Below are 454,146 nucleotides of genomic sequence, written 5' to 3'. Positions count from 1 at the left end.
TTGCCGGGCTGGGTTCTGAGCGTAATAAGCGGCCTCCATTTCGGCGGGCGGGATGTCCCCGCAGTACTGGTAGAGGCGCCGGTGATTAAACCAATCGACCCATTCGGCGGTGGCGAACTCGACGTGGTCGACGCTGCGCCAGGGGCCTCGCGGCTTGATCAGCTCAGTCTTGTACAAGCAATGCCGCGTAGTTGAGCGGTGGGGTCGGTTGTCGAGTCGCCGTCTGGCTGTGGCGGTTCCGGTGCCAGCCATTGGCGGTTGAGGCGGTAGCGTCCACGACCGATCCGGTCGAGGAACCCTTGGTCGGTCCATCGGCCTATTTGGCTGCAAAGGCTGCGGTAGCGAACGTGTTTCAGCTCTTGGGTGATTTCGCTGGGGGTCCAGTCGCGGTCGGGGTCGGTCCGCAGTAGCTGCAACACTTGCTGGCGGTGGCCCGGGTCGGCAGCGCTTGCGGGGTGTTCGTCCGCTTCGGTCTGTTGTGGGTCGGTGAGCGCGCGGAGTTCCAGCCGGATGATGGCTTGGCTCTTGGTAGGGCGGTTGCCGGTGAGCGCGGTCCCGTAGCGGGACATGGGGCATTTGACCTTGCGAGCGCTGATGCGCGGACGGCGGGCGGGCAGGAGGTTCTCCAAAACCGCTCGGGCGATGGCGTTTTCGGGTGAGTCGTTGCTGGTGATGTTGGTTGCGGTGACGATCTGGTTGATGGCGGCGGTCATGGCCACGGTGAAGCTTGCCCGGTCGGGTCGGTTCCCGGAGCGGTCTCCACGGCGTCACACATGGCGCGGCGCAACGTCTGATAGATCGTCAGGGCGGCCCACATCTCCTGCTCGAGGCCGACCGGGTCGGTGGAACGCAGAACGCGTCCGCGGAACATGGTGTGGCGCAACGCGAAGAATGCTGATTCGATCTCCCAGCGCTCGTGGTAGAGGCGGGCGATCTGGATCGATGGATCGGTGCGGTGGTCGAGCAAGGTGGTGATGATCCGGTAGCGGTCACCCACGCGGGATCCGTCGGCGCAGGTGGCGGTGATCTGGATATCGACGATGCGGAAGCGGTAACCATTGATCCTGGTCAGAACCGATCCATCGGGCAGCGTGGCCCACACGGCCGGACGACGGCGAGAGCTGAGACGGACCACGAGCTGAGCGCCGGAGGCCGCGACGCGGGTGAGAATGTCATCACCACCGAAGTTGCGGTCGGCCAGCAACAGCATCGTGTCGTTCAACAGCGGCACCAAACTGGCGGCGTAGTCGGTCTCACTACGCTTGATCGAGCCGAAGACTGCGCCGAGTAGGCCGCGGGTCCCGGTCTCACACAAGGTCACGACCCGCAGATGCGGGTAGCCCTCGGTGCCGCCGCGGTATCGAGTGAACTTGCCCAGCCGCATCCGGATCCGGTCCTGGTCTGGAGCCTGCAGCGAACCGCAGCCGTCGAAAGCCACAGTGCGCCAATGCCGATAGCACACACCCGGGGTGGCGGGCTGCGCCAGAGGGCCCGCCACGACCTCGAACAGCGCCCTCAACGGTGCCGCTCCCAGACGCCGGCGAAGATCCCGCAGTCCCTTCCCCGAGGGCCTGCGAGCGAGCAGCGATCCTAGCCCGGCGATCAGCTTGTCCCAGACCCGCTCATAGCCCAGCGTCGGGAAAACAGCCAGAGCGAGAACGAAATACACCCCGACGCGCGAGGGCAGCAAGCGGGTGCGACGCTGCACCGTCCGGGTCCGGGTGAGAACGTCATCGATCAACTCGAACGGCAGGTACTGCGTGAGCTCCCCGAGGTGACCGGGCGCGAAGATTCCTGCGGCCACGGTAATGGTGCGGGTGAGCGGCGTACTGACAGACTGGGAGGGCAACGGGACCTCTCGGATGCAGGAAGACCTTGGACGGCTTCTCTGCAATAGCAGAGGTCCCGTTGCCTTACCTCCCCGACACCCACCTTAGGAAACACCCCGAGTTGACCTGCCTACCAACGGCTTAACTACGCGGCATTGCTTGTACAAGACTGAGCTGATCAAGCCGCGAGGCCCCTGGCGCAGCGTCGACCACGTCGAGTTCGCCACCGCCGAATGGGTCGATTGGTTTAATCACCGGCGCCTCTACCAGTACTGCGGGGACATCCCGCCCGCCGAAATGGAGGCCGCTTATTACGCTCAGAACCCAGCCCGGCAACCGGCCGGGCTGTCACACAAGTAGGTCTCCGGACTCACCGGAGCGATTCAGAGGCGTTTCGTGTCCGGGACCCGACAGACATCGGTCGCCTTACCCTCTCCCGCGCATGAGGGAATCACATCCCCAGCGGGCGAGAAAGCCGTCACCTAGCTCAATTCGCAGGTCAGGCGGGAAGAGAGTTGGCATTCGCAACATTACGTAGACTTCGAATCGACACCGTCCGCTGGTCTTCCGTCGTGTCGTTCTGGCTGGCCCAGCGTAATCCGACCGGTCTGTCAGTTCGCATTCAGGCGAATACCGTTGCGGCATTAGATCATTTGGCTAACATTTGACTTGATCGGACGACCTCGGTAACTCCAGCCCATCCGGCTCCGACTCTAGGGACAAGGCATCATAAGGAGCATACGAGTTGGCCGATCGCGAACGCCGTTTGAAGGCAATCAGCATCGGCGTCAGCAACCACGCTGGAATGGTCGAGCTGGCGTTCGCCCCAGAGCTGGTAAACCAGGTGTCGACGGCGCTTCGGAAGATCGACTATGAGGTTGTTGAGGTTCTAGCCGACACGATGGGTTCCGCGGAGGTCGGGGCCCGGATCCTCGATGTGATGAAGGCGTGCGCGGTAGATGATCTACTGATCGTGCATGTGCTCAGCCACGGCGAACTGGCCGAAGGTGACGGCACCGTCTACGTGCTGGGCTCGGATGGGGTGAAGGATCCGGCGCTCGATGTGGACCAGTGGCTGAAGTACGTTCAGCTCCGCGGACTACGCACTTTGTTCTTGCTGGATCTGTGCTACTCCGGCACTGCGGCACGACTGCCGTGGCAGTACCGCATCGACGCCGACCAGACCCGGGGATGGGTGATTGCTGCCTGCCAGCCAGACCGGGCTGCCTATGACGGCCGGTTCAGTCAAGCGCTGGTCGCCGTGTTGAACGGGTTGCGGGCCAACGAGTTCGATGTTGATGCGACCATGCGCTATGTCCCTCTGACCACTGTTGCCCGCGCGTTACGACAGGAGGTCCAGCGGCTGTCTGCCGAGGCCGACTCCTACAGCCAAACGGTCACCGCGAGCCTCCAGGACATCAGTACGGACCCGCAACTGCACTTCTTCGCGAACGTCGGATACACGAACAACAAGCACACCTGGATGAGAGCCGGCCTGAACCCGGGGCTTCGTCCGTTCCTGGACGAACTGGACGAGGGCCTCGACGCTCGACACTTTCTGGACCGGGCTGCCGGTGTCGGCCGCCTGACCGACCGGATGGTGGGTTGCTTCAGTGGCCGCAAGAAACAACTGGTCGACCTGTCGGCGTGGATGGACCAGCCCCGAGCCGGGGGTATTTGCGTAGTCACGGGCAGTCCCGGCGCTGGCAAATCCGCCCTACTGGGAATCATGGTTTGTGCAGCTCACCCGGTTCTGCGGCGACCAACCAAAACGATCTGGGACGACGTCGAACGCACGCCATACCAAGTGGACCATCTCGCAGCCGTCCATGCCCGACAGCGTGGGGTTCCAGCGATCGTCCGGTCGGTCGCCAACCAGCTCGGTCTTGACGAAGGCCGCGGAATGAAGGATTTGTTGCGGCAACTGCGTTCCAGCAAAAAGCCGCCGCCAGTGATCGTTGTGGACGCTGTGGACGAGGCTGAGAACCCGATGGCGGTGCTCCATGAGTTCCTGTTGCCGCTCGCCAAGTCTCAGCGGGGCGACGGCGGTCCCGTGGCCCGCCTATTGGCTGGGTTTCGTCCCTATCGTCAGTTGCGTCCGCTGTTGGACCTCGCCCAGAAACAAGATCAGCTCTACGACCTGGACGAGGTGACAGAAGACATCCTCGAGGAGGACCTCTACAAGTACGTCACCACCCTGCTGCGGACAGTCCCTAGCTATCGGCAGTCTGGTGGCGGCGCCGTCGGAGCGTTTGCCGCGGAGGTTGCGCGCATACTGTCCTGCCTGCATGGCGGGGGCCCGTTCCTGGTCGCTGGCCTCTACACCCGACACCTCGTTAGCTCATTTCCTGATGCTCGTGCACTCCCTGCCAATGAAGCCCTACGCCTGGGTAGCGCGGTGCCGCATACCCTCCCCAATGTGCTGGAGATCGACCTAGCCGCGCGCGCCGATCAGCCCTTTGTACGGCCAGTACTCACCGCGCTTGCGCGCGCGCGGGAGCAGGGCATGCCGGTCACCGTGCTCGCCCGCATCGCTGCTTGCTTTTGTGCGGGAAACGAAATTTCGCTGGTGGAGGTGCGTCAGGCGCTGACCGAAGCCAAGTTCTACATTCGGCAGTCATCCGATGTCGACGGGACCACCGTTTACCGGCTGTTTCACCAGGCTCTCGTCGATCACCTGTGGCAGTCGGCGGACCTTCTCGACGCGATGCTTGATCCGCTAGGTCCCGCCGACGACCGCGATTGGGCAGCTGCTGAGCCGTACGTGTTGCGGCATGTGCTGGCCGAGGCCGGTAGCCGGAGCCACGAGATCTTTTCTGACCCGGGCTTTCTGCTTCTGCCCGGTACCGTGGAGCGGCTGTCAGGATCCGACGCCGCGCCGGAGTCACTGATCGATTTCATTCGCATGCTCGATCCATTCGCGACACGCTATTCGTTGGCGCTAGCCGCCGCTCGTGTCGGCGCACAGGATTTGGCACAGCGGGCTGCCCGGTTCCTTCCATGGCAGCCTCTGTGGTCACGTGGAGACGACTTCGATTGGGACCCAATGAGAACTCTTCAGCCACAGAGAGTTTCGGCTATCCGATCACTCGCGGTGACCGACGACGGTCTCACTCTGGCCTGGTCTTGTGAGGACCACACCGTCGCAACGTGGCGCGTCACCGAGGAGACTCAGACGGAGATCCCGGTCGACCTCGATGGCGCAGGCATTGTAGCAATGTCTGGCAACGGCAGATGTTTCGCGGTTGCCAGTGACTTCGATGGGTCGGTCCAAATCGTCCCGCACACCATCGAATCGAACTGGACAGGGCATGTCGCTGTTCTGGCGGTGGAACCGTCCGGAGCAAAGATCGTGGTAGTGCACCGTGATGGTAGCGGCTGGCTGAAGACCGGTGACGGACCGTGGCAGAGCTTCGATACAGGGCTGACCGCAGATTGCTGGGCGGTGGCGTGGGGCGACGATCCTTCGGTATTCGCCAGCGTAGGCCAGGCAATTTACCAGTGGGATCTGTCAACGATGACAAGCCGCGTCATACAAATCATGGATTTGGCTGCGGTTGAACTTCGCGTATCGGCCGAAGGTCACCTACTCGCGTGCCGCGACATCACCGGCCGTGTGGTGGTCACGCAGAACAACGTACTGACATGGAAGTCCACCGTCGACAAATGGATCTCGCCGACGGCACTAGCAGTGAGTGCCGATGGAAAATGGCTCGCCGTCGGTGATGACGAGGGCATGGTGTCGCTATATTGCGTGGAGTCGGCCACCCCGGTCGACACGAGACGCTCGCACGAGGCACCAGTCTCATGCATTGCGATCAGCAGTGATGGCACGACCGTAGCCTCCGGCGACGAAGACGGCGAATTGAGCACCTGGTGGACCCGGAGCTATCGACCGCCCGGATTCGAGGCTCCACTCGTGACCGCATGTCACGACGTAGCCGAAACATCCCGCGGGGTGCTGCCAGTGCCCAAGCACCACTTACTGATCGGAGACAGTGACGGGTCCGTAAACCTAATCGATCCCGAGTCGGGCCGAGATGGGCCACCACAGGTCTACAGGCACTCCACCGTGACCGTCATCGGCACCCAGAACGTCGGCGGCAAAGCCTTCGGCAGAGTGTTCTGGGACGACGGCGACGCCATCGCATGGGATCCGCTGACGGGGCGGGTTTTACAGACGTCCAGCTGGGATGGCTTCGCCAACAAGGCGCAGATCTTGGCAGGTCAGCGCACGCTGTACATCGGAGACCGAGTATTCGAGATCCGCGCCGAAAGCGAAGGTGTTGTCCTGCTGCAAAACCTTGTCATGCCCTCGGAACGTATCCGACTGCCCGGGGCGCACAAGGGAATTGCTGCCGTCGTTCGCGCCGGAACACTGCACGGGCGACCGGCTGTGTACACCGGGGCCACGGACGGCTCAGTTCGTATCTGGCTGGTCGACGACATCGGGTCTCCGTATGTGATCACCGTACCCGGAGCCGTGCACTGCATGGACCTCACCGATGACGGCTACCTGCTGGTAGGCGCCGAACGCGAGCTGATCGCATTTCACTACAACGAGGACGGATCGGCATGAGCAATATCGTGGGAGTGCATGGCATCAACAACTATCGACCGGGGAGGACGGCCGACGACCTGAGCGTGGAATGGTGCCATGCGCTCGGCCGACAGGTACATGTGGCCTACTACTCCGAGCACCTCCAGCGAGGCATCGGCCAAGGTAGCGACGACCCGATGACGCTGGAGCCGGCGGAGCAGGAGATGTTGATTGCGTGGGTGGACCAACTCCAGCCGGTAGGTGCGGTAGCGCAAGGTCCGCGCACGGCTCGCCTCAGGCAAGCGTCGGACTGGCTGACCCGTAAACACGGCGACACCGCGCGCCGGCTCGCGGTGCTGTTTTGCCGCGAGGTGCACACGTACCTGGCCAAGCCGGATTCGCCACGGAGAACGGCGGCGCGAGCCACCGTCGCCGCGACTATCGCCGAGATCAAGCCGACAGCGGTCGTGGCGCACTCGCTAGGCAGCGTCGTAGCATACGAGACGCTCTGGCAAGATCCGCACCTGTCCGTTGATCTCCTGATCACAGTCGGCAGTCCTCTGGCAATGCCCGGGGTGGTGCTCGATCGGCTGGACCCATCGGACCGTGGCCGCCCGCCGGGTGTGCAGCGCTGGGTCAATCTGGCCGACGTCGGAGACATCGTGGCCGTTCCACGAGGCGGCCTCGGCCGTACATTCGCTGGGGTGGAAGACATTCCAGATCTCACCATCGGCAATCTCGCCTTCCATGGCGTACAGGCGTATCTACGCACGCCCGAGGTCCGCGCCATGTGCAATTAAGGAGTCGCCGTAGACAACGATACGATTCGACTGTTGTCCAAGCCACGGGCCGACGCCAGCCTCGACGTCCAACAGGCGATCCGCGGCGGGGAGTTTCACAGCTGAGGCAATCCCAGCAAACGAACTAGTCTACTCGCGTTACCGCCGGAGCGTGCTTCTCGACGTGGACAATCTCTGCTAGCTATCTCCGCGAATCCAATCTTCGAGACCTGTCCGTCCATCGTCGTGGAAGTCGTATGCGCGCGTTGTGCTCCGTGGTCACGGAGGCTGTCGTGTGTGCTGGTGTGGGAAGAAGTCAGGTTGACGGCGCTCGCCGAAGTTGGCTCTGTCCCACTTTCGATGATGGGTCCGGTTGCTACGAGGTGGCCAAGACCCGGAGCCGGAGTAGGTCGAAGCGTGCTCTGCCGTACATGGCTCGTTTGATCAGCTTGAGCCGGTTGACGTTTCCTTCGGTGGGGCCGTTGCTGTAAGGAAGGGTCAGTCCGGCGACCACGGCATCCCAGTCACGGTGCAGTGTGGCCGCGAAGGAACTGATCTCCCGGATTCCGCTGGCCTGTGCCCGCTGGGTCCAAGCCCCGAGTTCCGCTCCTCGCAGCTGCCGTAGCAGCATCGCGAATTCGGTGGCCAGGCCTGCGGTGGTGGCGATCTCGTCGCAGCGATCGATGATCGTGCGAAGACGCTCGCGTTCGTCGTCGGTCAGGTCGTCGCAGCGGCGCATGATCCAGCCAGCGGCCTTGCGGGGTGTGATCGTGGGCGGGGCCTGGACTGGGACGCCGGCCACGCGCCAGTGTTGCAGGTGTCGACGGACCGTCTTGACGCTGCCACCGAATCCCTGGGCTGCGATCTCGGAGTAGAGGACCGCGGCGTTCACGCAGCCCTCGCGCCAGCGGCGCTGCAGATAGGGCACGAACGGGTCGATGAGACTCGCGCGGCGCACCCCGGAACTGAGCAGACCCTCGACCTCGGTGCGCGCGTAGCGGCGGACGGTCTTGCGGTCCAGGTGCAATTCCCGCGCGATCGCGCTGATCGTCCAACCCTGACCCAGCATCTGTTGGATTTGTGGGTGTTGGCGGGTGATCCGCTGCGCCAGCGGGCCATCCGGTGGGGCGGGCTGCGGGATCGGTGGTGCCGGAATCTGGTCCGGGTCACGCTCATTCAGGCAGGAACGCTTGCGCGCGAGGACACGCTCCACAGCACTGGTCAGGTTCGCCAGCAGGTGCCACCTGTCCGCGACTTGCACCGCATCAGGGGCTCCGCGGCGAGCGCCGTCGGCGAAGTAGCCGGCGCGATCACGGCAGATCACCTCGATCCCTGGATGTTCGCGCAGCCAGGCGGCCAACGCATCGGAGCTGGCTTCGGGCAACAGGTCCACCGGACGGCGGGTGGCCATATCGACCAGGATCGTGCCGTAGTTGCGACCCTTACGAAACGCGAACTCGTCGACACCGACCACAGTAAGCCCGCCGATGTCCGGTTGCGGCAGTGCGCGGATGAGCCGCAGCAGCGTCATCCTGCTGACCACACTGGCGACCCCGGCGCACAGTCGCGCCGCGGGCCTGCCTCCCAACGCCAACGCGAACCGTCTCAAAACGTCCCGCAGCGCCAGGCTGCGACGCCCATAACGCACGGTCAACCCGCTCACCTGCTCGGCAAAGATCCGCCGCCCGCACCCGCCGTTACCGCAGAACAGCCGCCGCACCGCCAGCCTGAGCACCACTTCCCGGCCCGCGACCGCGACATCGGCGATCTCACGGGAATAGCGGCTGTGAACCCGCGACGAGACCACCCCGCACACCGGACACGACTGCGGGACCTCCCTGGTCACCGCATCGAACCGGATAATCGGCCCAACCCGGCTCACACCCACCACATGCACACCCGACCGATCCGGGAACATCAACTGCCACAACAGCTCTGCTGCACCATCAGCGACCACACCGGGCAGTTCTACCGGAATCCCCAGCACCCCAACACAATCGACACCCGCCCATCATCGAAAGTGGGACAGAGCCAAGTTCAGTGAGCGCCGTCAAGGTCGCTCCAGAATCGGCGTATCGGGGTGCACGCAGCACGCCGAAGCGGCCCGCGGCCCCGCGCGGCTTCTGATCACGGCAGCTTCGACGGCCAAGACCACCCACTCGGACGCACTGAATTCGGCTAGTAAGCGCGTGTTCAACAGGATGCGCGCTTCTCGGCATTTTCGTCCTCGCTCGGTCATCGACGCACATGCACTCGCGCATCTGATTTGGATCGCACTCCAGAACCACCTCATGAAAGTTGGCCACGTCCCCGCATACCAAGACGCACCACGCCTCCGGCGTCCGAGCGCGAAACATCAACTCGTGCAATGCATCAACTGTGACCTCGCCATCTCATCACTCTCGCCGACATTCCAGCATGCACGCCGCGATTCACGGCAATTCTGTCGCTGTGCGACTGATGAAGATCGACTACACCCGGTTCCCGGCTTGTGTCTTCTGCTGAAGTCTTTCATACGGGGTTTGGCCGTCGAGTCCGCCATCGGGTCGGTGGTAGTTGTAATAGCCTTGCCACTCTTTGAGTTTCGCGTTGAAGATGGCGACGTCGTCGATGACGACGCCGTCGAGCAGCCGATAGAACTCCTCGGCGTCGATGCGGTGGGAGCGCTCAACCTTCCCGTTCAACTGCGGGGTGCGGGGCTTGATGTAGACGTGGTTTATGCCCTTGTCGAGCACGTGCCAGTGGAAACCGGACTGGAACTCCGCGCCGTTGTCGGTCTGGATAGTCTCGACCGCGACCGGCAGCTGGGAGAGCACGTAGTCGAGGAACTGGATCGCGGTCTTCTGATTGTTACGCGGATAGATCTTGAGGATCCGCAGCCGGGTGCAGTCGTCGATTCGCGGTGAACTGGTAGAACTTCCCCCGCCGCCCAACCGGTTTCACTGCGGGGACACCTGGTCCGGGCTTGCCCGGCAGGGGTTCGACGAATTTGACGTCGACCTGCACATGGTGGCCGGGTCGTTGTTTTTCGTAGCGTTTCCATCGGCGGTCGTGCCGCTTGTAGCGCTGCGAAGCGGGCAGCCGCCCCATGTCTAGGCGTTTGAGGATGCGCCACACCCCGGACTTGCTGATCTCGATGTCGTGGTAGCGCTGCAGATACATGCGGATCTTCTCCGGCCCGAAGTGGTAGTTCTGCCGCAGATGGATGATCTTCTCGATCACTTCGGCACGCGTGGCGTTCGGGCTAGTCCGCGGCCGCCGGGACCGGTCTCGCAGCCCTCGACGCCTTCGGTTTCGTAGCGCCGCAGCCACGTGTAGTAGATCTGCCGGCTGATACCGAAGTACCGGCAGGTCATCGCGACGTTGCCGGTGACTTCCTCGACATGACGAAGGACCGCCAGGCGTCGCCGCACCTCGCGGTCCATTACAGGCTCAGTCACCCGAATCTCCTTAGGGGTCAAGGGATCCTGACCTGACTCCATAATTTCGGTCCGGGTGATCTGGCCCCCACTTGTCGGTCCGGACTTACGAGAGTTGAGGGCTTGGTTGGATGTCGAGCCACAGCGTCTCGTACTCGCTGGGGCTGAGGTGGCCGAGGTAGGAGTGCCGGCGCTCGGCGTTGTAGAAGTTGTCGATCCAGTCGGCCTTCGCGATCGTCAATTCCAACGTTGTCGGCCATTTCCTGGTATTGAGGAGTTCGGTCTGCATCCGCCCCCAAAACGATTCCATCGCTGCAATTGTCGAAGCAATCCCCGACAGTCCCGAACGACGGCAGAAGTCGATGCCGTCGCAGGTTCTCACCGAACGACCAGGACGTGAATTGCGTTCCGTGATCGGCATGCAGTATCAAGCCGGTGCTGGTCGTGCGCTCTAACACCGCCATGTTGACCGCGTTGTTCACCAGGGCGGTGTCGGCAACGGTGGAGAACGCTCGTCCAACGATCTTCTTGCTGAAGCAGTCCAAAATGGCGCAGCAATAGACCTTTCCATCTCTCGCGGGGTGTTCGGTGATGTCGGTGCACCACAGCTGGTTGGGTCGAGCAGCGGTGAAGGCGCGGTTCACCAGGTCCGTAGGAGTGCTCACCTTGAGCATCGGGTGACCGCGGCGTTTGCGTCTGGGCAGGCCGAACAGCCCGGGCTCAGCCATGATTGAGGCGACCAGCTTGTGGTTGACGATAATCTTGCACTCGGCCAGCAACGCGGCCTTGATCCGGCGTTTGCCGAGGTGCCGCGAGACTGGGTATGAATGCGGGATATCTCGTCCGCGACCACGATTCTGCGAATTGTTCTGGTGGACAGCGGCTGCCGCCGCTGTCGCAGAAATGTGGATCTGTGTACACCAACAGCACGGCAGGTGGACCGCCCTGAATGTCCGAGCGCGATCAGCCCTCGTCGACCGCGATTCGCCTTTTGGGGACACCACCGCCTGCGCATCGAACAATTCGCAGGCGTCGCGGGTGAGTTTCAATTCGGCTTCCAACGCAGCGATCCGTTTGTTCGCCGCGGCCAGTTCATCGGCTTCCACGCTCGGGATGCCTTCTCGGACACCCGCATCGATGAGGACCTGCGCCTTCCATCGGAACAAGGTGGCAGGGCGAGATCCCTGTCTCCGCCGCTATCTCGGCGACGGGCTCGCCGGCTCGCAGGCGAGCGCACACCTGTCGACGCATCGCCGGCGGAAAGGATTTCGGCATCGTGACCTCCTGCGAGTCAGTCTGCCTCAACTCTCGAAACCACGGCCTCCTGAGTGGGGGCCAGATCAGTTGGACCGAATCCCGGGTCCCGTCAATCCGAGTGTCAAGCATTCCGTCAGTTTCATATTGACAAATTCGAGACCACCATCAGCCGCCACAGGCACCCAAACCGACCACTCCACCCCCATCGCGAGCTGAATGCACCAACATCTCGACTGCCTATATCGCCCAAGGCGACCACCCATACCCGATCAACCACACGCGGCCGAACCACCAACCCAGACCAACTCCCCCACTTCTTACTCGAACCCCGCTGTCACACCAGGCTCGGAACTCGGCTCACTCTCTTGTGGCAAGCGGAAGGGCCGAAACCGGCGACGTCAGACACGCTCTACGTACCTGACCTACAGTCCGCCGGCGACCTCGAATTCGCATAATTCTGATACCGCGCCGAGGTCGTCGTGCATAGACTGCACACGTGGCTTTCAACTGCGTCGCACTCAACGTCATGCTCTCCGGCCCAGGAGATGTGACTCCTTACATAAACGTGGTCCAGGATACAGTTCACAGTTGGAATCGCGAGCGATCGACTGGCAGCAACGTTGTACTCATACCGCGACACTGGTCGACCGACAGCGTTTCTTCATTCTCGCTCGGCGTTGACGGGCAAGCAGAAATAAATTATCAACTGGTAGAGCACTCTGACATTGTGATTGCCGTATTCCATGCTCGAATTGGCACAGTCACCGCACGTGCAGCGTCAGGAACTGCCGAGGAAATAGATAAGGCAATTAGCAAAGGGCTACGAGTCCATGTGCTATTCTCAACCGCCCCCCTCTCTCAGGACCATGATCCGAAGCAGTTCAAGGCTCTCAGGCAATTTAAGTCAGCTCTCGGCACCCGGGGACTCTACCGAGAATTCGCTACCGATCACGACCTTCGGAAGCTGGTGCGACATTCTATCGAGGCCGACATTTCCCATCTGTCCGGGAACTTGCCAGGTCTAGCTCAAGATGCGCCGCACGCAACAGCGACCCTGACGGCGCGATATGAGTTTAGAGCCACACCCGAGCTCGACCCCAGAAGACGTAACAGCACCGGAAGATCCGATGAAAGGATAACCGTCAGGAATAATGGCTCTATACCGGCATCTGATGTATATATCGAAATCAAGCCTGACGGTGACGGTGAGCTTCCTATGATACTGACAGATACGCCAAATGGCGAAATTCGATGTAAATCGATCAGCCCTGCGGCTGAGGTGATATTCCCAGTAATAACTAGCCCAGGAACGGCTAGAGTGCTACATCTGAGTTTTACATGGAAGGACAGAAGTCTGATCCGAACAAGCACTCAGTCTATAACCATTTAGACGCCTGCCGCTAGAGTGTGCACGATCTCCGGGCAGGCAAATCAACGATCCTTTGACTTCCGTCGAGCCAGGACCGGGTTTACAGTTGGGCGGAATTCATTACGCATAAGATCGCTGTGTGGACAGTACACATGCGAGGCGCCTCGGGAGTGATACTTACAAAGATACAGTTCGGTACAACGCTGGACCGAACCAGCGTTATGCTGCTGTGATTTCGCATATAGCATTGGATCTGCCAACAATGACCGAACCATTAGCGTGATGTCTGCATCTCCAACTGCCACTATCTCGTCCGCCATAGCGGCAGTCTCGATGTTTCCAGCAATCAATGTTGGGATATTGAGCTGGCTCCGCACGTATCGAGATTGACGTCGCCAGATACCCGGCCCTTTCAGTCGCCGAGGAATAATCATATCGTCATCAACAGAGTACATACCTCCGGTTATCGAAACAAAGTCCAGCTCGGGCCCTATGCTGCCGAGTCCATCGACCAACTCCTCAACCTGTAACCCACCGCTGCCCTGTTCGAATACATTTACGCGTGCGCCTAGTGTCACATCGACATTCGATCTGATAGCTTGAACTATTTCACCTAAGACTCTAAATCTATTCCTAAGGGTGCCGCCATACTGATCCGAACGATAGTTGGTATTTCTAGAGAGAAAGCCCGAAACAAAGTAGCCATGGGCCGCGTGGATCTCGATCATTTCGCAGCCAGCTGACGCGGCATGTCGAGCAGAACGGGCGAAATCCTGTACCACTTCTCTGATGTCGCATTTAGTTGCCGCCGTCGGGACTTCCTTATAGTACGGACATGGCAAAGGCGATGCAGCTAGCGGTACTGCGCCAATCTCTCTGCTGCCTGCTTGTCGACCGGAGTGCATCAGCTGAACGGGAATGATCATTCTTCGCGACTCACCGACGGAAATGAGCCGCGCGAGTAGTGCTTGCGCTTGAGCGGTTGTCATCACCAGGCTCGTGCGATTTGATCGACCGCGGTTATTAACGGCCACTCCGCCGAGGTATGAAAGCGCTAATTCTCCGTCGGCAAGTGAACCGTAAAGTCTGGACATCGCCTCGTCTAGTCTCCCCGAATAATCGGAGACGCCGGGATTCACCGGACCAAACCCTAGCCGATTCTTCAGTGTTATTCTACCAATGGTTGTACTGGATCTCAAAACTGGAAATGGCAATGGATCTTGGAGATATTGCATGGCCTAGTTCCCACTCATATCTAACTTCTATTCTAGTGATTCACTACTACTCTTCGAAGAGTTGATATCGTTTGCGATCCAAGACGATATTCTGTTCCCTACGGAAGAACGGGCCGCCCCGACTCCAAGAGCTATCAGAGCAGTGACAATAATCGATGATATCTGAAAGACTAAGTCTTTTGTTAGATTCCCCGTGACCGCTCTTGCAGTGACCACCGCGAGGAAGAGAATCAGCGTGGATACGCAAATAGCTGAGATGCATGCCAGGGAGATCCTAACAGTACGGCGACGAGCATTGTAACTGCTCACGAACGACTCGAGTTCCTGTACGCGGTTAGATAATTTCTCCACCTCTTTCTCGACAGGTTGCACGAAGTCGACGTCAGCTACTAATTCGTCAGCCTGCGGGTTCACACTATCCAACTCCGCGTTAACGCCAGCATATGGGGTAATTACTTTTTCAGATAGGCCAACGAGCTGCAATCGAGCGATCTCATATCCGTACGGCAGGTCTACTACATTCCTACCAAGATTCATCATGATTACGCGACAGCGTCCTTCAAATCCTGGATCCATATGCACGGCCGTGCTTAGGACTCCAAGTGGCAGAAGCCGTCCACGTGGATAGACACATCCCGTTAAGTCCAGCGGGATTGATATTTCTTCCTGTGTGATCACTGTTGCAATGTCGCCGGGAGAAAGACGAATCGGATTGCCGGGACCGATCGCGGTTCTTTTGGATCGGCCAGTCTCCGATATCCATGCAACTTCCCCGACGTGCAGTTTTAGAGTATCCTGGCCTACAAGTGGACGACCAGTGCGACTCCTCAATGCACCAATAGAAACCATCTGCTCAAGGTTTCGACGCGAGAGCACGCCTTGCCGCCTACGGTCGGAGCGATTAGCTTCTGACTCCTCCTGAGGGAAAGATGCACTATTTCCTGTTTCCACCTAGGTACCTCGAACATCATCTCGTATATGGCTCTAATTAATAAATTTCTCTGCGCGCGCATCTCCCGTGTTCACGTGTCCTGTCGGCCTATCCGAGAGTTTCTCTATCAAGGTCCGCACGGTGCGAGATGACAACCCAGTTGCACTTTCGAAGTCGCCGTGAAATTTTTCGACCAAATTCTGCCCATGGCCTTGGATTGCGTACGAGCCAGCTTTATTCATGGATTCACCAGTAGCAAGATATTCAACAATCTCTTGGTCGCTGTAGCATCGCATAGTAACTTGGGTGGCGTCCAACTTTGTTACAGTCTCGCCAGTCCAAGTTGCAATGGCCGCAGTGCAGGTAAGGATAGTGTGTGACATCCCCTTTAAGCGATATAGAACGGCCTCGGCTTCTTCGATACTTCTTGGTTTTCCGAGTATTTCATGTTCAAAAACAATGACGGTGTCAGCGCCAATGATGATTGGCCTGGCTGTGCCATGCTGATGCCAGACTGCACGTGCCTTTCGAAGTGCTAATTGAGTGACAGCAGTTTCTGGCGTCCACTCGGTGAGTATGTATTCATCCACGCAGCTTGCTATAGCCTTAGTAGGCAGTCCAAGGCGCCGGATGATTTGACGCCTACTTTCTGATGCTGAAGCGAGTACAATACTCCCATCCCACGATCCCATGGATGTCTCGTGCGACTTGTCCAATGGTGCCACTCTCCGCCCGGCCCGAATATTCGGCAAATTGATTAACAGCCTACTTTAACTACTTCTTTTAGTTTTATGAAAGACTCGGACGGTTAAGATGCAATCCACGTCAAGATTGCGATCTGATCGTGTACGGGTACCGCTCCTGATACGCGGAATCAATTCTGCGCTTGGATGTTCGTCCGGTTATGAATTCTACCTGTTCTCGCGAAGCGCGATTCATAAAAATAGACCACTCTGGCTCGAACCCAACTCGCAAGCCGTGTACATAGTTGACCCAGGTTGCGCCCGTTTTCCTTACAGCTCCCTTAATGACGAGTCTTGACCCTCCTGCGTTGAGCTCCGTCGCCCGATGGAAGGTATCCCCTGCATAAAGGAGCAAACTGCCTCGTGGGCCACACGCTAATTCTTCTTGATCGTATATTTCCGGAGCGTCTTCCACTCTGAGTCGGCCAGGCTCCAAGGGGCGGCTTGCGGTTATGGACCGAGAGACCATCGCCGTCGGTCCGCTGGAGGCAGTGACATCTGAGAGGTATATGATAAACGCCAGGAAGTCGCATGAGCCGTCGCCATTTCGTGGCGTTAGCATAGTATTCTTGGCATAATCGCGATGATGTGATTGTTCGAATTTCGCATACCCGGCCCTTTTCATCCATAACTGCGCCTGATATAGCTGCACTTCGCTGTTTAGAATCTGCTGAGCTATCGTCTGCAAAGTGTGTGAAGCGCAGATATCATTGGCGGCATCGGATCTGAACGGAAAGGTGGTCATCGTGTCGAATGGAGAGATAGTATCTCTAGGCTCGAATTCTCGATGCTCCGGAAACTCGCTGGAAAGAGTCTGCTGCGCAGCGGCATCAATTTTTTCCTGAGGAAATGCGGAATCGAGCAGGATCCATCCATGTTCCTCCCACCTTCGAAGCTGCGCGGACGAAAGTGTATTAATCCGCTCGCCCGAATCGTCCGACGTCTGCATCAATCTCTCCCCACTTGGCTGAGCCGCTACGGCGATCGGTACCGCCGCATCGACCAAGGACAGTTGATGAACGGCGCCGACAGCTGATACATGATTCTTGCACCAAGTTCTCCGGTTCGCGATGGACACGCGGATTTAGCCTCAATCTTTCGCGCGGCTGACGTGTTGGCATGATCGGGTTCGGATTGGCGTTGTGCGGTCAGTTTCCGGCCGCTGAGCGTAGTTGGGTGGTCCGGTCAGCGAGTGCGCTGTCGTTTCGTAGGATCCGGTTGATGCTTTCAGCCGGGTTGTAGTCGGGCGAAGGCGGTGAGGATCAGTGCAGTCCGCGGCAAGTTCGCGTGCATCCAGACATGGGTTCAGTGGGGTGACTGGTCAGGCGGGCTGCCATCGGGAGCCGTTGCGGGCCCTGACAACAGTCTTAAAAGTCCGCATGCGGCGCTCTGACCAGTCCGACCGCAAGTTGCGGCGGCGTGAGCACCTGTGGCACAGAAGAAGTTTGTAAGGCGAAGTCAAAGACCAGTCAGTCGCCTTCCGGGCGGGTGCAGTCGTTCCTTGCGGTAGATGAAGGCGACCGGTAGACATCTCCCTACAGGGCCTGGTTGAGCTGAGTGGTGGGAGTGTCATGGATCAGTACGACTTGGTGAACGCCTTCGGGGAGGCGGTCTCGGCGGGCAACGCCGCACTGTTCGTCGGTGCCGGGCTATCTGTCGGTGCGGGGTTGCCGACCTGGCCCCAACTGTTGAAACCGTTGCAGGAGAAAGCGAATGTGCCCGATTACCACGACTACCCGCTGATCGCGGAGTATATCGCCAACGACAAGAAGAACGTAGGTCGTGAGGCGCTGTGCGAACACATCCTGGAGATGATCGCGATGCCGACGCCGCCGACGCCTGGACATCATCTCCTAACGCAGGTGCCGCTGAAGGAAATCTGGACTACGAATTACGACGAGCTGATCGAGCAGGCTTGTGATGCAACCACTTTCGTGGCCGTCACTGATGAAGATATCCGAACGATCGGTACCAATCATCGGACGGTTATCAAAATGCACGGCAGTGTGAACACGAAGAACAGCACTCCAGCGTGGGCCGAACAGCCAGTGATCACACGCAGCGACTACGAACAGTACGAGTTTCAACGTCCGCGGACGTGGGCTCTGCTGAGAGCCGCCTATGTTAGCAAGACCTTTCTATTTCTCGGATTCAGTTTCACCGATCCGAACATCGACATCCTGCTTCGCCTGGCCCGCCAGCACGCGATGTCTGTCACCGACCGTCACTTGACCGTGCTGAAGAGACCTAGCGCCAACCCGGAGCGCACCTTGCACGACCTTCGCGTGAAGGATCTTGAGGCGAGCGGTGTCAAGGTGTGCGAGATCGACGACTTCCACGAGCTGCAGAGCATCATCCAGGCATTGGTCCGCAGGACACGACCCCTGCGGCTGTTCATATCTGGAAGCGGTGGTACCAATGCAGACGGGAATCCCCGCGACGAAGTCGAAATTCTGCCATGGTGCGTGACGGTCGCTGCTCTGTTGGCTGAACGAAGCGAATGGGAACTCACCTCGCTCGGTGGGCCCGCAGGCTGGAACGTCACCAAGGATGTCGCGAACATCCGCCGATCGGAGCAGAACTACAGGCCCGAGAAGCTGACCTTCTACTTCCGGCAGAAGCAGGACCCGCCGCCCGAACTGCAAGAGCGTGTCGGCACTTCGGTCTATACCGATCTGGCCAGGGAGCAATTGGTGGGGATGCTGCTTGACGATTGTAGAGCGATGCTTGTAATCGGCGGCGGCTCACGAACGGAGGAGGAGATTCGGTGGGCACGCGAGCGCGGGGTGGGTATCGTGCCCCTCGCGGCCTCAGGCGGTGCTGCCCTGCGAGACTGGCAGGCTCACCACGGATCGCCGCCTGAACTCGGGGGACGAACTGCGTCCGGCAATGACTGGGATCTTCTTAACAACAGCAGCGCCATCGTCGCGTCGCGCGCTGCGGCACGGTTGTTGGAGCAAGCGATGTACCGGCGGGATTGACCCCCATGACGATATGCCCTGCCGCCGGAATGTCGGAGTTCTCCCATACAGTCCCTGTCGTGGACACCTTCTCTCTACGCTCAGTCGGCACGGTGATGGCGGCGCTGGAGCTGCTTCCCGCCGAACCCAGTGATCTGTCCGGCATCTTGCGTGATTCTGATCAGCGAAGCATGCTGCTCGATCGAGTTCCCGGCCTTCATCGTTCGCCGCTGACCACGTATCTGTGCGAGAACATCGCGCCCGAACGAGTCGATGCGTGGTCGAAGGAGCTCGAAATGCTGTGTGAGAGAAAGGCTGTCCACACAGCTCTGGCAGGAACGCCGGCCTATCCGGGAAGGCTGGCCGAATGTTGGGACGCGCCGCCGGTACTGTTCACGTTGGGGTCGGCGGCCGAAGGGCCTCATGTGGCGATCGTCGGCAGTCGCGCGGCGAGTCCCGACATCGTCGAGGATGCGCGAAGGCTGGCCGCCGACTTGGCCTCAGCCGGGGTCACGATCGTGTCCGGGCTGGCGGCCGGTATCGATACCGCCGCTCACGAGGGTGCGCTGGCGGTGCGCGGAACTACGGTCGCCGTCATGGGAACCGGGATCGAGACGATCTATCCCGAGCAGAACACCGAGCTTGCGGAACGCATCGCGGACAGCGGAATGCTGGTGTCGCAGTTCGCTCCACGCGCGCCCCGGACCAGCACGACGTTTCTCAAGCGCAACTGTGTCATCGCCGGAATGTCCGATGCCAGCGTGATCATGGATGGGCGGACCCGCAGCGGTAGCCGACATGAACTCGAACAGGCCATCAATTACGGACGAACTGCGTTGATGTGGGAACCTGCACTAGCGCAAGAAGATTGGGCCAAGGATTTCAGGGACCGGGGGCTCGCTACCTTCGTGTCGTCGGCCGCTCAGGTACGTCGAGCCCTAGAAGGCATCGGATGAGAGTTGCGGCCGACGTCGAGTCGATCGTCAGCTTGTCCGATGAGTTGACTTCTCAGCTGGTGGCTCCGCCCCCGGTTGCGGCCGGTGTGTGTCCGCGGTGCCGAACGTGGAACGACTCGGACGGTGCCGCGGACTGCGAAAACTGCTGCGAGATCTCTGCCGAGTTGGGCTGTCCGGCTGTGCCGTTGAGTGTCGTGTCGCTGTATTGTAAACCGTCTCCGCTGCGAGACTGGCTGACCTGCTACAAGGGGCGTATCGACGACAGCGAACCCTTCGTTGAGTCCTATGTGCCGATTGTCAGGGCTCTGCTGGGACGGTTCATCGTCGAGCACGGGCGGGCAATGGCGGCCTTGTCGGACGGTTTGGACGGCGTGGTGGTTGTGCCTTCCACCGACCGTCCCGGCCCTCATCCGCTCGAGGAGATCATCCGTTCATTGGAACTCGATATTCCTGTGCTGCCAATTTTGCGGCGAGGTCACGGTGACTTGGGTTTCAGGAAGCCTTCGCGGTATGGCTACGAGGCCACCGGCACCGGCCACACCGGTCGGCGGCTCGTCGTCGTCGACGACGTGTACACGACTGGTGCGAGAATCAACAGCGCGGCCTATGCGTTGACCCAAGCAGGGTGCACGGTGGGCGCAGCGGTCGTCGTCGCGCGAAGGGTCAATCCCGGCTACTCCGAGGCGGCCCAGGAGTTCTGGAACGGTCAGCGGGAGAAGACGTTCGACTGGACCACGAGTCCCGTTGTGAGCGAGGGGAATCAGGAATGATCGGCACAGGATCTTCGACTTGGCGTGCGTGTCGCGGGGCAGGTCTGGCCGAATCGATGTCGGAACTGCTCTCCTACGAGGGCGTTACGTCGGTCTTCCTGGAATCTACTCTGCGGCAGCCGTCGCTGCGTGGAGGAGACATCTCGGATGAAGCACAGTGGTTGACTCGGGCTGCCCGCGGCGAGTACACCGATCGCGGATTCGGCTTCTGGGATTTTCTTCTCTCCAGTGCTGTCGACGCGTCTGCTCCGACGCGAATCGCGTTGTGGAAGCGCGCGATCAAACATGAGGACCAGACCGATGATCTGGAGGAGGTCGATACCGTCGGCTTCATCCGACAGTTGAGCAACGCTGCGTTCTACGACCTCGATTCGCGCCGGATCGTGTCGCTCACCTCGCAGGTCCGCGTGGACGGCAAGGACACGGAACTGCATTTGCCTATGCTGGATTTCGCACTCGCGGCCTCATCGCACAATGACGCGGTCGCGGTCGAGATGCTCGACGAGCTGGGTCTGAGCGGCAACCTGTACCGGTCGGGACGAAGCTATCACTATTTCGGGGCGACCCCGGTGCCCACGACAGTCATGACGTCCACTCTGGCCAGGGCACAGCTGCTCGGCCCACTCGTGGACCACCGGTGGATCTCCCATCAGTTGATCAACAACCGCTGCGCCTTGCGAATATCGACCGATACCACCCGTCACACGCAAGCGCACGTGCTCGTAGCGACGACCCTGGATGCGGTGAATTAGCCGCTGATGTGGTCGCTCGCAGCCAGAGGGTCTCGGCTACTCTACGGTGGCCAGAAGGTTGTTGGTGAGCCACCCGAGCACAGGCTCGGCGGAATATCCGGAGGTGGTCACGAAGATATCGTTGCAGCCGCTGACGCGTTGCATCTGATCCCGCGCTTCACCGAGAGTCGCTGTGATCGACACGAAGCCGATGGCTTCGGCAAGCCTCTTGTTCGTGGAGCTGGCCAGGAGATCATCGAGCGAGGCCTGCGCATATTCTTCCGGTGTCACGGTGCGCGCGAAAGAATCGAGCAGTGATTGGTGAATGACGAACTTTACGCTTCCTTTGTCATCAAGGATGGGGACGCGCTTCTTGCCGGTTACTGTGATGATCGTAGCGATTGACTCCACCGTAATCGCGCCGACTTGTTCGCCGCTCGTGGTTGCGCGGACGATCATTTGAGCTCGGCGGATCATGACATCCGAGACAGAATCATCCTTCTTATATCCACCCGACAGCCGTAGCGTCGATTGGGTTGCGGCTTCAAGGTTTTCGCGTGCGAAGTAGAACGCGATGACGGTGCCCACCCATGTCCCGAACAGGGGTAGCACGGACGAGAACACGAGTTGTGAGACGCTGCCTTTGTCGCCGGGCTCTGCCATGGTCACGACAAGGACCGATAACGCGGTGATAGCCGCAAGGCTCAAACCGACCACCCATGCAGCCAGCCTGGTTCTGAACGTGGCTTCTTTGGTGCTGCGGAGTTTCAAATGCTTGCTTCTCTCTCGAAGGTTCCGGTCCTGCTCACATCGCGTGCCCGTACGCGGAGTAGTAGGAGGTGCGGAGAGTCGGTGATGGCAACGGACGGCAGGCCCTGTCCGGCTGCGCGAGCACCTCGGCTCTGGCAAGGCAGCAAGTCCGCCTTCGCCCCATCATTACGTCGAACATGTGGCGCATACCCCCGGCTGAAGCCTATTGCGGTCCAGTATGTTCCGCGCGTTTCAAGTATGGGACGCCCGAGTGCTCTCATCCCGACGACCGCGATGTTAGCCGGTGCCGCACCTGACGTCAGGGTTTCAAGTGCTGTGCTTTCACGCGGTGCGGTCGAGGTGACGGTAGATAGATGTACGACGGTGTCACCGACAGACGTGCCGTGCGGACGCGAGGATCGTAGGAATTGGGCGTCAACGCCCCTGAGTTCCACTGCGGTTTGCGCGATGAACCGTGATCAGCGGGATCGGATGGGTAAGCTCGACGCGATGCGGAATGCTCTCTCGTCGGGTGGAATTCAACCGTGGGCGACGCGGCCAGTAATCGGCAACTTGGCCTCTCGAACCTGCAGAACCGTGTTCTGTGCGTCGACCGCTTCTCAGCCCCAGGGGGAAGTCGGTGAACCGGTGATCGAGAGCGTGGTCGCGACCCTGGCGACAGGGGACTCGATGCCTGCGACTGGGCGTGTATCTCGGCTGGCGAGGTCGACTGTGGAGGAGACATTGCTGTGACGTTCGGATTGGAGCCCGAGCGGCTGAGCGCTCTCAAGCGTGCCGCGATCAACGGTCGGTACAACCTGTTTCTCGGTGCCGGGGCGAGCCTGGATTCGAAGTCGGCGTCGGGAGAATCGTTGCCGCGCGCCGGGGTACTCGCCGAGGAGATCGCGGCAACGTTCAGTGTTCCCATCGAGGACGGGGACGCGTTATGGCGTGTCTACGCGCGGGTGGTCGAAGCTAACAGACAGCCTGAGATGTACAAGTGGCTGCGATCGAAGTTCTACCAGGTGAGTCCGCCGGAGTGGATGAGATTCCTGGCGCTGAGCCCGTGGGAAACCGTGTGGACGCTGAATCTGGACGACTCGTTCGAGAATTCGTACGCGCAAGTCTCGACCGAATACTCGAGAACGCTGCGCAGCATCTCCTGGGATGACCAGTACAGTGGGATCCGCGGTCTGGCCGTCGTCCATCTGCACGGTCATGTCTTCGACGAGAAGCCACGTCCTCTGGTGTTCTCCCTCGGAGAGTACGCCGACGCCGCGGTCGCGCGGGCCGCGTGGCCGATCACCTTTCGCGACGTCTACGGGACGGCGCCCATGGTGATCATCGGGGCGAGGATGCGCGATGAGCCGGATATCGAGGCCATTGTGTCGCGGCGTCAGCCCGCCCACGATGCGCCGAACATCTACGTCAACCGGGAAATTTCGTCGGCGATGGCTAGCGACCTGCAAGCGTGGGGAATCCTTCCGGTGGAAATGACCGCGGAAGATTTCGCGATCGCCTGGGCAGATCTCATCGACATCGACATCGACTCCGGACCGGTGCGATCAGAGGAGCTCGCGCTGCGTCTGGGACGGCAGTTCGCGGAACTGCGTACGGATTCGGGGCTGTCGATCCCGAAGGGACATGACCTCGTCGGCGGTGACGAGCCGGTGTGGGGCGAGATCGTAACGGATCGTTTCGCCGAGATCGATTGGATACGCGAGGGGTATGCGCTGGCGCGTCGCGTGGGGGCGGCCGGCTCGACCAATGTGGCCATCGTCTTCACCGGCGCGCGGCTGGCAGGCAGCAGCACGGGCCTGCTTGCGATCTCGCGCATCCTGAGAAATGAAGCTTGGCGGGTATTCCAGTACGTGAGCGACGAGAGGCCCGATCTCGAAGCGATACTCGGATTCGCGGCGGACGGGAAGCCGTTGGCACTGATATTCGACGGCGTGAGCGACCAAGCCGACGACGTCGCGGAATTGCTCCGCCGTGCCCGCAGTGCGGCGTTGCAGATCGCCGTCGTCGCGGTCGATCGCAAGGAGAACGATGCGCGAATCTCGGGAAAAATACCGGATGAGCTCCTGATGGACCGCAAGATCCGATCGATCAACCGACGACTCACCAAGACCGATGCGACCCGGTTGGTCGACAAACTGTCGGAGCTGGGACGGCTGGGCACGCTCGAGAGCAAGCCGGACCGTCAGCGGCTGGTGCATTTCCGAGGGCGCGACCTGTTCGCTGCGATGGCCGAGGTCGAGGACGCTCCCGGGTTTGGCAGACGCATCGGGCACCTCATAGCGGAGCTGAAGGACCAGCAGGATATCGCTCTGGTATTCCTAGCCGCGTATGCCAGCCGGGTCGACCGGAATCTCACAGTGTCGGATGCGGCCCTGATGCTGAATAGCCGAACCGAGGAGGTGGTCCGACGCGTCCAGGGTGTGGATCTGCTGTCGGCGGTGCTCTCGACCGACGGGAGCCATGTCAAGACCCGACATCGCTGGATGGCATTGGCGCCCGTCGTGGCAAGGATGTCGGAGCCGGTGGCGCTGCGCACCCTGGGGGATTCCATCGTCCGGCTGCGGCCGCGGCTGGGCCTAGTTTCCAACCGATCTCGGACCTCGACGTCGCTGTTGGCCGGATCGTTCATGATCTGGCGCAACCTCACCGAAGCGTTCCCCAGCGCGGACCTGGATCGATGGTATGAAACACTCCGCCCCACGTTCGACTGGAGCGCCCGATATTGGGAGCAACGCGCGATCATGAGCCGGCACGAGGGGTCGGCCGAATATCTCGCTCGCGCCGAATCGTATGCCCGCCGGGCGGTGTCGCTTCGCCCCGACTCCTACAGCTACACGACTCTGGGAACCGTCCTGGCGGCGCGGGCCGCAGCAGGGCCAGAAGATACGATCGCTTCCTACTATGAGAAGATGGGCGAGGCGTTCGGCACGGCAACCGTTTTGGAGCCGAATAATCCGGTGACCTGGCTCGCAAGACTGAGGCACACGCTGCCGATTGTGCAGCGGATGCGGGAGATCGGCACCATCGAAGGGATAAGGCGCAGCGAAATCGAGGACGAATGGCTCTCGATGTACTCCAGCGCCATGGCATTCGGCCGTTCCAACCAAGGTATCGAGGACGACCTGACTCGGATCCGCGCGCAGTTTGATTCGATTATCCGCAGAGGCAGAAACGGCCCCAACAGCGCACACTGAGCATAAGTCAGACAACACCTTCCAAAGCGAACCGATGGGTCGGCGAGCTGAGTGCGGGATTCGATCAGCCGGGTCGCTCCGACGGTTATGGACACAGGGCGTCCTTCCGATCAGGTTGTGGGACTGCGGCTCTGGGGCGTATGAGCAATCGCCGCTGGGTTGTCGTGCGCGGGCTGATAGCAGATCTTTGAAGTGACGTAAGTGGCGACATGCCATCACGATTCGCGAGAATTCAGAGTCGATGTCGCGAAGGATCCACGCGACCTCACGCCAGCCACTGCTCGCGTCCTGCTGCGCCCCATCCGCAATGTCGTGTCGAGGCCACGATAACCCGGACGGCCTGTCAATGGCCATTTGTGGGTGGCTCGGGCGCACTTTCGGTGCATCGGTTCAGCAATCGCGTTGCGGCGCTGATGGTTCCGCTGTAGATGCTGCTGGTGGCTGTGAGTGTGGTGGAGTCGGTGTGCGGGGTGTTGTTCCCGCATCTGTCCGGGGTTCGAGTCGATGGTGTGGAGGCGCGCGGGTCCACGGTTTGGTTCGATGCCCGCACTGACACGGAGACCGCGGCCTGCCCGACGTGCGGGACGACGTCCGGCCGGGTTCATAGCCGATACGTCCGGTATCTGTCCGATCGCAGTGTGGGCGGGCGTGAGGTGCGTATTCGATTGCGGGTGAGGCGATTCCGATGCTCGGACCGGCAGTGCTCCCGGGTGATTTTCGCGGAGCGGCTCGGTGAGCTGGCCGGGTGGTATCAGCGCCGCAGCAGAGTACTCACCTCACTGCTGACCGTGGTCGGGCTAGCACTGGGCGGGCGGGCCGGTCACCGGATGACCCGCCACCTCGCCACGGAGGTGTCGCGGTCCACGCTGCTTCGGCTGGTCCGAGCAATCCCGTTGCCTCAGGTGGGCGCGCTGCCGACCGTCGGCATCGACGACTTCGCCATCCGCCGGGGCCGCGTTTACGGCACGATTATCGTCGATATGGCTACCCGCCAGCCGGTCGATCTGCTCGAGGACCGCACCTCCGACACTGTCGCCGACTGGCTGCGTCAACATCCGGAGGTCCGAGTCGTCTGCCGCGATCGCGGCGGTCCCTACGCTGACGGTGCCAGCCGCGGCGCACCCGCCGCGATCCAGGTCGCAGATCGTTGGCATCTGTTGCACAACCTCACCACAGCGGTTGACCGAGTCGTTCGCGCACATCGTAAATGCCTTGTCCAGCAAGAGGATACACCTGATAGTGAACAGGAACCGGTAACGCCGGAGACTGCGCCTGCGGGCTCGGGTTCCAGGGCCGAGGCGATCCGGCAGCGGTATGCGGACATCCACGAGTTGTTCAACCGTGGTGTGAACATCAGTGTGATCAGCGAGCGATTGCGGCTGGATCGCAAGACCGTCCGACGCTACGTCCAAGCCGACAGCGTCGAGCATTTGCTGGCCCCCGTCGCCAAACGTGGCAGTGCCCTCGATGACCACACGCCTTATCTGCGGCAACGCTGGGACGAGGGATGCACCAACGCGCTGCGCCTGCTCGAAGAGGTGCGGGAGCGAGGCTACACAGGCAGCCATCGGTCGGTGCGGCGGCTGGTGCAAACCTGGCGCGTCGCCACGCCACCAGCTGCGACGAACGCCCCAGCGGCGCCCACACCGCGTGACGTCGCCGGCTGGATGATGCGACCGACGACGGCGCTGTCCGACGACGAAAAACGGCAGCTGCAACAGATTCTGGCCGGTTGCGACACGCTCCGGCAGGTAAACCAGCTCGTCGCCGACTTCGCGGGCATGGTCCGCGAACGCGGCGGCAAACACCTGGACACATGGATCGCCGCCGCCCAGGCCAGCGGTATCAAACAGCTCGCGAGTTTCGCCGATGGGCTGCTCAAAGACTATGATGCTGTCCGCAACGGTCTCACGCTGGAGTGGAGTAGCGGTGCTGTCGAAGGCAACGTTAATCGCGTGAAAATGCTGATGCGGCAAATGTTCGGCAGAGCCAACTTCGACCTTCTTCGCCGCCGTGTTCTTCTGGTCGACTAGCACGCCAGCACCGAAAGTGCGCCAGAGCCACTTTCTCATGGCCACGGACACGGCCCAGCAGCGAACGGCGACAAGCATCGAACGCGCTGATCTTGCTTTCGCCGGTGCAGCGCAGGGGTTCCCATAACGCCGTCCCGGTCGAGAGATCCCAGCCGTGAATGCGGTCGTCCTGATCGACAGCCAGCAGTGCCGAGGCATCGCTGGGCCCTGGGGTCAATACTGCGTCGATGAAAACCGTGGTGTCGAAGAGGTTTTCCAGGATCGGCCGATCCTCGACGAAATCCCACAGCGCAAATGTCGTTGTCAGAGAATCTGTTGGAAACTTCGAGCGCAGAGCGGTGAGCGCGAGCACCGAACCGTCCGGGCCGGTCCCCAATGCCCTGATCGTCGTGTCCTTCGAGATAGCGGGCTCGGCCGGGTCCCGGTCGACCTCGCTAACGAAAGTGCCTGTGCCAGTGGACTTCCAGAGTTCGATCCGAGTGCCGCCGGGGCGAACGCCCACCAGATAGTGTTCACCCGAGGGAAGCACGCCACATGCGATCCTGCGGAATCGACTGTCCAGCATTACCGTTCCGATCCGGCGCCGGGCGGCCATATCGAACAGCCGTACCTCACCTGATATGTCACAGGTCGCGAGGATCGCCCCACCCGGTCCACGTTCGAATCCCAGCGCGGAGATCGGCTGCGCGTGCCGGAAAAAGACCGGCCACGGCTCGCCAGCCGAAGTCGGCGTAATGATCTGCACGGCACCCGACGCGCTGCCGACCGCGATGAGCTGGCCCCCCGACTGCAGACTGCGAGCTCCGGGATGGCTTCGACTCGGTCCGCTTCGGGTGCGCTGTCGGTGTCCAGGTTCCAGATCCGGACGAAACCTTGATCGTCACCGGATGCACCGATCCTCTGGCCGCCGACGACCGTTGGGCGCGCGACTGCGGTTACCTCGTGGTTGTGCCCGTGCAGCACGAGTGTGCGCGCCGATCCGTCGCCGGTGCGCGTCTCGACTCGAACCTGACCGTTGTCGTTTCCATCCGCGAGGATCGAGACCGTGGTCGAGTGCGTCTATCGAAAACATGTCCGACATCCACCGGAGATGAGCGTCGCCTGAATTGAAGGGGTCGCACCAACCCCCACACTGCCCGAGTGTGTACGGCTTCGGGACGGGCAGTTTGTTTACAGGAAACCGTCGCTGCCGCCGAGCAGAAAATCAATGCCACCCAGCGGTGGATCGAAGACCTCGCTAACGAACTCGCCGTCGTGCGCCAACGACACCAGCAAGCCCTTCGATCGCTGGGAGCCGTTCGCGGGCGCGACATCCTGCAAGCCGTCACCGCAGACGACGAGGTGCGCACCCGGTTCGATAGCGCGTTGGACGAGATGGGAATCCAAGCCGCCACCGACAGCACAGACGGAGACGGTGGTCGTGCGGCAGGTGAGCTGATCAGCAAACTCGCGCAACAGGAATGGTCACACACCAGGATCGATCGAACCGGCAGGTAGTCGCAGCACTAGCAGTATCATTTCCTCTACTGAGTTGGAAGTCCGTGAGGACATTCCCTTGTCGGGAATTCCGCGTCTGCCGAAACAGCCTGTGCGGCAAGGCAATACAGCCACTATGTTAAGGGACGGCCTCCCCTATGAAGCATTCGACCATCGGCCCGGACCTATCGTTGTTGCCAGGGTGGCCTGAACTGCTTATCACGACACCGAGTGCACAGCCAGAGCAGAGCTTCGATGCGAGCACGTCACTATCACGCCGCCAAATCCCGTTCATCATGTCCGCCCTGTTGCTTGGCGTGTTCCTGGCCGCGCTCGACCAGAATGTCGTAAGCGTGGCGACTGTGCGCATCGCCAACGGCCTTCACGGTTTTGACCAGCAGGCATGGGCCGCAACCGCATATCTGGTCACCGCCACGATCAGCACGCCCCTGTACGGCAAGCTGGCCGACATCTACGGCCGAAAGCCGTTCTACCTCACCGCGATCAGCATCTTCATTGTCGGCTCGCTTGCGTGTACGTTCGCCACCTCTATGTATGAACTCGCCGGATTCCGCGCCGTTCAGGGTCTGGGCGCTGGTGGTCTGATTTCACTGGCTTTCACCATCATCGTCGAAATTATCCCGGCCCGGGAGCGGGCGCGCTACCAGGGCTACGTCATGATGGTGTTCGGCGTCGCGACTGTGCTGGGCCCAGCGCTGGGCGGCTGGTTTGCCGGCTTCACCAAACTGGGGGGCATCGACGGCTGGCGCTGGGTGTTCCTGGTGAACGTGCCGATCGGCGTCCTCGTACTGGCTGTGGCCGCCCGCGTGCTCAACATCCCTCATAAGCGCCAGAACCATCGACTGGACTGGTTCGGCGCAATCACACTGGCCATCTGCCCGGTGCCGCTGCTGATCGTCGCCGGACAGGGCCGCGACTGGGGGTGGGACTCGCGGATGGCGCTGGTCTGCTACGCCATCGGCATCATCGGACTGCTGCTCTTCATCTTCGCCGAGTACATAATGCGGGATGCCGCACTCATTCCGCTGCGGCTGTTCAAGAGTTCGACCTTCAGCGTGACCATCCTGAGCGGGTTTGCCATCGGTGCGGTCATGTTCGGCTGCATCTCGACAGTTCTCATTTACCTGCAAGTGATGCGCGCACTATCCCCGACTGACGCAGGTCTGCTGATGCTCCCCATCTTCTTCTGCATCATGATCGGCGCCCAGATCGCCGGGCGGATCACCCAGCGCACCGGTCGCTACAAGTCTGTGCTCGTGCTGGGCACCGTCATCGTCGCCAGCAGCACGGTGCTCTACGCCCAGGTACAGTTCGACAGCCCGCTGTGGCAGCCGCTGCTCTTCGGTGCCATCCTCGGCCTCGGACTCGGCTGCTGCACACAGGCAACGATCATCTCGGCCCAGGTCGCCGTCGGCCCTGCGGATATCGGTGTGTCGACCGCTTCAGCCACCTTCTTCCGGCAAATCGGCGCCGTGCTGGGCGTGGCGGGGTTCCTGGCCATCCTATTTAATCCGCTGCCGCGCCTCGCAGAACTGCCGGAAGAGATGAGTGTTCCGACTCTGACCGGATTCACGAACTCCCTGCACGAAGTATTTTACGCGGCCACCGGGGTCGCATTGTTGGCTACGCTCGCAGCGCTGTTTATCCAGGAAACCCCTCTCACGATCTCTGCGACCCGGGATTCAGCGCCGGCGATACCGGTTGAAGAGGACATCGGCCCAATTTCCGGGCATCGCCGCAAGATTGTCGACCGAGTACTCAGCGAACCGGCGATCGACGCAGCCGTGATCCCTGAGATCATGGCGCGGCACGGTTCGGCGCTTATCCAACTCAGAACACCGGACCGGCACACGCGGATTCCAGCATTCCAATTCGATGACACCCGCCAACCTCACCGGATCGTCATTCAGATCAACGAGAGAGTCAACGCCACCCGCAATCCACTGGCCGCGGCCGACTGGTGGTTAGGCACACACGCACTGCTGAATACATCACCCGCATCCCTCCTCGGCAACGGACAAGACGACCACATCTGGAGAGCGCTTCTCGACCAGATCGATCCGAGGTACTGACTTGCCGTTCTCTCCACCACCCGACAGCTATTCCAGCACACCTCACGATGAACACCTCCCCGCAGGGACTGAGCTGTGGAGGGTTCACCCCTCCAAATACGCCAGCACGGCGTTCAACTCCACCCGCACTCACCGCTTCTTCGGCGGCGGCCGCTTCGACGGGACCGATGATGACCCCTACTCGTACATCTATGCCGGGTTTACCAAGGAAACCGCGGTCTGCGAAACTCTTCTTCGCGATGTACCGTTCGAGGCAGATACCCCGAGAATGCTTTTGCCTGACGTCTATGAGCCGCGGAGCTTATCTCGCGTAGTTACCACAACTGATCTGAAACTACTGTCTCTCCGAACTACACCGCATCTCAGCCGTGCATATCAAGACACATGGCTCGTAAATGCTGGTAATCGCGAATACGCTCAAACTAGACACTGGGGACACTGGTACAGATACCATATCACCTGGGCTCAGGGCCTAATTTGGCCATCCAAACGCGACGTCGGAAACAATGCGATCATCCTGTTCGGCGACAGATGCACACCGCACGCACTCTTGGACGGTTCAGAGGCATATGATTTCAACACTGCGGCCGGTAGAGCCGAACTAAGTAGAGTCCTCCAACCACTCACTGCCATCATATAGCCGGCCCTTTGCTGGGGACCAGTAATACGCGATTTGTGGTCAGGTGGACCATTGAGAAACTCAAGATCGACTCCGCACCATCGCAGCCTCGCTGACGCGCTCGACGCATTCGTCGTCCAGCTCCAACGCGAGGTTCTTTTCCGCGTCTGTCCAGCTGTTCGGCATGCACCGCGACCGCACCCCTCACCACCGGCCCAACCACCCTGCACCGAGCCTGTGCACATCGCGCGCGATCACCGCGCGCAGCGCTGTCACCGGATCGCAAGCCTCCACGCTGTGGGAGCACAGCGGCGACCGCGCACGACTGCGCACGGAAATCCGACTCAACACACCGATACCGAGCACGGTGGGCAATCGTCCTCAACAGCACAGCATCCGGCAACCGCCGCTTGCGCGCACCATGGGGCGCCTGGGCTGGTTCGCCGCGCGCCAGACCGAGCTCCTGCCGCCGTTCGGCGCGGCGACTGCCCGACCGATATCCGAGCGCGGTTACCCGCCGCCCGCAGTCCGCCGACACTTAATCACCGATACGGCACCGGAGTTGACGCCGCGACTGCGAATCGACCTGCCGGTGAGTGAACCAGATCGCCCCCGAATTCCGTTCACTGCCGGGTCTGCCTACTCGTAGGTAGACGCCCGTGCAGTAACCCACCTGCACGAACAGGCTGACAACCAGGTAGTGCACCCGACATTCCCACAGCCGCAGCAACTACACATCGATGTCGATCCGGCCTGTCGCTCGCGGCCTCCGGTAAGCGTCGCAAGCGCAGCTGTTTCCGAAGGCTTGTTCGCATACGAAACTGACATGTGCAGCGGCACGCGGAACGCGGACGCCGAACGGCCGGGTGACGAGGAGGAACTCTCATCTCGTCACCCGGCCGCATCGTCAAGGGTGTTGTACTGCATGCCGCTTTGATGTTTCGGCGGCTGTAGCAAGGGCGCTAGTGGTGGAGGGCGCTGAGGGCGGCGTATGCCTGTAGGGCAGCGAAGAAGACGGTGAGCGCGGTGGCCGCTGCCCCTGCTCCGATCAGTATCGACGCTGGGTTGGACTTGGCGTTTGCTTTGGCTATGCAGCCAGCCGCCATGGCGATGTTGAGGGCGCAGGACAGCACCAGGAACAGGGAAACGATCATAAGAGTGGACATGGCCGTGGACGCTGTCTGCCCACGTTGGGCGTCCGGCAAGCGTCGGCTGATCGGAGCTGCATCGAAAGGGTGTCCACCGCATCTGTTCACCTCTATGGTGAGCGGGTGGACGTGCCTGCCGCGTACTTTGGAAGAATGCGCAAACTGGTCGAGTTCCGTGACCAGGGCCTTGACCGAGAACCGTCGAACCGAGCAATCGCCAAGGCTGTCAAGCGGTCTCCCTCTCAAGTCAAGAAATGGCTATACGAGGAAGTGTTGCCAACCGAGCCAGCGGAGATGCTCAAACTGGTCTCGATGGTGCGCAGCGAGGCGACGCGACGCGGCGCGCTCGAAAAGGCACTCGACGATCTGCTCGATGCAGACCGCTGGGCGGAGGCATATCGGGCTGAGATCGAATTGCGGGCAAAGGCTACAGGCCACGATATGCGTGCCGGGCAGGCACGAAAAGCGTTGCAAAACAGCAGACCTGGCATATCGTTGGCGGAGCACTCGGTCGACCCGATTCTTCACCTACGAGTACAGCGGGCGATCGATCTGGCGGCAGCGGCCGATCTGCCAGCCGAGCTGACCCTTTATGTCCGTCGCCAGCACGACGACGACCTGGCTCGAGTTGTGCGTACATGTGTCGACCGCGGGGCTAGCGCAATCGTTGTGCTCGTTGGCGGGTCATCGACTGGAAAGACGCGGGCCTGTTGGGAGGCCGTCCGAGGCTTGGAAACACCTTGGCGGCTTTGGTATCCGACACCTTCTGCGCTCGCCCGAGACATCGGCAACGTCGGCCCGAACACCGTCATCTGGCTTGACGACAACCAAGATCATTTCACGGAGCATATGTGCGAGCGCCTGACCGAGCTCCTCGCCGACCCCACACGCAGCCCGGTTCTGGTTATCGGGACACTGTGGCGGAAAAAATGGCGGACCTTGACTGCGGATCCGCCCGGGGAAGGCCCTGCTGAATTCCCGAATGCCCGTGCGCTGCTCAGCGGCCATGGCATCGAGGTCCCCGGCACGTTCACCCCGCTGCACGAAGCGGACCTGACGGCTGCAGCTCACAGAGACCCTCGTTTGGCTTATGCACTGGATGCGCTTGCCGATGTTCCACGCAAGCAACTCATCCAGTTCCTCGCGGGCGTACCGGTCTTGATCGACCGCTTCCGCCACGGCACCGCACCCGAGACCGCATTGATCGAGGCTGCGATGGATGCCCGTCGGCTAGGTGTCGGACCGGAAATACCGGTCGATTTCTTGGTTGAGGCGGCATGTGGCTACTTCTCCGAAGTCGATTGGCACAGCGTCGCACCAGACTGGTTCCACACTGCTCTGGTTGACGTGTCCTTGCCTGCCAGGGGATTCTTGGGCCCACTCAGCCGCAACAAGCCGCAGACCCTGTCTTCTATCGTGCCCGAAACATATAGTCTGGCACCATATTTAGAACAGTTGGGCAGCATCGAGCGGGCCGCAGCCCTACCTCCGCCCGAATTCTGGAACGCCGCACTTGTTCATCTCGGGCAGGGCGAAGCGTTAGCCCTTTTGGGATCTAGCGCGGATCAACTAGGGCACTCCCGATGGGCCGCTGAGTCATACAAGCAAGCTGTTCGAATAGGAAGTGATCGTGGTGCTTATCTACTCCTCGCGACCATCGCCGACATAGACCCCGACCACATCAGGGCCACAGCAGAATGGCTTACCGCCCATTGCAACTCGACCGATCCCTACGAAATCTACAATCTCGCAGCCGCGCTGCAATCACATGGTCTCGACGACCTCGCACACCCGATCTACGCGCGCGCAGCTGAACACATGTCCTTTGATCGGCCCGACGTCGCGGCGGTGCTGGCAGAGCGCATCCACGAGCTCGGAGTTCGCGAGGTCACTTCAGTTCTACTCGCGCGCCACCCCGGTCACCACATGTCACTGGCGAATCCTCGTGAAGTACACGCACTGCTCCGCCTGTTCCGCGAGATGCAAGCCGACGATGAGCTCGCACCCACTGCCCGCGAACAGTTCACCATCCTTGCCGCAAGGATGGCACGGACCGTCACTCCGGGCACCTCGTTTGATCTGCGGTGGCTCATGGAGTTGGGAGCCGACGCTGAAGTGCGCGACGCCGTGGATAGGATTGTGCGGCAAAACAAGATTCGCGATCTCGTCGATCTATGCCGCGTGATCGAAATGCTGCACGACACTGCCTCCGGCGACAAGCTTGCCGATGTGCTCGGGCCCGGTTTTCCACAAGCAGCAATACTTCACGATGCGAATCCAGACGATTTGTGCCGACTTCTCCGCCTGCTCCGCGATCTCGATGCCGAACAGCAGTTGACGTCACTGATCGATGCCCTCCGGACTCAGACCTCCGATAGGGACAACACGTGGATGGCCAGATTGCACATGATATGCGTCGAACTGCGGGTACCTGCTGACATCATCGCCCGGCTCCCCGCGGACCTGCGAAGCGGCGTTCCCGACCTTTCCGACTCAATCGACCGCAATTGGTACATCGCGGCAATCCTTGCACCGGAGAACCGGAACCGCCGCGCGCGCAGCGTGCAAGAGACCGCCACGGCACTGGTCGACATCCACGATCGTGCAATAGCCGAAGCCATTCTCAACGCCGTCTGGGACGCGGACGGAGACCTTGCAGTGAGCATCCTCGTCGCGGCAGCAGACAGGGTGGAACCCAACGCGACCGGCACGATCGCAATATTGCTAGAAGCCCTGCGCGAGCTCGAACGCGACAGCGATATCACGTCCCTCCTCGCACGCGGCGTCATTCGTGCCGTCGATCTAACGGACCCAGCACAAGTAGCCATCCTGCTGACCGAATTGACAGCCGGAAACCACACTGCCCACCTCACGCAACTGCTGGCTCGGTCCCCGGCCGGGAGCGTTGAACTAACAGACCCCGAAGGTCTCACGCAACTGCTCAACACATTCCATGCCATCGACGCGGAACAACAATTGACGATATTGGCCGGGCGGATAGCCGAAGATACAGAAATCGTCAGTCCGAGCACGCTGCTCCAAATCTTGTGCCTGTTCAGCGAACTCGGCCAGATCGGCCCCTGCCAGAGACTGCTCTCCCGCAAACCTGTCACAAAGCTCGCCATTGGCGATCAGTTATCGCCCTATTTCGGAACAAGGCAACTTCGATGGGTCGCCCCAGAGTTGCTGCAAATGCTAGAGTCGCTCGACGCGACGGACCAGGCAGAAGCGTTTGCAACTCGCCTGGCCACTGAGATCGACCTCAACCGCGCTGGGACCGCTGCCGATATCGCGAACGCACTCAAAGCGAACGGCAAGCACGCACAGTTTTCAGCATTGTCGAGGCGCGCAGCGAATTCCGGGTTTTGGAAGCTGCATCTGAAACTGGAACCCGACTCTGTCAACACATTCCGATACGGTCGTGAACTCGACGGCGCGACCCCGTCGCCATCGTGGGGATGGAACGACCTAACATAAACAACGAATGACGTTCATGGAACCCCGAGTCCGCAGGCCGACGTCAATGTCGACATCCGATGAAGTACCCAAGCCCAACGATGCCGACACGAGCCGAATACGACCGGGTCGCGGCATAGAAAGACGTTCTGCGTGTCGGTCCGTGGGATGGGAACGTCCTCTTGATGCGCTTGTCGGGCTTGGTGTCCTATCGCAGTAGGAGGACGTTCGTGGGTAACGGCAGTGGCTTCTCGCGGGATAATCGCAACCGAAACGACCGCCTGGCGCGGCTTCGGGCGCTGGTTCCGATCATCGTTTACGCCATCGTCGGGATCGATCTGGCGATCGCAATCAGACGGTGGTAGGGACCGATCACGACTCGAAAGTCGTGGCACGCAGAATATTCCGATGCCGCGTCTGGGATCTGGGTGCCGCGTTGGATTGGGCAGCCCAGCGGGCAGCCGCCGCCCGGTTCGCGGGGGTAACGGTGGCGGGTGCTGGGCCAGCTCGCCGCGGACCGCGGGATGGCGTTGGTGTGTATCGAGTGACCTGTCACCAGCCGTCGATGACCTCGTGGTCGCGCCACGCCGAGGACCTCACCTGCCATAAAACCAACGAGACGGATGCGGTGCTGATCGTGCGGCTAACCGCCTCGGTTGCGTTGCTATGTTCCCGAACCGGTCGATGAGACTTGAGGTCGGTTGCTGCATCTCCGCGACGCCAGCTTCGAACCCAGATCGTGCGCAAACGTCAACGCCGATTGAACGGGGTGGAGAATATGGTGTTGTCGCTGTCGGCCAAGGGCCTCACCCACGGCGAGATCTCGGCGCATCTGCGCGAGGTCTATGGCGCCGAGGTCTATAAACAGACCATCTCGGTGATCACCGACATCAAGGGGTACGGTCACCCCGCTGGGGTCCGGCGGCGAACCCCGCCTTGGTTCACCCGTGAAGCCAGGCGAACCAAGGCGATGACCCAAGGTCCACATTCGTGGACCACGATTCTCAACTGAATGATCTCGTCCGGGTTGTGATGCGAATCAGTTCCACTGTCTCGGACCCCACGACCCACGATATTCAAGGAAGCTGCAGGTCAGCCGCATACACAAGGTTGGGGATATGGGCCAGTTCCCCCTCCGGACACGACCAATACGCCCACGGGCTGTTGTGGATCGGCTTGGGCTGTCACCCTTCGTGTGGCGTGGTTGTAGGTGAGTTTCAGGCCGAGTTGTTTATAGAGCTCCAGGTTCTCCGCCGGATCGGCGGTACGAATCACTTTCACCAGGCCGCCGAGCGAATCGATGAAGTCTGCGGCGAGTCACGACCGGCCGGTCGACTTCGGGCCGCGGGAGGCCAGTCGTAGCCGAACCCACCGCCGAGGAGATCACCGCAGCTGAACGCCGTGTCCCGGCACTGTTCGAGCGAGCCGACCGGAAGCTGCGGGAATAGCAGGGCGGTGGGCAGTGAAATCGGCCGCGCTTCCCGAGTTTGCGGGCCAGGTCGCAGCTAGGGACACGCGGGACCGGCGCGCTATCCCCGTTCGGTCAGGGACGCGATCAGCGGGAACTTGGTGCGGAGGGTGATCGCCGTAGCCGGGGTGGGGTCTGGGTTCTCGATGGTCAACTCGAACCGCCGCATGATGGTCGACAGCGCGAGTTGCAGTTCCATCATCGCGAACGCGTTGCCGATGCAGAGGTGTCCACCCGCACCGAAGGGCAGGTAGACGTTCCGGTCACGAGCGGCGACGGCGTCGGCTGCGAAGCGGTCCGGGTCGAAGGTGTCCGGCTGATCCCAAACCTCGGGATTGCGGTGCGCGTGATAGTAACTGAACATCACCGGAGTGCCTGCCGGGATGAGGTGGCCTCCGATCTCATCGGCCTCGCGGGCGCGGCGTTGTCCCATCCACACCGGTGGCATCAGCCGCAACACCTCCTCTATCACCTGCTTGTTGTAGACCAACGAGGGCAGGTCGGTCATGGTGGCGTGGCCGCCGGGCAAGGCGGTATCGACGTCATCACGCAGCCGCTCACCCACCTCCGGATGTAGTTGCAGGAGCAGAATGGCCGATGTCAGTGCCGAGGAGCTGGTTTCGTGACCGGCGAAGAGCATGGTGACGACCTCGTCGCGCAACTCTTTGTCGGTGAAGTTCTTGCCGGTCTCGGCGTCGGTGGCGTTCATCAGCATGGCCAGCAATCCGCCATTGTCGTTGTCGCGGAGCTGATCGATCACCGAGTAGATGATGGCATCCATCTCGCCGATCGCCCGCCAGAAGCGGCGGTGGCTCGGAGTCGGAAACTGCAAGGGGATCAACGGCATCCGGATGAACTTTCCCAGTTCGTCGTTCACCCGCTGTGTGGCGCTGCAGAAGCCGGTCACCTCCGGTCCGTGTGGATCCATCCCGAACAGAGCCCGCACCACGATTCGCAATGTGAGCTGGCTCATCTGCTCGCCGACATCGATCGTTCGGCCGGCTCGGGCGTGTTCGGCCCATTCGTCGCACATGGCGTCGATCTCGGCCACCATGATCTCGCTGAGCGTGTTGATCTTCTTGTGGTGAAAGGCGGGTTGCACGAGGCGTCGGTTACGTCGCCACTTGTCGTGGTCAGCGTTGGTCGCGAGCCCGCGGCCCGCGAACGGCTCCAGGATGTTGTACATCTCGGTCTCGCGAGTGAAGTTCACCATGCGTTCCTGCAAGATGTACTTGATGTGGTAAATCCGAGGGCGCAGAACTTGCCACGGTTGGCAAATGCGCCCGAAAACGACTGGCTGCGGTTCGGCCGGTGCTCGCCGTGGAAAACCGGACACCCAGACGGACAAAGCAATTCGCGACGTCTCCCTCGCGGTCGCCGCAGCAGCATTGACGTTGACACACTCCCATGCTTTCGACGTCGGCTTGCTGACCCAACAGGTCACAGACCGTGCCAAGAACCCTGCACGGTTCCGCTGGTCGCTGTACTCGTCGCAGCCGCCGTAGTCGGGCTGATAGCCCAAGCGTTCGGCGCATCCACCGAACGAATCGTGCTGGCGGTCGAGTAGCAGTCCTGGCCGCGTCCCATGCGAACCCTGGCCCGTCAGCGGGTCAACAATCGCCGCAGCCCTTGGCTCACCGCGCATAACACCCACCGCAGCGAATACCGTAAAGCGCACGCACCCAACCCCTTCGACCCCGCTACCCGGCACCGCGCGCAGCACACGAAACAAGATCGCGACGGAATGCGGCCCACCTGGAGCCGAGCGCACGATCGGCGTGTGCTCGGGGCGTCGGCGGACCGCCTTCCACGCGGGCGCGAACGACGGCGAGTTCGAACGCAGTAACTGAAACCGAAACCCCCAGTGCGCCAACGGCACTGGGGGTATGGTGATACCTCGCTGCCGTAGTCTCATGCCAGCGGAGAGCCCATGCGCGTCGAGGGAGCGACCGCCACCGCCCGATGCGCCGTCGCTCCATGATCCGTTAGCGATTCATCACCGGTTGCCGATTAACCCCGGCATTCGAGTCGTGACCTCCACCGGCAGAGCGCAGGGTGCCGACCAGACACAGCACTGCACCGAGAGCGACCCAAGCGGCCAGCACGATCACGGCGTGGGTGGCGCCGCGGCCGTCGAAGAAGGCGGTCGACCGCAGCAACCGGCCACCGGCCCCGGGCGGCAGCAATTGGCCGAACGCACCCGACCATCCGGGCAGCATCTCGGGTGCGGTCGCCGTCCCTGAGAGGGGGTTGCCGACGAGCATCATGACCACCGCGCCGATCCCGATTCCGGCGTATCCGAGCAGTGATTCCAGCCCGAGAACGGTCAGCGAGGTGGCCGCGATGGCCAGGCCGATGGCACCGGCATTGGCCAGGTAGGACCCGCTCAGTGAGCCGAGCCAGTACTGCAGAATCGCCGCCACCGCCATGCCGCCGGTAACCGCGAAGGAGAGTGCGCCGGTGACCCGCCGGATGGTGCCGTGCGCGAGTCTGGTCAGCAGCACGGCGGCCAGTAGACCGCCCATGACAAGTGGCAGCGCACCCGCTGCTAGCCCGGCGCCGCGTGGATCGTCGGCGGGCAGGGCGGCGAGATCGCGGACAGCGATCGGGGTGCTGGTCCCGCCCGCCTGGCTGAGGCCGGTCGCCATGGCCTGCAGCGTCTGGGCGACCGAGGTGCTCGCGGCGGAAGCAACGATGACCTGTGGCGTGCCGGAACTGAGGTCGATCGCCCCGTATACCTGCCGGTCGCTGATGAGTTGTTCAGCAGCCGCTGTGTCGTGGACCGTGGTGATCTCGAAACCGCCCGGCAGCCGTTGTTCCAGTGCGGTGCGGATCTGCGCGACGGCGGTGGGCGGCCCGGCGACGGCGATCGGCACATCGTGAACCGACGAGCGCGCCGATGGCCAGGCGAAGGCGACGAGCAGGACGCCGACGATCGCGGTGAGCACGACGACGGTTCCCGCCACCAGTGCCCATCGGGACGCAGGTACGGCGGTGGCGGAGGGCGCCGGGGGGTTCATGTCTACTCCTCGAAAGATGGGGCCGCGACCGGTGCTCATCGCAGGGTGAGCGGGGTCTCGGTGTCGATGTGGGTCAGCTTCTGCGGGTTGCGGACGTAGTAGAGGCCGGTGATGAAGGCGTCCTCGACGCGCAGCGCGATGACGCCGTCGAGTTCCCCGTCGACGTGCAGAGCCAGGGCAGGGCCACCGTTGACCGCGGTCGGCTCGACAGTGAGCGTGACGCCCCGTTTGGTGAGGCCGCCGACGATGAAGCGGGCCACCTTGTCGGCGCCGACAACGGGCCGGGGCGTGGCCTGTTTGATGCCGCCGCCGTCGCTGATCGCCACCACGTCGGAGGCGAGCACGTTGATTAAACCCTGCAGATCCCGGGTTTCGAGAGCCTGCTGGAAGGCCGTGAGAGCCACTTCGGTCTGTCGCGCGGACACAGTGCGACGTGGGCGGCGCGCCTCGACGTGCCGGCGGGCGCGGTGGGCGATCTGGTGCACGGCGGCGGTGGTCTTGTCGACCGCCGCCGCGATCTCGTCGTAGCCGATCCCGAACGCCTCACGTAGCACGAAGACCGCTCGTTCGGTCGGGGTCAGCGTCTCGAGGACGAGCATCAGCGCCATCGACACGCTTTCGGAGAGTTCGACATCGGCGGCCACATCCGGCGTGGTGAGCAGCGGTTCCGGCAGCCACGAGCCCACGTAGGACTCCCGGCGGCGCTTCATCGAGCGCAGCCGGTTGAGAGCCTGCCTGGTGGTGATCCGAACCAGGTAGGCGCGTGGATCGTCCACGTGCGCCGCATCGATGCCGACCCAGCGCAGCCACGTTTCCTGCAGGACGTCGTCGGTGTCGGCCACCGAACCGAGCATCTCGTAGGCGACGGTGAACAGCAGTTTGCGGTGCGCGAGAAACGCTTCGGTCGCCTCGACAGTGGCGTGGTCGCCACTGCGGCCCGTCCGCCGCCCCTCTGGTTCGTATTTGATGTTCATGGAGTTCTCCCAGGTCGGTCGTCGGGCCCCGGCAACCGGACGGCGATCGGTGATTTCGGTGTCACTGAGCGATCGGTGCCGGCGCGTTGTCGCGCTGGGCCTGCAGCAGCATCGGCCGGTGCTTACCGTCCTTGAACCAGCGGTGTGAGCCGGGCTTGTGCGCTTCGGTCGCCAGGTGCTTGATGCCTGCCGAGCAGGCGAATTCCTTGAGCTTCCTGCCTGCGAAGCCGCTGAAGTACAGCCGCATCGCGGTGTCGTCCTTGTGGCCGAGCTGGTAGATCCCAGCATCGCGCCCGAAGCTCAGGCACATGGCGGGGAACGACAGATCGATCGGCGAGGCCTGTTCACCCGCGATCCGGTGCAGCACTGTGTCGGCGGCGTGCGCTCCCAGACAGTACGCGGTATAGGCGCTCATCCGGAACGGCAAGGCAGACGGCGCCGACGAGTCGCCCGCCGCGACAATGCGCTCATCGTCGACGCTGGTCAGCGTCTCGTCAGTGAGCAGTCGCCCGGCGACATCGGTGCGCAATCCGCTGCGGCTGGCCAAGTCGGGCACCCCGAAACCAGCCGTCCAGATCGTGACTTCACTCGCCAGCGTCCGGCCGTCGCCGAGTTCCACGGCCTCCCGTGTCACCGCGGTGACCGCCGCATCGGGGCCTTCGACGACGTTCACCCCCAGCTTGGCGAAGTACTTGCGGGCCGTGCGGCGAGCCTTCGGGTGCAGGTACGGACCGAGCACCCCGCCACAGACCAGGGTGACGCTGCGGCCCTGCTCGGCCAGCTCCGCAGCGGTCTCGATCCCGGTCGGTCCGCCCCCGATCACCGTCACCGCCGCCGTCATGGGCGTATCGAAGAGCACCGACCGCAGCCGCTGCGCCGCCTCCAGAGTCGCGATCGGGTACGCGAACTCGGCCGCACCCGGCACTCGCGGCCCGGCATTGCCGCTGCCGACCGCGTAGATCAGGTAGTCGTAGCCGATCGTGCCGCCCTCGGCCAGTGTCACGCTGCGCTCGGTCGCGTCGATCCGCGTCACGCTATCGACGACCAGCCGGACACCGCCGGCCAGGATTTCGGTGTAGTCGACGACCGCGTCGTGAGTGCCGCCCACCAGTTGGTGCAGACGCAACCGCGGGACGAAGACAGACCGCGGATTGATCACTGTCACCGTCACACCGTCGCGCTGTGTCAAGCGATTGGCCGCCATCACCCCGGCGTATCCGCCGCCGATCACGACCACATCGATGTTCTTGTCCATGGTGTCTCCTTCGTTCCGAGCGGGTCGAATACAAGACACCGGACCGACTGGATTCCTGACAGTCTGTGAGGTAGATCACTCCGGCCGTGGTCCCGTTCCCATAATTCGGCACACGGTCCCGACCGTCGAGCGGCACTCGATCCGCTCGCGAGTGGCAGCACTAAACACACCGTCGGCAAGCGCCGCGAACCACCCAGAGTGATCCATACGCGGAGTCGTCGATGCGGCCGACGATCATGTCCAGACACGACTGGGTGTCGAGCTGGACCGGCTGCTCGACTATCGGCAAGCGACGACGGTGTCCGCCGTGATCGCGATTCGTCCGACTGGTCCACCTCGGTCGGTTCGCGAGCCAGTACCGGGCCCGATTCGGGGAACTGCCGTCCGAAACGGGGCGGCACCACGGACCGGCCGTAGATCAGGGTCTCGGCAGTCCCAGCTGAGCGCAGACCAGCAGCGCTACCTCGATGTCGAGGCGGTGCTCGGTGAGTGAATGGCCCAGCAGCTCTTCGACTTTGCGCACCCGGTAGTGGACGGTGTTCTTGTGTACGTGCAGCCGGGCGGCGGCGTCGGTGTAGCTGCCGCGGGTATCGAGGAAGACGCGGACGGTCTCGCGTAGACGCGCCGAAGTCTCGTCCTCGTCCATCAGTGCCCCCAGCACCCGGCGGGCCCACGCCTGCACCTCGGGGACGCGCTCGGCCAGCAGGCCGGACAGCGCCACCTCGGAGTACACGGTGAGTCCGTGGGCGCGCTTGGTCACCGCGACGGTGCGGGCACTCTGGGCGTCGTGGAACGTCCGGCGGAAACCGTCCAGGCCCGTGGCCGGATCACCCACGGCCAAAGACAGATTCGGGTGCGAGCGCAGCGCGTGGCCCAGGTGCTCGGTGTCGAGCCCCGGGCGGCGGGTCGAGGTGATCCAGACCCAGCGGGTGTGGTCGTCGACGTCCACCACCATCGGTGTCATGCCGGTCGCGGCGGCCAGCAGGCTCACACCGGCACGCAGGACCGCGGTCGGTTCGGGGGTGGCGGGCGGGGTCCACAGCAGCATGAACTGGTGCCAGCCGCGCAGTGAGGCGGACAGCATCTGCTCGGCCGAGGCCAGGTCCAGGTCTTCGGCGTCGAGTACCGCGCGCACCTGCGCGGCGCGGGCGGCGTCGGTGCGTGCGTCCCAGCGGCGGCGTTCGTTGTCGTAGATGTCGATCAGGCCCTCGATCACCTGGTCGATGTAGCTGTTCACCAAGCCCGCGATGCGGGCGGCGGTGGCCATGGCGACGTCGGTGGGCGGATGCAGTTCGGTCAGCAGGGTCATCGTCCACTGCACGAACATGTTCTCCCCCAGCCGGTATGCGCGCAGCAGCGCGGGCAGGGACAGATCGTGCTGGGCGAAGCGGCGGGCGTATTCGGCGGCGGCCGGGGGCACGGTGATGTCGTCGAGGCCGATGGCCAGGGTGAGCATGTCCAGGATCGCGGCGAGGTTGGATTCGGTGCTGGCCACCATGAGCCGGCGGATCTCGTCGTCGTGCCGGAATTCGGGGATGTACTCGACGAACATCGAGGTCATGGTGGGCGACAGCCGGTCCAGATCCGCCTTGATCCGGCCCGCCACCTCACGCACGAGGGGATCGTTCTCGAGAGCCATGGGCGCAGACAGTACCCGGCGCACCGGCCGATCAGCGCCGTTTGTGCTCGTGACACAACAGGTCCGCCCAACGCTGGGCCGCGGGCCCGTAGCCGGGGTGGAAGGCGCGCCATAACGTGAGTGATGTAAGCCAGGTCACATCAGACATCGGTAGGAATCATGCGCCATATCGCCGACTTGCCCGACGCCCGAGCGGCTTCCGACCCACACGCGCCCTGCGTGGCCGACGACACCACCACGCTGAGCAATGCCGAGTTCCGGGACCGGGTCCACGCCGCCGGCGCGGTGCTGCACGGTGCGGGGGTGCGCGCGGGCGATGTGGTCGCCGTCGTACTGGCCAATCGGGTGGAACTGGTGGTGGCGTTGTTCGCGGCCTGGCGGTTGGGGGCGGCGCTGACTCCGGTGAATCCGGGTCTCACCGACGACGACATCCTTTACCAGACAACCGATTCGGGTGCGACGGTGGTAATCGGCGACACCGCCCGCGCCGGTGTCACCCTCGATGTCGCCGCCTTGTCGCGGAGCGAGAGCCATGCTCCCGTCCCGGTGGCCGAGACCGACGGCAGCGACCTGGCGCTGATCATCTACACCAGCGGAACCACCGGCAGGCCGAAAGGCGTTCTCCTGGACCACGACAACCTCGCGGCCATGTGCACGATGATCATCGACGCGCTCGGTCTGGACGAGACCGACCACAGCCTGCTGGTGCTGCCGCTGTTCCATGTCAACGGAATCGTGGTCAGCGTGCTGTCGCCGCTGCTCGTCGGTGCGCGCACGACCATCGCGGGAAGGTTCTCCGCGACAGCGTTTTCCGGCCTCGTGGAACGCGTGCGGCCGACCTACTTCTCCGCGGTCCCAGCCATCTACGCCATGCTGGTCGCGCTGCCCGAGGGGCCACGCCCCGGCTTCGAGTCGCTGCGGGTCGCGATCTGCGGTGCGGCCCCCATGCCCGCGGAGCTGATCGCCCGCTTCGAGCACCGGTACGGGGTGCCGATCGTGGAGGGCTACGGCCTGTCGGAGGGCACCTGCGCCTCCACCCTCAATCCCGTTGCGGGCCCGCGTAAGCCAGGTACGGTCGGGCGGCCGTTGCCCGGTCAGACCGTCACGATCGTCGATCCCGGCGGCACACCGGTCGCCGCGGGCGAACTCGGCGAGGTGGTAATCGCGGGTCCGAACGTGATGCGCGGCTACCTCGGCAAGTCGGAAGAGACCGCGAAGACCGTGGTGGACGGCCGGTTACACACCGGCGATGTCGGCCATTTCGACGCCGACGGCTATCTGGTCCTGATCGACCGGATCAAGGACATGATCATCCGGGGCGGAGAGAACCTGTACCCCAAGGAGATCGAGAACGCGCTGTACCTGCACCCGGCGGTCCACGAGGCCGCGGTGGTCGGAATCCCGGATCCGGTGCTGGGTGAGGTACCCGTCGCGCACGTGGTGCCCGCCCCCGGCGCGGCGGTCACCGCCGAACAGCTCACCGCCCACTGCCGGGGCGTCCTGGCTGCGTTCAAAGTGCCGGTCGCGATCGTGCTCACCGGCGAGATGCCGCGCAACCCGGTCGGCAAGATCGACAAGAAACGGCTGCGAGCGCTGGCCGCGCGCGTCTGAGGCCCTTGCGCCACACACCGATTCGAACGGAAGACGACTTCCGGTCGCGGTCGCGCGCGCCCGGAGACGCTGGAGAAAGGAATCTAGCCATGGGATTCAAAACGGGAGACTTCCCGCCGGTGGACACCGGCACATTTCTGGAACTACCGCTACGCGAGCGCATGCGGGTGCTGGCGCTGCACTGGGTGGAGTACGGCTTCGGCACCCCGAAGATGGTCCACACCATCTATCTCGCGAAAGTGCTGATGCTCTACATGTTCGGCGGGGTGCTCGTCGCCACCCTCACCTCGGGGGCCGGGCCGTTCTGGGATGTGGCGCACTGGTGGAACGCGCCGATCGTCTATCAGAAGCTCGTGCTGTGGACTGTCTTGCTCGAGGCGGTCGGCGCCGCCGGGTCGTGGGGACCACTGGCGGGCAAGTTCAAGCCGATGACCGGTGGCGTGCTGTATTTCGCGAGGCAGGGCGCGATCCGCCTACGGCCGTGGCGGCGGGTGCCGCTCACCGGCGGTGACGCGCGCACACCGGTCGACGTGATGCTCTACCTGGGCTTCCTCCTCTCGCTGCTGATCGCCCTGCTCGCGCCGGGCCGGACCACCGCCGCACTGCTGGATGCCTTGCCGGACAACACCTCCGGGCTGATCCGCCCCGCCCTGCTGATCGCCCCGATCGCGCTGTACATCCTGTGCGGCCTGCGGGACAAGACGATTTTCCTGGCCGCGCGCGGCGAGCAGTACCTGCCCGCCCTGGTGTTCTTCGCGGTGCTGCCGTTCACCGACATGATCGTCGCCGCCAAGCTGCTGATCGTGATCGTGTGGGTCGGCGCGGGCGCCTCCAAATTCGGCAGGCATTTCACCAATGTGGTGCCGCCGATGATGTCCAACAGCCCGGCCATGCCGTTCCGGTCGATCAAACGCGCCCACTACCGTGACTTCCCGCGTGATATCCGGCCTTCGGGGGTGGCCTCGTTCATGGCGCATGTGGGCGGCACCACCATCGAGGTGATCACGCCGATCGTGCTGTTGTTCTCGACGAACCGGTGGCTGAGTCTGGCCGCCGTCGCGGTGATGGTGATCTTCCACCTGTTCATCACCTCCACGTTCCCGCTGGCGGTACCGCTGGAATGGAACATCCTGTTCGCCTATCTGACGGTGTTCCTGTTCCTCGGATTCCCGAACTCGAAGGGCTACGGGGTGTTCGACATGTCCTCGCCCTGGCTGACCGTGGCCATCGTGGCGGCGCTCGCCTTCTTCCCGGTGCTCGGCAATCTGCGCCCGGATCTCGTGTCGTTCCTGCCCTCCATGCGGCAGTACGCGGGCAACTGGGCTTCCGCGCTGTGGGCGTTCGCGCCGGGCGCGGAAGCCAAGCTGAACACCCTCGCGCACCGGCCCGCGCTCAATCAGGTCGATCAACTCGAGGCCAGCGGATACGAACCGGTGATCGCCGAGATCACCATGCAGCAGACCATCGCGTGGCGCTCGATGCACAGCCAAGGCCGCGGCCTGTTCTCGTTGCTGTACAAGCACATTCCCGACCTCGACCGCTGGACCGTGCGCGAGGCCGAGTTCGCCTGCAACTCGCTGATCGGATTCAATTTCGGCGACGGCCACCTGCACGACTTCGACCTGATCGACGCGGTGCAGCGCCGGGTCGGATTCGCGCCGGGAGAATGGATCGTGGTCTGGGTGGAGTCCCAGCCGATCCACCGCAGCACCCAGGAGTACATGGTCGTGGACGCGGCGCTCGGCGTAATCGAACGCGGCACGTGGGAGGTGGCCGACGCCGTCGAGGCCATGCCGTGGCTGCCCGACGGGCCCATCCCGCACCGGGTGAGCTGGCGGCGTGAGGATGTCGCCGGTGCGAGCCCGGTACGGCCCGACGCGGCGGCACAACCCGCCGAATAGGCAAGCCGTCCAAGGCAAGCAGAGAAAGGACCGGTTCGGTGACAATAGCGACAGTGGTCGGCAGCGGCCCCAACGGACTGGCGGCGGCACTCACCCTGGCCCGCGCGGGCGTCGAGGTGACGGTGCTCGAGGCCGCCACCACCCTCGGCGGCGGCACCCGCTCGGGCGAGGCGATCGTGCCCGGACTGCTGCACGACCACTGCTCGGCCATTCATCCGATGGCGGTGGGCTCACCGTTCCTGCGCCGCGTCGATCTGGAACGCTACGGATTGCGCTGGGCGTGGCCGGAACTCGACTGCGTCCATCCGCTCGACGACGGCGGCGCCGGGGTGCTGCACCGATCCGTTGCGGAGACGGCCGCCGGGCTCGGCGACGACGAGCGACTGTGGCGGCGGCTGTTCGAAGCGCCGGTGGCCGGATACGACCAGTTCGGTGACGACATCATGCGGCCGCTGTTGCGGATCCCCCGCCATCCGATCCGGTTGGCGCGCTTCGGGATTCCCGCGACCGCACCCGCCACGCTGCTGGCCCGGGCCTTCCACACCGAGGCGGGCCGGGCGCTGTTCGGCGGGGTCACCGCGCACGCGTTCCATCCGCTCGACCGGCCGTTGAGCGCCAGTATCGGGCTCGGCATCCTGACCGCTGGGCATCGGTACGGCTGGGCGGTCGCCGTCGGCGGCTCCCAGCGGATCGCCGACACCATGGCGATGGCGCTCGAGGATCACGGCGGCAAGATCGAGACCGGAATCCGGATCCGTTCCGCCGCCGACCTGCCAGCCGCCGACATCACCGTCTGGGATGTCGCGCCGACCGCCCTCACCGAGATCCTCGGCGACCGGCTGCCGCCGCGAATTGCCCGCGCCTACAGGCGATTCCGCTACGGGCCGGGCGCGTTCAAGGTCGATTTCGCCGTCGAGGGCGGGATTCCCTGGACCGCGGCGGCGGCTCGGCGGGCGGGCGCGGTGCACCTGGGCGGCTCGTTCGCCGAGATCGCCGCCGGGGAACGCGACGTTCACGCGGGACGGATGCCGCAGCGTCCCTTCGTGCTGGTGGGCCAGCAGTACCTTGCCGACCCGCAACGCTCGGTCGGCTCGGTGCACCCGGTGTGGACCTACGCGCATGTGCCCAACGGCTACACCGGCGACGCGACCGCGGCGATCATCGCGCAGATCGAACGGTTCGCACCGGGCTTCCTGGAGCGCGTGATCGGGCTGAGCACCCGAACCACCACGGAATTCGCCGAGTACAATCCGAACTACGTCGGCGGCAACATCATGACCGGCGCGAAAGACATTCCCCAGCTGCTGTTCGGTCCACGAAAGACCTTGCAGCCCTATGACGTCGGCATTCCAGGCCACTACCTGTGCTCGGCGGCGACACCGCCCGGCCCCGGCGCGCACGGCATGTGCGGCGTAAACGCCGCGCAACGGGCCCTGCGGCGGCTGCGTTGACCTTGGGAGCCGGTGGCCGTGCGGCGGCGGGTGTGCAACCGCTACCGGCGCCGATTCGCGTTGACCGGCCGGGAGTCCTAAACATACTACGGTCCGTTGGCTGTTCTGCGACCGAGTCGCGGCCTGAAGCCATTATTACTGCGAGCTAACGGATCTCGGGCAGTCTCTACACAGAACGAGGTCATGCCCGTTTCAGGGGGTGTCTATTGTCGCGTGAGCACGGAGGCTGGTGAGCAGTTCGCCTATGAGTGACTGACATTCGTCGGTGCTTCGGGCTGTGGTGTAAACGATGTGGTCGGGGCGTGCGATGACTATCGTCCGGTTCAAATCGGCCAGCCAGGAGGTTAGTAGGTTATCCGCTTCGACGGCTGTGTACAGCTCTCCCTGTGGGGCTGCCTTCGTGTTTGCTCCAGCGGCCGAATACCGCGTAGCCGGTGTAGCGGGGGTTCTGCAGGATCGCCGCGACCGTGCCCGCTTGCCAGCCGTCTTGGGATCGGTGCCGGTTCTGCTCAGGCCGGTGCTCCGACGGGCAGGCAACCCCTTCTCGGTTGAGCGCGATGGCGACGGCTTTGTCACCGCACTCGGCGAGGTAGTCACGGAAGATACGCTGCCCCACGTCGCGGTGCGACCAGACTGAACTGGTTACCGAACCAGCATCGTGTTCCCTCACCCACGACAATCCCCGACCACCACCGGGCGGGATTCTTCAGATCAGCCAGCAGACGCGCCGCCTCTCTGCGGCGGTGCCAGGGCACCGACCGCGACTGTCCGATGTCGAAATAGTCCGCGACGATGGCCGCCTCGGCCACGAACTTCTCCGCGTTGCCTCGCTGCCACCGGTAGGAGGTCTCCGGGTCTTGATGGTCCTCGGTCGAGCAGCGCCCGTAGAACGCAAAGCGTTGATCAGCACTGCTTTCCACGGCCTCGGGGACGAGACCGAGCAACTCGTCGAGTACGGCCCACTCGTTGGACTCGCTCGGCATCGTCCTCCCTCTCTGCGCAGTGCTCACGGGCATGTCGAAGCAGCACTCGGGATGCTCACAGCCACATCGGAATACGCGCAGAACATCTTTCGGCACAGCCGGCGAACCCGCCACAGTTGTGCCGATTTCCGGACGGGCGACGACCAGGACTACACGGTCACCAGTGAACTGTCGGGCTGCGTTGCGGATCACTGCTGGAAGCCGAACCCGCCCACGGAATGTGTCCCGGTTATGGCAATTCGTCGCGCCGCTGACAGCTCTGACACCGTGAGCGGTCGAATCCGAACTCGGTCTGTCACAGCGCAATCCGCTGACGATGACTTTGGTGGCGTTGGTGACGCCCGGCAGATCATCTGGTGTCCGCTGGTCCCCAGGAACTGGCGACGCCCGGAATCCGACGCGATGTCTATGGTCGAGCACCTCGAGTCGTTCTACGACCACCGCAGCAGCACAACCGCGGTCCGCGGGGTCGTCCAGGACCTCACCGATATCGCATCGGTGCTTTACGCTCCACCGGCGCCAGCAACCCGGTCAGATACGACCGCGCCCACCGCCGCGGCTCGGACCGGAAGAACACCCCGCCACCCGCGCGAACAGCTCATCGAATGCCGTCCGCCACGCCGAAACATCCTCGGCTACAACATCAGCCAGCACAGACCAGCAAACTACCGCAGAATCAAACATCCTGCATCACAACGAAATACAACTGTCGTGCCTTGCAGTCTTATTGACTTTCATGGAAAACTTCCGCCGACGAGGCGATTCCGCCGAAGCCGCACAATTGAAGGAAACTGCACGATGAGCGAACTCCGGAGCGTCCTCGACATGCCCACCACAGCAATGGATCGGGCGATGCGCGTTTTAGGCTCTCCCGACACTCAGCTGAATATTGGTGCAGTTCTGCACTTGGATGGACAATCGCCGCATCTCGGTGACATCCGGGACTACATCGCTACCCGGCTGGCCGCTCTGCCGGCGTTGGCTGCGTGGATGACTCCGGGCGCCCGGCATTGGACGGTGGCCGACGAAGTGGACCTGACCAGCCATGTCGTCGAGCGTGTTGTTCCCACCCAGGAAGATCTGGAGCAGGTCGTTGCCGAGTTGGCGAGGACTCCGCTGCCGGAGGACGCGCCGCACTGGCGGATGTGGTTGCTGCGAGGTTACTCGCCGGATCGGTACGCCCTGCTGTACCTGGTGCACCATAGCGTACAAGACGCCGCGGGAACGCTTCGAACACTGGAGTCGCTGTTCGCACCTGGTATCCCCGAGAGCGAATCCTCGGCGGTATATCACGGTTTCGCTCAATACCCGCGCACGCCGGCCCGCACGCGAGTGCAGTGCGCCGCAATGGGTCTGCAGAGCCTTCGGAGTCTGGGCGCCTGGGACCTGCCGGGGTGCCGCCCCACAGATGACATAGGATTCGCGTGGGGCCGCGTGCCCACCAGCACGCTCGCCTCCGTCGCCCGCGCTTTCGGCGGCACTCGCAATGACGTATATCTCGCATCGCTCGCCCACGTGCTCACACACTGGCAGAGCGAAATCCGCGGGAACGCCGACTTGCCCGACATCCCGTTGCTGGTGCCGGCCAACGTCCGCCGCCCGGATGAGATCGCCCTGGCGGGCAACAGGACAGCCACCGCCTACCTGAGACTGCCGGGAGCGCTGCTCCCCTTCGACCAACGGCTGACCAGCACCATCCGCGCCACCCCGCCGTTGAAGTCACCTACTGTCCGGGCAGCGTTTCGCAGCAACTTCGACGCCACGCCCACATGGCTCATGCGCACAACACTTTCCGCTCTTTCGAATCCGCGACGTGCTCCGGCCTCACTGTCAAATGTCGTGTTGCGTCATCCCCTCGCGCTGCACAGCGATCCCGTCACCGCGATCGATCCGATCACGACCAGCCTCGGAGGCATTCCGCTGAGCGTGCTCCTCCTTGTCTATGGAGACAGCGCCACCGCATGTTTCAGAACCAATACCGGATTCCCCGGCCTCGACCAAATACACCGCGAGTGGGAAAAGACCCTGCTCTCATGGCAGAGCGATGCGACCACGCCAAGCCGATCCTAGGCCAGGGTCCTGCGCGATAGGCCCATCCGTATAGTGTCCGCCGGGGCACGAACCTGCGTAAACCGGACCAGAACCCACGGCTATTTGCCGATGACCAGCAGTTTTCGGTGCTGCAGGAGGTTGGCGTAGTGGTCGATTCCCCCTCCGGACACCAGTGCTAACCCCACAGGGGGTCGCACCAACGATTGCGAGTTGTTGTTGGTGTTGCTAGCGCACTTGGAGGTCCAGCGCTGTATACAGCTGGATCTTGTGGGAGGGGTTTCCTGCGGCGAGGACAGCGCGGATGCCGAGGGATTCGATCAGTTTCCTGATCTCGGTTTCGGTGAGCCGTTCGATTGTGGGGAGATTCTTCAGCTCGGCGTGAGCGGCGGCTTTGTCGGCTTGTGCGGTGTTCATGGCTGTGACGAGGGCTTGGGGGTCAACGCCTGCTTCTATCGCGGCGAGGTGGCGGGTGAGTCTGGCTTCGGCGTCGGTGATGCGTTTGCGCAGTCTTTGACGGTGGGTGTCGGTGTCGTCGGTGTGCTGGGTGGCGAGTAGGGCGGCGATGGTGGTCTCGCGGTGGTGTCGGTCGAACAGGCTAGCGATCCAGCGGTCTATCGGGCCGATGACAATGTCTTCGCGCAGGTTCACTGTCCGGGGGTGGTCGTGGAGCAGGGGGCTCCCGGGGGCGATGGTTTTGGCGCGGCATCTGTAGTAGACGGCGTCGCGGACCAACTCCGCCTGCATTTTTCGGCCACAGGTAGCCGGCGAGGTAGTCGCGGAAGATACTTTGCACCACCGGCGCGGTGGCTGCGTCGATCGACAGGATACGTAGTTTGAGTCCGTCCGCGGCCCGATTGGGGTTGGGATGGGGTGGGCCGTCGACCACCAGGTAGCCATACGGCGCGCGTCCGCCTTGGTGTCGGCCTTCGTTGAGGACTTGAGCGTCCATGCCGGCGCGGGTGCGTTGCTCCAGGTGTTGGCGTTCGGACTCGCTCAGTCCCCCGAGCATGCTCATCATCATCGAATGTGTGACGTTGCTTGGGTCGTAGCGTCCCCCGAGTTCGGGCACCCACACCTGGACCCCGTGGGCTTGGAGCCGTGGCGCGACCAGACTGAACTGATTGCCGAACCAGCATCGTGTTCCCTCACCCACGACAATCCCCGACCACCCCCGGGCGGGATTCTTCAGATCAGGCAGCAGGCGGGAAGCTTCCGCGCGGCGGTGCCAGGGCACCGACCGCGACTGTCCGATGTCGAAATAGTCCGCGACGATGGCCGCCTCGGCCACGAACTTCTCCGCGTTGCCTCGCTGCCACCGGTAGGAGGTCTCCGGGTCTTGATGGTCCTCGGTCGAGCAGCGCCCGTAGAACGCGAAGCGTTGATCAGCACTGCTTTCCACGGCCTCGGGGACGAGACCGAGCAACTCGTCGAGTACGGCCCACTCGTTGGACTCGCTCGGCATCGTCTTCCCTCTCTGCGCGGTGTTCACGGGCATGTCGAAGCAGCAACTCGAGCAGCACCCTGGCCGCGGCGGCATTCAACTCCGGCGGGTGTTCGGGGCACACAACTCTGATGATGCCAGGCCCATCACCGCCATCGTTAACGCGGCGGTTGCTGTGGTCAGCGCACACGATCCGCACCCCCGCGCTCCAAACAAGTTGTGGGACTGATGATTGTTGTGCACTCGGGATGCTCACAGCCGCATCGGAATACGCGCAGAACATTTTTCGGCACAGCCGGCGAACCCGCCAGAGTTGTGGCGGTTTCCGGACGGGCGACGACCAGGACTAAACGGTCACCAGTGAACTGTCGGGCTGCGTTGCGGATCACTGCTGGAAGCCGAACCCGCCCACGGAATGTGTCCCGGTTATGGCAATTCGTCCCGCCGCTGACAGGTCTGACACCGGGGGCGGCCGAATCCGAACTCGGTCTGTCACAGCGCAATCCGCTGACGATGACTTTGATAGCGTTGGTGACGCTCGGCAGATCTGGTGGCTGGTCCCCCCGAACTGGCGAGACCCGCATTCCGAGGATGAGCTGCTTCCGGATCGTGGTCTACCGGCGGGGCAACCGGGCCGTGATCGTGAGAAATATGACCTGGTTACGCCGAAATCTTCCCGGGATCCTGCTCGCCGCTTCGGTCGCCGGTGCCGCACACACCGGGTCGGGCCGGGTGTTACCGATGGTGGGCGCGCCGATCATCGCCTTGTTCGGCGGAGCCGTGATCGGTGCCCTCCGACGTCGATCGGTGATGGAGACCGGGATGTTCGCGCCCGGTCTCGCCCTGATACGTCAACGATTGCTCGGCATCGCGATCGTGCTGCTCGGTCTCGGGTTGCCCGTCGGGTCGGTGCTCACCGTGGGACGGCAGACCGCCACGGTGCTGAGGGGCCACTGATCGTCGGAGCGGTCGCCGCACTCGTCGTCGGCAGAATGCTTGCGCTGGACCGTGATTCGGCGACACTGGTCGCGGTCGGGACGACGATCTGCGGCGCGTCAGCGATCGCCGCATCGATCATCTCCGGCCTTGGCATCGTGCCCCGCTCCTGGACCGCCCCACTCGGGCAGCTCAGCGCCTGGCTCATCGCCGCCGTCCTCGCCGCAATCGGCACATCCCTCACCTGGCGACAGCTCCGCACCGCCGGTGCGCGACCACTACTGTTCGGCGGCACCCTCGCCGTGATACTGGCGGTCAGCAGTCTCGCACTCCTGACCGCCACCGGCTGGCGTTGATCCGGCCCGCCAACCTTTCGCACGGCTTCCGCACCGAGGAAACGGCCGCTTCGTGCGTGCCCGGCTGGGTCAAGGGGTGATGATGGCGGCCAGTCTCGGCAGCTGGCGCAGCGGGTGGTCGACCAGCACCACCGGCACCGAGATGAATACGCGCCCGGCATCCGGCCGAAGCCGTGCCCCAGCTGACGGCTTTCCTGCCATCGCCATGACGGATTCGGTCCGGTCTCGATAAATTCCGACGTCACGCCACGCCGATGCCGTGGCTCGCGGGCACGAGCTATCGGCTGAGCAGTCGAACCATGGGGAGGGTATCCACCGGTGTACCCGTGGCGGCTTCGATGGTGCCGCGCAACCTGGTCCACGCCTTGGGATAATGATCGATGTAGCGTTCGAGCGCCAGCGCGGATTCGTCGGTTGTCATCGGTGTCGCGATCGCGGCCACCTTGCGGCGGAATCCGGTGGAGATCCGCACGTGCGGGTTCGCGGTGATATTGCGATACCACTGGGCGCCGACGCCGAATCCGGAAACCACGACGTACATAGCGGATTCGGGATGATCGACGACCTCCAGGATGACGTATCGACGGGCGCCGGTCCGTCGCCCGGTGTGCTCCAACAACAACAGCCGCGGTCCGAACAGGAATCCGAGGCCGACACGGTAAAGGATTATCGGTGCTCGGACCACCCATCGGGTTCGCAGCGCGCGAGCGCCGAATCTTTCGGTTCGGCTGGGAGAGGCCATTGCTCATGCTCCTTCGTCGATAGTATCGGGTGTCATTGGGCTCGTTCGCGCACGACGGGGGCGATGTCGATGCGTTGCACCAGGCGGGCCGCCGGGAGCTGTGACAGTCCGGCGGCGGCCAGCACCGCCACGACGGCGAGCATGGGCGCGGCGACGCCGAAGGCGAGTCCGAAAGTGAACATGTCGCTGGTGAACGAGCGCAGCAATGCGCAGGCCGCGAAATATCCGGCGGCCAGTCCGAGCGGGACGGCCAGCAGTGTCGCAGTGAGGTTTTCCGCGGCCAGCGACGCGGTGAGCCTGCGCACGGGCACGCCCGCCGCGCGCAGGGTTGCCAGCTCGGTGGTGCGTTCGGCGAGGTTGACCGTCATGGTCACATAGATGACCGTGAAGGCGAGCACTGTACCGAAGATCAGCATCGCTGTGATGAACGCCCAGAACAGCCCGAGGAACCGGTCGAGCTGGTTTTGCATGGCGTGGGAGTCGCTGTAGGCGATAACGCTGGGCAGCTCGGTTACCGTGGCGCGCAAGGCGTCTCGATCGGCGTTCGCGGTGAAGCGCAGCAGGTAGCCGTGCAGTCCGGTGCCGCCGATGTCGGTGACGGTGGCGTCGGTGGCGTAGGCGTATGCTCCCAGCGGCTCATCGAGCAGTCCCTTCAACTGCTCGGTTTTCGAGCTACCGGCCGCAGGCGTGACGGCGAGAGTGTCGCCGACCGAGACGCCGAGCTGATTCGCCATCGCTGCCCCGGCGAGGATGCCCGTGTCGGGCAACCGCACGCCGCCGCCACCGGGTGCGCGGAAACCGTGCATCGAGGTGTCGGGCACCAATCCGGTCAGCGTCGTCGAATACGAGCGCCCACCGGCGGACAATGTCACCGGCGTGAGACCGACGGGATCGACGGCGGTGACGCCCGATATCGAACGCAGTTGGGCGGCAAGCTCGTTCGATGGACTCGAGGTGAGCACCGTGGCGTCCGCGCGTTCGATCTCGTCGAATTGGATGTGCAGTGCCGAGCGCATGCTGGTGAGCATGCCGACCGAGGCCAGGATCAGGACCAGGGCGAGTACGGTCCCGGTCATCGTCGCCACCGTGCGGCGACGGCCGCGTGCCAAGGAGCGCACCGTCATTCGCGCGACCACGGGTACCCGGCGCCAGCGTGCGCTGGGCAGGGACCATCGACCTGGGCGCGCCGGGCGCAGGCCGTCGCCGCGCATTGCCGCGGCGGGCGCGATGCGCGCCGCGGCCACCGCCGGGGCCAGGCCCGCCGCCACTCCGGTGAGCAGGCCGAGCAGCACGGCGACGATCGCGGTCGACGGCCGGTGATCGACGACGGTGTCGGGAATCCCGACCGCGTTGGTGTAGGCGGCGGTCACCGCCGAGGTGGCGATGAACCCGCCGAGCACACCGAGCACCGTGCCCGCGAGCACCATTCCCAATCCGTAGCCGATGTAGTGGCCGACGACCGTGCGACGGCGTGCGCCCATTGCCAGCAGCGTCCCGATGATCGGCCGCTCGGCGAGCACGAGCCTGGTGATCAACACGTATTCCGCGACAGCGGCCGCGACGAGGAACAGTGCGGGAAAGGCGACCGCGAGTTCGGAGAAGCCGCTGAGATCCTCGTGCAGGGCCGCGTTGGACGGCTGATCGGCCTTGGTCTGCACATCGAGAGCCCCGGCGTCGCGCAACCGCCGGGTGACCCCATCTTGCTCGGATGCCGTTGCCCCGGAATTCATTTCGACGAGGGTCTGGTCGGGGCCGGGACGGCCGGACAAGCGCGTCGCCTCGTTCTGGGGCGCGAACACGACCGCGAAGCCGTGCGGGTCGCCGAGCACTTCTTGGCGGCTGCGGGCCGGCCACAGGTACTCCGATGACCAGGCGATGCCCGAGACCGTGACGGTATGCCAGGTCGTGCCGTCGAAGGTGCGCACCTGGCTGCCCGCGTGCAGGCCGAAGGTTTCCGCCGCGTGATGCTCGACCACCACCTCGTTCGGATGGGCCGGGTCGGGCAATCTCCCTGCGGCCAGGCTGATCTCGTTTACGCCTGCGGGCCCGGTCAGGCCTACGATCCTGCTGAGCAGTTTCGTGCCGCCGATCGACATCGCAGTATCGGCTTGGGTGCGCACGGAGACGCGCGCCACGCCGGATGCCCCGCGCACAGCGTCCGCGATCCGCGCGGGATCTGCGCCGGTGGCGGTGAAGTCGGCGAAGTGCAGGCGAGCATAGGTCTGCTGGTAGGAGGTTTCGAGGTTACGGAAGGAGTCGTAGCTGGCCACGTACAGCAGCACGCCGAGCAGCACGGTGACCGCGATCGCCGCGACCTGCGCGCCTCGATGGAGCAGATCGCGCAGGATCTTCTTCGCGAGCACCCGGTTCGACACCATGAACATCGCACTCACCACCGAATGGTCGCGGCGGCAACCGGATTCGTGTTCACCTCATCGGCGACGACACGACCGTCGCGCATGCGGATCACCCGATCGGCGATGCTCGCGGCCGCCTCGTTGTGGGTGACCATGACAACACCGCGCCCGGCCCGGCTGGTCTGCTGCAGAAGTTCGAGCACACCCTGCCCGGTGGCCACGTCCAGCGCGCCGGTCGGCTCATCGGCCAGCAGCAGGTCCGGATCGGTGGCCAGCGCCCGCGCGATCGAGACGCGCTGCTGCTGACCACCCGACAGTTGCGACGGGAAGTGATCGGCGCGGTCGGCGAGTCCGACCGCGGCCAGCTGCGTCCGCACGCGGCGGCGATCGCCACGGCCGGTCAACTTGACGATGACCTCGACGTTCTCGCGCGCGGTCAGGGTCGGGATCAGGTTGAAGAACTGGAATACGAACCCCACGTGATCGCGTCGGAATTCCCCCAGCGCGGTCGGGCTCCGGCCCGAGATGTCGCGCCCCGAGACAACGATCGAACCGCAGTCCGGCGCTTCGATGCCGCCGATGACATTGAGCAGTGTGGTCTTCCCCGAACCGCTCGCCCCGAGGACCGCGACCAGCTCGCCCGGTCCGAGGTCGAGGTCCACGTCGGTCAACGCGTACACCGCGGCCTCGCCCGCGCCGTAGGTCTTATTCACGCCCCGCAGCGTTATGCCGCCGCGGCGGCGCGCATCACCGCTCGTGTCCGTCCGATCCATCCGACTTCCCCTCGCTCGCTCGGTTTTCGGTCAACCCCGCCGCACGAAGCAGCGGGCCGGTCACATCCACCGCGCCCAGACTCGGATCGATCAGGCGATGCAGGATGAGTCCGTCCAGCAGCGCCGCGACCACCGCGGCCGTCGCTTCGGGATCGGTCACCACGCCGTTGGCGCGGAACCAATTCGCCATCGCCGCCCGCGCATCGGCCAGCAATCGGCCGAGCTCGATACGCAGCCGTTCGTGTCGCGTGGCCGCCAGCATCATCTCTGTCATCGCCACCGTGACCGGATCGGCGGCTGTGTACGACGCGATGGCGGCGAGCATCGCGCGCATCGCCTCCGGCCCGGGCAGCGCCAGCACGCCGGCCATCACCGACTCGTACTCCCGTCGCGCGGCGGACACCGACGCATCGATCAACAGATCGGTTACCGAGTGGAAGTGATAGTGCACCACCCCGGGACGGACCCCGGCGCGCTCGGCGACCATGCGCGTACTCACCGCGCCCCAGCCGTATTCGGCGACGAGCTCGATCGCCGCCGCCATCAGGCGGGCGCGAGTCTGTCGACCTTGTTCGGCTGCGGTTGCCACCAGACCTCCGATTGGACGATCACCTTGGGCGTATGCCCAAACTACGCTCATCAATGGCACTATGCAATAGTTGCCTGCTGCTTATATCTGATGACAGGGCCCTTCCCGAACAACCATTCCAATGTGCATGTTTTCGATGGCCGGACCGCGCCTCCGTCTGCGCGGTTCTCGGACGAGCCGCGCCCCGGGGCTGCGGCCCGTGTTCGGTCGCGGACCTGACCGCACGAATCAGATGTTCGGATACGCCGCGCTTGCGTTACGGCGTCGAAGTCGAGGCCGCACTGCTGCCGCTTGTGCGCCAGTGCTGCCGCAATGGTGATTCGAAACCGCGCTCCGCCGAATCCATCGATGGTGACGCCGCACGGCCGTGCCGATCCTGCCGCGATCGGGAGCGCATCTCCCATCGGAGCCCAAAGGCGGCATATCGCAACTGTTGCACTAGGCGTCTATTCGGTAGCCTCCGAACCCGTGACGCACGACGCTCCGGCACGACGCTCCATGTGCTCGATGCCTGTTTCCGATCGCAGAATCGCCGTGGCGCAACGGGATACGATGGCGGATGAAGGCCGCCGCATGTCGATTCGATGAGCCTGACCGGCGATTGGCTTTTCTACACCGTGGTCGCCGCAGCTCTCACCGCGGTTGTGATCACCCTGTCGGCCTGGAATTCGGTGCGCGGCCCGCGCCCGGTGCGTTGGCTGACGCGACTGCTGATGATCGGAATGTGCCAGGCGACCGCGGTCGCGGTACTGGGGCTGTGGGTCAACGACAGCTTTGCTCTCTACAGCTCATGGAACGACCTGCTCGGCGAACCCGCCGCCGACGACACGGCACCGGGCGAGACATCCGGCACCCCCATCTTCCACGACCTCGGCGATAGGGTCACCGCCGCCGAATACCGCGGCCCGCGGTCGCGTCTTCGGGGGCGGGTGTTGGTCTGGACGCCACCGCAATACGACCAGCCCGAGTACCGCGGCGACCGGTTTCCGGTGATCATGTTGTTACACGGAGTTCCTGGAACCCCGCAGGCATGGATCAAGGGCGGCCGCGTCACCACCGAACTGGCGGAGATGATGCGCAAAGGTCAACTGGCGCCGGCGATTCTGGTCATGCCGCGGGTCGATCCCGGTGGGAATACCGACTGTGCCGACATCCCCCGCGGCGCGCAGACTGCGACATGGCTGTCCCAGGACGTGCGCAATCTGGTCATCGGCCATTTCCGGGCGATCGGCGAAGCCTCCGGGTGGGCGATGGCCGGGGACTCGACCGGCGGCTTCTGCGCGATCACGTTGCCACTGCGATATTCGGCGGAGTTCGCCACGGGACTCGCGTTCAGCCCCGACGACTTTCGCGGCGATCCGGATGTCGTGCCCAGCCGGACGCTGCGTCGGCTCAACGACCCGATTCGCCTTGTCGGCACCGGAGCGCCGGTTGCGCTGCTGGTCGCGACGAGCCGACGCGACCCGTCCAGCACGCCCGCCAATGCCCGAGCACTGGTCGCAGCAGCGAAGGCGCCGACGCAGGTCGCGCCGCCGCTGATCGTCGATGACGGCGGCCACAATTGGGGGACCTGGCGGGCGATGTATCCCAAAGCGTTCGGCTGGCTCAATACTCATCTGAGTCCACCACAAAAGCCATCCGTACCAGCCGCCCTGTCCATCCCCCGGCCCGGCACCACCGAGCTGCCGCAACGGCGCCAGCCCTGTCCGTCGGTATGTTCTCCGCATTGACAGCCGTTCTGCCGCACTCGATCCAGATGAGCGGGTTAACGCCCGGCGAACTCTCCCGCAGCCAGCCCAGAAACGTCCGGCGCGAGCCGAGCGAGATCCGGGGCCTGCTTTGCTCGGCCCCGTCGAGCGCCAGCATGCATGCAGTATGCAATAGTTGCCGTGTACATGAAACACGGTCGCGACATCCGTGACCGAAGACACCGCACCCACGGATGTTCAGACGAGTACCGGGTTCGTCAAGGGCTCGGTCTCCGGACGGAACTGGTCCACGTCCGTGTCGGCGTCGATGCCGCCGCCCCGACGGCGTTCGCGACGGTGTGACCACTGCAGCAGGCCCAGACCCAACAGTCCGGCCAGGGCGGTGGCGATGCCGATCTTCCAGCCCGGTGGCCGCCAGGCCACGATCAGGTCGCCGTCGTGGGTGCCCGGCGGGATGTCCACCGCGACAAAGGTATTCGCGACGGCGCGGAAGCCGATGTCGTGCCCGTCGAGGGTGACGCGATAGCCAGGCCAGGCCAGACGGGCGAACACCAGTTGCCCACCTTCGGTGGAGTCGACCCGCAGGTGGCTGCTGACACTGTCGCGGCCGACCGGGGTGAGGGTGACACCCTGCGTGTAGGCGGGACCCGCACTGGTGGAGATCGGGCCTTCCTGGCGTTCGAGCACCCATATGTAGCGTTCGTGCCCTGGGTAGTCGACCCATTTCCACCCGGCTGGGACAGGTTGGTTGCCTATGTCCGGGTACTGGGCACGTTGCAGCACCACACGATCCACTTTCATCAGGTCGACATAGGTTCGCCCGGTGGACGGTTCGACCGAGAAGGCCGCACCGAACGCGGCCGGGCAGGTGCTGCCGTCCCAGCCCATGCACAACAGCTTGCTGAACTTGCGGTAGCCGATCGGGGTGTAGGCGTTGACGTATTGCAGCCCCAAGTTCTTTGCGTAGTTGCCGAATGCCATCGAGCCCCAGGCCCGGTCGAGGCTCTGTTCGGCGGGCGGCACCAGGGCGCGGTCGCCGAGTTGCAGTGTGACGCCGTCGAAATGCGGGAACACGGCGCGAATGTCCGAACGCCGCTCCGGGAAGTGATACGACAAAGGCGTGGGCGCTTGCGCCGTGACCTGGTAATACGCGATGGGGAACATGGCCGCGATGGCCAGCACACAGGCCGCCGCCACACCGCGAGTACGAGCCAGCCACACCAGGACCGCGGTGAGCACGGCCACCACCGCCACCGCGCCCAGATGCCGCAGCACCAGATGCGGTGCCGCGGAAAAGGATCGGACGAACAGCAACCCGATCAGCACCGCGGCCGCGATGCCCCGGCGTCGCCAGTCGGCGAAACTGCCGTACCGCGACAGCAATACGCACACCAGCACCAGCAGACCGACCGCCAACATGGGCAGCACTCGGGCGGGCCAGCGCAACGGCCCGATGCGCCCCGGCCCGGCGGTCCACATCAAGAACATGAGCGCGAACAGGCCCGCCCCGGCGAACTCGCGCCCCGACCGCCACACAGCGGCCCAATCAATGAAAGCCAGCAACGGAATCAGGAACCAGGCGATATAGACCATGGGGATCGGCTGCACATATCCCCACCAACCGGTGAAGGCCGGAACGGTGCTGGGCAGGCTGGCATTCAGCGATTCCGACCAGCCCACATTCAAGAAATCATCGTTGAGGACACGCTCGTTGCCGCGCCACGTCACCGACGAGGAAAGCATCCCAGGTAGATACGTTTCCAATCCTGCCAGGCCCGCGCAAGCCGCGGCGGCCAGCAGCCGCAGCGAAGGCCCCCATGCACGCCGATACACCACCTCCCCGGCAACCACCGCCACGATCATGAGCGCGGCTTCGACCGCGGGAAAAACATATTGGACCGAGATCGCCAGGTACAGGAACACGAACACCGGAATCGGCCCGTTCCACCAGCGCCTGGCATCCGGCTCGACACGCACATAACGCACGGCCGAGGCCCACGCGTGCAACATCCACGCGGTGCCGGTAAGCGAACTGGCCCAACTGGATTCATCGAAGAACAGGAACCATCCCGACAGCGGGAAAGCCACGCCCGCCACCGCGGCCCACGGCGTGCGCGCCCCGAGGGCCAGACACACCCGAAATACGCCCAACGCGGCGATGATCGAGAAGATCAGCTTCACGACCGTCACATACAGCGCCAGGTTGTCCACCTCCGGCGCGAACCAGTCCACCAGCAACTGCGGCGGGTTGTAGAGCCCCGCCTCCTCCATGGAGTAGTTGCCCGACATCCACTCCCACGGCACCAATGCCGGGAACCGCCCCTGATGCAGGTGCCGCCCCAGCATCACCCACATGGGCCCGTACTGCGACTCGGTGTCGTCGGTATAGAAATGGCGCGGATTGGCCAACAGCACCGACGCATACCCCACGACCACGCCGACGACGGTGACGAATCCCCACCGGCACACGTCCATTCGAGCCCCGGGCGATGTGCGAACTACCACGAGTCGTGGACCCTACCGGATAAAAGCAGTATGCAACAGTTGCGATTTGCCTGAGTTCTGCACCGGCACGACGGCGATGCGGATACCCGCAAGCAGGGCGCGCGCGGCACGATAGAAAGATAGGTACACACGGAGTCGGTGGAGGTGGTCGCGATGGCGAAAGACACGGTGGTCGGAGAGTCGGCCGACGAGATCACAGATGCACTGTTGGCCGCGTCCCGATTGCTCGTCGCCATGTCCGCGCGCTCGATCGCACTCGTCGACGAATCCATCACCATCCCGCAGTTCCGGACACTGGTGATCCTGTCGACCCGGGGACCATCGAAGGTCGTCACGCTCGCTCAATCGCTCAACGTTCAGCCATCGACCGCGGCCCGCATGGTCGACCGACTGGTTGCCGCGGGGCTGGTGAACCGCAAACCAAATCCCGATTCGCGCCGCGAGCTGATCATCGAGTTGACCACGCTCGGGCATCGAGTCGTCGACCGGGTCACCACCCATCGACGGGGCGAGATCGCCACCGTCGTGGAACGGATGCCCGAGCGGGACCGGACCGGGCTGGTGCGGGCGCTCACCGCGTTCACCAATGCGGGCGGCGAACCTCAGCTCGGGTTCGACATCGACAGTTATCAACTCTGATCGAGAGCATCCGATCCTACGACGAGCGGCGTCATGCCGTTCTTCCCCGGATGGCGAGCGGGATTCTCGTTGCGCGGCCCGCCCCCTTCGGTGCAACCGAATAACGCTGGTACCGAAGCGGAACGACCGTTGGCATGGCAATCATCCCTCGTCCACACTGCTCGCCACGGTAACTTCCACCACCCGATACCTTCCTCGGCATGCCCGAATGCGGCCGGGCCCGAGGTCCCCCTGATCGGACCCCGCAATGGCAGCCCAGATTCGATCCCGCACCTCCCCAACCCGTCTCGGACCGAACCGAGCGCTACTCTCCGCGCCCACGGTTTGCCCAGCTGGCGTTTTTACGGCATCTTTACGGGTGGTGCGCCGGGAAGTCTGGTCGGCAACCCGGCCCGGTCGGCGGGTCGGGCGGTCCGGCGAAGGGGTGATTCGTGCGACTCGCGCGGGTGTGCTGTGCGGCGACGGTTGATCGTACCGATGTCAACAGCGGATATGTGTCGGTGACGGCTCGAACGGTCGTATCGTGCTGGTGTGCACGCAAGTCAAATGGCCGAGGATTACCCGTCGGTGACCAAGGATTCCGACGCGTTGGCCGCGGCGAAGCTGCTGGCCGAGCATCGGCTGCCGGGCATCGTGGTAACCGACGCCGACCAGGTGCCCCAAGCGGTGCTACCGGCCTCGCAGGTGGTGCGCTTCCTGGTACCAGGATATGTCCAGGACGATCCGTCGCTGGCCGGGGTGCTGTCGGAATCGGCGGCCGATCGGGTCGCGGAAGCATTGCGCGGCAAGACCGTCGGCGAACTGCTCCCGGAATCGAAAACCAAACCCATCCTGCCGGTGGCCCACGCCGACGACACCGTGATCGAAGTCGCCGCGCTGATGGCCCGCTGCCGATGCCCGTTGGTCGCGGTGGTCGACGGAAAACGGATGATCGGTGTGATCACCGCATCACGGTTACTACAGGTGGCGCTCGCCGCAACCTGACCGGTGAACCGCGCGCGGGTGACCCACGATGACCGCCATCGCGATCACCGCATTCGTTGTGGCGTATCTGCTCATCGCCACCGAACGCATCCACAAAACCAAAGCCGCCCTCGGTGGCGCGGCGGTGATCCTCGCACTGGGAGTGCTCGACTCCGCGGAGGCGTTCTTCTCCCACGACACCGGCGTCGACTGGGATGTCATCCTGCTGCTGTTCGGGATGATGATCATCGTCGGGGTACTACGCCAAACGGGCGTCTTCGAATACACCGCGATCTGGGCGGCCAAGCGCGCCAAGGGATCCCCGGTGCGCGTGCTGATCCTGCTGACTCTGATCACGGCTGTCGCTTCAGCGTTTCTGGACAATGTCACGACCGTGCTGTTGATCGCCCCGGTGACCCTGCTCGTGTGCGACCGACTCGGCATCCGCGCCGCGCCGTTCCTGATCGCCGAAGTATTCGCCTCGAACATCGGTGGCGCCGCCACCTTGATCGGCGACCCACCCAACATCATCATCGCCAGCCGAAGCGGATTGTCGTTCAATGCTTTCCTGGCGCATATGACGCCGATCGTGGTGCTGGAGCTGGTGGTGTTCACCCTGGTACTTCCGAGACTGTTCCGCGGGTCCTTCGACGCCGACCCCGAACGGATCGCCGATGTGATGGCACTGGACGAACGCGAAACCATCCGCGACCGCCGACTCCTGATCGAATGCGGCATCGTGCTGCTCGCGGTGTTCACCGGATTCGTGGGTCACTCGGTGCTCCACGTCGATCCCTCGGTCGTCGCGCTGCTCGGCGCCGGGGTGCTGGTGCTGATCTCCGGCACTGAACCCACCGACTACCTGTCCGGGGTCGAATGGGAGACGTTGCTGTTCTTCGCCGGACTGTTCGTGATGGTCGGCGCATTGGTCAAGACCGGTGTCGTCGAGACGATGGCAGGCTGGGCTACCGACGTCACCGGTGGTAACGCGCTGGTGGCGGTGATGGTGATCCTCGTGGTGTCGGCGCTGCTGTCCGGGATCATCGACAACATCCCGTACGTGGCCACGATGAGCCCCTTGGTCGCCGACCTCGCGGCCGGAATCGACAACCCCGGGCACACCGACGCCCTGTGGTGGTCGCTGACCCTGGGCTCGGACTTCGGTGGCAATCTGACCGCAGTTGGCGCCAGCGCGAACGTCGTGATGCTCGGCATCGCCGCCCGCGCCGGGGCACCGATCTCGTTCTGGGAATTCACCCGCAAGGGCGCGGTCGTCACCGCCATCACCATCGCGGTCGCCGCACCATATCTGTGGTTGCGCTACTTCGTAATTGCCTGACGACAAGGGAGAAACCATTGTTCGTAACGCTGCGCGACCAAACCGGAGCGGCGCTCAACCACGTCACTATGGCGCTGGGCTGGGACCCCGTCCGCACCAGCCGCTGGTTGCGCTCACGAGCCGTCGACATCGACCTCAACGCCGCGGCGCTGTTGTTCGCCGCTGACCAGATCGTCGATGTCGTCTACCACGAACAACTCAGCTCACGCGACGGATCGGTACGGCACCTCGGCGACAGCACAACCGGGGAAGGCAAGGGCGACAACGAAATAATCACCGTCGACCTGACCCGACTACCACCGGAGGCCACCTCCATCGTCTTCATCGTCACCTCCTACTCCGGCCAGACTTTCGACCAGATCGAGAACGCATTCTGCCGCCTGGTCGACGGCATGTCCGACACCGAAATCGCCCGCTACGACCTGACTGGCGGTGGAACGCACACCGGTCTGGTCATGGGCAAACTGTTCCGCACGAACGAGGTGTGGCAGTTCGACCCGATCGGCGAAGCCATCCACGCACAACATCCCGTCGAAGCCATCCCCCAACTGCGGGCGTTCTCGACCTAGTCGCGACGGTCCAGAAGATCTTCACCAACGACCGGATAGTTGGCGAAGCAGTCGAATTGGCCGCCCCGTACGCCGGATGTCGAGGTACTCCCGGTCCAACCTCGAGGCTGAAAAGGTAGTCGCGCGCGCCCCGCAAAATTCCCCGCGAGGCAAGTGTCGCGAGTGGGTACTCTCCCCTCGGGCACGGCCGGATCCCCAATAATTCGAACATTGTCACGAATACCGCGCCGCTGCCATGTAGGAGCACTCGTCATGGCCGAGATCGCCGCATTGGCGCTGATTGGGGTCTTCGTTGGTCTCGCACTGCTGATGCGAACTCAAAACCGCTCCCGGGATTAACCGGTACAACCTTGCCGGCCGATTGGTTCGGCGTCGGAGGCGAGGCTCAGCACCCGACGACAGCACGGTCGGCAATCCCGGCTTCACTGAAGCCCTGAGATTTCGACCCGAAATCGACTATGGAAGCGCAGGATCGAATACATGGCACCGCAAGTGTCGCTGCCGAGTTCGACCATCGAGGTGTATCGATGCGCGTTCTGATCTCCGGGGCCAGTATCGCTGGGCCGGTATTGGCCTACTGGCTCAACCGATACGGTTTCGAGGTCACCATTGTCGAACGCGCTGCGACGCTGCGCAAGACCGGCGGCTACGCGGTGGATCTGTTCCGGCCCGCCATGCAGATCGTGCAGCGGATGGGAGTGGTCGAGGAGATCCGGGCGAAGGCCACCGGAACCGACACCCTGGTGATCCACCGGCCCGGCGCCGCACCGCTGAGGGCCGATCTGGGCAAGATCTTCACCGCCGTCTCCGACGATCACGTCGAGATCATGCGCGACGACCTGACCGAAATCCTTTACACCGCAGCATGTTCCGATGTCGAATACATCTTCGCGGACTCGATCACCGCGATCCGCGACGACGGCCAGGTCAGCTTCGAACACCACCCGGCACAGCGTTTCGATGTGATCGTCGGAGCCGACGGGCTGCACTCGAACGTACGCGCACTCGTTTTCGGACCCGAGGATCGGTTCACCACCTGGCTCGGCGCGTACCTCGCCATCTTCTCCGTCCCAGACTACTGGAATCTGGACCGCGTGATGGAGATGATCGTCGAGGTCGGCCGCAGCGCCGGTTTCTACAGCGCCGCCCACATGGATGACGCCCGAGCCGGGTTCTTCCTGCGTCCACCGCAACCACTCGACTACCACTACCGCGACACCGAGCGACAGAAACAGTTGCTGCGCGACCACTTTCGCGACATGGACTGGGAGGTGCCTCGGCTGCTGTCCGAACTCGACCACACCCCCGCCTTCTACTTCGACTCCATCACCCAACTGCGCCTGGACACCTGGTCACGCGGCCGGGTCACCCTCGTCGGCGACGCCGCGTACTGTCCGGGACCGGCGGTCGGCGGCAGTACCAGCCTCGCGGTGGTCGGCGCGTACATCCTCGCGGGCGAACTCGCCGCCCACGCCGGTGACTACAGCGCCGCTTTCGCCGCATACGAACACGCGATCGGCGACTACGTCCAACGCAGCCGCCGTTTCGCCGTCACTGCGGCCAAGACACTCGTACCCGCCGGCCGCATCCAGCTGTGGACGATGGTCAACGCCATACGCCTGATCAACATGCTGCCGGAATCGGCTACCCGCACCGCTGCCAAGCTCAACACCAAAGGCGTCCGCCTACACGACACGATCACCATCAAGGACTACACAGCCCCCGGTTCCTCGCGCCACTGATTCTCGCCTGGGCTGGAGATCCTGCACGCCCGTGGCGGCGTCCTCCGCGCTCGAAGTGCATAGCGCCTCAAAGCGATCGGCGCAGTCATCCACGCTACGCCGCTGATCCGCACCGGAGGCAGTATTCGCTGCGCTGGCGTACCCGCCGGTTCAGATCAGGAGCAAGTGGGGAGCGAACTTCGCCCGCCATGCCGCGGCTGGTCGATGGTTCCCCGGCTGGCCAGCTCGTGGCCGTCCTCGACACGGTGGCCGATGCAGCCGCGCCAACTCATGAAGGATTGAGCGTCAGGCATCGCGGGGGTAGCGGAAACCAGCGCAGCGCTTCGAAGTGCGGTGGGAGGCCGGTGGCGCCATCGGGGACCTTCTCAGGGCGGGCCTCGAACAGGGTGCGGGCCTCGTGTAAGTGTTCGGCCAACGCGGCCTCGTCGAGGGTCTCGTGGTCGGTCGAGTAGTGCAGAGTGCCCGCACGATCGTAGAAGAGATCGGTCAGGCGCAACGGGGCCTGGTGCGTTCCCCCACGGTGGCGCCACAGGCCGGTGTCCGGACTGAAAATGTAGTCGGTGAGGAGACGGTGGCCGAACGAGGCCAGTAACTCCACGGCCTCGATCAGATAGTCGCGCACGGTGTCGGAAATGAAGTAGTTGAAGTTGATCCGTGTCCAACCGGGTTTGATGCCCTCGCAACCCAAAGCGATTTCGTCTCGGTAGGCGCGCGAATTCTGCGCATCAATGGCCAGGAGCCGATGCCCGTACGGCCCCGCGCAGGAGCAGCCGCCGCGAGCTTGGATGCCGAACAAGTCGTTGAGCAGGGCTACGACATAGTTGTGGTGCAGGTAGCGATCCACGCCTGACCGGACTCGGAAGGACACGATGGACAGTCGTCGGGCATGCGGGTGGCCTAGGATTTCGATGTTCGGGTGATCGCGCCACCGGGCAAAGGCATGACGCCACAGCCGCTGTTCCCGTTGCTCGATGACGTCGGTACCGACGGCGTCTTTGAGCGCGAAGACCAGCCCGGCCCGGATCGACTCGATGATCGCCGGTGTTCCGCCCTCTTCCCGGGCAACAGGATCATCGAGGTATCGGTGACCGATCGGGTCCACGAACGCCACCGTGCCCCCTCCCGGCACGGTGGGCACTGCGTTGCGCACCAACTCACGACGAACCACGAGGACCCCCGGCGTCTGGGGCCCGCCGACGAACTTGTGCGGAGAAAGAAAGATCGCATCCTTGTGGTCGCCACGACCAGGAGCGCTTTCCCGCACCCGGATCGGCACATAGGGACCGGCAGCAGCGAAGTCCCAGAAGGACAACGCGCCGTGCTCATGAAGCACCGTGGCGATCCGATCGGTGTCCGACAAGACGCCGGTGACATTGGAGGCGGCAGAGAAACTACCGATCCGCAGCGGGCGGTCCGCGTAGTGGATCAGACGGTCCGTCAGTTGCGCTGTGTCGATGTGACCTCCGGCATCCTCGTCGATCACCACCAGCTCGGCGATGGACTCCCGCCACGGCAACTCGTTGGAGTGATGTTCGTAGGGGCCGATGAACACCACCGGCCGCTGCGAATCGGGGACCCGCCCACCCCACTGGTAGCGCGCAGCCAGCCCGGACGGTACGCGGAGCTCGAGAATGCCAACCAATTTGTTCACCGCCGCCGTTGCCCCGGACCCGCAAAAGATCACCAGGTCGTCCTCGGTGCCGCCAACCGCGTCGTGGATGATCTGGCGTGCGTCCTGCCGCAGCAATGAAGTCTGCAATCCGGTACCGGAGCTTTCGGTGTGGGTGTTGGCGTATCGCGGCAACACTTGCCTGCGGATGAAGTCCTCGAGAAAATCCAGCGACCGCCCCGAGGCGGTGTAGTCGGCGTAGGTGATCCGGCGCCGACCATAGGGCCCATCCAATACCTCGCCTTCACCGATAACCCCTCGCCGAACCCGCTCGAGCAAGGGTGAAGTAGGGACCGGCGCCGCCCCGACCGCCGCGCTCCCGGTCACCGTATCCATGCGGTCCCTCCTTCCGCCGCCGGTAGCCAACACCCCGGATACAGCCAGCGTGCCCCTGGGCCATGCGCCGCGCCAGGGCCATTGGTCTTCTAGGACGTGCGAGCGGGGAAGCGCCGGCGCTGGATTCGCCGCTGTCACGACCTCATCGAGTGCCCTCGGCGCCCTCGAATGCGATCAGCTGCCACCCCCGCATCGACGTCAGTGATAGAGGGCGTCGATGCTGTCGGCGAGGTGCTCGACGACTATCTTGCGGCGCAGTTTCATACTCGGTGTGAGATCACCGGCCTCGACGGATAGTTCGTGATCGATGATGTCGAATTTCTTGATCTGTTCCCAGCGATTGAGTTGGGTGTTCAGGTGGTCGACATAGGCGGCGATCACGTCGTGGGTCTTCTCGTCCCGCGCGATTTCGTCGAGCGGTTTGTCTGCCAGACCGTGCTTGCCGGCCCATTCGGTGACGCTCTGGACGTCGAGGCCGACCAATGCGACGCAATAGGGGCGTGTCTCGCCGTAGACGATGAATTCCGCTGCGTACGGGCACATTCCCTTGAACGTGGCGGCGATCGCGGAGGGCGCGACGTACTTGCCCTGCGAGGTCTTGAACAAGTCCTTCTTGCGGTCGGTGATGTGCAGGAATCCGTCTGCGTCGATCTCGCCGATATCGCCGGTGCGGAACCAGCCATCGGAGTCCAAAGCCTCGGCAGTGGCCTCGGGGCGGTCGTGATAGCCACTCATCACACCGGGACTTCTGAGCAGGATCTCACCGTCCTCGGCGATCTGGACCTCGGTGCCGGGGAACGGCTTGCCGACCGTCCCGAACCGGTACGCACCTGGGCGGTTGATGAAAGAGGCGGCGGCGGTCTCGGTCAGGCCGTAGCCTTCGAGCACGATGATGCCGATCGCGTCGAACCACTGTGCGACATTGCGATCCAAGGGGGCCGCTGCCGAAACGAAGTACCGTAGCCGACCACCGAAGCGTTCACGGATTTTGGAAAGCACCAGCCTGTCGGCGATTTCGTGCTGCAAGGAAACCAGCAACGACGGATCCTCGCCGGCCTGTCTGGTGCGCGAGACCTTCAGGCCGACGCCGACCGCCCAGTCGAAGAGCTTCTTCTTGATCCCGCCCTCTTCGGCCATCATGCCCTCGATCCGGGCGTGCGCCTTTTCGAAGATGCGCGGGGCGGCCGCCACGATGGTGGGGTGAAGGATCGTGAGGTTGTCCACGATCTTGTCGACCCGGCCGTCGATTGCCGTGGGGAAGCCGATCAGTGGTGACAGCGCCAACATCACCTTGCCGAACGCGTGGGACAACGGCAACCACAGGAAATTCAGGTCGTCGGGGCTGAGAACGTTCACAGCGTCGATCGCCGCGGCGCTGTAGGTCCATGCCGAATGCGGCAGCCGAACACCTTTCGGGGTGCCGGTCGTCCCGGAGGTGTACATGATGCTGCCCAGATGCTCAGGGCGGATGCCGCGGATGCGGTCGGCGACCGCATCCGGGGATTCGGCGAGCAGGCCACGTCCGCGCTCTTCGAGGTCGTCGAGACTGATCACCCAGTTCCCGTCGCCTTCGCCGTCGAAGATCACTACCTGTTGCACGTCGGGCAACTCGGCGCGATGCTCGATCAACTTGTCGACGTGATCCTGATTCTCGGCGACCACGATACGGCTGCCCGAGTTGGCGACGATGAACGCGACGCCAGGGGCATTGGTGGTGGGGTACACGGTGGTGGTGGCGGCACCAGCGCACATCACGGCGAAGTCGGCGAGCACCCATTCGTACCGCGTGGACGACACGAGCGCGACCCGGTCTTCGGCCTGGATTCCCAATGCGATCAGCCCGGCGGCGAGGATGTCGACGCGGTCACCGAACTGCTTCCAGGACACGCTGGTCCAACCCTCGCCGTCAGGAAAACGGAACGCCTCCGCGTCGGGAGTCGCGGCTACACGGTTGACCAGCATCTGGGCGACCGACGGTGCCCGCTTCTCGATCTTGCTGAGGTCGGGAGGTTCCTCGGATTTTCGGAGGAACGTCATCACTTCATTCTACGGAATCCCCACGCCGATCGATGAGGTACTTGGACGCGGAAGCCTGTACGAGCGGAGACCCGCATCATCCCTCGAACCACTCCGGACGGAGAGCGTTGACAGAATGTCCCTGTCGGCCTCGAGGACGAAAGCCCTCGATACAAGAGTCTTCGTGATCGGGTGCGATCGGCTGGGAACGAGCACACTGCTGGTATGGATACCGCCCAGCATGTCGGCTCCCGGACTGGTGGGATCGAGCGGAGGCTTCTCAGCGCCGGATGGGATGTGTGCTGGTCGTCGGTCCTGATGTCGGAGCCGAAGCGGCTGCAGGTTGTCCGACCAAACCGGAATGCCAAGCGGCTCACGGTATTCCCGCGGAGCATTCGAAGGTAGCAGTCGATGGGCGCACGCGAATCCCATATGTCACAGTCCGACCTGTTCTCGTGGAGCATGGAACAGGATCCGGTCCTGCGCTCGACAATCGTGTCGGTCCTGTTGCTGGACACAGATCCGGATTGGGATCGCCTGGTACGCACGATCGATCGCAGCACCCGCGTTGTACCGAAGTTGCGGGATCGATTGGTCACAGTGCCGCTCGGTCTGGCCCCGCCCCGGTGGACATCCGATCCGGATTTCGACCTGTCGTGGCATCTGCGACGTGGCGTGCTGCCGGAACCGGCGGATCTGTCCGCGATGCTCGAGTTCGCCCGTACGGAGGCGATGACCGCGTTCGATCCGGCTCGGCCGCTGTGGCGGTTGACGCTGCTCAGCGGCTTCGGCGATGGATGCGCGCTGGTGCTGAGAGTGCACCACAGTCTCACCGACGGGGTCGGCGGGATCCGGATCGCCACCGAGATCTGCGATCTCGATCGCGCCGGGACCGATCGCGGTCGTCCGCCCGAGCTTGCGTCCGACGGTGGCAGCGGGCTGCGCGACATTCTGGCGTGGAATTGGTCCGTCGGCTTTGACCTACTCCGCGGCGCCATCACGGCAACGTTGCCGACCGCGCGGCGAACCGTCACCCACCCGGTCCGGGCGGTACGCGACAGCGCAGCCGTGGCGACATCGCTGGTTCGGCTTGTTCGACCGGTCACTACCACGCTGTCACCGGTGATGACCGGGCGAAGCCTCGGTCGCCGTCTGGCGGTGTTCGAGGTCCCCGTCGAGGGCCTGCACCGCGCCGCCGATGCCGCAGGATGCACGATGAACGATGCGTTTCTGACCGCGGTGCTCATCGGACTGCGCGACTATCATCACCGGCACGGGGTGGAGGTCGATCGCCTGCGGTTGACCATGCCGATCAGCCTTCGCGCGGCCGATGATCCGCTCGGCGGCAATCGAATCACCCTGGCCCGCTTCGCATTACCTGTCGACATCACCGAAACTGCGGACCTGATGCGCGCCGTAGACGCCGTCGTCGCCCGGTGGCGGCGCGAGCCCGCGACACCGCTGTCCGGCGCCGTCGCGGCCGCGCTCAACAGGTTGCCGGTCGGACTGGTTGCCACCATGCTCGAGCATGTCGACTTCGTCGCCTCCGACATCCCGGGGTCCCCGGTGCCGCTCTATCTCGCCGGCGCGCGGATCGACCGGATGTACGCATTCGCTCCGACCATCGGCACGGCCTTCAACGTCGCCTTGACCTCACACGCCGGAATCTGCTGCATCGGGATCAACGCCGACACCGCCGCCATACCCAACCTCGCGATCTTCACCGATTGTCTCGCAGCGGGTTTCGACACCGTGCTCCGCCTCAGCGGTGAACCTGCCCCGGACGGCGGTGTGAAACCCACCGCCGGAGCATCCCAATCCGCGCCGACCGGATCAGTACCGGCGGGGTAGGTTTGGGGCACATCGGGTCCTGCAGCCAGGCCACGGCATGCCACGCTCTCGCTGACATCGGAGCTCAAACACCCGCGATATCACGGCGATCGAACACCGGCAGTGCGGTCAGCACGACCACTGCGCCTGCCAAGACCAGCCACGCGTACGCCGCTGGGAGTCCCGCCCCGAGCGGCCCGCCTTCGATCGCCTGATGGAACGGTGACAACGGACCCCACGGGCGCACACTGTCGACGATCTTGCTCGCGACGTAGAGGACGTAGGCGGCGACGGCGAAGACCGACGCACCGCCGAGCGCAACGATCCTTCGACCGGTCGCCGCGCCGAGAGCCAGTGCCAGCCACCCGAATTCGATGCCGATCAGTGCCATCGCGAGCGCACCGGTCGCGGCGGCCGCGATCGAGATATCGAGACCGAATATCGCCGAACTCACCACGATTGCCCCGAACAGCACCGCGGCAAGGGTGACCACGGCGGTGGCCAGCATGGCGGCCTGCTCCAGGGCGAGGCGTATCGGTGAGAGCCGGGTGATCAGCAGAACCTCCAGTACACCGCTTTCTTCCTCGCCCGCGACCGCGCGAGCACCGCGGCCGATCGCGAACACCAGGAACAGGATCGGCAGCAGCATGCTGAAAAGTTCTGCGTTGAGAAACCCGGTGCCCGTGATGAATTGGTCCATATTGAACAGTTTGCGTAGCGGCTCCGGATAGCTGTTCAGGAAGTCCTGAAGACCCGCCATATTCGAGATCGATGGCCACAGTGCCGATTCCAGCAGCACGACGGCGACGATTCCGATACCCCAGCCCAACAGTCCGTGGCGCTGATCGTGCAGGCTCTTCAGGAATACGTTGCGCAGCATCGCCTCATGCCTGTCCGTAGTAGGTGAGGAAGATTTCTTCCAGATCGGGTTCGCGACTGATGATGTCGACGACGTCGTACGGCGCGACGGCTTTCAGCAGCTCCGCGGTCGAACCCGACAGCTCGATATGCACGGTGGTGGTGTTGTGTTGGACCTCCCGCACGCCCGCGATCCGTCGCAGCACACTGGAGTCGGGCGAATCGCCCGCGAATCGCAGATCGATCTGGTGCGGTGCCCGGCCGGTGAGGTCGGCGACCGATCGGATCTCGATCAACCGACCCTGCCGCAGGAGCCCGACCGTATCGGCGACGGCCTGCACCTCCGAAAGCACGTGTGAAGAAAGGAAAACTGTCCGCCCCGCGTCGCGCGCCTCACGGATCATGGCGAGAAATTCGCGCTGCATCAGCGGATCCAGCCCGGTCGTCGGCTCGTCCAGCACGAGCAGATCCGGTTCGGACATGAAAGCCTGCACGATGCCGACCTTCTGGCGATTACCGTGCGACATCGCACCGATACGGACCGTGGGATCCAGATCCAGCCGCTTGATCAGTGTGTCACGGACGGTGGGATCCACGCCGCCACGCAAGTTGGCCAGATACGTCAGATAGTGCTGCGCCGACATATCGGGATAAGCAACGAATTGTCCTGGGAGATAACCGATATGGCGCTGCGCCGCCTCCCGCGCCCGGACCGTGTCAGCACCACAGACACTCACCGAACCACTGGTAGGCCGCATCAGCCCCACCAGGATACGGATGGTCGTCGTCTTACCCGCGCCGTTGGGGCCCAGGTAGCCGAAGACAACTCCGGCGGGGACGCGCAATGTCACCTCCGCGAGCGCCTGCTTGCGGCCGTAGCTCTTGGTCAGCGCATCCAGCTCGATCATCGACGAAACCGCCTTGCACAACTTTCCGATCGCGGTGTGGTCCGAAACCGGCTGAGTCAACTGTGCCCGAGCCGACTCCGGCATCGACAGGGTCGTGCGGCCCTCCCGCCGTGGACATTGGTCCCCGCCAACCCTCATCGTCGGCTGCACCGAGTTGCCTATCGCCCTCGAGTCGATGATCAAAGCCAGCAGGCCCGAGCTTCGCCTTCCTGCCCTCCGCCGCGGGCGTGGCGGCTTCCGGGGACTGCTGCTCGGCTCGGCGAGCAATTGGCTTGTGCAGCAGGCGCATTGCGCCCGGTCGTCGCAATCCAGAGTCTGCTTGGGCAAGATGTCACGGTGGCCGTCGCTTGCCACCGTGCCACCTTCGACATCAGCCTGCGCGGCGCTCCGGTTCGGATGCGGCCGATGTCAGCGGCTTCGACGTCAAGTTCTCGGTGAACCACACTGCCGCCAAATATGCGACGCGGCGAGACAATTGGGATTCGAGCAACGGGGCGGCGGACGTGAGCTCGGTGATGCGATGCTCACACAGCATCGACTCCGCAGCTCGGCGGTTCTCGACACGCACGCGACAATCCTGGCCGCCGACCAGATACAGCGTCGGCGCCAGCACATTCACCAGCCGCCCGCCCGCCAGATCCGGTCGGCCGCCGCGCACCACCACAGCACGAACCCTGCTACGGGGTTCCGCGGCCGCCCAGAGTGCCACCGGCGCTTCCGAACCGGTGCCGAAGTAGCCGACCGGAAACTCGCGCAGGCTCGGGACCGCACGGAGCCAGCGGTGCGCCGCGATCAAACGACGACCGAGCAGTTCGACATCGAAGGCCTTGCCGCCCTCGATCACCTCGCTGGGTGTGAGCAGATCGATCGTCAGTGTCGCAAGCCGGTGACCGGCCAGCGCATCGGCCACAAACCTGTTGCGCGGACTGTGCCGGTCGCTGCCGCAACCATGCGCGAAGATGACGATGCCGATCGGATGCTCGGGCATCCGCAGCCGCCCGAGCAACGCGACCTCCCCTGGAATTATTACCACCTCTTCATCGCACAGCGTTCGTGCTATGGGCGTATCAACCGTGGTCACAGCGATCCCTTCTCCTCAGCGTGATTTCTGTGCGGCCAGTCGGGTCCGGCGTTCTCGGTCAGCAGCGAGATCGCCCCGTGTAGTGGCGTTTTCGGACGTACTGTCACAACCGCACGGCTGAGAATGTCGTGTGCGTACATGGCTATCAGCGTGGTCGCGTCTCGCGGCGACAACGAGAGGCCTCGTGCCCGCCGCGATGTGACCAATGTCGCGAAGGTCGACGCTATCGAGCGACGCCCGCATCGTGCTCTCTCGGATTGTGTGCCAAGGTGAACAACGCTTCGTCCTCCTGGGCGAAGTGCAGTGTGAGGATCGCGTCCAAGCCGTACAGGGTGGCGCGCAGGTCATCGATCTGATCCGCGCCGATGCCGTCGGGCGACTCGGCGAGATGGCGGCGGATCCGCTCGACCAGGCGCTCGATTTCGGTGTGCTCGCGGCTCATCGTGACCATTGCCTCCGGGTCGCGCAGGTAGCTCGCCAGTGCCGGGTACAGTTGCGTCTCCTCGGCGTGCTCGTGTGGCAGGACGTCGGCGGTGAGCGCATCCAGAGCCCGGCGCAGCGCGGCGTCGGCACTGGGGGCCGGACCGTGCGTCAAGGCATCTGCCGCATCCCGAACCGATGCTCGGGCGGCATGCAGCCGTTCGTGTTCGCGCGCGAATCGCGCCACCAGCGGATCTATCGCGGTGCTGCGACGACCACGGCCGATGCGCAAGACCCGCAGTGCGTTCAGTATCACCGCGACGTCGATCCCCTCCTGCACGAGTGCTCCGGCCGCGGGCACCAAGAATCCGAAGGCCGCCGCGATCATGGCCACCAGTGAGAGCGCCATGCCCGTGAGCGCACTCTGCACGGCCAGCCGACGCGTTCGCTGGGCGATATCTACGGCATCGGCCAGCCGGTCGATACGGTCGTCCACGATTACCGCGTCGGCGGCCTGTACCGCAGCGGTCGACCCGCGCGAGCCGAGCGCGACGCCGACATCCGCCGCGGCCAGGGCCGGGGCGTCGTTGACGCCGTCACCCACCATCACGGTCACGCCGTCGTGTTGTTCGGCGCGGATCGCGGCGATCTTGTCGGCGGGATCGGCATCGGCGACGACCTCGGTGAGGCCGAGCATGCGCGCCACCTCGGTCGCGTTGTCGACCCGGTCACCGGTGAGCAGCAGTAGCCTGCGCAGGCCCGCTGCGCGTAGTCGGCGCATGGTCCGCGCCGCGTCGACACGGAGACGGTCGCGCACCAGCAGCGCCGCGACGGGGGCATCGTTCACCGAAACCCAGATGATGCCGGCCAGATCCAAGTGCGCGCGCCGTGCCGCGGCACCGACCCATGGGACAGGGTCCGTATCGGCGGGCAGCCTGCCGACCCGCACCCGATCGCCCTCTACCGTACCCGTCGCCCCCTGCCCGGGTTCTTCTGAAATATCCACGGCTGCAGCGGGGTTCAGCCTGCGTGCGGTCGCAGCGCCCAGCACGGCCTTGGCCAGCACATGCGGTGAATACTGTTCGACCGCGGCCGCCTGCCGCAGTATCGTCTCCGGGGTCGTGCCGGGCGCGGTGACGATATCGATCACCTCGGGGTGGCCGACGGTCACGGTGCCCGTCTTGTCCATCGCGAGACATCTTGCGCGCCCGAGTGTTTCGAGGGCCGCACCATCTTTGACGACTACTCCTGCCCGCGCTGTGCGCGACATCCCCGCGGTGATTGCCACCGGCACCGCGAGCAGCAGCGGACATGGCGTCGCGGTGACGATCACGGCGACCGCACGGACCGGGTCACCGGTGAGCGCCCATGCGATGGCTGCGATGACCAGCGCGATCGGTAGGAACCACACCGCTACCCGATCGGCCAGGCGCGCGACCGGCGCTGCGGCCGCGGCCGCCTGTCCAGCCAGCGTCACAATTCCGGCATAGGTGCTCTGCTCGGCCGTCGCTGCGGCCCGAATATCCACGGCCGCACCAGCATTCGTCACCCCGCTGCGTACGTCCGTGCCCGCTTTGCGGACGACGGGCACCGGCTCACCGGTCAGCGTCGACTCGTCGAACACACCCTCGGTGCTCAGCACACCGTCGACCGGGACGGTCTCCCCCGGCAGTACCACGACCAGATCGCCGGGGCCCACAGTGGCGGCCGGAACCGTCTCGATTCCGTTCGGCCGCCGCAGATGCGCCTGAACTGGGGCCCGTCGCAACAGCTCCGACAGATCGCGACCCGCCCGACGCCCAGCATAGGCCTCCAACACCCGGCCGGTGGCCACCATCAACGCGATCAGCGCGCCCGCGAAGTACGCGCCGACCGCGACCGCACCGATCAAAGCGACCACCGCGAGCAGATCCGCACCGTAGCGCCGCCTGCGAAGGTCGGCCGCCACCCACCGCAGCGCGGGCACCAGTGCAATCAGGGTCGCCGCGAGCCACAGCAGATCGGCGGCGGCGGTGTCGAACGGGTGCGCGACCAGTCCCGCCGCGAGTAGTGCGCCGATCACGGATCCGAGCAACGCCTGCCGGAACATCAGCACCGAACCTCGGTTACCGCGAAGCGCTCCACCTCAGCGAGATGCCCGCCGGTATTTCCGGCGAGAGTGCCGGGCCATGTCACCGCGAACGGGACTGGTGTCGTGGTGCACGGCGTATCGACTCCGCCGACGAGAATGTCGGAGGCCGCGCCCAGTGGTCGCGCCAGGTCGAGCAGTCGGATCTGCAGTGATTGCGAATCCGACAGCTCCCGCGGCCCCTGGTCCCACCGGAACGGCGGGTACTCGTCTATCGCCAGCAGCCACCATTTGAACAGGACCCAGCCCCGTGACAGCCGCTGCAGATATTCGACCTGGAAATCGGAAGAAATCATGCCAGTGCTCCTAATCGCTTGCACTTCTCCGACTGTCGCATCCGATGCGTCCGTGCAAGAGAGGCCGAAAGCCCCCTGCGCAGGTCCGAATTCCCCTACATGCCCGCTCGGCCCTACGACGACAGTGGAATCGGATCCTCATCCGTTCGAAGGAGTTGTCATGGACTGGCCGACCGCGGCCGTACTCATCGCCGTGATCTTCGCGGTGATGGTCATTGCCGCCACGTATTTGTCCGCCAAGAAGCAGTAGTGCAAGAAGATGACCATGGGCATCGCGCGCCGCATGGCATTGCACAACGGCCATCGATGTACCGAAGGAGGCGTCCGGATCATGATCATTCGCATACTCGGCGAGGGACAGTACGACGTCGCCGACACCCACATGGCCGAACTGAACTTCCTCAACGAGCAACTGGTCGAGGCTGCCGATGCGGGCGATGAGACCGGTTTCGCCCTGACCCTGCGTCAACTGCTCGCCGCGATCCGATACCGCGGCACCGCGATCGTCGACGATCGCATCGCGGACTCCGACCTCGTGCTGCCGTCGGCGGATATGCCACTCGCCGAGGTCCATGCGAGGGTACGGGACGATGGTTTGCTGCCGGGCTGATCGCAAGGGCGCGTCCGATTCCGGGCCGGACCATCGGCGGACGGTTCGAATGGCACTGATCACCCGACCTTCCGCACTGGGATGCGCCGTGCCAGGAGATCAGCTTGCCCCTTCTCCCCCGCGTCACCGGAGTGATCAGGCCGAGGTCGGCGGCGGGTGACCGGACTGCCGTACTCGATACCGGCGCCGATCACCACCGTGTCGGCCACATCCAGGTGACAGCTCTACTCGTGCTGCCCCGCCGCCGCACCTGAACCCCGGAGTTCCACCACTACCGGGCGACGGCGGGACTGCTCGAGCAGTTCGGCGATGCCGTGTTCGATACCCTCGGCGATCAGGTCGATGTCGGGGGTGGTGTCGTAGTCGCCCGTGATGCCGAAGACGAGCCGCTCGTGGTAGCTGAGGATCGCGATCGTGGTGCGTAGGCGCATGGCGATGGGGATGCAGGGCAGGATTTCCAGTACTTCGCGACCATGTACGGTCAATGGTCGGCACGGTCCAGGGACATTGGTGGCGAGGGCGCCTACGCTGTGCTGCGGGAAGTGTCCGGCCAGCCGGAATGCCCAGGCGACCACCGCGAACGGCAGCCATTCGGCCATCGATAGCATCGACTTCTGGGCCTCGGCCTCGCCTTTGGCGCGATGCTGGGAAATCCGGTCGTGCACCGCCACGAGTCGCTGAACTGGATCCTCGATTTCGATGGGCAGATACGGCAGCATGGCCGAAACCCTGTTGTCCATAACATATTTCGCGTCCGAGGGGCGCACGGATATCGGCACCAGAATGCGGAGCCTGCCCGATGTGGGTTCCTCGCCGCGCTTGTGCAGTACGGCTCGGTAAGCCGAGGCGATGGCCGCGAGTGCGACATCGTTGACCGTTGCATCGAAGGCCGCGCCGATCTCCCGGATCTCCGGCAGTGAAGCGCGGGCGACCACATAGCGTCGTTGCCGTCCGATCGGCCCGTTCAACGAGGACGCGGCCGCCGGCGCGACCGCGGCGTACACCACCGGCACCAGACCACGTACCACCGAGACCGCGAACCGCGGCGCCACCAGCGGCAGTCGGATTCCCTTCGTCACCAGCCTCGACAGGCCTCCGACCGAACGATCCTCCGCGCGGGCGGCCTGCACGCTGCCGTGGTCCCCCGGCCCATCGCAGAGGGCCTCGAACAAGGTGATCCCCGAGATGCCGTCGACCATGCTGTGATGGGCTTTGACGATCATCGCCCAGCGATCGCCGGCCAAGTGCTCGACGACCACGCACTGCCACAGTGGATGATCTCGGTCGAGCCGTTCCTCCAGGTCCACAGCGATCAGTTCGCGCAGTACCGACTCGTCGGCGGGCTCAGGCAGCGCGGTCCACCGAATGTGGTGCGCCAGATCGAAATTCGGGTCGTCTTCCCATACCGGCGCGGTCAGGTCGAGCGGCGCCCTGCGCACCCGCTGCCGGAGTCGGGTGTTGTGTTCGAGCCCCTTGGCCACTCTCGCGGTGAACTCCTCACGCGTCGGCGGCGGACCCGCCACGATCGCCACCGCGCCGATGCCCAGGCTGATATGGCGGTCGGTGTCCTCCAACTCCATGAATCCCGAATCCAACGGGCCCAGCTCGGTCATGGTCAACCTCGAATGGATCGATGGTGGCAGCCGGTACCCGGGATGGGACAGTGTGGCACTGCCACTCGATAATCCTCACGCCCTCGTACCGCTAGGGGTGAGAGACAAAGGTCGACAGTCGCAGCGCCTAATTGCCCTATGTCCGGCATCGACATCGGTGGACCTTGATAGTTATGGCTTGCGGCGATCCAGACCGCTCCCCGTCGTCGATTCTGAGCGTCACGCTGAATCCGACCGTGGACATCTGTCTGGAGGTGGAACAGTTGTACGGCGAGGGCAAGAACAGGGCCCGGGTGTGCTCGGTCCGAGGCGGAGGCGGTGGTATCAATGTCGCCCGCTGCGTCGGCAGGCTAGGTGGTTGCGCGACTGCGCTGCACACCTCCGGCCGGGAGATCGGCGAACGGCTCGATCGGCTCCTCGACGAGGAAGGGCTGGACCACCGACGCATCGAGATCGACGGGGAAACGCGGGAAGCCTTGGTCATCGCCGAGACACGCTCCGGACACAGCTACCACATCGTGCCGCCCGGCCCGGTGCTCAGCGAAGCGGATGGCCAGCGGTGCCTGGCGACCGTAATACGGATGGCGCAGCACTTTTCCTACCTCGTCATCACAGGAAGCATGCCGCCCGGAGTCCGCGAGGATTTCTGCGCCGAGGCGGTGCGGCAGGCCACTGCTCGTGGCGTCCGTGTCGTACTGGACGTGGCGGGAGCACAGCTGCGGAAGGTGATACAGGAACCGGTTTTCGTGAACCGCCTCGACCGCAAGGAGGCCGCGGCCCTGATCGGCCGTCCCATAGCGACCTTCGCCGATGCCAGGGCCGCCAACGAGTACGTCCTCGAGGCTGGCGCGGTCAGCAACGCCATTACCACGGTCGGCGCCCTGGGCGCCGTGCTTTCCACCCGCACCGCGCACCATGAGGTCGCAGCGCCGGTGCTCCTTCAACCGCCGCGCAGCGACGCCTGTGCGGGCGACAGCCTGATCGCCGCGGTGACCTACCGTCTCGCGGTCGGCGACAACTGTGTGCGTGCCTGCGAGTACGGGGTCGCGGCAGCCGCGGCGACGGTACTGCTGCCTGGTACCGAGGTATTCGAGGCGACTACCGTCGAGGAACTGCTAGCGGAGGTGCATACGCACTGGTCGATCCGGCAATAGCGGCCGCGCCGCCCCTCGAACAGGTGTGCCGTCGGAACCAGGCAGCCGGGTGCCTCCTTACTGCGCCGCAGTCGAGAATTCCACGCAGGATCCGATCGTGGCCAGGTTGTGCGTAGTCGTCCTCGTCGATCTCGTCGATCCGCACTCCCGTTGCCTTCGTGAGTTTTTCGACGAAAGTCAGGAAGTGGGTACAGTCCCTTCGACGTCACGACCGCATTGGCCTGCGCGATCGTCAGCCGCTGCCGCACCGGTTCGGGACCGAAGGCCGAGAACAGCGGCGAGACCACGCAACCAGCCTCGAGCGCGCCGAGGATCGCGATGTAGAGCTCCGGGGTCCGGCCGCGTAGCACCACACCCGCTAGCCACGTCGAATCCCATTGGCCCGCAGTAACATTCGCGAACCTGTTGGTCGCCACGGCGAGATCGGCTAGCTGTATTCGACGGGGTGTCTACTACGAGGGCTGGGTGCCGAGCCATGTGCCGGTGCGCCATGGCCTTTCGGAATTCGTCACCCAGTTCGCCAGAGAGGCCGGCATCGATGAGGACGAGGTCGGTGCAGTCGCGGGCGCCGTCACTGCCGCGATGTCGGATCAGTTCGCTCCCGGTCAGCTGAATCGAGTGTTCGCGGTGCTGCCGATGCACCTCTATGGGGTGCTGGGTGGCACGCGAACCCGCATCGAGGACGAGCCAGCGGGCCAGCTGTCTCACGGCGAGAATCCGCTCTCTCCAGGCGAGGATCCGCACATCGATCAGCTCACCGCCTTGGAGTATCGGGTCCGTGCGCTCGGCGATGCGGTCGCGGCACTCGCCCACGGTCTCGAGCGGTTGCCCACCGACACCGCGGATGCGAACCTAGCGGCTGCCGCTGCTCAGGAGGCACACCGGATCCTGCTCACCGAGACCCCGGCACACACCACCCCGCAGGCGCGCTGACATGTTGCGCGGCACCATCGCGCTCGGGCATATCGCCTGGCTGCGCACGATCCAGGACCGACCCGAAGCTTCCGACACCATGGGCAGCGTGCTCGAGCGCATCAGCATCGTCCCCCGCAGGGCGTGGCGCGTACCGAATGGGGACGTTGGTCCCCCCTGAACAGGCATCACGGCTCTCACCAGCGGACGGGCTCCTACGCGACGCTGTGGGTATGGAATCGAACGCATCTCGCATCGCGGTCGTATACGCGACCGAAAAGGGATCGACCCGCGATATCGCGGAGTTCATCGCCGCCGAGCTGGGCGAACAAGGCGCCGAAGTGGAGCTCGCCGACGCCGAGCACGCACCGGAGCTGTCCCGTTTCGACACCGTCGTGCTGGGTAGCGCGATCCACGATATGGACCTCCTGCCCGCCGCCGTGACCTTCGTGCGAACGCACCGGGAGGCATTGCGGAACAAGAACGTCTGGCTCTTCAGCGTCGGCCTCGGACCCGCGCTCGGTGGGCCCATCGGCAGCCGGATCGGCCGCATCGTGCCGAAGAAGATCGCCGCGCTGCGTGACTCGATATCGCCGCGGGACTACCAGGCGTTCTCCGGACACTACGAACACGTCGGCGTCTCGCTGAAGGCAAGGATTCTCTATCGCTTGATGGGCGGCGGCCGCTACGGCGATCTGCGCGACTGGGCCGCCATCCGCACCTGGTCCACGTCCATCGCGCAATCGCTGGGTCTGTCCGCCGCACAGTCGAACACCGTTGTCTCGTAGTCGAAGCCGAGCTGATGTCGCACAGCGACGCTCCCGCCGAGATCGCGCTCGGGACCACTGGGCCCAAGCCCGCGACCTTCGGTCGCAGCCGCCGCTGCCAGACCGGGCGATGTTGAGAGCAAAGACATTTCGAGACGCGGAAAGTGACGGGAGCCGAGATGGGCGACTACGTAGCAGGATTCGACGAGCTGCGGCTCGACGATGCGGATCGAGCCGGCGGCAAGGGTGCGAACCTGGGCGAGCTGGTGGCGGCGAAGCTGCCGGTGCCACCTGGTTTCGTGATCCTGCGGGCCTGCTATGAGCAGGTCATCTCGAATGGTCCCGACGGCACGGAACTCGATCGCCTGCACTCGGAGGCGCTCGCGGCCAGCGCTGACACCCCGCGGGTGACCGAATTGTGCCGCCGCATGCGCGCACTCGTACACAAAGCCGCCCTCAACAGCGGTGCTCGCGATACTATCCTGACCGCGTATCACGCACTCGGCGAGCAGGTTCCGGTCGCCGTCCGCTCCTCCGCCGTCGGCGAAGACAGTGCCACCTCCTCGTTCGCGGGCATGAACATCTCCCGTACCAACGTGCACGGCGACGAGCAACTGCTCGCGGCCGTCATCGACTGCTGGGCTTCCCTGTTCACACCGCGGGTGGTGACCTACCGCGCGCGGCGCGGAATGCGTCAACGCCCAGTCATGGCCGTGGTAGTGCAGCGCATGGTGACCGCGCGACGATCCGGCGTGGCGTTCACCGCCGACCCCGCGACCGGCCGCCGGGACCGAATGGTCATCGACGCCGCACGCGGCCAGGGCGAGGTCGTCGTCTCCGGCGCGACCGAACCCGACACCTACCTGATCGATGTGGCGGGCCCCACCCTGCTCGAAACCCGCATCGGCCACCAGAGTTTCGCGATCGTGGCAGGCCCCGACGGGGATCGCCAGATGGAACTGACCGGCCCCGAGGCCGATGCCCCGGTGCTGGACGAACAACAGGCACTGGCCGTTGCCCGCCTCGCGCTGGCCGTGCAGGAGCATCACGGTGGCAAGCCACAGGATGTCGAGTGGGCCTTCGACGATGACGATCTGTGGCTGGTACAGGCCCGCCCGATCACCACGCTGCCCGACGGATCGGCCGAACGGCTCGTCGCGACGCCGGTGCCGACGAAGGTGCTGGTGCGCGGCCTCGCCGCGGCACCAGGCAGCGCGAGCGGCGCTGTGCGCATTCTTTCCTCGCCCGCGCAGGGGCAATCACTGCGCGACGGCGAGGTACTGGTCGCGCCGATGACCAACCCGGACTGGCTGCCCACTCTCACCCGCGCAGCCGCGGTGGTCACCGACAGCGGCGGAATGACCTGTCACGCGGCGATCGTGGCACGCGAACTCGGTGTTCCATGTGTAGTCGGGGCGCGCACCGCGACCACCACGCTCGTCGACGGCACCACGGTCACCGTGGATGGTTCGGCGGGCGAAGTCCGTGCCGGACAACCGAAGTCGAGTCCGACGACCACCGCGCCCGTCGTGGTGGCCGGCCGGACCGAAACCACCGCGACTCGGGTCTACGTCAACCTCGCACTCCCCGAAGCGGCCGAGCGTGCCGCCGCCGGCGATGTCGACGGTGTGGGACTGCTGCGCGCGGAAACCCTGCTGACCCAGGCGCTCGGCGGCCGTCACCCCCGTGATCTCATCGCCCGCGGCGAGGAACACCTCTTCGTCGACCGCATGGCCGAATCGCTGCACCGCATTACCACGGCATTCCAGCCGCGCCCGGTCACCTACCGTGCAACCGACTTCCGCACCAACGAATTCCGCGCCCTCACCGGCGGCGCCAACTACGAACCGGTGGAACATAATCCGATGATCGGCTACCGCGGCGCCTACCGCTACATCCGCGAACCGGAAATGTTCGCACTGGAACTGGCCGCACTGGCCCGCGTGCGGGAACGAACTCCCAACTTGCACTTGATGATCCCGTTCGTCCGGACGCGCTGGGAACTGGAGGCCTGCCTCGAACTCGTCGACGCGAGCCCGCTCGGCCGCCAGCGTGGCCTGCACCGGTGGGTCATGGCCGAGGTTCCCTCCGTCGTGCACTGGCTCCCCGAGTACGTCGGCCTCGGCATCGATGGTGTCTCCATCGGCAGCAACGATCTCACCCAGCTCATGCTCGGTGTGGACCGCGACTCCGAACAATGCGCCGAACTCTTCGACGAATCCGACGCCGCCGTACTGGACGCCATCGCCCGCATCATCACCACCGCTCGCCATCTCGGGATCACGTCGTCGCTCTGCGGCCAGGCGCCCTCCAATCACCCGGACTTCGCCGAGCACCTTGTCCGCATGGGAATTACCTCGGTCTCCGTCACCCCTGACGCGGCCCCCGCAACCCGCCGGGCTGTCGCCGCCGCGGAACGTCGCCTGTTACTCGACCACGCCCTGGCGGCCCGTCCGGATTGACCCCTCCGGATTCCCGGCGCCGCGGTGTTTCACGGCGTGCATTCGCCGGATGGTGCGGAGACGGCCTACCAGAAGAGCGGCTGCCCGGAGGTGGCGGCATCAGCGAGGGCCGACAAGTCGCCTATCAACCTCTCACAGTTCTCACCGCGGCAGCGCGGAGCCGTTGCGAGCCGACGGTCTTGAACCGCCGTTGGCGGTCGAGCTCGGCGTCCATGAACGGGATGCTCCTGTGGCGGTGCTGATCCGCCACCACGCCAATCGTTCGGCGAGTTCGGGCAGCCATCCGGCCGGTACGTCGTTCAGCTCCCGCTGCGCACCGCTGACGGCGGCCGAGAGTACCTCGGCGGAAACGGCGGGAAAGTCTTGTCGGAGGTGCTCCACCGCATCAGTCGGTTCGACGTCGGCCGTGGTGTTCTCGGATCTCACCAATGTCATTTGCTGCTGCCTTGCTGAGTGGTCACATTGCTGCCCACCGTATTGCTGGGTAGCCACACCTGGGCAGGGCCACCGGTCCCTCGATTCGAGGGCCGATCGGCACTAAAGGTGACCGCCGACACCCCCGGTCGTGATTCCCAGTCGAGCCAGTTCCGTCAGCACGGCTTCGACCACCCGCGATACCGCGGCCGCGACCGGTTCGGACATGCCGACGCCTAGCTCGAGGCTGGCGGCTTCAACGGCGATGACGACGAGTTCGCCGGGCACTCGGCCGAGGGCTCGGCCCAATGGCAGGGCGTCGGGAACGCCGAGGGCATGTGAGCTGGCGGCACTGGTGACGCCGCGCAAGGCGTCGATGGTGGTGCGCCAGATGCGGCCCGGAGTGCTCGGTTCACACAGCACCGCATCGACCACGATCGCGAGTTCTACATCCGCCCACACATCCAGCAGTCCGGCTGGCTCGCCGTCGCACAGGGTCACCGATACGCCGGGCAACTCCAGTTCCTCGACGGCGGTGGCCACAGCGGGACCGACGCCGTCGTCACTGCGAAATTCATTGCCGACACCGATGACGACCGCACGCACCCCGCTCATGCACGCACCTCGCCGGCACTGAGCTCCGGCGTGCGCACGGCGATGATTCGCTCGTTCATCGGTGCACCACGTCGATATCGAGGAAGTGGGCGGCGCAGGAGATGCAGGGGTCGTAATTGCGGATGGTGCGCTCGCACAGTGTGGTGAGCGCGGCGTCGTCGAGGGCGAGGTTGGCGGCCACGACGCGGCGCAGATCGTCCTCGATGGCGGACTGATTCTGGGAAGTCGGCGGAATGATGGTGGCGGCCCGGACGGTGCCATCGGCGTCGACCTCGTATCGGTGGTAGAGCAATCCGCGTGGCGCTTCGCTGACACCGTGACCGACGCCCGCACCGGGTGCGGTGGGTACGGCCGGGCGGGACGGACGTTCGTAGCCATCGATCAGCCGCAACGCCTCGTCGACGGCGTAGACGACCTCCACGGCGCGAACCAGGATGCTACGGAACGGGTTACGGCATTGCTCACCCAGCCCGATCTCGGCCGCGACCTGCCGGGCGGTCGGCGAAAGCTGCCGGGAATTGAGGGTGTATCTCGCCAGCGGCCCGGTCAAATACTGGTTGCCGTCGAGCCGCGCGTGCAGTGCGGTGGAATGCGCTACTTGCTGCTCGATGACGTGCGCCGGGAATTCGGCTGCGGGGAAGCGGAGGCCATCGGTGGTGTGCACGTCGCCGCGTTCGATGGCGTATCGGTCCGGTTCGGTGGCAGCGAGGAGTACGTGGTCGAGTTCGACATCGGGGAAATCGAAACCAGCGGCGCATCGGGCGGTGTGCACGGCGTAATCCTGTGCACGGCGCAGTTGTTCGGCTACCCGGGCGAAATCGGAGCGGTCGGGAACCGAATAGAAGCCGCCGACCCGGACATTGATCGGATGGATCGACCGTCCGCCGAGGAGCTCGAGCAGCATATTCCCGGCCTTCTTCAACGCCAGGCCCTGTTCGACGAGTTCGCGGTGGTCGGCGGCGAGGGTGATCGCGTCCGGATAACCGAGGAAATCGGGAATGTGCAGCAGGTGAATGTGCAGGGCGTGGCTGGAGATCCACTCACCGCAGTACAGCAGCCGCCGCAGGGCGGCCAGCGGCTCGTCCAGTCTGATCCCGCAGACCTGCTCGATCGCGTTGCACGCGCTGGTCTGGTAGGCCACCGGGCAGATCCCGCAGATGCGGGCGGTGATATCGGGCGGCTCGGTATAGCCGCGCCCGCGCAGGAATGCCTCGAAGAATCGGGGCGGTTCGTAGATATTCAGCTCCGCGCGCTCGACCACCCCGTCCGCGACGATGACTCGCAGTGCGCCTTCGCCTTCCACCCGGGCAAGCGAACTGACCTTCAATTGCCTACTGCGGTGACTCATCGCGGCTCCGGTCCGCGAAGGCCGGTGCCGCCGCCGCGTATGTGGTGAAAACACGGTCGATATCGGGCTGGTCCATACCGTTGATACGCAGAATGGGAAGTAACGCACCGATATTGGGCTTCGCCATCGGTCCGAAGCAGCCGAAGCAGCCGCGGTGGTAGGCCGGGCACAGCGCGCCGCATCCGGCCTGCGTGACCGGTCCCAGACACGGAATACCGTCGGCGACCGATATACAGGTGGTGCCGCGGCGTTTGCATTCGGTGCAAACGCTGGTATTCGGAATATCGGGTGCACGCCCCGCCAGGAACGCACCGAGGGTATCGAGTAGCTGGCGACGGTCGATCGGGCAGCCGCGCAGCTCGAAATCGACCGGAACGTGCTCCGAGATCGCGGTCGAGGTGGCGAGTGTCGAAATGTATTCCGGGCTGGCGTAAACCACCGAGGTGAATTCGGTGATGTCGGCGAAATTGCGCAGCGCCTGGATCCCACCATGCGTCGCACATGCGCCGATTGCCACCAGAATCCTGGATTGCGCACGAATTTCGGTGATCCGGCGCATGTCGTCGGGCGTGGTGATCGAACCCTCCACCAGCGACACGTCGTAGGGGCCCGGCTCGACCGCGCTGGATGCCTCGATGAAGTGGGTGATGCGGATCCGGCCCGCGAGGGTCAGTAGTTCGTCCTCGCAGTCCAGCAGCGTCAGCTGACAGCCGTCGCACGAGGTGAATTTCCATACCGCGAGAGTCGGGGTATCCATCACAACTCCCGGACGGCCAGTAGTGGTTCGGCCACCGCGTAGTCGACGACCGGGCCGTCTCGACAGAGCAGCAGAGTCCCGAGTTGACAGTGACCGCATCGCGCGACCCCGCACTGCATATTGCGCTCCAGCGCCACCCTGATGTCGGTCGCGGCAATTCCCTTGCGTAACAAGGTCTGTGCACAGAATCGCATCATCGGCTCCGGTCCGCAGAGGAACGCGGTGGTGCGGGCCGGTTCCAGCCGCAGTTGTGTCAGCGGCTCGGTGATGAAACCGATCCGCCCGCTCCAGCCGGGTTCCGGATGGTCGACGGTCTGGTGGACTTCGATCGAACCCGCCGTCTTCCAGTCGTTCTGCTCGCGCCCGAACAAGATGTTCGACGGGGTTCGCGCGCCGGTGACGAGAATGATGCGCCGGTAGTCCGTGCGGGCCGCGAGCGCGCCGAGTACTACCGGGCGCAATGGTGCGAGTCCGACCCCGCCACCGATGATGACCAGGTTGTGCCCGGCCGCCGACGCCAAATCCCAACCGACGCCGAAGGGGCCGCGCACGCCGATCACACCGCCGATTCCGGTGTCGTGCAACGCCCCGCTGACCGCCCCGACCGCACGGATCGTGTGTTCGAGCACATCGCTGTCCGCGGCCGGATCGCCGCTGACCGAGATCGCGACCTCACCGACACCGAAGCTGTACAGCATCATGAACTGACCGGCCTGAAAACGTTGCGTCGCAACACCGACCGGCTCCAGCCGCAGCGTCACGGTGTCCCGCGTCTGCTGGATGCGGTGGATGACCCGGTACGGCAGCATCGCCTCGCCGACCGGCATCCGGCGGGCCACCGTTTCGACCCGCCTGCCCGTCGCCCGGCTGCTGTCGCGCACCGAATCGCTGCGCAATGCTCGAGTCATCGCGCACCTCGCCCGGCGCCTATTCGGCACGCATAGTCGTCGCAGGATTCGGCGGGGTTCTGGTAGAGATCGAGTAGCCGGGCCCGGGTGGCTTGCAGCCGATCGAGTAACGCTTCGAACAGCATCAAGGTCAGCGCATACCCGAATTTCGGGTCCCCTTGGGCCAATTCGGTCAGTGCCGTCGCATCGAACTCGATCGCATGCACCGGTTCACCCGCCACCGCGCCGAAGTGCCAGCGGTAGGGCGGGACCAACCAGGACCAACCCAGTAGATCACCGCTGTCGAGGGTCTGCACGACGATATCGCCGCGCCCCGGCACCGGCGAGTCCAGCAGGATCCGTCCCCGGCGGATCAGCCAGCATTGTTGCGCCGGTTGGCCTTCCACGATCAACCGGTGTCCGGCCGGATAAGACACGTCGCGTCCGGTAGCGGCCAGGGCGGTCAGTTCCGCTCGGCTCAGCGAACCCAAATGGGCAAACTCGGACAACTCGTCAACCGTCGTCATCGCCGACTCCTTCGGCGAGTTCGGCGAGCCGGGCGACCTCGGCGGTCAGATCGATACCGGCCGGGCACCAGGCGATGCACCGCCCGCAGCCGACGCATCCCGAACTGCCGAACTGGTCGTACCAGGTGCCCAGTTTATGGCTGAGCCATTGCCGGTACCGGCCCGCACCGGACTGCCGAACACTGCCGCCGTGCAGATAGGAGAAGTCCAGTTCGAAGCAGGACGCCCACCGCTCCCAGCGTTCGGCGTGCTCGCCGGTGAGGTCGGTGACGTCCTCGGTGCTGGTGCAGAAACAGGTTGGGCACACCATGGTGCAGTTGCCGCAGGTCAGGCAGCGGCTCGCGACATCCTGCCAGTGCGGCGACTCCCGGGAATCGCGGATCAGGGTGCGGATATCGGTCTCCGGCATGGCGCGGCCCATGCGGCCTGCGGCCGCGGCCACCGCCTCGCGCGCATCGCGAACCTCCATGGCGTCGGCAGGACGAGTAGTGACCTGCGCGAGAATTCGGGCGCCGACCTCACTGCCGACATCGACCAGGAACCGATGGCCGTCGTCGTCGAGGCGCTCGGTGAGGGCGAGATCGTATCCGGGCGCCACGCCCGGACCGGTGCCCATCGACGCGCAGAAGCACACGCCGCCCGGCTCCGTGCAGTTCACCGCGACGACGAACGGCGCCCGGTCATCGACGGCCGATTGCGCCCCGTCATCCCCCAGGTCCCCGGCATCCTGGCGAATGCCGGTGTCCACAGCCGGCGCCGCGGTGTCGGCGGGCCGCGCCGCCCGAGTGCCGGGCGGCCCGGCGAACGCGGGGTCGGGATGGGCGCCGCCGCCGAGCACGCGTCCGAGCACCGAGATGGCGGCGAGGTCGCAGCCGCGGACGCCGAGAAAAGCCATGCGGACCGGGACCTGCTCGGCCGGTCGCGGATTCAGGTCCGGCCCGGTCTCCCAAATCTTGCGCCGCGGCGGGTGCAGGAACTGCTTCCACGACCCGGGCCCGGCCGAATGCGCGAATACGGCAGCATCGGTGCGGCGATACACCCGATATCGGCCGGGTGCGGTTTCGACTCCCCAGCCGCCGGGCAACTGTGTCCCCGAATCCAGTTCGTCGAGCACGATCGCGCGGTCGCGCAGTTGGGGGCCGATGACTCGATACCCGTTATCGCGCAGCACATCCACAAGACGGTCGAGACCCGCGCGGTCGATCACCTCGGTGTCGACGGGCATCACCGGGCCTCCCTTCGATCGACGGACAGGTGCTCTTGTTTCGAGTCTCGTCGCGCGGGAGGCCGAGGCGCGAGAGGCGAAGGTCCCACCAGCGGAAGGCCAATGCCCTAACAGATGCGGGGCAACTGTTCACCGACCAGCATGTCCACGATGCGGCCCGCACCGATCAGCGTGCGCGCGGTGACCCGACCGACCGGTCCGTCGGTGACCCGACCGATCACCCTGGCCTGCGCTCCAGCGGGCACCGACCGCATCGCCGCCAGCGCCTTGTCGACGGCATCCGCGGCGACGAGCGCGACCAGACACCCCTCATTGGCCACGTGCAGCGGATCCAGGCCGAGCAGTTCGCAGGTCGCGGCGACGTCGCTGGGCACCGGCACATCGGCCTCGACGATGTCGATGCCCACAGCGGAGGCGGACGCGAGTTCGTTGAGCGCACTGGCCACACCACCCCGGGTCGGATCGCGCAGCGCGTGGATATCGGGGCCGCATGCCGCGATCATCGCCGCCACCAATTCGTGAAGCGGCCTACTGTCGGAACGGATATCGGCCTCGAATCCGAGACCGCCGCGGGCGCACAGGATCGCGATGCCGTGTGCGCCGATCGGCCCGGACACGATCACCACATCCCCGGGCGCGCCGCGCGTCGCTGACGGATCTGCACCCGCCAGCCGCGCACCGATACCGGTGGTGGTGAGGTAGATCCCGTCCGCCGCACCGCGGTCGACCACCTTCGTGTCGCCGGTGACCACCCGCACCCCACAGGCGGCCGCGGCCGCGGCGACCGAGGCGGTGATGGCCCGCAATTCGGCGATCGGCAGCCCTTCCTCGAGCACGTAGGCCAGGGCGAGCGCGACCGGACGCGCCCCACGCATGGCGAGATCGTTGACGGTGCCGTGCACGGCGAGGGCCCCGATATCACCGCCGGGGAAGAACCGTGGCGTGACCACGAAGCTGTCGGTGCTGAAAACCGCACTGGTGCTGCCCAATTCGACGATGGCCGCATCCTGCTGTGCCGAACCGTCGCCGAGTTCGGCGACGATCACCTCGTCGAGTAGTTCGGCCATCAGCTGCCCACCGGAACCGTGCCCGAGCAGCACTCGTTCGGTTTCCGTACGCGGCATCGGGCAACTGGCCCGCACCGGATCGACGGCGGTCATCGCACGACCTCCACGGTCAGCGGACGCGGTTGCCGACCGGCGTTGTAGAAGGCCGCGCAGGTGCCTTCGGCCGAAACCATCGGCGCCCCCAGCGGATTCCGTGGCGTGCATCGGATGCCGTAGGCGGGGCAATCGGTGGGCAGCGCGGTGCCACGCAGAATCGCGCCCGCGATGCAGTCCGAATTCTCCGTGGATTGCGTGTCATCGACCGAGAATCGCTGTTGCGCATCATGATCGGCGAACTCGGGGGCGAGGGTCAGCCCGCTCTCGGGGATGGCGCCGATCCCCCGCCAGTTGCGTTCGGTGATCCGGAATACCCGCCGGATCGCCTCTCGCGCAGCGGGATTGCCGGAACGGCGCACCGCGCGGACATACTGATTGTCCAGTTCCGCGCGACCGTCCTCCAGTTGTCGCACCACCATCAGGATGCCCTCGAGCAGATCCAGCGGTTCGAATCCGGTCACCACGATCGGCACGCGGTACCGCGCGACGATCGGCTCGTATTCGGTCCAGCCCATCACCGCGCAGACATGCCCGGCGGCCAGAAAACCCTGCACCTGGTTTTCAGGAGCATCCAGGATCGCGGTGATCGCAGGTGGCACCAGCACATGGCTGACCAGCACGCTGAAGTTGCCGATCCCGGCGGTCGCGGCATGTAGCACCGCCATCGCGTTGGCGGGCGCGGTGGTTTCGAAACCGACCGCGAAGAACACCACCTCGCGGTCGGGATTCTCCCGCGCGATGGTCACGGCATCCAATGGGGAATAGACCACGCGGACGTCGCCGCCGCGGGCCTTCACACCGAGCAGATCGCCGGTGCTGCCCGGAACCCGCAGCATGTCACCGTAACTGGTGAAGATCACCTCCGGCCGGGCTGCGATCGATACCGCCTGGTCGATCATCTCCAGCGGTGTGACACAGACCGGACAACCGGGGCCGTGGATCATCCGAATCCCGGCGGGCAGTAGTTCATCGATCCCTTGGCGGACCAGGGTGTGCGTCTGTCCGCCACAGACTTCCATGATCGCCCACGGACGGGTGGCACTCGCCCGGAGCTCGTTCAGCAGCCGCTGGGCCAGTACCGGGTCACGATATTCGTCGAGGTATTTCATAATGCCTCCGCTTCCGGGCCGAGTTCTGTGGCCAGGGCGTCCGGAATGGCCCGGATCACCGCGAGCGTCTTGGCGGCTTCGTTTTCGTCCACCCGGCTGATGGCGAAACCGACATGCACGATCACGTAGTCGCCGATATCCGCATCCGGCGCGTAGGCCAGGCACACCGGCCGCCGGATGCCTTCGAAATCGACCGTTCCCATCCGCAAGGCTGATTCGTCGCTCACCGCGACGATCTGGCCGGGCACACCCAGGCACATGATCAGCTCCTACTCATGCGCGCGGCCGCGATGGCCGCTTGGCCATAACTGATACCGCCGTCGTTCATCGGGATCTGTTCGCCGACCAGGCCGTTCAGTCCCGTAGCCGCGAGACCCTCCAGCACCGCGGTGGTCAGCCGGGCGTTCTGGAAGACGCCGCCACCCAGACAGACGACATCGGTGCCGGATACCTCGGCGGCCGCAGCGGCCATGGTCACCACCACGGTCGCCACGGTTCGATGGAATCGAGCGGCCACCTCCCCGACCGGCTCGTCGGCGGCTAGTGCCACGACGTCGCGCAGAGTCGGGGTGGGGTCGTACACCAGCAAACCATCTCGCTGGTGCAGCGCCCATCGCAGTGGCGCCGCCCCGGTACGGCCGACGGCCGCAGCCTCCAGCCGGACCGCTGCCTCGCCTTCGTAGCTGTTGTCGTCGCATATGCCCATCAGGGCCGCGACCGCGTCGAACAACCGTCCCGCACTCGACGCGCGTGGACAATTCAACTCCTGCTCGATCATGCCGCGGATGACCGCGACCTCCCGGGCATCCATACGGTCCAGCAGGCCACCGGCCGCCACCGGTTCGGCGTAATCACCGAATCGCTCTGCCCCGAAAAGGTATCCCAGCGCCATCCGGGCGGGCCTGCGTACCGCGGCCGCTCCCCCAGGCATCGGTGCGGTGCCGAAACGGCCGAACCTGCGGTAGCCGCAAAGATCCGCCACCAGAATTTCGCCACCCCAGAACGTGCCGTCGTCACCGAGCCCCAATCCGTCCAGCGCGATACCGACGAACGGACCGGTGACGCCGTGCTCCGCAGCCGTGGCGGCAACGTGCGCGTGATGATGTTGCACCGCGATGCGAGTCTCCGTCGGCCAGCGGCGTGCGTACCGGGTGGACAGATAGCCCGGATGCAGATCGTGCGCAACGACTTTCGGCCGCGCGTTGTGCAGTAGGCACAGCGTGTCCGCGGCCTGCTCGAACGCCGTGTAAGCATCCGGGTTCTCCAGATCGCCGGTATGCGGTCCGAGGATCGCCATCTCGTCGACGGCGAGGGTACTGGTGTGCTTCAACTGCGCGCCCACCGCGAGAATGGGGGCCGCGGCATGTATGGGCAAAGGAATCCGGGTCGGCGCATAGCCGCGGCCGCGCCGCACGCTACTGGCCCGGCATGCGACGACGCGAACCACCGAGTCGTCGTAACGGGCCCGAATGGGCCGGTCGTGGGTGAGAATCCCGTCGACGATCGGCCCCAGCGTGGCCACTGCGGCGGCGTCATCGATGATGATCGGCGCCCCACCGCGGTTACCACTGGTGACGACCAGCGGCCGCTTCAGTTCCGACAGCAGCAGCTGGTGCAGTGGGCTGTACGGCAGAAAGACACCGATCTCGGCCGATCCGGGGGCGACCGCCGCCGACACCTGCGCATCGGCACGGCGGGGCAGCAGCACGATCGGCGCGGCCGCGGAGCCGAGCAGCTCGGCCGTTATGGCGTCCACACTGCCCAGTTCCCGCGCGGCGGCGATATCGGCCACCATGACCGCGAGCGGTTTGGTCGGGCGCGGCTTGGTTTCGCGGAGCCGGGCCACGACCGCGTCGTCTCCGGCGTCGCACACCAGCTGATAGCCGCCGATGCCCTTCATCGCGACGATGCCACCCCCGGCGACCACCGCACAGGCCGCTTGCAGCGCGTCCTCTCCTGCCGCGCTGAATATTTCGTTGTCGGCATGCCATGCCAGCCGCGGTCCGCAGTCCGGGCAACTGGTCGGCTCGGCGTGGAACCGTCGATCGGCGGGGTCGTGGTACTCGCGCGAACAAGCGGGGCACAGCTCGAAGGCGCGCATCGCGGTGCGCTCCCGGTCGTAGGGCAGCCCATCGATGACGGTCGCGCGCGGCCCACAGTCGGTGCAGTTGAGAAATGGGTACCGGTAGCGGCGATCGGTGGGGTCGAACAGCTCACGCAGGCACGCCGCACAGACCGCCAGATCTGGCGGCACCTGCGGGGTAACCCGGGCGTCGGCGATACTGCCGACCACCGAAAAGCCAGGCCCCAGCACGGTTTCGACCGCCATCGACTCGGCCTCTATGCGATCGACACGGGCCGATGTCGGGGCAGTTTCCGCGAGGTGGGCAAGGAAATCGGCCACCGATCCGGTCGGTCCGGCGACCCGGATGACAACGTGGCCGCCCGCATTGCGCACATCACCGGTCAAACCGAGACCGTGGGCAAGCCGATAGACGAACGGACGGAATCCGACGCCCTGCACGACGCCATGAACCCGGATCCGGATGCACCGACGCACGTCGACCGTGGCCGACCGCGTCATCGCCATGGCCGATCGGTAGCCGGTTGATCATCCATGCGCATCACCCCACGATGGTGGGTGCCCACAGCGCACCTCAAGGGCCGAAAGTCCTGCACCGTGCGACCACTGGCACGCGTGATCCGGTGATGCGCACACCGGATCAGTGTGTCGATCCAATGCAGCATGCCCGAACGGTAGGGACTTCGGTCAGCATCGCGACGAGGATCAGGAGAGCGTGCGACGCCCGCCGCACCAGCCTAGGAAGCGCGAACTCTCGGCAGAGGCGGTCACTGCGAGTCGATCGTGAAGATCTCCTCGACCGGGCGCCTCGGCGTCGACGGCAGCGGCGTCTCCTCGGCAGGCGCGGCACCGATGCGGATCAGGACCTGGGGTGTGGTCCGGGTGTCGACCAGCTCCGCGATAGTTCGACGAGCCGCGGGTAGCTCGGTGACATGAGTCAGTGCGCACGTCGTCAAACCGGCGGCGGTGCATTCGAGCAGCACTACCGACAATGCCTCACCGGTGTGCAGCCACTGTGACACCGAATCACCTTCGGTGCTCAACGCCACCAGCGTGGAGTGATCGGTGAGTTCGCCGCGGCGCATCGAATGCGGCGCGGATGGGTACACTCGCCCGACATCCACCCGTGCGAACTCCGCGTCCGACACCAACCCGGTCGGCGGAATTCCCTCCGTGGTGTCGGGATGTCCAGCCCACCAATACAATTCGGTCTGATACATCGGGTCGTCCTTGCGGGCGGCCGCGGTATGTTCCGACACCGCGGCCAACCGTGCTCGTGCGCTGTCGTCGAGCACGTCGAGGGCGACGTCGTGGGGTGATACGAGTCTGCGCACGGAGGCGAGGACCTCGGCCCAGCCGTGCGGTGGCAGCATCGGCAGCCGATCGGTGCGGCGTTGTTCCATCGCGCGTGCCCGCGCAGGGATCCCGGCTGGCGGGTCGGGCCACGGTCGGAAGGCGATCATCGCCAGATAGTCGGGGCGGTCGGGGTCGGGGAGCCGGGTGATGTCGGTATGCCAGCCGTGAGCGGCAAAACCGGTGCGAAGATGGTGCAGGTTGGCGCCGCAGCTGATGATCCGCTGACGGCCGTGTGGATCCGCGGCCGACAGCAATCGGTCAGGATCGGTGTGCAGGTGCAACCGGCTGCCATCGAAGACCCACCGCCAGGGCTGGGTGTTGTGTACCGACGGCGCACGCTGCGCCAACCGCAAAACCGCCACCATAGTGTCGTGGTCGGGCACCACGGCAGTGTGAGCTACGTCTCCTTCGGTCATGGCTCCAGTCTGGGCGTGACCCTGGCAATCCGCCAGACCCCTGGCGGCTGCCCCAGCGCAGATCACCGAGCGAGGCGTCCGAAAGCCGTACTCAGTGACTCGGCGAGGGCGTCTTGGTCGGGAACGATCACCGGATCCGCGATCACGGCGACTCCGAGGGTGCCCGCGTAGGACAGGACCGCGAAGGTCACACCGGTATTTCCGGGCGTCGCCACCAAAGGCACCATCGTCTCCACTCGGCTGCCAGCGAGGTGTAGGGCGACGGTCGGGCCACGCAGATTCGTTTCGAAGGTGTGCACCATGCGCTGATGTTCGATGAACAGTCGGAACAGCCCCGTCCGATGCAGCATCCGGAATAGCGCTCCCAGCGGGGCCGCGGAGGATGCTCGCCTGCTCGTGCGGCTCGAAGCCTTTGTCGCGGTGATGATTTCGGTGAGCCGAGTCGAGTCGTCGCCGGTCGCCGGAACCGAGATCGGCCGGACCCCGGTGTCATTGCCCAGTTCGTTCGCGGCGGTGCCACGGCGGCCCGAGACCGGTACCGACACCACCAGCCGATCCGGCCACTCACCGCGGGTGTGCAGGACGTGCAGCAGCGCGCCGGTGACGGCCGCTAGCACGACATCGTTGACCGTGCCGCCGTGCCGGTGCGCGGTGGTGACGACATCGTCCAACGGCACCGTGACCCACGCCAGGCGACGTCGCCGGGAAGTCGGCCGGTTCAGCGAGGTCCGCTCGATCGGACGCATACTCTCCCAACCGAATCCGAGTTCGCGCAAACCGACGAACCCGCGTCGGATATCGGCGGGCAGCGAGCGGAATGCCCGTATCTTTTCCCGAGTCGCGTCCGCGGCCAACGCCAACCGCCGCGGCGGCGGCCGCGGAAAATCCCGACTGGGTAGCGCGGGGCTTTCGTCGGCCAACGCGCTCAATACCGCCAAACCGCTGACGCCGTCCGCAAGCACGTGATGCATGATCACCACCAAGCCAACGCATCCGGGCACCGTCACCAGATGCGCTCGCCACCGGGGACCGTCATCGGGTAGCGGCGTACACAGCAATTCGGCGGCGATATCGAACAATGCACGATCGCCGCCCGAATCTGGTCGTCGCACCTCCTCCAGTTGTCGGTCCACCTGGAAATCGGGCGCATCGACCCAGATCGGTCGTCCACAGCCGAAAGGTGCGCGACGCAATGTTTGTCTCAGCCGGGGTATGCGCGTAACGCGGTCGGCGAGCAGAGCGCGGATGGCCGCCGGATTCGGCGCGGTCGCGTCACCGAATACCAGGATCGCGCCGATATTCATCGGCACCGATGTCCGATCGGCAACCAACACGGTCAGATCCGTGGCCGTGGCACGCTCGATCGGAGCGGGTTCCGGCATCCCTATGCCCTCCTCCGAAGACAGCCGGGGCGGCGATCGAGATCGACTGTCGCGCCGAGTGTTCGAGATCAGTTCGAACGCACCACGATCATCGGCACCTCCACCGAATGCAATAACCCGTTGCTGGTGGAACCGACGACCATGCTGGTGAATCCGCCGCGGCCGCGGCAGCCGACGACGACCAACTGGGCGTTCGCCGACTCGTCGAGCAACGCGCGAACGGGCCGGTCGACCACCACGATTCGATGCACCTTCACATCTGGATAGCGTTCGGCCCAGCCCGCAAGGCTTTCGGCGAGCACCGCCTCCGCCGAGCCGCGGGCGGTCTCCCAGTTGACCATCGGCAGGTCGACCGCGCTGGTGTCGCTCCACGCGTGCAAGGCGATCAGGTCCACCTTGCGGTGCGAGGCCTGCTCGAAAGCGAGTTCGATGGCGGGGGCACTGTTCTCAGTGCCGTCGACGCCGACCAGAACCGGTTGGGTCGCCGAGACCGGATCGAGCGCGGCGATCCCGTGGATCACCGCGACCGGGCAGTGCGCGTGATGGGTAGCGGCGATGCTCACCGAGCCGAGCAATCCGCGCTGCAGCGCGCCGCGGCCCCGGCTGCCGACGACCAGCAGGTGCGCGTGCGCGGAGCGCTCGATCAGCGTTGGAATGATCAGGTCGAAGGTCACCTCGGTGGTGATGGCGAGATCGTCACCGGGTGCGGCCGTCCGTGCGAGGCGAGTTGCCTCGGTCAGGATCCGCTCGCCTTCGCTGCGCAGCCATTCGGTATCGGTTTCCGTCAGCAGTACACCGGGGCCGTAGCCCATCTGAATCCCCACCGAGGTGAGAATGTGCAGCCTGCGATGATGCAACGCGCCCTCCGCCGCCGCCCACGCGACCGCCTGATACGAATTCGCCGAGCCGTCGACGGCCGCGAGAATCGGTGCATCGGGTTGTTCCGCGAGCGAAGCATTTTCGTCTGCGATGTGCTGTCGCTTCGAGGTCATTTCCGGTCCTCTTTGATCGTCCGCGAGACCCATTCCCGGTCCCATCTGGTGCCCCGGTGACGGTCCAACAGCCATCGTGTACCCCGCACGAGGCACCAGCCGGAGAACCCGGTGCCAACGAGCACGACGACAGCGACACCGATCCCGGTAATCGGGGCCGCGTCGCCCTGCCGGGGCCTGGTGGTCGGCGCGCCATCGGGTCCGAGCCAGACCGCGACCCGGTCACCGGGCTGCGCCTGGCGCGGCACCGGTACGGTCGCGGTGTCGATGCGCTCGTTCTGCTGCCACTGCACCCGTGCTTCCACGCCGTGTTCCGAGGTATGTTGCGGCTCGTCGGTAATCACCGCGTTCACCACCGATTTCGTCGCTTGTTCGGTATGTATCCTGGCGACGTCGGCGGTGTAGGCCTCGGTGCCGAGGGCACCCGCGACCGGCACCGCGACCAGTATCGCGACCACTGCGATGATCCGCACTGCGGCCTCGACCCGATCGGAGCTGCGCATCAGCGGATTCGAATTCCACGGCCGCAGCCACCACACGCCGAAAATGCGGTTCCACCACCCATGCAGCGGGATTGTCACACTGTCCGACATCGCCACCTCAACTCGTCCGACGCCTCGATATCAACGAGCATCGCGCTTCGACGGCGGCGCGGGCAGAGAAGAAGGTCATCGCCCGGGTGGGCCGAGTGGCCCCGGCTGCTGGTCCTGCTGGAATGCGGCAACGGCTGTCGGCAACGTCGGATACAGATATCGCTCACCGATTTTCGCGGTCAGACCGCAAGCCTGAGCACGCGCGATCCGGCGCGGGCAGCATCAGCCGCAGCACATCCCCGGTCGAGACGCCTAACAAGCCGGGCACAGGCATCCCCGTCACCGAACACGACTTCCAGCCCACATCATGGGGTCGTCGGACCCTGTCCAGGGCGGTCCGCTCCCGCGCACAGTCGACTCATGATCACCATGCATGTGCGCAGACTCGGTGCCAGCGAGGCTCTGCTTTGCCTGTTGTCCGGCCTCGTCGCCACCTGGGCAGTCGCCGGCGTGCTCGGCTTGATGACCGGATCGCTCGACCTCGGCGCTACCATCGAGGACCGAATTCCGTTCCACAGCCCGGCTTTCGCCGGTCTCATGCTCGCGCTCGTCGTCGGATTCCCGATGACGGTGACCGCGCTGTTCGCGGCACGCGATGACGAACGGACACCGCTGGCCGCAATGATCTCGGGTCTGGGCCTGGTCGGCTGGATCCTGGTGCAGCTCGTGGTCATCCGCGAATTCAGCTGGTTACAGCCGATCTGGGTCGGGTTCGGCCTCGCGGTGTTGCTCCTAGGCGGCGCATTGCTACGACGCTACGGCGCCCGCACCTGATCACCGACGGTCGAAAGTCACTCGGGAAGCGTCGGTTCGGCTCTGTGCGCCACCGTGACCCGGACGTAGCGTCGAAATCACTTCCGCCGGTCATAGCAAATTAGGAGACTGAGATGCGGGCTCGGGTCGTGTATGAATCGATGTTCGGCAATACCGCCGCGATCGCCCGGGCGATCGCGGACGGATTGCGCTCACACGCCGAGGTGGAGGTGCTCAGCGTCGCCGCCGCCGCGGAGATGCCGGAGCCGACAATCGATCTGCTGGTGGTCGGCGGACCTACTCATACCTTCGGCCTGAGTCGCACGCGAACCCGCCGCGATGCCGCCGGGAACACCGATGCGCCGGTCGCGGTCGATATCGGCATCCGCGAATGGCTCGACGCGGCGCTGCCGGTGTCCGAGGGGTCTCGGGCCGCGGCCTTCTGCACGAAAGCCGCCAAACCGCGGTGGCTGCCGGGCTCGGCCGCACGTGGCGCCGGGAAACGATTGCGGCGCTTGGGTTATGAGCTCGCCGACGATCCAGTGGACTTCCTTGTCGAGGGCATGCAGGGCCCCCTTGCCCATGGTGAGCTCGAACGCGCTCGACTTTGGGCCGAGCGCTTGGCACATACCGAACTCGATCGCATCACGCATCGGGTCTGAGGTCCGGAGGATTGCGACAATGCGCTACCGCGTCCTGATCGATGAAGCGCGCCCGCAGACCGTTCTCGAACTGCGGCGCGCCATCCGCGCCGACCACGCGGGCGACGATATCGGCGCCGGGATGCAGGCGCTGTACGAGCTGGCGGCCAGCACCGGTCTGGCACCGGCCGGGCCGCCGTCGACCACCTACCTCGGTGACTTCCGCGCGACCACATCGACCGAGGTCGACTTCGCGCTACCAGTCACGATCGGGCCCATCGGGGACAACGGCGACCAAGTGACGGTGCGCCGAGCTGAGCCGTGCCTCTACGCCCGTACGGCCCATCGCGGCGACTATCAACACATCGGCGACGCGTACCGAGCGTTGGAGAATTGGTTGCGCACATCGTCGTTCCATCCGGTGGGACCGCCGACCGAGGTGTATCTGGTCGCGCCCGACGAGGTCGTCGACGCACGCGACCTGCTCACCGAGATCCGCATTCCCGTCGCATCCGCCGAACTCCGCGTGCGGGTGCCGACCCCGTTCGCCGACACCGTCGCCGCCGTACGCGAGGCCTTGGCCGAACAAGGTTTCGGCGTGCTGACCGAAATCGATGTGCGCGCGACCTTGCGGGCGAAGCTCGACATCGAGATGGAGGACTACCTGATCCTCGGCGCCTGCAATCCGATGCTCGCGCACCGGGCGATCGGCATTCACCGGCAGATCGGCCTACTGCTGCCCTGCAACGTGGTGGTGCGCACCGACAACGGCGCCACCATTGTCGAAGCCATCGACCCGGACATCCTCGTCGCCAACACGCAACAGCCCGCGCTGCAGCCGATTGCGCAGGAAGCCCGCGCCGGTTTGGCGGCAGCCTTGGATGCGGTGGTAAAGCGTTGCGCCGCACCGGCTTAGCGGCGTCTCCCACACCCAGCGTGGCCGACCATATACGGTCGGTCACGCTATTGGCGCGCTTACTCGGTGCCTAGGTCCGGCTCGCTGATCTCGACCGGGTCGCCGACTGTATCGGGGACGGTGGGCGACCGAGAACACGGGACCACCGAGGACAGGTGGTTTCAGCGGTCCCCGCTGTCGCTCATGAGCAGCTGGGAGCAGCCGACTCGAGCGGACTGAGCACATCTTCCACCGACCGTCGCGGTGTCACTGGCAACGACGGCGCACTGGTCGGGAGCCAACCGATCCGAAGAACCGCCTGCGGTTGGGCGACGCCGTCGAGCACCTCGAGGCGCACTCTGTTGCGTAGGTCCGCAAGCTCGAGCGGTTCGGTGAGCAGGCAGGTGGCCAGTCCGATATTGGTGGCGGTCAGCAGCACCGCACTCATCGCCTCGCCCGCGCGCAACCGCGACAGCCGATCGTCGGCCGAAGTGCTGATCACCAGTAGTTCGGCGTAATCGGGTTCGAGCGCACCGTCGGCCAACGCGGGTGCTGCGAACTCGCGAGCAGGCAGTCCGTCATGCGACTCCACGCGAGGGGTGCTCCTGGCGGGTACCCCGTCGTCCGAGCTGTGCCTGCCAGACCAATTCGCCAATTCGAAGCGGTATTCCACATCTCCGGCGTGCAAGGCGGCGGCGGTCCGCATTGCCTCGATCAACACCTCGCGGGGACGGTTACCGGCCTGGGTCACGATTGCACCCAGTGCGGCGGCGCGTTCGGTCACCAAGCCCAGATATCCGTGCGGGATCGGCCACGAAGAGTAATGCCTGCGGTCGGTCTGGCGTCTCGAAATCGCCGCGCTCAGGGCGATATCCAGCGGTGTCGACCGATGCCGCAGCAACTCGACCGCGGCCAAGTGGTTCGGATCCGCCGGATTCGGCAGCCGATGCACCACCGCCGACCAGCCGAGCGCTGCCAACGCGACGCACAGGTGATGCAGGGCCGCACCGCAACTCAGCACCAGCTCGCGCTGATCCGGATCGGTCGAGGGCAGTGCGCGCTCCGGGTCCAGGTAGAGGTGGATGGAACGGCTACCGATCCGCCACCGCCACGGCTGGACATTGTGCACCGACGGCGCCCGCACCGCGAGCGCCAGTGCTGTCTTGACGGTGTTGTCGTCGGGCAATCCGTGCTCCATTTCGCCTTCCTTCGTCGATTTCGCCCCACGGTCCCATCGGCGCGCGGTCCTGGGTAAGGGCACGACGACCCCTACTCGCAGGACTTCGGCTGGCTCTGGCCGACCCCTGTCCTGACACCGAGATGGGACCCGAAGACCCTACGGATCAAGGACCTTCGGCCATCACGCGCACCGGGTCGGTGCGCAAGTCTGGGACCACCACTACCGGGAGGATCCGAGCGCCATGTCCGCGGTCCATAGACCAGACCTGCACGGCCACAGCGCCGTCGTCGCCGGCGGCGCCTGCGGGATCGGTGCGGCAGTCGCCCGCATACTCGTCGAGGTCGGCATCGGAGTAGTCGTCGCCGAGGCGACCTTCTCCACCGGGCCGGAATTCGTCGTCGACGGCGGCGCCGCGGCGGGCACGGCCGCGACCGCGCTTGCTGAAAGGCTCGTCTCGTGATCGTGTCGAACGGGTCGCCCGCCGATCTACGCGAAACCCATACCGGCGTCGTTGTGCTGTGCGGCGACCGGGCGTACAAGGTGAAGAAACCGATTGCTACCGACTTCCTCGACTTCAGCACGCCGGACCTGCGCGAGCGTGCGTGCATGCGTGAACTCGAGCTCAATCGCCGGATGGCCCCGGACGTGTATCTCGGTGTCGCTCACCTGAGCGACCCCACCGGTGGCCCGAGCGAACCGGTACTCGTTATGCGCCGAATGCCGGAGGACCGCAGGCTCACCCATGTCCTGACCGACGCGGCGGCCGGCAGCTCGGAAATCTCAGCGCTGGTCCGAGTGCTGGCGCAGTTCCACCACGCGGCTCGCCGCGGTCCGGACATCGACCTGGCCGGAACCCCGGAGGCGCTGGGCGCGCGATGGCAGGCGCTACTGCGCACCCTGCGGGCGCAACCCGCCGATCTCGTGGCTCCGGAGTTGCTCGCGCGGATCGAAGCGCGTGCGATGCGCTACCTCGAGGGCCGAAAACCCTTGCTGACCCGCAGGATCGCCCAGGGTCGCATCGTCGATGGACATGGCGACCTGCAAGCCCAGGACATCTTCGAGCTGCCCGATGGCTTCCGGGTGCTCGACTGCCTCGACTTCGACGATCAGCTGCGCTACGTCGATTGCCTGGACGATATCGCCTTCCTGGCGATGGATCTCGAATACCTCGGCCACGATGATCTGAGCACTCGCCTGCTCGACGATTATCAACGCGTGACCGAGGATTCGGCGCCGTCGTCCCTGCGGGACCACTACGTCGCCTACCGCGCGCTCGTCCGTGCCAAGGTGAATGTGATGCGCTTCGAACAAGGCGATGTGACAGCTCGCGACCGTACTTGGCGCCACCTGCGGATCGCGGCACGCCGTCTGGATCGGGCCGCGGTCCGCCTCACCCTTGTCGGCGGACTGCCCGGCACCGGGAAAACCACAGTCGCCGAACACCTTTCACTGCCGACCGGTGCGGTAGTACTCGGCACCGACAGGGTGCGCAGGGAATTGGCCGCTGCCGACGTTGTGGTCGGCCCGATCGGCGGATACGGCGCCGGAATGTACTCCCCGGTCGACAAGGCTCGTGTTTATGCCGAATTGCGCATCCGCGCTCGGGCGCTGCTGGAATCCGGCGTCTCGGTGATCCTCGACGCGAGCTGGATCGATCCGGACGAACGACGACGCGCCGCCGTGCTCGCCGACGAAGCGAACGCAGAACTGGTGCAACTGCGATGCCACTGCCCGGAATCGCTGGCGAACGAACGCATTCGGCAACGCGCGGCCGGGGATTCCGATGCGACCCCCGCCATCGCCGCCGCCATGTCCGCCGCCGATGCGCCGTGGCCGGATGCCATCGCCCTGGACACCGGCCGGACACTCGCCGACACCCTGGAGGCGGCACGCCGAGCCTGGCGAATCGGCGGAGAATGGGCAGCGGCGGCCGAATCGGACAGATCAAGGGACTTTGGTCACGAAGGAGAGGTCCAACGCCGATCCAACGAACCGGACCGCTCCGTACGCTGAGTGAATTCGGTGTGAGGGAGAGGTGCAAACATGATCAGGGTGTTCTTGGTCGATGATCACGAGATCGTGCGCCGCGGTATCGGCGATCTCATCGCCCTCGAATCCGACCTCGAGGTGGTCGGTGAAGCGGGTTCGTTCTCGCAGGCGCTCGCCCGGATTCCGGCGCTACGTCCCGATGTCGCCGTTCTCGACGTCCGCCTGCCCGATGGCAACGGCATCGAACTGTGCCGTGAACTGCTGTCGGCCAATCCGGCGCTGCGCTGTCTGATCCTGACCTCGTTCACCGACGAACAGGCCATGCTCAACGCCATTCTGGCCGGAGCCAGCGGCTACGTGGTCAAGGACATCAAGAGCCTGGAGCTGATAGATGCGATCCGTGAGGTCGGCGCGGGTAAATCGCTGCTCGACAACCGGGCCGCCGCGGCGCTGATGGCGAAGCTGCGCGCGGAGGCGGAGGCGAAAACCGGGCCGCTCGCGAGCCTCACCGACCAGGAGCGCAACCTGTTGTCCCTGCTCGGCGAGGGATTGACGAATCGGCAGATCGCGAGCCGGATGTTCCTGGCCGAGAAGACGGTCAAGAACTACGTCTCGCGGCTGCTGACCAAACTCGGCGTCGAACGCCGCACACAGGCAGCCGTACTGGCCTCGAAACTGAACCAGCAGGAACCTTAGGTGACCGACCAGTCCATTCGCGGCCGCTGATCGGGCTCGGTGGGATTGATCGTGGAAGAATGCCCGGTATGGAAGGCCAGGCTTCCGCAGGGGCGCACAGCAGTCGGCCACCCGTGACCGACACACTGTCTCAGCTGCGGCTGCGCGAACTGCTCATGGAGGTCCAGGACCACATCGCGCAGATCGTCGATGTGCGCGACCGGATGGATCGGTTGATGGAGGCCATGCTGGTCGTCACGGCCGGTCTGGATCTCGACAACACACTGCGCACGATCGTGCACAGCGCCATCGAGCTGGTCGACGCGCAATACGGAGCGCTGGGTGTGCGGGAGACCGATCCGACGAACAATCAGCTCGCCGAATTCGTGTATGAGGGCATCGATGACCGCACCCGCGTCCTGATCGGCGATCTGCCACGCGGGCACGGTGTGCTTGGCCTGCTCATCCAGCAACCGAAACCCATTCGGCTGACCAACCTTTCGGATCATCCCTCCTCGGTCGGCTTCCCCGAACACCACCCGCCGATGCACACGTTCCTCGGCGTTCCGGTCCAAGTCCGTGACGAAGTGTTCGGCAACCTCTACCTCACCGAGAAAGCGGGCGGACTGGAGTTCACCGAGGACGACGAGGTAGTGGTGCGGGCGCTGGCAGCGGCCGCGGGCATCGCCATCGAGAACGCCCGGCTCTATGAGCTGTCCCGCGCTCGCCAGCAGTGGCTCGAAGCGACCAGGGATGTGGCTACCGAACTGCTGGTCGCCACTGAATCGAGCGAGATTCTCGACCTCGTCGTCCAGCGAGCCCTGACTCTGACCGATTCGGCGTGCACCTTCATCGCCTTGCCCGAAGATCCCGATATCCCGGCCGACGAGGTCACCGAGTTGATGGTGGTCGCCGCCGCAGGCCTCGATGCCGACGAACTCACCGGCCAACGGCTACCGGTCGCGGCATCGAACTCCGGTGAAGTGTTTCTCCGCGGACAGGTTATGTCGGTCCAGAAACTGTCATACGACCCGTTCAGTGACTCCCCTGAATTCGGCCCGGCGCTGATACTCCCGCTGCGAGCCGGACGTTCCGTCGTCGGAGTGCTCACCACCCTGCGTCCGGTCGACGCGCCCCCGCTCGATACTGCGGCGCAAACGATGATGGCCGCCATCGCCGACCAAACCGCACTCGCCTTGCAGTTGGCCGAAACCCAGGAGCGTATGCGCGAACTCGACGTACTCTCCGACCGCGATCGGATCGCCCGAGGCCTGCACGATCACGTCATCCAGCGGCTGTTCGCCGTCGGGCTATCGCTGCAGAGCACCGCGCAGCGGGCTCGCGCGCCCGAGGTGCGATCTCGGCTGCTGGCAACGATTGACGATGTGCAGGCGATTGTGCAGGACATCCGCCATTCGATCTTCGATCTGCAGAGCAATACCACCGCGGATTCCTCCAAATATCGCAAGTACCTGCACGGGATCATCGTCGATATGACCGCGGATTCCGGGCTGCACACCACCGTGCGGTTGGCAGGCCCGGTGACGGTGCTCGCGCCACCGCTGTCCGACGACGTCGAGGCGGTACTACGCGAGGCTGTGAGCAATGTGGTGCGGCATGCATCGGCGAGCACCGTATCGGTCGAGTTGAAAGTGCGTGACGACGTCAGCATCGAGGTGACCGACGACGGCATCGGCGTCCCCGATGACATCGCGCGACGGAGCGGATTGGCCAATATGGCGGCGCGGGCGAAGGAAGCGGGCGGTACGTTCAGCATCGAGAACCGCCCCGGTGGTGGCACAGTGCTGCGCTGGTCGGCACCGCTGCCCTGACGTGTTTCGCAGCGTTCGCGGTAGGGCGAGCAGCCACCGTCGTTGGCCCTCGGGTTCATGACCCTTTGTGCCCTCGGGTTCGTGACATTGGACAGGCGTGCGGGACGCCGTGGAGTTCCTAACCTACGGGTACCCGATCGTTCGGACCGAAGGGCAGCCCATGACCACGCCGAACCGCGATTCGCACCGGATCGCCTCGGCCGCAGTGGTTGTCGGTGTCGATATAACCGTTCGCCCGCGCCGATCCCGCTCCAGAAAGCCGAGAAGCACATGTCCACCAACACCGTAAATCCGCCCGTCCTCGTCGGCGCCGACGGATCCGCCGACTCCGTCGAAGCCGTGCGGTGGGCTGCCGTCGATGCAGCCCGACACGGCGCGCCTCTGCACATCATCTACGCGATCGGCGCACCGGTCGACTACGGACCAAATATCGCCTTCAATCAGATCGACTACGACGTCTATCGCCAAGCCGGCGCCGCCGCGATCGCGCTCGCACGCAAAACCGCTGTCGCCGTATCGGATTCGATCCACCCGCTCGATATCGAGACATTCGTTGTCGAGGCACCACCGGTCCCTGTGCTGTGCGACCGATCTAAGGAGGCCAGGCTGATTGTGGTCGGCACCCGCGGCCTCGGCGCGTTCCGGCGTGGACTACTCGGGTCCGTAAGCACCTCACTGGCCCGGCACGCACATTGCCCGGTCGCGGTGATCCCGGAGACGGTGGCCCCCGAGCGGGCGCTCGGCCCGGTCGTGATCGGTGTCGACGGCTCCCCGGGCGGCATCCGTGCCCTCGACGTCGCCTTCGATGAGGCGTCGCGGCGACGCGCGGCCCTCGTAGCAGTGCACACCTGGTCCGAGTTCAATCGCTATATCCCCCGCACTGATATGGCGAACGAGGCCGAAGAACTGCTCGCCGAAAGCCTAGCGGGCTACACCGAGAAGTACCCCGATGTCCGCGTCCAGCGAGTGGTCACCGAGGACCGCCCCGCCAAACGCATCCTCGCCACCGCCGAACGCGCGCAACTGATCGTGGTCGGCAGCCACGGCGACGGCGGCTTCGCCGGTATGACCCTCGGTTCCACCAGCCAGGCCGTCCTGCATGCGGCCGACTGCCCCGTGATCATCGCCCGCCCCCAGGACTGACAGCCCGATCCTGCCCCGGCTGCCTACGATCCGAGCCGGTCATGCCAGGCGGCCTTCGCACCCCTGTCACCGATCCGGCGGATCGGGTCGGTTGCATCCGTTGCTGCCGGACGAACTTCCCGAGACGAATTCACCCTCAGCTATCGTGGCCAGCCACTCACCGTCACCATTACCCACAGCCGGGCCACGGTGCGGCTGCATCCCAGTGCCGCCGCACCCATCCACCTGTGCGTCGAGGATGTCGAACGCACCCTCTCGTCGGGGCAGACGTGGGAGGTGCCACTCGCCGCCGTGCCGAATCGAACAGGTGCCCAGAAGGGGCCGTCGTAAGACCGCGAGTGCAGGGCCATTGGCCCCTGGCTCGTGGATGTCCGACGCGACGACGATCGAGGTATGGAATCCGGCATCAGCACACTGCCGCCGGCGGCGGTGCGACCACTGTCGACCGCCACGGCCGCCGCGCTGCCGACGTCCGATGTGCTTACCGCACTGGCGGTCACCGATGCCGGGCTGACGGAGGACGAGAGTTCAGGCCGTCTGCGCCGATGGGGACCCAATGCGGTAAGCACCCATTAGGCCAGGCTGGCGCCGGTGTTGTTGCGCCAGTTGCGTTCCCCGCTGCTGCTGTTGCTTGCGTTCACCGCGGTCGTGTCCTTCTTCGTCGGTGAGCGCACCAACGCGGTTATCATCGGGCTAATTCTCGCCGCCTCCGTCGGCTTGGGGGTGGGCAACGAATATCGTGCGGAGAAGGCCGCGGAAGGTCTGCACGATCGGATCCGGCATCGTGCAGTCGTCGTGCGTGCGGGGCGGCCGCGATCTGTCGATATCATCGAGTTGGCACCGGGCGATATCGTCGAATTGCGGGCCGGTGAACTGGTTCCGGCCGACCTGCGGCTGATCTCGGTCACCGCACTGCATTGTGATGAATCGGTGCTGACGGGCGAGTCGACGGCCGCAGCGAAATCGACCACTCCGGTAACCGCGAACAGCGCACTGGCCGAATGGGATTCGTGTGCGCTGATGGGCACGGTGGTGAGTTCGGGATCCGGCCGCGGGGTTGTCGTCGCGACCGGCGCAGTCACGGAATTCGGCCGAATCGCCGTGGGACTGGGCGAAACTCATCCGGATACCGAATTCCAGATCGGCCTACGCAAGTTCTCCATGCAGCGGGTGTACACCGCCGCCGTGCTCACGATCGGGATCTTCGCGGTGAACCTGTTCTTGCAGCGACCACTGCTGGACGCGTTGCTGTTCTCACTGGCGATCGCGGTGGGCATCTCACCGCAGTTGCTGCCCGCTGTCGTGTCCACCAGTCTCGCCGCCGGATCCCGGCAGCTTGCCCGGGGCAAGGAGTCGGTGCTGTCACGCTGCACCGGCGTACCGAATACCGTCCACGCTGTCCTCGACACCGAACTCGCCGCCGGGCACCGCATCGTGGCGGTCGCCGACCGTCCGGCGCCAGGGTGGAATTCATTGCGACCGGACGATGAGAATGCGCTCGCCTGCGCGGGTTCCTGGTATTCCTCGATCCACCCAAGACTTCTGCGTGCGTGGCACTGGCCCGGCTGGCCGAACTCGGGGTGACCGTCAAGGTCATCACCGGTGACCACCCGACCGTCGCCGCCCGGGTCTGCGACGAGCTCGGCCTACCGCCGGGAGATGCCAGGACGGGCACCGATATCGACCGCTTCGACGATCACCAACTCGCCGAAAAGATCACGACGACAGCCATTTTCGCGCGCGTCGACCCTGAACAGAAAGCGCGGATCGTGCGCGTGCAGCGCCGCGCGGGACTCGATGTCGCCTTTCTCGGCGACGGCGTCAACGACGCCCTCGCCCTGCACGCCGTCGACGTCGGCATCTCGGGATCGGCGCTGTCCTACCCGCTACACCACTGGCACACAGTCTGGGTTTCCGTCCACTACCGGACAGCTTCTTCTTGGCCTTGACCATCATGGTGGTGGCCTATCTCGGTCTCGCGGAACTGGGTAAGCGCCGGTTCTTCCGCACCCCGCCGCCGGTGAGCGAACAGCGGCCACGCGCGAGCGGGCACCGGATCGAGCGCCGCGCCGCACGCTTCAGCACAACCAACTCTCTTGTCCGACAAGGACATACCGCGCGCAGACACCGACGTCGAGCCGGACGCGCATTCGACCAAAGGCCCGCCGGATAGGTCTTTCGGCACTGTGGTGACCCACCCCACAACAGCGACCCTGGAGACGACGACCGTCGATGCCCCTGCCCGCCGGACTCGACGCACCCGCCGGACCGGTCAGCAATTTCGCCCGAGAGGACCAGCCATGACCGCCACCCTGACAATAACCGTCCGTCGCCTCGCCGCCGAAGACGCCGCGGCAATTCGGGAGCTTTACGCCGAGATGGACCAGCGGGACAGTATCTTTCGCTTCTTCACACCCGCACCGAAGCACCTGGACAAGGTCGCGGACGCGATCGCTCGCGATGATTCCACCCATGGCGCGGTCGGCGCATTCCTCGACGATCGGCTCGTCGGCGTGGCGAACTTCGTGACATTGTCGGGCACCAGGGCGGCGGAGGTCGCGCTGGTGGTCGCCCACGATGTGCAGGAGCACGGCATCGGCACGGCACTGTTGCACCAATTGGCGACACTGGCTCGGGAGCGGCGGATCGAGCGGTTCGTCGCCGATGTCATGCCGAGCAATTCGAAGATGATGCGCCTCATCATCGACGCCGATTTCCCTGTGACCGCGCACCGCGAGGACGGTATCGCCCGGGTCAGCGTGCACCTGTGATCATCGACCGATTGACCATCGTCCCTGCAAGCAGAGCGTTTCTCCCCTGCCCCGTAGCGGGGCCGCAGCACATGCTGGATTCGACAATACGCATCGGGCCGGGCATAGCGTCCGACCCGCTTCGAGGAGATGGCGCACGATGATGTTCTGGTACGACCACGATATGAGCGGGTGGGGATACGCCTGGATGGGCCTCGGGATGGTGGTGTTCTGGGGACTGCTGATCGCGGGTTTCGTACTGCTGGTCCGATCCGCCGTACAGCCCTACGACGGCCGACCATCCCTCCACCATGCCCCGACCGCCGAACAGTTGCTGGCCGAACGATTCGCCCGCGGGGAGATCGACCGCGACGAGTACGTGAGCCGACTGGAAACCCTGCGTGGACACACCAGCCGCAAGGCGAACGGTTGATCCCTCGAATTCGAGGAGGAAAGGAAACGGCAATGGTCCAAGCGCATCCCGATCCCGATACCGTGCGTTCCGCGCTGGCGCTGGCCGTGCGCGCACCGTCGGTGCACAACACCCAGCCCTGGCAATGGCGCGTCGGCGACCGCACGGTGCACCTCTACAGCGATGAGACCCGGCAGTTGCCGCTGGCCGACCCGGATGGGCGAGATCTGCTGCTCAGCTGTGGGGCGGCGCTGCATCATTTCCGAGCAGCAGCACGGTCGTTCGGCTGGCACACGGTGGTGCATCGGTTCCCGAACCCGGCCGAGCCGCAACACCTCGCGTCCATCGGATTCACCGAGGTCACACCCACCGCCGATGTCATCACGGTGGCCAGAGCCATTACCCGGCGACGCACCGATCGGCGGCGCGTCACCTCCTGGGAGGTCCCGCCAACGCATACCCGGCATGTCGCCGAAGCCGGTGCCGCCGAGGGGGCACTGGTGCACGAGATCGTAGGCGGTGCCACCCGGACCAGGCTGGTGCAGGCATTTCAGGAAGCCGCGCGACTGCACCACGACGATGCCGCCTACCAGACCGAATTGGCGCTGTGGAGCGGGCGGCATATCGCGTCGGAGGGCGTGCCTGCTCGCAGTGCTGTCACTGCCGTGGATCCGCTGACCCGCGAATTCCACAGTCCCACCCTGACCGAGGCGGTGATCCACGACCTCGAGGAGCGCGGCGTGCTACTGATGGTGCACACCGCCGCCGACGATCCGCTGTCCCGGTTGCGGGCGGGCGAGGCCACCAGCGCGGTGCTCTTGGCCGCCACCACCTTCGGCTTGGCCACCTGCCCGCTGACCGAACCGCTGGAGCTGCCGGGCACACGCAACCTGGTGCGCGCGGATGTGCTGTCCGATAGCGGTTTCCCACAGCTGATCGTTCGGATCGGCTGGGCCGCGACGAGTGCCGCGCAGGTGCCACTCACGCCGCGGCGCCCGCTGGATGAGGTAGTGCGCCCGCTGTAGCCGGGCTTTTCGACCAGCTGCTGCGACACCACGCTGGATAGCCTGTCTTCCAGGCGAATTCGCCATCTGGGCTGATCCTGCCGCCGAGCGATATCAGAGTAGCTCGCGCGTGTGCGTAGTAACGGTGATCGGCAGTATCCGACCCGCTCGCCGAAAGCTTCGGGTCGGATACTGCCGATCGCTTGTTTGCTTATTGATTGCCATCGGCCGAGCAGCGTCGGAGGCGGGAAGCACACTACGGCGTGTGGCGGCGTATCCCGCGGGACCAAAGGCCCTGGGTTCTCACGAGCAAGCCAGAACTAGCGTGGGCGGAGTCCCGGGACAGACGGCGCAATTCTCAGGGGCCAACGGCTGTGGAGTCGAGGCCATTCGGTCCTGTCGCGCCACCACGCGGCGGCGTGACGATCGGTACATGACAACGGCCAGCGCGACTCGATATCGGGCACCGGGATTCGGCGCGTCCGTGATGTTGTCGGCACTGCATTGCGAGCTGCGATATCAGGCGCGGCGTTCGGGTCGTCATATCGCCTTACCCGTGTCCTATGCCCGAATGGGCGACAACGTCGTCGTCCGAGTCGGTCGCGCCGAGACAAAGACGTGGTGGCGCAACTTCCATACACCCCGGCCACTTTCGATGTGGCTCGATGGCCGGTGGTACCGCGGTATGGGTCATGTGGCACAACCTGATTCGCTGGAACGCGAGGATGCGGCAGCGGTCTATCAGGCGGTATTTCCTCGCGCATCGTCGGCGGCTTGTTGATGGCCGCGACGATGGCCGCGATCACCGGCTACTTCCTCGTCCGCATCCTGCGCACGGCGGCCTGAACTACTCGGAGGTCCCCTTATGCACGCACAACCAGGAGACTGGCTGATCGTCGAGGGTGGCGCCAACCGTGGCCCGACTCGGCGCGGCCTCATCGAGGAGGTGCATTCACCCGATGGTTCGCCGCCTTACCTGGTGCATTGGTCTGATACCGGGCATCGCGCGCTGACCTTCCCCGGCCCGGATTCCTATGTGCTGAGCAGTGTGCAGCTGCACGAGCGTGAGCAGCGCGCTGCGGCCCGTTTCGCGGCACTGCGAGATGAGTTGTCGGATCCAACCCCGGCAGCGGCAGCGATATCCGAACCGGACGCCACCGCCTAGGGTACGAGGTGACCTGAATGTCGGAATACCCGTCCATACCGATCCGCATGTGGCACCGACGACCGTGGCGCACCAGTTCGCTGATGCGAGTATCGGATCGCGTCGAGGCACTGGTGTGGCTGTTCGCGATCATCGTCATGCTCGTCGCGGTTCCGGTCGCGGGCGCGGCGGGTACCGCGGGTTACACCGCCGCCGCGAACCGGATCCGAGTCGAGAACTCGACGAAAGTCACTGTGCCCGCGACGATCACGACGAAGCCGGAACGGATCGTGACAGTCGACGCCTACGGGTCGACCACCGAACGATTCGACGCCACCGTGCGTTGGGATCAGAGCGGCCGCTCCGGTACGACGACCACCGAGGTACCCGACAAATCCGTGCCGGGCGATGAGGTTCAAGTGTGGCTCGATGCCAACGGCACAGTGACCGCCCCGCCGGTACGCCCTATCAATGCCGCCAACAGTGGCATCGGCATCGGCGCGACGGTACTCGCGGCAATCTGGAGCGGTGCGATTCTTTTGGGCTGCGGCACCGGCCGGTTACTGCGCGCCCACTGCTCTGTGGCGCTGGACCGGGAATGGCGCGGAATGAGCCCGCCGGTCGGACAGGACTCATGACGACGACCGAGACGCACACCCGTCCGTTGCCGATCGATACCTACCGATGACCTTCGCCTTCTGTAGGAAATCGAGCAGGTGACACCGTCGTCGCGCCCCGTCGGTCGCCGCACACCGATGCGGCGACCCACCGAGACCGGAGGACCATGGATATGAGTGCCGGTGCCATCATCGCCTATCTCGCGACCGGAGTCTGGCTGGCGACGCTGTTGTGCCTATTCGCGCTGTTGATCGCGGCGCGGTGGACCCGCCGCCATCCCGATCGTCATCCACGCAAACCACATCCGCGAGACGGGATGTAGGCGAGCACGACTGCGGTGGAGGTGCCCATGACCGAGCGAATCCGAGCCCAACCGAACGAGCGAGCCCAGCTCGCCGCGCGCGATACCGCGGCACGCAGCCTCGGGAGCGCGGCTGAGCTTGTGTCCGGGCAGCGTGGGCTGACCGCCGACGAAGTGGCTCGACGGCTGGCGCACAACGGTCCCAACGCATTGCCGGTGCGGCGTCGGGTCCCAGCCTGGCGTCGCCTCATGGCGGAGCTGGTGCACTTTTTCGCGCTGCTGTTCTGGATCGCCGGAGCGCTGGCATTCGTAGCGGGTATGCCGCAACTGGGAATCGCGGTGTTCGTAGTCGTCCTGCTGAACGGCGCGTTCGCGTTCGCGCAGGAGCAGCGGGCCGAGCACGCCGCCGAACGGTTGCGTGAGCTGCTCCCGCGGCAGGTCACCGTTCTGCGCGACGCGACCGTATCGGAAGTACCGGCCGAACAGCTCGTGTCCGATGACGTCGTGCTGCTGGCCGAGGGCGATCGTGTGTCGGCGGATCTGCGCCTGGACCGGGTGCACGCGGTCGCGGTCGACACCTCCGCACTCACCGGTGAAAGCGTGCCCGACCACCCAGCGGTGGGCGGCGCGGTATACGCCGGATGCTTCATCGTCGAGGGCGAGGCCCAGGCGACCGTGATAGCGACTGGGCAGCAGACCCGGCTGGCCTCGATCGCGAAACTCACCCAGGCACAGCGCCCGGCGGCCACTCCGCTGCGGCGCGAACTGGATCGGATCTCCCGAATCATCGCCGCCGTCGCAGTCGTGGTCGGTGTCGCGTTCTTCGCGGTGGCGCTGTTGCTCGGCACCCCGCCGTCCGACGGTTTCCTGTTCGCGGTCGGTGTCACCGTGGCGGTGGTGCCCTGCGGACTGCTGCCGACCGTCACGCTGTCGCTGGCCATCGGCGCACAGCGGATGGCCCAGCGACGCGCGCTGGTCCGGCACCTCGAGGCCGTGGAAACACTGGGATCGACAACATTCATCTGCACCGATAAAACCGGAACCCTCACCAAGAACGAGATGTCGGTAGTCGAGGTGTGGCTGCCCGGCGGCACAGTGACGGTCAGCGGTGACGGGTACGAGCCGACGGGCGAGGTGCAATACCCGCCCGGCTGTTCGGATGCCGCGCGGGAACTGGCGTGGGCGGCGCGGCGTTGCTCCACGGGCCGCGCGGTCCACCGCGACGACGAGTGGGTCGCACAGGGCGACCCGATGGAGGCGGCGTTGGATACCTTCGCGCATCGGCTGGCGGTTCCGGACGATACCGACACACTCCCCGAAAGCACCCGATTCCCGTTCGACGCGCGGCGACGGCGCATGTCGGTGGTCGTCGCGGATCGAGTGCTCGTGAAAGGCGCACCGGACGCGATTTTTGCGCGCTGCACCGGGCCACTGGAGGCGACAGCGGCGCTGCACCGATTGGCCGGGCGCGGACTTCGGGTCATCGCGGTTGCGCGGCGGATCGTCACCGACCCGCCCACCTCCGCCGCCGAGGCCGAGCGTGACCTGACGCTGTTGGGCCTTGTCGCACTGGAGGATCCACCCCGCCATGGCGCGGCGGACGCGCTGGCCGCATGCCGTCGCGCGGGGATCCAGGTCGCCATGATCACCGGGGATCATCCGGAGACCGCCAGAGCCATCGCCCGCGAGGTCGGTTTGGGCGATTCGGACACACCGGTCCTGACTGGACACGAATTGCCCAGCGGGGAAAAGGAATTGGGCGAGCTGCTGGATCAGGACGCGGTCGTCGTGGCCCGCGTGACCCCGGAGGACAAACTCCGCATCGCGCAGGCCTTACAGGCCCGCGGCCACGTCGTAGCGATGACCGGCGACGGAGTCAATGACGCACCCGCCCTGCGGGAGGCCGCGATCGGGGTGGCCATGGGCAAGTCGGGCACCGACGTGGCCCGCGAGGCGGCCGATCTAGTGCTGCTCGACGACGATTTCGGCACCATTGTCGCCGCGGTCGAACAGGGACGGGCGACCTTCGCCAATATCCGCCGCTTCCTGACCTATCACCTCACCGACAATGTCGCCGAGCTTGCGCCATTCGTCGTTTGGGCGCTCTCCGGCGGCGTGTTTCCACTCGCCATCGGCGTCCTGCAGGTGCTGGCCCTCGATATCGGAACCGATGTCCTGCCCGCACTCGCCCTCGGCGCGGAACCACCGGCACCGCACGTACTCGACCGACCGCCGATCCGCGGTCACCTGCTCGACCGCAAGCTGTTCGCCAGATCCTTCGGGGTCCTCGGCCCGGTCGAGGCGACGACGAGCCTCACGGTATTCGTGCTGTCGTTCCTCGCGATGAGCTGGCGGCCCGGCGAGGCATTCCCCACCGGACCCGCCCTGGCGACCGCTTCCGGCGCGACATTCACCGCGATCGTATTCGGCCAGGCGGCAAACGCTTTCGCCTGCCGCAGCACGATCCGGCCGTTCTGGCGGATGCCCCTGCGCACCAACCGGTTGCTGCTGGGAGCCGTCCTTGCGGAATTCGGCATGCTCGCCGCCTTCCTCTACCTACCGCCGATCGCCCACCTGCTCGGCCAAGCTGGTCCGACCGGTATCGGCGCGCTCGCTGCTCTAATCGCGATCCCTACCCTCTTGTCGGCCGACACGGTCTACAAACACTTTTCGCGCGGACGCGACCTCGGGATCGAAAGCGACGCCGGTTCCGGTCGTTCAACACTGACTACGGCATTCCGGGCGTAGTGCCGGAAGACCCTCGCGGGCGAGGTCTGCACAGCATGGGCGAAGGGGTCAGCGGACTCGGACATTGTCACCACCGATTCAGCTCCGGCGCGATGTCGTGCGCGACCTGTCATGCCATGGCGACGAGATGCGCACCGCGGTCCCGAAATTCGTCCATCACCGACGGCAACGCGACCCCGTGGCCGTGCAGCGCCCATGAGGCCGCGCGCAGTCACACAGCGGCGGTCGGCCGCCGAAACATCAACGGCGCGGCCACCCGCTCGGCGGCGCGGCGTCGCAGGTCGCCGACCTCCTGGTCGGAGGCCTGATCAAATCGCTACCTCCGCGCACACCAGAATCACCACCCGAATCGCCCCGACGAAAGGTCCTGATGTCGGGCCGATGCTCGCTCACCGACTGCTCTACCCGGCCTTGTCGACGAGCCGGATGCCGGAAACGATCGAGGCCTCGATCTCGATGACGGTATCCATCATGCGGTCTGCCCAGGGATGCAGCAGCTGCTCGTAGCGGGCGATGCGCTCGGGATCGGTGACCGGGCGGGCCAGTCCGGTCACCACGACCGACCAGCCGGTGCGCTGGTGTGGGTCGATCTCGTCGGCCTGGTAGGCGACCACCACATCGGAATTGGCGCGCACGCTCGAGGTGAGCATGGATGTAAGGCGGGTGCGCACGACGATGCGGCCGTCTGCCTCGACCAGATGGTTGACCAGATGAATCGCCGGTAATGCGTTGCGGCTGAGTACCACTCGACCGATCGGGACGCTCGCGAGCAGGTCCAATGCCGTCGCACGATCGAGTTCGACGACCGCGTGCGCGGGGTGGCTGGTCGCAGCGAACTCGCTCGAGCGCTCTTCGGCAGGCCATAGCTCGGACGTACTCACCAGACAACCCCTTCTCCTCGGCAGACAACCTGAGCAATCTCACCGTGCCGCAACGGCGCTGAACAGGGTCAAAGGTCCCATGAATCAAGGACTCAGGCTTCATCACAGCCACGCTGCGGAAGCCGCCGCTCGATCGCCCCCGCCATGGATGACTTTCGGCCCTCGCCAATCCACTTGGACATGTCGATGATGAGCGCCAATGGTCTATTGAGAAAGGAGCCGGTTATGACCACCGCACAGGCCATCATGCAGCCCGACGTCGTCAGCATCACAGTTCGCGACACCATGGAAACCGCGGCGCGGCGGATGCGTCAGCTCGATATCGGCGCATTGCCGATCTGCGACGGCGAGGGGCATCCGGTCGGGATCGTCACCGATCGCGACATCGTCGTCAAATGCATTGCCACTGGGGCGAATCCGCACGCGACCACCGCCGGCGAAATGGCCCAGGGTGAGGACCTGCATACCGTCGAGATCGGCACCGACATCAATGCCGCGCTGGCCCTGATGGAGCGGCATCGGATCCGACGACTCCCGGTGACCGAGGCGGGCAAGCTGGTCGGCATCATCACCGAGGCCGACCTGTCCCGTCACCTACCCGACGCTACTGTCGGTGAATTCGTGGAAGCCATATGCGTACAACATCTTCCAGCATCAACCGACAAAGGTGCGCAATAACACGAGCCCGGTGCCCAGGCGCCCGGAACGCTTGACCGAGAACCTCATCCATTCGCCGCGCTCGTCGGATGCCGCCCGCGCAACCCTCGACCGCATCCGGCGACTCGTGCACACTTGCGATCCGGAGCTGGCCGTCACGCCCGCATCGTTGTGGTCGGTGCACTGAACGCCTTCGGCCGCATCGCCCGAACTGGCGGGTGACCATGGACCTTCGAGAACAGGCGCAAGGCCCATATCGACAGGCACCGTAGGCATCGACACTCGAGGGTATGACCGAAACCAGCCCATCCTCCGTACGTTCCGTGCCGGACCATCCAACGGTGCTGGCGGCCATGCGCATGGCCAGTCGAGCGCCGTCACTGCACAACTCCCAGCCGTGGCGTTGGGTGTTCGACGGCCTCAGACTGCACCTGTACCGTGACGACGACCGGCTGCTGGCCTCGGCGGACCCGCTGGGCAGGCAACTGGTGATCAGCTGCGGCGCGATGCTGCACCACGTACGCACCGCATTCGCCGCCCAAGGCTGGCACACCGATACCACCCGCCTGCCCGACACCACCCGCTCCGAGTATCTGGCGGTGATCGAATTCCGGCGGTGGCCCGAACCACCGACCGGCGTGCTGGCCCGCGCCCGCGCGATCGATCAGCGGCGCACCGACCGACTGCCCCTGTCGGCGCCTACCGGCTTACCGCAACTCCTGCACACCGCTCGCATGCTGGTCACGCCCCATGACCTCGAACTCGATCTCCTCGACGACACCGCTAACGCGAAACTCGGCGCGGCCTCTGATCAGACCACCGCGATGCGCCGTTACGACATGGAGTACCAGGCCGAATTACATTGGTGGGCCGGACATTCCGGTGACCCGGAAGGCGTCCCGCGCGAATCCTTGGTTTCCGATGCCGAATTCGCCCGCGTCCGCGTCGGCCGTGCCTTTCCTGCCGCACCACATTCGACGCGCCGCGAGCCCCTCCAAGACCACGCCCGCCTGCTGGTCCTGAGCTCACCACGCGAATCCGTCACTACCTGGCTGCACACCGGCGAAGCACTTTCCGCCGTGCTGCTCGAGTGCACCATCACCGGCCTGGCGAGTTGCCCGATGACCCACATCACCGAAATCCCCTCGGCCCGAAAGATCATCGCGAACATGCTCCCCCACCCCGGGATCCCTCAGGTGATCGTCCGGGTCGGCACCGCTCCCGATGACGAACCCGACCCACCACCAACTCCCCGCCGCCCCCTTTCCGACATCCTGACGATGAGGCACGAATAGACCGTCTTCCAGTCGATCAGACACGATCATGTTCGCGGGCCGATGTTCGGTCGCACTGTGCATCGAAACGCGGCATCTCGATATCGTGGAGAAATGCCGCGAACGGTTCGGCGATGCCTTGATGACATGGGGACCATCGGCCCTCGAACGGGTGCGCAGTGGCCGTAGTGGTAGACGGGTCAGCGGCAAAGACTCGAGGCATGAACGCAAGCGATCGTACCGGTACTCCCGAGCTGCGGACTGTACGAATGGCGCTGATGCTCGCCTGCCGTGCCCCATCGGTGCATAACACTCAGCCGTGGCGCTGGGTGTTCGATGGCGAACGATTACAGCTGTTCAGCGATAACGACCGACTGTTGCGGTCAGCCGATCCGCTCGGCAGGCAATTGGTGATCAGCTGCGGCGCCGTGCTCGACCATGCCCGCCTGGCCTTTCTGTCGATGGGCTGGTTCGCTCATACAATCCGAACCCCTGATCCGAATATGCCGCACCATTTGGCCACGCTCGAATTCCGGCTGTGGCCGGGCTCATTGAATACGACCGCCGCCCGGATCCGCGCCATCCGCCAACGCCGCACCGACCGGTTACCGATGCTGACACCGCCCGGCTGGGTCGAGACATTAGACGCCATTCGCGAACTGGCGAGACCACATCATGTGGCCGTCGACGAGATCGCCGACAGCGATCGGCCTCGGGTCGCCGCTGCCACTGAGCATGCCACCGCACTGCGCCGCTACGATATGCCGTATCAAACCGAATTACATTGGTGGAGTGGACATTCAGATGTCAAGGAAGGTGTCCCCGCGGCGGCGCTGGCATCGGATGCCGAGGCGGCGAGGGTAGATGTCGGCCGCGGTTTTCCACCAGCACCGTATTCGCTGCGCCGCGGCCAGCTCGAGGATCAGTCCCGGCTGATCGTGCTCAGTACCCTCGGTGAGACGCCCGCACAATGGCTGTGTACCGGCGAGGCACTGTCGGAGGTGCTGCTCGAATGTACGGCCCGTGGCCTGGCCACCTGCTCGCTCACCCATATCACCGAACTTGTCACCAGCCGTTCGGTAATCGCCGATCTGATTCCCGATCCGGATGTGCCCCAAGTCGTGATCCGCATCGGCATCGCGCCCGAGGACAGCGAACCGGCTCCGACACCACGGCGACCACTCGACGAGGTACTCGAGGTGCGCTCGCCTCGTCCCTGAGTCAGATCGCGGACTGGCCGTCGGCACCGAAAGAACGATGCTGAGTTGCTCTGTCACTCGAGGTCATCGCCGATCCGACAGCGGGACCATCGGCTTGTCCGAGGGCATCCTTCGGCCCTAGGTCGGTGGCCGCCCGCGGCGCAGGCTTGGGACTCATAACACCGCTACGCTTCCAGGAGGCCAACGATGCCCCACCACGATGATCCCCTCGCGCCCGCCGTGCAGACCGCACACGACTGGCTGCGCGTCGTCGCCGACAATCTCGATACCGACGACCCGGCCTTCGCTTACCGAGCGCTCCGCGCTTGGCTGCACACCGTGCGCGACCGCATCAATGTCAGCAGCTCGGCACATCTGAGCGCGCAACTGCCCGAGATCCTGCGCGGGGCCTATTACGAAGGCTGGGTGCCCGGCCATGTTCCGGTCCGGCACGGCATCGCCGAATTCACCAGGCAGTTCGCTCGCGAGGCCGGTATCGACGAGGACGAAGTCGGTCCGATCGCGGGCGCGGTTACGGCCGCGCTCGAGGAATTGTTTTCTCCTGGGCAGTTGAACCGGATCTTCGCCGTCCTGCCGATGCATCTGTACGGCGTGTTGTGCGGTGCGCGGCCCGCGGTCGACGAGTCGTTGATCGAGTGGGAACCGGGTGCCATGGCGCCTGCGCTCGATCCCACCGCCCAGCTCGAAAATCGCATCCAAGCGCTCGGGGACGCCGTCGCAATGCTGGCACGCGGACTGGAGCGACTGCCCTCCGACAGACCCGATAGCGACCGGTCGACCCGAGCGGCCCAGCAGGCACACCGCATCCTGCTCGCCGAAGGTCTCGCCAGCGCCGAGGCACGGGAGCGCTGAGATGGTGCGTGCGACGATCCCGCTGGGGCGAGTCGCGGGTATTCGCATCGGCGCGCACTGGTCGGCGCTGGTCACCCTCGGCCTGTTCACCTATCTGCTCGGCCGCTCGCTCACCGATGCGCACGGGAACTCGGTGGCGGTCTGGCTGGTCGCCGCGGCGGGCGCGGTCGGACTTTTCGCTTCCCTGCTGAGCCATGAGCTGGCTCATTCGATCATCGCCCGCCGCAGCGGCATTCGCGTCGAAGTGGTCGTGTTATGGCTACTCGGCGGCGTATCCGAACTCGGCGACGAACCGAAGGACCCGCGCTCGGATCTGCGCATCGCAGTGGCCGGACCGCTCGCCAGCTTCACGCTCGGCGTCGCGTTGTTCGGCATGACCGGTGTGGTCGCGGCGACGGTCAGCGGGCCGGTACCGGAGATGTTCGGCTGGTTGGCCGCGATGAATCTCGTGCTGGCCATTTTCAATCTGATCCCGGGCGCACCGCTGGACGGTGGCCGCGCACTGCGTGCACTGATCTGGCAGCGCACCGGGGATCGATTGCGCGCCAGCACCATTGCCGCGCGTAGCGGCCGAATCGTCGGACTGGCTCTGCTGATCCTCGGTGGCGTCGAACTGCTGCTGGTCGGCGCGGGCGGTGGGCTGTGGCTGATGCTGCTCGGCTGGTTCCTGTACTCGTCGGCCAGTGCCGAATTGACCGCCGCCGGGTTGCGACACCGACTGGGCGACACCCGAATTCGCGATGTCATGACCGAACATCCACTATCGGTTCCCGCGACCTGGTCGGTCGCCGATCTGCTGCGCTCGCAGATCGTGCACACCGATCACCGCGTGTTCCCCGTGATCGACACGGTGGGGCGGCCGATCGGTGAGCTCGGCTGGTCCGATCTCACCGAACTATCCGTGGCGGCCCGCGAGACCACCGCGGTGGGCGAGGTTGCCCGTCCGCTGCCGCCGACGGCCCGAGTATCCGGCGACGAACTGCTCTCCACGGTGGCATCCCAGGTGGTGCTGCGCCGCGACTTCGACGTCATCACGGCGATCGATCCGCACGGCCGACTTATCGGCGTGGTCACCGCGACAGATCTCACCCTGGCCGTCCAGCGCAGCGCGCTGGGGCTGCCCGCCCGCCGACCCGAACGGTATCGGCCACCGGACAGCGAACTCTGAGAAGACAATTCGGCCCACGGGGGGCCAGTTGATGGGAGGCTTGCGATGAGCCGCACACGAGTACAGCGGGAACCACCGCGACCGATCTTCCGGGACCGGCACGAGGCGGGGCGAGTGCTGGCAAGTCTGCTCGAACACCATCGCGGCGATCCGGATGTCCTGGTGCTCGGACTGGCGCGCGGTGGTGTTCCGGTCGCATGGGAGGTCGGCTCGGCGCTCGGCGCGCCGATGGACGCCTTGATTGTGCGTAGGCTCGGCGCACCGAGTCATCCGGAGTTCGCGATCGGCGCGCTGGCGATCGGTGGCCGCGTCGTCCTCAACGACGATATGGTGCGCGCCCTGCGGCTCACCGCCGATCAAGTGCGCAGCATCGCGCGCGACGAAGCCCAAGAGATGGTTAGGCGGGAGTCGGCCTATCGCGCTGACCGCGGTCCGATCGAGGTGGCAGGGCGGACGGTGATCCTGGTAGACGACGGATTGGCCACCGGCGCGAGTATGTTCGCGGCCATCGAGGCGATCCGCGAAGGTGAGCCGAAGCAGATCGTGGTCGCGGTCCCCGTCGCGCCGGAGTCGACCTGCCGGGAACTGGGCGCATCGGTCGAGGAGATGGTTTGCGCGACCATGCCGACTCCGTTTCGGGCGGTCGGCGAGTGGTTCTGGGACTTCACACAGGTCACCGACGAGCAGGTTCGCACCCTGCTGAGCATGTCGACCACCGGCACGGCTGTGCCGCGGATCGACGCTGCGGCGACCATCCGAGCCGCCACTGTCGACGCGCCCGGCGGCGTCGCGCCCACGCACGTACTCGATGAACTGATCGGCGACGCCAGATTCGTGCTGATCGGTGAAAGTTCGCACGGCACAAGGGAGTTCTACCGGGCCAGGGCGGAGATGACGCGATGGCTGATCGAGGAAAGAGGCTTCACCGCCGTCGCGACCGAGGCGGACTGGCCCGACGCCTACCGGGTGAACCGGTACGTGCACGGGCGCGGCACCGACACCACCGCCGAACAGGCGCTGCGCGGATTCGAGCGCTTCCCGGCCTGGATGTGGCGCAATACCGAGGTCCGTGAATTCATCATCTGGCTGCGCGCATACAACGCCCAGCAGCACGACGGGCAGCTGCAGACCGGCTTCTACGGTCTCGACCTCTACAGCCTGCATCGCTCGATGCAGCATGTGGTGCGCTACCTCGAGCGCGTCGACCCGAAGGCGGCACAGCGCGCCAGGATTCGCTATGGCTGCTTCGACCACATCGTCGGCGACGATGCTCAGGCGTATGGTTTCGCCGCTGCCTTCGGCGCGGGCAGATCCTGTGAGGCCCAAGCGATCCGGCAGCTGCTGGAGCTGCAGCGCGTCGCGATCGCAGACGGTGAGCTGGAACCCTTTGCAGCCGACGACCTGTTCGACGCACTGCGCAATGCCTGGTCGGTGCGCGATGCGGAAGCCTACTACCGTGCCATGTTCGGCGACCGGGTGTCCTCGTGGAATCTGCGTGACGAGCACATGGCCGACACCCTCGATGCCCTCGCCCACCATCTCGACCGCTCCGGCGCACATGCTCCGACTCGAATCGTGGTATGGGCGCACAACTCTCATATCGGCGACGCACGCGCCACCGAAATGAGCGGGGAAGGCCAGCACAACCTTGGGCAGCTGATGCGCGAACGCCACGGCCGGGACTGCCGTCTCATCGGCTTCAGCACCTGCTCCGGCACGGTCACCGCGGCCGAGGACTGGGGTGGTCCCGCCCGCCGCGAAACCGTTCGCACCGCATTGCCTTCGAGTCTGGAGGTACTGCTGCACGACACCGGCAACCCGGAATTCCTACTCCGCATGGACCTTTCGGGCGAGGCCGGGGAATTGCTGCGCCATCCGCGGTTACAGCGCGCGATCGGCGTGGTCTACCGACCGAACACCGAGCGCCAGAGCCACTATTTCCACACCCGCGCCGCCGATCAGTTCGACGCACTCATTCACCTCGACCACACTACCGCGCTCGAGCCACTGGAGCCGACCAGCGCTTGGATCGCGGGCACCACACCCGAGACCTACCCCTCCGGCCTGTGACCGACCACCGTTGGCGCACACCATGATCGCGCCGGGTCGACGCCGAGCGGCGAACCTGCACGCTGTCGGGTGTGCTCGGCGCCCGCTGGCATTGGCGGCGCTGGTCTTGTAGGCCACGCGATTTCGGCTCACCGCCGCCTTGGTACTGCTCACGGTCCGCCGCCCTGGTAGCCGCGGTCTTCCTCGGCGGATCGGCACTGGGCACGACCACCCCGCCCCCGCCTGGCCTCGGTGTAGGCAGGCCGTCGACGGCCGCAACTCAGCGCTTGCGCACCACGATCATCGGGCACTCCACCGTGTGCAGCAGCGCATTGCTGGTCGACCCGAGCAGCATGCTCGCGAATCCGCCGCGGCCGTGGCTTCCGACCACGAGGAGTTGCGCATTCGCCGATTCCTCGAGCAGAGCCCGAACGGGTCGGTCCAGCTTCAGTATTCGTATCACGGGCACGTCGGGATACCGATCGCGGTAACCGGCCATATTCTCGGCCAGCAGCGTCTGCTCGGACTCACGCGCGGCCTCCCAGCCCGAATGCGGCAGATCGATCCCGCTGGCATCACTCCAGGTATGCAGCGCAGTCAGCCCGACCTTGCGCCGCGACGCCTCCTCGAACGCCAACTCGATCGCCGGCACACTATTCTCCGATCCGTCGACACCGACCAGGACGGGCTTACTCACCGATACCGGATCGAGCGCCGAATTCCCATGAACCACCGCGACCGGGCAGTGCGCGTGATGGGTGAGCGCGGTACTCACCGAGCCGAGCAGTCCGCGCTGAAACGCGCCTACCCCGCGGCTGCCGACAACCAGCATCCTGGCCTGCGCAGAGCGCAGGAGCAAGGTCGGCGTGATCGATGCGAAGATCACCTCGGTCGCCAGATCCAGCTCCTCGCCCGGTGTGGCCTGATGCGCCACCCGGGCCGCTTCGGCGACGATCCGCTCGCCGTCGCGGCGCAACCACTCCACATCCGCTTCGCTCAAGGCCTTGTCGGGGCCGAAGTCCGGCATCGCCACCGAGGTGAGGATGCGCAGCGGACAGCGGTGCAGCACGGCATCGACCGCCGCCCAGGCAACCGCGTGATACGAACTCGCCGAGCCGTCGACAGCCGCGATGATCTGTGGCCCTGTGGATTTGCCCATCGTCGCTTCCTTTCGATATGACCGAACGCCGGTCGATGTCCGGGGTCACCGTGCTCAGGCAACCTCATTACCGGTCCTTTTGATCGGACCGTCGAATTGACGCCACTGCCGATCCCAGCCCGCCCTATGACGATGCTCGAACAGCCACACAGCGCCCCGCACCAGCAGCCACACGACGAACCAGGTGCCGTTCAGCACCACGACGCCGACGCCGATACCGCTCAGCGCGGCGGCACCGGGGCGCCGTGGCGCAGCCGTCGGAATCCGGTCCGGTCCCAGCCACACGGTCACGTGATCGCCTACCGCCGCATGACTCGGCACTCGCACCGTCGCGGCGCCGGGGCGGCCATCGTGTGTCCACGGCACCCGCGCCTCGAACAGATGCGACGGCGTCCGCTCGAGTTCCGCCGTGATCACCGCGCTGACCGCGGAATTCGCCGCGTCCGCGGCACGGATCCGGGCCGCGGCCTCGGTATATGCCGCAACCGTCGCAGCGGTGCCCACGCGTCCCGAATCGAACGCCGAGTACTCCGACATCGCCGGTCACCTTCTTCCCGAGGCGATTGCACTGAACCGAGCATCGCGCATCGGCGTGTGCACGGGCAGAGACGAAGGTCATCGCTGTCCGGAGTCCACCGGCCTCGCCATTTCACCGATGGCCGAAGGTCCCTCGGCAAGCGTCGGTTCGGCACTGGGCGAGGACACTGCGAGGTCGTAGCGTCGAGATCGACAGCCTTTCCACCAGGAGACCGAGACCTTCGGCCACCAACGAACGGAGGTTGACACCATGCCCGAATTTCACAGCCGCAGTGCCGTCGTCACCGGCGGCGCCCGCGGCATCGGCGCGGCAATCGCGCAAACCCTCGTCAAATCCGGCCTCCGCGTCGTCGTAGCCGATCTCCTCGATGCCGAGGGCACTGCGACAGCCGAATCCCTCGGCCCGACAGCGCTATTCCGACATCTCGACGTCACCGACGAATCCGGCTGGCGTCAGGTGCTCGACGATGCCGAAGCGAACTTCGGACCGCTCGCCGTCCTGGTGAACAACGCGGGCATCGTCGACTTCGGCCGCATCGAGTCCGAATCCCCAGCGATGTTCCGCCATGTCGTGGACGTCAACCTGTTCGGTGCCTGGCTCGGCATGCATCTGGCGGCACGGCGATTACGCGCCAACGGCGACGGCGTCATCGTCAATATCTCCTCGACCGCCGGCCTGGTCGGCTACTCGGGGATCGCCGGATACGTGGCGAGCAAATGGGGCCTGCGCGGATTGACCAAGGCCGCCGCTCTCGAACTCGGCGACGCCGGGATCCGGGTCTGCTCGGTACACCCCGGTCCGATACACACCCCGATGACCGCTGGCTTCGACGCGAGTATTGCCTCGGGACAACCACTTCCGCGATTCGGTGAACCGGAAGAGGTCGCGGCGATGGTCGGCTTCATCGTCACTGACGCCACCTTCTCGACCGGATCCGAATTCGTCATCGATGGCGGTGCCACGGCCGGCATGACACTCGTCGCGCCTGCTCAGGCGCACGGATCATGGTAATGATCGCCGCCGCCCAGCCGCGAATCCCAACGACACCACTTCCCTGAGCCGAGTGGCCCGAGCGCGATGCTGCCCGGCTCGAGTGCTCTGTGAGCCAAGGGCTGGATCTTCTGGCATATCCCTTGGTACAAGCGGCCTTTGGGCTCTGCGGTTCGTGATCGCCGAGTCCGAAAACGCCCAGCTCATCGCCGTCGGCAGCCGCGGGCCGCGGTGGCTTCGCCGGCATGACTCTCGGCTCGGTCAGCCAAACCGTCCTGTACGCCACCCACTGCCCACTCATCATCGCCCGCCCTTGATACCCCGCATCCCGCCCTGTTTCCGCCGGCCTCCCGAGGATGGTTCGGCCGCCCGCTGCAACGCGAGCTCGCGAACGTGCGCAGTCACGATGCCAGAACGCACGGGGGCCGACGTCCGAGTATTGCACTGGCGGTGAATTTGGCCGTTCCGCCTGATCCATATCCGTCCTGCGGTCCGGAGGGCCGGTTGTCATCGGATCCGAGGACGAGCGACTGTCGCGGACGAGCCAGGTTCTCAGCCACTGGGCTTGTTGTAGCCGGGTTGTTCGGGCAGGTACGGGAACATCGCGCCGAGCCAGCTGTAGCAGAAGCGCAGCCAATGGTGCTGGGACGGAAAGCCCAGCAGACTTGGGCAACCGCCAGGCAGACCAGCTCGGCATCGGTCAGCCTCTTGGGTCGGCCGGGCCGCGGGTGCGTCTGCACCATGTCGAGATACTCCCGGTCCGACCTCGACAGCTTCCCCGCGTGGCAAGTGTCGCGAGTGGGCTGCTCTGGGCGCGGCCGGAGGTTGCCGGCAGTTCAGGCCAGGGAGAGGAAGACTTTCTCCATCTTCTTGGTGTCGACGCTGTCGGGGCCGCCGGTGGTGAGGCACTGCTGGAGTCCAGTGGCGACAAGTGCGTAGCCGCTGCGGCTGAGAGCCTTGTTGACGGCCGCGAGCTGGGTGATGACGTCCTCGCATTCCGCCCCTTCTTCCAGCATGCGGATGACGCTTGCCAGATGCCCGTGGGCTCGCTTCATGCGGAGGGTCACGGCCTTCACGGACTCGGGTTCCAGCTGCATTGCGGTCTCCTTCACTAGCGCCGATCGGCTGCGCCCGGCGTGCGCACCGATCCAGCCTGCCGTGGTCGGCGGCTTCGTCACTCGCCAGTGTATATCCCCCGGGGGGGATGCTATCGTCGGTGGAAACATCCCCCCGGGGGGATATGAAGGAAGGCGGCGAGACGTGGTACAGACGGTGCAGGAAACCGGCGGTACAACGCCCGTGTCAGCAGGGCGGTTCGGTCCGTTAGGACGGCTCGGAACATGGGTGATCGACCATCGGAGGCTAGTTACAGCGGCATGGGTGCTGCTGGTGATCAGCTTGGGCGCCTTCGCTCCCATGGTGGAGAAGAACCTGTCGGGGGCAGGTTGGCAGGCCGAGGGCTCGCAGTCGGTCGCCGTACGGAAGTTGGCGCAGGACCACTTCGGCGGTAACGCCAGTCACGCGATCCAAGTGGTGGTGCACAGTACCGCCGGTGCGCTCGACAGCGGTGACGGCCCGGCGGTAATCGCCGCGGTCACGCGGGTGGTCCAAAGCGACTCGCGGATCGCACAGGTGATTCCGCCCACGCCCGGCACGAGCCTGTCGCCGGACCATCGCACGGCAGTAGTGCTCGCCGGTGCGGGCGCCGATACCAACGAGATGGTGCGGGCCGCAACCGATCTGAAGGGCCGGTTGCAGGCGTTGTCGACCGACACGGTGCAGGTGAATCCGACCGGATCGTCACTGTTGTGGTCGGACTTCAACGCGGCCAACCTCGACGCGATGATGAAGTCCGAAATGTTCTCGTGGCCGGTCACTTTGGCGATCCTGGTGCTGGCGTTCGGGGCGCTGGTCGCCGCCGGTCTTCCCCTGCTGCTGACCCTCGCCGGACTGATGGCCTCGGCCGGCTCACTCGTGCTGATCAACCACTTCGTGCCGGTATCCATCTGGGCGATGAACTTCGCGATGATGTTCTCACTCGCGCTCGGTATCGACTACGCACTCTTCCTGGTGGTCCGGTTCCGTGCGGCGCTGATGGCCCGGCACGAGTCACCACGCGAAGCCGTCGCGGAAACCATGGACACCGCCGGCAAGGCGGTACTACTGTCCGGCGCCACCGTCCTGGTGTCGCTGTCGGCGGTGATGCTCGTGCCCTCGCCGTCGTTCCGGTCCATGGCTGGCGGCATCATGCTCTCGGTCGTCTTCGTCCTCGCCGCGACCCTGACCCTGCTGCCGGTCGTGCTGTTCAAGCTGGGAAGTCGGATCAACAAGCTATCGCTGCCCTGGGTGCACACCGGTGAGCACCGGTCGCCCGCCTTCGCCCGCTGGGGCGAACGGCTATGGCGCCGACCGGTCGTGTGGGGTCTGGGATCGCTGATCGTGCTGGTGGCGCTGGCCGCGCCGATCGTCGGGTTGAAGACAGCGATGCCGTCGATCAAGGTACTGCCCGAGAACGCGAGCGCCCGGGTCGGGTACTCGCTGGTACAGCAGGCCTTCGGACCCGGCGCGCCGGGCATGCTGCAGGTGGTGACCAACTCACAGGATGCCCAGGCCACGAGCCGAATACTGGCCGCCGACAAGGATATCGGTGCAGTGATGCCGATCATGCCCGCCGCCGACGGCAGCGACTACCGCATGATCGAGGCGGTCCCAACGGTCGACCCGTCCGACCCGGCGCTCACCGCCACCGTGACTCGCCTGCGGGCCGAGCTACCGACATCCGCACAGGTCGGCGGGGCGGCCGTGGAGAACATCGACCTGAAGCACCAACTGGATCGCTCCACCCCGATCGTGATCGGCGTGGTGCTCGTCCTGGGATTCGCGCTGCTGCTGTTCGCATTGCAGGCACCACTGATCGCGCTGCTCGGTACCTTGACCAGCCTGCTCTCCACCGCCGCCGCCTTCGGCGTCGCCCGGCTGGTGTTCCAGGACGGAATCGGATCCGGCATACTCGGCTTCGAGCACCAGGGCTTCCTGGACGCCTGGGCGCCGGTGTTCTTCTTCGCGATGATCTTCGCGATCGCCATGGACTACACCGTCTTCCTGCTCGCCTCGGCCAAGGAGCACTGGGAACGCTCCGGCGATCCCCGCGAGGCCATGGTCGGCGCTGTCGCACACTCCGGGCGGGTCATCTTCGCCGCCGGTGGCGTCATGGTCGCGGTGTTCTTCACCTTCGCCCTCTCTGGCCCGCTGCCCCCCAAGGAAATGGGCGTGATCCTCGGCGTCGCTGTCCTGCTCGACGCCTTCCTCGTCCGGCTGGTCCTGCTGCCGGTGACGCTCCGGCTGGCCGGGCGCACCGCTTGGGCCACGCCCGCCTGGCTGCGCCGAATCCTGCCCACCATCCACTTCTCGCACGGCTGAATCGAAAGGAATCCGATGACAACGACCGAACACACCATCAGTCACGGCAAACAAGTGCTCCGCGAACTGACTCCACTGCACCGCGACCTGCGCAAGGCCATCCCCGAGGTGTACCAAGGCTTCGGCGAACTGAGCAAGGCCGCCTTCGCCCCCGGCGCACTCGACCGCAAAACCAAGGAACTCATCGCCTTCGCGATCGGCGTCGTCGAAGGCTGCGACGGCTGCATCGCTTCGCACGGCCAAGCCGCAGCACGCGCCGGGGCGACCCGACAGGAGGCCGCCGAGGCCATCGGCGTCACCTTCCTGATGCACGGGGGGCCAGCGACCATCCACGGTGCCCGCGCCTACGAGGCCTTTTCCGAATTCGCCGCGGCCGTCGACGCCGGCGAGAACCCCGCCTGATTCGAGGCAAGAGGAACCATCGGTGTGCCGACCCATCCGCTGCAAAACCTGCGCCAAAACCACCTGGTCCGGCTGTGGACAACACATCGCCCAGGTCAAGGCCACAGTCCCCGCCGATCAATGGTGTCCAGGCCATCCGGATGTCGAACGAACCAGCTGGCTGCTCCGAATCCTCGGAAAGTAGGTGTGTCCCACATGAATATCGATCGAGCTGTGCTCGCCCTCGCAGGCACCATCACCCTGCTCGGCCTGACACTCGCGGTGCTGATCTCGCCCTGGTTCCTCCTGCTGACCGCGTTCGCGGGAGCCAACCAACTCCAGGCCAGCGTCACCGGATTCTGCCCTGCCGCAACACTTCTACGGAAACTCGGGCTCCCGGCAGGCCGAGCGTTCAGCTAGTCGTGCTGCAGCAGTCGGGACAGCAGCGAAGACCTCCGGATGCAAGACAGTCACCCAAAGGTGCGTTCATCCGGAGCTCGTCGTGTATGACGGGCGAGCCGACGACAAGTTCCGCATCGACAACCACCGCGGCCAATGCATCACCTCCACGAACACTGTGCCCGAACCGATACCGCGAACCACGACGTCGCACGGCATCCGAGTCGGCGGACCGAGCTCGAGTGCCCGATGCGCCAACGGAGAGCCTGTGCTGTCCTGGGCATGCGGAAAGATCGAATGCTTTCCGATCGTGCACGTCGGCGCCCTACCGGACCGTTCGTCGGGCGGCACATAGGCGTCAGGGGTATAGATGGTGGCGTCCGTGGGCTGGCCTTTGTTCCCGAGCACCGCGTCCGCCTACGGCCGCTGTGTCACGCTTTCGGCGCTGGAATGACGGTGGCTTCTGTCCGGTCGGCGCGTATGGCGTCCTCGACCTCGGTGGCGTCCAGAGCACGGGTGCAGAAGAACCAGTCCTGGCACTCGACTCCGGCCTCATTTCCGTCCATTCGGTCCGCGGCAACCCCATACGATCCCGCGGGCGGAACGATCACCTGATCGCCAGGACGCCAATCCGGGCGCGGTCCTCATCAACACCGCACATGGACTTCGGTCCCGGAATCGCCTTCGACCGAATCGAGTACGACCTGTATCGGGACGCCGGTAACGCGGCCGTTGCCTCGCACACGAATTCGCGACCGCGGCAGCTGCACCCCTCGGCGAGCTCAATATCACCACGTTGGTGGTCGAGGCACCGCCGATCCCGGTCCTACTCGACCGTTCCAAGGACGCCCGCATGCTGGTCGTCCGCGCCCGGGCCTCGGTGCCTTCCGCCGCGGCTTGCTCGGCTCGGTGAGTACCGCGGTGGCGCGGCACGCACACTGCCCTGTCGCCGTCATCCCCGAACCCGAGAACTACACGCCGGATCGGGTGCTCGGTCCCGTCCTAGTCGGTGTCGACGGTTCAGCCGCCAGCGTCCGCGCCATCGAGATCGCCTTCGACGAGGCCGCCCACCGCAATCGCCCTGTGCGCGCCGTACTTACCTGGTCCGAATTCAACCGCGACATTGCCCGCGCCTATATGCAGACAGAGGCCGAGCAGCTACTGTCCGAGAGCCTCGCCGGTTACGTGGAGAAATACCCCGACCTCGAGATTCACCGAGTGGTCGCCGAGGACCGCCCCGCCCGACGCCTACTCGCCGAATCCCAAGACGTCCAACTGATCGTCGTCGGCAGCCACGGCCGCGGTGGCTTCGCCGGCATGACTCTAGGTTCGGTCAGCCAAGCCGTCCTCCACGCCACCGACTGCCCCATCATCATCGCCCGCCCCTGATACCCGACTCGGCTCTTGATTACCCGTAGCCGCGATGCCGCCGGACGCCGACCGGCATCGCCGGGGATGGCCATGATTGGTCTGCCCGGCGCGCCCCCGTCAGTCTCGGCCGTGGGGGCGTTCGTAGTCGAGGCGATCGGCTTCGGCGCGGCGCCGCGACTCGGCGTCGGCCAGCGCGGGGTCGAGGCCGTGCTTGATCAGGCGGCTGCGCCGGTAGACGTACATGAGGGCGGCGGTGAAGTAGATGCGCGGCAGGGACAGCAGCACCATCATCGCCAGACCCATCCATTTCGGGCCGGGCACCAGCAGAAACAACATGAGCACCGGGGTGATCGGGATCAGGAACCGCATCAGATAGCGGCGCGCAGCGCCCGCTTTGGTCAGGTCGTTGAGCACCCATTCCGACATCGATGGAGGGAAAGTGCGGCCGAGGATGTAGCCGACCCGCTGCGGGTGCGGCAGTACGGGGGTGTTCGGCACAGTTCTACTGTTTGCTAAAGTGCGCAATCAAGAGATTAGTCTGGACGAGGTGGATCGCGCCTGGTCAACTGATTGCATGATTTCTAAACTAGACACCTAGCGTTTTTCGAAGGAAGGCACACTCGTGACCGTTAGCTCTGCGCCCACCCTGAATCCCCAGGCCCCCACGCCGCATCAGGAGATCACCGCCTGGGTTCGTGAGATCGCCGAGCTGACCGCGCCCGATCACATCGTCTGGTGCGATGGTTCCCGACAGGAGTGGGACCGGCTGACCGCACAGCTGGTGGCCAAGGGCACCTTCGTGCCGCTGCCCACCAAGCCGAATTCGTTCTGGTGCGCGTCTGATCCCGACGATGTGGCCCGGGTGGAGGATCGCACGTTCATCTGTTCGGAAGACGAGTCGGACGCGGGACCCACGAACAACTGGGTCGACCCAGTGGATATGCGCACGGTGATGACCGAGCACTACCGCGGTTCGATGGCGGGCCGGACGATGTATGTGATCGCCTTCTGCATGGGACCGTTGGACGCGGCGGAGCCGAAATACGGTGTGCAGATCACTGATTCGGAATACGTCGCGGTATCGATGCAGATCATGACCCGCTCGGGTGCGCCGGTATGGGAAAAGCTCACCGGCGGTGTCGATTTCGTGCGGTGCCTGCATTCGGTCGGCGCGCCACTGGCGACCGGGGAGGCGGATGTGCCATGGCCGTGCGACAAGACCAAGTACATTGCGCACTTCCCGGAGACACGCACGATCTGGAGCTACGGGTCCGGGTATGGCGGCAACGCGCTCCTCGGCAAGAAGTGCTTCGCATTGCGGATCGCCTCGGTACTCGGTCGCGACGAGGGGTGGCTGGCCGAGCACATGCTGATCCTGAAACTGACCTCCCCGGAGGGCAGGGTGCACTACGTCGCCGCGGCGTTCCCGTCCTCGTGCGGTAAGACCAACCTCGCCATGTTGGAACCGGCGCTGGCCGGGTGGAGGGCCGAGACCATCGGTGACGATATCGCCTGGATGCGCTTCGGCGCCGATGGGCGGCTGTACGCGGTCAATCCAGAGGCCGGATTCTTCGGTGTTGCACCCGGGACCGGTGCCTCGACCAACCCGAACGCGATGGCGACCATCGAACTCGGCAATTCGATCTTCACCAATACCGCGCTCACCGCCGACGGTGATGTCTGGTGGGAGGGCATGACCGGCCAGCCGCCGGCACACCTGACCGACTGGCGCGGCAACGATTGGACACCCGCCTCCGAAACACCTGCCGCACATCCGAATTCGCGCTACTGCACCCCGATCGAGCAGTGCCCGTCGGTGGCCCCGGAATGGAACGACCCGACGGGCGTCCCGATTTCCGCGATCTTCTTCGGCGGCCGCCGCGCCACCACCATCCCGTTGATCGCCGAATCATTCGATTGGGTGCACGGGGTATTCATGGCGTCCACGCTGTCCTCGGAGACCACTGCCGCAGCCGCGGGCCGGGTCGGAGTGGTGCGCCGCGATCCGATGGCGATGCTGCCATTCCTCGGCTACCACGTCGGGGACTACTTCTCGCATTGGCTCTCGCTCGGTGGGGGCTCGGATGCCGCGAAGCTGCCGAAGATCTTCCAGGTCAACTGGTTCCGCCGCGATGCGGACGGCAAATTCCTGTGGCCCGGCTTCGGCGATAACGTGCGCGTGCTGAAGTGGGCGCTCGAGCGGATCGACGGCGCCACGGGCGCGCGATGGACACCAATCGGGAATGTCCCGGCCACCGACGGGCTGGATCTGTCCGGACTGGACGAGAGCGACCGCGACTTGGTCGAGTCGGCGCTGGCTGTCGATATCGAGGAATGGGTGGCCGAGACCCGCTCGATCGATGAATGGTTCGCCACCATCGGCGGCAACCGCCTGCCCGAGGAACTGCGCGAGCAGCTGGCCGCGCTGAAACTGCGCCTGCTCGGCAATCGCTGACCGTGCGCGCTCTACTACCGACCTGGCAGGAATGGCGGCCCGCGGTTCGTGCGCCCGGTGCGGACCTGATGGCGGGTTTGATCGTTGCTTTGGTGGCGCTGCCGCTCGCACTCGGATTCGGGATCAGTTCCGGTCTGGGTGCGGCCGCGGGTCTTGCCACCGCGGTGATCGCGGGCGCGCTGGCCGCGGTGTTCGGCGGTTCACGGTTCCAGGTGTCGGGCCCGACCGGCGCGATGACCGTGGTGCTGGTGCCGATCGTGCACGCGCACGGCGCCAGCGGAGTGCTCACGGTCGGGCTGATGGCGGGTGTGGTGCTGGTGGTGCTCGCGGTCGCCGGGGTCGGCCGCGCGGTGCGCTATATGCCCGCCCCGGTGATCGAGGGGTTCACCGCTGGCATCGCCGTTGTCATTGCGCTGCAACAGTTTCCGGCCGCCCTCGGCATCGCGCACGCCGAGGGGGACAAGGTCTGGCAGTCGGCGCTCGACGCGGTGCGCCGCTACCTCGAACACCCGAGCATGGCGACCCCGGGGACGGCGCTGGTGGTGGCAGTGGTCATCCTGATCGGCGGCCGCTATCTGCCGAAACTGCCGTTCGCGTTAGTAGCGGTCGCCGTCGCCACGGCCGTCGCCGAGTTGTGCGACCTGAACCTAGCCCGCATCGGCATCATTCCGGCGGGCCTACCCGCACCATCGCTGGGCTTCGTACATCCCGATCAGCTCGGCTCGCTGGTCGCACCGGCACTCGCGGTCGCCGCCCTGGCGGCCTTGGAGTCGTTGTTGTCGGCGACGGCAGCCGACTCCATGGCAGTCGGTACCCGGCACAACCCGGATCGCGAACTGTTCGGACAAGGCCTGGCCAATATCGCCGCGCCGCTGTTCGGCGGTGTACCCGCCACCGGGGCGATCGCCCGGAGCGCGGTGAACGTCCGCTCCGGTGCCCGCACCCGGTTGGCCGCGCTGACGCACGCGATGATCCTCGCGGCGATCATCTACCTGGCCGCGCCGCTGGTCGCCGATATCCCGGTGGCCGCGCTCGCGGGTGTGCTGCTCGCGACGACCGTGCGGATGGTGGAGACCGCCTCACTGACCGCGATCGCACGGGCCTCACGCGGCGACGCGATGATCATGGTCACAACATTCCTGGTCACCGTGGCACTGGATCTGGTCACCGCGGTGGCGGTCGGTGTCGGATTCGCGATTGTGCTCGCGCTGCGGTCGGTGGCGCGAGAGGCGCGGCTGGAGCAGGTGCCTCTGGACGAAACCGAGTTCCTCGCCGAGGAACACGAACTGCTACGCGATCACATCGTCGCCTACCGCATCGAGGGCCCGCTGTTCTTCGCCGCGGCACACCGGTTCCTACTGGAACTGGCTGAGGTAACCGATGTCAAGGTCGTCATCCTGCGCATGTCAAAGATCACCGCCCTCGACACCACCGGCGCACTCGTGCTCGAGGACGCCATCACCAAACTTCAGCGCCGGCACATTACTGTGCTGATGTCGGGACTGCGTGCCGATCACCATCGCCGCCTGTCTGCGATCGGCGCCCTTCCCGCCGGAGGTGATGAGGCCATCTTCACCGACACCGGCGCGGCGATCGACCACGCTCGACGCTACCTCCCCGTAAGCCACGTTCCGGTCGGACCGTAAGAACCCGGATCCGCACAGGCTGGGCTCGTCGATCGCCGGTGGTCAGTTAGCCGTCCACCTGACGACGGGCCACTGCGGCCGTGACACTGTCATGCTGAGTTCCGGGACACTCGAGTGAGCCGCGCGCGAGACGGCGCGACCACCACCGTCCGGCACTTGTCCTCCCGCGCTCGCTCGGCAATCTGCTAGCAGTTGGCATGTCGAGAGACAACCGGATCACGAGGATCCGCCTCAGCCGGTGGCCTCGCCGACCAACCCTGGCTCGGACAGCTCCTCGAGCAACTCCGCCTGACCAGCGACAACGCCGGTCAGGATGGCGCGGGCCACCGACAACAACTCCGCAACCCGAGGCGAAGTCAACGCATATGACACCGACAACCCCTCCCGACGCGCGGTAACCAGCCCGGTCCGTCGCAAAATCGCCAGTTGCTGCGACAAATTGGCAGGTTCGATACCCACCTCCGGCAACATCTCCGAGACCGCGTAGTCGCGCTCACTGAGCAACTCCAACACCCGGATCCGCGCTGGATGGCCCAACGTCTTGAAGAACTCCGCCTTCATTCGATAGAGCGGCTGGCGCGCATCCGCCATGAACTCCTCCACTCCTCGAATACCCGGCACTGAGAATACTTTCTAATCTTAGCAACTCACTATCGCTCTGGACGGCCAGCCGATGCGAGCGCTGCGCGATCTCCACGGCGTCGGCCAGCCGATCGATTCGATCGTCGACGACTACCGCGTCGGCGGCCACCACCGCTGCGGTCGATCCGCGTGAACCCAGGGCGATTCCGACATCAGCGGCGGCCAAGGCGGGAACGTCGTTCACACCATCACCAACCATGATCGTCACGCCATCGCGGCGCTCGGCCCGGATGGCCGCGATCTTGTCGTTGTCCTCGGTGCATCAGTACTGCGGCTGGGAATTCGACCCGGACCGCCGGTTCGAAACCCTGATCGATCGAACCCCTCCCCCATTTCTTGCGGCCGTCTCATGCTTGTCGATTATCACGGCCGACGAGTTCGTCCCCACACAGCCGAGTCGGTCGGACGAGATGCTTTGTCCGACAACCAGATACCCGCGAGCAGGAACAACACAGGGGGCAGCGAAATGAACAAAGCATCGCAGAGCGAGTCGATGAGGGGTGATGGCCCGGCGACACGTGGGCGCGCCGAACATGATGTGGATCAACGTCAGCTGGCCTCGACCGCGGTGGTGATAGGGACCGATAGGAACACCAGCAGTCGCATCGCCAATTAGAAAACCGCATGGGCCGGGTGGAGTTTACTGGCAGGCTCACCATTCCCGCGGACCCGATCAGGAAGCAATGTGCCCAAGCCGACTCGGTTGAGCACGGCCGCGAGGAAGCAGGTGCGCCGACTGCGGCTGCTGCTCCCAGTTCCGCGCGCGAAAACGACTGTTTCGTGCGCTTCCAGGATTATTGGCTGTCGTTGCCGTAGATGCGGGGCCGCGCCGATCTCCGCTCCACCCGAAAGGTCCAGCCTGGCGGGAGCTGCTCGACATGGCCTCGGCATTCGATTTCGATCGGCGCCAGCTCACCCGGCTCCGACCGCACTTGCACGCCGTCGCCACTGATCCGGATGGTCAGCCGGTGACCGCGGTAGCTGATCGGGAACTCCAGCCAACCCAAGGATTCCGGCCAGTGTGGCGTGAATATCAAACGCCCGCTACGAGTTTCCAGCCCGGTCAAACACCGTTGCACCAGGTCGATGCTGCCCGCCATCGCACCCAGGTGGATACCTTCGGCGGTCGTTCCGCCCTGGATGTCCCCGATATCGGATTCCAGGACACTGTTGAAGAACTCGATGGCGCGGTCACGGTTGGCACGGGCCAGCACCCAGGTGTGTACGACGCTGCTCAAGGTCGATCCGTGTGAGGTGCGAGCGAGGTAGTAGTCGATGGTGCGTGGGATCATCTCCCCTGGCAGGTCGTATCCCAGCCGTTGCAGCAGTTCTCGGAGTTCGTCCGAGGACAGCAGATAGAACAGCATCAGCACGTCGGCCTGCTTGCCCGCCTGGTACCGGTTGACGTCGTCGCCCTCGGCCTCGAGGATTCGGTCCAGCCTTCGGATGTCACCGTAGCGCTGCCGGTAGCGGTCCCAATCCAGTTCGGCCAGTTGGTCATAGCCTTCGAATTGGCTGATAACACCGTCGTGGAACGGCACATACATCCTGCGGCTGACCTCGGCCCAGTGCGCCGGCTCCGAGACTGCGACGCCGAGGGTTTCCATCAGTTCAGCGCGATCGCGCGGGGTCAGCAGGTCCAGCGCGTCGAGCGCCCGCAGAATCACCCAGACCGCCATGACGTTGGTGTAGGCGTTGTCATCGATGCCGGCGTGCGGTGCTGCCGGATAGCCGGAGTGGAATTCGTCCGGGCCGATTACGCCATGAATGCGGTAGCGGTCTCGCTCGGCGTCGTAGGTGGCGATGCTCGCCCAGAACCGGGCGATCTCCACCAGCATTTCGGTGCCGTATTCGGTGAGGAATTCGCGGTCGTCGGTCGCCTGATAGTAGTGCCAGACGTTGTAGGCGATGGCGATGCCGATGTGCCTGGCCCGATGACTGGGGTCGGGATTCCAACGCCCGGACCGGGGGTTGAGATGCATCTGCTGGCTTTCCTCGCGGCCGTCGCTGCCGGACTGCCAGGGGAACATCGCACCGACCCACCCGTTTTCAGCTGCGGCGCGGCGTGCTTCGGCCAATCGCCGGTAGCGGTAGCGCAACAGCGAGCGGGTCAGGGCGGGAAAGCGCAGGTTCAACACCGGGAATACGAACAGCTCGTCCCAGAAAACATGTCCGCGATAGGCCTCCCCGTGCAGGCCCCGCGCTGGAACACCCACGTCGAGGTCGGCGGTGTTGGGTGAGAGTGTCTGCACCAGATGCAGCAGGTGCAGACGCAGTATGCGCACCGCGTTCTCGCGGTCTTGGAGATCGATACGCAACCTGTCCCACAGGTGTTCCCACGCCGCGGTATGTCCGTCCAGCAGATCCGCGAACCCGGGCTGGCAGCTCATCCAGCGGGCGGCCTCCTCCTCCGGAGTGGAGCTCGCGTGGTCGCGCCCGGTGAAGACGGTGACGACCTTCTCCAAGGTCGCCGCCGCCCCGGCGGTCATCTGAATATCGATGTCGTGTCCGATCATGCCGTTCTGCTCGACGAGTTGCCCAGTGTCGGTGATCGTTTCCCCGTCCCGCTGAATTCTGTTGCGGGCCGCCATCGCCACGGGGATCCGAGAACGGCTGGTCTGCACGACCAGCAGTACCGAATCGGTGGACAGTTTCGTAGCCCGAACAGGGGTGAGATGGTCACCGGACAGGGCTCGATAGCGTTGCACCAACGAGTTCTGGACGGCGCCGTCGAGTGTCGAGCGGATCACCAGCCGTCCCGACCAGTTTTCGGCGACGATCGTGGTCTGCATGGCACATACGTGCGACCGGTGCATGGCGGCGAACCGTCGCTGCGTGACCTGCGTGATCCGGTCCGCCGTGTCGCGGAATCGGAGACTGCGGGTGAGCACTGCCCGGCGCAGATCAAGTTCCTGTCGGTAGGACAGTAATTCGGTGGTGTCGATGTCGAACCATTCACCGTCATCGATCCGCAATGACACCGGCAGCCAGTTCGGCAGGTTCACCAGGCTTTCGTTGTCCACCGTTCGCCCTGCGAGCTCGTCGCTGCGACGGTCGTAGATTCCGGCCGCGTAGGTGCCGGGATAGTGGTGCTCGCCGGCCCGCGACTCGGGTGCGGCACCGCGCGTGGCGAAGTAGCCGTTGCCCACCGTGCACAGTGCTTCGCGCAGTTTCTCGGTGTGCGGGTCGTACCCGTCGAAGACGAGTGTCCAGGCATCGGCCGTCGCCGAGTCGGATGCGCGAGCCAGGGTCCCTGCCATTCGGTCGAGCAGGTCGCGCGTGCGGCCGGGGCCGTCCACCGCGAATCGTGCCGCCGTGCTACGGTCGCCGTCCTCGCTGTGACGCACCACGATTCCGATGCCGTGCGAGGCGACAGCATCGAAGCCGTCCTCGTCGGTGAGATCGTCGCCGAGATAGATCGGCAGTTCCGGCCCCGGCAGATGATTCAGGATCCAGTCGAGGGCTCGGCCTTTGTCCCAGTCCACATCCGGGCGCAACTCGGTGACTTTGCGCCCGTTCGTCACTCGTAACCCGCCCTGCTGTGCGACCGCGTGCACCGCACCGATTGCCCGGGCGACGACATCGGGCGCTGCGTTGCGATAGTGCATCGCGACGGCGAATCGCTTGTGCTCCACCCGAACTCCGGGAATATCGCCGACCCGGCGGCCCAGTTCTGCGGCTGCGGCGGCGATCGCCTGTTCGGCGGCGGGCGCCGCATCGTGTACGTGATAGCCGCCGTCGGGAGCAACTAGTTCGAAGCCGTGACTTCCCGCATACCAGATTCCCGCCAACCCCACCCGCTTTCGCAGATCGGTCAGATCGCGGCCGCTGACGATCGCGACCGGGCATACCTCGGCGAGCGCGGTGATCGCCGCCGCGGCTCCCTCGACCAGGCCGGCGGTATCCGGGTCCGGGACGATCTCAGCGACCGTGCCGTCGAAATCCATTAGTACGGCTACGTTTTCGGTATCGAGCAGGGCAGAGATTCGGGGCCAGGATTCCAGCGCACCCGCGACCTCGGACATGCGCCGGAAGCCGGCACGCACGCGGACCTCCGCCAGATCGGTGACCACTACATCGGCACCATGGGAACGCAACTGGTCGGCGTGCCCGGTCCGGTCGATACCAATCACCGAGGCGAACCCGCCCCGTCGACCGGCGGTGACGCCCGCTTCGGCGTCCTCGACGACGACGGTCCGGCTCGGATCCGCACCCAGCCGACGCGTGGCCTCCACCAGCATCGCCGGGTCGGGCTTGCCGGCCAGCCCCAACTCTTCGGCAACCGTCCCGTCGACGCGCACCGCGAACAGATCACCGACACCCGCGGCCTCGAGCACTTGGGCACAATGGCGGCTGGCCGAGAAGATCGCTGTGCCGATGCCCGCGTCACGCAACTCACGGACCAGCGCGACCGTGGACTCGAAAACCTGGACTCCGTCGCGAGCCAGCCGATCCCAGAACAGATGATCCTTACGATTGCCCAGACCACAGACGGTAGCAGCGTGCTCCGGATCGGACGGATCACCCCAGGGCAGCGAAATCCCGCGCGCCGCAAGGAAATCCGCCACACCGCTGTAGCGCGGTTTACCGTCCACGAAACGCTGGTAATCGGCGTCGGTGAACGGTGCGCGGTCCTGGCCCGGCTCGGCGGGGCATTCGGCGAGAAATGCGTCGAACAGTTCGGTCCACGCGGCAGCATGTATCGACGCGCTATCGGTGACCACCCCGTCCATGTCGAAGATCACCGCGTCATGTCGGCGTACATCGATCACCGGTGCAGGCTGCCCGCATGCTCTCACCTGTTCAGAGTCGGGCGATCCGTCCCTCAGATCAAGGGCCGGAACTCCCGGCGTGGCCGCGGCGGCACTGACGTCCACATCGAACTCCGCAGGTCTACCCGCACGCAGCGGGTGTGAGCATCATGTCGAGCAGGCGTTGGCGGGCCAACCGCTCACAGAGTTCGGGCAATGCGCCGGGGGGCGTGCCCGCCAGATCCTCGGCGCACTGCCGGACCGTCGAAACTACCCGGATTCGGGAGAACTGGCTGTCGAACTCCAGGCACAGTCGTTCGACCGTCTGATCGAACGGCCTCCGGTCGAGCGTCCGGATCGGTTGTCGCCGTGTCGGTGGGGTGATCACGAGCACAGCATGCCGCTCGCGCGAACCGTGCGGCAGAGCCGAAAGACCCTCCTCGCCGGTGCCTTCCGTCGCCGCAAAGATCACCGGTGTTCTGGCCACACCCGATGACGGTCGAGGTGGCCAAGTCCACGACGGCCGCGCGGCCCGAGCCGGGTGATGAGCAGATGTTGCTCGAGCTGATCGCGACCGAACTCGCAGAAGTTCCTCAGCGCTCGCGTCGCGGTCAGCGACGCGAATTTCGGTATCGCCGAAACCGGTTCGGTGCTGGAAGTGGAATCCGAGGGCAACGGCCGGATGTGTTTGACTCTGCCCGAAACCCTGATCACCGTGATGGCCATCGAGAAGATCCCGCTGTGCCGGCGCGCATGCGGCCCGATCAGGCGTGGCCGGTGTGACGCTTCCCTGTGCCGGGTGCTGTTGCGTCGGCGACGTACAACGGCATAGCGAGCATCAGGCGGTCGTTGTGGCCGCGGTGGGTTTGTTCGGCGATCCATTCGTTGGCGTGGGCGCGGGTGATCGCACCGGCGGTGTGGGCGGCTTCGGCGAGTCCGGTCAGCATCGGCAGTATCAGGGTGTCGGTGAATATCGCGGTGCGGACCTCCAGACTGACGTCGGTGAACCGGCGTCCAGCAAGAGGTTGCGGTAGCGGCGGGCGGCGCGCGGGTTGGTGATGGTGTCGGCGCGGGCGGCCACGATCGTGCGAGTGAGGTCGGGGGTGTCGGAATCGATGACGAACGCGTCCCAGTCCTGCCCGGCCAGCACGATCCTTCCGCCGGGCACCAGCACCCGCCTCGCCTCGCCTCGGCGAGCGCGGCCGCGGGGTCGGCGAGTTCGTGGAACAGTTTGTCTGCTCGGTACCCGTGCATCGAGGCGTCCGCCAGCGGCAGTTCGGTTGCACTGCCGCACCGGAATTCTGTGTCCGGCCACCGGTCGCGAGCCCCCGCGATCATGTGCTCGCTGGCATCGACACCGACAGCCCGCATGCCTTGCCGGGCGAGTTCGGCGGCGGCCCGACCGGTGCCGCAGCCAACGTCGACCACGGCCGCTGCAGGCGGCAGTCGCAGCAGGTCATACGATGCCGCGCGCAGGGCAGTGGCGCCGGGCAACGTTTCGGCGGCGTCGAGCAGCCGGATCAGGGATTCGCCGGGACCGGCGGCAGTAGTGAATGTGGTGGGCTCGGGTGTGGACATAGCGGCAATGCTGCGACTTAATGTCGGCATGAAGTCAAGCAGCGGCGGTGAGGAACTCGCTATCGGGACGGTCGCGGCGAGGTTCGGTTTGGCCACGCACGTGCTGCGCCACTGGGAGGCGCTCGGGTTGGTGACCCCTGACCGCGATCCGGCTGGACGCCGCCGCTACAGCAGCGACGATGTCTTCCGAGTCGCGGTGATCCTGCGGGCTAAGGAAGCCGGGCTCGGGCTCGATGTCGTACGAGCGTTGATTACCGCGGCCGGGCCGGACACCCGCCGTGACGTCCTGCAACGGCACCGCGCGGACCTGGCGGCGACGATCGCCGCCGCACAGACCGCGCTCGCGATCGTCGATGGCGCACTGGGCTGCGAGCACGACGACTTCACTCGCTGCCCGCATTTCCGCGCCACGATCGCCGACCGCATCAGCCCCGATCCAGCACCGCACATCCCCGCATGACTGGGTCGTGCCGAGGCCTTACGAACTCACTGTGCTCACTGGATATCGACGGTTGTTGCGCTGCGCCGAGGTTTCCAGCGTCGGCACTTTGCGGGTGTGGCCGAGGACGGGCAGGCGCGGGGCCCGCAGGTCCTCACCCATACTGGTGCTGCGCGGCTGGCCGACGACAACATAATTCGATATGGACTGGTCCACGCTGGGTATCACGGTGGCGGGTGTTGAACGCAGTCAACCGGTCCGTCGCCGCCGCGAATTCCTCGGCCAGCTCACCGATCTCGGCAGCCGTCCATCCTGGGCGGTGGGCCACACACCCAGCCCCCAGTCCTATCGCCAACTGCGGAGTGAATGCTGTTGCGCCGCAGGCGTAGTCGGTTCCAGACGTCGCCAAAGCGGGAGGCTGTCGCGTTCTTCGCAGCGAGGCAGGCAGGTCTAGAACCGAGGCGAGGATCGGGGTGGGGGTCGCAAGCCTTACCTGTCGCAATCCGGGTAGTGCGACACGTTCAGGCGTCGGTGTTCGGTACCTGGCATTGGCCGCGTAGGGAATCGTTCACCGGGTGGGCAGGTGTAGACGTTTGAGAGCGAGGGCGTTGAGGGCGACGATGACGCTCGAGCCGGACATGGATAGCGCGGCGATTTCCGGTCGCAGGGTGAATCCGAAGGCCGGTTCGAACACGCCCGCTGCGATGGGAAGGGCGAGGGCGTTGTAGCCGACCGCCCAGGCGAGGTTCTGGTGCATCTTGCGCAACGTGCCGCGGCCGATCCGCAGTGCGGTGGGCACATCCAGTGGATCCGAGCGCATGAGGACCAGGTCGGCGGTTTCGATCGCGACGTCAGTTCCCGCGCCGATCGCGATGCCCAAATCGGCCTGCGCGAGTGCGGGAGCGTCGTTGACGCCGTCACCGACCATGGCGACTTTCCTGCCGCCGGACTGTAATTCGGCGATCTTGGCGGCCTTGTCACCGGGCAGCACCTCGGCGATCACGGTGTCGATGCTGAGGGCGGTGGCGATGCGTTCGGCGGTGGCCTGGTTGTCACCGGTGAGCATGACGAATTCGGCACCCAGGTCATGCAATTCGCGCACCGCGTCTGCGGAGGCTTCCCGCGCCGCGTCCGCGATGCCGATCACGGCCGCGGCTTTGCCGTCGATAGCGGCCAGTACGGCCCGGCACACGTCCTCTGGCAAGACGAGGCCTACCGAATGCTCCCCTCCCTCCGCCAACATCGGCTGGCCTAGTGGCTGGGGTAGGCCTCTTCCGCATTGCCGTCGGCGTTTCCGTGCTCTTGACTGTGTTCTGCCAGCACGGCGTGGAACCGTGCGACCAGCGGGCTCGGGTCGTCGGTACGCCACGCGACATGCAGCGCCGTCGAGGTGTCGGCCAGCGGTCTCGGGGCTACCCCGACACGGCGTAACGCGCGGTGCGAGTCGGCGAGCACGGCGGCGCCGAATCCGGCGGCTACCAGTGCCAAAAGTGTTTGGGCGCTGCGGCCTTCGCCGCCGATCCGCGGGACCACCCCGGCTCGATGGCAGAGCGCGATGATCTCGTCGTAGGAGCGGGAGGAGACCTCGCGTGGCCAGATGACCAAGGGGATCTGGCCCAGTGCCGACAGCGGTGCCGGTCCGGCCGCGTGGGCGAGGGGGTGGGCGGCGGGCAGGAACATGGTCAGCGGTTCCTTCCACCAGGCGCGGGTCGCCAGCCGGGCGTCGCGCGCAGGCAGCCGCTGTACGGCGATGTCGTAGCGGCCGTTCAGGACACCGGCGGACATCTCCGCATCGCTGAAGCTCTCTTCGAGCCGCAGGTCCACCCCGGACAGTTCCCTTCGCAGCCTGCCGAGCACCGCCCCGAGCGGTCCATTGATGCCGGATCCGGCGAATGTCACGGTCAGCCTGCCGGTCATCCCTTGTGCGGCCAGCCGAACATCCTCGAGTGCGGCGTCGGCTTCGGCCAGGACGGCGGCGGCTCGTCGCGCCAGGGCCGCTCCCGCCGCGGTCGGCGTCAGCCCACGTCCCTCCCGCTCGAAAAGCGTTACACCGAGCCGTCTTTCGAGTTCGCGCAGCTGCCTGCTCAGGGTCGGCTGGGTCACGTGCAAGCGCCGCGCCGCGCCGCTGACCGTGCCTTCCTCGGCGATCGCGACCACATAGCCGAGCAGTCGAAGCTCCATCAATCCATACCTCCCAAGCATAGGAAGCATAGCTACTGATGCCTGCGGGGCTGATTCGGTCGTTCGGTGCGCGACAGTTGAGCAGTCAGACCGACCGAAGCGTCCAAGGAGAAATCATGAACCGCGAACAGCGTTACACCCACGGCCTCGAGGTCCTCGGGCGCGTCGATGGCGAAGCGGGACAACGGATTGTGGCGTCGCTGGCCGACACCTCACCCGAGCTCGGACATCAGGTGGTGGCCTGGGCCTTCGGCGATATGTACGACCGACCCGAACTCGCGCCCCGCGACCGGCAGCTGGTCACCCTCGGCGTGCTCGCGGCGCTCGGCGGCTGTGAGATCGAGCTGGACGTGCACATCAATGCGGGACTCAACGTCGGACTGACCCCCACCGAAATTTCGGAAGCGTTGCTGCACACCGCCGTCTACGCGGGCATGCCGAGGTCCATCAACGCCACCCTGGTCGCGAAGAAGGTCTTCGGTGAGCGGGGCTTGCTGCCGCTGACCAACGTGTCCGGTGGGTGAGCGGAACCGAGGGATGGTGACGTAGCGACTCCAGCTCGCCGCTGCCTCGGCGGCGAGTTTGGTTGTGGTGACGTGGTGATAGCCGAGTGCGTCGGCGACGACAGGCTACTACAGTTTCCAGCTGCCCGACCTCAGCGGCTGGCACCGGCCACCACGTGAGCACGCCTCTTGTCTGCGGAAATTACTGTTGCGCTAGTGGGGGTGGTTGTCGCTGTAGCCAGTGCCGATAGGTTTCGTGTCGGAACTGATAGGCGGTGCCGTTCACTCGTAGCAGGCCCTTGCGTCGAGCCCAATCCAGGAATATCGCAGGTCGGGCCGGAAATGCCTTGGTGAACCGGAAGACCAGCGTTGCGATGAGAAACCGGCCAGCCGCAGGACTGATCCCAAGCCCAAGCCCAAGCCCGATCGCAAGCCCGACTGGGAGCCCGAACCGGAGCCCGATCACGAGCCCGAACGCCAGCCCGATCGAAAGCCCGAACGGAAGCGCGACCAAGGCTGCGGTGATGGCGCTATCGCGGACCAATCGCCTTTCATCGACCGCAATACGTAACCGTTCCTCGTCGTCGACCGTGAGCCCGGCCGTGAGCCCGCCCGCTAGCCCGGACAGGAGTCCGGCCGTGAGTCCGGCCGCGAGCCCGGTCCGAAGCCCGGCTGTGGCCCCGACCGGGAGGCCGACCACAAGTCCGATCGCGAGCCCGATCGAAAGCCCGAACGGAAGCCCGCGCCATCTGGATCGTCCGGGTACGCGCCACACGATTGGATTTGCCCGCGAGGACTCGGGAGCGCCCCCGAACGCGAGCCCGAACCCGACTCCGAACGCTAGCCCTGCACAGACGCCGGACGCGAGTCCGGACAAGAGCCCGACCGGAAGCCCGAACGCGAGTGTGGTGATGATGCCGACGGTGAGTCCGTGCAGGGCGCGGCATCGGGTGGTTCCTGCGATTTCCCAGATCTCGTCGAGCCGGATGGCGGTGCCATCTGCTCCGGTGCTGCGGCGGTGGTCCAGGTGTGTGGCCAGTGACTGCAGCCAGGTTCGGACGTCGTCACTGGTGTAGTCGCGGTGTTCGTCTTTGGGTTCGCGGCCGGTGACCGCTGCGGGGATCTGGGCGGCGAACAGCAGGTCATCGACGGCGTCGGTGGTGCTGCAGGCGGTGAGTTGGTCGGCGGTTTTCGGGTCATGGCGCAGGACCGTGATGGCGAGGCCGAGCATCCAGGGGGTTTCCAGCCTGGTCGCCAACGGCCCGTGCGGGTTGGTGGCGACGTGGGTGGTGATCGTCGACCAGGACGGGCTGGTCGTGCCGGTGGCATCGCGATGTCCGGTGAGGTGATCGCTGACCTGTTCGGCTGCTAGCGGTTGCAGGGTGACGGTCGCGGCAGCGTGCAGTCCGTTGTCCTCGCCTTGGCGGCACAGTTGCTCGAACAGGGTGCCGCGGCACACGACGATGACCGGCTCGCTACGCCAGGTGTTGTTGAGGTGATCCAGCAGCGCGCGAGCCGACCTGCCCTGACTGTCGGCGGTGTCCATCTCGTCGAGGCCGTCGATCACGGGCAGGATCAACCCCACTTCCACCAGTTTCCGTGTCAGTGCGGGCCGCAACTGCGGATAGTCGAGGCCGAGCCGGGTGATCAACCAGCCAGAGAAATCAGTTGTGCCGTCCCATCCCGCGGCATTCACGCGTACCGGGACCGGGTGTTCGGCGCGAATCGCATCGGCCATGCCCGATCGTGTTTTTAGCAGTCCCTGCACCAGATAGGTCGCGGCGACGGTCTTGCCGCTACCCGGCTCTCCGAGGATGACCAACCGCCGCGGTGGCGGATCGAGTGACTCGCAATAGGTTGCGATCTCGGACGCATCGGCCGACTCGATCACCTCACCCGGTCGCGACTGCGACACGGCGGCGAAGGCGAAATCGACACGAATGAACCCGACCGGACCACTACAGAGGTCCTTGCGCAGGTCCCTTTCCGCGCTCTGCACCGCCGCAGCCAATTCATCGGCCCACATCGCCACCGATACCCTATCGGTAGGCGGTTTCCACCACCGCCACAACAACTTCGACGGTTGGACCAATGCCGCACCAGCCCGCACAGCCGCGGCCCCTGCCTCCATACCGGTCACCCGAAACAGCTTGCCATTCCACTGGGTCTCACCGCCCCTGGATTTCGACCGAACGACCGATACCCACGAGAGATAGCCCGAATGTCGAGCAAACACCGAACACGAACGTTCCCGGGCGTCGTGTGGATTTTCGAACCCGTGTGCGTGGAGATGACCGCGGTTGTCCTCGAACGCGCCCGATACCGCCGATTCCGCCCAGCACTAATGCCACCGCAGCACGCGCTGCGCATGTTCGTCCGTTCCACAGCCGTCCACTCCAGCCGTGAATGGCTGCACCGCCGGATCATTCACTCCCTCAGCGGCCAGTCTGTCAAGTGCGCCCAGGTCCTGCAAACCGGGAATGCGCAGGTGCAGGCGCTGTCCGCACCTGCAATCCGGCCAGGGGCCAGTACTTCATCAGGCACATGCCGGCCATCATGGCCACCGGGTGTCCTTCGGGGCCAAGGGCTTTCGCCGCCGGGCGGATCCCGCAGCAAATTGCCTCGGCCGCAATCGCTTACGTCTGGTTCCGGCATCAATCCCGCGCGGAACCGCCGCATTAGCGCCGGATTCCGTTCGGTCCGGGACCCCGACAACACACGACAGTTGAATACGCGATCTCACCAGTCACATGCCTGGTCGGCGTTGACGAACCGCTCGCGCATAGCGCTGTTCGTGATCAGTATCAAGATGTCGCGCACGCCGAGATCGGCGACGAGCTGCCATGAGCGCTGGCCGGCACCGACGCGTTGTTCCACCAAGCGCCGCAGCACTTCACGGGCAGCACGACGACGTGGCCAGCGCCATCCACAATTACCTCCAAAGGCATGACGGGACACATCGGCGGCCATTGACCGTGTTCGTCCAATCATGGCGTGTCGACGGTCGTAGGTCTCTACGGTGTCGCGGTGCCTGTTTCCGGATGGAGGTTGTGCTATTTTGCTGAGCTGCCGACACCCTCGGCGCCGACGCCATCCTTCTCAGCTATGGTGCTCGATGATTGGCAGGAGTCGCGGGAGGCTGCGGTGATCCCGGTCAAGACGCCGTTTCTGTTGTCGCCGCGCTTCGACTACGACGTTGCACTGAACGGTTTCTTCCTGTCCGCGGACATGATCGGCCTGGCTTGGAATACCCAGGACGATTATGCCCGTGACGTGAAGGCGTTTCTGAACTTCTTGTGGCACCGGAAGCGCCGTCATGCACTACAAGACTGGTCGATCGACATCGACACCTGGGAACAGCTGAGCAGCAAGCTGCCCCCGACGCCCGGCCCCGTCCAGCCTGTCCTTGATGACCGCAAACGCCGGGTCGCCTCGATCTACGTCTGGACCCGAGGCACCAACGGCGAACACCACGACGCGCCCCGACCCATCCAGGCCCAGCAGCCGCTCATAACCCAACAGCGCTGGGCCAGCCAGATCACGACAATCTACGCCCGAATCATTCGCGCCGACCCACACCAGCACTACGTCGACCTGCGGAAGCTTCTCGACCCCATCGCCGACAGGATCGCCCATCGCATCGATGCCCGCGACTGCTCGGCGCTGCTGAAATGACCCATCGAAAGCCCGGCTTGGAACTCCGAGTGGCCAACTATCGCTCTTCATCGTGGCCAACTAGCGATCCTCGAAATGCCACGACCGGCGACCTATCCGACACCTCGGGGCCAACTATCGCTCTTCGTCACATACGGTGATCAGAACGGCGAAAACCACCAGGTCGGACACCACGGTAAGTGACAAATACGGCGATCGGTCACAAGACGTTCCTGTTCAGCCCGGGAATAGCGTGGCGACGTCAGCTGGCTTGAGCCGGGACTATCGGCGGTTGCGGGGCGGGCGTCGCGGGTAGGGGAAGGTGGTGGTGCTTTTGAGCTCCATACGACGGTCATGCAGCAAGTTCACGACATCGGCACTGGACCGCAGCTCGGTCAGGTCGTCGCGCGTCAGCAGCAGGATCTCGATCTTCTGATTCAAGGCGCACGTCGCCGCATGGTAGGCACTTCTCCGCTCACTGGATTTGCCGCCGCTGACGCCATTGGCCGCAACCAGTACACCGAGCTTGCAATTGCGATCCTGAATTTTTGCGCGAAAATCCCGCACGATCATCGAGGAGATGGGTTCGGTGTAATGCTTGCATTCGACCAGAAAATACTTGGGTAGCAAACGGAGTCCATCCTGGCGCCGCTCGTTGCTGACTATGAGATCGATCTCCGAGGAGTGGTAGTAATCCAGCGCGTTGCGCTTCGTCTTGCATCCGGGTACCGATCGGAATATTTGCTCAACCGCATCTTCGCACGCACGTCCGCGCACATGGGAGGGGTTACTGAGGTCATCCGCCCGATTCAGGTGTCGTCTGATCGCGGCGCTCAGGTCGGCCACGGCGACCTCCCTCCGCGGACCAAGCAGTCACGGAGAAAAGGGCCGTAAGGCCAATTCAGTGGATTGACGATCGAAGATTCAGAAATTCGCGCGGGTGTACGGAATTGATGCCGTATCCGATGGAAAGTTCCGTTTTTTGGGCAGCCTCGGTCAAGAGGTTCCTCTAAGAGGAGCGTTTATCCCATCGTTCTAGGCGGCCCATTCACCCTCCGTGTCGCCACTTTTCATACCCGCCGGTTTGCTTTGCGTAGCAAGCGAATACAAGTTCAAAAGTATGCACCACGCTACGGCCCGTCAGCAACAGGTCAGGTCCACCCGTACACCATGCGCACGGCCTGAAGGAACCTCGGCATATCGACACTTCCGGGTGTTTACCCAATCACGCCCCACGTGACTGCGAACGCCCTCGTGTCAGTGCCTGTACATCGACGGCAGCTTCGAAGTTTGGGTCCCGAGTTGGAACCATCTGCGATGGAGAACTATCGCCCGAACCCGCGCTGAAAAACGTTGGGGCATCTACCGTGTGGAGGATGTGGCAGTACGCCTTGTGGGGGATCGCTGGCGCGGCGGCGAATTGCGGCATCGCCTACCTGGAGGACAGCACTCGGGTCAAAGGCTGGCCCTGGCTCAAAAGCAACGGTGGCCCTGGTGGGAGCGTGTACCTGAGCTGGTTGGCGGTCAACCTGGGGGTCGCTGGTCTGACGACATGGGCTATCGCGTACGGCGACATCATCAGTACCAACGCTGCCGCATTCGGGGCAGGGGTCGCAGCACCTGTACTGGTCAAGAAACTGGCCTCCTACAGCGAATCCTCGCTCTCGTCGAAGAATTCCGGGGGTGGGCAATGACTGAGCTGTCGTACGCGCGTCGACTGCTGTCGATGCTCGCCGGAACCTGGCCCGCCTTCCAGCCAGCACCGACGCCGACGGTTGTGACGGATTCACTGGGGCGGCGACTGTTGTCGGTGCTCGCCGGAACCTGGCCCGCCTTCCAGCCGCGGGCCGATCAATACCATCAGCCAGGGCAGACCGAAACACGCTCAGCTGCCGTTAGGAAGAGCCCGGAGCAGCTGCTCGGCGTCATGGTCCGCGCGTACCTCCGCAGCGCGAACCTGCGCGGCGCCAACCTGACCGATGCGTATCTGACCCGCGCGAACCTGGCTGGCAAGGACCTCACCGACGCGAACCTGACCGGCGCGAACCTGATCCGCACCGACCTGCGCGCCGCGAACCTGGGCGGAGCGACGCTGATCCGTGCGAACCTGACTGGCGCGAACCTGACTGGCGCGAACCTGACTGGCGCGGACCTGACCGACGCGGAGTTGTCCGTCGCGGACTTGTCCCTCGCGATCCTGCACGAAGCGAACCTGACCGATGCGAACCTGACCGATGCAAACCTGAGCCGCGCGGACCTGACCTACGCAAACCTGACCCGCACGAACCTGACCGACGCGGACCTGACCGACGCCGACCTGACCGGCGCGAACCTGGCCGAGGCGACGCTGCCGCGGATTGACTCGATCACTTCCCTGATGTGGTCGAGCGAGACTCGTTGGGGTCGGCGGGTTATCGAGGAGATTCGGGCCCGCTCGGTCGAGCGGAGCGAACGGGTCTACATCTTGAATCCCCCCGGCCTGCAGGCCGATGTTTTCTTTGATCACTGACGATCACGCCCGCGGAGGGCCAGAACCATAGCACCCTGACGTGCCGAGCTGCGTGTGCTCAGACCTCGAGCGCGAAACCACCGGGTCAGGATCGCACCTGAATCGACAGGATCGGGTTGCGCACAGCCTCAAACGCTACCGGCGGTGTCCGACAGTGCACCCGGGCTTGGCTCGCACGACCGACGAATCATCGGTTTCAGGCCTTGCGCACGGCATCCGACGTGGTCGATCAAAATTGGGCGGCCCGAGTAGTTTTAGTCATAAAGGGACACAACGGCATTCGACAAGCGGCCGGTGGGGCCGAGCAGATCTTCTACTCAGCCCCACCGGCCGATTTCGTGGTGCGAGCGGCTAGTAGTTCAGCGGGTTGCGGCGGGGTGTGGCTGTGCGTGCGGGGCCGGGTCGTAATCGACGCTCAGCCGCCACGTCGGTAATAGAGTCATCAGCTCGACCATGTCGTCATCGACTATCTCACCGCCACTGGCGATCTCACCGTCACTGTCGATGTCGGCGTCGAGGTCGACGTCGAGGTCGACGTCTGGGGCGGGGGTGGAATAGGCCGTGACGATCGCGCGGCACGCGCTGTCGGGGTCGGGGTAGGTGATGCCGGTCAGCGGCCCGCTGGTGATCCGCACAGCGGCGGTGATTGGGTTGTATTCGGCTCCGATGCGCTTCTGGTCGTAGTAGGTGAACACCGGAAGCCACTGCGACGCAGCGTGTTCAGTGGGGGTCGTGAGTTGGTGGGTGGCCTCGGCGGTGACCGCCAGCCACATCTCGAGGCTGTCGGGGGCGTGCGGGGAGGAGGCGAACACGCGATGCAGGGCCGTCGCGACGACGGCGGGCAGGGAGATGTCGTTCATGACCGGGTAGGGCCTTTCAGGAAATTTGACGAACGAGTCGGACGAGAAACCGGATGCGGTGCCCGGGTCCCCTGGCTGTCGGGGACCCCGGCCGCGCAGGCAGGGTCACGCGTCGGTGAGGGCGAATTTCTTGGGGGCCGTGCACGTTTGGCGGGCGATGCCGCCGGTGGTGAGTTTCATCAGCGCGTTGTGTACCGCGCCGCTGGAGCGGTCGATGGCTTTGCCGATCTGATGCGGGGTGTAGTCCTCGCCCGGGTGATCGCGCAGGAAGTCCTCGACCGGTCCCCGCAACGCCCCAGGGGCCAGCCGTTCGGTCGACTCGGGCTGCGCCGCTGCCGCATCAGGGGCCGGGGCCGGGGCATTGGCGGCAGGGGCGGCGGGTTCGTCGCCCACGGTCGCGGCTACGGCCGTGTCCGCCCGGTATCGGCGGGCGCGCCGGGGACCGGTTCCGTCCCGTCAACGCTCACGGATTGGGGCGGCTCAGCGGCAACCGGTTCGGGCACAACCGATTCGGGCGCGGCCGGTTCGGCCGGTTCGGGTGTGGTGACCTGTTCGGCGGTGGTCGACGTCTTGGCCGCGCGGGGCGATTCAGGGTCGCGGTGGGAGCGGGCGATTCCGGCGGTTTCCCAGGCCGTCAGGATGCGCCGCGCAGTGGAACCGGAGATCCCGGCCGCACCCGCCAACTCATCGATGGTGAATCCGGGATAGTTGCCCAACGCCGCCCACACCGCTTTTTCGGTGTCGGTGCGCAGCACGGGCACACCCACGCCCTGTTCGCCCACAGGGGCTGCCGGGGCGGGGTCGGTGGTCGGGTCAGGGGTCGGGGCGGGGTCAGGGGGCGGCTGCTTGCTGGCGGTGGTCTTCTTCTTGCGTGTGGACATGACAGGTCCCTCCGTGAATTCGGGATTTCGTGTGGGTGTTCGGTCATGTCCCGGCCGGGACGGAAACCACACCGGATCGGGGGAAATCCCCCGGAGGGTTCGGCATTGTTCCCGTCCCTATGGACGCTCGATACCCGTGCCGATGTCAAGCGGGTCGTCAAAAGAAAATCCGCGCCCTGAATTCCTCTCGTCGGTTTCCGGAATTCCCTCAGCCCGAGAGGAATTCGACAATTCCGCACTCCCGACCGTGAGTCGGATGTACCGCCAGGGCCGACCGGAACGAGGCCACCACCGCGCGGGCGCGGTGGTGGCGGTGGAGGTGAGGCGGGGCGGGGTGTGCCTGCCCGCACCCGGCGAGGGTGTTATGCGGTGCGTACGGCGGTGGTGGCGGCGCGGGCGGTGGTGGCGGGGTCGGTGATGGTGTGGACGGTGGCCCCTGCGAGAGGTTCGGTGTAGAGGGTGTTGGGTTCGAGCCACAGCACCGCGCACCCGCTGGCGCGGAGTCGGTCGAGGCGTTGTTGGGCGATGCGGCGGGGTTCGGCGTTGAAGTTGCCGTCGGAGATGATCACCAGCAGGCGGGTGTTCTCGCGGCGCGAGAGCCCGAGCGCGCCGTCGAGTGCGTCGATGGCCTCGTCGATGGCCTTGTAGTTGTCGTTGGACACAAGACGTTGACTCGTCGGCGGGCGAGGGCTGTCGAGCTGCTCGATTGCAGCTCTCGCCCGCTCTTGCGACCTTGGCCGCATCACGCTGTACCGGCTGAGTCCGCGAGGGTAGGCCGAGGCACGGTTCCCGCGCGGCCTGCCCCGCGTGCGCTGGCAGCGGCGATAGGCCCGGTCGCGCCACTTCAGCACTTCGTCGCGAGACGATATCGTGGTGCGACATCGGCTTTCGATATCTGGAGGGGTGGATGCGAGTGAACCGTCGTGAGTTCCTCGGGATGACCGGCGTGGTGGTGGCGGGCGGTGGCGCGGCAGCAGTGGCGGCCGGGTGTGACCGGTCGCCTGGGACGGCGAAGGCCGATCACACGCTGCATATCGGGCAGGGGCAGGTGGAGGTTGCGCCGGGGCGAGTGGTGTCGACCACGCTGTACAACGGTCAATTTCCGGGCCCGCTGCTGCAGTTCACCGAAGGCAAACCGGTGGTGGTCGATGTCCACAACGACACCGGCACGCCTGAGCAGTTGCATTGGCACGGGCAGGCGGTGCCTGTGGAGGTGGACGGGTCGGCTGAGGAGGGCACCCCGTTCATTCCGGCGCATGGGATGCGGCGGTTGTCGTTCACGCCGGGCCCGTCGGGGCTGCGGTTCTATCACACGCATCTGGTCGCCGGCGCGGACTTGAACCTGGGCCAGTACAACGGGCAGGTCGGGCCGGTATACATCGAGCCGAAGCAGAATCCCGGCGCCTATGACCGGGAGGTGTTCCTCACGCTCAAGGAGTTCGGGCCTTCGCTGAGCCAGGGCGGGGACATGGCCGCTGACTTCCTGGCCGGGGAACCGGTTGCGGAGTTGCGCGACAAGGGTGAGGCGGCGATGGCGGCGTCGCTGGCGTCGGGCAAGCCGCACGGCTACGAGGTCGGCTACGACACCTTCACGATCAATGGCCGCATGCTCGGCCACGGCGACCCGATCCGGGTCAAAGAGGGCGAGCGGGTGCTGCTGCATGTGGTCAACGGCGGCGCGACCGAGAACCGCAGCCTCGCCCTGCACGGACACACGTTCACGGTGCTGGCGTTGGACGGCAACCCGGTGCCGAACCCGGCGCGGGTGCCGGTGCTGTGGCTGGGTACCGCCGAGCGGGTCTCGGCGGTGGTGGAGATGACCAACCCGGGCGTGTGGGTGCTCGGTGACCTCTCCGACGACGACCGCGACAACGGCATGGGCATCGTCGTCGAATACGCCGGCCGCACCGGAGACCCGCAATGGGTACCGCCGCCGCCGTTCACGTGGGACTACCGGCTGTTCACCCGATCCGGTGCGACCTCGGCGGAGCCGGAGGAGCAGATCGAGCTGCTGATCGAGAAACGCAACGCCGACCGCGACGGGTACAACCTGTGGACTCTCAACGGTGTCGCCTTCGACATGGACACCGCTACACCGGTGTTCGACTTGGCGCATGGGCGCCGCTACCGGCTGCGGTTGCGCAACGCCACCGACGACATCCACCCGATCCACCTGCACCGCAACACCTTCGAGGTCACCCACATCGCGGGGACCCCGACCGCGGGGTTGCGCAAGGATGTGGTGATGCTCGGCGGCTACCACGAGATGGCGATCGATGTCGTCGCCGACCAGACCGGCGCGTCGCTGCTGCACTGCCACCAGCAGTTGCACATGGACTACGGGTTCATGGCACTGCTGCGCGTCGGCTGAGCACCCCGCGCGATCGCGGCGTCCAGCGACCAGCGGCCGGGGCCGACCCACAGCAGGAAGATCAGCCCGAGCAGCATCGCGAAGTCGGTGCGGGCGTCGTGTGCCATCCCCCAGAAACCTTGTATGCCTTGGAATCCGCCGGGCCGCAGCTCGCGCAGCTTGGTCAGCACAATCGCCCCGCTGATGTCGACCAGCAGCGGCACCGCCGCCAGCCGGGTCGCCAATCCGATGACGATCAATGCGCCGCAGGCGATTTCGACGACCCCGTCGAGGTTCGCGAAGAACGTCGCCGCTGGTATTCCGATCTTGTCGAAGCGGCCCGGCCCCAGCTTGTCCGGGTAGAGGAACTTCTGGATCCCCTCACTCAGGAACACCAGCCCCACCGCCACCCGGATGCAGATCACCGCCGCCGGGCTGTCCGCGCCCAGGATGCGCGGCCACGACCACCGCTGCGTTCCCGTCATCGGCACTCGCCTCCCGATATCGTCACCCGATATACGTCGGATCGAGCGTACTCATCCAGCACAGCGCGGGCGTGGAACAGCGCAGATTCCCGGACTGCGCGCGGGCGCCGTTTTCCGATGAAGTCCCGCCTGTCCGCTGACGACGACGTCGGGTCCTCCCGTTTCTCGCAGGCCGATCGCCGCCGCTGTTATGCGGTCGCGCTGGTGGCCGACGAGTGCGGTACCGGCAGTGGGCGCTGGAGCAGCGGGACGACCAGCGCCCATGCGCTGCACAGGAATCCGGCAGCGAAGCAGATGCCCCGCATGTAGACACCCCACACGGTGAACGTGTCGAACGCGTGCTGCAACGCGGCGGTGTCGGTGTCGGTGATCGTGCCCACATGCTGCATCGTCGGGGCGGCGATCACGGTCGAGACAGTCGCCCCGAGCACCGCCACCACTGCCAGGTACAGCGGCACCCGGACCGCGCGCCATGCGAACCGATCCCGCCGACAGGCGATAACAGCCGCGAAAACCAGGCCCCACCAGAGGATCCCGCCGATCGGGTATACCACCTCACCCGGCCCCAGATCCGCATGCCGACTGTAATCGGCCCACGCCACCACCCCCAGATCCCGCCACGCGACCGTGGCGACCAGTGCACGGTCCAGCAGTGATCCGAACAACGCGCCGACCACCACGGTCGCGACAACCAGAGCCTCGGCGACCGTCAGGCGGCGGCGAGCCGATCGCCTGGTCACGGCCGCACTCCCCGGGCCGGTGTCACGGCGTGCTGATCGGCTGCGCGGGAACCCTGCCCACGACCTCGCGCGAGCAGTGCCTGGATACCGATCCAGCAACCGATCACCTCCAAGACAATCAGCGCCACGGCCGTGACCCGGAACCACAACGCCCAATCCGACGCGGGAACACCGAATACGCTCTCGGGCCCGGAACCCGCGAAATGCGCGACAACGCCGATGGCGAGCATCACCACCATCGACACCAGAATCACCGCACCCGCCGCACCGAACCTGGACCGCCACAACAGGATCAACCCCAGCAGCGCAGCGATGTTGACAGCGGTGGCGAGCACCAGAACCGTCGGCGGGGGCAAGCCGGGCGGAATCCGTGCCACCACGACCAGATGCCCGGCGAACACGGCCACATGAGCGACGACTACGACCGCGGCCAGCCGTACCAACGCGGGATGGGGTGAGTTCATCGTTCCCCCATATGTCGGATCACTACATGAAGGACTACCACCTACCAGGGTATCGCTTCCCGATATCGGCTATCGTCACGAATGTCCGTTCGTATGACTTCGGGAGTGCGTGTGTCCACCATGCCGACCTCCGGCCGGACCGGCCCTCACCTCCAGCGTCGGCTCGGCGTGGGTCACGCGGTGGTGATCGGGCTGGGATCGATGATCGGCGCCGGGATCTTCGCCGCACTTGCCCCGGCCGCGGCGGCGGCCGGGTCCGGGCTGTGATCGGCCTGGCGGTCGCGGCGGTGGTCGCCTACTGCAACAAAACCAAACAGCCCTACCGCGTCGCGGCCACCGCCTGATCAGACGTCGCGGTCCTCGGCACTGCGAGCCTTCGCCGACGCGCCGCGCTGCCACCAATCGATGGCCTGGCCGTCATCGGCCATGCGCTCAATCAGGTGCGCGGTCGATTCCACCTGGACCGGACTGGGCACAAAACGACCACAGCTGCCGGGCCGCCCGATGGAACTAGTGGATCACCGCATCAACCTCGAACGCGTCCTGCTCGCCGCCATGAAACCAGTCCACCGCCGGCCTACATGCTCAATGAGCACACCGAGCTGCGCCTCGTGATACGCAGCCACCAAATCACGGGCAGCCCGCCGTTCAGCCTTCGTCGCCACCCAAAACACGCTACCGACAACCAGCTTCACCCAGCATCGTCACCAGCCAGAACATCGACCCCACGACCTGACAACGGACATAGGGACACCCCCGCGAAGGCCGGCCGCACCGCCTGATTCCCGCCCTCGGTGCCGCCGGATGCGTGATCCTGGCCTTCGCCTTGCCCGTCTCCTCGGTCCTGTCCGGCACCGCGGTCCTGGCCATCGATGCGCTGGTCTACCTCATCCGCCGACGACTCGCCCCAGCCCGGCGGTGAGCACAGCGTCCGCGTGAGCCGCCGGTAGTGGCTGGCTCACGCGGTGTGCTCGCCGAGCACCTCACGCGCCAACTCCGCCAACGCTTTCCGGTCGGCGGCCAAGGCCGCCAGCCCATCCGAGGTCGCCCGATACACCCGCCGCACCCGGCCGTCCACCACCTGCTGCTCCGAAACCAGCAGCCCATCGGCCTCGAGCCGATGCAACGTCGGATACAACGTGCCCGGACTGATGCCGTACCCGTGGCGCGCCAGCTCCGTGGTCAGCCACGCACCGTGCACACCCTCCTCGGCCGCGTGATGCAGGATGTGCAACCGCACCGCCCCCCGCTGGAACTCCCGCACCCCGCACCACCACCCTCGAACATATGACGAAACCGATATCGGCAACCGATTCTACCCACGCATACCACCCCGGAAGCCACCACGCGGCAGGACCTCCGAACTGCGGCAAGCCCGTCAGAGAGTCGATCACGATCGGATCGACTCCGATCACCGTCCGCGACGCCCGGGATGCCTACCTCGATGCGGTCCGGTCGCCGAACACCCGTCGCGCCTGCGTCATCGCCGTCTACACGACCGCCCACCGGCTCGGTCAAGCCATCGAAACCCTGTGGGGCGAGGCGGCGGTCAACACCTGGAACGCCCGACGTGCCGCCCTCGCCTGTCTTGTTCGGCGGGTTCAGCGGCGGTCGTTGTAGCTGCTGACTCTAGTGGACCGGAGTGCGCGGTAACTAGCCGATTACGGTGCGATGGTCTGGTCCTTGGCCGCTGCAAGATGGTTCACCGGACTTCCGAGCGGGATTGTCAGGAGTTGTGCGGGATGACCAGACCGGATTCATAAGCCAGGACTACGAGTTGCGCGCGGTCGCGGGCATGGAGCTTGATCATGGCCCGGTTGATGTGGGTTTTCGCCGTTAGTGGGCTGATGACCATGTGGTTTGCGATCTCGTCGTTGGACAGGCCCTGCGCGACGAGTGTGACGGCCTCGCGTTCGCGGGTGGTCAGTTCCTTCAGTCCGGCGCTGGTGTTGGGTGGTTGGGAGAGATACCGGTGGATCAGGCGGCGGGTGATCGACGGGGCGAGCAGAGCGTCACCACGAGCGGCGACGCGAACCGAATGCAGAAAGTCTTCCGGGCGAATGTCTTTGACGAGGAAGCCGGCCGCGCCCGCGCGTAGTGCGTGGTAGACGTATTCGTCCAGGCCGTAGTTGGTCAGGATGACTACGTGCACACCGGTCAGGGCCGGGTCTGCCGCGATGTGCCGGGTTGCTTCGATGCCGTTCATCCCGGGCATCTGAATGTCGATGAGCGCGATGTCGGGCAGGTGTCGCCTGGCCAGCGTCAGACCCTCGCGCCCGTCGGCGGCCTCGGCCACCACCTCGATATCGTCTTCGAGGTCCAGGAGCGCGCGGAATCCGCTGCGGATGAGTGGTTGGTCGTCAACCAGTAGGACGCGAATCATGTTGGTTCCACGGGGAGTTCGGCCTGTACGGAGAACCCGCCGTCGCTTCGTGGTGCCGCCCGGAGTTGGCCACCGAGCGCGTTGACGCGTTCGCGCATCCCGAGCAGTCCAACACCGTGGACGGGCGAGTTATGCGGTCCGGCCTTGCCGTCGTCGTCGACCCGAATGATCAACGCGTCGGGGCGGTAATAGATCCGGACCGATGCCCTCGTGGCGGCGGCGTGCCTGGAGATGTTTGTCAACGACTCCTGAATGATTCGGTAAACAGTCCGGTCCACTGCGGCGGGCATATCCACGCGTGGTCCTTCGATCGTCAGCGTCGCGTCCAAACCCGTTGTGCGGGCGCGTTCCACGAGGTCCGGGACGTGGTCGAGCCCTTGTCGTGGGGCGGTGCTGTCGTCGCGCAGCGCCTCCAGTGTCGCTCGCAGTTCCCGCGCGGCCTCGCGACCGGCCTCCCGAATCGCGAGCAGCGCCTCCGGCGCCGCTTCGCCCCGCTTGAGCGCCACATGGACGGCAGCCTCGGATTGCACCTTGATGACCGAGATCTGGTGCGTGAGTGAATCGTGCAATTCTCGCGCGATATGCAAGCGCTCTTCGTCGGCGCGGCGCCGCGCGGTCTCCTCGCGGGTGCGCTCGGCCTCGTCGGCTCGCCGCTCTGCCTGCCGCAGTGCCTCTCCCGCCGCACCGGCCGCGATGAGCCAGGCGAGTTGGAGGGCATCGCGGGCCTGCGTGAACGCCTCACCCACGGACCAGTCGTGATGCGCGAGGAGCATCGCGAACGGCAAAGTGACCACCATGAGCAGCGAACCCGCCACCGCGATGAGGTGATGTCCGGCCCGGACCGTCGCGTACACCGCGATCAGGAAAGCGATGGCGGCCACATCGAAACCGATTGCCTGGTAACCCAATACGCACAACCCGCTCACAGTCAGCACGGTGACCGGAACCCAGCGGTGCGCGGCCAACCCCAGGCCGCCGACTATCAGCAACGCATAGCCCAGCATGTCGAGACTTGTGGGAGAGCGTTGCCCGGACAGACCGGCGCCCAACAGGATGGCCGCCGCTCCGACGGCGACCGCCCAGTCTCCGATCCGGATCGGTGCCCTGCTCATGTGTGCACCCTAACTGGAATCTCGCCTGGGCAACTCCCGCGTACGGACGATGAGTCCGCTACTGCGAACGCGGTAGTTTCGCGGCTTCTACCGCGTCCGGAGCAGTTGTCTACCGCAGCGGTGGCAGCGCGAATTGTCCACGTCTGCAGGATGTTCGGCGGTCGGTCGGCGCACATGATGAAGCGACATCGAGCCATCGACACAGGGAGTCTCATGTCTATCCGTCATCTGCCCGCTGTCCTAGCACCCGGCCTGCTCGCAGGTATCGTCCTCGCCGCACCAGCGACCGCCTCGGTCCAGCAGACTGCCGCCGTCACCGGGATGACGTCCGGGCGGCTCGGTCCGAGCCTGACCGCGCTGGTGGGGCTGGTCGGTGTAGTGGTCGGCGTTCTCGTCCTGGCCCGCGTCGGTCGTTTCGGCACGGGCAATGAGCGGCGAGGCGCGGTGCTGGCCTTGGCCTCGGGGCTGCTCAGTCTGGTCCTCGGTAGCGTGTTCGCGGCCACCGCCGATGGTGGTCCCGGCACCGGCAACGGGATAGTCGGGGCTTGGGTGGCCATGGCATTCGGTCTGATCGGCTTGGTCCTCGGCGGGTTGGGTGTGAACCGCTCCCGTCGCATCGGTGGCCTCGGCGATCGCTGATGGGACGGGCGTAGCGGGTCAGCTGAAGACCGGTGCTAGTGGGTCGAGCCCAGCAGGTATTCGGAGAGATGGGTGCGGAGGGCGCGTGCCGTGCTCTCGACGAGGGCGGGGGTGCCGCGTTGGGGGGCGTCGAGAAATTCGGTGCCGCGCAGCGGATGGGCGGCCGGTCTCGGGTAGAGCCAGGCGTGGAAGTGCGCGATGCGGTCGCGGGTCGAGACGAGGTGCACGCGTTCGGCGTCGGTGGTTGCCCGTAGCGCCCGACCGAGAACGGAACACAGCGGATCGAAGGTCGCGGCTTCGGCGGCGGCCATATCGGCGAAGTCGACGTAATGCCGCCGCGAGGTGATTCGCAGCGCGCCGGGCATGGTCGTGGCCGGTTCGCCGGGGGCCACCAACCAGTGTTCATCGCGATGGAGGATCCAGCCGCCGAACGGTTCGGCAGCGTCGTCTCGTGCCAGGACACAGTAGGCAGGCGAGCCGGTGCAGTGGCTGCTTCTCCCAAGCTGGATTCGCTGACGCGGCCTGGACTGCCATCGGGGTCATCCGGAACTCCCGTCAGCTTCGCAGCTACGCCGACCCGCACCGCAGGGCCGGGAAAGTTGAAGACCTTGATGCATACAAGACGCGGGTGTGGTGGCAGCCGACGTACGCCCGGCGTGATCTGGGTTTCGGGCCGCGCAGGGGCTATACCGCCCGGTTGCTGACCGCTATGCGTCCGACGTATAGCGCGGCCGTGGCAAGGGGTTGTGTCCGGCAGAGTGGTGTACCAGCTCGCTGATCGAGCAGTGAGTGTCGAACCCCGGACAGGCGTAATTCACTACGCAAATGATGTAGAGAGTCCCCTCGAAGCCGTGACACGACACGTGACGGCCACCTACAAGTGCAGTCGAGATGAAAGATGCTCAGCTGCAGCCTATTACGGTAGAAACACTCCACCGATGGCGTTGAACCAAACATCGGAATGCCTATATTAGATGTCGTCGAACACATGGTTTAGGCAAATCTGCCGCACGTAGGGGTTCAAGTCCCCTCTCGTGCATTACTCGAGCACGTATTTGCATCAAATTTGATCCAAATACCTGCTCGGCTGGAGGATCGACGGTCCGGCTACGAGAAGCGCTTATGCAACTGTTCGAACCGGTTCCCCAGGTCCGTGTAGATCTCCAACCACCCACTGCTGGCCGAGATCTCACACAACGGTCCGGTCGGCGCGAAAAGGTCTCGGAGGTCGGATAACCGACTCACATCCCACTGCAACTGCGCAGCGTGATCGGTCAAATCGGCGACGACTGTCCGTCGTGGTCTCCCAGCACCGATCCCGGCTGTGGCTCGGCTGAACACCTGCTCCCATGCGGCCAGTACGTCAGAAATAACCCTCCTGTGTTCGAGTGAACTTCGCCGGGTGCTCCACCACGCACGATCCGCGCAACTGAGCTGTCCGCGTGCACGAGGGCTTCCTCGCGACACGGTGCGACGTATACCCAGACACCGGCGTCATACCCATCACCGGACACGACCGGTCGCGTGTGTCCAGAGGTAGCGCTCAGGTGGCGGATCGGACCGGCCCCGCCAGCGGCACGCACCGCGCTTTGACGTGTGCTCAGGCGGGTGGACGGTAACGAAACCCTCGGGGCCGCCGACGGCCAACCGGGAGTTGCGAGCAGCGGCGAACTGTCGATCAGTGTGACGCAGGCGGGATGCTCTGCTCGTACTGGAAGACGTTGTGGGGGTCGTACGTCGCCTTGATCCTGCGCAGCCGCTCGAAGTGCTGGCTGCCCCAGTAGGCGGTTCGCCACTCTTGCATTCCGACGTTCGGCACGTTGACGTAAGCGCCGTCCGTAAAGGGCCGCAGCGCCTGGCTGAACTCGGCGGTCCATGCCTGGGCCTGCGCGGTCAGCGGGTCGCTGACGCCTGGTTGTGGTGAACGAGTCCCCCAGGCCGCACCGATCTCGCCGTAGAAAAGGGCGTCGCGATGGGCGAACGCCGTGCCGCCGGGGGGCTCGGTCTTGATCGCCCCACCGAAGGCATCGACAAAGTAGTTGCTCTCCTCTGTGGGGGCGTTGCGCATGAAGTCGCCGATGATGTCGATCGCGTTCTTCGGGAACCGTTCTTTGACGAACTGCGAGAAGAACTTCCAGTTCGCGGGCTCTTGCGCGAGCGGGACCTGGGATCCGGCAAAGATGTCGCCCCAGTTACCGACCTGCACCGTGACATCGGGCGTGCCGACCGACAGGATCGGCGCCAGCATCTGCCTGGCCTGTGCCGCTGCCCCGTCCACAAGCCACGCGGACAGCAGGATCTGGGACTTGTGGATCTCGAGCTCGGATCCCAAACGGCTGTCGGCGGACGGAACCGTACGCTGCCATGCTTCGAAGACCCCGGACAGGTTTCCGAGGCCATCCCATGTCGCCTGCACATAGGCGAGATGCTCGAGCGGATACACCTGATAGGTGAGTTGGGTGACGATCCCGAAGTTGCCGTTTCCCGCCCCGCGAAGCGCCCAGAGCAGGTCCGAGTGGTGCTGTGAGTCCGCGTTGATCACCTCGGCGCAGTCCTGACCCGACGCGATGACGACCTCGGCCGCCATCAGGCTGTCGCAGGCCATACCGAAACTGCGGTTGAGGGGCCCGAGGCCACCGCCGAGTGTCGCACCGCACAGGCTCACGCTGCCCTCGCTTCCGGTTGTGACCGCAAAGTTCTGCTTCGCGAGTGTCGTCACGGCTTCCAGTTGGGTCAGCCCGGCACCGACCGTCGCGATGCGAGCGCCGGGGTCGATCTGGACCGATTTCAGCCCGCTGACGTCGATGACGATGCCGTTGTCGATGTTCGACCAGCCCTCGAGGGCGTGGCGGCCGCTGCGCACCCGCAGCGCGATGTCGTGCTGTCGCGCCCACATCACGGCGTTCACCACATCCTGGGTTTCCTGGGCAAACGCGATGACCAGCGGATAGTGAGAAAAGAGCTGGTCCCAGCCGAGTCGCGCATCCGTGTACGACGCGTCACTGGGGCGGACGATGTGGCCGGTCAGCGTCGTGGGCGGGCATCCTGGGCTCCTGGTGGGGCTCGCGTCCGCAATATCCGGCGTGTCCGCGGCCGTAAGGCCCGAGACAACGCCTACTCCGACGCCAGCGGCCACCGACGTCCTGAGCAGGTCACGGCGAGAAAGATCGCTCAAGGTTCAGATCCTCTCAATCGGTCTACGCCAGTACCGGGCTGCCAAGGGAACTCTTACCCGCTGGCCGCCGAACAGTCCTTTGTGGTCTACCCCCGCACGGTAACGGGATGACGTGGTGGTGTGTCCCGACACGCCAATCGAGAACGATGACGACCGCCTGAAGGAGTAATGGACCGAGCACACGCTCTACTCCGCGAGATTTGACGGCTTTCACGATCGCCGAGTGCATACCGTCGGCCACCGAATGGGTCGGGATGATCGCGACATCACCAAATCCCGGCGCCTCCAGGTGGTTTCGATACTCGGTGAACGACAGGGCACCTGCGATGCAGCCGACGTAGTCCCCGCGCTCGGCGCGATCGGCCGGGCTCAGGGCGTCCTCGGCGACGACGTCGGAGATCCCCGTCCGTCCGCGCGCGCCTCTGGGCGAACACTGCGGGCTCGTCGGTCGACAGGTTGATTACTCAATTGGAGATCAGATCCACCAACAAGTCCCCTCCAGACGTTCGGTAGCCGTACATCTGCCGCCACGAATCATCCATCTATCGCGCTCCCCGCCAGCGTGGTCGACGAGTACGGCCGCTCAGGTAGGGATTACTCAATCGCGACCTTTCGGCGCGGCGCTGCGGGAGCCAGCCCTGTACCGGAGCCGATCGACACCACGTGCCCAGCGCCATGGTGCGGACTCGAGGTCCACTTCCACGAGAATATGGGCTGTTTGCGGTCAGTCGATGCCGAGTTCGTGGAGCAGGTCACGGACGCGCCGCTGGATCTGGTCGCGGATGGCGCGAACCGCGTCGATGCCTTGTCCGGCGGGATCGTCGAGTTCCCAGTCCAGGTATCGCTTTCCGGGGAAGAAGGGGCAGGCGTCTCCGCAGCCCATGGTGATCACGATATCGGCGGCTTCGACAGCGGCTTGGGTGAGGACTTTCGGGGCTTGGCAGGAGAGGTGTATGCCGACCTCGGCCATCGCCTCGACGGCGACGGGATTGATGTGCTCGGCGGGGGCCGAGCCTGCGGAGCGGACTTCGACGGCATCGCCGGCGAGGTGGGTGAGGAAGGCTTGGGCCATTTGGGAGCGTCCGGCGTTGTGGACGCAGACGAACAGCACGCTGCGCTTGGGCGGCATTGCGGGAGGCGACCTTTCAGTCGGTGATGGCGGCGGTGTCGTGGGGCACGACGGTGTTGTCGGCGGCCGTGGTGCTGGCCGGGTAGAGGGTGGGGATGAGTGCGAGGCCCAGGAGTGCGCCCAGGATTTGAGCGGCGATGAATCCGGGGGCTGAGCTGGGGGCGATTCCGGCGAAGGTGTCGGTGAAGACACGTCCGACAGTGACCGCAGGGTTGGCGAACGAGGTGGAGGAGGTGAACCAGTAGGCCGACCCGATGTAGGCGCCGACCGCTGCTGCCGAGAGTGTCGCGCGGCCGGATCGCGCGAGAGCGAAGATAACCGCGATGAGTCCGGCGGTAGCGACGACTTCTGCGAGCAGGTGCCCGCTGGTGATGCGGTGATGGGTGGAGATCTGCAGCGCGGGTTGGTCGAACATGCCGTGGGCGAGGATCGCACCCAGGACGGCGCCGACGATCTGGGCGGCGATGTAGCCGCCCAGGTCTGGGCCGGTCAGTCCGGTGCCGTGGCGGCGGCCGAGTAGCCAGTGCGTGGCGGAGACGACCGGATTGAAGTGGGCTCCGGAAACGGGCCCGAAGACCAGGATCAGTATCGCGAGCCCCAGCACGGTGGCGGTGGAGTTTTCCAGCAGCTGTAGTCCGGCATCGTTGGGTGAGAGTTGCTGGGCGGCGATGCCGGAGCCGACGACGATGGTGACCAGCACGGCGGTGCCGAGGAACTCGGCCAGCAGCCGCCGCAGATGCGCGGTCATCTGGCGACCGCTGCAGGGGCGGTGATGTCGAGTAGGTGCGACAGCTGTCGCAGCGCGGCGGGTTCGATGCGGTAGTACACCCACGACCCGCGCCGCTCGCTGCTGAGCAGCCCGGCTTCGCGTAGCACCTTCAGATGGTGGGAAATGGTGGGCTGGCTGACGTCGAAACCTTCCGACAGGTCGCAGACGCAGGCTTGCTGCCCGGCATGACTGGCGACGACCGATAGCAGCCGCAACCGGACCGGGTCCGACAACGCCTTGAAGATGCTGGCCAGCTCCGTGGCGGCGTCGGTACTCAGTGGTTGGCGGACCAGGGGCGTGACCTCACACGGTGGTGAGTTCACGCCGATGAGCGGTAACTGCGGTTTCGACACCTATCGATATTGATGACTATCGAATCAGTGCGCAAGCGAACACCTGGTGAACCCGCCCGGGGGTTAGTTGCAGCAGGTGGCGCCGGAGGCGATGGCTTCCTCCTTGGCCGTGGGACTGCAGCACGTCCCTTCCGTTGCGGGGTCCTCGGCGGTGCCGCAGCAGGCCTGGACGGCCTCGGCGTCCCCGAGTTCGGGTGCGGCTCCGAAGCTGTCACTGTCGGCCAGGACGGTGTAGACCTCCCAGCGCTCGGTGTCGGGCGCGGTGACCCAGACTTTGTCCTGGGTGGCGAAGCAACAGGTCGTGGCGATCTGCTCTTCGGTGAACAGCCCGGCCTCGGAGAGGCGGGCGATCTCGGCGTGCACCTGGTCGGAGGTTTCGACCTCGACGCCGAGGTGGTTGACGCTGCCGCCGTGGCCGGGGTTTTCGATGAGCACGAGTTTCAACGGCGGCACGGTGACGGCGAAGTTGGCGTAGCCGGGCTTGCGTTTGGCGGGCTCGGTGTTGAACAGGGTCGAGTAGAACCGCACGGCCGCGTCGATGTCGTCGACGTTGAGGGCGAGCTGGATGCGGGACATGACTACCTCCACTTGTGTGACATATATCGAAGAACCAGTTCGATGCCGAGTCTGCCACCTTTTCGACATATGTCAATGAAGTCGGTAGAGTCGATCATATGCCCAAGGCACTGCCCGTGATCGACATGTCCGCTCCCGTCTGCTGCCCGCCGGTCGCGGCCCTGCCGATCGACGACGATGCCGCACTCGCAGTGGCGCTGCGGCTCAAAGCGATCGCCGACCCGGTGCGGGTCAAACTGCTGTCACTGCTGCTGACCAGCGCGCCCGGCGAGGAGAACGGCGGCGACCTCGCCACAGCGGTGGGGCTGTCGGAGTCGACGGTCAGCCATCACCTCGGCCAGCTCCGCAAGGCCGGGCTCGTCGAATCTGAACGTCGCGGGATGAACACCTTCCACCGCGCCCGCCGAGACGCCCTAGCGGCGCTGTGCGTCGTGCTCGACCCCAACTGCTGTCGCTGAACATCGCCTGCGTGCCGTACCCGTCGCCGACCAGGACACCGAGCGCAGCCGACCAGTACGAGCGCCGCAGGCTGCTCCGTGATTGTCGGCGTCAGATCCGCGCTGGGCGGGCGCCGCGCCGCCGTGGCCGCAGCTGGTACAGGCGATACCAGGCCAGCGTGAGGAAGACGGCTGCTAGAGCAGCGACGACGCCCATGTCGAGCAGCCACGTACCGAGGGTGTGTTTCCAGAGCGGGTCGGGTCCACCATCGTGCGGTGAGAGAGTGTCCAGGTCGAGACTGGCCGCTCCAGCGCCGTAGCCCCAGCGCGACGGCGACAGGTAGGACAGCTGTTGCAGAACGGGCGTGCCGGGCAGCCGCACCAGACCGCCGGTGAGCACGAGTTGCGCCATCGACAGCACGATCAGCAGCGGCAGTGTCTTTTCCGAGGTGTTCACCGACACCGACACCAGCAAGCCCATCGCCAGCGACGCGATGCCCAGCAAAGCCATCGCCAAGATCAACTCCACCTCGACCGAGGTGAATATCCCTTTCGGCGGGAAACTCTCACCAATGGTGCCGATCAAGAACAACACCACCGCCTGAAGGATGGTGATCACACCCAAGACCAGCAGTTTCGACACCAAATAGACTCCGGCCGACAGGCCTGCCGCGCGTTCTCTGCGGTAGATCGTCTGTTCCTTGACGATCTCGCGAATCGAGTTGCCGGTGCCGACGAAGCATGCACCGAATATCAAGATCATGAGCTTGGTCGGGGCGTCGGTGTTGGTTCCCGGTGCCCCACTGAACCCCGCGCCCGACGGGATCGCAGCGATCAAACCGCCCAGCAGCAGCGGCATCACGCCGAGCAACGCCAGATAGCTGCGGTCCGAGGCAATCACCGCCAGATAGCGCCTGCACAGGGTACTGAGCTGGCTGAGCTTGGACTGCGGCGCGGGCGGCGGTGCCGGTGTATGTACTTCCGTCGGGCCGACGTCGTCGGTCGGCGCGACCGCCACGTAGTTATCGAAGCGTGGCGAATTCCGGAATTCACCGGCCCAGTCGCGGCCCTCCTCCCGGTCGAATGCTTGGAACACCTCGGCCCAGCTGCGCTGCCCGAATTCCTGCAACCCCTCTGCGGGCGGTCCGTAATAGGCCAGCCTGCCACCGGGCACCAGGACCAAGAGGCGGTCGCAGGAATCGAGATTCGCCACGCTGTGCGTGACGACGATGACGGTACGCCCGTCGTGGGCGAGTTCGGACAGCATTTCCATGACCGTCTTGTCCAGGCCGGGGTCGAGGCCGGAGGTCGGTTCGTCAAGGAACAGCAGGGACGGTTTGGTCAGCAATTCCAGTGCGACGCTTACCCTTTTGCGTTGCCCACCCGAGAGCCGATCGATGCGGGTATCGGCGTGCCGCGCCAAACCCAGCTCGTCGAGTACCTCGTCGACCCGCTGCTCGCGCTCCTCGGCTCGCGTATCACCCGGGAAACGCAGTTCGGCCGCGTAACGCAGCGCGCGTCGCGTCGGAAGCTGGTTGTGCAGGATGTCCTCCTGCGGGACCAGCCCGATCCGGTGCCGGAGTTCGTCGTAATCGGTGTACAGGTCGCGTCCGTCGTAGTGGACCGTCCCCTCGGTCGCTGGCCGCAACCCGGTGACCGCGCCGAGCAATGTCGACTTGCCCGCTCCGCTGGGTCCGATGACCCCGACAAGTGAGCGCTGCGGGATGGGGAAGGTCACCTCGTCGAGGAGAACTTTGCCTTCCGGTGTCCGCACGATGAGGTTTTGCACGCAGACCGAGATGTCACCGGTGTCGACGGACTCGCGCAGCTCGTTGCCGACGAGCCGATAGGTGGTGTGTCCCATGCCGATCAAGTCGGATTCGGACAGGTCGGCGGCGTCGACCCGGTGGCCGTTGACGTAGGTGCCGTTGTGGCTGTCGAGGTCGACGACTCGATACCTGCCTTCGGCGATCACCTGCAGTTCGGCGTGATGGCGAGAGACCATGAGATCGGGCACGACGATGTCGTTATCGCCAGCGCGCCCGATCCGCAGCTTGCCCGAGACGATCCGGACCACCGCGCTGGGGCGGGCGGCCGGAAGCGAGGACCGCGACACTCGCCGCGGCAAGCCCGGCTCGAACTGGGTGACCGTGGCGTCATCGTCGATGTCATAGCCGGGATCCGGGACAACCATCGTGTCCCCACCGAAACCACCATCGGTCTCGGGCTCGGCTCCGAGTGAGATTTCCAGCGAGCAGAACAACTGCTCACCGTCCTTGGCGTGACCGAGCTGGAAGGTCTCGTCGTGGTCGATCACCATCCGCTCGACGCGATGACCGTCGAAAAAGGTGCCGTTAAGGCTGTGCGCGTCCTCGATTTCCCAACCGCGCGATCCCCGCTCCAGCACGGCATGCAACGTCGAAACACGCGGATCGGTGACCACAATATCGGCGGCCGGATCGCGGCCGATATTGTATGCACCTCCGGCGCGTAGCCGATAGACGCGTTCTCGCGTCTGCACCACAAGAACCGGCGACTCGGAAAATTCCGTGGAGGACTGCTCATCCGCCATAACGGGAGTATACGACCGCACCGAACTATCGCGACGACAATCGGCGACAATCACCCTCTCGCAGTGCCCGCTTGATCCAGTTTCGCAGCCCAGGTTACACCCGCCTGACCAGCGCAAACCCGTTCCAGCGACGGAGAGGTAACCACATTCGACCGTGCGGAATCCGCAACGAAGCCATACGACGGCCAGGCCGGAGAAGAACACCGATGGAATTTTCGATACGAATCCGATAGAACCCGATGCAAGATCGAAGCCGAATATTTCCAAATTTGTTTCCGCAACGAATTTTGTTACGTCCCATATTTCACGTAGGCCAACCGATCAGATGAACGCGACCGGTGATGTCCCGCAATGTTTGCTTGTCCACGTCGCCGGACAGCGACACGATCGGGTATTCCTCGACCTCGACGTGAACCCCTTCTGGCACATTCTGGTCTCTCGACACTCTTAGATGGTTCCGAGCACTGAAGGTTGACATCCGGGCCGGGAGGTTCGACGTCGAATCGCTTTGTCTTCGCGGTCACGGCACCGCTGGGATCGTGTAGGCCGGTCCGGGTGGTTCAGCCGACGGGGAGTTTCACCACCCGATCGTTACCCATGTCAGTGACGTATACTGTGCCCGCCGTGTCGACCGCCACACCGGTAGGCAGGGTTACGCCGGTAAACGGCAGAGCAGTCTGTGACGAGTGGGCCCCGCCGATAGGTGCGGGCGAATTGCCACCGCCACCTGAATGCCGTAGGACACCAATGATCACCGCTACGGCAGCCAGTATCGCAACCGCGGCCCCGGCGGCGAGCAGCCCGGCGGTCTTGGGCGACAACCTGATTCGCCGCCCACGGCGCGCAGCCACGACCCCGGTGGTGCCGACCGCGGAATCGCCCACCGCGGCGTGTGCCGCCGCGGCCAGCTCGCGCACGGACTGGTAACGATCGTCGGGATCTTTGGCCATTCCCTTGGCGATGACCGCATAGAAGGCAGTCGGGATATCGGGTGTAGTGGTGCTGGGTCGCGGCGGCGGGGTGTACAGGTGATGGGCGATCACGCCCTCTATTCGGTCGTCGGCGGCGTGGGCGATCCCTGATGTTGGAGGGTTTGACATCGCGGTGCGCCAGCCCGGCGTCGTGGGCCGCCTGCAATGCACCGGCCACCTGGGAGATGATCGCCACAGCCACTCACACCGCGTGCAATCAGCCGAAGAACCACATGTTGACGCATCGAACACGATCCGCCCGCTCGTCGCCGAAACACCCATCGAGACGAACCACCGACAGATGTGGAAAGAGCAGGCTCACAACAGGTTTCGCGAAATCATCCAACACCACGAACTTCGTCTATATCCGATCCTCCTGCGCGACAGCGGATCGACACCCACCCGATCATCAAATTCCGGCCAGACCCATTATCACGTGTCCGCTAGCAGACCGCGCTCAGGAGTTCGTGACGTCTTGCGATTCGCGCTAGGTCCGCCCCTGGGTGCCGAAGGCACGAACCTGCGGCAACCGGACTAGAACCGTCACGCCACCGCTATGCAGACCGCCAGCGCGGTCCCGACGAACTCCGCCAGCAGCCGCCGCCCCAGCGCCGGGACACGCGATGTCATGCGGTCGCGGTCACGGGCTCGACCCCAGCGGTGACCAGAACCGCCAAAAGACGGTGCAGCACTTGCGGGATCACCCAGTAATAAACCCAGGTACCGCGACGCTCGTAGTCGATGAGCCCGCCCTCACGCAACACCTTCAAATGGTGCGAGATCGTCGGCTGGGACTGCTCGAACTGCGGGGTCAGCTCACAGACGCAAACCTCCTCACCAGGGCGCGACGCGATCAGCGACAGCAGCCACAACCCGTACGGGACATCACCCGGCCGGGTCTCCAGGGCACGCGGGGTCCAGATCTGAGAAATCTGGCGTATGGCGAATCACGTTCTGACTGGCGGTGATTCGTGCTGCGCCCGCATCCTGCTTGCCCGCCACGGCAACGGGCTGCAGCAACTCCCGCCACAGCTCGGCCCCCATCTCGGCGAGGCCAATCTCTCCGTCAACGTGATCATGGCGGAGATGCTGGAGAGCACGTTGTGGACCTACTCAGCCTGGACCGACAAGTCCACCATCTATACATATGCGAGCGCGGAGCCGCAGAGGTCGACCGTCGCACGCAAGCGAAAGGTGATGCGGGAGGCCACTTTCGTATTCTTCAGCGCACCAACCGACGAGTTGCCCATGTCGCGGGACGAGATCGCCGCCGGATTGCCACGCAGCGCGAGGCGACACGATCGGGACCTCAGACACACTGATCCCGAACGCACCTGCATGCAGAGCAGCCAGTCCCCCTCAGTGCATCAGCTTCAAGACCGAACTCCACCCCCTTGTAACCGCACTCACAAATGCGATCGACCGCCAACGCCACTGAGCGCGCCCATCCCCAGCCTCCCCGCAACAATCTGGAAACCGCCAGTGCTGTGCAACCGCGACCGTACGATCCCATCTGCCCTGCAGCGACTATTCATCACGCATGCCGACGAAGCCTTTCCGGACAATCCGACCCGGGTGATCGAGCTCGAGTCGTCGCATTCACCGTTCCCGTCGATGCCCGTGCGGGCCGCGGAGATCATTGCCACCATCCCCTGAGCTGCGGGCGGTATATCGACTACCAGGCAGCCAAGTGGCGCTCGGGCCCCAAGGCTCGAGCATCACTCAGGTGCGCACGGACCGGTCGCGGGCGCCGAGTGTGGACAGCACGATCTCGATGTAGCGGTCGATGAGCTCGTCGAGACCGAGCGGCCCCGACGGGGAGAACCATTCCCGGATCCCGTTGAGCATGTCGAGTATCGCCAGGGTGGTGACCGCGACGTTGTCGGTCGCGAACTCGCCGCACCGGCAACCCTCCTCGATGACCTCTTGCACCGCGTCGTGGTAGGCGCGCTGCAGCTTGATGCCTTGTTCTTTGTTGGCTGGATCGAGTGCGTAGCGAATCGGGTTGCCGATCAGGAGTTCGGGCCGACGGGCCTGGCTGAACTCGATGTGCAGGCGCACCACACGCCGTATCCGTTCCGTCGGGCTCAGTGAACGGTCCCGCAAGGTGGGGACGGTCGCGTCGACGAAGTCGGTCATGAACCGGGACACGATCGCGTGCAGGATGTCCTGCTTGTTCATGAAGTGGTGATACATGGTCGAGGAGGAGATCCCGACTGCCTCGGCGATGTCGCGGATAGAGGTCGAGCCGTACCCACGCTCGTAGAACAGATGGCTGGCACTGTCGAGAATCCGCCCGCTGAGCACCGGCCCTTCATCAAGGGACTTCTTCCTGGCCACCTGCAACCTCCCGCGCGAGTGCCGACTTCTGCCGCACCATGCCTCCATCCTATGTGTCGATCAATTGATCGGTGCAATCCGCCCGAAGTGGTTGACGGCTCCGTGTGACCTGCATTATGTTTATGTCGATCAATTGATCGACATAAACGGGCTGGTAACAGCATGTAGGACAAGGTGGTCTGACATGGAGGACTTCAATTCTGGCTGGTCGACAGTGCCGTCGGCTGGGAGCCGGATTGTGGTGACCGGTGCAGCCGGTGGCCTCGGGCGAGTCCTCACCGCAGCGCTGGAACAACTCCACTGCGAGGTGGTCGGCATCGATCAACCGGGCACCTCCGGCGCGTCCAACGTCCGGATGGTCGAAGCCGATCTCACCGACAACGACGCTGCGCGTCGGGCCGTCGAGCAGGCGATGTCAGCGCTCGGCGGCATCGACGCGGTAGTCGGCGCGGCGGCCGTCGTCGATACCGTGCACGCAGCCGCGACGTTCGCGATGGACGAGTTCCGAGCGGACATCGAAGCCAATCTCGTCGCGCAGTTCGCGGTTGCGCAAGCGGCGTATCCGGGGTTGACGGCATCGAATTCGCCGTCGATCGTCTTCGTTTCCTCGCTCGCGGCACTGGATGGACTGCCCGGGCAAGTTTCGTACGCGGCCGCGAAGGCCGGTCTTCTCGGCATGACCAGGACGCTGGCGGCAGAGTGGTTGGGTGTCGGCATCCGCGTAAACGCCGTCGCGCCAGGGCTCTTCGCCACTCCGAAGGTGTTGGCGATGCCTGCTGGTGCGCGTGAGCGCCTGCTCGCGGGAGTCCCGATGAAGCGCCTGGCCACCGTCGGGGAAGTGGTTGGTTCGGTGTTGTATCTGCTCTCCCCTGCCGCGGGGTACACGACCGGCGAGGTGCTTCGCCTCGACGGCGGTTCCAACCTCAACTGCAGCGGTTTGTATCGCTGATGTCCTAGTGCCTCGTCCAGAAAGGGTGAGCGGGTAGGTCAGGGTCGCTGCATGATCGTGGGCTTGCCGCTCACGGAGGCAGCGTCGTGATCGGTGAGCCAGCGATGTTCGTCCGACCGGTGACTCCGAGGGAAGGCCGGGAGCTGAAGGATTGCCAACTTGTGTTGCCCGAGGAGGCGATATGCCATGACCGTCGAAGGACCGTTCCCATCCGAGGGTGATGTGCACCTACGGATCTGGCTGGCCGACCTGAACTTCGACTACACGACCACTGCGGTGGTGGCCCGTAATCTGATCCGCGATTGGGAGCGAAAGCATTGGTGCACAATCGAATTGATCCGCGATTTCATCGAGGGCTGTCGGCTGTTGCCACGTCTGCCATGCGAACGATTGTTCCGAGGGCCGTGACCAGCAGCGCCACATGCCCGGCAGGTCGGGTGATCAGCGAGCCCGCTGGGCGTCGAGATCGGCGTCGTCGCGACCACGGTCGTTACAGAAGTCCAGCCCCGTTCTTCCTATCACGGATCAACGTTTCCAGATGAGGCACTAACAGCCGTTCGGCGCTATGCGGGCGGCGATTCGATAGATCCAGGAGTGAACATGTACTACATCGGCGTAGACATCGGCGGCACATTCACCGACTGTGTGCTGGTCGACCACTACGGCAACCATCGCACCGCGAAAGCCTTGTCCACGAAGGACGATCCGGTGGCAGGAGTCATGGCGGGCATCGAGCGGCTGGCTGAGGAACTAGGGCTCGACCTGCAGACATTGCTGGCGCGCACCTCGCGGTTCGGCCACGGCACGACGATTGGCACTAACGCCGTGCTCGAACGTGCCGGCGCACGTGTCGGGCTGGTGGCGACGGCCGGTCACGGCGATGCGCTGACGATGATGCGCGGGTCCGGGCGGGTGGCCGGCCAGCCGATCGAGAACGTCTTCGCCGTCCACGGCACGCGCCTTCCGGAACCGCTGATCGTCTCGGGCGCCGTCACCGAGGTACACGAACGCATCGATGCCCGAGGCGCCGTCGTCGTCGAACTGGACACCGAGACCGCTGTCCACGACATCACACGGTTGATCGCCGAGCACCAGCTCGACTCGATTGCGATCTGTTTGTTGTGGTCGTTCGCCAACGCCAAACACGAACTCGCCCTCGTCGAGGCGTTGACTGCGGCCGCGCCTGGTGTGTTCGTTTCCAGCTCGGCCGCGGTCACGCCGCGGTTGGGCGAATACGAGCGAACCGTCGCCACAGTCATGAACGGCTACGTCGGTCCCGCGTGTTCACGGTATCTGGGACGGTTGGCGCATCGGCTCGAGCAGTCCGGCCTGACCGAGCCGCTGCTGGTCATGCAATCCAACGGAGGAGTGCTCCCGGCGACGGCCGCCACCACCACGTCGCTGGGCACGATCGACTCGGGCCCGGCCGGCGGTCTGACTGGAGTCGCGACGCTGGCGCAGGCCTATGGCCACGATCGTGTCGTCGCTACCGATATGGGAGGGACGTCGTTCGACATCGGGCTGGTAATCGACGGTAAACCGGTGATGGCCGAGGACAACGTCATCGACCAGTACACCTACCGGCTGCCCCATCTTGCGGTGAAAACGATCGCCTGTGGTGGGGGCACTGTAGCCAGCCTCGATGAGGCAACCGGCGGTCTCCGGGTCGGGCCGCAAAGCGCAGGCTCGGAGCCCGGGCCCGCCTGCTACGGGCGCGGAGGTACCGAGCCCACCGTCACCGATGCCGATGTCGTACTCGGCTTCCTGCGGCCGGAGGCATTCCTCGACGGCCGGATGCCGCTGGACCGAGAGGCGGCCGTCGCGGCCATAAGCCGACTGGCCACGCGACTGGGCTTGTCGGTGGAAGCTACCGCCTCCGGCATTCTCGCCGTGAACAACATGCGCGCCGCCACCGCTATCCGCCAGCAGACCCTCGAGCGCGGCCACGACCCCCGTGACTACGTGCTCTACTCCTACGGCGGTGCGGGCCCGGTGCACGCGTTCGGATACGCGGCCGAGTCCGGGGTACGCGAGGTGATCATTCCGCTCGGCAACGGCGCATCCACCCTGTCCGCTTACGGCATCGCCTCCGGTGACGTGGTTCTTTTCAAGGAACTCGAGCGCAGCCTGTCAGCGCCGTTCGAGGGCGCGCACGCCGCCGCGCTGGCCGCTGGCATTGCCGAAATCGAAGCAGCGGCACGGACCGAATTGGCTGCGGCCGGATTCTCGGGCGCCACCGTGACAATCGAGATCGATGCGCTCATGCGATTCCGTGAGCAACTGATGCACAGTCTGGAGATCCCGATCGCGCTCCCCGCCGACAACCAGACCGGCACGGCTCTGGTCGATGGGTTCAACGCCGAGTACATCCGCAGGTACGGCTCGGGCGGGACCGCGATGTTTCAAGCCATCGAAGTATTCGCGTTCCGAGCTCGAGCCGCGGTCGCTTCCGCGATACCGACTCCGCAGCAAAACTCAGGGGCACCGGTGACCGTCGCGCAATCCGACGTCTATTGGCCAGAACTCGGCTGGACCACCACCGATGTTTATGGCGGTGTGCCGGTGCAACCGGTGACCGGCCCGGCACTGGTCGAACTTCCCCACACCACGATCGCCGTTCCGGCAGGGGCGACCCTGTCCGTCGGCTTGCGACACGAACTCCGCTTGAAGCTCGAGACCTCGAAGGAATCGGAATGACCGCCTCTACCACCCCCACCACCGTTGTTTGGGACGGAATCGCCCGCGGCTACATCCCCCCGTTGGAGCTTCGGATATCCGACTCGGTGCGGCTGCACACCACTGCTGTAGACGATGTCGACCCGGTGACGTTCGAGGTCATCCGCTACTCGCTGATGAATATCAACCTCGAGCACGGGCAGAACCTGCAGCGCCTGTGTGTCTCGCCGGTCACGATGATCACCCGCGACTTCCAGCCCTCGATCCTGACCCAGCACGGCGACGTCGTCTTCCTCGGGCCGTATCTGCAGTACTTCTCCATCGCGCAATCGCTGACCACCAAGTGGATACTGGAGAATCGCGCGGCCGATCCCGGCATCGCCCCCGGGGACATGTACCTGTCCAACGACCCATTCGTGGGTTCGCCGCACCAGCCCGACGCCGTGGTCGCGGCCCCGGTCTTTGTCGGCGACGAACTGTTCTGCTGGGTCTCCAATGTCCTGCATCACAGCGATGTCGGTGGCTCGGTGATGGGCAGCTTCTGTGTCGACGCCACCGACCTGTTTCTCGACCCACCGGCCTTTCCACCGTTCAAGCTGGTCGAGCGCGGGCAAGTACGCCCCGACCTCGAGCAGATGTTCCTGCGTCAGTCCCGCGTGCCGACCAACGTGCACATGGACCTGCGGGCGGCGATCTCGGCCAGCACCGTCGCCGTCGACAAGATCACCCGCCTGCTCGAGCGCTACGGCGCCGACGCCGTCAAGGCGGTGATGAACCGCGTCTTGGACGCCGGGGAGAAGACCATCGCCGAACGGCTGGCGAAGATCCCCGACGGGACCTGGTCACACCGGATGTACGCTGAGGCCGCCGCGACCGGTGACAACGCGACCTACGTCTACCAGACCACTATTCGCAAGGTCGGCGAGCACCTCTATGTCGACAACCGCGGCACCGACTCGCAAACCGGCTCGATCAATGTGACATATTCCGGATTCGCCGGATCATTCCTCGCCGCACTGACGGCCTCCCTGACCGCCGATCTGGCCGGCGCCTACGGCGGTGTGTATCGGCGAGTGCACTTCGAACCGGTACCGGGCACGTTGTCGTGCGCCGATTTCCCTGCAGCGGTCAGCCCGGCCGGCATGTACACCATGGAGACGCTGATCAGTCTCGCGGGTACCGTCATCGCCAAAATGCTGGCCTGCGCGCCCGCGGAGATCGCCGAGCTGGCGATCGGTCCTGCCCATCCCGCGTTCTACGCCCTCATCACCGGCGGCGCCACCGCCGACGGCAACCCGTTCATCGGCACCAACGCCAACAACATGATTGGTTCGCTCGCCGCTACCCCGTCCGGGGATGGTGTCGACTTCGGCGGCCACTTCTGGATCCCGGAGGGCACTGCCAGCAATGTCGAGGAGCTCGAACTGCTGTGGCCGATGCTCTACCTGTATCGACGCGGCTTGCCGGGTGGCGCCGACGGAGCCGGTCGTTATCGAGGCGGACGCGGTTTCCTGGAATGCTCCATCCCGTGGGGTGTCCCCGGCCTCGGCGCGGCCGTCTATGTCGACGAGTCGTTCCCGAAGGTGGTGGGCCCATTCGGCGCCAACCCGGCATCGGTGGGACACTTCCGCCTCAAGCACGGGTCCGATGTCCGTGCCAGTCTCGATGCCGGGCGGATTCCGCAGGACTTCGCCGCGGTGGCCGGGACCTCGGAGCGCATCGAGGCCAAGGGGCCCGCGCTGATGGTCGGCGCCGACGGCGTCTGGGAATGGACCGGTGCCAACGCCGCAGGCTTCGGCGATCCGCTCGCGCGCGAACCCGAGCAGGTAGCCGCCGATATCGCCGTGGGCGTGCTGCCGCTGGCGGCCGCCGATCGGGTGTACGGCGTCGTGGTGACCGAATCCGGCGCCGCCGACCTGCCCGCCACTCTGGCCCGCCGCGCCGAACTGTTCGGCCAACGGCTGGCGGCCGCGACAGCGCCGCAGGCCGTGCGCACCGTGTCCGAGGACAGCGCGCTGCACGTGCTCGGCGGCGAGCTCGCCGTGGTCGAACACGACGGCCGAAGCCATTTCGCGACGGCGACCGGGCGGGCGCTCCTCGGCCCGGTCGACGGGAATTACAAGCAGCATTGCGCGGTCCTGGACCGCCCGGTGCACGAACTCGGACCCGAGTACGCCACGGCCGAACAACGCGCGGGTTTCGCCATCCGTTTCCGTGAATACCTGTGCCCGATCACCGGACTGCGGGTCGAGACGGAGATTCTGCGAGACGGGGACGAACCAGTTCACGACATCGCGCTTGCGGTTTCGGGGCGGTGGGAATGAGCACCGCCACACTCCCTGCGACACTGCTGGACGTCGCACGGATCCACGCCGATCGCGAAGCCCTGGTAGACGGTGACATCCGCCTGACCCATGCCCAAGCGCTGCAGGCCGCCGCGATAGCGGCGATGCGGCTGATCGCCGCCGGCATCGGGCGCGGTGACCGCGTCGCGATCCTGCTGCCCAACGGATGGCGTTATGCGCTCACCTACTTCGGCGCACAGCTCGCCGGAGCCGTTGTCGTACTGGTCAATACTCGGCTGTCGCAGCCAGAGCTCGAACACATACTCACCGACAGCGGCGCCGCCCTGATCGTGACCGACGACAAACTCGAGGAACGGCTGCCCCCGTCGTTCGCCGATCGAATCGTGCGGTCCGACGAGCTGACCGCGCTGCCACAGCCAGGGGCCGACATCCCCGACCCGGAAGACCTGCCAGGCCGCGACGTTCAACCCGACGACGTCGCGCATTTGCTCTACACCTCCGGAACCACCGGGCGGCCCAAGGGCGCGATGCACACCCACGCCAATCTGCTGTTCAATGCGGTTACGGTGCGCGAGCAATTGGGGGCGGGCCCGCGGGAACGGACGCTGATCGTGGCACCCATGTTCCATGCCACCGGGACCGTGTCCCAGTTGATCGGCTTCTACACCGCAGGTGGTTGCTGCGTATTCACACCGGCATTCAAAGCCGCGGCAACGGTGGAACTCATTGTCCGCGAAAAGATCACGGTCTTCGCGGGCGTCGCGGCGATGCTGCGGCTGATACTGCTGCAAGCCGAGGAGACGGCCTCGGATCTGTCCGCGTTGCGGCTGTTCGTCATGGGCGGCTCCCCGGTGCCGACATCTTTCCCCGCCGAGGTCGGTCGACGGCTACCCGGGCTCATGCTGGCCAATGTGTGGGGCCTGACCGAGGCCACCTCGATCGTCACCTACACCCAAGGCGAGGACTATCTCGCTCACCCCGATACCGTCGGAACCCCGGTCAGGGGAATCGAGGTCGCCGTTTCGGTCGATGGCGCTCCACCCCGGCACATCCCCGATGCTGTCGGCGAGTTGTGCGTACGCGGCCCGCTGGTCACCAAAGGATATTGGAACAACCCCACCGCTACCGCCGCCACTGTCGTGGATGGTTGGCTGCACACCGGCGATGTCGGGACCGTTGACGCCGACGGATACGTCAGGGTTTTCGACCGGCTCAAGGACATGATCATCCGCGGTGGCGAGAACATCTACAGCCTGGAAGTGGAGACCGCTCTCCTATCTCATCCCGACGTCGACGAGGTCGCGGTGGTCGGGGTGCCGGATCCCGTCTTCGACGAGCGGGTGCGCGCGGTCATTGTGGCGCGACCGGGTTCAGTACCGAACCCTGCTGAGCTACGCGCACATGCGGCAAAGCTGTTGGCCGACTACAAGATTCCGGTGGAGTTCCAGTTTATCGGCGAACTTCCTCGCAATCCGTCGGGAAAAGTACTCAAACGTCAGCTCACCGGCGACATGACGACGGACCCCGTGAAGGAAACCCATGACATCGCTGGCTGATCCGGCACCTACGCGTTCACAGCAGTCCGTGGAGGATACCGACACCATTATCATCGGCTCGGGTTTCAGCGGTCTCGGGATCGCCGCCTTACTCGATGACGCGGGTCTTCGGTCCTTCCGAATTCTCGAATCCGGCAACGATATCGGCGGTACCTGGCGCGACAACACCTATCCCGGATGCGCGTGCGACATCCCCTCACCGCTGTACTCGTTCTCTTTCGATCAGAAACCGGACTGGTCCAGGCTCTTCGCGAGCCAGCCGGAAATACTCGACTACCTGCGTGACGTCGCTCGCCGGCGTGGGCTCATCGAGCGCACTCGATTCGGGCAGACAGTGAAAAGAGCCCGATGGGTCGAGGACGAGGCACGCTGGGAGGTCACCACCGCCGAGGGCCAGCACTACCGTTGCAGGTTCCTCGTCTCGGCCGTGGGCCCTCTGCACCATCCGTCCTATCCCCAAGTGCGGGGAGCGCAAACGTTCGAAGGACCATTGTTCCATTCCGCGACCTGGCGCCACGATGTCGATCTGACCGGCAAACGGGTAGCGGTGATCGGCACCGGAGCCAGCGCGATCCAGTTCGTTCCCGCGATCGTCGATGACGTCGCAGCGCTGACGGTGTTTCAGCGGACACCGCCCTGGATCGTCCCCAAGGCCGATCGACCGCTGAGCGGCAACCATCAGCGAGCCGCGCGCTGGTTTCGGCCCTACCGCTGGTACGTGCGCAATCGGCTCTTCTGGATCCACGAGAATCGTGCCGCAGGCTTCGTCAGCGATCCAGCCGCCATGGCGCAAACGGCCGCACTCGCGGGTAGACACCTCGCGAGGCAGGTACCCGACGAGGAGCTGCGGGCGGCGCTCACACCGGACTACACCATCGGTTGTAAACGCCTGCTGATCTCCAGCGACTGGTACCCCGCGCTGTCGAAAAAACATGTCACCGTGCGCCGGGGTGGCATTCAGGAGATTCGTCCCCACACGGTTATCGGCGACGATGGACGCGAAGTCGAGGCCGACGTAGTGATCTACGGAACCGGTTTCGACGCCCAGAATACGATCCGCATCGAGATCTTGGGTGCGGGCGGCCGCACTCTCGCCGAGGCATGGGACGGCGGGAACCAGGCTTACCTGGGCACCGCAGTGGCCGGATTTCCGAATCTTTTTCTGATGGTCGGCCCCAACACCGGGCTGGGACACAACTCGCAGGTCTTCATGATCGAGTCGCAGGCCCGCTACATCATCGACCTGCTGCGCAAGATCCATCGCCGCGGGGTGCGGTCGGTGGCGGTGCGCCCAGAGGTGCAGGAGTCGTTCAACGAATGGCTCGACGGGCGCATGGTCGGGACCGTCTGGCAGACCGGCGGCTGCCGCAGCTGGTATCAGGATCCACGCTCGGGCCGCAACACGGTGCTGTGGCCGGATACCACGGTGTCGTTCTGGCGCCGTACACGACGCGCCCGGCTGTCGGACTACGACCTGGGAGCTCGGTTGTGATTCCCTTCGACGCCCGCGGGTCGGTCGTGGTCGTCACCGGCACCGCGAGCGGCATCGGTGACGCGCTGGCTCGCTGCCGTCGGCGCCGGCACGGCCATCGTCGCAACGGTAGGACCACCCGCCGAGGTCCGGCGAGCGAACCCCTTCGGTTCCCCCCGTGGAGCCAGGCGAACCAAGGCGATGACCAAGCTCCACATTCGTGGACCACACTTCTCAACTGAACGATCTCGTCCGGGTTGGGATGCGAGTCAGTTGCGCTGTCCTGGACCACACGACCCAGGACATTCAAATAAGCTGCAGGTCAGCCGCATAAACAAGGTTGGGGATATGGGTCAGTTCCCCCTCCGGACACAGACAGTACGCGAGGTCACCCACTCTACCTGCGGTTATGCAGGAGGGCGGGTGACTTTTTTTCGAGCCGAATGAACGCACAACCGCAGGTGGTGGACTGTGGGAATTCAATATGGGTTCAGCTGAGAGAACCCAGAGCGACCAGTATGTCGACCCGGCGGACCGTCGACCGTAATACGACGAATTTCCTTTCAGCTCTGCGGATATCGTCGAGGCCCTCCCCTTGCGATGCAACGCCGCTCGCCACACCGATCAGAAGGTGGCCTCGTGCAGCCCGTTCGCCCGCGGGAACCCGAACGGAACTCGAAGTGATCGTCCCGAAAGGACACCGACGCCCGAGATCGCGGTATTTGGTAACGAGCCGTTGAAATTGACCGCGGCCGTGCAACCCGTCTAGTCGTCGTTCTCCGCGTGGTTTGACGTCTTTGATGGCTTGGTACTTCTGGCCTTTCCACGACCCTCAGCCCTCGGTCGCATCCACGGCATTGGTGACGCGGTCCGCGAGAGTACTTGCAGCAGCCGCGCTCGGTGTGGGCCCGGCTCCGCCTCGAGCCGACCGGTGCGACATCAGGGCAGACCGTAGGCCAGCAGGACGTTGCCCGGCGCGCCCTGGGTGATCGGGTGCAAGTAGCCGGAGTTGGTGTATAGCATGCCGTTCGAAATGACTGCGCCGTTGCCGTTGAGCGAGCCGCCGGTGCCCGGCACCAGGTTCACGGTCGTGTAGGCACCCAACGTGTTCAGGTCCTCGAGGATCGCGCCGGTGTCGGCCGAGAAGACCCGCAGATGGCCGTCCACACTGCCCTCATAGACCAGACCGGGCGTCACGGATACCGCATTCGGCATGGCCCGACACTGCTGATCGACCAACTTGATGCCGGGCGGGCACAAGGTGGGCGGGTTCGGGGTGCTCCAGATGTGTGTGCCGTCGGCCGGGTTCAGGGCGAACAGAGTGCCCGGACCGGCCTGGTAAGTGGCGACGTACAGGCGTTTGCCGTCGTAGGCTGCACCCCACTGGATACCTTGCAGCGACTCGGCGCCCTGCACCGGCAGGGGCGTGGCTGGAGACGACAGCTGGGATTGCCAGATGATCGCGCCGTCCGTGGCATCGAGCAGGTGGTAGATGCCGCTCTTCTGACCCGCGCCGACGACTCTCCGACCGTTGATGGTGAAGATGTTCGGCTGAGTGCCGAAGTCGTAGTCGTGACCGGGATTCGGGCAGTTCCCTCCTGCCGGTGGCGTCAGGCAGCGGACGTTCCACGTGTCGTTCGGGGTCATCTGATGGTTCCAACGGACCGCCCCGCTCCCCAGGTCTAGCGCGGTGATCGCTTCCGCCCCGTCGGGCGTGCCGGTGTAGGGGTTTCCGGAGGTGTAGTACAGCGTGTTGCTCGCCGGGTCGATGGTGGGTGAGGACCAGACCGCCCCACCGCTGGGCGCTAATGCCGGCGTGCCCCCGGTCGGCTGCGGCTGCGGAATCGTGTAGTGCTGCCACTTGATACCGCCGGTCGTGGCATCGAGCGCTACCATGCTGCCTCGAAACGAGCAGCACTGGTAGGCGACGTTGACCGCCTGGCCCTCCTCCTGACTGGCGGTGCCCACGTAGACCGTGCCGTTGTACACCATCGGCGAGCTGGTAGTGATCGCCCATCGGTGCTGGTCGAGTTTGGTGCTCCAGCGTTTGGCGCCCGTCGCGGCGTCGAGCGCCCACAGGTTAGCGGAGTTGTCACCGAAGTAGACGGTGCCGTCCACGACCGCGATCCCGTCGCGCAACCCGTACGTGGGAAGATTCCCGAGGGTGGTGTGGGCGTCGAACGACCACTTGGTGGTGCCGGTCTTGGCGTCGAGGGCGTACAGCTTCCCGTCTCGCCCGCCGACGTAGAGGACTCCGCCGACCACTGCGGGCTGACTGGATGCGGCTTCAGCGCCGGGAAAGGCGAACGCCCACTTGAGTTTCAACGAACCGACGTTGAGGGGCGTAAGAGCGGTTTCGTTCGGGTTGTATCGCGAACCGGTCGGGTCGAACTGCCACATGGGCCAGTCTCCAGCGGGTGCCGCCGGAGACTGCGCGGAGGCGACAGAGGTGAACAATAGGACAACCGCGGCGAGTGGAAAGGAAGCGCGAAGTCGTAGCTTTCGGAGCCCGGCTGGGAATACGGCGAGAATGGCGGCGATTGCCTTGCTGTTCACGGTCGTACATCCGTTCACTAGCTGAATCCTTATTGACCCGCAGTCGATTTCGTCGCCGCAGGTGCACCGATATCGCCTACCCGGGTCCTGACCGGTGTCGGGAGCAGTGTATGAATGTTGTTGCTGTGGGGCAACGTTCTGGTTGCCACCGCGGCAGGTCGGCACCTAGTTGTTGCGGGTCAGGACGTTGTTGATGGCGGCCGGGGCAAGGTGTCGCGGTAGCGGTTGGGATTAACGCCGGTTGCTGAACGGAATTGCTTTCGGAAGTTGGCCGGGTCGCTGAGACCAACGGGATGCGGCGACGGCTGCGACCGGGAGGTCGGTGGTTTGCAGGAGCGTGGCGGCGCGCATTATGCGTTGCTCTTAAGGGGACGTGGTCACGCCGTCAGGACGATTTTGCCTTGCACGTTGCCTTGCTCGACCAGTTCGTGTGCCTTGGCGGCGTTTTCGAGAGGCAGCGTCTGCTGCACGTAGGGATGCAGCTTGCCGGACTCGACCAGCTGAGTGAGCGCCTCGAGCCCGACGACGTCGGGTTCGACGGAGATCCCGGCGAATCGAACACCAGCTGCCGCAGCCAGTTTCGGTAGGGCAGTGCTGGCCTTCTCTACCGCGGTCACAAGGATGCCGCCCTTGCGTAGAGTCGACAGCGAGCGTTCGGCTGTGCCACCACCGATGGTCTCGAGTACGACGTCGACATCGCGCACCACATCGACGAAATCGGTGGTGCGATAATCGATCAGCTTGTCGGCGCCCAATCCGCGCAAGAACTCGTGTTTGCCTGCGCTGGCGGTTCCGATCACGTACGCGCCGCGGGCCTTGGCGATCTGAACGGCCAGGTGTCCCACACCCCCACCGGCCCCATGGATCAGAACCCGCTGTCCCGCCTGTAGTTCCGCGATATCGACCAGCATCTGCCATGCGGTGAGCCCGGCCAGCGGGAGCGCGGCAGCCTCAGCATGGGTCAGACCACTCGGTTTGCGCACCAGCTGCCGTGACGGGGCCACCACGTACTCTGCGTATCCACCTGCCGCCTTGGGGAAATACGGCATTCCGTACACCTCGTCCCCCACCCGGAACCGGTTGACGCCGGGATCGACTTCTTCCACGACGCCGGAGAGGTCCCAGCCCAGGGTGAACGGTGGCTGCCCGATCAACGGGAAGGCGCCGGAACGGATTACCGGCTCTACCGGGTTGATGCTCACCGCGTGCACCCGCACCAACACCTCGGTCGCACCCGGCACCGGCCGGGGAACCTCGGCGACCTGAAGTACCTCTGGACCTCCGAACGAGTGTTGCACGATCGCGCGCATTGCCAAACCTCTTCTGTATCAACGGGTCTTGCTTCCGGAGCCGGATTTCCCGGCCCGGGGACAATCTTGGGCGCTAAGTAACCTGTTGAACAGTACGCACTCCGATGGTATATAGACACCTTATGGGTACTACCTCTGATCTGCGGTTTTATGGTGGAGCTGACGCGTATCTGGCGAAGTGTCCCTCGCGCACCATTCTCGACGTCTTGGCCAACAAGTGGACGATGCTGGTGATGGGTGCGCTGGCCGACGGGCCTGTGCGTTTCGGTCAGCTGCGGCGGCGCCTGGATGGAATCACCCAGAAGATGCTCACCCAGACATTGCGCAACCTGGAGCGCGACGGCTTGGTCACCCGCGCGCTCTATCCGACAGTGCCGCCGCGGGTCGAATACTCCGTCACCGAGCTGGGTCGCAGCGTTCTCGGGCTGCTGACCTCGATCCGGGTGTGGTCGGAGGTGAACATCAACGAGGTACTCAGCGCCCGATACGCCTACGACGAACGAGCAGAACACGACCCCGAACCAATCATCACAGCCTCCTGAATCACCAAGCCGGCCGCGGACCATGCGACGGATCCCCGTAGCGGAGCCGGGCTGGTCGCCGCCGATAAGTACGGTCCGGGATGCCGGTCAGTCGAGGTTCGGTTTTTCGCTACGCGCTTGCCGAGGATCCACATTTCGGCGGCGCAGCGCGAGCGATCCTCGATCGCCTGCCAGCAGTTCAGCCGATTCACGAATCTCCGAAGTCAGCGTCAGGCGAGTGTTGGTGACGGCGACCACAGCTGCGGGCAAAACTTAGGAATTATGTTTCACTCGCGCCAGCGAGATCGCTGCCATTGTTGGCGCGCCTACCGCAACTCGCCGATAGCCCGCAGCTAAAATAGGATACGACAAAGATAAACGACTGCTTTTGCTGGACACTAATCCGACCAGCGCTCTCCAGGGGGCCAGGCATCAGGAAGCCCTAGTAATTCTGCAGCAGTAATGACTGCCGGCTTTGCAGTCAGTTCAATTCCCTCAAGCGTTGCTTCCGCCCAGGGCAGTCCTAAACTATCGGGCAAAGGGAAAGTTGGTGCGAAATGCCGCCACAGTGTAACCTCCGCACTGAGGACAGAATACGGCATTCCTGATACCTGCTGATTTCGCCAGTTGGGAGCGACGCCAAAGTATCCATCCGCTTGGCGATCGGTTATCTGGACCAGATCGCGACCGTTTGGCCCAGAGAGTATTCTAAGGCATTCATAGCCGTACAGCGTATTTGCGCTAGCCCGCTGATCAGAATCGAAATTGAACGTGCCCACCGCAATCACGAACGGCGAGCCCATAGTGGCGCGTCATGATAGGTGACAACCGAGCCGGTGCGGTAATGAATTCGGGGTCATACGGTGGTCTGCTTGCAGCGCAGTCAAGGTCATCGCCGCTGCGGAGTCGTAGGCACCGAGGTCGAAGGTTTCGCGGCACTACCAGCACCGTCGCTCCGGAACGAATAGGGCGCCCGGTGAGATGCTCGGATGGCCTGCATCTAATTCGAACACGGTGGTTAATTAGCAGGGCGTAGGAGTTCGACTGCTCTGGAGCTGTTGACATTTGATGCGGACACCGCAGCCCGTGAGGATTGTGTGGGATACATCAGTGCTGTAGTGTCTGCTGTATGCAGACCGAGGGGGTACACAGTGCGCGCGGCACGATCTGGCGATGGAATCCTAAGCGTGCGACTGGGATCGTTCGGTCTGTCGACGGAGAGCAAATCTGGTTTGCCGTGAATTCTCTGCGGGGAAGGGATTTCGACGCAATCAATATTGGTGATGTCGTCGACGTCGACTATAAGTTCGCTCAGCAGGATTCACACGATCGACGTGCGGTACTCCTAACCTGGGTCGAAGTCTAGACGAAAATTTCAATTTGGGGGGAATAAATGAATAAGCTACTTTGGGCGTTGATCTCGACTGCCGCAATGCTACTAGCCTTTCCGGGGTCGACGCAAGCGGCGCCTAATCCGGCGGATCTTGAATATACAGCGAGTTCGCCCTATCGGGAATACGAAAACAACGTCGCTCGATTTACCGGGCAGGTGAATTACTCCAGGAGCACGTTGGCTTGGTCTCTGGAGCTCGAGCCAGCCACTCAGCGGGTAGTCTATGGTTCGATGAGTTGCCGCACTACCATAGATGGCATTTCAGGGTATTCGGACAATCATTCGAACATCCCTCCCGACTACCTCCTTCACTCGAGTGTTCAGATCGACAAAGGACACTGGTACAACCTGCGAAGCAGGTGCGACTTCAAGGTCTTGACTGACACCGGAATGCAGCCTGGCGATGTCGAGACTGCCGTGGATTTCATAGCGCGATAGCGCATCTCGTGTGGCACACGACTACTTCAGTCTCGCTGTCACCCCGACTCAAACCCGGTGGTTAGCGCGCGTGTCTCCCACCGGACACAGACAGTACGCCAACCCGTGGCCGTGGGTTCGTCTCGGCCGTGACCGTGTGGTCGTGGTGGTTGTAGGTGAGTTTCACTCCGAGTCTCGGTCAGCCCGGCCGCGGCCTGGCCACTGCGCTGGCCTCGCTCGTGGCAGGCCGAGTCGGCATCGCCGCCGCCGGAGTGTCGCACAGGCGGCCCTGGACCTGGCCCGGCAGTGGCTGCGCTCACGGGTGCTGTTCGGCCGCAAGCGGCGAAATGCAGTACTGGCAGTACAAACTCGCCAAACACGCCACCGAACTCGAGGCCGCCCGCGCCATGTATCAGAATGTGGCCGTACGGTTGGATCGCAGCGACCGCTCCGGGGAACCCGAAGCCTCCATGGCCAAGTCCTTCGCCACCCACGCCTGGCCAAGGACCTCGCCCGCGACGCCCTGCAAATCCTCGGCGGCTTCGCCCGCCAGGTCAGCGCCACCGGCGAAACCTACCGCCTCCAAGAAATCTACCGCGACGCCGAATCCTCGAAATCTTCGAAGGCGCCAACGAAGTCCTCCAATGGGTCATCGCGGGCCACCTCATCGGCCGCGACATCACCGGCTGATCGCATACCGAACAATTCGGCTTTCCAACCGAATTCGTGCCGCTACCATCTCAAAGACCCGCTGGAGGCCCGATTCCTCTCGGGCATACCAACTTTCACCGATGCGGCGTAATGTGATCGGCGGCACGACGGACGTCAGTGCTCGTGGTCGTCCGGACCGTGCGGGTGACCGTGCGCGAGCTCTTCGTCGGTCGCATTACGGACGTCGACGATCTTGACGGTGAAGTGCAACCGCTGCCCGGCCAGCGGATGGTTGGCGTCGATGGTCACCTCGTCGCCGTCCACCCGGCGGACGGTGACGATCTGCGATTCGCCGTCCGGCGACTCGGTGTGGAACTCCATCCCGGCCTCGAGTTCGTCGGCTCCTTCGAACATGTCCCGATCCACCGTGTTCACCAGCTCGGCCAGGTACTCGCCATACCCGTCCTCAGGCTCGACCACGACAACCACCTCGTCGCCGGTGTCCTTGCCCACAAGCGCCTGTTCCAGCCCCGGCACAATATTGTCCGCCCCGTGCAGGTAGACCAGCGGCGCGTCACCGACGGACGTATCCAGCACCTCGCCGTCGTCGGCGGTCAAGGTGTATTCGATGGAGACGACCTTGTCAGCGGCGATCGACATGGCGGTAAACCTTTCGCAGAGGAATGCGGACCGCGCAAATGTATCCCGACAGAGAGCGCATACCGGTTTCACCATGCTCTGAGACGGCCGAGTCCACGCGGTAGTCCTCGGGCGTGACCGTGCCCGACGGCTGTGGCTTCGGGTCCGCGCGAATGCTGCTGTAGAACAACGACCGGGGCCAAGCCAACCCGGGCCCGCCCGACCCCCCATCACTCGGGCCGCGCCTACCTCGCGCAATTCGGCGAGCACGGCCGGGCTGTCAACGAACCATGGTGCGAACTGAGCGCACCCCATCTGTCCTTCCCCTCTCGGGTGTCGATCAGCCCCTGACATCTTGTGTAGATCGCTGCCGAGCATCGGCGGTGCATCCACCCCTGCCGGTCTTCGAAGCGAAAGGCGCGGCCTGCCATGACGGGGGTGGGGCCTGGATCTGTCGAACTGGACTCGGCCGCGGTTCGGCGGCGCGAGGTTGGACCTTCGCCAGCGAAACCGGACCTGCCCTTGCACCCCTGCTGCGACTGGCAGACCCGATCCCGCGATTCGTCACCGGCCGCATCGCACACGGCTTGGCCGCACACCTCGCCGAATGATGCGCCTGACCGAGATCGTCGCGACCGGCTGGCGGAGGAGCCAGCCACGTTCGGTCGCGGCTTCCCGCGGAGGTTCCCTGAGCTTCGCGCCCTGCCGTTACCAGCAACGCACATCAGAGCGGGGCGGGGCATCGAGCACGAGCCCGAAACTCACACAGCCGAGACCAAATCCGGCCCTCCTGTCCGCGAATTCACTCGCATCGTGTGACCGTGTGTCGCAACGGCATTAGCGGATATTCGTCCCGGAGTTCAGTGCTGACGGTGGGGCGGGCAGCGGCTCCGCTCGAAACACGCAGGCCCTAGCGCAGAGCAATCAGCTCGCCGACAACGCCTCGCGCAGAACCGTATCGAAGTTGATCGGCTCGCGGCCGATCAACTTCGCCAATGTCGGGTCGACCGTGGCGAATTCACCGGCTCGGCTGGCGGCGAAGATATCCACCATCAGGTCCGCCTGCTCGGCCGGGACGCCGTAGCCCGCCATCTGTTGCCGGAATGCCTCGTCGGATACGGTGACGCGCTTGATGGTTCGGCCCGTGAGCTCGGCCGCGAGGGCGGCAACCTCGTCGAAGTCGATGGCCTGCGCAGCGGTCAATGGCGGTGTGGGACCGTCGAATCGGCCTTCCTCGACAAGGATCGCCGCGGCCGCGTCGGCGAGGTCGGCGTGCGCGGTCCAGCTCACCGCCCCATCGGCGGGCAACACGAGCTGCCCGGTCTCGGCGGCCTGTCCGAACAACCGCAGTGCACTGGTGGCATAGAACCCGTTGCGGAGCGAGGTGAACGGCACGCCGCAGGCCCGCAGCATCTCCTCGTCGGCGGCGTGGTCGCGGCAAGGCTCGAACTGCGAGGTCGGGCCGGCGCCCATATGGCTGGTGTAAAGGATGCGGCGTGCACCCGCCGCGACGGCACCGTCGATGGCCGCCCGGTGCTGTCGGATGGCCTCCGCACCGAGCTTGTCAACCGACACGATGAGCACCTGGCTTGCACCTTCGAAAGCGTGGGACAGGCTGTCCGGGTCGGTGAAGCTGCCCTGTCGCACCCGCACTCCGCGGTCGGCCAGCTCCCGCGCCTTTCGCGGGTCGCGAACGCTCACCCCCACTCGGTCGGCGGGCACACGCATCAGCAGGCTCTCGACAATCCGACGGCCCAGCAGCCCGGTGGCTCCGGTCACGATGATCATGCTGTTCTCCTTCTCGGTTCCATTGGAAACGTCAATGCGATAACAGTGATACTTTCATTGGAAACAGTCAAGCGCTATCGTTGATTCATGACATTGCCCGCGCCACGCAGGAACGGCACGACCACCGTCGAACCCGACGGCACGGCGTCGGCTCGCGAACAGCACCGGCAGCGCGTCATCGAAGCCGCCGCCGACCTGCTCGAGCGTGCGGGTCGGGACGCGGTGACCACTCGCGCGGTCGCCGACGCAGCGGGGTTGCAACCACCGGCGATCTACCGGCTGTTCGGCGACAAGGACGGCCTGCTGGAAGCGGTGGCGGAGTACGGTTTCGCGAAATTCGTCGCCGGCAAACACGTCGACCCAGACCCGGCCGACCTCATCGAAGACCTCCGGTCCGGGTGGGACCTCGCGGTCGAGTTCGGCCTGTCCAACCCCGCGCTCTACACCCTCATGTACAGCGAACCCGCCGGCACCAAGTCGGCCGCATTCCAGGCCGGACTGAAGATCCTGCGCGGACGGGTCCGTCGCCTCGCCGCAGGCGGCTGGTTACGTGTCGACGAGAAACTCGCGGCTGGGATCATTCACGCCACAGGCCGGGGCGCGGTCCTGACCTGGCTGTCCCTGCCGGAAACCGACCGCGACCCGGCCCTGCTCACCGCCCTCCGAGAGGCCATGGTCACCGCCGTCACCAACGAACACCCGGCCGTCCAGGACACCGGCCCGGCCGGCGCGGCCCGCGCCCTGCGCGCCACCCTCCCCGACGAAACGACACTCACCACCGCCGAGCAAAACCTGCTTCGAGAGTGGCTGGACCGTCTCGCAGCTGACCACTGACCGCGCCACATAGCCACCCGCGGCACCCGAACCTGGTCCGGTGATCACCGGGCCACCATCCGGCCTCGGCGTAGAAGTGGTCGCGGGTGTCGGGGCTATCGCTGTTCGGCGCCAGTGGGGAGAGGCCAGTAGTGCGGCATCGGCCAGGCTTTATGAGCCAATGGCGAGATTTGACCCCGATAGCGCGCCAACGGCCCGAGATAACCTCGGGCCGTTGATCTTCGGACTGTCGCATCTGGCTGCCGCGCGGGGGTGCTGACAGCATCATCGAATACGAAATCCCGCTGGGGACTTCGAATATGCCGTTACTTGACCGAGTTGGCCAACTGATCGGCATAGGGGGCAACGAATCTTCCGGCAAGGGGAAGCTCCGCCCGGACACCGCCGGTGTTGTTCGCCTGGACCATGGCCATGATCCAGACGACGACGGTGAAGACTGCGACTGCGAGTCCGGCGAGGCTGAAGATGATCCCCAGGACCCCGAGGAGCGAGCCGACGATGCTCAGAACAATATTGACCACCGAGACCGCCCCGAAGAAGACGATCGATTGCGAGGCATGGAATTTCACATCGGGATCGTTCTTTCCCACGAATAGGAAGATGATTCCGGTGAGCCAGCCCAGCGCGTAGGACAGGATCGCGCTGGTCTTTTTGTCCAAGCCAGCGGGCTTCGGTTGGTTCGCGGGAGATTGAGAAGATGTCATGGAGTAAGTAGACGCCGCGCGCGCCTCCTACCGATCCCAACTTTCAGCACGAACCCACAGGTCGCGGGCCAGCCGGCGACCGGGATCCCGGACCTGGTTCTCGCGACGAGACGACTGCCACCGACCTCGAATCACCGCTGACCGCAGTCGAATCAGAGCTGCCTGCTGATCAGGATACGGCCATCGTTGCGAAAGCCGCGCGCGAGATAGTAGGGGAACAGATGCCCGACATCACGGCCATTCGGTGCGATGACCAACTCCAGCCGCGCGGTCGGCACCCGAGGTGACGGCCCGGCCCGCCGCAAGGGGTTCGCTGCTTCCGACGGGGGTCGATTCCGCCGCCGGACGAACACTGTGCTCAGTGCAGGCTCGCGCCGGTGGCGAAGTGCTGGCGGTAGCGCTCGGGGGTGGTGGAGAGTCGGCGGATGAAGACTCTGTGGAGGGTTTCGCCGTGGCGGTAGCCGACCGCGCGGGCGATGGCGGTGATGGTGAGTTCGGTGGATTCCAGGAGGCGGCGGGCCTTTTCGATGCGGAGGTCTTCTACGAATGCGGCCGGGGTGGTTCCGGTTTCGGCGCGGAAAGCGCGGGCGAAATGTCGTTCGCTCATGTCGGCGCGCTGAGCCAGAGCGGAGACTGCCAGGTCATCGTCGAGGTGGTCGGGGAGCCACCGTTGGACGGCGCGGATGGCCGGGGTACGAGCGGGCTGGGTGCGTAGTTGGGCGCTGAATTGGGCTTGGCCGCCGGAGCGGCGGGTGAAGACGACGAAGGCACGGGCGATCTGCTGGGCCATTTCGCGGCCGTGATCGTCCTCGACCAGGGCCAGGGCGAGGTCGATCCCGGCCGCGACACCCGCGGAGGTCCAGCGGTTGCGATCCTGGACGTAGATGCGGTCGGGCTCGACGGTGACGCGAGGGTAGGTGCGGGCCAGTCGATCGGTCGTACCCCAGTGGGTGGTGGCTCGGTAGCCGTCGAGCAGGCCGGCGGCGGCGAGCAGCAGCGCGCCCGAGCACACCGAGGTCACTCGGCGGGATTTGCGGGCCAGGGCGGGTAATTCGCGGACCACTTCCGCGGACACCGGCCCGGAGATCCAGCCGCCGACGACCATCAGGGTGTCGATCTCGTCGGCGGAGGCGGCCAGGTCATGCAGCGAGTGTTCGACCGCGATGGTCAGACCGCCGTCGGCCTTGATCGACCGGCCCTGCGGCGAGGCCGTCACGAGCTGGTACATCGTCTTCTCGGCGACCGCGTTGACGAACCCGAAAACATCCATCGGCCCGGCCAATTCGACCAACTGCATGCCCTGGTAGGCGACGAAAACGATGGTGCGCGGTGCGGGCATTGCGCAATCATCGCAGTCGGGACAGATGGCCGCCACGATCAGTGTGTGACCGTGACGGCAATCGGGCTCCCACATCGCCGCGATATCGCCGCGCACAATGGCGATCGGGAGGCTCGCCCAGGCAGCCACATCACCCGACGCGCTTGCCCTCCGCGCCCGTGCCGCGCACCACGTGCTGATCGAGGAAAGGGATGATCACTGCGGCAACACGATCCGGGAACTGGGCGTGTGGATAGTGTCCACCGTTGTCGACCATCGCGACCCGGCCGAAACCGTCCGGAATGGCGGCCACGATCGCATTCGCCTCGGCCTCGGGATCTACGAAGTCCGGCTCCGCCGAACCCATGATCACCAGCGTGGGGCAGCGGACGTCCGCCAGCCGGGCGTGCGCGTCCGCAGGCGTGGTCTGTCCGGTTTTCATGAATTCCGCCCAGCGCTCGGGCTGCCGCAGGATGTTCTCGAGGCCGGCGAGGTATCGGTCGTAGTCGGCGGGCTTGGTCGGATAGGCCACATCCAGATACCGCCGCCACCAGGCAAACGATTTCATCATCGTGGTGAGCGCCAGCCGCACCCCTCCACGGCGGTAGCGGCGGTTCGTGAACAATGCAGCGACATTCAGGGTTTGGGTGAGGGTGAACGGGCCGATCTCGACGATCGCGGTCACCAGCTCCGGGGCCTGCGCCGCGGCGATCGTCGCCGAGCCGCCCGACAGCGAGTGCCCGACGATCACCGCCGGGCCACCGAAGTGCCGGATGACGCCGAGCAGGTCCTCCGCTACATCGGTGCGGCTGATGGCGGCTTTTCCGGTCACCGACGGCCAGTCGAGGCTGGATTCGCCGTGCCCGCGCATGTCCACGTTGACCACCCGGTAGCCCGCGGTTGTCAGGGGGCCGACAAGATGGCGGAAGTCCTGCCGGACGGTGCCCATGCCATGCGACAGCACCACGAGCGGTCCGTCGCCGACCACATCACAAGCGAGCTGTCCGTGTTCGAGCGTCACATATTCGGTCATTGTCGTTTCCTTCCAGCGGAATCAACCGGTGGCCGCGACTGCGACCTGCTGGAATTGAACGCCGGGAAATCGGCGCGGCCGATACCGAAGGCCGGAAGGGTCAGTCGGATGGCCGTTTTCGTCAGACCCTGACCAAGCGCGGAACTCGGCGCCTACGAGCAGTTGGTGGCGAGTGGCGCACCGCGCAGGGCGGAGTCGATCAGCTGTCGCAGTGCGCCGTCGACAGGCTCATCGGCGTGGGAGACCATGCGGCCGGGGCAGAACGACTGGATGCTGGCATTGATTGCACCGGGCAGCGGATTTTTCTCTGCCCCTGCGCTTTCGGAGAAGAGGTGATAGGCGATCAGGCCCGGCGGCACCGCCGGATCCGCGTTGAGCCGGGTCAGAAACGGAGAGCCCGGCATCATATCCCGACACCCTGGTGACACCCCAGCGCACACCGACGAGAGATCATCGCCTTGTTCTGGGGTGCCGTAATCGATATAGCTTCCGACCGAATCGAGTCCGCCGAGGAACTTCACGTAATCACGTTGCGCAAGACCACCCATCGAGTGTCCGACGAGATCCACCCGCCGAGCGCCGGTCTGCTGCCGGATGTCGGCAACCTTGTCGGCCACCGCCTGCGCCGACTCCGAGATCGCCTCTGTCCCACTGGGATTCCCGAGCAGCACCATCGAAAAGGCGTAGTAGCCCTGCGAACCGAGCCATGCCCGAAAACTTTCCAGCGCCCCCTGATCCGCGGCGATCCCCCCGATCACCAGCACCGGATCCCGGTCGCCGCCGGACCCGACAGCCGCCGTGGCATGCGCCGCGACCAGTCCTATTGCCACATACAGCATTACGACGCCCGAGCGTGCAATTCGCGTGAGGGAATACACCGACCTGCCTTCAAAGGAGCACCCGACCGCCATTCCCATCCGACGGTATCAGTCGTCCCCGTGAGGCCGCCGCCAGCGTGCGGATCAGCCGTCCCACGACCAGGAGGCGCCGAATTCTCCTGCGTGACACCGACCACCACCTCCGCGCAGCCTGGCCGGAATATCAGGAAAGGTCGCGACGGATGGAAGCCGATCAGCCCTGACCCGACCGACTTCACTCGAAACCCCGGTGCGCGACAGTCGGTTCAGGATCGGAACGTGACGCGACGCATGGTGCGGATCGATCGGTTCCGACGTAGGCCGCGCCGCTCTGTGAAAGGCACGACTGCCATGAACCCAGGACTGTCCACCACACTGCACACCAGCTTCGACGACGCCGTCGCTCGAACCCGAAACGCATTGTCGCAACAAGGATTCGGAGTTCTCACCGAAATTGACATGCGCGCCACACTCAAAGCCAAACTCGGCGAGGACATGGAGGACTACCTCATCCTCGGCGCCTGCAATCCACCCCTGGCCCACCAAGCCGTCAGCATCGACCGCCAGATCGGGCTGCTGCTGCCCTGCAACGTCATCGTGCGCCGCGACCCCACCTCCGACAAGGCCATTGTCGTCGAGGCGATGAACCCACAACTGATGGTCCAGGTCACCGGCGAACCAGCGCTGCAACCCATCGCCACGCAAGCCAGCACCAAACTCCAGGCCGCCATCGACTCCCTCGACCACACCCCCGCCGCGCACTGATCAGGCGCCGCACGGCACGGCCGCGGTATGGATCGGCAGTGATCGCCGGCCCCCCGGATCTGCAACGTGCCCGCCTTCGCCGCGGTGTTCCACGGCATCCTCCGCGCCGGCGGCGTCGCGACCATTGTGTGCCCTGTTGCCCGGGGTCTCGCACGGTCCGGTCAGAGGAACACTTGAGCATTCTGCGGCAACACGATCGACGTCGCGCCCCGGCAACGACGAGGACCGCCGAAGCCCTGGACGCGCCCCCCACCGCCGCCACGACCGAGTCCGCACGGCTGGCCGAAGCACCCGATCCGTCACCGACCTGTGACCAGCTCGTCGGCCGTCGGCGGGTCCGCTCCGCGGCGGGCGCAGGTCAGCGCTGCGACCAGGGTGGCCTCGTCGAGAATGGCGGTGAGGTCGTGTTTCGGGATGGCACGCAAGGCTTCTCGGTATGCGGCGCCGAGCAGGTGGCGAGTGCGCAGACCGGCGAGGATGCCTGCTGTGAAAGCGTCTCCGGCGCCGACCGTGTCGATCACCTCGACGGGGTGGCCGGGGCGATGGATGGGGGTGGCGTCTGCGGCGGTGGCGGCGAGTGCGCCGTCGGGGCCAAGTGTCACGATCACGAGAGCAGGGCCGCGGGCGGACCAGTCGGCGACTACCTCCTCGGGGCTACGGCCAGGGTACAGCCAGGACAGATCCTCGCCGCTGGCCTTCACAATGTCGGCGCGGGCGAGCATGGCGTGTACTCGGTCCAGGGTGTTGTCTCGAATCATCAACTGCGGGCGGAAATTCGGGTCGTAGCTGATGGTGGCGGTCGACCGGGCACGGTCCACCAGGCGGGTCAAGGCGTCGGCGCCAGGGGGCACGGTCAGCGCCAGGGAGCCGGTGTGCAAGGCCAGCACGCTGCCGTCGAGAGCGGTGGACAGTTCGGAGTCGGTCCACTGCCAGTCGGCCGTACCGTCGACGCGAAAGTCATAGTGCGCCATGCCATCCGGGTCGACATCGACAATCGCCAGTGACGTCGGCTCGGTGGCATTCACAATATGGTCGAGGGCGACCGCGTTGTCCCGCAGGTGGTTTCGGATGCGATGACCCAGCGGGTCGCTACCCAAGCGGGCCAGCATCCGCACCGGCACGCCCAGCCGGGCCAAGCCGACGGCCACGTTCGCGGGGCTGCCGCCGGGCACCGCCTGGAAGCGATCGGGGGCGTCGGCGGGCACCAGGTCCACCAGTGCCTCCCCCGCGACCGCGATCAGGCCGCGCCCGGCCATGGCCTCAGTGGTGGACACGGTTGTTGTCGACCTCCGCACCGGCCATCGCACCGGTCATGATCGCCACCGCATCGGACATGGAGAACTCGTGCGGGCGGATCACCGCGACCCGACGGCCGAGCCGCTGGATGTGCACCCGGTCGGCGATCTCGAACACGTTCGGCATATTGTGGCTGATCACGATGACCGCCAAGCCGCGGTCGCGGACCTCGCGGATCAGATCGAGCACCATACCGGTCTCCTTGACACCCAGCGCTGCGGTGGGCTCGTCCATAATCACCACATGCCGCGCGAAGGCCGCGCTGCGCGCGACCGCGACCCCCTGGCGCTGGCCGCCGGACAGTGTCTCCACGGCTTGCTTCATGGATCGGATCCCGATCTTCAGATTCGACATGTGCTGCTGCGATTCTCGCACCATGCGATCCTTGTCGATCATCCGGAGCACCGAGCCGAGGAGGCCACGGCGGCGCAGTTCCCGGCCCAGGAACAGGTTGTCGGCGATATCCAGGGCTGGTGCCACCGCCAGATCCTGATAGACGGTCTCGATACCGGCCCGGCGGGCGTCGGTCGGGCGCCGGAAGCGCACCCGTTTGCCGTCGAGCAGGATCTCGCCCTCGTCCGGGATCAGCGCCCCGGACAGTGCCTTGATCAGCGAGGATTTGCCGGCGCCGTTGTCGCCGATGACCGCGAGGATCTCGTTCGGCAGCAGATCGAAATCCGCACCGTCGAGCGCGGTAACCTGACCGTAGCGTTTCACCAGGCCCTTTGCCTGCAGAACCGGCTGTATCGCGGCCTGAGCTCCGTCGTCTGCGGTGGCTGTCTCGCTCATTTCTGCCTCCTGCGGTTGAACTGATCCACGGCCACCGCAGCGATCACCAGGATGCCGGTGATCAGCGTCTGATAGATCGACGGCACCCCCGTCAATTGCAGGCCGTTACGGATGATGCCGACAATGAGCGCGCCGAGCAGCGTGCCGATCACGCTGCCACGGCCGCCGAACAGGCTGGTGCCGCCGAGCACCACGGCGGTGATCGAGTCCAGATTGTCGGTCTGGCCGGCATTCGGGTCGCCGACGCCGGTACGGGCTACCAGCAGCAGCGCCGCCAAACCGTAGAACAGGCCCGCGACTGTGTAGACCGCGAGAAGCACACGGCGAGTGTCGATGCCGCTGAGCCGCGCCGCCTCCGGGTTGTTACCGACGGCGTAGACGTGCCGCCCTGCCGCGGTCAGCCGCAGCACGTACCAGGTGATCGCGAACAACACCAGCATCGCCACCGACCCGTAGGTGATGTCGGTATCGCCCAGCGGAAATGTCTTGTCGAAGAACGTGAATGCGTCCGGCAGACCCGAAATCGTCTGCTCCTTCGAGTAGATGTGAGTGAGCGCGAACGCGATGCCGTACGTGCCGAGAGTGACGATGAACGGTGGCAACTTGATCAGGCTCACCAATGTGCCGTTGAGCAATCCGAACGCGGCCGTCAGCGCCAGCCCGAGCAGAATCGCCAGCGGCGCAGGCAGACCCGTGTCGACGGCCAGCTTGGTGATCGCGATGTTGCCCAGCGCCATCACCGCGCCGTTGGACAGATCGATACCGGCGGTGAGGATGATCAGCGTCTGGCCGATCGCCAGCGTACCGACCACCATCACCTGCTGAACGATCAGCGAGAAGTTGCCACCGGCCAGGAACCGGTCGGACTGGGCGGTGAAATACACCACCGCGATCAGGATCGCGATCACCGGTCCGACGTTCGGCACCGACAGAATCCGGTTCAGCGCCGACTGTTTCGGTTCCGGCGGCGCGGGAGATGTTGCGGTTGCGGTCATGCGAATCCTCGCTCATCGACGAAATCAGGTGAACCGGGCCGAGCGCACACCGGGACAACGAGGCCGTCACGGTCCCGGCATACGTCGCAGCGTCATTCGCCGTCCCAGCGTGCCCTTCCCCGCTGGGCCCCAGCGGTTCTCAGCCCCAGCAGTTGTCCAGGCCGTACTGCACGTCCTTGGAGTCGACCCCGGCCTGTGGCTTGGCGGTGATCAGCGTGACGCCGGTGTCGGTGTACCCGCTGGTCTTCTTGCCGTTCTTGGCGTAATCGACGATCGCCTGCACGCCCTCGCTGGCCATCTTCAGCGGGTACTGCTGCGAGGTCGCCGCGATCTTGCCGTCGCGGACCGCCTGCACGCCGGTGCACCCACCGTCGACGGAGACGATCAGCGCCTGGTTCTCCTTGCCGGCGGTCTTCAGCGCGGTGTAGGCACCCAGCGCGGACGGCTCGTTGATGGTGTAGACCAGGTTGATGTCCGGATCCTTCTGCAGGCAGGTTTCCATCGCCGTCTGCGATTTCGCCTGGTCGCCCTGAGCGGGCTGCGCACATACCACGTTCGGTGCGGTGACGTACTGCGTCATGTCCGCAGTGGCCTGCGCGGCGCCGTAACCGGACAGGAATCCGTTGTGCCGCAATACGCCGACGGTGACGCCGGGGTTGAGGTCGATCATCGCGATCTTCACCGGCTTGTCACCCTGGACAGCCTTGGCGTAGTTGCCGATCAACTGGCCGGCGGTGAAATTATTGGTGGCGAACAGCGCGTCGACCGCACTCTGCGGATCGGTCGGGGTGTCGAGCGCGATCACTTCGACCCCCTTGGCACGGGCCTTCTCAACCGCGGGGACGATCGCCTTGGTATCGCTGGCGGTGAGCAGGATGCCCTTGGCTCCCGCATTGACCATGTTCTCGATCGCCGTCACCTGGCTGGCGTTGTCACCATCGAACTTGCCTGCGGCGGTGAGCAATTTGACGCCAGCGGCATCGGCCTGTTTCTGGGCACCCTCCTTCATCTTCACGAAGAAGGGGTTGGTGTCGGTCTTGGTGATGAGCCCGACGATGACCTGCCCGTTGTTGCTCGACCCCTTGCCGCAGGCGACGACGGAGAAGGCCAGGGAGGTGACCGCGAGACAGGCGGCGGCGATGCGGACGACACGAGAGGACATCGGTGTTCTCCTGCAGGTACTACATAGACAACGTTGTCAAAGACCATATAACGTGATCCACGCCACGTCCAGAAGCTTCTTCTAGGAGATTTGACGGTCCTCGGATCAACATGAGCGAATGGAGAGGGTTGCGATGTCAGCGTTGTCAGAATCCAAGGCACCGCGCAGGGGCGCCACCATGCGCGATGTGGCGGCGCTGGCGAGGGTGAGCATCAAAACGGTGTCGCGTGTGGTCCGCGGCGAGGGCGGCGTTTCGCCGGAGCTGGCCGCGCGGGTCACCGATGCGGCAACCATGCTCGACTATCGGCACAACCTGGCGGCCAGCACATTGCGCGGGCACGGCCAGAAGACCGCCGCGATCGGTCTGGTGCTGATGGATGTCGCGAACCCGTACGCCTCGGCGCTGCACCGGGCGGTCGAGGATTTCGCGCACAGCCGGGGCACCCTCGTCTTCGCGGTGAGCAGCGACGAGAACCCAGCCCGTCAGCGCGAGGTGCTGGACGCCTTGCTGTCCAGACGGGTGGACGGGCTGATCGTCATGCCGGTAGGCACCGATCACGGCCCTCTGCTGCACGAGCAACGCCGCGGTACCCCGGTCGTATTCGTGGACCGCATGCCGGCCACCACCGAAATCGACAGCGTCACCGTCGACAATCGCACCGGCTCCCGCCTTGCCGTCGAACACCTGGCCGCCGCGGGCCACCGCCGTATCGCCTATCTCGGTGACCTGCACACGATCTGGACCGCTGCCGAGCGTTACGCCGGCTACATCGAGGGCCTCGCACACACCGGCATCCCCCTCGATCCGGACCTGATCTGCGCCGACTTGCACTCCTCGGCGGCCGCCGAGGCTGCCGCCGGGGCGCTGCTCGACCGCCCGGACCGCCCTACCGCCCTGTTCGGCGCCCAGAACCTGGTGACCGTCGGTGTGCTGCAAGCGATCCGGAAGCGTGGCTTGCAAAACCGGATTGCCGTAGTCGGTTTCGATGATCTGCCGCTGGCCGAACTGCTGCAGCCAGCGCTCACCGCCATCACCCAGGACCCGGCGACGATCGGCCGCGTCGCCGCCGAAATCCTTTTCGCCCGCCTGGATGGTGACGAGGGCCTCCCCCGCCACGAGGTGATACCCACTCGCCTGCTGGTCCGCGGTTCCGGCGAGATCGCTGCAGACCTTCGTCACAGTCAATAGCCCGGACACGCTCATCTTCATTGCACAGCTGGTGTATATAGCCGACGTCGGATCGGCGTTGCGAATCACTTTCACCAGGCCACCAAGCGAACGATGAGGCCTGCGATCTCCTTAAGTTGGTTGGTGTTCAGTACGTTGTGCTGGACCCCGGGCGGGTCGGGTGAGGCTTGTGTTTTCTTGCCGGCCTTGGTGGTGCGGCTCGAAAGGAGTGGCCGCCCGGCCTGTCTGGACGTTCCTGGCCGCTGATTGAGAACTGCGGACTATCGCTTGGTTTAAGGAGATGACGGCGGGCTCGTCCATGGGTTGACCTGTAAGAACCGCACTGATGGAGGTCGGGTTGGGCAAGCTGTGGGTCGGTATCGACGTGGGCAAGGAAACCCACTGGGCCTTCGCGATGGACAGCGACGGCAACCGAATCCTTTCGCGCAGGGTGGCCAACGACGAAGCGGCAGTGTCGCAGTTGCTCGCCGATGTCACCGCACTGGAAGCCGATGAAGTGACGTGGGCGGTGGACCTGACAACCGTGGAATCGGCTCTGCTGCTTGCGATTTTGTGGGACCACCAGCAGCGCGTGATGTATCTGCCGGGCAAGGCCGTCAACCATGCGGCAGCCGGATATCGCAGCGAAGGCAAGACCGACGCCAAGGATGCCCGTATCATCGCCGATCAGGCCCGCATGCGCCGCGACCTGGCCGAACTGCGGCCGACCGACGAATTGATCCTCGAACTGCGCCTGCTCACCGGCCGCCGCACCGATCTTGTCTGCGACCGTACTCGGACCATCAATCGACTGCGCCAGCAGCTCACCGCGATCTGCCCGGCCCTCGAACGCGCCGCCGACATCGCCCACCAGCGTGGCTGGGTGCTGTTGTTGTCGCGATACCAGCGCCCCAAAGCAATTCGCCGCGCTGGCACCGCCCGTCTGATCAGCCTGCTCACCAGCCTGGGCGTGCGCGAGCAGACCGCGACCACCGTCGCTTCGGCGGCGGTCGCCGCGGCCAAGACCCAGACCACTCGTCTGCCCGGCGAGGATGTCGCCGCCGAGCTGGCCGCCGAGCTGGCGAAAGAGGTGATGCGCCTCGATGAGCAGATCGCCGAACTCGACTCCGCCATCGAGGCCCGATTTCGCCGCCATCGATTCGCCGAAGTGATCACCAGCATGCCCGGCATCGGGTTCCGTCTCGGGGCCGAATTCCTCGCTGCCGCAGGCGATCCCGGCTGGTTCGCCTCCGCCGATCATCTGGCGGCCTACGCCGGGCTCGCGCCGGTGCCCAACGATTCCGGTAAACGCACCGGACGCCTGCACCGACCTCAACGCTACAACCGCGCCCTGCGCAGGGTGTTCTACATGTCCGCACTCACCAGCATCCGATGCTGTCCCACCTCCCGCGCCTACTACGACCGCAAACGCACCGAAGGCAAAGGCGCCAAAGGCGCCACCATCGCCCTGGCACGCCGTCGCGTCAACGTCCTGTGGGCCTTGCTGCGCGACAACCGAACCTGGGAGCCCACAGCAGCGACTACCGCCGCCCGAGCGGCTTGACATTGTCATTGAGACTCCTTTCGGCTCATGTTGGTGGGGGTGGTGAGCTTCAAGCTCTGCTGACTGGGCGGTGAGGAGTTGTCGCTCTTGCTGGACTTTCCCGATCCATCCCGCGACCAGCGTGGGGTCTGAGCCCACTGTCGCCGTCGGTACGCGCCGGTGGATTGGACGAATGCTTCCGTCCGTCGGCTCGCTAGCATGGGACGGTGCGAAGGTTCATGCACGGTGCGGCGGTCTGGGATGTCGCCTGCCCGCAGCGGCCCAGCCGTGTGGCCGGTGTAACGATGGCCGGGTTCCGTGTCCGCCACCTGGACGCACTTCGGATGGTCCCGCACCCGGCCGTGACGCTGCTGCTGGACTTCGGCGCCGGTTCGCCCGTCGTGGACGATGCCACCGGGCGGCAGCAGCGCGGAAGTGTCGTCGCTGGGCTCGGGGTCGGGTCCGCAGGCGCGGTCTGGGCCTGGGGTGCGAATGTCGAATGCGTGCAGGTGCGCCTTTCCCCGGTGGTAGCACGCGCGGTTCTGGGCGTCTCCCCTGCCGACCTCGACGGCGCCGTGGTGGCCCTCGACGACCTGTGGGGCCGGGAGGCGTCACGGATCCGTGAGCGACTGGGCGACGTCTCGTCGTGGGAGGATCGCTTCGCGTTGGTGGACGCGTGGCTCGCCAGTCGGCATGAGGTGGCACCGCCGGTGGACCCGGAGGTGGCCTGGGCCTGGCACCGGATCGTCGGCAGCGGTGGCGTGGCCCGGGTCGACGGACTCGCGGCCGAGGTCGGATGGAGCCGTAAGCGCCTGTGGTCCCGGTTCCGGTCGCAGCTGGGTCTGCCGCCCAAGCACGCTGTGAAGCTGGTCCGCTTCGATCATGCCGCCCACCGCCTGGTCGCTGGTGAAGGCGCGGCTCGAGTCGCGGCCGACGTCGGCTATACCGATCAGTCACACCTGCATCGGGACGTCGTGGCGTTCACGGGGGCAACTCCCGCGACCGTGGCCGGCGAGCCGTTTCTCGCCGTTGACGACATCGCATGGCCCAGCCGCGGAGCAGTCCGGAAATGATTCGGATCAGGCGAACCGACTGACCGGAACATTTGTACAAGATATCGGCGGGCACCGGCAGTGACAGTAGGCCCATGATTATTTCCCGGGAGCTCGATGACCCCGCTGTCTCGACGACGCCGACCTGCCGTTTCCACACCGGCAGGCTGAAATGAGCAGCGGGGTACGGCGTCGGCGGCGCCTCATGATCGCCTCGGCTGTCCTCTTCTTCGTCGTCGGGTTGCTTCTCGTGAACGCGGAGGTGGTGACGCGGCAGAGCGCCGAGGCCAGTGCGAATCCGACCCTGTCCCTCGACGGCGGGAACATCTACGTGCGTCAGGACGGTCCCTCCGATGCCCCGGCACTCGTACTGATCCACGGGCTCGCCGCGTCGACCCGCTCGTGGGACGCGCTCGTTCCGCTGCTGAGCAAGTCCCATCGCCTCATCCGGATCGACCTGCTCGGGCACGGCCAGTCGGCCAAACCGGCCGGTGGTGGTGGCTACGGGATGCCGGAGCAGGGACGCCGGGTCGGTCAGGCAATGGACCGGCTCGGCGTCGAGCACGCCGTAGTGATCGGCCATTCCACCGGTGGCGCGGTCGCCACCGCTCTCGCCGAGCAACGCCCCGAACTGGTGACCTCGCTCGTGCTCATCGACACCGCGCCCCGTTTGGACGCCTTCATCTCGAGCGGCTTCGTCGGCGGGCTCTTGTACGACCCCGTCATCGGGCAGCTGCTATGGCGGCTTCGGACCGACAGCCTGATCCGCAAGGCCGCGAGCACCGCGTTCAGCCGTCCCGGCTACCAGGTCCCGCAGGAGGTCGTGGACGACGCGCGCGGGATGACCTACCACGCCTTCATCGCGACATCGCAGGCCGGTGACGACTATGTGAACCAGCGCGCGCTCCCCGACCGGCTGATTCCCCTCGGCAAGCCGCTGCTAGTGATTTTCGGTGAGGACGACCGGAGATGGCGATCCTCCTCCGCCGCCGAATACCGCGCCGTTCCGGACGCGAAAGTCGAGTTGCTGCCCGGTATTGGGCACTCGCCCATTATGGAGGATCCGCCGAGGACCGCCGCACTTCTTCTGGCCTTCACCGCGAGCCACACCACCGATGCGCACTGAACGAGATGAGGCGCCCATGGCGGGACCCAGTGCAGCTGACGCAGGTGGACCGCCTGCGCCCCAGGTGGATCTGACCGATGTGCTCGAACCTACGTGTATGCCCAACAAACTTCGCCGAGCCCAGGGAGATCGCGATGCCACACACCAGTTCGAATATTTACTGGCAGGAACACGGCCATGGCCCACTGACACTTGTCATGTTGCCAGGATTCGGCGCCTCGGCTGACCTCATGACCGGAATCGCGCGCCACCTGATCGGGTTCCGTGTCCTGGTCTTCGACCTACCCGGACATGGTCAGTCCGTACACGCGTCGGCGGACGGGAGACTGTCCACGCTGGCCGCGACCCTGCACGACGCGATCAACGAAGCGGGCGTCGACACCTACTGCCTGGTCGGCTATTCCCTCGGCGGTGCGATCGCGATGCGGATCGCGCTCGACTACCCCGACGAGGTGCGTGCGCTGATCGGAGTCGTTCCGTGGAACGCCGCGGGGACGACTACCGGCGACGCGGTGACCGCCGGCTTCGACGCCGCGTATGGCGATGTCGAAGCGCTCGAACAAGGCGTAGCGGCAATCTCGGTGGATCCGTCGAAGACCTCGAGTCTGGCGCGCAGCATGCTGACCGTCACCGAGCAGATGTGGCACGGCTGGCTGGCCGGCGGTGCGCTGACAAGCCAGGCCGACGAACTGCCCGGGATACGCGTACCGACCTGCTACATACTCGGCGGTAAGGACGTCGTCGTAGATCAAGCCAAGCAGCTCGACGATATCCGGCGCATCCCAGGAGGCCGTGCGGTCCTGCTGAGCGAGCTCGGACATCTATGTGGTCTCGAGATGCCCGACGTCGTCGCGAACGAGATCTCGAACTTCCTGGAGACGCAGATACGCGCCGATCCAGCTGAAAGTCGTTGAGAGGCCAGGACGCCGAGGAGTGCGCGGTGAGCCCGACGATTGACGGCCGATCGCACCATCGCGGATATGGCCACACCAGCAGTTCGGAACAGCCGCCGGCGATCACGCCGCCCGAATCGGCCGAGAACACGACCCGACTGACCTGCGATCAGGTGCGCATCGCCATCGCGGACAGCAGCTCGTATCCGACGTGTGCGGCTGCGATACCGGTGATTTCGGCGTGGTCGTAGGCGGGTGAGACCTCGACGATGTCGGCGCCGACGATGTCGGCGTCGCTGAATGCGCGCAGCAGACACAGCAATTCGCGGCTGGTCAAACCGCCCGCCTCCGGAGTACCGGTGCCGGGGGCGTGCGCCGGGTCGAGAACATCGATGTCGACCGAGATATAGACGGGCCGGTCACCGATCCGGGCCCGCATCCGCTCGACCGCCGCCGTGACACCGTCGATCTCGATCTCGGGGGCGGTGATCGCCGAGAAGCCGAGCATGCGGTCGTCGGCGAGATCGCTGGTGCTGTACAGCGGTCCGTGGGTGCCGATATGCATGCTCGCCTCGCGGTCGATCAGCCCTTCTTCCGATGCGCGGCGGAACGGGGTGCCGTGGGTATAGGACGCACCGAAATACGTATCCCATGTATCGAGGTGCGCGTCGAAGTGCACCACGGCGACCGGTCCGTGCCGCCGCGCGACCGAGCGCAGCAGTGGCAACGCGATGGTGTGGTCGCCGCCGATCGTCACCAGCCGTGCGCCGGTACCGGTGAGTGCGTCCGCGCCGTATTCGATCTCGGCGATCGCTGCCTCGATGTCGAACGGATTGCAGGCCAGGTCGCCCGCGTCGGTGATCTGTAGTGCGTCGAATGGGGAGACGTCGAGCGCGGGGTTGTACGGCCGCAACAGCTTCGACGACGTGCGCACGTGGCCGGGGCCCAGTCTGGCACCCGGTCGGTAGCTGACGCCGGTGTCGAACGGAACACCGATAATGGCGATATCGGTGGCGGTGACCTGATCGATGCGCGGCAGTCGGGCGAAGGTCGCCGGGCCGCCGTAGCGGGGAATGCGGGTGGCGTCGACGGGGCCGACAGTGGTCATCGTGGTGTCCTCTCGGATTGATAAGTCGCGCAGGCGGATTCAGTCCGCGTAATGCGGGTCGATGCGGTCGAGCAGCCGCAGCAGGGCCGCCCAGGCCAGATCGTATGCTTCGGAATCGGCGAAATCGTCGCCGGTTTCGTCGCCGGCCAGCTGGCGGGCGCTGCGTTCACACACCTGCGGGGACGGCAACGCGAGCGTCCCGGTGGCGGCGGCGGACACCTGGATCTCACACGCCCGATTCAAATAGAACATGCGCAGAAATGCCTGTGCCGCAGTGGCTCCGACGGTGAGCAGACCGTGATTGCGCAGGATCAGTGCGGGATGCTCGCCCAGATCGGCGACCAGCCGGGCCCGCTCGTCGAGATCGAGGGCGACGCCCTCATAGTCGTGGTAACCGATCCGGCCGTAGAACTCCATCGACATCTGGTTGACCGGTAACAGTCCCTCGGCGGTGGCGGCCACCGCACAGCCCGCCCGGGTGTGGGTGTGCAGCACACAATGTGCGTCGGGCCGGGCGGCGTGCACCGCGCCGTGGATGACGAAACCCGCCGGATTCACCTGCGGCCCGGTATCGCCGATGGCGCGGCCGTCCGCATCGACGATCACCAGATTCGACGCCGTGATCTCCTCGAACAGCAGCCCGTATGGATTGATCAGGAATCGCGGGATCGGCCCGGGCAACCGCAACGAGATGTGGGTGAAGATCAGGTCGGTCATCCCGAAGTGGGCGACCAGGCGGTAGACGGCGGCGAGTTCACGCCGCAGTCGCGATTCCGTCGTACGGGCAGCCGGCACCGCGGTCATCGGTAGCCGGCCTTCGCCGCGACCCGATGCTGGAACAGCGCGGTGATCTGATCCCAATGTGCGACAAGGTTCGTCGCATCCGCCGCGGGTGAATTGCGGCCGATCTGCAGGCGGTGCAGCATCGGCATATCCTGGTCGTTGACCTCCCAGAGCACCTCGGTCAGCTGGTGATGGGCTTGCGCGTATTCCGTTCCGGCCGCGGCTGAATCGACGAATACCGCCATATGTTCGATCGTCCTGTCCGGGGCGGCCGGATTGAAGCCGATCACCTGGAACCAGTCCGCCTCGAGGAAGAGCAGGGCATTGGGAAACACACAGAAAATGTCCTGGTGTTCGAGCCGGTCGGCGGGCACATCGCCGAGCCAGGGTAGGGCACGATCGGTTTTGTCCGCCTTGCCGACCGCCCCGTGCGGATAGGTGCCGCCCAGGATGTCGGGATGCAGTGCCACATCATCGACGTCCAGCGAGGCGGTCACCGGCCCGACCTGGGGATGGACGAACGGCAAATGGTAGAAATCGAGGAAGTTCTCCACGACGAGCTTCCAGTTGGCGTCGACGTCGTAGCGGCGTTCCCCGGCGAGGTGGATCCGCTCGAAATCGATATGCGCCCAACGAGTCAGGATCGGCTCGAGGTGGTGTGCGAACTCGTCGGCGCAGCGCTGCGGGTCGGTATCGGTGGCGGATAGGTCGACGAAGACCATGCCCGCCCACACGTGGCTGGCGACGGCGAGCAGGCCGAGCCGTTCGGCCGCCGCCGGATCCACCTTCGCGCGCCGCTCACGGCTGTAATACGGTGCGGCGGACAACTTTCCATCCAGATCGAAGGACCAGCAGTGGTAGGCGCACTGGATCCGGCGGGTGACCACCAGCGGTTCTTCGGTCAGTGCCATACCGCGATGTCGACACGAGTTGTGGAAGACCCGGATCCGGTCGTCGTCGCCGCGGACGAGGAGCAGCGGCTTACCGCCGATCGTGACCGGGTGCACGGCGCCCGGCTCATCCACCCAATGTGCGTAACCGGCCCACACCCAGCCGCTGGAAAAGATGCGGTCCTGTTCGAGGGTGAACTCCGCTGCGCCGGTGTAGGCGCGGGCGGGCACAAGTGCGCGGCCGATCGGCAGCTCGGGCAGTGGCCCGTCGACGACCACGTTCCCGGTGGAGGTCATCCGTTCGGATAGGGGAAATTGGATGTCGCTCAATGCATTCCTCCTCGGGATGTGGTGATCGAAGTGCCGTGCACGGCCGCGGCATACGCTGTCTCGGCCCGGTCGCGCAGGGTGAGTGTCTCGGCCCATCGATCCGAAAGTTCGCGCCCGTTTCGGTCGGTGATGGCATATGGGGTGGTGCCCAATTCGGTGCAGAACAGCACCGGCTCCAGGCTGCCGTCGCGGCGGCGGCGCTCCAGGATGGCGGTGAATGCGCGAATCCAGCAGTCCTGGAACAGTGCCTCCCATTCGCGGTGCTGTGGGAAGCCGAGCGGGATCTGTACCTGGCAGCGGGTCGCGATGCGGCCCTGCACGGATTCGGCGCGCGCGAACAGCGCATCGAGCTGTCCTTCCAGCTCCGCGGTCGGCGGCAGCGGGAATTCGCTGCCGCATACGTAGTGGGACAGGTCGATTGCCAGATTCACGTCGGCGTCCAGTACCTGCAGCAGTCGGGTGGTTGTGCGGATGTCGTCGGTCAGTGTGTTGCGGTGCGTTTCCAATTGCATCGCGACACCCGCGGCCGCGCACCGGCGATGCCAACGGAGCACGGTGTGCGCGACAGAAGTCAGGTCATGGTCGAAGACGCGGCCGCAGACCACCATTCGGTCGGCGTCGATGATCTCGGCATAGCGCAGGGCGGCATCGAGATCGGCATCGTCACCGACAAAAGCGAAGACGGCCGAACGCAATCGGTGCCTGCGCAGGGCGGCGAGTTCGTGGGCCTCGGGCCTGCCGCGTGCGCCGAGGTCGACCGCGACACCGTCGAATCCGGCGGCCACGAGCTGGTCGAGCTGCTCGGCGAGGGTCCACGGGCGTGGCGCACCCCACGGCAAATCCTCCATCGCCCACAGTGAATTGAATATCTCGAGGCGCGGGGGTCCATTTGTCGCCGGATTCATAGTGGCACCGAGGCCGGGGTGGTGACCGGGTGCAGCGGGCGGCCGGTGCGATGCCACTGCACCACATTGCGGGCCTGGGTCAGCACGTAGTCTCGCGCGGTCGCATCCGAAAGATAGGCCACGTGCGGGGTCAGCAGGACATGGGGATGTTCGGCGAGCCGGTCACCGGCCGAGGGCGGCTCGGTGTCGAGCACATCGAGTGCGGCACCAGCGAGGTGGCCGCTGTCCAACGCGTCGGCCAGCGCCGTGGAATCGACGATGCCACCGCGGGAGACGTTGATCAGCCAGGAGCCGGGGCGCATCCGCGCGATGAGATCCGCGTCGAACAACCGCTCGGTGTGATCGTCGAGCGGCAGATGGATGGAGACGAGATCGGAATGGGTGACCACCTGCGCGAGCGACGCCGCAGTGACACCGGTGGGCATGGCACGTCCCGAATGGTCATGGCCGAGAATCGATTCCACGGAACCGGCAGCGAACTCGGCGACCTTGGCGCCTATGCGGCCGAGCCCCACCAGCCCGAGGGTGATCTCGGACAGTCGCCGCGGCCCAGATGTGGGCCGGTCCAGCCAGCCACGTCGGCCGTGCAGGGTGAAGAAGTCGAGGCGGCGCACCGCGGCCAGGGCCAGCGCCCAGGTGTGCGTGGCGACCTCGGCGGTGGCGAGATCGCCGATGGTCGCGACCCAGATGCCCCGGGCCGTTGCCGCATCGACGTCGACGGCATCGTGGCCGCGCGAGAGCATCGACAGGATTCGCACCCTGGGCAGGCGGGCCAGCAGATCCCCGTCGACCGGCGCGTAGCCGATCAGCAGTGCGGTGGCATCGGCGGCCGCCTCGGCGATGCGGTCGGGGTCTCGGGTCTCCAGCACCCGTACCTCGAAACCCGCCGTCTCCAACAGGGTTACGCCCGGTGCGGGGTCGAGGTCGTCGAGATCGGTGTAGACCGCGATCGGAGCTGACATAGCGGAATCCGTTCCGAGTCAGTGGACATGGGACAGGAACGCGCGGGTTCGCTCTTGTTCGGGCTGGGTGAAGAATTGCTCGGGCGGCGCCTGCTCGACGATGACACCGGAGTCGAACAGTGCGACCTCGTGGGCGAACCGGCGGGCGAATCTGGTCTCGTGGGTCACCACGATCATCGTCATCCCCTGTGCGGCAAGGTCTTCCATCACCGACAGCACCTCGTTGACCAGTTCGGGGTCCAGTGCCGAGGTCGGTTCGTCGAACAGCATCACCGACGGTTCGAGGACGAGTGCCCGCGCGATGGCGACGCGTTGTTGCTGTCCACCCGACAGCTCCGAGGGATAGTGCCGCAGATGACCGGCCATGCCGACCCGTTCGAGCATGGTCTCAGCGCGATGCGCGGCCTCGGCCTTGTTCAGTCCGGTCACCGCGGTCAGGCCGAGCATCACATTGCGCAGCACATCGAGATGGGCGAACAGGTTGAAGCGCTGGAAGACCATGCCGATATCGGTGCGCTGTCGCGCCAGCCGCCGCTCGGGCATCGGCACCGGATGACCGTTCCGTCCGCTCTCGACCCCGATCTCTTTGCCGTGCAGCAGGATCGAGCCACCGTCCGCGGATTCGAGCAAAGCCATCAGCCGCAGGATGGTTGATTTACCGGAGCCGGATGGCCCGAGCACGGCCTTGACCTGGCCCGGTGCGACCGCGAAGTCGACCCCTTTGAGGATGAGGTTGTGGCCGTAGCTTTTTCGCAGGGCGATCGTCTGTAGAAGGGGCGCATCAGTCATACCGACACCGGGTCCTTCCGTGGGATGAGCGCACCCGATGAGACCCATCGGTAGCGACGCTCGATAAGGCTCTGCGCACCCATCAGGGCGCTGACGATCACCAGGTAGTAGACGAGGGCCGCGCTGTAGTACTCGGCGTACCGGAATGTCACCGATACCCCCACCTGCGCGGTGGTGAGCAATTCGCGCAGCGAGATCACCGACGCCAGTGAGGTGTATTTGAGCATCGCGATGAACTCGTTGCCGGTCGGCGGCAGCGCGACCTTCACCGCCTGTGGCAGTACGACTTTCAGCAAGACCAGGTGCGGTGGCAGCCCGATCGCCCGGGCCGCCAGATGCTGCCCTTCGTCCACGCTCAACAGCGCCGAACGCAGGATCTCCGCCATATAGGCGGCCTCCACCACCGCGAAACCGAGGAAGGCAGCGATGAAGGGCGTGAACCAGTTCTCGCGCAGCCCGGGAAAGAGCTGCGGCCCGGCATTCCAGATGATCAACAGCACCAGCAGAGTGGGGATGGCCCGGAAGAACCACACGTAACCGCCGCCGACGGCGCGCAGGGTCCGTCCCTTGCTGATGCGCATGAGGGCCACCCCGAATCCGAGCACGGTGGCGAAGATCATCGACACGGCCGCGAGTGCTACCGAAAGCCAAGCGCCGTGCAGGAATTCGGACGAGGTGAGGGCGTCGAGGAAGATCTCCCGATCGAAGGTCATTGTGCTGTTCCGGGGCGGATCCGGGCCGGATCGAGCCCGTATTTGGTGGCGATCTTCGCGAGGGTGCCGTTCTCGGTCAGGGTCCGGATGCCCGCGGCGACGGGGCCGCTCAGCGGCGAGCCCTTCCTGGTGAAGACCCCGAAAACCGTTTCCGCGGTGAAGATGCCAGGAATCGCGGTCAGCGCACCGCCGGACTTGGCGACCATATCGACCACCGCGACGTCGGTCTCGATCAAAGCGTCCGCTTTGCCATTGGTCACCGCCGCAACCGTTTCGGCGGTCTTGGGGTAGGCCTGGATCGTGATCGTGGATTTGCCGGCAGCCTTGAATCGGTCCGAAAGCTGTTGCAGGGTCTTCTCGTTCGCACCACCGCCTTGGACCGCGACGGTTTTGCCGGATAGGTCGTCGACGGTCGCGATCCGAGTTTCGCCATTGCGGGCGATGAGTCCCGGTCCGGTCGCGAGGAACGGCGCGGCATCGGCCACCGCGGTGCGTTCCGCGCTGACGTACAGCGCGGACCAGAGCACATCGCAACGCTGGGCCTGCAGTGCGGGCATGAGTCCGTCGAACGAGGTGACCTGCCAACTCGGCCGCACCTGCCACAGGTCGGCGAGTGCGCGTGCGGCATCGGAGTCGAAGCCGACCGGGTCGGTGGTGTTCCCGTTTTCGAAGTACTCCATCGGCGCGTATTCGGGATCGGTGCAGATCCGAACCTCGCCGCCGCGGATCAGGCCCGCCGGTGCGGCGCCGCTGGCCGCGCTACCGCCCGATCCGCTCCCGCAGCCGGCGATCAGCAATGCCGCACCGGTTCCCACGGCTACCAGTCCCAGCTTTTTCATCTGCTCAATCTCCTGCCAGTGCAGTGGCGTTATGGTCAACGTTCCTGCTCTGATTGATGCTCGTTCGATTGAGATGCACGATAGAAACTGCGATAGGTTCAGTCCACACGGGAAGCTCAGCGACGAGCGCCACTGTTTGACGTTATGCAAACCACTGCTCGACGAATCGCGCGAGAGTCTTGTTGGAGAAGGAAAATGCTGATGATCGGTAAAGAAGACTCGGTTCGGAAGTCGATTGTTAAGTTCCGATGACCGCGGCATCGGGCACCCACATGCTGGACGCCCGCATCCTCGAGGAACTGCGCTTCGACGGGCGGATCGGCCGCAACGAACTCGCTGCGAAACTCGGCGCGTCACGTCCGACGATCTCCAAACGCCTCAACACGCTGTTCAGCACTGGGCGTGCCCAGGTGGTCGGGATCGTGCATCCGTCGACGATCGGGCTGGAAGCGCTTGCCCACGTATCGATCAGCGTTGATCAACCCGTTCGGCAGGTCGCGGGGCGGGTGGCCGCACTGCACGACATTCCGTATGTGTCGCTGACCAGTGGCCGGTACCCGCTGGTCGTCGAGATCCGCACTCAGGGCCCGCCGCAGCTCACGGCCACGCTCGATCGGATCCGGAGCATCGACGGTGTGCGTGACACCAACACGCTGTTCTATTCGGACCTGATCATCGACGTCGGCCGCCCCGAGAAGGCATCGGCGGCCTCGATCGATGCGCTGGATACCCGTTTGCTGGCGGTGCTGCAGGAGGATGGTCGTGCCTCCTACGCCACGCTCGCCGCGGCGGCCGGTACCTCCGCGGGCACCGCTCGGCTGCGGGTGAAGCGCCTCATCGATGAGCGCATTGTGCACGTCGCCGCGCTGTCCGGACCGGGGCACGGCGATACCGAATACGCGGTCGGATTCGGCGTGCGTGCCAGCGGACGCACCGCGGGACTCGCGCCGCTCCTCGCCGAGCTCCCCGGCCTGCGCTTCCTGGCCGCGACGATCGGGCGGTTCGATCTGGTCGGCACGGTGCACGCGGCCGTGCTGGAGGACGTCGTCGGCGCGCTCGACACGGTGCGTGCGTTGCGCCCGGTGCTCGAGGTCGATAGCTGGGTGCATCTGGTCACGGTGAAGGAGCGCTACAGCAACGTGCCGCCGCTTTCCGGGGAACTGAGGGAGCAGTCGTGACGGCGTCGGTGTCCCTGCCGTTCGCGTCGATACCGGTGCGCGGGCGGATTTCCGTTCCGCTCCCGGTTCGCGGAGCATCCTGTCGGCTGGCCGAAGCCGCGCTGACCACCGTGCTGCTGGCCGGTGCTGTCACCGGTGGCACTGTTTTGGCCCGTGCGCCGCTGCCGCAGCCCATTGTGGGGAGAGTGCGTTGTTCGATCGCCGAAACGGGCGCGTACGTGGTGTCGTCGGCCGCTGGGCTCACGGCCACCTCGCGAGCGACCGGCGGTGAACTGGCGACATTTCGATGTACCCTGCCCGCCCATCTGCTCGCGCTCTATGCGGTGGCAGCGGCACGGGCGTCCGATGAGTGCACGATCACGCCATCCGAGGGCGGTACGGCCGATGCGGTGGCCGCGTTCGTCCGGCTCGGTCTGCGGGCACGCGGCGACGGCCGCTCGGTCGTGATCGAACCCGGTTTCGCTGGGGGGCAAGGGATTCTCGAACACGACGGTGACATCTACACTGTCCTGGCGGCCCTGCTCATCGCGTTGCTGCGAAGCGATACGCGCATCGTCGATACGGTGCCCTTGGACGAGCAGATCCCCAACTTCGTCACGCGCTGGTCCGCACTGCTCGTCGCCGACGAATTCCTACTCCCCGGAAGCGGTCTCGCGCCGTCGGACTACCTCCGAACTGCAAAGAATGTGGAAGCTGGCACCACACCAGCAAGCCGAAGCGCGGCGGCGCCCGATGATGCCTCACCCCGACGAGAGCACCACGGACGCCAAGGTGGACCGCCGACCTGAGTCCAGCGCGGCGCCAGCGTCCGCGGCCGAGCCGGCGGCTCTCGATCCAACAGTTGCCGGCACTCGAAGCGCTCGACAACTACGTCCGCGAGCTGGCCGAAAACAACGAGACCCGCGGCCGCGGAAAAGCCAAACCTGCCCAGATCCGCCACCTACAGCGCATCAGCACCCAACTCGCCGACGACACCCCGCGGGCAGAATCACTGTGGTGGGGGCTGTATTGCGCCGGGTTTGGTGCAGGTGAACTGCATGACGTTGAGGTGGCCGTGGCGGAAGTGGTCGGCGCACTCGGTCAGATAGCTGAGGTAGGCGTTGTAGGTGGGTTGCCCGGCCAGTTCGATCGCCCGGTCACGGTGCTCGTGCAGAGAGTTGGCCCAACTGTCCAGGGTCGTGGTGTAGTGGGATCCCAGTTCCTGAATGTGGGCGAGGCTGAATCCGGCGTCCTGCGCGTACTCGTTGATTCCCCTGGGGTTGTGGCCGGTTGATCGTGGGAGCTGGCTACTCGGGAAGACGGTGCCGCGTAGGAACGCGAATTCGGTTTCGGTCGTCAGGGCCGGTGCCTGGTACGCCTCCGCGTGGCGCGGGTCTTGGGCGACGACCGTTTGTACCAGCAGCACTCCGTCGTCGGGCATCATCCGGTAGGCGAAGTCGAAGAAGTCGGGGTATCGCTGGTGGGGGATGTGTTCGAGTGCGCCGATGCAGACGATGCGGTCTACGGGGCGGTCGAATTGTTGCCAGCTTTGCCGTCGCACACCGCCGTAGGGGTAGCCGTGGATGAGCCGGTCGACGAGGCGGTCACGTACATACCGGTGCTGGTTGCGGTGGGGCGTCAGCCCGATCGCATTCACGCCGTAGGTGTCCATGGCGCGCAGCACGGTCGAACCCCAGCCGCAGCCGACGTCGAGCAGGGTCATCCCTGGTCGCAAATCGCATTTGGCCAGTGCAAGGTCGATCTTGGCGGACTGGGCTTGTTCCAGGGTGTCGTCCGGGTGAGTCCAATACGCGCAGCTGTAGGTACGAGTCGGGTCGAGGAACTGCGCGAAGAACTCGTCGGGTAGCTGGTCGCGGGACGCGATCTGACGATCGGCGGGGGCGTAACCGGTCATGGTGCGGGTCTTTCTTGCGTTCAGGCCAAATCCTGTTGGTGTCCTCCCCCATTCAGTTGACGTTGGACCGCCCTTCGGGGCGCGATTGTCTGGGAATCGTCGTTTGGGCGGCTGGGGGTCCCTTAGGTCGAGTGGCATCCCGATCCGAGACTACAGATCTCACAGCTGCGCTGAACGGTACGTGCGCAACATTTAACCAGGAAGTAACTGTGGTTGCTCGTCAGACTGCGTATGGTCGCCGCGCAACGCGACATCCGGCGGCCGACACAACTGCAAAGCCTTCGCGGAGGTCGATTCATCCCTCGCTGTCGAAGGTGGCCGCGCTGTGGTCCAGTGCACCGGTCACGGCACGCCTGGACGATCTGGACAAGATCTGCGCTCGTTGGCCGGCTCCAGCAACGCCACATTTTCGTAAGCGACTACACCGTCAAGAGCGACGCACCGCCGTCTGGGTGAGACGACTCGGGAGACTACTGTGCCGGGGACATCGGCGGCTGGCAGCCGCACGTCTCCCCCAGAGAGAGTTGGACGTCGATGGCCACGAGGCTCCCGTCGGCGTCGGCGGCGCTCTGTGCACTCAGCACTGCCTCGAGGGCCGCGCGGGCGATTGTGTCGATGGGTTGCCGCACCGTGGTGAGGACCAGTTGCGCGTAGGTGTTGCTGCGGTCGCCGTCGAAGCCGACGACCGAAATGTCCTGGGGGATACGCGCTCCCGTGTCGGTGATGGCGCGTAGCGCCGCGGCGGCCTGTCCGTAGGTGCCGACGACCATGCCGCTGGGCGTCGGGTTGTCGGCCAGGTACCTGCTCACCGCGCGGTACGCCCCCGCCGGGGTGAGATCGGTGCGGATCTGGCGTTCGGCCTCGGTGCCCACGACGGAGGCATAGCCCGCATAGCGCTGCGCCACGGTTTCACGGTCACCGTGCTGGACGTCCTCGCTTGTGAATCCGCCGACGAACACGATGTCGTCGCGGTGGTGCGCGATTGCGAGGTGACGGGTGGCCAGCGTGCCGGCCTCGAGATGGTCAGCGCCGATGACGGGCGCCTCGATGTGGTCCCTGTTGTTGTGCACCCAGACGATCGGAATCCGGTTCCGGGCACAGAGTTTCGCGGTCGCGGCACCATTGGCGCCGCCGACGACGATCAGGCCGTCTATGCCCGAGTCGGCGAAGGCGCCGACGAATTCGAGCTCCCGCTCCGGGTCGTATCCGGTGTTGCCGATCAGCGTGAGATGGTCGCGCTGCCGCGCCTCGACCTCGATATGCCCGACGAGTGCTCCGAACAGCGGCAGCGTCACGTCGGGGATGAGCAGTCCGATCTGCCGCCATCGGTTGGGCCGCCGCAGGGCGCGGGCGATGCGGTCCGGACGATAGTCGAGGTCGTCCAGTGCCTCGATCACGCGTGCACGCAACGCATTCGACACTGGTCGTGGACCGTCGTTGAGGACGTAACTGACGACAGCGGTGGAGGTCCCCGCCCGCCGCGCCACGTCGGCGAGGGTCACACGCTTGACAGTCACAACTGCCCCATTCTTGTCGACATTGCGCAGGTCGGACATGGTTTTAATCGTCCTGATTCTCACACCGTACGGCCGCGGGAAAAACCACGCAAATCGATTAGATTGGTAACTCTCGCGATTCACGCACTTAACAACCGACTGGTGGAGTAATTGGCATGGCATTCGTTCGGCTCACTGGCGTCACCTACTGCGACCCCGATCTGGCGCACAACAGCTATGTCCTCTACACCGGATCGGATTCGATCACCCGCCTCATCGACCTCAACGGTGCGGTCGTGCACGAGTGGCCGTTCGCGGGCGTGCCGCCACGTGTCATCGATCCCGCGCTCACCGGTGGCCGGCTGGGCGATGTCGGCGTGCAGCTCGCGCCCAGCGGTGACGCCAGGGGCGGCATCTACGCGAATGGCACCGTGGGGCAACTGACTTGGTCGGGAGAACCGGTATGGGAATGGGGTGAGCAGGCCCCGGGCGGGGCCGCGCGGCAGAACCACGACTGGGAACTGCTGCCGAACGGAAACCGGCTGCTGCTGGTGACCATCCCGCGCATCGTGCCCGGCCTGGGCGATGAGATCGTCGGCGACCAAGGACTGTACGAGGTCACGCCCGACGGCGAGATCGTCTGGGAGTGGCGGGCCGGCGATCACCTCGACGAGCTCGGGTTCTCCGAGGCCGGCTGGAAAGCATTGCGGGACACCGTGTCCCGTGATCCGGATGATCCCTGGGGCTATCTGGAGATGAACAGCGCCAAGACGCTGGGACCGAACCGGTGGCAGCGCGCGGACCCGCGCACTGTGTTCCATCCCGACAACATCCTGATCAGCCTGCGCAAGGCCAATGTGATCGCGCTGATCGACAAGGCCACCAAAGCCATTGTGTGGAAACTGGGTCCGTATTTCGCGGCCGAGCCCGGAGCGCAGCATCAGCGGATCAACGCGCACAAGGTGCCGCGCCCGCTCGACCAGATCTCCGGACAGCACAATCCGCATTTCATCGCCGATGGCCTGCCCGGCGCAGGCAATATTCTTGTCTTCGACAATCAGGGCGGGGCCGGCTATCCGCCGGCGGCGCTGGGGATCTACGCGGGATCACGCGTCCTGGAGATCGACCCGGCGACCGAGCAGATCGTGTGGCAGTACACGGCCGAGGACTCCGGGCAGCCGTCGTGGACGTTCTTCAGCTCCTTCGTGAGCAACGCTCAACGCCTGCCCAATGGCAACACCCTCATCACCGAGGGCATGAACGGCCGTCTGTTCCAGGTGACTCCGAACGGCCAGGTGGTCTGGGAGTACCAGACCCCGTACGAGGGCTACGGGGTCGCCGGGGAACCGGAAGTACACGAACCCCGGGTACCGGGCGTCGATCGCCTGAGCCGGACCTCGCTGATCTATCGCGCACAGGCGGTTGCGTTCGATTGGGTGCCCGTCGGGGCTCCGCAGTCGGCTCCCGAACCCGTCGACCGGCGGACCGCGCCATGAAGACCTCGGACAAACGCTGGGCAGCGATCGGGGGAATCGTCGGCGCCCTCGCTCTGGCCGGAATTCTGTGGAGCCTCATCGTGGCTACCGGGCGCTTCCCCAGGGAATTGTTTCCGACTGTGCCGCAGGTCATTCGGGCCGGACAAAGCCTGTGGTCCGCCGGGCTGCTGGTTCCGGATATCACCGCGAGCCTGCAGCGGGCGCTGTTCGGATTCGTCTTGGGTGCAATCGCCGGAATCTCCGCGGCGATCATCACCGCGAGCACCTGGCTGGGGCGCAGAATTCTGCAACCGGTGCTCAGGTTGCTTTCTCCCATTCCGACGATCGGCATCGTGCCGCTGGCCATTCTCTGGTTCGGGATCGGCGAGAGCAGCAAGACCCTGGTCATCGCGCTCGGTGTGTTCGTCCCGGTGTGGATCAACAGTCATGCCGGCTTCGCGAGTACCCCGGCCGACTATCTGCTGGCTTCGCGCTGCCTCGGCGCCGGGCGCTGGCAGTCCATGACCCGGATTGTGCTGCCCGAGGCGGCGCCCGATGTGGTTTCCGGCCTCCGGGTGGGCGCGGCCATGGCTTTCGTACTCATCGTCGTCGCCGAAATGACCGGCACCACAGCGGGAATCGGCTACCGCATTTATCAAGCTCAACTGTTCTCGCAGGCCGATCGCCTGATCTTCTGCTTGATAGTGCTCGGCGTGATCGGGGCGGCCTGCGATCTGGCGATTGCCTCGGTTTCCGCACCGATCACGCGATGGGCGCACGAGGAGCATTGACATGACCATCGCGACACAGGATCTCGTCGTTCGATTCCCGAACAAGTCCGCCCCCGCGCTGCGGAACATCTCGCTGAGTGTGCCCGACGGCTCGTTCACCGTGTTGGTCGGCGCTTCGGGCAGCGGCAAATCGACTCTGCTGCACTGTCTGGCCGGGCTCATCACCCCCACCTCTGGCACGGTGATCGACAACGACGAACCGGTGCGGGCTCCGGACCCGCGCCGCGGCGTGGCCTTCCAGCGCGACGTGCTGTTTCCGTGGATGAGCGTTTCCGACAACATCGGCTACGCCCTGCGCGCACATCGCGTTCCGCGCAAACGGCGGCGTGCGCGCGTCGACGAACTTCTCGACCTCGTCGGACTGTCCGGCGAAGTGGGCAAGCAACGCCCGAGCCAACTCTCGGGCGGCATGCGCCAACGCGTCGGTATCGCGCGCATGCTCGCCGGCGAACCCGCCGTCATGCTGATGGACGAACCGTTCGCGGCGCTCGACGCGCTGACCCGCCTGCGCATGCAGGACCTGCTCATCGATCTGTGGACGCGGTTGAACCGGACCGTCATCTTCGTCACCCACGATGTCGACGAAGCAATTCGACTATCGGACACCATCAGTGTGCTGAGGGGCGGCCAGATCACCCGGCACATCACCAATCCACTGAGCCGCCCGCGCCCCGCCGATGCGCTCGCCGACCAACCCGGCTACAGCGAGCTCCGCCGCACTCTGCATCACGAACTCGGCGTCGAGCACGACGAGCGACAGCTGTTGAACGGCTGAATCCCTACCACAACATGAAGAGAGACCCCATGAAAACGCTGATGAACCGGCTGCTCACGGCAGTCCTGACAGTCGCCGCGATATCCACGACGCTCGCCGCATGCGCCACCTCGCACGGTTCCGATTCCAAGACCCTCACGGTCGCGTTCGTCGTCGATCCCTCCTGGGCGCAGATACCCGTCGCTCAGAAGGACGGATTGTTCGAAAAGAACGGCGTGAAGGTCAAAGTCGTGAACTTTCCCTCGGGTGTGGAAGCGCTGCAAGCGCTCGCCGCCCACCAGGTCGACGTCGCGACCGCCGCCGATGTGCCGGCCGCCGCCACCCTGACGCGGTCCCCGTCGCTGCGCGTCGTCGCTGACGGGTCCCGTTGGCAGGGATCACGAATCGTGGCCAGGCGCAGCGCGGGAATCACCTCGCTCGAGAGCCTGGCCGGACGATCCATCGGCACCCCGCTCGGCACCAGTGCGGCCTACTTCGCCGCGAAAGCGCTCTCCGACAATGGAATCAAAGCCGATCTGGTGCAGGTGGCGCCCCAGGCGACGCTCACAGCCGCCACTCAGCACAATGTCGACGCCGTCTCCATCTTCCAGCCGTATCAGGCGCAGGTGAGTGCCGCCCTCGGCGATGACGCCGTCCAACTCCCGGGCGGCAGCTACAACCAGCACAGCCTCTACCTGGCGTCCGAGACCGCGGTGGCTCAGAAATCGGCTTCTCTGAGCGCCTTCTTCACAGCTCTGAACGAGGCGAGCACGGCACTGTCGACGCGCACCGACAGCGCGATCTCCACTGTCGCCGCCGCCACTCAGCTCGCACCCGACCTGCTCCAGAAGATCCTGCCCGAATTCGACTACACCATTCAGCTGCAGCCCGATCTCGCCGACAACCTCACCAGCCTCGGCACCTGGGCCAAGGCCCAAGGCAAGATCGACCAGTCGACCCAGCTGCCGAACTACGACGCCCTGCTCGTGACGACCTTCCTCCCCCACGTCGGCTAGCGGGTCAGGTCCACTTGCTGACGATGGCGTATTCCTGTCGCAGGTATTCGAACTTTCCTCCCCTGCCGTCCACGATCACAGAATATCTGCCGAATCCCGGCAGGTTTGGCGCATGCGCCCGACGCCGTCGATCTCGAGATCGATCACATCGCCCGGGCGGAGGTAGGGGAAACGACCGGAGAGGGCTACGCCTTCCGGGGTTCCGGTATTGATGATGTCGCCGGGTTCGAGGACCGCGTACTGGGACAGATGCCAGACCAGGTACGCGACGTCGAAGATGAGGTCGGCCGTCGAAGAGTCTTGGCGCGGTTGACTATTGACCCAGGAGCGCAGGCGCAGGTCCTTCGGGTCGAGGCGATCGGCGGGGATCAGGGCGGGCCCGAGGGGGTTGAAGGTCGCGCAGCACTTGCCCTTCGACCATTGGCCGCCGGATTCCTCGAGCTGGAAGCGGCGTTCGGAGACGTCGTTCGAAATGGTGTAGCCGGCAATGTGTTTCATGGCGTCGTCGGGCGAGTCCAGGTAGCTCGCTCGGCGGCTGATCACCACCGCCAGTTCCACCTCCCAGTCGGTTCGGTCGGACCCGCGCGGGATCAGCACGTCGTCGTAGGGGCCGACCACGGTATTGGGTGTCTTGAAGAAGACCACCGGCGTACGTGGCGGTTCCGCTCCCGATTCGGCGGCGTGCGCGGCATAGTTCATGCCGATGCACCAGACCGCCTGCGGGCGCGCGATCGGTGCGCCGATGCGTTGTCCGGTGAGGTCGATGGGCGACAGCAGGCCCTGTGACAGCGCTGCCGCGGTCTTCGATATGCCGTCCGCGGCGAGGAACGCACCATCGATATCCGGTGTCAGCGTGGACAGATCATAGGCCCGATCGCCGTCGACCACGACCGGCCGCTCCGCGCCGACCGCGCCGATCCGCTGCAATTTCACGCGCTAGCTCCTTCGTTGATGGGTTCCGTCTGATCGGCGGCCAGCCGGTATACGCGCCGCGCCGTCGTGGACAACACCTTGACGCGATCGTCCGGGGCAAGTCCGCCGAGGACCTGGACAGTGGCCCGCCAGACCTCCGCATAGGAGGCGGCGGTCAGGGTGAACGGCCAATCCCCGCCCACCATCAGCCGATCCGGCCCGAACACCGCCAGCGCGTGATCGACGTACGGCTGCCAATCGGCGGCGGTGAATCCGGGCTCGGACACCGTGGCCAGGCCGGAGATCTTCGCCACCACATTGGGTTGCTCGGCCGCGGCGGCCAGCAGATCCGCCCATGGCTGCCAGTCACCGGTCGCGATCGGCGGTTTGCCCAGATGGTCGAGAACCACTGTGAGCGTGGGGTGTTCGGCCGCCACTACCGGCACCTGCCCCAGCAGATCGGATCGCTCGGCCACCGCGTCGAAACTCAGACCGGCCTCGGCGAGCATGGCCAGGCTGTCGGAAACCTCGGGTCGCCGTAGCCAGGTCGGATCCGGGTCACGGTGGATCATGTGCCGCACTCCGACGTATTCGGGTCGCCGCAGCCGGGCCAGCTCGAAGGCGGCCCGCTCGGGTTCGTGCAGCGGCAGCCAGCCGACCACGACCGCCGGGCGCGGGGCGTGGGCCGCCGCGTCCAGGAGCGCGTGATTCTCGGCCAGTGAGTCGGCCGCCTGGACCAGCACCAGCCCCGCGATATCGTGCTCGGGCAGCTGCGGCTCGAGGTCGGCCAGCGTATAGGTGCGATACAAGACATCGGATGTATTTGTCAGCCAGTCGTATTCGACAGAGAATTTTCCACCGCGAATGTCCCAGACATGCGCATGGGCGTCTACAGTCATCGGAGGCATATGTTCACATTCTCGAAAGTGAAGGAACCAGTTTGTCGGTCACCGACGATGCGATTGCGAAGATCAAGGCGATGATCGTCTCGGGCGATCTGACGCCCGGATCGAGGTTGCCGCGCGAGGCCGACCTGGCCGCCGAGATCGGGGTGTCGCGCAATTCGCTGCGGGAGGCGGTGCGCGCGCTGTCGCTGGTGCGAATCCTGGACGTGCGCCAGGGTGACGGCACCTTCGTGGCGAGCCTGGAGCCGAATTCGCTGCTGGACGCCATGAGCTTCCTGCTGGAGTTCCATCAGGACGACTCGGTGCTCGACATCCTGGGCGTGCGGCGGATTCTGGAGCCCGCCGCGACCGCGCTGGCGGCGCAGCACATGACCGACGAGGAGATCACCCACCTGCGCACGCTGGTCGAGCCCGCCAGTGCGTCGGTGACCGATCTGGTCGCGCTCGACCTGAGCTTCCACGCCGCCATCGCCACCGCTTCCGGCAATAAAGTCCTTGCCTCGCTGCTGGATTCGCTGTCCATGCCGACCACCCGCGCACGGATCTGGCGCGGCGTCACCGAGGAGGGCGCGTTCGAGCGCACGGTCGCCGAGCATCGCGGCATCTGCGACGCGATCGCCGCGCGTGACCCGCAACTGGCGCAGGCGCGGGCGCTGGCACATGTGGCCGGGGTGATGGAATGGCTGGGCCGGGCAGTGGAGTGAGCGGCTCATCGCAGTGCTCGATTCACCACAGCGCCTGATCCTCGAGCTCGGACCAGAGTTCGTCCGGCACAGGCAGATCGAGCATGGCAATGCTGTCGTCGATCTCCGCGCGAGTACCGGATCCGAGCACGATCGCCGTCACTGCCGGATGCCGTCGCGGGAACTGCACGGCCGCCGCCCGCAGTGGCACACCGTATTTCGCGCACCGCCGCTCCAGCTCCCGCGCGCGGGTGACGACGGCGGGATCCGCCGTGCGGTAGTCGAAGGTGGCCTGCCGCAAGGGATCCGCCAGCACTCCGCTATTGAGCACCCCCGCGACGAGCACCTGGATCCCGCGTTCCGCACATTCGGGCAGCAGTTCGCGCCCTGCTCGGCGGTCCAGCAATGAGTACCGCCCGGCGATCATGACGGTGTCGATGGCCGACTCCCGCACGAACCGCAATGCGGTCTCGACGTGGTTCACGCCGATTCCGATTCCAGCGGTCAGCCCTTCGGCCCGCATCCGTTCCAGCTCCGGCAGTGCCTCGCCCAGGGCTTGGTCCATATGCGCCTCGGGGTCGTGTACGAGTATCCGATCCACCCGATCCAGCCCGAGCCGAATCAGCGATTGCTCCAGCGACAGCCGTACGCCTTTCGCCGAATAGTCCAGCCGCCGTGACCGTTTGGGCGCACCGTAGAACTCATCGGCCCCGTCGGGTGCGTCCGGGTCGTCGTACAGCAACCGTCCCACCTTGGTGGATACCGTGAATTCCGAACGGTTTCGCCCACGCAGGAACCGGCCGAGGCGCTCCTCGCCGAGCCCGCCGCCGTAATGCGGCGCCGTATCGAAACTCCGAATCCCGGCCGCCCACGCCGCGCGCAGCGCCTGCTGTGCCGTGTCCTCATCGACAGCGCGGTACAGCCCGGCATACCCCGCACCGCCGAGCACCACCTCGGCGCGCGGTCGCGGATTCAGCTCCCAGACCACTGGCAAACCAGCCTCCGGCGCCGAATAGTCGTGGGGCACATCGGTGAACCCGCTCATGCGAGCCTGCCAGGCGATATTCACCGGCAAACCAGCCAGTTCGGTCAGCAGCCTGTCATAGCTGTCGCAGTCGATGACATGGAACAGGTCCAACCCGCTGCGCCAGATGGTCCAGTCGGTCGCACCGGCGGCGCGAATGGCCGCGACGAGTTCGGCCGGTACCGCGCGATGGGCCGCCTCGTACTCGGCCTCCGCACCCGGCTTCAGCCTGGTGTGCAACGCGATTCGCATGCTCACTCCTGCCGCCGTCCGCTGGCGATGCGGGTGATGACCAAGGCGACGAGGATGAGCGCACCGTTGATGAACTTCAGCGAATCCGCGCTCACCCCGCCGTAGGACAGCAGCTTCTGGATCAGCGTGAGAATCAGGATTCCGAAGAACGCGCCCACCACCGACCCGCGCCCGCCATTGAGTGACACGCCGCCGATAACGCAGGCGGCGAACACATTGAAGATCATCCCGTCGCCCTGGCTGACCTGGACGCTGGCGAACTGCCCGGAATAGATGAGCCCGCCGATCGCGGCCAACACCCCGGCGATCACCAGCACGGCGATGACCACCCGATCGGTGCGAATACCGGCGGCTCGCGCGGCCGCCTCATTGCCGCCGACCGCGTACAGTGCCCGCCCGGCCGTGGTGTAGTTCAGCACCAGATATCCGATCACGAACAATGCCAGGGCGATGATCACATTCACCGGCAGGCCCAGAACTCGTGCATTGCCGAGCCATTCGACCGAGTCCGGAATCTTGGTCAGGGTGAACCCGGAGGTGAGGAAGGTCAGCAGCCCGCGCAGGGCAATGAGCATCGCCAGCGTCACGATGAACCCGTTGAGGCCGAAGCGCACGATCAGCAGGCCGTTGACCACACCGACCGCCGCACCCACCAGTAGCGCGATCGGAATGGTCATCCACGGCGACGCCCAGGTGATGGCACCGACCTCGGTGGTGCCCATGGTCACCCAGATCGCCACCCCCGGCGCGAGGCCGAAGGTGGATTCCAGCGAGAGGTCCATCCGGCCGACCACCAGCACCAGCACTTCGGCCAGCACCAGCAGCGAAATACCGCTCATGGTGCTCAGCACATTGGTGAGATTGGCTGTCGAGACGAAGTTGGTATTGATGAAGTATCCGACCACCAGTGCCAGCAAGATCGGCGGCACCAGCAGCAGATCGCGGAATGTGCTCCAGCGCACGTGGATTCGCGCCCGGCGCGGCGGGGCCGCGGTGGGCGCACCGGTTTCGGTCGCGGTCCGGGTCATAGCAGTCCTTCCATGGCGGTGACGAGCTCGCGGTCGTTCCAGCCCTTGTCGAAGCGGGCGGTGAGCCGTCCCTGCACCAGGACAAGTACGCGGTCGGCGTCGCGCAGATCGTCGAGTTCGTCGGAGACGACGAGGACGGCGGTGCCGCGATCGGCGGCAGCGCGCACCACCGCGCGCAGAGTTTCCTTGGAGCGCACGTCGACTCCCGCGGTGGGGGTGATCAGCACCAGCACTTGCGGTTCGGTGGCCAGGGCACGGGCGAACACCACCTTCTGCTGATTGCCGCCGGACAGTTCGGCGACGCTCTGCTGCGGGCTCTCGGTCTTGATATCGAGTTCCGCGATGGCGGTGCCCGCCAGCACATCTCGGCTGCGCCGCGACAGCAGGCCGAACGGGCCGAGCTTGTGCGGCACGGTGAGGGTGGCATTGTCGGCCACGCTCATGGACAGGATCAGCCCTTCCTCGTGACGATCGCGCGGCACGAATCCGATCCCGGCGTCACGCGCCGCCCGCACCCCGCCGCCGCGCAGCGGCCTGCCCGCCACCATTACCGATCCGCCTGCCGCCCTGCGTAATCCGACAATGGTCTCGGCCACCTCGATGCGCCCGCTGCTGCCGCCACCGGCCAGTCCGACGATCTCACCTGGGCGCACGTCGATGTCGATCTCGTCGAATTCGCCGACGCGCGTGAGCTTCTCCACCTTCAATACCGGTGTGCGGGCGGCGTCGGGAGCCTGTCGTGGCACCGCGATTTCCAAGTCGGTCGAATCGCCGGTCATGGCGGCGATGAGCGCAGGCTTGGCCAGCTCGGCGACCGGAGCGGTGACGATATGCCGGGCATCCCGGAACACCGTGACATCGGCACAGATTTCGTAGGTCTCGTCGAGATGATGGGAGATGAACAGAAAGGTCACGCCCTGTTCCTGGAGGTCCCGGATCCGGGCGAAGAGGCGCTTGATGGCGGGACCGTCCAGCTGCGCGGTCGGCTCGTCGAGAATGATGAACCGCGCGCCGTGCGAGAGCGAGCGCGCGATTTCCACTAGTTGCCGATGCTCCACCGACAGCTCGCGGGCGAGCGTATCCACCGAAACCGGCACCGACCAGGTATCGAGCAGCTCCCGCGCGCGCGTCCGCAGCGTGCGCCAATTGACCAGGCGCCTACCGAAACCCTGCCGATTGACGAACAGATTCTCCGCCACCGACAGATCGGGAATGATCGTGGAGTGCTGGTAGACACACGCCACGCGGGACCGCCAGGCATCCCGATCGGCGGGCGCCGGCGCCGGGTGACCCTGGAAGCGCACCTCCCCCTCATCAGGAGTTGCGAGTCCGGTCAGAATCGACACCAGGGTCGACTTCCCGGCGCCGTTTCGCCCCACCAGCGCATGCGTGCGGCCCGCGGTGACCCGCAATCCGACGCGATCGAGCGCGATATTGCGGCCGAACCGCTTGGTCACCCCGATCGCCTCGGCCACCGGTGGACCATCCGGTTGTCGCTGTGAAACTGTCTCGGGCACTGCGGTTTCCATCGCTAGGGTGTCGATCCGTTCAGTGCCCGCGGCCCCACAGCGCGGGATCGGTGCTCGCCACCGTGTCCATATCGCCGACCTTGCCGCCGGTGCGGGTCACGACCGGCGCTGGGAGCTGATCCTCGAGCTGGCCGCCGCCGGTGTCGACAATGGTCGAGCCGTGATCGGTCGGACCGGGAGCGAATTTCTTACCGTCCACGGCCGCTTTCGCGTACATCGCGGCGTACTGCGCGTACAGATCGGCGGGTTGCGAGACGGTGGCGTCGATATCGCCCGCGTCGATGGCGTCGAGCTCGGCCTTGATGCCATCATTGGACACGATCGAAATATGACCCGGCTGACCGGCTTTCACGAGTTTGCCGGTGCGCTTGAGCAATGCCAGCGTCGACTGCAGGAACGCGCCGCCGGCCTGCATGTAGATGCCGTTGATATCCGGATCGGTGAGCAGCTTGTCCTGCAGGCCCGAGGTGGCCTTGTCGGCCTTCCACTCGGTGGGGATTTCGATCACCTTGATATTCGGGTATTTCGTGCGCATGCATTCGGCGAACGCCTGGGAGCGGTCGCGGCCGTTGATCGAGGCCAGATCACCCTGGAATTCCACGACTTTCCCGGTGCCGTGCAGGGTTTCGCCGAGATAGGTGCAGGCGTTCGTGCCGTAGGCCCGGTTGTCGGCCCGCACCACCATGTACGCGCCGCCGCTGTCGGGGCGAGTGTCGACGCTGATCACCGGCACGTTCTTACCGGCGGCGGCGGTGATCGCCGGTTTCGCGGCGGCGGTGTCCTGCGGTGCCATGATGATCGCCTTGACGTCCTTCGAAAGCAGCGTGTCCACATTGGATTTCAGCCGGTTGGAGTCATTGTCGGAGGAGGTGTTCTCCAGCCTCACCCCCGCCGCGGCGGCCTTCGGGCCGAGATACCCGGCGTAGGCGCTCCAGAAGTCGGTGTCCGAACGCGGCTGGTCGGCGCCGACCAGTACACCGTTGTCGGCGCCCTTCCCGACGGCCACGGCGGGACCGCCGCCGGAAGTCTGTTCGCGGGAACAGGCCGCCACCGCGACGACCAGTACGGCGGCTACAGCCGCGCCGATGATCCTGGTGTTCATGAGAGTTCGTGCTCCTTTGCCGAAACCTGGTGTACTGCTGAGAAAGTGGTCGGCTCCAGCCATGCCGCCCCGGTGGGAAAGGTGTAATCGCGGAGCGAGTCCGGCAGCATCTCGGCGCTGAAACCTGGTGCGCGCGGCGTGAGATAACGTCCGCCGGCCACCCGGACCGGATCGCGGAAATGCTCGTGCAAATGGTCGACGTATTCGATGGCGCGACCCTGCATGGTGCCGGAGATGGCGATGTAGTCGATCATCGCCAGGTGCTGCACCAGCTCGCACAGCCCGACCCCACCGGCGTGCGGAATGACCGGCACCCCGAACTTGGCCGCCAGCAACAGGATTGCGAGATTCTCGTTGACCCCGGCGACGCGGGCGGCATCGATTTGCAAGACATCGACCGCGCCCGCCTGCAGTAGCTGTTTGAACAGGATGCGATTCTGGCCGTGCTCGCCAGTGGAGATCGGCACGCCCGCGACGCGGCGGCGAATCTCGGCGTGGCCCAGGATGTCATCGGGACTGGTGGGTTCCTCGACCCAGGACAGCCCGGCCGGTGCCAGCCGCGAAATCCATTCTGCCGCTTCATCGACGCCCCAGCGTTGGTTGGCGTCCACGGCCAGGCCGATATCGGGGCCGATGGCGTGACGCGCGAGCATGACCCGGCGCACGTCCTCGTCCGGATCGCGGCCGACCTTGATCTTGATGGTGCCGAACCCGTCGGCGACCGCCTGCTGGGCGAGGCGGGTCAGCTTGGCATCGGAGTATCCGAGCCAGCCGGCGGAGGTGGTGTAGGCGGGATATCCGGTGGCCAGCAGGCGTTCGGTGCGTTCGGCCCGGCCCGGTTCGGCCTCGCGCAGGATGGTCAGGGCCTCGTCGGGGGTGAGGGCATCGGTGAGGTAGCGGAAGTCCACCTGCGCCACCAGGTCTTCTGGACTCATCTCCGACACCAGCTGCCACACAGGTTTTCCCGCGCGTTTGGCGGCGAGGTCCCAGGCGGCATTGACGACCGCGCCGATCGCCATGTGCATGACGCCCTTCTCCGGGCCCAGCCAGCGCAGCTGCGAATCATCGGTCAGGCTACGCGCGAAACCGCCCAGATCGCCGGTGATCTCGTCGACCGAGCGGCCCACCACCAGATGATCGAGGGCCTGGATCGCGGCCTGCTGCACCTCATTGCCGCGCCCGATCGTGAACGCGAAGCCGTGGCCGTCCGGAACCGTCGCATCGTCGGTGCGCAGGATCACGTAGGCCGCCGAATAGTCGGGGTCGGGGTTCATGGCATCCGAGCCGTCCAGGTGGGTCGACGTCGGGAACCGAATATCCAGCGTATCCAGCGCCGTAATGAAAGCCATGCGTGATCCTCGCTGCCAGAAGTGATCTGGGTCACGACTATACATCCGATGTCTAGGAACGCAAGGGCTGTCGATTCGGGCTGATTTCCGGCAAATTGACCGAATGTGGCGTTCCGTTCGCTAAGCGGTGTTATCTTCCGAAGCTGTAGACATCGGATCAGTGCGCGGATGAGGTCAGTATGACTTACGGGGAGTTGGACGGGCTGACGGCCGTGGTGACGGGCGGCGGATCCGGTATCGGCCGGGCGATCGCGTCCGCATTCGGCCGCGCTGGCGCGCGGGTGGCTGTGCTGGATCTGGTGCCGGGCCCACCGGTCGGCCGCGATGGCCTGGCGCTGACATGCAATGTGTGCGAGGACGATTCGGTGCGGGCGGCCATCGAGACCGCCGCCGACACATTCGGCCGCCTGGACATCGTGGTCAACAATGCGGGCATCGGTGCGCAGGGAACTGTCGAGGACAATACCGACGACGAGTGGCAACGCCTCTTCGACGTGAATGTGCTCGGTGCCGTGCGGGTTTCCCGCGCCGCTCTACCTCACCTGCGCCGCTCGCCGGCCGCCTCGATCGTGAACACCTGCTCGATCGCCGCCACCACCGGACTGCCGAACCGCGCTGCCTACAGTGCCAGCAAGGGCGCGATCCTCGCGCTGACGCGCGCCATGGCGGCCGATCACCTCTCGGAAGGAATTCGAGTCAACTGCGTGAATCCGGGCACGGTCGACACCCCCTGGGTGCAACGCCTGCTCGCCGCTGCCCCTGATCCCGCCGCGGAACTCGTTGCGCTCCAAGCGCGTCAGCCGCACGGCAGGCTGGTCAGCCCCGAAGAAGTCGCGGCCGCCGTGCTGTACCTCGCCGGACCACACGCGGCTTCGACCGCCGGCGTCATGCTGGAAGTCGACGGCGGCATGCACTCGCTCCGGCTGCGTGCGCCCAATGGCCGCCCGAATATCGCCGAGCAATAGGAGAATCCGATCCGGTGACCGAACGCCGCATCCCGAAATACCGCGACCTCGCGCCGTTGGTGAAGTTCGAGCGCCCCTTCGGCGGCCTCGACCACAAACTCGCTCGCGCCCAAACCATCTGGGACCTGCGCGAGTTGGCCCGCAAACGCACGCCCAAGGTCGCCTTCGACTACACGGACGGTGCCGCCGACGCCGAAATCAGCCTCCAGCGGGCCCGACAAGCGTTCCAAGACATCGAATTCCGCCCAGCCATCCTCCGTGATGTCGCCGACATCGACACCAGCACAGCCATCCTCGGCAAACCCTCCCAGCTGCCCTTCGGCATCGCCCCCACCGGCTTCACTCGCATGATGCACACCGCAGGCGAAGTCGCCGGCGCCCGAGCCGCCGCCCGAGCCGGAATCCCCTTCACCCTTTCCACCATGGGCACCACAGCCATCGAAGACCTGGCCGCCGCCACCGATCCCCAGGCCCGCAACTGGTTTCAGCTCTACATGTGGAAAGACCGGGACCGCTCTCTGGCCTTGGTCGACCGCGCCGCCACGGCAGGCTTCGACACCCTGGTAGTCACCGTCGACGTCCCAGTAGCCGGCGCCCGCCTCCGCGACGCGCGCAACGGCATGACCGTCCCACCCTCGATAACCCTCACGGGCGCCCTCGACGCGATCCGAAAACCCCGCTGGTGGTTCGATTTCCTCACCACCGAACCCCTGGCCTTCGCCTCCCTGGACCGCTGGTCCGGCACCGTCGCCGACCTCCTCGACGCGATGTTCGACCCCACGGTCGACTTCGACGACCTGACCTGGATCCGCGACCGCTGGCCGGGGCGAATCCTCGTCAAGGGCGTCCAAACGGTAGACGATGCCAAACGTCTGGCCGCCCTGGGCATCGACGGCATAATCCTGTCCAACCACGGTGGCCGTCAACTCGATCGAGCCCCGGTCCCCTTACACCTGCTCCCCTCAGTGGTCCACGAGGTCGGCGACGACCTCGAAATCCACCTGGACACAGGCATCATGCACGGCGCCGATATGGTCGCCGCCCTAGCCCTTGGCGCCCACTTCACCCTGATCGGCCGCGCCTACCTCTATGGCCTGATGGCCGGGGGCGAACCAGGCGTCGACCGCGCCATCGACATCCTCCGCACTCAGCTCACCCGCACGATGAAACTCCTGGGCGTCGGCTCCATACAAGAACTCGAACCCGCCCACGTCCGCCTGCTCTACCAGCACCCGAGGTAATCGGCACCGCTACCCGCCTCGGCGGCGAACGGCTTCAACCTCCCGTCCCCTGACGGTCGCGCCGCACTGCCGATCCTCTGCGCATCATCGAAACAGCCTGGGGCACAAGGTGTCTCGATGGCCCCGCTCGACCGAGATCAGCGAGTTCGTCCAGCAGCACCGCAGGCGCGCGGCCGTCCGATCCAATTCCCGAGATCGGGGGTGTGGGGTCGATAGCGCCGAAGGGTGGGTGGTCCGATGGTTCATCCGCTGGGAACGCGCCCCAGCATTCGCACGGCGAGGTCGGCCAGCAGATGATACGGGGTCCGGCAACCGCTGAGACGGAAAGTCACGACCCGCTCACCAGGGCGTCGGGGTGGGTGGGGAGGTGCTTTCTCCGCGGACATGGGTAACCGGACGATGTCTGCGCGGGCGTCGCGTCGTGGTACCTGGATGGAGGAGCAGCATGACCCACACCGGTATATCCCATACCGCAGGGCGGATCGCCCAGAGCGGGGTGTTCGCGCGTCTCGCCCGCGCCGGTTTTGTCATGTCCGGCCTGGTTCACCTGCTCATCGGCTACATCGCCATCCGGCTCGCGTTCGGCGGTGGGGGCAACGCTGATCAATCCGGGGCCATGGCGGAACTGGCGGATAAAGCGGGTGGCGAGTTCACCCTTTGGGTGGGCGTGGTTGCGTTCGTGCTGATGGCGCTGTGGCGGCTGGCGGAGGCCGTCTTCGGCAGTGCGTCCGAGCCGGGCGCCGAGAGCCGGAAGTCCGAAGTATTCGATCGGGCAAAAGCACTCGCGCTGTCCGTCGTGTATTTCGCGTTGGCGATCACCGCGTTCCGTTTCGCGCAGGGCAGTGGGCAGTCGAGCAGTAGCCAGAGTGTTGGGCTCACCGCACGTCTGATGCAGCACACGGCGGGCACGATCGTGCTCGTCGCTGCTGGGCTGGTCATCATCGCGGTCGGCGGTTACCACGTGTACAAAGGAGCCACCCAGAATTTCCTCGACGATCTTCGCGGGGTCCCGAGCGCCTTCGTGCGGCGGCTGGGCACTGTGGGCTACATCGCCAAGGGGCTGGCCGTCGCCGCGGTCGGGTTGCTGGTGATCCTGGCCGCGACCGAATCCGATCCGAACAAGTCCGCAGGCCTGGACGGGGCCATGAAAACGCTCGGCGCGCAACCCTTCGGCATGTTCCTGCTCCTGATCGCCGGGGCCGGCATCATCACCTACGGGCTCTACAGCTTCGTCATGGCCCGCAGCGCCAAGATGTAGCGCCGAGCGGCTACCGCTGGGAATTTACAACCAGCCGAGTTCACCGGCCCGGAGGGCGGCTTGGGTCGGGCACCCGCGAACGGGATGGCCGCCGAGCAGGAAACCACCGCATCCGGTGCGGCATGGACCATTCTGCGTCCGTGCGCCTTCGCCTCCAATGCCCTGCGCTGGCTCCCCCAGCTACGCGACGGGAATGTGATGCGCGCGCCGTTCCCCGCCGTCCGCACCGCCAGCCTGGACCCGAAGGACCTCGGCGAGGTGGCGGCCACCATCCTGCGCGACAATGGTCACGGCGAAATCCTCTGGCCCACAGGGCCGGAACCGCTCACGCCCGCTGAGCAGATCGCGTTCCTGGCCGAAGCCACCGGTCGCGACCTCACCTGCATCGGCCTCACCGACGAGCAGGCCCGCGCCCAAATGCTCGCCACCACCCCCGCCGAGTATGTGGACGCCTTCTTCGACTTCTACGTGCACGGGGCGATCGACGAATCGGTGGTCCGACCGACGGTGGCGGAGGTTCTCGGCCGCCCACCTCGCACATTCGCGCAGTGGGCCGCCGCCCACGCGGATGCCTTCCGCTGATGCGGATCAGCAGCGGTGGTCATGGCCGGATCGGCGTAGCCGGACGCTCCAGCGGATCCACGCCGGTGAGGGCAGCACTGGCGGCCCAGAGCCCGTCGGCGGCATCGAGGTCGGTCATGTGTGTGTGGGGTGTTTCGCGGCGTGGTCGTCCGCGCAGGCCGAAAACTCTTGGCCCCCACAGTTGCCCACCGGTGATTTCGGTGTCGAGGACGGCTCGGACGATGCTTCCGGCCCCCGCGTGTTTGCCGTGCAGCACAACGCCCGCAGGCAGCCCGCGCATGCGCTGGGCGGTGGTGCGGACGAACAACGGTGGCCGCGACGGGGTCAGCGCGTCCAGGGCGCCGCCTGGATGGACGACGATGCTGGAGGTGTCGGCACCGCGTGCCCGCAGTCGGCGATCCAATTCGAAACCGAACAGCATCTGGGCCAGCTTCGATCGCCCGTAGGTGCGCTTGGGCCGATAGTCGCGTTCTGACTGCAGATCGGCAAGATCCAGCAGTTCCGACCGCGCGGCGAAGCTGCCCACCGTGATCACCCGGCTGTGCGAGGCAGCCATCAGAATCGGCGCCAAATGAGCGACCAGCGCGAAGTGCCCGAGATGGTTTGTCGCGAACATCAATTCGTGCCCCCGAGCATTCACGCGGCGTTCGGGGCACGACAGTAGTACTCCCGCATTGAGCACGACCGCGTCCAGGCACTCGACGCCGAGGGCGTCCACGGTCGCAGGCAGCGAAGACAGATCCGCCAGGTCCAAGCGCACGAGCAGCAGTCGAGCCTCCGGAACCCGTGCTCGGATCGCGCGTATCGCGAGGTCGGCCTTGGCGGTGTCACGACAGCCAAGCACCACGGTGGCGCCAGTGGCCGCGAGTTGCTCCGCGACGAAATATCCGATACCCGCACTGGCACCGGTAACCAGAATCGCTTTTCCCTCGGCTCGACAGCCGCTGCGCCACGTCATGCCGGCAACCCTGACACCATGCTCTTGCACCGCCCTGACATCCCACTGGCATGCAGGCCCACACCAATCGCGCAATGCCACCCAACACCGAATCCGCAGGTCGATGACCTGCGGATTCGCCATTCAGTGGGCCTAACGCTCCACAACCCGAACACCCTGACGGTCGATGGACCAGAGATTCGGATCAGACCGGTAGGCGTTCGACAGGTAAAAACCGTGGCGTGACCCGAGTTTTCACCGAGTTGTCGATGATTAGCGCTCCGCTAGTACGTCGGAGGCCCCGTACGCACCTCCCAACTGTCGGCTAGGTCATTCGCTCGGCATGCGGCAGAAGAGCTCACTCGACCGAGCTATTGCCAGAATAAGGTCAACTCCACTTGACAGTCTCGATTATTGCTCGTGAACCGATGAAGGGGGCGAGGGACCGTCAGGAACCGGGTTCTCCGCCAGCCAGAGACGAAGCATCTCGTCCCCGATCTCCTTCTGTTGGCGCTTGGACAGGCCCCGGTCAGCGAGACGCCGCTTTACGGAATCGATCAGCTGGACGTCCGCTGTCCACGGCATATTTTGGGTTTTCGGGGCGGCGCTGTGGCCGGGCAGGGTCAGGAGCTCGTCGTGGGGAAACATCGTTCGCAGCCCGCTCATCCGCTCGGTTGTCATCCCTACGAGACCGTCACTGGTTGCCCAGTCGAGGATCTTGTTTGCTGCGCTCTGCTTGACGCGAGATCTGTTGTGGATGACGTCGTTTCGAATCTTATTCAGTTCCCCCATGAACGCGCTTTTGATGTCGTTCTTCAGGAAATCCTCACCGAGCCGCCGTGAGTACGCTGCCGCAAGACGCGGGCGATACCACTCGTCCCAAATTGCGTGGATGTAGGCGAACCACTGCCCGTAAGTCATGATCTGGATCGGCGGGAACCGTTCGTACGACACCATGCCGCGCTTGATACTGAGCGACATGGCTCCACTGTCCATCGCTTTGTTCAGATCGGCGGAATGTACCCTGCCCGGCGCGGGATCCCGGGCGAAGACGCACCGTCCCACATCGAAGTACTCACCATCGGTTGGCTTTCGCCCGGCGAGCTTCTGAGCGAGTGTGGAGTGGGCCGACAGCGCGATGGCCAACGTCGCAAGGTATCGGGTCTCGAACGCTTCGATAACCTGCTCGACCTCCTCTTCGTCGGTCATGCTGTCGATCGATTTGATCGCCTCACCCGCGAGGGCATCGATCTCACCAAGATCTTGCACCAGCAGTTGTGGGGTCGCGAGCGGCTTGTCGAGGAACACGAGGACTGCGTCCAGTACAGGTCTGACGATGTCACGCAACTGGGGACTGTAGATCGCCTTCCGCTGGTGCTCTTCCAGCAGGTGATGGAACACTGCCTGCCGCAAGCCCTCTTTGGTCGACTTCTCGGCGACCCCCTTGGAGGCGGGGGCGGCTTCGACATTGTCCCGTGCGACCTCAACGAAGAACGTGAGCTGCCTGAGGTTGTGCCGCCACAACTCGCTCTCGTCACTCATCGCAATGCCTCCTCGCCGACGCGGTCGCCCACTGGGCGATGAGTTTGCATCAAACTGTCCGACTGATAACCGTGCGGCCGACATGGGCTGTTACAGCCATAACGCCACTGATTGGCGCGCCCAACGTTCTTCGGCACTTCACGAATACCCCTGCGCGGCTAGGCCATCAGCGATCACCACCCGACGCCATCCGGCGGGTACCCACGGGCTTGATCCGGATCCAGGCTCCGCCGTCAGGGTGTTCCGCGACCCGCTTGCATTCGGCCTCGGCCTCTCGGCTTAGCCACGTTGGAGGCTTCATCGGAATCCTGCGGAAGGCGGCGGTGGGTTGACCACCCGCCCGCCGCTGTCTCTGCCCTCCGAGCGGCCGGTGAGCAACCGGAGGTTGGTGGGCCTAGATGTTTGGTGCTGCCATAATTTCACCCCTCGTGTTCGGGATTGAGCCAGCAACCGCAATGCGCAAGGCATACCGTGGCGGCGTGGAACTCGCTGGAGATGTACTCGAATTCGTCGGCACGCTTGTTACTGCCTACGGCCTGTTCTACGCATGGCAGAGGTTGACAGGGCGTATCGCGCGTTGGCGGGAGCAGTTCGCCCGGATCGGCACCGAAGTGAAGGCCAGACTTACAGGACGGCGCGACGCCACGGTGAATGCCACCGCAGCACTAGCCGTCGCTGCTGGACTTTCCGCAACCGCGCGCGCCGAATATCCTGTGGACTCAACGGAAACTCTTGAGAACCAGGTCGCGAGACTGATCGAGATCACGAACTTTCTACGAGCAGACATCGATGCCACTCAGGGGCAGATCGCACACGTTCGCGACCATCCTGCGGTGACGATGGAAGCGGTCGAAACCGCAATCGCCGATGCACTTTCGAGTTTCGAGACAACCCAGACCGCGTCAACGATCAGGGATTTAGGGTGGGCAATTGGGGGCATCGGTATGACTGCGGTCGGAATCTTCATCGGCTTCTTCGCCTGACCGCCCGGAGCACCCCCGTATGCGCCCAGTTGAGCGGAGAAAAGGGAAGCTGCCGGTCCACGAGGACGAAGCCGCGGCATCGGATCAGCTGATGCCCGAACTTTCAGGCCCGATGATCGACGGACTCATCATCCAGGGCATCGTCAACGAACCCAACCTGCACATGGATTTTCGTCAGGCGGTGTTCAAGGTCGGCGGCGAAGGCGGAAGGAGCTGCCCTGTGCGACGGCCGAGGACGCGGTTCTCGCATTGTGATCATCGTCTGGCCGCGGTGTGCCTGGTCTGATTGACTGGCTCCGTGGTTCCGACGAGCACCATCACCCGCATCCGCACCCTCGACGGCCTGCACCTGGCAGCCACCCTCGTCACTCCCGATCGACCCACGACGCACGCCGTCGTGCTGGTGCATGGTGGTGGCGTCACCCGCGAGGAGGGTGGCTTTTTCACCCGTCTCGCGGCCGGCCTTGCCGAGGCTGGTATCGCGTCGCTGCGGTTCGACCTTCGCGGCCACGGCGACAGCGAGGGCCGCCAAGAAGAACTGACCCTCTCCGCCATCCTCAACGACATCCGCGTCAGCTTCGTCGCTGTGCAGGACGCCACGGGTGCCAGTGAACTGTCGCTGCTCGGTGCCAGCTTCGGGGGTGGCATTTGTGGCTATTACGCTGCCAAACGCCCCGAGGATCTGTCTCGGTTGGTGCTGCTGAATCCTCAGTTCGACTACAAGAAGCGCACCATCGACACTCGCGACTACTGGACGAACGATGTCATCAGCGACGAGAAGGCCGAAGAACTCAATGAAACCGGAGCGATCCAGTTCACGCCGACACTGCGGCATGGTCGGCCGCTGCTCAACGAGGTGTTCTGGCTGAAGCCGAACGAAGTCCTCGGCGAGATCAAGGCATCGACTCTGATCGTCCATGGCAACGCAGACACCTTGGTCCCAATCGACGGTTCCCGTGCTGCCGTCGCCCAATTCACCGCACCCGTTGAACTGGTCGAAATCGAGGGATCACAGCACGGATTCGCCGTCCATGACGATCCGCAGTACCTCAACCCGAAAAGCCAGGAGTTCCAGGCCGAAGTGATCCGCATCGTGGCGGACTGGCTCACGGCTTAGCGCGACGGCATCAAGGCTTCACGGAGCTGCCGCACATTCGGCCGGTGGTTCCAAGGGGCGAGCGTGCGCACTACATCCACAACGACATTCATCGTTCGCTCCGAACGGGTTTCGCGCGCCACCGCGGCCGATTCGGTTGCCACCGTGGCGGCCTCGTCTGGTTCACCGCTGAGTGCGAGTGCTTTTGCCTGTCGAGCACTGAAGAAACCAGCATCGCGCCGGGACAATCCCCCATCGGCGAGCACCTGACCGAACAGTTCAGTGGCCCGCTGCGGCTTGCCCGCCTCGGTGTAGCAGCAGGCTGAGCGAACCAGAAGCGTGCTCTCGTTGAAGTAGCTCACCAACCCTTGGTCGTCGGCGCCGTTAGCCTCGGTGAGGAGGCGCTGAGCCTGACCAAGGCTTTGCTCCACGGCAGTGGCTGGTTCGCCAATCATGGCGAGTCCCAATGCTTCCTGCTGCACAACTTCCGCCTGTACCCGGATCGGAAGCTGCCACGGCCCCTCTTTGGCGGCTTGCGCCAATCCGAGCAGCGTCCCCGCGTCGCGCGAGTCATAGGCCATCTGGGATTTCTTGAGTAGGACGTATCCCTGCATGGGCAGGCTGCCCGCGGCCTGCGCCCACTCCATCGCGCGGTCATACAGGAAGGTCGCCGTTACCGGGTCATGGAGGTCGCGGTACAGCCACCCTGCGAATTCCGCGCCATCCGATCCAACCGCCAACAGTTGCCGACGCACATCTGACTGAACATCCTTGCTGTGCCGTCGGATTGCCCCGAGCACGGCGAGCGTCAGCGGCAACGCCTCGGCTGGACCAAGGGAACCGTCATCGGCTTTGCAACGCGCAAGCTGAGCACGGAAGAACTCCAGGACCGAGCCGTCGAAGTACCGGCGAGCGTCCTCCAGCGCCAAGCTCACCCGCTCCAGATCGTCACTGTGACTGATCGGTGGGGTACCAGTTCCATCGCCAGCCAACCAGCGTGCAAGTGCCAGCGCGTTATTACCCGTCGTGCTCGTAGGTTCGATGGATACGGCTGCCGCGCCCACCTCGTCGGGCAGCTTGAACCACAGCAACTCGGGCGGAATACGGAGAATCTGCGCCCACCGCGTCAGTTTGGACAGTTGCTCTGGCGCTGAACCCTTTTCAATTCGACTGATCTGCACCTGTGTCATACCAAGCCAACTGCCCATCAGTTCCTGCGGCAGCTGTTGTCCGTGATACGGGTGGTTGCGGTAAGCGAAGAAGACCCGGCCCATGTGCCAGGTGGCGAGCGCATCGCGCATTTGGTCGGTCTGCCAAAAGTCCGGCGGAAGCGTAGGCGGGCGGTGGCGCTGTCCCCGTGCCATGACTTCGCAAGCGCCACAAACAGATTCGGCGTTGTAGCGGCTCAAACGGTTGCCGCAACGCGCGCAATAGCGTTGGTAGTGCGGCGTTTCGGTCATGTGAACCGCTCCGGATTGTCCACGACGGTTGCCTTATCCCCCCGTTTGCCCTGGTCAGAGGACGCTACCACTGGTTTCCGTGATCGGTATGCGTTCCATGTATATCGCGTATTCGCCGTGGTCGTGGTTGGTTTTTGGCCGAAATCCGAAGCTTGGGGACCGGACACATTCAGGCCCTCAAACGAAAGGAGTAGGCCGTGGCCCTGTCCCTTGTTGTACCCATCTTCGGTCCGCCGGCCGCAGGCAAAACCACTCTCACACTGCACCTCGGATCGGCACCAGGGCGGCGCATTTTCCGACTGCGCGAGCATGTGCCGACAGACGTACTGGCCGCCACCGCGACCAGTAGCGAACGGCTGGGCTGGATTGACGAGTTCACCGTTGGGGAAGCGCTGCGCTCGTACTTCGATGCCGCGCACGCCGATCCGGACGTGCATACCGTGCTGCTGGACAACTTTCCCGGTTCAGCGAGCCAGGTCAACCAACTGCTCACCACCCTTTGGGCGTTGATGCCACCCGGTCATATCGAGGCGATCGAAGTCGTAACCGACGCCAAGACGCTCAAGCAGCGCGCGAAGAACCGAAAGGTGTGCCACCAGTGCGAGCATGATCCCATCCGCGACCCCCGACTTCCAGCGATACCCAGCCGGGATGACCCCTGGCAGTGTGCTCACTGCGGTGGCTTGTTGCATCCACGGCGAGGTGATTCGCCGCGGTTGTTCAAGGCCAGGTTGCAGCGCTACCACCAGACGGCTGCCGGTATCCGAGCGGGCTTCACCGACTCCGGTATTGCCGTCACTCAGCTCGACACCACCACCATCGACGGGGCGGCGAATCTGCTTGCCCCGCGTCTTATTTCACGGAGTTCCACACGATGAATACTGTTCCATTGCCCATGCCCAGCCTCAAACCGAGTAGTGATGGATACGGCCATGCCCGTATGCCGCGCGGTGCCACCGTTCCTCAACCGGACCGAATCGACCGCGTGGCCTACGGCCGCTTCCGCAACGTGTACCTCTACATCACCGAGGCGTGTCAACTTCGCTGCGAACACTGCTACATGGGCGAACGGCTAGACCGGGCGTTGAAGATGCCGCTGTCCAAGATCGTGGACACGCTCACCACGTGGCGTCGGCTGGGTGGGAGCAAATTGACCATCCTCGGTGGGGAGCCGACGCTCCACCCCCACTACTGCGAGGTGATCCGACTGAGCAAACAGCTCGGCTACGAGCATGTGATCACCACGACGAACGCTCAGAAACCGGCACTTCGGCGCTTCCGGCAGCTCGGGCCGGAGGACTTCGCCTACGTACAAGTGAGTCTCGACGGTGGCAGCCGCGAGTCCCACGATGCCGTGCGTGGTGTCGGCACGTTCGATGAAGCTATGGAAACCACGCGGGAGCTGGCCGAACGCGACTTCGACACTCGCATCATCTGCACGGTCAACAAAGCCAACGAACGAGATGTGTTCCAACTCCTCGACATTGCGGATGTCCTGGGTGTGAGCCTGGTGAAGTTCCACGTCTTCTCGACCATCGGCACCGGGCACGGCAATCCAGAGATGGCCATGACACCGCCGGAATGGGTGAGTTTCTGCGACACGCTCAATGATCTTGCGCCCCAGTACAAGACAAGGGTGTGGTACCAGCCGACGTACGCCCGGCGCGATCAGATGGAGCGCTACGCCGCCGAGGGCTATCAGGGGTGCATCGGCCGAACACTGGACCGGATTTCGATCTTCCCGGACGGCCGCTGCTACGTCTGCTCCTACCTGTTCGACACCGAGCTGCACTTCGCCCAGATGGTCGACGGGCAAGTGCAGCTCAACAACAGTGCCAACGAGTTCGAGTTGTTCACCAGTGTGCTCGCCGAAAGCTCATGCGGTGGGTGCAAAGCCGGTGCCTGCATGGGCGGGTGTCCGGCCGAAGAGGTGGTGATGGGCCAGTCCTCGTGCGCGGCCTACGAGGACATCGTGCCCATCTGCCGCCTGTGGAAATCCAGCGCCAAGCCCGAGGAGTGAACCCAATGGACGATATGGATCGGATCGCCGAAAATCTGCGCTGGATCGACTGGGGCGACATCGACGATGTCGAGCAGAACTGTCGTGAGGCATTGAACGAACTTGCGGCCGAACCGCGAATTGTGCGTGCACGGCTGGAGGAGCTACCCAACCGGCCCGAGCTGCTCGACCTGTGCGAGCACTACGACATCCTGGACAAAATCGTGCTGGCCAGCGAGGACGATCCGGGAGTACGGGTCCGGCTGCATGTATTCCTGCCGGGCTACTTCGACCGACCGCACAATCACCGCTGGTCCTACGCCAGCAAGATTCTGCGCGGGCACTACCGGCACTACTTGTTCGGCAACGCCGAGCTGGACGTGAAGTGCACATCCTCCGGCGCGATGGTCACGCCGATTTCTTCCCTGGCTTCGCGGATCAGGGCGTCGACCACCGATTCGTCGGCTTCGAGATGACCGCTCGGCAGGTGCCAGGCTCCATCCTCGAAGCCGGTGTTCTGGCGCTGGCCGAACAGCACTTCAGCCCTTCGGCGCAGCAGGAGGTGAACGTCACCAGTCACCTTGTGCCGCTGCGGCTTTGCTTCTTGGACGAGTGCGGTCGTTGTGTCAGTCATCGTTTCGTTGTCTCCTCTCGTCGTGGATGAACTGGTTGTTTGATGCATTGAGCCCCCTGAACGCACCGAGCCTAGATCCCCCGTCATCGGTGCGATATACACCGAACGTATACCGACCACGATATGGATCGGTCCCGGATGCGGATTCACCCTCGCTACCCCAACGCCGTGATGACCTGACCTCCCCCATCGGGACCACGGACCAGGCGGAGAGATTTCTCGGTGTCGATGTCGAAACCGCGGCTTGCCGTTCGACGTAGGGGTGAGTCAGGGTTGAAACGGTCCGCGCACGCTGGGTCGGGCCCGGGCGACGACGAAGGAGCAACGTCATGCGAGTCATGGTTCTGGGGAAGGCGACCGAGGATACCGAGCGCGGGGTCCTGCCCACCGCCGAGGAGATCGCCGAGATGGGGGCCTTCAGTGAGGAGCTTGCCAAGGCTGGCGTGATATTGGCCGGTGACGGTCTGAAACCCAGCTCGGCCGGCAAGCGAGTGGCCTTCGACGAGAAGGGCGGCTCGTCGGTGCTCGACGGGCCCTTCACCGAGACCAAGGAGCTGGTCGCCGGATACCAGATCTGGGAGGTGTCCTCCCTCGAGGAGGCGCTCGAGTGGGTCCGCCGCGCCCCGATCCGCAACAGTGTCGTCGAGGTACGGCCGTTCTACACCGCCGAGGACTTCGGCGAGACGCTGACGCCCGAGCTGCGCGAGGCGTGAGACGACCGGCTGTAGGGCCGAGGTCATCAGGTTGCCGAGCGCAGCGAGGTGCAGCCGTGACCAGTGCGACCCAGCGGACCGTGGAGGCGGTCTGGCGGATCGAATCGGCGCGGTTGACCGCCGCCCTGGCGCGAACCGTGAACGACCTGGACCTGGCCGAGGACCTGGCCCAGGCTGCGCTGGTCGCGGCGCTGGAGCAGTGGCCGGAGTCGGGCGTCCCGGACAAGCCGGGCGCCTGGCTCCTGGCCATCGCCCGCCGGCGCGCGGTCGACACCGTCCGCCGCGAGGTGAACCTGCAGCGCAAGCTCGCACTGCTCGCCCGCGACGCGCCCGAGCGCGCCGATCCGATGGACGCGATCGAATTCGACACCCACGTCGGCGACGACGTCCTGCGGCTGATGTTCACCGCCTGCCACCCGGTGCTCGGCCGCGATGCACGGGTAGCGCTCACGCTCAAGACGGTGGCAGGACTGTCCACGGACGAGATAGCCCGCGCCTTCCTGATCCCGCCCACCACGCTCGGCCAGCGGATCTCGCGGGCGAAGAAGACCTTGTCGAAGGCGGGGGTCCGGTTCGAGGTTCCCGTCGGCGACGAGCTGACCGCACGACTGGCCTCGGTGCTAGAGGTCGTCTACCTCGTCTTCAACGAGGGATACGCCGCCACCAGCGGCGATTCCTGGATGCGTGAGGAGCTGTGCACGGAGGCCATGCGGCTCGGTCGGATGCTCACCGCGCTCGCCCCCGACGAACCGGAGCCCCACGCACTGGTAGCGCTGATGGAGTTCCAGGCGTCCCGGCTGCGGGCCCGAACCGACGCCGACGGTCGGCCGGTGCCGCTCGACCGTCAGGACCGGACCCGTTGGGACCGGTTGCTCATCATGCACGCCGAGGGTGCGCTGCGGCGGGCCGTCCACCTCGGCGGACGCGGGTCCTACATGCTGCAGGCCTCGATCGCCGCCTGTCATGTCCGCGCGACGAGCGCAGACGTTATCGACTGGCAGCGCATCGCCGAGCTCTACCACGAACTCAGCGCACTCACCGGCTCGCCGGTGGTCGAGCTGAACCGGGCCGTCGCGGTGTCGATGGCCGACGGACCCACAGCCGCGCTGTCCATCGTCGACGAACTGTCCGACGTCAACGCCCTGCGCGGCTACTACCTGCTCGCGGCCGTCCGGGGCGACCTACTGCTCAAGCTCGAACGGCGCGACGAGGCTCGCTCGGAGTTCGAACGGGCCGCGGCGATGACCGGCAACGAGGCCGAGCGGACGCTGTTACTCGACCGGGCCGCGTCCTGCTGAATCGGCCGAGACGACGGATGGCAGAGGTGGGAAGCGATGCCGCAACGCCGTGGCGAGATTTCCTGGACTCCAGGAATCTTGACCACCCGCCGCGATCAAAGACGCGAACCCCACGGATGGCTGCGGGGCGTTCCACCCGGCGTGCGCGCGGCGGCCGGTGAACAAATCAACAAAATCGGTTGTCGCCCGTGCAGCCGCCGCTTACCGTGGATGGGCAACGTATCCCGTTGTTTCCCTCTATCTTTCGCAACCTCAGCCGTGCCAGGTGATGGACGGCGGTGGGGCGCTTCCCGGAGTGCGCAGCCATGACGATCCCTTCCGCTCCGATCCCATCCGGTCGCCCCTCTCTCATCCGGCAGGTTGCGACAGCAGCCGCCGTGCTCGCCGCAGTCCTCGCCACCGTCACGATTCCCGCGGCTGCGGCCCCGTCTTCGATCGCGCCGCCCCCATCGACCGGCACAACCGTGCCGCCGACCACCGGCGTCGACACCAGAGACGGCACCGGCAACAGAGACAGCACCGGCACCGGTGACGGCTACACACTGATCCTCGACGTGCCGTCGACGGCGGTGCAGGGCACGACGATCGCTGTGCACGGCGGGAGCTGGCTGTGCAGCAAGGTGACCGTCACCCCGGGCTGGACTACCTCCGCTACCACGGTGACCGTCACGAGCTCCTACATGTTCGACACGACCGTCACCGTGCCCACCAGCGCCCCACCGGGCAAGTCCACCCTGACCGCCACCTGCACCGCGGACAGCTCGATCACCGCGACGAAGCCCATCACCGTGCTCGCGGCCCGGAAGGTGACCACGGCCCCGATCGTGACCTCCGAGGCAGCGAATCCCACGCCACCCACCGCGGACGCACAGGCCCCCGAGAACAAGTCCGGGACATCGTCTGTCGGTCCGCTAGCCGTCGGTGCCGCCCTGATCCTCGCCGCGATCGTGGGTGCTGTCACCCTGCTCGGCCGCCGCACATCCACACCGGAGTCTCCCGCCTCGGGCAGCAGCCGTGTACCCGGGCCCGCACCGGGCCGTAGTCGCGAGACCGACACCGCCGAGCCCGGCGTCTGGGCACCCGGTGCTGCACCGTTCGGTCGCCGCCGCACCGCCGAATCCCCTCGCTTCGGCAGCCCGGCACCCAGCCCTCGACACGCGGGTCGCGTACCCGACGTGCAGGTCCGTGTCCATCAGGACCGAAACCCCCGCCTGGACATCCGGACCTTCCCTTCTCGGCCACCGAATGTGCAGATCCGCGTGCACCGCGCCGAACCCATCACGACCGTGCGAGAGGTGCCACGCTGATGTTCCCCGAAACCCTCACCGCACGAGCCGTGCTGTACGACAACGGATCTCGCGAAATGGGCTGCGCCGAGCTCACTGCCCGCCTGCGCGAGGTCGGCTTCGACCACACACTGCACACGGTCGCACCGGCGCTCGGCGACATGGTGCGCGGTAACGCTCTGCCGAGACTCGCCCAGGCCGTCGACAGCCTGCTCGACATCGATCTCGGTGACGCGGCGGTCGCCGGCTGGCGCGGCTACGATCGCCTCCGCTCCGCGGCCGTCCGCTCCCAGCGCGGTCCCGAGGAGACCGTCGAGCTGCTCGCCCACCAGCTCACCCACACCTACCGCCCGAACCTGGAGATCCTGGTCGACGGGCAGTCCGCAGGCTCGGTCACCGTCGAGCTCGCCCTCACTCTGGAGATCCAGCCGCTGGCCGCCACCGTCCACCACGGGGCCCTCGTCGCCCTCGGCCCCGGCGACTGCACTGCGACCGTCTCGCTCAGCACGGAATCCACCGGCCCGATCCTCGAACGAGAACGGCAGATACCCACCGCCCGCATGGTCGATCTGCGCAGGCCCATTCCCCTGGTCCGGTCCCGGCCAGCAGGCCGTGGCGCCCCCGTCCCACCGAATTCTCAGAGTTGACGGGGTGTTGTATCCGCACCACCTGGCCCGCTCAGCGCGCGCACCCCGACTCACCTCCACCGCCATCACCGCGCGCCGCGCGGTGATGTATTGAAGGACACCCGGAAATGCCACTGATCCCGGCGTCCGGAACGGCCGCAAACACGTCACTAGCACCGGACGGGAACTCCGGATGGGGGCTCAAATAGTCCCCCCACGGGCTGCGAGTCAGCGCCGCGCTACTTCTGTGCAGAGGGCCGAAACGCTATACGTCGAAACGGAATTCGAACCCTGAACATGTGCCCGAAGGTGGATCGCCACTCACTTCCGCGAGCCCGGAACGCAGCAGGCCGATGATGAAATCCACTGCCGCACACCCACTTCAGCGGAACCAGCTAGGCGCGTGATGCGGCCCGTTCGGGCCGAGTCGAGTTCGACAAACAGCGTCAGACCGCCGCCGAACCCGATGGCGGCGGGAAGGTTCTGTTAGCCTCGAGGAAAGGGAGAACTTTCACGGGGGTGGAATCAATGATTCGTCTTACCGCACACATCCTGGCGGCGGCCGGAATGTGCTGTGCTGCAATGGGAGTGCTCGCGCCGCAGGCCATCGCACAAGACTTGGCGCCCGGCGTCCACTGTGACGGGCTTGCCTGCAACAACGACAACGACGAGGCCTACGTCGTGTTCGGCACGTACACCTGTGTGAGCACAATTTGGCCGCCCGATAGCACCGCGCCGCAGTACTTCTACGAGAACAGCCCTATCACCCAAGACATCGAACCGCGCAGCGCCGTAACGATTCTGCTCGGGTGCGGTTCCAGCGGCGCGGTCGTCGGTTGGGGTCTCACCAGCGCGGTCCCGCGCGCGAGCATCCCGCAAACCGGCTCGGCGGGATTCTGACCCGCAGGCCATAGGCTGCCGCGGTTACGGCCGGACAGGGTCACCGTGGTGACGGGGCCGCAGTCGCGTTGCTACTGAATGAAGGCGACAGGTGTCACCGATCACAGATTGCTCCTGTTTACCGAGAGGGGACGAAGCACCCTGCCACCGTCACCTCGAACGTCCGGTAATAGGTGCGGGTCCGTGTCGGAGGCCGACGCGGTATCGGAGGCCGGATGCGATCCGGCCTCCGATACCGGCTTCGTCGGGACGTAGCCGACTCGGCGGTGTCCCGGGTCGGCTACGTCCTGTACCGGAACACGATCCGGCCGCGGGTGAGGTCGTAGGGGCTCAGCTCCACCAGCACCCGATCATGCAGCATGATCTTGATGTAGTTCTTCCGTATCTTCCCGCTGACGTGCGCCAGCACCTTGTGCCCGTTCGCAAGCTCAACCGTGAAGGTGGCGTTGCGGAGGCATTCGATGACGGTGCCCGCTATTTCGATGCCCTTTCGGCTCGTCGTCGCATCCGTCATCGCAGCACCAACTCCAGGTTGCTGCTTGCGCGTCGGGCTCCGATGCCCTCGAACAGTGCCGTGGCCGCTGTGTTGGATTCGTCGACTTCGGTTGATACCGTGTCGATCCCGCTGTGGTGCAATGCGCCCAGCGTGTGGCTCAGCAGCGCCCGCGCGATACCGCGGCGATGCTGATCGGCGCGGACTGCGATCAGCCCGATCCTTGCCCAGTGACGGCGCCGCATCACCCGGACCAGTCCCACGTATCGATCGTGCTGTGCTGCCACCACATACTTCGACAGATCCAGCGGGGTGTTCCCGCTCGGGCAGGGCAACACCTCCGCCGGCATCTGCTGCCATCCCATGGCAGCCTCGACCTCGAGGCGTATCGCGCGGTCCAAGGCGTGCAGCGGACCCTGCTCCGCGTCGCCGGCAGCCACGATCGTGGTATCTGGTGGCGGGGGCGTCGCGTCGAGTCCGGTGACCCGAGGGTCGGTGGGCACGACGTATTCCCATTCACGGCGCCGGATCGTGAAACCGACTCGCTCCCAGCAGGAGGTCAGGCCCACGTCGGTCTCATCGACGACCGTGTACAGCGGGTTCGGAAGGTCCGTCGACATCACGTGGGCGAGCTGGTCGAAGACCGCATCGTGCCAGTAGTCGATGCCGAGGAAGATCCGCCCGTCGGGGCGCCGCGAAGCGTCGCCGCGGCCGACCACCCGGTCGTTGTCCAGCGCGTGCCACTGCGTATGCGTGATCCGCGTGATTACTACGGTCGGCTCGCCGATACCCGCAGTTGAATGCTCAGAATTCATTGGTTGTCGCCTTTCGGGATTGCCTTGTCTCCCAGGCGCTCCCGGCGACGTCTACATCGTTCGCCCAACCGTGATGACGAGAGGGAGCTCCCACATCGATACAGCGTGCATGGGTCTCACCTCCTCGCGTGATGTCACGGTTTCGCCGAGGTTATCAGTCCGAACATCTTCCCGACCAACCATTTTCCCGCGGACCAACTGCGCAGGTCACAACTGCACTTTTCAGCCGCGCAGCGCAGACCGACAGGCTGCACATCGTCGAAGTCGTTCGCGACGACTCGGCGACGGCGACACTACGTTCTACGCGCGAGCGGCCATCTCACAGCCGCAACAGTGTGGTCCGCGAATGTCGGTGCCCAATGGCACTTTCGGTCATGTGGGTGGAGTGCGGCAGGGCACCATCTGGTGTGCCTCACCATCGCCCGGACGCTGAGTGCCGATGACCGCTGCGAGGGTCAGCGTAGGCGGGTCAGGATGGTGGCGGCGACGCCAATGGTCTTGGCGCAGACATCCCAATCGACGCCGGTCGATATCCCTGGGACCGCGATCCCGAGATAGAACGATCCGCCGGAGAGCACCGATACATGGACATCACAGCTGCCGTTGCGGCCGTCGGGACGGATGCTGGGCGCCAACACGGCGCGGTGGCCATCGATGGTGATCTGCTGTTCGAGCGGATCACGAACTTTGCGCTGATCCAGGTCGCTCAGATCGCTGGTGTTCGGTGCGAATCGGATAGTGAAGCCGCCAGACACAGAGGTCTGCACGGAGGACCAGGAACAGGCAGACAGCGCTCGTGGGGGCGTGTCGGCACTGGGTGTGGGTTCGAGTACGAGCCGAGCAATGTCGTCGGCATCGAGCACACTGCACGGGCGATAGGTCAGATCGGCCATGGTCCATGGTTGTGTCGGCACCGGGGCGACCGGCGAAGTCGCGATACTCGACGACGACGCGGCCGCCGACTGGCTATCGATCTCGCATCCCGCCACCACCATCGCGGCGCTAACCACCCCGACCATCCACCAGCCGCGGGCACACGAAAAGATCGGCATCGCTCATCCCTCCCGGCACCGATCTCACCAGACCACTCAGCGGCTGTCCAGATGAGCAATTCTGCACAGCCACGGCTGCGGCGACCGACCAGCCGTGAGTCATGGCAACAGCTCTGGCGGCCACTACACCACCTCGAGGTGGACACCTGAGGCTTCAGAGGTGTTGCGCGATCAGCCGATACCCCGACCAGCACGAGGTGCTGGGTAGGAACGTCCAGACCAGCATCGCCACGCTGACAACGGCCAAGGCAGTTGGGGCGGCGACAGGTCGCGCGTGAGGCGCATCACTCGCAGTCATCTTGCATATACCCCCTGGGGGTATTAACTTTCTTCATGTCGAACAAAGCAAGATCGGAAAGGCCGAAGCGATGACTACGCACACTCACACCAATCTCCATGGCGCACACGGCGATAACATCGCCCATGCCCCGCACGCTGCGCACGCCGGTCAAACCGGACATGACCACCACACCGGACACGGGCACGACGCCCACACCGGACACGGAGACCACGCCGCGCACGGCGGACTGCCGGGAGGCCTGCAGATCACTCAGGACGGCTACACCCTGGTGCTGACCGAGCCGATTGTCGCTCCGGGCGAGATCGACTTCCGGTTCCGGATCCTCGGACCGGACGGCGACCCGGTCACCGACTACACCGCCATCCACGACCGCGAACTGCACCTGATCGTGGTGCGACGGGAACTAACCGGATTCTGGCACGTGCACCCCGAACTCACCGCCGACGGCGTGTGGACGGTGAAGCTGGATCTGCCGGAGGCGGGTGCGTACCGCGTGTTCACCGATATCGCCCCGCGCGCCCTGGGCAAGACCATCACCCTCGGCGCGGATCTGGCCGTCACCGGCGCATACGAACCGCGCCCCACTCCGGCGGCGGCGCGCACCGCGCTGGTGGACGGCTACGAGGTGACCCTCGACGGCGATCTCGTGCCAGACGACGGCCGTCTGCTCACGCTGACGGTACGCAAGGACGGTGCCCCGGTCACAGACCTGCAGCCCTACCTGGCCGCCTATGGACATCTGGTGATTCTGCGGGCGGGCGACTTGGCCTACGTCCACGTCCACCCGAACGGCGAACCCGACGACGGGATTACCGCCCCCGGCCCGGAAGTCACCTTCCACACCGCCGTGCCCGGCCCGGGAACCTACCGCCTGTTCCTCGATTTCAAGCACGATGATGTCGTCCGCACCGCCGCGTTCACCCTGCGCACCGTCTGAAAACCAATGAGCGAGTGTATGTTCCGCTCGCCCGCCCCAAGAGAGGAACACGAGATGTGTGAATGCCACTGTCCCAGCACCCGCGACCCTCCCCGCCCATTTCCAGGAAGTGATTCCGATGCGTTCCGCACCAATGCTCAGCTCCCTCTTCCGCAACCACGACTACCTGCGACTCTTCACCGCCCAGGTTTCCGGCCTGTTCGGCACCGGATTGACCACTGTCGCACTGGGATTGCTCGCCTACGAACTCGCCGGCGGTGCGGCAGCCGCCGTCCTCGGCACTGCGCTCACCATCAAAATGCTGGTCTACGTCACGGTGGCGCCGGTCGTCGCCGCGTACGCCGACCGCTTCCCTCGCCGCACCTTCCTGACCTTCCTGCATCTCGTACGCGCCGCGATCGTGCTGACGCTGCCGTTCATCGACCAGGTCTGGCACATCTACGTGCTGATCGCGATTCTCCAAACCGCTTCCGCCGCATACACTCCCACCTACCAGGCGGTTATTCCGGACATCCTGCCCGATGAACGCGAATACACCCGCGCACTATCGGCCGCGCAACTGGCCGCCACCATGGAAACCCTGCTCAGCCCAATGCTCGCCGCCGCCGCACTGACGGTCATGAGTTTCCACTGGCTGTTCGTCGGCACCGCCGTCGGATTCGCCGTCTCGGCCGCGCTGGTCGTCACCACCAAGGTCCCGAACCCGACCGCCACCAGCGACGACTCGTTCCGCGAACGGATCACCGCTGGCATGCGCATCTTCGCCGCGACCCCACGGCTGCGCGGCCTGCTCGGCCTGAATCTAGTGGTCGCCGCCGCCGGATCGGTGATCATGATCAATACCGTCAACTACGTCCGCGACACCCTCGGCGGCACCCAGTCGGGCGTGGCAATGCTCTTGGCCGCCAACGGCTTCGGCACGATGCTCGTCGCGCTGTCCCTCCCCCGAGTGCTCGACCGCACCGGCGCTCGCCCGGTGATGCTCATCGGCGCGGCCGCCCTGCTCACCGGACTGGGCGCGGCCATCGCCCTGTCGCTCATCGACGCGGGTGACTGGCGGTGGGGTGCGGCCATCGCGGTGTGGGCCATCATCGGCGCGGGCACCGCGGCCATCCTGACTCCCACCGGACAGGTCCTGCGGCGCTCGTCACAGGCCGCGGACCGGCCCGCCGTCTTCGCAGCCCAATTCTCGCTCTCACACCTGGCCTGGCTACTCACCTACCCGATCACCGGATGGCTCACCACCGCGGCCGGATTCACCACCACTTGGCTGACGCTGGCCGTGTTCGCCGCAGTGGGAATCACGGTGGCGCTGCGGATGTGGCCACGCAAGGATCCGGAGATAATCACGCACCTGCACGCGGTCGGCACCATCGCCCCGCAACGGCTGGGTGACGCCGAGCTGGTGAACGAGCGGTACTACCGCCACACCCACGCCTACGTCATCGACGCCGACCACCGGCGGTGGCCGAACCGAACGCGGTCGGATCTCGAAATCGCCATCGCAGCCTGAAGATCCATTCTTGTCGAGCCGAAACTACGAGGCGGGCACCCGATTTCCGGGTGCCCGCCTTCTGGCATCCGGCGGGTTTCACCGCGGTCATGGTGATCGCGACGCGCCTGTCCGTGGCCGCCTCTCGGGTCACCTTCGCCGCCACTGCATACACAAACCGCACCAACCAAGAGGGCACCTCCACAGCAGCACTTACCGCCTGACCGAAACGAGGATCACGCGGCGACCAACCCACTACAGTGAGCGGCGCGGCGATATCATGGCAGCCCCCTTGACAGGCCCTCTTGCCATTCCACTGTTTGGTGATATTTTTTTCTGTATGGTCGGCTAGATCTCGCACTCGCTGAACATCGAGGGAGATGTTATGTCAAAGGCCGGAAACGTCGCCGCTGCAAAGGTCTGCGGGGGAATTCTCGGTACTCTCGCGTGTCTGGTCGGGGTGAGCAACGCGCACGCCGATGATGGACCTGGACCGTTACTGGTCGGCGACACAGCGTATTTCGCCATGGGCGGTTGGAACTGCTCGATCGGTGCGGATGGCACCGTGGGCTGCGACCTCGCAGTTCCGGCCCAGTCCATGAATGTGCTGTATGCCGGAATGCAGGCGTCGGTGCCGAATGTGCCAGCGATCATCATCGACTCGACCATGTTGCCAGCACATCCTCAATGGAACTCCAATGGCAGTCATACTGTGCCGGGCGGAAATCCGCCGCTGCCGCGCATCGCATCCGCGAACTACCATGACCCACAGTATTCGGTCACATACGCCGGAGCGAATTGCCAAATCACCTATCAAGGTGCGGCAGTGTGCACATCGATGGGGCACGGGTTCAGCCAATGGGGACCAGTGCCGCAAGGCTACTGATCCCCACGAATCACCGGCTACCGGTACCAGACACCGGAATCCCAATCACCGTAGTCCCAGACGTTGAAATCGTAGCGACCATGCGCACCCCCGAACAGATAGCCCCACCATCCAGCCGAGGTGTCGCAGATCTGGTCGTCGTGGTTGCATACCGTCAGCACCGGGAAGTCGCCGAACCAGTCGTCGACACCGGCCAGTGGATAACCGACGATCCCACTTCCGGGAGACGACGACAGGCCACCCCAACCGGGCCCGGGGGCTCGCTTGGGATCCGACAGGAGAATAGCGTTGGCATTGCCGACATCCTGATGGGCGGTGACCCAGGCGTGGACTATGCCCGCACCCTCGCTATGTCCGATCAGCCTGATGTGGTCGTCCGGACATTCGCTGCGATGCAGCCAGAACAAGCGGTCGAGTTCGTTCAATCCGGACATCGGATCGAGCGAATTGTAGCCGACAGGTTGATCCACAAAGGGGATGAACACCGACGAGGTGTTGTCGCCGAGACCGCCGATACCTATGGCCCAGTCGCCAATACAATTGTCGGCGTTAGCCTTCGGCCCCATCTGGTTGGTGAGGGAAAGGATGATTGCCAACAGTAATGCGGCGAAGAGCGCCGTTGCTCTACGCATGGTCGTACTTCTTCATTTATCGTGCCTCCGGGTCCAGCCCGGCTTGAATCAGGGGGTACCCAGAAGTTGCTCGCGTTCTTGCTTTCTGGCGAAATAGTTACGCAGGCCATCGATATATTGTCCGTAACGCAATGTCGGAGGCCATTATCCGCAAAGGGGATCCGCTGGCCGAGTTCGACTCGAGCGATACACTCCCCCTTTACCCGAGCTTCGATGGTCGAACATCGTGGGGCGCGGCTGCGGGGGAATGGTTGTCGCGGCGGACTTTTGGGACCAGGTGTCCGTAAGGCGGCCACCCTTTCCGGCAAATCGTGACGTAGGCGAAGACTGTTGGTCGCGACAGGTTTCCGGCAAACCGAGCGCGTGAGACGCGGTCGGGTTCGTGGGCCCCGGCTATGCCGCCGCGGCGCGGGAGGCCGCGATGCTGGTGCGCCCACCATCCACGTCGAGGACGATTCGGTGGTCGAAGGCCGCGGCGCTGGAGGCGATATAGACTGCCGCGGCGGCGATCTCGTCGAGACGACCCACGGGGTCGGCGGGTATGAAGTCCGCTCGCCCGCCAGCCGCGCGAATCTCCTCGCCGCGCCGCGCGTTTCGTCGCGGCCCGAGACGGCCACGTATGCACCGGCCGCCGCGTTGGCGAGGGTGATTCGCCACGTCTGTCATATGACGCCGACCATGACGTAGCCATCCCGGCATGCGACACCCACTCTCGCCCGGACCAATTCCGAGTCCGGGCACCCAAGCGCGTTCACCGATGAGCGGCCAGCACTGCCGCGAGGCCTTCTTGCAGATCCTTGACGAAATACTCGGGAACCTCCAGCGACGGGAAATGTCCCCCGGTTTCGGGCGACCTCCATCGGACGATCTGTCGGTACCGCTCCTGCGCCCAGGGGCGCGGACACTTCTCGACGTCGCGGGGATACATAGTGAGTGCTGACGGGACGTCGACCCGAAGTTCGGGGTCGAGCGAGTTGTGGCTTTCGTAGTAGATGCGGGCCGCCGATGCTCCGGTCCGCGTCAGCCAATACAGGGTGACGTCGTCGAGAATGCGGTCTCTGGAAATCGTCTCGAACGGGCTGTCTTCGGTATCGGTCCACTCTGCGAACTTGTCGAGGATCCAGGCAAGGAGCCCGACCGGTGAGTCGACGAGCGAGTAGCCGATGGTCTGCGGTCGGGTCGCCTGCTGCTTCGCATACGCCGCGCGATGGCGCCAGAAATCGCGGGTTTCCTCGGTCCATTTGCGCTCGACCGCCGTCAGCCCGTCCGTTGTCGACCCGGGCGGTGCCTCCGCGAACGTTGTGTGGATGCCGAGAACGTGCGCCGGGAACCTGCCGCCGAGAACCGTGGTGATATTGCCTCCCCAGTCGCCGCCGTGGGCTGCGAACTTGCTGTAGCCGAGCCTTCCCATCAGTTCCACCCATGCGGCCGCGATCTTTTCGGTTCCCCACCCGGTGGTGGCCGGCTTGTCGCTGTAACCAAAGCCTGGTAGCGACGGCACCACGACGTGGAACGCCGGCGCGTCTGCATCTTTCGGATCTGCCAGCTCGTCTACTACATCGATGAACCGAACAATGCTGTCTGGCCAGCCGTGCGTCAAGATCAGCGGAGTGGCATCTGTGCGCGCGGATCGGCGGTGCAGGAAGTGGATTCCCAGATCGTCGATGGTCGTGCGGAACTGGCCGATCCGGTTGAGGCGCTCTTCGAACGACCGCCAGTTGTACCCGGTGCGCCAGTAGTTCACGACATCGACGAGGTCGGCGAGCGGAACGCCCTGTTCCCATCGGCGCGGGTCGGGTGCGGCGCGATAGACGGTCTCGGCCTCCGGTAGCCGCGCCGCGGCCAGTCGCGCGCGCAGATCGTCGAGGTCGGCGTCGGTTGCGTGGGCTGCAAATGCTTGTACGTCGCTGGTTGAACGGGGCATGAGACCTCCTGGCCATCGCGGAACCGGCTACGGCCTGTCGAGAACCGGCTTAGACGGTTCTAACATGTCTCTCTGTCAGCGTGCAACCAGCTATGGTGGTTCCATGCCCACTGGGTTCCCTGAATTTCGCCTCGGTAGCGTGCTGGCGACCAGCTTCACGGCGACTCTGACGGAGCGTCGTGGCGACGCTGTGGAGCGCATTCCCACGCCGCAGCGACTCGTCGATTGGCTGGCAGTGAACGGCCTCGCCGTGGACTCCTGCACCACCGCCCAGCTCGAACTCGCTCGGGAACTGAGGGAATCGATTCACGCCGCCGCGACAGCGGCCGCGCTCCAAGACGCTCTCCCCGCGTCTGCTGTCCAGGTCATCAATGACCGCAGCATCAAGGGGCGGGCGGCGGCTGTCCTGACGCCCGAGGGCAATCGGCAATGGCGACTCAGCTCGGCTTCCTGTGTAGAAGATGCCCTAGGCGTAATTGCCGCCGACGCGATCAGCATCATCGCCGGCGAACGAGACGGAAAGTTGGCCTTGTGCGCATCGCCAACCTGCCAAGCCGCCTTCTTCGACACCAGCCAAAGTCGCACCCGCAAATGGTGTGACATGAATACGTGCGGGAATCGTCAGAAGAAGGCGCGCTTCAACGCCAACCATCGCAAGAACGAGACTGCCGCACGGACGGGTGTCAGCTGATCTGGCTTGCCCGGAAGGGCGGGCATGGAAGGACGGACCGATGCACGATCAGGTGTCAGTCTGACCTGATCGTGCATCGGTCCCATCAGATCTGACTGGCGCGGGAGTGGTGATTGCTCTGCGGCATAGGTGTTCGCCGTCTGATCAGCGTTCCTTCCAATGAGTCGACCGACTCCGAACGGCCCTCAGAACAAGGTGTCGCGCACGCGCAACGGCCGGCAACCGGTCGGCCCCGAGGGGGGCGAGTTCAGCGGTGATGCGCCGCGGCCGCGGCGCCGTTCGGGATCCGGGCGTCTAGGTGACAGAGTCGAGTGAGGAGTACACGACCACATTGGATAGGTAGCTCTTGGCGGTCTGGTCGAACTCGCCGCCGCAGGTGACGACCTGCAGGGTCGCTCCGCCGCGGGCACCGAACACCGTCTGATCGGGGAACTGGGTTTTCAGGTACATCCGCACGTCGGTGACCTTGAAATGCGCGGTCTTCCCGTCCGCGCGGGTCACCTCGATCATGTCGCCCGGCTTCACCTTCTTCAGGTCGAAGAACACTCCGGCACCCTGGTAGGAGTCGACGTGGCCGAGGATGACTGCCGAGCCCTGCTCACCCGGCGCTGGCCCCTGCTGATACCAGCCAGCCTGCTGATAATCCGCGGGAACCTGCACCGAGCCATCGGAATTGAGGCCCAACGCGATCAACGACCCCGAGGCTTTGATCGATGCGATCTTGAATGACATCGGAGTCGACCGGCCCATCTGCGCCGCGGTCTGCACACCTGTGGTCGGCGCGGCCGCAACGCTGGTACTCGCGGTCGAGCCGGTGCCGGCAGACGACCCGCAGCCCGCGACCAGCGCCGCAGTGGCCACCGCTACGGCGACGAGAACGCCGAGCATCCTGCGGCGGGAGGTCGGCGTGGACACGGCCTGTGTGTATGAGGTGGTCACTGTCTGGTCACTCCGGCCATGCCACCAGCGCCCGTTTGGGGCGCACCCTTGGGGATCACGTACCCGCCGGGTGGGACCAGGTCGGTGACTGCCGGGCCACCGGGAATTCCAGTGGTCGCGCCCACGGGAATGGCCATGCCGTACACGGTGTCCTGGCCTGCCGCACCCGCTCCAACAGCGGCCAAGTCGATACCGCCCAGCCCGCCGCCTTGCACACCGACCCCGGCGCCCGCACCGATCTGTCCACTGCCACCGACCTGGACAGCGCCACCGACGTTCCCGCCAGCCTGCACACCGCCGCCGGCGTTGCCGGTCCCCTCCAATTGCCCGCCCGCGCCGAGGTTCCCATTGCCACCGGTTTGTACATCACCGCCGCCGTTGCCGCCGACCTGGACGCCGCCGCCGAGATTCCCGTTCCCGCCCGCCTGAGCGTCACCACCGGCGTTCCCGCCGACTTGCACGCCGCCGCCGGCGCTGCCATTGCCACCGGCTTGCACACCGCCGCCGAGGTTTCCGTTGCCACCGGCCTGGCCGCCGCCACCGGTATTCCCGTTGCCGCCGACCTGGAGGCCGCCTCCGGCGTTGCCTCCCAGTGTTGTGCTGGCACTCGGCGCAACAGATCCACCGACGCCGGCACCGAGCCCGCCCCCACCCTGGCCGTCGACACCCGTCCCGACTCCCCCACCGATACCGACTCCCCCACCGAGGTTTCCGGTGCCCCCGCCCGGCGCGCCCGCGCCGACGGTCGCCGAGGCGCCACCGCCGCCGCCGATCTGTCCGCCGACGTCGACTCCGAGATCGATGCCCGGGGCGGGAGCCGTTGTCGTCGCAGGGTCCGCAGCAGCCGACGATGCGCACACAACGACGGCAGCCGCGACGACCACCGCAGCCGAGAAAGTCCTTGCCGACATTGTTCAGTTCTCTTCCAGCAGTTGTTATTCGACAACCTCTCCGTCGGATGTATCGCGTCTTGTGTTACGGAAAATTGCCCAAAGATCTCGAATCGGTCGCCAATTCGGTCACAACCGCCGTTCCAGCCACATGCAGAGCCGTCAATTGAAGCGAAGCCGGGAGTATTTGAGACCGAACGTCTGAACAAGCCCCTAAGCCGATTAGGGGCGGCCGAGAAATCCCTTGATCAGTCGTCGATATCGGAAAGTCGACGGAATGTAAGTGGAATTCCACTCGCCCTCAATGGATTTCGATGCACGCCATGTTCCCGGACGCTGAAATCTCGGCCAGGACAACCGGAGTCCGTGCCGGCTTCTCGACCGCTGCGGCCTCGTGCACGAACGCACTACCCGCCGCATGTGATCATCCGGTCGCAATACCGATGAGAACGTCGCAGAGAGCACAGAGCCTTGACCGAATATCCGGCGACGCGGCGCCGTGCCGCAAGGGCGGATCCGGCCGCGCAGCCGGTACTCGCGCGATCGCCGAGCGGGTCCAGCCAGCAACCGCATCCCGGTGACTGCCCCGATGCGACTTCACCGGCCGGTAGCGCTCGCCCGGGCCCTCCCTCTCAGCTGATCACACCTCACAAGTGCCCGCCCAGGTGATGGTGGGCGTGCCCGGTCTAGAAGGATGTGCTGGGAGTAGCCCAAGTACAAGGAGAAACGAAAAGTGGAACGCATCGGCGTGATCGGCGGCGGCACCATGGGTGCCGGTATCGCCGAGGTAGCCGCCCGCGCGGGCGGGTCGGTCCTGGTACTCGAACGCGACACCGAGGCGGCCGATGCCGCTGTCGGGCGGATCGAGAAGTCCCTGGCCCGCGCGGTGAAGTCCGGCCGCCTCGAACAGGCCGCCGCCGACGCGGCCCGCGCAAACATCACTCTGACCACGTCGATCGATGATTTCGCTGACCGCGAGCTGGTCATCGAGGCCGCGCCGGAGATCGAAACGCTCAAGGCCGACTTCTTCACCAAGCTGGATGCCATCGTCTCTCCCGAGACCATCCTTGCCACCAATACCTCATCGATCCCGGTCATCCGGCTGGCCAACGCCACCGTCGATCCGGGCCGGGTGGTCGGTGTGCACTTCTTCAACCCGGTTCCGGTGCTGCCGCTCGTCGAGATCGTCGTGACTCTCAAGACCGAGCGTGCGGTCGTCGACAAGGTGACCGCCTATGCCCGCGACGTGCTGGACAAGCGCACCATCGAATCCAAGGACCAGGCCGGCTTCATCGTCAACGCCCTGCTGATCCCCTACCTGTGCAACGCGATCCGCATGTTCGAGACCGGTTTCGCCAGCGCCGAGGATATCGACGAGGGTATGGTCAGCGGCTGCGCCCACCCGATGGGTCCGCTGCGCCTGACCGACACTGTCGGCCTGGATGTCACGCTCGCCGTCGCCGAGTCCCTCTACGCCGAGTTCGGCGAACCCCAGTACGCGCCACCGGTACTGCTACGCCGCATGGTCGACGCCGGATACTTGGGCCGCAAGTCCGGCCGGGGTTTCTACACCTACTGATCCGTCGTGAATATCGCCCGCCCGCGCGACGAGCGCGGGCGGGCCACGACCGGTACACAGGTGGCGCGGCGGACCGGAAGGCGGCACCTCGTACTGAAGGTCCCTGGTCAGGCGAGGAGGACCACCGGATCAATCGCGGAACGGTGTCGGTTGTGCGACGGATCGGTGGAGATGCGCCTCGTTGTCACCTCGGTCGGGGCGTCGCTGCCACATGCTGGCGCAGAGAGGTCGGCCCTGCACCCAGCGAAGGGAGATACCCGGTGGCATTGGGACGTCGTCGGCTGCTGATCGTCTTCGCCGGTACCGGTGGTCTGGCCCTGGCGGGATGCGGGCAGCAAGAGCCAGCCCCCAGACCCGCCACACTCCGATTCGATCCCCCACCCGGCACTCGCGACGTCGATGCGCGGACCCCCGGCAGGGTCACGGTCACCGACGGGACGCTGCGGTCGGTCGAATGGATCGATGAAACGGGTAGACAACTGCCGGGCGCATCGGCACCGGATCATCGAACCTGGACCAGCGCCGAACCGCTCGGCTACGGGCACATCTACACCGCGAAAGCCGTGGCACACGGCGAAACCGGCGATGTCACCGCGACGACAACCTGCAGCACGGTGCAGCCGCAACAGCTGATCGACGTCTCCCTGCGCTCCGCCAATCTCGTCGAGCTCACCGAAAACGACACCTACGGAGTGGGTTTCGTGCTCGTCGCCCATTTCGACGAACCCGTCGACCGCGCGGCCGCGGAACCCCACCTGAAAGTCACCACCGAGCCCGCCGTCACCGGCGCCTGGTACTGGCTCGACGATCAGAACGCGCACTGGCGCCCTGAGCAATATCACGCACCCGGAACCAGGATCACGATCGCGGCCGAATTCTTCGGCGTCGCGCTCGGCGAGGGCCGCTACGGCCTGCGCGACCAACGAGTGTCGGTGATCATCGGCCCCTCCCACGTCGCGATCGCCGACGACAACACCAAACAGATCGAGGTCTTCGACAACGGAACCCTGGTGCGCACCATGCCCACATCGATGGGCCGGGGCGGCACCGCGGTTGTCGGCGGCAGATTCATGTCGTTCTGGACCCGCCCCGGCATCTACACCGTGCTGGACCGCAAAGACCCGGTGATCATGGACTCGGCCACCTACGGCCTGCCCACCAACTCTGGGCTCGGCTACCGCACGAGCATCAACCATGCGGTCCGCATCAGCCACGACGGAATATTCGTACACGAACTGGCCGCAAGCATGTGGGCCCAAGGCAGCACCAACGTCTCTCACGGCTGCCTGAACCTCTCCCCCAACGACGCCGCCTGGTTCTACGACTTCGTCATCCCCGGCGACGTCGTCGAGGTCCGCAACACCGGCGGTGATCCACTCGATATCTGGCAGAACGGCGATTGGGGCATGCCCTGGTCCGATTGGCTTCGCGGCGGCACCCACACGTGACCGAAAGCCGGGTCACCGAATCCGCTCGGTGACCGGCCCATGTGGGTCACGGCCACCTGCGTGCTGCGCCGCAACATCGGCAGCCCTATAGCACGGCTTACGAGGGCCGGCTACGACGGCATCGGGTCCTGAGTGCGTCGGCCAGTCGCGTGGCGCGGCAATTTTGCCCGGTAACACCGGGCCCCGAGCGCGTCGTCGGCTCGAGGTCGCGCCGTGCCTGGATCGAATGTCGGCGACGAGATCGGGTCTGCCGCATACCAATACGCGGCACCGTCGAAGAAATCAACCGAATTTGATCTTATAATTCGCATTCCGAGTGAAGATCAAATGGTGTTACCTTCGAAAAATATGTCGTTAGCCAACTGTTAACCGTGATTATTCGCACAATCGAATAAGTAGATTTGCGGATCTCTTCTTCATAACATTTGCGTTATGCGCCGTGATGGCGTCGTTATCCATCTGTGAAAGGAAGCTCCATATATGATCTCTCGCAAGGCCCTTGCCGCCGCCGCAACCGTCTCCGCCGCCGCCCTGTTCTTCGGTCCGGCCGCGATGGCCTCCGCCGCCAGCCCAGTCGCTAGCCCCGTCGCTAACTCCGCCGCCACCGGCTCCGCGTCGGGTTCGGCCGACGGCGGCTCATCTACGGGTTCGGCAGGCTCGTCCTCCGGTTCCGCCATGCTCGACTCCGGCAGCTCGGCCCTCGACGGCGGCACCTCCGCCATCCTCAACATCATCAATTCGATCGCCGGTATCAGGGACTTGAACCAGCCCAAGCCCGCCTCCTGATTCGGTCGCGGTAGATCACCACTTCGTCCGTGTCGCCCCGCAGGGCCGGACTTCTTGTGCCGCTACGCTACGCATCGGCTAGTGCGCGCTATTGCAGTAAAATTGCCACAACCAGAGCGGTCATTCGCCGTATCGATTTGCTGCGGCGAATGACCCCCTGACGATTCCGTCACGGAACCCGGCCTGATGAGCACCGTCGCGACGATGGGTCTGCTGGCCGCGGTCCTGCGCCGCGAACGCCGCCGCTGAAGGACCGCGCCAGCTCGAATCTGTCGATTTCCGTCGGATCGCCCATACCGCTAGGGCGGTAAGATCAAGGTGAGGATGATCAGCCGGGGTCGGGCGCACAGGCCGGGACCTCGAAACACCCCGGGTGCGGCCATCGACAACTGGACGGCAGGAATCTTCGGCCCATATTTGTCGCGCGCGGGTGCGAGAAGAATGCGGGATTGCTATGCCTTCCAAATACCTGGCTCCAAAGGCAAGAAGCAACCCCACCGATGCGGACGTCGTCGACCTCTCGATTCCAGAATTCGCACGCCGTGGCATAACCTCGCCGACTGATGTACGCCGACGACCACGGTCTGCCCACGTCCGGGTCGTCCGAACGCGGCCATGCGTCGGTGTCACGCTGTACAGCGTGTTCGGTGAGGTCGACTCGTGCACCGCAGCGGAGTTCGAGCGGCAACTGCTCGCAACGCTGCACACTGCTGCACCGACAATCGTCATCGACCTGTCCGAACTCGGATTTCTCGGTGTGGCAGGTCTGGAAGTCCTCGACGACGCTCGAGTGTGGTCGCAGCACACTCACGAGATGTACCTCGTCACCGGAACCGAGTGCGTAGACCATGCGATCGCGGCCAGCGGTATGTCCGCATGCTTCGATATCTTCGCCAATCTCGACGATGCGCTTCGTGAAGTGGCGAAGCGGCACGGTCACGGATGAGCACGCGGTCGGCCACGGTTCCGGCATAAATGCCGCCAACGCCTGAATTCCGTTACCCGGCCTGTGGCACCGGTGCGAGGTCGTCCAGCGCGCTGAGCAGCGGGGTCAGTCGCCGCAGTTCTTCCAGATGTGTGCCGCCGAGCAGGGCAAGGGTTTGCTTGCCCGCTTCGGTCAGCGTGAGTCGGACGACGCGGCGGTCCTTACCCTCTCGTCGTCTGCGGGCGACCAGGCCGAGTTGCTCGGTGCGATCGATCAGTTGCACCACGCTGTGGTGGCGAGCGGACAGATATCCGGCGATTTCTCCGATGCTCGGCCCGTCCGGATCGGAATGCCCCCGGATCGCGAGCAGTAGCTGATGCTGCGTGTCGGTGAGCCCCACTTCGGCCGCCCGGCGCTCACTCCACCGCATCAGCTGGCGCAGCCCGGTCCGGAACGCCAGCAACCTCGAGTACTCCTGATCGCTCAGGTGGGCGGTTGACTCCGTCGACCCATCCATCATGCAGTGATATTATCACAGCATGATATAAGTGAGCGGCGATCAGGACGGCCGCGTTCTGGACCGGTCTCGGCCGCCCCGGCTCGACAGAGCTTTTATTCGCCACTACGTCCGAGGAGTGGTGGAAATGACTAGTGAAACCATGATGAGTCGGCATCCCGACATCGTGGAGCTGCGGGAAAAGTACGAGCGCGCTTCCGAGGCGCCGAACGCGCAGGCAGTCACCGGACTGCTTTTTCTGACCGGGCTGTATATCGCGATCTCACCCTGGGTGGTCGGGTTCAACGGGTTTTCGACCTTGACCGTCAACAACCTCATCGTCGGCATCGCCCTCGCGATGCTGGCAGTCGGATTCGCCTCGGTATTCGGCCGAACGCACGGCATCGTCTGGGCTGCTCCACTGATCGGCCTGTGGACGATCCTTGCCCCCTGGATCGTCAGCGGGAACGTCGATACCACATCGACGATCTGGAATAACGTCGTCTCGGGCGCACTGGCCGTCCTACTCGGCCTGGGTTCGATGTTGCTCGGGATGAGCCGGACCGCGCGACTCCCCGGCCAGACACCCGCTGCGGGCGCGACTCGAACCCATCGACCGTCCGGGCTGCCGCCGGAAACGACCACAGGGTGAAACGACCTCGATACGACGGTGAAACCGAATCCGCTTCGCCGGAGCCCGATCGGCGGTTCCCGCGCTGCGGAACATAATTCGACGATGTGAAGTCGATGGTGAATTGCGCCTCGCACAGACCGGCCCGGCTACGCAGCACGTAGTCGGGCCGGCGCACACTCGGCACGGTTGGGTGCTCAGGCCTCGAGAGCTTCGCCGGGATCTGATCGGGTCGCGAAGCGGGAGATGGCCACGAGTCCGGGCTGGTATCCGTGCGTGGTGTCCACGGTCAGCGTGGGCAGTTCACCGATGGCAGGGTCGAAGTCTTCTTCGGATGTGCTGTCGGTGTCGACCGACTCCAGGAGCTCGTCGCTGCGGGCGCGCCGGTTCGGGTTGGTTTCTATACGCTGTTTGATCCGCTCCCGGATGATCGAAGTCGGTGCCGTGCAGCGCAATACGCGAACCTCGGCGACCTCGGTGATCGCGTCCAGACGGGGGTGCCACAGCTCGCCCGGCAGCGCCGCTTCTGCCACAGCGGTGACTCCTGCTCGCGCCAAGATAGCGATGATGTCGAAGAAAGTGGTCAATGCGGGCCGTTCGAAGGCTGGGCCGAGGCCTGCGGTCCGGGTCGGCGAGTTGGCCAAGACCATGCCCTGGGCGACTTCGTCGTGGACGATCGCCGGGCAGCCGAGCTCGCGTGCGAGGGTGTGAGCCAGGGTTGTTTTCCCGGTGCCTGGTCGACCGGTCACTACGGTCAGGACTGGCGGGGCCATACCTCATTGTCCCCGCCTAGCCCACACAAGCACACCCCCAGCAACTAAGCGCCGAGCGGCACGCCACGCGTGTTCGACGGCGGGCGCTTGCTCGCCGCGACTCCGTGGTCACGGCTCGGATGTGGTTCTCGCAGTACGGCGGCGAGGATGGCGCAACCGAGTGTCGCGGTCAGCAGGAGCAGGGTGATCGGCGGGGCGGCGAGCAGGGTGAGGCCGGTGAGCAAGGCCAAGGCGTACCGGGGGATGTGGTGTTGTGCCATCGATGCTGTGTGGTTCCGGTGTTCGAAAATGGGCGAGATGGTTCTTGGCTGGATCGGGCAGTGTGCGCGTGTAGGGGCGCACGCGCTCGGCTTGCGGTCCGCGCGAGGTGTGCTCGGTGGTGAACACTACGGGCTGGCCCGCGGAAAGTGTTCTGTATCCGGGGGTTTCGATGCTCGAGTATTCGACGAACACCGCCGCGGTGCGGTCATCGGGAGTGAGGAATCCGAAACCTTTCTCGGAGTTGAACCAGGCGACGGTGCCGTGGCGCCAGCCGATCGGATCGGCGCCGATCTGGGGGTGGGTGTCAGTAGGCGAGGGGGTATTCGTCGTCATCGGGTAGTGGGGTGATGAAGGATTGCTCGAATCGGTCGGTGATGTCGGCGGCGTCGAAGGCGGCGCGGACGCGTTCGGCCACCGGATGCAGTGCATGGGTGTCCAAGCCGACGTCGTGGTCGGCGTCGTGGACGGGGGTGCGCTGATCGGCGTGGTCTGCCTGGTCACGGTCGGAGAACGTGGTCATGGTCGACCTCCTACGTCGTGCACTGGTGTCGGATGAAGGGGGCGGGCCCATGTGATCGCTCTGGCCCGCCCCACGAAGGAGTACGTGACTTGCGAGAAAAGGATCCGCGGGCAGTGGCCGATTGCGCTTGGTCGGCGGACCGCGCCCCGCGGATCGGTCGGAACCTTGTCTGTGTCATCACCTCACTTTCATCTCGTGGACGTTGCCGAACCGCTCGAGGTGCGGAGGACCGCGCTGGGTCGCACGCATTCTCGGCGGCGCTCGACCTGTCAGCCTCGGCGTCAGCCGATCGTGGCGCCCGTCGCCGGATGGGCGGGGTGCTCGTGCCCGAAAGTTCCGCCGCGCCGAAACCGGTTCGCGCGCAAGGGCTTCGGACAGGATGTCATCGATTTCGGCGAACAACGGTTCGATATCGGGGTCAAGCATCAGCAGCCGCTCATCGAGCGGGTCGTAGACGCCGAGAGTATCGATTCCGGTCATAGCCTTACCTCCGGGGGGAAGCGTCAGGACCGCCCGGCTCAGGCGTTGATCGCCTTGTGCCCGTTGCCGCAGGCGATCTCGATCCGGCGGGGCTCGGCCTTCTCCTCGACCGGGATCGTCAAGCGCAGCACGCCATCGGTGTAGTCGGCGCTGATGTGGTCGGCATCAAGGGTCTCGCCGAGGAACAACTGGCGGCTGAATACACCGCGTGCGCGTTCCGCGGCGACCATCTCCCGCTCCGCCTCGAGTTCCGGGCGCGAGGCGCGCACTGTCACCACGTTGCGCTCCACACCCAGGTCCAGCGAATCGGGATCCATCCCCGGCAGATCGAACTCGACGACGAACTTGTCGCCCTCGCGCCAGGCGTCCATCGGCATCGTCGCGGGATGGGCCGCTGTGCCGAACACCTGCTGCGCCAGACGATCCAGATCACGGAACGGATCGGTACGCATGAGCATGATCGCCACCTCCAACTAGCTGTCTTCTCGATAGTCGGATTCAGATAATCTATGTCATCTGATGTAGATTTCTTATAGCACTATGTGAAGATAGTCGCAAGTAGCTAGCATAGAAAATCTCGGCAGCAAGAAGTATCGAGGAGCAGGATGGCTCGCCCCCAGCACCAGCCGCCGCAGCCCGATCCCGGGCGCGCGGTGTATGCGATCTCGGTGGCCGCCGACTTGGCGGGCATCGGCGTACAGACCCTGCGCCTCTACGAACGGCACGGGCTGATAACCCCCGCGCGCAGCGACGGCGGCACCCGCCGCTACAGCGGCGACGACCTCTCCCGGCTACACCGGATCACCGCGCTGGTCGCCGAAGGCATCAACCTCGCTGGGATCGGCCGCATCCTCGACCTCGAAGACGCCAACGCCGAACTCCACGCCGACAATCGTCGTCTCCGTGGTCAAGGCACGTCGGGACCATAAGGCCCCGCGTTGAAGGAGACCTACAACGCCGAGGTCATCGACCGGGCGCGGGTGGCGATCAAAGTACTCGGCGGAACGTACCCGAGGCTGATTCGAGCCGCCACCACGCCAACCGCTCGGCGAGTTCTGGCAACCAAGTGGCCGGGGCATCGCAGAGATCGTGTCGCGCGCGGGCAGCGGCGGCGTGCAGAACGTCGGCGGCGACAGCGGGAAAGTCGTGTCTGAGGTGCTCGATCGCATCGGCGACAACGACGTCGGGTGTGGCTATTTCCGATCTCACCGATGTCATCTCGTACCCTTCTGCCCGATCATTCGTGGATCCCTTTGTCGGACGATGGTATTGGCTCGATCGTGGCGTGGGGCAGGGCCACTGGTCCCACTGTCGTGGGCCGATCGGCCCTGCTGAAGCGGCGTCGACGAGTCGCCGACGGCGCTCTACCTCAGCCGTGTGCGCCGCTCCGGAGGTGTCGTGCCGCCGCCCGTGGAGATCTACGGTGGAGATATGACCGCCTTGGAGTATCGGCATGTCCTGGTCGCGCGGGACGGCGACACGGTGCGCATCACCATGAACCGGCCGGAGCGGCGCAATGCGTTGTCGGGTGAACATCTGGCCGAACTGCTCGCCTCGTTCCAGGCCGCGGGCGAGACCGACGCCACCGGGATCGTGCTCGGGGCGCACGGTCCGGTGTTCTCCGCGGGACACGATTTCGCCGACGTCGCCGCGCGTGACCTGCTCGGCGTGCGGGAACTGCTCACACTGTGCACCGAGCTCATGTCGACCATCGAGTCGGTGCCCCAAGTGGTGATCGCCCGGGTGCACGGTCTGGCCACGGCCGCTGGCTGCCAGCTGGTGGCCTCATGCGATCTGGCCGTCGCCGCCGAATCGGCGGGTTTCGCGCTCCCGGGCGGCAAAGGCGGCTGGTTCTGCCACACCCCCGCCGTGCCGGTGGCGCGCGCCGTCGGCCGTAAACGACTGATGGAACTGGCCCTCACCGGCGATCCGATCGATGCCCGCACCGCCGAACAGTGGGGCCTGATCAACCGAGCGGTGCCAGACGCCGAGTTGGACAATGCCGTTGGCGAGTTGCTCGCCCGCGCTACCCGGGGCAGCCGGACCAGCAAGGCACTCGGCAAACGCACCCTCTACAGCCAACTCGACCGCCCTGAAGCAGATGCCTACGCTCTCGCCCTGGAAGTCATGGCCGCCGCCGCCCAACTTCCCGGCGCCCGCGAAGGTATGGCGGCCTTCCTCGCGAAGCGCCCGCCTGTCTGGCGCGATTAGCGACGCCCGAACTCTGGTCACCGGCGTCGCGATACGGGCAACGGGGAGTGAGCCGTCATTCCCGATTCTGGGAATGGCCGATACTCGTTCGCATCGGTCCGTGTGAGTAGAGGATTACGGATGTTGCTATTCGTTGGTCCACAGCCGAGTGACGACGGGGTGCCGCGATGAGCCCCACCGTCGACCACTATCGGATCGTTCCGGAGCTCACCGTTCCCGATTACGCATCGGACATGCTCAAAGGCGTCGTCAGCGCCACCCACGCGGCGGTTCAAGCCAACGTCGACAGGCTGGGCGCGGGTACGCCGTCCAGTGCCCCGAAATTCATAAAACTGCTGCGGGACAAGAAGATTATCGACGACAAGAATCAGTCGATCGCGACCACCAACCACAACGACACCGTCGCCGCCCTGCGCGAGATCGAAGCGTCGATGGACGCGAACGACGAAGGCGTCGACAGCTCGACCTACGGCACCTACTCCGTTGCGGGTGACGCATATGTCGACATCGAGCGAGCGGTCAAGCAACTCCGAGGCACCCTCGACGACGCGAAGCAGGCACCCGGACCGAGCTACGACGCGGCAGGCAAAGCGTACTGGCCGGAATCGGTGGAGGGTCCGCTGCGGACCGCATGCGCCGCCACCGCCGCGACCGTAGAACAGCGGATGCTTGACGCCGCGACCGACATCCAGCGCCATGCCGACCACATCTACAACTCCGCCCCCGCTAACCCGACGAGCAGCGGTTACGGCGGGACCACGGCGCCGTTGACGACACCGTGGTCCGGCCACAGCTTTGTGCCACCCGCCGACGCGAGCACCATCGACAAGATCAAGGGATTCGCCGCCAACGAACTCGGCGTCGCCGAAACCGGAACCAACCACGTGAACCGCCCGTACAACATCGATGACGCGTGGTGCGCGTCGTTCGCCACCTGGGTCTGGAAACAGTCCGGCATCGACGTCGACTGGAGCAACAAGAACTACGTGCCCAGCGTCTGGTCCGACGCTGCCCACAGAGGCTGGGCCGATAGCGACATGTCGAGCGCCCGCCCCGGGGACCTCGTCGTTTTCGGCGGACAACACCACATCGGCGTAGTGGTGGCGCGCGACGGCAACACCATCACCACCATCGAGGGCAACTCCGGCGACGCCGTACGCCAGCACACCTATAACCTCTCCGGCGGAAATTTCACCGGCGTCATCCATCCGCCCGCCAAGACCCCAGCCAACGTGTAACCCGCCAGCTACCCCGTACTGAAAAGATCGGGAGGATCCGCCGGAGTCGATAGGGTGGGTCCGATGTCCAGAATCGATGAGTCTGCGAGCCGAGTGGCCGCGGTCGCCATGCGGTCGAAACGGTCGGTGGCGGTTGCGGAATCGTTGACCTGCGGGCAGTTGTCGTCGGCGTTGGGCGCTGCCCCGGACTCGGCCCAGTGGTTGCGGGGTGCGGTGGTTGCCTACAGCGCCGATGTCAAACGGCAGGTCTTGGGCGTTCCCGAGGTTCCGGTGGTGTCGGAGATAGCGGCTCGCGCCATGGCGATCGGCGTGCGGAGATTGCTCGGCGCGGACGTGGCTGTGGCTGTGACCGGCGTCGGCGGCCCCGATCCCCAGGACGGTGAACCGGCGGGGTCGGTGTGGCTGGCGGTCCACAGCGAGGGCGGGACCTCGGCACGGCATGAGCTGTTCGATGGCGAACCCGAAGTTGTGCTGAGGCGGACGGTCGAAGTAGCGCTCGACATGGTGCGCGAAGCGATGGACGACAGCTCCAGCTGACGTACGCGGCGGCAACCGGGCACCTGTCGACCTGCGGCAGGCCTGCCCCTCCCGTTGCTCGTATGTGGAAACCGTGGCCGATAAGTACGCGGTTGAGGGGTAGCCCACCGATATCCACCGCCGAGCCAGAAGGAGCGACAGTGACCCGATTCGGATACACACTGATGACCGAGCAGAGCGGCCCTCGCGAACTCGTCCGCTATGCCGTCGCCGCCGAGGAGGCGGGATTCGACTTCCTGGTCAGCAGCGACCATTACGCACCGTGGCTCGAGGAGCAGGGACACGCGCCGAACGCGTGGACCACCCTCGGGGCGGTCGCACAGGCGACCCGGCGAATCCCGCTGATGACCTACGTGACGTGCCCGACCATGCGCTATCACCCGGCGATCGTCGCGCAGCAGGCGGCGACGTTGCAGATCTTGGCCGAAGGCCGGTTCACCCTTGGGCTCGGCAGCGGCGAGAGCCTCAACGAGCACGTGATCGGTGCGGGCTGGCCCGGGCTCGAGGAACGGCTGGAGCGACTCGCCGAAGCCATCGGCATCATTCGTGATCTGCATGCGGGCCGAACGGTCAGCCGACTCGGTGACTGGTATCGAGTCGATGCCGCCAAGATCTGGGACCTGCCGGACCAGCCGGTGCCGATCGCGGTCGCGGTATCCGGGCCACGATCGGTGCAGCGATTCGCCCCGCTGGCCGACGAGATGGTCAGCACCAGTCCCGACGCCGAACTCGTTCGGTCATGGCATCGCGCGCGCTCGAACGACTCGGGCGCGGCGCGGTCCCGCGTGACCGGGCAACTGCCGATCAGCTGGGATGCCGACCGCGACAAAGCAATTCAGCGCGCTCACGAACAGTTCCGATGGTCGGCGGGCGGCTGGGATGTGAACTCGAATCTGCCGACGCCGGCGAGTTTCGCGGCCGCGACGCAGTTCGTGCGCCCGCAGGATATCGCCGAGACGATCCCGTGCGGGCCCGATCTCGATGCCATGGTTGCTGCCGTGCGTCCCTACCAGGACGCTGGCTTCACCGATATCGCTGTCGTCGAAATCGGCGACGAACAGCAGGACCGGTTCCTTGCCGAGGCCGCCGAACCGCTACTTGCGAAACTCCGTGCGGCAGATACCGATTCCTGAGTTCCCGGCGACGCAGCGGTTCGATTCTGCACGTCACGGCCGGACCGCTGCTTCAGTTGGTCGTATCCGGTTCGGAGCGTTGGGCCAATTCGGCGATCAGCGGTTGTGCCGTGTCGGGGATCTGCATATCGGTCCAGTGATAGGTACTGGTCCGATGGCCGTCCGTGACGGTGAGTTCGTAGTCGAACTGATCCGGCATCGGCGGACGGTGTGTCGGCATGTCCCGGTCGGGCAGTGTGTCATTGAGCAGGTCGGTGATGACGGGTGCCTGCTCGGCGGGCAGATCGCGGGCGTCGACCGAGGTCGTCATCTCTACTCCGGCGAGGCCGCCGCTTCGCCGGAATTCGAGATGTACGTCGGATGTGGCCATGGACACGATGGTATTCCCGGCGGTCGGGTTCAGCGCAGCGGAACTTTCACCGCATCCCATGCGGACTGCACCGCATGCGCTTCGTTGCTGACCCTCCCGAAACGGTAGCGGGCCTGCTTCAACGTCAACGCGGCGAAGTTGCTGAAGGTGGCGTTGGGCTTGAGCCCGGGGTCGACGAGTGCGTCGTACCAGACTGTTCCCGGCGTCTTCCACGCTTCCCCGCCCAACGTGGTGGCGAGCAGGTAGAAGGCGTGGTTCGGGATGCCCGAGTTGATGTGGACGCCGCCGTTGTCCCTGGTGGTCTGCACATATTTGGACATATCGGCGGGTTGGTTGTCGTGCGGGTTGGCCGTGCCGGGCGCTTTCAGCGATCGCAATGCGGGTGTCAGCAGCGGTCCCACGATGTCCCCACCGATCAACCAGTCGGCTTGATCGACGGTTTGGGCAAGGTGGTACTGCTTCACCAACGATCCGAATACGTCGGACAGGGATTCGTTCAGTGCGCCGGACTGGTTGGAATAGGTGAGATTCGCCTCGAACTGCGTGACGCCGTGGGTCAATTCGTGTGCGACCACGTCGAGGCTGCGGGTGGTATCGGTGAATACCTGGCCGCTTCCGTCACCGAAGAACATGTGTCCCTGTCCATCCCAGAACGCGTTGTCGTATTTGGTGCCGAAATGGACCATCGCGGCGATCGGCATGCCCTGGTCGTCGATGGAGTCGCGTTGGAAGACGTTCCAGTAGAAGTCATAGGTGGCGCCGAAGTTGTCGTAGGCGGAGTTGATCGACGGGTCGGCAACCGGAGGCTGGCCTTCGGCTCGCGCAAGCGTTCCCGGCACCATCGCGGTGGAGTTCTGCTGGTTGAAGATCGAGCGCTGCGGTACCCCGTTGGATACCGCGCCGACGGCTTGCTGCGGCTGTGGTCCCTGTCGGCCGACGGCTTCGGCCCGCAGCATACGGATGCTGTTGTCCAGGTCCATGGATGCGAGCAGTTCTGCTCGCTGTTCCGGCGGGAGTTCACGCGCGACGGCCTGCAGTAGGTCGGGTGGGAGGATGCACGCTGTGGGGTAACGCATTTTCTGCTCCGTTTCGGGTGCTGTGCGGCGGCTGATGCTGGATGCGGGCGGGCCGGTTCGGGCGCGGCGAAAAACCGGCGTCGACCTGCGCATTCATTCTCGGATCGCAGATAGCCACGGACACGGGTAGGCGACTACTCCTTATCCCCTGTCGGAGCAACCGGCCGGGTCAAGTAGTGCCTGACGGCCCACGCAGATACTCGCCACGATCGAGTACGCCCGAAATCACAAACTCGCCCGCGCTAGTCGACACCGGTCTGTCCTGGGCGAAGCGGCCTGCTCACGGGATCTCCCGCAGCGCCGCGACCGGGCAGGAGCCCACGGCCGCGCGGGTGGCGGTCACGAGATCGCCGGGCACCTCGGCGCCGTCGAATTGGTAGATGAGTTCGGCGTTGTCATCGAGGCTGAACACCTCGGGGGCCTGTGCGGCGCACAGACCGTGTCCCTCGCAGCGGGGGTAGTCGACGGAGATCTTCATGATGGATTCCCTATCAGGCTGGAATGAGTTGCAGGGGAAGGTGTTCGAAGCGGTGGATGATGTTGTTGATCGCCCATTCGGGTTCACCGACGATCTCGATCCGCTCGACGCGCTCGACGAGCGCGGCGAGCATGGCCTGTGTTTCCAGCCGTGCGAGACCTTGACCGACGCAACCGTGTACGCCGTGGCCGAAACCGAGTTGCCGGGTGGCGTCTCGGCCGATGTCGAAGGTGTCGGGGTGGTCCCATTGCAGCGGGTCACGGTTGGCCGAGGAGTAGATCACCACCACCCGCGAACCCGCCGGGATGGGGGTTCCGGCGATGTCGACATCACGAATTGTCTTGCGGGAGAACGCACGTAGCGGTGATTCGAACCGCACGACCTCGTTCACCGCGTTCGGTATGCGGGTGGGATCGTCCTTGAGCAGCTGCCATTGGCCGGGGTGGCGTGCGAAAAGGTACATGGCGCTGGCGATAGCACTGATCGTGGTGTCCAACGAAGGGGCCAGATAGTCGATCAGCAGGGCGGGGCATTCGGCGCGGGAAAGCGTGCCCTCGTCGGTAGCTTGCAGCACTTCCTGCCCGACGCTGCCCGGCAGCAGGTCCCGTTCGCGGGCGAGCTGTCGGGTGAAGTGCATCATCCCCATCCCCGACGGTGCGGTGCACATCGACTGCCGGTTCAGTGGCCCGAGCGCGTCGAATGTGGCTCCCGCCCAGCGCAGCAAATGCTCTCGACCGTGCTGGGGCCAGCCGATCAGGTCCGGCACGACCGACATCGGCAGCGCGGCCGCCAATTCGGCACCGTCGATACGCCCCTGCGCGAGCGCCTGGTCGACGGCCGCGGCCGCCTGCTGGTCGATCGATTCACGCATCGCGCGCAGTGCCCGCGGGGCCAGCCGACGAGCGAGCAACGCGCGGCGGCGGTTGTGATCCTCACCGTCGCTGTTGAGGGTGGTGCCCTTCGAGAGCCGGTTGGCCACCGGATTCAACGCGACCCCGGCTCCGGAGATGAAAGTCCGATCGTCGAGCAGCACGGCTTTGCATTCGCCATAGCGGGGCAGCGCATAAGCGCGTTGCTTGGCCAGCCACACCACAGGCCCCAGTTCGCGCAACCGCGCATAGTGCGGATAAGGGTCGAGAATGCCCTGGCGCGAGTAGATGTCGGGGCGATAGACCGGGACCTGGGCTCGATTACGCATCGGCACTCTCCGAGCACCCATAGTGCCCGACACCGGCCAGCTCGAGCATCCCGATGCCGCGGAAGCCGGTCACCGAGTAGGCGAAATGTTCGACACGCTGACGCATGGCCGTCACAGCCAGCACCTCGACGGCGCCGAGCGGCAGAAATCCGATCGCCAACAGCACGGCGAACACGATGGATGCGACTTTCATCGGCGCACACCTACTTTCCATTCGATTGCGACAGCGCTGTCCGCGACTGCGGTGGCAACTCCAGCCGCGCGATACTTCTGACGATATCGTCACTCACGAAGGTATAGTCAGTCAAGCAATTCTGAATATTTCGTCAGTGCGACTGGCTATGAGGCGGCGTCGGCGGTCAGGTGTGGACCGAGGCCAGTGCCGATATGCCTCGCGCCGATGGAAGCATGTCGGCACGCTGGAAAGTACGTTCTGACCGACAGCGGCTCCCGTTCGCTCAGCCGCCATGATCGAGACCGCACGCAATCGGCGGCCTCGCATGTCCCCCACTCGCGCGGTTGCTGACCGCCGCGCTGCAAGGTCGGGTGCGATGCGATGTGATGGATGCCCTTGCGGCGCGGGCGCATTGCAGCGAGGCGACCGCTGCTCGGCGTGTCGGCAAAGGGTCCGACAACTTCGCGGCACAATCAGCGGATGGGGCTCAGCCGAAGATCGTTGCTGGCGTTGGCTGCGGCGCTACCCGCCTTCGGGCGCGCGGCGGCCGCAGAGCGACCACGTTCGGTGCCGCGGTACACCATGACCGCGTTCACCGATGACAGCGAAACCGATTTGTATGTCTACGAATCCGACGATGCGATCAGCTTCCGGCAGCTGTGCGGGCCCGCCTACCGGCCGCCGACGGGTCTGCTGCGTGACCCCAGCGTCTTTCGCAATCTCGATGGCTACTACTACCTCACCTACACCACCGGCTGGGAAGGGCGAACCATCGGTTTCGCCTACAGCGCGGACCGGCTGAACTGGAGTCATCTCTACGACATCACGGTGCCGCTGCCCGGCGTGACATCTACCTGGGCGCCGGAATGGTTCATCGATACCGACGGAAGCATCAACGTCATCGTGTCGCTGTCGGACGGCTACCGGTTCACACCGCACCTGACCACCGCCGACCCGAAACTGCGCTCTTGGAGCGCGCCGAAGCCGATGATCGGGCTGGCCCAGCCCGACAACACCTCCTACGGCTATATCGACACCACCGTGATCCGCGCCGACGGACGCTACTACGCGTTCACCAAGAACGAATCCACCAAATACATCGAACTCGCCGTCGCCGATCGGCTGCTCGGCCCGTATACCTTTGTGGCGACCGATGACTGGGCCGGGTGGGGTACTCCCGTCGAGGGACAGTGCGTCATCGCGCTTCCCGGCGGAGGCTGGCGAATCTATTTCGACGCCTACACCGATCACCAGTACTTCTACAGCGACTGCCACGACGACTTCCGAACTTGGACAACACCTCTCGAACTCCCCGACCTATCAGGCACAGTGCGCCACTTCACGGTCTACCCGGAGTTCGTCGAACAGTCCGATAGTTGATCTCGAGCTCCCCGCCTGTTCGTCGGCGCTACGGACTTCATTCAGCGGGCGTCGGCCCATTTCGCCAGCCAGCTATCGTTTTCGGCGGCGATGGCGTTCTCGCAGTCGTCGACGAATTTCGACCATCGCGGCGGATCGGTCGGAGATCCCGCTGTCCGCCAGTGGTCGAGCAGTCGCTGTAACCGGTTGGCGGTCGCGAGATAGATGACGACCAGGAAGTCGTATCGCTTGCTCGCGAGATAGGCGACGAGCGAACCGCTGAGCGTGGTCAGGACGGCGATCCACGGTGCGATTCGGGTGGCGGCGTCGGCGCTGACCGCGGTGCTGACCGAAGCCGTGATCGTGGCTGTCAGGCCCAGCGCGATAGCGACCCGACGCAGGAGTTGTGCTCGCGCGGAATAACGCAGAGCGGACGGCCGATAGTAGTTGGTGATCTGGCCGTCCACGCGTTTGCTCACATACTGCTCGGGGGTCAGCGCACCGGGTGCCGGTCCCACGGGCACCGTCTCGTCCAGGAAGCACAGGAGGTCCTCGGCCGCCTGTTCGAGCTCCTCGACTTCGGTCCGAAGCTGCGCGGCTGTTCCCGGAATCGCGCGAAACCTGAAGATCTGCTGCCGCATTCCCTCCGACACCGCCCGGGCACGAGTCCACCGCCGGACCGCTTCCGAGGTCAGAAACTGAGCGCCGATGTAGGTGGCACCTGCGAGTGCCGCCGCTCCGGTGGCCGCGACGATACGCGAGGGCGGCCCGGACTGCCGCAGCACCGTAGCCGTCAATGCGGCCGCGATCGCTCCCCAACTGCTCAGCCACAGCACCGTCAGCCGGAGCCGGTCGATCCGCAGCTTCATCCGGGTGGCCGCATGAGACCAGCGAATCCGCTTCTCCCACAGGGCATTCACCAGCTCGTCATCGGAAGCCACTGTCATTTGCCGTCCTCACCGGCGATCGGCAGATTCGGGCACAACTCGACGTAGTCGATCTTCGGCGAAACCCATGACTTCCAGGTTTCCCGGCTCATGTTGTAGGTCATCTTGTCGCACAAGATTTCTGTTGACGCGATCGGGATGGGCCAGACGCGGATCGTTCCATCGGCGCTGGTCGACACGACGCGCTTGCCATCGGGGCTGAACTCCACACGCGTTACCGGTTGGGTATGTCCCATGAGAGCGGAACCGATCTGGCGGCGCTCCTTTACATCCCACAAGCGCACGGTGCTGTCTCCACCTCCGGTGACGAGGGTGCGGCCGTCAGGGCTGAACGCGAGGTCGATTACCCAACCGTCGGTCCGCATGGGCTTTCCGATCGGATCTCCGGTCTGCGTGTTCCACAGCTGTACCGTTTTGTCCTGGTATGCGACAGCGAGGGTGCGGCCGTCGGGGCTGAATTCGATGTTGTTGACCCAGCCGTGACCTGTCAGAACTTTACCGATCTGCTGTCCCGAGTTCGTATCCCACAGGCGGACATTCCAGTCCGTGCCGCCGGTGACGAGTTGTCGACCGTCGGGGCTGAAATTGAAGTCCTTCACCCCCGGGTGTCGAATCGGATTCCCGATCGGCTGCATCGTGTCGATATCGCGTATCTGGATATCTGCACCGTTGTCCGTCGCGAGCTTTCGGTCGGCGACGTCGAGTACTAGGTTCTTGGTGTCCGGCGGTATGGCGATCGAGTTCCCGACCGGAGCACCGCTGGCCAGGTCCCAGTGCCGCAGCGTAGTCAAGGTAGCCGTGACGATCTGCGTGCCGTCGACGCTGAAGTCCCATGAGGCCGCACTCTCGATCGGAATCATCGGAGCCAAACTTTCACCGGTGCCGGCATTCCACCGCCGCATCGTTGCATCGACACCACTGGATACGATCCGAGTCCCGTCCGGGGTGAACGCTGCGGTGTAAACAGCTCCCTCGTGCCCGCGAAGAATCTGTCCGCCACCGACGTCCCATTCGCGCAGTGTTTCGTCGAAGCCGCCGGAAACGAGACGCTGCCCGTCAGGGTAGAAGGCGACCGAGCTGACCGCGAATTCGTGTCCCACCAACGATTCCCCGATCGGCTGTCCGGTCGCGGCATCCCACACCTGCACGGTCTTGTCGTCGCTTGCCGAGGCGAGCCGGGTGCCGTCGCGACTGAACACCACTCGCTCGATAGCGGCGGTGTGACGCCGTAGCGGCTCGCCGATCTGCTGGCCGGTATGGGTATCCCACAACCGGATTGTGGTCTCGCTGCCGCCCGCTGCGATCCGGGTGCCGTCCGCGCTGAACGCGACACTCATGACCGGTTCTCCGGGTACGCGCGACAATTCCATAATTTGCTGGCGGGATTCGGTATCCCACAGCCGAACCGTGCCGTCGGCGCTTGCTGAAGCGACCGTGTTGTCGACGCCGACCGCGACGCTCATCACCTCTGCCTCGTGTCCGCGCATGGGCTCACCGACCTGCTGGCGGGACTCGATATCCCAAACTCGCAGCGTCTTGTCCGAACCGCCCGATACGATTCGGCGGCCATCCCGGCTGAACGCGACACTGGTGACCTGTGCTTCGTGTCCTCGCATCGGCTCGCCGATCGGTTGGCGCGACTCGGCATCCCACAATCGCAATGTTCTGTCGAAGCTGGCGGTCACGATGCGTTTTCCGTCGGGACTGAACGCGACCTGCGACACCTCGAGTTTGTGCTCAGACATGGCCTCGCCGATGGGCTTCCAGGTCTCGGCGTCCCAGAGTTGGATGCGCGAACCATGGCTGGACACGATGCGCGTACCGTCGGGACTGAACGCGATACTCCGGGGGTAGCCACCGGCGGTGGGGATGATCTTACGCAGGTTGCGTAGCTGATTCACGGCACTGAGCAACGAGAAATCGCCGTCGTAGCGGTTCGTAAACCTGCGCGCGGCCAGCACACTCTGCATGGCGAGCACATCGTCGTTGACGCCCGGAAACGAACCGGACAGCATCAGTTGCGAATTCGCGATCAACAACAACGCGGTCGCATCCCTGCTGCGCGCGGTCGCATCCTTCTCCGCTCTCGATGCTTTCAGGAACAAGAAACCGGCGGCCAATGCCGCGACAACCGCTATCGCCAACGCCACCCGCAGGATTTGCGACCGTCGCCGCAGCACCCTGGTGTACTCCTGAGCCTTCTCCTTGGCCTGAGTTTCCGCCGCCGCCAACGCTTCCGCGGATTCCTGACGCTCGCGCGCCGCCCGCAGGTCCGCCTCGACGCGCTCGTCCGCACGCCGCCGGGAGGCGAGCAGGAATTCCCGCGTCGGGTTGAGCCGTTCCCGGAAACCCGGTTCGGCGGCGAGGGATTCGGCGTCATCGAGTCTGCTGCCGGTGAGCAGCCATTCGTCGCTGCGGGCGTTGGCTTTCCAGGCGTGCGCCGCACGCTCCAACTCGTCGGCGCTCTTCAAGTCGGTGGCCTGTTCGCGCAGCCACCCCGCTAGCGTATCCCATTGGCGCAGTAAGCTTTCCAATGCGACTTCGACGACAACCTCGCCGTCGCGCTCGTCACGGACCAGCAGGCGTCTGGCAATGAACGCCTCGAGTAGCGAGTGGCTCTCCGATGGCAGGTCGAACCAGCGCGCTGCGCGTCGCATCGGCTGGTCATTGTCCGGGTTGACCGTCGCCAGCCACGGCACGAACGCGGTTCGCAGCACGGCCAATTCCCGTTGCCTGACTTGGGAATCCACAGCGAGGAGCTCGTCGATCTCGCACTGTACGACGCGGCGCAGTCCGCCCATCGCGTTGTACTCGGCGAGCGTGATCTCGCCGTCGCCGTAATCCTGGTAGAGCCGGGCCAGGGTGAGGGAGAGCAGCGGCAGCGTATCCGCGCCGCGCGACCAGTCGTCGAGCAGCCGATCGACCAGGTCGGGCGCGAACGAGATTCGGCTCCCGGCTGCTCGCGCGCGTCGAACGGGCCCGCAGATCACCTCTTTGAATTGGGCCTGCGGCATGGGTTTCAGATCGTCGAATGGGCGGACCTCCAGGGTGGCCAATTGCGGCGCGGTCTGCAGTGGCTCGTACCGGTCCGAGCGAATTGTCGCGATCGCGATCATCGGCAGCGCGTCGTCCGCGCCGAGCAGGCCGGCAAGCACACCGAGGAAAGCGTCCGCCTGCTCACCCGCGTCGACGCCGAATAGTTCTTCGGCCTGGTCGATCGGCAGTACGAGCGTGAGTGGCGCATCATCGGTCGGATCGATAATGCGATCCTTCGCGGCCTGCTGCGCTTCGGCCAGCCACGCGCGCACCTGTGTGACATCGCGAATTCGCTCCTTGATCGCACCGAGGCTAGGTGTGTGCAGACCGACGCTGTCGCGTAGGTCGTGAATCGAGTGCGCGAATCCGCTGCCGCCGGTGAGCGCGTTACGTTGCGGTCGGACGATGCTCATCGGCCGGAAATGGCGGTCATCGCGGTGCAGACGGGGCAGCAAGCCCGCGCGCAGGAACGACGATTTACCGACGCCCGACGGCCCGAGAATGACGAAAATTCGACCGTCGCCGGAATTGCGCATTCCCCGTATCGAATTCAGCGCGCGGCCGATCTGGGTGTCGCGCCCGAAATACACCGCGGCGTCCACCTGTTCCAGTGGCTGCCAGCCGCGATACGGCGCGCGATCCGGTTCGTCGGGCGGCGGCCAGGCAAAGGTATCCGCTCCGATCCCGGCCGCGCGCAAGCCGTCCCGGAGTCGCAACAGGCCATCGGTGAGGAATTGCACCGGCGGCGACTCATCCACGGCTATCGCCGTTTTCGGACCGTCGCCGAACAGGTCGCAGCGCTGCCACTCACTTGTGATATCGCGACCGGTCAAAGGCTGCAACCGAGCCGCAAAGATCGGCTTGCCGAGGTCCTCGGCATGGCGGTATTCGACCTTGCATTCGCGCGATGCGTCCCAATTATCGGAGACCAGGCAGATAACCGCTTCGCACCGATCGCTGGCGCGGCGCAGCGCTTCTTTCCACCGCGTACCGACCGGAATTCCGGTCTGCCGGTCGAGGTCGAGGAAGATCTCGCCGGTCAGGCCCGGATCGGCCTCGGTCAACCACGCCTTCAGCGCGATCGCTTCGCGATCGTCCCGGCTGGAGTGACTCAAGAAGACTCTGGACATCGCCTTACACCACCGTGCATAGACCCCGATGGAAGCCCGCATCGAATATCGCAAGGGTCATACGAAAATCCTGCGCTCGAAAAATTCGACGCACGCGAGTATGGCCTACTCGATATTGCCGCAAACACTACGCAAACGTCGGTGCGACACCGGAAACTCCGTCACACTGGCAGGTGTGAAGCGGAGCCTGACATTCACCGCCGCAATGCTGATCGTCGGGCTGGCAGTCGAGTACGGCCGCGCCGACGACCATTCGGGCGTGGCGGTGGTGCTCGCGGTCGCCGCGGCAGTCTTGCTGCTCGATGTGGTCATCCGCTTCGGGCGCCACTCGCGGTGATCCGGACGTCGCGTGCCGAGTTCAGACTCTGCGCGGGTCGATGCCCTGAGTATCGCGCCGCGGGTTGTTTACTGGGCAGGGGTGCTCGTGTCGTCGGCATCTATGCAGGCCGGAATCGACTTTGAGGAGGGCTGATGATGAACAACGTGGTTCGCCGGGCTGTCGGAGTGAGTGCCAAGCTGGGTTTCATCGGTGCGATGGTGAGTGCGTTGGTGCTTGGACAGCACACCATCGCCCGCGCGGGGGAGGTGATCACCTTCCAGCTCCCCCTGGTGAAAATATCCCAAACATGGGGTGTTCCAACGCAATTCAGTTTCTACTTGACGGCGACCGTCGGCGACCAGCCCGGAGTCACCACCTTCGGTGTGGCCAACCCCGGCCCCTTCGGTGGCAGCACCATGCTCGACTCGCACGCCCGGATCCAGTGGTTGAACGTGACGACCGGGGCGTCCGGCGTGGTCGACGTGGCGGATCGGGAAACCGCGCAGCAGCCCTGCGATTGCGCCCCCGCGCCGGTGCCGGTGTTCACCGGGGCGGGCCGAATCACCGCACTCGCGACCGCGGGCGGCCTCGCCGTCACCATATCTTCGGGGTTCGGCACGTTCACGGCTAGTTGAGCCCGCCCGTCGATACCTATCAGGGTGAATCGGGCAACGGCTCGTCATGTCCGTTGACCGACCGCAGCGCGAGGGTCTGTTTCGGTGTCCAATAGATCCGACCGTTTTCGAACTCCTGGTAACTGCCCGTGTCGAAGGGGAGTTCATCGGATGTCGGCCAGCCGAGCGGCCCGTTCTCGAATCCGCTCCGATTCCATCGGTCGCGGATTTCGCCGTGTACCCAGAAAACCGGTTGGCCGTTGCGGTGGTAGAGCGCCCCGTTCTGGAAGCCCTCCACTTCGCCCCATTCCACATCCTTGGCGTCGCGCAGTACCGTGTTATCGGTGATCGGATAACCCAAAGGTCCTGCTTCCCAACCGGTTTCCGCGTATTTGTCGAATAACGACGACGGGATCGGGTGCGCTCCGGTGGAGGGATGCCAGTAGATGTATCCATTCTTGAACTGAGCGAATCGGCCCACACCGTCGGCGGTCCGCGTTTCGCCGTCGGTGCCCAGTCGCGGGCCCAGCCAGGGCGATTCCGCCGCCTTCGCATCGATTTCTCCGGCCGGCGCGGCACCGGAGAACTCTCGGACGTGGCCTTCGAAGACGTCCCACGGGAAGTTCCAGCCGACGTCGGTGTGGGTGCCTATACCCAGGCACTCCGTCACATATTTATGGTCGGAGATGCCGTCGCGCCGCGTATACGGCGGGGCGATGACGTCGGTGGCGAAGCCGTACTTCTTCGCGTCCTTAACAGCCAGCCACGCGGCTATCCGCAGGTCGTCGTCAATTGCCATCCACTCGTTTCTCGACCATGACGCCCGGCTGCCCGCGAAGCAGAGATTGATCGTGTTCGGGTTGGCGTCCAGGACCGACCACGACGCGTAATCCGTATCGACGACATCGCAGACGATCCCGTTCCTGAGCGTGTAGTGATACGAGGCACCATTGGCCGTGTTATTGAGGTACGCCGCCAGCGATTCGGCCGTGCCGTTGCCTTCCTGGGTGTGCAGCAGAAAGTTCGTGATGCGAGCTCCCCAGCGCTCCGATCGGGAGTTTCCGATTCTGTCCAATTCGGTGAATACAGGGGCGTTCACGGCGTGTTCTCCTTGTGCCTGAGTGCGTTGCATGGACCACTGCCCGAAGTCGGTAGCCAAGATGTCGTTGACGTCGACGGAACTACCGTCGATGTCGGGGCCAGGGTTGGATGGGGTATCGATGACGCGCTGGTACAGGACGGCCTCGGGGGTGTCGAGCCGATTGCCGGACCAGGCGCGCGTCTGCCAGGCCCAATACCGGTCCTCGGAGGTCCGGCCGATCACACCGTCCTGGATGGCCCAGGCGCATACCTTCGACGAGCCGTAGACTCCGGTCCACTCCCGCCCGATCGCGTCGTTGATTCCCCGGAAGAACTCGACCGCTTCGTCGTTCCACTGATTCAGCGAAATGTCCTCGTCCACCGCGAAGAAGATCGGGCACCGGTCGTGTCCTCCTGCGGCGGCATGGATTTCCCTGGCCTGCAGGCCCATCCGATGCCCGCCGTCGTAGCCGGTGGTCCAGTCCGAAGGCGCCTGCGCATTGCCGGGCTTGCCGTACTCCCATACCGAAACGATCTCGAGCCCGGCAGCCCGCACACTATCGGCGTACTCCCTGGTCACCGGCTTGGCGCCGAAACTGGATCCGGGTCGGCTCGGTGACACGTAGACCAGGACAGCGCTGTGTCCGGCTGCCTTGATGGCCTCGGGATCGATGAAACGCGCGGCGAAATCAACTGCGGTCGACATGCGGGGACCTCCATTGGTCGAGGGGGGCGGGTCTTCGGCTTCGGCCAGCAGCGGTAGCGGGTCGAGTCGGTCGGGTCCGGGTGGCACCCAGACATGCCGATGCCACTCGAGGTGCAGATGCGGGGCGACGCCGCCGTTGGATCCGGAATCGGGGTTGATCCGGGCGATCCGCTGCCCGGCTTCGACTCGGTCGCCGACCGCGACTTCGCGAATCACGTGTCCGTACACGGTCGTGCCGCCGCCGTCTGCGGCGGGATGGTCCACGACGACCCAGCCCGCCGGGTCGGGTCCGCCGAATCCGGAGGCCGGACCCGCGAATACCACCGTGCCGCCTTGGACTGCGTAGACGGGCAACCCGCCGCTGCCACCCGGCCAGCCGAGATCGACACCCCAATGGAAACCGTCGTCGCGGGGACCGAATCGGGATGTGATGATGCGGCCACGCGCCAAGGGCCAGTATCTCGTCATGTCGGCCCCCTCCGGGAAGTCACCGCGTTATAGCGAAGCAGTTGCCCAACCGAGTAGAGCAGCGCTGGTGACACGGTTCGTCATCCAAACCGATGAAAAGGCGGTCTCCGTCGACGACATTCGGGAGAATGGAATCGAGTGTCGGACTACTCGTGTGCAGCGCCTCCCGAACACCTATGATCCGCCCCAGGACGATAACCGTTTCTCTTGTGTCGCAGGTCATTTCATATGCCGATGACAGTCGAGAGGTTCTCCGCGATCGTCGCGCGAATCAATCGCGCGGCGCTGCATCCCGCTGACTGGTCGCAGGCGGTGCACGATATCGTCACGGCACTGGACGCGTACTGCGGCGGGTTGGTGGTCTCGGCATCGAGTAGCCGACGGATGACCGCGTGTTCACTCGGCGTGGACGATCTGCGCGACAGCTACAACACCCGATTCTGGCGTATCGATCCGATCGCGAGTGCCCTCGAACATGAACCCGCCGGAGTCGTTACGACGTGCGAAGAGTTGCTCGGGCCGCAATACCTGCACCGGCATCCGTTCTTCTGCGACTGGATGGTGCCGCACCGGCTGGGCAACGGGATGCTCGCGCTGCTGACCAGCGGCACCAGCACATCATGGATCGGGGTGTATCCAGATCTCGGCCGCGATCTCGACCGCTCAGCGGCGACATCGACTATGCGCCTGCTACTTCCGCATCTGCGGCACGCGCTGAACGTGCAGTCCTGTTTGACCGAAGCCCGCAACGAGCATGCCATGGCGATCGCCGTGCTCGACGCGCATCGGCACGGGCTGGTGATCGTGTCGAGTTGCGGCGAGATCAGCTATGCCAACCCGGCGGCATTGACGATCCTGGAATCGCGAGACGGTCTCGGCATCGGACGCCGCGGCCACCTCGAATCATCGGACGCCCGAACGGCGGTCGGGATGCGCGCCATGATCGATTCGGCGGTGCGCGAGTTCGGGCCGTACGTCGGAGGCCGCGCCCTCGTTCCCCGGCGCAGCGGTCGCAGCTCGTACGCCCTGCTGGTGCTACCGCTGGATCCCGAGGTCGGTTGCCCGGAAGAATGCCCGTCGGCGGCGCTCGTCGTCATCGTCGACCCGGATCATGAAATTCCGGGCGGACCGAAGGCGCTGCGGCAGCTGTACGGGTTGACCGGAGCTGAGACACGCGTCGCTGCGGCGGCGTTACGTGGCGAGGGCCTGCGGTCGATCGCGGAGGAACTGGCGGTCTCGGCCAACACCGTGCGCACGCACCTGCAACACGTCTTCGAAAAGACCGGTACGCATCGACAGGCCGAACTGGTCCGGGTGCTGACTGCCGTACTGTCCGGAACCGGTCAATTCGTCGAACGCAACGAGGAATAGGCCGCGTTAAAAAGGAAAGCTATCTTCGAAATGTTCTCCGTTCCGGCCGATTCGTCCGGTAGCCAGCGGTAAGCTGTCGTCGACGCCTCTCCGTGGTACCAGAAGGTGTCCTGTTCGGTCCGGCCGATGCAGCAGCTGTCGGCCTCGCCGGAAGATGTGCTCCAGCCGGGGCAAATCGTGTGCACTTCACCAAGCAGCGAATCGCGTGTCAGCAGTCGATTCGGCACGTGACGCATTCATATCCGGAGTCCGGCAACTCTGCAGCGTGGCCGAGTACGCGGACGTCGTAAAGCTCGTCGGGGTCTACATCGCCGAATTCAGTGCCCCGCGTCGAACCAGACAAAAGCGGCGCATGGCCCCAGCAGGGCCGCCACGGAGATGTCGAGAACAATTCTTGATTTCAATCATTCAGCCGAAGGATGAAAAATGTCCAGCAAGACAGTCAAAACTTTTGCCGCCACTGTAATGGCCTTGCCCGTGCTCGTCCTCGCAGCTCCCGCGGCTTCTGCCGACCAGACCCCATCCCCCACCGCTCCGGCCGGAACGGCCGTATTCGGATCGGCCGTGTGGTGTATCAATCTCGGCAGTGTCATCTGGTGCATCTGAGCTTCTCGGCTCACCGGGGCTGAGCGGGCGAGGACGCGATTTCACGCTTCCGGTGCGTCGTGCGCGACGCACCGGAAGCCGAGATGGCAGGTAGCGGTGTCCTCGGTCTGGCCCTGTCGGGCGGCGGGCCGGTACCGAAGGCAGTAATCGGCCGCGCACAGATACGATCCGCCCTTGATGATGCGGCGTGGAAAGCGTTGCGGCGCTGTTGGTTCGGGGGTGTCGACGTGCGGGTTAAGTGGGGCACAGCAGGTCGGCGTCGGGTGCTGCGGGCGGAAGTAGTCCACGGTCCACTCCCACACGTTGCCGGTCATATCGTGCAGACCGTAACCGTTCGGTGAATAGGTGCCCACCGTCGTGGTGCCGGGTGTCTCCGCCTGCCCTCGGCCGGGGTGGAATCGCCACGGAAATGCGCCGACCCAGATGTTGGCCATCCGTCGGCCGGTGGGTTCGGACTGCTCGCCCCACGCGTAGGTGGCCCCGTCCAGTCCGCCGCGGGCGGCATACTCCCATTCGGCTTCGGTCGGCAGCTGTTTGCCGACCCAGGCCGCGTATGCCGCAGCGTCTTCGTAGGCGACCTGGGTGACGGGGTGGCGGTCGAGCCCGTCGAGTGTGCTGCCGGGACCGCGCGGGTGGCGCCAGCACGCGCCGGGGACATACCGCCACCAGCGGCGCCAATTGTCCAATGGCACCGGCCCCCTGGTCGACTGGAATACCAGTGCGCCCGGAATCAGGTTCGCCGGTTCCGCGTCCGGATAATCCTCGACCGCCGGAGTACGTTCGGCGACCGTGACATATCCGGTCTGCTTCACGAAGCGTCGGAACGCGGCGTTGGTCACCGGGTGCGGGTCGATCCAGAACGAATCGACCCGCACCCGGTGCACCGGGCGTTCCTCGGGGAAGAAGTCCTCCGATCCCATCGCGAAGCTGCCGCCGGATATCCGTACCATGCCTCGCCGGACGTCGTCACGGGTCGCGGTAGCCACGGATCACGCCTCAATCGCGCGAAAACGCCGCAGCCGCCGCCATTTCCAGGTCCTGGTACGGTTTACCGCTCACGTCCTCGATGACCTGGTGCATCGTTCCGCCGGTGAACGGGAACGGTGCGCGGTAGCGCGCGGAAACGGACTGACCGTTGTCGCGGCCGACACGGATTCCTTCCCCGACACCGGAGAACACGACGGGCTGGGTCCGCATGTCCTCCAGAGCGCCGACCGGGTTCTCGTCGATGTACAGGACGGCTTCACCGGTGGGCGTGAAGTTATCGGGGCGGGTGCCGCGGCGTTCGTAGCGGATCCCGAGGATGTGGTCGCCCAGCGGTACCGTTCGATCGGAGACGATGGTCTGCTCTTCCTCGCCGAGGAAGTTGTAGGTGTAACAAAGGTGGCCGTCCTTGACGTACAGGGTGTGTCCACCGAGTCGGCCGCCGTGCGCGAACAGCACACCCTCGGCATCGGCACTGTCGATCGTCGTCTCCGCGAGCAGCGCGAACGATCGTCCCTGAATCTCCAGCGCCGCACCGGGTCCCACCTCGGCGACGCCCGGATAGTAGACAGCACTGTCGCGCTTCGCACCGTAGGTCGGACGGTAGCGGGTCATCATGGAGACGACGTCGAGATCGTTGAGCGGCAAGCCGTTGTATTTCTCCGCCTCCGAAAACCACAGTGCCTTCAGCTCTTCCAGCTTCTCGGGATGAACCTCGGCCAGGTCGTGCATCTGGCTGCGGTCCTGCTCGATATGGAACAGTTCCCAGCGGTCCTGGTCGAAATGTCCCCAGCCGGACGGGCACGCCGCATGAACGGTGTCGGCGAACCACCCGCGATGCCAGATCCCGCGCGTGCCGAGCATCGAATAGAACTGCGTGTGCTTGCCGACGTCCGCGTTCGCGTCATCGAACAGGGCCCGGAAACTGACGCCTTCCAACGGACGCTGTCGCACGTGCTTCACCGTGTCCGGAGGCGTGATGCCGAGCAGATCGTAAACGGTCGGGGTGATATCGCAGACGTTGACGTACTGGTGGCGCACCTCCCCGCGGGCCGCAAGCCCGGCTGGCCACGACATGAGGCATGGGTCGGCGATGCCGCCTTCGTGCGAGGCATATCGCTTGTACAGCTTGTACGGAGTGTTGAACGCCATCGCCCACCCGATGCTGTAGTGGCTGTAGGTGGTTGGTGAACCCAGCTCGTCCAGCTTGGCCAGACTGTCCTCGACCGTGTCGAGGTAGCCGTTGAAGAACTTCATCTCGTTGGCGGTGCCATTCGGACCGCCCTCGCCGCTGGCGCCGTTGTCGGAGAAGGCGACGATGATGGTGTTGTCCAGTTGGCCGCTTTCTTCGAGATAGTCCAGCAGTCGGCCGATCTGCGCGTCGGTGTAGGACAGGAATCCAGCGAACACCTCCGCCTGCCGTCGGAACAGCCGCTTCTCGTCCTCCGACAACGAATCCCACGCTCGCACCGTGTCCAGCATCGGCCACGGCTTGCCGTCGGCACTGGTGGCATTCGCATACGGGTTCATCGGCGACAGCTCGGTGTTCTCGGGCAGTAAACCCATGCGCTTCTGGTTGTCCAGCACGACCTCGCGGTACTTCTCATAGCCCATGTCGAACCGGCCGCGGTATTTGTCGGCCCATTCCCGTGGCACGTGGTGCGGCGCATGTCCGGCCCCCGGACACAAGTAGGTGAACCACGGCTTGTCGGGGGCGATCACTTTGGAGTCGCGGATGAACTCGATTGCCCGGTCGGCCAGATCCTTCGACAGGTGATAGCCGTCTTCCGGTGCATACGGCGGCGAGATCACGTGATTGTCGTAGACCAGGTTCGGATACCACTGGTCGGCCTCTCCGCCCAGGAAGCCGTAGAAGCGCTCGAACCCGCGCCCCAACGGCCAATGCCGCTTGGACGCCGCGAGATTCTCCTCTTCCAGTGGTGTCATATGCCATTTACCGACCGCGTACGTGTTCCACCCGCGTTCGGCGAGGACTTCAGAGCACAGCGCGGTTTCGTCCGGTATGCGACCACACATACTCGGGAAGCCGTCGGTGAACTCCTCGATGGTCGCCATACCGACCGAGGTCGCGTTCCGGCCGGTCAGCAAGGAGGCACGAGTGGGTGAACACAGGGCGGTGGTGTGGAATTGCGTGAACTGCACACCACGATCGGCGATGCGCCGCATATTCGGCATCTCGACCAGACCGCCGTAGCAATCCCAGGTACCGATCCCTATGTCGTCCCAGACCAGATACAGCACATTCGGCGCGTCCTGCGGCGCCGACGGTTCCCGGAACGGCCCCCAGTCGGGCTCCGAATCACGTATATCGAGCGCGATTTTTCCCTCGAACTTCCTTGCCATCATCTACCTCCGGTAACGAGAGCTGTTCGTTTGCCATCGATCCTTTTGCCCGGGGTCGAGACTTCATGCGGGTACACACGCGAACGCCGACCGGTGCGGCGGTGGTGTCGGGATAGGCACGCCCAGCTCCGGTGTTACTGCGGAGACGGGTCCGGATATTCGATTCGACGTGTGGTGGTCACGGTCCTCGCGGACATGATGTCCGGATGTTCGCTGATCAACGCCTTCCGTACTCAGAGACTACGGCGTCGGACCGCGCTGTGTCACCAATTGCGGCCAGTCGCGCAGGCTCGGCTACGGCTGGTACCAGCGCGAGTGTTCAGTCGACGCCGAGGGCGACTTCGGTCGATTTGATGAGGACGGTGACTCGGGAGCCGTCGCTGAGTTCGAGGTCGTCGGCGGCGTCGCGGGTGATGGAGGAAGTGATTTCGTCGCCGCCGGACAGCCGGACGCGGACGACCGCCATCGCTTCGCCGCGGGTGACCGAGACGACTGTTCCATCGAGTTGGTTACGTGTGGATAGTCGCATGTGGGTGATCCTACGCAGTGCGGGTGCCTGTTCATCGGATGTTCGTGCAGGTCGCACTGGGTGCACCCGCCGTTACCGCTCGTGGCTCGACGGCCGGTCCACAGCGGACGCGCATAGGCCGACACGCCGCTACTGCGCCTCGCGTGGTTGACAAATCGCGAATGAGATTGCGGCGCTGGCGGTTATCGGCGTGCTCATCGTCGCCGCGTCGGTCGTCCTGGCGATTCTCAGCGTTGTTCCGGCGTCAGGTGGTGCCCGCGCTCATGCCGCCGGAGATGGTGATGGCCTCGCCGTTGAAATGGCGCCCGGATTCGCCGACGAGGAGCAGGATGGCTTGGGAAACCTCTTGCGGCACAATGAGATCACCATTCGGCGGCCCGGCGGCGAACATCGCCTCCACATCCTCGAGGGTGGGATTATCGATATCGGGCACCATGGCCGAATACATCGCCGGATTCATGATCATATCGGTGCGCACACCGGCCGGTAGCACCGCATTGACTGTGATGCCATGCGGAATGGCTTCCTGTGCAAGCGATTTGACCAAACCGATGACGCCCCATTTCGCTGCCGCGTAGTGGCCGGAGTTCGTCGCACCCATGCGGCCGACGATGGACGAGGTGGCAACGATTCTGCCCCACCGGCGTTCGATCATATGCGGCACCACGGCGCGGAAACTGTGGAAGACGCCGGTGAGGTTGACATCGATCATGTCCTGCCACATCTGCTCGTCCATCTCGGCGATCGGCGCACCGGAGGCGATACCGGCGTTGGCGAGCAGAATGTCGATCCGACCGAACTCGGTGATGGCCCGTTCGGCTAGTCCGTCCATGGCCGCGCGGCTACGTACATCGGCCTGCACCGCGACGCAACGCCGCCCGGTCTCCTCGACGAGCTTGACGGTCTGGGCCAGATCATCTTCGGAGCTCAGCGGATATGGCACGCTGTCGATCGGCTCGGCGATATCGCAGAGCACGATGTCGGCGCCTTCGGCCGCCAAAGTCACCGCATGCGAACGCCCTTGACCGCGAGCGCCCCCGGTGATCACCGCTACCCTGCCCTCCAGCTGTCCCATGCGCATCCCCTTTCGACCGGTGATCCCATGCTGTCACGCTCGATAGCACCCGCGCAGTCGAAATTGCAGCGGCATCGGCGAGGTCGACACCGCACGGGTCAGCTGGCGGACCAGCCCGACCAGTGGGTGACATCGATGGCGAGCACCGGTCCGGGTGGCGGCTGGGTCCGGTAGACGGGATAGCGCGCGGTCAGAAGGTCGAGGGCATGCTCGGCTTCGGGGACGTCGGTGATTCGTGCGGTGCCGTCGGCTCTGGTCCACCACAGGTGCGTCCAGTCGTCGCTGTAGTGGTCGGCGAGCACGGCTACCGTGGGGTTCGCGGCGATATTCGCCAAGCGGCGCAAGGCTGTTGTCGTCTTCGGCTTCGCGTCGACGGCGCTGTAGATGGTGTCCTCGGCGACCGCGAATACGATCGGCACGATGTGTGGCCGCAGGTCGGTGGATACGGTGGCGAGCCGGGCTACCGGTTCTGCCATGAACCGTTCCCGCGCCACATTCGCATCCAGTCGCACCGCACCTCCACATTGCGATCGGCAACAGCCCCATTCTCACCTGTTCGACGACTAGATGCGGACGAACAGTGGCCGCGCCGGATCCACGGGAATCGGTATGGCAGGGCCGATTCCGAACAGGACGAAGATCGCGGGCTCCGGGCTGTCGCCCAAAGTGCCGTCGTAGTGTGCCGTACCCGCTGTGCGCGTGGTGAATTCGCCGGGATACATGGGCAGGGTGGTGCTGAGGTCGATGGTGGGGCCCGCGCCGACGGTCCAGACGCCCGAGAGCATTACGGCGTGGCGGTCGAAGGTATAGGCGTGCGGGGCGCTCATCCAACCGGGGTGCCAGCGGGCATAGCTCGCATAGAAGCCGGGGCTGCGATACGAGCCGAGCACGTCGGCGGTTTCGAAGCTCTGCGGTGGTGCGCCCGGCGCGGGCTGCCAGTTCAGGTCGGCCAAGCCGTGAATCGTGCTGCCCGGACCCGGGGACCGGTCTTGCAGGGTCGGGAATTCGACGGTCGACGGTTCGGCGGCAGTACCGTTCGAGCCCTTCCGGACCACGGGCAGCATCAGCCCGAGCGCGGGCAGCGCCAGCGCGATTCTGCGGCGCATTTCGCGTACTGCGTCGTCGTCGGCCTCGGCCAGGTATCGGCTGTCTTCCACGCGCATGACCTCCTGGACGTCATCGCAGCAGGGCAAACCGAATTCTTGACGCATCATACGGCGGTGTGCCGATGATTTGCTGGAAATCCGCAGAGATCAACTCGGCCGCGCTGGTGATCGCATGGTCGCGAGAGGTCCGCACACCCGTACGATGCGAAACCGAACCGGCTATTCGAGTTACGAAGGGGGTCATCGATGCCGACCGACCAGCTCGTCCAGAAATTCCGGGCCGTCGATACGACGGCGATCTGCGATGCCGATAAGTCGATTCGCGTGCTGGACAGCGCGATTCGCCTGCGCTCGGCCGAGCCGCGGATACTCGGGCCCGCCTTCACTGTGCGCTGTCGCGGCGACTTCCTCGCTGTCCTGCGCGCGGTCGAGACCGCCGCGCCCGGCGATGTCATTGTCGTCGATGGTGGCGGTGCCGAAATCGCCTTCGCCGGAGAACTATTCGCGCGGGGCGCGCTGGTGCGCGGTCTCGGCGGGATTATCGTCGACGGCGGGTATCGCGATATCGCCTATGTCCGAGGCTGTGCGCTACCGGTGTACAGCCGCTTCGTCACGCCTATGGCGGGCAGCACCATGCAACTCGGTGCGCTGCAGATACCGGTGAGCTGCGGTGGCGTCGAGGTATCGCCCGGTGACCTGATCCTCGCCGACGAGGAAGGCGTCATCGTCGTCGATCCGGACCGCATCGATGCGCTTCTCGATGCGGCGGCAGCGGTCAAGGACGCGGAGAGCAGGCTCGTCGCGCTGCTCGACACCGGATCGACGCTCAGCGATGGCCTCAATCTCGCCGAGCACACCGCAGCCATGGACCGAGGCGAACCCTCGACATTACGATTTCTGGTCTGACAGCGAAACGCTCTGTACTGCAGGTGGATTCAGCGCCCGATCCGGTGGCATCAACCACGAGTTCTCGTCGTAGACGGAGTTCGGGATCGTTGCCCGCGCCAAAGAGGTTATCGAATTCGCCGCGTTCGGTGGCCGCGCGGACTAAAGATGTTCCCATGACCAGCCATGTCCTCGCGATCGATCTCGGCAAGACCGGCTGTCGCGGTTCATTGCGCGTCGACGGACGTCAGGTGGGCTACGCGGAAGCGCCGGGTGCGCCTGGGCTGGCACATGCTACGGGTGTCACCGCGGCGGAGCGTGCGATCCGCGCGGTAGTCGATCAGATCGGCTCGCGGCCAACAACATTCACGCTGTCCGTCGGCGCGGCCGGTGCCGCTTCGGCACCGGATGCGGCCGCGACACTTGCCCGGCGACTGGTCGCGGTTCCCGGCGCGACCGCGGTCGCAGTGACTTCCGACGCCGTCACCGCACACGCCGGGGCGCTGGGAGGATCCCCCGGTATCGTGCTCGCCATCGGAACCGGAGCCGTCGCGACCGCCGTCGACGCGGCGGGCCGGTTCACGCGCGTCGACGGATGGGGACCACAACTCGGCGATGAGGGCAGTGGCGGCTGGATCGGTCTCGAAGGCCTACGCGCCGCGCTCCGGGCCCATGACGGCCGCGGGCCACGCACCATCCTGACCGGGAAAGTCCGCGAACACTATGGCATCGAATTGGAGGCACTGCCGAAATATCTTGGGGAACAAGATAATCCGGCCCTGGTCGCCGCCGGGTTCGCGCCCGTCGTAGCCGCAGCGGTCGACGATACCGCGGCCGCGATCGTGGCTGCCGCCGCACGTGCACTCGCGCGCACCGTTCTCGCCGCGATCGAACGATCCGGAATCCGGCCTCCGGTCCCCTATGCGGTCACCGGCGGCCTCACCAACCTCGGTGCGCCACTACTCGAGCCCCTCGACTGCCAGATCGCGCACGCGATCGATCGCCGCGATTCGCTCGGCGATCCGATCGACGGAGCGGCGTTGCTCGCCCTCGATCCGACTACCGCGCTCGAAGCGCTGGTCACCCGAATCTGTGACACTTATTGACAGAGTGGTGTGAACATCTGACACTTAGTTGCACTCAGTCCGCCGCGTCACCGGGGAGCTGCGTTGAACGCACTCAATCTCGCCGTCATCGTCGTCTATCTCATCGCTGTCGCGTGGATCGGCCTGCGGCTGTCCGGAAAACAGAAGTCCAGCAGCGACTATTTCGTCGGCGAGGGACGAATGCCGTGGTGGACGGTGTGTTTCTCGGTGGTGGCCACCGAAACCAGTGTGCTCACCGTCATCTCGATTCCGGGTGGCGCGTACACCGATCAGGCCTTCGGAAATGTCGAATTGGCCATCGGATACATCATTGGACGCACGGCCGTGGCGATCGTGCTGATCCCGCTCTACAAGCGCGGCGGGTTCGTCAGCGCGTACCAGTACCTCGAGCTGCGTTTCGGTCGCTACCTACAGGGCGTGGCCTCGGTGACCTTCGTGTTCACCCGGCTACTCGCCGAGGGTGTGCGACTGTTCGCCTCCGCCATCCCGATCAAGTTGCTGCTCAGTGAATTCGGACTCGACTTCGGCTACGACGTGATCATCGTGGCGCTGACGCTGCTCACTGTCGTGTATACCTACCTCGGCGGCATCAAGGCGGTGATCTGGACCGACGCGCTGCAGATGGGCCTCTACCTCACCGGTGCGCTCATCGCGATCTGCGTGCTCACCGGCCACGTCGGCGCCTCCGGCTGGTCGGATGCGCTGCATGCGGGCAAGTTCCGCGTCTTCGATACCGATTTCGGTCTCGCGCACATTCTCACCAGCACCTTCGCGCTGCCGACCGCGATCATCGGTGGCGCGATCTTCGCGATGGCCTCGCACGGTTCGGATCAGCTCATCGTGCAGCGCATTCTGGCGACGCGGTCGCTGCGCGACAGTCAGAAGGCGATGATCGGTTCGGGCATCTTCGTTGCCATCCAGTTCGCCGCCTTCTCCCTGGTCGGTGTCCTGCTGTGGTCCTATAACGGCGGCAAGACGGCCAAGGAACTCGGATTGGCCAGCGCGGACAGCCTCTATCCCAACTTCGTTCTGCACGGGTTGCCGGTGGTGGTATCCGGGCTGCTGGTCGCCGGAATCCTCGGCGCGGCAATGGGTTCGCTGTCCTCGGCATTGAATTCCATGGCCAATTCGACGGTCGCCGATATCATTCGCAGCTTCTCCCGACGCACACTCGCCGATGACACGCTGCTACGTCTCGCACGCGTGATGACACTGGTGTGGGCGGCGCTGATGGCGCTGTTCGCCATGGGTTTCAGCGCGACGACAGGCAATGTGTACCTGACGGCGCTCACCATCGCGGGCTACACCTACGGTGCGCTGCTCGGCGCGTTCCTGCTCGGGCGACTGGTCGCGCGCGCCAACCAGTTCGATGCGATCGTCGCCTTCATTGCCACGGTGATCGTGATGACGTTCGTGGTGCGGGTGGTCAAGATCGATGTGACCGTCGCCGGGAAGGTGGTCGAAAAAGGTATCGCGGCACAGTGGTTGGTGCCGATCGGCGTGCTCGTGACCTTGATCGTCGGTGGTATCGCGAGTCTGTTCCACTCGGCGCCCGCACCGGATGAGCCCGAACCTGTTGCGGTGGTGGCGTAGTGCGTGTCATCGGGTTGATGTCGGGCACCTCGCACGATGCGATCGATGCTGTCGGCGCGGATATCGTATTGCACGACACGACGATTCAGGTGCGACTCCTCGGACAGCTCAGCCGCTCATATTCGGATGAACTGCGTTCGGAACTCGTCGCCGCCTTGCCGCCCGGTACCATTGATATGGCTGCCGTGTGCCGTCTGGACACCGCGATCGGCCAAGCCTTCGCCGATGTGGCGGCCGCAGCACAGCACGAGTTCTTCAGCGGCACAGCCGATCTCGTCGCCTCACATGGGCAGACCGTCTATCACTGGGTGAGCGACGGTGCGGTGCGAGGCACGCTGCAGCTGGGTCAGCCCGCATGGATCGCCGAACGCACCGGATTGCCGGTCGTCAGCGACTTTCGTTCGCGCGATATCGCCGCGGGCGGACAAGGCGCACCGCTCGTGGGACTGTTCGACCTGCTGTGGCTGGCGGGCCGTTCCGAGCGCGCGGCCGCGCTGAATATCGGCGGGATCGCGAATGTCACGGTCACCGGCGACGAGCCGGTCGCGTTCGACACCGGACCGGGCAACGCCCTCATCGATGCGGCCGTCGAGCTGTGCACCGGCGACGCCGAACATATCGACCGCGCCGGGGTACGCGCCGCCCGCGGTCACATCGACACCGATCTACTGGAAACCCTTCTCGCGGAACCCTATTACCGTGCACCGGCCCCGAAGACCACCGGGAAGGAACTGTTCAACCGCGGCTACCTGGAGCGCGTGTTGGACCGCCGTGCGCCCTCCCCCGACGATATTGTCGCCACTGTGACCGCGCTGACCGCCCGCACCATCGCCGACGCCCTCGCACCGCTGCGCCCGACCGAGGCCATCGCGTCGGGCGGCGGCACACGCAATCCCACTCTGATGGCAATGCTCGGCGCATGTCTGGGCCCCACGAAATTGCGCACCTCCGACGAACTCGGCCTGCCGTCGTCGGCGAAGGAGGCCACCGCATTCGCCGTGCTCGGCTTCCTCACCGCACACGGTCTGGCGGGCAGCGATCCCGCCTGTACCGGAGCGAGTCGCGCGGCGGTGCTCGGTTCCATCACCCCGGGCGCGGCCGGATTCACGCTGCCCAGTTCACCGACCACCGTGCCCCGACGACTCACGCTGGCAGGGTGAACGATGCCCGATTCCGACGACGTACGCACTCGGCTGCTTGCGGCACTGCCACGACTCACCCCGACCGCACTGCGCGTCGCACAGGTGATCCGGCACGACCCGGCCGCGGCCGCCCAGCTCACGGTGAGCCAACTCGCCGAGCGGTCGGCGACCAGCACCTCGGCGGTGGTCCGGCTGGCGAAAACCCTCGGCTACGAAGGCTATCCGCAGCTTCGACTCGCAATGGCCGCGGTCGGCGGCGATGACGGCGCACCGGTATTCGCCACCGACATCGATGCCGACGATGCCTTGTCGAAGGTGCTGCACAAACTGACCGCCTTCGAAACCGAGGGCATGATGGCGACCGCCGAACTCGCCGATCCGGCGACCATGGAGGCCGTCGTCGACGCACTGGTCGGCGCGCGACGGGTGCACCTGGTCGGCATCGGCGCGTCCGGACTCGTCGCGATGGATATGGCGCAGAAGCTGACCCGCATCGGAATGTGGTGCGGCGCATGCACATCCGAGGATGACGCCCTGGTGCAGGCCAGCCTGCTCCAGGCCGGCGATGTGACCGTCGCGTTCTCGCATTCGGGCGAAACCGCCGCGATCGTCGAAGCCGTCCGCCGCGCGGTCAAGGCGGGCGTGACCACGGTCGCCGTCACCGCGGGAGCAGGATCCGGACTCGCGAATGCCGCCGCGCACACGGTGCTCGTGGCCGGACGCGAAGACGGATTCCGTTCCGCGGCGATGGCGAGTCGCATGAGTCAGCTCCTCATCGTCGACGCACTGTATGTCGGCGTCCTGCAACGCACGCCGTCGGCGGCCAGGGCGCTGCGGCGCACCTACGAGGCGGTAGCCGATCGTCGAACCAAGGAGGCCGAATGAATTACCCGGTGTCGCGGTGACCGAGATCGGTTCGCTGACAACCGAAGCGTCGAATCCGCGCACCAGCACATTGGATTCGATGCCGATCGACCAGCTGCTGCGCACCATGAACGCCGAGGATGCCGGTGTGGCTTCGGCCGTGGCGCAGGCGATTCCGCAGATCGCGCGGGCGGTCGAGCTGATCGTCGCCGCACGGCGACGCGGCGGTCGACTGATCTACCTGGGCGCGGGCACCAGCGGCCGCCTCGGCGTACTCGACGCGGTCGAATGCCCACCGACCTTCGGCACCGATCCTGGCGAGGTCCTCGGCCTGATCGCGGGCGGACCCGACGCCTTTCTGCGGGCCGTCGAAGGTGCCGAGGACGATCCCGCGCTGGCCGCCGCCGACCTGTCCGCCATCACACTCGGCGTCGACGATGTGCTTGTCGCGTTGGCTGCCAGCGGCCGAACCCCCTACGTCGTCGGTGCGCTGCGATACGGCCGTTCGATCGGTGCCGCGACGGTCGCGATTTCCTGCAACCGCAATGCGGAAGCCAGCGCATACGCCGAGGTAGGCATCGAAATCGACACGGGCCCTGAGGTTTTGACCGGATCCACCCGGTTGAAGGCGGGCACCGCACAAAAGATGGTGTGCAATATGCTCACCACCGCCGCGATGGTGCGGGCAGGCAAGGTCTACGGCAACCTGATGGTTGATGTGAAGCCCACCAATGCCAAGCTCGTCGACCGCGCCCGCCGCATCATCGCCGAGGCGACCGGAGCCGACCCCACCGCCGCCGCGGCACTGCTGGACGCGGCGGACGGTCACGTGAAAACCGCGATCGTCATGCGCCTGGCCGGAGTCGACGCACCGGCCGCCCGCGCACTGCTGCACGACGCGGACGGACGGGTGCGTGATGCCGTCCAACACTGATATTCCGTTCGCCGAACCCGCACGCGACCAACCGCTACCCTGACCCACAGTTCCGCGACCCAGCCGGAACAATGTGTCGGCAATTCGGAGGCACCATGCTGTCCCTGCAGGAGATTTCCGACCGCCTGGAGATCGAGGACCTCATGGTCCGGTACTCACATGCGGTCGACACCCAACTGTGGGATCTGCTCGACGAGATCTTCACCGCGGATGCGCATATCGACTATTCGGCCATGGGCGGCGCGGTCGGTGATCTCGAATCCACCAAGAAGTTCCTCGCCACCGTCATGCCGAACTTCCTTGCGTTCCAACATCTGATCAGCAATTCGTCCATCACCGTCGACGGCGACAGCGCCACCGGGCGCACCATGTGCCACAACCCGATGCTCGTTTCGACCGGCGAAGGTCAGCAGAGTCTGATGCTGTGCGGGCTCTGGTATCTGGATACCTTTGTCCGGGTCGACGGCCGGTGGCGGATCAAGCGGCGCGTCGAGGAGAAGAGCTTCATGTTCGTCGCGCCGGGTACGGCCTGAATACGAATCATTCGTGTTGGCATTCGTCTCCGCATGAGCATGTGCCGCCATCCTGGCAACCACACCGACAGTCCGGACCGCAAACGCAGGGAAGAATGTTGGGAGCCATCGCAAACCTTTCCGAAGTAGGTATTGCCGCCTGAGCTATAGCCGGAAAGTATAACCGCGCGCTCAGCCGGGCTTGTGTGCCACGGCGAAGACCCGTCGGAACGGCAGCCAGGTGGTGCCGTCGAGTTGGCGAGGGTAGGCAGCGCGCAAAAGGGGCGCCAATTGTGCAGTGAACTCCTGCCATCCGGTGTCGTCGAGTGCGTTGCGCACCGGACGCAGGGCCGTTCCGGTTACCCACTCGAGTACCGGATCCTCCCCCGAGAGTCGTTGCAGGTAAGTCGTTTCCCATGCGTCGACCTGGCAGCCCGCGAGCGTGAGCACCTGAGCATATCCGCTGGGGTCGAGGACATCGCGCGGCCGCAGGATACCCGCGGGCGCGAGCCGGTCGCGCCACTCGTCGCGGTCCGCGAGCTCGCGAATCGCACGGTGTGACGGCGCGTCGAAGTTACCCGGCACCTGCAGGGCAAGCCAGGCGCCCGCAGGCAGCGCGTGCGCCCATTGAGGCAGCAGGGTGGTGTGCGTGGGCACCCAGTGCAGTACGGCATTGCTGATCACGACGTCGGTATCCGGTGCCGGTCGCCAGTCCTGCACCGTGCCGAGTCGCGCATCGATGCCGAGATTCCTGGCCGCGGCAACCATTTCGGGTGAGGAATCCGAGGCCTCGATGGTCGCGCCCGGCCAGCGCTCGGTCAGCGAGGCGGTGAGATGTCCTGGGCCGCAGCCGAGATCGATGACGCGGCGCGGGTTCTCGGCCTCGATTCGGCCCAGCAGTTCGAAGAATGGGCGCGAGCGGTGGTCATCGAAGGCCAGGTACTTCTTGGGATCCCACATCGGCGTCTCCAAGTCGATTCAACCAAACCGTACGTACGTACTGTATTCCGGGTCGTCCGGTTCGGCAAGGTGCGGGCCGGAATTTCCGGCGCGATCTGTGGGTTGGTGCGGAAAACAATCGATGGGAGTGCAGTGAACGATTTCAATGCGCAGGTGATCAATGAGTTCCGCGCCAATGCGGGCAAGGTCGGCGGCATGTTCGAGGGTGCGCCGATGGTGCTGATCACGACGACGGGCGCCAAATCCGGCCGCCAGGTCACCAGCCCGCTGGTTTACCTCCCAGACGGCGAACGTATCGTGCTCATCGCATCGAACGGCGGCGCCGATAAGCATCCGGCCTGGTACCACAACCTGCGCGCGAATCCGGACTTCACCGTGGAGATCGGTGCCGAGAGCTATCCGGCGAAGGCCGAGGTGGTGACGGGCACCGAACGCGACGAACTGTATGCGCGGATGGTCGAGATCATGCCGGGTTTCGGTGAGTATCAAGCGAATACGTCTCGGGTGATTCCGGTCGTAGCGGTGTATCGCCGACAAGCCTGATGCTTGCCAGCCCGGTCTGTGCTGTCCGGGCTGGCATCAGCCGATCAGGATTTATCGCCGAACCAGCGGCGCAGCGCTTCGGCAAGTCCATCGCGATCACCGGAATCCGCGGCCCAGGCCACATAACCGTCCGGTCGGATCAGCATCGTGGAAAGCTCGCGTGGTGCAACTGGTTTCGCGGTGACCACGCGCACCTGATCCGACCACGGTGTGACGATCGTTCGCAGCTCCGCGGAATCGGCCAGATCCAACACGATTGCCCGGCCGTCGGCGAAGTGCGCACCGACCCGAGTGCCGTCGGACAGTTCGATATCCGGGGTGACCGCGCCGATCAGCTCATGGCCACCGCCGAGATCGTAGCGGTGCAGCACACCGGAGATCTTCTTGAAGATCGCGGTGCTGCCGTCGCGGGTGGCGAGCAGTTCGGTCATCACCTCGCGTAATGCCTTGCTGCGCTGGTCGAGTCGCATCAGCGCAACCTGTGCGCGGGTCCACTCCAGCACCCATGCGCCGACCGGATGACGTTCGGCGGTGTAGGTGTCGAGCAGGGTTTCACTAGCATCGCCGCGCACCACCGCGGCCAATTTCCAGCCGAGGTTGACCGCATCGCCGATGCCGAGATTGAGTCCCTGCCCACCGAAGGGTGAATGCACATGGGCCGCATCGCCAGCGAGCAGCACACGGCCCTTGCGATAGTCGGTGACCTGGCGGGTGTTATCGGTGAACCGCGTTGCCGTATGCACGGCGGTGACCTCGACCGGCACACCCGACACCGCGCGGAGGCTGGCCTGCAATTCGGCCGCGGTGACCGGCGTTGTCCGGTCGGCGGGCGGACCGTCGAGTTCCACGGTGAGTATCCGACCCGGTGTCGGACCGTTGGTGTAGATCCCGGTCTCGGTGGTGTTCCAGCCCCGCCGCAAGCCTTCCGCGCCGGTCATTTCGACCACTGCCTGATGGCCGGTGATCTCGGGGTCCAGACCGGGGAAGTCGAATCCGGCCAGCTTACGGACGGTGCTGCGGCCGCCGTCGCAGCCGACCAGCCAGTCCGCGCGGACGGTGCTGTCGCCGAGATGGACGGTGACTCCGGTTCCGTCATCATCGAATTCGGTCAATTCCATACCGCGTCGGAGCTCGATGCCGAGTTCGGCGGCGCGCCGCGCCAATATCGCCTCGATGGCCTGCTGGGCCACCAGCACGGCCTCGGCCCCGGGGCCGAGTTCGGCGAAAACCGGGTCGTCGAAATCGATTTCGTCGGTGCGGAGCATGATGCCCGCGAAATGACCGGCGATCGGCAGGCGCTGACCCGAGTCAGTCGGGAGCATACCCGCCGCCCGGATGCGCTGCACCGTCGCATTCTGCTGTTCGACCAGGTCGGGCAGCATGCCGCGACGGTAGAAGGCCTGTGCGGTCGGCACATTGATCCCACCGGCCTTGATGGTCATATCGGGTTCGGTCAGCCGCTCGACCACCAGTACCTCGGCGCCGCCGAGGCGAAGTTCGCAGGCCAGCATCAGTCCGACCGGTCCGGCACCGGCGACAACCACATCGAATGTCTCGTTCATGAACTCGACTCTGCCGATGGGCGATTGCGGCGGGCTTACATCGGCTTGCATGCGCCTTGCGTCGCGACCGAACGCCTCAGTTGAGTCGATCGATGGCGGCAACACCGATCTCGTGATCGGTCTGCGACACAGCCACGCCGGCGACGCCCGATGCGCCGATGACGGTTTCGCCCCGGAAGTTCTGCGAGGTGCTCGAAACTGTGGTCCGCCGCCGGGTGCCGCGTAGAGAATCGAGTCGAGCGAAGGAGATTCATGGAACCGATTGTTTCCGTCACCGGCGGCAAGATCCGCGGCCGGACGACCGCGGGGGTCAGCGCATTTCTCGGAGTGCCGTACGCGGCGGCGCCGGTCGGGCCCGCGCGGTTCCGGCTGCCGACGCGAGTGCCGGACTGGCAAGGGGTTCGTGATGCGCTCACCCACGGCGCGACCTGCGTGCAGACCCACTATCCCCCGCCGATCCACGCACTGATCGGCAGTGACGGGATTCCGGGCGAGGAATATCTGAATGTCAATGTGTGGACACCGGATCCGGGTGGTGCCGGACTGCCGGTCATGGTGTGGATTCATGGTGGCGCATTCACCCGAGGGTCCAATGCCAGGGCGATCTACGACGGTGCGGCGTTCGCGCGCGACGGGATCGTGCTGGTCTCGATCAACTACCGGCTCGGCATATCCGGCTTCGCGGCGGTGCCGGACGCACCGCTGAACCGTGGGCTACACGATCAGCTATTCGCGTTGCGGTGGGTGCAGGAGAACATCGCGGCCTTCGGCGGGGATCCGAACCGGGTCACGATATTCGGTGAGTCGGCGGGCGGAATGAGTGTGGCGACGCTGATGGCTTCGCCGCTGTCGGGTGGGCTGTTCCGGCAGGCGATCATGCAGAGCGGCAACGGATCCGCCGCGGTCGCCGTCGAGGATGCACGCAAACTCGCGGGAGAATTGGCCACGATTCTCGGAATCAGCCCCACCGCGGCGGATTTCGGCGAACTGGGTCCCGATGAGCTGCGTGCGGCGCAGGACGCACTTGCGCTGGCGCTGATGAGTGATCCGGATCCGGCGCGATGGGGGTCGTCGATCATCGCCAACGGGATGGGGATCATGAGTCTGCTGCCGGTGATCGATGGTGAGGTGGTCGAAGGACATCCCGTCAAAGTGCTTGCCGCGCAACCCGATCGGGCCGTGCCACTCATTGCCGGATGCACCACCGAGGAGTTCCGATTCTTTACCGTCCCGACCGGTATCGCCGCCGGGATCACCGCGGAGACACTACCCTTGGTCCTCACCCGCTACGGACTAGATCCCAGGCTCGGGGATATCTATGCCGCGAATCGTCCGGGAGCCACGGCGGCGGATGTCTTCGCCGCGATCATTACCGATCGGGCCTTCCGCTCGGACACCCTGCGGATTGCGCAGTCGATCGCCGCCGCGGGCACGCGCAGCTACGCCTATGAGTTCGCGTGGTCATCCGGCATCGAGGGGCTCGGTGCCTGTCACGTTCTGGAAGTGCCTTTCGTCTTCGATGCGCTCGCGGGCGCGCACACCCTGACCGGTCCCAATCCGCCGCAGGCGCTGGCCGACGAAATCCATTCGGCGTGGGTGGCTTTCGCGCAGACCGGTGATCCGGGTTGGGCCCGCTTCGAGGAGGATTCGCGGTTGGTGCAGATCTTCGACAGTCCGAAGTCGGGCGTGGTGAGTGACCCGCGTGGGGACGAATTGGCGGCGTTGCGGAAGTCGGTCGCCTGACACGGCGATCGCTCCGATCGAGATCAGGTGCAGTCGATGGTGAGCGCCTCACTTGTCGAGAGTGCCGGAAATCGTTGCGGCAGAGGCGCGTAAGGCTGCGCGGGCGGCGACCACAGCCGGGTGACGTCCGGTCCCGCGCCGGTAGGCCAAATGGGTTTTGCGTCGGGTGGGCAGGGCCGTGAGCACGATGTTCGGCGGTGGGGTGAGTGCGCCGAGTTCGGGAACGAGGGCGACACCCTGACCGGCCGCGGCCAGGGCGAGGACGGTGCTGAAATCGTCCACGTGATGGCGGACCCGCGGGGTGAATCCGGCTGCCTGGCAGGCCCGGATCGTCATGGTGTGGCAGAGCGTGCCGGGCGTGCCCGCGATCCAGGAGGCGTCGCGGTGGTTTTCGAGCGGCGTGGCGGTCGGAGCGGCCAGGTAGATCGTCTCCTCGAGGAGCGGCTCGGTGTCCAAGGCGGGATCGGGTTCGGCGGGTACGTAGTCGTACTCCTGGACCAGCGCGACGTCGAGAGTGTCCGTGCGGAGTGCGTCCGGGACGGTGGCCGGGTCCAGTTCTGTCACAAGCAATTCCAGGCGCGGATGGTCATGGCTCAACGCGACCAGGGCCGGGGTGAGGATTGTGGCGACGGCCGTCGGGAAAGCGCCGATGCGCAGCGTTCCGGTGAGTGCCGCGCGGGAGGCGGCGAGGTCGGCGGTGGCCTGTTCGAGGGCCGCGAGAATCGTCTCGGCGTGTTCGACCAGGGTCAGTGCGGCGGGGGTGAGAGTGACGCGTCGCCCGGTCCGTTCGAGCAGCGGTACGCCTGCCTCCCGCTCCAGTCCGGTCAGTTGCTGGGAGACCGCCGACGGCGTGTAGCTCATCGCCTCCGCGACCGCCGCGATCGTCTTGCGATGGGCCAGTTCGCGCAGTAGGCGCAGCTTTCGAACATCGAGCATCAGATCAGCTTATGCTCAGTGGAAGAAATGCGAACTGGACCTGATGCATCGCGGCGGCCCAGTCTTGAAACCATGACGCTCACCGGCCTCTTCGTCCCCCTGATCACGCCGTTCACCGCCAATGGCGAACTCGCCTCCGACGCACTGGCAGGCCTTGCCCATGAGGTGCTCGACGACGGCGCAACCGGCATCGTCGCACTCGGTACCACCGCCGAAACCGCAACCCTCACCCCGGAAGAGCGCCGTCGCGTCCTCGATATCTGCGGCGCCGTCTGCCGAGAACGCGACGCTGCCTTGATCGCCGGTGCGGGCACCAACTCCACCGCGGATTCGGCTCGAGCGCTCGCCGCCCTCGATCCCACCGTCACTGCCGCACTCACCGTCGTCCCCTATTACACCCGCCCCTCCGAAGCGGGCGTCGTCGCCCACTTCCGTCAGCTGGCCGCCCACAGCCCGGTCCCCCTCATCGTCTACAACATCCCACATCGCACCGGCCGCACCCTCGGCCACGACACCCTCCACGAACTCGCCCGCATCCCGAACATCATCGGCTTCAAACACGCCGTCGGCGGCATCGACGACACCACAACCACTTTCATGGCCACCCGCGCATCCGACGTCGCCGTCCTGGCCGGTGACGACCTGCACGCCGCCGCACTCCTTGCCCTCGGCGCCCCAGGCGCCATCCTCGCCACCGCCCACCTGGCCACCTCCGCCTTCGCCACCCTGATCCACCGCTGGCGCAACGGCCCCATCGACGAAGCCCGCGCCCTCACCCACCGCCTCACACCCCTGTCCGCAGCCCTCTTCGCGGAACCCAACCCGGTAGTCATCAAATCCGCCCTGGCCGCCCAAGGCCGAATCCCCACCCCCACCGTCCGCCTCCCCCTCCTTCCTGCCGCCCCGGAAACCATCGCCGCCGCCCTCGAAGCCCTGACCCGCCTCCCCGCAATCATTCCCGCATGATCGCCAATCCCTCAGCACCCCAACCGGATTCACGATCCGACAGCGCCCTCGAGCGAGTTCCTTCGTACATCACTGCATGCGTGCAGGCGAGTGCGCCGCCCCGGCCGGAGGAACTGAGGCGGCGACCGTTTCGATCTGAACGCCGAGGCTGACCGCATTCGTCGGCGTCGTGGTGTCGACCCGGATCACCGGGGTCAGTGCCAACGGTCGACCGTGCGCGGCCCAGGTATCCCAATCGCGCGCAAGGCGAAGCCCGTCGTTGTGCACCGCTGCACGCTGTCGCCGCGCATACCTCTCCCGGGCCGTCTCGACGGAAGCGTCACACCAGATCTCGATAGCCCGATCGGCGCCGACACGGTGAATGCCCACTCGCGCGAACTCGAGGTCGCGCGAACCACCCCCCGACATTCTTGCTGGCTTCAGGGTTGATTTAGCACTGGCTCGGGTGGGGATTTGCGCCAGGTAGGGCGGTGGGCGTTGGTGATCCAGCGGAGGGTCCATTCGGCGGGGCCGTAGCGGAACCAGTGGAGCCAGAGGGCGCTCAAAGCTAGTTGGAGGGTGAAGACGAGCAGGGCTGTGGTCATTGTGGCGAGGGGGGAGAAGGTGCCTGCGGCGGCGAGGCCTATGCCGGTGAAGATCAGTAGGCCGATGGCTGATTGGGCCAGGTAGTTGGTGAGGGCGATGCGGCCTGCGGGGGCCAGGGCTGTGCGGATGAAGGACGTACGGGGGCTGTGCATTACGCGAAGCAGGGTCGCCACGTAGGCAGCGGTGAGCAGGGGTGCGGTGGCGATGCTGATTGCTACCGCGAGGGTGTGGCCGACGCCGCCGCCGATCGCGAAGAGGATGCTGCCCGCGAGGCCGATGGGGAAGCCGATGAGTTGGATTCGGCGCAGGATCGGTTCGTCGCCGTGTACATGGGCGAGCAGTTTGCGGCGGCCCGCGACGAAGCCGAGCAGGAACATCGCCAGCGCTGTCGGTCCCTGGAGCGTAAGTGCTTGCAGGACAAGGAGTCCGAGGCCGTCGAGGTGTTCGCCGATTACCTCGCCCCAGCCGCCGAGCATGGCCTGGGTTGCGCGCTCGGCATTGGCTTGCGCCTCCATGGTCGAGGGCAGTAGTGCCGACGTATCCATGAACACCGTGCCGAGTAGCAGGCTCGCCACGACCAAGCCGTACAGAATCGCCGCGACGCGTAAGGCGGTTCGGTCGCTGACCCGCCGCATCCAGAACAACACCAGGCACGCCACCGCATAGGTGGTGAGCACGTCGCCCGCATACAGGAACACGATGTGCAGCACGCCGAGGACGAACAGGCCGCCGATGCGACGCAGCATCCGCGGTTCGAAGGCGGCTCGCGCCGCGGCCGCCGACTCCATCTGCAGGGTGAAGCTGTAGCCGAACAGGAATGAGAACAGCAGATAGAACTTCATTTCGACGAACACCTCGGACAGTCCGCGCACGGCCTCGTCGAGGGCGGAGGTGTATGCGGGGTCGGTCACGAGATTGCCGGGATAACCCGAGGCCATGAAGGTGATGTTGACGATGAAGATGCCCAGCAGAGCGAAGCCGCGCAGAGCGTCGACGTCATGTACTCGCGATCTGGAGGCGACCAGCTGATCGGTCATTATGTTCTCCGCAAATCTTTAGTATCCAAGGGATACTATCCACCATATACTATCTCTGCGGCTAATATCCGCCAGAAGCATCCCGAGGAGGTAAGGCCATGGCCGACGAGGCGGTGCCCGCCGACCTGGGCAGACTCTGGCGACTCCCGGCACCCGCACGCCTCGGACGACCGGCGGAACTGGACGTCGACCGGGTCGTGCGCGCCGCGGTGGATCTCGCCGATCGCTCCGGGCTCGCCGCGGTCACGCTGCTGAAGGTCGCGCAGGCACTGGGTTTCACGAAAATGGCGCTCTACCGCCACGTCGGTTCCAAGGACGAACTCTTCGAGCTGATGGCCGATTTCGCCATCGGCCCGGCACCGGATCTCGGTACCGGGCCGCTCGACTGGCGGGCCGGGCTGCGGCAATGGGCGCACGCGATGCGCGCGGTCTACACCGAGCATCCGTGGCTGCCGCAGTTACCGATCTCCGGCCCACCTCGCGGTCCGAACACGATCGGATGGATGGACGCCGCACTGCGCGCACTCGCCGCCACCGGACTCGACTGGGCCACCAAGGTCGGCATCCTGATGTTGGTGAGCGGGCATGTGCGGCAAGCGAGTCTGCTCACCCAGCAGCTCACCGAGGCACGGCGCGACACCGGTTTCGACGAGGCGCAGGCCAATCGGAACTACCGCCGCACGCTGGCCGTCCTCGTCGATCCGGACCGCTTCCCCGAGGCGGCCGCACTGTTCGCCAGTCCGCTGTTCGAATCCCCGCCGGACGGGGATACCGATGCGGCCGAACAGGATTTCGTATTCGCGCTCGAATTGATCCTCAATGGCGTGGCCGCCGAGATCGATGGTGCATAGGACTCAGTCGAGCAGACGCCAGGCCCAAGTAGTGGACAGTTCCAACGGGTCACTCGCGGTAACCGGTCGCGGGTGGGTGTTGATGCCGTTGGGCGGACCGGATTGCGGCTCCACACAGGCGGATTCGGGTTGCTGGTCGAAGACGACGACCCACTCGGCGGGACTGGTGATGGTCAGCTCCAGGGCGTGCGGCCAGGTCAGGGTGACAGTGGTGCCATCGGGCATGCCGAAGCAGTCGTCCCAGGGTCCGGCTTGCGGGGCAATGCGGCGTCCGGTCGGGAGATAGTCGGGGCCGCGCTCCTCCTGCCAGGCGGGAGTGAAATCGAGTTGGATGTCCTTGCCGGAGCCCAGATTTCGCAGGAACCAGGGATGCCAGCCGACCTGCGCAGGAAACGGCTCGCCAGCGGTTTCGACCCGCATGGTCAGGGTGATCGAGTGCTCGGAGAGCTGGAACTCCTGGGTGACTCGCCCGCGGTACAGCCACGGGTCGGTGAGCTCACAGCTCAGCGCGGCGGTGGATTCCGTTGTGCTGAGGACGTGCCAGGCCCGGTCGCGGGCCGTGCCGTGGATGGCGTGTGGATCGGCGTTGATCGGCATCTGATGCAACGCGCCGCCGTACCGGAACTGCCCCGATCCCATCCGCCCACACCAGGGCGCCATCGGAAACGCGCCGTACTGTGCGCCCTGCCGCAACAGCTCCAGCTCACCGACCCGCAAACTGGTCAGCCGCCCGCCGTTCTCCGGGTCGATGCCGACTCGCGCCTTGCCCGCGGTCAGCACAACACCGGAATTGCCCGCATCGACCATGAGCGCTCCTCCTCCGACTAGGGGTCAGATAAGACACAGTGCCACGAGCGGCACCGTCACGCTGACCGACGCGGCGCGCCCGAAATCACTCGAGGTCACTTACCTGGCGCGACGGCCGCGGGCATGCTTGGGTAAGGACGGCATCGGCGGTCGGAAACGTGAGGTGACGGATTTGCTGGATATAGTGCGGGGCGTGTCCTTCGTCCAGCTTGCGCTCGACCGGATCCCGGAACCGTTCCGGTCGTATCTGATCCAGCGGCGTGAGCTGCTGAAGTTCGCCGTGGTCGGCGGAATCACCTGGTTCATCGATACCGGAATCGTCTATGCGCTGAAGTTGACGGTGCTCGGCGAGAAGCCGCTCACCGCGCGCGTGCTCGGTGTGTTGATCGCGACCATCGTGTCGTATGTGCTCAACCGGGAGTGGTCGTTCCGGACCAGAGGTGGTCGCGAGCGGCATCACGAGGCGGCGCTGTTTTTCGCGATCAGTGCGCTCGGTATCGGTGTCACGCTGTTGCCGCAGGCGATCGCGCTGTATGTGCTCGATATCCGGGTGCCGCACGTCAGTGCGGTCACCCAGGCCGTCTCGAACTTCATCACCGGTCAGATTCTGGGCGTGCTGCTCGCCATGGCGTTCCGGTACTGGGCGTTTCGGCGGTATGCCTTCCCGGACGATCTCGTCCAATCGGAGCTCGAACCGCGGTAGGTCGCTTACCTGCGAGGTAATTGCCGGGAATCGGCAACCGGGCGAAGATCGCCGGTATGACACAGATCGGCCTGCTGCTACCCAGCCGCGAAACCGCGATGACCGGCGAACACGATGCCGCCGGATTGGTCCGTTTCGCGCGCGCCGCCGAGGATGCCGGTTTCGATTCGGTGTGGATCGGCGATTCCCCGCTGGCACGAACCCGAGTCGATTCGCTGCCGCTGCTCGCCGCCGTCGCCGCGACTACCGCGCGCATTCGACTCGGCACCGCCGCACTCACCGCGACATTGCGTCATCCACTGCTCGGCGCCCACACCGCCGCCACCGTCGACCAACTCAGCAACGGCCGGTTGATTCTCGGCCTCGGCGCCGGATTCCCGCTACCCGAAAGCCGCGACGAATTCGCCGCTGTCGGTGTGCCTTTCGACCAACGCGTCGGCCGACTGGACGAAACGGTGGCCATCTGGCGTCGGAGTTGGTCCGGCGGAACCGAATTCGACGGCCGCTACTGGCAACTCGACGATCTGGCCCGCACTCTCCCGGCTGCCAGCCCGACCGGTCCACCGTTGTGGCTGGCGGGCAGTGACACACCGCGGGTGCTCGACCGGGTGGCCCGCCACTACGACGGCTGGCTGCCGTTCCTACCGGACTCGGACGCCTACGCCCGCGCATGGCACACCCTGCGCGAAAAGACCACCCGCGACATCACCCCCGCCCTCTACGCCACCATCAATATCAATCCGGACTCCGCCGCCGCGCGTACCGAACTCGACGGTTACGTCCATCGGTACTACCGCCGATCATTGGACGAAATGTCCACGATCCAAGCCTATTTCGGCGGTTCCGCCGACGAATGCGTGCACTGGCTCGGACGGTACATCGATGCGGGTGCGCAGCATCTGGTGCTGCGCATCGGCTCATTGCAGGCCCGTCGCCAACTCGATCTCCTCGCCGAGGCGATACTCCGAACGGCGTGACGCTCAGCTCTTCAGCTGGGCGATCTGAATCAGATTGCCGCAGGTGTCATCGAGTACCGCGGTGACCACCGGTCCCTGATCGAGCGGTTCCTGAGTGAATCGCACGCCGAGCCCGCGCAACCGCTCGTATTCGGCGTGCAGATCGTCCACCGCGAACGAGGTGAACGGGATCCCGTCCTCGACCAGTGCCTCCTTGAACGGCCGGACCGCCGGATGCCCATCGGGCTCCAACAGCAGTTCGACGCCGTCGGGTTCCTGCTGCGAGACGACCGTCAGCCAGCGCGCCTCGCCGAGTGGAACCTCGGTCTTCTTCACGAAGCCGAGCACCTCGGTGTAGAAGCGCAATGCCTTGTCCTGATCGTCGACCAGAACACTGGTGATATTGATGCGGATCATGGGTCCTCCTGGAGCCAGCGGTCGGTGAGCCGCCGCAATGGTTCTCGATTCAGATGGTGGAACTTGTACCGGCCGTCCCGGCGCGTGGTCACCAGACCGGCGGTCGCCAGCACATCCAGATGCTGCGAGATCGCCTGCCTGCTCGAGGTGAGCTGGTGGCCCATGGTGAGCCGCGCACAGAGCTCGAACAACGTCTGGCCGTCGCGATCGGCCAGTTCGTCGAGGATCGCCCGACGCGTGGGATCGGCCAGCGCCTTGAAGACATCGCCGCTCACACCCCCGACTATAGGCAAGTAACTACTTGCCTATCAAGTGAGGTTCGGATCGAAAACACGGCGGGCGAATGTGTCGGGGGCCGAGTTAAATTGGGTTGATGAGCTATGAGTTCGTGGTGCTGCCCGCGGGCGCGGCGGCATCGCCGGGGGACGTACTTCCTTATTTTCGATCCAGACGCGGGCAACCCGCCGACGACCACCTCTACCGAACCGTCATCGCCGGACTACACAGCTGGAACAGCGGAATTCCGGCCGCGGCCCGACATGCCAGGCTGCGGATCGAGGCGGCTGGCGACTCGGTCCGGGTGACCGCCGCCGACAGTGTGGATCGCCGCAGGACGCGCGGCTCCGCCATGGACTACGCCGCGCCGCGGGTACGCGAACTCATCGAAGCCCTCATCGCGGGTTTCGCATATGAAATCTACGATGCGCGAACCAACACCTTGACCAGCCCGGAAATTCGTCGCTACGCCTCGATCGATATCGGCGGTGAACGCAGATACTCCTCACTCACCCAGCGCGAGATCTTCGACTGGATCCGCCAGCTCCATCTGCTGGCCGCCACGCCGTTCCTGATCGCCGAAAAGCGAAACGACGCAAACAGTTTCATCCAGACTCGCCGCAACTCCCCCACCGACTACACCCTCGAACTACACCACCCGGTTCGCAACCAACGCCTCGGCGCGACGCTGACCGACGGCGCGACCGTCGCCCAACTCATCTGGGACTGGGCCTGCGACGAGTGGAGCCGCCTGGACGGTATCGATTGGGCACCATTGGACTGAATCGGCCAGCGCGACTGGGTAATTCGCACCGGAGCCGCGCGGCGCTCGGCGTCAGCCTCGGTCGTGCCCACGAATTCGTTGCCGCCACTCCGCTGGCGTGGACGACGTCGAGAGCGTGGGTTTCGCGTCCTCGAGGCATTCGATCGCCCACGCCAGGGCGCGGGGTGAGCTCTGGGACAAAGACATTCGCCTACGTCGAATGTCCGGGCAGTACGCACACCGCATCCAAGCCGAGTACATGGTTGAGTCGGCCGAAGGCCAACCATGATCCGATGCTCATGCTCAATTCGACGATTTCGGTCTGGGTGTACTGCGCTCGCATTCGATCCCAGAACTCGTCGTCGAGATTGTGGTGGTCGGTGGCGTAGCGTTCGGCGTATTCGGCGGCCAGCCGGGTGCGTTCGTCGAACAGGTCGGTGGTGCGCCAGTTGGTCACCGCGTCCGCGAACTCGGGCTCCACCTTCTGGCCGTCGCGCTCGGTGCGCCAATCCAGGCAGAAGATGCAGCCGTTGACCTGGGCGATCTTGAGCCGCGCCGCCTCGAATTCGCGCAGACCGAGGGTCGAATGCGAATACACCGACAGTGAGAAGTTCGAGGCGGCCAAGCCGATGCCGGGCACCATCTCACCCCAGACGTAACCGATCGGGTCCTTGCCCTCGGGGATATCGATGATCATGGATGTTTCCTTCCGAGCTTGCCGACTGCGGGACGCAGTGGGACATCGAGCGCGTCATAGAGTCCGGGTTCGGCGTCGACGAGCCAGTCGATGGCATTCACCAATCGGCCGACCGCGGTGGCATTGCCGCCCGCGGAACGGTTTCCGTCCTCGTCGGCGGCCTCGATGGTGATTTCGATGCGCGGGTGGCCCTCGATGAGCACCCGGTGCGCGCCCTCGCCGTCCGGCGGCGTCGGCCAGTCCGGCGCGCACGACGGATGGATCCGGGTGACGTGCTCGATGACGATGCGCGCCTCGCCCTCGACGATCCCTTGCACCTCGAATCGCAACGCGCCCTGCGTACCCGCCGCGAACTCACCCATCCGCTCGGTGCTCACCGTGGCGTCGAGTGCGCGCCGGTCCAGGGTTTCGCGGATCTCCTCCAGTTCGGCGCCCAGCGCACGCGCCATCAACCGAATCTGCCCGCCCCACACCATGGTCGGCACGCCCGGCGCCACCATCGGTGGCAGGTAGTCCATCGGCTGGCCCATACCGACCAGATAGCGCACCGAATCGGGCTGGTCGTAAGTGGTGTAGTCGAAGATCTCCTGGCAGCGGATCACATCCACGGTGCTGCCGAGTCCGCTCATCAGCAGCGGCAGCACATCATTGCCCCAGCCGGGATCGACACCGGAGACGAAAAGCGACCCGCCGCCCCGCGCCACGGCCGCCAGTACCGGATCCCGCATTTCGGGTGGGGCGCTACGTGGATCGTAGAGCGCGTAGAGCGCCGGGGTTACGACGACCGCGCCGGACTCGATGGCCCCGACGATATCGGCGAGCGCGTCATCGGGGCGGATGTCCCCAGAAGCCGCGTACACCACGGCCCGAGGTCCAGCCGCCAGAGCGGCCTCGATATCGGCGGTCGCCGGGACGCCGAGGTCGTAGTCGAGTCCCGCGAGCCGACCCGCATCGCGGCCGACCTTATCCGGATTGTGGACGAGTACGCCCGTGAGTTTCAGCGCCGGGTGAGCGTCCACGGCGCGGATGGCCGCACGGCCGACGTTGCCGGTGCCCCAAACAATCGTGGGGATCATCGAGTGAGCGTAGCAAGCGCTTGGTTCGGTGGCGGGGAATATCGGAATTACACAGTGGGGCTGGGGAATTCGCGCGACTACTTCCCGGTGTTGTAGCGGACCAGGTAGTCGGCGAAACGCCGGATATCGGCGTCATCCCAGGCCGTCAACCGCTCGGCGAACTCCTGATGACGACGCCGTTCGGCCGCCCCCGCGACCCGCCGACCCTCTCCCGTCGGCCGCAGGATGTGGTTGCGCCGGTTCTCCGGATCGACCTCCCGAGTCAGATAGCCCAAGCGCTCGAGCGCCCCCACCTGCCGACTGACCGTGGACTTGTCGAGCACGAAATGGTCCGCGAGATCGGTCGCCTGACAACCGTCGCGCTCGATGACCAGATCCAGAATGCTCGACGCCACCAGCGACAACTCCGGATGTAGCTCCGAGGCGCGGCCACGGGCTCGCCGGGCGAAGGCGGTCAGCTCGCGCTGGATGATGTGGATCGCCGAGGTCCGCGGTGCGCTGGTCATGGTTGCACTATACATCAGTTGTATGATACAACAGTGATAGTTGTATTTACCAACTATTAGGAGTTGACCTTCATGCGTTCGCACCAGCTACGGCATGTCGCCGGACATCTGCTGACCCCACTGCTGATGTGTCTGGGCATGGCGCTTGCCTATCTGGGTGCGTTCCATCAGCCCGAGCCGAACCACCTGAAGGTGGCGGTGGTCGGCACATCCGCGCAGGACATGGTGCTGGCGCAGACCATGAAGGACAAGGCCGGTGACGCACTCGAGGTCGTCACGCTGCCCACCCGCGATGATGCGACCGCGCGGTTGCGCGACCGCACGCTTTCCGGCGCGTACATTCCCGACGCGCGAAATCCCGAACTGCTTGTGGCCAAGGCCAATTCCGACACCACGGCGATGGCGGTCGAATTGGTGTTCCGGCAGGTCGCCGGGACGCGAGGGGTGCCGATGACGGTCACGAATATCACCAAGACCGCCAGTGGCGACCCGACGGGGCAGGGCCTGTTCTTCCTGCTTGTCGCCCTGAGTATCGGCTCCTACGGCAGCGTCGCCGCGATCGGTGCGGCCGGTGCCGGGCTGTCCATGCGGATGCGTGCGGCGATCGGCTTGGCGACCTCGCTGATGGTCAGCGTTATCGGAATCGTGGTGGCCGCACCGGTCTTCCACATCGTCGACCACGATTACGTGGCGATCTGGGCGATGGGTTGGCTCTATTCGGCGGGCATCATCACCGTCGGTATCGGACTGCACACCTTCCTGAAGCGTTGGACCACGCTCACACTCATGGTGCTGTTCGTCATGCTGAACTTCACCACTTCCGGCGGCATCTACCGGCCCGAACTGCAGAACGGGTTCTTCGGTTCGCTGCACGCCTTCTGGAACGGCGCGGGTTTCGTGGAGGGTGCGCGCAGCCTGCTGTACTTCGACGGTGCTGCGGGATTCGCCGGCCGCATCGCGAGCCTGTTCGGGTGGCTGGCCGTCGGCGCGGTAGTGCTGGTGGTCGCCGCGCGATACGAACGCCGCAACTCGCCCGCACCCGCCGATCTCGAGCGGCTACAGCGACCGGCCGAGGCCGAAGAGGAAATGGAAGAGGCGGTCGGCGTCTGACGCTGTTTCGCGGTCGCGTCGCATCGCGGGCCGGGACCGGGTACGATGATCGCATCGCCGCTCTGGCACTCGAATTCCGCAGAACCTAATTTATATGTAACCGTGAGTTACATATAAATGCGTGCCGTCGTCCGGTCGGGCGCGGTCTGCAATATCGCATGGCGCGCAACGTCTCCCGAGTTGATCGACGCACGTATCAGGGTGCAAGATCATGAATGTGTCGCGTGGCGGCGCCGGGTGGACGGCGATCGACATGGAGGCACCGTGATCGAGGAGTCCGCCGTGCGTCCACCTTCGCGCTCGCACTGAGGTCGAGCGGGGCATCGATGCCCCGCCGCATTCCAGCACCCTCTGCGGAGCCGCACGGCCCGTGCGTCTTCCTCGACCGAGAGACGATTTATGGCATCAACCGAGTTCGACGCAAACCGGGCGCGTGCCCTCGGACAGGAACTGGTGGCGATACACGACTGGCTGCGAACCGAACTCAGCAGAATCCGCGCGGATGTCACCGCCTACGCAACCGGTTCCGAGCTGCGGCCGATGCGACTTCGCGCGCACTGCACGGCATTCTGCACCGCGCTGACCAGGCATCACACCGGCGAGGACACCGTGGGTTTCCCAGCACTGGCCGACCAGTTCCCAGAATTGGCACCGGTTTTGGCCGAACTGCGCACCGACCACCAACTGGTCGCAGATATCCTGCGCAGACTGACCGAACTGCTCGACTCGATCAGGCCGGACAATGCCGATACCGTACGGCGCGAACTGGACGGACTGGCCGCCGTCCTGGAATCACACTTCCGTTGGGAGGAACGCAGGCTCGTGCAGGCTTTCGACGGACTCGAAATGGGTACCAGGACGGGCGAGGAACTTCTCGGCGTCACGTTCGCGGTGGATCACATGCGCTCGGCGCGGGACTGAGACAGCCACCAGATCGGAGGCGGGTACGGTATTACCGGCCGGACCGCGTAGACAGGGGCGAGGAAGCATCGGTGAAAGGTCGGGGCGCGATATGAATCAGCCGTATTCGCACTGGTATGCCCAGAATTCGCCGGAGAACCTACCGCTTGCCGCCCGGTATCAATCCGCCGACCCGATCACTTGGAACGGCAGCCTGATCTACCCGATGTACACCGAACAGGTTGGGCCCGCGCCGATCCTGGTCACCATGAAGTTGCTGTCCGCGGCACCGCCCGCGGGTCTGCGCGGACACGGCATGGGGCTCTCGGTGGTCGACGGGCATATCGGCATCGACGGCAGACGCCTGGCCGGGGTCGACGTGTGGAGCGATGCCCTCGCCACCGGTGTCACCTTCGAGGTGGTCCCGACCGAACCGGGCGCCCTGTTCTCGCTGACACCGGTCTGGGTCGACGGATTCGGTGCACAGAAATCCTGGTCGGGCAACTACGGCATCCTCATCGAACAACCACGGACCGGGCGGATCGTCCTGTGGTGCAGCGTCGGCGAGGGGCCGCCCAATTTCGCCAACCTGGTGGTCGAGGTGGACACCGCGAGTGCGCCCGCTGCCGCCGTCCCGGCCCCAGCGGCCGCTGCCCCCGAGCCAGCGCCACAGCCGTCGCAACCCGCGGAACCGCGGCAGGACAGATCCGGGCAGCCGACGCCACCGACTCGGCCGCAGCGAACCGTGCCAGTTGCCCCAGAGCAGACTCGACTCCCCGAGTCGCAGCCGACACCGGCGCAGCGAACCGTGCCGGTCGCCCCAGAGCAGACCCGACTCCCCGAGTCGCAACCGACACCGGCGCAGCGAACCGTCCCGGTCGCCCCAGAACAGACCCGACACCCCGAGCCGCAGCCGACACCGGCGCAGCGAACCGTCCCGGTCGCCCCAGAACAGACCCGACACCCCGAGCCGCAGCCGACACCGACGCAGCGAACCGTCCCGGTCGCCCCAGAACAGACCCGACTCCCTGAGCCACAGCCGATACCGCCGGACCTCGAATTTGTGCGGTTTCCGGAACCACTGGAAACGGCATTCGCACGTCCCGAGCTCCCGGCGGCCGAGCAGACCACGCCGTTGCAACCCGCGCGTACCCGATTGGAGGAGCCGTCACATGCCGCGCAGGTGCCGGAACGTGCAGCGGATTCCGACCATATCCCCCTTCCGGATCCGCCGAAGTCCGAGCAGCCGAAATCGCAGCAGCGGGCCAAGGACGGCGAGCGCGGCTATCGCGCCGCCCTCTACGATCTCGGCGTCGCCATGTTCGGCCGTGGCGAGGAGGAACAGGCGTGCGGTCTATGGGCACAGGCCGCCGAGGCCGGGCATGCCGGGGCGGCCTATGACCTCGGTGTCGTCCTGTTCAATCGTGGCGAACTCGGCGATGCCGAGCGCTGGTGGCGTACCGCGGCCGATCGCCGCGAATCACGCGCCATGACCGGCCTCGCCGAGCTTCTCGAACGTCAGGGCAACCACGCCGAAGCCCAGATGTGGCGCGCCTGCGCAGCGGAGGAGAAGACCGACGAACACGATCGATCGGTAACTTCCGGCTGAGGATCAGCTGGATTGCTGCCGCAAATTGGTCCCGGCGGACATCAGCGCGAAACGAGCGGGTTTGGTCCACACCTCGGCTGCCAGATCCGGGGCCGATTATTGCCGTCGCGCTGTGGCCGGTGGCCTCGGAATTGCAGCGACGGGTGCGAAAATCAGTCGCGGACAACTCCGGCGTGCTCTAGGTTTGCCGATATGGGAGGCAGTCCTGGCTTTAACGGAGCGTGCGTGGTCTGCACGTTCTACGTGCGGCCCCGCGCGGCAGCCCGGCCTCTGCCCGCGCACTGCGCTGCTCCCGTTTCCCGATCGATCCGATCGAATCCCCAGCTCGGTTCAACCGCGCTGAGATGAGTTGCGCCCCAGAGTGTTCCGGCGCGGGTCCGGGCGAATCACATATTCCTGATTCGACCACTCCGTCCGGAGGACACCCATGTCCCGCAATCGTTCGCTGCCGCATGCCCGGATCCGCTCCGGCGGCACCCGCAAACAGCTGTCGCAGAACTTCCTCACCGATACCCGCACCGCGGGAAGGCTGGTACGCGCGGCCGGTATCCGCGCCGATGAACTCGTCGTGGAGATCGGACCGGGCGACGGCATGCTCACCGATCATCTTCTGAACCATGCGCACCACATCCTGGCCTACGAGAAGGACCCGCATTACGCCGAGAAGCTACGCGCACGCTATGCAGGCGAGCCCCGAATTCGCGTGCAGCACGCTGATATTCGCGAAATCTCCCCGCCTCGCGATCCGTTCACGGTCGTCGCCGATATCCCATTCGCGGCGAGCACCGATATTCTGCGCTGGTGTCTCGCGGCACCGAAGCTCAGCTCGGCGACGCTGCTGACCCAACGCGAGTTCGCCCGCAAATACGCCGGCGACTACGGCCGCTGGACGAAACTGACTGTCACCCAATGGCCGACCGTGACAATGGAATTGGGCATCAGCGTGCACCGCGACCAGTTCCGTCCGATACCGCGGGTCGATGCCGCCGTCCTGCGGCTGCGCAGACGTGAACATCCACTCCTCCCGCGCAAGGAACTCCGCGACTATCACCGACTCGTGGAATTCGGTTTTTCCGGCCTCGGCGGCTGCCTGGCTGCCACGCTGCGCCGGGCCTACCCGGTCCACCTGGTTCGAATGGCCTGCGCCGTGGCCGGAATCGCCCTCGACGAACCAGTTGGCCTCGTCTCCCCGGACCGCTGGCTCACCCTCCACCAGGCGTTGAGCTAGCAAATCAGTTGCCCAACTCGGCCGCCATCGAGGTATCGGCGGAGCTACGATGCGCAGATGGCGCATCCCGCTCCGCCGGTCCCGGGGGCGACGGTCGCTCCGGACCGATCGCCGGGCGGAACGCGCGGCACCGAGGTCGCCGAGGTCGTCGAGCGATTCGCCGAAGCCTGGCGGGCCGCCGATATACCCCCGGATCTGCCCGCCTATCTGCCGGACTCCCCCGCTATCCGCCGGGTATCGCTGATCGAGCTGATCAAGGTCGACTTGGCGAACCGGTGGATGCGTGGCACCGAGCCGAAGCGTCTCGCCGAATACGTCGACGACCTGCCGGAATTGCGTACCTGGCCGCTACCGCCCGATCTCATCTACGAGGAGTTCCACGTCCGCAGGCGCGCGGGCACCTCGGTGGATGTCGAGGAATACACCGCGGCCTATCCGGAACAAGCCGAGCAACTATCGGAAATGCTGGCCACCGACGACTACCGCAGCACTCTTCTGGCCGTCTACGCCGACCCGGTGCGTCTCGACGAGATCGACGTCGGCCAGAAGATCGACGACTTCGACCTGATGAACGGGCTGGGTCGTGGCGCCTTCGCGCGGGTATTCCTGGCCAGGCAGCGCTCCATGCAGCGACTCGTCGCGGTGAAGATCTCGCAGGACAAGGGCGCGGAACCACAGACGCTGGCCCAGCTCGATCACGACTACATCGTGCGCGTCTTCGACCAGCGCGTCTTGGCGAGTCGCCGCCTGCGACTGCTGTATATGCAGTACGTGCCGGGCGGCACGCTGTTCACCGTGCTCGAGCGGGTGCGCCAGACACCCGCCGCCGAACGCTCGGGCGCGCTGCTGCTCGATGTCATCGATTCCGTCCTCGCCGATAAAGGCGAGATCCGCCCGAGCGAATCGCCCGTGCGCGCCGAACTGGCCGAATTGTCCTGGCCGGAGACCATTGCCTGGCTCGGCCGCAGACTGGCCCAGGCCCTGGACTACGCCGGACGCTGCGGGGTGCTGCACCGCGATATCAAACCGGCCAATGTGCTGCTGACCGCCGAGGGCATCCCCAAACTCGCCGATTTCAATATCAGCTTCAGCGGCAACGTCTCCGGTGACAGCCCGGTCGCCTACTTCGGCGGCTCGCTGGCCTACATGTCACCGGAGCAATTGGCCGCCGTGCACCCCGACAAGTCGACGACGGCCGCCGACCTCGATACCCGCAGCGACCTTTACGCCCTGGCCGTCATGCTGTGGGAATTGCTCACCGGCCGTAAGCCTTTCGATGACGATACGGTGACCGGCGGCGATCGCACCGCACTCGACGGCATGTTGAACCGCCGCTCGGGCAGTCCGCAATCGCTGCCATATCAGGACCTTCCGGCCGATTGCCCGGTCGCGCTGCGCCGCGCACTGGTCCGCGCGCTCGACCCGGATCCGAACAAGCGGTGGGCGCGTGGTGCGGATATGGCCCAGCAATTCGATGTCTGCCTGGACGCCCGCGCCCGTGACCTGGTCGATCCGCCGCCGCACAGTTGGCGACTGCGCGCCCGGGTGCTCATGCACCCGATCATGGCGCTGGCCATCGGCGGCCCGAATGCGCTGGCAATCCTGTACAGCTACAACCACAATCGCACGCTCATCATCGCCAAACTGGATGAGCAGGCGCAGCATCGATTCGACCAATTCGCCGTCACCACTTACGGCATCTGCTTTCTGATCGGGATCATCGTCACCAATGTGCTGCTGGTCGATCTGTGGTCCATCTCGCGCGGGCTGCGCAAGGGCAAGTCCTACGATGCGCCTACGCTGGCGCGCGCCCGCAGCGATGCGCTGCAACTCGGCCGCCGAAATGTGTTGACCTGCTTCGCATTATGGGTGTTGGCCGGTGTCGTTGTCCCGGTCTCGGTGCAGGTCTCCGGCAATCACCTCACCGCCGAGGCGTATGTGCACTTCTTCATCACCCAGATCGTGTGCGGCGCGATCGCGATGGCCTACCCGTATTTCCTGGTCAGTTTTTATGCGGTGCGCAGCATCTACCCGATGTTCCTGCCGCACGGTGGACTCGGCGCCGCCGACGGCGCCCAACTGCGCCAACTCGACCGCCGCAGCACCTATTTCCTTGCCATCGCCGCCGCCGTACCGCTGCTCGGCGTGGCGGGTGCGACCTTCATTCCCCCCGAGGGTATTCCGGCGGTCATCGTGCCGTTGCGTGTGCTGTGCGTGGGCAGCGCACTGGCCTTCATCGCCATCTACTGGTTGTTCCGGATGCTTGAACAAGACCTCGCTGCCCTGCAACGCATCGTTGCCCGGTGAGACCATGACCGGCACCATGTCCCCCAGAGGTAGCAGTTAGGCCAACGACCCGACGCTTGCCGGAGGTCCCCAGACGGCGCGTTACCGGCGAACCCGGTCCTACGGGCCATGTCGCATTGCACAATGTGATCTAGAGGTGCTTCGTGCACTGTCATTGCGCGAGAACTGGGGAACCGGGAGCGAATATGACCGCCAGAGCAGATCTCGAACTCGAACTGGGCGGCCCCGTCGCGGCCCTCGATCAACTCTCCGAGGCCGAGTCGGCCGAATTGCTGACCATGTTCCGCGACGCGCGTAGGGCCGAGACGGACGGGCTCGCCGAGGCCGTCGACGTATTGGTCGGCGCGCTGCCCTGGCCGCTGAGCACCGCGGCGAAGAAGGTCATGTTCGGGAATCGGCTCGGATGAGTACAGCGTCGCAGAACGACTCGATGGGCGGTGGTGGTCCGGAGACAGGTGGGCCGGACCTGGTGACCCGGGCGCAGCTGATTCTGCTGGCCCGCACACTGCACGTCCCGGTCGAACGCCTGGAGCATTTGGCGAAACTGGGCGCCGGGCAACTGCACGAACTGCAACAACGCATGGCACGCGTGCTCTTCGACGACCACGCCGCGACCTTCGGGCGGCTCAGCAAGCTGGTGCCGATAATTCCGCTGAGCATTTCGATACCGCTGGTGCAGCGGGTCGTGCCGCCGATGATGGGCGGCCGCGCCGCGGGTGCGGTCGGCATCGAACATCCCAAGAAGGCCGCGGAAGCTCTCCGGATGTTGGATCCGAAATATGCCGCCGATTGCGCGCCGTATATCGACCCGCGGACCGTCGGCCGACTCGCCGAGGTCGCGCCGCCGGAACCGGTCGTGCAGGTCGCCAACGAGCTGATGCGCCGCAAGGACTATGTCACCGCCGGACCGTTTCTCGGTTTCGCGACGACGCAACTCGTCCGTGCCATCGAGGCGGGCGTGCCGGATGACGAGGGCCTGATCCTGGCGGCGGCCTATGCCTACTCCGGCCGGAATATCAGCGCGATCGTGCGCCAACTGCTATCCGGGCCGCTGGATCGGATACCGCGTATGCTCGCCACCGTCCTGGCCGGTTCGACCGAGCTACGCTTGGCGGCGGTATCGGTTTTCGCCCGCTGCGACGAGGATGTGATCGAAGCACTCGGCGACATCCTGCTCGATATCGGCTCGCCCGAAGCCATTACCGACCTCGTCGCTACCTTCATCGAGCACGGCGCGCTCGAGGACATGCTCCGCTTCACCGCCTACCTCAGCCCATCGGCACTGGACACCCTGGCGGCCAACCCGATCACCGCGGATCCGGCGGCGATGGCGGCGCTGGTGGCGGCGCTCGCGGGACAGAGCGATCCGATTCCCTGGCGTGGCCTGCTCGATCTGGTCGAGCGCACCGATGTCGAGATCCAACGCCGAATCGGCACGCAGCTACTGGAATTGCCGGAATCGACCCTGACCGCGATACCCGACATCGCGACCAAGGGCCGGTTGTGGTCGACCCTGCTGCGGGTCCTGTCCGTGGCAGACGCCGACACCCAGGCTCGACTCGGCGAGCTCTGGGCCGCGCTACCCGCCGACGACCGAACCGACATCCAGGTCCGCGCCCGCGATCTCGGGCTCGCGACGCGCCTGGCCACACTGACCGTCACGCTGGAAATCTACGGCTGACATCCGGTGCATATCGGCACCCTGTGCAACCGAATGCCCACGCACGCAACCGGTCTCAGGGAGGCAACCCGAGACCGGTTGCGCTATAGGGCACTACACGGGCGTGAAGTCCCGACTCGCGATATACGTCGGTCGCGGGGCCGGGGCGGCGAACGGCTCCACCAGCGTGTTCTCCACGCTGTTGAACACCAGGAAGATATTCGACCGCGGGAACGGGGTGATGTTGTTCGACGAACCGTGCATGATGTTCGAATCGAACAGCAGGGCCGATCCGGCGCTGCCGGTGAACTGGGTGATGCCGTACCGGTTCGCCAGCGCATCGATATCCGCGTGCGTCGGGACGCCGATCTCCTGCTCCTGCAACGACTCCCGATAATGCTCGGCCGGAGTGCTGCCGGTGCACGGCACGAAGGTGCGGTGTGAGCCGGGCATCACCATCAGGCTGCCGTTGATCGGGTAGTTGTTGGTCAGCGCGATGGACAGGCTGACCGCACGCGGTGCGGGCATACCGTCCTCGGCATGCCAGGTCTCGAAATCCGAATGCCAGTAGAAACCGGTGCCGCGGAAGCCGGGCATGTAGTTCACCCGGCTCTGATGGATGTAGACATCCGAGCCGAGCACCTGCCTGGCCAATCCGGCTACCCGGGATTCGCGCACCAGATCGGCGATCGCACTGCTCAGCCGGTGCACCTCGAAGACCGAACGCACCCGGTTCGAGGCCTTCTCCACGATTACCCGGTCGTCACCCTGGAGCGCCGGATCACCGGCGAGACGGTCGATTTCGGCACTGAACTCGGCGACCTCGGCGGGTGTCAACAGCTCTTCGACGATTCCGAAACCGTTGGCATCGAAGGAGGCCAGCTCCTCGGAATCGACCGCGCCCCAGACCGTGGGATCGGTCCGGTCCTGGTGCTCGCCCGCCGTGACGAGCCGAGTCGGGTAGCGATCGTCGGTCTGCACCAACGTCATTGCTTCTCCTATCCGCTTACCTGGGCCGCGACCAGCGGGTAGACGCCGTCGCTGTCGTGGACCTCCTGCCCGGTGACCGGCGGGTTGAACACGCACATCATCCGCATAGCGGTACGCACCTCCAGACGGTGGCGCTCGTGTCCGTCGAGCAGGTACATCGAGCCCGGCGCCAATTCGTAGCTGACGCCGTGATCCAGATCGGTCAGTGTTCCTTCACCTTCGATGAGCCACACCGCCTCCACGTGATGGCGGTAATGGAACTCGTGCACGGTCCCGGCCTCGATGCTGGTCTCGTGGAAGGAGAATCCGACCCCGTCGCCGCCGAGCACGATGCGCTTACTGCGCCAGCCCTGCCCCGCGACATCGCGTTCGGTGCCGGTGATCTCCGCGGTACTGCGCACGATCATCTCAACGCTCCTGTCCACAGACGGTGCCGATCGCGCCGGTCAGCACTCGCAGACCATGCTCGACCTCCTCGTCGGTGACCGTCAACGGCGGCAGCAACTTCACCACTTCGTCGAGCGAACCGGAGGTCTCCACCAGCAGTCCGCGCTCGAAGGCGATTTGGCAGACCTTGCCCGCCTGCGAGGGATCGTCGAAGACGACGCCGTGCACCAATCCGCGACCACGCGTCGAGATGCCGGGGAAGTACTCGGCCGCCTGGGTCAGCGCCGCACCGATTCGCTGCCCCTTCGCCTCGGTCGAGGCCTGCAGCGTGCCGTCGGACCAGAAGTGCTCCAGCGCGGCCTGTGCGGTGATGAAGGCCGGGTTGTTACCGCGGAAGGTGCCGTTGTGCTCACCCGGCGCCCAGACGTCGAGCTCCGGCTTGAACAGCACCAGCGCCAGCGGCAGACCGTAGCCGCCGATGGATTTCGAGAGCGTCACGATATCGGGGGTGATACCGGCGATCTCGAAGGAGAAGAACGGCCCGGTTCGGCCGCAGCCCATCTGCACATCGTCGACGATCAGCAAAATGCCACGCGCGGTGCACAATTCGGACAGATGCCGCAGCCACTCCGGGCGTGCGACGTTCACACCACCCTCACCCTGCACCGTCTCCACGATCACCGCGGCGGGCCGGTCGAAACCGGAGGAGGTGTCGTCGAGCACCCGCTCCATCCACTGGAAGTCGGCGGTGGTGTTGTCGAAGTAGCCGTCGTAGGGCATATGCGCGGCATGTACCAGCGGCACACCGGCACCGGCCCGCTTGGCGGCGTTGCCGGTCACCGACAGCGCACCCAGCGACATGCCGTGGAAGGCGTTGGTGAAGCTGATGATCGTCTCGCGTCCGGTGACCTTGCGGGCCAGCTTCAGCGCGGCTTCGACGGCATTCGCACCGGTCGGGCCGGGGAACTGGACCTTGTATTCCAGGCCGCGCGGCGCGAAGACGGTATCGCGCAGGGTTTCCAGCAGTCCGCGCTTGGCCACGGTCGACATATCGAGGCCGTGGGTGATCCCGTCACCGGCGATGTAGTCCAGCAGCGGCTGCTTGAGCACCGGATTGTTGTGGCCGTAGTTCAACGCACCCGCTCCGGCGAAGAAGTCGAGGTACTCCTTCCCGTCCTCGGCGCGCAACCAACTCCCGGACGCGGTGGTGAACACCGTCGGCCAGGCGCGGCAATAGCCACGGACATTGGATTCGAGCTCCTCGAAAATGGTCGTCTCGGCGGTAATCAACGTCGATCCTCCTGCTTTCGGGCGATAGGGGCGATCAAATAGAGGTCTTCGGCAGCGTGGCTGTCCGGGAAGAGTTCGGAATCGAATAAGGGTTGCTTGGTCAGCTCGGCCGACCGGCGACGCGCCACCGAGGCGAACATCGCGATGGAGGCGGGATTGTCCGGTGCGATCGTGGTCTCCAACGCCGAAATACCGGCGCCGGCCACGGAGTCGAGCAGCGTGTCCAGCAGCGCGGCGCCGAGGCCGCGTCCGCGCTGTTCGTGCTCGACCGCGACCTGCCACACGAACACCGTCTCCGGCGCCTGCGGACGCAGGTAGCCGATCACGAATCCGACAACCCGGTCACCGACTTCGGCAACCACCGAGGTACTCGCGAAGTCACGACACCACAGCAGGTAGGCGTAGCTGGAATTGGTGTCGAGGACCTGCGAATCCTTGGCGATGCGCCAGATCTGGGCCGCGTCGCCGACTCTCGGCGGGCGCAGCACCGGCTGCGCGTGTGGCCCGGAAATCGGTACGGCCGAAGGGTATTCGGTGACCGATGGTTCGATCGTCGTGGTGGACAAGGTGTGCAGTGACATACGTCTCCCTGGTCGGGTCTGCAGTACTTATCCAGGCTTACGAAGCAACTTTGAGGTGAACCTGTCGATCTCTTTGCGGTTGTATTACGAAAAGATCACAACCGCAGGCAGAGTCATACTTCGGTGCGACTGCGGCCTTGGTCACAGGGTCAGCGCTGCAGATCGAGTCGGTAGCCGAGACCTCGCACGGTGACCACGATGCGTGGTTCGGAGGCGTCGAGCTCGATTTTGGTGCGCAGGCGGCGCATATGGACATCGACGATCCGCTCATCGCCGAAAAAGCCGTCGTCCCATACTCTTTCGAGCAGAACGTTGCGGCTGAGCACCCGTCCGGGCGATTCGGCGAGTTCGCAGAGCAATTTGAATTCGGTGATGGTGAGCCGGATTTCGTCCTCACCGCGGCGCACCGCGCCACCGTCGCGATCCAATACCAGCGGTGCGTCGGGGTGCGCGTCGAGTATGGCCTCGCGCGGCGCTTCGCGCTCCATGGTCAGGCGCGCGCGGCGACGGAGCGCCCGCATGCGCGCGGAGATCTCCTTGATCTCGAACGGCTTGGTGACGTAGTCGTCGGCACCGGCCTCCAGCGCGGCCACCACATCATGGGTGTCATCGCGGGAGCTGATCACGATGATCGGGACATCGTGCTCGCGGCGGATCTCCCTGATGCAATCGAAGCCATCCATGTCGCCGAGCATCAGCTCGACGATCATCACATCGGGAGCGCCATTGCTGCGCAGATATGTCAGCGCGTCCTCGGCCTCATGTGCCTCGGCAACGTCGTAACCCTCGTCTTCCATGGCCGTGCGCAGTGCGCCACGTACAACTTCGTCGTCGTCAACGATCATCAGGTTTGCGGTCAAGCCCTCATCCCTTGCAGCCACGCGGACGCGACGCGACGCGGAGACTCGCGTACCCATAACCGACGCGACAGTCCGCCTTCGAGCACCTTTGCCAACTCGTTTAATACCCGGATCGACCAGCCGGTAAACGGCAGGTCACGGGCAGTCGGTTAGCGTCCGGCTACTCCACCCTGCGCATGAAGACCCGATTTGTGCAAATTGCACGAGATTTGCGACACATTTCGGCCAGTGTCACCATTCGTCGCGATGGGACTGTTCGAGCCGGTTGAAGTTGCTCGGCCCGCCGTCGGCCCTTCGCTCCTGATAGCGGAACATCAGTCGGCGCGCATCGAAGGTGGCGAACCATTCGTCCCAGCCGACCGCGCGCAGCACCGCGCCGCCGTACCCGGGAAAATCGAAGCGCAAGACGCCGAGGCGACCGTCGTATTCACTGCCTGGCATGGTGGCCGGGCGCGCACCGCGCTGCTCGGCCCACCGCCGGATCACGTCATGGTTGCGGGTGACGAGGAAGCGACCCGGCTGCTGTGGACCCTCGCCGCGAACGACTGATTCCGGCGGTTTCTTCAGCGACCTCGAAGCCCCCGGTCCGGTGTACGGATCTCGGGTGGCCGGTCGTCGCTGATCGTTCATGACGACCTCCTTGCGCGTCGGCATCAATAGTCCGGTTCCTCTTCGCGTACCCGCGCGTAGCGCCGGGCAAACCGTAGATCCGGTCACTACGAAACAGATTGCGCCACAATGCATTCCCCTCGTCGATCAGTCACGCAGCGCGGCGTCACGCAACTTGCCGAGCGTTCTGGACAGTATGCGGGAGACATGCATCTGCGAAACCCCGAGCTGTTCGGCGATCTGGGACTGGGTCATGGACTCGAAAAAGCGCATGACCAGCACCTCACGTTCCCGGTCGGGCAGTTCCTCGATCAGCGGCCGGACCGCAAGATAGTCCTCCACATACTGGTAGCTCGGCTCGTCCTCGCCGAGGCTGTCCAGCAGCGGTTGCGGCGCGTTCTCGATGTCGTCACCGGCCACCGCGTCGATCGAACTCGACTGATAGGCATTGCCCGCGATGAGCGCCTGGGTGACCTCGACCAGGTCCACATCCAGTTCCGCGGCGATCTCGCGGGCCCTGGGCAACCGGCCGAGCCGCTGCGATAACGCCTCGATGGTCGGACCGATGCTGAGCTGGATTTCCTTCGTGCGCCGGGGCACTCGAACCGCCCAGGTGTTGTCCCGGAAATGCCTGCGCACCTCGCCCATGATCGTCGGCACCGCGAACGACAGGAACGAGGAACCGCGCGATACATCGAAGCGATCCACGGCCTGCACCAGACCCAATCGGGCCACCTGCAGCAGATCGTCGAAGTTCTCCCCGCGCCCGGAGAATTTGCGTGCGATATGTTCGGCCAGTGGCAGACACCGCCCGATCAGCTCCTCGCGCAACAGTTCTCGACGGTGATCGGCCGGATCGATGGCGGCGATCTTTTCGAAGAGCGGTTCGATATTGTCGTAACTGTCGCGGTGCGCTCTCGAATCAGACGCCATCACCACTCCGTGCCCAGCTGAAGTCGACGACAGTCGGGTATCCGGAGACCGCATTGTCGAACGGCTCCTGCGCCGCTGAGATCGACTGCGTCAGCGTGCGGACGATATGCCAGCCGAATCCGGCCTGACCGACCACCTTCTCCGACACCGCGACCGCGGCGACACGCACGAACATCTCGTGATCGTTGTATGTGAAATCACAATCCAAGTTGGACCCCGGCGTTGCCTCCAGGATCAACGAGGTGGCCACTTCATCGAGCGCGAGCCTGATGTCGACAACTTCATCGATCGCGAAATCCGCGATGAGCGCGACGGTTTCGGCGAGCGCGCGCAGCATGGTCAGCTGCTCCAACTCAGCGGGGATGCGAACCCCTATCGTCGTCGTCTTCTCCGCCGCGGACTGGGAACTCCACTCCCCCATGCCCATCACCACCTCTTTTCCTCCGAGCCGACCGGAACCTGCCTTCGAGTCGGGGGCCATTCGCGACTTACCCGGCCGGTCACCATCGAAACATTGCAACCGGTGTGGATTCGACTCAGTCGGCCTCGATCCGTTCATGCGCAGTCAACAGCAGATGATCGAACCGCGTGCGCAATTCGGCCATCGAATCGGTCAGCGTGCCGAGATCGGCGATCAAGCGGGCGGCCAGTGCCCGCAGTTTGATATTGGTCTCCTGCGAACGCCAGCTCAGCACCCGGAACGCCTGTTCGGCGTTGATGCCGTAGACCAACATCAACGCGCCTTTGGCCTGCTCGATCACCGCCCGCGCCGCATACAACTCGGGCAGCGCGTCGTCGAGGGTCTCCTGCTGCCGCTCCTCGAGCGCGTCGGTGACATCGATGTAGTAGCCCGACGTCCCGATCACCGTTTCCGACTCATCGAGTATCTGATCGGCCACCACGATGACGTGGTGCACGTGACCGGTTGTATCGAGGATCCGGTGCCGACTGCAGAACGGCTGCGCGTTTTCGATGGAGTTGGCCAAGGTATCGGCGACCTGCGCCCGATCCTCGGGATGCTTATGCGATAGCAGCAGTTCGGTGGTCGGTGTCACCGTCCCCGGCGCATACCCGTGCAATTGCGCGACCTCGTCTGACCACTCCCACCGCTGGTCGGCAAACCAGAAATTGAAGGTGCCGACGCTCTGCGCCTTACCCATGCCGATGACCCGGCCCAACACCTTCGCCTGCTCAGGCGAAACCGATCCACTCTCCATCACAGCGCAAGTATGGAGTGTGATCATGCTCGGTGCCGGGATATCGGCTCGACCAGGGACTTAAGACCTCTCTATGTGTCGAGAGCGGCACGCATAGTCGGGAAATCACAGCAGACCGCGCGTACTCCGGTCACGGCGAGCACTCGCTCGATCTCCCGGCGCCCCGCGACGATCCGCACAGCGGGACCGCCGTGCGCGGCCCGCTGGGTGATCGCTCCGATGGTGGCCGCGACCCGAATGCTCAGGAATTTGGTGGCGCGCAGATCGAGCACAACCGCATGGCACCTGGTCGTGACGGCGTGTTCGAGCATCGCGCGGAACTCCGGGAGTGCGGCCGCATCGAGTTCGCCTTCGGCACGCACCACCACACATTGTTTACGTCGATCGACGCGTTGCGCCCAGAACCGGTTGCGTGGTCGTTCACCGGCGGGGTGCTGCCCGTTTGATCGGTGCTGAAGAACGGCAGACATGTAAACCTCCCAGAGGGGATTCCGGTCCTGCGCGGCAGGATCGGATCGGCGGGAGGGCGGCGGTATCGGCGGTAGTAGGACGCATCGGTTTGTCGCCACGTTGGGTCAGGTGTCGCTACGCGCTCCCGCTGGCCGAGTCCTGCGTGGTGTGTTACCGCGTCGAACTCAGGGTCGGCTGTAGTCTCAACCGGTCTAAGTCTGGCACGCCGGCTCGGTTCGATTCAACCGCCTGATCCGTCGCGGCCGTCGCGCCAGCGCCACGGCGCCACCACCCAGGCCCCCGCGAACAGCAGCGCGACCAGCACACCCGCCACCGCACCGGCGATGGTGCCCGCGACCGTTGTCATCACCAGAATCGTCGCACCGGTCAGCGCGAGGCCCAACAGCGCGATCCCGGCCATCGCGCAGCGATGCGCCGCGGCCACCACATTGCCCAACCGATGTTGCCGGAACAGGATCCGATGCCACGACACCGGCGCCACAAGGAAGACTGTCGCACCCATCGCCGTGCAGACCGTGCCCAGATACAGCAGTCGCATCGGCTGCGACAAGGTGGTGAATCCGGCCTGGAACGGGAGGATCAGCAGCGCACTGATCAAGAACTGCACACCGGTCTGCACGACCCGCAGTTCCTGCACCAGAGAGGCCCAATTGCGGTCCAGCCGTTGGGTTTCGGTCTCATGTCTGGCGTTGCGGTCCCATTCCTGATCATCGATCGTCACGGCTGGGCTCATCGCCTTTCGATATCGGCACCATGGCTGCTCCTGGCTGTCGCGGCCCGTGTTGGCGGCGTACCCGCGCCGTAGCGGCATACACCCGGCGGCCGCCGAGCGGTATCGCCGTTGATTCGGTGTGCGACGCGCGGGTATGCCGATGCTGACGCCGAGGCGGTCGGCGGCATCGTTTCGAGGAGGAGCGATCCATCATGAGAAGCACCGGAAACGGCCGAGGACGAATCGCCCTGCTGGCCGCGGCGGCCGCGCTGGCGGTCCTGGCGAGTGGCTGCGAGGAGGCCCAGAAGGCGGTGAACAAGGGCGGTGACACGCCCTGTAACGAATTCATCGCGCAGGACAAGGACAAACAGCGCATCACGGTGACCAAATTCCTCGAGCAGGAACGCAACGGCAATGCACCGGCGACCAACGACCAGACCGTCGACGCATCGATCGCCGCCATCGAATTGATGTGCCGGGCGCAGGCCAATCCGGACACCCCTATCCGCAAAGCCGACTTGACCGGCATCCTGGTGCCGAAGTAATTCTGGTGACGAAGTAATGGGTTGCCGGACATATTGTCCGACAACCCATTACTTGTCATATACAGCGATTATCGATAATCACTGCCCCTGCTGGTAAGCGCGCTGGCGCTGTTCATCGAGCTTGGCTTCGGCACGCTTCTTCTCGGCGGCCGCTTCCTTGCTGGCTGCTTCACGCTGTGACTCCGCCTTTTCCTGCTGGGCCTTGCCTTCGTCCCTCAGGTCGTCGTTTCCGAAGACTGCGCCGGCGGCCTCCTTGACCTTGCCCTTGGCGTCTTCGACAACGCCTTCGACACCTTCGCGGGGACCACTCTTGTGCTCGGACACGATATCTACCTCCGAAATATCGGTTTTCAGGTGGACATTCGCCGCATACCCCGGATCCGCCCGTTGAATCCGAACTCCGCATTTTCCTCGTGGATTCGCCGAAATTCTGGCCGCATATCGGGATGTTTCGGCGGTGTGGCAGCGGTTATCGCCGGAACATGAGGTCCCTGTGGTTGAACGATGCCGAGGTGCCGGCGCGACTGCGGCTCACGCCGGGGCTGCGGTTCGACACCGTCGTAATCGGCGCCGGGCTCACCGGCCTGGTGACCGCCCTGCTGCTGGCCGAGAGCGGCGTCGACGTGGCGGTACTGGAGAGTAAGCGAGTCGGAGCGGGCACCACCGGTGCCAGTACCGCGAAAATCAGTCTGCTGCAAGGGGTTCGAGCGCAGCGGATCCGCGCTCGGCACGGCGATCGGGCGGTGACCGACTATGTCGAGGCCAATCGCGAAGGACAGCAGTGGTTATTGCACTACTGTGCGGAGCATTCGGTGCCCGTACAGCGCGTACCGGCGCTCACCTACGCCCAGTCCCGGTCCGAAATATCTGCTGTGCGAAGGGAATACGAGGCGACACGGGCCGCGGGGCTGGACCCGACGCTCGTCGAGGAGCTCGATGTGCCGTTCCCGGCGCACGGTGCGGTCCGGCTCGACAACCAGGCTCAGCTCGATCCGATGGCACTGCTGGCCAGCTTGGCCGCCGATATCGAATCGCGCGGTGCGCCGATATTCGAATCCACCCGCGCCAAGGGCGTGCACAGCGCCGAGCACGACCAGTTGGTCATCGAAACCGAGCACGGCGATCTGGTCGCGCGCACGATCATCCTGGCCACCGGCACACCGATCCTCGACCGCGGCGGCTTCTTCGCCCGGCTCACCGCCGAGCGCTCCTATCTGAGCGCCTTCCGGGTCGCCGAGCCGATTCCGCGAGAAATGTTCATCAGCGCGGGTGAGCCGACGCGATCGCTGCGGTATACCCCGGGACCCGATGGCGCGGACCTGCTGCTGGTCGGCGGCAATGGCCACGTGGTCGGCCGCACGAATAGGGCCAGCCGCCGGGTCGATGAGCTGATCGCCTGGACACGGCGCTGCTTCCCCACCGCCGAACCGCTGCAGAGTTGGTCCGCGCAGGACTATCACCCGGTCGACGAACTGCCGTACGTAGGTCCGCTGCTGCCCGGGCAGAACCACATCCTGCTCGCCACCGGCTACGCCAAATGGGGTTTGACCAACGGTGTCGCCGCGGCCTTGGCCCTTGCGGGCCGGATCAGTGGCAAACCACCGCAGTGGGCCGACACCTTCGCCAGCTGGCGCCCCAGCGAACTCAAATCACTACCTGCCGCCGTGTTCACCAATAGTGTTGTGGCCCAACAACTTTCCTTCGGCTGGCTGAACATGTTCGGCACCGGTCTCGGTGAAGTGCCCGCCGAGGGATGCGGCCGCGTCGAACGTCATGGGCTGCGACCGACCGCCGTATGCACGATCGACGGCGCTACCACCGAGGTCTCCGCGGTCTGCCCGCACCTGGGCGGCATCGTGCGCTGGAACGATGCGGAGCAATCGTGGGACTGCCCACTGCACGGCTCCCGATTCGACGCCGACGGCACCCTGCTCGAGGGCCCGGCCACCAGCTCGCTGACGCCGATCTCGGGCCCGTACCCCGGACCCGTATCGCCAGCCTGAGCATCATGGGGGACGGCAGCCTGACGCCTGGGTAGGAATTTGATCAACGGCGGGGCACAATATTTGCACGGATGAATGTTCCAGGGTGATCTTTCGATAGATCACTTCGCCCACCGATCGAGGGGCGGAAACTGACGACATGCACCGAAACGGCGAACGCCCGAAAGGGCTTTCTGTATCCGCGTTGGCGGCGGTAGCGAACCCGTCGTACTCGCGAATCGACACGTGGAATCTGCTCGATGACGCGTGCCGTCGGCTGGCCGATGTGAATCGCGCCGGGCTGGACACCACCCACGAAGCCGCCCGGGTGCGGCGCCTGCTCGATCGTCTCGGCGCCTACGAGCGGTATTGGCTGTACCCAGGCGCGGCGAGACTGGAGGCGTTTCGCGGATATCTCGCCGATCTGGCAACGGTGCGGCTCACCGAGGAGGTGTCGCTGGCCGTGCGGCTGCTCTCCGAGTATGGCGACGGTACGGCTGTGTTCGACACCTCCGCGCCGCTGGCCGATCAGGAACTCGTGGCGCGGGCCAAACAGCAGCAGTTCTTCACCGTCCTGCTCGGTGACGATTCCCCGCCCGAAGCACCGGAGAGCCTGGCGGAGAGCCTGCGCGCGCTTCGCGACCCGTCCGACGATGTGCAGTTCGAGCTGCTCGTCGTGTCCAGCATCGAAGACGCGATCACCGCCGTGGCGTTGAACGGCGAGATTCAGGCGGCGATCATCCGGCACGACCTGCCGCTTCGTTCGCGCGACCGGGTGCCGTTGATGACCACGTTGCTCGGCGTCAACGACGACGTGGTCGTGACCGATCGCACCCAGAGCTGGGTCGAATGTGGCGAGTGGATCAGGCAGCTGCGGCCGCATATCGATCTGTATCTTCTGACCGACGAATCGATCGCCGCGGAGACCGAGGACGAGTCCAACGTCTACGACCGCACGTTCTATCGGCTCAACGATGTCACCGATTTGTACAGCACGGTGCTCGCCGGGTTCCGGAGTCGGTTCGCCACACCGTTTTTCGACGCTCTGCGTGCCTATGCGGCCGCCCCGGTCGGCCAGTTCCACGCCCTTCCCGTCGCGCGAGGTGCCAGCATCTTCAACTCCAAGTCGCTGCACGATATGGGCGAGTTCTACGGCCGCAACATCTTCATGGCCGAGACGTCGTCCACCTCCGGTGGACTGGACTCACTGCTGGATCCACACGGCACGATCAGGGCGGCGATGGACAAAGCCGCGAAGACATGGTGTGCCGATCAGACGTACTTCGTCACCAACGGAACATCCACCGCGAACAAGATTGTCGTGCAGGCCCTGACCCGGCCGGGCGACATCGTGCTGATCGACCGCAATTGCCATAAGTCGCATCACTACGGCCTGGTGCTGGCCGGGGCGTACCCGATGTATCTGGACGCCTATCCGCTCGAGCCGTTCGCGATCTACGGAGCTGTGTCCCTGCACACCATCAAGAAGGCGCTGCTGGACCTGGAGGCGGCCGGACAGCTGGACCGGGTGCGCATGCTGCTGCTCACCAACTGCACTTTCGACGGGATCGTCTACAACCCCCGGCGCGTGATGGAGGAGGTCCTGGCGATCAAGCCGGACATCTGCTTCCTCTGGGACGAGGCGTGGTACGCGTTCGCCACCGCGGTGCCCTGGGCCCGGCAGCGGACCGCGATGGTTGCCGCCGGACAGCTCGAATCGATGTTGTCCTCACCCGGTTACGCCGAGAAGTACCGCACATGGCGTGCATCGATGCAGGGAGTCGAACGCGCCGAGTGGATCGACCACCGGCTGCTACCCGACCCCGAACGCGCGCGGGTACGCGCGTATGCGACGCATTCCACCCACAAGTCGCTATCGGCGCTTCGACAGGCGTCGATGATCCATATCCACGACCAGGATTTCAAAGCTCTCGTCCGCGAGGCGTTCGGTGAAGCGTTCTTGACCCACACTTCGACGTCGCCGAACCAGCAACTCCTGGCGTCGTTGGACCTGGCGCGGCGGCAGGTCGACATCGAGGGCTTCCAACTGGTCCGGCACGTCTACGACATGGCACTGGTCTTCCGCCACCGTGTCCGCAAAGACCGGCTGATCGGCAAGTGGTTCCGCATCCTCGACGAGGACGACCTGGTGCCCGACGAGTTCCGGACCTCCGAAGTCAGCTCGTACCGACAGGTCAGGCAGGGTGGCTTGGCGGAGTGGAACGAGGCGTGGCGGTCCGATCAGTTCGTGCTCGATCCGACTCGGGTCACCCTGTTCATCGGCAAGACCGGCATGAACGGGTTCGAGTTCCGCGAGAAGGTGCTGATGGACCGGTTCGGTATCCAGATCAACAAGACCTCGATCAACAGTGTGTTGCTGATCTTCACCATCGGTGTCACCTGGTCTAGCGTGCACTATCTGCTCGATGTGCTGCGCCGGGTGGCCACCGACTTCGAGCGCAGCCAGGATGCGGCCGGAAAGGCCGATCGCGCCCTGCGGCAGCGCCGGGTCGACGAGATCACCAAGGATCTGCCCGCGCTACCCGACTTCAGCGAGTTCGTCAGCGTATTTCGTCCCGACGGCGCCCGCTCGTTCGGCGATATGCGGTCGGCGTTCTATGCCGGGTATGAGGATTCCGACCGCGAGCACATCCTGCTCGGCGACGCCGGGCGACGGCTCGCCAAGGGAAAGACGCTGGTGTCCACCACCTTCGTCGTCCCCTACCCGCCCGGCTTCCCGGTGCTTGTCCCGGGTCAGGTGATCTCGTCGGAGATCCTGTACTTCCTGGCCGAGCTCGACGTCAAGGAAATCCACGGATACAACCCCGACCTCGGCTTGTCGGTCTTCACCGAGGCCGCGCTTGCCCGGCTGGCCGCAGCTCGGCACGCGATTGCCACAGCGTATGGTGATGCGCCGCAGGCAGTTCCGGAGTCAGCTCGCGCGCTGGGTCGATAGCGCACATGGTTTCGGCGCGCCAGATGAACCGGCGGCTGGCGAGAATCCGGCGACGATCGCGTCACCAGTTATCGGGTTCGTCGCCGCGAAGTCGTTTCAGCGCCAGGTCGATCCAGGATTCGAAGTAATTGGTGAGATCGCCCGTGGTGGCGGGGCGGATGGTGATGTGCTCGCGGGTTTGCTGCTGGACGTATCGGCCGTCGCCTTCGGTATCGAACCATCCGATGCCATACCAGGGGGCCGGGCGGCTGTGCAGGTATCCGGCGAGCAGGCCCGCGACGCCCGCGCCGGAGCGGTGCTGAGTGAGACGATCGAAACGTTCCAGCGGACTGTTGCGGCCATGATGGCCGTTGTTGTCGGAACGCAGGTCCTCGACATGGAAGGTGTCCGGTTTGGCGCTGCCCGGAGGAACCGAGGGCAGGATGGCGGCCAAGCGTGCCGCCAGCTGTTCGGTGCGGAACAGTCGACAGCGGATCGCGCTGTCGACACCGCCCGTGGCGGTCTGGGTCAGCATAACCGCGTGGTAGGGGGTCCGGGCGCCGAGGACGCGATATTCGCGGGGTTCGCCCTTGCCGAGAACCGTTGAGGCACCGGTAATTTCGATGCGCAGCTCGGAGGTGGTGAGGGTATGCAGGGCGAGGTTGATCTGCTCGGTTTCCTCGACACCGTAGCGGGCGCGCACGGCGGCCCGATGCGCGGCGACCTCGTCGTTGGTGGCCAAACGGCTGACATAGCGCAGCGGGTGCGGGAACCGGTCGTTCGCGTCGCTGTACCACAGCGCCGCGAAATCGTCCGGTTTCCAACTCCATTCGGCCATCGTGGACATCCAATCAAACATCAAGCGGCCCGATGGCGTCCCGGGTACAGCGTGGTACCTCGGAACAGGCAGCGGGCCAACGAAATCCAGGTAAGCAGCCTTCGGCCGCCGATATTTCGACCGGCGGCCGGGGATCAACTCGGTGTCGGTCCGGGTTCGGCGGGGTCGCCGCCGATCACGCCACGGGGAACAGTTTTCGGGGCGGACCCGAGCAACTCTTCGGTGTTCTCCATGTTCCGAAGCCACTCGGGGAGCTGATGGGACTCGTCGTCGCCCTTGGATTGACCACGGCCACCGCCCATTCCACCCATTCCCGCCATGCCGGAGGTACCCGTGCCGGTGGTCGCCGCCCGTGCCGCGTTGGCTGTGGTGCCGGTGGCGGTCGGTGTACCGGGCACGCTACTGCCGGGCTTGCCCGAGGTGGTGCCGGAGGTGCCACCAAGCCCGCCGCTGCTGCTGCCCGTGCCGCCCGGATAGCTGCTCGGCGTCGTCGAAGTGCTCGTCGTGGGGGTCACCGAACTCGATTGGGTCGCCGAAGTGCTCGACGGGGTCTGCGACGACGAATCGGTGGACGTGGGAGTCGTCGAGGAATCCTGCGAGTCATTCGTCGTCGGATCGGTGGCGTGCTGCGAATCTTCCTTCTGGTCACCGCCATTGCCTTGGTTGCCGGTCCCGGACGTCGGGTTACCGTCACCGTTTCCAGGTGTCCCCGGGCTGTAGCCGTCGTTCTTGGTTTCGGGTGCCTTGTACAACGGATCGGTTGGGCTGTTCGGCACCGGGAGCACCGGAATCTGCTTATCCGCCGAAACGAATGTATTGACGTAATGATTGCGCATGGCTTCGCGTGCGGCACTCTCGCAATCGTTGCGCACCGCAGCGGAATTGGGGCCGTGGTAGATACCGAGGTTCCAGCTCTTCGGGTTGTACCAGGATCCGCCGTCCGGCGGTTTGTCCACGGCCTTCTGAGTATCGTTGACACCCGTGGCCGCTGCCGATACCCGATCGGCGAGGTTCTGCAGCGGTGTCGTCAGATCCAATGCGGCCTTGGCGTATTTGTTGATCGCTTCGCGCGAACTATTCGCGGCATTGCCGTCCCAGGCTGCCGAGCTCGAATGATTGATCCGATTGGCGAAAAGTTCTGCGGCCGAAGCCCAGCGCGCAGCGATCTGCGCGTACTCACTTGCGCCGTTGTGCGCCTCGGTTGTATTCAGTGGGGTGAACGCGTTGTAGATCTTCCAGTGATTCCAGCTGTCGACATGTTCACCGCCGCCGGGAATCTTCGACGGCTCATACGAATCGGTCATTTCGAGGCACCGATGGCCGGGGGCGTTGTCACGCCGAGTTGGGTCGGGGTACCGATCTGGCTGGCTTCCACATTCGCCTTCAGTTCGTTGTAGCGAGCGGCGAATTCTTGGTCCTGCTCGACGTATTTCTGGGCGATTGTGCGGTGGAGGTTTTGGATGTTGTCGACGATTTCGTAATGCTGCTGCAGGATGTCGAAGACGTTGTTATCCGTGTCTGTGGCTTGATTGACAACCTTGGCCTTGCCGCGGAAGCGAGCCACCAGTGTGCTGGCCGAACTCATGCCGTCTGTTGTCTCGCCGAGGCCCCAGTGCTCACGGCGCGAAATGTTTTGCGCGATCCGCTGAAGTTGCACGATCTCTTCTTTGAAGGCCGCACAGTCGCGTTCGATGTAGACGAACTCGTCGGCGTTCACGCGCACTTCACTGCTGAAGCTGACGGTCAGCTTGCCGTCCTGAGCGTCCTTGATCGCGCTGGCTAGTGGGCCCGCAGATGACGGTGTCGTGGATTCGCTGCTCACAGTTCGTGTTCCTCCCCAGGGATTCCGGCCGCGATCGACCAGGCTTCAAAGTCTAGAGGGCGGCCGGTATCGCGGGAACGATCCCCTCCGCGAGGCGCTTGGCGATCTCGCAAGAGTGCTGATTCCCAGAATTCCGGCGTGACGGTGGGTTATCGATGCTGATCTCGAGGCTGCCGCCTTTCAGCTCGACGTTGATTACGCAGTCCGCGTGCGGATCCTGGCCGCTGACATGGGAAGTGAGTGCAGCCCGGCCAGCGACCGTGAGCTCTTCGTCGACTGCGAAGTCGTGGTTCGCTCGCACCATCGCCAGGGTGATGTTGGTGGTGTCGATTGTGGCGGCGTATCCGTCGCCTCCAGCCTGAATCCAGCCGCAGCCGCGCCACTTGATGCCCTGGGCCCCATCCTTTTTGTCCGGGTCTGGCTTTATCAAATGCTCCTGCTGAATCACCGTCTGCGGGAGGTCCTTACACGCATCGAACCCCGCTGGCACATCCGCCGCAATGGTCGGCGTTGCAGACGCACTGTTTGCAGTGCCTTTCGACTCCCCACCTGGGTTGCATGCCGAAACCAGCAGGATTAACCCTGCACCGAGAACCACACCCCGGACCACACCACTCCAGCTGGCCATCTCGTCCTCTCGCACCGGTTCCATTCCCGACCTGGGGCCGGACCGGCTTCCCCGCCCCCGCAAGCTCGTCTAGACCGTACCGGCCAGGTCACCAGCACGCAAAGCATTCACCGCGGCCGCAATTCCGGAGGAACGCTGAATCCTCCTGAAACGACACGATCGCCGCAACCTCTCAAATCGAGAGTGTTGCGACGACCGCGTGAACCCAAGAAAACACCTGGGTTCCTGCGAATTCAGATCACCCGCCGTTCAGGACTGCTCGAACTCCCCGCCCTGCACACCTGCCGTGAACGCATCCCATTCGGCGGGACTGAATACAAGAGCCGGACCGGTGGGGTTCTTCGAATCCCGCACCCCGACCATGCCCCCGCCAAGGTGTGCAACCTCCACGCATTCCTTCGTCGAGCTGCTGCGGCTGCTCTTGTACCAGTTCGCCCCGGACAGATCGACGCTCACGCTCTGTGCTCCTTCGCCACAGCCAGGATCTTTCGCCTGGACTTGCTCTCATCCAACGCTACACGTCCGATCTCGGCGAGCGCATTTCGATAAGGCTCCACCTCCGCATCACGCTCCAAGTACAAGTCACCGGCGTATCCCTCGACGTAGACGATCGGCGGTTCCGCGAGCTTGGACTGCGGCAAGGGCGGAAACTCCATCAGGAAGCACGAGCCGACCAACACTCCGAGATGGCTACGGGCGTTGAAAGGGACTACTCGTATCGAAACGTTCGGCAGGGCACCAAGTTCGGCAAGCCGATGCAGTTGTTCCGCCAATACTGCTGGGCCGCCAACCTCTTCACGGAGAACGGCCTCCGACAACAAGACTTCTACAGTGAGACTGGGGTCTTCGAGGCGTCGCTGCCTGCGTGCCAACCACTCGACTCGCCTCTCGATCTGATCAGTTGGCAGTTCGGGAGATTCGGCCCAAGCTATCGCACGGCGATAGGCCGGAGTCTGAAGCAACCCCGGCACAATGGCGACCTTCCATGCCGTCAATCGACTGGCAGCCTCCTCCAAGGCCAGATAGTGATCGAAGTCCCCAGTGATCTGATCGGCATAGGAACGCCACCAACCCCCACCGCGCTCGCGCGCAGCACGCACCTCCTGTACCAACCCCAACAGAATTCGGCGCTCATCGTCGGTGGCCGCGTAGGCATCGCACAGGGCGTTGATCTGAAAGCTGGTGATCCGGGTCGATCGGCCCTCCTCGATGCGACCGATCGATTGCGGGGAGGTTTCGGCCAGCCTGGCCGCCTCGGCTTGGTACATGCCCTTGACCGTCCGCAATCGGCGCAGTTCACGGCCGAGGGCACGACGCGCGAGGGTACTGCCGGTAACGCTCATATCGTTAGCCTCACTATGTAGTGACCGGACTTTTGGAAGCCGTCAGCAGGTGGCGCTCACGTGGCGGTATCCGCGGAGAAAGTTTGGCGATAATACGACGGAAGCGGGCGATCGGGGATGCCGTTTTCCGAAGGCCGGGTGTGTACTTGCATCACCCCGGTAGCCGGGAAGCACCCACTGCCTGAGCGAAATAGTTTGTAGCACAGGCGGTTTCGGCCTCGGCTACCGGGCATTCCAAACGCCCACACCCACGTTCGGAGTATCCGCATGCACGGCCTGCCGGTAACGAACCATAGCGAATTGCCTGTAATGACAATCGAATACGCGCATGTAATCATGCGGAGCCATTTGGACTGCCAGGCGTCGATGTGCCCGGTCAAGGCGCAGGCGAAGAAGCGGCTCATCGAGGCCGGTCGGCTCGTCCCGGCCGATGTCCCGCACCTTGGCTTCTGATATGGCCGCCGATCCCGTCCACCATCAGTATCCGAGCCATGCAATGTCACCGGCCCAGATGCATCGGGAGATATCCAGCGACCTACACGCCGAATGCACAGTGCTGACGTGTGCGATGTTGCGCGGTTGTTGGACACACCTGATCGAGACGGGACATCCGCACCCTACCGATTCGCCCACCGACTGCCCCACCTGCACTAAATCGGCTGCCTGACAACAGATCTCCAACAACCCAGGGGGTGCTGCCCAATGCTCGCTCAGATCACCGCTCGGCTCACCATCCGCCCTTACGGGGTGTGGCCGGTCTGTGCTGTCGGGAAGCCTCACGCCGATCCGTGCGCTGAGAACGCCAGTCAGGGGGGCCGATGAACGCCAGCAAGCCGAGCCGGCGCGAATCGCGAGCCACGGACCGCAATCCAGCACTGCCGCAACGTAATCCGTTCATCGGTCCCCCGGCCATCTACAGCGGTGCACCAGCCGATGTGGTCGAGCGGTTCGCGGACGCGGTCCGGGAATGGGCGAATCAGCCGATGGCCGCCGAGTCGTCCAGATGTCGGGGTATCGAGTCCCTCGACATCGGGCGTACCGACGAGAAGGGGCGTGAGGCGTCGAGATAGATTGCGGACCACCCGAACTCAGGACGATGGCAAGCTCGCCGTGTGGCAGTTGGCAGGGATCGCGGCCCGCATCTTATGCGCGCAATTCACTTCCGAGTCCTTCACCGCCTATTGCCTGCCCTCGCGCACACCGCTTCCAGCAGCCCAACCCGGTACCGTCATTCGATCCGTATCCCGATCTTGCGGCCGCTCGGGAGTTACTGCCTGAGCACGACGACCTGTGGAACGCGCTTCGAGATGACTACTGGGCCGCACTGCGGACCGGGTAAGCCACTATGAGGGTGCAGTCACTGAACAGTGACTGCACCGTCCACTGGCTGCGCCCTCTGGAGAATCTCGTCGATGGTCTGCTCCACGGTGAGATCAGATGTGTCCAACCACAATCCGATGCGCGGAGTCTGCGCGCGCAAAACCTCGTCGAGGCCCTCGACGGTGAAGCCGTCGTAGGCGACCTTGTCCCTGCCCGCCTCGCGCGCGGCGACCGCGGCCGGTTTCGGTGCGAGCACCACCACATACCGCGGCCGGGTCCGGATGCGCTCGAGCGTGTAGGGCAGGAACTCCCCGAGCACGACATCCTGAATGATCGCGGTGAATCCGGCCGCGGCGTACGCATCGGCCGTGCGCGCGGCCAGCGTATGCCGTAACCGCAGTTGCTCCAATGCTTCCGTCGAAGGTTCCGGGCTCATCTCGGCTCGGCCACCGACAATGAAGCGCCGAAACGCATCCCCACGCACATGAGCCGAACGCGGCAACCGCTCCGCCAACGCCTGCGCAACCGTAGACTTCCCAGCAGCCTGGATACCGGTGATCAGATAAACAGCGGATCCCATACCCGCCATGATCGCAGCCCAGCGCCACCCATTTTTCCGCCGATCCCCGATTCAGCTTGTCCGGTGGAACGGGCGTATCCCATATCCGCGCGCCCGGATGAGTATCCGTCGGCCCGCGTCGGTAGACGCCGTCCACTGGCTAGTCCCGCGCTGGGCGAAGAATGGGATTGATCTCGGCCAGCATGGCGATCAGCTGGCTTGCTCCATGACGTACCAATTCATCAGGTGCCTCGGTCAATGTCTCGCACTCGCGCACAGCGGCATCTCGGTCACGGGAGAACACCCCGAACACGTCGAGCACTGCTGTTCGAATCCAGTCGGCGTGGTTCGGATCGGCCGCAGCGAGTCCTGCGGCGACGGCAGCGAAACCGAGCGAGTCCTGACGTCGGAGTAATGCCTCCGCCGTCGCGCGGGTGACGAATGTGTTGTCGGCATCAAGTATGAGACCCGACAATGGCGCCCTGGTTTCGGGCATTTCGGCGAAGTTGGCCAGGCAGCGGCCTGCGTCCGCCCGGTCTCGGTAGTCGGGGCTTTCGGCAAGCCTGATCAGTCTGGCGACTACTACACTTCTCACCTCATTGCTCACGGCCGCATTCTGCTGCGCCCACGCTGGAAGGTCCATCAACTCGGCGTCGACGACCGACATATCCGCAAGGCGCGCAGCCGTTCAGCTAGCGCGGTGGATCGGATGGAGTCGGGATAGGGCGCGGACCGCGTCGGCGCGCGAAATGAGCTGGTCGCCATCGAGTTCGGCGATGGCTGCCTCCATCCATTCCCGGATGAGGGTCGACATGCCGATGCCACGGCTGTCGGCGAGCTGCTTGACCCGGGTGTGCAGCTCCAGCGGCATGCGAATGGAGCTGGTCACCACGATGTCGTCACCGGGGGCGAGTGGCGGCGGCGCCTTTTCCGGCGAGACCGGTTCGTCACTGAAGGTCAGCCGATCCATGAACGCCGCCACTTCGTCCGGGGTGGACGGGAAATCCTTGTTGCTCATCACCGGTTCTCCTGTTCCCACTCCTCGAACATTTTCAGTTCGTCGGCGCGCATTTCCCGGGCGCCGATGATCAGCCAGGTCCACTGGTCCTGTTGGCGCGTCGCCACGATCAGTGGCCGCCCGGTACCTGTGCGACCCCAGACCGACAACACCGTCACGTGCCCGTCATCGGCGATCCGCGGCCAGCGCCGTGCGCCTTCGAGGACTTGGCGTACCTCCCGGGGTCCGATGCCGATCAGATGCGCGAACGCCCAGTCCGGCCACTCGAACCCCATCACCACATACTACGCGCATAGTAACCGACCGATCGGTCCCAGCTATCACCTCTTGACGCGTAGGATTTTTCCTACCTATAGTCGACGCTGTGAACATCACTCATGCCAAGGTCGTTACCGTGCCCGTCACCGATCAGGAGCGGGCCAAGGACTTCTATGTCGACACCCTCGGATTCGAGGTGCTGGTGGATCAGCGGATGGGACCGGTGCGCTGGCTACAGGTCGCACCCAAGGGCGCGCAGACCGCCTTCACGCTGGCCAGTGCGGAGCAGGGTTTCACGCCCGGCAGTTCGAGCGGCATCATCCTGGAAACCGCCGACCTCGATGCGGACTGTTCGGTGCTGGCCCAAGCGGGCGCGGCGGTCGAGGGACCGACCGAACTGCCGTGGGGACGTCAGGCCACGCTGACCGATCCCGATGGCAACCGCTTCGTCCTGGCCGCCGCGGGCCGATGACTGTCGAAGCGCCCGAGGGGCGGGTCTTCGCGGCGCTGGCCAGTCCGGTTCGGCGCGAAGTGTTGCGGTTGCTGCGTGAGGGCGGACCGCAGCCGGTGACCGATCTGGCCGCACATTTCGAGATGGCGCGGCCGAGCTTCTCCGAACATCTGCGGGTGCTGCGGGAGGCCGAGCTTGTCAGTGAGAACAAGGTCGGGCGGCAACGGCTGTATCGGCTCGAGGCGGCCCCGCTGTACGAGATCCAGGAATGGTTGCACCCATTCGAGCGGTTCTGGCGCGAGAAGCTGGCCGGGCTGCGTGAACTGCTGGACACCATGGAACAGGAGTAGGGATGACAGATCCGACCACCATTCACGTAGACGAATTCCTCGCGCACCCACCGGCGAAGGTGTGGCGCGCGCTGACCGAACCGGAATTGCTGGCACGGTGGTTCATGCCGTCCGACTTCCGGCTCGAGGTCGGGCACCGCTACAGCATCGATGCGAAAGCCGTTCCGGCGACTGGTTTTTCCGGTGTGATCGCGGCCGAGGTGCTGGCCTTCGAAGCCGAGCGGATGCTGCGCGTCGGCTGGCGCGATGCCGACCAGGATGCCGAGCACGGCGCCGACTGGACGATCACCTGGACGCTGGAGCCCGAGGGCAAGGGCACCCGATTGTTCTTGGAACACGCCGGATTCGACCCGGACCATCCGCTGCAGCAGAAGGCCCGCACGATCATGGACGCCGGTTGGCGCTCGCATGTCATGCGGCGTATCGATGAGGTGCTGCGGGAGTTGGAGTCATCGCCGAACCTCAGGCGCTGAGTTTGCCTGCTGGTGCCCTACGTGGTCACCGTAGTATCGGCCGAATTTCGTGCAGATATGGCGTAGTGGGCTGGTAGAGAAGGGTTTTCGCGTTCGAGATGCGCGGCCGGGTGGTTGGTGCTCGGCTTGGCTGCCGATGAGGGTTGATCGGCCATCGAGGTCGACATCGACGCCGAGCTCGCCCAGTTGGGGCCGACCGGCTACCGGCCGCTGCGAGTGCGTGACATGTTGTTCTGAGACCGCTCATCGCAGCCGGGCACCGGCGGGCTTGTCCGCGGTAGGGACCGCGGCTGGTGAGTGCGGTCGAGACCCGGCTCAGTTTTCGAGGTAGGCGACCATGCCGCCGATGAGCGCTTCGATAGCGTCGTCGAGGTTGCCGTATGTGCCGAGAGTTCGCTCGGAGGTGATGCCGCGCATGGCGGCTGGGATCAGCGCCGCGACCCGGCGCACCTTGACCGGATCGAGTTCCAGATCGGCGAAGGCTCGCTGGCATGCGTCGTCCCAGTGCGGTTTCCAGGACGCCAGCTCGGCGGCGGTGAGCGGGTAGTCGCGTTCGAGTTCGGCGTGGTCGCGTGGCAGCGCCGCGCGCAGCGTCTCGATGGCCAAAGACTCGGGGCGGCGCAACCCGATGGCCATCGCGTGGATGAGCGCGGCGACGCGTTCGCGCAGGGTGCCGTCCGGTTTGGCTGCCGCGGGCAGGTCCCCGCGCTTGTCGGCGGTGTAGCGCAGGACCGCGGCCCACAGGCCGTCGATGTCGCCGAACTGATATTTGACGACTCCCCAGGTCGCGCCGATGTCGCGGGCGATCCGGTTGCCGGAAACCGCGGCGGGGTCCCCGGTCGACAGCGAGGCGATCGCGGCGTCGAGCATGGCTTCCCGCGATTGGATCCCGCGCTTGTTCGCCCGCCTCATGCTCGCCGCCGCCTCTGTCACAAGGGCCGATGCTACCTCGAACGACCTGGGGAATCCAGTTTCAACTAACCCTCTTGTATTCTTTCAAAGAGGGTTCTATTGTCGTGTTCGCCGGGCGTGGAACCGACGGTCCGCGCCGACACGGACAGCCCGCGAAGACGTGGAGGATCGAGATGGCCAAACCGCCGCTGTCGATGGAGCCGACGGGATGGTTCCAAGTCGCGTGGTGCACCGAGATCGAGGTCGGTGCGGTGCACAGGATGAAGTACTTCGGGCGTGAGATGGTGGCGTGGCGATCGGCTGCCGGCGACCTCGCGGTCTTCGACGCCTACTGCGAGCACCTCGGCGCGCACCTGGGCTATGGCGGGCAGGTCCAAGGCGAGAACCTGGTGTGCCCGTTCCACGGCTGGGAATGGAACCGCGAGGGCCGCAATGTGTGCATCCCCTACGAGTCCCGCCCGAACAAGGGCCGCCGCATCCGCAGCTACCCCGTCGTCGAACGTAACGAGGCGGTGTGGATCTGGTACGACACCGCGGGCCGGGCACCGTATTTCGAGGTGCCGGATATGTTCGAAGCGTTCGGTGACGGCAAGACCGCCGCGGACTACTACCCGCCGGTGCCTGCCGCGACATTGTTCCGGCCGGGCCTGGAACTGCATCCGCAATATGTGATGGAGAACGGCGTCGACTTCGCGCACTTCAAGGTGGTGCACAAGACGCCGTTCGTGCCGGAGTTCACCCGTCACGATTTCTCCGGCCCGGTGTCCTACGTCGATTTCACCATCGCCTTCGACGAGGACATCGCCGAGGACCAGGTCAACAGTGGTGTGGAATCGATCAACGCCGGATTGGGCTGTTCGATCACCAAGAGCTGGGGCATGGTCGACAACCGCACCATGCCCGCGGTGACACCGGTCGACGAATACACCTCCGATGTGCGCTTCACCGTGTGGATCGGCCGCAAGCCCGGCGACGAACGCCCCGAGATCGGCCGCTACGGCACGACCATGGCCGGATTCGTCATCGAGCAGTTCGAAGCCGACGTCCACATCTGGGCGCATCAGCGCTACTCCGACCCGCCCGCCCTGTCGCAGAAGGAGTTCAAGGGCTTCAAGGCGCTGCGCGAATGGGCCGTGCAGTTCTACCCCGACGGCGGACTCGCGGGCACCGACCCACGTCACCCCGACAGCGGCGCCGTGCGCCCGGCGGCCACCACCGCCTGAACCTCCCCCGACCCAGTAGCGACGGCCAGAAAGGCACTTCTCATGAGCACCTCCGACAAGATCCGGGTATTCCAGGTCGCCACCGGCAACCTCGGCACCGAGATGATCGGGCGCATCCGCAACCACCGCGATCTCGAACTGGTCGGGCTGCACTGCTATTCGCCGGACAAGATCGGACGCGACGCGGGGGAGATCGTCGGTCTGGACCCGGTCGGGGTGATCGCCACCGGCACGGTCGAGGAGATCATCGCCGCCCGCCCCGACGTGCTCACCTTCCACGGAGTGTTCCCCGACGAGGACCTCTACGAAAAAGTGCTCGAGGCCGGCATCGACGTGGTGACCACCGCGGACTGGATCACCGGCTTCCACCGCGACCGCAACCACTCGCATCCCTCGGGCCGCAAGGTCAGCGAGGTCATCCAAGCGGCCTGCGAGCGCGGTAATTCCACGTTCTACGGCACCGGCATGAATCCGGGCCTGTGCCAGATCCTGGGCATCGTGCACACCGCCGACGTCGCTGATATCGAGAACGTCACCGTCACCGAATCCGTGGATGTGTCCTGCCACCACTCCGTGGACACCTGGAAGGCCGTCGGCTACGGCCGCCCGATCGACGATCCGACCATCCCCGATTCGCTCTACAAATACACCGCCGTGTTCGCCGATTCGGTCTACCTCATGGCCGACGCCTTCGGCCTGGAACTCGACGAGGTGAAATTCAGCTACGAACTCGGCGCCTGTACCAAGGACGTCGACCTCGGCTGGTACTTCATGCCCAAGGGCTCACTGGGTGGGAACTACATCAAATACCAAGGCATGGTCGACGGTGTCGCACGAGTGGAGACCCACCTCGAATGGCAGATGACCCCGCACACCGACCCCGCATGGAACATCAAGGGCTGCTACATCACCCAGGTCACCGGCGACCCCAACATCTACAGCAAGCACATGATCCTCCCGCGTAAGGGCTTCGACCTGTCGAACCCGGAGAACTTCGCCTCCATCGGCATGACCGTCACCGGCCTGCCCGCCCTCAACGCCATCAAATCCGTCGTCGCCGCCCGACCCGGCATCATCACCAGCGCCGACCTTCCCCTCCGCGGCTTCGCCGGCCGCTTCAACATCTGACCTTCATAAATTCGGCCGATCCTCCGGCGACCCCCTACCACTCGAACATCGCTGGTGCCGAAGGGTATCTGCTGCGGTTGTACGGACACCTCGGGCACGGCAGGTCGCCGTCCTGCCCGTCACGTGATCTTCGGCGGCAACCGCCGACGGTGTTCGGTGGGCCGATCCTCAGGCGAAGAAGGTGTGAGCTGGCGATGCAGGTATGCCGGTGGGGACGTGCAGTCGCTCAGAGGTTTTCGGCGGTCACGATGATCGTGGTCCAGCCACCGAGGTGGATTCGGTCGCCACTTTGGAGTGAGACCGGCGCCTTTGCGGGGATCAAGTCTTCGCTGCCGTTGAGGCTGGTGCCGTTGGTGGAGCCGAGATCGGTGATGGTCATGCCGGTCTCAGCGAGGCGGAGAATCGCGTGGGCGCGGGAGACGCCTGCGTCAGCGGGGGCGATGCCCAGATCGATCTCGGGTTGCAGGCCCTGGGAGACGCTGTGTTTGCCGATCAGGATGTCGGTGCCGCGCAAGGTGATTCGGCGCTCGGGATAGAACGCCGGGAATTCGACCTGATCGGCGTCGGGGCCCTTGCGGGCCTGCACACGGTCGTAGAACTCGCGATCGGCGGTGATCGTGGCGACCCATGTCACCGCACCGGCCGCGCTCGCGACATCGGCGGCGGAAACCGCGGTGACGATTTCGGTCGGCGCGGACGCACGCGGCACCGGCGTCGGCAGCGCCGAATCAGCGCCGCAGACTTCACAGAAGCGGCCGGTGCTCGGCGACCCGCACGACGGGCAGAGCGCGGCCGCGCTCGTCGGCGCGGGCGCGCCGATCGGCGAACCGCAGACATCGCAGTAATCCGTCGCGACGGACTGATGCCCGTCCGGACAGCTGGCGATCGCCATTACCCCTCCTTGCGTACCCGCGCCGTCTTGGTCGAGCGTGCGTCCAAGGCCATTTCGTCCGCGGCCTCGACTCTGGCGCGCAACCGCACCGTGCCATTGCGCTCGTCGACCTCGACCACACCGCGCAACAGTTTGGCGGTGCCCTCGTTCCCGGATTCGGCGGCGAGCTCGACCGCGCGCCGCAGCTTCGCCGTCGCGGTCTCCACATCACCGTTCTTCCGTGCGCTCAACCCCTCCTGCACGACCTGCGCGAGTTCGGCCTGTCCGGTGTAATGCGCGACCCGCCTGCTGATTCGGGCCGACAGCTCGGTCTCGGTGGTCCACACCGCGCGCACCAACCCCTGCCCGACCACCTCATCACCCGCGACCACGCTGATGCGGGCCGCGAGCTTCTCCCGTCCGGGCGCGGCGGGCTCGACCCGCACTTGCACGTGATAGTCGCGGTCCTCCGCACCCCACGCCCCGAGCGGGTACTCCCCCAGCTGCGGTCCGGCATCGGTGCGGCGCGCGGTCAGATCCTCGATGGTCGGAGCGACCTGCTTCACGAAGTGGACGGTGGCACCGGCCGGTGTCCACACCCGCAGGGTGAGTTCCGGAATCGCCTTGGCCATCGATGTCTGCGTCATGGCGGCGAAGTCCGCGGCCAGATTCGCCGGATCCGCGACGATATCGACCGTGCCGTGCAGCGCCGAGGCGATGGTGCGCAATTCGTCCACCTGCCAGTCGGTTCCGACGCCGCGGCAGTCACAGGTGAAGATCCCCTCGGACTGCTTTATTTCGGCGGCCAGCGCCGTGGGCTCCTCGTGTTCGTTCTTGCCGTCGGTGAGCAGGATGGCGTGCACCATCGCACCGGGATGTTTCTTGGCAAGCTGACGGGTGAGCCCGAGCCAGGTGCCCATGGCGGTGCCGCCGTTGGGGCGCAACTTATCCAGCGCGCGGCGGGCCGCGGCCCTGGTGTCGCGGTTGGCCTGCACCGACGGCTTATCACTCGGATAGGTCAGCCGCGCCATCGACGTGCCCTCGATGATCGCGAACCGGGTGCCGTCCTTCAGTACATCGAGTGCGGCCAGGGTGGCTCGGCGCGCACCTTCGAACTTCTTACCGGTGGCCATCGATCCGGAGCAGTCGATGATCAGCACCTCCAGCCGCTCCGGTTCCGGTCCGGCCGCCACGAAATCCGCACCGGTCTCCACGGTCACCACCGCGTCGACCGTGTCCGCGCCCTCGGCCAGATATTCGTTCTGGTCTATCGCTACCGAAATACCGTTATTCGCAATGGAACTCACTGTGCTACTCCCGCATCGACCGATGGCCCGATCGGCACCAGCGCGACGGTGATGTTGTCGCTCCCCCCGGACCGTAGTGCAAATTCGACAAGCACCCGCGCCGCCTGCTCGCGCGGTAACCCGCTGACCATCCGCGCGAGCGCCGCCGGATCGGATACGTAGTTCCAAAGTCCGTCACTGCACAGCAACAGCATCCCGGGACCCGTGGTGTGAAAGGTCTTCACACATCGGTCCGACCACGGTTTGTCCTCGCTGTCGGCACCGAGCCAGCGCAGCAACGTATGGGCCCGTGGATCCCGCATCGCGGACTGCTCGTCCATGGCACCGGCATCGACGAGCGCCTGCGCCCACGAGTCGTCCACGGTCAACCGGGTCGACGGCAGATTCCCGCCCGCAATCGGCTCGATGCCGGTGCCCTGCAACCAATATGCCCGGCTGTCACCGACATTCGCGACGGTGATCTCCACGCCGTCACCACCGTATCCACGCACGATGGCCGAAACGTAGGTGCATGAGGGAGCGTGACCATCGTGCCGCGCGATATCGCGCACGGCCCGGGACGCGGCCGTGAGTCCGGCCAACACCACCGCGGTGCCGGATCGTGCCTCGGCCAAGGCGGTGAGGCAGGCATCGACGCCCGCTCGCGCCGCCGCCCCCGAGGCGGCCTGCGGATCGTCGGAGGTGGAGACACCGTCGCTGACCGCGATCACCGTGACGATCGGCCGCTCGGTCCCGTCTTCCACTACCGCGGCGGCGACCGCATCCTCGTTGCGCGCGTGCGCGATACCGCGATCTGTCATGACGTATACCGCGCCGAGATCGGCCTCGAATCGATCCGGCTGCGGCCGCAATTGGCCGCAGCCGCCGCAGTAACCGTCGGCGTCGTAGCGGGTGCCGCCGCAGCCCTCACACGTCGGCGCCGCATTCGGATCCGACCGCGGCAGCGCGATTCGGCGCGTGCCGAGTTCGCGGCCGCAGGCCTCGCAGAACCGGTCGGCCACCCCGACCCGCGCCGCGCACTCCGGGCACCGCCGCTCTACCGCGGTCTCGGGCCGGGTCATAGGGTCGTCCTCGGCCGGATCGCATTGGCACGATCCACCAGCTCGAATCGGGCCCACATATCTTCGGTTTCGCGGGCGAGGTCGCGATAGCAGCGCTCCAAACCGGTTCGTACTCCGTCCTGATCGAGGTCGGCGCCGAGCAGCGCCCCATGTGTCGTCGGTGCTTTACCCGCACGTAGCCATTTCAATGCGGCATCAAGCACGCGCATCCGCACCTGTGCGCCACGGCTTTTCGATTCGATCCGCAATGCCTCGACCCGTCCGCCCGCATCGCGCAGCAGCGCTTCGGACAGTTCGTCGGGGGTCCGGTCGGCCAGCATGGTCTCCACGGCCGTCAGCCGTGCCTCGGTGTAGAGCGCCGAGGCCGAATCCACCTGATCGAGCACGGCGACGGCGCCGTCGCGATCGCCGTCCGCATTGCGCAGCCGGGCCAGTCCGAAGGCGGCGCTGACAAAGCCGTGGTCGGTGCGCCAGACCGTGTCGTAGTAGCGTGCGGCCTGTTGCCGATCAGGCTGTGCGCCGGTGAGTTCGGCGACGGCCGCCTGCGCCAGCTTCGGTGCGGCCTCGCCGGGCAATGCCGCGTATACGGCATCGAATTCGGCATGTGCCGCATCGATATTGCCCGCGAGCAGTTCGGCTTGGCCGCGATACCAGGCCAGCCGCCAGTCACCGGGCAGGGTCTCGGCGAGTTCGTCGAGTCGGCGCAGCGCGTCGGCCGGGTCGCCGATTTCCAGGGCGGCGCGTACCAGCCGCAATGGAATCTCCACGGACGCGCCGCGAGTCGTGAGCACCGAGCGCAGGCCCGCTTCGAAGGCCGGTTCCAGTTCGGCGGGCGAGGTGCCGCCGGTGGTCGCCAGCAGAGCGGCACCGCTGTCGTTCGGATCGACCAGCGGAACCGGCAGTGCCGCAACGATACTCGTCGGCGTCGGTGCTTCCCGTACGCCGAATACGCCGCGTGGTGGCCCGAAGTAGGCCGACATACCGGGACGTGGCACCCCGTCATCGATGCTCAGCACCTCGCGCAGCACGCCGGTCAGCTGATCGGCCATCTCCTCCATCGAGGAGAAGCGCGCCTCCGGATCGGCGTCGGTGGCGCGCAGGATGAATCGGTGCAGCGAATCATATTGCGCCAGTAACGGTTCGGCGTCCGGGCCGGGCAGCGCGCCGAAGTGCCCGCCCTGCTGCGGCACATTCATCAGCAATACCGCGAGGGTGCGGCCGACGGTGTAGACCTCGGTGGCGACGGTCGGCCCGGTTTCGGAGATTTCGGGGTCCTGATAGCCGATGGTGCCGTAGATGGGGCTGTCCTGATCGTCCATGGCGATCACCGCGCCCATATCGATGAGTTTGAGCTGCTCATCGGTCTGCATCACATTGTCGGGCTTGAAATCGCAGTAGGCCAGGCCGAGCGAATGCAGATAGCCGAGCGCGGGCAGCATCTCCAGAATGTAGGCGATGGCCTGCGGCGGCGGCAGATAGCTGCCATCGGCGTCGCGGCGGGCGCGCAGGATCTGTTTGAGCGAGGTCCCGCCGACGTACTCCATGACGATGTAGCCGACCGCGACACCGTCGGCGTCGCGGTGCTCGACGAAGTTGTAGATCTTGACGATGCTGGGATGTTCGACCTCGGCGAGGAACCGTTTCTCGGCGACCGCGGCCGCCATAGCGTCCAGATCGCCGGAATTGAGTAGACCTTTCAGCACCACCCAGCGGTTGGCGACATTGCGGTCGGTGGCCAGATAGATCCAGCCGAGCCCGCCGTGGGCCAAACAGCCGACCACGTCGTACTGTCCGCCGACCAGATCACCCTTGCTCAACTTCGGTGTGAAGGAGAACCGGGTGCCGCAATTGGGGCAGAAGCCCTCGGTACGGCCGGGTGTACCGTCACGGCCGCGGCCGACCGGCTGTTCGCATTTGCCGCAGAACCGCTTGCCCTCCGCGACCTGCGGATCGGCCAGGACCGCGGTGGCCGGGTCGACGCGCGGCATCCGAGGCACCTCCACCATGCCCGCGCCGAGTCGGCCGCGCGCGCTGGATTTCGATGAGGTCCGGCCCGTGCGCACCGAACGTCCGGAGGCACGGGTGCTTCCGGAGCGCACCGATAGTGCGGAAGTCCTGCCCGGTGCTGTGCCGCAGGCGTCACAGTAGCCGTCGACGATGGCTCCGGCGCAGCCCGGCTCGGCACAGGTAGCCTGCTGTGATTCGGTCGGAGCCGTACCGCAGGCGTCGCAGTACCCACCGACAATGGTTCCAGCGCAGCCCGGTTCGGCGCACACTTGCGCCTCGCTCGAAACTCCCTGCGGGACGGGACTTTCCGCCGATGCGGTGGTCGCCTCGGCGGGCGCGGTGCCGCACACGGCGCAGTATCCGTCTTCGATCGTGCCGTCGCAGCCAGGCTCATTACAGGTCATCTGCCCCGCCCCGATTTCTCCCCGATGATCTGCTGGAAGTCGGCGACCGCCCGAGTGACGGCCGCCAGATCGCACGGTCGCCGCGCGAGCAGACCCGCCGCGATCTGGTTGGAGGCCAAGACATCTCGGTCCTCGCTGACGCCGAGTCGCGCCGCCTTCACCTGATAGGCGGCCAGCCGCCCACGCAATTCGCTGCGCCGATCGAGCAGGCCCTGAGCCAGCTCCTGCGCGGTGGCCGCCCCGGCGGTCGCGTCGGCGATCCGCATACGCAACCGCACCACATCCGTTGCCGCAACCGAATTCGGCGACAACGCGTCGAGTTCCGCTTCGAGCGCGGCGGTGTTGTCCTCATCTGTCGGCAGCGGGCCCGCCAGAATTTTCGCTTCGACCTGTGCCCTCACCTCCGCCGCGCGGGCACGGGTTGCCCGTAGCGCGGCCAAGCGCCTGCGCGTCTCGGCGATCGCGGCGGCCCAATCCGCCGCCACCGCATCGAGTTCGGCGAGGATCGTGGCCACGTTCCGCAACTGCTCCGACAACTCCGCGATGCGCGCATCGATCTCCGGCGCCGTCAGCGCCAGCGGATCATTCGCCGAACGGCTCAGCAATTCGGCGATGCCGTCGCCGATCGCGCGCAGCTGCGCGGTCTCGCACCCGGCCGCGCCCGCCTTGTCCAGGGTTTCCTGCAGCGGCGCGAGGCCCGACATCACCCGGCCGTTCACCGCATCGACCGCGTCGAAGAATTCGGCGATTTCCGGGAAGGTGGCCCGCATGCGATCAACGGTATCGGCGAGTCCGACGAATAAAACCTCTTCGGCGGGACCGGTGAGCGAACGTTGCGCCATCGGTATCGGCGTGCGCGCGGCCTCATAGGGACGCCCGCGCAGCAGTCGGGTGAGTTCGGCGCGCTCACCGTCGTCGAGGCGGGTCCGAGCGCCGCGCACCTTGCGCGCCGAATCCAGGATGATCTGCAGCCGGCTGTAGTCCTCCCACATCAGCGCGAGCGCGGCGCGAACCGACAGCCACCGCTGTTCGGTCCCACCGGTCGGCGGATAGCGTTGCAGCAGCGTGTGGCCCGGATGCTTGTCCAGTTCCAGCAGGGTGGCCGTGATGGCATCGAATTCGATGGTGCGGGTCGTCAATTCGGCGTCGATTTCGGCGAGTGTGAGTGGCTGCATGGTCTCACTCTTTGTAACGCAGGTCCGGCGGACCGGGCGAGGGGCCGAGGGCGCTGAGTCTGGTGTTGTAGAGCTGCTGCCAGGTGCCGTCACCGCGGATGCGTTCCAGCACACCGTTGACGAAGCGGACCAGATCCGGATGCCCCTGCGCGATGCCGACCGCGTACGCGCCGGTGCCGATCACCTCCCCGACGATCTCGAGATTGCGGTCCTGGGCCACCAGGCCGACCAGGATCGGATCGTCGCCGCTGATCGCGTCCACATGGCCCTGTTGCAGCGCGGCCAGACAGTCGGTCCAGTTGGACGCGCCGAGCACGACGGGCCGCTTGGCCAGGCTGAACAGTGGTCCGGGTGAGGTGGTGCCCCGGGTGACGCACACCCGCTTGCCGCCCAGATCCGCGCTGGATCGGATGCCGGAGTTGCGGGCGGCCAGAAGACGTTGGGTCGCACGGTAATAGACGCCGGAGAAGTCGACGTCACGACGCCGCTCACAGGTCGCCGAGAAGGTGCGCACGATCAGGTCGACCTGTTTGTTCTGCAGGGCGGGTATCCGCTCGGCCGCGGTGACCGACCGCAATTCGATCCGGTCCGGATCACCGAAGAGGGATCGGGCGATCTCGCGCGCGATATCGATATCGAAGCCCTCGAGCTGTCCGCTGCTGGGATTGCGGAAGCCGAACAGGTAGGTGTTCTGATCCACCCCGACCCGCAGTTTGCCATTGGCGACGATGGCCGCCATCGCCGAACCCGGCGGCATCGCACCGGGACTCGGCAACGGACCTGGACGCAGGGTGGTCTCCGGATCGCAATTGCCGCCGGATTCGGACTGCGGCGGTGTCGTGATCTCGACGAGATCGGGTTTGGGGTTGACCGCGGCCACATTCGTGGACGCGGGGGCCTGGATGCCGGAACCGCATGCGGTCACCAGCGCGACCAACGCCATCCATCCGAATCCGGACCGCCGCAGGGTGATTCGCCGTCTCACAGAAACTCCTTCACCCGCGGCCAGAGGCCGGTGACGGTCGATGCCGCAGCGCCGAACAGGAGTATCAGTGTCCCGGCGGGGCTGAGCGTCAATGTCGCACCCGCCGAGTCGACCCCGTCGCGCAAATCGCCGCGCTCCTGGATGAGGTTGTCGCGCAACAGCTGATCGAGATGGGCGAACAATGTCGCCGAGGTCTCCGGACCCGTGCCGATCGCCTGAGCCACGGCCACGGGATAGTTCGCCGCCTCGTAGGCGTCACGCTGTTTGGCATGTCCGGCGGTCCAGCCGAGTACGCCGCGCGAGGCCGTGGAGTCCGGGCCGGTGACCGTCGCCAACCGGTCCGCCAGTTCGGTGGTGTGCTTGCGGTAATCGGTTTCGCTCGTGGTGATATCGCCGCGGGTGATCAACTCCAGGGTTTCGTCGGTGCGCGCTTGCTGGGCCAGGATCCTGGCCTGGGTCAGGGTTTCGAAGCGACTGGTCGCCCCGGACTTACCGGTATCGAGTGCGACGGCGGCGATGATCGTCGCGGCGACCACCCAGAACAGCGCGAGGCCCGTCGCGCCCGCGGCGACCGCGAGACCGAGGTTCACCCGGCGATTGGTGCGGCGCAGCAGGACCAAAGTGCCACCGCCACAGCCGACGAGCACCAGTATCAGCAGCACCATGGTGGTCCACGGCAGCGCGCCGATATCGTGCTGATCCCGGCGGACCGCGGCCATGCGGTCCTTGCTGAGCGTTTCGGCGTTGGGCAGCAACGAATTCTGCATCAGCAGTGAGGCCTCGCGCAGATAGGACGAACCGACCGGGAAGCCCTGCCGGTTGTTCGCCCGTGCCGTCTCGACCAGGCCGGTGTAGGCGGGCAGGTCGGCGGCGATCTTGGCGACGATATTCCTGGTCTGTTGATCGGCGGCTCCGGCGGTCGCCTCCGCCAGTGCGGCCGCCGCTTCGGCGAGTGCCTGTTGATATCGCCCGCGCACTTCCGGTGATTCGATGCCGCCGGACAGGAAGGCCGTGGCCGCGGACGCGTCGGCGGCCGACAGCGCGACATACAGGGTCTGCGCGGCATAGGCCAGCGGTTCGGTGCGTTCCAGCACGGTATCGCGCCGAGCGATCTTGCCGCTCAATTGATCTGCGGAGGTCAACCCGGCGAGCAGACACAACACGACGGTGACGACGGCGACCGCGCCGATGGCACCAGGAGTCGTCCCGGCGAAGCGCCGTACCCATGCACCCCCGTTGCGCATGGTCGCCGGTAGGCGAATCTCCAACACCGCCCCCCTTCATCTACCCGGCCGGTGTTCCCGATCGCGATAGTACGGGAGGGAATTCGGGTTTGCCGCCCATCATGGCGGGGGCATCGAAATCGGCGGTCGATCCGGGGCCACATCGAGCAGCGGTGCGAGATTCGGTGTCCAGCGCGGGTACTGAGTGAAGATCTCCCCGAAGGACTTCGACGGTTTGCCGAGCGGCACCCCCGCCGCCCAGTCTTCGCGCAGTTCGTGCTGCAGCGATTCCACCGAGCGCACCAATCCGGTGTGCAGACTGCGCTGTTCGATGGCGGCACTGCGGCCGGTGATCCCGATCGCGCCGATGAACGCACCCGAGCTGTCGCGCACCGCCGATGCCACACAACTCCAGCCGACCGCCGTCTGCTCGCGCTCGTGCGCGAACCCGGTATCGCGGGCCTCGTCGAGCAGTGCCCGCAGTTTGCGCGGATCGGTCACCGAGTACTGGGTCAGTGGCGCCCAGCGCATGGCGAGGATCTGTTCGGCCTGTTCCTCGTGGGCGGCGATCTGCAGCCGTCCCGCGGCGGTGAGGACCATACTCGGCCCGAACGATGCCAGGCTCGGCCAGTTCTGTCGCTTCATCGCCTCGGCGTAGTTGCGGCCGAACGCCGAACCGTTGAGGGTCAGCTCGCCGCCGTACAGGCTTGCGCACCAGACGATTTCGCCTCGGGTGCGGAGATACAGATCCTGGATATAGGGCTGCGCGGTGACGACGAAACCGTGCTGCTGAGCCGCGCGCAAACCGTGGTAGATCAGCAGCGTGCCCGCCCGGTAGCCGTCCGGGGTCACTTCGAGCATGCCGCGTCGGGCCAGATCGTTGGCGATGCGGCGGACGGTTGGTTTCGGAATGCCGGTGCGGCGCGTCAGCGTGGCCAGCGAGACCGGATCCCGGGAATCGGCGACCGCCTCGATGATCGCGACGGCGCGCCCGACCACGGTTTTGTCATCGGGCATATCGATGAGTGTGCGACCGCATCGGCAGGGGTGTCAAACCGATACCGCGTTGGACGGCCGTTGGTTATTCGTTGGTCGGTGCCGCGAATCTCAGGGGGCCGAAACGTACCGACCCGTGTTCGGTACCGACCCCCAACACACCCCTATCCAACCCTCCAGCATCGCACCCCGGGGCGACCGTAATCAATGCACGCACAGCCGATTTCGATGAACGTGTCACTCAGTGATACGGCGGGGATGTTTCCGCACCGGATTTGCCGGACGCTGATTCCACGTCCCGTCCACCGGGCTTGGCGCGCAGGAAAGTGAATCCAGTGAAGTACCTACTTACCGCCGTTCTCGCGGTGGTCGCGGCGGCCGCGGTTTTTCTGGTGGTCGGCAAGTCGAGTCTCGATATCCAGCTGCCGCAGGTGGATCAGGCGTCGAATCAGGACCAGACCACCGGTGAGAGCACCGGATCCCATGGTGGAAACGGCAATTCGAATACAAACAACAATTCCGGGACCACCAAGCCCACCGGCCCGACCGGGACACCGGACAAGACCAAGAAGCACACCGTCGTTTTCGACGTGAGCGGCAGCGGCAAGGTTCGCGACCTCAGCTGGAGTGACGGCGCCAGCAGCTACCTCGGGGCGGGTGCTACCACACTGCCCTATTCGCGCACCCTGGTCAGCAACCGGTCCGGCGGTTTCGTCGTCTTCATCGAGGGCACGCCCGATCCCGCCGGTGCGGCCCACTGCAAGATCACCGTCGACGGCAAAGTCGTCGCCGAGCAACAGTCCAACGCTCGCGGATTGTCGTGCCGCGCAGAAATTTCCAACTAATCGGAGCCAGGAATGCGTGAGGATACTCGTTTCAAACTCACCCAGGCCGGAGTGAGCGCCAGCCGGGTGTTCCCGTTCTATGTCGTCTGCGATGTCTCCCGTTCGATGTGGGATCCCGCGTGGACCAACCAGAAGATCACGCCACTGGAGACGGTGGAGCAAGCGCTGCCGGACATGCTCAATGTGCTCGAGGAGGATCCGACCACCTATGACACCGCGCATCTTTCGGTTGTCGCCTTCGGTGATTCCGCCGTCGCGGTGCTGCCCTTGACCCCGCTGCGCATCGACCCGTCCATTCCGGCGCTACCGCGCCAGGGCGCGACCGACTACGCGGACGTATTCCGTTATCTGGACCGACAATTGCGCGCCGACCACAAGCGCTTCGCCAGCGCCCGATTGGACACCTATACCCCGGTGATCTTCTTTCTCACCGACGGAAATCCGCAAGTGCGCGGCAAATTCCAGCCCGATAATGTCTGGGTGCCGGTGCGGGCCGGACTGGAGGCGCCCGGCCACCCGTTCCGCCCAGTAGTGGTGGCACTCGGCATCGGTGATGTGCGCGAGGAGACGGTCCGACAGTTGCGCTCGCGCAATCCGGTCGGCGTCGCCTGTGTCGCCGAGGGCAGTGTGGCGCCGGGAGATCTGTTGCGCGCCATCATCAACAGCATCAAGTTCTCGATCAGCAGCAGTGTCGGGCAGGGCAGGTTCCTGTTCCGTACGCCCCTCGGTATGCGGGAACTGGACTGAATAGCCATGACGCTGAATATGTTTCGTCGCCGACCGATTCTGTTCGTAGTCGCGACCGCCCTGCTGGGCACGCTGCTGTCGATCATCGTGCAGGTGCTGGCCGATAGCGGGCCCGACGGCTGGACCACGGCCGCGGTCGCCAAGCGAGTGGCCCACGATATCTCGGGCTGCCCGCAGGTGCCGGAAACAGCTGTCGGTCGGGTGAAATCGCCGGTACGCGCGGAACTGCGCGACAAATTCGGCAATACCTGCGCACCGATCTCGGGCCTGCCGATTATCTTGGCCAGCGGCAGCCAGTTGCCGAAACCGCAGTCGGAGCCGATTCTGTTGCACGATATCGGTGGCCAGCAGGTCAGCGCCCGGCCCTCCGGCGAATTCGGTGATGTGCTGCTGGTCTCGATCGCCGACCCGGCACCCGATCGGTCCGGATGGTGGTGGCTGCCAACGACTCTGATGTGCCTAATCGCCGCGACGGCGACCGGAGCTGCGGTCGTGCTCGTGCGGCCCGGTCCTGGAACCAGTTCGGTCGTGCCGATCGCCGATCGTGGCGGTCCGGAACGTTCTGAGCTGGCCGACGGGGTCGAGGCCGCCCGTCCGGTCGAACTACCCGCCCTGACCACCTCGGGCGTGAGCGGACTCACGGTCGACCGTGGCCGCAGCGGCCGTTACGACGTGTACGCCGCCACGCAGGTGGGACTTTCGCACGCGAAGGACGGCCACACTCGCGAGGACGCCTACGCCATCGGCGGCGACCCGGATCGCGGCTGGGTCTACCTCGCGGTCGCCGACGGGCTCGGCTCGGCCGCCAATTCCCATGCCGCCGCCCAGCGTGCGACCCGCGCCTGCCTGACGCTGCTGCACCGGTATGCGAGTTCGCTCGATCGCATCGGATATCCGTCCACCTGGGAGCCGCTCGCCGCGGAGATCACCGCGAAGGTGGCCGCCCAACTCGACACCGAGACGATCGACGAACTGGCCGCCCAGATCGATTACCGCAGCCCGCACGGCGCGGGCGATAACAAGCGCACCTCGATCCCGGCCTGCACCTTGGCCTTCGCCGCGCTCGGCCCGGTTTCGGCGGACGGCTACCCGCTGGCCTGGGCGACCGTCGGCGATTGCGATCTGCTGCTGGTGGACCTGGATTCCGGTGCCACCAAATGGCTTACCCAGCACACGACCAAGCGCGGCATGATCAGCAACGTCACGCCGTCGCTGCCACGCGATGCCGATCGTGTGATCGCCGGGCTCACCTTCGTGCCGTCGAATCTGATGGTGGTGCTGGCCAGTGACGGGATGGCCGATGCGATCCGGCTGGTGCCCGAACAATTCGCCACGCTGCTGCCGCAGATCGCCGGGCCGCGGCCCGCCGAGCATGTTTTCGGACAGCTCGTCGGATTCGACCTGCCCGGCCTGCACGATGACCGCACCATCGTCGCGGCCTGGCCGACACGCGGGCGCGGGCCCGCCCGGAACATACGTTAGGTGGGGGCTATGACAATGCCGGGGTGGTCGGCAGCCGGTCGTACCGAGTACGGCTTGGACGAACTGCGCATCGTGGGCGATTTTCCGCTGGGTGAGGGCGGTTCCGCGCAGGTGTGGCGGTGTACGACACCGGATGAGGTGTCGGTCGCGTTCAAGCGCTATGACCGAGATACGGTGCGTCAATTGCGGCCGCGGGTGCTGCGTGAGTTGGTCGCCTGGCCGCACCGGCTGGATCAGGACGACCGCAAGCGCCTGCTGGAGCTGTGCGCGTGGCCGCATGCCGTGGTCGTCGAAAACGAAACGGTGGTAGGCATTCTCATGCCGCTGGCGCCGCGCGAATTCTTTTTCGAATCGCGCAGCGGTCCGCAGCCGCGGGCCTTCACCCGGGTCGCGGTGCGGGTGTCGGATGCGCAGAAGCGCGGGCACAGCTATTTCGATTTCCCGCACAAGATCGCGCGGCTTGGGCAGTTGCTGGTGGATCTGCAGTTCCTGCACGACAACGACATCGTGGTCGGGGACCTACAGCCCAACAACATCCTGACCACCGACGCGCGGCCGGTCGACGGTGTCGTCTCGGCGCACAACTACTTCCTGGACTGCGATTCCTTCCTCATCGGCGGCCGCGGCGCGACCCCGCGACTCGATCCGCTGCCGTGGCGGCCGCCGTATCCGGTGCAGCAGTTCACCGCCACCACCGATCTCTTCAAATTCGCCTTGCTGATGATCCGTTGCCTCGCCGAGGATCTGGCCGCGAATCAGCTCGACTATCGGCAGTACGCCCAGTTGCTGCCCAGCGGGGATTTCCAGAAGGTCGACCGGCTGCTGACCACCCCGCATCCGGATCTGACCTCCGCCGATCTGCGGGCGCTCGCGCTGGCCTGGCAGTCGGTGGTGCGGCCGGACGGCCGGGTGTATCGGCGGACCGACTTCGCGCTGCGCGAACCATGGAACGAGCAGACTCGCGCCGCGCACTTCACCGGGTTCGCCGCCTCGGCGCCGACGAGTACTACACCGCGCCAACGTATTCCACCCGTTGTGGTCGTCGCGTGGATCGCGTTGTTCATCGTGCTGCTCACCATCGTGATCTCGCTCGCATGATCAGGAATGAACCGATGTCCGAACCCGCCCTCCTGCTCACCACCGGTGCGATCCGCCACCGGATCTCCGGACGCACCCATTCCCTCGGCTCCGGATCCGGCGCCGATATTTCGGTCAGCGACGACGGCCCGTCGGGCCAGTGGCTGCGGTTCCGGTATGTCAACGGGTGGGCCATTCGCGCCGTGGATCCTACGATCGAGGCGACCCTTGATGATGCGCCGATCGGCCCACGTACCTGGACGGCCGTCGATGGTTCCGGGACGCACGAACTGCGGATCGTGGTGCGCGGTCGTATTTTTCGCCTCGTTGTGGCCGAGGCGGACGGCAACGGAAGCTTCACGCCGCCAACGGCTGTCGGTTCTTCGGGTCGAGGACCGGATCCGACGGTCGACCCGCGCGCATCGCGAACGCCGTCCCCACCCGCCGCGGTCCGACCGACGGCACGCAGTGGGCATGGCGCCGCGGCGAATCTCCGGCCCGTCAACCCCGCCCCGGCCGTGAGCCAGACCCCTCCCAGACGCGCACATTCGACCCCACCAGCTGCTCGCATGCCGAAAGCACGCCCGATAGCCGACCCGACCCTGATCGATGAGCCCGCGCAAGCATTGCCGATAGGCATCGCCCATCACACTCCCGCGCAACCCGATCCCACACCGCGACAACAGCTCTCATCATCGGCACCTGGATCGTGGTCGGTGCCGAGCGATCGGCCGCTCGCGATCGGCCGCGAGGGTGGTGATGCGGAAATCGCCCTGCCCGGACTGGATCTGGCACATCGGCACGCGACAGTGCGCTGGACCGGGCGCGCAGTGGAGTTGCGCGGACTCGCCACCAATGCGCGTCCGTTCGTCGACGGCAAACCCGTACTGCACGCGCGACTGCGGGTCGGCGAGCAATTCATGTTGGCGCATCACACCTTCGAGGTATCGGGCCCCGCCCAGCTGACACTGGTACCCGCGGCGGTAATCGCGCGCGAACCGCTGCTGCGCTTCGACGGCGTGAGCCTGCGGTATCGGGGTCGCACCGAACCCACCCTGCGCGATCTGACCTTCGAACTCGGGCGCGGTGAGGTGCTGGCCGTGATCGGACCGTCCGGGGCCGGGAAGTCCACCATGTGTTCCGGTCTGCTCGGCGAGGTCGCACTGGCGGCGGGCTCGTTGCGGCTCGGCCGAGTCGACCTGGTCGCCTCCCGAATGCAAGCGAGTCATCTGGTTTCCTTTGTGCCGCAACAGCCCGCCATGTTCGGCGATCTCGCGGTCCGCGACGCATTGCTGTGGGTGGCTGGTCTGCGCACGGCCAGCGATACCACCCGGTCCGAGCGGGCGGCCCGGGTCGATACCGTGATCGCCGAGATGGAGCTGGTGGGCGAGGTCGGCAAGCGGATCGACACGCTGTCCGGTGGCCAGCGCAAGCGCGTCTCCACCGCGATGGAATTGCTCAGCGATCCACAGTTGCTGGTACTGGACGAGCCGACCTCCGGGTTGGACGAGGGCTTGGACCGCGCCATGATGCAGCGGTTGCGGGTGGTCGCCGAAACCGGTTGCGCGGTCATTGTCGTCACCCATTCGATGGTCAATGTCGACTGCGCCGACAAGGTGCTCGCGGTGACCGGTCGTGGGCGACTCGGATTCTTCGGGCCACCCCGAGAGTTATTGGGCGCCTTCGGCGTCGACAGCTACGCGGAGGTGATGGATCGGCTGCGTGCCGACCGGCAGGCCGGGCAGCCCGCCGCACCCTCGACCCCGCAACCGGCCGAGCATCCGGTTCCCGCGCCCATGCGTGGTTCGCTGCACCGGCATCTGCCACGCCTGATCGGCCGGGAATGGGCCCGCCAGCGCAATGGATTCCGCACGCTCGCCTTGGGTTCGGCGGCGGGTATCGGCTTGACCGCGATGCTCGGTGCGGCCGCTTCCGACCAGGGACTCGGCGGTGACCCGCGGGCGATCAGTTCGGTCATGATCGCCTTGATCGTCTGTCTCACCTTCTTCTCGATGGCGCAATCCTTCGCCGCCATCGTCGATGACCGCGTGGTCATCGAACGCGAAGCGCGCTGGGGGATTTCGGCGGCGTCGGTGGTGTTGGCGCGCGCGATCACCTGTACGCCGCTGGCGGTGCTGCTGGGTGTGGCATCGACCATCGGCTATCTCGGTATCAAGTCCGGACCCGCGAATCCGGTGCTGCCGCAGCCCTTCGGCCTGCTGCTGTTCGCGATTACGCTGCCGCTGGCAGCGATGGCACTCGGACTGTTGGTGTCGGCATGTTCGAAATCATTGCGGCAGGCGGTTTTCGTGCTGATGGGCGTGCTGGCACTGCAGGTGGTGATGACCGGGCTCGCACCACCGTTCGAAGGCACGCCCGGTGCGGTACTGCGGACCTTCGCCTATGCCGCGCCGTCGCGGTGGGCGGCGGCCGGGCTCGGTGCCGATATCGGACTCACCGGTGCGGCCGATCCGCCACCGGGGCAGCAGAAGCCGTTCGCCGATTCGATCTGGACCCACGATCTGCAGCACGTCGAGACGGCCGCGGCGGTGCTGGTCGTGATCGCGATCGTCGCCACCGCGTCAACCATTCGGGTGCTGCGACGGCAGCTGATGGCCCTGAAATAGGAGGTCACCTTCGAACCGAATTCATTTGCTGTACTGCACTACCGATGGTGCCGGGTTCGAGTTGCGCATCGGGGGAACTCGTGTGGCTGCGTGGAATCGCATCTCCGGAATTCTGTTCGCAGGAACGTGCGGAGATTACTGGTGATCTACCGGCCTTCCTCAGCGAAATGCGCTGGCACCCAGATCTTTCCTAGCGCCGCGAATGCGCCACCCGGCACCGGTCGCCTGTCGGCCATCGGTGAATTCTTCGTGGCAAATGGGGTGATTGAATTTATGCCCGGACAGCTGACGAGTATCGCCTCAGATTCAGAGACCGGATCGCAGAACTGATACGCGCCGCGGCGAATCAGCGAGGCAGTACGCCCACTCCGGCCAGTAGCGATATGACTACGAACACCACTACGGATATCGCTAGAGAAATCCAGCCGAGCCGGATCAAGTGTGCGGCCGATGCGGGCGGTGCGACGAATGCGCGCCGAGCATGAACGCGTTGTCGGTGACCGCGCACGATCGCAATCGGGCCGAGCACGATGCCATATCCCAAGAGCGACAAGAGAATTGTGGCCACGTCGATCAGAATTCGGCGGCCCGAATCGCGCGCGGGGACCGGCGGATCTGACGGCATCCGAGTGGCGACAGGTCGATCGAATGGGGTAGCCACGATATTGCGGGGCGGCAATGCCGGACGGTTGTGCCGCGGCTGCGTGGACCGCACCAGCCGGTCCTCGGCTTCCCTAACTTCGGTGACCTCGCCCGATTCGGGCACGCTGTCCGGCTCGCGCGAAGCGACTTCGTTGACGGCGGTGATCGCGTCCGCCTCCTCGTCCGGTGCGGTGACCTCATCGGTCGGTGACCCCGCCGCGGCTTTACGCCGCCCGCTCCGCTCATCTTTGGCTTGTGCCGCAAGGAAATCCACCAATTCACCGGCCGTCGGCCTGGCATCGGGATCCTTGGCCATCGCCGCGACGACCATGCGCCGGTATCGGCCCGGCACCCCCGCGAGGTCCGGATCGTCCCGAATGATTCGCGCTATCACCGCTGCCTGGGTATCCGCGTGAAACGGTGGCCGACCGGTTGCCGCGAAGGCGACCAACGCGCCCCACGCGAAGATATCCGCGGGCGGGCCCACGTCCTGGTTGCCGAGCACCTCGGGCGGCATCCATGCCAGCGTCCCGACAATGCGTCCCGGTTCGGTGAGGCGGGTGGCATCGATAACCCGGGCGATACCGAAATCGATGACCCGCGGGCCGTCCCAGGTCAGAATGATGTTGTCCGGCTTCAAATCCCGATGGATGACATCCGCGCCATGTATGCACTCGAGCGCTTCGGCGAGGCCGCTCGCGAAATCGTAGAGCTGCGCCGACGACATCGCGCCGCGTTCCCGAATGGCCTGTGCCATCGATTCCCCGGATACGAATGAATTAGCCAGCCACGGCCGCTCCGCTTCGATATCGGCGTCCACCACTTCCGCAATGCGGCGTCCGTGCACTCGCTGGGCCGCGCTGACCTCCTGCCGAAATCTGGCCCGGAACTCCGGATCCCGCGCCAATTGCGTATGCGGCATCTTTATCGCGACGACGGTGCCGTCCGGGCCGAATCCCTGGAATACGACACCCATTCCACCCTCGCCCAGACGGCCGTGTAACACGAACTGACCGATAGCCGTCGGATCATCCGGCAACAATGGTCTCAGCATTCTCCCTCGCCGATTACGCTGAGCTGTCGTAGTTTTCGGAGCTTAGCACTGTCCGAGGGTATTTTCCGACCAAGTTGGTTCCCCGTTGGTGTTTCATTGGTCGCCGCCGCGAATCTCATCGGCATGACCCCATCGACCAACCGGATCCGTCGTCCCGCCGCAGCCTTGCTGGCCGCCATGGCGGGCCTGACGATCGCAGTACTGCCCATCACCGAGTTACCTACGGCCGCAGCGGCCCCCGACTGCGCACACGCCGATGATCCGGTGATCCCGCCGGACAAGGCGCCGACCGGCAACTCCGGCTCACGCAGCCGCCTGCGGGACCTGTTCCCCGACCTCGCCTACCGCCACGAGATCGAAAAGGCGGTCCTGTGTCTGACCAATGCCGAACGTACACAACGCGGCATCCCCGCCCTCGAATGGAATATGGTGCTCGTCGACTCGGCGGAGAAGTACGGCGCCGATGCCGACCGCCTCAACTGGTGGGTCGGCAGCACCAAGCAGGAAACGGTCAAATGGCATATCCACCCCGAGACCCCGCGCACCACGGCCGACGACGATCAGGAGGCCACCGTGCAGGTCGGCAAGCGAGTCGCCGCCGCCCAACCTTGCGGCCGCGGTAAGACATTGGCGCACTGGGCGGAAAATACCGCCTGGGGCACCGGCAACCGATCCACCGCCCGCGCCATCGTGAACGATTGGATGCATTCCGACACCCACCGAGCAAATATCCTCGACAAAGATTCGACCATGGTCGGCCCCGGCGCCGTCTACGGCCTCGCCCAACCCGGCACGGCCCCCGACCAAGCAGGTCTGTACGTCCAGCACTTCGCGTCCTGCAAGTGATCACCGGACCAATCCGGTTAAGCCTTCGTTGGTTGGGATGCCTTGTCGATGTAGCGGCTCATCGCCCAGTTCAGGCCGCGCATCGCGAGGTTGTAGGAGGGCGGGAAGTAGCGCTGGGCGAGATAGCCGATCCGGATGTCGGGCGAGGTGAAGACCATGTACTTGTTGCGCTCGACACCGCGCACGATCGATCGGGCTGCCTGCTCGGGCGTGACCGCATGTCGCATGAACAGCGCTACCGCCTGTTGCACCGCCGCGCCCTGCCGATCGACGCCCGCGATATCGACGCTGTCCACCATCGGCGTCGCCATCGCGCCGGGGCAGACCAGGCTGACACCGATCCGGTGCTGGCGCAGATCGAATCGCAACACCTCCGAAACGCCGCGCAACCCGAATTTGCCCGCGCTGTAGGGCGCATGCCATGGCAGCCCGAAAAGTCCCGCCGCCGAGGCCACATTGACCAGATGTCCGCCGCGTCCGGCCTCGATCATCCGCGGCACGAACTCCTCGATCACATGGATCGGGCCCATCAGATCGATATCGATGGTGCGCCGCCACTGCTTGTGCGTGAGCCGGTCGACGGTCCCCCAGGTGGCAATGCCTGCCACATTCATCACGATGTCGACGCTGTCCACCTGTGCGTGCGTCTTCGCGGCCAGTGCCACCACGGCGTCGTAGTCGCTGACATCGGCGGGCGCGGCCAAGTGCACGACACCGCCCTGGGCGCGCACCTCATCGGCGGTGCGCTGCAGTCCGACATCATCGACATCGGTCAGGACGACCGATGCGCCTCTGGCGACAACCGCGAGCGCCGTACTGCGGCCCAAGCCGCTGGCCGCTCCGGTGATCAGGCAGCTCTTGCCGTCGAACTTCGTCATGGACCATGACGATAGACAATTATGAACACTGTTGTCTATAGATCCAGCGTCGCCTCGGACGCAATACTCGGCCACCGAACGACAGAAATCGAGATTCGATCAGGACACGGCTCGCTGAACGATTGCTGTCGACCATGAACCGCGCTCACGTCGACCGAACAGAGCGTCGCTGCCGTTCACATAGGCCGGCACCGCGGCGATATACCAGCGATGAGGCTGATGGATACCAGCGCCGATGGTCGGGAACGGGCCACGGAAAGGCCCTTCCGTCAGCACGGTGGTGGCATACTCGATTGAAGCGGCCAGCGGCTCGCTCGCCCCGGTCCGATCGAGGCCGACACACCAGCTTCAGCATGGCGCGGTTGCCGGGCGAACACTCGCGGACTCCAACGATCTTGGTGCACCAGGAATGTTCGAGCACTCATCCCATGTTTCGAATATTGTTGCGTGTACAGGATCATCGGGAGGACCACATGGGGAACCTGTTCGGACCCGCCGGGTCAATGGGGCGCAGACGTGGCTGAGGGACGGGAAACGGCGGCGCGGAATTCCACACTCGCGGGATACCGCGATGCCTCGATCACCACCACACCGGCCGTCCGCCCGGTGATCTCCATCGCCCTGTTGCTGATGAGTGTCGCGCTGGTCTACGAGGCCGGTCGCGCCGCGCCCGGGCAGGACCACGGCTGGTTCGTCGCCGTATCGATCGCCGGACTCTTCGTGGTGCGCGGACTGCATCTGCGACGGCCTATCACCCTGCCGCATTTCACCATCGCGGTCTTCGTGCTGGCGGCGGCCAATGCCGCCTACCGCGCCTCGCATCCTGGCTTCGGCTTCGTCTTCCTGGCCGCGACCGGATTCATCCTGATGCTGCCGCAGTCCAGTCGGCCCCAGCCCGAGCAGCTGTATCGGGTCGCCGAACTCGTCGGCCGTACCCAACGCGATCCCCTCGCCGCATTCGCGCTGCATTCGTCGAAGTCCTATTACTTCAATGTGAATTCGACCGCGGCGATCGGCTATCGTGCCCGCTTCGGGATCGCGGTGGTCGCCGGTGATCCGATCGGCGATCGTGCCGACTATCCCGCCCTGCTTACCGACTTCTCCGAATTCGCGGCGAATCACGGCTGGCGGGTAGCGGTGCTCGGCGCCAGTCCGGAGCTGGCCGGAATGTGGCGGCATCGGGCGATCGAACATCGGGGTTTGCGCGCGATTCCGGTCGGCCGCGATGTGGTCATCGATGTCGGGACGTTCGCCATGGTCGGGCGTTCCTTCCGCAATCTGCGCCAGGCCGTGAGCCGCACCCGGAATTTCGGGGTGACCACCGAGGTCATCAGCGAGACCGATCTGACCGAACCATTGCGGGCCGAACTGCTGGACATCGTCGACGAATGGCGTACCGGTCGGCAGAATCGCGGCTTCTCGATGATCCTGGACCATCTGTTGGACGGTCGGAATCCCGGGATGCTGCTGGTACTGGCCCGCGATGCGGACGGGCGCGTGGCGGGCTTCCAGCGCTACGGCGTCTCCGGGCGAGGCCGCGAGCTCAGCCTGGATGTGCCGTGGCGGCGCAAGGATGCACCGAACGGACTGGACGAGCGGATGATCATCGACCTCGTCGACCACGCCCGCACGCAGGGCATCGAACGGATCTCACTGGCATTCGCACCCTTCCCGGAACTGTTCGCCGAGAAGCAGCGCTCGCGGACCAGGAAGCTGCTCTATGTGCTCGTGCACCTGGGTGATCCGCTGATCCGGCTGGAATCGTTGTACCGATTCCTGCGCAAGTTCCAAGCGATGTCCGAGCAGCGGTTCGTGCTGATCCGCTGGCGTGAGGTGCTGCTGGCCGCCGCGGCTCTGCTCACCTTGGAATTCGTGCCGCACCGTAAGCAGTACTAGTCGCGGACGGTAATGCCGATCGCTTTGGCGAATTCGGGTGCCAGATCGAGCAGTTGGAGCGGGGTGATGGTGGCCCCGCGCAAGGCGTCCAAGCCCTCGGCGATGTTGATGTGGGCCGCGCCGCGCAGGTCCACCTGCTTCAGTCGGGCGCGGTTGAGCAGCAGGCCTTCCACGGTGGTGCCGGGGAAGGTGAGCTTGGTCAGCTCGGCATCACCGAAATCGGTATGGCGCAGCACGCAGTCGACGAATTGCACCTCGCGCAGTGTGGATTTGCGGAAGTTCACCGAGTCGAATTTGCAGCCTTCGAAGCGCACTCGACGCAAGTTGGCACCGCCCGCATCGACGCCGGACAGCGCACCGGCGATCAATTCGACGTCCTGCCAGGAGGTATCGGACAGGTCGGTGCCCACCCAGCGCACATTGCGCTGCCAGACATCGGTGAAGCGGGAGAACCGGAGGCTGCCGCGGTTGATCGCCAGTGCGGTGAAGACGGTCTCGGAGAAACGGGAATTGCCTGCCTCGATGTCATCGATATCGGCGCCGGTGACGTGCACACAGTCGTAGTCGCCCTCGGGCTCGAGATCGTCCTCCAGCGGCGTGAGATAACGCGCGTAGGGCAGATCCTCGAGTTCGTTGGGCACGGTTGACCTCCGGGTTCGGTGACGGTTCCCCTTGTCTACCAGTCGGATCCGACAGATCAGGGGTCGATGTGGTCCAGCAGCCAGCGCGGGCCCACCGATGCGGCGCCGAGGGCTTCGATTCGCTCGCGGAGTCCCCGATCGGCCGTGACGACGGTGATCGTGTCCTCGTCGCTGGCCGCCGCCACGACGTCGACGATCGCGTCGTCTCCCGAACCATCAGCCAGCACCACGCGCACGCCGTCGAACTCATCCGATGCCGCGGCCTTCGCCGCGCCCTCCAGTACGACGACCACTTCGGCTGGTTGTGCGAGGTCCAGTGTGCTCAATCGGATGAGCAATCGCCGAGCCGCGCCCGCACGATCGCGCCACCAGCCATCGGGGCGTGAGCCCACGACATTCGCGGCATCCACGACGATCAACATCGCTGCCTTTCTACTCATCGGTGCCAAGGTGGGCGGCGCGGGCGTACAAATAGCGCTGTTGCGGGATGCTCATCGTCTGTTGTGCGGCAAGCAGATATGACTCGCGGGCGCCGGTCCGGTCTCCCATCGATTCCAACAGATGGGCACGGACGGCTGCCAAGCGGTGGTCGCCCGTCAGTTTGCCGCCGTCGGCCAGATCGTCGACGAGTTTCAGTCCGGCCACCGGTCCGCGAGCCATCGCGACGGCCACCGCATGGTTGAGCGCGATGATCGGATTGTCGACCAGCGCGAGCAGGCGTTCGTAGAGCAGCATGATCTGCGGCCAATCGGTGGCCTGGTAGGTCGGCGCCTCATCGTGCAGTGCCGCGATGGCCGCTTGCAGCTGATACGGGCCGGGTTCGCCGCGGGGCAGCGCCTCGGTGATCAGCGCGATGCCTTCGGTAATGGCTTCGGTGTGCCAGAGTGCGCGATCCTGGTCGTGCATCGGGACGAGCTCACCCGCGGGTCCGGTGCGGGCGGGTCGGCGGGCATCGGTGAGCAGCATCAGCGCGAGCAGACCGGTGACTTCGGCATCGTCGGGCAGCAGACGGTGCACCAGACGGGTCAGGCGCATGGCCTCGGCGCAGAGTTCGACGCGGTGCAGGCTCGGTCCCGAAGTGCTGGCATAGCCCTCGGTGAAGATCAGATACAGCACGTGCAGCACGGCGGCCAGGCGCGCGTCGCGGTGGGCGCCGGAAGGTGGGGCGAAGCCGACTTCGCTGTCCTTGATCTTCTGCTTGGCACGGCCGATGCGTTTGGTCATGGTCGCCTCGGACACCAGGAAGGCGCGAGCGATTTCGGCGGTGGTCAAACCACCGACCGCGCGCAAGGTGAGTGCGACCTGTGCGGTGGGTGCGAGCGACGGGTGGCAGCACAGAAACAGCAGGACGAGGGTGTCATCGGAGTCGGTGGGTTCGCGGTCGGCGGGGGCGCTGAGCCAGTCCTCGGGCAGTGCCCAGCGGGCCACGGTGTCCTCTCGCCCGCGGCGGGCCTGTTCGTTGCGGAGCAGGTCGGTCAGGCGGCGGGAGGCGACGGTGATCAGCCAGGCGCGCGGGTTGTCCGGAATGCCCGTGTTCGGCCATTGGGTCGCGGCGGCGAGCAGTGCCTCCTGCACCGCGTCCTCGGCGGTGTCGAAATGACCGTAGCGCCGTACCACCGCGGCGAGGACCTGCGGCGCGCAGCTGCGCAACAGGTCCTCGACCTCGGTATCCGACATCAGGCTCAGCTGAATTCGGGTGCGGACTCGATGATGGGCCGGACATCGGCATAGGCCGTCTCGGCGATGTGCGGCGGAGCCGGGCATTTGCTCAGTTCGGCCGCGATTTCGGTGGCGCGGTCGAAGCTCTCGCATTCGACGATCCAGTATCCGGCGAGTACCTCCTGCGTTTCGGCGTAGGGACCATCGGTCACGAACGGTGCGCCGTTCTTGGTGGTGATGCGGCGGGTGTGCACCGGTTCGGCCAGACCGCGTGTTTCGACCAGTTCACCGGATTCCTCCAACTTCTTGTTGAGGTTGCCCATGAACTCGGTCATCGCCGCGTAATCCGCGGCGCTCCATGCGGGTTTGCCGGTGTCCTTGCCGACCATGCCGTCGTAGTCCTGCTGCGAGCCATAGCTCAGGATCATGTATTTCATGACAACTCCTCCGCTGTGGCGGCGCCTGGATGGTGCCGCTCGTCAGATACGTCGCAGCCGCTGACCATTCTCGGACATGCCCGCCGAAAAAACTTCCGACCGCGGCAGGTGGGCCGATCGACGCGGACAGCGAGCAACCGATCCGGCGACGTCGCCTGGGCACAGCGGCGACGGTATGCGGATGCGTGCGCTGCGGCCGGTCGAGATGGCACAGGCTGCCGACCGCAGGCGTCGTGCACCGCGGTATGGAACCGGACAATGTTCTCGTCGTCGGATCGCGGCTGATGGCCGGTTGACGATGTTCCGCTGCGCTTGCGCGATCGACAACGGACCGTGCGGCGGTAGTGGCTGCTCGATGGCAGCAGCGGGCGAGACCGGATGCGTGACATGCTGGGGCACATGGTGATCGATGGAGTTGTTGCGTCCGGGTTCGAGGCGGTACGCGAGGTATTCGCGGCGAATTTCGCCGAACGGGGGGATGTCGGTGCGGCGGTGACGGTGTACCGGAATGGGCAGCCGGTGGTGGATCTGTGGGGTGGGCTGGCCGATCCGGAGGGTGAGCGGCCGTGGGAGCGGGACACGATGCAGCTGGTCTATTCGGCGACCAAAGGTGTCACCGCGACCGTCGCGCATCTTCTTGCTCAGCGCGGTGAGCTCGACCTGGACGCGCCGGTCGCGCGGTACTGGCCGGAGTTCGCGGCGGCGGATAAGGGCGATATCCCGGTGCGCTGGTTGTTGACCCATCAGGCGGGGCTTGCGGCACTGGACAAGCCGGTGCCGCTGGCGGATGCGCTGGCCTGGGAGCCGATGGTGCAAGCGCTCGCCGCGCAGACACCGAACTGGCAGCCCGGCACCGCGCACGGATACCACGGGCGCACGTTCGGCTGGCTCGTCGGTGAGGTTGTCCGGCGGGCGACGGGGCGCACCGTCGGGCGGATTCTGGCCGAGGATATCGCCGGACCGTTCGGTATCGACTTCTTCATCGGCTTGCCCGAGTCCGAACGGCATCGCGTCAGCCGACTCGTGTTCGCGCCCAAGATTGATCTGGCGACGGTCCCGGACGAGTTGATCCCGGCGGAATTCCGGCCGATGGTTGCCGCGATGCGTGATCCGCAGGCACTGGTCAACCGCGCCTTCGAGGTCACCGATCCGGCCGACATCGATTACAACGACCCCGCGGTGCACGCCGCCGAAATCCCCTCCAGCAATGGCATCGGCACCGCGCGCGGCCTCGCCCGGCTCTACGCGACGACCATCGGCGAGGTCGACGGCACCCGCCTGCTGACCGCCGCAACACGCGCCGCCGCAACACGCGAACAAACCGCCGGCATCGACCGCGTCCTAATGCTGCCCAACCGCTACGCCACCGGATACATGCTCCCTACCGAAGGTTTCCCACTTGGCGGCCCGAACGCCTTCGGCCATGCGGGTCGCGGCGGCTCCCTCGCCTTCGCCGATCCGGATACCGACATCGCCTTCGCCTACGTCACCAACTACATCATCGAAGGCGTACCGGACCTGCGTGCCCGTAATCTCGTCGACGCGATGACCAACGCCATCGCCCAGGCGTAGCGGTCTAAAGGTTCAGCGCAGGGTGCGGATCCACCGCCGGGTGTCGGCCGGGTCGATGACATCGTCGAGTTCCAGGACGGTGGCGGCGGTCAGGGCCTTGCCGTTGGCGTAGGCGAGTTGGACGAGGTTGTCGAAGGCTTCCTGGCGTTTATCGGGAGCTTCGATGGCCGCGAGCTCCTTGGCGAAGCCGAGGCGGACCGCACCCTCCAGGCCCATACCGCCGATTTCGCCGGTGGGCCAGGCGATTACGAAACGTGGGGCCCGGAACGAGCCTGCCGCCATCGCCTGCGCGCCGAGGCCGTAGCCCTTGCGGATGATGACGGTGCCGAGTGGGACGGTGAGTGCGGCGGAGTCGATGAACAGCTTGCTGAACTTGGTGACGGTCGCTTGCTTCTCCGCCTCCGGGCCGACCATGAAACCCGGTGTGTCACAGAGGGATACGATCGGCAGGCCGTGGGAATCGCAGAGTTGCAGGAATGCGCTGAGCTTATCGGCGGCGGGTGCGTCGATCGCGCCGCCGAGGTGCTGGCAGTCGTTGGCGATGAGACCGAAGGGGCGGCCTTCCACGCGAATGAGCGCGGTAACTACACCAACGCCCCAGTCACGACGCAGTTCCAGGACCGAGTCGACGTCGGCGACCGCTGCGATGACCTCGCGGATATCGAAGGCGCGCAGCCGATTCTCCGGCACCACGTGGCGGGCGAGGCGCGGATCCGGTGCCGTCCAATCCTGCAGTGGCCCTTGGAAATACGAGAGATAGCGGCGGGCCGCGTCGACCGCCTCGGCCTCGTCGTCGGCGACGATGTGTACGACACCGTTGCGGCGTTGGACGTCGATGGGGCCGATGTCCTCGGGTGCGTAGACGCCGAGTCCGCCGCCCTCGATCATTGCCGGTCCACCCATCCCGATATTGGCATCCGGGGTCGCGATGACCACATCGCACATGCCGAGCAGCGCCGCATTGCCCGCGAAGCAGCGTCCGGAGACGATGCCCACCAACGGAACTCGACCCGAGAGTGCGCCCATCGCGCGGAATGTCGTCACATCCAGGCCGGAGATACCCGAGTAGTCGGTATCCCCCGGTCGTCCGCCGCCGCCCTCGGTGAAGAACACCACGGGAAGGCGCTGTTCGTGTGCGAGTTCCAGCATGCGATCGGTTTTGGCGTGATTGCGCATGCCCTGGGTCCCGGCCAGCACGGTGTAGTCATAGGACATGACCAGTGCGCGTGCGGCTTCCGCGCCGAATCGGTCGGCGTTGATGGTGGCGGTACCGCCGATCAGGCCGTCCGCGGGGGTGTTGGCGATCAGATCCTCGGGGCTGCGCCGGAGTCGCTGTGCGGCGACGGCGAGCGCGCCGTATTCGAGGAAGCTGTCGTCGTCCACGAGGTCGGCGATGTTCTCCCGGGCCGTCCGGCGGCCCAGATTGTGTCTTTTCGCGACGGCGGCCGGGCGGCCCGCGTCGAGTCCGATCCGGTGGCGCTCCCGCACCTCCGCCAGATCTGCACGCACGGTATCCAGGTCGATCGCCTCGATATCGGCGGCCGGACCGTCATGGTCGGCTGGAATCCAGGTGAGCAGCGACACATGCGGGTCGACCGTCGCGCCCGGTGCCACCAGATGACGCGAAACCCGCAGCGGCTGCTCGGCACGCAGTACGTGCTGCATCTTCATTGCCTCGAGCACAACGACTTCCGCACCGGCCGGAACAACGCTCCCGGGCTCCGCCAGACTCACGACGGTGCCGCCCAACGGCGACCGCATGCCCTGCTCGTCGTCTTCGAGCGCTGCCTCGGCAGCGCCGCTCGCCGTCGGATCCGCTTCCGTAGGGTTTCGATGCTCAGCGAGCACATGCGCCGAATCTCCTGCTACCGAGCCACCCGGCTGGGCCACAGCGGACGCGTAATCATCTGCCCGACTGCGAAATTCGCCGATGTTCTGCTCGAACCAGGAAGTCGACACGCTGACCCCATCGGCGAGTTGATCCAGCACCGCACGCAACAGACTGGCGTTGGTATCGACACCCGCGATCACGGTTTCGGCCAACGCATCCGAACACCGCCGGATCGCAGCCGAATACGTCGGTGCCTGCGCAATAATCTTCGCCAGCAATGAATCGAACTGCGCCCCCTGCCGCATCCCTGTGAACGCCGCGGTATCCACCCGAACCCCCACGCCGGTCGGCGCGGCGAATTCCGTCAATACACCTGTACTCGGCAAAAACTCCCCACCGGCGGTCACCGACTCGGCATTGACTCGCGCCTGCACCGCAAACCCCCGAACACCCGAAAGCCCGTCGCCGACAAAGCCATTCGCCACGGCGTCATCCGCTCCGGCTGGACCAACGCGATCGCTGCGCATCGCGACCGGCACACGATCACCGAGAGGAAGTTCTTGCAGCGTAGCGCCGCGGGCCAGGTCGAGTTGGACTGCCACCAGGTCCACGCCGGTGACCGCCTCGGTGACGGTGTGTTCGACCTGGAGCCGCGGGTTGACCTCGAGGAACCAGGCGTCGGTGGCGGTGACCAGGTATTCGACGGTGATCACGCCGCGACAGGAGACCGATTCGGCTATGCGAATCGCGTCCCGATGGAGGCGTTGTCGAAGGGCGGCAGGAAGATTCGGGGCCGGGGCGATTTCGATGAGTTTCTGGTGGCGGCGTTGGATGCTGCAGTCGCGGTCGCCGAGGGTGATGGCGCGGTGTCCGTCCGCGATTATTTGAACCTCGATGTGGCGCGCTTCGGCGGCCAGCGCTTCGGCGTAGACGGTGTCGTCGCCGAAACCGGCGCGGGCTTCGGCGCGGCAGCGGTCGAGTGAATCGGCGAGTTTGTCGGCTGCGTGGACCGCACGCATACCTCGTCCACCGCCGCCGGCCGCCGCCTTGAGCATCACACCACTGGGGTGGTCGGCGAAGAACGCGGAAATTTCCGCCAGGTCCGCGCCGACGGCAGTTGCGGGCAGCACCGGGACTCCCGCCTGTCGTGCGGCGTCGCGTGCCGACAGTTTATTGCCGAAAATGCGCAGCACCTCGGGCGACGGCCCGACGAATATCAGGCCGGCCGCCGCGCACGCTGCCGCGAAATCGGCGCTCTCACTGAGGAATCCGTAACCGGGATGCACCAGCGCATCGGCTCCGGCGCGCTGTGCCGCGGCGACGACGGCGGCGATGTCGAGGTAGGCGGCGGCTCCGACGCCCGGCAGTCGGATCGCGTCATCGGCCAGACGCACCGGCAGGGTTGCCGCCTCTGCATCGGTATAGAGCGCGAGGGTGGAGTCATTCCGCTCGCGGGCTGCCCGGATCACCCGGACCGCCACCTCACCCCTATTCGCCACAACCACACGCATGCCGCCAGTCTGCTTTGACATTGACGTCAATGTCAACGACGATGAATCCATGACACAGGCAGGCTGGTCGGTGCGCGCGGCGCGGGAAAGGTCCCATACCGACCGGCATCGCGCACTGCTCGATGCCGCCGCCCGCGTCTTCGCCGAGCGCGGCTACGACAAGACGACCGTCGCCGATATCACCGCCGCCGCAGGCGTTTCCCGCGCGACGATGTATGTCTACTTCGCCTCCAAGGACGAAATCTTCCTTGCCCTCGCCGCCCAGGTCCGCGACGATTTTCTGGCCGCTCAGGAGCCCGATATCGATACCGACGATCCCCGGGTGATGCTCGCCGCCACCATCGATGCCTTCGCCGCCGCGGTCCGCAATGCCGGACCCATGCTGCGCCTCATCGATGAACGCGGCGCTGTCGACGACCGAGTCGCCGTGCTCGCCGAGGAAATCGCCGAACGTCCCATCCGTCGCTTTACCCGCTACCTCGAACGCCTCGATGTCGCGGGCCGCATCTCCCCCACCGTCCCGCCACGAGTCATCGCCGAAACCATCGGCTACGCCCTGACCCGCGGCACCCTCACTCGTGCAGACGCCACCCCACGCGCCCGCGCCACCTACCTCGCCCACATGCGGACGGTCGCCGAAACCCTCTTGTCCCCAACCTGATTCGCCCGTATGCCGGATATCTCAGCGGATGTGCAGTTCTCGAAGCGATCCCACGCGGCACGCATGCGCACCGCCCACCGGCAATCCATCGCACCTGGCCTCGTTCACGGGCCAGCAGAGTCGCCTTCAGGATCGCCGCATCGTGTGCGGCCTGCACGCCTCGACCCGTGAACTAGATCGTTCAAGACCCTCGCGGCACAGTAATTTGCCGACTGCTCTGTGCGCCGTCCCGCCAGCATCGCCTCGAGGGCCGCCGAAGCCGGGTCGAGATGAAAGACATTGTCCGCCAGCTCTTGCCATTGTCTTGCGCGAACGGCGTAGTTCAGGCTCGGAACGCGGGGGGTCGCGGCATCGGCGACAGAAACGGCCGCAAGCCTTTCTCCCGCTGCAGGCCTGCTCCTAGGCGATCCGCTTACGCGCCTGACCTCTCGGCTTGCGGCCGGGCAGGGCGGCACTAACAGCCCCGTCGAAGGTGAGTACCCCGTCCTCCAGCGGCGCCTTGCGTAGTAGTGCGCGGTCACGGAAGTAGTTGTTGATGACCTGCCAGGGGCCGCGGGCGCCCTGGCGGGGCATGACGCCGTCGCCACGCTGGATATAGCCGGAGGTCAGGGCGCCGCCCATCAGTGATTGATCGGAGCGGTCGGCGTCTTCGGCGATCGCGACGACCTTGGTGTAGCCGTGCGCCTTCATGTGGTTGAGGACGCGGCAGAAGTATTCGGCGGCCAGATCTGCCTTCAGCGTCCACGAGGCGTTCGTGTAGCCGAGGACCAGCATCGCGTTGGGAATGCCGTCGAGCAGGGTGCCCTTGTAGACCACATGTTCGCGGGTCGATACCGGCTCGCCGTCCACCTCGAGTGCCGCGCCGCCCAGGATCTGCACGGTGAGACCGGTCGCGCTGATCACGATATCGGCGGGCAGTTCCTCCCCGGATACCAGCCGAATACCGGTTTCGGTGAAGCGGTCGATGTGATCGGTGACGATCGATGCCTTACCGCTGCGCAGCACCTTGAACAGGTCACCGTTCGGGACGACGCACAGCCGCTGGTCCCACGGGTTGTACGACGGCGTGAAGTGCCGCATATCGATCTGCTTGCCCAGTTGCATCCGCACCGCGGCCAGCAGCAGCTTCTTCGACAACTCGGGATTGGTGCGCGAAAGCTGGAAGCTGGCCCGCTGCAACGCGATATTGCGCGCCCGGCCCGCCCGGTAGGCGAGCTTCTCCGGTACCCGCGCGTACTTCATACCGACCGCGACCGGGTCATCGGCGGGTAATGCGGTGATGTAGGTGGGCGAGCGCTGCAGCATGGTGATGTGCGCGGTGTCGTCGGCCATTGCCGGAATCAGCGTGATCGCGGTCGCGCCGCTGCCGATCACTACGACGCGCTTGCCGCGGTAATCCAGTCCCTCGGGCCAGTGCTGCGGGTGCACGATCTGCCCCCGGAAGTCCGCCTCGCCCGAAAACTGTGGGCGGTACCCGTTGTCGTAGTCGTAGTAGCCGGTGCAGCCGACGAGGAAGTTGCTGGTGTAGATCTCGGTCTCACCGGTCTGCTCGTCGAGCGCCTCGACGGTCCACAGTTCGGCCTCGCTCGACCAGCTGGCCTTGGTCATCTTGCGTCCGAACCGAATGTGTTCGGTGACGCCGTATTCCGCCGCGGTGTCCTCGATGTATTGGCGAATGTGCGGCCCGTCGGCGAGCACCTTGGTGCCGATCCAGGGACGGAAGCCGAAGCCGAAGGTCAACATGTCGGAGTCGGAACGGATGCCCGGGTACCGGAACAGATCCCAGGTTCCGCCGATGGCGGTACGGCGTTCCAGGATCGTATAGCTGCGTCCGGTCTGCTCGCGGGTGAGATGGCACGCCATCCCGATGCCGGACAGGCCCGCGCCGATGATCAGTACGTCGACATGCCGCGTCATTGAGGTAATCCGTTTCGTCTGCTCTCACCCGGGCACCCTCGCCCGACCGCTCCCCAACATTACCTGTTATCTCCAGTAACGTCTAGTCGCCCGCTTTCGAGAATGCGCTGAGGGCTGGTTTCTCTCGATATCTGCCGCCGCCGTTACATGGTGATCGGCCGTCCAAGTATCGCTTGCCCGGTGATTGCGTTGTGTGCTGGATTGCGTGCGTCGCGGTGGTACACACGGTGCGTGACTGCGCACTGCGCATTCGCGCCGATGGATTGCTTGGTGATCGCCCCGGCGTCGACCCCGCCAACTCGGCCGACCACAATGGATAGCCGACTCCGGCGGTCGGCCGGAGTCGGAGCACGCAGTAAGGGAGTTCATGACCAGCCCAACCCGGTGGCGCCGCCGCCTGCCCGACTCCGCGACGAACCAGGCCGGGGCGCCGACCCTGAAGCGCAGTCTGGGTCGTATCGATCTCACGGCCATGGGTGTCGGCACGATTGTGGGCGCGGGCATCTTCGTCATCACCGGTGTCGCCGCCGCCGAGAAGGCCGGGCCGTCGATCGTGCTGTCGTTCCTGCTGGCCGGAACCGTCTGCGTGCTGGTCGCGCTCTGCTACAGCGAACTCGCTGCCATGGTGCCGGTGTCCGGCAGCGCCTATACCTACACCTACGCCACCCTCGGCGAGGGTCCGGCTTTCCTGGTCGGGTGGAATCTGCTGCTCGAATTCGTGATCGCGGGCGCGGCCGTGGCGATCGGCTGGTCGGGCAGCGTCGTGTCGGCGCTGGACTCCATGTTCGGCATCACCCTGCCCACCGCGATCACGGCGGGCCCGTCCGAGGGCGGCATCGTCAATCTGCCCGCCGTACTCATCATCGGCGTCATCGTCGCGGTATTGGTCGGCGAGGTCACGCTGACGGCCCGGATCACCAAGGCCCTGGTCGCGGTGACCATCGGCGTGCTGGTCCTGGTCGTCGCGATCGGTGCACCGCATGTCGATATCGGCAATTGGACTCCGTTCGCGCCGTTCGGATTCGGCGGCATCATCGGCGGCGCCGCCATCGCCTTTTTCGCGTTCCTCGGATTCGACGTGGTCGCCGCATCCGCCGAGGAGGCGCGCGACCCGCGCCGGGATATCCCGTTCGCGATCATCGGCACGGTTCTCATCGCCACTCTGCTCTACGCACTGGTCAGCGCCGTACTCACCGGCATCGCACCGTTCGCCACCTTGAACAACGCCTCGCCGATCGCGACCGCCTTCGGGAATATGCACATCGGCTGGATCGGCAATGTCATCGTGATCGCCTCGATCATCGCACTCACCAAGGGCCTGTTGCTGATCGTCTACGCACAGGTACGGCTGATGTTCGCGATGTGCCGCGACCGACTGCTGCCGCGCGGTCTCGCCGAGACCGGTCAGCGGGCCACTCCGGTCCGGCTGACGCTGCTGCTCGGCGTCGTGTGCGCGACCATCGCCGGTCTGCTGCCCATCGATATCGTCGTGGAATTGGTGAATATCGGCGCGCTGTCGGCATTCGCTGTCGTTTGTGTCGGAGTGTTCGTGCTGCGAAAGCTGGAACCGAATCGGGAACGACCGTTCCGCACCCCATTGGTGCCGCTGGTGCCGATTCTCGCGCTGATCGGCTGCGTACTGCTGGCAACCACCTTGGACGGGCTCACCTGGGTGCGCTTCGCGGTCTGGGTGCTCGTCGGCATTGCGGTCTACCTGGGCTACGGCCGTAAACGCTCGACCCTCGCGACCTCGACCATAACTGACTCAACGGTTTCTGCCGACGAGTAACCGGCGCGAAATTCGCCATTGGGATTTTGCACGAATGCATTCCGAGTCATTGCGTCCCCGAGGCGAATTCGGCACGCTCTCTTGGTAAGAGCCACGGCGCACACCCTCGCGGCCGGGCCGGAGAGGACGACGACCCGATATGTCCGATGACGAGAAGCAGATCCGGATCCTGATCGAGCGGTGGGCGGCGGCGGTGCATACCGGCGATCTGGCAGGTGTGCTCACCGATCACGCCGACGATATCGTGATGTTCGATGTGCCGCCGCCGAATGAAGGTGTGCGCGGCATCGATGCCTATCGGGACACCTGGCCCGGCTTCTTCGAATGGCAGGCATCGGGTGCCACATTCGACATCGTCTCACTGGAGGTGCAGGCGGGTGCAGACGTGGCATTCGCGCACGCACTGCTGCTGTGCGGCACCGCGGAGGATTTCGCCCGCGACCCGGCCAAGCGCCTGCGCATCACCTTCGGCCTGCGCAAGCAGTACGGACGGTGGGTTGTGGCGCACGAACATCACTCCTTCCCCGACGACAGTCCGACACCCGGGGTCTGAGCTCATCCCGGTTCGCTACGGTGGCATCGAGCGCAACGATGCATCGACCACCCGGTGGCGTGGTAGCACCGTTGCCGCGAATACGGCATCGAGTGCACCGGGAGTTCCACGTGAATCAGCCTGATAGCGAACCCTTTTCGAACCATGCGGGCACCCGCCCCGCAGCCTGGTACGAGAACTGGACGGAGGTACCCGATTCGCCGTGGCGCGATCGCCCCGAGCCCGGCGGCGAACGCGAGTACCGCACGTTGACCTATGAGCGCGATGGGCGCATCGCGCGCATCACCTTCAACCGCCCGGAGAAGGGCAATACGATCACCCCGGATACCCCGGTCGATCTCGCGCACGCGGTCGAGCGGGCCGATCTGGATCCGCGGGTGCATGTCATTTTGGTGTCCGGGCGCGGCAAGGGTTTCTGCGGCGGCTACGACCTGGATATGTTCGCCGAACACGGCAGCCACGGTGTCGACGGCACGATCGACACCACCGGCACCGTGGCCGATCCGGTGGTGCAGGCGGTCAATCACAATCCCTGGGGCACTTGGGATCCGATGATCGACTACGCCATGATGAGCCGGTTCAACCGCGGTTTCGCCAGCCTGATGAACGCGAACAAGCCGACCGTCGCGAAACTGCACGGCTTCGCCATCGCGGGCGGCACCGATATCGCGCTCTACTCCGACCAGATCATCTGCGCCGACGACACCAAAATCGGCTACCCGCCCACTCGGGTATGGGGCATTCCGGCGGCGGGCATGTGGGCGCATCGCCTCGGCGATCAACGCGCCAAGCGGCTGCTGTTCACCGGTGACTGCATCAGCGGAAAGCAGGCCGAGGAATGGGGCCTCGCGGTCGAATCGTGTCCGGCCGACGAACTCGACGAGCGCACCGAGGCTTTGGTGGCACGCATCGCGCGCATGCCGATCAACCAGTTGATGATGGCCAAACTGGCGCTCAATTCGGCCCTGCATTCGCAGGGCGTGACGAATTCGGCGATGATCAGCACGGTATTCGACGGGATCTCCCGGCATACACGCGAGGGCTATGCCTTCCAACTGCGTTCGGCCACGGTGGGTTTCCGCGAGGCCGTGCGCGAACGCGACGAACCATACGGCGACTACAAGCGCGCCCAGTTCCGCGCCGAGGAATAGCGCGCTCAGCGGGTGTAGCGGTGCTTCACGCCGATCGGGAAGTAGTCCGGATCGCCGGTGGGGCGTAGTTCGACATGCGGCAGGTGACGTTCGGGCGGAACGTAATGCGCGTATTCGCTATTGCGGCGCAGCAATTCGTCGCGAATCGATTCGGCGACGCGTCGGGTGCGTTCGGGGCTATTCGGTTCGTCGGGGACCAGTTCCACCGTGACGCGCAACGTCCGGTCGTGATCGGCGTTCTCCCACACTTCCAGCACGAACTTCCCGGTCACCCATTCGCTGACACCCGGCTGTTCCAGCCCGATCGTCACCGTCTCCGGAAAGACATTCGCCCCGAATATCGATACCGCGTGCAGCGACCGCCCGAAGACATAGACGAACGGCAGCTCCGGTCCGGTTTCGCCACCTAGGTCGAGGCCGTGGACCGCAGCGGATCGACTGACATCTGGCGCCCTCTCTCCCCGTCCGCCGCGTCAACGCTACCGGTGGCGGATGCGCGACATGCGCGATCGTCTGATACTTCTTCTGCACGGCGTGGTCCCCGAACGCGGTACCCGCTGCCACGATTGATACCGGAAACGGCGGGGTCGTGGCGCTCGATGGTTATTTCGAGAACGGGAGGACAGGGGGATGTCTGATATGCGGGCGGAATTCGGGGTACTCGGACCGGTACAGGTGACGATCGATGGGGTGGAGCAACCGCTCGGTGGTGTCAAACAGCGCGCTGTCTTGGCATATCTCGTGGTGAACGCGAACCGTCCGGTGTCGACGGAGGCGCTGGCGCAGGCGGTATGGGAGGAGAATCCGCCGCCGGATATCCGGATCAGCCTGCACACCATCGTGTCGAATCTGCGAAAGCCGTTGCGGGATGCCGGACTCGACGCGCGCACCATCCTCTCCCGCGCAGGCACCGGATACCGGATCACGGTGCCCGCGGACAGGTGTGATGTCCAGCGGTTCCGCGCGCGCAAGGAATCCGGTTTGCGGGCCATGGCCGCTGGCCGGTTCTCGGTGGCGAGCGAAGTGCTCGCCAGCGCGCTGGCGCAGTTTCGCGGCACCGCACTGGCGGATTTGCAGGGCCTCGGCTTCGCCGATGCCTTCGCCACCGCCCTGGACGACGAGCGGATCGGCGTTATCGAGGCCCGCGCCCAGGCCGAGATCGCGCAGGGCCGGGCCGACGGCGTCATCGCCGAGCTGGTCGAATTGGCCGATAGGTATCCGTTGCGCGAACCGCTGTGGGAGCAGCTGATCACCGCGCTGTATGTGAGCGGTCGACAGAGCGACGCACTCGAGGCGCTGCGCCGGTTGCGGACGACGCTCGCCGACGAACTCGGCATCGATCCGGTGGCCTCGATACGCGAACTCGAAGCCAAGATGCTGCGCCAGGAACCGCTCACCCCGCCCGCCGATGCCGTCGCATCCGCACTGCGCGCCACCACCGTCGTCGACCTGATAGCGCCCGGATCCCAAGCCTACCTGCGGGATTCGAGCGGACAGACCTTCCCGATCACCGGCCCGTTCACCCGCATCGGCCGACTGCCCGATAACGACATCGTGCTCGACGACGGCAAGGTCAGCCGCCATCACGCCGTCATCGTCAGCAATGGGGTGACGTGCGTGCTGAAGGATCTGATGTCCTCCAACGGTGTGTTCGTCGGCGGGGTTCGGGTCATCGACGGGGCTGCGCTCACCGATGGTGTGACGATCCGTATCGGCGATACCGAATTCACCTTCGGCGTAATGCCGCATATCTAGCGCGCGTGCTTATCGAACCAGTTCAACAGTTCGGCTTCGGTTTTCGGTCCGGGAAGCGGGTTTTCCGGTACCAACGTACAGAACTGGGAGATCAGGTGGGCGGCGTCGTGCACAGCGATCAGGCAGGTCCTGGTGCCGATATCCGGATCGTTGTCCAGGAAGCAGAAGAATCGGCCGATCTGTTCGTTCCCCTTCTGCCAGACTTCGTCGGCGCCCCCGCCACTACCACCACAGCGGTGTCCGCCGAGCACCCCGATATCGGCGCGGTACACGGCGGCGGCCGACTGACTGTCCGGAAATCCGAAGAACAGGGCGGCGGGAGAGTCGGGCGGTGTACTGCAGGCGATGGCGGCGTTCACCGTGCCGCCGGGCGGCGACATGTGCTGACAGTTCCCCGGACCGAAGCCGCGGCCGAGGGCCGCGAGGACCGCCCGGTCCTCGGGCGTGAAGAAGTCCGGGTCACGGGCGGCTTCGCCGCTCAGGAACTGGGTCGCGGCGCCCTTGGCCAGGTAGTCGCGTCGAGGCTGATCGCTCGGTGACGGCCAGATGAAGAAGGCCAGTGCCAGCTGAGCCTCATCGGTGACGATCAGGGATGGTTTCGGCGCATCCGGTGACTCGGCGCGGTTGGCGACGCACGCTTTGCGGCCGATCTCCTTGCCTTCGTAGATCACCGGCCCATCCACCCCGGCGGGGTCACCCGGGCAGTTCGTGGCTTGGAAGGTGCGGATCAGGAGGCTGTAGTAAGCGCGCAATGCGTCGAGATTGCGGAACCGCATGTATCGGACCGCGGACTCACTGGCCGCGGGGTGATCCGGGCAGAAAATGACCGCGACAGTGGTGGAGGTGTCGGGCTGCTCATGCTGGCAGGTGGATCGCTTGCGGCCGGCCTGGGCGACGATCTTCAGCAGATCGATATCCGCGTCGCGCAATGCGGTGGCGTCGGCGACCGCGGTGCCTTTGCGATCGGCGAGCAAGGTCCAGGCTCCGAATCCGGCCCCGGCGGCGATTACGGCAGCGAGCGCCAGGACGAGCGCGGTCAGCACCCGGCGTCGGCGGCGCCGTTCGGCACCTGGTTCCCGCGCATCGGGCTGCTCGACATCGGATCGCTCCGTATCGGGTTTCGGGGCAACGGCCGACAGGTCGTCACGAGTGGCGGTGTCGAGTGAGCCGCCTTGTGCTACTTCACTATTCGCGGTTCGATCATCGGTCGCGGACACCACGGTGTGTCCCTCGGTAACCGCGCCCGCACCCGTCAGCGCCGCCTCCGCCGCATGTGCCAGGTCCCCTGCCGCCCGATAGCGTTCGCGCACGTTCTTGGCCATACCGCGCTCGATGACGGTATCGAGTGCGGGCGTCACATTCGGCCGGCTCGTGCTCGGTCGCGGCACCGGCTCGAACAGATGCGCGCTGATGATCTCGGCGTCGGTGCTGCCCCGATACGGCCGTGCGCCGGTGAGGCATTCGTAGAGCACACATGCCAGCGAGTAGACATCGACCGCGGGCGTGGTGTGCTCGGCCCGGAACCGCTCCGGCGCCATATAGCTGAACGAGCCGATCACCGCACCGTGGGTGGTCAGCCCGTGGTCGGCATCCGAATGCGCGATACCGAAGTCGACCAGATAGGCGAAACCATCCGGTGTGAGCAGAATATTGTCCGGTTTGACGTCACGGTGGACCAGCCCTTCGGCATGTGCCGCGTCCAGTGCCGACGCGATCTGGCGGATCACCGCCACCGCCTGCGGCGCGGGCATCGGTCCCGTGCTCTGCAATACCGATGGCAGGCTGGCACCGTCCACCAGGCGCATATCGATGTAGAGGCGGCCGTCGATCTCGCCGTAATCGTGAATCGGGATGACATGCGGTTCGCGCAGTCGCGCGGCCGCATCGGCCTCGCGCTGGAACCGCTCGCGGTACCCCTCGTCCTGCGCGAGCCCTTCCAGCAGCACCTTGATCGCCACACTGCGGCGCTTGCGCAGGTCGTAGGCCTGGTAGACCTCGCCCATGCCGCCGCGTCCGAGCAGTCGATCCAACCGGTAGTGCCCGAATATCGAGCCCACGGTCAGTGGCTGGCGCTGGCTCGTCATCTCGTCCTCCGCGATGCAGACCGTAGCCGTTCGCTCGTCGGTCAACTGTAAGGTCGGCGACCGGCTTTTCGTGCCGCCTGCGGAAATGTTCCCCCTGATTGATCTTCGCCGTGCCCGGTTTGGTTAACCGCCGGTGCTGTCGCGCGGCCGATCCGGCGTCGGCGATAGAGTCATGGGATGACCTGGACCGTCGGATTCGACCTCGATATGACGCTGATCGACTCCCGGCCGGGTGTGTGCAAGGCGATCGAGCAGTTGGCCACTGAGTTCGACCTACCGTTGCGCGGGGCCGAGTTGGCCGACCGACTCGGCCCGCCGCTGGCGATGCTGCTGGCCGACGCCGGTGCGCCCGCGGAGCTCATTGCGGCACTCGTGACGCGCTATCGCGAGATCTATCCATCGATCGTGCCCTACATTCCGGCCATGCCCGGGGCCGATGCCGCATTGGAGGCCGTCCGCGCCCGCGGCGGACGGGTGCTCATTGTGACCGGGAAGCACGAACCGCTGGCCCGGCTGCACGTGGCCGAACTCGGGTGGCGCATCGATGAGGTGGTCGGCGATCTGTGGTCCGACGGCAAGGCGGCGGCATTGCGAGAGCACGGCGCGGCCCTGTTCGTCGGCGATCACGAGGGCGATATGCGCGGGGCGCGAGCGGCCGCCGTGTACGCGCTCGGGGTCGCCACCGGCCCCTGCGATGCCGACCAATTGCGCACGGCGGGAGCGGATTTCGTCCTGGATGAGCTGACCGGATTCCCGGACTGGCTGGCCGCGCGCTAGCCCGCCGCACTCTCCAGCGCCTCGAACCGCAACGACAAGCCGTCCAGCAACGCACTCAATCCGGTTTCGAAGGCGGCGTCATCGATATCGCGCTGCCGCCCCGACAGCAGATGCGCCTCGTCCAGATGCGGATAATTTCCGCGATAGACCGCCGCGTCCTCCGGGAATCCACCCGCGAACGAGCCCAGCGTCGACCCGGTGACGAAGAACCGCATCAGCGCACCCACCTGGGTGGCCTCCCGTCGCGGCCAACCCGCCGCGACCAAACCCCCGAAGACCGCATCGGCCTGCCGCAATGCATTCGGCCGTCGGCCCATGCCCTGATTCAGTGCGGGCACCACCTTCGGATGCGCCGCCAGAGCGGCCCGATACGACCTGGCCCAATCGCGCAGTGCCACCCGCCAATCCGAGATATCGGTGAACATGGACAGGTCGATCTGGCCGAGTACGGCATCGACCATCGCGTCCAGCAGATCGTCCTTGGTTGCCACATGGTTGTAGAGCGATGGGCCCTGCACACCGAGTTCGTTGGCGAGGCGGCGGATCGAAACCGCCTCCAGCCCTTCGGCATCCACCAGATCCAGCGCGGCCGACACGATGCGGTCGCGACTGAGTAAGGGGCGGCGGGGTCTTCCCACGAAAACCTCCTGGTCGATCAATCCAGTGTCGCATGGCGGATACCCGCAACCTCAAACTTGCATTGTTAGTTTATCGGTGGTTAGCATACAAGAAACTTTCACTGTTAGTTTCCTTGCCCCCGGAGTCGCGATGAACCTGGAACTCTCCGACGAACAGGCCGCCGCCAAGCGCCTGGCCGCCGAATTCGTCGACCGCGAGATCGCGCCGCATGCGAGGGAGTGGGACCGGACCGAATCCGTCGATATGGCGATCGTGCGCAAATTGGGTGAAGTCGGCTTCCTCGGCCTGACCATCCCCGAGGAGTACGGCGGCAGCGGCGGCGACCATCTCAGCTACTGTCTGGTGCTGGAGGAACTCGGACGCGGCGACTCCGCGGTGCGCGGAATCGTCTCGGTCTCTTTGGGTTTGGTCGCCAAGTCGATCGACCACTACGGCACCGAGGAGCACAAGCGCACTTGGCTGCCGCGCCTGACCTCGGGATCCGCACTCGGCTGCTTCTGCCTCACCGAACCAGGAACCGGCTCGGACGCGGCACAATTGCGCACCCGCGCGGTCCGCGATGGTGACGACTGGGTGCTGTCCGGGACCAAGATGTTCATCACCAACGGCACCTGGGCCGATGTCGCCCTCGTCTTCGCACGTACCGGCGGCGAAGGACATCGCGCCATCACCGCATTCCTGGTCCCGACCGATTCCCCCGGCTTCACCGCCCGAACCATCCACGGCAAGCTCGGATTGCGTGGACAGGCCACCGCCGAAATTGTGCTCGACGGCGTCCGGGTTCCCGACAGCGCCCGGTTGCACGACGAAGGCAAGGGTTTCACCGTCGCGATGGCGGCGTTGGCCAAGGGCCGGATGTCGGTGGCCGCCGGTTGTGTGGGTATCGCACAGGCCTGCCTCGACGCCGCCGTCGGATATGCAACCGAGCGTGAACAATTCGGCAAGCCGATCGCCGGGCACCAGCTGGTGCAGGAGTTGCTCGCCGATATCGCCCTCGACGTGGACGCGGCCCGGCTCCTGGTGTGGCGCGTCGCCGACCTGATCGACCGCGGTGCCGAATTCGCCGTCGAATCGTCGAAGGCCAAATTGTTCGCGAGCGAGGCCGCGGTGCGCGCGGCCGACCGGGCACTGCAGGTCTTCGGCGGTTATGGCTATATCGACGAATTTCCGGTCGGTAAATATCTGCGCGATGCCAAGGTGATGACCCTGTACGAGGGCACGAGTCAAATCCAGAAGCTGCTGATCGGGCGTGCGCTGACCGGAGTCAGCGCATTCTGATGGCCGCCGTAGCAAACTCCCGAGGAGGACGTTCGATGACCAGATTCACCGACCGGATCGCCGTTGTCACCGGCGCGGCACAGGGTATCGGCGCGGCCACCGCGCAGGTGCTCGCCGCCCAGGGCGCACAGGTCGCGGCGCTCGACCGCAATGCGCCCGAGGACACCGCCGAACAGATCGTCGCGGCGGGCGGCGTGGCCCGCGGTTATGTCTGCGATGTCACCGACCGTGCGTCGGTGGAATCCGTATTCGCCGAAATCGCAACCGATCTCGGCGGGCCGCACATTCTGATCAACAATGCTGGCATCACCCGCGACGATCTGTTCTTCCGGCTCTCCGAGGACGACTGGAATGCGGTGCTCACGGTCAATCTCACCGGCGTCTTCCACTGCACCCAGGTGGCACAGGAGTACATGGTCGCCCAGCGCTACGGCAAGATCGTCTCGCTGTCCAGCCGCTCGGCGCTCGGCAATCGCGGCCAGGCGAACTACGCCGCCGCGAAGGCGGGCATCCAGGGCCTGACCGCGACGCTCGCTCTCGAGCTCGGGCCGTACAACATCAATGTCAATGCCGTCGCGCCCGGCTACATCGCCACCGCGATGACGGCCGCGACCGCAGACCGGGTCGGGCTCACTGCCGAGGACCACCAGAAGGCCGCGGCCGAACGGACTCCGCTCGGCCGAGTGGGGCAGCCGCAGGAGGTCGCCGCGGTGATCGCATTTCTGGCCAGTGATGAGGCGTCCTACGTCAGCGGCCAGACGTTGTACGTCAACGGCGGAGCACGCTGAATCCATTGGTAGCGACCGGTCGGTATGGGCGAATGGGATGTGTTCGCCGTTCGCGGCGGACCAGCTGTCGACTGGGGAGCAACCCATGCGCATCAGGGTGAACCACCTGTTCGCAGCCACGCTCGTCGCGGTATTCGGGAGCCTCGCCGTGGTGGCCGTTCCCTTGCCGTGGCCCAACCGCCGCCGTCAGGGCCGACGCAGGACTGTCAGGTCGGGGACACTCAGATCCAGGGGCCCTACATCTGCGTCTGTGGCGAAGACGGGCAGTGGGCGTGTCACGAACGGAAATAGGTCGGGCGCTCACCAGGCCACCGGGCCGAGGCGATTGAAGAAGCCGCCGGTCGGGCCGTCGGGACCGATGGTGGCGAGATGCACGATGGCATCGGTGCCCTCGGTGACCGTTTGATGGCCTGAGTTCGCGTTCAAATCCGTTGCGGTGTAACCGGGATCGGCGGCATTGACCCGCATCTGCGGCAGTTCGCGCGAGTACTGCGTGGTGATCATGTTCAGCGCGGTCTTCGAGGACGGATAGACCAGCCCGAGGATCTGCGATTCGATCCGGCTCGGATCGGAAGTGACGGCAATCGAACCGATGCCGCTGGACACCATCACGATGCGCGGGTTGGTGGCCGCGCGCAGTAGCGGGAGAAAGGCATGGGTCACCTGCACCGGCCCGAAAACGTTGGTCTCGAAGACATTTCGGAAATCGGCCGCCACGGTATCGGCTGGAGTGGCCCGCGTACCGCCGATACCGGCGTTGTTGATCAGCACATCCAAATGCCGCGTCCGGCCCGCGATGGTCTCGGCGGCGGCCGCGATCGATTCGACCGAAGTCACATCCAGCTGGACGAGTTCGACGTTCAATCCCTGTTCGGCGAGTTCGGCCGCGGCCGCCTTACCTCGCTCCGCATCGCGGGCGCCGAGGAATACCTGCCAGCCGAGTTCGGCCAGCCGTCGGACCGTCTCGCGGCCGATCCCCTTGTTCGCCCCGGTCACCAGCGCTGTTGTCGTATCGGTCATGACTCGACCCTGGCCTGCCATCCTCATCCGGCTCCAGGGCCGATAACTCCTGGGACCGGCGGTACCACCCCGGCGCCCGCGCGCTGCGGCATCATCGAGGCATGGATCGCGCCGAACTCGCCAAGCTGCTGCGGCAGGCGCGGGCCCGGGTGCGGCCGCGCGATGTCGGGCTGCCCAGCGGTTCGCGCCGCCAGGTGCCGGGGCTGCGGCGCGAAGAGGTCGCGCAACTGGCCGGTGTCAGCGTCGACTATGTGGTCCGGCTCGAACAGGGGCGCGGACCGCGACCGTCGGTTGCGGTGCTCGGCGCACTCGCCCGCGCCCTGCGGCTCGCCGACCCCGAACGCGACCTGTTGTTCCGGCTGGCCGGTTCCGCGCCACCGCAGGAAGGTCGCATCAATATGGTGGTGCGACCGAGCGTGCTGCGACTGCTGGATCGAATGGCGGATCTGCCCGCGCTGGTGATCTCCGCGAAAGCCGATGTGCTGGCTTGGAATTCGATGGCCGCGGCCTTGCTCGGGGACTTCTCGGCATGGTCGCCCGCCCGACGCAACATCATCTGGCAGTCCTTCCTCGGCGCCGAACCCTCCCGCGTGGTCTTCACACCGGCCGAGGCCGAGGCGGCCGCCGAATCCTGGGTCAGCTCGCTGCGCAGCGCGAAGGCGGCCTATCCCGACGATCCGGACCTGGCTCGTCTCCTCGCCGAACTACGTTCGCGCAGTGCGCGATTCGAGCGGCTGTGGCGCGAAGGGAGCACCGGGAACTGGCGCAGCGCCACCAAGACCATCGATCACCCCGAGGTCGGGCGGTTGATCCTGGATTGCGATGCGCTGTTCGTCCCCGACAGCGACCAAGCCGTAGTCGTGTACTCCGCCGCACCCGACACCCCCGCCGCCTCGGCACTCGAACTGCTCCGCATCACCGGCACCCAGCAACTGACCGAGCAGTGCTAGCGCCCGAAGGTCCATCGCGAGGTCCGACCGGTGCCGTCGAAAAGCTTCTGCCCGCATAGCTTTTGAGCACCTCGCACAAGGTCTACGTTCTGCGAGGTAGTCACCGGGTATGTGACGGGCCCGAAAGTTCGGCGGCAGCTTCGGCCATGAGCGCTCGATCGCCAGCGCGTCGCGCTCGGCGAACTCACCATCGGCCAGGTGAAGGACTCGATGCGGACGGAACACATCGTCCGCCAGTGACGCCCTGGCGTCAGCGACAGACGTTGTCGTAGGGCAGGTTCGGCGCGTAGTACTTCCAGTCCTTTTCGGAGATCGCCGTGCCGAGCCGTTGGCAGGCTGCCGCTTCCGGATCGAGCAACGTCGTCAGCGCGCCGCGGACATCCCAGACCCGGACGGTGCGCGGATCGCGCGAGACGAGATACCCGTCCAGCCGCAACCGCAGCGCGTCCACGGTGCCCAGATGGCCGCGGAGCACCACGGTGCTGTCCATGTTGTCGGTCGGCGCGAGCATGACGTCGCGGCCCAGCGCCATAGTGAGTATCCGCGGGTCCAGGTTGAAGGCGGACGAATTGAGCACCCGCTGGGTCGCTTCTCGTAGCTCCGGCACTGTGGGATCGGTCAGGTCGTAGACCTCGGTGGCAGGGTTGTCGGCGGAAAAGCTGCTGGTTTTCAGCAACATGCGGCCGTCGGCGCTGACCGTCACGCGCCCGGCCGCCCCCGGCAGTTCCGCGAGCAGCCGAGACTTGTCCCGTCCACGAATGTCCCAGATACCGGTACTGTCCGATTCGGTCACCGCGGCGAGCAACCGGCCATCCGGCGACACCGTGTAGACGGGTTTGGGAGAACCGCCGACCGGGATTTCGTCGAGCTGCCGAGGTCGTGCCGGGTCGGTGATATCCCACAGCTGTACGACGTACCCGAAGCGGCTCTCCCGCTCGACGGCCAGGGTCGTCCCCGCGTGGTCCATCCGCACGGTCATCGTGTGCGTGTTGGGATAGGTCAGGCCGATCCCCGAATTCGTCGCGACCGACCCGACCTGTACCGGGTCGGTCGGGTCTACGAGCGACCAGAGTGCAGTCGCGCCGTCGGCGCCACGCACCGCGACCAGATGACCGTCCCGCGCCATGCTCACATCGGCGGTTCCGTTGGCCTGCTCGGGTATTCGGCCGACCCGCACCGGGTGCAGCGGATCGGTCAGCCGCCACACCTCGAGCATCTCGGGTGCCGTGAGCGATGATTGACGGTCGACGATCAGTGTCATGCCGTCCGGGCTGAAGTACCCGTCGTCACCGAGGGCTTCGAATTCGGTCTCGACCTCTATCCCGGTGCCGCCGCCGAGATTCCACAAGGTCGTCCTTCCGCCCCGCCCGCCGGACACCAGCGCGCGGCCGTCCGCGGAATAGGTCAGTGACCAGATCTGGCCCGTCAGTTCGGTGTCGAGGCTGCGTTCGACATGCGGGTGCAGCGGGTCACGCACGTCCCAGACTTGAACGCCGGCACCGCTTCCGCCGACGGTCAGCGTGCGTCCGGACGGACTGAATTCCGCTCGGGTGGCGCTCGGCCGGATCACCCCGGTCGGTCCCGTGTCGGAGACGGTGCGCACTGCCGTCGGCCGGGTGCGGTCGGCCAGGTCTATCAGGGTGACCGGAGCCCCGCGTCCGGTGAGCGCGACCAGGCGGTTGTCCGCGCTGAACGAGGCGAACTCCCGCGTTCCGCCGGTGATCATCATGAACGACGCCGGGTCGGTCTCGATCGGCAAGGCGGTCGAAAACCGCGCCAGTTGCACAGGTAGAGCAAGATCGCGGGTATCCCACAGGACGTACCCGGTGTCGTCGCCGGTTACGAGCATCGAATTGTCTTTGCTGAATCCGAGCAGATTGCCCGGCATGTCTGGTCGTGCGACCTCGGTGACCTGGTCGCCGATGCGAACCAGGGTGGTCACGGAGGCGTTGTCGACGAGCGTTCTCCGGACGCCGACTGTCCCGTCGGCGGAGATCAACGCGACTGTCCCACCGCCGTCGGCGCGGCCGAGGGCCGGCCGCGCCGGATCGCTGATGTCCCACCACTGGACATCGCGCTCACGCTGGTCGACCGGTCGCGTCTTGTCGTAGTCATCGCCGAATACCACGAGCGTGCGGCCGGTCGCGTCGAATCGGAGATCGTCCACGTGCCGGACCCGGAATCTGCCGACCGGAGCGTTGGCCAGCTGGTGGCCGTCGACCCGCCACAGCGCCACATGGCCGATCTCGTCGGCGGCCGCCAGCAGACCGCCGTCGGGGCTGAGCGCCACCGCTGTGATGGCGTCGTCGGCCTCCTGGAATTCGGGCATGATGACCGAACCGCCGAACGGGCTACCGACCAAGGCCCTTGCCAGCTCCGCGCGGTTCCGATCACTCGGCGCGATCCGCGCCGCGGCCAGTTGAAAGCTCAGTGCCGCACGAGGATTGGTCTCCGCATGGACCTGCCCCAGCAGCTGCAACTGACGCACGGCCGCCTCGTCGGCGCTCGCGCGGGCCCGGTTGCGCTGATCGATCGCGAGAATCCCGCTTGCCACCGAGAACACGGTGAGCAGCACCAGACCCATGGCCACGCCGAATTTCAGGCGTTTGGTGAACGTTTGCCTGCCCTCGCTGGCGTGCAGGTACTCCTCTTCCGGCTTGTTGAGCCGAACGCCGCTATCGCGTAACCGCAACGCCGAATCCAGCGCCGGACCGGACAGCAGCAGGCTCGGGTGTCTGCGGGCCTGCCACTCGGCGGCCCGGCTGCGGACCCGCTGTCGCTCCCGCATCCCCGCGCCATACTGGTCGATCCACTCCTGCAACAGCTTCCAGGCGTCCAGCAGGGCGTCATGGATGAGGAATACGGCGCCTCGGTCGATGCCGAGCAGCCGGGCTCGGACAAAGACGTCGAGCACCTGCGGGTCAGGTCGGAGATCGTCCAGCGCGACGACCCGGCCGGTGCGCTGCAGCTCGCCGTCCAGCGGGACCAACGCCAGAAACAGCTGGCGCGCTTCCGCTTTGCCCGCCGCGTCGAGCGAGGCGTATACGGCGTCGGCGCTCTTGGTCACCGCTTTGTCGATGCGGCCTGCCCGGATGTAGTCGGCGGCGGTGAGTATCCGGCCCCGGCGCACCTGCCAGGTCTCCATCAACGCGTGCGACAGTAGTGGCAATACCTCCACCGAGCGGCCCGAGCGCGGCAGCGCGTCGGAAAGGATGATCTCGACGAGGTCCTCTCCCGCCACGAAACCGGCCTGCGCGGCTGGCTTTTCGACCACCGCGCGGAGATCGGCGGGCGTCATCGGTGTCACTTCGACGGCCGCTCTGGCCGCCGGGCCGAGCGCCGGGTAGCGCAGGCAGCGCCCGAGGAAGTCGGATCGGAGGCAAACCACCGTCAGCCGGGCGACGCTGGCCAGTGCCGTCAGCTCCTCGATGAAGACATCGGCAACGGCGAGGTGGTGGGTGAACACGTCCTCGAACTGGTCGACCACCACGGCAATCGGTGTCGTGGTGCAGGTTTCGCGCAGCCGGGTGGGGTCGGTGAGCAGGTCGTCGACGGCCTCCTGGGAAATTCGAAGGGCCCCGGCCAATTCGGTGCGCAGCGCCGCCAGCGGATCGGGGCCGGGCGCGAACGCTACTTGCCGCCATGTCTCCGAGCCGGGGAGCTCCTTACCCTTATCGAGCAGCGGCAGCAGCCCGGCGCCGAGTATCGAGGATTTTCCGACGCCGGACGCGCCGGTGAGCACGATCAGGTCGGTGGCGCGCGCGGCGATGGCCGCGGTCAGCGCGGCGGTCGTCTCAGCACGCCCGAAAAACCGTGACGCATCCCCCTTCTCGTACGCGGCCAGCCCGAGATACGGGTTGACGGCGTCGGCGGCGCCCGCATCCGGCGGCGGCTCTGGCTTCGGTTGTCGGTGGGCATGGTTGTTCGCGATGACCAGTCGCCCTGCGTTGCCGCGGAATTCGATGCCGATCCGGGGCTGATGGGGATCGGCGTCATGCAGCTTGCGATCGAGTAGCTCGGTCAGGCGGGCGAGCGTGGTCAGCGGCGGGCCATTCGGATCGCCTGCGGCGAGGACCTGCAACAACGCGCCGGTGAACACGGTGTGCTCGGCGCCGTCGCGGACCAGCGCGGGTCCCCACGGCGTCGCGGACACCAGCAGCAGGCCGTCGGCGATATCGGAGCCGAGCCTGGCCCGGCCGGAGTAGCAGCAGTCGAGCACCACGAGCACCGTGCTCGCCGTCGACGTGGACAGTGCCGCCGGAATGGCGGAGAACTCCAAAGCCTGACTGGCGGGGCGGTTCTTGGTGATGTCAACGGTCGCCACCGTCGAGAGGAACAGCTCGTTGCCCGCCGCGACCAGCCCGTGCCCGACGAAGTAGATCAGCAGGACATCGGTCGCCGCGGCGGCAGTGGCCCGGATGACCGCATCCAGCATGACCGGATCGGGCGGATCGAGGACGACTCGGATGTTTGCCGGGGGTATGTCGCACGAATCCACCAGCCGCTGTTCGAGATCCGCCAACGACGTGCGCACGGCCGGGACGTCGGACAGCTTCGGGCTATCCGTGTGTGCAGTTCCGATGAGCAGAACGCGTGTGCCTGCGCCGCTCAGTCCGGTCATGATTCGGTGTTGTCGCTGTCGGGTGGGTCGAGTTGGCCGATCAGCTCGGCGAGCGCGGCAGGGAGCTCGGCATCTTTGAGCCGCTTGATCCGCTTGGCGGACAACGTGACTTCGGTCTTCTTGTCGGTGCGCCTGATGCCGATCTCGATGTCCGAGGTATAGACGCGCAGAAAGGCGAACAACGCGGTGGCCAGCGGCACCAGTGTCTGCGGCTGTAGCACGATCTGCAGGCCCTCCAGCACCGGTCCCAAAGTGCCTTCGAGGGCGGGCTTTTCGAGCAGGGTGACCCGGCCGCGCCACCGCGCATCGTTCAGTAGCTCGGAGTTCAGCTCGCGGAGTGCGTCCGCGCCTCCCGGCTGAGTTGATTCGACGAGAACGTCCATGTGCCTATCCCTCCACCGCCTCGTCAACTAAGGATGCCGCACGTTCGCGTCAGTTGTTACACACTCGCGCAATCCGCTGTCCGCCGGTGGAATGAGCCCGGGCTTCGATGAGCGACGAGGTTTCCGTCCTGATCTCCGAGGTGTGTCGTTGCGCTGCAAGAACCTCGAGGTGGCGAGCGTTGGCGTTGCGCCAGCGCAGGCAGCCCTGCAGGCGCCGGGCGAGAACGGTGTGGTTGGGGTGGTTGGTCTACGACGTATGCGGCCACGGCGAGAGCGACCTCAGCTGGCGACGAGTGGTCGGTCGGCTCGGACGAAACCGGACGGGCGGTGCTTATCCGGCGAACTCGTCGGCGAGGGTGTTCCAGAACATCAGTTCGTAGTTCTGGAAGAGTCTGGCGTATAAGTGGGCGTCGTTCGGATTCAATTGTCCGGTGTCGATTCCGGCCTGGATTGCGGCGAGAGCTCGCTGTTCGTATTCGGGGGTATCGGCGGCGAAGAAGTCGAAGAATGCGCAGGCCGGGTCGTCGAACTCGTAGTGGGTGCGCATGCCGTCGGCGACCGCACGGCAGTAGCGGCCGAAGGCGGCGACATTCGCGTAGATGCCCGCCGCGGCGGCTGAGGGTTCGGCGTTGAGCGCCAGCCACGCGACATAGGCGGGATACGCCTGACAACCCGCTCTGGGCAACTCCATGCCCTGATCTGGTCCAACCGCCGCCACGAGTGCGTCCAACAGGGCCAGTGCCTGCTGCTCGCCGGGCGGGAGGCCGTCGAGGAATGCTCTGACGTGCGGGTCGCCCGCCCGCGCCGCCATCGCGTGGAAGCTGCGCCAGTCGCTGCTGGTGATGCGCTGTTCCTCGGCGGCGAGCGCCGCGAACACCGCGCGTGGCGCCTTGCCCACCGAGATGAGCGGAACCATGCGATTGTCGTCGTCGTGCGGGGCCAGCTCGGCTTGGATCCCGTCGAGCAGGTCACGAGCGGTAAGGGTCATCGGAACCTCCCTGGGGAATGCTTCCATTCAAGCGCTGTTCGCCCGCCCGCGACAGGTGTTCAGTCGCCGTGCTCGGCATCCCAGTGTCGGCGGGCGTCGGCGATGCGGTCCTTGTGGTCGCGCGACCAGTCGGCGAGTGCGCCGATGGCCTCGGCCAGGCTCTGGCCCGTCTCGGTGAGCCGGTATTCGACCTGCGGTGGGATCGTCGGGTACGCGATCCGCTCCACCATGCCGTCGCGGCACAGGCGCTTGGTGGTCAGTGTCAGCATCCGCTGTGAGATACCGGGAATCGCCCGCTCCAACTCGCGGAAACGCCGCACTCCTTTACTCAGTTCGACGATCACCAATACCGTCCACCGGTCCCCCAACCGGTCGAGCACATCGCGGATGCCGCAGTCGTCATCGCCACAGGGCCCGTCGGGAATTGTGCCCGCGACCTGCGCGGTGACCGCCGTGTTCGTGACCGACATGAAAGTGCCTCCTTATGCCGCGCGCCGCGGCCGCCGATGCTGGGTCCGAATCCAGCAACTACAACAATCGGGAGCGTTGCGATGATCCTGGTAACCGGCATCTCCGGATCCCTCGGCGGCCTCGTCCACCGCGGCCTGTCCACCCTCGACGACCTGACAGTAGCGGCGGGCAGCCGCTCCGGCGACGACATCACTACGCGCCGTATCGATTTCGACACCCCGGCAACGCTGTCCGCGGGACTGCGGGATGTCGATGTCCTGGTACTGATTTCGGCCGGATACGCCGAAGACGATGTGGTGTTGGCCCGCCACGGTGCGGTGATCGACGCCGCCGTGGCGTCCGGTGTCCGGCACGTGATCTATACCAGCCTCGCGGGCTCGGGTGACCTGACGACCATTGCCCTGCCACACCGTTGGACCGAAAAGCGCCTGGCCGCAGCACCATTCGACGTCACCATCCTGCGCAATGGCCTCTACGCGCAGCTGCCGGTCGGACTCGCCGTCGCCGGTGCAGCCTCCTCGGCCGAATCGGGGGTATTCGCGGCGGCATTCGGCACCGGCCGGATCTCGGTGGTGGCGCGCGAGGATCTGGCCGAGGTGGCCGTTCGGGTAGCCGCGGAGACCGAGCGGGATCTGGTCGCGGGGCGACCCAGCAGACATGCGGGCAAGGTGTACGAGCTCGAAGGTGTGACCGCGGTCGGCGGCTCGGATATCGCCGAGATCCTGAGCGAATCCCTCGGTCGCCCAGTGCGATACGCGCCGATGTCGCTCGGCGAAATGCGGGATATGTTGCAGGGCAGTGGATTGGAGCCGTACCAGATCACGCACACGCTCTCGTTGTTCGCGAATCTCGGCGCCGGACTGCTCGAGGCGTCCAGCACCAACCTGCTCGAGCTGCTGCCGAGCGCACCGCGCGATGTTCGGACACTCATCACCGACGCGGTGCAGGCGGCTGGGTTTCAGTCGGCATCGGTGAACGCGTCGCGCTGAACGGCAGACCGTGCCGAGCGGGCGAGGTCACGAATGTCCAGTTCGCATGCGATATCGCAGTCGCGCAGAAGCGGGCTACGTGACGCGCTCGAGGGCGCGTAGGTCGGCGTCTAGTTTGCGGAAGAGCCAGTAGATGGCGACGAAGGCGAGGCCGGAGCCAGCGCATAAGCCCAGAACCGAGTCGCGTACCAGTGGGAGCTCCGCTGGTTCTAGGAAGCTGAATCCGGCCAGTACGCCGACCAGCGGCACCGATGCCGTCACCGCGAGATAGGCCGTGATTCTGCGACGCAGCGCACGCAGATGGGCGGCCTCGTGCGCCGATGTGCGGCCGTGGCGCAGGTAGATGGGATAGATACAGCGGACGACGTAGAACGTGGAAAGGAAGAATGTATAGGCAACGGAGATGGTGCCCGCCACCAGAACGGTGGCTGCCGCATGGACCAGCAGCCGCGCCGGTAGGTCGGTGAACCAGTGAAGCAGCAGCACCCCCGTCACGGTCGCACACACCGCGAACAGCAAGGTGTTCATCGCACACAGGTCGCCCCAAAATAGTGTTCGCGACCGCACCCGCGCGAGTACTGCCTCGTCGTAGCGTCTGCCATCGCGCAAGCCGCGAGGAACCGCGAGCAAATCACGCGACATGTACGCGTAGATGAGGATCGCCAGCGGCGAGGCGCAGACGAGGAAAATGATGACACCCATGTTGAGCTGCCAGTTGGTGGCGTCGGACAGTCGCTCTCTGATCAGTTCCTGGACGTGCACGGCCATGTAGATCGTGGCCAGGGTGACGCCGAACAGCGACGATGACCACAGAATGACGGTGGGCCATCGTGAAAGTCGTGCCCGCCAGCTGTTCGGCGGCGGATAGACGAGGTCGCGTGCCCGTTCCTCGAGGCATAAGTCGAGTTGCTGGGCCAATTCCGAACCGCAGGAGTAGCGGTCTTCGCGATCGGGTGACAGACACTTCAGCAGCACTCGACGCAAGGCCATAGGGCAGTCCGGCGGCAGCTCCGACAGGAACGTCGGCTCGATGGGGCTGCGCCGCAGCTCGAGCATGCGGGCCAGCGACGTTTCCGACTCGCCTGCCGAGGTTTCGTCCGCGAATGGTCGGTGTCCGGTGAGCAGCTCCCACAGCATGACGGCGAGGGCGTAGATGTCGCTTCGAGTGTCGAGGTCGGCGGCGGTCGCCTGGAAGTCCGGATGGCAGGCTTCGAGTTGTTCGGGCGACATGTACGCCAGCGATCCGCCGAAGTACGCCAGGGGGTTCGTGCCCTTGACGTGGGTGCTGAAGCTGACGTTGAAGTCGGCCAGCTTCGGGATTCCCTCGGCGCTGAGCAGCACGTTCGCGGGTTTGATGTCTCGATGCAGTACCCCTCGTTCGGATGCGTGCTGCAGCGCGTCGGCGAGTCGGCGGCCCAGCCAGGCGACGGTCTCCGGCCAGGTCAGTGCGGCGGTCCGGGTCCGAACCGCTGATTCGGCGGGCCGAACCTCGCCCTTGTCGGCGAGTACCTTGTCGATGGCATCGAGCAGCAGTTGCCCACTGCGGTGTTCAGCGGGCGTCGAGCGTTGTAGGCGCAGTACGTCGAGCAGCGTTCCTCCGGGCAGGTACTGCATGTAGAGCAGCTTCAAGTCGCCGTCGGCGATGAGTCGTTGGTCGTAGATGCGCACGATGTATTCGTGGTCCAGTTGGGCCAGGGTCTGCGGCTCATTGCCGTGGTTGTGGGAAACCTTGACCGCGACCAGTCGCTGCATCGATTGCTGTCGTGCGAGAAACACCTGGGCGAAGGCGCCCGCGCCGATCCGCATCAGGAGGTCGAAATCGTCGACACGGTCGCCGACATCGATGGCGTCGAGAGCAATTTGGGCACTCGGGCGAGCAATCATCGTGCTGTGGTAGTCACTGGTGACCTGAGCGAACCCGGGGCCTGCTGCCGTGGCGTCGAGCTCGGCGGCCATGGTGGCCGCATCGACTGCGTGCAAACTGCGGCGCAGGGCGTGGAATTCCTCGTAGACCAGCTCGGCCGGTAGCGGACCGTCTCGCAGCTCGGCGAATTCCGCGCGGTAGTCGATCAGTCGTTTGGGAAAGTGATAACGAAGCCAGCGGTATTCGAGGTCGATCTTGATCAGTTCGATCAGTATCGTGCGTCGCTCAGCCGGGTTCCGGGGCAGGTACGCCGACAGATCGGGTGGGGACCCGGACGCCCAAGCCGCTGAAAACGACGCCACGACAGTGGCCAGCGTTGTGCGGGTCCGTTCAGCTGAATCGACCAGATCGATCGGCTCGTACATCGGTAGCTCGAGATCAGCCCCAGGCGATCACGGTGGCTACCCGCGATTCTGCCCTGCATCGGAGTCGCCCCACAGTGTCTCCCTTCCACCGAGCCCCTCGCTCCAGGGTATCGCTCGCAACGATAGGGCAAACAGTCCAGAATTCTTTCCGCCGGACAACCGATGGACCAGGCGCTGACGTGTGGTAATTCGCTGGCCGCGCCCTTCGGCTCCGAATAGGCTCGGGTAGATGCGCTTGCTCGTGCCCTACCACCTCGATGAATACCGGCCGGAAATGGATGTTCCGATCACCCCGGACGCGGTGGTCACGGCCGAGTTGCCGGATGTCGACGATCCGTGGGCACGGATGGCCATGCTCTATGACGCGGTGGCGGATCGTGTCGCGCAGTCCGCGATTCGCGGGGAACGCGTGATCGTCGCCTCCGGCGATTGCACGACGGCGCTCGGCACGGTGGCGGGATTGCAAAGGGCCGGACTGGATCCCGCGCTCGTCTGGTTCGACGCGCACGGTGACGTGCAAACCCTCGAGACCTCCGCCTCCGGCTACCACGGCGGCTTCCCGCTGCGCATGCTCGTCGGCTACGGCCGTCACCTCATGGCCGACCGAATCGGCTTGCGCGACATCCCCGAAGACCGCGCCGTCCTGGTCGGCGGCCGCGACCTCGACCCACCGGAAGCCGAATACCTGCGCACCGCGCAGATCCGGCATCGCCCGGTGGACGACATCGGCGATCTGCCGGACGGCCCGCTCTATCTCCATGTCGACTTCGACGTGGTCACCCCGGACGATCTCCCGGGCCTGCTGTTCCCCGCGCCCGACGGCCCCACGCTGGCCGAGGTCTCAGCTGCCGTACGAGCGGTTCTCGCCACCGGCCGCGTGGCCGCCTTCGGTCTGGCCTGCACGTGGCGCGACGACGCCTCCGCCTCCGCGCACGTCCGCCCGCTCGTCGACTCCGCCTGACCGCTACCCGGCGGCCTTGTACTTTCGCAGGTACTCGCCGGTGAGAGAGGTGGGGTGGGTCAGCAATTCGGCGGGGGTTCCGGTGAACACGATTTCGCCGCCGTCCTTGCCGCCGTCGGGACCGAGATCGATCACCCAGTCGGAGTGGGCCACCACGTCGAGGTTGTGTTCGATCACCACCACCGTATTGCCGCGGTCGACCAAACGGTCCATCAGTGCGAGCAGGGTGTCCACATCCGACATGTGCAGGCCGGTGGTCGGTTCGTCGAGGACGTAGACGGTGCCGGTGTTCTGGAGTTGGGTCGCCAGTTTGATGCGTTGGCGTTCGCCGCCGGACAGCGTGCTCATGGCCTGACCGAGGCTGAGGTAGTCCAGGCCCACCTCGTTCATCGTGCGCAGCTTTGCCGACAGTGCCTTTTCGGTGAAAAAACCGAGGGCTTCTTCGGCCGACATGGCCAGCACGTCGGCGATCGACTTGTCGCGCAAGGTCAGTGCCAGCACCTCATCGGAGAACCGTCGTCCGTCGCAGGCATCGCAGTGGGTGGTGACCGGGTCCATGTAGGCGATCTCGGTGATGATCACGCCGCGACCCTCGCACTGTTTACAGGCTCCGGTCGAGTTGAAACTGAATAGGCCGGGCGACTCCCCCGTCGCCTTGGCGAACAGCTTCCTGATCGGGTCCATCAGGCCCAGATACGTTGCGGGCGTGGACCGCGACGATGCCCCGATCGCGGACTGGTCGACGAAGATCGCATCCGGATGCTCCCGGACGAATACATCGCGGATGAGGCTGCTCTTACCGGACCCGGCAACGCCGGTGATCGAGGTGAGAATGCCGGTCGGCACCGCGACGGTCACATCTTTCAGGTTGTGCACGTTCGCGTGTTCGATCAGCAAGGCGCCGTTCGATTTACGGAAGGTCTCCTTCACCGTGAACGGTCTGCGCAATCCGGCACCCGTCGGCGTATCCGCGGCCCGCAGTTCGGCGAAGGTGCCTTCGAACACCACTTGCCCGCCGTGCAGACCGGCGTGCGGCCCGACATCGACGATATGGTCGGCGATCTGGATGACATCCGGATCGTGCTCGACCACCAGCACCGTATTGCCCTTGTCCCGCAGCGCCTTCAGCAGGTTGTTCAACCGGCCGACATCACGCGGATGCAATCCGACGCTCGGTTCGTCGAACACATAGGTCATCCCGATCAGCGTGCTCGACAGATGTTTGATCATCTTGAGCCGCTGGCCCTCGCCACCGGACAGCGTCGATGTCGGCCGATCCAGGCTCAGGTAGCCGAGGCCGATATCTGTCACCCGCTGCAGCGCGGTCCGGATCGCGGCGACAAGTCCGAGCGCGGCCGGATCGGTGATCTCATCGAGCACCGCCACCAGATCGGTGATCTGTAGCCCGGACCAGTCGGCGATATTGCGTCCATCGATCTTCGTCGCCAATGCCGCTTCGTTGAGCCGAGCACCACGACAGGTCGCGCAGACACCCTCGGTGAGGAACTTCTGCATCTGCTCGCGCGTCTTCTCGCTGAGCGTGGAAGTGTCGCGCTGCAAACGGGTCCGGGTGAATTTGGCCGCGAGCCCTTCGTAATTCGCCTTCCAGGTGCCCTTGGCGAAGGTCAGCTCCACCTTCCCGCCGGTGCCGTAGAGCAGATCGGTGAACTCCTCCTCGCTGTAATCGGCCAGTCTCTTATCCGGATCGAAGCGCCCGGATTTGGCGTACATCTGCCAATCGCTGCTGTCCACCGCATAACCGGGCAGCAGAATCGCCCCCTCGTTCAGCGATTTGCTCCGGTCCACCAACCGATCCGGATCGGCGCGCACCGTGACCCCGAGTCCATCGCAGTCCGGGCACATGCCCTGCGGCACATTGAACGAGTAGTTGTAGACGAATCCGGCTGAGGGCGAACCGAATCGGGCGAACATCGCCCGCACCATCGAGTAGATATCGGTCATCGTCCCCACCGTCGAGCGCGGGCCGCCGCCGACCGGCTGCTGATCGATGATGACCGGGGCCGTCAGATTCTCGATCGCCTCGGCGTGCGGCCGCTCATAGCGCGGCAGGAAGTTGAGAATGAACGCGGGAAATGTCGCATACAGCTGACGCTGGGACTCCACGGCGATGGTGTCGAAGACGATCGAGGATTTGCCCGACCCGGAGACGCCGGTAAAGACGGTGATCTTGTTCTTGGGGATTTCCAACGAGACATTACGCAGGTTGTGCTCACGGGCACCGAGCACGCGGATGACATCCGTGGGGGCGACGGAATCGGCAAAAGGCATGTCGCACACCATGCCATGCGCTACCGACAAAATGCCCGAGGACTTGTGATGCAGATCACATTAATGCATTTTGCGTATATCGCTGCGATCTGGCCTTGACCAGCGCATACCTCGGCTCCCGTAGGAGAGTCGAACGGCTCGACGGATGCCGTTGACGCTCTTGCTATCCGCAGGTCTCCGCGCCGACTCACGAGCCGAGGAACAGTCGCTCGCAGGGAAGGCGCGGATAGCGGCTGGGATCGCCGAGGCCGAGGGTGACCGCGTCGGCGTAATGCCGCCTCTGGTGCTCGCGCGTGAATGTCAGCGCGGCGGTGATGCAGGCGGCGTAGTCGAAGCGCACGCCATGCAGCAACACGCTGAGGTGTACATCCGGTTCATCGGGACGAGGTGAAACACCCTTGGACTCTTGGGGTTGCGGGCTCACGAGTCCGCGATGTCACGAACATCGCTGGGCTGGATGGCGATTGCGTCGGCCTTGTCGAGATCGGCATCCGAGTAGGAAATCCATCCGTCCTCGTCGACGGGCACCAGCAAGCCATCAGCACCCTGAAAAATCGGACGGCTGTCGATGGGAGCGCGCTCGAGTTTCTGCTGGGTATCTTGGTGGAACTCGTCGAGCAGACGACGCACGGACGGAGCTATCGGCGGGCCCGCCCACTCCCGAACGGCGAGCGCGACCTGCTCGACCAAATCGGGCGGTGCGCCCGTGTACGCGGCCGGTGGCCCGGTGAACGGATCTCGTTGTGGAAGCTCTGGTTTCGGCGTGGACATGATGCAAAGGGTGTGCCGACCGCCGATGCTCGGCGGGCACAATCGGCGGGCTGCGGATATCTCCGCGAATCACCTGAGAACGGGCCAGTTCTGCCCTTATGATCCTTCCAGTTCGGAAGAAACCTATGCGGTGGAACGGAACAGGGGGAAGCAATGCTGATCGCAAAAAACGACGATGACGATCCCGAAGACACCGGTAGCACGCTGCCTCGACGCCAGTTGGGCCGGTTGCTGCGCGATGCACGAACAGCGGCGGGCCTGAGCTTGGAATCGTCGGCACGCCTGATGGACTGGGGCAAGGCGACATTGAGCCGTCTCGAGAACGGAAAAACCGAAAAGGTCCGAGCCCGCGATCTGCAAGCTCTAGCGGAGCTGTACATGGTCAGCGCGGATGACCTGGAGGCATGGAAGGAACTCGCCGCGCAGGCTCCGGTCCGATCCTGGTTGCGAACTTACAGCGATGTACTGACTCCGAAGTTCAACACGTACGTCCAACTGGAGTCAGCTGCAAGCGAATTGGCGATCTTTCAGCCGCTGGTCTTCCCAGGCTTGCTCCAGACTCAGGCGTATGCGGACGCGATGAATCGAATTACCCAGCCTCGAATTCCGGATGAGGATCTGGACCGGCTGGCGACGTTGCGAACGCAGCGACAGCACCTGATCACGAGGGCCCGGCAGCCAACCAGGCTTCTGGTTGTGGTACACGAGAACGTCACTCGGACAGTGGTCGGCGGGTCTGCCGTGATGGCCGAGCAGTTGCGGCATGTCGCGGACATAGGCACCCGTGAGAATGTCGAGATCCGCTTGTTGCCCTACCACGTTGGCTTTCCGACTGGCCGAGTCTTCTCTCCTTAAGTTGGTTGGTGTTCAGTACGTTGTGCTGGACCCCGGGCGGGTCGGGTGAGGCTTGTGTTTTCTTGCCGGCCTTGGTGGTGCGGCTCGAAAGGAGTGGCCGCCCGGCCTGTCTGGACGTTCCTGGCCGCTGATTGAGAACTGCGGACTATCGCTTGGTTTAAGGAGATGACGGCGGGCTCGTCCATGGGTTGACCTGTAAGAACCGCACTGATGGAGGTCGGGTTGGGCAAGCTGTGGGTCGGTATCGACGTGGGCAAGGAAACCCACTGGGCCTTCGCGATGGACAGCGACGGCAACCGAATCCTTTCGCGCAGGGTGGCCAACGACGAAGCGGCAGTGTCGCAGTTGCTCGCCGATGTCACCGCACTGGAAGCCGATGAAGTGACGTGGGCGGTGGACCTGACAACCGTGGAATCGGCTCTGCTGCTTGCGATTTTGTGGGACCACCAGCAGCGCGTGATGTATCTGCCGGGCAAGGCCGTCAACCATGCGGCAGCCGGATATCGCAGCGAAGGCAAGACCGACGCCAAGGATGCCCGTATCATCGCCGATCAGGCCCGCATGCGCCGCGACCTGGCCGAACTGCGGCCGACCGACGAATTGATCCTCGAACTGCGCCTGCTCACCGGCCGCCGCACCGATCTTGTCTGCGACCGTACTCGGACCATCAATCGACTGCGCCAGCAGCTCACCGCGATCTGCCCGGCCCTCGAACGCGCCGCCGACATCGCCCACCAGCGTGGCTGGGTGCTGTTGTTGTCGCGATACCAGCGCCCCAAAGCAATTCGCCGCGCTGGCACCGCCCGTCTGATCAGCCTGCTCACCAGCCTGGGCGTGCGCGAGCAGACCGCGACCACCGTCGCTTCGGCGGCGGTCGCCGCGGCCAAGACCCAGACCACTCGTCTGCCCGGCGAGGATGTCGCCGCCGAGCTGGCCGCCGAGCTGGCGAAAGAGGTGATGCGCCTCGATGAGCAGATCGCCGAACTCGACTCCGCCATCGAGGCCCGATTTCGCCGCCATCGATTCGCCGAAGTGATCACCAGCATGCCCGGCATCGGGTTCCGTCTCGGGGCCGAATTCCTCGCTGCCGCAGGCGATCCCGGCTGGTTCGCCTCCGCCGATCATCTGGCGGCCTACGCCGGGCTCGCGCCGGTGCCCAACGATTCCGGTAAACGCACCGGACGCCTGCACCGACCTCAACGCTACAACCGCGCCCTGCGCAGGGTGTTCTACATGTCCGCACTCACCAGCATCCGATGCTGTCCCACCTCCCGCGCCTACTACGACCGCAAACGCACCGAAGGCAAAGGCGCCAAAGGCGCCACCATCGCCCTGGCACGCCGTCGCGTCAACGTCCTGTGGGCCTTGCTGCGCGACAACCGAACCTGGGAGCCCACAGCAGCGACTACCGCCGCCCGAGCGGCTTGACATTGTCATTGAGACTCCTTTCATCGTTTTGACATTTCCGAAGGACTCCCAAGGCAAGCCGGTAGAGCCTCCGGTGGTCTATGCCGAAAGTTTCACAGGGGATACGTATCTTGAGAAGCGTGAGGATGTGCAGCGGGTCCGGCGCGCGTTCCGTGCTGTCTCGCAGGCGGCGCTGGATGTCGGCCCAAGTCGCATCCGACTGAGGGAGATAGCGAGGAGCTTTGAGAATGAACGTTGACCTGACCAGCGCGCAATGGTTCAAATCCCGACGCAGCGAAGCCGGAAAAGAGTGCGTTGAGGTGGCCTTCCTCGACGGGGGCCGCGTCGGAATGCGGGACTCGAAGAACCCGACTGGTCCGGCGCTGGTGTTCACTCCGTCCCAGTGGGACGCCTTCACTGCTGGCGTCAACCACGGCCAGTTCAACAATGAACGTTGATGTCGATCGAACCGGCGCCCAATGGTTCAAATCCCGCCACAGTTCGGGGGCACAGGCGAATGCGTGGAGGTTGCCTGGCTCAAGGGCGGGCACGTCGGCGTGCGGGACTCCAAGAACCCGACCGGCCCCGCGCTGGTCTTCAGGTCCGGCGAGTGGGACGCCTTCACCGCTGGCATGAGCGACCGCAAGTTCGACCGGGCGTAGTCTTCCCGGGCCTGAGAGAGGTAGCACAGAGTTATGACAGTGAACGGTGATGTCGTCCTGACCGGCGCTCGGTGGTTCAAGTCGAGCCGCAGTTCGGGGACCAGCGGCGAATGCGTGGAGGTCGCACACCTGGACGGAGGCATGGTCGGCGTGCGGGACTCGAAGAACCCGACCGGACCCGCGCTGGTCTTCACGCCAGGTGAGTGGGACGCCTTCACCGCAGGCATCGGCAACTGCGAATTCGACCGCGCGTAACCCCCAAAATAGCAAAGCGGCCCATAGTTTCTCGACTTGCTGGGGGCCGCTTTGCATATCCGCACCTCAACCCCGGGCGGGCCTCCGATGGCATAGTGCCGTGTCCGGGTCTGCCGTATCGAGCCTTGGTTCGGAGGGTTCCGCCGAACGTAGTCGAATGGTGGTCGTCCACGCCGAATTCGACCGCCATATCACTACGCTCGGCGGGTAGCTCCGCGGACGCGGCTCGGACTACTTGTTGAGGAAAATGCCTGCGATATCGGCTTTTTTGATCGGGGTGTCCTGATTGACCTGGGCACCGCACAGGAGGTCCACCTGGATCATCGTGGCATCGACCGCCGTGCCTGCGGGCTCGTGATCGTCGTTGGTCTGCTGTTTGATGAACTTGGTGATCGTGGTGCGCTTGGTGTCTTGATCCTGTTTGACGTAATCGCGGCAGGTGGTGTCGCCACCCTCGTTGAGCGCCCGCTCGATATCGGTGCAACCGGCCAGCAGTGCCGCGATCGCCGCGACCCCGAGTCCGGTCCGTAACAGCGTGGCGTTCATCTAGATCCTCCTGGCGCTTCGGCGGGCGACCATGCCCGCGACGACGCGTACAGCCTAGGGCAACCGACGGTTACGGTCGGAACGTGCGCAGCGGCACGTTCATCTCCGCGGGCGTGAGCGAACCGTGGTGGCCGATCAGCATGGATTCCAGCGGTTCGGCACCGGTGCGTACGACACCGCGCAGACCACGGGCCGCGACCACCAGATCACCGATGCGCTCGGCGATATGCGGTGCCACGGTGGGGCCGAACCAGCCGCGATCGATCGCCTCGGCGCGGGCAATGACCGCGAAGTCGACGCCTAGAAATTCCTGCCAGATCGCCGCCACATCCTCGGTGGCGCCGTCGACGGTGAAGACGTGGCGGGCGCGCGGCTCGCCGCCGAGTAGGCGTACGCCCTCGCGTAGTACCTCGGTCTTGTCGAAGTCGATCCGGTCGGTGAGTTCCACCATGCCGTGATCGGCGGTGACGATGAGCGCGGCATCAGGTGGCAGATGTTCGGCGATGCTCGCGGCCAGTCGATCGACATGGGCGAGCTCCAAAAGCCAAGCGTCGGAGGATGGTCCGCGCACGTGACCGGTCGTGTCGAGGTTGCCGTGGTAGGCGTAGACCAACGAGCGCGGGCCCGCACGCAATGCGGTGGCGACGCCGTCGACGAAATCGCCGACAGATACGTAGGGCCGGAATTCGCAGCCGCGCAGCACGGCCCTGGTCAGCCCGGAACCAGCCTGCAGTCGCGGCGCGACCTGGGTCACCGCGATACCGTCGGCCGCGGCGCGCTCGAAAACCGTGGCGGCGGGCTGGAATTGCTCCGGCACCAGCTCGTGCAGCAGATCGACCTTCGGTCCCGCGCCGTGTAGCCGCCAGGTCAGCGCATTCACCAGGCGGTCGTAGCCGGGCACGTGTATCAGGTATCCGGTGAAGCCGTGTTCGCCCGGTGGCACACCGACGCCGAGTGAACTCAGACTGACGGTCGTCGTGCTCGGGAAGCCCGCCGTCAGCGTGCGCGTCGCCAGCGCCGACAGGAACGGCGCCGCATCGGGATTCGCGGTGAGCGCTTCCGCGCCGAGGCCGTCGATCAGCAGCACGCAGATCCGGTCGGCGGCGAGTTCGAGGCCGAGCCGGTCGACCTCGCCGGGCACGCCGAGCCCGGCGAGGAGAGAAGGGAACAGATCAGCCAGAGAGCCCGTGCCGTAGTGGGGCGTGATGAACACGAGCTCAGGTTACTCAGGCTTGGCCGGTCTCGAATCGACTGATTTTGCCGTCGCGCACGATGAAGCGCCATGCGGTGCGCATCGAACCCCAGCGGGAATTCGTGTAGTCGGCAACCAGTTCGGTGCCGTTGTCGCCGACCGATTCGACATTCATGCGCCCATTGCTGCCGAAGATTTCGGAATCGGTCCACTGGACCAGATTGCGCTCCACACCGTCATCGGACATGGTCGCGTCGTCGGTCAGGACGGCGTAGAAGCGGTCCTGATCGGCTTCGTTGAGTGCGGCGACGAATTCCTGGACCGTGGGATCGAGCTGCTGCGTCATCGGAACATCCCTCTCGAAGAGTGCGGGTTGCATCAGAGGAGCAAACGTTCGGCTTCACTCTAGTGTCGGGTGCGCTCGCGTGGGTGTCACGCGCCGGGGCCGATCAGCGCGGTGAAGGTGCGCATGATGTCCTCGACCAGCGTCGGCGCGGTGGTGCCGAGCTGGATGCTGCGCTTTTCGAGCTGACCGTCCAGCCACAGCGAGGCCATGCCGTGCGCCAGACTCCACCACATGACGGCCAGCGTGTCGGCTTTGTCGGCGGGCAGCAATCCGGCGGCGACGGCATCGGCGATGGTGTCGGCCAGGACATCGAAGGCCGCGTCGCCCGCCGCTGCCGCGTCCGGATGCTTATCGGGTTGGGAGAGTTCCGGACGGAACATCAGCCGGAAGTAGCCCGGATTTTCCTGGGAGAACCGCACATAGGTTTCGGCCAGCGCGGTCAGTGCTCGCAGCGGTCCGTCGACGGCGGCGCGCGCGTCTGCCAAATCGCGGCCGAGCTGTCGGAAACCCTGGACCGCCAGTGCGGCGAGCAGAGCCGAGCGATCAGCGAAATGGTGGTACGGCGCGCCGGTGCTCACGCCCGCCTCGCGGGCCACCCGCCGCAGGCTCACCGCGCCGAGGCCCTCGGTTTCGATCAGCCGCAGGCAGGCGGCGAGGAGCGTGTCACGCAGCGCGCCGTGGTGGTAACTGGTCCGCGTCACCAATCGAGCGTATTCGACGCCTGCTGGACAGCCTAACTATGCAGTGCTTAGATTATCTGAGCGGCGCTCAGATGAGCGGGCCGCATTCCCTCCTTCGAAGCGGGTAAGCATATGAGCTCACGGGTACTCGTCACCGGCGCAACAGGATTCGTCGCCGGACATGTCATCGCGGAACTGCTCGAGCACGGATATGCCGTGCGTGGCACGGTTCGCGATCTCGGAAACACGGATAAACGCGCACACCTGGTGGCACTGGCGGACAGGCTCGGCGGCGAGTTGGAATTCGTCGCGGCGGACCTGAACGACGATGCGGGCTGGGCGGGGGCCGTTTCCGGCTGCGCGTTCGTACTGCATGTGGCGTCACCGCTACCCGCGACGCCACCGGACGACGAACGCGAGCTGATCGATACCGCGGTCAACGGGACATTGCGGGTCTTGCGGGCATGTGCCGACAGCGACGTCCGGCGGGTAGTGCTCACCTCCTCGATCGCCGCGGTGATCTACGGACATGAGACCGATGCGATGCGCAACGAGGCCGACTGGTCGGTGGTCGAACGCAGCGCGGCCTATCAGAAGAGCAAGACACTGGCCGAGCGGGCGGCATGGGATTTCGCGGCGGATTCGGAACTGGAACTGGTGGTGGTGAACCCCGGAATGGTGTTGGGCCCGTTGCAGTCCGCGGCGACGAGCACCTCGCACGAACCGGTGCGCCGATTGCTCGCCCGGGATGCGCCGGGTTCGCCTCGGGTGGGGTGGGCAGTGGTGGACGTGCGGGATCTGGCGGTGGCGCACCGGTTGGCGCTGGAGTCTCCCGAAGCGGTCGGGAATCGGTATATCTGCGCGGGCGAGCATGTCTGGATGGCGGATATGGGACGGATGTTGGCCGAGGAGTTCGGGCCGCGTGGATACCGGGTGCCGACTCGGGTGATCCCGGACCTTCTCGTGCGGGCGATCGCCCTGTTCGACAAGGGGATTCGATTGACGTTGCCGATGTTGGGCCGCACCGAACAGCTGAGCTCGGAGAAGGCGCGGCGGGAACTCGGCTGGTCGATGCGACCGGTGCGGGAGACCGTGCTGGATACCGCGGAAAGTCTGATCGAGTACGGCGTGGTGCCACGCGCAGCGGGTGCGTCGCCGCGTCGAACAGCCGTGCACGCGTAGGGGCGGGCCGTGCTGATCGCGACACTGGTCATCGGCACCATCGGATTGGTGCGACGCTGGTTGGGCAGGCGGACACCGGAGACGAAATCCGATGTGCCGCAATGGCGAAATGCGCTGCGGCGAACCGTGAGGTCGGCCAAACGGCCGGGTCCGGCATTGGCGGCGGCGGTGGCATTGGCCGGGTTGGTTTGGGCGGGACTGGCACTCGCGCCCTGCTGACCGATCGCGCCTGGTAGACAGGAAGGGTGACGGCTGCGCGACGCGATTTCCGGTTCGGTGTCACCCTGCTCGCTCCCACCTCGCGGGCGGACTGGATACAAAAGTGTCGCAGGGCCGAGGAACTCGGGTACGACGTGGTCGGTGTGGCGGATCACCTGACGATGCCCGCACCGTTTCCAGCGATGATGCTGGCGGCCGAGGCCACCGAGCGGGTCCGGTTGGCCACCCTTGTCTTGAACGCACCGTTCTACAACCCGACGCTCTTGGCGCGCGAGGCCGCCACGGCCGATCAATTCACCGATGGGCGGGTGGAGTTGGGGCTCGGCGCCGGATATGTGCGCGAGGAATTCGAAACGGCCGGAATCACTTTCGAGAGCGCGGGCAAGCGGGTCGAGCAGTTGGCGGCGACCGCCGCGACTTTGCGACGATCGTTCGCCGATCCGGAATATCAGCCGCGGCCCGCGCAATCGAGCGGCCCACCGCTGGCAATTGCCGGTTGGGGCGATCGGCTGCTGCGGGTCGCGGCCGACTATGCCGATATCGTCGGGCTGACCGGTGCCGCACCGGCATACAACGGCGGACCGCTGCGGTTCGTCGGGCTCGCGGCCGTCGCCGAACGGATGACATACCTGCGGGAGTTGCTGGGGTCGCGCGCCGAGGATGTCGAGCTGAATATCCTGCTGCAGCGGGTGGTTCCACCGGATGAACGGTCCGCCGCACTGGAAATGTACGGCCAGTATCTGCCCGCCGATGTCGCCGACCGGCCGGAGGAGTTGCCGACGTTACTGTTCGGCACGCCGAAGGAGATGGCGCGGCGGTTGGAGGAGCGCCGGGAGCGGTTCGGATTCAGCTACATCACGGTGCTGGAGAACAGCATGGAGCAGATGGGTCCGGTCATCGAATTGCTACGCTGACCGAAGGACACGCCACGGCAGGTCAGTTCGCTACATTGTGCGTGGCCAGCCAGTCGCTCGCCCGTTTGCGCGATGCCCGGCTGAGCCAAGCGTCCTGGATGACCTCGGCCAGCTCCTGCTTGCTGAGTTCACCGATTCGGCTGCCGCGGACCAGAACCGACAAATGCCCGTCGAAATGCGGGGTGGTGAAGAATGGCGAATCCGGATCCTGGACCAGCGCAAGCTTGTCCGATTCCGAGGGCACCCAGATCACGATCACATCGGTATAGCGCTCACCGGTGTCCGGGTCGAATGCGTCGGGACGCGGATTGCGGAAGAATACGAAGGATTTCCCGCCGACCTGGTACACCGCATTGCCGTGCGGTCCGTCCACCCGGTTGACGAACGGCATGCCGCTGGCCAGTTCGTGCACGTCGGCCACCTTGGCTCGTCGCGAAACCCTTGCCATATCAGCAGCGTAGACCGCTATCGGGCACCAGCGTTGAATCTTCAATGTAGAACGGTCGGTTTGGCGTCGAACCCTCGACTGAACCCATATGCGTACGCCATCATGAGATAGCGAAGGTGAGCTCACACTAACGATGGGGTCAACGAGGTGGGACAATTCCGCACCCTCACCCAACAACGGGCCGCACTGGAAAAAGAATGGACCCGTTGGGCGACAGCTCCGAGCAGCACTCTCCGCATACCCGCGGGATCGACCTCGCTACGCGATGAGGTCATCCAATCCTGGCAGCGCTCGCTGACGACCGTCGATCCGAATCGCACCGAGGCGCCCGGCCTGAACGATGTCCGCGATCGCTGGACCGAATCCCCACTGCGCCAACCGATTACCGAAATCGCCGGTGACCTGCGCAGCATCTCCGAGGACTCCGGCTATCTCGCGGTCGTCACCGATGCCGCGGGCACCATCCTCTGGTCCTGCGGTGATCGCGCGCTGCGTCGCCAGGCCGAGGCGGTGAACTTCGCACCCGGCGGGTGCTGGGACGAAAGCCATATGGGCACCAACGGATTGTCGCTCGCGCTGCACAGCGACCGACCGACCACCGTCTTCTCCGCCGAACACCTGGTCGCCGCGCTCCACGGCTGGGTCTGCTATTCCGCACCGATCCACGCGCCCGACGGCCGCCAAATCGGTGCGCTCGATCTGTCCAGTTCCTGGGAGCGTTCGCATCCGATGGTGCTGACTTCGGTCCGGGCGCTGGTCACCGCGGTGGAGACAATGTTGCGGGCGGCCGCCCCGACCCCGGCGCGCGGTGTGCGGCTGGAATGTCTGGGCGGCGCACGGCTGGTCCGCGACGGCAGGCCGGTGCCATTGCCGCCGCGTCACCTGGAAATCCTGGCGCTGCTCGCCCTGGAACCCGACGGATTCACCCCCGAACAACTGCAGGCCGCCGTATACGGCGACCGTCCGGTGTCCTCGAGCACGCTCAAAGCCGATGTCTCACATCTGCGGCGCACCACCGGCGGCGAGATCAGCAACCGTCGCTACATGCTGACCGGTCCGGTCTCCTGCGATGCGGTCGACCTGCTCGCCGCCGTGCAGGCTGGCGACACCAGCTCGGCGGTCTGGCTCTATCGCGGACCGCTGCTGCCCGGTTCGGACACCCCGGGGGTGCTGCAGTGGCGCAACCATCTCGATGTCGGGGTGCGCACCGCGGTACTGGCCAGTGACCGCGCCGATCACGCCGTCGCCTTCGGCGAACGCTGTCCCGGCGATATCGAGGTGCACGAGCACGCGCTGCGACTGCTGCCCGCCGACGATGTGCGCCGGGCCGTGGTCGTCGCCCGGTTGTACACCGCGCTGCGCTCCTGAGTTTCCGCCGCGACACGGCACCAACCTCGCACCAACCTTCTCGGGACATAGTGGCCGGAAGGAGATTTCGCGAGGAGCGCCCACAGATGATCTACGCCAAACCGGGGTCCGCCACCGGAATCGTCACCTACGCCAGTCGCTACGACAACTTCATCGGCGGTGACTGGGCGGCCCCGATCGAGGGCAGGTACTTCGAGAACCCCTCCCCGGTCGACGGCGAGACCTTCTGCTCGGTGGCGCGCTCCTCAGCGGCCGATATCGACATGGCCCTCGAAGCCGCGCACAGCGCCACCGAGAAATGGGCCGCCACCTCGCCCGCGCAGCGCGCGAATATCCTCAACAAGATCGCCGACCGGATCGAGCACAGCCTCGAACCCCTCGCCATCGCCGAAACCTGGGACAACGGCAAACCCGTACGCGAAACCCTCACCGCCGACCTGCCTTTGGCGGTCGACCACTTCCGCTACTTCGCCGGGGCCATCCGAGCCCAAGAGGGCAGCATCGCCGAAATCGATGTCGACACCATCGCCTACCACTTCCACGAACCGCTCGGCGTGGTCGGACAGATCATCCCCTGGAACTTCCCGATCCTGATGGCCGCGTGGAAGCTGGCACCGGCCTTGGCGGCGGGCAACTGCGTGGTGCTCAAACCCGCCGAGCAGACCCCCGCATCGATCCTGCTGGTGATCGAGCTCATCGCGGATTTGCTGCCGCCCGGAGTTCTCAACGTGGTCAACGGTTTCGGTGTCGAGGCGGGTAAGCCGCTGGCGGCGAGTCCGCGCGTGGCCAAGATCGCCTTCACCGGTGAGACCACCACCGGGCGGCTGATCATGCAGTACGCGAGTGAGAACATCATCCCAGTCAGCCTGGAATTGGGCGGCAAGAGCCCCAATATCTTCCTGCCCGATGTCATGGCCGCCGATGACGAATTCCTGGACAAGGCCGTCGAGGGCTTCGTGATGTTCGCACTCAACCAGGGCGAGGTGTGCACTTGTCCCTCGCGCGCGCTGATTCATTCGTCGATCTACGACGAATTCCTGGCCCGCTGTATCGAGCGGACCAGAGCCATCCGGGGCGGTAATCCGCTCGACGACACCACCATGATCGGAGCCCAAGCCAGCAACGACCAATTCGAAAAAATCCTGTCCTATATCGATATCGGCAGGCGGGAAGGCGCCCGTGTGCTCACCGGAGGGGAAGCACGCAAGGTGGACGGACTGCCGGGTGGGTATTACATCCAGCCGACGATTTTCGAAGGGACCAATACCATGCGGATCTTCCAAGAGGAGATCTTCGGCCCGGTGGTGGCGGTAACCAGGTTCGACACCGTCGAAGAGGCGACCATGATCGCCAACGACACCCTCTACGGCCTCGGCGCCGGGGTGTGGACCAGGGATATCACCACGGCCTACCGGATGGGCCGAGCAATCAAGGCAGGGCGAGTATGGACCAACTGTTTCCACGCGTACCCCGCACACGCCGCCTTCGGCGGCTACAAGAAGTCCGGCATCGGCCGGGAAAACCACAAAATGATGCTCGAGCACTACCAGCAGACCAAGAATCTGCTGGTCAGCTATTCACCGACAAAACTCGGATTCTTCTGATGCATGGCAGAGTAGCCCGCGTCGCCATCACCGATCCGGCGCGAGAAGTGTTGCGCCGGTTGATAGAACAGCACGGACCTGTGCTGTTCCACCAATCCGGCGGCTGCTGCGACGGCAGTTCACCGATGTGTTTCGGAGTGCGCGAATTCCGGGTCGGCGGCGCGGATGTACTGCTGGGCCGGCTGCCGTGGCATACCGAATTCTGGATCAGCGGCGATCAATTCGAACTGTGGAAACACACCCATCTCACCGTGGATGTGGTGACCGGGCGTGGCAGCGGATTCTCGCTGGAGGCGCCCGAAGGCGTGCGGTTCATCATCAGATCGCGACTGCTGACCGATGAGGAGACGGCGGTATTGGCGGCGGGACCGCCACTGCGGACGGGAGCCGAACGGATGAGTTGACCGCCGAAAAGGCAGTCCCCGGTACCTGATTCACGCCCGCGGGTGCGTCCGCGGGCGACGAACCGGTGATCTGGCCATGGGGTCCGCAGCCCTTGGCCGACACCGGCGAGGCCCCGCCGTCCCGCTGCAGACCGGGACGGCGGGGTCCGGCGTCTACCGGCCAGGCAGGAAACGGAAGCCGCGGGTGAGCGTCATCAGCAGCCGCTGCCACTTGTCCTGCGAAATCACCGGCGGCGCATCGAGATTCATGAATCGCGTGACCACCACGGTTTGCGGTTCGGTGAACTTCAGCAGGCCATCCGGACCGTGCCTGCGCCCGACACCGGAGATCCCCATGCCGCCCATCGGCGCGGCGGTGGTGCCCCAGGCCGGGGCATACCCCTCGTCGACGCAGACGGTGCCCGCGTGCAGCCGCTCGGCGATCCGCTCCCCCGCGGCCTTGCTCTGCGCCCAGACACTCGCGTTCAGGCCGTATTCGGTGTCATTGGCCAGCCCGATCGCCTCCTCGACGGTCTCGACCGGGTAGATCGAGACCAGCGGGCCGAAGGTTTCGTTGCGGCCGCATTCCATCTCGTCGGTGACGTCGGCGAGCACGGTGGGTTCGAAGAACAACGGTCCCAGATCCGGGCGCGCCTTGCCGCCCGCGAGCACCTGAGCGCCCTTGGAGGTCGCGTCGGCGACATGCTTGGACACGGTCTCCAATTGCGCCTCGGAGATCAAGCTGCCGATATCGGCCGAATAGTCGTAGGCCGCACCGAGTTTCGCGGCCTGCACAGCGGCGACGAACTTCTCGGTGAACTCCGCGGCGACCGCCTTCTCCACATACAGCCGTTCGATCGAAATACACAGCTGACCCGCATTGGAGAAACACGCGCGCACCGCGGCCTTGGCGGCCTTGTCCAGTTTCGCGCCGCGGGTGACGATCATCGGGTTCTTGCCGCCGAGTTCAGCGGAGAAGCCGATGAGTCTGCGCCCGCACTGTTCGGCCAGGGTGCGACCGGTCGCGGAGGAGCCGGTGAACATCAGGTAGTCGCAGTTGTCCACGATGGCGGTACCGACGACGGTGCCCGGTCCGGGGACGACGGCGAGCAGGTCGCGAGGCAGTCCAGCCTGGTAGAGCAGTTCGGCGCTGGCCAGTGCCGAGAACGGCGTCTGGCTATCCGGTTTGACGACCACCGCGTTGCCCGCGAGCAGCGCCGGGATCGAGTCGCCGATCGAAAGCAGCATCGGATAGTTCCACGGCGCGACGACACCGACGACACCCTTGGGTTGGTGGCGCACGGTCGCCCGGTTGAGCACCGGGAAGGCGCCGGGCACGCGGTGCGCGTCGAGCAGATCGGGCGCCACCCTGGCGAAGTAGCGGGCCGCGAACATCAGGCCCATGATCTCTTCCTGGGCGGCCCAGCGTGCCTTGCCGGTTTCGGCCTGGATCACGTCCATCAGGAATTCGCGCTGTTCGATGACCAATTCGCGGTAGCGCTCGAGTACGGCGGCACGATCCTGGGCCGAACGCGCGGCCCATTGCGCCTGCGCCGCCTTGGCCTTGTCGAATGCGGCCGCCACGTCATCGGCGGTGCCGACGGGCACGCTGCCGAGCTCGTCGCCCGTGAACGTTTCGGCGATCGTTTTGCGCGCACGGGCATCCGGATCAGCGATCGCGGCGAGCGCGCTCAGGCGGTCGAAGACTTCGGCATTCGGCGCGGGCATCGGTGCCTCCTACTTGTGGGTAACCCCGGGATACACACAACATACGCCGCGCGCGTTCTCCGCAGGAGCCTCTTGCCTCGGTTGGCGGATGACGACGCCTATCCCGATCTCGCTCGGCGACGCTCGAAACCGCGAGTCCTGCAAGAACACCCTGCTGACGCTGGACGAACATCTCATCGAACGGGCCAACGCAAGTGCTACCGAATGTCAACTCGAGTCCCGCTGAGCGAGACATGAGCAACGAAACGGTCACAACGGGTTTAGGTTATGGCGATGTTCAGAGCGAGGCTCGGGGTCCGAACGCGGATTCTGGCGATCGCGCTCGTGCCGAGCCTGACTCTGCTCGTGGTCGGCGTGGGTGCGGCGGGATATCTGGTTGCCGAGGGAAACAAGGCCAAGGACTGGGCCTCGCAGAATCAGCAGGCCATACCCGCCACCCGCGAATTGCTGGAGGCGGTCCAGAGCGAACGTCAACTTACGCTGGCCGCGCTGACCGGCGACGAGAACGCCGCCCCCGCGCTCGGTGTCGCGCGGATGCGCCTCGACGGCGCGCTGAAGGGCCTGATCGACGCCGCCGCCGGACTGCGGGCAGTGGACGATTCGAAGATCGGCGATAACGCCGCGAACTTCATGACACTGTCGACGTCGATGAACCAGGTCCGCACGCTTACCGATGCCGGTACGCTGCCCGCCCCGGACGCATACAACTTCTACAATCGACTACTCGACATCATCACCTTCGGCACCGAGCTCGCCGAACAGTCCGCACCGGATGCCGAGATCGGCGTGCATATCGCCGACGGTATGCGAATCTTCCTGGTGGCCGAGGCGATGTCGCGCAGCACCGCGCTCGCGGGCATGATCGTCAACGCAAACGGGCCGACCCCCATTCCGATGGAGGAGTACCTGCGCCAGATCGGCTTCTATCACGCCGAGGCCGCCAATCTCTCGGGCGAACTGGACCCGAAGCAGCAGGAGAGCCTGCACGCGCTGATGGCGAGCCAGGCCTGGCAGCAGCTGACCGCCGTGGAAAACGCACTGACCCAGCGCAATACCACGGCGACGAGCAGCACCTCCAGCTCGTCGAGTTCATCGGGTTCGTCGAGCAGCACCGCCAAACAGCCGACCCAGCCAGCCCTGCCATTGAGCACCCAGGAGTGGCACAGCGCGGCCACCGAGGTCAACCGTGGGCTGATCGATGTGTGGATCGCTCAGAACAAGTACTCGCAGAAGTTGGCCGAGGACAAGGCCGCCGACGCCACCGCGCGATCGGCGTGGGCCGGTGGCGGTGTCGTCGTGGTCAGCCTGCTGGCATTCGTGATCGCGATCGTGCTGGCCAACCGAGTCATCAACCGGCTCAAGCGGCTTCGCGGTGAAACCCTCGCGCTGGCCGATGAACGGCTGCCCGAGCTGATGCGTCGACTCGGCGAGGGTGAGCTCATCGATCCGGAGGCCGAATCCGCGGAACTGGACTATGGTCACGACGAGATCGGCCAGGTCGCCAAGGCCTTCCAGCACGCGCATGCGGCGGCCGTCGCGGGGGCGGTGACCGAGGCACGCACCCGTGAAGGTGTGAAGGCGGTCTTCCTGAATATCGCGCACCGCAGCCAGATCGTGGTGCACCGGCAGCTGGAAATTCTGGACAAGGCCGAAGAGCGCCAAGAGGATCCGGCCCTGCTGGACACCCTGTTCCGGCTCGATCACCTCGCCACCCGTGAGCGGCGCAACGCCGAGAACCTGATCATTCTGGGCGGCGGTCAGCCGGGGCGGCAGTGGCGCAATCCGGTGCCGCTGATCGATCTGGTGCGCAGCGCGGTCGGCGAAACCCTGGACTACGCCAGGGTACGGGTGTCACGGCTGCCCGAACTCCATGTGCTCGGTGCGGTGGTGGCCGACCTCATCCATCTGCTCGCCGAGCTGGTGGACAATGCGACCGCGTTCTCGCCGCCGCAGTCGCGGGTGGAGGTCAGCGGCAATGTGGTCGGCAAGGGTGTGGTCACCGAGATCAGCGACCAAGGCATGGGCATGACCGAGTCCGAGATCGCCCGGGTCAACGAGATGCTGCGCAAGCCGCCGGATTTCGGTGTCGCGGCATTGTCTTCGGATTCCCGGCTAGGCCTGTTCGTGGTCGCGCAGCTGGCCGCCAGGCACGGCATCTCGGTCCGGCTGTCGGAATCCGATTACGGCGGTATCCGCGCCATCGTGCTCATCCCCTCGGCCCTGCTCGCCAATGAACAAGCCACTCTGACAACCGATTCCGAGCCGCTGGAATCGGCACGCAGGCGACGGCATCCGGTCCCCTTCGTCGACTCCTCCCCCTACGGTGGCACCGTCACCGAATCCGCGGTACTCACCGCGCCGCCGCTGGCGCCGCCCGCCGTCGAAGCACCGCGCCCCACCACGTTCGAGGCGCCGCAGCCCACCGCGCCCGACACCAGGCCCGCGCTGCCGCGGCGCAACCGGCAGACCAGCATCGCGCCGCAATTGGCGCAGTCGACCCCGGCCGAACCCCAGGCGGAGCAGCCGCCGGAGCGGGAACGCTCGGCCGAGCAGGCCCGAGATCTGATGTCCGCCATCGAGAACGGGACGAGGCAGGGCCGCCGCGCTGCCCCCGATGCCGCGCTGCCCGAGGTGGCCGCCGCCGACCAAATCGGCACATATCAGGGACCGAGCGGTAAACACTCGGATGAACAGGAAGGCAACGGTGACTTCTTCCAGCCCCGGTGATCTCAACTGGCTGCTCGACGATCTCGTCGATCGACTGGCCGGCGTGCGCTATGCGGTGGTGCTGTCCACCGACGGCCTGCTGCTCGGCCGCTCCACCGCGATGACCCGCGAGGACGCCGAACATTTCGCCGCTATGTCCTCCACCCTCTACGGTCTGGCCCGCAGTGCGGGCAGCCGCTTCGACGGCGGTGGCGTCCGCCAAGCCGTGATCGAACTCGATCGTGCGGTACTTTTCGTGACCTCCGCGGGCGACAACGCCTGCTTGGCATTGCAGGCGGCCGAATCGGCCAATCTCGGGATGGTGGCATACGAAATGAATGTCACCGTCCAACGTGTCGGCACCTATCTATCCACCCCAGCGCGTTTGCCATGACACGCGGCGGTGGGCAATGGTTCGACGAGGAGGCCGGTCCGCTGGTCCGGCCTTATGCGGTCACCCGCGGGCGGGTGATGGGGGCAGGCCACGACCTGGACATGCTCACCGTGGTCGTCACGGCCGATCCGCCGCCCACCCTGCGGCGGTCCGATCCGGAATACGCGGATATCGTGCGACTGTGCCGCGCACCGCAGTCGGTCGCCGAGGTGGCGGCCCATCTGAAACTTCCCTTGGCGGTGACCAAGATTCTCGTCGGCGATCTGATCGGCGAGGGCCACTTGATCTTCCGGGCACCGGTGCAGCCGGAGGCGGGTCCCGGCGATCTCAACATATTGCGAGCGGTACTGGATGGCATCCGAAAGCTTTGACCCGACCCGACCCGGTGTGACACCGCAGCTGGCGGCCTCGGTCAAGATTCTCATCGCCGGTGGTTTCGGCGTCGGCAAGACGACCATGGTGTCGTCGATCAGCGAGGTTGCGCCGCTGCGCACCGAGGAGTTGATCACCGAGGTCAGCACCGGGGTCGACGACCTGTCCGGCGTCGAACAGAAGACCACCACCACGGTCGCGCTGGACTTCGGGCGCATCACCATCGACCGAGACCTGGTGCTGTACCTGTTCGGCACACCCGGCCAGGACCGGTTCTGGTTCCTCTGGGACGAACTGTCCCGCGGCGCGCTGGGCGCGGTTGTCATCGCCGACACCCGTCGGCTCGGCAATTCCTTTGCGGCCGTGGATTTCTTCGAACGCCGCGGGCTGGCCTTCCTGGTCGCGGTCAACTGCTTCGAGGGTGCGCCGGTCTATACGGTCGACGAGGTCCGCGACGCACTCGATCTCGACGATCACATCCCGGTCATGCTGTGCGATGCCCGCGACCGCGCCTCATCCAAGGAGGTACTGCTGAACCTGGTGCAGCACCTCATCGAACGGGCCGGACGGTCGCCGGTCGCCACCTGATCGCGGCTACCGATATTCGAGGCGGGTGCTGATGTGGTGGCCAGTGATGCCGTCGACCTTCCAGTCGTCGAGGCACGCGACGAGGCGGCGTTCGGTCTGTTCGCCGAGCGCGCATTCCTTCCACAGGGTCAGCGCGGGATCCTCATCGGGATCGGTATCGCGGCTCTGGGCGTCGTGCGCTCACCTCCTGCCCCCAACGAGCACACAGACGCAATGCCTCTCTCGCCAGAGCCAATTCGCCGACGTCGCTGCCTATTGTCGGTCCGGTTCGCTGCGTGCGGTGGCTTTGGTGCCGGGAGAATCAGGCTTGATGCCACCAGGAGATGAACAGCACAACGCCACCGGCGGCCAACAGCAGCGACACCGGAATCGGCCACCACGGGCCGTGTCGCCCGAGCAGCCGACGGGTCAGGCGCACCTGCACCGCGCCGAGTCCGGCCAGCGCCAGACCCCATACGGGCAATAGCCCGACCCCGAGCAGTGCGTGCACCGCCCACGCCCCGGCCAACGTCGGACCGCCCCACGAATGTTCGAGATCGTCGCCCGCGATGAGCGGATAAAAGATTCCGCGCACCGCCGCGATGGTCGCCAGAAAGGCCAGGAACCAGGTCAGCAAGCCGACCGCACCGGCCAGCACCGAATGCACGACCGCACGCACGGCCAAGGCATCCCGCGGCGCGATGAAAATACCGAGCAACCGGCGCGGGACCCGAAACCGGCTGGCGATGGGGCCGAGACCGATGACCGGCGCAACCAACGCGTAAGCGGCCCAACGCAACAGTGAGCGAACCGTGGTCATGGCATCGACGGTATCCCGCGCGGCCGATGCGCGGGCACCTCAGGCCAATCGGCCCGCATCGACGAGGTCGTCGAACAGCAGCTGATCGACCGGCGGCACCAGCGCGCGATCGGCGTAGCGGAACCACGCGACCTCTTCGATCTCGCTGCTCGCCGCGAGGGTGCCGCGATAGTCGGCGGTGTAGCAGCTCATCCGTACCACCACATCGCTGGCCGGTCCGTGCAGTGCGGCCTCGTATGTGCCGACATGGGCGACGGTTTCCGGAAGCAGCGCCACGGTCAACTCCTCTTCGATCTCGCGCAGCAGCGTCTGCAGATCGGATTCCGCACCCTCGCGTTTGCCGCCCGGAATGTAGAAGATGTCCTTGCCCTTCGGGCGCGCGCACAGGATGCGCCCGCCCTCGATGCGCACCCACGCGACCGTGTCGATCAGCTTCCGCGCTCGCCCGTCCGCCACCGCCGCAGCCTAATCGACGTATCGATCAGTGGGCGTGCTGGAGGTCGCCGGGCAGGATCGAGCGCCCGCCCGCCGCGCCCGGACCGTCCACGGGGCGCAGGTCGCGTCCTTGTACGCTTTCACCGCATTCGGCGCAGACCGGTTCGATCACCGAGGTCTTGCCGCAGGATTCGTGCACGACCTGCACCGGCGGGCCATCGGGTGCGGCCCACTGGTCACCCCATTGCCGCATGGCATTGACGACGAGCCAGAGCGAGCGGCCCTTGGGGGTGAGCCGGTAGTCGTAGCGGACCGGATTTTCCTGGTAGGGCACCTTGACCATGATGTCGTGTGCGACAAGGTGTTCCAGGCGTTGGGTGAGCACATTGCGGGCGATGCCCAAGCGTGCGCGGAAGTCGTCGAAGCGGGTCACGCCGAAGAGCGCGTCGCGCACGATCAGCAGGGTCCACCACTCGCCGACGACCTCCAGGCACTGAGCGACCGAGCAGTTCATCTCGTCGAAGCTGGTCCTGCGCATGCCCCTCAGCATAGTCGGTTGCTTCAAAGAACTCACTATTCTAGGGTTGGTTTCATGATGCAACTGACAAGTAGGCTGGGCGATGAGTTCGCACTGGCCGAGACCGACTACCGCATCTGGCGGGCCCAGATCGACAAGTCCTGGCGCGGCTGGACGGGACCGCACGGCGGTGTGATCGCCGGACTGCTGGTCGAGGTCGCCCGACGCGCGGGCGACGCCGATCTCCCAGTGCGCGCGGTGGATCTGCGGTTCCTCGGCCGACCGACCGAGGGTGTTCTCACCTTCCGGGCGATCGCGCACCCGGTGGGGCGCAGCACCGCGGTGGTCGAGGTGACGGCCGATCAGCAAGGCAGGTCCGTCGCATCCGCCGCGGTCACCTTCGGCCGGACCACGCCGACCGGGGTACCGGACCTGCCGCCGACCACCGCGCCGGAGGTGCCCGCGCCGTACGACTGCGTCCAATTCCGGCTGCCACCCGAAATCGTGCCAGCGGGAGCACATTTCGAAATCCGTCCCGCCGCGGGGCCGCTACCGCTGACCGGTGCGGACCAGGCCTGGATGTGCGCATGGATCTCGCTGGTCCCCGAACTGCCGATCGATGCCGCGACACTGGCTGTGCTGGCCGACGCACTGCCACCCGGCTTCTTCCCCACCCTGACCATGCCCGTCGCGGTGCCGACGGTGGCCTTCTCGATGCATCTGCACACCGATCTGGCCCGGCCGACCCAACAGCCGGTCCTGGTCCGCGCGAGCAATGCCAGCACCGGCGGCGGCTGGTCGGTGGACGACGTCGATATCTGGGACCGCGGTGGCGCACTGCTCGCCTCGGCTCGTCAAACCCGCCGAGTCCTCGGCTGAATCGGGAGATATGTCGTGAGTTCCATTGTCGTGCCGAAAGATCGGGTCGATCCCCGAGTGGTGCTCGCCATCGTTTCGGTCGGCGTTCTGCTGTCGAGTCTGGATCTGTTCATCGTCAATGTCGCACTGCCGGATATGGCGCGAGATTTCGGCGACACCCAGCTCTCGGGGCTGTCCTGGGTGCTCAACGCGTATGCGATCGTCTTCGCCGCGCTGCTGGTGCCCGCCGGGCGGCTCGGTGATCGCGGTAGTAATCGGACCACATTTCTGGTCGGCCTCGCGGTCTTCGTGCTGGGTTCGGGAATGTGCTCGGCGGCCTGGAATGTGCAGTCGCTGATCGCTTTTCGGATATTGCAGGCGGTGGGCGGGGCGATGCTGACGCCATCGTCGCTCGGCCTGGTGCTGGCCACGACGCCGCCCGAGCGGCGACCGATGGCGGTGCGGTTGTGGGTGGCCTTCGGTGGGCTCGGTGCCGCGCTCGGTCCGGTGATCGGCGGACTGCTCGTCGAAATCGATTGGCGCTGGGTATTTCTGGTGAATGTGCCGATCGGGTTGGTGGCGGTCGCGGTCGGACTGCGGTCGCTGCCCCGCGTGTGCGGTGACGGTGGCGCGCTGCCGGATGTGTTCGGCGCGCTGATGCTGATCGGCGCTATCGGATCGCTGATCCTGGCGCTGGTCAAGGGTGCGGATTGGGGGTGGACCTCGGCGGGAGTGCTGATTTCGTTCGCGGTCGCGGTGGTTCTCGGGATCGCGTTCGGGGTTTCCTCGGCACGTCATCACAGCCCGGTGGTGGATCCGGCGCTGCTGCGCTCACCGAATTTCGCACTCATGGCGGGCAATTCGCTGTTCTTCCAGATCGCATTCGCCGGAATGCTGCTCTCGGTGGTGCTGTGGGCGCAGAACGTGTGGGACTGGTCGGCATTGCGGACCGGATTGGCGATCGCACCGGGTCCGCTGGTGGTGCCCTTTGTCGCGGTGCTGGCGGGTCGGTTCATCGGTCGGATCGGTCCCGGTCCGGTGATCGCCGCGGGCGGTGTCCTATTCGGTGCGGGCATGGTGTGGTGGGCCCAGGCCATCACCCTCGAGCCCGACTATGTCGGTGGGTTGCTCGGCGGCATGGTGGTCAGCGGACTCGGAGTCGGGCTCACGCTGCCGACCGCATTCGCCGCGGGCAGTGCAGGTTTGCCGCCGCAGCGGTTCGCGACCGGATCCGCGGTGCTGAGCATGTCACGTCAGCTCGGCCTGGCCGTCGGCGTCGCGGTCGTCGTCGCGACACTCGGCTCCCCCATCGGTGCGCAGGCGACCCTCGACGCGTTCCACCGCAGTTGGTACGTGACAGCCGCTGTCGCAGTGATCGCGGGACTGATCGGGCTCGGTGCGCGCATGCCCAAACCGACTGTGACACCGCAGGTCAGCTCACTACCCCACGTGGACGGTGAACCCGGTGTGGCCCATGGCGGCGGCGACGTGGTCGGCGGCGGCTTTCAGGTCGCGGGTCGGGGGTAGGTAGCCGTCGAAGGTGGTGACGGACAGATCGTCGGCGGTGGTCTCCCAGGTGCCCGCGATGCGACCGTCGACGACCAGGATGGGAGAGATCCAGCCCGCCGCCCGGCTTACTCGTGAGCGATGTTCGGTGCGGAGCAGCTCGGTGTCGCCGGTGCCCGGTCCGAGGACGTATTGGTCGAAGGCGCCCAGCAGATGCACCGAAGTGCGAAGCGGCTTCGTGGCGGCCAGTTCCTCGGCGTGCTCGGTGAGTATGTAGGCGCGACGGCCCGCGATATCGACCTCGGTGAGTGCGTCCCCGAGTTCCGAGAACCACCGGCGCACCGTCGTCTTCTGCAGACTGTTGCGGCTGAGCCAGGCATCGAAGGCTTCCGGGGTCGCCGGGCCGTAGGCGCCGAGGTAACCGGTAATCGCCACCGGTGCGGCGGCATCGGGTTCGGGCAGGCCACGCCAACCATTGATCAGATGAGCCGGGCTGGTGAAAGTGACCCGATTGCCTTGCGCGGGACCGTGACACAGCGCTCCCTGCCAGGCCAGCGGCTTTAGCAGCGCACCCCAGCCGGAGCGCAATTCCTCGCCGAGCCGATGGAATGCGGGGTCGGCGACCAGCGCGTCGACCAGTTCGTCTCGACTGAGCACCACCCCGTCGAGCACCTGCGCCACCGCATCGGCCAGCGCAGCGACCTCCGCCGGAGAGGCCCCGAAGGTGCGCTGCCACGCCGGCTTTTCCCAGGTACGGGCCGAGCCGATCAAAGAAAGAACCGCGGCCGCCATATCGGGGGCGAGCGCGTGCAGAGTTCCGCGCATGGCCCAGGTCTTCATCAGGGTGCCCGCCGCCAATTCCGGCAGTAGCGCACCGGGATCGGGTTTGCTGCGCCGCAGCGCCACCGCGAGATCCGCGGCCGCGGTCACCTGAGCCTGCACACCACACAGGCGCTCGACGATCTCGGTGACCCCGGCATCGTTGGGTGCGGCGACGAATTGCCTGCGCAGCCGCCAAGCGAAAACCTGCTCCCAGGTGACGTGCACCTACGCCTCTCCTCTGTTCCGGCCGACCGGACCCAGCCCCTACCGGATCCGATGCAGTGGGGACTCATCCCAGCACTGTGCTGCAGAACAGTACTCCGACCGCGATCTCGAGAAGACCGACTACCGTCGCCGCGATCACAGCGAGCAACGCGGTCCGGTTCGTCGCGCGGTGCATCGCGCCGACCGGTGCGACCAAGCGTTCGGCCCGATCCAGTACGGCGGTGGCCGCAGCGCTCAACGCCCCTGTCGGCACCGGCTCGGTCGCGCCGACAATCGCGAGCAGACCTCCGAGCAGCGGCTCCCGGCCGTGCGTGCGCGCCGCCGTATCGTCGGCGCACATCTCGAGCAGTCGGCCGACTTCGTGCACCCCATCGGTCACCAACCGCATGCCGGGCAGGGTGATCGCGATGCCGCGCAGGAAGCGGAGCAGTCCGGCATGCCGCGCGCTCAGATGTGCGTGCTCGTGGGCGAGCACCGCGGCGAGCTGTTTCTCGGTCAGTGCGTCGACGGCCGCGCTGGTGACGACGATGGTGTCGGGCCGACCGGCCACGCAATAGGCTTGGCGCTCCGGCGAATCCAGCACGAGCGCACCGACGCCGGGAATACGACGACCGACCATGCGAACGGCACGTCCGTGCGCGATGGTCTTGCGTCGCATGTACAGCATCGCCCGTGCGGCATGCGCCAGCAGGCTCAGCAGCGCGACGGCGACCAGGGCCGCGCAGGTCAGGGTCCCCAATTGGACCAGCAGGCCACCACGGAGGCGCATCGGGGTGGCCAGCGCGGTATAGCAGTCGTGCAGTGTCTCGCCGGGATGCCAATAGGTGGCGAATTCGACGATCAGCATGGCGGCCGCGATGACCCACGCACCCAGTGCGCCCGCGATCGCGACCAACCAGGCGAGCACCCCGAGTCGGGGCGCGACGCCACGCCGGGTGAGTCTGCGCAGCACGGTCGGGCCGAAGGTGGCCACCAAGCTGCCGTAGATCATCAGGCTGACGGCTATGTTCACGGCACCCCTGGGGTTTTGCGCGAGGTCAGCCGACGCAGCGCGGCACGCAGTCCGGCCGACTCCTCCTCACTGATGCGATCGACGAAATGGCTGAGCACCAGATCCGAGCGGCCGCCGGAGCCGAGTGCCTCGAGCATGAGCCGCGCGCTGTGTTCTTCGCGTGTCATGGTCGGCCAATATCGATATGCCTTGCCCGCGCGTTCGCGCGCCAGCCAGCCCTTGCGGTGCAGGTTGTCCATGGTCGACATGACCGTGGTGTAGGCAATACCGCGCTCGGCGGCCAGTTCGTCGAATATTTCGCGGACCGTTGTGGTCTCCGCGTCCCGATCCCAGATGCGGTCCATGATCACCGCCTCCAAATCCCCGAATGCACGCACGATGCCGACTCCCTCATCAAATACTGGACATCCCTGAAGTCCCAGGGTAGCTGGCTCGGCCTTTTACTACGTAGTCATACCGTAGATTCGCTCCTCAAATGACACAATCTGCGCGAGGTAGAACACGTTCTCTGGGTCGTATCGGGCCTGCGCCTGTCGCGGCCACTCGTGGTCGGCACCGTAGTACTCGCGCTCGCGGTCCAACTCTCGGCGCTCCCCCTCAATGCTCGAAAATGCTCAGGTCTCCGGGCTCGGTCTCGAGCGCGGCGCGGTCGAATATCAGGAGGCTGAGGAAGAACAGCCCGCCGACAAGGAGCAGACCGACCACGATCAGGTCGAGCACGAACGCCGCCGCGGGCGTCACCAGGACAAACAGCGCGAGGACCGACCACACCAGCGCGGCGACCGCCACCGGCAGCTCGAAGCGTCCGAGGTCGAACGCGCCCTTTCTGCGATCCAGTCGTCTGCGCACCGCCAGGTAGAGGACAATCGTCGTTCGGATCGGTCAGCCGCGAGGCCCATTGGTAGGAGGAGCCGCTGAGCGGGATGCGGGCGGCGAACTGCGCGACCACCAACGCGACCAGTACCTGCCCGACCGCCGCGGCAATCCACAGCCAGATCCCGACCGGGCCCGCGTTCTGCAACACGTCGTCGTATGTCCCGAAGATGCCGACCGCCACCGAGATGAACGCGAAGGAGATCGCGAACACCTGAACACGATCCACAGCGCCGACAGCACTTGTCCGCGACCGGACATAGAGTGCTGCGGTGGACGTGGTGGTAGCTGTGGGAATCGTCATCGGTGCGGTAATCGTCGTTGTGGGAGTGGTCGGCGCGCACTGGTATCTGTGGCGGCGGTTGGTGTGGGATACGACGGAGCGCGGATCGGTCGCCCGCTGGGTGGGGTCCGGCGTAATCGTCGCGGGCACAGTGCTTTTGATCGGTGCGTTCGTCTCCGAATCGGCTGGGGTCCCGTTCCTGATCACCCAGATCATCGCCTGGCCCGGCTATCTGTGGGGTGCGCTGTTCCTGTATCTGGTGCTGTGGCTGTTGCTCGGTGAGCTGGTGCGGCCGCTTATCCGGGGTTGGCTTGCGCGCAGGCCGGAGGACGTTCCCGCAGCCGCCGCGGCGACGGAAGATCATCCCGCGCCGGTTCCGCGGCGCATCTTCGTCGCTCGAGCGGTGGGCGCCGCGGCGACGCTGGCGGCGGTGACCACGGTCGGCTACGGCACCAACAGCGTGCTCACCGGCCCCCGCGTGCAGCAGTTGACGGTGCCGCTGGCCAATCTGCCGCGTGCCGCGCACGGCTTCCGGATCGCCGTGGTCAGCGATATTCATCTCGGCCCGATTCTGGGTCGCGGATTCGCCGAGCGGGTGGTCGAGACGATCAACGGCACGCAGCCGGATCTGATTGCCGTGGTGGGCGATCTGGTCGACGGCAGCGTCGAACACCTGCGCTCGGCGGTCGAACCGCTGGCACGGCTGCGCGCACGGCACGGCGCCTTTTTCGTCACCGGCAACCACGAATACTTCTCCGGTGCCGAGCAGTGGATCGAGCATGTGCAGGAGCTCGGACTGCGGCTGCTGGCGAACAGCCGCACCGAGCTGCCGCATTTCGACCTCGCCGGTGTCAACGACATTCAGGGGCAACGTATCGGGCATGGGCCGGATTTCGCCGCGGCGCTCGGCGACCGTGACATCGCGCGCACCGCGGTACTGCTGGCGCATCAGCCGGTGCAGATCCACCATGCGGTCGAATTCGGCGTCGACCTGCAACTGTCCGGCCACACCCACGGCGGCCAGTTATGGCCCGGCAATTACCTTGCGGGCCTTGCCAATCCGACCGTCGCGGGCCTGGAACGCTACGGCGACACCCAGCTATACGTCAGCCGCGGCGCCGGCGCGTGGGGCCCGCCGGTCCGCGTCGGCGCACCCTCCGATATCACCGTGATCGAGCTCGCGTCGAAACAGGCGTGACGCGCTACCCGCTGCCACGCCACCCGCCGACCCAGCCGATCAGGCGATGTCGAACCGGTCGTTGTCCATCACCTTGGCCCACGCGGCGACGAAGTCGTTCACGAACCTCTCCGTGGCGTCCTGCTGCGCATAGACCTCGGCTATCGCGCGCAGCACCGAATGCGAACCGAAGATGAGGTCGTTGGCGGTGGCCGTCCACTTGGGCTGGCCGGAGGACCGGTCGAAACCTTCGTAGGTGTTCTCCACGGACTCGGATGGCTTCCATTCCGTGCGCATGTCGAGCAGGTTGACGAAGAAGTCGTTCGTCAGCAGGCCCGGACGCTCGGTGAGCACACCGTGCTTGCTGCCGCTGTGATTGGCGCCCAAGGCGCGCAGGCCGCCGACCAATACCGTCATCTGCGGAGCCGTCACGTCGAGCATGTACGCGCGGTCGAGCAGCAGACGCTCCAGCGGAGCCTTCTCGCCGGAACGCACGTAGTTGCGGAACCCGTCCGCCCGCGGTTCGAGCACCGCGAACGAATCCACATCGGTCTTGTCCTGCGTGGCGTCGGTCCGTCCGGGTGTGAACGGCACCGTGATGTCGTGACCCGCGTCCTTGGCCGCCTTCTCGACCGCCGCCGACCCGGCGAGGACGATCAGGTCCGCCAGCGAGACTTTCTTGCCGCCGGTGGCCGAACCGTTGAACTCCTGCTGGATCTGCTCGAGCACGTGAACTACCTTCGCCAACTCAGCGGGTTCATTGACCTCCCAATCCTTTTGGGGCGCGAGCCGAATCCGGGCGCCGTTGGCACCGCCGCGCTTGTCGGTGCTGCGGTAGCTCGCCGCCGCCGCCCACGCGGTCTTGACCAGCTGTGAGACCGAGAGGCCGGAGTCGAGGACCTTGCGCCCGAGCGCCGCGATGTCCTGTTCATCGATGAGTTCGTGGTCGACGGCCGGAACCGGATCCTGCCACAGCTGCGGCTCGGCAACCCATGGCCCGAGGTAGCGGGTGATCGGTCCCATATCACGGTGCAGCAGCTTGTACCACGCCTTGGCGAACGCCTCGGACAGTTCCTCGGGGTGATCCAGCCAGCGGCGGGTGATCTCCCGATAGATCGGATCTTCCCGCAGCGACAGGTCCGTGGTCAGCATGGTCGGGGTTCGGGCCGGCCCGCCGAACGGATCCGGAATGGCACCATCCCCGCCCTTCGCCTGGTACTGCCACGCCCCGGCCGGGCTCTTGGTCAACTCCCACTCGTAGCCGTAGAGGTTCTCCAGGAAGCTGTTGTCCCACTTGGTCGGAGTGGCGGTCCAGACGACCTCGAGACCGCTGGTGATGGCGTCCTTACCCTTGCCGGTACCGAAGGAACTCTTCCAGCCCAGGCCCTGCTGCTCGATCGGGGCCGCTTCGGGTTCGGGACCGACCAGGTCGGCATCGCCCGCACCGTGTGTCTTGCCGAAGCTGTGGCCGCCGACGATCAGTGCGGCGGTCTCCTCGTCGTTCATCGCCATCCGGCCGAACGTCTCTCGGATGTCGCGCGCGGCGGCCAGCGGATCCGGGCGGCCATTGGGTCCTTCCGGATTCACATAGATCAGGCCCATCTGCACAGCGCCGAAAGGTTTCGCCAGATCTCGCTCACCGCTGTAGCGCTCATCGCCGAGCCAGGTGTCCTCCGGACCCCAGAAGACCTCTTCCGGCTCCCAGATATCGGGGCGGCCGAAACCGAAGCCGAAGGTCTGGAAACCCATCGATTCGAGAGCGACATTCCCGGCGAACACCAACAGGTCGGCCCAGGAGATCTTGTTGCCGTACTTCTGCTTGACCGGCCACAGCAGCCGACGCGCCTTGTCCAGACTGGCGTTGTCGGGCCAGCTGTTGAGCGGCGCGAAGCGCTGTGCGCCCTGACCGCCGCCGCCGCGCCCGTCGGCGATCCGGTACGTGCCCGCCGCATGCCAGCTCATCCGGATGAACAGGCCACCGTAGTTGCCGTAGTCCGCGGGCCACCAGTCCTGCGAGTCGGTCAGGACCGAAGCGACATCGGCCTTCAGAGCATCGACATCGAGCTTCTTGAACTCTTCGGCGTAGTTGAAATCCTCGCCCAGCGGGTTGGCCTTGGACGAATGTGCGTGCAGCACTGAGACATCGATCTGCTCCGGCCACCAGTCCTTGTTGGTGCGGGGACGATGGTCGGTCTGCGGAGTCGGAGACGGGATGGCCGGGTTCTCGCTCTCGCTCGCGCTTCGAGTTCCGGTCTCAGGAGTGGATGGGCGGCTGTCGGATGTCATGACATTCCTTCCTGAATGGGTAAGCGGGCTGCGGTCGGGAGGTGATCAATCGACGTGAGATGCGGCGCAATCGGCACACGTGCCCCAGTAGATGACCTCGGCCTCGTCGATGGAGAAGCCGCGGTCGTCGGACGCGGTCAAGCACGGGGCCTCGCCGACCGCGCAGTCGACATCGGCGATCGATCCGCACCCCCGGCATACGACGTGATGGTGGTTGTCACCGACGCGTGTTTCGTACCGCGCGACCGAGCCGGACGGTTGAATGCATCGAAGCAGGCCTGCGGCGGTGAGCACGCGCAACGAGTCGTACACCGCCTGGTGCGACACCGCTGACAGGCGAGATCGCACGGCACGGATGATCGAATCCGTGTCGGCGTGTGGATGGTCGTGCACCGCACTCAACACCGCGATGCGCGGAGCCGTCACGCGAAGCGAAACTCCCCGCAGCATCTGCTGGAATTCCGTGGCCGTGGACACGCCCAGGAGTCTCGTCCGCTTTCTGGAACGAGTCAAGCATCGCCGCGTCGTCGGAGCTGCCAGCAACCTCGACGCGCTACCGAACTGTCTCCTGGCAGGATATGGCTGGCCGCGTGGTGCGCGCATAGCACCTGCGCCCGATCGTCGCCCTTGACCGAGCTGAGGTCGTGGCCGTTGCGCCCGCTCAGTCGTCGACGGCCTGTACCGCGGCGGCGATCGGCTCGAGCCTCGCGATCAGCTCGTCGAGCTCGTCCGCGCTGAGCACGTCGTACGCTGGCGCCGCCAACTCGTCGGTGTGGGCCTCGATCCGCTGCTTGGTCTCCCGGCCAGCATCGGTGAACCCGCCGGTGGCGTCCACAAGGCCGCGGCCGCGCAGCCCGTCGACGACAGCGTCCAGCTGTGCCTTGGGCAGGTGGTGGATCCGGCCGAACTTCTCCGCCCTCATCCCCAGGGAGAGGGCCATGAGGACGTGGGACTCGGTGCCGCCGATGCCGTGGGCGACGAGGGCGGCGTTGTGGCCGTCTCCGCGGTGCTCCCGCAGCAGCGTCGTAGCATGCCAGAGTCTGGCTACCGGCTCCTCGGGCACGTCGAGCGTCCGGAGCCCGGCGTACAGCGCTCGACCCTCGGTCGGCGCGCTCACCGCCGCTCGGACGGCGAGGTCGGCGACCCGCACCAGACCGGGAGACTCGGCGAGCTCCCCGATCTTCTGCCGCAGCGCGGCGGCGCTGCCGCGCTCGCGCACTGCGATCGCCTCCTGCGGGGTGATCTTGCCCCAGACCCATGGGATGTGGCGTGCCACCTCGCCGTCGGCGAAGTTGTAGAAGACCGCGTGCACCACCGCGGCCGGTGCAAGGCCCAGCGGTGCGGCCCGGCCTGCGAAGTATCCGTCCCAGTAGTTGCGCATGCCGAGGGCCAGGAACGCCTCGTTCGGCACCTTGGAGAAAGTGACGGTAGCGATCGGCTCGACGAGTTCGAACATGCGATGGATCTCGGTCTGTGGATGCGGCATCGGTCGGTATCTCCTGTGGTCGTGTGCTGGATATGACTGGCCGCGCCGGTCGAACTCATCGGTGACGCGCCAACGCCTCATCCGCGAACACCCGGGTCGCCGCGCCCGTGGGCACCACCGCGATCGGCGCAGGCGCCATGCCGGGCACCGCTCCGCTGGCCTCGGCCAACCTGCCAGCAAGTTCGACGCGGGAGAGGGCTGTCTCGAGTCGAGATCGTGGCCGGATTCGGCTGGTCTCAGGAGGGAACTACCGTCTCGCGGCGAGCTGTGATGGCCTGGTGCACGGTGAGGAAGAACAGCACGAATCCGATGGTCAGCAGGACGTGACCGATGCCCGACAGCTCCGATAGTGGTGTGGATTCGCCGTACCCGAGGACGGTGCGGGCACCGATGATGGTCATGCACGACACCGCCCAGAGGACACCGGTGTTGTAGACGGTGAGGAACCAGCGATAGGCGCGGGTGTTCGACAGGGTGAGTTGGTGTTCGAGCACCAGGGCGATCAGGAAGAACAGTGTTCCCAACGCCAGCAGGTGAGTGTGGACCACGGCGAGTTCGGTCTTGCCGGTGAACTGGTGGGCTTTGGTGAGTTCGCGGTAGAACAGGCCCGAGGGCAGTCCCAGTGCGGTGTAGCCGACGGCGGCCCAGTAGAGCGGTTTCATCGAGTCCTCGTTCGTGAAATATGTTGCGGGCGTGTAGACGTCAGGCGAGCTGTGCGGTGGGCGCTGGGGCGGCGGCCTGCTGGGCTGGCGCCTTGCCGGTTTCGCGGAGGATCAGCAGGCCCGTGACCGCGATCAGCGCGGAGGTCAGGCCGTGGACGCCGAAGGCGGTGGCCGTGGAGCCGTGGTGGGCCAGGACGTTGATCATGTCGCCGAACGGGGCGACGGCCACCGTCAGCAGGACCCAGCCCAGGGCGCGGCGGTGGCCGGTTACCAGCAGCGCGCCCATGCCCAGACCCATCGCGAGTTCGCGGCTGCCCTTGACGATGAGGAAGCCGTCGCCGTCGCCCGCGGGCCAGTCCGGCAGGCCGAAGCCCTGGGCGGATGTCGCGGGAGTCAGGACGAACGAGATCCCGAGGTAGAAGGTGAACAGAACGACAGCGGCGGCCAGGACGGTGTTGAGGTTCTTGCGCGACATGGTTGTTCTCCTGTGACGTTGAGACGGGGAGTTGTTGTCCGACAAGGCATCCGGCCCTGCCGAGGGGTAATGCCCGGCCGACTGCGCTCTCGTGCGAGTCGGCCGGGCGTTGGATCTACGGGTTACCGATCGGCGGTCACTGGGACAGCACGTCGCCGGGTCCTAGCTCGAGGGCGAGATGGAAGATCATCGGTCGTGCGGTGAGGTCGAGATCGTTCTGGATCCGCAGAGTCAACTCACGCCATTCCGGAGTGCCGAGGGCGTTGCGCAGGGCGGTGCCGCTGTCCCAGTCTCCGACGTTGACGAACACCGCCTCGGCCGCCTCACCAGCCGCCTGGAACATCCGGGTCCGGCGGAAACCAGACGCGGCCGCCATGTACTGGGCGCTATCGCGCCAGCGCTGCAGGAACAGGTCCCGCTGAACCACGGGTACCGACATCGTGTTGATCACTGTGACCGGGACGTCGGTGTCAGGGACGGCCGGAGTGCTTGGGTTTGTCATATTGTCACATTAAGTGACAATCCTTTTTGATGTCAATACAGTTATATGGCAATCATGTTGAGTTGCTAGTGTAGGAGTCATGACGAACCGGCCGCTGGACTCGCGCGCGGCATTCCTGTTGTCGCAGATCGGTTTCCACGTGTCGCACCGGCTCACCGAGCAGCTGGCGCGATTGGATCTGGACCCGGCCCACTTCGCGGTCCTCACCCAACTGGCCGTCGCGGATGGCCGCAGTCAGCAAGAACTCGCGGATCTGCTGCGGGTTCACCGCAACGCGATGGTCGGACTGGTCGACGAGCTAGAGGAACGCGCACTGGTGACCCGGCAGCCGCATCCGGCCGACCGTCGCGCACACGCGGTCCACCTCACCGACCACGCACGCGAGGTGCTGAAGGCGATCCAATCCGAGGCCGATGCACTGGAATCGGAAATCCTCGCCCCACTCGACGAGACCGAGCGAACCCTGCTCGTTCCGCTGCTCCACCGCATCGCCGCACACGCAGGCCTCCCTCCCGGAGTGCACCCCGGCCTGCAACGACGGCGCCGCGCACGCCGACAACCACGGTGAACCCTGCGCCCCGGCCAGCACCGACAACACCACCCGCACCGTGTCTTCGACCGGAATCTTCAACCGCCGTGACCTGGCCACAGACGGGCTCCCTTCCTGAACTTGTGCTCGGAGTGCGAACCGAGCAAACCCTGCCAGAAAGTTTGACGCCCTAGAGGGCGATCTATGCGAACATATGTTCGTGTCCGATTCTGTCCGCTCATCGATTGCGCCGTGTCCTCGACGGCCGCGCATCGAGGCGCGGGCCGAGGCGTCGATCCTGCATGCGGATCTCGACTCGTTCTATGCCTCGGTGGAACAGCGGGATAATCCGCGGTTGCGCGGGCGGCCGGTGATCGTCGGCGGTGGGGTTGTGCTGGCGGCCAGCTATGAGGCGAAGGCATTCGGCGTGCGCACGCCGATGAATGGCGGTGCGGCGCTGCGGCTTTGCCCGCACGCGATTGTGGTGCCGCCGCGCATGTCGGCCTATGCCGAGGCGAGTAGGGCCGTGTTCGAGGTTTTCCACGACACCACACCGGTGGTCGAGGGCATTTCGATCGATGAGGCGTTTCTCGATGTGGGCGGGCTGCGGCGGATCGCTGGCGAACCCGTCGAGATCGGGCGGCGGTTGCGTGATGCGGTGCGCGAGCAGGTCGGGCTGCCGATTTCGGTCGGTATCGCGCGGACGAAATTCCTGGCCAAGGTGGCGAGCGCGGTGGCCAAACCCGATGGTCTGCGCCTGGTGCCGCCCGAACTCGAACTCGATTTCCTGCATCCGCTGCCGGTCGAACGACTGTGGGGCGTCGGCGATGTCACCTCGCGCACGTTGCACGAACACGGCATCACCCGCATCGGTCAACTCGCCGAACTCGGCGAATCACCGTTGCGCGCCATCCTTGGCCCCGCCGCGGCCAGGCACCTGTACGCACTGTCCTGGGCGCGCGACCCCCGCCGCGTCGAAACCGGCGTCCGCCGCCGGTCCATCGGCGCACAACGCGCACTCGGTCGTCGGCACCGACCACCCGACGAGATCGAGGCCTACCTGCACGGCCTCACCGACCGCCTCGGCCGTCGGTTGCGCGCGGCCGAGCGGGTGACCCGAACCGTGGTGCTGCGCATGCGCTTCGACGATTTCACCCGCGCCACCCGCTCGCACACCCTGCCCGAGGCCACCGATCACACCGAGACCATCCTCTGCGCCGCACGCACCTTGCTCGGCACCGCGATGCCGATGATCCAGGAGCGCGGCCTCACCCTGATCGGGCTGGCACTGACCAATCTCGAGAATGCCGACGCCGTCCAGCTCACGCTGCCATTGGAACCCCGCGCCAGCAATACCCTCGATGCCACCCTCGACGACCTCCGCCGCCGCTTCGGCTCCTCCGCCGTCACCCGCGCCGCCCTCCTCGGCCGCGGGGAAGGCCTCTCGGTCCCGCTGCTACCGGACTGACGTGCATCCTCAGCGCAGTTCGGCGCGGGTGACCAAAGAGAAAGAGCGCCGACGCGGCACCGCCACATTGCGACGCCGATCAGCGAGAACGCTTGGGGCGCTTATCCATCAGCCGCAGGATGAGGGGTGTGAAGATGAGTTGCATGGCCAGCTCCATTTTGCCGCCGGGGACGACGATGCAGTTGGGGCGGGACATGAAGGAGTCGTGCAGCATCGATAGCAGGTAGGGGAAGTCGATGACCTTGGGGTCGGCGAAGCGGATGACGACGAAACTTTCGTCGGCGGTGGGGATGGTGCGGGCGATGAAGGGGTTGGAAGTGTCCACGGTGGGGACGCGCTGGAAGTTGACGTAGGTGTGGGAGAACTGCGGGCAGATGTATTTCACGTAGTCGGGCATGCGGCGCAGGATCGTATCGATCACGGCCTCACTGGAATAGCCGCGCTCGGTCTTGTCCCGGATCACCTTCTGGGTCCATTCGAGGTTGACGATCGGCACCACTCCGACCAGCAGATCCGCGTATTGCGCCACATTCACCGAATCGGTGACGGCAGCGCCGTGCAATCCTTCGTAGAACAGCAGGTCGCTGCCCGGTGTCAGATCCTCCCACGGCGTGAAGGTGCCTGCCGGTTGCCCATAGGGTTTGGCTTCCGACTCGTCGTGCAGGTATTTCCGCACCGAACCGACGCCGGTCTCACCGTAATCCCGGAACAGCGTCTCGAGCTCTTTCAGCAGATTCGCCTCCTCACCGAAATGCGAGAAGGTGCGATTGTGGTTCTGTTCCGCCTCGGCCATCGCCAGCTTCATCTCGTTGCGGTCATAGCGATGGAACGAATCCCCCTCCACGATCACCGCATTGATGCCTTCGCGGCGGAATATCTCCTGAAAGGTCCGCGTGACACTGGTCGTGCCCGCACCGGAGGATCCGGTAATGGCGACGACGGGATGTTTGACCGACATGACACCTCCTCGATTCAGCGCCCGGCCGGACGGAACAACGACCGCGACCCGAACAGCGAACTGTCGAAACTGGGCCCTTCCTCGGGCTCGCTGTGATAGCGCTCGATCCGCGCGACCTCATTGCGCGAACCGAAGATCAGCGGCACCTGCTGATGCACCTGTTCCGGCGCCACTTCCAGCACTCGATCCCCGCCGGTGGTCGCCCAGCCCCCGGCCTGTTCGACGATGTAGGCGATCGGATTCGCGCCGTAGAGCAGCGACACCCGCCCCGGCCGCCGAGTGTCGTACGGATACAGGTAGACCCCGCCGCGGGTCAGGATGTGGAAGGTATCCGCGACCAATGACGCGACCCAGCGCATATTGAAATCCCGCCCCCGCGGCCCGTCCACACCGTCGAGACATTCGTGGACATACCGTCGCACCGGCCGTTCCCAGAACCGCTCATTGGCGGCATTGATCGCGAATCCCGAAGTATCCTCCGGGATTCGCATTCGCGGATGGGTCAATACGAATGCCCCGATCTCCCGGTCCAGGGTGAATCCGTCTACGCCGCTGCCGGTGGTGAGCACTAGCATCGTCGCCGGTCCATACAGCGTGAAACCCGCGCAGACCTGCCGTACGCCCGGCTGCAGGAAGTCCGCGGTACTCGGCGCGGCGTTATCCGGTGCCCGCAGCACACTGAAAATCGTTCCGACAGGCAGGTTCACATCGATATTCGAGGATCCGTCCAATGGATCGAAGGCGAGCAGATACTTGCCGCGCCGGTGCACGTCGGGCACGGGATGGATATCGGTCATCTGCTCCGATAACAGCGCCGACAGATGCCCCGTCCATTGGGTCTCGGCCACCATGATGTCATTGGCGATGGCGTCGAGTTTGCGGTGCACCGTCGGCGGCAGGTTATCGGGTTCGGAGGCGCCCAGTGAGCCGACAATGGCACCCCTGGTCACCTGATTGGCGATGATTTTCGTCGCGGTCGCGACGACATTCACCAGAGCGGAGAATTCACCGGAGGATCCGGGATGCCGGTGCTCCTCCTCGATCGTGTATCGGGTGAGGGTCTTCAGTCCTTCTGGCATGAGTTCTCGATCTCGTCACGCGGGCGCCCGTGCGGTCGGCCCATCCGGCTGCTGTCCTGCCCCGAAAACGCTGCTGCCGTACACATCTCGGTCGGTCAGCGTGATCAGGTCGGTCTTGGTGAGCGGTCGCCGCAGCTCGACCAGCCGTTTGGCCTGCCGTAACCGGCAGCGGTCCAGCGCATTGCGCACGCTGCGCGCATTGGAGAATCGGGGCCGTGTCATCCGCAGTGTGAGATATTCGCCGAACGCGGCATAGCCCGGATCGTCGAACCGGAAATTGTCCCGTGCCACCATGAGTTCGGCGATGCGCGCCAACTCACCGTGGGTGTAGTCGCCGAATTCCAGATGATGGGCCACCCGCGAGGACAGTCCAGGATTCGCGGAGAAGAATTTCTCCATCCGGTCCGGATAACCCGCGAAGATCACCACCAGGCTGGTCCGTTCGCTCTCCATCTCCTGCAACAGGATTTCGATGACTTCCTGTCCGTAATCGCGTTCGTTCTCCGGCCGGAACAGGTAGTAGGCCTCATCGATGAACAGCACTCCGCCGGCCGCCTTGGCCAGCGCCTCCTTGGTTTTGGGTGCGGTGTGTCCGATGAACTGTCCGACCAGATCGTCCCGGGTTACGGTGTGCACCTTGGGTTTACGGATATAGCCGAGCGTGTGCAGCATCTCGGCCATGCGCAGGGCGACGGTGGTCTTGCCGGTGCCGGGTCCGCCGGTGAAGCTCATATGCATGGTCGGCCGGGAGGCCTGCAGACCGAAGCGCTGCCTGGCCCGATCGATCAGCAGCAGCGCCGCTATCTCACGCACTCGCCGCTTCACATTCGCCAGACCGACGAGTTCGGCATCGAGCCTGGTCAACACCTCCGCAACGTCGTTGCCCGCGATATCGGTGGACAGATCCAGCACCGCGTCCTCGCCCAGCAGTTCCTCCGGCGCGGCCTCCGCGGGCACCGCCCGCACCGGCCTGCCGTCGTCGACACCGGGCCGGTGCAATCGGAAACCGCTTGCCGCGCTCGACTTTTCAGCCG

432 protein-coding genes and 18 pseudogenes (3 of these 450 cut by a window edge) are annotated in these 454,146 nt (G+C 65.3%); 204 read left to right on the top strand and 246 right to left on the bottom strand.

Annotated features, from left to right (window positions below):
• Window positions 1-177, bottom strand: a pseudogene (locus ACQP1T_RS20435) (IS3 family transposase) (its annotated part extends 24 nt beyond the left edge of the window); the annotation flags it as partial.
• A pseudogene (locus tag ACQP1T_RS20430) lies at window positions 159-1,849 on the bottom strand (IS4 family transposase). The pseudogenes ACQP1T_RS20435 and ACQP1T_RS20430, both read right to left, overlap by 19 nt.
• 139 nt (window positions 1,850-1,988) lie before the next feature.
• Here ACQP1T_RS20430 and ACQP1T_RS20425 point away from each other — a divergent pair.
• The 3 genes and pseudogenes from ACQP1T_RS20425 to ACQP1T_RS20415 all read left to right on the top strand — a co-directional run.
• Window positions 1,989-2,189, top strand: a pseudogene (locus tag ACQP1T_RS20425) (IS3 family transposase); the annotation flags it as partial.
• A 385-nt stretch (window positions 2,190-2,574) separates the two neighbouring features.
• Window positions 2,575-6,408 (top strand): hypothetical protein, encoded by a 3,834-nt coding sequence (locus tag ACQP1T_RS20420; RefSeq protein ID WP_433754649.1) that lies wholly within the window; start codon window positions 2,575-2,577, stop codon window positions 6,406-6,408.
• Entirely contained in the window at window positions 6,405-7,169 is a 765-nt protein-coding gene (locus ACQP1T_RS20415; RefSeq protein WP_433754647.1) for a hypothetical protein, read from the top strand. The genes ACQP1T_RS20420 and ACQP1T_RS20415 overlap by 4 nt, the downstream gene beginning before the upstream one ends.
• A 355-nt stretch (window positions 7,170-7,524) precedes the next feature.
• Here the strand turns inward: ACQP1T_RS20415 and ACQP1T_RS20410 are convergent, their stop codons facing one another.
• The 9 genes from ACQP1T_RS20410 to ACQP1T_RS20370 all read right to left on the bottom strand — a co-directional run bounded on the left by ACQP1T_RS20410 (window position 7,525) and on the right by ACQP1T_RS20370 (window position 17,051).
• A complete protein-coding gene (locus ACQP1T_RS20410) occupies window positions 7,525-9,135 on the bottom strand; it encodes an ISL3 family transposase (protein ID WP_433754646.1) in 1,611 nt (536 codons plus the stop codon).
• A 484-nt stretch (window positions 9,136-9,619) separates the two neighbouring features.
• The gene (locus ACQP1T_RS20405; RefSeq protein WP_433754645.1) at window positions 9,620-10,081 is read right to left on the bottom strand and encodes an integrase core domain-containing protein; all 462 of its coding nucleotides are present in this window, start codon (window positions 10,079-10,081) and stop codon (window positions 9,620-9,622) included.
• Entirely contained in the window at window positions 9,999-10,460 is a 462-nt protein-coding gene (locus ACQP1T_RS20400; protein ID WP_433754644.1) for a helix-turn-helix domain-containing protein, read from the bottom strand. Before ACQP1T_RS20400 ends, ACQP1T_RS20405 begins: the two co-directional genes overlap by 83 nt.
• A complete protein-coding gene (locus tag ACQP1T_RS20395) occupies window positions 10,367-10,588 on the bottom strand; it encodes a helix-turn-helix domain-containing protein (protein WP_433754643.1) in 222 nt (73 codons plus the stop codon). Before ACQP1T_RS20395 ends, ACQP1T_RS20400 begins: the two co-directional genes overlap by 94 nt.
• 17 nt (window positions 10,589-10,605) lie before the next feature.
• Window positions 10,606-11,733: an IS3 family transposase gene (locus ACQP1T_RS20390; protein ID WP_433754642.1), complete on the bottom strand. Its 1,128-nt coding sequence runs from the start codon at window positions 11,731-11,733 to the stop codon at window positions 10,606-10,608.
• A 1,522-nt stretch (window positions 11,734-13,255) separates the two neighbouring features.
• Window positions 13,256-14,428 (bottom strand): hypothetical protein, encoded by a 1,173-nt coding sequence (locus ACQP1T_RS20385; protein WP_433754641.1) that lies wholly within the window; start codon window positions 14,426-14,428, stop codon window positions 13,256-13,258.
• 27 nt (window positions 14,429-14,455) lie between these two features.
• Window positions 14,456-15,277 (bottom strand): dCTP deaminase domain-containing protein, encoded by an 822-nt coding sequence (locus tag ACQP1T_RS20380; protein ID WP_433754640.1) that lies wholly within the window; start codon window positions 15,275-15,277, stop codon window positions 14,456-14,458.
• Window positions 15,278-15,412: 135 nt separating this feature from the next.
• Window positions 15,413-16,051, bottom strand: coding sequence for a Maf family protein (locus tag ACQP1T_RS20375; protein WP_433754639.1), 639 nt, complete (start codon window positions 16,049-16,051; stop codon window positions 15,413-15,415).
• A 133-nt stretch (window positions 16,052-16,184) separates the two neighbouring features.
• Window positions 16,185-17,051 (bottom strand): phytanoyl-CoA dioxygenase family protein, encoded by an 867-nt coding sequence (locus ACQP1T_RS20370; protein WP_433754638.1) that lies wholly within the window; start codon window positions 17,049-17,051, stop codon window positions 16,185-16,187.
• Between the two features lie 622 nt (window positions 17,052-17,673).
• Here ACQP1T_RS20370 and ACQP1T_RS20365 point away from each other — a divergent pair.
• From ACQP1T_RS20365 to ACQP1T_RS20350, 4 genes are all read left to right on the top strand, one after another.
• A complete protein-coding gene (locus ACQP1T_RS20365; protein ID WP_433754637.1) occupies window positions 17,674-19,083 on the top strand; it encodes an SIR2 family protein in 1,410 nt (469 codons plus the stop codon).
• 59 nt (window positions 19,084-19,142) lie between these two features.
• A complete protein-coding gene (locus ACQP1T_RS20360; RefSeq protein WP_433754636.1) occupies window positions 19,143-20,018 on the top strand; it encodes a DNA-processing protein DprA in 876 nt (291 codons plus the stop codon).
• A 185-nt stretch (window positions 20,019-20,203) separates the two neighbouring features.
• Complete coding sequence (locus ACQP1T_RS20355) at window positions 20,204-20,788, top strand: ComF family protein (protein WP_433754635.1); 585 nt, start codon at window positions 20,204-20,206, stop codon at window positions 20,786-20,788.
• 56 nt (window positions 20,789-20,844) lie between these two features.
• A complete protein-coding gene (locus tag ACQP1T_RS20350) occupies window positions 20,845-21,540 on the top strand; it encodes a hypothetical protein (protein WP_433754634.1) in 696 nt (231 codons plus the stop codon).
• Between the two features lie 36 nt (window positions 21,541-21,576).
• Here the strand turns inward: ACQP1T_RS20350 and ACQP1T_RS20345 are convergent, their stop codons facing one another.
• Window positions 21,577-22,290 carry a hypothetical protein gene (locus ACQP1T_RS20345; protein WP_433754633.1) on the bottom strand — a complete coding sequence of 238 codons (714 nt, stop codon included), beginning with the start codon at window positions 22,288-22,290 and terminating at the stop codon, window positions 21,577-21,579.
• Window positions 22,291-23,030: 740 nt separating this feature from the next.
• Here ACQP1T_RS20345 and ACQP1T_RS20340 point away from each other — a divergent pair.
• Together ACQP1T_RS20340 and ACQP1T_RS20335 are read left to right on the top strand one after the other, a co-directional pair.
• The gene (locus tag ACQP1T_RS20340; RefSeq protein ID WP_433754632.1) at window positions 23,031-25,484 is read left to right on the top strand and encodes an SIR2 family protein; all 2,454 of its coding nucleotides are present in this window, start codon (window positions 23,031-23,033) and stop codon (window positions 25,482-25,484) included.
• 428 nt (window positions 25,485-25,912) lie between these two features.
• The gene (locus tag ACQP1T_RS20335; RefSeq protein ID WP_433754631.1) at window positions 25,913-27,517 is read left to right on the top strand and encodes an ISL3 family transposase; all 1,605 of its coding nucleotides are present in this window, start codon (window positions 25,913-25,915) and stop codon (window positions 27,515-27,517) included.
• On the opposite strand, the gene ACQP1T_RS20330 is transcribed toward ACQP1T_RS20335, so the two are convergent.
• Complete coding sequence (locus ACQP1T_RS20330; protein ID WP_433754630.1) at window positions 27,432-28,262, bottom strand: hypothetical protein; 831 nt, start codon at window positions 28,260-28,262, stop codon at window positions 27,432-27,434. The genes ACQP1T_RS20335 and ACQP1T_RS20330 overlap by 86 nt on opposite strands.
• Before the next feature lie 425 nt (window positions 28,263-28,687).
• Window positions 28,688-28,972, bottom strand: coding sequence for a hypothetical protein (locus tag ACQP1T_RS20325; RefSeq protein WP_433754629.1), 285 nt, complete (start codon window positions 28,970-28,972; stop codon window positions 28,688-28,690).
• Between the two features lie 179 nt (window positions 28,973-29,151).
• Between ACQP1T_RS20325 and ACQP1T_RS20320 the strand changes: the two genes are divergently transcribed.
• Window positions 29,152-31,086: an MDR family MFS transporter gene (locus ACQP1T_RS20320; RefSeq protein WP_433754628.1), complete on the top strand. Its 1,935-nt coding sequence runs from the start codon at window positions 29,152-29,154 to the stop codon at window positions 31,084-31,086.
• A gap of 1 nt (window position 31,087) precedes the next feature.
• Window positions 31,088-31,726, top strand: coding sequence for an RES family NAD+ phosphorylase (locus tag ACQP1T_RS20315; RefSeq protein ID WP_433754627.1), 639 nt, complete (start codon window positions 31,088-31,090; stop codon window positions 31,724-31,726).
• A 941-nt stretch (window positions 31,727-32,667) separates the two neighbouring features.
• On the opposite strand, the gene ACQP1T_RS20310 is transcribed toward ACQP1T_RS20315, so the two are convergent.
• A complete protein-coding gene (locus ACQP1T_RS20310; RefSeq protein ID WP_433754626.1) occupies window positions 32,668-32,871 on the bottom strand; it encodes a hypothetical protein in 204 nt (67 codons plus the stop codon).
• Between the two features lie 105 nt (window positions 32,872-32,976).
• On the opposite strand from ACQP1T_RS20310, the gene ACQP1T_RS20305 reads away from it, so the two are divergent.
• Together ACQP1T_RS20305 and ACQP1T_RS20300 are read left to right on the top strand one after the other, a co-directional pair.
• The gene (locus ACQP1T_RS20305) at window positions 32,977-36,330 is read left to right on the top strand and encodes a hypothetical protein (RefSeq protein ID WP_433754625.1); all 3,354 of its coding nucleotides are present in this window, start codon (window positions 32,977-32,979) and stop codon (window positions 36,328-36,330) included.
• Window positions 36,331-37,045: 715 nt separating this feature from the next.
• A pseudogene (locus ACQP1T_RS20300) lies at window positions 37,046-37,198 on the top strand (transposase); the annotation flags it as partial.
• A gap of 640 nt (window positions 37,199-37,838) precedes the next feature.
• On the opposite strand, the gene ACQP1T_RS20295 reads toward ACQP1T_RS20300, so the two are convergent.
• The 5 genes from ACQP1T_RS20295 to ACQP1T_RS20275 form a co-directional block, all read right to left on the bottom strand.
• Window positions 37,839-39,422: a cytochrome P450 gene (locus ACQP1T_RS20295; RefSeq protein ID WP_433762274.1), complete on the bottom strand. Its 1,584-nt coding sequence runs from the start codon at window positions 39,420-39,422 to the stop codon at window positions 37,839-37,841.
• A 340-nt stretch (window positions 39,423-39,762) separates the two neighbouring features.
• Entirely contained in the window at window positions 39,763-40,797 is a 1,035-nt protein-coding gene (locus ACQP1T_RS20290) for a hypothetical protein (protein WP_433754624.1), read from the bottom strand.
• 35 nt (window positions 40,798-40,832) lie between these two features.
• Window positions 40,833-41,771 carry an RNA polymerase sigma-70 factor gene (locus ACQP1T_RS20285; RefSeq protein ID WP_433754623.1) on the bottom strand — a complete coding sequence of 313 codons (939 nt, stop codon included), beginning with the start codon at window positions 41,769-41,771 and terminating at the stop codon, window positions 40,833-40,835.
• Between the two features lie 61 nt (window positions 41,772-41,832).
• Window positions 41,833-43,026: an NAD(P)/FAD-dependent oxidoreductase gene (locus tag ACQP1T_RS20280; protein WP_433754622.1), complete on the bottom strand. Its 1,194-nt coding sequence runs from the start codon at window positions 43,024-43,026 to the stop codon at window positions 41,833-41,835.
• Between the two features lie 418 nt (window positions 43,027-43,444).
• Window positions 43,445-44,665: a helix-turn-helix domain-containing protein gene (locus ACQP1T_RS20275; protein WP_433754621.1), complete on the bottom strand. Its 1,221-nt coding sequence runs from the start codon at window positions 44,663-44,665 to the stop codon at window positions 43,445-43,447.
• A 159-nt stretch (window positions 44,666-44,824) separates the two neighbouring features.
• Between ACQP1T_RS20275 and ACQP1T_RS20270 the strand changes: the two genes are divergently transcribed.
• The 3 genes from ACQP1T_RS20270 (at window position 44,825) to ACQP1T_RS20260 (ending at window position 49,628) form a co-directional block, all read left to right on the top strand.
• Window positions 44,825-46,276 (top strand): class I adenylate-forming enzyme family protein, encoded by a 1,452-nt coding sequence (locus ACQP1T_RS20270; RefSeq protein ID WP_433754620.1) that lies wholly within the window; start codon window positions 44,825-44,827, stop codon window positions 46,274-46,276.
• An 89-nt stretch (window positions 46,277-46,365) separates the two neighbouring features.
• Window positions 46,366-48,177 (top strand): DUF3556 domain-containing protein, encoded by a 1,812-nt coding sequence (locus ACQP1T_RS20265; RefSeq protein ID WP_433754619.1) that lies wholly within the window; start codon window positions 46,366-46,368, stop codon window positions 48,175-48,177.
• 38 nt (window positions 48,178-48,215) lie between these two features.
• Window positions 48,216-49,628: a phytoene desaturase family protein gene (locus tag ACQP1T_RS20260; RefSeq protein ID WP_433754618.1), complete on the top strand. Its 1,413-nt coding sequence runs from the start codon at window positions 48,216-48,218 to the stop codon at window positions 49,626-49,628.
• 352 nt (window positions 49,629-49,980) lie between these two features.
• On the opposite strand, the gene ACQP1T_RS20255 is transcribed toward ACQP1T_RS20260, so the two are convergent.
• On the bottom strand, window positions 49,981-50,244 hold the full coding sequence (locus ACQP1T_RS20255; protein WP_433754617.1) for a recombinase family protein: 264 nt from the start codon (window positions 50,242-50,244) through the stop codon (window positions 49,981-49,983).
• Entirely contained in the window at window positions 50,222-50,611 is a 390-nt protein-coding gene (locus tag ACQP1T_RS20250) for a hypothetical protein (protein WP_433754616.1), read from the bottom strand. The genes ACQP1T_RS20255 and ACQP1T_RS20250 overlap by 23 nt, the downstream gene beginning before the upstream one ends.
• Window positions 50,612-51,409: 798 nt before the next feature.
• On the opposite strand from ACQP1T_RS20250, the gene ACQP1T_RS20245 reads away from it, so the two are divergent.
• Window positions 51,410-52,681, top strand: coding sequence for a wax ester/triacylglycerol synthase domain-containing protein (locus tag ACQP1T_RS20245; protein WP_433754615.1), 1,272 nt, complete (start codon window positions 51,410-51,412; stop codon window positions 52,679-52,681).
• Between the two features lie 207 nt (window positions 52,682-52,888).
• Here ACQP1T_RS20245 and ACQP1T_RS20240 read toward each other — a convergent pair whose 3' ends face one another.
• Both ACQP1T_RS20240 and ACQP1T_RS20235 read right to left on the bottom strand, forming a co-directional pair.
• A complete protein-coding gene (locus ACQP1T_RS20240) occupies window positions 52,889-53,407 on the bottom strand; it encodes a hypothetical protein (protein WP_433762576.1) in 519 nt (172 codons plus the stop codon).
• A gap of 247 nt (window positions 53,408-53,654) precedes the next feature.
• Window positions 53,655-54,125: pseudogene (locus tag ACQP1T_RS20235) on the bottom strand (recombinase family protein); the annotation flags it as partial.
• A 630-nt stretch (window positions 54,126-54,755) separates the two neighbouring features.
• On the opposite strand from ACQP1T_RS20235, the gene ACQP1T_RS20230 reads away from it, so the two are divergent.
• Together ACQP1T_RS20230 and ACQP1T_RS20225 are read left to right on the top strand one after the other, a co-directional pair.
• A complete protein-coding gene (locus ACQP1T_RS20230; protein WP_433754614.1) occupies window positions 54,756-55,061 on the top strand; it encodes a putative sulfate exporter family transporter in 306 nt (101 codons plus the stop codon).
• A gap of 35 nt (window positions 55,062-55,096) precedes the next feature.
• Window positions 55,097-55,396: a putative sulfate exporter family transporter gene (locus ACQP1T_RS20225; protein WP_433754613.1), complete on the top strand. Its 300-nt coding sequence runs from the start codon at window positions 55,097-55,099 to the stop codon at window positions 55,394-55,396.
• Between the two features lie 69 nt (window positions 55,397-55,465).
• Here the strand turns inward: ACQP1T_RS20225 and ACQP1T_RS20220 are convergent, their stop codons facing one another.
• The 5 genes from ACQP1T_RS20220 to ACQP1T_RS20200 form a co-directional block, all read right to left on the bottom strand.
• Window positions 55,466-55,603 carry a hypothetical protein gene (locus ACQP1T_RS20220; protein ID WP_433754612.1) on the bottom strand — a complete coding sequence of 46 codons (138 nt, stop codon included), beginning with the start codon at window positions 55,601-55,603 and terminating at the stop codon, window positions 55,466-55,468.
• 70 nt (window positions 55,604-55,673) lie between these two features.
• A complete protein-coding gene (locus ACQP1T_RS20215) occupies window positions 55,674-56,138 on the bottom strand; it encodes a nitroreductase family deazaflavin-dependent oxidoreductase (RefSeq protein WP_433754611.1) in 465 nt (154 codons plus the stop codon).
• Between the two features lie 32 nt (window positions 56,139-56,170).
• The gene (locus tag ACQP1T_RS20210; protein ID WP_433762273.1) at window positions 56,171-58,522 is read right to left on the bottom strand and encodes an FtsX-like permease family protein; all 2,352 of its coding nucleotides are present in this window, start codon (window positions 58,520-58,522) and stop codon (window positions 56,171-56,173) included.
• Window positions 58,523-58,527: 5 nt separating this feature from the next.
• Window positions 58,528-59,268, bottom strand: a complete 741-nt coding sequence (locus ACQP1T_RS20205; RefSeq protein ID WP_433754610.1) for an ABC transporter ATP-binding protein — start codon at window positions 59,266-59,268, stop codon at window positions 58,528-58,530.
• Window positions 59,243-59,857: a TetR/AcrR family transcriptional regulator gene (locus ACQP1T_RS20200; protein WP_433754609.1), complete on the bottom strand. Its 615-nt coding sequence runs from the start codon at window positions 59,855-59,857 to the stop codon at window positions 59,243-59,245. The genes ACQP1T_RS20205 and ACQP1T_RS20200 overlap by 26 nt, the downstream gene beginning before the upstream one ends.
• Before the next feature lie 584 nt (window positions 59,858-60,441).
• Between ACQP1T_RS20200 and ACQP1T_RS20195 the strand changes: the two genes are divergently transcribed.
• The gene (locus tag ACQP1T_RS20195; protein WP_433754608.1) at window positions 60,442-61,587 is read left to right on the top strand and encodes an alpha/beta hydrolase; all 1,146 of its coding nucleotides are present in this window, start codon (window positions 60,442-60,444) and stop codon (window positions 61,585-61,587) included.
• 216 nt (window positions 61,588-61,803) lie between these two features.
• Here the strand turns inward: ACQP1T_RS20195 and ACQP1T_RS20190 are convergent, their stop codons facing one another.
• Window positions 61,804-64,041: a hypothetical protein gene (locus ACQP1T_RS20190; RefSeq protein ID WP_433754607.1), complete on the bottom strand. Its 2,238-nt coding sequence runs from the start codon at window positions 64,039-64,041 to the stop codon at window positions 61,804-61,806.
• A gap of 183 nt (window positions 64,042-64,224) precedes the next feature.
• On the opposite strand from ACQP1T_RS20190, the gene ACQP1T_RS20185 reads away from it, so the two are divergent.
• The 5 genes from ACQP1T_RS20185 to ACQP1T_RS20165 all read left to right on the top strand — a co-directional run bounded on the left by ACQP1T_RS20185 (window position 64,225) and on the right by ACQP1T_RS20165 (window position 69,323).
• Window positions 64,225-64,710: a MarR family winged helix-turn-helix transcriptional regulator gene (locus ACQP1T_RS20185; RefSeq protein ID WP_433754606.1), complete on the top strand. Its 486-nt coding sequence runs from the start codon at window positions 64,225-64,227 to the stop codon at window positions 64,708-64,710.
• Between the two features lie 531 nt (window positions 64,711-65,241).
• Window positions 65,242-65,694: a CBS domain-containing protein gene (locus ACQP1T_RS20180; RefSeq protein ID WP_433754605.1), complete on the top strand. Its 453-nt coding sequence runs from the start codon at window positions 65,242-65,244 to the stop codon at window positions 65,692-65,694.
• A 28-nt stretch (window positions 65,695-65,722) separates the two neighbouring features.
• The gene (locus tag ACQP1T_RS20175; RefSeq protein WP_433754604.1) at window positions 65,723-67,012 is read left to right on the top strand and encodes an SLC13 family permease; all 1,290 of its coding nucleotides are present in this window, start codon (window positions 65,723-65,725) and stop codon (window positions 67,010-67,012) included.
• Window positions 67,013-67,029: 17 nt separating this feature from the next.
• The gene (locus ACQP1T_RS20170) at window positions 67,030-67,581 is read left to right on the top strand and encodes a TerD family protein (RefSeq protein WP_433754603.1); all 552 of its coding nucleotides are present in this window, start codon (window positions 67,030-67,032) and stop codon (window positions 67,579-67,581) included.
• Between the two features lie 527 nt (window positions 67,582-68,108).
• Window positions 68,109-69,323 carry an FAD-dependent monooxygenase gene (locus tag ACQP1T_RS20165; RefSeq protein WP_433754602.1) on the top strand — a complete coding sequence of 405 codons (1,215 nt, stop codon included), beginning with the start codon at window positions 68,109-68,111 and terminating at the stop codon, window positions 69,321-69,323.
• 268 nt (window positions 69,324-69,591) lie between these two features.
• Here the strand turns inward: ACQP1T_RS20165 and ACQP1T_RS20160 are convergent, their stop codons facing one another.
• Together ACQP1T_RS20160 and ACQP1T_RS20155 are read right to left on the bottom strand one after the other, a co-directional pair.
• Window positions 69,592-71,328, bottom strand: coding sequence for an aminotransferase class V-fold PLP-dependent enzyme (locus ACQP1T_RS20160; protein WP_433754601.1), 1,737 nt, complete (start codon window positions 71,326-71,328; stop codon window positions 69,592-69,594).
• 198 nt (window positions 71,329-71,526) lie between these two features.
• Complete coding sequence (locus tag ACQP1T_RS20155) at window positions 71,527-73,365, bottom strand: AMP-dependent synthetase/ligase (RefSeq protein ID WP_433754600.1); 1,839 nt, start codon at window positions 73,363-73,365, stop codon at window positions 71,527-71,529.
• A gap of 390 nt (window positions 73,366-73,755) precedes the next feature.
• On the opposite strand from ACQP1T_RS20155, the gene ACQP1T_RS20150 reads away from it, so the two are divergent.
• Entirely contained in the window at window positions 73,756-75,195 is a 1,440-nt protein-coding gene (locus tag ACQP1T_RS20150; RefSeq protein WP_433754599.1) for a wax ester/triacylglycerol synthase domain-containing protein, read from the top strand.
• A gap of 64 nt (window positions 75,196-75,259) precedes the next feature.
• Here the strand turns inward: ACQP1T_RS20150 and ACQP1T_RS20145 are convergent, their stop codons facing one another.
• The 5 genes from ACQP1T_RS20145 to ACQP1T_RS20125 form a co-directional block, all read right to left on the bottom strand.
• The gene (locus ACQP1T_RS20145; RefSeq protein ID WP_433754598.1) at window positions 75,260-76,054 is read right to left on the bottom strand and encodes a hypothetical protein; all 795 of its coding nucleotides are present in this window, start codon (window positions 76,052-76,054) and stop codon (window positions 75,260-75,262) included.
• 4 nt (window positions 76,055-76,058) lie between these two features.
• Window positions 76,059-76,940, bottom strand: a complete 882-nt coding sequence (locus ACQP1T_RS20140) for an ATP-binding cassette domain-containing protein (protein ID WP_433754597.1) — start codon at window positions 76,938-76,940, stop codon at window positions 76,059-76,061.
• Window positions 76,941-77,310: 370 nt separating this feature from the next.
• On the bottom strand, window positions 77,311-78,021 hold the full coding sequence (locus ACQP1T_RS20135; RefSeq protein ID WP_433762575.1) for a dienelactone hydrolase family protein: 711 nt from the start codon (window positions 78,019-78,021) through the stop codon (window positions 77,311-77,313).
• Between the two features lie 223 nt (window positions 78,022-78,244).
• A complete protein-coding gene (locus tag ACQP1T_RS20130; RefSeq protein ID WP_433754596.1) occupies window positions 78,245-80,530 on the bottom strand; it encodes a heavy metal translocating P-type ATPase in 2,286 nt (761 codons plus the stop codon).
• Window positions 80,530-80,865 (bottom strand): hypothetical protein, encoded by a 336-nt coding sequence (locus ACQP1T_RS20125; RefSeq protein WP_433754595.1) that lies wholly within the window; start codon window positions 80,863-80,865, stop codon window positions 80,530-80,532. Before ACQP1T_RS20125 ends, ACQP1T_RS20130 begins: the two co-directional genes overlap by 1 nt.
• A gap of 331 nt (window positions 80,866-81,196) precedes the next feature.
• Between ACQP1T_RS20125 and pspAA the strand changes: the two genes are divergently transcribed.
• Window positions 81,197-81,475, top strand: coding sequence for a PspA-associated protein PspAA (gene pspAA, locus ACQP1T_RS20120; protein ID WP_433754594.1), 279 nt, complete (start codon window positions 81,197-81,199; stop codon window positions 81,473-81,475).
• Between the two features lie 224 nt (window positions 81,476-81,699).
• Here pspAA and ACQP1T_RS20115 read toward each other — a convergent pair whose 3' ends face one another.
• Window positions 81,700-83,088, bottom strand: a complete 1,389-nt coding sequence (locus ACQP1T_RS20115; protein ID WP_433754592.1) for a wax ester/triacylglycerol synthase family O-acyltransferase — start codon at window positions 83,086-83,088, stop codon at window positions 81,700-81,702.
• A gap of 173 nt (window positions 83,089-83,261) precedes the next feature.
• On the opposite strand from ACQP1T_RS20115, the gene ACQP1T_RS20110 reads away from it, so the two are divergent.
• The 4 genes from ACQP1T_RS20110 (at window position 83,262) to ppsA (ending at window position 88,383) form a co-directional block, all read left to right on the top strand.
• On the top strand, window positions 83,262-84,242 hold the full coding sequence (locus ACQP1T_RS20110; protein WP_433754591.1) for a 1-phosphofructokinase family hexose kinase: 981 nt from the start codon (window positions 83,262-83,264) through the stop codon (window positions 84,240-84,242).
• A gap of 405 nt (window positions 84,243-84,647) precedes the next feature.
• Window positions 84,648-85,175, top strand: a complete 528-nt coding sequence (locus tag ACQP1T_RS20105) for a DUF2267 domain-containing protein (RefSeq protein WP_433754590.1) — start codon at window positions 84,648-84,650, stop codon at window positions 85,173-85,175.
• Between the two features lie 212 nt (window positions 85,176-85,387).
• Window positions 85,388-85,942, top strand: a complete 555-nt coding sequence (locus ACQP1T_RS20100) for a flavodoxin domain-containing protein (RefSeq protein ID WP_433754589.1) — start codon at window positions 85,388-85,390, stop codon at window positions 85,940-85,942.
• A gap of 158 nt (window positions 85,943-86,100) precedes the next feature.
• Window positions 86,101-88,383, top strand: a complete 2,283-nt coding sequence (ppsA, locus tag ACQP1T_RS20095) for a phosphoenolpyruvate synthase (RefSeq protein ID WP_433754588.1) — start codon at window positions 86,101-86,103, stop codon at window positions 88,381-88,383.
• Between the two features lie 141 nt (window positions 88,384-88,524).
• On the opposite strand, the gene ACQP1T_RS20090 is transcribed toward ppsA, so the two are convergent.
• The 15 genes from ACQP1T_RS20090 to ACQP1T_RS20020 all read right to left on the bottom strand — a co-directional run bounded on the left by ACQP1T_RS20090 (window position 88,525) and on the right by ACQP1T_RS20020 (window position 103,250).
• Window positions 88,525-88,818, bottom strand: coding sequence for a hypothetical protein (locus ACQP1T_RS20090; RefSeq protein ID WP_433754587.1), 294 nt, complete (start codon window positions 88,816-88,818; stop codon window positions 88,525-88,527).
• A gap of 102 nt (window positions 88,819-88,920) precedes the next feature.
• Window positions 88,921-89,412, bottom strand: a complete 492-nt coding sequence (locus ACQP1T_RS20085) for a hydrogenase maturation protease (protein ID WP_433754586.1) — start codon at window positions 89,410-89,412, stop codon at window positions 88,921-88,923.
• A 55-nt stretch (window positions 89,413-89,467) separates the two neighbouring features.
• Window positions 89,468-90,760, bottom strand: coding sequence for a Ni/Fe hydrogenase subunit alpha (locus tag ACQP1T_RS20080; RefSeq protein ID WP_433754585.1), 1,293 nt, complete (start codon window positions 90,758-90,760; stop codon window positions 89,468-89,470).
• Window positions 90,744-91,517, bottom strand: a complete 774-nt coding sequence (locus tag ACQP1T_RS20075; RefSeq protein ID WP_433754584.1) for an oxidoreductase — start codon at window positions 91,515-91,517, stop codon at window positions 90,744-90,746. Before ACQP1T_RS20075 ends, ACQP1T_RS20080 begins: the two co-directional genes overlap by 17 nt.
• The gene (locus tag ACQP1T_RS20070) at window positions 91,517-92,344 is read right to left on the bottom strand and encodes an FAD/NAD(P)-binding protein (RefSeq protein WP_433762271.1); all 828 of its coding nucleotides are present in this window, start codon (window positions 92,342-92,344) and stop codon (window positions 91,517-91,519) included. Before ACQP1T_RS20070 ends, ACQP1T_RS20075 begins: the two co-directional genes overlap by 1 nt.
• Before the next feature lie 77 nt (window positions 92,345-92,421).
• Window positions 92,422-92,931 carry a Crp/Fnr family transcriptional regulator gene (locus tag ACQP1T_RS20065; RefSeq protein WP_433754583.1) on the bottom strand — a complete coding sequence of 170 codons (510 nt, stop codon included), beginning with the start codon at window positions 92,929-92,931 and terminating at the stop codon, window positions 92,422-92,424.
• Window positions 92,918-94,156 (bottom strand): 4Fe-4S dicluster domain-containing protein, encoded by a 1,239-nt coding sequence (locus ACQP1T_RS20060; protein WP_433754582.1) that lies wholly within the window; start codon window positions 94,154-94,156, stop codon window positions 92,918-92,920. Before ACQP1T_RS20060 ends, ACQP1T_RS20065 begins: the two co-directional genes overlap by 14 nt.
• Window positions 94,157-94,263: 107 nt before the next feature.
• Window positions 94,264-95,316, bottom strand: a complete 1,053-nt coding sequence (gene hypE / locus ACQP1T_RS20055; protein ID WP_433754581.1) for a hydrogenase expression/formation protein HypE — start codon at window positions 95,314-95,316, stop codon at window positions 94,264-94,266.
• Window positions 95,313-96,428, bottom strand: a complete 1,116-nt coding sequence (gene hypD, locus ACQP1T_RS20050) for a hydrogenase formation protein HypD (protein WP_433754580.1) — start codon at window positions 96,426-96,428, stop codon at window positions 95,313-95,315. Before hypD ends, hypE begins: the two co-directional genes overlap by 4 nt.
• Window positions 96,425-96,688 (bottom strand): HypC/HybG/HupF family hydrogenase formation chaperone, encoded by a 264-nt coding sequence (locus ACQP1T_RS20045; RefSeq protein WP_433754579.1) that lies wholly within the window; start codon window positions 96,686-96,688, stop codon window positions 96,425-96,427. The genes hypD and ACQP1T_RS20045 overlap by 4 nt, the downstream gene beginning before the upstream one ends.
• Window positions 96,689-96,690: 2 nt before the next feature.
• Window positions 96,691-99,018, bottom strand: a complete 2,328-nt coding sequence (hypF, locus tag ACQP1T_RS20040) for a carbamoyltransferase HypF (RefSeq protein ID WP_433754578.1) — start codon at window positions 99,016-99,018, stop codon at window positions 96,691-96,693.
• Window positions 99,019-99,278: 260 nt separating this feature from the next.
• Entirely contained in the window at window positions 99,279-100,283 is a 1,005-nt protein-coding gene (locus ACQP1T_RS20035) for an Acg family FMN-binding oxidoreductase (RefSeq protein WP_433754577.1), read from the bottom strand.
• A gap of 62 nt (window positions 100,284-100,345) precedes the next feature.
• Window positions 100,346-101,665: a wax ester/triacylglycerol synthase domain-containing protein gene (locus ACQP1T_RS20030; protein WP_433754576.1), complete on the bottom strand. Its 1,320-nt coding sequence runs from the start codon at window positions 101,663-101,665 to the stop codon at window positions 100,346-100,348.
• A gap of 68 nt (window positions 101,666-101,733) precedes the next feature.
• Window positions 101,734-102,657, bottom strand: coding sequence for a universal stress protein (locus ACQP1T_RS20025; RefSeq protein WP_433754575.1), 924 nt, complete (start codon window positions 102,655-102,657; stop codon window positions 101,734-101,736).
• A complete protein-coding gene (locus ACQP1T_RS20020; RefSeq protein ID WP_433754574.1) occupies window positions 102,654-103,250 on the bottom strand; it encodes an Rv1733c family protein in 597 nt (198 codons plus the stop codon). Before ACQP1T_RS20020 ends, ACQP1T_RS20025 begins: the two co-directional genes overlap by 4 nt.
• A gap of 360 nt (window positions 103,251-103,610) precedes the next feature.
• Here ACQP1T_RS20020 and ACQP1T_RS20015 point away from each other — a divergent pair, with 360 nt between their 5' ends.
• The 4 genes and pseudogenes from ACQP1T_RS20015 (at window position 103,611) to ACQP1T_RS20000 (ending at window position 105,560) form a co-directional block, all read left to right on the top strand.
• Window positions 103,611-104,024 (top strand): hypothetical protein, encoded by a 414-nt coding sequence (locus ACQP1T_RS20015; RefSeq protein ID WP_433754572.1) that lies wholly within the window; start codon window positions 103,611-103,613, stop codon window positions 104,022-104,024.
• 113 nt (window positions 104,025-104,137) lie between these two features.
• Window positions 104,138-104,665 carry a flavodoxin family protein gene (locus ACQP1T_RS20010; RefSeq protein WP_433754571.1) on the top strand — a complete coding sequence of 176 codons (528 nt, stop codon included), beginning with the start codon at window positions 104,138-104,140 and terminating at the stop codon, window positions 104,663-104,665.
• Window positions 104,586-105,140 (top strand): annotated as a pseudogene (locus ACQP1T_RS20005) (GyrI-like domain-containing protein); the annotation flags it as partial. The gene ACQP1T_RS20010 and the pseudogene ACQP1T_RS20005, both read left to right, overlap by 80 nt.
• Window positions 105,141-105,143: 3 nt before the next feature.
• Complete coding sequence (locus tag ACQP1T_RS20000; RefSeq protein WP_433762269.1) at window positions 105,144-105,560, top strand: DUF302 domain-containing protein; 417 nt, start codon at window positions 105,144-105,146, stop codon at window positions 105,558-105,560.
• A 181-nt stretch (window positions 105,561-105,741) separates the two neighbouring features.
• Here ACQP1T_RS20000 and ACQP1T_RS19995 read toward each other — a convergent pair whose 3' ends face one another.
• Window positions 105,742-106,737, bottom strand: a complete 996-nt coding sequence (locus ACQP1T_RS19995; protein WP_433754570.1) for an Acg family FMN-binding oxidoreductase — start codon at window positions 106,735-106,737, stop codon at window positions 105,742-105,744.
• A gap of 223 nt (window positions 106,738-106,960) precedes the next feature.
• Between ACQP1T_RS19995 and ACQP1T_RS19990 the strand changes: the two genes are divergently transcribed.
• The 16 genes from ACQP1T_RS19990 to ACQP1T_RS19915 all read left to right on the top strand — a co-directional run bounded on the left by ACQP1T_RS19990 (window position 106,961) and on the right by ACQP1T_RS19915 (window position 121,335).
• A complete protein-coding gene (locus ACQP1T_RS19990) occupies window positions 106,961-107,179 on the top strand; it encodes a hypothetical protein (RefSeq protein ID WP_433754569.1) in 219 nt (72 codons plus the stop codon).
• A gap of 2 nt (window positions 107,180-107,181) precedes the next feature.
• Window positions 107,182-108,732 (top strand): AAA family ATPase, encoded by a 1,551-nt coding sequence (locus ACQP1T_RS19985; protein WP_433754568.1) that lies wholly within the window; start codon window positions 107,182-107,184, stop codon window positions 108,730-108,732.
• A gap of 30 nt (window positions 108,733-108,762) precedes the next feature.
• Window positions 108,763-109,404 (top strand): response regulator, encoded by a 642-nt coding sequence (locus ACQP1T_RS19980; protein ID WP_433754567.1) that lies wholly within the window; start codon window positions 108,763-108,765, stop codon window positions 109,402-109,404.
• Between the two features lie 68 nt (window positions 109,405-109,472).
• Window positions 109,473-111,215, top strand: a complete 1,743-nt coding sequence (locus ACQP1T_RS19975; RefSeq protein ID WP_433762267.1) for a GAF domain-containing protein — start codon at window positions 109,473-109,475, stop codon at window positions 111,213-111,215.
• A 270-nt stretch (window positions 111,216-111,485) separates the two neighbouring features.
• Window positions 111,486-112,358, top strand: a complete 873-nt coding sequence (locus ACQP1T_RS19970; RefSeq protein ID WP_433754566.1) for a universal stress protein — start codon at window positions 111,486-111,488, stop codon at window positions 112,356-112,358.
• A gap of 63 nt (window positions 112,359-112,421) precedes the next feature.
• Window positions 112,422-112,688: a glycosyl hydrolase family 65 protein gene (locus ACQP1T_RS19965; RefSeq protein WP_433762265.1), complete on the top strand. Its 267-nt coding sequence runs from the start codon at window positions 112,422-112,424 to the stop codon at window positions 112,686-112,688.
• 63 nt (window positions 112,689-112,751) lie between these two features.
• Entirely contained in the window at window positions 112,752-112,934 is a 183-nt protein-coding gene (locus ACQP1T_RS19960; RefSeq protein WP_433754565.1) for a hypothetical protein, read from the top strand.
• A 15-nt stretch (window positions 112,935-112,949) separates the two neighbouring features.
• Window positions 112,950-113,942, top strand: a complete 993-nt coding sequence (locus ACQP1T_RS19955; protein WP_433754564.1) for a hypothetical protein — start codon at window positions 112,950-112,952, stop codon at window positions 113,940-113,942.
• On the top strand, window positions 113,909-114,307 hold the full coding sequence (locus ACQP1T_RS19950) for an HAD family hydrolase (protein WP_433754563.1): 399 nt from the start codon (window positions 113,909-113,911) through the stop codon (window positions 114,305-114,307). The genes ACQP1T_RS19955 and ACQP1T_RS19950 overlap by 34 nt, the downstream gene beginning before the upstream one ends.
• A gap of 351 nt (window positions 114,308-114,658) precedes the next feature.
• Window positions 114,659-115,129, top strand: coding sequence for an N-acetyltransferase family protein (locus ACQP1T_RS19945; protein WP_433754562.1), 471 nt, complete (start codon window positions 114,659-114,661; stop codon window positions 115,127-115,129).
• A 139-nt stretch (window positions 115,130-115,268) separates the two neighbouring features.
• Window positions 115,269-115,541, top strand: coding sequence for an SHOCT domain-containing protein (locus ACQP1T_RS19940; RefSeq protein WP_433754561.1), 273 nt, complete (start codon window positions 115,269-115,271; stop codon window positions 115,539-115,541).
• A 32-nt stretch (window positions 115,542-115,573) separates the two neighbouring features.
• Window positions 115,574-116,545: an Acg family FMN-binding oxidoreductase gene (locus tag ACQP1T_RS19935; protein ID WP_433754560.1), complete on the top strand. Its 972-nt coding sequence runs from the start codon at window positions 115,574-115,576 to the stop codon at window positions 116,543-116,545.
• Between the two features lie 844 nt (window positions 116,546-117,389).
• Window positions 117,390-117,689: a DUF1918 domain-containing protein gene (locus ACQP1T_RS19930; protein ID WP_433754559.1), complete on the top strand. Its 300-nt coding sequence runs from the start codon at window positions 117,390-117,392 to the stop codon at window positions 117,687-117,689.
• A 17-nt stretch (window positions 117,690-117,706) separates the two neighbouring features.
• A complete protein-coding gene (locus ACQP1T_RS19925; protein WP_433754558.1) occupies window positions 117,707-118,306 on the top strand; it encodes an Rv1733c family protein in 600 nt (199 codons plus the stop codon).
• A gap of 152 nt (window positions 118,307-118,458) precedes the next feature.
• Entirely contained in the window at window positions 118,459-118,608 is a 150-nt protein-coding gene (locus ACQP1T_RS19920) for a hypothetical protein (protein WP_433754557.1), read from the top strand.
• A gap of 27 nt (window positions 118,609-118,635) precedes the next feature.
• Complete coding sequence (locus ACQP1T_RS19915) at window positions 118,636-121,335, top strand: cation-translocating P-type ATPase (protein ID WP_433754556.1); 2,700 nt, start codon at window positions 118,636-118,638, stop codon at window positions 121,333-121,335.
• 401 nt (window positions 121,336-121,736) lie between these two features.
• Here the strand turns inward: ACQP1T_RS19915 and ACQP1T_RS19910 are convergent, their stop codons facing one another.
• Entirely contained in the window at window positions 121,737-122,216 is a 480-nt protein-coding gene (locus ACQP1T_RS19910; RefSeq protein WP_433754555.1) for a pyridoxamine 5'-phosphate oxidase family protein, read from the bottom strand.
• A gap of 225 nt (window positions 122,217-122,441) precedes the next feature.
• Here ACQP1T_RS19910 and ACQP1T_RS19905 point away from each other — a divergent pair, with 225 nt between their 5' ends.
• The 7 genes from ACQP1T_RS19905 (at window position 122,442) to ACQP1T_RS19875 (ending at window position 129,457) form a co-directional block, all read left to right on the top strand.
• On the top strand, window positions 122,442-122,894 hold the full coding sequence (locus ACQP1T_RS19905) for a CBS domain-containing protein (protein WP_433754554.1): 453 nt from the start codon (window positions 122,442-122,444) through the stop codon (window positions 122,892-122,894).
• Window positions 122,895-122,904: 10 nt separating this feature from the next.
• Window positions 122,905-123,060: a hypothetical protein gene (locus ACQP1T_RS19900; protein ID WP_433754553.1), complete on the top strand. Its 156-nt coding sequence runs from the start codon at window positions 122,905-122,907 to the stop codon at window positions 123,058-123,060.
• 103 nt (window positions 123,061-123,163) lie between these two features.
• Window positions 123,164-124,168 (top strand): Acg family FMN-binding oxidoreductase, encoded by a 1,005-nt coding sequence (locus tag ACQP1T_RS19895; protein ID WP_433754552.1) that lies wholly within the window; start codon window positions 123,164-123,166, stop codon window positions 124,166-124,168.
• Between the two features lie 200 nt (window positions 124,169-124,368).
• Entirely contained in the window at window positions 124,369-125,367 is a 999-nt protein-coding gene (locus tag ACQP1T_RS19890) for an Acg family FMN-binding oxidoreductase (RefSeq protein ID WP_433754550.1), read from the top strand.
• A 186-nt stretch (window positions 125,368-125,553) separates the two neighbouring features.
• Window positions 125,554-126,219: a DUF2267 domain-containing protein gene (locus ACQP1T_RS19885; RefSeq protein ID WP_433754549.1), complete on the top strand. Its 666-nt coding sequence runs from the start codon at window positions 125,554-125,556 to the stop codon at window positions 126,217-126,219.
• Between the two features lies 1 nt (window position 126,220).
• Complete coding sequence (locus ACQP1T_RS19880) at window positions 126,221-127,387, top strand: site-2 protease family protein (protein WP_433754548.1); 1,167 nt, start codon at window positions 126,221-126,223, stop codon at window positions 127,385-127,387.
• A 45-nt stretch (window positions 127,388-127,432) separates the two neighbouring features.
• On the top strand, window positions 127,433-129,457 hold the full coding sequence (locus ACQP1T_RS19875; protein WP_433754547.1) for an erythromycin esterase family protein: 2,025 nt from the start codon (window positions 127,433-127,435) through the stop codon (window positions 129,455-129,457).
• A gap of 259 nt (window positions 129,458-129,716) precedes the next feature.
• Here the strand turns inward: ACQP1T_RS19875 and ACQP1T_RS19870 are convergent, their stop codons facing one another.
• Complete coding sequence (locus ACQP1T_RS19870) at window positions 129,717-130,595, bottom strand: universal stress protein (protein WP_433754546.1); 879 nt, start codon at window positions 130,593-130,595, stop codon at window positions 129,717-129,719.
• A 54-nt stretch (window positions 130,596-130,649) separates the two neighbouring features.
• The gene (locus ACQP1T_RS19865; protein ID WP_433754545.1) at window positions 130,650-131,132 is read right to left on the bottom strand and encodes a hypothetical protein; all 483 of its coding nucleotides are present in this window, start codon (window positions 131,130-131,132) and stop codon (window positions 130,650-130,652) included.
• A 250-nt stretch (window positions 131,133-131,382) separates the two neighbouring features.
• On the opposite strand from ACQP1T_RS19865, the gene ACQP1T_RS19860 reads away from it, so the two are divergent.
• Window positions 131,383-132,144 (top strand): SDR family NAD(P)-dependent oxidoreductase, encoded by a 762-nt coding sequence (locus tag ACQP1T_RS19860; protein ID WP_433754544.1) that lies wholly within the window; start codon window positions 131,383-131,385, stop codon window positions 132,142-132,144.
• A 172-nt stretch (window positions 132,145-132,316) separates the two neighbouring features.
• A pseudogene (locus ACQP1T_RS19855) lies at window positions 132,317-132,440 on the top strand (universal stress protein); the annotation flags it as partial.
• 247 nt (window positions 132,441-132,687) lie between these two features.
• Here the strand turns inward: ACQP1T_RS19855 and ACQP1T_RS19850 are convergent.
• A pseudogene (locus tag ACQP1T_RS19850) lies at window positions 132,688-132,866 on the bottom strand (IS982 family transposase); the annotation flags it as partial.
• 93 nt (window positions 132,867-132,959) lie between these two features.
• Window positions 132,960-133,220 (bottom strand): metal-sensitive transcriptional regulator, encoded by a 261-nt coding sequence (locus ACQP1T_RS19845; RefSeq protein ID WP_433762264.1) that lies wholly within the window; start codon window positions 133,218-133,220, stop codon window positions 132,960-132,962.
• Window positions 133,221-133,512: 292 nt separating this feature from the next.
• Here ACQP1T_RS19845 and ACQP1T_RS19840 point away from each other — a divergent pair, with 292 nt between their 5' ends.
• The 3 genes from ACQP1T_RS19840 (at window position 133,513) to ACQP1T_RS19830 (ending at window position 136,344) form a co-directional block, all read left to right on the top strand.
• Entirely contained in the window at window positions 133,513-135,543 is a 2,031-nt protein-coding gene (locus ACQP1T_RS19840; RefSeq protein WP_433754543.1) for an MMPL family transporter, read from the top strand.
• 15 nt (window positions 135,544-135,558) lie between these two features.
• Window positions 135,559-135,945 (top strand): carboxymuconolactone decarboxylase family protein, encoded by a 387-nt coding sequence (locus ACQP1T_RS19835; RefSeq protein ID WP_433754542.1) that lies wholly within the window; start codon window positions 135,559-135,561, stop codon window positions 135,943-135,945.
• A 195-nt stretch (window positions 135,946-136,140) separates the two neighbouring features.
• The gene (locus tag ACQP1T_RS19830) at window positions 136,141-136,344 is read left to right on the top strand and encodes a YgaP family membrane protein (RefSeq protein WP_433754541.1); all 204 of its coding nucleotides are present in this window, start codon (window positions 136,141-136,143) and stop codon (window positions 136,342-136,344) included.
• A gap of 410 nt (window positions 136,345-136,754) precedes the next feature.
• On the opposite strand, the pseudogene ACQP1T_RS19825 reads toward ACQP1T_RS19830, so the two are convergent.
• Window positions 136,755-136,955 (bottom strand): annotated as a pseudogene (locus tag ACQP1T_RS19825) (hypothetical protein); the annotation flags it as partial.
• 277 nt (window positions 136,956-137,232) lie between these two features.
• Here ACQP1T_RS19825 and ACQP1T_RS19820 point away from each other — a divergent pair.
• Complete coding sequence (locus tag ACQP1T_RS19820) at window positions 137,233-137,712, top strand: universal stress protein (RefSeq protein WP_433754540.1); 480 nt, start codon at window positions 137,233-137,235, stop codon at window positions 137,710-137,712.
• A 99-nt stretch (window positions 137,713-137,811) separates the two neighbouring features.
• On the opposite strand, the gene ACQP1T_RS19815 is transcribed toward ACQP1T_RS19820, so the two are convergent.
• Window positions 137,812-138,192: a DUF5313 family protein gene (locus ACQP1T_RS19815; RefSeq protein ID WP_433754539.1), complete on the bottom strand. Its 381-nt coding sequence runs from the start codon at window positions 138,190-138,192 to the stop codon at window positions 137,812-137,814.
• 124 nt (window positions 138,193-138,316) lie between these two features.
• Between ACQP1T_RS19815 and ACQP1T_RS19810 the strand changes: the two genes are divergently transcribed.
• Together ACQP1T_RS19810 and ACQP1T_RS19805 are read left to right on the top strand one after the other, a co-directional pair.
• Window positions 138,317-140,149, top strand: a complete 1,833-nt coding sequence (locus ACQP1T_RS19810) for a phosphoenolpyruvate carboxykinase (GTP) (protein WP_433754538.1) — start codon at window positions 138,317-138,319, stop codon at window positions 140,147-140,149.
• Complete coding sequence (locus tag ACQP1T_RS19805; RefSeq protein ID WP_433754537.1) at window positions 140,059-141,795, top strand: SulP family inorganic anion transporter; 1,737 nt, start codon at window positions 140,059-140,061, stop codon at window positions 141,793-141,795. Before ACQP1T_RS19810 ends, ACQP1T_RS19805 begins: the two co-directional genes overlap by 91 nt.
• 231 nt (window positions 141,796-142,026) lie before the next feature.
• Here ACQP1T_RS19805 and ACQP1T_RS19800 read toward each other — a convergent pair whose 3' ends face one another.
• From ACQP1T_RS19800 to ACQP1T_RS19790, 3 genes are all read right to left on the bottom strand, one after another.
• Complete coding sequence (locus tag ACQP1T_RS19800) at window positions 142,027-142,386, bottom strand: ArsR/SmtB family transcription factor (RefSeq protein WP_433754536.1); 360 nt, start codon at window positions 142,384-142,386, stop codon at window positions 142,027-142,029.
• A gap of 845 nt (window positions 142,387-143,231) precedes the next feature.
• Entirely contained in the window at window positions 143,232-147,209 is a 3,978-nt protein-coding gene (gene otsB / locus ACQP1T_RS19795; RefSeq protein WP_433754535.1) for a trehalose-phosphatase, read from the bottom strand.
• Between the two features lie 121 nt (window positions 147,210-147,330).
• Complete coding sequence (locus tag ACQP1T_RS19790; RefSeq protein ID WP_433754534.1) at window positions 147,331-147,675, bottom strand: hypothetical protein; 345 nt, start codon at window positions 147,673-147,675, stop codon at window positions 147,331-147,333.
• A gap of 96 nt (window positions 147,676-147,771) precedes the next feature.
• On the opposite strand from ACQP1T_RS19790, the pseudogene ACQP1T_RS19785 reads away from it, so the two are divergent.
• Window positions 147,772-147,924, top strand: a pseudogene (locus ACQP1T_RS19785) (LUD domain-containing protein); the annotation flags it as partial.
• Window positions 147,925-147,952: 28 nt separating this feature from the next.
• On the opposite strand, the gene ACQP1T_RS19780 reads toward ACQP1T_RS19785, so the two are convergent.
• The 3 genes and pseudogenes from ACQP1T_RS19780 to ACQP1T_RS19770 form a co-directional block, all read right to left on the bottom strand.
• Entirely contained in the window at window positions 147,953-148,135 is a 183-nt protein-coding gene (locus ACQP1T_RS19780; RefSeq protein WP_433762574.1) for a hypothetical protein, read from the bottom strand.
• A gap of 8 nt (window positions 148,136-148,143) precedes the next feature.
• Window positions 148,144-148,356 (bottom strand): hypothetical protein, encoded by a 213-nt coding sequence (locus tag ACQP1T_RS19775; RefSeq protein WP_433762573.1) that lies wholly within the window; start codon window positions 148,354-148,356, stop codon window positions 148,144-148,146.
• A gap of 71 nt (window positions 148,357-148,427) precedes the next feature.
• Window positions 148,428-148,766: pseudogene (locus ACQP1T_RS19770) on the bottom strand (class I SAM-dependent methyltransferase); the annotation flags it as partial.
• 28 nt (window positions 148,767-148,794) lie between these two features.
• On the opposite strand from ACQP1T_RS19770, the gene ACQP1T_RS19765 reads away from it, so the two are divergent.
• A complete protein-coding gene (locus ACQP1T_RS19765) occupies window positions 148,795-149,226 on the top strand; it encodes a MerR family transcriptional regulator (protein WP_433754533.1) in 432 nt (143 codons plus the stop codon).
• Window positions 149,227-149,773: 547 nt separating this feature from the next.
• Here the strand turns inward: ACQP1T_RS19765 and ACQP1T_RS19760 are convergent.
• Window positions 149,774-150,388, bottom strand: a pseudogene (locus tag ACQP1T_RS19760) (HAD-IC family P-type ATPase); the annotation flags it as partial.
• Window positions 150,389-150,456: 68 nt separating this feature from the next.
• Complete coding sequence (locus ACQP1T_RS19755) at window positions 150,457-151,386, bottom strand: LysR family transcriptional regulator (RefSeq protein WP_433754532.1); 930 nt, start codon at window positions 151,384-151,386, stop codon at window positions 150,457-150,459.
• 116 nt (window positions 151,387-151,502) lie between these two features.
• Between ACQP1T_RS19755 and ACQP1T_RS19750 the strand changes: the two genes are divergently transcribed.
• Window positions 151,503-151,910 carry a carboxymuconolactone decarboxylase family protein gene (locus ACQP1T_RS19750; RefSeq protein WP_433754531.1) on the top strand — a complete coding sequence of 136 codons (408 nt, stop codon included), beginning with the start codon at window positions 151,503-151,505 and terminating at the stop codon, window positions 151,908-151,910.
• A gap of 181 nt (window positions 151,911-152,091) precedes the next feature.
• On the opposite strand, the gene ACQP1T_RS19745 is transcribed toward ACQP1T_RS19750, so the two are convergent.
• Both ACQP1T_RS19745 and ACQP1T_RS19740 read right to left on the bottom strand, forming a co-directional pair.
• Window positions 152,092-154,029, bottom strand: a complete 1,938-nt coding sequence (locus tag ACQP1T_RS19745; RefSeq protein ID WP_433754530.1) for an NACHT domain-containing protein — start codon at window positions 154,027-154,029, stop codon at window positions 152,092-152,094.
• A 599-nt stretch (window positions 154,030-154,628) separates the two neighbouring features.
• Window positions 154,629-154,859 carry a hypothetical protein gene (locus tag ACQP1T_RS19740; protein ID WP_433754528.1) on the bottom strand — a complete coding sequence of 77 codons (231 nt, stop codon included), beginning with the start codon at window positions 154,857-154,859 and terminating at the stop codon, window positions 154,629-154,631.
• Window positions 154,860-154,994: 135 nt separating this feature from the next.
• Between ACQP1T_RS19740 and ACQP1T_RS19735 the strand changes: the two genes are divergently transcribed.
• A complete protein-coding gene (locus ACQP1T_RS19735; protein ID WP_433754527.1) occupies window positions 154,995-155,564 on the top strand; it encodes a hypothetical protein in 570 nt (189 codons plus the stop codon).
• Between the two features lie 261 nt (window positions 155,565-155,825).
• On the opposite strand, the gene ACQP1T_RS19730 is transcribed toward ACQP1T_RS19735, so the two are convergent.
• Complete coding sequence (locus tag ACQP1T_RS19730; protein WP_433754526.1) at window positions 155,826-156,389, bottom strand: restriction endonuclease; 564 nt, start codon at window positions 156,387-156,389, stop codon at window positions 155,826-155,828.
• Between the two features lie 530 nt (window positions 156,390-156,919).
• Here ACQP1T_RS19730 and ACQP1T_RS19725 point away from each other — a divergent pair.
• Window positions 156,920-157,237, top strand: coding sequence for a hypothetical protein (locus tag ACQP1T_RS19725; RefSeq protein WP_062993797.1), 318 nt, complete (start codon window positions 156,920-156,922; stop codon window positions 157,235-157,237).
• On the top strand, window positions 157,234-158,052 hold the full coding sequence (locus tag ACQP1T_RS19720) for a pentapeptide repeat-containing protein (RefSeq protein WP_433754525.1): 819 nt from the start codon (window positions 157,234-157,236) through the stop codon (window positions 158,050-158,052). The genes ACQP1T_RS19725 and ACQP1T_RS19720 overlap by 4 nt, the downstream gene beginning before the upstream one ends.
• Window positions 158,053-158,411: 359 nt before the next feature.
• On the opposite strand, the gene ACQP1T_RS19715 is transcribed toward ACQP1T_RS19720, so the two are convergent.
• The 4 genes from ACQP1T_RS19715 to ACQP1T_RS19700 all read right to left on the bottom strand — a co-directional run bounded on the left by ACQP1T_RS19715 (window position 158,412) and on the right by ACQP1T_RS19700 (window position 160,455).
• Entirely contained in the window at window positions 158,412-158,912 is a 501-nt protein-coding gene (locus ACQP1T_RS19715) for a hypothetical protein (RefSeq protein WP_433754524.1), read from the bottom strand.
• A 105-nt stretch (window positions 158,913-159,017) separates the two neighbouring features.
• A complete protein-coding gene (locus ACQP1T_RS19710) occupies window positions 159,018-159,305 on the bottom strand; it encodes a hypothetical protein (RefSeq protein WP_433754523.1) in 288 nt (95 codons plus the stop codon).
• 8 nt (window positions 159,306-159,313) lie between these two features.
• Window positions 159,314-159,793: a hypothetical protein gene (locus ACQP1T_RS19705; protein ID WP_433754522.1), complete on the bottom strand. Its 480-nt coding sequence runs from the start codon at window positions 159,791-159,793 to the stop codon at window positions 159,314-159,316.
• A 362-nt stretch (window positions 159,794-160,155) separates the two neighbouring features.
• The gene (locus ACQP1T_RS19700) at window positions 160,156-160,455 is read right to left on the bottom strand and encodes a hypothetical protein (protein ID WP_433754521.1); all 300 of its coding nucleotides are present in this window, start codon (window positions 160,453-160,455) and stop codon (window positions 160,156-160,158) included.
• A gap of 245 nt (window positions 160,456-160,700) precedes the next feature.
• Here ACQP1T_RS19700 and ACQP1T_RS19695 point away from each other — a divergent pair, with 245 nt between their 5' ends.
• A complete protein-coding gene (locus ACQP1T_RS19695; protein WP_433754520.1) occupies window positions 160,701-162,164 on the top strand; it encodes a multicopper oxidase family protein in 1,464 nt (487 codons plus the stop codon).
• Here the strand turns inward: ACQP1T_RS19695 and ACQP1T_RS19690 are convergent.
• The 3 genes from ACQP1T_RS19690 to ACQP1T_RS19680 form a co-directional block, all read right to left on the bottom strand.
• Window positions 162,131-162,628, bottom strand: coding sequence for a DoxX family protein (locus ACQP1T_RS19690; RefSeq protein WP_433754519.1), 498 nt, complete (start codon window positions 162,626-162,628; stop codon window positions 162,131-162,133). The genes ACQP1T_RS19695 and ACQP1T_RS19690 overlap by 34 nt on opposite strands.
• A gap of 188 nt (window positions 162,629-162,816) precedes the next feature.
• A complete protein-coding gene (locus ACQP1T_RS19685; protein ID WP_433754518.1) occupies window positions 162,817-163,368 on the bottom strand; it encodes a hypothetical protein in 552 nt (183 codons plus the stop codon).
• Window positions 163,365-163,832, bottom strand: a complete 468-nt coding sequence (locus ACQP1T_RS19680) for a hypothetical protein (RefSeq protein ID WP_433754517.1) — start codon at window positions 163,830-163,832, stop codon at window positions 163,365-163,367. The genes ACQP1T_RS19685 and ACQP1T_RS19680 overlap by 4 nt, the downstream gene beginning before the upstream one ends.
• A gap of 120 nt (window positions 163,833-163,952) precedes the next feature.
• Between ACQP1T_RS19680 and ACQP1T_RS19675 the strand changes: the two are divergent.
• Window positions 163,953-164,137 (top strand): annotated as a pseudogene (locus ACQP1T_RS19675) (amino acid permease); the annotation flags it as partial.
• Between the two features lie 39 nt (window positions 164,138-164,176).
• Here ACQP1T_RS19675 and ACQP1T_RS19670 read toward each other — a convergent pair.
• Both ACQP1T_RS19670 and ACQP1T_RS19665 read right to left on the bottom strand, forming a co-directional pair.
• Window positions 164,177-164,308 (bottom strand): hypothetical protein, encoded by a 132-nt coding sequence (locus ACQP1T_RS19670; RefSeq protein ID WP_433754516.1) that lies wholly within the window; start codon window positions 164,306-164,308, stop codon window positions 164,177-164,179.
• A 482-nt stretch (window positions 164,309-164,790) separates the two neighbouring features.
• Window positions 164,791-165,096, bottom strand: coding sequence for a PadR family transcriptional regulator (locus ACQP1T_RS19665; protein ID WP_433754515.1), 306 nt, complete (start codon window positions 165,094-165,096; stop codon window positions 164,791-164,793).
• Between the two features lie 23 nt (window positions 165,097-165,119).
• On the opposite strand from ACQP1T_RS19665, the gene ACQP1T_RS19660 reads away from it, so the two are divergent.
• The gene (locus tag ACQP1T_RS19660; RefSeq protein WP_433754514.1) at window positions 165,120-165,452 is read left to right on the top strand and encodes a hypothetical protein; all 333 of its coding nucleotides are present in this window, start codon (window positions 165,120-165,122) and stop codon (window positions 165,450-165,452) included.
• 106 nt (window positions 165,453-165,558) lie between these two features.
• On the opposite strand, the gene ACQP1T_RS19655 is transcribed toward ACQP1T_RS19660, so the two are convergent.
• Window positions 165,559-166,215 carry a response regulator gene (locus ACQP1T_RS19655; RefSeq protein ID WP_433634819.1) on the bottom strand — a complete coding sequence of 219 codons (657 nt, stop codon included), beginning with the start codon at window positions 166,213-166,215 and terminating at the stop codon, window positions 165,559-165,561.
• The gene (locus ACQP1T_RS19650; RefSeq protein ID WP_433754513.1) at window positions 166,212-167,327 is read right to left on the bottom strand and encodes a sensor histidine kinase; all 1,116 of its coding nucleotides are present in this window, start codon (window positions 167,325-167,327) and stop codon (window positions 166,212-166,214) included. The genes ACQP1T_RS19655 and ACQP1T_RS19650 overlap by 4 nt, the downstream gene beginning before the upstream one ends.
• 213 nt (window positions 167,328-167,540) lie before the next feature.
• On the opposite strand from ACQP1T_RS19650, the gene ACQP1T_RS19645 reads away from it, so the two are divergent.
• Window positions 167,541-167,966, top strand: coding sequence for a DUF6223 family protein (locus ACQP1T_RS19645; protein WP_433754512.1), 426 nt, complete (start codon window positions 167,541-167,543; stop codon window positions 167,964-167,966).
• A 35-nt stretch (window positions 167,967-168,001) separates the two neighbouring features.
• Here the strand turns inward: ACQP1T_RS19645 and ACQP1T_RS19640 are convergent, their stop codons facing one another.
• The 6 genes from ACQP1T_RS19640 to ACQP1T_RS19615 all read right to left on the bottom strand — a co-directional run bounded on the left by ACQP1T_RS19640 (window position 168,002) and on the right by ACQP1T_RS19615 (window position 173,968).
• Window positions 168,002-168,361, bottom strand: a complete 360-nt coding sequence (locus tag ACQP1T_RS19640) for a hypothetical protein (protein ID WP_433754511.1) — start codon at window positions 168,359-168,361, stop codon at window positions 168,002-168,004.
• Between the two features lie 1,283 nt (window positions 168,362-169,644).
• Window positions 169,645-171,141 (bottom strand): FAD-binding oxidoreductase, encoded by a 1,497-nt coding sequence (locus ACQP1T_RS19635; protein ID WP_433754509.1) that lies wholly within the window; start codon window positions 171,139-171,141, stop codon window positions 169,645-169,647.
• Window positions 171,142-171,865: 724 nt separating this feature from the next.
• Window positions 171,866-172,270: an arsenate reductase ArsC gene (locus ACQP1T_RS19630; RefSeq protein WP_433754508.1), complete on the bottom strand. Its 405-nt coding sequence runs from the start codon at window positions 172,268-172,270 to the stop codon at window positions 171,866-171,868.
• Window positions 172,271-172,286: 16 nt separating this feature from the next.
• Window positions 172,287-173,018, bottom strand: coding sequence for an aquaporin (locus ACQP1T_RS19625; RefSeq protein WP_433754506.1), 732 nt, complete (start codon window positions 173,016-173,018; stop codon window positions 172,287-172,289).
• Window positions 173,015-173,392, bottom strand: coding sequence for an ArsR/SmtB family transcription factor (locus ACQP1T_RS19620; RefSeq protein ID WP_433754505.1), 378 nt, complete (start codon window positions 173,390-173,392; stop codon window positions 173,015-173,017). The genes ACQP1T_RS19625 and ACQP1T_RS19620 overlap by 4 nt, the downstream gene beginning before the upstream one ends.
• Window positions 173,393-173,455: 63 nt before the next feature.
• Entirely contained in the window at window positions 173,456-173,968 is a 513-nt protein-coding gene (locus ACQP1T_RS19615; protein WP_433754504.1) for an ArsI/CadI family heavy metal resistance metalloenzyme, read from the bottom strand.
• Window positions 173,969-174,066: 98 nt separating this feature from the next.
• Between ACQP1T_RS19615 and ACQP1T_RS19610 the strand changes: the two genes are divergently transcribed.
• Entirely contained in the window at window positions 174,067-174,426 is a 360-nt protein-coding gene (locus ACQP1T_RS19610) for an Rv2640c family ArsR-like transcriptional regulator (protein WP_433754503.1), read from the top strand.
• A 91-nt stretch (window positions 174,427-174,517) separates the two neighbouring features.
• Here ACQP1T_RS19610 and ACQP1T_RS19605 read toward each other — a convergent pair whose 3' ends face one another.
• The 5 genes and pseudogenes from ACQP1T_RS19605 to ACQP1T_RS19585 form a co-directional block, all read right to left on the bottom strand.
• Window positions 174,518-176,977, bottom strand: a complete 2,460-nt coding sequence (locus tag ACQP1T_RS19605; protein WP_433754502.1) for an FHA domain-containing protein — start codon at window positions 176,975-176,977, stop codon at window positions 174,518-174,520.
• 304 nt (window positions 176,978-177,281) lie between these two features.
• Window positions 177,282-177,404: a hypothetical protein gene (locus ACQP1T_RS19600; RefSeq protein WP_433754501.1), complete on the bottom strand. Its 123-nt coding sequence runs from the start codon at window positions 177,402-177,404 to the stop codon at window positions 177,282-177,284.
• A gap of 133 nt (window positions 177,405-177,537) precedes the next feature.
• Window positions 177,538-177,927, bottom strand: coding sequence for a hypothetical protein (locus tag ACQP1T_RS19595; protein ID WP_433762262.1), 390 nt, complete (start codon window positions 177,925-177,927; stop codon window positions 177,538-177,540).
• A 30-nt stretch (window positions 177,928-177,957) separates the two neighbouring features.
• Window positions 177,958-178,147: pseudogene (locus ACQP1T_RS19590) on the bottom strand (hypothetical protein); the annotation flags it as partial.
• 427 nt (window positions 178,148-178,574) lie between these two features.
• Window positions 178,575-178,829: pseudogene (locus tag ACQP1T_RS19585) on the bottom strand (ArsR/SmtB family transcription factor); the annotation flags it as partial.
• Between the two features lie 58 nt (window positions 178,830-178,887).
• On the opposite strand from ACQP1T_RS19585, the gene ACQP1T_RS19580 reads away from it, so the two are divergent.
• A complete protein-coding gene (locus tag ACQP1T_RS19580) occupies window positions 178,888-179,604 on the top strand; it encodes a hypothetical protein (protein WP_433754500.1) in 717 nt (238 codons plus the stop codon).
• 66 nt (window positions 179,605-179,670) lie between these two features.
• Here the strand turns inward: ACQP1T_RS19580 and ACQP1T_RS19575 are convergent, their stop codons facing one another.
• Window positions 179,671-180,288: a TetR/AcrR family transcriptional regulator gene (locus tag ACQP1T_RS19575; RefSeq protein ID WP_433754499.1), complete on the bottom strand. Its 618-nt coding sequence runs from the start codon at window positions 180,286-180,288 to the stop codon at window positions 179,671-179,673.
• 184 nt (window positions 180,289-180,472) lie between these two features.
• Between ACQP1T_RS19575 and ACQP1T_RS19570 the strand changes: the two genes are divergently transcribed.
• From ACQP1T_RS19570 to ACQP1T_RS19545, 6 genes are all read left to right on the top strand, one after another.
• The gene (locus ACQP1T_RS19570) at window positions 180,473-181,237 is read left to right on the top strand and encodes an SDR family NAD(P)-dependent oxidoreductase (protein ID WP_433754498.1); all 765 of its coding nucleotides are present in this window, start codon (window positions 180,473-180,475) and stop codon (window positions 181,235-181,237) included.
• A gap of 186 nt (window positions 181,238-181,423) precedes the next feature.
• Complete coding sequence (locus ACQP1T_RS19565; protein WP_433754497.1) at window positions 181,424-181,645, top strand: hypothetical protein; 222 nt, start codon at window positions 181,424-181,426, stop codon at window positions 181,643-181,645.
• A 192-nt stretch (window positions 181,646-181,837) separates the two neighbouring features.
• Window positions 181,838-183,934 carry a hydantoinase/oxoprolinase family protein gene (locus ACQP1T_RS19560; protein ID WP_433754496.1) on the top strand — a complete coding sequence of 699 codons (2,097 nt, stop codon included), beginning with the start codon at window positions 181,838-181,840 and terminating at the stop codon, window positions 183,932-183,934.
• The gene (locus tag ACQP1T_RS19555) at window positions 183,931-186,237 is read left to right on the top strand and encodes a hydantoinase B/oxoprolinase family protein (protein ID WP_433754495.1); all 2,307 of its coding nucleotides are present in this window, start codon (window positions 183,931-183,933) and stop codon (window positions 186,235-186,237) included. Before ACQP1T_RS19560 ends, ACQP1T_RS19555 begins: the two co-directional genes overlap by 4 nt.
• Window positions 186,234-187,775, top strand: a complete 1,542-nt coding sequence (locus ACQP1T_RS19550; RefSeq protein WP_433754494.1) for a class I adenylate-forming enzyme family protein — start codon at window positions 186,234-186,236, stop codon at window positions 187,773-187,775. The genes ACQP1T_RS19555 and ACQP1T_RS19550 overlap by 4 nt, the downstream gene beginning before the upstream one ends.
• Window positions 187,759-189,267 (top strand): flavin-containing monooxygenase, encoded by a 1,509-nt coding sequence (locus ACQP1T_RS19545; RefSeq protein ID WP_433754493.1) that lies wholly within the window; start codon window positions 187,759-187,761, stop codon window positions 189,265-189,267. The genes ACQP1T_RS19550 and ACQP1T_RS19545 overlap by 17 nt, the downstream gene beginning before the upstream one ends.
• Before the next feature lie 918 nt (window positions 189,268-190,185).
• On the opposite strand, the gene ACQP1T_RS19540 is transcribed toward ACQP1T_RS19545, so the two are convergent.
• Both ACQP1T_RS19540 and ACQP1T_RS19535 read right to left on the bottom strand, forming a co-directional pair.
• Window positions 190,186-191,646: a PQQ-binding-like beta-propeller repeat protein gene (locus ACQP1T_RS19540; RefSeq protein ID WP_433754492.1), complete on the bottom strand. Its 1,461-nt coding sequence runs from the start codon at window positions 191,644-191,646 to the stop codon at window positions 190,186-190,188.
• 533 nt (window positions 191,647-192,179) lie between these two features.
• Complete coding sequence (locus ACQP1T_RS19535) at window positions 192,180-193,112, bottom strand: NADP-dependent oxidoreductase (protein WP_433754491.1); 933 nt, start codon at window positions 193,110-193,112, stop codon at window positions 192,180-192,182.
• Window positions 193,113-193,234: 122 nt separating this feature from the next.
• On the opposite strand from ACQP1T_RS19535, the gene ACQP1T_RS19530 reads away from it, so the two are divergent.
• Window positions 193,235-193,654: a winged helix-turn-helix transcriptional regulator gene (locus ACQP1T_RS19530; RefSeq protein ID WP_433754490.1), complete on the top strand. Its 420-nt coding sequence runs from the start codon at window positions 193,235-193,237 to the stop codon at window positions 193,652-193,654.
• A 2,136-nt stretch (window positions 193,655-195,790) separates the two neighbouring features.
• Window positions 195,791-195,880 (top strand): annotated as a pseudogene (locus ACQP1T_RS19525) (hypothetical protein); the annotation flags it as partial.
• Here ACQP1T_RS19525 and ACQP1T_RS19520 read toward each other — a convergent pair.
• From ACQP1T_RS19520 to ACQP1T_RS19510, 3 genes are all read right to left on the bottom strand, one after another.
• On the bottom strand, window positions 195,856-196,029 hold the full coding sequence (locus ACQP1T_RS19520) for a hypothetical protein (protein WP_433762572.1): 174 nt from the start codon (window positions 196,027-196,029) through the stop codon (window positions 195,856-195,858). The pseudogene ACQP1T_RS19525 and the gene ACQP1T_RS19520 overlap by 25 nt on opposite strands.
• A gap of 239 nt (window positions 196,030-196,268) precedes the next feature.
• Complete coding sequence (locus ACQP1T_RS19515) at window positions 196,269-196,754, bottom strand: FKBP-type peptidyl-prolyl cis-trans isomerase (RefSeq protein WP_433754489.1); 486 nt, start codon at window positions 196,752-196,754, stop codon at window positions 196,269-196,271.
• Window positions 196,755-197,657: 903 nt separating this feature from the next.
• On the bottom strand, window positions 197,658-198,521 hold the full coding sequence (locus ACQP1T_RS19510; RefSeq protein WP_433754488.1) for an SDR family oxidoreductase: 864 nt from the start codon (window positions 198,519-198,521) through the stop codon (window positions 197,658-197,660).
• Window positions 198,522-198,608: 87 nt separating this feature from the next.
• On the opposite strand from ACQP1T_RS19510, the gene ACQP1T_RS19505 reads away from it, so the two are divergent.
• Complete coding sequence (locus ACQP1T_RS19505; protein WP_433754487.1) at window positions 198,609-199,355, top strand: TetR/AcrR family transcriptional regulator; 747 nt, start codon at window positions 198,609-198,611, stop codon at window positions 199,353-199,355.
• A gap of 305 nt (window positions 199,356-199,660) precedes the next feature.
• On the opposite strand, the gene ACQP1T_RS19500 is transcribed toward ACQP1T_RS19505, so the two are convergent.
• The 4 genes from ACQP1T_RS19500 to ACQP1T_RS19485 all read right to left on the bottom strand — a co-directional run bounded on the left by ACQP1T_RS19500 (window position 199,661) and on the right by ACQP1T_RS19485 (window position 203,249).
• A complete protein-coding gene (locus ACQP1T_RS19500; RefSeq protein WP_433754486.1) occupies window positions 199,661-200,059 on the bottom strand; it encodes a DUF4870 domain-containing protein in 399 nt (132 codons plus the stop codon).
• Between the two features lie 358 nt (window positions 200,060-200,417).
• Window positions 200,418-201,398: a GlxA family transcriptional regulator gene (locus tag ACQP1T_RS19495; RefSeq protein WP_433754485.1), complete on the bottom strand. Its 981-nt coding sequence runs from the start codon at window positions 201,396-201,398 to the stop codon at window positions 200,418-200,420.
• 130 nt (window positions 201,399-201,528) lie between these two features.
• On the bottom strand, window positions 201,529-202,410 hold the full coding sequence (locus tag ACQP1T_RS19490) for an alpha/beta fold hydrolase (RefSeq protein WP_433754484.1): 882 nt from the start codon (window positions 202,408-202,410) through the stop codon (window positions 201,529-201,531).
• 152 nt (window positions 202,411-202,562) lie between these two features.
• Window positions 202,563-203,249, bottom strand: a complete 687-nt coding sequence (locus tag ACQP1T_RS19485) for an esterase/lipase family protein (RefSeq protein WP_433762260.1) — start codon at window positions 203,247-203,249, stop codon at window positions 202,563-202,565.
• 369 nt (window positions 203,250-203,618) lie between these two features.
• On the opposite strand from ACQP1T_RS19485, the gene ACQP1T_RS19480 reads away from it, so the two are divergent.
• Window positions 203,619-204,032, top strand: a complete 414-nt coding sequence (locus tag ACQP1T_RS19480) for a DUF302 domain-containing protein (RefSeq protein ID WP_433754483.1) — start codon at window positions 203,619-203,621, stop codon at window positions 204,030-204,032.
• Window positions 204,033-204,331: 299 nt separating this feature from the next.
• On the opposite strand, the gene ACQP1T_RS19475 is transcribed toward ACQP1T_RS19480, so the two are convergent.
• The 4 genes from ACQP1T_RS19475 to ACQP1T_RS19460 form a co-directional block, all read right to left on the bottom strand.
• Complete coding sequence (locus tag ACQP1T_RS19475) at window positions 204,332-205,306, bottom strand: carbohydrate kinase family protein (protein ID WP_433754482.1); 975 nt, start codon at window positions 205,304-205,306, stop codon at window positions 204,332-204,334.
• A complete protein-coding gene (locus ACQP1T_RS19470) occupies window positions 205,293-206,117 on the bottom strand; it encodes an ATP-binding cassette domain-containing protein (RefSeq protein ID WP_433754481.1) in 825 nt (274 codons plus the stop codon). Before ACQP1T_RS19470 ends, ACQP1T_RS19475 begins: the two co-directional genes overlap by 14 nt.
• Complete coding sequence (locus tag ACQP1T_RS19465) at window positions 206,114-207,112, bottom strand: ABC transporter permease (protein WP_433754480.1); 999 nt, start codon at window positions 207,110-207,112, stop codon at window positions 206,114-206,116. The genes ACQP1T_RS19470 and ACQP1T_RS19465 overlap by 4 nt, the downstream gene beginning before the upstream one ends.
• Before the next feature lie 139 nt (window positions 207,113-207,251).
• Window positions 207,252-208,274 carry a sugar ABC transporter substrate-binding protein gene (locus ACQP1T_RS19460; protein WP_433754479.1) on the bottom strand — a complete coding sequence of 341 codons (1,023 nt, stop codon included), beginning with the start codon at window positions 208,272-208,274 and terminating at the stop codon, window positions 207,252-207,254.
• A 133-nt stretch (window positions 208,275-208,407) separates the two neighbouring features.
• Between ACQP1T_RS19460 and ACQP1T_RS19455 the strand changes: the two genes are divergently transcribed.
• The 5 genes from ACQP1T_RS19455 to ACQP1T_RS19435 all read left to right on the top strand — a co-directional run bounded on the left by ACQP1T_RS19455 (window position 208,408) and on the right by ACQP1T_RS19435 (window position 214,077).
• Window positions 208,408-209,463 carry a LacI family DNA-binding transcriptional regulator gene (locus ACQP1T_RS19455; RefSeq protein ID WP_433754478.1) on the top strand — a complete coding sequence of 352 codons (1,056 nt, stop codon included), beginning with the start codon at window positions 208,408-208,410 and terminating at the stop codon, window positions 209,461-209,463.
• Window positions 209,464-209,788: 325 nt separating this feature from the next.
• Window positions 209,789-211,006, top strand: a complete 1,218-nt coding sequence (locus tag ACQP1T_RS19450; RefSeq protein WP_433754477.1) for an IS110 family transposase — start codon at window positions 209,789-209,791, stop codon at window positions 211,004-211,006.
• Window positions 211,007-211,212: 206 nt separating this feature from the next.
• Entirely contained in the window at window positions 211,213-212,058 is an 846-nt protein-coding gene (locus ACQP1T_RS19445; protein ID WP_433754476.1) for a helix-turn-helix domain-containing protein, read from the top strand.
• 151 nt (window positions 212,059-212,209) lie between these two features.
• Window positions 212,210-213,163, top strand: a complete 954-nt coding sequence (locus ACQP1T_RS19440; RefSeq protein ID WP_433754475.1) for an alpha/beta fold hydrolase — start codon at window positions 212,210-212,212, stop codon at window positions 213,161-213,163.
• Between the two features lie 134 nt (window positions 213,164-213,297).
• Window positions 213,298-214,077, top strand: coding sequence for an alpha/beta fold hydrolase (locus ACQP1T_RS19435; protein WP_433754474.1), 780 nt, complete (start codon window positions 213,298-213,300; stop codon window positions 214,075-214,077).
• A 148-nt stretch (window positions 214,078-214,225) separates the two neighbouring features.
• Here ACQP1T_RS19435 and speB read toward each other — a convergent pair whose 3' ends face one another.
• Genes speB through ACQP1T_RS19395 form a run of 8 tightly spaced genes read right to left on the bottom strand, consistent with a single transcriptional unit; the run spans window position 214,226 to window position 221,375 of the window.
• Window positions 214,226-215,164, bottom strand: coding sequence for an agmatinase (gene speB / locus ACQP1T_RS19430; protein ID WP_433754472.1), 939 nt, complete (start codon window positions 215,162-215,164; stop codon window positions 214,226-214,228).
• 39 nt (window positions 215,165-215,203) lie between these two features.
• Window positions 215,204-215,968, bottom strand: coding sequence for a class II aldolase/adducin family protein (locus ACQP1T_RS19425; protein ID WP_433754471.1), 765 nt, complete (start codon window positions 215,966-215,968; stop codon window positions 215,204-215,206).
• A complete protein-coding gene (locus ACQP1T_RS19420) occupies window positions 215,965-217,167 on the bottom strand; it encodes an aromatic ring-hydroxylating oxygenase subunit alpha (protein WP_433754470.1) in 1,203 nt (400 codons plus the stop codon). Before ACQP1T_RS19420 ends, ACQP1T_RS19425 begins: the two co-directional genes overlap by 4 nt.
• Window positions 217,164-218,015, bottom strand: coding sequence for a sugar phosphate isomerase/epimerase family protein (locus tag ACQP1T_RS19415; RefSeq protein ID WP_433754469.1), 852 nt, complete (start codon window positions 218,013-218,015; stop codon window positions 217,164-217,166). Before ACQP1T_RS19415 ends, ACQP1T_RS19420 begins: the two co-directional genes overlap by 4 nt.
• Before the next feature lie 53 nt (window positions 218,016-218,068).
• Window positions 218,069-219,034, bottom strand: coding sequence for a C-terminal binding protein (locus ACQP1T_RS19410; RefSeq protein WP_433754468.1), 966 nt, complete (start codon window positions 219,032-219,034; stop codon window positions 218,069-218,071).
• 18 nt (window positions 219,035-219,052) lie between these two features.
• Window positions 219,053-219,823, bottom strand: a complete 771-nt coding sequence (locus ACQP1T_RS19405; RefSeq protein WP_433754467.1) for an amino acid ABC transporter ATP-binding protein — start codon at window positions 219,821-219,823, stop codon at window positions 219,053-219,055.
• Window positions 219,820-220,536 carry an amino acid ABC transporter permease gene (locus ACQP1T_RS19400; protein ID WP_433754466.1) on the bottom strand — a complete coding sequence of 239 codons (717 nt, stop codon included), beginning with the start codon at window positions 220,534-220,536 and terminating at the stop codon, window positions 219,820-219,822. Before ACQP1T_RS19400 ends, ACQP1T_RS19405 begins: the two co-directional genes overlap by 4 nt.
• Complete coding sequence (locus ACQP1T_RS19395; protein WP_433754465.1) at window positions 220,533-221,375, bottom strand: transporter substrate-binding domain-containing protein; 843 nt, start codon at window positions 221,373-221,375, stop codon at window positions 220,533-220,535. The genes ACQP1T_RS19400 and ACQP1T_RS19395 overlap by 4 nt, the downstream gene beginning before the upstream one ends.
• A gap of 248 nt (window positions 221,376-221,623) precedes the next feature.
• On the opposite strand from ACQP1T_RS19395, the gene ACQP1T_RS19390 reads away from it, so the two are divergent.
• Together ACQP1T_RS19390 and ACQP1T_RS19385 are read left to right on the top strand one after the other, a co-directional pair.
• On the top strand, window positions 221,624-222,553 hold the full coding sequence (locus ACQP1T_RS19390; RefSeq protein ID WP_433754464.1) for an Lrp/AsnC family transcriptional regulator: 930 nt from the start codon (window positions 221,624-221,626) through the stop codon (window positions 222,551-222,553).
• Entirely contained in the window at window positions 222,550-223,341 is a 792-nt protein-coding gene (locus ACQP1T_RS19385) for a hypothetical protein (RefSeq protein WP_433754463.1), read from the top strand. Before ACQP1T_RS19390 ends, ACQP1T_RS19385 begins: the two co-directional genes overlap by 4 nt.
• 200 nt (window positions 223,342-223,541) lie before the next feature.
• On the opposite strand, the gene ACQP1T_RS19380 is transcribed toward ACQP1T_RS19385, so the two are convergent.
• A complete protein-coding gene (locus ACQP1T_RS19380) occupies window positions 223,542-224,447 on the bottom strand; it encodes a class I SAM-dependent methyltransferase (RefSeq protein ID WP_433754462.1) in 906 nt (301 codons plus the stop codon).
• A 470-nt stretch (window positions 224,448-224,917) separates the two neighbouring features.
• A complete protein-coding gene (locus tag ACQP1T_RS19375) occupies window positions 224,918-226,027 on the bottom strand; it encodes a LacI family DNA-binding transcriptional regulator (RefSeq protein WP_433754461.1) in 1,110 nt (369 codons plus the stop codon).
• A gap of 92 nt (window positions 226,028-226,119) precedes the next feature.
• On the opposite strand from ACQP1T_RS19375, the gene ACQP1T_RS19370 reads away from it, so the two are divergent.
• From ACQP1T_RS19370 to ACQP1T_RS19355, 4 genes are read left to right on the top strand one after another with little or no spacing between them, the layout of a single operon-like run.
• Complete coding sequence (locus ACQP1T_RS19370) at window positions 226,120-227,439, top strand: aryl-sulfate sulfotransferase (RefSeq protein ID WP_433754460.1); 1,320 nt, start codon at window positions 226,120-226,122, stop codon at window positions 227,437-227,439.
• The gene (locus tag ACQP1T_RS19365) at window positions 227,436-228,209 is read left to right on the top strand and encodes an ABC transporter permease (protein ID WP_433754459.1); all 774 of its coding nucleotides are present in this window, start codon (window positions 227,436-227,438) and stop codon (window positions 228,207-228,209) included. The genes ACQP1T_RS19370 and ACQP1T_RS19365 overlap by 4 nt, the downstream gene beginning before the upstream one ends.
• Window position 228,210: 1 nt before the next feature.
• Window positions 228,211-228,984, top strand: a complete 774-nt coding sequence (locus ACQP1T_RS19360; protein WP_433754458.1) for an ABC transporter ATP-binding protein — start codon at window positions 228,211-228,213, stop codon at window positions 228,982-228,984.
• Between the two features lie 29 nt (window positions 228,985-229,013).
• On the top strand, window positions 229,014-229,979 hold the full coding sequence (locus ACQP1T_RS19355; RefSeq protein ID WP_433754457.1) for an ABC transporter substrate-binding protein: 966 nt from the start codon (window positions 229,014-229,016) through the stop codon (window positions 229,977-229,979).
• Between the two features lie 75 nt (window positions 229,980-230,054).
• On the opposite strand, the gene ACQP1T_RS19350 is transcribed toward ACQP1T_RS19355, so the two are convergent.
• Both ACQP1T_RS19350 and ACQP1T_RS19345 read right to left on the bottom strand, forming a co-directional pair.
• Window positions 230,055-230,912, bottom strand: coding sequence for a fumarylacetoacetate hydrolase family protein (locus ACQP1T_RS19350; protein WP_433754456.1), 858 nt, complete (start codon window positions 230,910-230,912; stop codon window positions 230,055-230,057).
• The gene (locus ACQP1T_RS19345; RefSeq protein ID WP_433754455.1) at window positions 230,909-231,790 is read right to left on the bottom strand and encodes an amidohydrolase family protein; all 882 of its coding nucleotides are present in this window, start codon (window positions 231,788-231,790) and stop codon (window positions 230,909-230,911) included. The genes ACQP1T_RS19350 and ACQP1T_RS19345 overlap by 4 nt, the downstream gene beginning before the upstream one ends.
• Window positions 231,791-231,831: 41 nt before the next feature.
• Between ACQP1T_RS19345 and ACQP1T_RS19340 the strand changes: the two genes are divergently transcribed.
• Window positions 231,832-232,500 (top strand): FadR/GntR family transcriptional regulator, encoded by a 669-nt coding sequence (locus tag ACQP1T_RS19340; protein WP_433754454.1) that lies wholly within the window; start codon window positions 231,832-231,834, stop codon window positions 232,498-232,500.
• 22 nt (window positions 232,501-232,522) lie between these two features.
• Here the strand turns inward: ACQP1T_RS19340 and ACQP1T_RS19335 are convergent, their stop codons facing one another.
• The 5 genes from ACQP1T_RS19335 to ACQP1T_RS19315 form a co-directional block, all read right to left on the bottom strand.
• Window positions 232,523-233,755 (bottom strand): aldo/keto reductase, encoded by a 1,233-nt coding sequence (locus ACQP1T_RS19335; RefSeq protein ID WP_433754453.1) that lies wholly within the window; start codon window positions 233,753-233,755, stop codon window positions 232,523-232,525.
• Between the two features lie 2 nt (window positions 233,756-233,757).
• Complete coding sequence (locus tag ACQP1T_RS19330; RefSeq protein WP_433754452.1) at window positions 233,758-234,783, bottom strand: ABC transporter permease; 1,026 nt, start codon at window positions 234,781-234,783, stop codon at window positions 233,758-233,760.
• The gene (locus tag ACQP1T_RS19325) at window positions 234,780-236,258 is read right to left on the bottom strand and encodes a sugar ABC transporter ATP-binding protein (protein ID WP_433754451.1); all 1,479 of its coding nucleotides are present in this window, start codon (window positions 236,256-236,258) and stop codon (window positions 234,780-234,782) included. Before ACQP1T_RS19325 ends, ACQP1T_RS19330 begins: the two co-directional genes overlap by 4 nt.
• Window positions 236,259-236,331: 73 nt before the next feature.
• On the bottom strand, window positions 236,332-237,414 hold the full coding sequence (locus ACQP1T_RS19320; RefSeq protein ID WP_433754450.1) for a sugar ABC transporter substrate-binding protein: 1,083 nt from the start codon (window positions 237,412-237,414) through the stop codon (window positions 236,332-236,334).
• Window positions 237,411-238,763, bottom strand: a complete 1,353-nt coding sequence (locus ACQP1T_RS19315) for an enolase C-terminal domain-like protein (protein WP_433754449.1) — start codon at window positions 238,761-238,763, stop codon at window positions 237,411-237,413. The genes ACQP1T_RS19320 and ACQP1T_RS19315 overlap by 4 nt, the downstream gene beginning before the upstream one ends.
• A 179-nt stretch (window positions 238,764-238,942) precedes the next feature.
• On the opposite strand from ACQP1T_RS19315, the gene ACQP1T_RS19310 reads away from it, so the two are divergent.
• From ACQP1T_RS19310 to ACQP1T_RS19295, 4 genes are all read left to right on the top strand, one after another.
• Window positions 238,943-239,728: an SDR family NAD(P)-dependent oxidoreductase gene (locus ACQP1T_RS19310; RefSeq protein ID WP_433754448.1), complete on the top strand. Its 786-nt coding sequence runs from the start codon at window positions 238,943-238,945 to the stop codon at window positions 239,726-239,728.
• A 14-nt stretch (window positions 239,729-239,742) separates the two neighbouring features.
• Window positions 239,743-240,969, top strand: a complete 1,227-nt coding sequence (locus ACQP1T_RS19305) for an alpha-hydroxy acid oxidase (protein WP_433754447.1) — start codon at window positions 239,743-239,745, stop codon at window positions 240,967-240,969.
• 445 nt (window positions 240,970-241,414) lie between these two features.
• Window positions 241,415-242,227: a DUF1206 domain-containing protein gene (locus ACQP1T_RS19300; RefSeq protein WP_433754446.1), complete on the top strand. Its 813-nt coding sequence runs from the start codon at window positions 241,415-241,417 to the stop codon at window positions 242,225-242,227.
• A 60-nt stretch (window positions 242,228-242,287) separates the two neighbouring features.
• Window positions 242,288-242,809: a hypothetical protein gene (locus ACQP1T_RS19295; RefSeq protein ID WP_433754445.1), complete on the top strand. Its 522-nt coding sequence runs from the start codon at window positions 242,288-242,290 to the stop codon at window positions 242,807-242,809.
• A 19-nt stretch (window positions 242,810-242,828) separates the two neighbouring features.
• Here ACQP1T_RS19295 and ACQP1T_RS19290 read toward each other — a convergent pair whose 3' ends face one another.
• Both ACQP1T_RS19290 and ACQP1T_RS19285 read right to left on the bottom strand, forming a co-directional pair.
• Window positions 242,829-243,767, bottom strand: a complete 939-nt coding sequence (locus ACQP1T_RS19290) for an SDR family NAD(P)-dependent oxidoreductase (RefSeq protein ID WP_433754444.1) — start codon at window positions 243,765-243,767, stop codon at window positions 242,829-242,831.
• 390 nt (window positions 243,768-244,157) lie between these two features.
• Complete coding sequence (locus tag ACQP1T_RS19285) at window positions 244,158-245,288, bottom strand: hypothetical protein (RefSeq protein ID WP_433754443.1); 1,131 nt, start codon at window positions 245,286-245,288, stop codon at window positions 244,158-244,160.
• Window positions 245,289-245,767: 479 nt separating this feature from the next.
• Here ACQP1T_RS19285 and ACQP1T_RS19280 point away from each other — a divergent pair, with 479 nt between their 5' ends.
• From ACQP1T_RS19280 to ACQP1T_RS19270, 3 genes are all read left to right on the top strand, one after another.
• Window positions 245,768-246,271 carry a hypothetical protein gene (locus ACQP1T_RS19280; RefSeq protein WP_433754442.1) on the top strand — a complete coding sequence of 168 codons (504 nt, stop codon included), beginning with the start codon at window positions 245,768-245,770 and terminating at the stop codon, window positions 246,269-246,271.
• Window positions 246,272-246,290: 19 nt separating this feature from the next.
• Window positions 246,291-246,557 (top strand): hypothetical protein, encoded by a 267-nt coding sequence (locus tag ACQP1T_RS19275; RefSeq protein ID WP_433754441.1) that lies wholly within the window; start codon window positions 246,291-246,293, stop codon window positions 246,555-246,557.
• A gap of 111 nt (window positions 246,558-246,668) precedes the next feature.
• Window positions 246,669-247,388, top strand: a complete 720-nt coding sequence (locus ACQP1T_RS19270) for an alpha/beta hydrolase (RefSeq protein WP_433754440.1) — start codon at window positions 246,669-246,671, stop codon at window positions 247,386-247,388.
• On the opposite strand, the gene ACQP1T_RS19265 is transcribed toward ACQP1T_RS19270, so the two are convergent.
• The gene (locus ACQP1T_RS19265) at window positions 247,385-248,827 is read right to left on the bottom strand and encodes an XRE family transcriptional regulator (protein WP_433754439.1); all 1,443 of its coding nucleotides are present in this window, start codon (window positions 248,825-248,827) and stop codon (window positions 247,385-247,387) included. The genes ACQP1T_RS19270 and ACQP1T_RS19265 overlap by 4 nt on opposite strands.
• A gap of 197 nt (window positions 248,828-249,024) precedes the next feature.
• On the opposite strand from ACQP1T_RS19265, the gene ACQP1T_RS19260 reads away from it, so the two are divergent.
• Together ACQP1T_RS19260 and ACQP1T_RS19255 are read left to right on the top strand one after the other, a co-directional pair.
• Complete coding sequence (locus tag ACQP1T_RS19260; protein ID WP_433754438.1) at window positions 249,025-249,705, top strand: hypothetical protein; 681 nt, start codon at window positions 249,025-249,027, stop codon at window positions 249,703-249,705.
• A complete protein-coding gene (locus tag ACQP1T_RS19255) occupies window positions 249,702-250,847 on the top strand; it encodes a radical SAM protein (RefSeq protein ID WP_433754437.1) in 1,146 nt (381 codons plus the stop codon). The genes ACQP1T_RS19260 and ACQP1T_RS19255 overlap by 4 nt, the downstream gene beginning before the upstream one ends.
• 331 nt (window positions 250,848-251,178) lie before the next feature.
• On the opposite strand, the gene ACQP1T_RS19250 is transcribed toward ACQP1T_RS19255, so the two are convergent.
• Window positions 251,179-251,460 (bottom strand): NUDIX domain-containing protein, encoded by a 282-nt coding sequence (locus ACQP1T_RS19250; RefSeq protein WP_433762259.1) that lies wholly within the window; start codon window positions 251,458-251,460, stop codon window positions 251,179-251,181.
• A 329-nt stretch (window positions 251,461-251,789) separates the two neighbouring features.
• Between ACQP1T_RS19250 and ACQP1T_RS19245 the strand changes: the two genes are divergently transcribed.
• From ACQP1T_RS19245 to ACQP1T_RS19225, 5 genes are all read left to right on the top strand, one after another.
• Window positions 251,790-252,173, top strand: a complete 384-nt coding sequence (locus ACQP1T_RS19245; RefSeq protein ID WP_433754436.1) for a YciI family protein — start codon at window positions 251,790-251,792, stop codon at window positions 252,171-252,173.
• A 56-nt stretch (window positions 252,174-252,229) separates the two neighbouring features.
• Window positions 252,230-253,471, top strand: coding sequence for an RNA polymerase sigma factor (locus ACQP1T_RS19240; protein WP_433754435.1), 1,242 nt, complete (start codon window positions 252,230-252,232; stop codon window positions 253,469-253,471).
• A 305-nt stretch (window positions 253,472-253,776) separates the two neighbouring features.
• Window positions 253,777-254,778: a hypothetical protein gene (locus ACQP1T_RS19235; protein WP_433754434.1), complete on the top strand. Its 1,002-nt coding sequence runs from the start codon at window positions 253,777-253,779 to the stop codon at window positions 254,776-254,778.
• Window positions 254,778-255,404: a hypothetical protein gene (locus ACQP1T_RS19230; protein ID WP_433754433.1), complete on the top strand. Its 627-nt coding sequence runs from the start codon at window positions 254,778-254,780 to the stop codon at window positions 255,402-255,404. Before ACQP1T_RS19235 ends, ACQP1T_RS19230 begins: the two co-directional genes overlap by 1 nt.
• 561 nt (window positions 255,405-255,965) lie before the next feature.
• Window positions 255,966-256,283, top strand: coding sequence for a hypothetical protein (locus ACQP1T_RS19225; RefSeq protein ID WP_433754432.1), 318 nt, complete (start codon window positions 255,966-255,968; stop codon window positions 256,281-256,283).
• A gap of 280 nt (window positions 256,284-256,563) precedes the next feature.
• On the opposite strand, the gene infA is transcribed toward ACQP1T_RS19225, so the two are convergent.
• The 3 genes from infA to ACQP1T_RS19210 form a co-directional block, all read right to left on the bottom strand.
• A complete protein-coding gene (gene infA, locus ACQP1T_RS19220) occupies window positions 256,564-256,797 on the bottom strand; it encodes a translation initiation factor IF-1 (protein ID WP_433754431.1) in 234 nt (77 codons plus the stop codon).
• Window positions 256,794-257,591, bottom strand: a complete 798-nt coding sequence (locus tag ACQP1T_RS19215; protein WP_433754430.1) for a GNAT family N-acetyltransferase — start codon at window positions 257,589-257,591, stop codon at window positions 256,794-256,796. Before ACQP1T_RS19215 ends, infA begins: the two co-directional genes overlap by 4 nt.
• A gap of 455 nt (window positions 257,592-258,046) precedes the next feature.
• On the bottom strand, window positions 258,047-258,643 hold the full coding sequence (locus ACQP1T_RS19210) for a DUF3558 family protein (RefSeq protein ID WP_433754428.1): 597 nt from the start codon (window positions 258,641-258,643) through the stop codon (window positions 258,047-258,049).
• A 368-nt stretch (window positions 258,644-259,011) separates the two neighbouring features.
• On the opposite strand from ACQP1T_RS19210, the gene ACQP1T_RS19205 reads away from it, so the two are divergent.
• The 4 genes from ACQP1T_RS19205 to ACQP1T_RS19190 all read left to right on the top strand — a co-directional run bounded on the left by ACQP1T_RS19205 (window position 259,012) and on the right by ACQP1T_RS19190 (window position 262,259).
• Window positions 259,012-259,881 carry a hypothetical protein gene (locus tag ACQP1T_RS19205; protein ID WP_433754427.1) on the top strand — a complete coding sequence of 290 codons (870 nt, stop codon included), beginning with the start codon at window positions 259,012-259,014 and terminating at the stop codon, window positions 259,879-259,881.
• Window positions 259,882-260,014: 133 nt separating this feature from the next.
• Window positions 260,015-261,394, top strand: a complete 1,380-nt coding sequence (locus tag ACQP1T_RS19200) for an MFS transporter (protein WP_433762257.1) — start codon at window positions 260,015-260,017, stop codon at window positions 261,392-261,394.
• Window positions 261,395-261,444: 50 nt separating this feature from the next.
• Complete coding sequence (locus ACQP1T_RS19195) at window positions 261,445-261,597, top strand: hypothetical protein (protein ID WP_433754426.1); 153 nt, start codon at window positions 261,445-261,447, stop codon at window positions 261,595-261,597.
• 374 nt (window positions 261,598-261,971) lie between these two features.
• Window positions 261,972-262,259 carry a hypothetical protein gene (locus tag ACQP1T_RS19190; RefSeq protein WP_433754425.1) on the top strand — a complete coding sequence of 96 codons (288 nt, stop codon included), beginning with the start codon at window positions 261,972-261,974 and terminating at the stop codon, window positions 262,257-262,259.
• Between the two features lie 17 nt (window positions 262,260-262,276).
• On the opposite strand, the gene ACQP1T_RS19185 is transcribed toward ACQP1T_RS19190, so the two are convergent.
• From ACQP1T_RS19185 to ACQP1T_RS19175, 3 genes are all read right to left on the bottom strand, one after another.
• The gene (locus ACQP1T_RS19185) at window positions 262,277-262,891 is read right to left on the bottom strand and encodes a cutinase family protein (protein WP_433754424.1); all 615 of its coding nucleotides are present in this window, start codon (window positions 262,889-262,891) and stop codon (window positions 262,277-262,279) included.
• A 393-nt stretch (window positions 262,892-263,284) separates the two neighbouring features.
• Window positions 263,285-263,419 carry a hypothetical protein gene (locus tag ACQP1T_RS19180; protein ID WP_433754423.1) on the bottom strand — a complete coding sequence of 45 codons (135 nt, stop codon included), beginning with the start codon at window positions 263,417-263,419 and terminating at the stop codon, window positions 263,285-263,287.
• 223 nt (window positions 263,420-263,642) lie between these two features.
• Window positions 263,643-264,815 carry an epoxide hydrolase family protein gene (locus tag ACQP1T_RS19175; protein WP_433754422.1) on the bottom strand — a complete coding sequence of 391 codons (1,173 nt, stop codon included), beginning with the start codon at window positions 264,813-264,815 and terminating at the stop codon, window positions 263,643-263,645.
• Between the two features lie 103 nt (window positions 264,816-264,918).
• Between ACQP1T_RS19175 and ACQP1T_RS19170 the strand changes: the two genes are divergently transcribed.
• The gene (locus ACQP1T_RS19170) at window positions 264,919-265,506 is read left to right on the top strand and encodes a CGNR zinc finger domain-containing protein (RefSeq protein ID WP_433754420.1); all 588 of its coding nucleotides are present in this window, start codon (window positions 264,919-264,921) and stop codon (window positions 265,504-265,506) included.
• Window positions 265,507-265,800: 294 nt separating this feature from the next.
• Here the strand turns inward: ACQP1T_RS19170 and ACQP1T_RS19165 are convergent, their stop codons facing one another.
• Both ACQP1T_RS19165 and ACQP1T_RS19160 read right to left on the bottom strand, forming a co-directional pair.
• Window positions 265,801-266,421 carry a class F sortase gene (locus ACQP1T_RS19165; protein ID WP_433754419.1) on the bottom strand — a complete coding sequence of 207 codons (621 nt, stop codon included), beginning with the start codon at window positions 266,419-266,421 and terminating at the stop codon, window positions 265,801-265,803.
• 20 nt (window positions 266,422-266,441) lie between these two features.
• Window positions 266,442-267,356: a hypothetical protein gene (locus ACQP1T_RS19160; RefSeq protein WP_433754418.1), complete on the bottom strand. Its 915-nt coding sequence runs from the start codon at window positions 267,354-267,356 to the stop codon at window positions 266,442-266,444.
• A gap of 712 nt (window positions 267,357-268,068) precedes the next feature.
• Here ACQP1T_RS19160 and ACQP1T_RS19155 point away from each other — a divergent pair.
• The 4 genes from ACQP1T_RS19155 to ACQP1T_RS19140 all read left to right on the top strand — a co-directional run bounded on the left by ACQP1T_RS19155 (window position 268,069) and on the right by ACQP1T_RS19140 (window position 272,094).
• Entirely contained in the window at window positions 268,069-268,914 is an 846-nt protein-coding gene (locus ACQP1T_RS19155) for a 3-hydroxybutyryl-CoA dehydrogenase (protein WP_433754417.1), read from the top strand.
• Window positions 268,915-269,174: 260 nt separating this feature from the next.
• Window positions 269,175-270,362, top strand: a complete 1,188-nt coding sequence (locus ACQP1T_RS19150; protein WP_433754416.1) for an Ig-like domain-containing protein — start codon at window positions 269,175-269,177, stop codon at window positions 270,360-270,362.
• 480 nt (window positions 270,363-270,842) lie between these two features.
• The gene (locus ACQP1T_RS19145; RefSeq protein WP_433754415.1) at window positions 270,843-271,148 is read left to right on the top strand and encodes a hypothetical protein; all 306 of its coding nucleotides are present in this window, start codon (window positions 270,843-270,845) and stop codon (window positions 271,146-271,148) included.
• A gap of 454 nt (window positions 271,149-271,602) precedes the next feature.
• Window positions 271,603-272,094, top strand: coding sequence for an STAS domain-containing protein (locus tag ACQP1T_RS19140; RefSeq protein WP_433754414.1), 492 nt, complete (start codon window positions 271,603-271,605; stop codon window positions 272,092-272,094).
• 52 nt (window positions 272,095-272,146) lie between these two features.
• Here the strand turns inward: ACQP1T_RS19140 and ACQP1T_RS19135 are convergent, their stop codons facing one another.
• The gene (locus ACQP1T_RS19135) at window positions 272,147-272,593 is read right to left on the bottom strand and encodes a MarR family transcriptional regulator (RefSeq protein WP_433754413.1); all 447 of its coding nucleotides are present in this window, start codon (window positions 272,591-272,593) and stop codon (window positions 272,147-272,149) included.
• A gap of 124 nt (window positions 272,594-272,717) precedes the next feature.
• Between ACQP1T_RS19135 and ACQP1T_RS19130 the strand changes: the two genes are divergently transcribed.
• Window positions 272,718-273,221 carry an SPW repeat protein gene (locus tag ACQP1T_RS19130; protein ID WP_433754412.1) on the top strand — a complete coding sequence of 168 codons (504 nt, stop codon included), beginning with the start codon at window positions 272,718-272,720 and terminating at the stop codon, window positions 273,219-273,221.
• Between the two features lie 176 nt (window positions 273,222-273,397).
• On the opposite strand, the gene ACQP1T_RS19125 is transcribed toward ACQP1T_RS19130, so the two are convergent.
• From ACQP1T_RS19125 to ACQP1T_RS19100, 6 genes and pseudogenes are all read right to left on the bottom strand, one after another.
• The gene (locus tag ACQP1T_RS19125; protein ID WP_433754411.1) at window positions 273,398-273,973 is read right to left on the bottom strand and encodes an AAA family ATPase; all 576 of its coding nucleotides are present in this window, start codon (window positions 273,971-273,973) and stop codon (window positions 273,398-273,400) included.
• Between the two features lie 44 nt (window positions 273,974-274,017).
• The gene (locus ACQP1T_RS19120; RefSeq protein ID WP_433762570.1) at window positions 274,018-274,233 is read right to left on the bottom strand and encodes a hypothetical protein; all 216 of its coding nucleotides are present in this window, start codon (window positions 274,231-274,233) and stop codon (window positions 274,018-274,020) included.
• Between the two features lie 88 nt (window positions 274,234-274,321).
• Window positions 274,322-274,567: pseudogene (locus tag ACQP1T_RS19115) on the bottom strand (cold-shock protein); the annotation flags it as partial.
• Window positions 274,539-274,754 (bottom strand): hypothetical protein, encoded by a 216-nt coding sequence (locus ACQP1T_RS19110; RefSeq protein WP_433754410.1) that lies wholly within the window; start codon window positions 274,752-274,754, stop codon window positions 274,539-274,541. The gene ACQP1T_RS19110 and the pseudogene ACQP1T_RS19115, both read right to left, overlap by 29 nt.
• A gap of 177 nt (window positions 274,755-274,931) precedes the next feature.
• Window positions 274,932-275,234 carry a hypothetical protein gene (locus ACQP1T_RS19105; protein ID WP_433754409.1) on the bottom strand — a complete coding sequence of 101 codons (303 nt, stop codon included), beginning with the start codon at window positions 275,232-275,234 and terminating at the stop codon, window positions 274,932-274,934.
• A 38-nt stretch (window positions 275,235-275,272) separates the two neighbouring features.
• Window positions 275,273-275,692, bottom strand: a complete 420-nt coding sequence (locus ACQP1T_RS19100) for an Hsp20/alpha crystallin family protein (RefSeq protein ID WP_433754408.1) — start codon at window positions 275,690-275,692, stop codon at window positions 275,273-275,275.
• 147 nt (window positions 275,693-275,839) lie between these two features.
• Between ACQP1T_RS19100 and ACQP1T_RS19095 the strand changes: the two genes are divergently transcribed.
• Complete coding sequence (locus tag ACQP1T_RS19095) at window positions 275,840-276,163, top strand: MerR family transcriptional regulator (protein ID WP_433754407.1); 324 nt, start codon at window positions 275,840-275,842, stop codon at window positions 276,161-276,163.
• Between the two features lie 58 nt (window positions 276,164-276,221).
• Here ACQP1T_RS19095 and ACQP1T_RS19090 read toward each other — a convergent pair whose 3' ends face one another.
• Window positions 276,222-276,452, bottom strand: a complete 231-nt coding sequence (locus tag ACQP1T_RS19090) for a hypothetical protein (protein ID WP_433754406.1) — start codon at window positions 276,450-276,452, stop codon at window positions 276,222-276,224.
• Between the two features lie 213 nt (window positions 276,453-276,665).
• On the opposite strand from ACQP1T_RS19090, the gene ACQP1T_RS19085 reads away from it, so the two are divergent.
• From ACQP1T_RS19085 to ACQP1T_RS19070, 4 genes are all read left to right on the top strand, one after another.
• Window positions 276,666-277,445: an enoyl-CoA hydratase-related protein gene (locus tag ACQP1T_RS19085; RefSeq protein ID WP_433754405.1), complete on the top strand. Its 780-nt coding sequence runs from the start codon at window positions 276,666-276,668 to the stop codon at window positions 277,443-277,445.
• Between the two features lie 167 nt (window positions 277,446-277,612).
• Window positions 277,613-278,683, top strand: coding sequence for a CHAP domain-containing protein (locus ACQP1T_RS19080; protein WP_433754404.1), 1,071 nt, complete (start codon window positions 277,613-277,615; stop codon window positions 278,681-278,683).
• A gap of 63 nt (window positions 278,684-278,746) precedes the next feature.
• Window positions 278,747-279,220, top strand: coding sequence for a CinA family protein (locus ACQP1T_RS19075; protein WP_433754403.1), 474 nt, complete (start codon window positions 278,747-278,749; stop codon window positions 279,218-279,220).
• 140 nt (window positions 279,221-279,360) lie between these two features.
• On the top strand, window positions 279,361-280,353 hold the full coding sequence (locus tag ACQP1T_RS19070; RefSeq protein ID WP_433754402.1) for a TIGR03557 family F420-dependent LLM class oxidoreductase: 993 nt from the start codon (window positions 279,361-279,363) through the stop codon (window positions 280,351-280,353).
• A gap of 52 nt (window positions 280,354-280,405) precedes the next feature.
• Here ACQP1T_RS19070 and ACQP1T_RS19065 read toward each other — a convergent pair whose 3' ends face one another.
• The 5 genes from ACQP1T_RS19065 to ACQP1T_RS19045 all read right to left on the bottom strand — a co-directional run bounded on the left by ACQP1T_RS19065 (window position 280,406) and on the right by ACQP1T_RS19045 (window position 283,668).
• Window positions 280,406-280,723, bottom strand: a complete 318-nt coding sequence (locus ACQP1T_RS19065) for a protealysin inhibitor emfourin (protein WP_433754401.1) — start codon at window positions 280,721-280,723, stop codon at window positions 280,406-280,408.
• A 29-nt stretch (window positions 280,724-280,752) separates the two neighbouring features.
• Complete coding sequence (locus ACQP1T_RS19060; RefSeq protein WP_433754400.1) at window positions 280,753-281,799, bottom strand: M4 family metallopeptidase; 1,047 nt, start codon at window positions 281,797-281,799, stop codon at window positions 280,753-280,755.
• A gap of 280 nt (window positions 281,800-282,079) precedes the next feature.
• Entirely contained in the window at window positions 282,080-282,277 is a 198-nt protein-coding gene (locus ACQP1T_RS19055) for a ferredoxin (RefSeq protein ID WP_433754399.1), read from the bottom strand.
• 13 nt (window positions 282,278-282,290) lie between these two features.
• Window positions 282,291-283,475, bottom strand: coding sequence for a cytochrome P450 (locus tag ACQP1T_RS19050; protein ID WP_433754398.1), 1,185 nt, complete (start codon window positions 283,473-283,475; stop codon window positions 282,291-282,293).
• A complete protein-coding gene (locus tag ACQP1T_RS19045) occupies window positions 283,468-283,668 on the bottom strand; it encodes a hypothetical protein (protein WP_433754397.1) in 201 nt (66 codons plus the stop codon). The genes ACQP1T_RS19050 and ACQP1T_RS19045 overlap by 8 nt, the downstream gene beginning before the upstream one ends.
• Before the next feature lie 462 nt (window positions 283,669-284,130).
• Here ACQP1T_RS19045 and ACQP1T_RS19040 point away from each other — a divergent pair, with 462 nt between their 5' ends.
• Window positions 284,131-285,030 carry a glycoside hydrolase family 43 protein gene (locus ACQP1T_RS19040; RefSeq protein ID WP_433754396.1) on the top strand — a complete coding sequence of 300 codons (900 nt, stop codon included), beginning with the start codon at window positions 284,131-284,133 and terminating at the stop codon, window positions 285,028-285,030.
• A 41-nt stretch (window positions 285,031-285,071) separates the two neighbouring features.
• Here ACQP1T_RS19040 and ACQP1T_RS19035 read toward each other — a convergent pair whose 3' ends face one another.
• Both ACQP1T_RS19035 and ACQP1T_RS19030 read right to left on the bottom strand, forming a co-directional pair.
• Window positions 285,072-285,956, bottom strand: coding sequence for a DUF4231 domain-containing protein (locus ACQP1T_RS19035; protein ID WP_433754395.1), 885 nt, complete (start codon window positions 285,954-285,956; stop codon window positions 285,072-285,074).
• Window positions 285,953-290,122 (bottom strand): TIR domain-containing protein, encoded by a 4,170-nt coding sequence (locus ACQP1T_RS19030; protein WP_433754394.1) that lies wholly within the window; start codon window positions 290,120-290,122, stop codon window positions 285,953-285,955. The genes ACQP1T_RS19035 and ACQP1T_RS19030 overlap by 4 nt, the downstream gene beginning before the upstream one ends.
• Window positions 290,123-290,297: 175 nt before the next feature.
• On the opposite strand from ACQP1T_RS19030, the gene ACQP1T_RS19025 reads away from it, so the two are divergent.
• Together ACQP1T_RS19025 and ACQP1T_RS19020 are read left to right on the top strand one after the other, a co-directional pair.
• Entirely contained in the window at window positions 290,298-290,459 is a 162-nt protein-coding gene (locus tag ACQP1T_RS19025) for a hypothetical protein (protein WP_433754393.1), read from the top strand.
• A 134-nt stretch (window positions 290,460-290,593) separates the two neighbouring features.
• Complete coding sequence (locus tag ACQP1T_RS19020) at window positions 290,594-291,076, top strand: hypothetical protein (RefSeq protein WP_433754392.1); 483 nt, start codon at window positions 290,594-290,596, stop codon at window positions 291,074-291,076.
• Between the two features lie 19 nt (window positions 291,077-291,095).
• Here the strand turns inward: ACQP1T_RS19020 and ACQP1T_RS19015 are convergent, their stop codons facing one another.
• The gene (locus ACQP1T_RS19015; RefSeq protein WP_433754391.1) at window positions 291,096-293,309 is read right to left on the bottom strand and encodes a glycoside hydrolase domain-containing protein; all 2,214 of its coding nucleotides are present in this window, start codon (window positions 293,307-293,309) and stop codon (window positions 291,096-291,098) included.
• 234 nt (window positions 293,310-293,543) lie between these two features.
• On the opposite strand from ACQP1T_RS19015, the gene ACQP1T_RS19010 reads away from it, so the two are divergent.
• Window positions 293,544-294,680, top strand: a complete 1,137-nt coding sequence (locus ACQP1T_RS19010; protein ID WP_433754390.1) for a helix-turn-helix transcriptional regulator — start codon at window positions 293,544-293,546, stop codon at window positions 294,678-294,680.
• A gap of 647 nt (window positions 294,681-295,327) precedes the next feature.
• Here ACQP1T_RS19010 and ACQP1T_RS19005 read toward each other — a convergent pair.
• The 6 genes from ACQP1T_RS19005 to ACQP1T_RS18980 form a co-directional block, all read right to left on the bottom strand.
• On the bottom strand, window positions 295,328-296,236 hold the full coding sequence (locus ACQP1T_RS19005; protein ID WP_433762255.1) for a formylglycine-generating enzyme family protein: 909 nt from the start codon (window positions 296,234-296,236) through the stop codon (window positions 295,328-295,330).
• A 46-nt stretch (window positions 296,237-296,282) separates the two neighbouring features.
• The gene (locus ACQP1T_RS19000) at window positions 296,283-298,634 is read right to left on the bottom strand and encodes an arylsulfatase (protein WP_433762253.1); all 2,352 of its coding nucleotides are present in this window, start codon (window positions 298,632-298,634) and stop codon (window positions 296,283-296,285) included.
• Between the two features lie 319 nt (window positions 298,635-298,953).
• Entirely contained in the window at window positions 298,954-299,163 is a 210-nt protein-coding gene (locus ACQP1T_RS18995) for a TOBE domain-containing protein (protein ID WP_433754389.1), read from the bottom strand.
• A gap of 244 nt (window positions 299,164-299,407) precedes the next feature.
• Window positions 299,408-300,238: a mycofactocin-coupled SDR family oxidoreductase gene (locus tag ACQP1T_RS18990; protein WP_433754388.1), complete on the bottom strand. Its 831-nt coding sequence runs from the start codon at window positions 300,236-300,238 to the stop codon at window positions 299,408-299,410.
• Between the two features lie 98 nt (window positions 300,239-300,336).
• Window positions 300,337-300,744, bottom strand: coding sequence for a TIGR03668 family PPOX class F420-dependent oxidoreductase (locus ACQP1T_RS18985; RefSeq protein ID WP_433762251.1), 408 nt, complete (start codon window positions 300,742-300,744; stop codon window positions 300,337-300,339).
• A 57-nt stretch (window positions 300,745-300,801) separates the two neighbouring features.
• Window positions 300,802-301,401, bottom strand: a complete 600-nt coding sequence (locus tag ACQP1T_RS18980; protein ID WP_433754387.1) for a hypothetical protein — start codon at window positions 301,399-301,401, stop codon at window positions 300,802-300,804.
• Between the two features lie 189 nt (window positions 301,402-301,590).
• Between ACQP1T_RS18980 and ACQP1T_RS18975 the strand changes: the two genes are divergently transcribed.
• The 7 genes from ACQP1T_RS18975 to ACQP1T_RS18945 all read left to right on the top strand — a co-directional run bounded on the left by ACQP1T_RS18975 (window position 301,591) and on the right by ACQP1T_RS18945 (window position 308,401).
• Window positions 301,591-302,250 (top strand): RraA family protein, encoded by a 660-nt coding sequence (locus ACQP1T_RS18975; protein WP_433754386.1) that lies wholly within the window; start codon window positions 301,591-301,593, stop codon window positions 302,248-302,250.
• A 155-nt stretch (window positions 302,251-302,405) separates the two neighbouring features.
• Window positions 302,406-303,335, top strand: coding sequence for an N-acetylglucosamine kinase (locus ACQP1T_RS18970; RefSeq protein WP_433754385.1), 930 nt, complete (start codon window positions 302,406-302,408; stop codon window positions 303,333-303,335).
• A gap of 63 nt (window positions 303,336-303,398) precedes the next feature.
• Window positions 303,399-304,928, top strand: coding sequence for a sodium:solute symporter (locus tag ACQP1T_RS18965; RefSeq protein WP_433754384.1), 1,530 nt, complete (start codon window positions 303,399-303,401; stop codon window positions 304,926-304,928).
• The gene (locus tag ACQP1T_RS18960; protein WP_433754383.1) at window positions 304,928-306,088 is read left to right on the top strand and encodes an anhydro-N-acetylmuramic acid kinase; all 1,161 of its coding nucleotides are present in this window, start codon (window positions 304,928-304,930) and stop codon (window positions 306,086-306,088) included. The genes ACQP1T_RS18965 and ACQP1T_RS18960 overlap by 1 nt, the downstream gene beginning before the upstream one ends.
• A 3-nt stretch (window positions 306,089-306,091) precedes the next feature.
• Entirely contained in the window at window positions 306,092-306,955 is an 864-nt protein-coding gene (locus ACQP1T_RS18955) for a MurR/RpiR family transcriptional regulator (protein ID WP_433761926.1), read from the top strand.
• A 16-nt stretch (window positions 306,956-306,971) separates the two neighbouring features.
• On the top strand, window positions 306,972-307,868 hold the full coding sequence (murQ, locus tag ACQP1T_RS18950) for an N-acetylmuramic acid 6-phosphate etherase (RefSeq protein ID WP_433761925.1): 897 nt from the start codon (window positions 306,972-306,974) through the stop codon (window positions 307,866-307,868).
• 95 nt (window positions 307,869-307,963) lie between these two features.
• Window positions 307,964-308,401 (top strand): nuclear transport factor 2 family protein, encoded by a 438-nt coding sequence (locus tag ACQP1T_RS18945; protein WP_433761924.1) that lies wholly within the window; start codon window positions 307,964-307,966, stop codon window positions 308,399-308,401.
• Window positions 308,402-308,572: 171 nt separating this feature from the next.
• Here ACQP1T_RS18945 and ACQP1T_RS18940 read toward each other — a convergent pair whose 3' ends face one another.
• Complete coding sequence (locus tag ACQP1T_RS18940) at window positions 308,573-309,340, bottom strand: trans-aconitate 2-methyltransferase (RefSeq protein ID WP_433761923.1); 768 nt, start codon at window positions 309,338-309,340, stop codon at window positions 308,573-308,575.
• A 132-nt stretch (window positions 309,341-309,472) separates the two neighbouring features.
• On the opposite strand from ACQP1T_RS18940, the gene ACQP1T_RS18935 reads away from it, so the two are divergent.
• On the top strand, window positions 309,473-309,883 hold the full coding sequence (locus ACQP1T_RS18935) for a nitroreductase family deazaflavin-dependent oxidoreductase (RefSeq protein ID WP_433761921.1): 411 nt from the start codon (window positions 309,473-309,475) through the stop codon (window positions 309,881-309,883).
• A gap of 44 nt (window positions 309,884-309,927) precedes the next feature.
• On the opposite strand, the gene ACQP1T_RS18930 is transcribed toward ACQP1T_RS18935, so the two are convergent.
• Entirely contained in the window at window positions 309,928-311,445 is a 1,518-nt protein-coding gene (locus ACQP1T_RS18930) for an FAD-dependent monooxygenase (protein ID WP_433761920.1), read from the bottom strand.
• Window positions 311,446-311,697: 252 nt separating this feature from the next.
• Here ACQP1T_RS18930 and ACQP1T_RS18925 point away from each other — a divergent pair, with 252 nt between their 5' ends.
• On the top strand, window positions 311,698-313,188 hold the full coding sequence (locus ACQP1T_RS18925; RefSeq protein ID WP_433761918.1) for a carboxylesterase/lipase family protein: 1,491 nt from the start codon (window positions 311,698-311,700) through the stop codon (window positions 313,186-313,188).
• Between the two features lie 48 nt (window positions 313,189-313,236).
• Here the strand turns inward: ACQP1T_RS18925 and ACQP1T_RS18920 are convergent, their stop codons facing one another.
• Complete coding sequence (locus tag ACQP1T_RS18920) at window positions 313,237-314,124, bottom strand: LysR family transcriptional regulator (RefSeq protein ID WP_433761916.1); 888 nt, start codon at window positions 314,122-314,124, stop codon at window positions 313,237-313,239.
• Between the two features lie 72 nt (window positions 314,125-314,196).
• On the opposite strand from ACQP1T_RS18920, the gene dapA reads away from it, so the two are divergent.
• Window positions 314,197-315,090: a 4-hydroxy-tetrahydrodipicolinate synthase gene (gene dapA, locus ACQP1T_RS18915; protein ID WP_433761915.1), complete on the top strand. Its 894-nt coding sequence runs from the start codon at window positions 314,197-314,199 to the stop codon at window positions 315,088-315,090.
• A 69-nt stretch (window positions 315,091-315,159) separates the two neighbouring features.
• Here the strand turns inward: dapA and ACQP1T_RS18910 are convergent, their stop codons facing one another.
• Both ACQP1T_RS18910 and ACQP1T_RS18905 read right to left on the bottom strand, forming a co-directional pair.
• Complete coding sequence (locus tag ACQP1T_RS18910; protein WP_433761914.1) at window positions 315,160-315,357, bottom strand: hypothetical protein; 198 nt, start codon at window positions 315,355-315,357, stop codon at window positions 315,160-315,162.
• A gap of 152 nt (window positions 315,358-315,509) precedes the next feature.
• Window positions 315,510-316,712 (bottom strand): DUF418 domain-containing protein, encoded by a 1,203-nt coding sequence (locus ACQP1T_RS18905; RefSeq protein WP_433761913.1) that lies wholly within the window; start codon window positions 316,710-316,712, stop codon window positions 315,510-315,512.
• Between the two features lie 98 nt (window positions 316,713-316,810).
• Here ACQP1T_RS18905 and ACQP1T_RS18900 point away from each other — a divergent pair, with 98 nt between their 5' ends.
• The gene (locus tag ACQP1T_RS18900) at window positions 316,811-317,563 is read left to right on the top strand and encodes a TetR/AcrR family transcriptional regulator (RefSeq protein WP_433761912.1); all 753 of its coding nucleotides are present in this window, start codon (window positions 316,811-316,813) and stop codon (window positions 317,561-317,563) included.
• Window positions 317,564-317,566: 3 nt separating this feature from the next.
• Here ACQP1T_RS18900 and ACQP1T_RS18895 read toward each other — a convergent pair whose 3' ends face one another.
• Window positions 317,567-318,370: an aldose 1-epimerase gene (locus ACQP1T_RS18895; protein ID WP_433761911.1), complete on the bottom strand. Its 804-nt coding sequence runs from the start codon at window positions 318,368-318,370 to the stop codon at window positions 317,567-317,569.
• 193 nt (window positions 318,371-318,563) lie between these two features.
• Between ACQP1T_RS18895 and ACQP1T_RS18890 the strand changes: the two genes are divergently transcribed.
• Together ACQP1T_RS18890 and ACQP1T_RS18885 are read left to right on the top strand one after the other, a co-directional pair.
• A complete protein-coding gene (locus ACQP1T_RS18890) occupies window positions 318,564-319,073 on the top strand; it encodes a GtrA family protein (protein WP_433761909.1) in 510 nt (169 codons plus the stop codon).
• Window positions 319,074-319,129: 56 nt separating this feature from the next.
• Complete coding sequence (locus ACQP1T_RS18885; RefSeq protein WP_433761908.1) at window positions 319,130-320,050, top strand: LLM class flavin-dependent oxidoreductase; 921 nt, start codon at window positions 319,130-319,132, stop codon at window positions 320,048-320,050.
• Between the two features lie 3 nt (window positions 320,051-320,053).
• Here the strand turns inward: ACQP1T_RS18885 and ACQP1T_RS18880 are convergent, their stop codons facing one another.
• The gene (locus ACQP1T_RS18880) at window positions 320,054-320,443 is read right to left on the bottom strand and encodes a VOC family protein (protein ID WP_433762250.1); all 390 of its coding nucleotides are present in this window, start codon (window positions 320,441-320,443) and stop codon (window positions 320,054-320,056) included.
• Entirely contained in the window at window positions 320,443-320,733 is a 291-nt protein-coding gene (locus ACQP1T_RS18875; protein WP_433762248.1) for an ArsR/SmtB family transcription factor, read from the bottom strand. The genes ACQP1T_RS18880 and ACQP1T_RS18875 overlap by 1 nt, the downstream gene beginning before the upstream one ends.
• 86 nt (window positions 320,734-320,819) lie before the next feature.
• On the opposite strand from ACQP1T_RS18875, the gene ACQP1T_RS18870 reads away from it, so the two are divergent.
• Window positions 320,820-321,506, top strand: coding sequence for a hypothetical protein (locus ACQP1T_RS18870; RefSeq protein WP_433761907.1), 687 nt, complete (start codon window positions 320,820-320,822; stop codon window positions 321,504-321,506).
• Window positions 321,507-321,696: 190 nt separating this feature from the next.
• Here ACQP1T_RS18870 and ACQP1T_RS18865 read toward each other — a convergent pair whose 3' ends face one another.
• The 3 genes from ACQP1T_RS18865 to ACQP1T_RS18855 all read right to left on the bottom strand — a co-directional run bounded on the left by ACQP1T_RS18865 (window position 321,697) and on the right by ACQP1T_RS18855 (window position 323,764).
• On the bottom strand, window positions 321,697-322,182 hold the full coding sequence (locus ACQP1T_RS18865; protein WP_433761906.1) for a carboxymuconolactone decarboxylase family protein: 486 nt from the start codon (window positions 322,180-322,182) through the stop codon (window positions 321,697-321,699).
• Complete coding sequence (locus ACQP1T_RS18860; protein ID WP_433761905.1) at window positions 322,179-323,258, bottom strand: NAD(P)H-dependent amine dehydrogenase family protein; 1,080 nt, start codon at window positions 323,256-323,258, stop codon at window positions 322,179-322,181. The genes ACQP1T_RS18865 and ACQP1T_RS18860 overlap by 4 nt, the downstream gene beginning before the upstream one ends.
• A gap of 77 nt (window positions 323,259-323,335) precedes the next feature.
• Window positions 323,336-323,764: a MarR family winged helix-turn-helix transcriptional regulator gene (locus ACQP1T_RS18855; protein WP_433761904.1), complete on the bottom strand. Its 429-nt coding sequence runs from the start codon at window positions 323,762-323,764 to the stop codon at window positions 323,336-323,338.
• A gap of 72 nt (window positions 323,765-323,836) precedes the next feature.
• Here ACQP1T_RS18855 and ACQP1T_RS18850 point away from each other — a divergent pair, with 72 nt between their 5' ends.
• The 7 genes from ACQP1T_RS18850 to ACQP1T_RS18820 all read left to right on the top strand — a co-directional run bounded on the left by ACQP1T_RS18850 (window position 323,837) and on the right by ACQP1T_RS18820 (window position 332,599).
• A complete protein-coding gene (locus ACQP1T_RS18850) occupies window positions 323,837-324,874 on the top strand; it encodes a hypothetical protein (RefSeq protein WP_433761903.1) in 1,038 nt (345 codons plus the stop codon).
• A gap of 399 nt (window positions 324,875-325,273) precedes the next feature.
• Window positions 325,274-325,795, top strand: coding sequence for a hemerythrin domain-containing protein (locus tag ACQP1T_RS18845; protein WP_433761902.1), 522 nt, complete (start codon window positions 325,274-325,276; stop codon window positions 325,793-325,795).
• A gap of 91 nt (window positions 325,796-325,886) precedes the next feature.
• Entirely contained in the window at window positions 325,887-327,383 is a 1,497-nt protein-coding gene (locus ACQP1T_RS18840) for a hypothetical protein (RefSeq protein ID WP_433761900.1), read from the top strand.
• Between the two features lie 427 nt (window positions 327,384-327,810).
• The gene (gene erm / locus ACQP1T_RS18835; RefSeq protein WP_433761899.1) at window positions 327,811-328,611 is read left to right on the top strand and encodes a 23S ribosomal RNA methyltransferase Erm; all 801 of its coding nucleotides are present in this window, start codon (window positions 327,811-327,813) and stop codon (window positions 328,609-328,611) included.
• Window positions 328,612-328,668: 57 nt separating this feature from the next.
• Window positions 328,669-330,918 carry a serine/threonine-protein kinase gene (locus tag ACQP1T_RS18830; RefSeq protein ID WP_433761898.1) on the top strand — a complete coding sequence of 750 codons (2,250 nt, stop codon included), beginning with the start codon at window positions 328,669-328,671 and terminating at the stop codon, window positions 330,916-330,918.
• A 185-nt stretch (window positions 330,919-331,103) separates the two neighbouring features.
• A complete protein-coding gene (locus tag ACQP1T_RS18825; protein ID WP_433761897.1) occupies window positions 331,104-331,325 on the top strand; it encodes a hypothetical protein in 222 nt (73 codons plus the stop codon).
• Entirely contained in the window at window positions 331,322-332,599 is a 1,278-nt protein-coding gene (locus ACQP1T_RS18820; protein ID WP_433761896.1) for a hypothetical protein, read from the top strand. Before ACQP1T_RS18825 ends, ACQP1T_RS18820 begins: the two co-directional genes overlap by 4 nt.
• A 93-nt stretch (window positions 332,600-332,692) precedes the next feature.
• On the opposite strand, the gene thpD is transcribed toward ACQP1T_RS18820, so the two are convergent.
• The 11 genes from thpD to ACQP1T_RS18765 form a co-directional block, all read right to left on the bottom strand.
• Window positions 332,693-333,568, bottom strand: coding sequence for an ectoine hydroxylase (gene thpD, locus ACQP1T_RS18815; protein WP_433761895.1), 876 nt, complete (start codon window positions 333,566-333,568; stop codon window positions 332,693-332,695).
• An 8-nt stretch (window positions 333,569-333,576) separates the two neighbouring features.
• The gene (locus ACQP1T_RS18810; RefSeq protein ID WP_433761894.1) at window positions 333,577-333,975 is read right to left on the bottom strand and encodes an ectoine synthase; all 399 of its coding nucleotides are present in this window, start codon (window positions 333,973-333,975) and stop codon (window positions 333,577-333,579) included.
• Between the two features lies 1 nt (window position 333,976).
• Window positions 333,977-335,245, bottom strand: a complete 1,269-nt coding sequence (gene ectB, locus ACQP1T_RS18805) for a diaminobutyrate--2-oxoglutarate transaminase (protein ID WP_433761892.1) — start codon at window positions 335,243-335,245, stop codon at window positions 333,977-333,979.
• A complete protein-coding gene (gene ectA / locus ACQP1T_RS18800; RefSeq protein WP_433761890.1) occupies window positions 335,242-335,826 on the bottom strand; it encodes a diaminobutyrate acetyltransferase in 585 nt (194 codons plus the stop codon). Before ectA ends, ectB begins: the two co-directional genes overlap by 4 nt.
• Before the next feature lie 149 nt (window positions 335,827-335,975).
• Complete coding sequence (locus tag ACQP1T_RS18795) at window positions 335,976-336,686, bottom strand: response regulator (RefSeq protein ID WP_433761889.1); 711 nt, start codon at window positions 336,684-336,686, stop codon at window positions 335,976-335,978.
• A gap of 231 nt (window positions 336,687-336,917) precedes the next feature.
• Entirely contained in the window at window positions 336,918-337,316 is a 399-nt protein-coding gene (locus tag ACQP1T_RS18790; RefSeq protein WP_433761888.1) for a hypothetical protein, read from the bottom strand.
• A gap of 126 nt (window positions 337,317-337,442) precedes the next feature.
• Window positions 337,443-338,228 (bottom strand): RNA polymerase sigma factor SigF, encoded by a 786-nt coding sequence (locus tag ACQP1T_RS18785; RefSeq protein ID WP_433761887.1) that lies wholly within the window; start codon window positions 338,226-338,228, stop codon window positions 337,443-337,445.
• Window positions 338,218-338,655, bottom strand: a complete 438-nt coding sequence (locus tag ACQP1T_RS18780) for an anti-sigma factor (RefSeq protein WP_433761886.1) — start codon at window positions 338,653-338,655, stop codon at window positions 338,218-338,220. Before ACQP1T_RS18780 ends, ACQP1T_RS18785 begins: the two co-directional genes overlap by 11 nt.
• 109 nt (window positions 338,656-338,764) lie before the next feature.
• Window positions 338,765-339,445, bottom strand: coding sequence for a PAS and ANTAR domain-containing protein (locus tag ACQP1T_RS18775; RefSeq protein ID WP_433762246.1), 681 nt, complete (start codon window positions 339,443-339,445; stop codon window positions 338,765-338,767).
• Between the two features lie 71 nt (window positions 339,446-339,516).
• The gene (locus ACQP1T_RS18770) at window positions 339,517-339,915 is read right to left on the bottom strand and encodes an STAS domain-containing protein (protein ID WP_433761885.1); all 399 of its coding nucleotides are present in this window, start codon (window positions 339,913-339,915) and stop codon (window positions 339,517-339,519) included.
• 221 nt (window positions 339,916-340,136) lie between these two features.
• Window positions 340,137-340,637, bottom strand: a complete 501-nt coding sequence (locus ACQP1T_RS18765; RefSeq protein ID WP_433761884.1) for a DUF6328 family protein — start codon at window positions 340,635-340,637, stop codon at window positions 340,137-340,139.
• Window positions 340,638-340,840: 203 nt separating this feature from the next.
• On the opposite strand from ACQP1T_RS18765, the gene ACQP1T_RS18760 reads away from it, so the two are divergent.
• Window positions 340,841-341,173: a hypothetical protein gene (locus ACQP1T_RS18760; RefSeq protein ID WP_433761883.1), complete on the top strand. Its 333-nt coding sequence runs from the start codon at window positions 340,841-340,843 to the stop codon at window positions 341,171-341,173.
• Window positions 341,174-341,251: 78 nt separating this feature from the next.
• Here the strand turns inward: ACQP1T_RS18760 and mbp1 are convergent, their stop codons facing one another.
• Window positions 341,252-341,497 carry a microaggregate-binding protein 1 gene (mbp1, locus tag ACQP1T_RS18755; RefSeq protein ID WP_433761881.1) on the bottom strand — a complete coding sequence of 82 codons (246 nt, stop codon included), beginning with the start codon at window positions 341,495-341,497 and terminating at the stop codon, window positions 341,252-341,254.
• Between the two features lie 158 nt (window positions 341,498-341,655).
• Between mbp1 and ACQP1T_RS18750 the strand changes: the two genes are divergently transcribed.
• Window positions 341,656-343,176, top strand: a complete 1,521-nt coding sequence (locus ACQP1T_RS18750; RefSeq protein ID WP_433761880.1) for an FAD-dependent oxidoreductase — start codon at window positions 341,656-341,658, stop codon at window positions 343,174-343,176.
• A 139-nt stretch (window positions 343,177-343,315) separates the two neighbouring features.
• Window positions 343,316-346,111 (top strand): aminotransferase class I/II-fold pyridoxal phosphate-dependent enzyme, encoded by a 2,796-nt coding sequence (locus tag ACQP1T_RS18745; protein WP_433761879.1) that lies wholly within the window; start codon window positions 343,316-343,318, stop codon window positions 346,109-346,111.
• Between the two features lie 61 nt (window positions 346,112-346,172).
• Here the strand turns inward: ACQP1T_RS18745 and ACQP1T_RS18740 are convergent, their stop codons facing one another.
• The 6 genes from ACQP1T_RS18740 to ACQP1T_RS18715 all read right to left on the bottom strand — a co-directional run bounded on the left by ACQP1T_RS18740 (window position 346,173) and on the right by ACQP1T_RS18715 (window position 350,721).
• Complete coding sequence (locus ACQP1T_RS18740; protein WP_433761877.1) at window positions 346,173-346,937, bottom strand: ESX secretion-associated protein EspG; 765 nt, start codon at window positions 346,935-346,937, stop codon at window positions 346,173-346,175.
• A 125-nt stretch (window positions 346,938-347,062) separates the two neighbouring features.
• Entirely contained in the window at window positions 347,063-348,232 is a 1,170-nt protein-coding gene (locus ACQP1T_RS18735; protein WP_433761875.1) for a WXG100 family type VII secretion target, read from the bottom strand.
• Complete coding sequence (locus tag ACQP1T_RS18730; protein ID WP_433761873.1) at window positions 348,229-348,750, bottom strand: hypothetical protein; 522 nt, start codon at window positions 348,748-348,750, stop codon at window positions 348,229-348,231. Before ACQP1T_RS18730 ends, ACQP1T_RS18735 begins: the two co-directional genes overlap by 4 nt.
• Before the next feature lie 52 nt (window positions 348,751-348,802).
• On the bottom strand, window positions 348,803-349,393 hold the full coding sequence (locus tag ACQP1T_RS18725; protein ID WP_433761872.1) for a DUF3558 domain-containing protein: 591 nt from the start codon (window positions 349,391-349,393) through the stop codon (window positions 348,803-348,805).
• Between the two features lie 234 nt (window positions 349,394-349,627).
• On the bottom strand, window positions 349,628-349,834 hold the full coding sequence (locus ACQP1T_RS18720; RefSeq protein ID WP_433761870.1) for a DUF397 domain-containing protein: 207 nt from the start codon (window positions 349,832-349,834) through the stop codon (window positions 349,628-349,630).
• Window positions 349,831-350,721, bottom strand: a complete 891-nt coding sequence (locus ACQP1T_RS18715; RefSeq protein ID WP_433761868.1) for a helix-turn-helix domain-containing protein — start codon at window positions 350,719-350,721, stop codon at window positions 349,831-349,833. Before ACQP1T_RS18715 ends, ACQP1T_RS18720 begins: the two co-directional genes overlap by 4 nt.
• Before the next feature lie 818 nt (window positions 350,722-351,539).
• Here ACQP1T_RS18715 and ACQP1T_RS18710 point away from each other — a divergent pair.
• Window positions 351,540-351,791 (top strand): hypothetical protein, encoded by a 252-nt coding sequence (locus ACQP1T_RS18710; protein WP_433761866.1) that lies wholly within the window; start codon window positions 351,540-351,542, stop codon window positions 351,789-351,791.
• A 287-nt stretch (window positions 351,792-352,078) separates the two neighbouring features.
• Here the strand turns inward: ACQP1T_RS18710 and ACQP1T_RS18705 are convergent, their stop codons facing one another.
• The 4 genes from ACQP1T_RS18705 to ACQP1T_RS18690 all read right to left on the bottom strand — a co-directional run bounded on the left by ACQP1T_RS18705 (window position 352,079) and on the right by ACQP1T_RS18690 (window position 353,893).
• Window positions 352,079-352,621, bottom strand: coding sequence for an AAA family ATPase (locus ACQP1T_RS18705; protein WP_433761865.1), 543 nt, complete (start codon window positions 352,619-352,621; stop codon window positions 352,079-352,081).
• 139 nt (window positions 352,622-352,760) lie between these two features.
• Window positions 352,761-353,267, bottom strand: a complete 507-nt coding sequence (locus tag ACQP1T_RS18700) for a hypothetical protein (RefSeq protein WP_433761863.1) — start codon at window positions 353,265-353,267, stop codon at window positions 352,761-352,763.
• 21 nt (window positions 353,268-353,288) lie between these two features.
• Entirely contained in the window at window positions 353,289-353,618 is a 330-nt protein-coding gene (locus ACQP1T_RS18695; protein WP_433761862.1) for a hypothetical protein, read from the bottom strand.
• Entirely contained in the window at window positions 353,618-353,893 is a 276-nt protein-coding gene (locus ACQP1T_RS18690; RefSeq protein WP_397054089.1) for a hypothetical protein, read from the bottom strand. Before ACQP1T_RS18690 ends, ACQP1T_RS18695 begins: the two co-directional genes overlap by 1 nt.
• An 89-nt stretch (window positions 353,894-353,982) precedes the next feature.
• Between ACQP1T_RS18690 and ACQP1T_RS18685 the strand changes: the two genes are divergently transcribed.
• From ACQP1T_RS18685 to ACQP1T_RS18675, 3 genes are read left to right on the top strand one after another with little or no spacing between them, the layout of a single operon-like run.
• Window positions 353,983-354,348 (top strand): glyoxalase superfamily protein, encoded by a 366-nt coding sequence (locus ACQP1T_RS18685; RefSeq protein ID WP_433761860.1) that lies wholly within the window; start codon window positions 353,983-353,985, stop codon window positions 354,346-354,348.
• Window positions 354,345-354,677: an ArsR/SmtB family transcription factor gene (locus ACQP1T_RS18680; protein WP_433761858.1), complete on the top strand. Its 333-nt coding sequence runs from the start codon at window positions 354,345-354,347 to the stop codon at window positions 354,675-354,677. The genes ACQP1T_RS18685 and ACQP1T_RS18680 overlap by 4 nt, the downstream gene beginning before the upstream one ends.
• A 2-nt stretch (window positions 354,678-354,679) precedes the next feature.
• The gene (locus ACQP1T_RS18675) at window positions 354,680-355,150 is read left to right on the top strand and encodes an SRPBCC family protein (protein ID WP_433761857.1); all 471 of its coding nucleotides are present in this window, start codon (window positions 354,680-354,682) and stop codon (window positions 355,148-355,150) included.
• 315 nt (window positions 355,151-355,465) lie between these two features.
• On the opposite strand, the gene ACQP1T_RS18670 is transcribed toward ACQP1T_RS18675, so the two are convergent.
• Window positions 355,466-356,062: a TetR/AcrR family transcriptional regulator gene (locus ACQP1T_RS18670; protein WP_433761855.1), complete on the bottom strand. Its 597-nt coding sequence runs from the start codon at window positions 356,060-356,062 to the stop codon at window positions 355,466-355,468.
• A 173-nt stretch (window positions 356,063-356,235) separates the two neighbouring features.
• On the opposite strand from ACQP1T_RS18670, the gene ACQP1T_RS18665 reads away from it, so the two are divergent.
• The gene (locus ACQP1T_RS18665; protein WP_433761854.1) at window positions 356,236-357,285 is read left to right on the top strand and encodes a Rieske 2Fe-2S domain-containing protein; all 1,050 of its coding nucleotides are present in this window, start codon (window positions 356,236-356,238) and stop codon (window positions 357,283-357,285) included.
• A 42-nt stretch (window positions 357,286-357,327) separates the two neighbouring features.
• Window positions 357,328-358,413: an NAD(P)H-dependent amine dehydrogenase family protein gene (locus ACQP1T_RS18660; protein ID WP_433761853.1), complete on the top strand. Its 1,086-nt coding sequence runs from the start codon at window positions 357,328-357,330 to the stop codon at window positions 358,411-358,413.
• Window positions 358,414-358,639: 226 nt separating this feature from the next.
• Here ACQP1T_RS18660 and ACQP1T_RS18655 read toward each other — a convergent pair whose 3' ends face one another.
• The 8 genes from ACQP1T_RS18655 to ACQP1T_RS18620 all read right to left on the bottom strand — a co-directional run bounded on the left by ACQP1T_RS18655 (window position 358,640) and on the right by ACQP1T_RS18620 (window position 368,463).
• Window positions 358,640-359,305, bottom strand: coding sequence for an FHA domain-containing protein (locus ACQP1T_RS18655; RefSeq protein ID WP_433761852.1), 666 nt, complete (start codon window positions 359,303-359,305; stop codon window positions 358,640-358,642).
• Window positions 359,305-360,591 (bottom strand): vWA domain-containing protein, encoded by a 1,287-nt coding sequence (locus ACQP1T_RS18650; protein ID WP_433761851.1) that lies wholly within the window; start codon window positions 360,589-360,591, stop codon window positions 359,305-359,307. Before ACQP1T_RS18650 ends, ACQP1T_RS18655 begins: the two co-directional genes overlap by 1 nt.
• On the bottom strand, window positions 360,588-361,652 hold the full coding sequence (locus ACQP1T_RS18645; protein ID WP_433761850.1) for a PP2C family protein-serine/threonine phosphatase: 1,065 nt from the start codon (window positions 361,650-361,652) through the stop codon (window positions 360,588-360,590). The genes ACQP1T_RS18650 and ACQP1T_RS18645 overlap by 4 nt, the downstream gene beginning before the upstream one ends.
• Window positions 361,649-364,063 carry a tetratricopeptide repeat protein gene (locus tag ACQP1T_RS18640; RefSeq protein ID WP_433761849.1) on the bottom strand — a complete coding sequence of 805 codons (2,415 nt, stop codon included), beginning with the start codon at window positions 364,061-364,063 and terminating at the stop codon, window positions 361,649-361,651. The genes ACQP1T_RS18645 and ACQP1T_RS18640 overlap by 4 nt, the downstream gene beginning before the upstream one ends.
• Window positions 364,060-365,238, bottom strand: coding sequence for a hypothetical protein (locus ACQP1T_RS18635; protein WP_433761848.1), 1,179 nt, complete (start codon window positions 365,236-365,238; stop codon window positions 364,060-364,062). Before ACQP1T_RS18635 ends, ACQP1T_RS18640 begins: the two co-directional genes overlap by 4 nt.
• Before the next feature lie 4 nt (window positions 365,239-365,242).
• Entirely contained in the window at window positions 365,243-366,223 is a 981-nt protein-coding gene (locus tag ACQP1T_RS18630) for a glutamate ABC transporter substrate-binding protein (protein WP_433761847.1), read from the bottom strand.
• Window positions 366,220-367,494 carry a hypothetical protein gene (locus ACQP1T_RS18625; RefSeq protein WP_433761846.1) on the bottom strand — a complete coding sequence of 425 codons (1,275 nt, stop codon included), beginning with the start codon at window positions 367,492-367,494 and terminating at the stop codon, window positions 366,220-366,222. The genes ACQP1T_RS18630 and ACQP1T_RS18625 overlap by 4 nt, the downstream gene beginning before the upstream one ends.
• A 72-nt stretch (window positions 367,495-367,566) precedes the next feature.
• Window positions 367,567-368,463: an IclR family transcriptional regulator gene (locus ACQP1T_RS18620; protein ID WP_433761845.1), complete on the bottom strand. Its 897-nt coding sequence runs from the start codon at window positions 368,461-368,463 to the stop codon at window positions 367,567-367,569.
• Between the two features lie 314 nt (window positions 368,464-368,777).
• Between ACQP1T_RS18620 and ACQP1T_RS18615 the strand changes: the two genes are divergently transcribed.
• The 5 genes from ACQP1T_RS18615 to ACQP1T_RS18595 are packed head-to-tail and all read left to right on the top strand — an operon-like array spanning window position 368,778 to window position 375,220.
• Window positions 368,778-369,287, top strand: a complete 510-nt coding sequence (locus ACQP1T_RS18615; RefSeq protein ID WP_433761844.1) for a hypothetical protein — start codon at window positions 368,778-368,780, stop codon at window positions 369,285-369,287.
• A 12-nt stretch (window positions 369,288-369,299) separates the two neighbouring features.
• The gene (locus tag ACQP1T_RS18610) at window positions 369,300-370,034 is read left to right on the top strand and encodes a vWA domain-containing protein (protein WP_433761843.1); all 735 of its coding nucleotides are present in this window, start codon (window positions 369,300-369,302) and stop codon (window positions 370,032-370,034) included.
• A gap of 6 nt (window positions 370,035-370,040) precedes the next feature.
• Window positions 370,041-371,516 carry a protein phosphatase 2C domain-containing protein gene (locus ACQP1T_RS18605; RefSeq protein ID WP_433761842.1) on the top strand — a complete coding sequence of 492 codons (1,476 nt, stop codon included), beginning with the start codon at window positions 370,041-370,043 and terminating at the stop codon, window positions 371,514-371,516.
• Between the two features lie 9 nt (window positions 371,517-371,525).
• A complete protein-coding gene (locus ACQP1T_RS18600) occupies window positions 371,526-372,614 on the top strand; it encodes a hypothetical protein (protein ID WP_433761840.1) in 1,089 nt (362 codons plus the stop codon).
• A gap of 14 nt (window positions 372,615-372,628) precedes the next feature.
• Window positions 372,629-375,220, top strand: a complete 2,592-nt coding sequence (locus ACQP1T_RS18595) for an ATP-binding cassette domain-containing protein (protein WP_433761838.1) — start codon at window positions 372,629-372,631, stop codon at window positions 375,218-375,220.
• A gap of 346 nt (window positions 375,221-375,566) precedes the next feature.
• Here the strand turns inward: ACQP1T_RS18595 and ACQP1T_RS18590 are convergent, their stop codons facing one another.
• Window positions 375,567-376,916: a serine/threonine-protein kinase gene (locus ACQP1T_RS18590; protein WP_433761837.1), complete on the bottom strand. Its 1,350-nt coding sequence runs from the start codon at window positions 376,914-376,916 to the stop codon at window positions 375,567-375,569.
• Between the two features lie 123 nt (window positions 376,917-377,039).
• Here ACQP1T_RS18590 and ACQP1T_RS18585 point away from each other — a divergent pair, with 123 nt between their 5' ends.
• Window positions 377,040-377,762 (top strand): CAP domain-containing protein, encoded by a 723-nt coding sequence (locus ACQP1T_RS18585; RefSeq protein ID WP_433761836.1) that lies wholly within the window; start codon window positions 377,040-377,042, stop codon window positions 377,760-377,762.
• Window positions 377,763-377,779: 17 nt separating this feature from the next.
• On the opposite strand, the gene ACQP1T_RS18580 is transcribed toward ACQP1T_RS18585, so the two are convergent.
• The gene (locus ACQP1T_RS18580; protein WP_433761835.1) at window positions 377,780-378,640 is read right to left on the bottom strand and encodes an SDR family oxidoreductase; all 861 of its coding nucleotides are present in this window, start codon (window positions 378,638-378,640) and stop codon (window positions 377,780-377,782) included.
• A 516-nt stretch (window positions 378,641-379,156) separates the two neighbouring features.
• Here ACQP1T_RS18580 and ACQP1T_RS18575 point away from each other — a divergent pair.
• On the top strand, window positions 379,157-380,536 hold the full coding sequence (locus ACQP1T_RS18575) for a bifunctional lysylphosphatidylglycerol flippase/synthetase MprF (RefSeq protein ID WP_433761833.1): 1,380 nt from the start codon (window positions 379,157-379,159) through the stop codon (window positions 380,534-380,536).
• Here the strand turns inward: ACQP1T_RS18575 and ACQP1T_RS18570 are convergent.
• The 4 genes from ACQP1T_RS18570 to ACQP1T_RS18555 are packed head-to-tail and all read right to left on the bottom strand — an operon-like array spanning window position 380,533 to window position 383,273.
• Window positions 380,533-381,177: a pentapeptide repeat-containing protein gene (locus ACQP1T_RS18570; protein ID WP_433761832.1), complete on the bottom strand. Its 645-nt coding sequence runs from the start codon at window positions 381,175-381,177 to the stop codon at window positions 380,533-380,535. The genes ACQP1T_RS18575 and ACQP1T_RS18570 overlap by 4 nt on opposite strands.
• A gap of 56 nt (window positions 381,178-381,233) precedes the next feature.
• Complete coding sequence (locus ACQP1T_RS18565; RefSeq protein ID WP_433761831.1) at window positions 381,234-381,617, bottom strand: NYN domain-containing protein; 384 nt, start codon at window positions 381,615-381,617, stop codon at window positions 381,234-381,236.
• Window positions 381,610-382,854 carry an RNA polymerase sigma factor gene (locus tag ACQP1T_RS18560; protein WP_433761830.1) on the bottom strand — a complete coding sequence of 415 codons (1,245 nt, stop codon included), beginning with the start codon at window positions 382,852-382,854 and terminating at the stop codon, window positions 381,610-381,612. The genes ACQP1T_RS18565 and ACQP1T_RS18560 overlap by 8 nt, the downstream gene beginning before the upstream one ends.
• A 5-nt stretch (window positions 382,855-382,859) precedes the next feature.
• Window positions 382,860-383,273, bottom strand: a complete 414-nt coding sequence (locus tag ACQP1T_RS18555) for a YciI family protein (protein WP_433761828.1) — start codon at window positions 383,271-383,273, stop codon at window positions 382,860-382,862.
• A 399-nt stretch (window positions 383,274-383,672) separates the two neighbouring features.
• Between ACQP1T_RS18555 and ACQP1T_RS18550 the strand changes: the two genes are divergently transcribed.
• A complete protein-coding gene (locus ACQP1T_RS18550; RefSeq protein WP_433761826.1) occupies window positions 383,673-384,845 on the top strand; it encodes a serine hydrolase domain-containing protein in 1,173 nt (390 codons plus the stop codon).
• Window positions 384,846-384,857: 12 nt separating this feature from the next.
• On the opposite strand, the gene ACQP1T_RS18545 is transcribed toward ACQP1T_RS18550, so the two are convergent.
• The gene (locus tag ACQP1T_RS18545; protein WP_433761825.1) at window positions 384,858-388,187 is read right to left on the bottom strand and encodes a carboxyl transferase domain-containing protein; all 3,330 of its coding nucleotides are present in this window, start codon (window positions 388,185-388,187) and stop codon (window positions 384,858-384,860) included.
• A gap of 49 nt (window positions 388,188-388,236) precedes the next feature.
• On the opposite strand from ACQP1T_RS18545, the gene ACQP1T_RS18540 reads away from it, so the two are divergent.
• Window positions 388,237-388,848, top strand: a complete 612-nt coding sequence (locus tag ACQP1T_RS18540) for a TetR/AcrR family transcriptional regulator (RefSeq protein WP_433761824.1) — start codon at window positions 388,237-388,239, stop codon at window positions 388,846-388,848.
• 399 nt (window positions 388,849-389,247) lie between these two features.
• Here ACQP1T_RS18540 and ACQP1T_RS18535 read toward each other — a convergent pair whose 3' ends face one another.
• Window positions 389,248-390,765 carry a flavin-containing monooxygenase gene (locus ACQP1T_RS18535; protein ID WP_433761822.1) on the bottom strand — a complete coding sequence of 506 codons (1,518 nt, stop codon included), beginning with the start codon at window positions 390,763-390,765 and terminating at the stop codon, window positions 389,248-389,250.
• Between the two features lie 367 nt (window positions 390,766-391,132).
• Here ACQP1T_RS18535 and ACQP1T_RS18530 point away from each other — a divergent pair, with 367 nt between their 5' ends.
• The 3 genes from ACQP1T_RS18530 (at window position 391,133) to ACQP1T_RS18520 (ending at window position 394,258) form a co-directional block, all read left to right on the top strand.
• Window positions 391,133-392,554, top strand: a complete 1,422-nt coding sequence (locus tag ACQP1T_RS18530) for an APC family permease (protein WP_433761820.1) — start codon at window positions 391,133-391,135, stop codon at window positions 392,552-392,554.
• 139 nt (window positions 392,555-392,693) lie between these two features.
• A complete protein-coding gene (locus ACQP1T_RS18525; RefSeq protein ID WP_433761818.1) occupies window positions 392,694-393,107 on the top strand; it encodes a YybH family protein in 414 nt (137 codons plus the stop codon).
• Between the two features lie 110 nt (window positions 393,108-393,217).
• Window positions 393,218-394,258 carry a crotonase/enoyl-CoA hydratase family protein gene (locus ACQP1T_RS18520; protein WP_433761817.1) on the top strand — a complete coding sequence of 347 codons (1,041 nt, stop codon included), beginning with the start codon at window positions 393,218-393,220 and terminating at the stop codon, window positions 394,256-394,258.
• Between the two features lie 5 nt (window positions 394,259-394,263).
• Here ACQP1T_RS18520 and ACQP1T_RS18515 read toward each other — a convergent pair whose 3' ends face one another.
• Window positions 394,264-394,569 carry a hypothetical protein gene (locus tag ACQP1T_RS18515; RefSeq protein ID WP_433761816.1) on the bottom strand — a complete coding sequence of 102 codons (306 nt, stop codon included), beginning with the start codon at window positions 394,567-394,569 and terminating at the stop codon, window positions 394,264-394,266.
• Window positions 394,570-394,888: 319 nt separating this feature from the next.
• On the opposite strand from ACQP1T_RS18515, the gene ACQP1T_RS18510 reads away from it, so the two are divergent.
• Window positions 394,889-396,013, top strand: coding sequence for a BTAD domain-containing putative transcriptional regulator (locus ACQP1T_RS18510; RefSeq protein WP_433761815.1), 1,125 nt, complete (start codon window positions 394,889-394,891; stop codon window positions 396,011-396,013).
• On the opposite strand, the gene ACQP1T_RS18505 is transcribed toward ACQP1T_RS18510, so the two are convergent.
• Complete coding sequence (locus ACQP1T_RS18505; RefSeq protein WP_433761813.1) at window positions 396,010-398,097, bottom strand: serine/threonine-protein kinase; 2,088 nt, start codon at window positions 398,095-398,097, stop codon at window positions 396,010-396,012. The two genes, ACQP1T_RS18510 and ACQP1T_RS18505, sit on opposite strands and share 4 nt — an antisense overlap.
• 177 nt (window positions 398,098-398,274) lie before the next feature.
• On the opposite strand from ACQP1T_RS18505, the gene ACQP1T_RS18500 reads away from it, so the two are divergent.
• The gene (locus tag ACQP1T_RS18500) at window positions 398,275-398,874 is read left to right on the top strand and encodes an HAD family hydrolase (protein WP_433761812.1); all 600 of its coding nucleotides are present in this window, start codon (window positions 398,275-398,277) and stop codon (window positions 398,872-398,874) included.
• On the opposite strand, the gene ACQP1T_RS18495 is transcribed toward ACQP1T_RS18500, so the two are convergent.
• Window positions 398,871-399,512, bottom strand: coding sequence for a TetR/AcrR family transcriptional regulator (locus tag ACQP1T_RS18495; protein ID WP_433761811.1), 642 nt, complete (start codon window positions 399,510-399,512; stop codon window positions 398,871-398,873). The genes ACQP1T_RS18500 and ACQP1T_RS18495 overlap by 4 nt on opposite strands.
• Window positions 399,513-399,642: 130 nt before the next feature.
• Here ACQP1T_RS18495 and ACQP1T_RS18490 point away from each other — a divergent pair, with 130 nt between their 5' ends.
• Window positions 399,643-400,791, top strand: coding sequence for an acyl-CoA dehydrogenase family protein (locus ACQP1T_RS18490; RefSeq protein WP_433761809.1), 1,149 nt, complete (start codon window positions 399,643-399,645; stop codon window positions 400,789-400,791).
• Window positions 400,792-400,826: 35 nt separating this feature from the next.
• On the top strand, window positions 400,827-401,579 hold the full coding sequence (fabG, locus tag ACQP1T_RS18485; protein ID WP_433761808.1) for a 3-oxoacyl-ACP reductase FabG: 753 nt from the start codon (window positions 400,827-400,829) through the stop codon (window positions 401,577-401,579).
• 300 nt (window positions 401,580-401,879) lie between these two features.
• Here fabG and ACQP1T_RS18480 read toward each other — a convergent pair whose 3' ends face one another.
• Entirely contained in the window at window positions 401,880-402,599 is a 720-nt protein-coding gene (locus ACQP1T_RS18480; protein WP_433761806.1) for an SDR family oxidoreductase, read from the bottom strand.
• A 101-nt stretch (window positions 402,600-402,700) separates the two neighbouring features.
• On the opposite strand from ACQP1T_RS18480, the gene ACQP1T_RS18475 reads away from it, so the two are divergent.
• A complete protein-coding gene (locus tag ACQP1T_RS18475; protein WP_433761805.1) occupies window positions 402,701-403,549 on the top strand; it encodes a helix-turn-helix transcriptional regulator in 849 nt (282 codons plus the stop codon).
• 250 nt (window positions 403,550-403,799) lie between these two features.
• Here the strand turns inward: ACQP1T_RS18475 and ACQP1T_RS18470 are convergent, their stop codons facing one another.
• The 4 genes from ACQP1T_RS18470 to ACQP1T_RS18455 form a co-directional block, all read right to left on the bottom strand.
• Window positions 403,800-408,170: a caspase, EACC1-associated type gene (locus ACQP1T_RS18470; RefSeq protein WP_433761804.1), complete on the bottom strand. Its 4,371-nt coding sequence runs from the start codon at window positions 408,168-408,170 to the stop codon at window positions 403,800-403,802.
• Window positions 408,167-408,553: an effector-associated constant component EACC1 gene (locus tag ACQP1T_RS18465; RefSeq protein ID WP_433761802.1), complete on the bottom strand. Its 387-nt coding sequence runs from the start codon at window positions 408,551-408,553 to the stop codon at window positions 408,167-408,169. The genes ACQP1T_RS18470 and ACQP1T_RS18465 overlap by 4 nt, the downstream gene beginning before the upstream one ends.
• Before the next feature lie 331 nt (window positions 408,554-408,884).
• Window positions 408,885-409,541: a hypothetical protein gene (locus ACQP1T_RS18460; RefSeq protein WP_433761801.1), complete on the bottom strand. Its 657-nt coding sequence runs from the start codon at window positions 409,539-409,541 to the stop codon at window positions 408,885-408,887.
• 59 nt (window positions 409,542-409,600) lie between these two features.
• Window positions 409,601-410,011 carry a winged helix-turn-helix transcriptional regulator gene (locus ACQP1T_RS18455; protein ID WP_433761799.1) on the bottom strand — a complete coding sequence of 137 codons (411 nt, stop codon included), beginning with the start codon at window positions 410,009-410,011 and terminating at the stop codon, window positions 409,601-409,603.
• An 81-nt stretch (window positions 410,012-410,092) separates the two neighbouring features.
• On the opposite strand from ACQP1T_RS18455, the gene ACQP1T_RS18450 reads away from it, so the two are divergent.
• The gene (locus ACQP1T_RS18450; RefSeq protein ID WP_433761797.1) at window positions 410,093-411,001 is read left to right on the top strand and encodes an NmrA family NAD(P)-binding protein; all 909 of its coding nucleotides are present in this window, start codon (window positions 410,093-410,095) and stop codon (window positions 410,999-411,001) included.
• A 75-nt stretch (window positions 411,002-411,076) separates the two neighbouring features.
• Here the strand turns inward: ACQP1T_RS18450 and ACQP1T_RS18445 are convergent, their stop codons facing one another.
• Entirely contained in the window at window positions 411,077-413,290 is a 2,214-nt protein-coding gene (locus tag ACQP1T_RS18445) for a protein kinase domain-containing protein (RefSeq protein WP_433761796.1), read from the bottom strand.
• A gap of 229 nt (window positions 413,291-413,519) precedes the next feature.
• Here ACQP1T_RS18445 and ACQP1T_RS18440 point away from each other — a divergent pair, with 229 nt between their 5' ends.
• A complete protein-coding gene (locus ACQP1T_RS18440) occupies window positions 413,520-414,251 on the top strand; it encodes an arginase family protein (RefSeq protein ID WP_433761794.1) in 732 nt (243 codons plus the stop codon).
• A 3-nt stretch (window positions 414,252-414,254) separates the two neighbouring features.
• Here ACQP1T_RS18440 and ACQP1T_RS18435 read toward each other — a convergent pair whose 3' ends face one another.
• The 3 genes from ACQP1T_RS18435 to ACQP1T_RS18425 all read right to left on the bottom strand — a co-directional run bounded on the left by ACQP1T_RS18435 (window position 414,255) and on the right by ACQP1T_RS18425 (window position 417,311).
• Window positions 414,255-416,540, bottom strand: a complete 2,286-nt coding sequence (locus ACQP1T_RS18435) for an ATP-binding cassette domain-containing protein (protein WP_433761793.1) — start codon at window positions 416,538-416,540, stop codon at window positions 414,255-414,257.
• Window positions 416,541-416,727: 187 nt separating this feature from the next.
• On the bottom strand, window positions 416,728-416,964 hold the full coding sequence (locus tag ACQP1T_RS18430) for a hypothetical protein (protein WP_433761791.1): 237 nt from the start codon (window positions 416,962-416,964) through the stop codon (window positions 416,728-416,730).
• Window positions 416,961-417,311 carry a hypothetical protein gene (locus ACQP1T_RS18425; RefSeq protein WP_433761790.1) on the bottom strand — a complete coding sequence of 117 codons (351 nt, stop codon included), beginning with the start codon at window positions 417,309-417,311 and terminating at the stop codon, window positions 416,961-416,963. The genes ACQP1T_RS18430 and ACQP1T_RS18425 overlap by 4 nt, the downstream gene beginning before the upstream one ends.
• A 228-nt stretch (window positions 417,312-417,539) precedes the next feature.
• Here ACQP1T_RS18425 and ACQP1T_RS18420 point away from each other — a divergent pair, with 228 nt between their 5' ends.
• The 6 genes from ACQP1T_RS18420 (at window position 417,540) to ACQP1T_RS18395 (ending at window position 420,490) form a co-directional block, all read left to right on the top strand.
• Complete coding sequence (locus tag ACQP1T_RS18420; protein ID WP_433761789.1) at window positions 417,540-418,166, top strand: helix-turn-helix domain-containing protein; 627 nt, start codon at window positions 417,540-417,542, stop codon at window positions 418,164-418,166.
• A gap of 210 nt (window positions 418,167-418,376) precedes the next feature.
• A complete protein-coding gene (locus tag ACQP1T_RS18415) occupies window positions 418,377-419,594 on the top strand; it encodes an IS110 family transposase (protein ID WP_433754477.1) in 1,218 nt (405 codons plus the stop codon).
• A gap of 1 nt (window position 419,595) precedes the next feature.
• Window positions 419,596-419,832 (top strand): Scr1 family TA system antitoxin-like transcriptional regulator, encoded by a 237-nt coding sequence (locus ACQP1T_RS18410; protein WP_433762244.1) that lies wholly within the window; start codon window positions 419,596-419,598, stop codon window positions 419,830-419,832.
• Window positions 419,822-420,031 (top strand): DUF397 domain-containing protein, encoded by a 210-nt coding sequence (locus ACQP1T_RS18405; protein ID WP_433761788.1) that lies wholly within the window; start codon window positions 419,822-419,824, stop codon window positions 420,029-420,031. The genes ACQP1T_RS18410 and ACQP1T_RS18405 overlap by 11 nt, the downstream gene beginning before the upstream one ends.
• 63 nt (window positions 420,032-420,094) lie before the next feature.
• A complete protein-coding gene (locus ACQP1T_RS18400) occupies window positions 420,095-420,235 on the top strand; it encodes a DUF397 domain-containing protein (RefSeq protein ID WP_433761787.1) in 141 nt (46 codons plus the stop codon).
• A 33-nt stretch (window positions 420,236-420,268) separates the two neighbouring features.
• A complete protein-coding gene (locus tag ACQP1T_RS18395; RefSeq protein ID WP_433761786.1) occupies window positions 420,269-420,490 on the top strand; it encodes a DUF397 domain-containing protein in 222 nt (73 codons plus the stop codon).
• Window positions 420,491-420,721: 231 nt separating this feature from the next.
• On the opposite strand, the gene ACQP1T_RS18390 is transcribed toward ACQP1T_RS18395, so the two are convergent.
• From ACQP1T_RS18390 to ACQP1T_RS18375, 4 genes are all read right to left on the bottom strand, one after another.
• Window positions 420,722-421,036, bottom strand: a complete 315-nt coding sequence (locus ACQP1T_RS18390) for a hypothetical protein (protein ID WP_433761785.1) — start codon at window positions 421,034-421,036, stop codon at window positions 420,722-420,724.
• A gap of 70 nt (window positions 421,037-421,106) precedes the next feature.
• Window positions 421,107-422,249 (bottom strand): alkaline phosphatase family protein, encoded by a 1,143-nt coding sequence (locus tag ACQP1T_RS18385; RefSeq protein ID WP_433761783.1) that lies wholly within the window; start codon window positions 422,247-422,249, stop codon window positions 421,107-421,109.
• A gap of 13 nt (window positions 422,250-422,262) precedes the next feature.
• Window positions 422,263-422,574 (bottom strand): nuclear transport factor 2 family protein, encoded by a 312-nt coding sequence (locus tag ACQP1T_RS18380; RefSeq protein WP_433761781.1) that lies wholly within the window; start codon window positions 422,572-422,574, stop codon window positions 422,263-422,265.
• 86 nt (window positions 422,575-422,660) lie between these two features.
• Complete coding sequence (locus ACQP1T_RS18375; RefSeq protein WP_433761779.1) at window positions 422,661-423,275, bottom strand: TetR/AcrR family transcriptional regulator; 615 nt, start codon at window positions 423,273-423,275, stop codon at window positions 422,661-422,663.
• A 111-nt stretch (window positions 423,276-423,386) separates the two neighbouring features.
• On the opposite strand from ACQP1T_RS18375, the gene ACQP1T_RS18370 reads away from it, so the two are divergent.
• From ACQP1T_RS18370 to ACQP1T_RS18360, 3 genes are read left to right on the top strand one after another with little or no spacing between them, the layout of a single operon-like run.
• Entirely contained in the window at window positions 423,387-424,436 is a 1,050-nt protein-coding gene (locus ACQP1T_RS18370) for an SDR family oxidoreductase (RefSeq protein WP_433761777.1), read from the top strand.
• Window positions 424,437-424,445: 9 nt separating this feature from the next.
• Window positions 424,446-424,655 carry a hypothetical protein gene (locus tag ACQP1T_RS18365; RefSeq protein ID WP_433761775.1) on the top strand — a complete coding sequence of 70 codons (210 nt, stop codon included), beginning with the start codon at window positions 424,446-424,448 and terminating at the stop codon, window positions 424,653-424,655.
• A gap of 26 nt (window positions 424,656-424,681) precedes the next feature.
• The gene (locus ACQP1T_RS18360; RefSeq protein ID WP_433761773.1) at window positions 424,682-425,569 is read left to right on the top strand and encodes a TIGR03621 family F420-dependent LLM class oxidoreductase; all 888 of its coding nucleotides are present in this window, start codon (window positions 424,682-424,684) and stop codon (window positions 425,567-425,569) included.
• A gap of 22 nt (window positions 425,570-425,591) precedes the next feature.
• Here ACQP1T_RS18360 and ACQP1T_RS18355 read toward each other — a convergent pair whose 3' ends face one another.
• Entirely contained in the window at window positions 425,592-426,017 is a 426-nt protein-coding gene (locus tag ACQP1T_RS18355; protein WP_433761771.1) for an MmcQ/YjbR family DNA-binding protein, read from the bottom strand.
• A gap of 147 nt (window positions 426,018-426,164) precedes the next feature.
• Between ACQP1T_RS18355 and ACQP1T_RS18350 the strand changes: the two genes are divergently transcribed.
• The 3 genes from ACQP1T_RS18350 (at window position 426,165) to ACQP1T_RS18340 (ending at window position 429,393) form a co-directional block, all read left to right on the top strand.
• Complete coding sequence (locus tag ACQP1T_RS18350) at window positions 426,165-427,385, top strand: transcriptional regulator (RefSeq protein WP_433761769.1); 1,221 nt, start codon at window positions 426,165-426,167, stop codon at window positions 427,383-427,385.
• Window positions 427,386-427,471: 86 nt separating this feature from the next.
• A complete protein-coding gene (exaC, locus tag ACQP1T_RS18345; RefSeq protein WP_433761768.1) occupies window positions 427,472-428,989 on the top strand; it encodes an acetaldehyde dehydrogenase ExaC in 1,518 nt (505 codons plus the stop codon).
• Window positions 428,989-429,393, top strand: coding sequence for a DUF779 domain-containing protein (locus tag ACQP1T_RS18340; RefSeq protein ID WP_433761766.1), 405 nt, complete (start codon window positions 428,989-428,991; stop codon window positions 429,391-429,393). The genes exaC and ACQP1T_RS18340 overlap by 1 nt, the downstream gene beginning before the upstream one ends.
• Window positions 429,394-429,546: 153 nt before the next feature.
• On the opposite strand, the gene ACQP1T_RS18335 is transcribed toward ACQP1T_RS18340, so the two are convergent.
• Window positions 429,547-431,100, bottom strand: a complete 1,554-nt coding sequence (locus ACQP1T_RS18335; RefSeq protein ID WP_433761764.1) for a succinic semialdehyde dehydrogenase — start codon at window positions 431,098-431,100, stop codon at window positions 429,547-429,549.
• Between the two features lie 88 nt (window positions 431,101-431,188).
• On the opposite strand from ACQP1T_RS18335, the gene ACQP1T_RS18330 reads away from it, so the two are divergent.
• From ACQP1T_RS18330 to ACQP1T_RS18310, 5 genes are read left to right on the top strand one after another with little or no spacing between them, the layout of a single operon-like run.
• Window positions 431,189-431,326, top strand: a complete 138-nt coding sequence (locus tag ACQP1T_RS18330) for a hypothetical protein (RefSeq protein WP_433761762.1) — start codon at window positions 431,189-431,191, stop codon at window positions 431,324-431,326.
• A gap of 47 nt (window positions 431,327-431,373) precedes the next feature.
• Window positions 431,374-433,827 carry a nitrate- and nitrite sensing domain-containing protein gene (locus ACQP1T_RS18325; RefSeq protein WP_433761760.1) on the top strand — a complete coding sequence of 818 codons (2,454 nt, stop codon included), beginning with the start codon at window positions 431,374-431,376 and terminating at the stop codon, window positions 433,825-433,827.
• Window positions 433,805-434,200: a roadblock/LC7 domain-containing protein gene (locus ACQP1T_RS18320; protein WP_062982063.1), complete on the top strand. Its 396-nt coding sequence runs from the start codon at window positions 433,805-433,807 to the stop codon at window positions 434,198-434,200. Before ACQP1T_RS18325 ends, ACQP1T_RS18320 begins: the two co-directional genes overlap by 23 nt.
• Complete coding sequence (locus ACQP1T_RS18315) at window positions 434,197-434,571, top strand: DUF742 domain-containing protein (protein ID WP_433761758.1); 375 nt, start codon at window positions 434,197-434,199, stop codon at window positions 434,569-434,571. The genes ACQP1T_RS18320 and ACQP1T_RS18315 overlap by 4 nt, the downstream gene beginning before the upstream one ends.
• Complete coding sequence (locus ACQP1T_RS18310; RefSeq protein ID WP_433761756.1) at window positions 434,552-435,160, top strand: GTP-binding protein; 609 nt, start codon at window positions 434,552-434,554, stop codon at window positions 435,158-435,160. Before ACQP1T_RS18315 ends, ACQP1T_RS18310 begins: the two co-directional genes overlap by 20 nt.
• A 301-nt stretch (window positions 435,161-435,461) precedes the next feature.
• Here the strand turns inward: ACQP1T_RS18310 and ACQP1T_RS18305 are convergent, their stop codons facing one another.
• From ACQP1T_RS18305 to ACQP1T_RS18295, 3 genes are read right to left on the bottom strand one after another with little or no spacing between them, the layout of a single operon-like run.
• The gene (locus ACQP1T_RS18305; protein WP_433761755.1) at window positions 435,462-435,959 is read right to left on the bottom strand and encodes a hypothetical protein; all 498 of its coding nucleotides are present in this window, start codon (window positions 435,957-435,959) and stop codon (window positions 435,462-435,464) included.
• 39 nt (window positions 435,960-435,998) lie between these two features.
• Entirely contained in the window at window positions 435,999-436,415 is a 417-nt protein-coding gene (locus tag ACQP1T_RS18300; protein WP_433761753.1) for an NUDIX hydrolase, read from the bottom strand.
• Between the two features lie 25 nt (window positions 436,416-436,440).
• Entirely contained in the window at window positions 436,441-436,932 is a 492-nt protein-coding gene (locus ACQP1T_RS18295) for a winged helix-turn-helix transcriptional regulator (RefSeq protein ID WP_433761751.1), read from the bottom strand.
• Between the two features lie 54 nt (window positions 436,933-436,986).
• Between ACQP1T_RS18295 and ACQP1T_RS18290 the strand changes: the two genes are divergently transcribed.
• Both ACQP1T_RS18290 and ACQP1T_RS18285 read left to right on the top strand, forming a co-directional pair.
• The gene (locus tag ACQP1T_RS18290) at window positions 436,987-437,790 is read left to right on the top strand and encodes an acyl-CoA thioesterase (RefSeq protein WP_433761749.1); all 804 of its coding nucleotides are present in this window, start codon (window positions 436,987-436,989) and stop codon (window positions 437,788-437,790) included.
• 15 nt (window positions 437,791-437,805) lie between these two features.
• Entirely contained in the window at window positions 437,806-439,296 is a 1,491-nt protein-coding gene (locus ACQP1T_RS18285) for an MFS transporter (RefSeq protein WP_433761747.1), read from the top strand.
• Here ACQP1T_RS18285 and ACQP1T_RS18280 read toward each other — a convergent pair.
• From ACQP1T_RS18280 to ACQP1T_RS18255, 6 genes and pseudogenes are all read right to left on the bottom strand, one after another.
• Window positions 439,210-440,322: a winged helix DNA-binding domain-containing protein gene (locus tag ACQP1T_RS18280; RefSeq protein WP_433761745.1), complete on the bottom strand. Its 1,113-nt coding sequence runs from the start codon at window positions 440,320-440,322 to the stop codon at window positions 439,210-439,212. The genes ACQP1T_RS18285 and ACQP1T_RS18280 overlap by 87 nt on opposite strands.
• Window positions 440,323-440,386: 64 nt before the next feature.
• A complete protein-coding gene (locus ACQP1T_RS18275) occupies window positions 440,387-441,334 on the bottom strand; it encodes a M56 family metallopeptidase (protein WP_433761743.1) in 948 nt (315 codons plus the stop codon).
• Window positions 441,331-441,711: a BlaI/MecI/CopY family transcriptional regulator gene (locus ACQP1T_RS18270; RefSeq protein WP_433761741.1), complete on the bottom strand. Its 381-nt coding sequence runs from the start codon at window positions 441,709-441,711 to the stop codon at window positions 441,331-441,333. Before ACQP1T_RS18270 ends, ACQP1T_RS18275 begins: the two co-directional genes overlap by 4 nt.
• A gap of 66 nt (window positions 441,712-441,777) precedes the next feature.
• Entirely contained in the window at window positions 441,778-441,915 is a 138-nt protein-coding gene (locus tag ACQP1T_RS18265; protein ID WP_433761740.1) for a BBE domain-containing protein, read from the bottom strand.
• Window positions 441,916-441,931: 16 nt separating this feature from the next.
• Window positions 441,932-442,183 carry a hypothetical protein gene (locus ACQP1T_RS18260; protein WP_433761738.1) on the bottom strand — a complete coding sequence of 84 codons (252 nt, stop codon included), beginning with the start codon at window positions 442,181-442,183 and terminating at the stop codon, window positions 441,932-441,934.
• Between the two features lie 25 nt (window positions 442,184-442,208).
• Window positions 442,209-442,436: pseudogene (locus ACQP1T_RS18255) on the bottom strand (amino acid permease); the annotation flags it as partial.
• 43 nt (window positions 442,437-442,479) lie between these two features.
• Between ACQP1T_RS18255 and ACQP1T_RS18250 the strand changes: the two are divergent.
• A complete protein-coding gene (locus ACQP1T_RS18250; RefSeq protein WP_433761736.1) occupies window positions 442,480-443,688 on the top strand; it encodes a metallophosphoesterase in 1,209 nt (402 codons plus the stop codon).
• Between the two features lie 39 nt (window positions 443,689-443,727).
• Here the strand turns inward: ACQP1T_RS18250 and katG are convergent, their stop codons facing one another.
• The 6 genes from katG to ACQP1T_RS18220 form a co-directional block, all read right to left on the bottom strand.
• Window positions 443,728-445,953, bottom strand: a complete 2,226-nt coding sequence (gene katG / locus ACQP1T_RS18245; RefSeq protein ID WP_433761735.1) for a catalase/peroxidase HPI — start codon at window positions 445,951-445,953, stop codon at window positions 443,728-443,730.
• 45 nt (window positions 445,954-445,998) lie between these two features.
• Entirely contained in the window at window positions 445,999-446,403 is a 405-nt protein-coding gene (locus ACQP1T_RS18240) for a Fur family transcriptional regulator (RefSeq protein ID WP_433762243.1), read from the bottom strand.
• Between the two features lie 211 nt (window positions 446,404-446,614).
• Window positions 446,615-447,439 carry an SCO6745 family protein gene (locus ACQP1T_RS18235; protein WP_433761733.1) on the bottom strand — a complete coding sequence of 275 codons (825 nt, stop codon included), beginning with the start codon at window positions 447,437-447,439 and terminating at the stop codon, window positions 446,615-446,617.
• 236 nt (window positions 447,440-447,675) lie between these two features.
• Window positions 447,676-448,101: a DUF2871 domain-containing protein gene (locus ACQP1T_RS18230; RefSeq protein WP_433761732.1), complete on the bottom strand. Its 426-nt coding sequence runs from the start codon at window positions 448,099-448,101 to the stop codon at window positions 447,676-447,678.
• Window positions 448,102-448,141: 40 nt separating this feature from the next.
• Window positions 448,142-448,576 (bottom strand): DUF4267 domain-containing protein, encoded by a 435-nt coding sequence (locus tag ACQP1T_RS18225; RefSeq protein WP_433761730.1) that lies wholly within the window; start codon window positions 448,574-448,576, stop codon window positions 448,142-448,144.
• Between the two features lie 136 nt (window positions 448,577-448,712).
• Window positions 448,713-449,078, bottom strand: a complete 366-nt coding sequence (locus ACQP1T_RS18220) for an antibiotic biosynthesis monooxygenase family protein (RefSeq protein WP_433761729.1) — start codon at window positions 449,076-449,078, stop codon at window positions 448,713-448,715.
• A gap of 79 nt (window positions 449,079-449,157) precedes the next feature.
• Between ACQP1T_RS18220 and ACQP1T_RS18215 the strand changes: the two genes are divergently transcribed.
• A complete protein-coding gene (locus ACQP1T_RS18215; protein WP_433761727.1) occupies window positions 449,158-449,646 on the top strand; it encodes a MarR family winged helix-turn-helix transcriptional regulator in 489 nt (162 codons plus the stop codon).
• Between the two features lie 175 nt (window positions 449,647-449,821).
• Window positions 449,822-451,075 (top strand): DNA polymerase IV, encoded by a 1,254-nt coding sequence (gene dinB / locus ACQP1T_RS18210; protein ID WP_433761726.1) that lies wholly within the window; start codon window positions 449,822-449,824, stop codon window positions 451,073-451,075.
• 79 nt (window positions 451,076-451,154) lie between these two features.
• On the opposite strand, the gene ACQP1T_RS18205 is transcribed toward dinB, so the two are convergent.
• A complete protein-coding gene (locus tag ACQP1T_RS18205; RefSeq protein ID WP_433761724.1) occupies window positions 451,155-452,033 on the bottom strand; it encodes a phosphoribulokinase in 879 nt (292 codons plus the stop codon).
• 14 nt (window positions 452,034-452,047) lie between these two features.
• Window positions 452,048-453,112: a class 1 fructose-bisphosphatase gene (locus ACQP1T_RS18200; protein ID WP_433761722.1), complete on the bottom strand. Its 1,065-nt coding sequence runs from the start codon at window positions 453,110-453,112 to the stop codon at window positions 452,048-452,050.
• 15 nt (window positions 453,113-453,127) lie between these two features.
• On the bottom strand, window positions 453,128-454,146 hold the 3' portion of the coding sequence (locus tag ACQP1T_RS18195) for an AAA family ATPase (RefSeq protein WP_433761721.1). The gene runs 4 nt beyond the window's last position; the window shows 1,019 of its 1,023 coding nt (coding positions 5-1,023); its start codon lies beyond the right edge, outside the window — the gene reads right to left on this strand; it ends in the stop codon at window positions 453,128-453,130.
• Window positions 454,140-454,146 carry the 3' portion of a ribulose bisphosphate carboxylase small subunit gene (locus ACQP1T_RS18190; protein WP_062982110.1) on the bottom strand. Its footprint extends 416 nt past the window's final position, so 7 of the gene's 423 nt are visible here — the last part of the coding sequence; its start codon lies beyond the right edge, outside the window — the gene reads right to left on this strand; the stop codon is at window positions 454,140-454,142. Before ACQP1T_RS18190 ends, ACQP1T_RS18195 begins: the two co-directional genes overlap by 11 nt.

The organism is Nocardia sp. CA-135398, from assembly GCF_050955845.1.
Lineage (GTDB): Bacteria > Actinomycetota > Actinomycetes > Mycobacteriales > Mycobacteriaceae > Nocardia.
The sequence above is the reverse complement of the archived record's forward strand: the minus strand, read 5'-3'. Positions and strand labels throughout refer to the sequence as shown.

What these genes read in the sequence shown, in the direction of transcription:
- ACQP1T_RS19895 (WP_433754552.1), top strand. Translation starts at nt 123,164, where the DNA reads ATGACCGAAACCAGCCCATCCTCCGTACGTTCCGTGCCGGACCATCCA.
- ACQP1T_RS19040 (WP_433754396.1), top strand. Translation starts at nt 284,131, where the DNA reads ATGGGGCTCAGCCGAAGATCGTTGCTGGCGTTGGCTGCGGCGCTACCC.
- ACQP1T_RS18995 (WP_433754389.1), bottom strand. Translation starts at nt 299,163, where the DNA reads ATGCGACTATCCACACGTAACCAACTCGATGGAACAGTCGTCTCGGTC.
- ACQP1T_RS19120 (WP_433762570.1), bottom strand. Translation starts at nt 274,233, where the DNA reads ATGGCACAACACCACATCCCCCGGTACGCCTTGGCCTTGCTCACCGGC.
- ACQP1T_RS19285 (WP_433754443.1), bottom strand. Translation starts at nt 245,288, where the DNA reads ATGAGTGACGAGAGCGAGTTGTGGCGGCACAACCTCAGGCAGCTCACG.
- ACQP1T_RS20165 (WP_433754602.1), top strand. Translation starts at nt 68,109, where the DNA reads ATGCGCGTTCTGATCTCCGGGGCCAGTATCGCTGGGCCGGTATTGGCC.
- ACQP1T_RS18900 (WP_433761912.1), top strand. Translation starts at nt 316,811, where the DNA reads ATGGCCGACGAGGCGGTGCCCGCCGACCTGGGCAGACTCTGGCGACTC.
- ACQP1T_RS20025 (WP_433754575.1), bottom strand. Translation starts at nt 102,657, where the DNA reads ATGACCTCGAAGCGACAGCACATCGCAGACGAAAATGCTTCGCTCGCG.
- ACQP1T_RS18790 (WP_433761888.1), bottom strand. Translation starts at nt 337,316, where the DNA reads ATGAACGATCAGCGACGACCGGCCACCCGAGATCCGTACACCGGACCG.
- ACQP1T_RS19505 (WP_433754487.1), top strand. Translation starts at nt 198,609, where the DNA reads ATGACATTGCCCGCGCCACGCAGGAACGGCACGACCACCGTCGAACCC.
- ACQP1T_RS20365 (WP_433754637.1), top strand. Translation starts at nt 17,674, where the DNA reads ATGGATCAGTACGACTTGGTGAACGCCTTCGGGGAGGCGGTCTCGGCG.
- ACQP1T_RS19870 (WP_433754546.1), bottom strand. Translation starts at nt 130,595, where the DNA reads ATGGGCAAATCCACAGGGCCACAGATCATCGCGGCTGTCGACGGCTCG.
- ACQP1T_RS18970 (WP_433754385.1), top strand. Translation starts at nt 302,406, where the DNA reads ATGACCAGCCATGTCCTCGCGATCGATCTCGGCAAGACCGGCTGTCGC.
- ACQP1T_RS18870 (WP_433761907.1), top strand. Translation starts at nt 320,820, where the DNA reads ATGAGCTATGAGTTCGTGGTGCTGCCCGCGGGCGCGGCGGCATCGCCG.
- ACQP1T_RS19145 (WP_433754415.1), top strand. Translation starts at nt 270,843, where the DNA reads ATGATCTCTCGCAAGGCCCTTGCCGCCGCCGCAACCGTCTCCGCCGCC.
- ACQP1T_RS18885 (WP_433761908.1), top strand. Translation starts at nt 319,130, where the DNA reads ATGACACAGATCGGCCTGCTGCTACCCAGCCGCGAAACCGCGATGACC.
- ACQP1T_RS18235 (WP_433761733.1), bottom strand. Translation starts at nt 447,439, where the DNA reads ATGCCGCATCCACAGACCGAGATCCATCGCATGTTCGAACTCGTCGAG.
- ACQP1T_RS19995 (WP_433754570.1), bottom strand. Translation starts at nt 106,737, where the DNA reads ATGGAGCACGGATTGCCCGACGACAACACCGTCAAGACAGCACTGGCG.
- ACQP1T_RS18930 (WP_433761920.1), bottom strand. Translation starts at nt 311,445, where the DNA reads ATGAACGAGACATTCGATGTGGTTGTCGCCGGTGCCGGACCGGTCGGA.
- ACQP1T_RS18380 (WP_433761781.1), bottom strand. Translation starts at nt 422,574, where the DNA reads ATGACGCAGCAGCTCGATCCCACGGTCCAGGAATTCGTCGCCGCACTC.
- ACQP1T_RS19135 (WP_433754413.1), bottom strand. Translation starts at nt 272,593, where the DNA reads ATGATGGATGGGTCGACGGAGTCAACCGCCCACCTGAGCGATCAGGAG.
- ACQP1T_RS18670 (WP_433761855.1), bottom strand. Translation starts at nt 356,062, where the DNA reads ATGAGGCGGGCGAACAAGCGCGGGATCCAATCGCGGGAAGCCATGCTC.
- ACQP1T_RS18490 (WP_433761809.1), top strand. Translation starts at nt 399,643, where the DNA reads ATGAACCTGGAACTCTCCGACGAACAGGCCGCCGCCAAGCGCCTGGCC.
- ACQP1T_RS18955 (WP_433761926.1), top strand. Translation starts at nt 306,092, where the DNA reads ATGCCCGATTCCGACGACGTACGCACTCGGCTGCTTGCGGCACTGCCA.
- ACQP1T_RS19250 (WP_433762259.1), bottom strand. Translation starts at nt 251,460, where the DNA reads ATGACTGACACAACGACCGCACTCGTCCAAGAAGCAAAGCCGCAGCGG.
- ACQP1T_RS20155 (WP_433754600.1), bottom strand. Translation starts at nt 73,365, where the DNA reads ATGACGTTCCTCCGAAAATCCGAGGAACCTCCCGACCTCAGCAAGATC.
- ACQP1T_RS19315 (WP_433754449.1), bottom strand. Translation starts at nt 238,763, where the DNA reads ATGGCTTTCATTACGGCGCTGGATACGCTGGATATTCGGTTCCCGACG.
- ACQP1T_RS20220 (WP_433754612.1), bottom strand. Translation starts at nt 55,603, where the DNA reads ATGGCGATGGCAGGAAAGCCGTCAGCTGGGGCACGGCTTCGGCCGGAT.
- ACQP1T_RS18595 (WP_433761838.1), top strand. Translation starts at nt 372,629, where the DNA reads ATGTCCGAACCCGCCCTCCTGCTCACCACCGGTGCGATCCGCCACCGG.
- ACQP1T_RS19615 (WP_433754504.1), bottom strand. Translation starts at nt 173,968, where the DNA reads ATGTCCCGCATCCAGCTCGCCCTCAACGTCGACGACATCGACGCGGCC.
- ACQP1T_RS19650 (WP_433754513.1), bottom strand. Translation starts at nt 167,327, where the DNA reads ATGAGCAGGGCACCGATCCGGATCGGAGACTGGGCGGTCGCCGTCGGA.
- exaC (WP_433761768.1), top strand. Translation starts at nt 427,472, where the DNA reads ATGATCTACGCCAAACCGGGGTCCGCCACCGGAATCGTCACCTACGCC.
- ACQP1T_RS19225 (WP_433754432.1), top strand. Translation starts at nt 255,966, where the DNA reads ATGGGAGTGCTCGCGCCGCAGGCCATCGCACAAGACTTGGCGCCCGGC.
- ACQP1T_RS18550 (WP_433761826.1), top strand. Translation starts at nt 383,673, where the DNA reads ATGGTGATCGATGGAGTTGTTGCGTCCGGGTTCGAGGCGGTACGCGAG.
- ACQP1T_RS19625 (WP_433754506.1), bottom strand. Translation starts at nt 173,018, where the DNA reads ATGACCGCGCATCTGCGGCGGCTGCTGGCCGAGTTCCTCGGCACCGCC.
- ACQP1T_RS19045 (WP_433754397.1), bottom strand. Translation starts at nt 283,668, where the DNA reads ATGAAAGTCGCATCCATCGTGTTCGCCGTGCTGTTGGCGATCGGATTT.
- ACQP1T_RS20280 (WP_433754622.1), bottom strand. Translation starts at nt 43,026, where the DNA reads ATGGACAAGAACATCGATGTGGTCGTGATCGGCGGCGGATACGCCGGG.
- ACQP1T_RS19935 (WP_433754560.1), top strand. Translation starts at nt 115,574, where the DNA reads ATGGTCCAAGCGCATCCCGATCCCGATACCGTGCGTTCCGCGCTGGCG.
- ACQP1T_RS18640 (WP_433761849.1), bottom strand. Translation starts at nt 364,063, where the DNA reads ATGACCTGTAATGAGCCTGGCTGCGACGGCACGATCGAAGACGGATAC.
- ACQP1T_RS19015 (WP_433754391.1), bottom strand. Translation starts at nt 293,309, where the DNA reads ATGACGAGATACTGGCCCTTGGCGCGTGGCCGCATCATCACATCCCGA.
- ACQP1T_RS19970 (WP_433754566.1), top strand. Translation starts at nt 111,486, where the DNA reads ATGTCCACCAACACCGTAAATCCGCCCGTCCTCGTCGGCGCCGACGGA.
- ACQP1T_RS18635 (WP_433761848.1), bottom strand. Translation starts at nt 365,238, where the DNA reads ATGCAGCCACTCACACTCGCCGAAATCGACGCCGAATTGACGACCCGC.
- ACQP1T_RS18455 (WP_433761799.1), bottom strand. Translation starts at nt 410,011, where the DNA reads ATGTCGGTCACGAACACGGCGGTCACCGCGCAGGTCGCGGGCACAATT.
- ACQP1T_RS18975 (WP_433754386.1), top strand. Translation starts at nt 301,591, where the DNA reads ATGCCGACCGACCAGCTCGTCCAGAAATTCCGGGCCGTCGATACGACG.
- ACQP1T_RS19190 (WP_433754425.1), top strand. Translation starts at nt 261,972, where the DNA reads ATGAATGTGCTGTATGCCGGAATGCAGGCGTCGGTGCCGAATGTGCCA.
- ACQP1T_RS19485 (WP_433762260.1), bottom strand. Translation starts at nt 203,249, where the DNA reads ATGCTGTATGTGGCAATAGGACTGGTCGCGGCGCATGCCACGGCGGCT.
- ACQP1T_RS20375 (WP_433754639.1), bottom strand. Translation starts at nt 16,051, where the DNA reads ATGGGATCGTGGGATGGGAGTATTGTACTCGCTTCAGCATCAGAAAGT.
- ACQP1T_RS20080 (WP_433754585.1), bottom strand. Translation starts at nt 90,760, where the DNA reads ATGAGTCACCGCAGTAGGCAATTGAAGGTCAGTTCGCTTGCCCGGGTG.
- ACQP1T_RS19125 (WP_433754411.1), bottom strand. Translation starts at nt 273,973, where the DNA reads ATGGCCCCGCCAGTCCTGACCGTAGTGACCGGTCGACCAGGCACCGGG.
- ACQP1T_RS18335 (WP_433761764.1), bottom strand. Translation starts at nt 431,100, where the DNA reads ATGCCCGCGCCGAATGCCGAAGTCTTCGACCGCCTGAGCGCGCTCGCC.
- ACQP1T_RS18535 (WP_433761822.1), bottom strand. Translation starts at nt 390,765, where the DNA reads ATGACGCGGCATGTCGACGTACTGATCATCGGCGCGGGCCTGTCCGGC.
- ACQP1T_RS20370 (WP_433754638.1), bottom strand. Translation starts at nt 17,051, where the DNA reads ATGCAGACGTCGGACGATTCGGGCGAGCGGATTAATACACTTTCGTCC.
- ACQP1T_RS19580 (WP_433754500.1), top strand. Translation starts at nt 178,888, where the DNA reads ATGGCGAATCACGTTCTGACTGGCGGTGATTCGTGCTGCGCCCGCATC.
- ACQP1T_RS20160 (WP_433754601.1), bottom strand. Translation starts at nt 71,328, where the DNA reads ATGGATACGGTGACCGGGAGCGCGGCGGTCGGGGCGGCGCCGGTCCCT.
- ACQP1T_RS18865 (WP_433761906.1), bottom strand. Translation starts at nt 322,182, where the DNA reads ATGATCATCGATATCCCCGAGGGCAAGGACCCGATCGGTTACGTCTGG.
- ACQP1T_RS20380 (WP_433754640.1), bottom strand. Translation starts at nt 15,277, where the DNA reads ATGGTTTCTATTGGTGCATTGAGGAGTCGCACTGGTCGTCCACTTGTA.
- ACQP1T_RS19930 (WP_433754559.1), top strand. Translation starts at nt 117,390, where the DNA reads ATGCACGCACAACCAGGAGACTGGCTGATCGTCGAGGGTGGCGCCAAC.
- ACQP1T_RS19130 (WP_433754412.1), top strand. Translation starts at nt 272,718, where the DNA reads ATGACTAGTGAAACCATGATGAGTCGGCATCCCGACATCGTGGAGCTG.
- ACQP1T_RS19595 (WP_433762262.1), bottom strand. Translation starts at nt 177,927, where the DNA reads ATGGCCAAAGATCCCGACGATCGTTACCAGTCCGTGCGCGAGCTGGCC.
- ACQP1T_RS18845 (WP_433761902.1), top strand. Translation starts at nt 325,274, where the DNA reads ATGGCATCAACCGAGTTCGACGCAAACCGGGCGCGTGCCCTCGGACAG.
- ACQP1T_RS19550 (WP_433754494.1), top strand. Translation starts at nt 186,234, where the DNA reads ATGAGCACCGCCACACTCCCTGCGACACTGCTGGACGTCGCACGGATC.
- ACQP1T_RS19555 (WP_433754495.1), top strand. Translation starts at nt 183,931, where the DNA reads ATGACCGCCTCTACCACCCCCACCACCGTTGTTTGGGACGGAATCGCC.
- ACQP1T_RS20385 (WP_433754641.1), bottom strand. Translation starts at nt 14,428, where the DNA reads ATGCAATATCTCCAAGATCCATTGCCATTTCCAGTTTTGAGATCCAGT.
- ACQP1T_RS19000 (WP_433762253.1), bottom strand. Translation starts at nt 298,634, where the DNA reads ATGGCAAGGAAGTTCGAGGGAAAAATCGCGCTCGATATACGTGATTCG.
- ACQP1T_RS18990 (WP_433754388.1), bottom strand. Translation starts at nt 300,238, where the DNA reads ATGGGACAGCTGGAGGGCAGGGTAGCGGTGATCACCGGGGGCGCTCGC.
- ACQP1T_RS20070 (WP_433762271.1), bottom strand. Translation starts at nt 92,344, where the DNA reads ATGCCGGTCGGCGAGGCGATGCTGCCGTACCGGGTCATCCACCGCATC.
- ACQP1T_RS19940 (WP_433754561.1), top strand. Translation starts at nt 115,269, where the DNA reads ATGATGTTCTGGTACGACCACGATATGAGCGGGTGGGGATACGCCTGG.
- ACQP1T_RS19540 (WP_433754492.1), bottom strand. Translation starts at nt 191,646, where the DNA reads ATGTGGCAGTTCGACCCGACCGGTTCGCGATACAACCCGAACGAAACC.
- ACQP1T_RS18305 (WP_433761755.1), bottom strand. Translation starts at nt 435,959, where the DNA reads ATGACCACGGTTCGCTCACTGTTGCGTTGGGCCGCTTACGCGTTGGTT.
- ACQP1T_RS18540 (WP_433761824.1), top strand. Translation starts at nt 388,237, where the DNA reads ATGACACAGGCAGGCTGGTCGGTGCGCGCGGCGCGGGAAAGGTCCCAT.
- ACQP1T_RS19290 (WP_433754444.1), bottom strand. Translation starts at nt 243,767, where the DNA reads ATGACGTGGCGCAGCGGCTGTCGAGCCGAGGGAAAAGCGATTCTGGTT.
- ACQP1T_RS19390 (WP_433754464.1), top strand. Translation starts at nt 221,624, where the DNA reads ATGACCGCGGCATCGGGCACCCACATGCTGGACGCCCGCATCCTCGAG.
- ACQP1T_RS19500 (WP_433754486.1), bottom strand. Translation starts at nt 200,059, where the DNA reads ATGACATCTTCTCAATCTCCCGCGAACCAACCGAAGCCCGCTGGCTTG.
- ACQP1T_RS20210 (WP_433762273.1), bottom strand. Translation starts at nt 58,522, where the DNA reads ATGTTCATGGTGTCGAACCGGGTGCTCGCGAAGAAGATCCTGCGCGAT.
- ACQP1T_RS18605 (WP_433761842.1), top strand. Translation starts at nt 370,041, where the DNA reads ATGACGCTGAATATGTTTCGTCGCCGACCGATTCTGTTCGTAGTCGCG.
- ACQP1T_RS20265 (WP_433754619.1), top strand. Translation starts at nt 46,366, where the DNA reads ATGGGATTCAAAACGGGAGACTTCCCGCCGGTGGACACCGGCACATTT.
- ACQP1T_RS19055 (WP_433754399.1), bottom strand. Translation starts at nt 282,277, where the DNA reads ATGAAGATCTCCGTCGACTACCCCCGCTGCGAGGGACACGGTCTGTGC.
- ACQP1T_RS20350 (WP_433754634.1), top strand. Translation starts at nt 20,845, where the DNA reads ATGTCGGAACTGCTCTCCTACGAGGGCGTTACGTCGGTCTTCCTGGAA.
- ACQP1T_RS18750 (WP_433761880.1), top strand. Translation starts at nt 341,656, where the DNA reads ATGAGGTCCCTGTGGTTGAACGATGCCGAGGTGCCGGCGCGACTGCGG.
- ACQP1T_RS19695 (WP_433754520.1), top strand. Translation starts at nt 160,701, where the DNA reads ATGCGAGTGAACCGTCGTGAGTTCCTCGGGATGACCGGCGTGGTGGTG.
- ACQP1T_RS18480 (WP_433761806.1), bottom strand. Translation starts at nt 402,599, where the DNA reads ATGACCGATACGACAACAGCGCTGGTGACCGGGGCGAACAAGGGGATC.
- ACQP1T_RS18850 (WP_433761903.1), top strand. Translation starts at nt 323,837, where the DNA reads ATGCGTTCGCACCAGCTACGGCATGTCGCCGGACATCTGCTGACCCCA.
- ACQP1T_RS20045 (WP_433754579.1), bottom strand. Translation starts at nt 96,688, where the DNA reads ATGTGCCTGGGTGTGCCCGGCCAGATCGTCGCGGTGAGCGACGAATCA.
- ACQP1T_RS19080 (WP_433754404.1), top strand. Translation starts at nt 277,613, where the DNA reads ATGAGCCCCACCGTCGACCACTATCGGATCGTTCCGGAGCTCACCGTT.
- ACQP1T_RS18680 (WP_433761858.1), top strand. Translation starts at nt 354,345, where the DNA reads ATGACTGTCGAAGCGCCCGAGGGGCGGGTCTTCGCGGCGCTGGCCAGT.
- ACQP1T_RS20085 (WP_433754586.1), bottom strand. Translation starts at nt 89,412, where the DNA reads ATGAGCGGGGTGCGTGCGGTCGTCATCGGTGTCGGCAATGAATTTCGC.
- ACQP1T_RS19210 (WP_433754428.1), bottom strand. Translation starts at nt 258,643, where the DNA reads ATGCCGATCTTTTCGTGTGCCCGCGGCTGGTGGATGGTCGGGGTGGTT.
- ACQP1T_RS18525 (WP_433761818.1), top strand. Translation starts at nt 392,694, where the DNA reads ATGTCCGATGACGAGAAGCAGATCCGGATCCTGATCGAGCGGTGGGCG.
- ACQP1T_RS19370 (WP_433754460.1), top strand. Translation starts at nt 226,120, where the DNA reads ATGGCATTCGTTCGGCTCACTGGCGTCACCTACTGCGACCCCGATCTG.
- ACQP1T_RS18230 (WP_433761732.1), bottom strand. Translation starts at nt 448,101, where the DNA reads ATGAAACCGCTCTACTGGGCCGCCGTCGGCTACACCGCACTGGGACTG.
- ACQP1T_RS20100 (WP_433754589.1), top strand. Translation starts at nt 85,388, where the DNA reads ATGGAATCGAACGCATCTCGCATCGCGGTCGTATACGCGACCGAAAAG.
- erm (WP_433761899.1), top strand. Translation starts at nt 327,811, where the DNA reads ATGTCCCGCAATCGTTCGCTGCCGCATGCCCGGATCCGCTCCGGCGGC.
- ACQP1T_RS19255 (WP_433754437.1), top strand. Translation starts at nt 249,702, where the DNA reads ATGAATACTGTTCCATTGCCCATGCCCAGCCTCAAACCGAGTAGTGAT.
- ACQP1T_RS19400 (WP_433754466.1), bottom strand. Translation starts at nt 220,536, where the DNA reads ATGACCTTCGATCGGGAGATCTTCCTCGACGCCCTCACCTCGTCCGAA.
- ACQP1T_RS20110 (WP_433754591.1), top strand. Translation starts at nt 83,262, where the DNA reads ATGGCTTGCGGCGATCCAGACCGCTCCCCGTCGTCGATTCTGAGCGTC.
- ACQP1T_RS18505 (WP_433761813.1), bottom strand. Translation starts at nt 398,097, where the DNA reads ATGACGAGCCAGCGCCAGCCACTGACCGTGGGCTCGATATTCGGGCAC.
- ectA (WP_433761890.1), bottom strand. Translation starts at nt 335,826, where the DNA reads ATGTCACTGCACACCTTGTCCACCACGACGATCGAACCATCGGTCACC.
- ACQP1T_RS19875 (WP_433754547.1), top strand. Translation starts at nt 127,433, where the DNA reads ATGAGCCGCACACGAGTACAGCGGGAACCACCGCGACCGATCTTCCGG.
- ACQP1T_RS19020 (WP_433754392.1), top strand. Translation starts at nt 290,594, where the DNA reads ATGATGAACAACGTGGTTCGCCGGGCTGTCGGAGTGAGTGCCAAGCTG.
- ACQP1T_RS18780 (WP_433761886.1), bottom strand. Translation starts at nt 338,655, where the DNA reads ATGGGCATGGGGGAGTGGAGTTCCCAGTCCGCGGCGGAGAAGACGACG.
- ACQP1T_RS19355 (WP_433754457.1), top strand. Translation starts at nt 229,014, where the DNA reads ATGAAAACGCTGATGAACCGGCTGCTCACGGCAGTCCTGACAGTCGCC.
- ACQP1T_RS19945 (WP_433754562.1), top strand. Translation starts at nt 114,659, where the DNA reads ATGACCGCCACCCTGACAATAACCGTCCGTCGCCTCGCCGCCGAAGAC.
- ACQP1T_RS20130 (WP_433754596.1), bottom strand. Translation starts at nt 80,530, where the DNA reads ATGTTCCGGCAGGCGTTGCTCGGATCCGTGATCGGCGCACTACTCGCG.
- ACQP1T_RS19090 (WP_433754406.1), bottom strand. Translation starts at nt 276,452, where the DNA reads ATGACATCGGTGAGATCGGAAATAGCCACACCCGACGTCGTTGTCGCC.
- ACQP1T_RS18840 (WP_433761900.1), top strand. Translation starts at nt 325,887, where the DNA reads ATGAATCAGCCGTATTCGCACTGGTATGCCCAGAATTCGCCGGAGAAC.
- ACQP1T_RS18740 (WP_433761877.1), bottom strand. Translation starts at nt 346,937, where the DNA reads ATGTCCACGATGGCCGAATGGAGTTGGAAACCGGACGATTTCGCGGCG.
- ACQP1T_RS19245 (WP_433754436.1), top strand. Translation starts at nt 251,790, where the DNA reads ATGCGAGTCATGGTTCTGGGGAAGGCGACCGAGGATACCGAGCGCGGG.
- ACQP1T_RS18555 (WP_433761828.1), bottom strand. Translation starts at nt 383,273, where the DNA reads ATGAAATACATGATCCTGAGCTATGGCTCGCAGCAGGACTACGACGGC.
- ACQP1T_RS18315 (WP_433761758.1), top strand. Translation starts at nt 434,197, where the DNA reads ATGACACGCGGCGGTGGGCAATGGTTCGACGAGGAGGCCGGTCCGCTG.
- ACQP1T_RS19470 (WP_433754481.1), bottom strand. Translation starts at nt 206,117, where the DNA reads ATGAGCGAGACAGCCACCGCAGACGACGGAGCTCAGGCCGCGATACAG.
- ACQP1T_RS19265 (WP_433754439.1), bottom strand. Translation starts at nt 248,827, where the DNA reads ATGACCGAAACGCCGCACTACCAACGCTATTGCGCGCGTTGCGGCAAC.
- ACQP1T_RS18585 (WP_433761836.1), top strand. Translation starts at nt 377,040, where the DNA reads ATGACCCCATCGACCAACCGGATCCGTCGTCCCGCCGCAGCCTTGCTG.
- ACQP1T_RS19085 (WP_433754405.1), top strand. Translation starts at nt 276,666, where the DNA reads ATGACCGCCTTGGAGTATCGGCATGTCCTGGTCGCGCGGGACGGCGAC.
- ACQP1T_RS19320 (WP_433754450.1), bottom strand. Translation starts at nt 237,414, where the DNA reads ATGAACACCAGGATCATCGGCGCGGCTGTAGCCGCCGTACTGGTCGTC.
- ACQP1T_RS19345 (WP_433754455.1), bottom strand. Translation starts at nt 231,790, where the DNA reads ATGACTGTAGACGCCCATGCGCATGTCTGGGACATTCGCGGTGGAAAA.
- ACQP1T_RS20030 (WP_433754576.1), bottom strand. Translation starts at nt 101,665, where the DNA reads ATGCCGGAACCCGCTCCGATCGAGCGTGCCACGGCCACGGATCTGACC.
- ACQP1T_RS19605 (WP_433754502.1), bottom strand. Translation starts at nt 176,977, where the DNA reads ATGGCGGATGAGCAGTCCTCCACGGAATTTTCCGAGTCGCCGGTTCTT.
- ACQP1T_RS19235 (WP_433754434.1), top strand. Translation starts at nt 253,777, where the DNA reads ATGACGATCCCTTCCGCTCCGATCCCATCCGGTCGCCCCTCTCTCATC.
- ACQP1T_RS18905 (WP_433761913.1), bottom strand. Translation starts at nt 316,712, where the DNA reads ATGACCGATCAGCTGGTCGCCTCCAGATCGCGAGTACATGACGTCGAC.
- infA (WP_433754431.1), bottom strand. Translation starts at nt 256,797, where the DNA reads ATGACGGATGCGACGACGAGCCGAAAGGGCATCGAAATAGCGGGCACC.
- ACQP1T_RS19990 (WP_433754569.1), top strand. Translation starts at nt 106,961, where the DNA reads ATGTCCGCGGTCCATAGACCAGACCTGCACGGCCACAGCGCCGTCGTC.
- ACQP1T_RS19105 (WP_433754409.1), bottom strand. Translation starts at nt 275,234, where the DNA reads ATGACCGGAATCGATACTCTCGGCGTCTACGACCCGCTCGATGAGCGG.
- ACQP1T_RS20415 (WP_433754647.1), top strand. Translation starts at nt 6,405, where the DNA reads ATGAGCAATATCGTGGGAGTGCATGGCATCAACAACTATCGACCGGGG.
- ACQP1T_RS18710 (WP_433761866.1), top strand. Translation starts at nt 351,540, where the DNA reads ATGAACGCCAGCAAGCCGAGCCGGCGCGAATCGCGAGCCACGGACCGC.
- ACQP1T_RS19680 (WP_433754517.1), bottom strand. Translation starts at nt 163,832, where the DNA reads ATGAACTCACCCCATCCCGCGTTGGTACGGCTGGCCGCGGTCGTAGTC.
- ACQP1T_RS18645 (WP_433761850.1), bottom strand. Translation starts at nt 361,652, where the DNA reads ATGACCCGGCCCGAGACCGCGGTAGAGCGGCGGTGCCCGGAGTGCGCG.
- ACQP1T_RS18705 (WP_433761865.1), bottom strand. Translation starts at nt 352,621, where the DNA reads ATGGGATCCGCTGTTTATCTGATCACCGGTATCCAGGCTGCTGGGAAG.
- ACQP1T_RS20125 (WP_433754595.1), bottom strand. Translation starts at nt 80,865, where the DNA reads ATGATTTCTTCCGATTTCCAGGTCGAATATCTGCAGCGGCTGTCACGG.
- ACQP1T_RS19300 (WP_433754446.1), top strand. Translation starts at nt 241,415, where the DNA reads ATGACCCACACCGGTATATCCCATACCGCAGGGCGGATCGCCCAGAGC.
- ACQP1T_RS18610 (WP_433761843.1), top strand. Translation starts at nt 369,300, where the DNA reads ATGCGTGAGGATACTCGTTTCAAACTCACCCAGGCCGGAGTGAGCGCC.
- ACQP1T_RS19780 (WP_433762574.1), bottom strand. Translation starts at nt 148,135, where the DNA reads ATGCTGACCGGACTCGCCGAAGCCGCCCACACCGCCGGTGCGATCACC.
- ACQP1T_RS19725 (WP_062993797.1), top strand. Translation starts at nt 156,920, where the DNA reads ATGTGGCAGTACGCCTTGTGGGGGATCGCTGGCGCGGCGGCGAATTGC.
- speB (WP_433754472.1), bottom strand. Translation starts at nt 215,164, where the DNA reads ATGACCACTGTCGGCCCCGTCGACGCCACCCGCATTCCCCGCTACGGC.
- ACQP1T_RS20075 (WP_433754584.1), bottom strand. Translation starts at nt 91,517, where the DNA reads ATGGATACCCCGACTCTCGCGGTATGGAAATTCACCTCGTGCGACGGC.
- ACQP1T_RS18330 (WP_433761762.1), top strand. Translation starts at nt 431,189, where the DNA reads ATGACGACGCCTATCCCGATCTCGCTCGGCGACGCTCGAAACCGCGAG.
- ACQP1T_RS18435 (WP_433761793.1), bottom strand. Translation starts at nt 416,540, where the DNA reads ATGCCTTTTGCCGATTCCGTCGCCCCCACGGATGTCATCCGCGTGCTC.
- ACQP1T_RS20060 (WP_433754582.1), bottom strand. Translation starts at nt 94,156, where the DNA reads ATGCCCGTCGACACCGAGGTGATCGACCGCGCGGGTCTCGACCGTCTT.
- ACQP1T_RS18920 (WP_433761916.1), bottom strand. Translation starts at nt 314,124, where the DNA reads ATGCTCGATGTTCGAAAGCTGCGCCTACTGCGCGAACTGGCCCATCGC.
- ACQP1T_RS19185 (WP_433754424.1), bottom strand. Translation starts at nt 262,891, where the DNA reads ATGCGTAGAGCAACGGCGCTCTTCGCCGCATTACTGTTGGCAATCATC.
- ACQP1T_RS18470 (WP_433761804.1), bottom strand. Translation starts at nt 408,170, where the DNA reads ATGACCGGACTGAGCGGCGCAGGCACACGCGTTCTGCTCATCGGAACT.
- ACQP1T_RS19450 (WP_433754477.1), top strand. Translation starts at nt 209,789, where the DNA reads ATGGAGGTCGGGTTGGGCAAGCTGTGGGTCGGTATCGACGTGGGCAAG.
- ACQP1T_RS18700 (WP_433761863.1), bottom strand. Translation starts at nt 353,267, where the DNA reads ATGTCGGTCGTCGACGCCGAGTTGATGGACCTTCCAGCGTGGGCGCAG.
- ACQP1T_RS18215 (WP_433761727.1), top strand. Translation starts at nt 449,158, where the DNA reads ATGACGAACCGGCCGCTGGACTCGCGCGCGGCATTCCTGTTGTCGCAG.
- ACQP1T_RS19720 (WP_433754525.1), top strand. Translation starts at nt 157,234, where the DNA reads ATGACTGAGCTGTCGTACGCGCGTCGACTGCTGTCGATGCTCGCCGGA.
- ACQP1T_RS19830 (WP_433754541.1), top strand. Translation starts at nt 136,141, where the DNA reads ATGAATATCGATCGAGCTGTGCTCGCCCTCGCAGGCACCATCACCCTG.
- ACQP1T_RS18980 (WP_433754387.1), bottom strand. Translation starts at nt 301,401, where the DNA reads ATGCGCGTGGAAGACAGCCGATACCTGGCCGAGGCCGACGACGACGCA.
- ACQP1T_RS18445 (WP_433761796.1), bottom strand. Translation starts at nt 413,290, where the DNA reads ATGTACGAGCCGATCGATCTGGTCGATTCAGCTGAACGGACCCGCACA.
- ACQP1T_RS19460 (WP_433754479.1), bottom strand. Translation starts at nt 208,274, where the DNA reads ATGTCCTCTCGTGTCGTCCGCATCGCCGCCGCCTGTCTCGCGGTCACC.
- ACQP1T_RS19275 (WP_433754441.1), top strand. Translation starts at nt 246,291, where the DNA reads ATGCGCCCAGTTGAGCGGAGAAAAGGGAAGCTGCCGGTCCACGAGGAC.
- ACQP1T_RS19310 (WP_433754448.1), top strand. Translation starts at nt 238,943, where the DNA reads ATGACTTACGGGGAGTTGGACGGGCTGACGGCCGTGGTGACGGGCGGC.
- ACQP1T_RS19805 (WP_433754537.1), top strand. Translation starts at nt 140,059, where the DNA reads ATGGTTCGCCACCATCGGCGGCAACCGCCTGCCCGAGGAACTGCGCGA.
- ACQP1T_RS18660 (WP_433761853.1), top strand. Translation starts at nt 357,328, where the DNA reads ATGAGCACCTCCGACAAGATCCGGGTATTCCAGGTCGCCACCGGCAAC.
- ACQP1T_RS20115 (WP_433754592.1), bottom strand. Translation starts at nt 83,088, where the DNA reads ATGACCGAGCTGGGCCCGTTGGATTCGGGATTCATGGAGTTGGAGGAC.
- ACQP1T_RS19655 (WP_433634819.1), bottom strand. Translation starts at nt 166,215, where the DNA reads ATGATTCGCGTCCTACTGGTTGACGACCAACCACTCATCCGCAGCGGA.
- ACQP1T_RS18355 (WP_433761771.1), bottom strand. Translation starts at nt 426,017, where the DNA reads ATGGCAAGGGTTTCGCGACGAGCCAAGGTGGCCGACGTGCACGAACTG.
- ACQP1T_RS19960 (WP_433754565.1), top strand. Translation starts at nt 112,752, where the DNA reads ATGGAATCCGGCATCAGCACACTGCCGCCGGCGGCGGTGCGACCACTG.
- ACQP1T_RS18810 (WP_433761894.1), bottom strand. Translation starts at nt 333,975, where the DNA reads ATGATCGTGCGCAGTACCGCGGAGATCACCGGCACCGAACGCGATGTC.
- ACQP1T_RS19160 (WP_433754418.1), bottom strand. Translation starts at nt 267,356, where the DNA reads ATGTCGGCAAGGACTTTCTCGGCTGCGGTGGTCGTCGCGGCTGCCGTC.
- ACQP1T_RS18855 (WP_433761904.1), bottom strand. Translation starts at nt 323,764, where the DNA reads ATGACCAGCGCACCGCGGACCTCGGCGATCCACATCATCCAGCGCGAG.
- ACQP1T_RS19705 (WP_433754522.1), bottom strand. Translation starts at nt 159,793, where the DNA reads ATGTCCACACGCAAGAAGAAGACCACCGCCAGCAAGCAGCCGCCCCCT.
- ACQP1T_RS19405 (WP_433754467.1), bottom strand. Translation starts at nt 219,823, where the DNA reads ATGACTGATGCGCCCCTTCTACAGACGATCGCCCTGCGAAAAAGCTAC.
- ACQP1T_RS20150 (WP_433754599.1), top strand. Translation starts at nt 73,756, where the DNA reads ATGGGCGCACGCGAATCCCATATGTCACAGTCCGACCTGTTCTCGTGG.
- ACQP1T_RS19690 (WP_433754519.1), bottom strand. Translation starts at nt 162,628, where the DNA reads ATGACGGGAACGCAGCGGTGGTCGTGGCCGCGCATCCTGGGCGCGGAC.
- ACQP1T_RS18785 (WP_433761887.1), bottom strand. Translation starts at nt 338,228, where the DNA reads ATGGCGTCTGATTCGAGAGCGCACCGCGACAGTTACGACAATATCGAA.
- ACQP1T_RS20285 (WP_433754623.1), bottom strand. Translation starts at nt 41,771, where the DNA reads ATGAACATCAAATACGAACCAGAGGGGCGGCGGACGGGCCGCAGTGGC.
- ACQP1T_RS18665 (WP_433761854.1), top strand. Translation starts at nt 356,236, where the DNA reads ATGGCCAAACCGCCGCTGTCGATGGAGCCGACGGGATGGTTCCAAGTC.
- ACQP1T_RS19440 (WP_433754475.1), top strand. Translation starts at nt 212,210, where the DNA reads ATGAGCAGCGGGGTACGGCGTCGGCGGCGCCTCATGATCGCCTCGGCT.
- ACQP1T_RS18465 (WP_433761802.1), bottom strand. Translation starts at nt 408,553, where the DNA reads ATGGACGTTCTCGTCGAATCAACTCAGCCGGGAGGCGCGGACGCACTC.
- ACQP1T_RS19060 (WP_433754400.1), bottom strand. Translation starts at nt 281,799, where the DNA reads ATGCGTTACCCCACAGCGTGCATCCTCCCACCCGACCTACTGCAGGCC.
- ACQP1T_RS20230 (WP_433754614.1), top strand. Translation starts at nt 54,756, where the DNA reads ATGACCTGGTTACGCCGAAATCTTCCCGGGATCCTGCTCGCCGCTTCG.
- ACQP1T_RS19925 (WP_433754558.1), top strand. Translation starts at nt 117,707, where the DNA reads ATGTCGGAATACCCGTCCATACCGATCCGCATGTGGCACCGACGACCG.
- ACQP1T_RS18405 (WP_433761788.1), top strand. Translation starts at nt 419,822, where the DNA reads ATGAACGTTGACCTGACCAGCGCGCAATGGTTCAAATCCCGACGCAGC.
- ACQP1T_RS20245 (WP_433754615.1), top strand. Translation starts at nt 51,410, where the DNA reads ATGAGCGAACTCCGGAGCGTCCTCGACATGCCCACCACAGCAATGGAT.
- ACQP1T_RS18370 (WP_433761777.1), top strand. Translation starts at nt 423,387, where the DNA reads ATGAGCTCACGGGTACTCGTCACCGGCGCAACAGGATTCGTCGCCGGA.
- ACQP1T_RS18600 (WP_433761840.1), top strand. Translation starts at nt 371,526, where the DNA reads ATGACAATGCCGGGGTGGTCGGCAGCCGGTCGTACCGAGTACGGCTTG.
- ACQP1T_RS18745 (WP_433761879.1), top strand. Translation starts at nt 343,316, where the DNA reads ATGCACCGAAACGGCGAACGCCCGAAAGGGCTTTCTGTATCCGCGTTG.
- ACQP1T_RS20335 (WP_433754631.1), top strand. Translation starts at nt 25,913, where the DNA reads ATGCTGCTGGTGGCTGTGAGTGTGGTGGAGTCGGTGTGCGGGGTGTTG.
- ACQP1T_RS20250 (WP_433754616.1), bottom strand. Translation starts at nt 50,611, where the DNA reads ATGCCGAGCGAGTCCAACGAGTGGGCCGTACTCGACGAGTTGCTCGGT.
- ACQP1T_RS19480 (WP_433754483.1), top strand. Translation starts at nt 203,619, where the DNA reads ATGAACCCAGGACTGTCCACCACACTGCACACCAGCTTCGACGACGCC.
- ACQP1T_RS19750 (WP_433754531.1), top strand. Translation starts at nt 151,503, where the DNA reads ATGAACCGCGAACAGCGTTACACCCACGGCCTCGAGGTCCTCGGGCGC.
- ACQP1T_RS18775 (WP_433762246.1), bottom strand. Translation starts at nt 339,445, where the DNA reads ATGGAGAGTGGATCGGTTTCGCCTGAGCAGGCGAAGGTGTTGGGCCGG.
- ACQP1T_RS18655 (WP_433761852.1), bottom strand. Translation starts at nt 359,305, where the DNA reads ATGGCGATCGCCAGCTGTCCGGACGGGCATCAGTCCGTCGCGACGGAT.
- thpD (WP_433761895.1), bottom strand. Translation starts at nt 333,568, where the DNA reads ATGACGTTGGTGCAGACCGACGATCGCTACCCGACTCGGCTCGTCACG.
- ACQP1T_RS19415 (WP_433754469.1), bottom strand. Translation starts at nt 218,015, where the DNA reads ATGGAGGATTTGCCGTGGGGTGCGCCACGCCCGTGGACCCTCGCCGAG.
- ACQP1T_RS18225 (WP_433761730.1), bottom strand. Translation starts at nt 448,576, where the DNA reads ATGTCGCGCAAGAACCTCAACACCGTCCTGGCCGCCGCTGTCGTTCTG.
- ACQP1T_RS19865 (WP_433754545.1), bottom strand. Translation starts at nt 131,132, where the DNA reads ATGTCGGAGTACTCGGCGTTCGATTCGGGACGCGTGGGCACCGCTGCG.
- ACQP1T_RS19330 (WP_433754452.1), bottom strand. Translation starts at nt 234,783, where the DNA reads ATGACCCGGACCGCGACCGAAACCGGTGCGCCCACCGCGGCCCCGCCG.
- ACQP1T_RS20290 (WP_433754624.1), bottom strand. Translation starts at nt 40,797, where the DNA reads ATGAACCCCCCGGCGCCCTCCGCCACCGCCGTACCTGCGTCCCGATGG.
- ACQP1T_RS20270 (WP_433754620.1), top strand. Translation starts at nt 44,825, where the DNA reads ATGCGCCATATCGCCGACTTGCCCGACGCCCGAGCGGCTTCCGACCCA.
- ACQP1T_RS18580 (WP_433761835.1), bottom strand. Translation starts at nt 378,640, where the DNA reads ATGACGAAGTTCGACGGCAAGAGCTGCCTGATCACCGGAGCGGCCAGC.
- ACQP1T_RS18695 (WP_433761862.1), bottom strand. Translation starts at nt 353,618, where the DNA reads ATGAGCAACAAGGATTTCCCGTCCACCCCGGACGAAGTGGCGGCGTTC.
- ACQP1T_RS18425 (WP_433761790.1), bottom strand. Translation starts at nt 417,311, where the DNA reads ATGTCCACGCCGAAACCAGAGCTTCCACAACGAGATCCGTTCACCGGG.
- ppsA (WP_433754588.1), top strand. Translation starts at nt 86,101, where the DNA reads ATGGGCGACTACGTAGCAGGATTCGACGAGCTGCGGCTCGACGATGCG.
- ACQP1T_RS19465 (WP_433754480.1), bottom strand. Translation starts at nt 207,112, where the DNA reads ATGACCGCAACCGCAACATCTCCCGCGCCGCCGGAACCGAAACAGTCG.
- ACQP1T_RS19050 (WP_433754398.1), bottom strand. Translation starts at nt 283,475, where the DNA reads ATGCGTAATCGAGCCCAGGTCCCGGTCTATCGCCCCGACATCTACTCG.
- ACQP1T_RS19005 (WP_433762255.1), bottom strand. Translation starts at nt 296,236, where the DNA reads ATGGTACGGATATCCGGCGGCAGCTTCGCGATGGGATCGGAGGACTTC.
- ACQP1T_RS18460 (WP_433761801.1), bottom strand. Translation starts at nt 409,541, where the DNA reads ATGACCCTTACCGCTCGTGACCTGCTCGACGGGATCCAAGCCGAGCTG.
- ACQP1T_RS19980 (WP_433754567.1), top strand. Translation starts at nt 108,763, where the DNA reads ATGATCAGGGTGTTCTTGGTCGATGATCACGAGATCGTGCGCCGCGGT.
- ACQP1T_RS18240 (WP_433762243.1), bottom strand. Translation starts at nt 446,403, where the DNA reads ATGCTGCGGGGAGTTTCGCTTCGCGTGACGGCTCCGCGCATCGCGGTG.
- ACQP1T_RS18450 (WP_433761797.1), top strand. Translation starts at nt 410,093, where the DNA reads ATGATCCTGGTAACCGGCATCTCCGGATCCCTCGGCGGCCTCGTCCAC.
- ACQP1T_RS18545 (WP_433761825.1), bottom strand. Translation starts at nt 388,187, where the DNA reads ATGCGTGTGGTTGTGGCGAATAGGGGTGAGGTGGCGGTCCGGGTGATC.
- ACQP1T_RS19200 (WP_433762257.1), top strand. Translation starts at nt 260,015, where the DNA reads ATGCTCAGCTCCCTCTTCCGCAACCACGACTACCTGCGACTCTTCACC.
- ACQP1T_RS19075 (WP_433754403.1), top strand. Translation starts at nt 278,747, where the DNA reads ATGTCCAGAATCGATGAGTCTGCGAGCCGAGTGGCCGCGGTCGCCATG.
- ACQP1T_RS20275 (WP_433754621.1), bottom strand. Translation starts at nt 44,665, where the DNA reads ATGGCTCTCGAGAACGATCCCCTCGTGCGTGAGGTGGCGGGCCGGATC.
- ACQP1T_RS19395 (WP_433754465.1), bottom strand. Translation starts at nt 221,375, where the DNA reads ATGAAAAAGCTGGGACTGGTAGCCGTGGGAACCGGTGCGGCATTGCTG.
- ACQP1T_RS18220 (WP_433761729.1), bottom strand. Translation starts at nt 449,078, where the DNA reads ATGACAAACCCAAGCACTCCGGCCGTCCCTGACACCGACGTCCCGGTC.
- ACQP1T_RS19915 (WP_433754556.1), top strand. Translation starts at nt 118,636, where the DNA reads ATGACCGAGCGAATCCGAGCCCAACCGAACGAGCGAGCCCAGCTCGCC.
- ACQP1T_RS18325 (WP_433761760.1), top strand. Translation starts at nt 431,374, where the DNA reads ATGTTCAGAGCGAGGCTCGGGGTCCGAACGCGGATTCTGGCGATCGCG.
- ACQP1T_RS18200 (WP_433761722.1), bottom strand. Translation starts at nt 453,112, where the DNA reads ATGCCAGAAGGACTGAAGACCCTCACCCGATACACGATCGAGGAGGAG.
- ACQP1T_RS20185 (WP_433754606.1), top strand. Translation starts at nt 64,225, where the DNA reads ATGGCGAAAGACACGGTGGTCGGAGAGTCGGCCGACGAGATCACAGAT.
- ACQP1T_RS18690 (WP_397054089.1), bottom strand. Translation starts at nt 353,893, where the DNA reads ATGGGGTTCGAGTGGCCGGACTGGGCGTTCGCGCATCTGATCGGCATC.
- ACQP1T_RS19110 (WP_433754410.1), bottom strand. Translation starts at nt 274,754, where the DNA reads ATGACCACGTTCTCCGACCGTGACCAGGCAGACCACGCCGATCAGCGC.
- ACQP1T_RS19800 (WP_433754536.1), bottom strand. Translation starts at nt 142,386, where the DNA reads ATGGCGGATGCGCGCCAGCCGCTCTATCGAATGAAGGCGGAGTTCTTC.
- hypF (WP_433754578.1), bottom strand. Translation starts at nt 99,018, where the DNA reads ATGGCGATGACGCGGTCGGCCACGGTCGACGTGCGTCGGTGCATCCGG.
- ACQP1T_RS19140 (WP_433754414.1), top strand. Translation starts at nt 271,603, where the DNA reads ATGCCTTCCAAATACCTGGCTCCAAAGGCAAGAAGCAACCCCACCGAT.
- ACQP1T_RS19975 (WP_433762267.1), top strand. Translation starts at nt 109,473, where the DNA reads ATGGAAGGCCAGGCTTCCGCAGGGGCGCACAGCAGTCGGCCACCCGTG.
- ACQP1T_RS20010 (WP_433754571.1), top strand. Translation starts at nt 104,138, where the DNA reads ATGCGGGCTCGGGTCGTGTATGAATCGATGTTCGGCAATACCGCCGCG.
- ACQP1T_RS19835 (WP_433754542.1), top strand. Translation starts at nt 135,559, where the DNA reads ATGACAACGACCGAACACACCATCAGTCACGGCAAACAAGTGCTCCGC.
- ACQP1T_RS19030 (WP_433754394.1), bottom strand. Translation starts at nt 290,122, where the DNA reads ATGTCCAGAGTCTTCTTGAGTCACTCCAGCCGGGACGATCGCGAAGCG.
- dinB (WP_433761726.1), top strand. Translation starts at nt 449,822, where the DNA reads ATGTTCGTGTCCGATTCTGTCCGCTCATCGATTGCGCCGTGTCCTCGA.
- ACQP1T_RS18205 (WP_433761724.1), bottom strand. Translation starts at nt 452,033, where the DNA reads ATGTCGGTCAAACATCCCGTCGTCGCCATTACCGGATCCTCCGGTGCG.
- ACQP1T_RS19360 (WP_433754458.1), top strand. Translation starts at nt 228,211, where the DNA reads ATGACCATCGCGACACAGGATCTCGTCGTTCGATTCCCGAACAAGTCC.
- ACQP1T_RS19100 (WP_433754408.1), bottom strand. Translation starts at nt 275,692, where the DNA reads ATGCTCATGCGTACCGATCCGTTCCGTGATCTGGATCGTCTGGCGCAG.
- fabG (WP_433761808.1), top strand. Translation starts at nt 400,827, where the DNA reads ATGACCAGATTCACCGACCGGATCGCCGTTGTCACCGGCGCGGCACAG.
- ACQP1T_RS18395 (WP_433761786.1), top strand. Translation starts at nt 420,269, where the DNA reads ATGACAGTGAACGGTGATGTCGTCCTGACCGGCGCTCGGTGGTTCAAG.
- ACQP1T_RS20320 (WP_433754628.1), top strand. Translation starts at nt 29,152, where the DNA reads ATGAAGCATTCGACCATCGGCCCGGACCTATCGTTGTTGCCAGGGTGG.
- ACQP1T_RS20140 (WP_433754597.1), bottom strand. Translation starts at nt 76,940, where the DNA reads ATGATCGAGCTGGATGCGCTGACCAAGAGCTACGGCCGCAAGCAGGCG.
- ACQP1T_RS19845 (WP_433762264.1), bottom strand. Translation starts at nt 133,220, where the DNA reads ATGCAGCTGGAACCCGAGTCCGTGAAGGCCGTGACCCTCCGCATGAAG.
- ACQP1T_RS18940 (WP_433761923.1), bottom strand. Translation starts at nt 309,340, where the DNA reads ATGTGGGATCCCAAGAAGTACCTGGCCTTCGATGACCACCGCTCGCGC.
- ACQP1T_RS18290 (WP_433761749.1), top strand. Translation starts at nt 436,987, where the DNA reads ATGATGCAACTGACAAGTAGGCTGGGCGATGAGTTCGCACTGGCCGAG.
- ACQP1T_RS18310 (WP_433761756.1), top strand. Translation starts at nt 434,552, where the DNA reads ATGGCATCCGAAAGCTTTGACCCGACCCGACCCGGTGTGACACCGCAG.
- katG (WP_433761735.1), bottom strand. Translation starts at nt 445,953, where the DNA reads ATGACATCCGACAGCCGCCCATCCACTCCTGAGACCGGAACTCGAAGC.
- ACQP1T_RS19515 (WP_433754489.1), bottom strand. Translation starts at nt 196,754, where the DNA reads ATGTCGATCGCCGCTGACAAGGTCGTCTCCATCGAATACACCTTGACC.
- ACQP1T_RS20225 (WP_433754613.1), top strand. Translation starts at nt 55,097, where the DNA reads ATGCTTGCGCTGGACCGTGATTCGGCGACACTGGTCGCGGTCGGGACG.
- ACQP1T_RS19645 (WP_433754512.1), top strand. Translation starts at nt 167,541, where the DNA reads ATGTCTATCCGTCATCTGCCCGCTGTCCTAGCACCCGGCCTGCTCGCA.
- ACQP1T_RS19885 (WP_433754549.1), top strand. Translation starts at nt 125,554, where the DNA reads ATGCCCCACCACGATGATCCCCTCGCGCCCGCCGTGCAGACCGCACAC.
- ACQP1T_RS18620 (WP_433761845.1), bottom strand. Translation starts at nt 368,463, where the DNA reads ATGCCCGATGACAAAACCGTGGTCGGGCGCGCCGTCGCGATCATCGAG.
- ACQP1T_RS20015 (WP_433754572.1), top strand. Translation starts at nt 103,611, where the DNA reads ATGATCACCATGCATGTGCGCAGACTCGGTGCCAGCGAGGCTCTGCTT.
- ACQP1T_RS19530 (WP_433754490.1), top strand. Translation starts at nt 193,235, where the DNA reads ATGGGTACTACCTCTGATCTGCGGTTTTATGGTGGAGCTGACGCGTAT.
- ACQP1T_RS19765 (WP_433754533.1), top strand. Translation starts at nt 148,795, where the DNA reads ATGAAGTCAAGCAGCGGCGGTGAGGAACTCGCTATCGGGACGGTCGCG.
- ACQP1T_RS20065 (WP_433754583.1), bottom strand. Translation starts at nt 92,931, where the DNA reads ATGACGACGGTTGACGAGTTGTCCGAGTTTGCCCATTTGGGTTCGCTG.
- ACQP1T_RS19560 (WP_433754496.1), top strand. Translation starts at nt 181,838, where the DNA reads ATGTACTACATCGGCGTAGACATCGGCGGCACATTCACCGACTGTGTG.
- ACQP1T_RS20090 (WP_433754587.1), bottom strand. Translation starts at nt 88,818, where the DNA reads ATGACATTGGTGAGATCCGAGAACACCACGGCCGACGTCGAACCGACT.
- ACQP1T_RS18895 (WP_433761911.1), bottom strand. Translation starts at nt 318,370, where the DNA reads ATGGTCGATGCGGGCAATTCCGGTGTTGTGCTGACCGCGGGCAAGGCG.
- ACQP1T_RS18925 (WP_433761918.1), top strand. Translation starts at nt 311,698, where the DNA reads ATGGAACCGATTGTTTCCGTCACCGGCGGCAAGATCCGCGGCCGGACG.
- ACQP1T_RS19715 (WP_433754524.1), bottom strand. Translation starts at nt 158,912, where the DNA reads ATGAACGACATCTCCCTGCCCGCCGTCGTCGCGACGGCCCTGCATCGC.
- ACQP1T_RS19335 (WP_433754453.1), bottom strand. Translation starts at nt 233,755, where the DNA reads ATGCGAATCGCGTTGCACACCAGGCTGAAGCCGGGTGCGGAGGCCGAG.
- ACQP1T_RS20215 (WP_433754611.1), bottom strand. Translation starts at nt 56,138, where the DNA reads ATGGCCTCTCCCAGCCGAACCGAAAGATTCGGCGCTCGCGCGCTGCGA.
- ACQP1T_RS20240 (WP_433762576.1), bottom strand. Translation starts at nt 53,407, where the DNA reads ATGCAGGCGGAGTTGGTCCGCGACGCCGTCTACTACAGATGCCGCGCC.
- ACQP1T_RS19535 (WP_433754491.1), bottom strand. Translation starts at nt 193,112, where the DNA reads ATGCGCGCGATCGTGCAACACTCGTTCGGAGGTCCAGAGGTACTTCAG.
- ACQP1T_RS19880 (WP_433754548.1), top strand. Translation starts at nt 126,221, where the DNA reads ATGGTGCGTGCGACGATCCCGCTGGGGCGAGTCGCGGGTATTCGCATC.
- ACQP1T_RS19205 (WP_433754427.1), top strand. Translation starts at nt 259,012, where the DNA reads ATGACTACGCACACTCACACCAATCTCCATGGCGCACACGGCGATAAC.
- pspAA (WP_433754594.1), top strand. Translation starts at nt 81,197, where the DNA reads ATGATCATTCGCATACTCGGCGAGGGACAGTACGACGTCGCCGACACC.
- ACQP1T_RS19410 (WP_433754468.1), bottom strand. Translation starts at nt 219,034, where the DNA reads ATGTCAGCTCCGATCGCGGTCTACACCGATCTCGACGACCTCGACCCC.
- ACQP1T_RS19455 (WP_433754478.1), top strand. Translation starts at nt 208,408, where the DNA reads ATGTCAGCGTTGTCAGAATCCAAGGCACCGCGCAGGGGCGCCACCATG.
- ACQP1T_RS18760 (WP_433761883.1), top strand. Translation starts at nt 340,841, where the DNA reads ATGAGAAGCACCGGAAACGGCCGAGGACGAATCGCCCTGCTGGCCGCG.
- ACQP1T_RS18565 (WP_433761831.1), bottom strand. Translation starts at nt 381,617, where the DNA reads ATGAGTAGAAAGGCAGCGATGTTGATCGTCGTGGATGCCGCGAATGTC.
- ACQP1T_RS18510 (WP_433761815.1), top strand. Translation starts at nt 394,889, where the DNA reads ATGTCTGATATGCGGGCGGAATTCGGGGTACTCGGACCGGTACAGGTG.
- ACQP1T_RS19490 (WP_433754484.1), bottom strand. Translation starts at nt 202,410, where the DNA reads ATGACCGAATATGTGACGCTCGAACACGGACAGCTCGCTTGTGATGTG.
- ACQP1T_RS18415 (WP_433754477.1), top strand. Translation starts at nt 418,377, where the DNA reads ATGGAGGTCGGGTTGGGCAAGCTGTGGGTCGGTATCGACGTGGGCAAG.
- ACQP1T_RS19035 (WP_433754395.1), bottom strand. Translation starts at nt 285,956, where the DNA reads ATGACAGTGGCTTCCGATGACGAGCTGGTGAATGCCCTGTGGGAGAAG.
- hypE (WP_433754581.1), bottom strand. Translation starts at nt 95,316, where the DNA reads ATGACCGCCGTCGATCCGGTGCGGGCCAGTTGCCCGATGCCGCGTACG.
- ACQP1T_RS18340 (WP_433761766.1), top strand. Translation starts at nt 428,989, where the DNA reads ATGCATGGCAGAGTAGCCCGCGTCGCCATCACCGATCCGGCGCGAGAA.
- ACQP1T_RS19610 (WP_433754503.1), top strand. Translation starts at nt 174,067, where the DNA reads ATGCCCAAGGCACTGCCCGTGATCGACATGTCCGCTCCCGTCTGCTGC.
- ACQP1T_RS18860 (WP_433761905.1), bottom strand. Translation starts at nt 323,258, where the DNA reads ATGATCCCCACGATTGTTTGGGGCACCGGCAACGTCGGCCGTGCGGCC.
- ACQP1T_RS18830 (WP_433761898.1), top strand. Translation starts at nt 328,669, where the DNA reads ATGGCGCATCCCGCTCCGCCGGTCCCGGGGGCGACGGTCGCTCCGGAC.
- ACQP1T_RS19365 (WP_433754459.1), top strand. Translation starts at nt 227,436, where the DNA reads ATGAAGACCTCGGACAAACGCTGGGCAGCGATCGGGGGAATCGTCGGC.
- ACQP1T_RS18500 (WP_433761812.1), top strand. Translation starts at nt 398,275, where the DNA reads ATGACCTGGACCGTCGGATTCGACCTCGATATGACGCTGATCGACTCC.
- ACQP1T_RS18590 (WP_433761837.1), bottom strand. Translation starts at nt 376,916, where the DNA reads ATGCTGAGACCATTGTTGCCGGATGATCCGACGGCTATCGGTCAGTTC.
- ACQP1T_RS19425 (WP_433754471.1), bottom strand. Translation starts at nt 215,968, where the DNA reads ATGACCGCGGTGCCGGCTGCCCGTACGACGGAATCGCGACTGCGGCGT.
- hypD (WP_433754580.1), bottom strand. Translation starts at nt 96,428, where the DNA reads ATGAAATACCTCGACGAATATCGTGACCCGGTACTGGCCCAGCGGCTG.
- ACQP1T_RS20205 (WP_433754610.1), bottom strand. Translation starts at nt 59,268, where the DNA reads ATGGATCGGACGGACACGAGCGGTGATGCGCGCCGCCGCGGCGGCATA.
- ACQP1T_RS19570 (WP_433754498.1), top strand. Translation starts at nt 180,473, where the DNA reads ATGGAGGACTTCAATTCTGGCTGGTCGACAGTGCCGTCGGCTGGGAGC.
- ACQP1T_RS20035 (WP_433754577.1), bottom strand. Translation starts at nt 100,283, where the DNA reads ATGACCGAAGGAGACGTAGCTCACACTGCCGTGGTGCCCGACCACGAC.
- ACQP1T_RS20195 (WP_433754608.1), top strand. Translation starts at nt 60,442, where the DNA reads ATGAGCCTGACCGGCGATTGGCTTTTCTACACCGTGGTCGCCGCAGCT.
- ACQP1T_RS19545 (WP_433754493.1), top strand. Translation starts at nt 187,759, where the DNA reads ATGACATCGCTGGCTGATCCGGCACCTACGCGTTCACAGCAGTCCGTG.
- ACQP1T_RS19510 (WP_433754488.1), bottom strand. Translation starts at nt 198,521, where the DNA reads ATGATCATCGTGACCGGAGCCACCGGGCTGCTGGGCCGTCGGATTGTC.
- ACQP1T_RS19495 (WP_433754485.1), bottom strand. Translation starts at nt 201,398, where the DNA reads ATGCCCGCACCGCGCACCATCGTTTTCGTCGCCTACCAGGGCATGCAG.
- ACQP1T_RS18715 (WP_433761868.1), bottom strand. Translation starts at nt 350,721, where the DNA reads ATGAGCGTTACCGGCAGTACCCTCGCGCGTCGTGCCCTCGGCCGTGAA.
- ACQP1T_RS18475 (WP_433761805.1), top strand. Translation starts at nt 402,701, where the DNA reads ATGGATCGCGCCGAACTCGCCAAGCTGCTGCGGCAGGCGCGGGCCCGG.
- ACQP1T_RS19630 (WP_433754508.1), bottom strand. Translation starts at nt 172,270, where the DNA reads ATGCCGCCCAAGCGCAGCGTGCTGTTCGTCTGCGTCCACAACGCCGGA.
- ACQP1T_RS20295 (WP_433762274.1), bottom strand. Translation starts at nt 39,422, where the DNA reads ATGCGCGGTGAGCCAAGGGCTGCGGCGATTGTTGACCCGCTGACGGGC.
- ACQP1T_RS18675 (WP_433761857.1), top strand. Translation starts at nt 354,680, where the DNA reads ATGACAGATCCGACCACCATTCACGTAGACGAATTCCTCGCGCACCCA.
- ACQP1T_RS20020 (WP_433754574.1), bottom strand. Translation starts at nt 103,250, where the DNA reads ATGTCGGACAGTGTGACAATCCCGCTGCATGGGTGGTGGAACCGCATT.
- ACQP1T_RS19660 (WP_433754514.1), top strand. Translation starts at nt 165,120, where the DNA reads ATGACGAAACCGATATCGGCAACCGATTCTACCCACGCATACCACCCC.
- ACQP1T_RS18735 (WP_433761875.1), bottom strand. Translation starts at nt 348,232, where the DNA reads ATGACCGATTCGTATGAGCCGTCGAAGATTCCCGGCGGCGGTGAACAT.
- ACQP1T_RS19095 (WP_433754407.1), top strand. Translation starts at nt 275,840, where the DNA reads ATGGCTCGCCCCCAGCACCAGCCGCCGCAGCCCGATCCCGGGCGCGCG.
- ACQP1T_RS18770 (WP_433761885.1), bottom strand. Translation starts at nt 339,915, where the DNA reads ATGTCTGCCGTTCTTCAGCACCGATCAAACGGGCAGCACCCCGCCGGT.
- ACQP1T_RS19890 (WP_433754550.1), top strand. Translation starts at nt 124,369, where the DNA reads ATGAACGCAAGCGATCGTACCGGTACTCCCGAGCTGCGGACTGTACGA.
- ACQP1T_RS19215 (WP_433754430.1), bottom strand. Translation starts at nt 257,591, where the DNA reads ATGAATTCTGAGCATTCAACTGCGGGTATCGGCGAGCCGACCGTAGTA.
- ACQP1T_RS19740 (WP_433754528.1), bottom strand. Translation starts at nt 154,859, where the DNA reads ATGGCCGCCGATGTGTCCCGTCATGCCTTTGGAGGTAATTGTGGATGG.
- ACQP1T_RS19175 (WP_433754422.1), bottom strand. Translation starts at nt 264,815, where the DNA reads ATGCCCCGTTCAACCAGCGACGTACAAGCATTTGCAGCCCACGCAACC.
- ACQP1T_RS18530 (WP_433761820.1), top strand. Translation starts at nt 391,133, where the DNA reads ATGACCAGCCCAACCCGGTGGCGCCGCCGCCTGCCCGACTCCGCGACG.
- ACQP1T_RS19735 (WP_433754527.1), top strand. Translation starts at nt 154,995, where the DNA reads ATGGTGCTCGATGATTGGCAGGAGTCGCGGGAGGCTGCGGTGATCCCG.
- ACQP1T_RS19380 (WP_433754462.1), bottom strand. Translation starts at nt 224,447, where the DNA reads ATGACCGGTTACGCCCCCGCCGATCGTCAGATCGCGTCCCGCGACCAG.
- ACQP1T_RS20145 (WP_433754598.1), bottom strand. Translation starts at nt 76,054, where the DNA reads ATGCTGCGCAACGTATTCCTGAAGAGCCTGCACGATCAGCGCCACGGA.
- ACQP1T_RS20190 (WP_433754607.1), bottom strand. Translation starts at nt 64,041, where the DNA reads ATGGACGTGTGCCGGTGGGGATTCGTCACCGTCGTCGGCGTGGTCGTG.
- ACQP1T_RS18820 (WP_433761896.1), top strand. Translation starts at nt 331,322, where the DNA reads ATGAGTACAGCGTCGCAGAACGACTCGATGGGCGGTGGTGGTCCGGAG.
- ACQP1T_RS18945 (WP_433761924.1), top strand. Translation starts at nt 307,964, where the DNA reads ATGCTGTCCCTGCAGGAGATTTCCGACCGCCTGGAGATCGAGGACCTC.
- ACQP1T_RS18440 (WP_433761794.1), top strand. Translation starts at nt 413,520, where the DNA reads ATGCGCTTGCTCGTGCCCTACCACCTCGATGAATACCGGCCGGAAATG.
- ACQP1T_RS18560 (WP_433761830.1), bottom strand. Translation starts at nt 382,854, where the DNA reads ATGTCGGATACCGAGGTCGAGGACCTGTTGCGCAGCTGCGCGCCGCAG.
- ACQP1T_RS19905 (WP_433754554.1), top strand. Translation starts at nt 122,442, where the DNA reads ATGACCACCGCACAGGCCATCATGCAGCCCGACGTCGTCAGCATCACA.
- ACQP1T_RS19065 (WP_433754401.1), bottom strand. Translation starts at nt 280,723, where the DNA reads ATGGCCACATCCGACGTACATCTCGAATTCCGGCGAAGCGGCGGCCTC.
- ACQP1T_RS18295 (WP_433761751.1), bottom strand. Translation starts at nt 436,932, where the DNA reads ATGCGCAGGACCAGCTTCGACGAGATGAACTGCTCGGTCGCTCAGTGC.
- ACQP1T_RS19860 (WP_433754544.1), top strand. Translation starts at nt 131,383, where the DNA reads ATGCCCGAATTTCACAGCCGCAGTGCCGTCGTCACCGGCGGCGCCCGC.
- ACQP1T_RS18390 (WP_433761785.1), bottom strand. Translation starts at nt 421,036, where the DNA reads ATGAACGCCACGCTGTTACGGACCGGACTCGGGGTCGCGGCGATCGCG.
- ACQP1T_RS19170 (WP_433754420.1), top strand. Translation starts at nt 264,919, where the DNA reads ATGCCCACTGGGTTCCCTGAATTTCGCCTCGGTAGCGTGCTGGCGACC.
- ACQP1T_RS19010 (WP_433754390.1), top strand. Translation starts at nt 293,544, where the DNA reads ATGACAGTCGAGAGGTTCTCCGCGATCGTCGCGCGAATCAATCGCGCG.
- ACQP1T_RS19565 (WP_433754497.1), top strand. Translation starts at nt 181,424, where the DNA reads ATGACCGTCGAAGGACCGTTCCCATCCGAGGGTGATGTGCACCTACGG.
- dapA (WP_433761915.1), top strand. Translation starts at nt 314,197, where the DNA reads ATGACGCTCACCGGCCTCTTCGTCCCCCTGATCACGCCGTTCACCGCC.
- ACQP1T_RS20175 (WP_433754604.1), top strand. Translation starts at nt 65,723, where the DNA reads ATGACCGCCATCGCGATCACCGCATTCGTTGTGGCGTATCTGCTCATC.
- ACQP1T_RS19920 (WP_433754557.1), top strand. Translation starts at nt 118,459, where the DNA reads ATGAGTGCCGGTGCCATCATCGCCTATCTCGCGACCGGAGTCTGGCTG.
- ACQP1T_RS19435 (WP_433754474.1), top strand. Translation starts at nt 213,298, where the DNA reads ATGCCACACACCAGTTCGAATATTTACTGGCAGGAACACGGCCATGGC.
- ACQP1T_RS19230 (WP_433754433.1), top strand. Translation starts at nt 254,778, where the DNA reads ATGTTCCCCGAAACCCTCACCGCACGAGCCGTGCTGTACGACAACGGA.
- ACQP1T_RS18825 (WP_433761897.1), top strand. Translation starts at nt 331,104, where the DNA reads ATGACCGCCAGAGCAGATCTCGAACTCGAACTGGGCGGCCCCGTCGCG.
- ACQP1T_RS19755 (WP_433754532.1), bottom strand. Translation starts at nt 151,386, where the DNA reads ATGGAGCTTCGACTGCTCGGCTATGTGGTCGCGATCGCCGAGGAAGGC.
- ACQP1T_RS20310 (WP_433754626.1), bottom strand. Translation starts at nt 32,871, where the DNA reads ATGTCCACTCTTATGATCGTTTCCCTGTTCCTGGTGCTGTCCTGCGCC.